General features: G+C 60.7%; 418 protein-coding genes, 1 other RNA gene, 18 pseudogenes and 1 riboswitch (2 of these 438 cut by a window edge). Of the genes and pseudogenes, 212 read left to right on the top strand and 225 right to left on the bottom strand.

Annotated features, from left to right (window positions below; all coding sequences use genetic code 11):
* From H045_RS18595 to H045_RS18605, 3 genes are all read left to right on the top strand, one after another.
* Positions 1-576, top strand: the 3' portion of a protein-coding gene (locus tag H045_RS18595) for an anti-sigma factor (RefSeq protein ID WP_015373131.1). The gene continues 102 nt to the left of window position 1, outside the view; only the last 576 of its 678 coding nucleotides appear in the window; its start codon lies beyond the left edge, outside the window; the stop codon is at positions 574-576.
* An 85-nt stretch (positions 577-661) separates the two neighbouring features.
* On the top strand, positions 662-1,120 hold the full coding sequence (locus H045_RS18600; protein ID WP_003238069.1) for an anti-sigma factor domain-containing protein: 459 nt from the start codon (positions 662-664) through the stop codon (positions 1,118-1,120).
* Positions 1,121-1,643: 523 nt separating this feature from the next.
* Positions 1,644-1,997: a hypothetical protein gene (locus tag H045_RS18605; protein WP_015373132.1), complete on the top strand. Its 354-nt coding sequence runs from the start codon at positions 1,644-1,646 to the stop codon at positions 1,995-1,997.
* Positions 1,998-2,042: 45 nt separating this feature from the next.
* On the opposite strand, the gene fdhA is transcribed toward H045_RS18605, so the two are convergent.
* The 8 genes from fdhA to H045_RS18645 all read right to left on the bottom strand — a co-directional run bounded on the left by fdhA (position 2,043) and on the right by H045_RS18645 (position 11,809).
* Complete coding sequence (fdhA, locus tag H045_RS18610; protein WP_003234428.1) at positions 2,043-3,242, bottom strand: formaldehyde dehydrogenase, glutathione-independent; 1,200 nt, start codon at positions 3,240-3,242, stop codon at positions 2,043-2,045.
* Positions 3,243-3,425: 183 nt separating this feature from the next.
* A complete protein-coding gene (gene purU / locus H045_RS18615) occupies positions 3,426-4,283 on the bottom strand; it encodes a formyltetrahydrofolate deformylase (RefSeq protein ID WP_003234431.1) in 858 nt (285 codons plus the stop codon).
* Positions 4,284-4,293: 10 nt separating this feature from the next.
* Entirely contained in the window at positions 4,294-4,926 is a 633-nt protein-coding gene (locus tag H045_RS18620; RefSeq protein WP_003234433.1) for a sarcosine oxidase subunit gamma, read from the bottom strand.
* Between the two features lie 141 nt (positions 4,927-5,067).
* A complete protein-coding gene (locus tag H045_RS18625) occupies positions 5,068-8,085 on the bottom strand; it encodes a sarcosine oxidase subunit alpha (RefSeq protein WP_015373133.1) in 3,018 nt (1,005 codons plus the stop codon).
* The gene (locus H045_RS18630) at positions 8,082-8,384 is read right to left on the bottom strand and encodes a sarcosine oxidase subunit delta (RefSeq protein WP_003234437.1); all 303 of its coding nucleotides are present in this window, start codon (positions 8,382-8,384) and stop codon (positions 8,082-8,084) included. The genes H045_RS18625 and H045_RS18630 overlap by 4 nt, the downstream gene beginning before the upstream one ends.
* Positions 8,385-8,399: 15 nt before the next feature.
* Positions 8,400-9,650, bottom strand: coding sequence for a sarcosine oxidase subunit beta (locus tag H045_RS18635; RefSeq protein WP_003234439.1), 1,251 nt, complete (start codon positions 9,648-9,650; stop codon positions 8,400-8,402).
* Positions 9,651-9,672: 22 nt separating this feature from the next.
* On the bottom strand, positions 9,673-10,926 hold the full coding sequence (gene glyA, locus H045_RS18640; RefSeq protein WP_003234441.1) for a serine hydroxymethyltransferase: 1,254 nt from the start codon (positions 10,924-10,926) through the stop codon (positions 9,673-9,675).
* A 154-nt stretch (positions 10,927-11,080) separates the two neighbouring features.
* Complete coding sequence (locus H045_RS18645; protein WP_015373134.1) at positions 11,081-11,809, bottom strand: TraX family protein; 729 nt, start codon at positions 11,807-11,809, stop codon at positions 11,081-11,083.
* 90 nt (positions 11,810-11,899) lie between these two features.
* Between H045_RS18645 and H045_RS18650 the strand changes: the two genes are divergently transcribed.
* Positions 11,900-12,940, top strand: a complete 1,041-nt coding sequence (locus H045_RS18650) for a threonine aldolase family protein (RefSeq protein ID WP_003234444.1) — start codon at positions 11,900-11,902, stop codon at positions 12,938-12,940.
* 120 nt (positions 12,941-13,060) lie between these two features.
* On the opposite strand, the gene gbcB is transcribed toward H045_RS18650, so the two are convergent.
* Positions 13,061-14,161, bottom strand: coding sequence for a glycine-betaine demethylase subunit GbcB (gbcB, locus tag H045_RS18655; protein ID WP_003234447.1), 1,101 nt, complete (start codon positions 14,159-14,161; stop codon positions 13,061-13,063).
* 282 nt (positions 14,162-14,443) lie between these two features.
* Here gbcB and gbcA point away from each other — a divergent pair, with 282 nt between their 5' ends.
* Positions 14,444-15,739 (top strand): glycine-betaine demethylase subunit GbcA, encoded by a 1,296-nt coding sequence (gbcA, locus tag H045_RS18660; protein WP_015373135.1) that lies wholly within the window; start codon positions 14,444-14,446, stop codon positions 15,737-15,739.
* Positions 15,740-16,289: 550 nt separating this feature from the next.
* On the opposite strand, the gene etfB is transcribed toward gbcA, so the two are convergent.
* The 6 genes from etfB to H045_RS18690 form a co-directional block, all read right to left on the bottom strand.
* Entirely contained in the window at positions 16,290-17,060 is a 771-nt protein-coding gene (gene etfB, locus H045_RS18665; protein WP_003234450.1) for an electron transfer flavoprotein subunit beta, read from the bottom strand.
* 10 nt (positions 17,061-17,070) lie between these two features.
* Complete coding sequence (etfA, locus tag H045_RS18670) at positions 17,071-18,291, bottom strand: electron transfer flavoprotein subunit alpha (protein ID WP_015373136.1); 1,221 nt, start codon at positions 18,289-18,291, stop codon at positions 17,071-17,073.
* The gene (gene dgcB, locus H045_RS18675) at positions 18,291-20,234 is read right to left on the bottom strand and encodes a dimethylglycine demethylation protein DgcB (protein WP_015373137.1); all 1,944 of its coding nucleotides are present in this window, start codon (positions 20,232-20,234) and stop codon (positions 18,291-18,293) included. Before dgcB ends, etfA begins: the two co-directional genes overlap by 1 nt.
* Before the next feature lie 167 nt (positions 20,235-20,401).
* Positions 20,402-22,462, bottom strand: coding sequence for a dimethylglycine demethylation protein DgcA (gene dgcA, locus H045_RS18680; protein WP_003234456.1), 2,061 nt, complete (start codon positions 22,460-22,462; stop codon positions 20,402-20,404).
* A 15-nt stretch (positions 22,463-22,477) separates the two neighbouring features.
* The gene (locus H045_RS18685; RefSeq protein ID WP_003234458.1) at positions 22,478-23,008 is read right to left on the bottom strand and encodes a DUF5943 domain-containing protein; all 531 of its coding nucleotides are present in this window, start codon (positions 23,006-23,008) and stop codon (positions 22,478-22,480) included.
* A gap of 52 nt (positions 23,009-23,060) precedes the next feature.
* Positions 23,061-24,038 carry a dipeptidase gene (locus H045_RS18690; RefSeq protein ID WP_015373138.1) on the bottom strand — a complete coding sequence of 326 codons (978 nt, stop codon included), beginning with the start codon at positions 24,036-24,038 and terminating at the stop codon, positions 23,061-23,063.
* Between the two features lie 219 nt (positions 24,039-24,257).
* Between H045_RS18690 and H045_RS18695 the strand changes: the two genes are divergently transcribed.
* A complete protein-coding gene (locus H045_RS18695) occupies positions 24,258-24,659 on the top strand; it encodes a lysozyme inhibitor LprI family protein (protein ID WP_003234461.1) in 402 nt (133 codons plus the stop codon).
* Between the two features lie 40 nt (positions 24,660-24,699).
* Positions 24,700-25,116, top strand: coding sequence for a DUF3010 family protein (locus H045_RS18700; RefSeq protein ID WP_003234462.1), 417 nt, complete (start codon positions 24,700-24,702; stop codon positions 25,114-25,116).
* An 84-nt stretch (positions 25,117-25,200) separates the two neighbouring features.
* On the opposite strand, the gene H045_RS18705 is transcribed toward H045_RS18700, so the two are convergent.
* Positions 25,201-26,145 carry a GlxA family transcriptional regulator gene (locus H045_RS18705; protein ID WP_015373139.1) on the bottom strand — a complete coding sequence of 315 codons (945 nt, stop codon included), beginning with the start codon at positions 26,143-26,145 and terminating at the stop codon, positions 25,201-25,203.
* Between the two features lie 192 nt (positions 26,146-26,337).
* On the opposite strand from H045_RS18705, the gene H045_RS18710 reads away from it, so the two are divergent.
* The 5 genes from H045_RS18710 (at position 26,338) to H045_RS18730 (ending at position 30,374) form a co-directional block, all read left to right on the top strand.
* Positions 26,338-27,276 carry a choline ABC transporter substrate-binding protein gene (locus H045_RS18710; RefSeq protein ID WP_003234464.1) on the top strand — a complete coding sequence of 313 codons (939 nt, stop codon included), beginning with the start codon at positions 26,338-26,340 and terminating at the stop codon, positions 27,274-27,276.
* A 72-nt stretch (positions 27,277-27,348) separates the two neighbouring features.
* Complete coding sequence (gene cdhC / locus H045_RS18715; protein WP_003234465.1) at positions 27,349-28,236, top strand: 3-dehydrocarnitine:acetyl-CoA trimethylamine transferase CdhC; 888 nt, start codon at positions 27,349-27,351, stop codon at positions 28,234-28,236.
* A 138-nt stretch (positions 28,237-28,374) separates the two neighbouring features.
* Complete coding sequence (locus H045_RS18720) at positions 28,375-29,340, top strand: L-carnitine dehydrogenase (protein ID WP_015373140.1); 966 nt, start codon at positions 28,375-28,377, stop codon at positions 29,338-29,340.
* Positions 29,341-29,395: 55 nt separating this feature from the next.
* Positions 29,396-29,887 (top strand): thioesterase family protein, encoded by a 492-nt coding sequence (locus tag H045_RS18725; protein WP_015373141.1) that lies wholly within the window; start codon positions 29,396-29,398, stop codon positions 29,885-29,887.
* Positions 29,888-30,110: 223 nt separating this feature from the next.
* Positions 30,111-30,374, top strand: coding sequence for a hypothetical protein (locus H045_RS18730; protein WP_015373142.1), 264 nt, complete (start codon positions 30,111-30,113; stop codon positions 30,372-30,374).
* A gap of 95 nt (positions 30,375-30,469) precedes the next feature.
* Here H045_RS18730 and gbdR read toward each other — a convergent pair whose 3' ends face one another.
* Both gbdR and H045_RS18740 read right to left on the bottom strand, forming a co-directional pair.
* Positions 30,470-31,570, bottom strand: coding sequence for a choline metabolism transcriptional regulator GbdR (gene gbdR / locus H045_RS18735; protein WP_003234469.1), 1,101 nt, complete (start codon positions 31,568-31,570; stop codon positions 30,470-30,472).
* Positions 31,571-32,062: 492 nt separating this feature from the next.
* Complete coding sequence (locus H045_RS18740; protein WP_015373143.1) at positions 32,063-33,439, bottom strand: L-serine ammonia-lyase; 1,377 nt, start codon at positions 33,437-33,439, stop codon at positions 32,063-32,065.
* 413 nt (positions 33,440-33,852) lie between these two features.
* Here H045_RS18740 and H045_RS18745 point away from each other — a divergent pair, with 413 nt between their 5' ends.
* From H045_RS18745 to yccS, 13 genes are all read left to right on the top strand, one after another.
* Positions 33,853-34,800 carry a choline ABC transporter substrate-binding protein gene (locus tag H045_RS18745; RefSeq protein ID WP_003234471.1) on the top strand — a complete coding sequence of 316 codons (948 nt, stop codon included), beginning with the start codon at positions 33,853-33,855 and terminating at the stop codon, positions 34,798-34,800.
* A 69-nt stretch (positions 34,801-34,869) separates the two neighbouring features.
* Positions 34,870-35,715: a choline ABC transporter permease subunit gene (gene choW, locus H045_RS18750; RefSeq protein ID WP_015373144.1), complete on the top strand. Its 846-nt coding sequence runs from the start codon at positions 34,870-34,872 to the stop codon at positions 35,713-35,715.
* Positions 35,712-36,890, top strand: coding sequence for a choline ABC transporter ATP-binding protein (gene choV, locus H045_RS18755; protein WP_003234473.1), 1,179 nt, complete (start codon positions 35,712-35,714; stop codon positions 36,888-36,890). Before choW ends, choV begins: the two co-directional genes overlap by 4 nt.
* A gap of 235 nt (positions 36,891-37,125) precedes the next feature.
* Complete coding sequence (gene betI, locus H045_RS18760; RefSeq protein WP_015373145.1) at positions 37,126-37,719, top strand: transcriptional regulator BetI; 594 nt, start codon at positions 37,126-37,128, stop codon at positions 37,717-37,719.
* A 62-nt stretch (positions 37,720-37,781) separates the two neighbouring features.
* Complete coding sequence (betB, locus tag H045_RS18765; protein ID WP_015373146.1) at positions 37,782-39,254, top strand: betaine-aldehyde dehydrogenase; 1,473 nt, start codon at positions 37,782-37,784, stop codon at positions 39,252-39,254.
* Between the two features lie 137 nt (positions 39,255-39,391).
* Positions 39,392-41,086 carry a choline dehydrogenase gene (gene betA / locus H045_RS18770; protein WP_015373147.1) on the top strand — a complete coding sequence of 565 codons (1,695 nt, stop codon included), beginning with the start codon at positions 39,392-39,394 and terminating at the stop codon, positions 41,084-41,086.
* A 296-nt stretch (positions 41,087-41,382) separates the two neighbouring features.
* Positions 41,383-42,825: a TldD/PmbA family protein gene (locus H045_RS18775; protein WP_015373148.1), complete on the top strand. Its 1,443-nt coding sequence runs from the start codon at positions 41,383-41,385 to the stop codon at positions 42,823-42,825.
* Positions 42,825-44,141 carry a TldD/PmbA family protein gene (locus tag H045_RS18780; protein ID WP_015373149.1) on the top strand — a complete coding sequence of 439 codons (1,317 nt, stop codon included), beginning with the start codon at positions 42,825-42,827 and terminating at the stop codon, positions 44,139-44,141. The genes H045_RS18775 and H045_RS18780 overlap by 1 nt, the downstream gene beginning before the upstream one ends.
* Positions 44,142-44,302: 161 nt before the next feature.
* On the top strand, positions 44,303-45,193 hold the full coding sequence (locus tag H045_RS18785; RefSeq protein WP_015373150.1) for an alpha/beta fold hydrolase: 891 nt from the start codon (positions 44,303-44,305) through the stop codon (positions 45,191-45,193).
* 35 nt (positions 45,194-45,228) lie between these two features.
* Entirely contained in the window at positions 45,229-46,656 is a 1,428-nt protein-coding gene (gene mdtD, locus H045_RS18790; protein ID WP_015373151.1) for a multidrug transporter subunit MdtD, read from the top strand.
* A gap of 134 nt (positions 46,657-46,790) precedes the next feature.
* Positions 46,791-48,128, top strand: coding sequence for an ATP-dependent RNA helicase DbpA (dbpA, locus tag H045_RS18795; protein ID WP_236277608.1), 1,338 nt, complete (start codon positions 46,791-46,793; stop codon positions 48,126-48,128).
* A gap of 148 nt (positions 48,129-48,276) precedes the next feature.
* Positions 48,277-49,455 carry a BaiN/RdsA family NAD(P)/FAD-dependent oxidoreductase gene (locus H045_RS18800; RefSeq protein WP_015373153.1) on the top strand — a complete coding sequence of 393 codons (1,179 nt, stop codon included), beginning with the start codon at positions 48,277-48,279 and terminating at the stop codon, positions 49,453-49,455.
* A 103-nt stretch (positions 49,456-49,558) separates the two neighbouring features.
* Positions 49,559-51,742 carry a YccS family putative transporter gene (yccS, locus tag H045_RS18805; RefSeq protein WP_015373154.1) on the top strand — a complete coding sequence of 728 codons (2,184 nt, stop codon included), beginning with the start codon at positions 49,559-49,561 and terminating at the stop codon, positions 51,740-51,742.
* Positions 51,743-51,835: 93 nt separating this feature from the next.
* On the opposite strand, the gene H045_RS18810 is transcribed toward yccS, so the two are convergent.
* Positions 51,836-52,573 carry a substrate-binding periplasmic protein gene (locus H045_RS18810; protein ID WP_003234496.1) on the bottom strand — a complete coding sequence of 246 codons (738 nt, stop codon included), beginning with the start codon at positions 52,571-52,573 and terminating at the stop codon, positions 51,836-51,838.
* A 200-nt stretch (positions 52,574-52,773) separates the two neighbouring features.
* Between H045_RS18810 and H045_RS18815 the strand changes: the two genes are divergently transcribed.
* Positions 52,774-53,226, top strand: coding sequence for a GNAT family N-acetyltransferase (locus H045_RS18815; protein ID WP_003234498.1), 453 nt, complete (start codon positions 52,774-52,776; stop codon positions 53,224-53,226).
* 32 nt (positions 53,227-53,258) lie between these two features.
* On the opposite strand, the gene H045_RS18820 is transcribed toward H045_RS18815, so the two are convergent.
* From H045_RS18820 to H045_RS18830, 3 genes are read right to left on the bottom strand one after another with little or no spacing between them, the layout of a single operon-like run.
* A complete protein-coding gene (locus H045_RS18820) occupies positions 53,259-53,555 on the bottom strand; it encodes a winged helix-turn-helix domain-containing protein (protein WP_003234500.1) in 297 nt (98 codons plus the stop codon).
* Positions 53,556-53,572: 17 nt separating this feature from the next.
* Complete coding sequence (locus tag H045_RS18825) at positions 53,573-54,073, bottom strand: M48 metallopeptidase family protein (RefSeq protein ID WP_003234503.1); 501 nt, start codon at positions 54,071-54,073, stop codon at positions 53,573-53,575.
* A gap of 43 nt (positions 54,074-54,116) precedes the next feature.
* The gene (locus H045_RS18830) at positions 54,117-56,222 is read right to left on the bottom strand and encodes a putative bifunctional diguanylate cyclase/phosphodiesterase (RefSeq protein ID WP_015373155.1); all 2,106 of its coding nucleotides are present in this window, start codon (positions 56,220-56,222) and stop codon (positions 54,117-54,119) included.
* Between the two features lie 308 nt (positions 56,223-56,530).
* Here H045_RS18830 and H045_RS18835 point away from each other — a divergent pair, with 308 nt between their 5' ends.
* Positions 56,531-57,196, top strand: coding sequence for a polysaccharide lyase family 7 protein (locus H045_RS18835; protein WP_003234508.1), 666 nt, complete (start codon positions 56,531-56,533; stop codon positions 57,194-57,196).
* Positions 57,197-57,286: 90 nt separating this feature from the next.
* Here the strand turns inward: H045_RS18835 and H045_RS24695 are convergent, their stop codons facing one another.
* From H045_RS24695 to H045_RS24700, 4 genes are all read right to left on the bottom strand, one after another.
* Positions 57,287-57,739 (bottom strand): hypothetical protein, encoded by a 453-nt coding sequence (locus tag H045_RS24695; RefSeq protein WP_003234510.1) that lies wholly within the window; start codon positions 57,737-57,739, stop codon positions 57,287-57,289.
* 104 nt (positions 57,740-57,843) lie between these two features.
* Positions 57,844-58,302 (bottom strand): hypothetical protein, encoded by a 459-nt coding sequence (locus H045_RS18840; RefSeq protein ID WP_015373156.1) that lies wholly within the window; start codon positions 58,300-58,302, stop codon positions 57,844-57,846.
* 176 nt (positions 58,303-58,478) lie between these two features.
* On the bottom strand, positions 58,479-58,880 hold the full coding sequence (locus tag H045_RS18845) for a hypothetical protein (protein ID WP_015373157.1): 402 nt from the start codon (positions 58,878-58,880) through the stop codon (positions 58,479-58,481).
* A 270-nt stretch (positions 58,881-59,150) separates the two neighbouring features.
* Positions 59,151-59,600 carry a hypothetical protein gene (locus tag H045_RS24700; protein WP_081602902.1) on the bottom strand — a complete coding sequence of 150 codons (450 nt, stop codon included), beginning with the start codon at positions 59,598-59,600 and terminating at the stop codon, positions 59,151-59,153.
* 364 nt (positions 59,601-59,964) lie between these two features.
* On the opposite strand from H045_RS24700, the gene H045_RS18850 reads away from it, so the two are divergent.
* The gene (locus H045_RS18850) at positions 59,965-60,396 is read left to right on the top strand and encodes a hypothetical protein (RefSeq protein WP_015373158.1); all 432 of its coding nucleotides are present in this window, start codon (positions 59,965-59,967) and stop codon (positions 60,394-60,396) included.
* Positions 60,397-60,533: 137 nt separating this feature from the next.
* On the opposite strand, the gene fba is transcribed toward H045_RS18850, so the two are convergent.
* The 6 genes from fba to tkt all read right to left on the bottom strand — a co-directional run bounded on the left by fba (position 60,534) and on the right by tkt (position 66,829).
* Positions 60,534-61,598, bottom strand: a complete 1,065-nt coding sequence (fba, locus tag H045_RS18855) for a class II fructose-bisphosphate aldolase (protein ID WP_015373159.1) — start codon at positions 61,596-61,598, stop codon at positions 60,534-60,536.
* A 215-nt stretch (positions 61,599-61,813) separates the two neighbouring features.
* Complete coding sequence (locus H045_RS18860) at positions 61,814-62,146, bottom strand: MliC family protein (protein WP_015373160.1); 333 nt, start codon at positions 62,144-62,146, stop codon at positions 61,814-61,816.
* Between the two features lie 47 nt (positions 62,147-62,193).
* Positions 62,194-62,421 (bottom strand): hypothetical protein, encoded by a 228-nt coding sequence (locus tag H045_RS18865; RefSeq protein WP_003234516.1) that lies wholly within the window; start codon positions 62,419-62,421, stop codon positions 62,194-62,196.
* 32 nt (positions 62,422-62,453) lie between these two features.
* Positions 62,454-63,617 (bottom strand): phosphoglycerate kinase, encoded by a 1,164-nt coding sequence (locus tag H045_RS18870; protein WP_015373161.1) that lies wholly within the window; start codon positions 63,615-63,617, stop codon positions 62,454-62,456.
* Between the two features lie 17 nt (positions 63,618-63,634).
* Positions 63,635-64,693: an erythrose-4-phosphate dehydrogenase gene (gene epd, locus H045_RS18875; protein ID WP_003234521.1), complete on the bottom strand. Its 1,059-nt coding sequence runs from the start codon at positions 64,691-64,693 to the stop codon at positions 63,635-63,637.
* A 138-nt stretch (positions 64,694-64,831) separates the two neighbouring features.
* Positions 64,832-66,829 (bottom strand): transketolase, encoded by a 1,998-nt coding sequence (gene tkt, locus H045_RS18880; protein WP_003234522.1) that lies wholly within the window; start codon positions 66,827-66,829, stop codon positions 64,832-64,834.
* 271 nt (positions 66,830-67,100) lie between these two features.
* Between tkt and H045_RS18885 the strand changes: the two genes are divergently transcribed.
* From H045_RS18885 to mltA, 5 genes are all read left to right on the top strand, one after another.
* Positions 67,101-68,096, top strand: coding sequence for an ArsR/SmtB family transcription factor (locus H045_RS18885; RefSeq protein WP_015373162.1), 996 nt, complete (start codon positions 67,101-67,103; stop codon positions 68,094-68,096).
* A gap of 19 nt (positions 68,097-68,115) precedes the next feature.
* A complete protein-coding gene (gene metK, locus H045_RS18890) occupies positions 68,116-69,306 on the top strand; it encodes a methionine adenosyltransferase (RefSeq protein ID WP_003234527.1) in 1,191 nt (396 codons plus the stop codon).
* 107 nt (positions 69,307-69,413) lie between these two features.
* On the top strand, positions 69,414-71,075 hold the full coding sequence (gene ligB / locus H045_RS18895) for an NAD-dependent DNA ligase LigB (RefSeq protein ID WP_081602903.1): 1,662 nt from the start codon (positions 69,414-69,416) through the stop codon (positions 71,073-71,075).
* A 40-nt stretch (positions 71,076-71,115) separates the two neighbouring features.
* A complete protein-coding gene (locus tag H045_RS18900) occupies positions 71,116-71,511 on the top strand; it encodes a DUF1090 domain-containing protein (protein ID WP_003234530.1) in 396 nt (131 codons plus the stop codon).
* A 42-nt stretch (positions 71,512-71,553) separates the two neighbouring features.
* Positions 71,554-72,750, top strand: a complete 1,197-nt coding sequence (gene mltA / locus H045_RS18905) for a murein transglycosylase A (protein ID WP_015373164.1) — start codon at positions 71,554-71,556, stop codon at positions 72,748-72,750.
* 271 nt (positions 72,751-73,021) lie between these two features.
* Here the strand turns inward: mltA and H045_RS18910 are convergent, their stop codons facing one another.
* Positions 73,022-73,408 (bottom strand): MAPEG family protein, encoded by a 387-nt coding sequence (locus tag H045_RS18910; RefSeq protein WP_003234534.1) that lies wholly within the window; start codon positions 73,406-73,408, stop codon positions 73,022-73,024.
* Between the two features lie 194 nt (positions 73,409-73,602).
* On the opposite strand from H045_RS18910, the pseudogene H045_RS18915 reads away from it, so the two are divergent.
* The 6 genes and pseudogenes from H045_RS18915 to H045_RS18935 all read left to right on the top strand — a co-directional run.
* Positions 73,603-74,472 (top strand): annotated as a pseudogene (locus tag H045_RS18915) (cation:proton antiporter); the annotation flags it as partial.
* A 323-nt stretch (positions 74,473-74,795) separates the two neighbouring features.
* Positions 74,796-75,845, top strand: a complete 1,050-nt coding sequence (locus H045_RS18920; protein ID WP_015373166.1) for a HamA C-terminal domain-containing protein — start codon at positions 74,796-74,798, stop codon at positions 75,843-75,845.
* Positions 75,838-78,468, top strand: a complete 2,631-nt coding sequence (locus H045_RS18925) for a DEAD/DEAH box helicase (RefSeq protein WP_015373167.1) — start codon at positions 75,838-75,840, stop codon at positions 78,466-78,468. Before H045_RS18920 ends, H045_RS18925 begins: the two co-directional genes overlap by 8 nt.
* 326 nt (positions 78,469-78,794) lie before the next feature.
* Positions 78,795-78,923: pseudogene (locus H045_RS24705) on the top strand (DUF808 family protein); the annotation flags it as partial.
* 572 nt (positions 78,924-79,495) lie between these two features.
* On the top strand, positions 79,496-79,801 hold the full coding sequence (locus H045_RS18930; RefSeq protein WP_015373169.1) for a hypothetical protein: 306 nt from the start codon (positions 79,496-79,498) through the stop codon (positions 79,799-79,801).
* Positions 79,801-80,307, top strand: coding sequence for a hypothetical protein (locus H045_RS18935; protein ID WP_015373170.1), 507 nt, complete (start codon positions 79,801-79,803; stop codon positions 80,305-80,307). The genes H045_RS18930 and H045_RS18935 overlap by 1 nt, the downstream gene beginning before the upstream one ends.
* 393 nt (positions 80,308-80,700) lie before the next feature.
* Here H045_RS18935 and H045_RS25555 read toward each other — a convergent pair.
* From H045_RS25555 to H045_RS18950, 3 genes and pseudogenes are all read right to left on the bottom strand, one after another.
* A pseudogene (locus tag H045_RS25555) lies at positions 80,701-81,031 on the bottom strand (DNA polymerase V subunit UmuC); the annotation flags it as partial.
* Complete coding sequence (locus H045_RS18945; protein WP_157225365.1) at positions 81,025-81,663, bottom strand: hypothetical protein; 639 nt, start codon at positions 81,661-81,663, stop codon at positions 81,025-81,027. The gene H045_RS18945 and the pseudogene H045_RS25555, both read right to left, overlap by 7 nt.
* A 164-nt stretch (positions 81,664-81,827) precedes the next feature.
* Positions 81,828-82,652, bottom strand: coding sequence for an ion channel (locus tag H045_RS18950; RefSeq protein WP_015373173.1), 825 nt, complete (start codon positions 82,650-82,652; stop codon positions 81,828-81,830).
* Positions 82,653-83,245: 593 nt separating this feature from the next.
* On the opposite strand from H045_RS18950, the gene H045_RS18955 reads away from it, so the two are divergent.
* From H045_RS18955 to H045_RS18980, 6 genes are all read left to right on the top strand, one after another.
* Positions 83,246-83,536: a hypothetical protein gene (locus H045_RS18955; protein WP_015373174.1), complete on the top strand. Its 291-nt coding sequence runs from the start codon at positions 83,246-83,248 to the stop codon at positions 83,534-83,536.
* A gap of 90 nt (positions 83,537-83,626) precedes the next feature.
* Positions 83,627-84,010, top strand: coding sequence for a hypothetical protein (locus H045_RS18960; RefSeq protein ID WP_015373175.1), 384 nt, complete (start codon positions 83,627-83,629; stop codon positions 84,008-84,010).
* A 265-nt stretch (positions 84,011-84,275) separates the two neighbouring features.
* Positions 84,276-85,691 (top strand): AAA family ATPase, encoded by a 1,416-nt coding sequence (locus H045_RS18965; protein WP_015373176.1) that lies wholly within the window; start codon positions 84,276-84,278, stop codon positions 85,689-85,691.
* The gene (locus H045_RS18970; protein WP_015373177.1) at positions 85,688-86,329 is read left to right on the top strand and encodes a DarT ssDNA thymidine ADP-ribosyltransferase family protein; all 642 of its coding nucleotides are present in this window, start codon (positions 85,688-85,690) and stop codon (positions 86,327-86,329) included. The genes H045_RS18965 and H045_RS18970 overlap by 4 nt, the downstream gene beginning before the upstream one ends.
* Positions 86,326-88,092, top strand: a complete 1,767-nt coding sequence (locus H045_RS18975) for an ADP-ribosylglycohydrolase family protein (RefSeq protein WP_244159679.1) — start codon at positions 86,326-86,328, stop codon at positions 88,090-88,092. Before H045_RS18970 ends, H045_RS18975 begins: the two co-directional genes overlap by 4 nt.
* Positions 88,093-88,522: 430 nt before the next feature.
* On the top strand, positions 88,523-89,812 hold the full coding sequence (locus H045_RS18980; protein WP_041931534.1) for a DUF4200 domain-containing protein: 1,290 nt from the start codon (positions 88,523-88,525) through the stop codon (positions 89,810-89,812).
* On the opposite strand, the gene H045_RS24710 is transcribed toward H045_RS18980, so the two are convergent.
* The 5 genes and pseudogenes from H045_RS24710 to H045_RS18995 form a co-directional block, all read right to left on the bottom strand.
* Positions 89,739-90,278, bottom strand: coding sequence for a hypothetical protein (locus H045_RS24710; RefSeq protein WP_244159680.1), 540 nt, complete (start codon positions 90,276-90,278; stop codon positions 89,739-89,741). The two genes, H045_RS18980 and H045_RS24710, sit on opposite strands and share 74 nt — an antisense overlap.
* The gene (locus H045_RS18985; protein ID WP_015373180.1) at positions 90,275-90,484 is read right to left on the bottom strand and encodes a hypothetical protein; all 210 of its coding nucleotides are present in this window, start codon (positions 90,482-90,484) and stop codon (positions 90,275-90,277) included. Before H045_RS18985 ends, H045_RS24710 begins: the two co-directional genes overlap by 4 nt.
* A 211-nt stretch (positions 90,485-90,695) precedes the next feature.
* The gene (locus H045_RS25900; protein ID WP_425262182.1) at positions 90,696-91,211 is read right to left on the bottom strand and encodes a DUF7693 family protein; all 516 of its coding nucleotides are present in this window, start codon (positions 91,209-91,211) and stop codon (positions 90,696-90,698) included.
* A gap of 24 nt (positions 91,212-91,235) precedes the next feature.
* Positions 91,236-91,847 (bottom strand): annotated as a pseudogene (locus tag H045_RS25565) (histidine phosphatase family protein); the annotation flags it as partial.
* 187 nt (positions 91,848-92,034) lie between these two features.
* Entirely contained in the window at positions 92,035-92,550 is a 516-nt protein-coding gene (locus H045_RS18995; protein WP_081602904.1) for a helix-turn-helix domain-containing protein, read from the bottom strand.
* A gap of 44 nt (positions 92,551-92,594) precedes the next feature.
* On the opposite strand from H045_RS18995, the gene H045_RS19000 reads away from it, so the two are divergent.
* The 3 genes from H045_RS19000 to H045_RS19010 all read left to right on the top strand — a co-directional run bounded on the left by H045_RS19000 (position 92,595) and on the right by H045_RS19010 (position 94,803).
* Positions 92,595-93,308 (top strand): hypothetical protein, encoded by a 714-nt coding sequence (locus H045_RS19000; RefSeq protein ID WP_015373183.1) that lies wholly within the window; start codon positions 92,595-92,597, stop codon positions 93,306-93,308.
* 231 nt (positions 93,309-93,539) lie between these two features.
* Positions 93,540-93,950 carry a hypothetical protein gene (locus H045_RS19005; RefSeq protein ID WP_041931535.1) on the top strand — a complete coding sequence of 137 codons (411 nt, stop codon included), beginning with the start codon at positions 93,540-93,542 and terminating at the stop codon, positions 93,948-93,950.
* Between the two features lie 211 nt (positions 93,951-94,161).
* On the top strand, positions 94,162-94,803 hold the full coding sequence (locus tag H045_RS19010) for a hypothetical protein (RefSeq protein WP_244159681.1): 642 nt from the start codon (positions 94,162-94,164) through the stop codon (positions 94,801-94,803).
* A 351-nt stretch (positions 94,804-95,154) separates the two neighbouring features.
* Here H045_RS19010 and H045_RS19015 read toward each other — a convergent pair whose 3' ends face one another.
* The 5 genes from H045_RS19015 to H045_RS25130 all read right to left on the bottom strand — a co-directional run bounded on the left by H045_RS19015 (position 95,155) and on the right by H045_RS25130 (position 102,236).
* Positions 95,155-95,706, bottom strand: coding sequence for a hypothetical protein (locus H045_RS19015; RefSeq protein ID WP_015373186.1), 552 nt, complete (start codon positions 95,704-95,706; stop codon positions 95,155-95,157).
* Positions 95,707-95,859: 153 nt separating this feature from the next.
* The gene (locus tag H045_RS24715; RefSeq protein WP_157225366.1) at positions 95,860-97,275 is read right to left on the bottom strand and encodes a tyrosine-type recombinase/integrase; all 1,416 of its coding nucleotides are present in this window, start codon (positions 97,273-97,275) and stop codon (positions 95,860-95,862) included.
* 29 nt (positions 97,276-97,304) lie between these two features.
* A complete protein-coding gene (locus H045_RS25120; protein ID WP_157225367.1) occupies positions 97,305-97,901 on the bottom strand; it encodes a hypothetical protein in 597 nt (198 codons plus the stop codon).
* Positions 97,889-99,970, bottom strand: a complete 2,082-nt coding sequence (locus tag H045_RS25125; protein WP_015373188.1) for a hypothetical protein — start codon at positions 99,968-99,970, stop codon at positions 97,889-97,891. Before H045_RS25125 ends, H045_RS25120 begins: the two co-directional genes overlap by 13 nt.
* On the bottom strand, positions 99,960-102,236 hold the full coding sequence (locus H045_RS25130) for a hypothetical protein (protein ID WP_157225368.1): 2,277 nt from the start codon (positions 102,234-102,236) through the stop codon (positions 99,960-99,962). Before H045_RS25130 ends, H045_RS25125 begins: the two co-directional genes overlap by 11 nt.
* Before the next feature lie 554 nt (positions 102,237-102,790).
* Here H045_RS25130 and H045_RS19035 point away from each other — a divergent pair.
* A pseudogene (locus tag H045_RS19035) lies at positions 102,791-103,189 on the top strand (cation:proton antiporter domain-containing protein); the annotation flags it as partial.
* Here the strand turns inward: H045_RS19035 and H045_RS19040 are convergent.
* Positions 103,183-104,073, bottom strand: coding sequence for a formate/nitrite transporter family protein (locus tag H045_RS19040; protein WP_003234537.1), 891 nt, complete (start codon positions 104,071-104,073; stop codon positions 103,183-103,185). The pseudogene H045_RS19035 and the gene H045_RS19040 overlap by 7 nt on opposite strands.
* A 75-nt stretch (positions 104,074-104,148) precedes the next feature.
* Positions 104,149-104,553: an acyl-CoA thioesterase gene (locus tag H045_RS19045; RefSeq protein ID WP_003234538.1), complete on the bottom strand. Its 405-nt coding sequence runs from the start codon at positions 104,551-104,553 to the stop codon at positions 104,149-104,151.
* Positions 104,554-104,740: 187 nt separating this feature from the next.
* Positions 104,741-104,846, top strand: a riboswitch (S-adenosyl-L-homocysteine riboswitch).
* Positions 104,847-104,867: 21 nt separating this feature from the next.
* On the opposite strand from H045_RS19045, the gene ahcY reads away from it, so the two are divergent.
* The 5 genes from ahcY (at position 104,868) to rhlE2 (ending at position 111,435) form a co-directional block, all read left to right on the top strand.
* Complete coding sequence (gene ahcY / locus H045_RS19050) at positions 104,868-106,277, top strand: adenosylhomocysteinase (RefSeq protein WP_015373191.1); 1,410 nt, start codon at positions 104,868-104,870, stop codon at positions 106,275-106,277.
* A 178-nt stretch (positions 106,278-106,455) separates the two neighbouring features.
* A complete protein-coding gene (gene metF, locus H045_RS19055; protein ID WP_015373192.1) occupies positions 106,456-107,301 on the top strand; it encodes a methylenetetrahydrofolate reductase [NAD(P)H] in 846 nt (281 codons plus the stop codon).
* 78 nt (positions 107,302-107,379) lie between these two features.
* Complete coding sequence (locus H045_RS19060) at positions 107,380-108,459, top strand: hypothetical protein (RefSeq protein WP_015373193.1); 1,080 nt, start codon at positions 107,380-107,382, stop codon at positions 108,457-108,459.
* A 63-nt stretch (positions 108,460-108,522) separates the two neighbouring features.
* The gene (locus H045_RS19065) at positions 108,523-109,314 is read left to right on the top strand and encodes a substrate-binding periplasmic protein (RefSeq protein ID WP_003234544.1); all 792 of its coding nucleotides are present in this window, start codon (positions 108,523-108,525) and stop codon (positions 109,312-109,314) included.
* Positions 109,315-109,536: 222 nt separating this feature from the next.
* Positions 109,537-111,435, top strand: a complete 1,899-nt coding sequence (gene rhlE2 / locus H045_RS19070) for an RNA helicase RhlE2 (RefSeq protein ID WP_015373194.1) — start codon at positions 109,537-109,539, stop codon at positions 111,433-111,435.
* Between the two features lie 126 nt (positions 111,436-111,561).
* On the opposite strand, the gene H045_RS19075 is transcribed toward rhlE2, so the two are convergent.
* Both H045_RS19075 and H045_RS19080 read right to left on the bottom strand, forming a co-directional pair.
* On the bottom strand, positions 111,562-112,140 hold the full coding sequence (locus tag H045_RS19075; RefSeq protein ID WP_015373195.1) for a YceI family protein: 579 nt from the start codon (positions 112,138-112,140) through the stop codon (positions 111,562-111,564).
* Between the two features lie 32 nt (positions 112,141-112,172).
* Positions 112,173-112,724 (bottom strand): cytochrome b, encoded by a 552-nt coding sequence (locus tag H045_RS19080; RefSeq protein WP_003234548.1) that lies wholly within the window; start codon positions 112,722-112,724, stop codon positions 112,173-112,175.
* A 272-nt stretch (positions 112,725-112,996) separates the two neighbouring features.
* Between H045_RS19080 and H045_RS19085 the strand changes: the two genes are divergently transcribed.
* Positions 112,997-114,403: an adenosylmethionine--8-amino-7-oxononanoate transaminase gene (locus H045_RS19085; RefSeq protein ID WP_015373196.1), complete on the top strand. Its 1,407-nt coding sequence runs from the start codon at positions 112,997-112,999 to the stop codon at positions 114,401-114,403.
* A 63-nt stretch (positions 114,404-114,466) separates the two neighbouring features.
* Complete coding sequence (locus H045_RS19090; protein ID WP_003234553.1) at positions 114,467-115,186, top strand: 16S rRNA (uracil(1498)-N(3))-methyltransferase; 720 nt, start codon at positions 114,467-114,469, stop codon at positions 115,184-115,186.
* 130 nt (positions 115,187-115,316) lie between these two features.
* On the opposite strand, the gene H045_RS19095 is transcribed toward H045_RS19090, so the two are convergent.
* The 3 genes and pseudogenes from H045_RS19095 to H045_RS19105 all read right to left on the bottom strand — a co-directional run bounded on the left by H045_RS19095 (position 115,317) and on the right by H045_RS19105 (position 117,638).
* On the bottom strand, positions 115,317-116,219 hold the full coding sequence (locus H045_RS19095; protein WP_015373197.1) for a transporter substrate-binding domain-containing protein: 903 nt from the start codon (positions 116,217-116,219) through the stop codon (positions 115,317-115,319).
* 24 nt (positions 116,220-116,243) lie between these two features.
* A pseudogene (locus tag H045_RS24940) lies at positions 116,244-116,378 on the bottom strand (Rid family hydrolase); the annotation flags it as partial.
* 18 nt (positions 116,379-116,396) lie between these two features.
* Positions 116,397-117,638, bottom strand: a complete 1,242-nt coding sequence (locus tag H045_RS19105; protein WP_003234559.1) for a D-amino acid dehydrogenase — start codon at positions 117,636-117,638, stop codon at positions 116,397-116,399.
* A 107-nt stretch (positions 117,639-117,745) separates the two neighbouring features.
* Between H045_RS19105 and H045_RS19110 the strand changes: the two genes are divergently transcribed.
* Positions 117,746-118,648, top strand: a complete 903-nt coding sequence (locus H045_RS19110) for a LysR family transcriptional regulator (RefSeq protein ID WP_015373199.1) — start codon at positions 117,746-117,748, stop codon at positions 118,646-118,648.
* A 30-nt stretch (positions 118,649-118,678) separates the two neighbouring features.
* Here H045_RS19110 and trhA read toward each other — a convergent pair whose 3' ends face one another.
* Entirely contained in the window at positions 118,679-119,296 is a 618-nt protein-coding gene (gene trhA / locus H045_RS19115) for a PAQR family membrane homeostasis protein TrhA (RefSeq protein WP_015373200.1), read from the bottom strand.
* Positions 119,297-119,443: 147 nt separating this feature from the next.
* Between trhA and H045_RS19120 the strand changes: the two genes are divergently transcribed.
* Positions 119,444-120,364, top strand: a complete 921-nt coding sequence (locus H045_RS19120; protein WP_015373201.1) for a LysR family transcriptional regulator — start codon at positions 119,444-119,446, stop codon at positions 120,362-120,364.
* Positions 120,365-120,396: 32 nt separating this feature from the next.
* On the opposite strand, the gene madM is transcribed toward H045_RS19120, so the two are convergent.
* The 17 genes and pseudogenes from madM to pilG form a co-directional block, all read right to left on the bottom strand.
* The gene (gene madM, locus H045_RS19125) at positions 120,397-121,161 is read right to left on the bottom strand and encodes a malonate transporter subunit MadM (protein WP_003234564.1); all 765 of its coding nucleotides are present in this window, start codon (positions 121,159-121,161) and stop codon (positions 120,397-120,399) included.
* Between the two features lies 1 nt (position 121,162).
* Positions 121,163-121,567: a malonate transporter subunit MadL gene (gene madL, locus H045_RS19130; RefSeq protein WP_003234565.1), complete on the bottom strand. Its 405-nt coding sequence runs from the start codon at positions 121,565-121,567 to the stop codon at positions 121,163-121,165.
* Between the two features lie 67 nt (positions 121,568-121,634).
* Complete coding sequence (gene mdcH, locus H045_RS19135; RefSeq protein ID WP_003234567.1) at positions 121,635-122,534, bottom strand: malonate decarboxylase subunit epsilon; 900 nt, start codon at positions 122,532-122,534, stop codon at positions 121,635-121,637.
* Positions 122,531-123,127 (bottom strand): malonate decarboxylase holo-ACP synthase, encoded by a 597-nt coding sequence (locus H045_RS19140; RefSeq protein WP_015373202.1) that lies wholly within the window; start codon positions 123,125-123,127, stop codon positions 122,531-122,533. Before H045_RS19140 ends, mdcH begins: the two co-directional genes overlap by 4 nt.
* A complete protein-coding gene (gene mdcE / locus H045_RS19145) occupies positions 123,121-123,891 on the bottom strand; it encodes a biotin-independent malonate decarboxylase subunit gamma (RefSeq protein ID WP_003234571.1) in 771 nt (256 codons plus the stop codon). The genes H045_RS19140 and mdcE overlap by 7 nt, the downstream gene beginning before the upstream one ends.
* Positions 123,888-124,730, bottom strand: a complete 843-nt coding sequence (locus H045_RS19150; RefSeq protein WP_015373203.1) for a biotin-independent malonate decarboxylase subunit beta — start codon at positions 124,728-124,730, stop codon at positions 123,888-123,890. The genes mdcE and H045_RS19150 overlap by 4 nt, the downstream gene beginning before the upstream one ends.
* Entirely contained in the window at positions 124,723-125,022 is a 300-nt protein-coding gene (locus H045_RS19155) for a malonate decarboxylase subunit delta (RefSeq protein ID WP_003234575.1), read from the bottom strand. The genes H045_RS19150 and H045_RS19155 overlap by 8 nt, the downstream gene beginning before the upstream one ends.
* Positions 125,022-125,855 carry a triphosphoribosyl-dephospho-CoA synthase gene (locus H045_RS19160; RefSeq protein WP_003234576.1) on the bottom strand — a complete coding sequence of 278 codons (834 nt, stop codon included), beginning with the start codon at positions 125,853-125,855 and terminating at the stop codon, positions 125,022-125,024. Before H045_RS19160 ends, H045_RS19155 begins: the two co-directional genes overlap by 1 nt.
* Positions 125,856-127,526 carry a malonate decarboxylase subunit alpha gene (gene mdcA / locus H045_RS19165; RefSeq protein WP_003234577.1) on the bottom strand — a complete coding sequence of 557 codons (1,671 nt, stop codon included), beginning with the start codon at positions 127,524-127,526 and terminating at the stop codon, positions 125,856-125,858.
* A 162-nt stretch (positions 127,527-127,688) separates the two neighbouring features.
* A pseudogene (locus tag H045_RS19170) lies at positions 127,689-127,886 on the bottom strand (hypothetical protein); the annotation flags it as partial.
* 183 nt (positions 127,887-128,069) lie between these two features.
* Positions 128,070-128,306, bottom strand: a complete 237-nt coding sequence (locus tag H045_RS19175; protein WP_015373205.1) for a DUF6124 family protein — start codon at positions 128,304-128,306, stop codon at positions 128,070-128,072.
* A gap of 542 nt (positions 128,307-128,848) precedes the next feature.
* Positions 128,849-129,361, bottom strand: coding sequence for a chemotaxis protein CheW (locus tag H045_RS19180; RefSeq protein WP_015373206.1), 513 nt, complete (start codon positions 129,359-129,361; stop codon positions 128,849-128,851).
* A complete protein-coding gene (locus H045_RS19185) occupies positions 129,354-135,173 on the bottom strand; it encodes an Hpt domain-containing protein (protein WP_015373207.1) in 5,820 nt (1,939 codons plus the stop codon). The genes H045_RS19180 and H045_RS19185 overlap by 8 nt, the downstream gene beginning before the upstream one ends.
* 90 nt (positions 135,174-135,263) lie before the next feature.
* The gene (locus tag H045_RS19190; protein ID WP_015373208.1) at positions 135,264-137,315 is read right to left on the bottom strand and encodes a methyl-accepting chemotaxis protein; all 2,052 of its coding nucleotides are present in this window, start codon (positions 137,313-137,315) and stop codon (positions 135,264-135,266) included.
* On the bottom strand, positions 137,312-137,836 hold the full coding sequence (locus tag H045_RS19195) for a chemotaxis protein CheW (protein WP_015373209.1): 525 nt from the start codon (positions 137,834-137,836) through the stop codon (positions 137,312-137,314). Before H045_RS19195 ends, H045_RS19190 begins: the two co-directional genes overlap by 4 nt.
* Positions 137,837-137,848: 12 nt before the next feature.
* Positions 137,849-138,214 (bottom strand): twitching motility response regulator PilH, encoded by a 366-nt coding sequence (pilH, locus tag H045_RS19200; RefSeq protein ID WP_003234583.1) that lies wholly within the window; start codon positions 138,212-138,214, stop codon positions 137,849-137,851.
* A gap of 46 nt (positions 138,215-138,260) precedes the next feature.
* Entirely contained in the window at positions 138,261-138,668 is a 408-nt protein-coding gene (gene pilG, locus H045_RS19205; protein ID WP_003234584.1) for a twitching motility response regulator PilG, read from the bottom strand.
* 240 nt (positions 138,669-138,908) lie between these two features.
* Here pilG and gshB point away from each other — a divergent pair, with 240 nt between their 5' ends.
* The 7 genes from gshB (at position 138,909) to H045_RS19240 (ending at position 144,796) form a co-directional block, all read left to right on the top strand.
* The gene (gshB, locus tag H045_RS19210; RefSeq protein ID WP_003234586.1) at positions 138,909-139,862 is read left to right on the top strand and encodes a glutathione synthase; all 954 of its coding nucleotides are present in this window, start codon (positions 138,909-138,911) and stop codon (positions 139,860-139,862) included.
* A gap of 76 nt (positions 139,863-139,938) precedes the next feature.
* Positions 139,939-140,844, top strand: coding sequence for an energy transducer TonB (locus H045_RS19215; RefSeq protein ID WP_003234587.1), 906 nt, complete (start codon positions 139,939-139,941; stop codon positions 140,842-140,844).
* Between the two features lie 67 nt (positions 140,845-140,911).
* Positions 140,912-141,481: a YqgE/AlgH family protein gene (locus tag H045_RS19220; protein WP_015373210.1), complete on the top strand. Its 570-nt coding sequence runs from the start codon at positions 140,912-140,914 to the stop codon at positions 141,479-141,481.
* A complete protein-coding gene (ruvX, locus tag H045_RS19225) occupies positions 141,481-141,918 on the top strand; it encodes a Holliday junction resolvase RuvX (RefSeq protein ID WP_003234589.1) in 438 nt (145 codons plus the stop codon). Before H045_RS19220 ends, ruvX begins: the two co-directional genes overlap by 1 nt.
* A gap of 74 nt (positions 141,919-141,992) precedes the next feature.
* The gene (gene pyrR / locus H045_RS19230; RefSeq protein WP_003234590.1) at positions 141,993-142,499 is read left to right on the top strand and encodes a bifunctional pyr operon transcriptional regulator/uracil phosphoribosyltransferase PyrR; all 507 of its coding nucleotides are present in this window, start codon (positions 141,993-141,995) and stop codon (positions 142,497-142,499) included.
* A 24-nt stretch (positions 142,500-142,523) separates the two neighbouring features.
* The gene (locus H045_RS19235) at positions 142,524-143,528 is read left to right on the top strand and encodes an aspartate carbamoyltransferase catalytic subunit (RefSeq protein ID WP_003234591.1); all 1,005 of its coding nucleotides are present in this window, start codon (positions 142,524-142,526) and stop codon (positions 143,526-143,528) included.
* The gene (locus H045_RS19240; protein WP_015373211.1) at positions 143,525-144,796 is read left to right on the top strand and encodes a dihydroorotase; all 1,272 of its coding nucleotides are present in this window, start codon (positions 143,525-143,527) and stop codon (positions 144,794-144,796) included. Before H045_RS19235 ends, H045_RS19240 begins: the two co-directional genes overlap by 4 nt.
* A 142-nt stretch (positions 144,797-144,938) precedes the next feature.
* On the opposite strand, the gene H045_RS19245 is transcribed toward H045_RS19240, so the two are convergent.
* Positions 144,939-145,349, bottom strand: a complete 411-nt coding sequence (locus H045_RS19245; protein WP_163001024.1) for an NINE protein — start codon at positions 145,347-145,349, stop codon at positions 144,939-144,941.
* Between the two features lie 268 nt (positions 145,350-145,617).
* Between H045_RS19245 and H045_RS19250 the strand changes: the two genes are divergently transcribed.
* Positions 145,618-146,256: a C40 family peptidase gene (locus tag H045_RS19250; RefSeq protein WP_032870762.1), complete on the top strand. Its 639-nt coding sequence runs from the start codon at positions 145,618-145,620 to the stop codon at positions 146,254-146,256.
* A 75-nt stretch (positions 146,257-146,331) separates the two neighbouring features.
* Here the strand turns inward: H045_RS19250 and H045_RS19255 are convergent, their stop codons facing one another.
* Positions 146,332-147,366: a type IV pilus twitching motility protein PilT gene (locus H045_RS19255; RefSeq protein WP_003234595.1), complete on the bottom strand. Its 1,035-nt coding sequence runs from the start codon at positions 147,364-147,366 to the stop codon at positions 146,332-146,334.
* A gap of 57 nt (positions 147,367-147,423) precedes the next feature.
* On the opposite strand from H045_RS19255, the gene H045_RS19260 reads away from it, so the two are divergent.
* The 9 genes from H045_RS19260 to H045_RS19300 all read left to right on the top strand — a co-directional run bounded on the left by H045_RS19260 (position 147,424) and on the right by H045_RS19300 (position 154,128).
* The gene (locus H045_RS19260; protein WP_015373212.1) at positions 147,424-148,119 is read left to right on the top strand and encodes a YggS family pyridoxal phosphate-dependent enzyme; all 696 of its coding nucleotides are present in this window, start codon (positions 147,424-147,426) and stop codon (positions 148,117-148,119) included.
* Positions 148,120-148,143: 24 nt separating this feature from the next.
* Positions 148,144-148,962, top strand: a complete 819-nt coding sequence (gene proC, locus H045_RS19265; protein ID WP_015373213.1) for a pyrroline-5-carboxylate reductase — start codon at positions 148,144-148,146, stop codon at positions 148,960-148,962.
* Between the two features lie 25 nt (positions 148,963-148,987).
* The gene (locus H045_RS19270; protein ID WP_003234598.1) at positions 148,988-149,575 is read left to right on the top strand and encodes a YggT family protein; all 588 of its coding nucleotides are present in this window, start codon (positions 148,988-148,990) and stop codon (positions 149,573-149,575) included.
* Positions 149,576-149,769: 194 nt separating this feature from the next.
* Positions 149,770-150,909 carry a homoserine O-succinyltransferase MetX gene (metX, locus tag H045_RS19275; protein WP_015373214.1) on the top strand — a complete coding sequence of 380 codons (1,140 nt, stop codon included), beginning with the start codon at positions 149,770-149,772 and terminating at the stop codon, positions 150,907-150,909.
* A 7-nt stretch (positions 150,910-150,916) separates the two neighbouring features.
* On the top strand, positions 150,917-151,537 hold the full coding sequence (gene metW / locus H045_RS19280; RefSeq protein ID WP_003234603.1) for a methionine biosynthesis protein MetW: 621 nt from the start codon (positions 150,917-150,919) through the stop codon (positions 151,535-151,537).
* Between the two features lie 21 nt (positions 151,538-151,558).
* Positions 151,559-151,993, top strand: a complete 435-nt coding sequence (locus H045_RS19285; RefSeq protein WP_003234607.1) for a DUF4426 domain-containing protein — start codon at positions 151,559-151,561, stop codon at positions 151,991-151,993.
* Positions 151,990-152,586 (top strand): RdgB/HAM1 family non-canonical purine NTP pyrophosphatase, encoded by a 597-nt coding sequence (gene rdgB, locus H045_RS19290; protein WP_015373215.1) that lies wholly within the window; start codon positions 151,990-151,992, stop codon positions 152,584-152,586. The genes H045_RS19285 and rdgB overlap by 4 nt, the downstream gene beginning before the upstream one ends.
* Positions 152,583-153,785 (top strand): radical SAM family heme chaperone HemW, encoded by a 1,203-nt coding sequence (hemW, locus tag H045_RS19295; RefSeq protein WP_015373216.1) that lies wholly within the window; start codon positions 152,583-152,585, stop codon positions 153,783-153,785. Before rdgB ends, hemW begins: the two co-directional genes overlap by 4 nt.
* 19 nt (positions 153,786-153,804) lie before the next feature.
* Positions 153,805-154,128 (top strand): DUF3392 domain-containing protein, encoded by a 324-nt coding sequence (locus H045_RS19300; protein WP_003234612.1) that lies wholly within the window; start codon positions 153,805-153,807, stop codon positions 154,126-154,128.
* Between the two features lie 127 nt (positions 154,129-154,255).
* Here the strand turns inward: H045_RS19300 and trmB are convergent, their stop codons facing one another.
* From trmB to H045_RS19320, 4 genes are all read right to left on the bottom strand, one after another.
* Positions 154,256-154,981 (bottom strand): tRNA (guanosine(46)-N7)-methyltransferase TrmB, encoded by a 726-nt coding sequence (gene trmB / locus H045_RS19305; RefSeq protein WP_003234613.1) that lies wholly within the window; start codon positions 154,979-154,981, stop codon positions 154,256-154,258.
* Between the two features lie 9 nt (positions 154,982-154,990).
* Positions 154,991-155,785 (bottom strand): thiazole synthase, encoded by a 795-nt coding sequence (locus H045_RS19310; RefSeq protein WP_003234615.1) that lies wholly within the window; start codon positions 155,783-155,785, stop codon positions 154,991-154,993.
* A 48-nt stretch (positions 155,786-155,833) separates the two neighbouring features.
* Positions 155,834-156,034: a sulfur carrier protein ThiS gene (gene thiS, locus H045_RS19315; protein ID WP_003234616.1), complete on the bottom strand. Its 201-nt coding sequence runs from the start codon at positions 156,032-156,034 to the stop codon at positions 155,834-155,836.
* A 71-nt stretch (positions 156,035-156,105) separates the two neighbouring features.
* Positions 156,106-156,486, bottom strand: coding sequence for a DUF423 domain-containing protein (locus H045_RS19320; RefSeq protein WP_003234618.1), 381 nt, complete (start codon positions 156,484-156,486; stop codon positions 156,106-156,108).
* 74 nt (positions 156,487-156,560) lie between these two features.
* On the opposite strand from H045_RS19320, the gene mtgA reads away from it, so the two are divergent.
* Complete coding sequence (gene mtgA / locus H045_RS19325) at positions 156,561-157,283, top strand: monofunctional biosynthetic peptidoglycan transglycosylase (protein ID WP_015373217.1); 723 nt, start codon at positions 156,561-156,563, stop codon at positions 157,281-157,283.
* Between the two features lie 111 nt (positions 157,284-157,394).
* On the opposite strand, the gene rpoH is transcribed toward mtgA, so the two are convergent.
* The 4 genes from rpoH to ftsY form a co-directional block, all read right to left on the bottom strand.
* On the bottom strand, positions 157,395-158,249 hold the full coding sequence (gene rpoH / locus H045_RS19330) for an RNA polymerase sigma factor RpoH (RefSeq protein WP_015373218.1): 855 nt from the start codon (positions 158,247-158,249) through the stop codon (positions 157,395-157,397).
* A gap of 130 nt (positions 158,250-158,379) precedes the next feature.
* Positions 158,380-159,402, bottom strand: a complete 1,023-nt coding sequence (ftsX, locus tag H045_RS19335) for a permease-like cell division protein FtsX (protein WP_003234623.1) — start codon at positions 159,400-159,402, stop codon at positions 158,380-158,382.
* Complete coding sequence (gene ftsE, locus H045_RS19340; RefSeq protein ID WP_003234627.1) at positions 159,399-160,070, bottom strand: cell division ATP-binding protein FtsE; 672 nt, start codon at positions 160,068-160,070, stop codon at positions 159,399-159,401. Before ftsE ends, ftsX begins: the two co-directional genes overlap by 4 nt.
* Positions 160,067-161,437 (bottom strand): signal recognition particle-docking protein FtsY, encoded by a 1,371-nt coding sequence (ftsY, locus tag H045_RS19345; RefSeq protein WP_015373219.1) that lies wholly within the window; start codon positions 161,435-161,437, stop codon positions 160,067-160,069. The genes ftsE and ftsY overlap by 4 nt, the downstream gene beginning before the upstream one ends.
* Before the next feature lie 232 nt (positions 161,438-161,669).
* Between ftsY and H045_RS19350 the strand changes: the two genes are divergently transcribed.
* The 4 genes from H045_RS19350 to H045_RS19365 all read left to right on the top strand — a co-directional run bounded on the left by H045_RS19350 (position 161,670) and on the right by H045_RS19365 (position 166,193).
* Complete coding sequence (locus H045_RS19350) at positions 161,670-163,025, top strand: M16 family metallopeptidase (protein WP_015373220.1); 1,356 nt, start codon at positions 161,670-161,672, stop codon at positions 163,023-163,025.
* Positions 163,018-164,502 carry a M16 family metallopeptidase gene (locus H045_RS19355; protein WP_015373221.1) on the top strand — a complete coding sequence of 495 codons (1,485 nt, stop codon included), beginning with the start codon at positions 163,018-163,020 and terminating at the stop codon, positions 164,500-164,502. Before H045_RS19350 ends, H045_RS19355 begins: the two co-directional genes overlap by 8 nt.
* Entirely contained in the window at positions 164,502-165,119 is a 618-nt protein-coding gene (rsmD, locus tag H045_RS19360) for a 16S rRNA (guanine(966)-N(2))-methyltransferase RsmD (RefSeq protein ID WP_003234636.1), read from the top strand. The genes H045_RS19355 and rsmD overlap by 1 nt, the downstream gene beginning before the upstream one ends.
* 78 nt (positions 165,120-165,197) lie before the next feature.
* A complete protein-coding gene (locus H045_RS19365; protein WP_015373222.1) occupies positions 165,198-166,193 on the top strand; it encodes a hydrolase in 996 nt (331 codons plus the stop codon).
* Between the two features lie 58 nt (positions 166,194-166,251).
* Here H045_RS19365 and H045_RS19370 read toward each other — a convergent pair whose 3' ends face one another.
* Both H045_RS19370 and H045_RS19375 read right to left on the bottom strand, forming a co-directional pair.
* Entirely contained in the window at positions 166,252-167,106 is an 855-nt protein-coding gene (locus tag H045_RS19370) for a sulfurtransferase (RefSeq protein WP_015373223.1), read from the bottom strand.
* 33 nt (positions 167,107-167,139) lie between these two features.
* Positions 167,140-167,811 carry a TetR/AcrR family transcriptional regulator gene (locus H045_RS19375; RefSeq protein ID WP_003234642.1) on the bottom strand — a complete coding sequence of 224 codons (672 nt, stop codon included), beginning with the start codon at positions 167,809-167,811 and terminating at the stop codon, positions 167,140-167,142.
* A gap of 145 nt (positions 167,812-167,956) precedes the next feature.
* Between H045_RS19375 and H045_RS19380 the strand changes: the two genes are divergently transcribed.
* The 5 genes from H045_RS19380 (at position 167,957) to H045_RS19400 (ending at position 172,562) form a co-directional block, all read left to right on the top strand.
* A complete protein-coding gene (locus H045_RS19380; protein WP_015373224.1) occupies positions 167,957-169,384 on the top strand; it encodes a coniferyl aldehyde dehydrogenase in 1,428 nt (475 codons plus the stop codon).
* Positions 169,385-169,412: 28 nt separating this feature from the next.
* Positions 169,413-169,958, top strand: a complete 546-nt coding sequence (locus H045_RS19385) for a hypothetical protein (protein ID WP_003234646.1) — start codon at positions 169,413-169,415, stop codon at positions 169,956-169,958.
* Positions 169,959-170,004: 46 nt separating this feature from the next.
* On the top strand, positions 170,005-171,600 hold the full coding sequence (locus H045_RS19390) for a GMC family oxidoreductase (protein WP_015373225.1): 1,596 nt from the start codon (positions 170,005-170,007) through the stop codon (positions 171,598-171,600).
* 103 nt (positions 171,601-171,703) lie between these two features.
* Complete coding sequence (coaD, locus tag H045_RS19395) at positions 171,704-172,183, top strand: pantetheine-phosphate adenylyltransferase (RefSeq protein ID WP_003234650.1); 480 nt, start codon at positions 171,704-171,706, stop codon at positions 172,181-172,183.
* A 127-nt stretch (positions 172,184-172,310) separates the two neighbouring features.
* Positions 172,311-172,562 carry a YfhL family 4Fe-4S dicluster ferredoxin gene (locus tag H045_RS19400; protein WP_003213796.1) on the top strand — a complete coding sequence of 84 codons (252 nt, stop codon included), beginning with the start codon at positions 172,311-172,313 and terminating at the stop codon, positions 172,560-172,562.
* 99 nt (positions 172,563-172,661) lie between these two features.
* Here the strand turns inward: H045_RS19400 and mutM are convergent, their stop codons facing one another.
* Together mutM and H045_RS19410 are read right to left on the bottom strand one after the other, a co-directional pair.
* On the bottom strand, positions 172,662-173,474 hold the full coding sequence (gene mutM / locus H045_RS19405) for a bifunctional DNA-formamidopyrimidine glycosylase/DNA-(apurinic or apyrimidinic site) lyase (RefSeq protein WP_003234653.1): 813 nt from the start codon (positions 173,472-173,474) through the stop codon (positions 172,662-172,664).
* 21 nt (positions 173,475-173,495) lie between these two features.
* Entirely contained in the window at positions 173,496-174,362 is an 867-nt protein-coding gene (locus tag H045_RS19410) for an HDOD domain-containing protein (protein WP_015373226.1), read from the bottom strand.
* A gap of 228 nt (positions 174,363-174,590) precedes the next feature.
* Here H045_RS19410 and H045_RS19415 point away from each other — a divergent pair, with 228 nt between their 5' ends.
* Both H045_RS19415 and ilvD read left to right on the top strand, forming a co-directional pair.
* Positions 174,591-175,787, top strand: a complete 1,197-nt coding sequence (locus H045_RS19415; RefSeq protein WP_015373227.1) for a class I SAM-dependent rRNA methyltransferase — start codon at positions 174,591-174,593, stop codon at positions 175,785-175,787.
* A 259-nt stretch (positions 175,788-176,046) separates the two neighbouring features.
* Positions 176,047-177,888, top strand: a complete 1,842-nt coding sequence (ilvD, locus tag H045_RS19420) for a dihydroxy-acid dehydratase (RefSeq protein WP_015373228.1) — start codon at positions 176,047-176,049, stop codon at positions 177,886-177,888.
* A gap of 119 nt (positions 177,889-178,007) precedes the next feature.
* Here ilvD and H045_RS19425 read toward each other — a convergent pair whose 3' ends face one another.
* Positions 178,008-179,066 carry an HAD family hydrolase gene (locus tag H045_RS19425; RefSeq protein WP_003234672.1) on the bottom strand — a complete coding sequence of 353 codons (1,059 nt, stop codon included), beginning with the start codon at positions 179,064-179,066 and terminating at the stop codon, positions 178,008-178,010.
* 242 nt (positions 179,067-179,308) lie between these two features.
* Between H045_RS19425 and H045_RS19430 the strand changes: the two genes are divergently transcribed.
* The gene (locus H045_RS19430) at positions 179,309-180,700 is read left to right on the top strand and encodes an L-cystine transporter (protein ID WP_003234674.1); all 1,392 of its coding nucleotides are present in this window, start codon (positions 179,309-179,311) and stop codon (positions 180,698-180,700) included.
* An 84-nt stretch (positions 180,701-180,784) separates the two neighbouring features.
* On the opposite strand, the gene H045_RS19435 is transcribed toward H045_RS19430, so the two are convergent.
* On the bottom strand, positions 180,785-181,297 hold the full coding sequence (locus H045_RS19435; RefSeq protein ID WP_003234677.1) for a dihydrofolate reductase: 513 nt from the start codon (positions 181,295-181,297) through the stop codon (positions 180,785-180,787).
* A 69-nt stretch (positions 181,298-181,366) separates the two neighbouring features.
* On the opposite strand from H045_RS19435, the gene H045_RS19440 reads away from it, so the two are divergent.
* Positions 181,367-182,746: a DUF2868 domain-containing protein gene (locus tag H045_RS19440; protein WP_015373229.1), complete on the top strand. Its 1,380-nt coding sequence runs from the start codon at positions 181,367-181,369 to the stop codon at positions 182,744-182,746.
* Complete coding sequence (locus H045_RS19445) at positions 182,739-184,106, top strand: DUF3482 domain-containing protein (protein WP_015373230.1); 1,368 nt, start codon at positions 182,739-182,741, stop codon at positions 184,104-184,106. Before H045_RS19440 ends, H045_RS19445 begins: the two co-directional genes overlap by 8 nt.
* On the opposite strand, the gene H045_RS19450 is transcribed toward H045_RS19445, so the two are convergent.
* The 7 genes from H045_RS19450 to H045_RS19480 form a co-directional block, all read right to left on the bottom strand.
* A complete protein-coding gene (locus tag H045_RS19450) occupies positions 184,061-184,657 on the bottom strand; it encodes a phosphonate degradation HD-domain oxygenase (RefSeq protein ID WP_015373231.1) in 597 nt (198 codons plus the stop codon). The two genes, H045_RS19445 and H045_RS19450, sit on opposite strands and share 46 nt — an antisense overlap.
* Entirely contained in the window at positions 184,657-185,790 is a 1,134-nt protein-coding gene (locus tag H045_RS19455; protein WP_003234686.1) for a TIGR03364 family FAD-dependent oxidoreductase, read from the bottom strand. Before H045_RS19455 ends, H045_RS19450 begins: the two co-directional genes overlap by 1 nt.
* Before the next feature lie 146 nt (positions 185,791-185,936).
* The gene (locus H045_RS19460) at positions 185,937-186,959 is read right to left on the bottom strand and encodes a putative 2-aminoethylphosphonate ABC transporter substrate-binding protein (RefSeq protein ID WP_003234689.1); all 1,023 of its coding nucleotides are present in this window, start codon (positions 186,957-186,959) and stop codon (positions 185,937-185,939) included.
* Between the two features lie 19 nt (positions 186,960-186,978).
* Positions 186,979-188,685, bottom strand: coding sequence for a putative 2-aminoethylphosphonate ABC transporter permease subunit (locus H045_RS19465; protein ID WP_015373232.1), 1,707 nt, complete (start codon positions 188,683-188,685; stop codon positions 186,979-186,981).
* 1 nt (position 188,686) lies between these two features.
* Positions 188,687-189,751, bottom strand: coding sequence for a putative 2-aminoethylphosphonate ABC transporter ATP-binding protein (locus H045_RS19470; RefSeq protein WP_015373233.1), 1,065 nt, complete (start codon positions 189,749-189,751; stop codon positions 188,687-188,689).
* Positions 189,752-189,978: 227 nt separating this feature from the next.
* Positions 189,979-190,842: a LysR family transcriptional regulator gene (locus H045_RS19475; protein ID WP_003234693.1), complete on the bottom strand. Its 864-nt coding sequence runs from the start codon at positions 190,840-190,842 to the stop codon at positions 189,979-189,981.
* Between the two features lie 16 nt (positions 190,843-190,858).
* Positions 190,859-193,084, bottom strand: coding sequence for a heavy metal translocating P-type ATPase (locus H045_RS19480; protein WP_015373234.1), 2,226 nt, complete (start codon positions 193,082-193,084; stop codon positions 190,859-190,861).
* A gap of 85 nt (positions 193,085-193,169) precedes the next feature.
* On the opposite strand from H045_RS19480, the gene cadR reads away from it, so the two are divergent.
* Positions 193,170-193,610, top strand: a complete 441-nt coding sequence (gene cadR / locus H045_RS19485) for a Cd(II)/Pb(II)-responsive transcriptional regulator (protein ID WP_015373235.1) — start codon at positions 193,170-193,172, stop codon at positions 193,608-193,610.
* Positions 193,611-193,684: 74 nt separating this feature from the next.
* On the opposite strand, the gene H045_RS19490 is transcribed toward cadR, so the two are convergent.
* A complete protein-coding gene (locus H045_RS19490) occupies positions 193,685-194,518 on the bottom strand; it encodes a thymidylate synthase (RefSeq protein WP_015373236.1) in 834 nt (277 codons plus the stop codon).
* A 47-nt stretch (positions 194,519-194,565) separates the two neighbouring features.
* Positions 194,566-195,378, bottom strand: a complete 813-nt coding sequence (gene lgt / locus H045_RS19495; protein WP_003234701.1) for a prolipoprotein diacylglyceryl transferase — start codon at positions 195,376-195,378, stop codon at positions 194,566-194,568.
* A gap of 217 nt (positions 195,379-195,595) precedes the next feature.
* Between lgt and H045_RS19500 the strand changes: the two genes are divergently transcribed.
* Positions 195,596-196,342 carry an NRDE family protein gene (locus H045_RS19500; RefSeq protein ID WP_015373237.1) on the top strand — a complete coding sequence of 249 codons (747 nt, stop codon included), beginning with the start codon at positions 195,596-195,598 and terminating at the stop codon, positions 196,340-196,342.
* A 138-nt stretch (positions 196,343-196,480) separates the two neighbouring features.
* Here the strand turns inward: H045_RS19500 and ptsP are convergent, their stop codons facing one another.
* Entirely contained in the window at positions 196,481-198,760 is a 2,280-nt protein-coding gene (gene ptsP / locus H045_RS19505) for a phosphoenolpyruvate--protein phosphotransferase (RefSeq protein WP_003234704.1), read from the bottom strand.
* 22 nt (positions 198,761-198,782) lie between these two features.
* Entirely contained in the window at positions 198,783-199,262 is a 480-nt protein-coding gene (locus H045_RS19510) for an RNA pyrophosphohydrolase (RefSeq protein WP_003234706.1), read from the bottom strand.
* Positions 199,263-199,405: 143 nt separating this feature from the next.
* Between H045_RS19510 and H045_RS19515 the strand changes: the two genes are divergently transcribed.
* Positions 199,406-200,062, top strand: coding sequence for a histidinol-phosphatase (locus H045_RS19515; RefSeq protein WP_003234707.1), 657 nt, complete (start codon positions 199,406-199,408; stop codon positions 200,060-200,062).
* A gap of 151 nt (positions 200,063-200,213) precedes the next feature.
* On the opposite strand, the gene H045_RS19520 is transcribed toward H045_RS19515, so the two are convergent.
* Both H045_RS19520 and ilvA read right to left on the bottom strand, forming a co-directional pair.
* Complete coding sequence (locus H045_RS19520; protein ID WP_003234709.1) at positions 200,214-200,627, bottom strand: DUF2269 family protein; 414 nt, start codon at positions 200,625-200,627, stop codon at positions 200,214-200,216.
* Between the two features lie 40 nt (positions 200,628-200,667).
* Complete coding sequence (gene ilvA / locus H045_RS19525) at positions 200,668-202,182, bottom strand: threonine ammonia-lyase, biosynthetic (protein ID WP_015373238.1); 1,515 nt, start codon at positions 202,180-202,182, stop codon at positions 200,668-200,670.
* 137 nt (positions 202,183-202,319) lie between these two features.
* On the opposite strand from ilvA, the gene rpiA reads away from it, so the two are divergent.
* Positions 202,320-202,991 (top strand): ribose-5-phosphate isomerase RpiA, encoded by a 672-nt coding sequence (gene rpiA / locus H045_RS19530; protein WP_003234713.1) that lies wholly within the window; start codon positions 202,320-202,322, stop codon positions 202,989-202,991.
* Between the two features lie 30 nt (positions 202,992-203,021).
* Here the strand turns inward: rpiA and H045_RS19535 are convergent, their stop codons facing one another.
* From H045_RS19535 to H045_RS19550, 4 genes are all read right to left on the bottom strand, one after another.
* Positions 203,022-203,936 (bottom strand): SdiA-regulated domain-containing protein, encoded by a 915-nt coding sequence (locus tag H045_RS19535; protein WP_015373239.1) that lies wholly within the window; start codon positions 203,934-203,936, stop codon positions 203,022-203,024.
* Positions 203,937-204,058: 122 nt separating this feature from the next.
* Positions 204,059-204,985: an SdiA-regulated domain-containing protein gene (locus tag H045_RS19540; RefSeq protein WP_003234716.1), complete on the bottom strand. Its 927-nt coding sequence runs from the start codon at positions 204,983-204,985 to the stop codon at positions 204,059-204,061.
* A gap of 352 nt (positions 204,986-205,337) precedes the next feature.
* Positions 205,338-206,003: a fumarylacetoacetate hydrolase family protein gene (locus tag H045_RS19545; protein ID WP_003234718.1), complete on the bottom strand. Its 666-nt coding sequence runs from the start codon at positions 206,001-206,003 to the stop codon at positions 205,338-205,340.
* A gap of 22 nt (positions 206,004-206,025) precedes the next feature.
* Positions 206,026-207,420, bottom strand: a complete 1,395-nt coding sequence (locus tag H045_RS19550) for an FAD-binding oxidoreductase (RefSeq protein WP_015373241.1) — start codon at positions 207,418-207,420, stop codon at positions 206,026-206,028.
* A gap of 205 nt (positions 207,421-207,625) precedes the next feature.
* Between H045_RS19550 and serA the strand changes: the two genes are divergently transcribed.
* Positions 207,626-208,855 (top strand): phosphoglycerate dehydrogenase, encoded by a 1,230-nt coding sequence (gene serA / locus H045_RS19555; RefSeq protein WP_003234722.1) that lies wholly within the window; start codon positions 207,626-207,628, stop codon positions 208,853-208,855.
* Positions 208,856-208,922: 67 nt separating this feature from the next.
* On the opposite strand, the gene H045_RS19560 is transcribed toward serA, so the two are convergent.
* Positions 208,923-209,363, bottom strand: a complete 441-nt coding sequence (locus tag H045_RS19560) for a DUF4399 domain-containing protein (protein WP_015373242.1) — start codon at positions 209,361-209,363, stop codon at positions 208,923-208,925.
* 130 nt (positions 209,364-209,493) lie between these two features.
* On the opposite strand from H045_RS19560, the gene H045_RS19565 reads away from it, so the two are divergent.
* Entirely contained in the window at positions 209,494-209,967 is a 474-nt protein-coding gene (locus tag H045_RS19565) for a transporter substrate-binding domain-containing protein (protein WP_003234727.1), read from the top strand.
* Between the two features lie 234 nt (positions 209,968-210,201).
* On the opposite strand, the gene H045_RS19570 is transcribed toward H045_RS19565, so the two are convergent.
* Positions 210,202-210,834, bottom strand: coding sequence for a 2OG-Fe(II) oxygenase (locus H045_RS19570; RefSeq protein WP_003234729.1), 633 nt, complete (start codon positions 210,832-210,834; stop codon positions 210,202-210,204).
* A gap of 131 nt (positions 210,835-210,965) precedes the next feature.
* Between H045_RS19570 and H045_RS19575 the strand changes: the two genes are divergently transcribed.
* On the top strand, positions 210,966-211,718 hold the full coding sequence (locus tag H045_RS19575; RefSeq protein WP_003234731.1) for a DUF2059 domain-containing protein: 753 nt from the start codon (positions 210,966-210,968) through the stop codon (positions 211,716-211,718).
* A gap of 44 nt (positions 211,719-211,762) precedes the next feature.
* Here H045_RS19575 and bipL read toward each other — a convergent pair whose 3' ends face one another.
* The gene (bipL, locus tag H045_RS19580; protein ID WP_015373243.1) at positions 211,763-212,698 is read right to left on the bottom strand and encodes a phospholipase BipL; all 936 of its coding nucleotides are present in this window, start codon (positions 212,696-212,698) and stop codon (positions 211,763-211,765) included.
* Between the two features lie 99 nt (positions 212,699-212,797).
* On the opposite strand from bipL, the gene H045_RS19585 reads away from it, so the two are divergent.
* The 3 genes from H045_RS19585 to H045_RS19595 all read left to right on the top strand — a co-directional run bounded on the left by H045_RS19585 (position 212,798) and on the right by H045_RS19595 (position 214,251).
* Positions 212,798-213,382 carry a DUF6436 domain-containing protein gene (locus H045_RS19585; protein ID WP_015373244.1) on the top strand — a complete coding sequence of 195 codons (585 nt, stop codon included), beginning with the start codon at positions 212,798-212,800 and terminating at the stop codon, positions 213,380-213,382.
* A 99-nt stretch (positions 213,383-213,481) separates the two neighbouring features.
* Positions 213,482-213,838, top strand: coding sequence for an EamA family transporter (locus tag H045_RS19590; RefSeq protein WP_003234735.1), 357 nt, complete (start codon positions 213,482-213,484; stop codon positions 213,836-213,838).
* Positions 213,838-214,251, top strand: coding sequence for a DMT family transporter (locus H045_RS19595; protein ID WP_003234737.1), 414 nt, complete (start codon positions 213,838-213,840; stop codon positions 214,249-214,251). The genes H045_RS19590 and H045_RS19595 overlap by 1 nt, the downstream gene beginning before the upstream one ends.
* On the opposite strand, the gene H045_RS19600 is transcribed toward H045_RS19595, so the two are convergent.
* On the bottom strand, positions 214,217-215,095 hold the full coding sequence (locus H045_RS19600) for a hypothetical protein (RefSeq protein ID WP_015373245.1): 879 nt from the start codon (positions 215,093-215,095) through the stop codon (positions 214,217-214,219). The two genes, H045_RS19595 and H045_RS19600, sit on opposite strands and share 35 nt — an antisense overlap.
* Complete coding sequence (locus tag H045_RS19605) at positions 215,092-216,198, bottom strand: GNAT family N-acetyltransferase (RefSeq protein WP_015373246.1); 1,107 nt, start codon at positions 216,196-216,198, stop codon at positions 215,092-215,094. Before H045_RS19605 ends, H045_RS19600 begins: the two co-directional genes overlap by 4 nt.
* Positions 216,199-216,346: 148 nt before the next feature.
* On the opposite strand from H045_RS19605, the gene H045_RS19610 reads away from it, so the two are divergent.
* Entirely contained in the window at positions 216,347-218,701 is a 2,355-nt protein-coding gene (locus H045_RS19610) for a penicillin acylase family protein (RefSeq protein ID WP_015373247.1), read from the top strand.
* 33 nt (positions 218,702-218,734) lie between these two features.
* On the opposite strand, the pseudogene H045_RS24725 reads toward H045_RS19610, so the two are convergent.
* Positions 218,735-218,860: pseudogene (locus tag H045_RS24725) on the bottom strand (AraC family transcriptional regulator); the annotation flags it as partial.
* Between H045_RS24725 and H045_RS19615 the strand changes: the two are divergent.
* Positions 218,853-219,062: pseudogene (locus tag H045_RS19615) on the top strand (metal-dependent phosphohydrolase); the annotation flags it as partial. The pseudogenes H045_RS24725 and H045_RS19615 sit on opposite strands and share 8 nt — an antisense overlap.
* A 326-nt stretch (positions 219,063-219,388) precedes the next feature.
* On the opposite strand, the gene H045_RS19620 reads toward H045_RS19615, so the two are convergent.
* From H045_RS19620 to H045_RS19650, 7 genes are all read right to left on the bottom strand, one after another.
* Positions 219,389-220,273, bottom strand: a complete 885-nt coding sequence (locus H045_RS19620) for an ABC transporter permease subunit (protein ID WP_003234746.1) — start codon at positions 220,271-220,273, stop codon at positions 219,389-219,391.
* Positions 220,270-221,190, bottom strand: a complete 921-nt coding sequence (locus H045_RS19625) for an ABC transporter permease subunit (protein WP_003234748.1) — start codon at positions 221,188-221,190, stop codon at positions 220,270-220,272. Before H045_RS19625 ends, H045_RS19620 begins: the two co-directional genes overlap by 4 nt.
* Positions 221,187-222,329: an ABC transporter ATP-binding protein gene (locus tag H045_RS19630; RefSeq protein WP_003234749.1), complete on the bottom strand. Its 1,143-nt coding sequence runs from the start codon at positions 222,327-222,329 to the stop codon at positions 221,187-221,189. Before H045_RS19630 ends, H045_RS19625 begins: the two co-directional genes overlap by 4 nt.
* A 65-nt stretch (positions 222,330-222,394) precedes the next feature.
* Positions 222,395-223,489, bottom strand: a complete 1,095-nt coding sequence (locus tag H045_RS19635) for a polyamine ABC transporter substrate-binding protein (RefSeq protein ID WP_003234751.1) — start codon at positions 223,487-223,489, stop codon at positions 222,395-222,397.
* Positions 223,490-223,640: 151 nt separating this feature from the next.
* Positions 223,641-224,735, bottom strand: a complete 1,095-nt coding sequence (locus tag H045_RS19640; RefSeq protein ID WP_003234753.1) for a polyamine ABC transporter substrate-binding protein — start codon at positions 224,733-224,735, stop codon at positions 223,641-223,643.
* 87 nt (positions 224,736-224,822) lie between these two features.
* Positions 224,823-226,187 carry an aspartate aminotransferase family protein gene (locus H045_RS19645; RefSeq protein ID WP_003234754.1) on the bottom strand — a complete coding sequence of 455 codons (1,365 nt, stop codon included), beginning with the start codon at positions 226,185-226,187 and terminating at the stop codon, positions 224,823-224,825.
* 54 nt (positions 226,188-226,241) lie between these two features.
* Positions 226,242-227,600, bottom strand: a complete 1,359-nt coding sequence (locus H045_RS19650; protein ID WP_003234756.1) for a glutamine synthetase family protein — start codon at positions 227,598-227,600, stop codon at positions 226,242-226,244.
* A 535-nt stretch (positions 227,601-228,135) separates the two neighbouring features.
* Between H045_RS19650 and H045_RS19655 the strand changes: the two genes are divergently transcribed.
* Positions 228,136-229,512, top strand: a complete 1,377-nt coding sequence (locus tag H045_RS19655; protein WP_003234758.1) for a glutamine synthetase family protein — start codon at positions 228,136-228,138, stop codon at positions 229,510-229,512.
* Positions 229,513-229,733: 221 nt separating this feature from the next.
* Positions 229,734-230,402: a TetR/AcrR family transcriptional regulator gene (locus tag H045_RS19660; protein WP_015373249.1), complete on the top strand. Its 669-nt coding sequence runs from the start codon at positions 229,734-229,736 to the stop codon at positions 230,400-230,402.
* 58 nt (positions 230,403-230,460) lie between these two features.
* Here the strand turns inward: H045_RS19660 and H045_RS19665 are convergent, their stop codons facing one another.
* From H045_RS19665 to argE, 10 genes are all read right to left on the bottom strand, one after another.
* Positions 230,461-230,676, bottom strand: a complete 216-nt coding sequence (locus tag H045_RS19665) for a TOBE domain-containing protein (protein ID WP_003176783.1) — start codon at positions 230,674-230,676, stop codon at positions 230,461-230,463.
* Between the two features lie 19 nt (positions 230,677-230,695).
* Positions 230,696-231,502, bottom strand: coding sequence for an aliphatic sulfonates ABC transporter ATP-binding protein (gene ssuB, locus H045_RS19670; protein ID WP_015373250.1), 807 nt, complete (start codon positions 231,500-231,502; stop codon positions 230,696-230,698).
* The gene (gene ssuC / locus H045_RS19675) at positions 231,499-232,287 is read right to left on the bottom strand and encodes an aliphatic sulfonate ABC transporter permease SsuC (protein WP_003234764.1); all 789 of its coding nucleotides are present in this window, start codon (positions 232,285-232,287) and stop codon (positions 231,499-231,501) included. Before ssuC ends, ssuB begins: the two co-directional genes overlap by 4 nt.
* Positions 232,288-232,296: 9 nt before the next feature.
* Positions 232,297-233,445 carry an FMNH2-dependent alkanesulfonate monooxygenase gene (ssuD, locus tag H045_RS19680; protein ID WP_003234766.1) on the bottom strand — a complete coding sequence of 383 codons (1,149 nt, stop codon included), beginning with the start codon at positions 233,443-233,445 and terminating at the stop codon, positions 232,297-232,299.
* Between the two features lie 25 nt (positions 233,446-233,470).
* On the bottom strand, positions 233,471-234,439 hold the full coding sequence (locus H045_RS19685; protein ID WP_015373251.1) for a sulfonate ABC transporter substrate-binding protein: 969 nt from the start codon (positions 234,437-234,439) through the stop codon (positions 233,471-233,473).
* A gap of 95 nt (positions 234,440-234,534) precedes the next feature.
* A complete protein-coding gene (gene ssuE / locus H045_RS19690; RefSeq protein WP_003234770.1) occupies positions 234,535-235,128 on the bottom strand; it encodes an NADPH-dependent FMN reductase in 594 nt (197 codons plus the stop codon).
* A gap of 293 nt (positions 235,129-235,421) precedes the next feature.
* Positions 235,422-236,060 carry a peroxiredoxin gene (locus H045_RS19695; protein ID WP_003234773.1) on the bottom strand — a complete coding sequence of 213 codons (639 nt, stop codon included), beginning with the start codon at positions 236,058-236,060 and terminating at the stop codon, positions 235,422-235,424.
* Between the two features lie 269 nt (positions 236,061-236,329).
* The gene (locus tag H045_RS19700) at positions 236,330-237,718 is read right to left on the bottom strand and encodes an OprD family porin (RefSeq protein WP_003234775.1); all 1,389 of its coding nucleotides are present in this window, start codon (positions 237,716-237,718) and stop codon (positions 236,330-236,332) included.
* 611 nt (positions 237,719-238,329) lie between these two features.
* Positions 238,330-239,628 carry an amino-acid N-acetyltransferase gene (gene argA / locus H045_RS19705; RefSeq protein ID WP_015373252.1) on the bottom strand — a complete coding sequence of 433 codons (1,299 nt, stop codon included), beginning with the start codon at positions 239,626-239,628 and terminating at the stop codon, positions 238,330-238,332.
* Positions 239,629-239,763: 135 nt separating this feature from the next.
* Positions 239,764-240,912 carry an acetylornithine deacetylase gene (gene argE / locus H045_RS19710; RefSeq protein WP_003234778.1) on the bottom strand — a complete coding sequence of 383 codons (1,149 nt, stop codon included), beginning with the start codon at positions 240,910-240,912 and terminating at the stop codon, positions 239,764-239,766.
* A gap of 158 nt (positions 240,913-241,070) precedes the next feature.
* On the opposite strand from argE, the gene H045_RS19715 reads away from it, so the two are divergent.
* Positions 241,071-242,438: a CYTH domain-containing protein gene (locus H045_RS19715; protein ID WP_003234780.1), complete on the top strand. Its 1,368-nt coding sequence runs from the start codon at positions 241,071-241,073 to the stop codon at positions 242,436-242,438.
* A gap of 45 nt (positions 242,439-242,483) precedes the next feature.
* Here the strand turns inward: H045_RS19715 and H045_RS19720 are convergent, their stop codons facing one another.
* Positions 242,484-242,954, bottom strand: coding sequence for an Lrp/AsnC family transcriptional regulator (locus tag H045_RS19720; RefSeq protein ID WP_003234782.1), 471 nt, complete (start codon positions 242,952-242,954; stop codon positions 242,484-242,486).
* Between the two features lie 127 nt (positions 242,955-243,081).
* Here H045_RS19720 and H045_RS19725 point away from each other — a divergent pair, with 127 nt between their 5' ends.
* The 6 genes from H045_RS19725 (at position 243,082) to H045_RS19750 (ending at position 248,320) form a co-directional block, all read left to right on the top strand.
* On the top strand, positions 243,082-243,420 hold the full coding sequence (locus H045_RS19725; protein ID WP_015373253.1) for a hypothetical protein: 339 nt from the start codon (positions 243,082-243,084) through the stop codon (positions 243,418-243,420).
* An 82-nt stretch (positions 243,421-243,502) separates the two neighbouring features.
* Entirely contained in the window at positions 243,503-245,179 is a 1,677-nt protein-coding gene (locus tag H045_RS19730) for a GspE/PulE family protein (protein WP_015373254.1), read from the top strand.
* A gap of 77 nt (positions 245,180-245,256) precedes the next feature.
* Complete coding sequence (locus H045_RS19735) at positions 245,257-246,177, top strand: SPFH domain-containing protein (protein ID WP_003176797.1); 921 nt, start codon at positions 245,257-245,259, stop codon at positions 246,175-246,177.
* 10 nt (positions 246,178-246,187) lie between these two features.
* A complete protein-coding gene (locus H045_RS19740; RefSeq protein ID WP_003234788.1) occupies positions 246,188-246,634 on the top strand; it encodes an NfeD family protein in 447 nt (148 codons plus the stop codon).
* 66 nt (positions 246,635-246,700) lie between these two features.
* A complete protein-coding gene (locus H045_RS19745; protein WP_003234790.1) occupies positions 246,701-247,015 on the top strand; it encodes a DUF2388 domain-containing protein in 315 nt (104 codons plus the stop codon).
* Positions 247,016-247,177: 162 nt separating this feature from the next.
* Positions 247,178-248,320, top strand: a complete 1,143-nt coding sequence (locus H045_RS19750; protein WP_015373255.1) for a DegT/DnrJ/EryC1/StrS family aminotransferase — start codon at positions 247,178-247,180, stop codon at positions 248,318-248,320.
* Between the two features lie 140 nt (positions 248,321-248,460).
* Here H045_RS19750 and gcvH read toward each other — a convergent pair whose 3' ends face one another.
* The 8 genes from gcvH to H045_RS19790 all read right to left on the bottom strand — a co-directional run bounded on the left by gcvH (position 248,461) and on the right by H045_RS19790 (position 257,329).
* Positions 248,461-248,844, bottom strand: coding sequence for a glycine cleavage system protein GcvH (gene gcvH, locus H045_RS19755; RefSeq protein ID WP_003234794.1), 384 nt, complete (start codon positions 248,842-248,844; stop codon positions 248,461-248,463).
* A gap of 53 nt (positions 248,845-248,897) precedes the next feature.
* Positions 248,898-249,980, bottom strand: coding sequence for a glycine cleavage system aminomethyltransferase GcvT (gene gcvT, locus H045_RS19760; RefSeq protein ID WP_003234796.1), 1,083 nt, complete (start codon positions 249,978-249,980; stop codon positions 248,898-248,900).
* 156 nt (positions 249,981-250,136) lie between these two features.
* Entirely contained in the window at positions 250,137-251,753 is a 1,617-nt protein-coding gene (locus tag H045_RS19765) for an ABC transporter permease (protein WP_015373256.1), read from the bottom strand.
* Positions 251,754-251,828: 75 nt separating this feature from the next.
* Positions 251,829-252,833, bottom strand: coding sequence for an extracellular solute-binding protein (locus H045_RS19770; RefSeq protein WP_003234800.1), 1,005 nt, complete (start codon positions 252,831-252,833; stop codon positions 251,829-251,831).
* Between the two features lie 95 nt (positions 252,834-252,928).
* On the bottom strand, positions 252,929-254,146 hold the full coding sequence (locus H045_RS19775; protein WP_167325131.1) for a 2-octaprenyl-3-methyl-6-methoxy-1,4-benzoquinol hydroxylase: 1,218 nt from the start codon (positions 254,144-254,146) through the stop codon (positions 252,929-252,931).
* Positions 254,147-254,245: 99 nt separating this feature from the next.
* Positions 254,246-255,433 (bottom strand): 2-octaprenyl-6-methoxyphenyl hydroxylase, encoded by a 1,188-nt coding sequence (gene ubiH, locus H045_RS19780; protein WP_015373258.1) that lies wholly within the window; start codon positions 255,431-255,433, stop codon positions 254,246-254,248.
* Positions 255,430-256,752, bottom strand: coding sequence for a Xaa-Pro aminopeptidase (pepP, locus tag H045_RS19785; protein ID WP_015373259.1), 1,323 nt, complete (start codon positions 256,750-256,752; stop codon positions 255,430-255,432). Before pepP ends, ubiH begins: the two co-directional genes overlap by 4 nt.
* A gap of 19 nt (positions 256,753-256,771) precedes the next feature.
* Positions 256,772-257,329, bottom strand: a complete 558-nt coding sequence (locus H045_RS19790; RefSeq protein ID WP_003234806.1) for a YecA/YgfB family protein — start codon at positions 257,327-257,329, stop codon at positions 256,772-256,774.
* Positions 257,330-257,467: 138 nt separating this feature from the next.
* Between H045_RS19790 and H045_RS19795 the strand changes: the two genes are divergently transcribed.
* From H045_RS19795 to H045_RS19805, 4 genes are all read left to right on the top strand, one after another.
* The gene (locus tag H045_RS19795; RefSeq protein ID WP_003177365.1) at positions 257,468-257,677 is read left to right on the top strand and encodes a TIGR02449 family protein; all 210 of its coding nucleotides are present in this window, start codon (positions 257,468-257,470) and stop codon (positions 257,675-257,677) included.
* Positions 257,674-257,991: a cell division protein ZapA gene (locus H045_RS19800; RefSeq protein WP_003234809.1), complete on the top strand. Its 318-nt coding sequence runs from the start codon at positions 257,674-257,676 to the stop codon at positions 257,989-257,991. The genes H045_RS19795 and H045_RS19800 overlap by 4 nt, the downstream gene beginning before the upstream one ends.
* Positions 257,992-258,021: 30 nt before the next feature.
* Positions 258,022-258,200, top strand: a non-coding RNA gene (ssrS, locus tag H045_RS24730) — 6S RNA.
* A gap of 58 nt (positions 258,201-258,258) precedes the next feature.
* The gene (locus H045_RS19805) at positions 258,259-258,888 is read left to right on the top strand and encodes a 5-formyltetrahydrofolate cyclo-ligase (protein ID WP_015373260.1); all 630 of its coding nucleotides are present in this window, start codon (positions 258,259-258,261) and stop codon (positions 258,886-258,888) included.
* 7 nt (positions 258,889-258,895) lie between these two features.
* Here H045_RS19805 and H045_RS25315 read toward each other — a convergent pair whose 3' ends face one another.
* Complete coding sequence (locus tag H045_RS25315) at positions 258,896-259,042, bottom strand: hypothetical protein (protein WP_003234812.1); 147 nt, start codon at positions 259,040-259,042, stop codon at positions 258,896-258,898.
* Between the two features lie 194 nt (positions 259,043-259,236).
* Here H045_RS25315 and H045_RS19810 point away from each other — a divergent pair, with 194 nt between their 5' ends.
* Entirely contained in the window at positions 259,237-259,686 is a 450-nt protein-coding gene (locus H045_RS19810) for an EVE domain-containing protein (RefSeq protein WP_015373261.1), read from the top strand.
* Between the two features lie 102 nt (positions 259,687-259,788).
* Complete coding sequence (locus tag H045_RS19815; RefSeq protein WP_015373262.1) at positions 259,789-261,780, top strand: acyltransferase family protein; 1,992 nt, start codon at positions 259,789-259,791, stop codon at positions 261,778-261,780.
* On the opposite strand, the gene H045_RS19820 is transcribed toward H045_RS19815, so the two are convergent.
* Positions 261,770-262,177 carry a flagellar basal body-associated protein FliL gene (locus H045_RS19820; RefSeq protein WP_003234817.1) on the bottom strand — a complete coding sequence of 136 codons (408 nt, stop codon included), beginning with the start codon at positions 262,175-262,177 and terminating at the stop codon, positions 261,770-261,772. The two genes, H045_RS19815 and H045_RS19820, sit on opposite strands and share 11 nt — an antisense overlap.
* A gap of 151 nt (positions 262,178-262,328) precedes the next feature.
* On the opposite strand from H045_RS19820, the gene H045_RS19825 reads away from it, so the two are divergent.
* On the top strand, positions 262,329-263,306 hold the full coding sequence (locus H045_RS19825; RefSeq protein WP_003234819.1) for an NADPH:quinone oxidoreductase family protein: 978 nt from the start codon (positions 262,329-262,331) through the stop codon (positions 263,304-263,306).
* A gap of 210 nt (positions 263,307-263,516) precedes the next feature.
* Positions 263,517-264,854, top strand: a complete 1,338-nt coding sequence (gene glpT, locus H045_RS19830; protein ID WP_003234821.1) for a glycerol-3-phosphate transporter — start codon at positions 263,517-263,519, stop codon at positions 264,852-264,854.
* On the opposite strand, the gene H045_RS19835 is transcribed toward glpT, so the two are convergent.
* Positions 264,851-265,504 (bottom strand): gamma-glutamylcyclotransferase, encoded by a 654-nt coding sequence (locus H045_RS19835; RefSeq protein WP_003234823.1) that lies wholly within the window; start codon positions 265,502-265,504, stop codon positions 264,851-264,853. The two genes, glpT and H045_RS19835, sit on opposite strands and share 4 nt — an antisense overlap.
* Positions 265,505-265,725: 221 nt before the next feature.
* Here H045_RS19835 and H045_RS19840 point away from each other — a divergent pair, with 221 nt between their 5' ends.
* Positions 265,726-266,208, top strand: a complete 483-nt coding sequence (locus H045_RS19840) for a hypothetical protein (protein ID WP_015373263.1) — start codon at positions 265,726-265,728, stop codon at positions 266,206-266,208.
* A 20-nt stretch (positions 266,209-266,228) separates the two neighbouring features.
* On the opposite strand, the gene H045_RS19845 is transcribed toward H045_RS19840, so the two are convergent.
* The 6 genes from H045_RS19845 to H045_RS19870 all read right to left on the bottom strand — a co-directional run bounded on the left by H045_RS19845 (position 266,229) and on the right by H045_RS19870 (position 273,497).
* Complete coding sequence (locus H045_RS19845; RefSeq protein WP_003234827.1) at positions 266,229-267,200, bottom strand: CDP-6-deoxy-delta-3,4-glucoseen reductase; 972 nt, start codon at positions 267,198-267,200, stop codon at positions 266,229-266,231.
* On the bottom strand, positions 267,200-268,666 hold the full coding sequence (gene ubiD, locus H045_RS19850; protein ID WP_015373264.1) for a 4-hydroxy-3-polyprenylbenzoate decarboxylase: 1,467 nt from the start codon (positions 268,664-268,666) through the stop codon (positions 267,200-267,202). The genes H045_RS19845 and ubiD overlap by 1 nt, the downstream gene beginning before the upstream one ends.
* A 59-nt stretch (positions 268,667-268,725) precedes the next feature.
* Positions 268,726-270,708, bottom strand: a complete 1,983-nt coding sequence (locus H045_RS19855; protein ID WP_032870784.1) for an acyltransferase family protein — start codon at positions 270,706-270,708, stop codon at positions 268,726-268,728.
* Between the two features lie 148 nt (positions 270,709-270,856).
* A complete protein-coding gene (rho, locus tag H045_RS19860) occupies positions 270,857-272,116 on the bottom strand; it encodes a transcription termination factor Rho (protein ID WP_003176825.1) in 1,260 nt (419 codons plus the stop codon).
* A gap of 236 nt (positions 272,117-272,352) precedes the next feature.
* Positions 272,353-272,682, bottom strand: a complete 330-nt coding sequence (gene trxA / locus H045_RS19865; RefSeq protein WP_003234832.1) for a thioredoxin TrxA — start codon at positions 272,680-272,682, stop codon at positions 272,353-272,355.
* 119 nt (positions 272,683-272,801) lie between these two features.
* Entirely contained in the window at positions 272,802-273,497 is a 696-nt protein-coding gene (locus H045_RS19870) for a FadR/GntR family transcriptional regulator (protein WP_003234834.1), read from the bottom strand.
* A 265-nt stretch (positions 273,498-273,762) separates the two neighbouring features.
* Between H045_RS19870 and H045_RS19875 the strand changes: the two genes are divergently transcribed.
* From H045_RS19875 to ppx, 5 genes are all read left to right on the top strand, one after another.
* The gene (locus H045_RS19875; RefSeq protein ID WP_003234837.1) at positions 273,763-274,548 is read left to right on the top strand and encodes a transporter substrate-binding domain-containing protein; all 786 of its coding nucleotides are present in this window, start codon (positions 273,763-273,765) and stop codon (positions 274,546-274,548) included.
* A 17-nt stretch (positions 274,549-274,565) separates the two neighbouring features.
* Complete coding sequence (locus tag H045_RS19880) at positions 274,566-275,234, top strand: amino acid ABC transporter permease (RefSeq protein WP_003234839.1); 669 nt, start codon at positions 274,566-274,568, stop codon at positions 275,232-275,234.
* Positions 275,231-275,881: an amino acid ABC transporter permease gene (locus H045_RS19885; protein WP_015373265.1), complete on the top strand. Its 651-nt coding sequence runs from the start codon at positions 275,231-275,233 to the stop codon at positions 275,879-275,881. The genes H045_RS19880 and H045_RS19885 overlap by 4 nt, the downstream gene beginning before the upstream one ends.
* Positions 275,868-276,605 carry an amino acid ABC transporter ATP-binding protein gene (locus H045_RS19890; protein ID WP_003234845.1) on the top strand — a complete coding sequence of 246 codons (738 nt, stop codon included), beginning with the start codon at positions 275,868-275,870 and terminating at the stop codon, positions 276,603-276,605. The genes H045_RS19885 and H045_RS19890 overlap by 14 nt, the downstream gene beginning before the upstream one ends.
* A gap of 121 nt (positions 276,606-276,726) precedes the next feature.
* On the top strand, positions 276,727-278,229 hold the full coding sequence (ppx, locus tag H045_RS19895) for an exopolyphosphatase (protein ID WP_003234846.1): 1,503 nt from the start codon (positions 276,727-276,729) through the stop codon (positions 278,227-278,229).
* Between the two features lie 66 nt (positions 278,230-278,295).
* On the opposite strand, the gene ppk1 is transcribed toward ppx, so the two are convergent.
* Both ppk1 and hemB read right to left on the bottom strand, forming a co-directional pair.
* A complete protein-coding gene (ppk1, locus tag H045_RS19900; RefSeq protein WP_003234848.1) occupies positions 278,296-280,518 on the bottom strand; it encodes a polyphosphate kinase 1 in 2,223 nt (740 codons plus the stop codon).
* Between the two features lie 18 nt (positions 280,519-280,536).
* On the bottom strand, positions 280,537-281,550 hold the full coding sequence (gene hemB, locus H045_RS19905) for a porphobilinogen synthase (protein WP_015373266.1): 1,014 nt from the start codon (positions 281,548-281,550) through the stop codon (positions 280,537-280,539).
* Between the two features lie 208 nt (positions 281,551-281,758).
* Between hemB and H045_RS19910 the strand changes: the two genes are divergently transcribed.
* Together H045_RS19910 and elbB are read left to right on the top strand one after the other, a co-directional pair.
* Positions 281,759-282,400 carry a DedA family protein gene (locus H045_RS19910; protein ID WP_015373267.1) on the top strand — a complete coding sequence of 214 codons (642 nt, stop codon included), beginning with the start codon at positions 281,759-281,761 and terminating at the stop codon, positions 282,398-282,400.
* 111 nt (positions 282,401-282,511) lie between these two features.
* Complete coding sequence (elbB, locus tag H045_RS19915) at positions 282,512-283,177, top strand: isoprenoid biosynthesis glyoxalase ElbB (protein WP_015373268.1); 666 nt, start codon at positions 282,512-282,514, stop codon at positions 283,175-283,177.
* A gap of 3 nt (positions 283,178-283,180) precedes the next feature.
* On the opposite strand, the gene H045_RS19920 is transcribed toward elbB, so the two are convergent.
* The 5 genes from H045_RS19920 to H045_RS19940 form a co-directional block, all read right to left on the bottom strand.
* Entirely contained in the window at positions 283,181-283,636 is a 456-nt protein-coding gene (locus H045_RS19920; protein ID WP_003234855.1) for a YaiI/YqxD family protein, read from the bottom strand.
* A gap of 324 nt (positions 283,637-283,960) precedes the next feature.
* The gene (locus tag H045_RS19925; RefSeq protein WP_015373269.1) at positions 283,961-285,829 is read right to left on the bottom strand and encodes a cytochrome c/FTR1 family iron permease; all 1,869 of its coding nucleotides are present in this window, start codon (positions 285,827-285,829) and stop codon (positions 283,961-283,963) included.
* Between the two features lie 141 nt (positions 285,830-285,970).
* Positions 285,971-286,603 carry a LysE family transporter gene (locus H045_RS19930; RefSeq protein ID WP_003234859.1) on the bottom strand — a complete coding sequence of 211 codons (633 nt, stop codon included), beginning with the start codon at positions 286,601-286,603 and terminating at the stop codon, positions 285,971-285,973.
* Positions 286,604-286,676: 73 nt separating this feature from the next.
* Complete coding sequence (locus H045_RS19935) at positions 286,677-287,240, bottom strand: mechanosensitive ion channel family protein (protein WP_003234860.1); 564 nt, start codon at positions 287,238-287,240, stop codon at positions 286,677-286,679.
* Entirely contained in the window at positions 287,240-289,150 is a 1,911-nt protein-coding gene (locus H045_RS19940; RefSeq protein ID WP_003234862.1) for an ATP-binding cassette domain-containing protein, read from the bottom strand. The genes H045_RS19935 and H045_RS19940 overlap by 1 nt, the downstream gene beginning before the upstream one ends.
* A gap of 50 nt (positions 289,151-289,200) precedes the next feature.
* Between H045_RS19940 and H045_RS19945 the strand changes: the two genes are divergently transcribed.
* Positions 289,201-289,665, top strand: coding sequence for a TIGR02444 family protein (locus H045_RS19945; RefSeq protein ID WP_041931538.1), 465 nt, complete (start codon positions 289,201-289,203; stop codon positions 289,663-289,665).
* On the opposite strand, the gene H045_RS19950 is transcribed toward H045_RS19945, so the two are convergent.
* Entirely contained in the window at positions 289,662-290,741 is a 1,080-nt protein-coding gene (locus tag H045_RS19950; protein ID WP_015373271.1) for an AlgP family protein, read from the bottom strand. The two genes, H045_RS19945 and H045_RS19950, sit on opposite strands and share 4 nt — an antisense overlap.
* A gap of 192 nt (positions 290,742-290,933) precedes the next feature.
* Here H045_RS19950 and H045_RS19955 point away from each other — a divergent pair, with 192 nt between their 5' ends.
* Complete coding sequence (locus tag H045_RS19955) at positions 290,934-291,611, top strand: FKBP-type peptidyl-prolyl cis-trans isomerase (protein ID WP_015373272.1); 678 nt, start codon at positions 290,934-290,936, stop codon at positions 291,609-291,611.
* Positions 291,612-291,662: 51 nt separating this feature from the next.
* On the opposite strand, the gene H045_RS19960 is transcribed toward H045_RS19955, so the two are convergent.
* The 8 genes and pseudogenes from H045_RS19960 to H045_RS25905 all read right to left on the bottom strand — a co-directional run.
* Positions 291,663-292,121 (bottom strand): Rsd/AlgQ family anti-sigma factor, encoded by a 459-nt coding sequence (locus H045_RS19960; protein ID WP_003231536.1) that lies wholly within the window; start codon positions 292,119-292,121, stop codon positions 291,663-291,665.
* Positions 292,122-292,330: 209 nt separating this feature from the next.
* Positions 292,331-292,849, bottom strand: a complete 519-nt coding sequence (locus tag H045_RS19965; protein ID WP_003231537.1) for a disulfide bond formation protein B — start codon at positions 292,847-292,849, stop codon at positions 292,331-292,333.
* Between the two features lie 236 nt (positions 292,850-293,085).
* A complete protein-coding gene (locus tag H045_RS19970) occupies positions 293,086-294,327 on the bottom strand; it encodes a heme biosynthesis protein HemY (RefSeq protein WP_015373273.1) in 1,242 nt (413 codons plus the stop codon).
* A 5-nt stretch (positions 294,328-294,332) separates the two neighbouring features.
* A complete protein-coding gene (locus tag H045_RS25570) occupies positions 294,333-295,448 on the bottom strand; it encodes a uroporphyrinogen-III C-methyltransferase (RefSeq protein ID WP_015373274.1) in 1,116 nt (371 codons plus the stop codon).
* Between the two features lie 18 nt (positions 295,449-295,466).
* The gene (locus H045_RS25575) at positions 295,467-296,225 is read right to left on the bottom strand and encodes a uroporphyrinogen-III synthase (protein WP_015373275.1); all 759 of its coding nucleotides are present in this window, start codon (positions 296,223-296,225) and stop codon (positions 295,467-295,469) included.
* Positions 296,222-297,163 carry a hydroxymethylbilane synthase gene (hemC, locus tag H045_RS19985; protein ID WP_003231543.1) on the bottom strand — a complete coding sequence of 314 codons (942 nt, stop codon included), beginning with the start codon at positions 297,161-297,163 and terminating at the stop codon, positions 296,222-296,224. The genes H045_RS25575 and hemC overlap by 4 nt, the downstream gene beginning before the upstream one ends.
* A gap of 129 nt (positions 297,164-297,292) precedes the next feature.
* Complete coding sequence (locus H045_RS19990; protein WP_015373276.1) at positions 297,293-298,039, bottom strand: LytR/AlgR family response regulator transcription factor; 747 nt, start codon at positions 298,037-298,039, stop codon at positions 297,293-297,295.
* A pseudogene (locus H045_RS25905) lies at positions 298,036-298,170 on the bottom strand (sensor histidine kinase); the annotation flags it as partial. The pseudogene H045_RS25905 and the gene H045_RS19990, both read right to left, overlap by 4 nt.
* A 369-nt stretch (positions 298,171-298,539) precedes the next feature.
* On the opposite strand from H045_RS25905, the gene argH reads away from it, so the two are divergent.
* Complete coding sequence (argH, locus tag H045_RS19995; protein ID WP_003231547.1) at positions 298,540-299,934, top strand: argininosuccinate lyase; 1,395 nt, start codon at positions 298,540-298,542, stop codon at positions 299,932-299,934.
* A 327-nt stretch (positions 299,935-300,261) separates the two neighbouring features.
* On the opposite strand, the gene H045_RS20000 is transcribed toward argH, so the two are convergent.
* Complete coding sequence (locus H045_RS20000; protein WP_015373277.1) at positions 300,262-300,921, bottom strand: glutathione S-transferase family protein; 660 nt, start codon at positions 300,919-300,921, stop codon at positions 300,262-300,264.
* Between the two features lie 124 nt (positions 300,922-301,045).
* Here H045_RS20000 and H045_RS20005 point away from each other — a divergent pair, with 124 nt between their 5' ends.
* The 3 genes from H045_RS20005 to H045_RS20015 all read left to right on the top strand — a co-directional run bounded on the left by H045_RS20005 (position 301,046) and on the right by H045_RS20015 (position 304,685).
* Complete coding sequence (locus tag H045_RS20005; RefSeq protein WP_003231551.1) at positions 301,046-301,330, top strand: hypothetical protein; 285 nt, start codon at positions 301,046-301,048, stop codon at positions 301,328-301,330.
* Positions 301,331-301,424: 94 nt separating this feature from the next.
* Complete coding sequence (locus H045_RS20010) at positions 301,425-301,676, top strand: TIGR02647 family protein (RefSeq protein WP_003231553.1); 252 nt, start codon at positions 301,425-301,427, stop codon at positions 301,674-301,676.
* Positions 301,677-301,844: 168 nt separating this feature from the next.
* Complete coding sequence (locus H045_RS20015) at positions 301,845-304,685, top strand: class I adenylate cyclase (RefSeq protein ID WP_003231555.1); 2,841 nt, start codon at positions 301,845-301,847, stop codon at positions 304,683-304,685.
* On the opposite strand, the gene rnk is transcribed toward H045_RS20015, so the two are convergent.
* The 3 genes from rnk to cyaY all read right to left on the bottom strand — a co-directional run bounded on the left by rnk (position 304,682) and on the right by cyaY (position 305,780).
* A complete protein-coding gene (gene rnk, locus H045_RS20020) occupies positions 304,682-305,095 on the bottom strand; it encodes a nucleoside diphosphate kinase regulator (protein ID WP_015373278.1) in 414 nt (137 codons plus the stop codon). The two genes, H045_RS20015 and rnk, sit on opposite strands and share 4 nt — an antisense overlap.
* 131 nt (positions 305,096-305,226) lie before the next feature.
* Positions 305,227-305,445, bottom strand: a complete 219-nt coding sequence (locus tag H045_RS24740; protein WP_003231559.1) for a DUF1289 domain-containing protein — start codon at positions 305,443-305,445, stop codon at positions 305,227-305,229.
* Between the two features lie 2 nt (positions 305,446-305,447).
* On the bottom strand, positions 305,448-305,780 hold the full coding sequence (cyaY, locus tag H045_RS20025) for an iron donor protein CyaY (RefSeq protein ID WP_003231561.1): 333 nt from the start codon (positions 305,778-305,780) through the stop codon (positions 305,448-305,450).
* Positions 305,781-306,018: 238 nt separating this feature from the next.
* On the opposite strand from cyaY, the gene lptM reads away from it, so the two are divergent.
* From lptM to H045_RS20055, 6 genes are read left to right on the top strand one after another with little or no spacing between them, the layout of a single operon-like run.
* Positions 306,019-306,186, top strand: coding sequence for an LPS translocon maturation chaperone LptM (gene lptM, locus H045_RS24750; protein ID WP_003195417.1), 168 nt, complete (start codon positions 306,019-306,021; stop codon positions 306,184-306,186).
* Between the two features lie 9 nt (positions 306,187-306,195).
* The gene (lysA, locus tag H045_RS20035; protein ID WP_003231563.1) at positions 306,196-307,443 is read left to right on the top strand and encodes a diaminopimelate decarboxylase; all 1,248 of its coding nucleotides are present in this window, start codon (positions 306,196-306,198) and stop codon (positions 307,441-307,443) included.
* A gap of 3 nt (positions 307,444-307,446) precedes the next feature.
* A complete protein-coding gene (dapF, locus tag H045_RS20040; RefSeq protein WP_003231565.1) occupies positions 307,447-308,277 on the top strand; it encodes a diaminopimelate epimerase in 831 nt (276 codons plus the stop codon).
* A 13-nt stretch (positions 308,278-308,290) separates the two neighbouring features.
* Complete coding sequence (locus H045_RS20045; RefSeq protein ID WP_003231567.1) at positions 308,291-309,007, top strand: DUF484 family protein; 717 nt, start codon at positions 308,291-308,293, stop codon at positions 309,005-309,007.
* 2 nt (positions 309,008-309,009) lie between these two features.
* On the top strand, positions 309,010-309,909 hold the full coding sequence (gene xerC, locus H045_RS20050; protein ID WP_015373279.1) for a tyrosine recombinase XerC: 900 nt from the start codon (positions 309,010-309,012) through the stop codon (positions 309,907-309,909).
* The gene (locus tag H045_RS20055; RefSeq protein WP_003231574.1) at positions 309,906-310,601 is read left to right on the top strand and encodes an HAD family hydrolase; all 696 of its coding nucleotides are present in this window, start codon (positions 309,906-309,908) and stop codon (positions 310,599-310,601) included. The genes xerC and H045_RS20055 overlap by 4 nt, the downstream gene beginning before the upstream one ends.
* A gap of 203 nt (positions 310,602-310,804) precedes the next feature.
* Here H045_RS20055 and sutA read toward each other — a convergent pair whose 3' ends face one another.
* From sutA to glnK, 4 genes are all read right to left on the bottom strand, one after another.
* Positions 310,805-311,137 carry a transcriptional regulator SutA gene (sutA, locus tag H045_RS20060; RefSeq protein ID WP_003231576.1) on the bottom strand — a complete coding sequence of 111 codons (333 nt, stop codon included), beginning with the start codon at positions 311,135-311,137 and terminating at the stop codon, positions 310,805-310,807.
* A gap of 102 nt (positions 311,138-311,239) precedes the next feature.
* Positions 311,240-311,665, bottom strand: coding sequence for a secondary thiamine-phosphate synthase enzyme YjbQ (locus H045_RS20065; RefSeq protein ID WP_015373280.1), 426 nt, complete (start codon positions 311,663-311,665; stop codon positions 311,240-311,242).
* 211 nt (positions 311,666-311,876) lie between these two features.
* On the bottom strand, positions 311,877-313,214 hold the full coding sequence (locus H045_RS20070) for an ammonium transporter (protein ID WP_015373281.1): 1,338 nt from the start codon (positions 313,212-313,214) through the stop codon (positions 311,877-311,879).
* 34 nt (positions 313,215-313,248) lie between these two features.
* Positions 313,249-313,587 carry a P-II family nitrogen regulator gene (glnK, locus tag H045_RS20075; protein ID WP_002555808.1) on the bottom strand — a complete coding sequence of 113 codons (339 nt, stop codon included), beginning with the start codon at positions 313,585-313,587 and terminating at the stop codon, positions 313,249-313,251.
* A gap of 423 nt (positions 313,588-314,010) precedes the next feature.
* Here glnK and H045_RS20080 point away from each other — a divergent pair, with 423 nt between their 5' ends.
* The 4 genes and pseudogenes from H045_RS20080 (at position 314,011) to H045_RS20090 (ending at position 317,688) form a co-directional block, all read left to right on the top strand.
* The gene (locus tag H045_RS20080) at positions 314,011-314,271 is read left to right on the top strand and encodes an accessory factor UbiK family protein (RefSeq protein WP_003231581.1); all 261 of its coding nucleotides are present in this window, start codon (positions 314,011-314,013) and stop codon (positions 314,269-314,271) included.
* A gap of 164 nt (positions 314,272-314,435) precedes the next feature.
* Positions 314,436-314,639, top strand: a pseudogene (locus H045_RS24755) (magnesium chelatase domain-containing protein); the annotation flags it as partial.
* Positions 314,640-314,808: 169 nt separating this feature from the next.
* Entirely contained in the window at positions 314,809-316,131 is a 1,323-nt protein-coding gene (locus tag H045_RS25135) for a HEPN domain-containing protein (protein WP_157225369.1), read from the top strand.
* A gap of 642 nt (positions 316,132-316,773) precedes the next feature.
* The gene (locus H045_RS20090) at positions 316,774-317,688 is read left to right on the top strand and encodes a hypothetical protein (protein ID WP_015373283.1); all 915 of its coding nucleotides are present in this window, start codon (positions 316,774-316,776) and stop codon (positions 317,686-317,688) included.
* A gap of 81 nt (positions 317,689-317,769) precedes the next feature.
* Here H045_RS20090 and H045_RS20095 read toward each other — a convergent pair whose 3' ends face one another.
* Both H045_RS20095 and H045_RS20100 read right to left on the bottom strand, forming a co-directional pair.
* Positions 317,770-319,446, bottom strand: coding sequence for a hypothetical protein (locus tag H045_RS20095; RefSeq protein ID WP_015373284.1), 1,677 nt, complete (start codon positions 319,444-319,446; stop codon positions 317,770-317,772).
* A gap of 185 nt (positions 319,447-319,631) precedes the next feature.
* Positions 319,632-321,323: a recombinase family protein gene (locus H045_RS20100; protein WP_015373285.1), complete on the bottom strand. Its 1,692-nt coding sequence runs from the start codon at positions 321,321-321,323 to the stop codon at positions 319,632-319,634.
* Positions 321,324-321,362: 39 nt separating this feature from the next.
* Here H045_RS20100 and H045_RS20105 point away from each other — a divergent pair.
* Positions 321,363-322,667: pseudogene (locus tag H045_RS20105) on the top strand (YifB family Mg chelatase-like AAA ATPase); the annotation flags it as partial.
* 134 nt (positions 322,668-322,801) lie between these two features.
* Here the strand turns inward: H045_RS20105 and H045_RS20110 are convergent.
* On the bottom strand, positions 322,802-324,778 hold the full coding sequence (locus tag H045_RS20110) for a methyl-accepting chemotaxis protein (RefSeq protein ID WP_015373287.1): 1,977 nt from the start codon (positions 324,776-324,778) through the stop codon (positions 322,802-322,804).
* 229 nt (positions 324,779-325,007) lie between these two features.
* On the opposite strand from H045_RS20110, the gene H045_RS20115 reads away from it, so the two are divergent.
* The gene (locus tag H045_RS20115; protein ID WP_003231587.1) at positions 325,008-326,384 is read left to right on the top strand and encodes a NorM family multidrug efflux MATE transporter; all 1,377 of its coding nucleotides are present in this window, start codon (positions 325,008-325,010) and stop codon (positions 326,382-326,384) included.
* Positions 326,385-326,397: 13 nt separating this feature from the next.
* Here the strand turns inward: H045_RS20115 and H045_RS20120 are convergent, their stop codons facing one another.
* Positions 326,398-328,062, bottom strand: coding sequence for a putative bifunctional diguanylate cyclase/phosphodiesterase (locus H045_RS20120; RefSeq protein WP_015373288.1), 1,665 nt, complete (start codon positions 328,060-328,062; stop codon positions 326,398-326,400).
* Between the two features lie 255 nt (positions 328,063-328,317).
* On the opposite strand from H045_RS20120, the gene rep reads away from it, so the two are divergent.
* Both rep and H045_RS20130 read left to right on the top strand, forming a co-directional pair.
* Positions 328,318-330,327 carry a DNA helicase Rep gene (gene rep, locus H045_RS20125; RefSeq protein WP_003231592.1) on the top strand — a complete coding sequence of 670 codons (2,010 nt, stop codon included), beginning with the start codon at positions 328,318-328,320 and terminating at the stop codon, positions 330,325-330,327.
* Positions 330,328-330,385: 58 nt separating this feature from the next.
* Positions 330,386-330,955: a xanthine phosphoribosyltransferase gene (locus H045_RS20130; protein WP_003176890.1), complete on the top strand. Its 570-nt coding sequence runs from the start codon at positions 330,386-330,388 to the stop codon at positions 330,953-330,955.
* A 230-nt stretch (positions 330,956-331,185) separates the two neighbouring features.
* On the opposite strand, the gene H045_RS20135 is transcribed toward H045_RS20130, so the two are convergent.
* The 6 genes from H045_RS20135 to dadA form a co-directional block, all read right to left on the bottom strand.
* Positions 331,186-333,108, bottom strand: a complete 1,923-nt coding sequence (locus H045_RS20135) for an acetyl-CoA hydrolase/transferase C-terminal domain-containing protein (protein ID WP_041931539.1) — start codon at positions 333,106-333,108, stop codon at positions 331,186-331,188.
* Positions 333,109-333,241: 133 nt separating this feature from the next.
* A complete protein-coding gene (locus tag H045_RS20140) occupies positions 333,242-333,640 on the bottom strand; it encodes a c-type cytochrome (RefSeq protein WP_041931666.1) in 399 nt (132 codons plus the stop codon).
* 84 nt (positions 333,641-333,724) lie between these two features.
* Positions 333,725-334,273: a cupin domain-containing protein gene (locus H045_RS20145; protein ID WP_003231599.1), complete on the bottom strand. Its 549-nt coding sequence runs from the start codon at positions 334,271-334,273 to the stop codon at positions 333,725-333,727.
* Between the two features lie 116 nt (positions 334,274-334,389).
* Complete coding sequence (gene alr / locus H045_RS20150; protein ID WP_015373291.1) at positions 334,390-335,463, bottom strand: alanine racemase; 1,074 nt, start codon at positions 335,461-335,463, stop codon at positions 334,390-334,392.
* Between the two features lie 68 nt (positions 335,464-335,531).
* Positions 335,532-335,885 carry a RidA family protein gene (locus tag H045_RS20155; RefSeq protein ID WP_015373292.1) on the bottom strand — a complete coding sequence of 118 codons (354 nt, stop codon included), beginning with the start codon at positions 335,883-335,885 and terminating at the stop codon, positions 335,532-335,534.
* On the bottom strand, positions 335,857-337,158 hold the full coding sequence (gene dadA / locus H045_RS20160) for a D-amino acid dehydrogenase (RefSeq protein ID WP_003231605.1): 1,302 nt from the start codon (positions 337,156-337,158) through the stop codon (positions 335,857-335,859). The genes H045_RS20155 and dadA overlap by 29 nt, the downstream gene beginning before the upstream one ends.
* Positions 337,159-337,313: 155 nt before the next feature.
* On the opposite strand from dadA, the gene H045_RS20165 reads away from it, so the two are divergent.
* Positions 337,314-337,802: an Lrp/AsnC ligand binding domain-containing protein gene (locus tag H045_RS20165; RefSeq protein WP_003176896.1), complete on the top strand. Its 489-nt coding sequence runs from the start codon at positions 337,314-337,316 to the stop codon at positions 337,800-337,802.
* 30 nt (positions 337,803-337,832) lie between these two features.
* On the opposite strand, the gene H045_RS20170 is transcribed toward H045_RS20165, so the two are convergent.
* Complete coding sequence (locus H045_RS20170; protein WP_003231607.1) at positions 337,833-338,186, bottom strand: YkgJ family cysteine cluster protein; 354 nt, start codon at positions 338,184-338,186, stop codon at positions 337,833-337,835.
* A gap of 114 nt (positions 338,187-338,300) precedes the next feature.
* On the opposite strand from H045_RS20170, the gene H045_RS20175 reads away from it, so the two are divergent.
* A complete protein-coding gene (locus H045_RS20175) occupies positions 338,301-339,593 on the top strand; it encodes an NAD(P)/FAD-dependent oxidoreductase (protein WP_015373293.1) in 1,293 nt (430 codons plus the stop codon).
* On the opposite strand, the gene H045_RS20180 is transcribed toward H045_RS20175, so the two are convergent.
* Complete coding sequence (locus tag H045_RS20180) at positions 339,594-339,818, bottom strand: DUF1127 domain-containing protein (protein WP_003231611.1); 225 nt, start codon at positions 339,816-339,818, stop codon at positions 339,594-339,596.
* 165 nt (positions 339,819-339,983) lie between these two features.
* On the opposite strand from H045_RS20180, the gene H045_RS20185 reads away from it, so the two are divergent.
* Together H045_RS20185 and H045_RS20190 are read left to right on the top strand one after the other, a co-directional pair.
* Complete coding sequence (locus H045_RS20185; RefSeq protein WP_015373294.1) at positions 339,984-341,408, top strand: aminotransferase-like domain-containing protein; 1,425 nt, start codon at positions 339,984-339,986, stop codon at positions 341,406-341,408.
* Positions 341,409-341,467: 59 nt separating this feature from the next.
* The gene (locus H045_RS20190; protein ID WP_015373295.1) at positions 341,468-343,039 is read left to right on the top strand and encodes a phospholipase D family protein; all 1,572 of its coding nucleotides are present in this window, start codon (positions 341,468-341,470) and stop codon (positions 343,037-343,039) included.
* An 86-nt stretch (positions 343,040-343,125) separates the two neighbouring features.
* Here the strand turns inward: H045_RS20190 and H045_RS20195 are convergent, their stop codons facing one another.
* Positions 343,126-344,619 carry an aldehyde dehydrogenase gene (locus tag H045_RS20195; protein ID WP_003231617.1) on the bottom strand — a complete coding sequence of 498 codons (1,494 nt, stop codon included), beginning with the start codon at positions 344,617-344,619 and terminating at the stop codon, positions 343,126-343,128.
* A gap of 229 nt (positions 344,620-344,848) precedes the next feature.
* Here H045_RS20195 and H045_RS20200 point away from each other — a divergent pair, with 229 nt between their 5' ends.
* On the top strand, positions 344,849-345,211 hold the full coding sequence (locus H045_RS20200; RefSeq protein ID WP_015373296.1) for a cupin domain-containing protein: 363 nt from the start codon (positions 344,849-344,851) through the stop codon (positions 345,209-345,211).
* 72 nt (positions 345,212-345,283) lie between these two features.
* On the opposite strand, the gene rpmG is transcribed toward H045_RS20200, so the two are convergent.
* Positions 345,284-345,439 (bottom strand): 50S ribosomal protein L33, encoded by a 156-nt coding sequence (rpmG, locus tag H045_RS20205; protein WP_003176906.1) that lies wholly within the window; start codon positions 345,437-345,439, stop codon positions 345,284-345,286.
* Between the two features lie 11 nt (positions 345,440-345,450).
* Positions 345,451-345,684: a 50S ribosomal protein L28 gene (rpmB, locus tag H045_RS20210; RefSeq protein WP_003176907.1), complete on the bottom strand. Its 234-nt coding sequence runs from the start codon at positions 345,682-345,684 to the stop codon at positions 345,451-345,453.
* Positions 345,685-346,142: 458 nt separating this feature from the next.
* On the opposite strand from rpmB, the gene H045_RS20215 reads away from it, so the two are divergent.
* Positions 346,143-347,735 (top strand): ABC transporter substrate-binding protein, encoded by a 1,593-nt coding sequence (locus H045_RS20215; protein ID WP_003231621.1) that lies wholly within the window; start codon positions 346,143-346,145, stop codon positions 347,733-347,735.
* A gap of 18 nt (positions 347,736-347,753) precedes the next feature.
* On the opposite strand, the gene radC is transcribed toward H045_RS20215, so the two are convergent.
* Positions 347,754-348,428, bottom strand: a complete 675-nt coding sequence (gene radC / locus H045_RS20220; RefSeq protein WP_003231623.1) for a RadC family protein — start codon at positions 348,426-348,428, stop codon at positions 347,754-347,756.
* A 153-nt stretch (positions 348,429-348,581) separates the two neighbouring features.
* Between radC and coaBC the strand changes: the two genes are divergently transcribed.
* The 4 genes and pseudogenes from coaBC (at position 348,582) to argB (ending at position 352,839) form a co-directional block, all read left to right on the top strand.
* Positions 348,582-349,790, top strand: coding sequence for a bifunctional phosphopantothenoylcysteine decarboxylase/phosphopantothenate--cysteine ligase CoaBC (gene coaBC / locus H045_RS20225; protein ID WP_003231625.1), 1,209 nt, complete (start codon positions 348,582-348,584; stop codon positions 349,788-349,790).
* 5 nt (positions 349,791-349,795) lie between these two features.
* Positions 349,796-350,251, top strand: a complete 456-nt coding sequence (gene dut / locus H045_RS20230; RefSeq protein WP_003231628.1) for a dUTP diphosphatase — start codon at positions 349,796-349,798, stop codon at positions 350,249-350,251.
* A gap of 246 nt (positions 350,252-350,497) precedes the next feature.
* Positions 350,498-351,913: pseudogene (locus H045_RS20240) on the top strand (phosphomannomutase/phosphoglucomutase); the annotation flags it as partial.
* Between the two features lie 20 nt (positions 351,914-351,933).
* Positions 351,934-352,839 carry an acetylglutamate kinase gene (argB, locus tag H045_RS20245; protein WP_003231632.1) on the top strand — a complete coding sequence of 302 codons (906 nt, stop codon included), beginning with the start codon at positions 351,934-351,936 and terminating at the stop codon, positions 352,837-352,839.
* Positions 352,840-352,913: 74 nt separating this feature from the next.
* Here the strand turns inward: argB and pyrE are convergent, their stop codons facing one another.
* On the bottom strand, positions 352,914-353,558 hold the full coding sequence (gene pyrE / locus H045_RS20250; protein WP_015373297.1) for an orotate phosphoribosyltransferase: 645 nt from the start codon (positions 353,556-353,558) through the stop codon (positions 352,914-352,916).
* Between the two features lie 82 nt (positions 353,559-353,640).
* Here pyrE and H045_RS20255 point away from each other — a divergent pair, with 82 nt between their 5' ends.
* Entirely contained in the window at positions 353,641-354,420 is a 780-nt protein-coding gene (locus tag H045_RS20255) for an exodeoxyribonuclease III (RefSeq protein WP_003195493.1), read from the top strand.
* 57 nt (positions 354,421-354,477) lie between these two features.
* On the opposite strand, the gene H045_RS20260 is transcribed toward H045_RS20255, so the two are convergent.
* Both H045_RS20260 and rph read right to left on the bottom strand, forming a co-directional pair.
* Complete coding sequence (locus tag H045_RS20260; protein WP_003231635.1) at positions 354,478-354,846, bottom strand: DUF4870 domain-containing protein; 369 nt, start codon at positions 354,844-354,846, stop codon at positions 354,478-354,480.
* 23 nt (positions 354,847-354,869) lie between these two features.
* A complete protein-coding gene (rph, locus tag H045_RS20265; RefSeq protein WP_003176917.1) occupies positions 354,870-355,592 on the bottom strand; it encodes a ribonuclease PH in 723 nt (240 codons plus the stop codon).
* 222 nt (positions 355,593-355,814) lie between these two features.
* On the opposite strand from rph, the gene H045_RS20270 reads away from it, so the two are divergent.
* The 6 genes from H045_RS20270 (at position 355,815) to H045_RS20295 (ending at position 361,107) form a co-directional block, all read left to right on the top strand.
* Complete coding sequence (locus tag H045_RS20270; RefSeq protein ID WP_015373298.1) at positions 355,815-356,678, top strand: YicC/YloC family endoribonuclease; 864 nt, start codon at positions 355,815-355,817, stop codon at positions 356,676-356,678.
* A 10-nt stretch (positions 356,679-356,688) separates the two neighbouring features.
* Positions 356,689-357,309, top strand: coding sequence for a guanylate kinase (gene gmk / locus H045_RS20275; RefSeq protein WP_003231640.1), 621 nt, complete (start codon positions 356,689-356,691; stop codon positions 357,307-357,309).
* A 167-nt stretch (positions 357,310-357,476) separates the two neighbouring features.
* A complete protein-coding gene (gene rpoZ, locus H045_RS20280) occupies positions 357,477-357,740 on the top strand; it encodes a DNA-directed RNA polymerase subunit omega (RefSeq protein WP_003176920.1) in 264 nt (87 codons plus the stop codon).
* A gap of 60 nt (positions 357,741-357,800) precedes the next feature.
* Positions 357,801-359,906 (top strand): bifunctional GTP diphosphokinase/guanosine-3',5'-bis pyrophosphate 3'-pyrophosphohydrolase, encoded by a 2,106-nt coding sequence (spoT, locus tag H045_RS20285; protein WP_003231642.1) that lies wholly within the window; start codon positions 357,801-357,803, stop codon positions 359,904-359,906.
* A gap of 24 nt (positions 359,907-359,930) precedes the next feature.
* Complete coding sequence (locus H045_RS20290) at positions 359,931-360,311, top strand: RidA family protein (RefSeq protein WP_015373299.1); 381 nt, start codon at positions 359,931-359,933, stop codon at positions 360,309-360,311.
* 55 nt (positions 360,312-360,366) lie between these two features.
* Positions 360,367-361,107 carry a hypothetical protein gene (locus H045_RS20295; RefSeq protein WP_015373300.1) on the top strand — a complete coding sequence of 247 codons (741 nt, stop codon included), beginning with the start codon at positions 360,367-360,369 and terminating at the stop codon, positions 361,105-361,107.
* Positions 361,108-361,387: 280 nt separating this feature from the next.
* On the opposite strand, the gene H045_RS20300 is transcribed toward H045_RS20295, so the two are convergent.
* Positions 361,388-362,239 carry an SDR family oxidoreductase gene (locus H045_RS20300; RefSeq protein WP_003231646.1) on the bottom strand — a complete coding sequence of 284 codons (852 nt, stop codon included), beginning with the start codon at positions 362,237-362,239 and terminating at the stop codon, positions 361,388-361,390.
* Positions 362,240-362,430: 191 nt separating this feature from the next.
* Here H045_RS20300 and exbB point away from each other — a divergent pair, with 191 nt between their 5' ends.
* The 6 genes from exbB (at position 362,431) to H045_RS20330 (ending at position 369,212) form a co-directional block, all read left to right on the top strand.
* Positions 362,431-363,402 carry a tonB-system energizer ExbB gene (gene exbB / locus H045_RS20305; RefSeq protein WP_003231647.1) on the top strand — a complete coding sequence of 324 codons (972 nt, stop codon included), beginning with the start codon at positions 362,431-362,433 and terminating at the stop codon, positions 363,400-363,402.
* Between the two features lie 6 nt (positions 363,403-363,408).
* Positions 363,409-363,834 carry a TonB system transport protein ExbD gene (gene exbD, locus H045_RS20310; RefSeq protein WP_003231649.1) on the top strand — a complete coding sequence of 142 codons (426 nt, stop codon included), beginning with the start codon at positions 363,409-363,411 and terminating at the stop codon, positions 363,832-363,834.
* Positions 363,831-364,577, top strand: coding sequence for an energy transducer TonB family protein (locus tag H045_RS20315; RefSeq protein ID WP_003231651.1), 747 nt, complete (start codon positions 363,831-363,833; stop codon positions 364,575-364,577). Before exbD ends, H045_RS20315 begins: the two co-directional genes overlap by 4 nt.
* Before the next feature lie 152 nt (positions 364,578-364,729).
* On the top strand, positions 364,730-365,650 hold the full coding sequence (locus H045_RS20320; protein ID WP_003231654.1) for a hydrogen peroxide-inducible genes activator: 921 nt from the start codon (positions 364,730-364,732) through the stop codon (positions 365,648-365,650).
* A gap of 8 nt (positions 365,651-365,658) precedes the next feature.
* On the top strand, positions 365,659-367,734 hold the full coding sequence (recG, locus tag H045_RS20325) for an ATP-dependent DNA helicase RecG (RefSeq protein ID WP_015373301.1): 2,076 nt from the start codon (positions 365,659-365,661) through the stop codon (positions 367,732-367,734).
* A gap of 77 nt (positions 367,735-367,811) precedes the next feature.
* Positions 367,812-369,212 carry an aminoacyl-tRNA deacylase and HDOD domain-containing protein gene (locus tag H045_RS20330; RefSeq protein ID WP_003231657.1) on the top strand — a complete coding sequence of 467 codons (1,401 nt, stop codon included), beginning with the start codon at positions 367,812-367,814 and terminating at the stop codon, positions 369,210-369,212.
* 130 nt (positions 369,213-369,342) lie between these two features.
* Here the strand turns inward: H045_RS20330 and H045_RS20335 are convergent, their stop codons facing one another.
* The 13 genes from H045_RS20335 to tagH form a co-directional block, all read right to left on the bottom strand.
* On the bottom strand, positions 369,343-369,717 hold the full coding sequence (locus tag H045_RS20335; protein WP_003231659.1) for a hypothetical protein: 375 nt from the start codon (positions 369,715-369,717) through the stop codon (positions 369,343-369,345).
* Positions 369,718-369,841: 124 nt separating this feature from the next.
* The gene (gene tagQ, locus H045_RS20340; RefSeq protein WP_003231661.1) at positions 369,842-370,771 is read right to left on the bottom strand and encodes a type VI secretion system-associated lipoprotein TagQ; all 930 of its coding nucleotides are present in this window, start codon (positions 370,769-370,771) and stop codon (positions 369,842-369,844) included.
* Between the two features lie 83 nt (positions 370,772-370,854).
* On the bottom strand, positions 370,855-372,567 hold the full coding sequence (locus H045_RS20345) for a formylglycine-generating enzyme family protein (RefSeq protein WP_003231663.1): 1,713 nt from the start codon (positions 372,565-372,567) through the stop codon (positions 370,855-370,857).
* Complete coding sequence (locus H045_RS20350) at positions 372,560-373,744, bottom strand: ABC transporter permease family protein (RefSeq protein ID WP_015373302.1); 1,185 nt, start codon at positions 373,742-373,744, stop codon at positions 372,560-372,562. The genes H045_RS20345 and H045_RS20350 overlap by 8 nt, the downstream gene beginning before the upstream one ends.
* Positions 373,744-374,448 carry an ABC transporter ATP-binding protein gene (locus H045_RS20355; RefSeq protein ID WP_003231667.1) on the bottom strand — a complete coding sequence of 235 codons (705 nt, stop codon included), beginning with the start codon at positions 374,446-374,448 and terminating at the stop codon, positions 373,744-373,746. Before H045_RS20355 ends, H045_RS20350 begins: the two co-directional genes overlap by 1 nt.
* On the bottom strand, positions 374,448-377,420 hold the full coding sequence (locus tag H045_RS20360; protein WP_015373303.1) for a serine/threonine-protein kinase: 2,973 nt from the start codon (positions 377,418-377,420) through the stop codon (positions 374,448-374,450). Before H045_RS20360 ends, H045_RS20355 begins: the two co-directional genes overlap by 1 nt.
* Positions 377,417-378,136, bottom strand: a complete 720-nt coding sequence (locus H045_RS20365; protein WP_003231672.1) for a PP2C family protein-serine/threonine phosphatase — start codon at positions 378,134-378,136, stop codon at positions 377,417-377,419. The genes H045_RS20360 and H045_RS20365 overlap by 4 nt, the downstream gene beginning before the upstream one ends.
* Positions 378,137-378,790: a type VI secretion system-associated protein TagF gene (gene tagF / locus H045_RS20370; protein WP_003231674.1), complete on the bottom strand. Its 654-nt coding sequence runs from the start codon at positions 378,788-378,790 to the stop codon at positions 378,137-378,139. It lies immediately after the preceding gene.
* The gene (gene tssM / locus H045_RS20375) at positions 378,787-382,287 is read right to left on the bottom strand and encodes a type VI secretion system membrane subunit TssM (protein WP_015373304.1); all 3,501 of its coding nucleotides are present in this window, start codon (positions 382,285-382,287) and stop codon (positions 378,787-378,789) included. Before tssM ends, tagF begins: the two co-directional genes overlap by 4 nt.
* Positions 382,284-383,573 carry a DotU family type VI secretion system protein gene (locus H045_RS20380; RefSeq protein ID WP_003231678.1) on the bottom strand — a complete coding sequence of 430 codons (1,290 nt, stop codon included), beginning with the start codon at positions 383,571-383,573 and terminating at the stop codon, positions 382,284-382,286. Before H045_RS20380 ends, tssM begins: the two co-directional genes overlap by 4 nt.
* Before the next feature lie 6 nt (positions 383,574-383,579).
* Positions 383,580-384,914 (bottom strand): type VI secretion system baseplate subunit TssK, encoded by a 1,335-nt coding sequence (gene tssK / locus H045_RS20385; RefSeq protein WP_015373305.1) that lies wholly within the window; start codon positions 384,912-384,914, stop codon positions 383,580-383,582.
* An 18-nt stretch (positions 384,915-384,932) separates the two neighbouring features.
* Positions 384,933-385,442 (bottom strand): type VI secretion system lipoprotein TssJ, encoded by a 510-nt coding sequence (gene tssJ / locus H045_RS20390; RefSeq protein WP_015373306.1) that lies wholly within the window; start codon positions 385,440-385,442, stop codon positions 384,933-384,935.
* 54 nt (positions 385,443-385,496) lie between these two features.
* Complete coding sequence (tagH, locus tag H045_RS20395) at positions 385,497-386,801, bottom strand: type VI secretion system-associated FHA domain protein TagH (RefSeq protein WP_041931540.1); 1,305 nt, start codon at positions 386,799-386,801, stop codon at positions 385,497-385,499.
* A gap of 394 nt (positions 386,802-387,195) precedes the next feature.
* Between tagH and tssA the strand changes: the two genes are divergently transcribed.
* The 25 genes and pseudogenes from tssA (at position 387,196) to H045_RS20515 (ending at position 415,906) form a co-directional block, all read left to right on the top strand.
* On the top strand, positions 387,196-388,215 hold the full coding sequence (gene tssA / locus H045_RS20400) for a type VI secretion system protein TssA (protein WP_015373308.1): 1,020 nt from the start codon (positions 387,196-387,198) through the stop codon (positions 388,213-388,215).
* 54 nt (positions 388,216-388,269) lie between these two features.
* The gene (tssB, locus tag H045_RS20405; protein WP_015373309.1) at positions 388,270-388,776 is read left to right on the top strand and encodes a type VI secretion system contractile sheath small subunit; all 507 of its coding nucleotides are present in this window, start codon (positions 388,270-388,272) and stop codon (positions 388,774-388,776) included.
* Positions 388,777-388,778: 2 nt separating this feature from the next.
* Positions 388,779-390,275, top strand: coding sequence for a type VI secretion system contractile sheath large subunit (tssC, locus tag H045_RS20410; RefSeq protein WP_003231690.1), 1,497 nt, complete (start codon positions 388,779-388,781; stop codon positions 390,273-390,275).
* A 172-nt stretch (positions 390,276-390,447) separates the two neighbouring features.
* Positions 390,448-390,936, top strand: a complete 489-nt coding sequence (locus H045_RS20415; RefSeq protein WP_003231692.1) for an Hcp family type VI secretion system effector — start codon at positions 390,448-390,450, stop codon at positions 390,934-390,936.
* A gap of 80 nt (positions 390,937-391,016) precedes the next feature.
* Entirely contained in the window at positions 391,017-391,454 is a 438-nt protein-coding gene (locus H045_RS20420; protein ID WP_003231694.1) for a type VI secretion system amidase effector protein Tae4, read from the top strand.
* Positions 391,451-391,897 carry a hypothetical protein gene (locus H045_RS20425; protein WP_003231696.1) on the top strand — a complete coding sequence of 149 codons (447 nt, stop codon included), beginning with the start codon at positions 391,451-391,453 and terminating at the stop codon, positions 391,895-391,897. Before H045_RS20420 ends, H045_RS20425 begins: the two co-directional genes overlap by 4 nt.
* Positions 391,891-392,406 carry a type VI secretion system baseplate subunit TssE gene (tssE, locus tag H045_RS20430; RefSeq protein WP_015373310.1) on the top strand — a complete coding sequence of 172 codons (516 nt, stop codon included), beginning with the start codon at positions 391,891-391,893 and terminating at the stop codon, positions 392,404-392,406. Before H045_RS20425 ends, tssE begins: the two co-directional genes overlap by 7 nt.
* Complete coding sequence (tssF, locus tag H045_RS20435) at positions 392,403-394,262, top strand: type VI secretion system baseplate subunit TssF (RefSeq protein ID WP_015373311.1); 1,860 nt, start codon at positions 392,403-392,405, stop codon at positions 394,260-394,262. The genes tssE and tssF overlap by 4 nt, the downstream gene beginning before the upstream one ends.
* Positions 394,226-395,269, top strand: a complete 1,044-nt coding sequence (tssG, locus tag H045_RS20440) for a type VI secretion system baseplate subunit TssG (protein WP_032869995.1) — start codon at positions 394,226-394,228, stop codon at positions 395,267-395,269. The genes tssF and tssG overlap by 37 nt, the downstream gene beginning before the upstream one ends.
* Positions 395,262-397,916, top strand: coding sequence for a type VI secretion system ATPase TssH (tssH, locus tag H045_RS20445; protein ID WP_015373312.1), 2,655 nt, complete (start codon positions 395,262-395,264; stop codon positions 397,914-397,916). The genes tssG and tssH overlap by 8 nt, the downstream gene beginning before the upstream one ends.
* Positions 397,917-398,071: 155 nt before the next feature.
* Positions 398,072-400,012 (top strand): type VI secretion system Vgr family protein, encoded by a 1,941-nt coding sequence (locus H045_RS20450; protein ID WP_015373313.1) that lies wholly within the window; start codon positions 398,072-398,074, stop codon positions 400,010-400,012.
* A gap of 14 nt (positions 400,013-400,026) precedes the next feature.
* Positions 400,027-400,461 (top strand): DcrB-related protein, encoded by a 435-nt coding sequence (locus tag H045_RS20455; protein ID WP_015373314.1) that lies wholly within the window; start codon positions 400,027-400,029, stop codon positions 400,459-400,461.
* A 12-nt stretch (positions 400,462-400,473) separates the two neighbouring features.
* Entirely contained in the window at positions 400,474-404,904 is a 4,431-nt protein-coding gene (locus H045_RS20460; RefSeq protein WP_041931541.1) for an RHS repeat-associated core domain-containing protein, read from the top strand.
* A gap of 2 nt (positions 404,905-404,906) precedes the next feature.
* Positions 404,907-405,185, top strand: coding sequence for a hypothetical protein (locus H045_RS20465; protein WP_015373316.1), 279 nt, complete (start codon positions 404,907-404,909; stop codon positions 405,183-405,185).
* 67 nt (positions 405,186-405,252) lie between these two features.
* Complete coding sequence (locus H045_RS20470) at positions 405,253-409,653, top strand: RHS repeat-associated core domain-containing protein (RefSeq protein WP_244159682.1); 4,401 nt, start codon at positions 405,253-405,255, stop codon at positions 409,651-409,653.
* A 12-nt stretch (positions 409,654-409,665) separates the two neighbouring features.
* A complete protein-coding gene (locus H045_RS20475; RefSeq protein WP_015373318.1) occupies positions 409,666-410,139 on the top strand; it encodes an SMI1/KNR4 family protein in 474 nt (157 codons plus the stop codon).
* Positions 410,140-410,389: 250 nt separating this feature from the next.
* Positions 410,390-410,677, top strand: a complete 288-nt coding sequence (locus tag H045_RS25580) for a competence protein ComJ (RefSeq protein ID WP_244159683.1) — start codon at positions 410,390-410,392, stop codon at positions 410,675-410,677.
* A gap of 93 nt (positions 410,678-410,770) precedes the next feature.
* Positions 410,771-411,854: pseudogene (locus tag H045_RS20485) on the top strand (RHS repeat-associated core domain-containing protein); the annotation flags it as partial.
* Complete coding sequence (locus H045_RS20490; protein WP_015373322.1) at positions 411,854-412,444, top strand: hypothetical protein; 591 nt, start codon at positions 411,854-411,856, stop codon at positions 412,442-412,444. The pseudogene H045_RS20485 and the gene H045_RS20490, both read left to right, overlap by 1 nt.
* A gap of 104 nt (positions 412,445-412,548) precedes the next feature.
* Positions 412,549-413,352: pseudogene (locus H045_RS20495) on the top strand (RHS repeat domain-containing protein); the annotation flags it as partial.
* Positions 413,353-413,406: 54 nt separating this feature from the next.
* The gene (locus tag H045_RS25910) at positions 413,407-413,655 is read left to right on the top strand and encodes a hypothetical protein (protein ID WP_420875640.1); all 249 of its coding nucleotides are present in this window, start codon (positions 413,407-413,409) and stop codon (positions 413,653-413,655) included.
* A 10-nt stretch (positions 413,656-413,665) separates the two neighbouring features.
* Positions 413,666-414,073, top strand: a complete 408-nt coding sequence (locus H045_RS20500; protein ID WP_015373324.1) for a hypothetical protein — start codon at positions 413,666-413,668, stop codon at positions 414,071-414,073.
* A gap of 62 nt (positions 414,074-414,135) precedes the next feature.
* Positions 414,136-414,915, top strand: a pseudogene (locus tag H045_RS20510) (RHS repeat-associated core domain-containing protein); the annotation flags it as partial.
* 225 nt (positions 414,916-415,140) lie between these two features.
* Positions 415,141-415,275 (top strand): NucA/NucB deoxyribonuclease domain-containing protein, encoded by a 135-nt coding sequence (locus tag H045_RS25915; protein ID WP_269458763.1) that lies wholly within the window; start codon positions 415,141-415,143, stop codon positions 415,273-415,275.
* 16 nt (positions 415,276-415,291) lie between these two features.
* Positions 415,292-415,906: a DUF6707 family protein gene (locus H045_RS20515; protein WP_003231708.1), complete on the top strand. Its 615-nt coding sequence runs from the start codon at positions 415,292-415,294 to the stop codon at positions 415,904-415,906.
* A 97-nt stretch (positions 415,907-416,003) separates the two neighbouring features.
* Here the strand turns inward: H045_RS20515 and H045_RS20520 are convergent, their stop codons facing one another.
* The 3 genes from H045_RS20520 to H045_RS20530 all read right to left on the bottom strand — a co-directional run bounded on the left by H045_RS20520 (position 416,004) and on the right by H045_RS20530 (position 417,823).
* On the bottom strand, positions 416,004-416,279 hold the full coding sequence (locus tag H045_RS20520; protein WP_003213368.1) for an HU family DNA-binding protein: 276 nt from the start codon (positions 416,277-416,279) through the stop codon (positions 416,004-416,006).
* A gap of 191 nt (positions 416,280-416,470) precedes the next feature.
* Entirely contained in the window at positions 416,471-417,619 is a 1,149-nt protein-coding gene (locus H045_RS20525) for an NAD(P)/FAD-dependent oxidoreductase (RefSeq protein ID WP_015373327.1), read from the bottom strand.
* 36 nt (positions 417,620-417,655) lie between these two features.
* On the bottom strand, positions 417,656-417,823 hold the full coding sequence (locus H045_RS20530; protein ID WP_003213373.1) for a rubredoxin: 168 nt from the start codon (positions 417,821-417,823) through the stop codon (positions 417,656-417,658).
* A gap of 194 nt (positions 417,824-418,017) precedes the next feature.
* Between H045_RS20530 and H045_RS20535 the strand changes: the two genes are divergently transcribed.
* Positions 418,018-418,581 (top strand): chorismate--pyruvate lyase family protein, encoded by a 564-nt coding sequence (locus tag H045_RS20535; RefSeq protein ID WP_015373328.1) that lies wholly within the window; start codon positions 418,018-418,020, stop codon positions 418,579-418,581.
* Positions 418,581-419,471 (top strand): 4-hydroxybenzoate octaprenyltransferase, encoded by an 891-nt coding sequence (gene ubiA / locus H045_RS20540; protein ID WP_003231712.1) that lies wholly within the window; start codon positions 418,581-418,583, stop codon positions 419,469-419,471. The genes H045_RS20535 and ubiA overlap by 1 nt, the downstream gene beginning before the upstream one ends.
* 98 nt (positions 419,472-419,569) lie before the next feature.
* On the opposite strand, the gene H045_RS20545 is transcribed toward ubiA, so the two are convergent.
* Positions 419,570-419,947, bottom strand: coding sequence for a COG4315 family predicted lipoprotein (locus H045_RS20545; protein WP_003231713.1), 378 nt, complete (start codon positions 419,945-419,947; stop codon positions 419,570-419,572).
* A 156-nt stretch (positions 419,948-420,103) separates the two neighbouring features.
* Here H045_RS20545 and phoB point away from each other — a divergent pair, with 156 nt between their 5' ends.
* The 3 genes from phoB (at position 420,104) to H045_RS20560 (ending at position 423,746) form a co-directional block, all read left to right on the top strand.
* Positions 420,104-420,793, top strand: a complete 690-nt coding sequence (gene phoB, locus H045_RS20550; protein ID WP_003231714.1) for a phosphate regulon transcriptional regulator PhoB — start codon at positions 420,104-420,106, stop codon at positions 420,791-420,793.
* 97 nt (positions 420,794-420,890) lie between these two features.
* A complete protein-coding gene (phoR, locus tag H045_RS20555; protein WP_003231715.1) occupies positions 420,891-422,213 on the top strand; it encodes a phosphate regulon sensor histidine kinase PhoR in 1,323 nt (440 codons plus the stop codon).
* A 192-nt stretch (positions 422,214-422,405) separates the two neighbouring features.
* Positions 422,406-423,746 carry a hemolysin family protein gene (locus H045_RS20560; RefSeq protein ID WP_003231716.1) on the top strand — a complete coding sequence of 447 codons (1,341 nt, stop codon included), beginning with the start codon at positions 422,406-422,408 and terminating at the stop codon, positions 423,744-423,746.
* Between the two features lie 132 nt (positions 423,747-423,878).
* Here the strand turns inward: H045_RS20560 and H045_RS24765 are convergent.
* From H045_RS24765 to H045_RS20595, 8 genes and pseudogenes are all read right to left on the bottom strand, one after another.
* Positions 423,879-424,025 (bottom strand): annotated as a pseudogene (locus H045_RS24765) (XRE family transcriptional regulator); the annotation flags it as partial.
* Positions 424,026-424,040: 15 nt separating this feature from the next.
* Entirely contained in the window at positions 424,041-424,937 is an 897-nt protein-coding gene (locus H045_RS20565) for a response regulator (protein WP_003231717.1), read from the bottom strand.
* Between the two features lie 170 nt (positions 424,938-425,107).
* Entirely contained in the window at positions 425,108-425,869 is a 762-nt protein-coding gene (gene phoU, locus H045_RS20570) for a phosphate signaling complex protein PhoU (protein WP_003231718.1), read from the bottom strand.
* A gap of 70 nt (positions 425,870-425,939) precedes the next feature.
* Complete coding sequence (gene pstB / locus H045_RS20575; protein WP_003231719.1) at positions 425,940-426,773, bottom strand: phosphate ABC transporter ATP-binding protein PstB; 834 nt, start codon at positions 426,771-426,773, stop codon at positions 425,940-425,942.
* 176 nt (positions 426,774-426,949) lie between these two features.
* Positions 426,950-428,620: a phosphate ABC transporter permease PstA gene (gene pstA, locus H045_RS20580; protein ID WP_015373329.1), complete on the bottom strand. Its 1,671-nt coding sequence runs from the start codon at positions 428,618-428,620 to the stop codon at positions 426,950-426,952.
* 15 nt (positions 428,621-428,635) lie between these two features.
* Positions 428,636-430,669, bottom strand: coding sequence for an ABC transporter permease subunit (locus tag H045_RS20585; protein ID WP_208597740.1), 2,034 nt, complete (start codon positions 430,667-430,669; stop codon positions 428,636-428,638).
* A gap of 402 nt (positions 430,670-431,071) precedes the next feature.
* A complete protein-coding gene (locus H045_RS20590; RefSeq protein WP_003231722.1) occupies positions 431,072-432,058 on the bottom strand; it encodes a phosphate ABC transporter substrate-binding protein PstS in 987 nt (328 codons plus the stop codon).
* Positions 432,059-432,226: 168 nt separating this feature from the next.
* The gene (locus tag H045_RS20595) at positions 432,227-433,516 is read right to left on the bottom strand and encodes an MFS transporter (protein ID WP_003231723.1); all 1,290 of its coding nucleotides are present in this window, start codon (positions 433,514-433,516) and stop codon (positions 432,227-432,229) included.
* A 405-nt stretch (positions 433,517-433,921) separates the two neighbouring features.
* Between H045_RS20595 and H045_RS20600 the strand changes: the two genes are divergently transcribed.
* The gene (locus H045_RS20600) at positions 433,922-434,326 is read left to right on the top strand and encodes an acyl-CoA thioesterase (protein WP_003176975.1); all 405 of its coding nucleotides are present in this window, start codon (positions 433,922-433,924) and stop codon (positions 434,324-434,326) included.
* Between the two features lie 58 nt (positions 434,327-434,384).
* Positions 434,385-435,284: a D-hexose-6-phosphate mutarotase gene (locus H045_RS20605; RefSeq protein ID WP_003231724.1), complete on the top strand. Its 900-nt coding sequence runs from the start codon at positions 434,385-434,387 to the stop codon at positions 435,282-435,284.
* A gap of 115 nt (positions 435,285-435,399) precedes the next feature.
* On the opposite strand, the gene H045_RS20610 is transcribed toward H045_RS20605, so the two are convergent.
* From H045_RS20610 to H045_RS20640, 7 genes are all read right to left on the bottom strand, one after another.
* The gene (locus tag H045_RS20610) at positions 435,400-435,936 is read right to left on the bottom strand and encodes a DUF3299 domain-containing protein (RefSeq protein WP_003231725.1); all 537 of its coding nucleotides are present in this window, start codon (positions 435,934-435,936) and stop codon (positions 435,400-435,402) included.
* Positions 435,937-436,013: 77 nt separating this feature from the next.
* Positions 436,014-436,259 (bottom strand): GlsB/YeaQ/YmgE family stress response membrane protein, encoded by a 246-nt coding sequence (locus H045_RS20615; protein WP_003231726.1) that lies wholly within the window; start codon positions 436,257-436,259, stop codon positions 436,014-436,016.
* A 105-nt stretch (positions 436,260-436,364) separates the two neighbouring features.
* The gene (locus tag H045_RS20620) at positions 436,365-437,450 is read right to left on the bottom strand and encodes a 5-(carboxyamino)imidazole ribonucleotide synthase (RefSeq protein ID WP_003231728.1); all 1,086 of its coding nucleotides are present in this window, start codon (positions 437,448-437,450) and stop codon (positions 436,365-436,367) included.
* A gap of 11 nt (positions 437,451-437,461) precedes the next feature.
* Positions 437,462-437,953, bottom strand: a complete 492-nt coding sequence (purE, locus tag H045_RS20625) for a 5-(carboxyamino)imidazole ribonucleotide mutase (protein ID WP_003231730.1) — start codon at positions 437,951-437,953, stop codon at positions 437,462-437,464.
* A gap of 203 nt (positions 437,954-438,156) precedes the next feature.
* Positions 438,157-438,501: a HipA domain-containing protein gene (locus H045_RS20630; RefSeq protein ID WP_015373331.1), complete on the bottom strand. Its 345-nt coding sequence runs from the start codon at positions 438,499-438,501 to the stop codon at positions 438,157-438,159.
* Positions 438,501-438,797 carry a helix-turn-helix domain-containing protein gene (locus H045_RS20635; RefSeq protein ID WP_003231733.1) on the bottom strand — a complete coding sequence of 99 codons (297 nt, stop codon included), beginning with the start codon at positions 438,795-438,797 and terminating at the stop codon, positions 438,501-438,503. Before H045_RS20635 ends, H045_RS20630 begins: the two co-directional genes overlap by 1 nt.
* An 84-nt stretch (positions 438,798-438,881) precedes the next feature.
* Positions 438,882-439,793 (bottom strand): LysR substrate-binding domain-containing protein, encoded by a 912-nt coding sequence (locus H045_RS20640; protein WP_003231734.1) that lies wholly within the window; start codon positions 439,791-439,793, stop codon positions 438,882-438,884.
* A 181-nt stretch (positions 439,794-439,974) separates the two neighbouring features.
* On the opposite strand from H045_RS20640, the gene aspA reads away from it, so the two are divergent.
* The 4 genes from aspA (at position 439,975) to H045_RS20660 (ending at position 448,983) form a co-directional block, all read left to right on the top strand.
* Positions 439,975-441,399, top strand: a complete 1,425-nt coding sequence (gene aspA, locus H045_RS20645; protein WP_003231735.1) for an aspartate ammonia-lyase — start codon at positions 439,975-439,977, stop codon at positions 441,397-441,399.
* Positions 441,400-441,788: 389 nt separating this feature from the next.
* On the top strand, positions 441,789-443,234 hold the full coding sequence (locus H045_RS20650; RefSeq protein ID WP_003231736.1) for an alanine/glycine:cation symporter family protein: 1,446 nt from the start codon (positions 441,789-441,791) through the stop codon (positions 443,232-443,234).
* Between the two features lie 77 nt (positions 443,235-443,311).
* Positions 443,312-444,289 (top strand): asparaginase, encoded by a 978-nt coding sequence (locus H045_RS20655; protein ID WP_015373332.1) that lies wholly within the window; start codon positions 443,312-443,314, stop codon positions 444,287-444,289.
* Positions 444,290-444,399: 110 nt separating this feature from the next.
* On the top strand, positions 444,400-448,983 hold the full coding sequence (locus H045_RS20660) for a dermonecrotic toxin domain-containing protein (protein WP_015373333.1): 4,584 nt from the start codon (positions 444,400-444,402) through the stop codon (positions 448,981-448,983).
* On the opposite strand, the gene pdxR is transcribed toward H045_RS20660, so the two are convergent.
* Complete coding sequence (gene pdxR, locus H045_RS20665) at positions 448,980-450,518, bottom strand: MocR-like pyridoxine biosynthesis transcription factor PdxR (protein ID WP_015373334.1); 1,539 nt, start codon at positions 450,516-450,518, stop codon at positions 448,980-448,982. The genes H045_RS20660 and pdxR overlap by 4 nt on opposite strands.
* Before the next feature lie 90 nt (positions 450,519-450,608).
* On the opposite strand from pdxR, the gene H045_RS20670 reads away from it, so the two are divergent.
* From H045_RS20670 to H045_RS20680, 3 genes are read left to right on the top strand one after another with little or no spacing between them, the layout of a single operon-like run.
* Positions 450,609-451,241 (top strand): FMN-binding negative transcriptional regulator, encoded by a 633-nt coding sequence (locus H045_RS20670; protein ID WP_015373335.1) that lies wholly within the window; start codon positions 450,609-450,611, stop codon positions 451,239-451,241.
* A gap of 2 nt (positions 451,242-451,243) precedes the next feature.
* Positions 451,244-451,690 (top strand): GNAT family N-acetyltransferase, encoded by a 447-nt coding sequence (locus H045_RS20675; RefSeq protein WP_015373336.1) that lies wholly within the window; start codon positions 451,244-451,246, stop codon positions 451,688-451,690.
* Positions 451,691-451,700: 10 nt separating this feature from the next.
* Positions 451,701-452,372, top strand: coding sequence for a GNAT family N-acetyltransferase (locus H045_RS20680; protein WP_003231747.1), 672 nt, complete (start codon positions 451,701-451,703; stop codon positions 452,370-452,372).
* Positions 452,373-452,652: 280 nt separating this feature from the next.
* Here the strand turns inward: H045_RS20680 and H045_RS20685 are convergent, their stop codons facing one another.
* Complete coding sequence (locus H045_RS20685) at positions 452,653-453,555, bottom strand: homocysteine S-methyltransferase family protein (protein ID WP_015373337.1); 903 nt, start codon at positions 453,553-453,555, stop codon at positions 452,653-452,655.
* 114 nt (positions 453,556-453,669) lie between these two features.
* On the opposite strand from H045_RS20685, the gene H045_RS20690 reads away from it, so the two are divergent.
* Together H045_RS20690 and H045_RS20695 are read left to right on the top strand one after the other, a co-directional pair.
* Positions 453,670-454,491, top strand: a complete 822-nt coding sequence (locus H045_RS20690) for an ABC transporter substrate-binding protein (protein WP_003231752.1) — start codon at positions 453,670-453,672, stop codon at positions 454,489-454,491.
* Complete coding sequence (locus tag H045_RS20695) at positions 454,488-455,258, top strand: amino acid ABC transporter permease (RefSeq protein ID WP_015373338.1); 771 nt, start codon at positions 454,488-454,490, stop codon at positions 455,256-455,258. Before H045_RS20690 ends, H045_RS20695 begins: the two co-directional genes overlap by 4 nt.
* 6 nt (positions 455,259-455,264) lie before the next feature.
* On the opposite strand, the pseudogene H045_RS20700 reads toward H045_RS20695, so the two are convergent.
* Positions 455,265-455,416, bottom strand: a pseudogene (locus tag H045_RS20700) (transcriptional regulator); the annotation flags it as partial.
* 323 nt (positions 455,417-455,739) lie between these two features.
* On the opposite strand from H045_RS20700, the gene H045_RS20705 reads away from it, so the two are divergent.
* A complete protein-coding gene (locus H045_RS20705; RefSeq protein WP_041931542.1) occupies positions 455,740-457,017 on the top strand; it encodes an autotransporter outer membrane beta-barrel domain-containing protein in 1,278 nt (425 codons plus the stop codon).
* Between the two features lie 81 nt (positions 457,018-457,098).
* Here the strand turns inward: H045_RS20705 and oadA are convergent, their stop codons facing one another.
* Positions 457,099-457,862 carry the end of a sodium-extruding oxaloacetate decarboxylase subunit alpha gene (oadA, locus tag H045_RS20710; RefSeq protein ID WP_015373341.1) on the bottom strand. 1,045 nt of this gene lie beyond the right edge of the window, so only the last 764 of its 1,809 coding nucleotides appear in the window; its start codon lies off the right edge, out of view; its stop codon occupies positions 457,099-457,101.

A 457,862-nucleotide genomic window follows, 5' to 3' on the forward strand; every position in this document is an offset into this window, starting at 1 on the left:
AACGATGCCGCGCTGCGCGCAGAGCTTGGGCATTGGCAGGAGGCGCTTGCCAGCCTCACCGGCAGCCTGCCCGAACGCGCAGTGCCCGATCACGTGTGGGTAAGCATCCAGGCGCGGATCGAGCCGCAGCGGGTGCACGTACCGGCAAAAAAACCGTGGTGGATGAAGGTGCGCCTGCTGGCTGCCGCATGCGCCTTGATCGCGGCAGTGTTGACCGGCGTGCTCTACCAGCGCGACACGGGCCTTGCATACCGCACCACGCTGGTCGCCGCCGACCAGCAGCCGGCGTTGCGGATCGACACGTTTGCCGATCACCTGCAGGTTGAACCACTGGCCCTGGCCGCAGTGACGCCTGCGCAGGCATTGGAATTATGGGTTATTCCAGCGGGTGGCAAACCGATCTCCCTGGGGTTGGTGCCGACTGCAGGCAAGGGCAGAATTCAGCTGAGCGAGGCGCAGCAAACGCTGCTCCAGGCCCCGGCCACCCTCGCTGTCACCCTCGAACCCGAAGGCGGTTCACCGAGTGGCCAACCTACCGGACCAGTGCTATATAAAGGCCAATTGGCATCACTCTGACGAAGATCGCCGACGATGGGTTCAGGAACCCATCGTCATTGGTAAGGTCCATGCACTGACTACAAAATTTGTCAGGAAGAGACTTATGACTGCGATCCAACCCCCAGTGATTGAGCACAAGCCTCCATTCTGGAGCCGCCCGCGCCTGTTTATCGGCGCCTGTGTCGTCGTGGTGGCCGGTGTCGGCGGCGCGCTCTACACCAAAGACAGTGTCAAATCCGCCGCCACCCTGGTGACCACCGCCCAGCAGCCGGCCGCGCAGATCATGGCGCACAAGGATTACCTGGAAGTGCAGCCGATTGCCGCCACGGCACCGGCGCCCGACCAAAGCCTGGAACTGTGGGCCCTCCCCGAAGGCGGCACGCCCGTTTCCCTGGGGCTGTTGCCCGAGGACGGCAAAGGCATCATCGGCCTGAACCCGCGCCAGCAGGAAACCATCAGCAAACCAGTGGAGTTGATGGTGAGTTCGGAAACCAAGGGCGGTTCGCTGAGCAAGCAACCGACAGGCCCGACGGTGTACCAGGGTGCACTGGCTACCCGCTGACTCAAATCTATAGAACACAGCAGAACCCATGGAGGGGGCTTGCCCCCGATGGCGGTGGATCAGCTACAAGTATGCTGACTGACACTGTGCTATCGGGGGTAAGCCCCCTCCCACATTTGAACCTCATCGGCTGGGTGACTTGCTCGTGGCGCAGGATTGCGTTTGTAGCTCGGCGTTCGTCCACATGGCAACACGGGTTTGACTACCCGATTGAAACAACGTCGTCCTCCAGGACTTTGCCCTGCTCTGCGCCATTCCACTGCGCGATGGCTGTGATCTGCTGGATGTGATCAGCCGACGCCTACAGGCCTAAACACCAGAAACAAAAGGGCGACGCTATGTCGCCCTTTTCTATACCGGCACACGCAATCCTGGTGATTCCAACCACAACGAGATTTGCAATAAACAGACTAGCTTCAGTAACTAACCATTATAAAAAACTGTTAATTCTCACAGTATCCAGCGTCAACGTGCCTGCTTAGCATTCAGACTCCTCCTCGCAAATCACTATTAAGGATTAGATATGAGTTATAAATTCGCCGTAGGAATGCTGGCTGCTTGTGTATTGGCCGGAGGCGCTCATGCATCTGATATCAAGGACTGCCCGGCGCCTAGCACCATTAAATCTCAAGCATTTCAGGAAACCATAAACCACAATAGCGTCGACGGTTTCAAATACACCGCCAAGAGCGGTGGCAAGGAGTGGACGGGCCAAACAGGTGGCACTAAAGATGATTACCTGGCAGCTAAATATGAACTTAAAGCAGAGACGTTCAATGTAGTGAATGGAAAACTGCGCTGTGACTACGGCGGCAAAACGCTGGTAGAAAATGGTGAAACTGCTATTCCTAATCTACGACTCACAGCACCGCAATAATTAATAAGGGCGACTTTGCGGTCGCCCTTATCACTTCCCTTTTATTTACGCCGCACTGAACAGCTTGTGCGGATCGATCACAAACTTCTTCGGCACACCTGAATCGAACTCGCCGTACCCACGCGGCGCGTCATCCAGGCTGATGACCTGCACGCCGACAATGTCGGCGATGTTGATGCGGTCCCACATGATCGCCTGCATCAGTTGGCGGTTGTACTTCATCACCGGCGTCTGCCCGGTGTGGAAGCTGTGGGATTTGGCCCAGCCCAGGCCAAAGCGAATGCTCAGGCTGCCCATTTTCGCGGCGGCGTCCACCGCGCCAGGGTCTTCGGTCACGTAAAGGCCCGGAATACCGATCTTGCCCGCCACGCGCACCACGCCCATCAACGAGTTGAGCACGGTGGCCGGCGCTTCGGCCTTGACGCCGTCATGCCCGTGGCCGCGCGCTTCGAAGCCCACGCAGTCAACCGCGCTGTCCACTTCGGGCTCGCCCAGCAGTGCGGCGATCTGTTCGTGCAGCGGGGTGTCGGTGGACAGGTCGGCAATTTCGAAACCCTGAGCCTTGGCGTGCGCCAGGCGCACGGGGTTGACGTCGCCGATGATCACCACCGCCGCGCCCAGCAGGCGCGCGGAGGCCGCAGCAGCCAGACCGACCGGGCCGGCACCGGCGATGTACACGGTGCTGCCTGGGCCAACGCCGGCAGTGACGGCGCCGTGGTAGCCGGTCGGCAGGATGTCGGACAGGCAGGTCAGGTCGCGGATTTTCTCCATGGCCTTGTCGCGGTCCGGCAGTTTGAGCAGGTTGAAGTCGGCGTACGGCACCAGCACGTATTCAGCCTGGCCGCCGGTCCAGTCGCCCATGTCGACATAGCCGTAGGCGCCACCGGCACGGGCCGGGTTGACGGTCAGGCACACGCCGGTGTGTTGTTCCTTGCACGAGCGGCAGCGGCCGCACGCCACGTTGAACGGCACGGAAACCAGGTCGCCGATTTTCAGGTTCTCGACGTCGCTGCCCTTCTCGATCACTTCACCGGTAATTTCGTGACCGAGCACCAGGCCGGTCTGAGCGGTAGTGCGGCCACGCACCATGTGTTGGTCGGAGCCGCAGATATTGGTGGAAACCACGCGCAGGATGACGCCGTGTTCAATCTTCCTGCCACGGGGGTCCTGCATTTTGGGATAGTCGATTTTCTGTACTTCGACCTTGCCGTTGCCGAGATACACGACACCACGATTACCAGACATGCTTTCACCTCGCTGTTGTTTTTATGGAACTGCGTTGCCCTTGGGGCAGCGCGTTAAGTGCTCGGATTACAGATGCTGTTTCTTGTGTTGCTTGTAAGGGCCTCATCGCAGGCAAGCCAGCTCCCACAGTGGATCGGGTTCACACACCCGGAATGTGGGAGCTGGCTTGCCTGCGATAGCGATCTAGAGAACGACGGTGCGATTGGCATTCAAGAACACCCGTCGCTCAATGTGATACCCCACCGCGCGCGCCAACGTCAGCCCTTCGATGTCCCGCCCCTTGGCAATCAAGTCCTCGGGATAGTGGCTGTGGTCCACCACCTCCACGCCCTGGGCGATGATCGGGCCTTCATCCAGATCATTGTTGATGTAATGCGCCGTGGCACCGACCAGCTTCACCCCCTTGTTGTACGCCTGGTGATAAGGCTTGGCACCCTTGAACCCCGGCAGCAATGAGTGATGAATATTGATCGCCTTGCCGTCCAGCTTGCGGCACAGCTCCGGCGACAGCACTTGCATGTAGCGCGCAAGGATCACCAGTTCCGCGCCCGTCTCCTCAATCACCTGCCACACCTGACGCTCCTGGGACGGTTTGTCGTTGGGGTCGAGGGGGAAATGGTAGTAGGGAATCTGGTGCCAGTCGGCCAACGGCTGCAAATCAGGGTGATTGGACACCACCGCGACCACGTCCATCGACAGCTGACCGATGCGCTGGCGGTACAGCAGGTCGTTGAGGCAGTGATCGGCCTTGGACACCATGATCACCACTTTTGGCCGATAGTTCGGCGCCGTCAGCTCGAAGATCATGCCAAAGGCTTCACCACGCGTGGCCAGGCCATCGCGGAAACCCTGCTCGTCAAAGCCGTCTGGCTGGCGAAATTCCACCCGAATAAAAAATCGTCCCGAGAGGCGATCATCGAACGAATGGTGCTCGGTGACGTAGCAGCCCTGTTCGAACAGGTAGCGGGTGACCGCGTCCACCGTGCCGAGCACGCTGGGGCAGTCGGCAGTCAAAATCCATGTATCGGGTGCGCGGCTCATGGTTTATTCCTCAGGCGTGAACACTCAGGCCGAACTCGGCCGAGGCATCCTGCAGCCACAACCACCAGTAATCCGAGAAGCTGCGACGAATCAGCAGCTCCCAGGTGTCTTCTGCCGTGTGGCGGATCACCAGTTGCGACTTGGCGAACACCGTGCCCACCGCCTTGCCCACGGGGAAGTTGTTGGGGTGCACGTCGTAGCTGGTGGACTTCATCAGCACGTCGCGCACGTTCGGGCCGCTCAGTTCGAGAATCTGCTGGCCGCCGCTGACGTTGACGATCTGGATATGCAACTCGCCCAGGGCGGCGCGCAGGTTCTGTTCGGCGGCGAATTCTTCACCGCTTGGCACGATGAGCAACCACTCATCCGGGCCGAGCCATTGCAGGCTGGTTTCGCCCTTGATGATCACTTGCAGGGCGCCGGGCAACTCGATGCCCAGAGCCTTGTGCACGCCGGCGGCGAATGCGGCATCGTGGCCGTCACCACGAATGGTCAGGTGGCCGAGGAGTTTCTTTTCGCGCACGGTCACGCCGGCATTGTTACGGCCCTTGCCCACCAGGCTGGCGAGGTCGGCATGGTGCAGCGACGACTCGGCCTTGGCACCGGTGGTGGGGCGTTGTTGGTAAACGTTGGCTGCTGTCATAAAGCACCTGTTTGAATTCTGTAAGTCTTGCAGTGACTGTTCGGGCCTCATCGCGGGCAAGCCCGGCTCCCACATTTTTGAATTGCGAACACATTCAAAATGTGGGAGCTGGCTTGCCTGCGATGCAGGCACCGCGGCCTATCAGATGTTCTGCCGATCCCCTTTCGGATCAAAGAACACCGAAGACACAATCTCCGCCTCGATCACGCTGCCATCCGCCTGCGGCGAGAACACCCGCTCGCCGATGCGCTTCAAGCCGCCCTTGACCACACCCATGGCAAACGAATAACCCAGGGAGTTGTGTGCATAACTTGAGGTGACGTGGCCGACCATTTTCATCGGGATCGTCTGCTTGGCATCCAGCACAAGCTGCGCGCCTTCAGGCAGCCACACGTTCGGATCAATCGGCTTGAGCCCCACCAGTTGCTTGCGCTCTTCACGCACGCAGTCCTCACGGTTCATGCCGCGCCAGCCGATCCACGAGAACGGTTTGGTGCGCCCTACGCACCAGCCCATGTTCAGGTCGTCCGGCGTCATCGAGCCGTCGGTGTCCTGGCCGACGATGATGAAACCCTTCTCGGCGCGCAGTACGTGCATGGTCTCGGTGCCGTACGGGGTCAGGTTGTACTTTTTCCCGGCCTCGACGATTTTTTCCAGCACGCCCATGGCGTAGTTGGCCTGTACGTTGACTTCATACGACAGCTCACCGGTAAACGAGATACGGAACACCCGTGCCGGCACGCCGCCCACCAGGCCTTCCTTCCAGGTCATGAACGGGAAGCCGTCCTTGTCCAGGTCGATGTCGGTCACCTCACTCAACAGCTTGCGGCTATTGGGGCCGGACAAGGTCATGGTCGCCCAGTGGTCGGTAACCGAGGTGAAGTACACCTTGAGGTCCGGCCATTCGGTCTGCTGGTAAATTTCCAGCCACTGAAGAACGCGGGCCGCGCCGCCGGTGGTGGTGGTCATCAGGAAGTGGTTATCGGCCAGACAGGCAGTCACGCCGTCGTCGAAAACCATGCCGTCTTCCTTGCACATCAGGCCGTAGCGCGCCTTGCCCACGTCGAGCTTGGTCCACGCATTGGTGTAGATGCGGTTGAGAAACTCGCGGGCATCCGGGCCTTGAATGTCGATCTTGCCCAGGGTAGACGCGTCCAACAGGCCGACGCTGTCGCGCACGGCCAGGCATTCACGCTTTACCGCCGCGTGCAGGTCTTCACCGTTGCGCGGGAAGTACCACGGGCGTTTCCACTGGCCGACGTCTTCAAACTCGGCGCCGTTCTTCACGTGCCAGGCTTGCAGCGCGGTGTAGCGCACCGGCTCGAAGATGTGCCCACAGTGGCGCCCGGCGATGGCGCCGAAGGTGACCGGCGTGTAGTTGGGGCGGAACATGGTGGTGCCCATCTGCGGGATGGTCACGTTCAGCGAGCGCGCGGCAATCGCCAGGCCGTTGACGTTACCCAGCTTGCCCTGGTCGGTGCCGAAGCCCAGCGCGGTGTAGCGTTTGACGTGCTCGACCGACTCGAAGCCCTCGCGGGTCGCCAGTTCGATGGCGGCAGCGGTGACGTCGTTCTGCAGGTCGACAAATTGCTTGGGCGCCCGTGCAGTGGCTTTGTCGTGGGGCACCTGGAACAGCGCCAGAGTCGGCTCTTCCAGACGGCTCAAGGCTTTGGGCAAGGTGCCTTCCACCGGCGCAAACCCGGCTTCGCTGGCCGCGCGCACGCCGCCTTCAAAACCGTCGGCCAACGAATCGCCAAGACCATAGACGCCATTGATACCGCCCACGCACACGCGTTTCTGCGGTGCTTCGCCCGGCACGAAACCGAGGATGTCTTCGCGCCAGGTCGGCTTGCCGCCCAGGTGCGAGGCCAGGTGCACCACCGGGCTGTAGCCACCGGAGCTTGCGACCAGATCACAGTCCAGCCATTCGCCGGGGCTGCTGACTTTGTGCGCTTTCACATCAATCGCGGCCACGCGGGCAGCGGTGACGTGCTTGCTGCCACGGGCCTCGATCACGGCGCTGCCGGTGAGGATACGAATGCCCTTGGCGCGGGCTTCTTCCACCAGCGCGCCGCGTGGGTTGTGGCGCGCATCGGCCACGGCGACTACTGTGAGGCCGGCGTCGAACCAGTCCAGTGCCACGCGGTAGGCGTGGTCGTTGTTGGTCGACAGCACCAGTTTCTTGCCCGGTGCCACGCCGTAGCGGCGCACGTAGGTCGACACCGCACCCGCGAGCATATTGCCCGGCACATCGTTGTTGCCGTACACCAGCGGACGCTCACACGCACCGGTGGCCAGCACCACGCGCTTGGCACGTACACGGTGAATACGCTGACGCACCACGCCGATCGGCGCGCGGTCACCGAGGTGGTCGGTGAGGCGTTCGTGAATGGTCAGGAAGTTATGGTCGTGGTAGCCGTTGACCGTGGCGCGTGGCAGCAGCACCACGTCCGGCAGGGCTTTGAGCTCGGCGATGACGCTGGCGACCCATTCTGCAGCCGGCTTGCCGTCGAGGCTTTCGCGCGAATCGAGCAATGAGCCGCCGAACTCTTCCTGCTCGTCGGCGATGATCACGCGGGCACCGCTGCGCGCAGCCGCCAGTGCAGCGGCCAGGCCGGCAGGGCCTGCGCCCACGACCAGCACGTCGCAGTGACGGTTGACGTTGTCGTAGGTGTCCGGGTCGTTCTCGGTCGGCGAGCGGCCAAGGCCAGCCGCCTTGCGGATGTACTTCTCGTAGGTCATCCAGAACGATTGCGGGTACATGAAGGTTTTGTAGTAGAAACCCGGCGGCATCAGCTTGCCGCCGACCTTGCCGAGAATGCCCATCATGTCGTTGTTCACGCTCGGCCAGCCGTTGGTGCTGGTGGCGACGAGACCCTGGTACAGCGCCTGTTGCGTGGCGCGCACGTTAGGGATTTGCGTGGCTTCGGTGGCGCCGATCTGCAGCACCGCGTTCGGCTCTTCGGCGCCGGCGGCAAAGATGCCGCGAGGGCGCGAATACTTGAAGCTTCGGCCGATGATGTCGACGCCATTGGCCAGCAGGGCTGCGGCCAGGGTGTCGCCTTCAAAGCCCTTGTAGCTCTGGCCGTTGAAGGTAAACGTCAGGACCTTGTTGCGGTCGATGCGGCCACCGTTGGACAGGCGATTGATCTGGCTCATACCTTCTCTCCAGAGGCCTTGGCGGTGAATTGTGGCTGCTCACCGATCTTGTAGGTTTCAAGGATTTCGTAGGTCACGGTGTCGCGGGTGGCGTTGAAGTACTGACGGCAACCGGCGGCGTGGATCCACAACTCGTGGTGCAGGCCACGGGGGTTGTCACGGAAGAACATGTAGTCGCCCCACTCGGCATCGGTGCAGGCGTTCGGGTCCAGCGGGCGCGGGATGTGCGCCTGGCCGGACGCGTGGAATTCCTCTTCGGAGCGCAGTTCGCCACAGTGAGGACAGAAGATATGCAACATAGGGGATTTCTCCTGTTAGTGGGCGACGGCCGCAGCGCCGTGTTCGTCGATCAGCGCACCGTTGTGGAAACGGTCGATGGAAAAAGGTGCGGCCAGCGGGTGCATTTCACCCTTGGCCAGGCTGGCGGCAAACACGTTGCCTGAGCCTGGGGTGGCCTTGAAGCCGCCCGTACCCCAACCGCAGTTGAAGAACATGTTCGGTACCGGGGTCTTGGAGATGATCGGGCAGGCGTCCGGCGTGGTGTCGACGATGCCGCCCCACTGACGGTTCATGCGCACCCGCGACAGCACCGGGAACATCTCGACGATGGCCTGGATGGTGTGTTCGATCACCGGGTACGAACCGCGCTGGCCGTAGCCGTTGTAGCCGTCGATACCGGCGCCGATCACCAGGTCGCCCTTGTCGGACTGGCTGATGTAACCGTGCACGGCGTTGGACATGATCACGCTGTCGATAATCGGCTTGATCGGCTCGGACACCAGTGCTTGCAGCGGGTGGGATTCGACTGGCAGACGGAAGCCCGCCAGCTTGGCCATGTGCCCGGAATTACCTGCGGTCACTACACCGACGCGCTTGGCGCCGATAAAGCCCTTGTTGGTTTCCACGCCGATGCACACACCGTTTTCCTTGCGAAAGCCGATCACTTCGGTCTGCTGGATCAAGTCCACGCCGAGTGCGTCAGCCGCACGGGCAAAGCCCCACGCCACGGCATCGTGACGGGCCACGCCGCCGCGCCGTTGCACGGTGGCGCCCAGCACCGGGTAGCGGGTGTTTTTTGAGCAGTCGAGGTACGGAATCTCGTCGGCCACTTGTTTGGCGTTGAGCAGCTCGCCGTCCACGCCGTTGAGGCGGTTGGCGCTGACGCGGCGCTCGGAATCGCGGATGTCCTGCAGGGTGTGGCACAGGTTGTAGACGCCACGCTGGGAGAACATCACGTTGTAATTCAGGTCCTGGGACAGGCCTTCCCACAGTTTCATCGCGTGTTCGTACAGGTGCGCCGACTCGTCCCACAGGTAGTTGGAACGCACGATGGTGGTGTTGCGCGCGGTGTTACCGCCGCCCAGCCAGCCTTTTTCGACCACGGCCACGTTGGTGATGCCGTGTTCCTTGGCCAGGTAGTAGGCGGTCGCCAGACCATGCCCGCCACCGCCGACGATGATCACGTCGTAGACCTTTTTCGGGGTCGGCGTGCGCCACATCTTCTGCCAGTTTTCGTGATGGCTGAGGGAGTGCTTGAAGAGGCCGAAGCCCGAGTAGCGTTGCATAGTCATTACTCCAAAACCGCGCTCAGCGATAAACCGGGAAATCAGCGCACAGGGCAGACACGTGCTTGGCCACGTTGGCCTCGACGTCGGCATCGCCGAGGTTGTCGAGGATGTCGCAGATCCAGCCGGCCAACTCGACACACTGCGCAACCTTGAAACCACGCGTGGTCACCGCCGGGGTGCCGATGCGCAAGCCCGAGGTCACGAACGGCGACTGCGGGTCATTCGGCACGGCGTTCTTGTTGACGGTGATGTGGGCGCGACCGAGGGCGGCATCGGCGTCTTTGCCGGTGAGGCCCTGACGGATCAGGCTGACCAGGAACAGGTGGTTGTCGGTGCCTCCGGACACTACATCGTAGCCGCGTTTGATAAACACGCCGGCCATGGCCTGGGCGTTGTCGATCACTTGTTGCTGGTAGACCTTGAAGCCAGGCTCGGCCGCTTCCTTGAAGCACACCGCCTTGCCGGCGATCACGTGCATCAGCGGGCCGCCCTGGGCGCCAGGGAATACGGCGGCGTTGAGTTTCTTCTCGATGGCTTCGTTGGCCTTGGCCAGGATCAAGCCGCCACGTGGACCGCGCAGGGTCTTGTGAGTGGTGGTGGTGACCACGTCGGCGTAGGGCAGCGGGTTTGGATACAGGCCGGCGGCGACTAGGCCGGCGACGTGGGCCATGTCGACGAACAGCAGCGCGCCGACTTTGTCAGCAATGGCGCGGAAGCGCGGGAAATCCAGGGTCTTGGAGTAGGCGGAGAAACCGGCCACGATCATTTTCGGCTGACACTCGACGGCCAGGCGCTCGACTTCGTCGTAGTCGATCAGGCCGGTGTCGGTGTTGATGCCGTACTGCACCGCGTTGTACAGCTTGCCCGAAGACGACACTTTGGCGCCGTGGGTCAAGTGACCGCCGTGAGCCAGGCTCATGCCCAGGATGGTGTCGCCGGCATTGATCAGCGCCAGGTACACGGCGCTGTTGGCGGACGAACCGGAGTGTGGCTGCACGTTGGCGTAATCGGCGCCGAACAGCTGCTTGGCGCGCTCGATGGCCAGGGCTTCGACCTTGTCCACATGCTCGCAGCCGCCGTAGTAGCGCTTGCCCGGGTAGCCTTCGGCGTATTTGTTGGTGAGGCCGCTGCCTTGAGCTTGCATCACACGTTTGCTGGTGTAGTTCTCCGACGCGATCAGCTCGATATGATCTTCCTGACGCTGCTCCTCGGCATTCATCGCCGCCAACAGTGCGTCGTCATATCCCTGGATCTGGTCTTGTTTGCTGAACATCGCGTCTCTCCCAGCCTTTCGTATTGTTGAGGCCCGTGCAGGGCCCTTTGATGCGATGGTAGGGCTGGGGCGTGCAGGTCAAATGCCTGCGCACGCCACGCAAAGGTGCGTTTACGACATGGCCGGAACAACACCGGACAAATGTAGGCGAGGGTTAGGCGATAGTCTGGCGGACGAGTAGCAGCAGGAAGAAATGCAGGGGATAGAGGGTGTACGCCCAGCGGCGCATGGCGGGTGGCGAGGTGCTTGTGGCATGTCGTAATAAGACCAATCCCGCCAATGGCGCAATCAGGCATGCAACCAACCCCATTAACGCCACCGGCGTGCCGCTATTGATCAGAATTTGCCATTGATTGGCGGCGACACAGACCAACCCTGGCAACACGCTGAAATACCATGGCCGACTGAAGACCAGCAGCAGCGCCAACGGCAGTAATACACCGAAGAAGCCGAACATCAATTGCATGGAAAACACCGCCGCGACAATGAGCGCGATCATCGCCAATCCTCGATCAACCAGCGCCTTCTGCTGCCATCCCCGGGCAACCAGCAAGCCCAGCGCAAGGGTGGGCAGCACGTTCAGAGTATCGGCATCGTCGATGAACAGACGGTACGGCACTTCGCTGATCACGCTGAACAGCAGCAGCCAGCCCAGATAGCGCCAGGAGCCGGTCACCACGGCATTACGCGTACGGTGCAGGTTCGCCGCAATCGCCAGGCAAAACCACGGGAACGCCAGGCGTCCCGGCACATACAGCCCATCCAGACTCAAACCGACGTAGCGCAGGTGGTCGAGTACCATGCTCAGCAGCGCCAGCCACTTGAGCAGATCCAGGCTGCCATCACGGACGCGTCCGACAGGCGTAGTGTGAGTACCGTGCATAATTCCCCAGCGACTTTGCATTTACAGCGCGTGCGCACCCCGGCCGATGTTGGGTAAAGTGCGCACCAACATCGACCACAGGAACGGGCCATGACCGACAAGAGCCAACAATTTGCCAGTGACAACTATTCCGGCATCTGCCCGGAAGCCTGGGCCGCCATGGAACAAGCCAACCAGGGCCATCAGCGCGCCTACGGTGATGATGAATGGACCCATCGCGCCGCCGACGGTTTCCGCAACCTGTTCGAAACCGACTGCGAAGTGTTCTTTGCCTTCAACGGCACCGCCGCCAACTCGCTGGCGCTGTCGTCCTTGTGCCAGAGCTACCATAGCGTGATTTGTTCGGAAACCGCCCACGTCGAAACCGACGAATGCGGCGCGCCGGAGTTTTTCTCCAACGGCTCCAAGCTGCTCACCGCGCGTACCGAAAACGGCAAGCTGACCCCGGACGCGATCCGCGAGATCGCCCTCAAGCGCCAGGACATTCACTACCCCAAGCCGCGCGTGGTCACGCTCACACAAGCCACTGAAGTGGGCAGCGTGTACACCCCCGACGAAATCCGTGCCATCAGCGCCACTTGCAAGGAACTGGGCCTGAACCTGCACATGGACGGCGCACGCTTCGCCAACGCCTGCGCCTTCCTCGGCTGCTCACCGGCCGACCTGACCTGGAAAGCCGGGGTGGACGTGCTGTGCTTTGGCGGCACCAAGAACGGCATGGCGGTGGGTGAGGCGATCCTGTTCTTCAACCACGCACTGGCCGAAGACTTCGACTACCGCTGCAAACAGGCGGGCCAGCTGGCGTCGAAAATGCGCTTTCTCTCCGCGCCCTGGGTGGGCTTGCTGGAAAACGACGCGTGGCTCAAGCACGCCCGTCACGCCAACCACTGCGCGCAGCTGCTGAGCAGCCTGGTGGCGGATATTCCCGGCGTGGAGTTGATGTTCCCGGTGCAGGCCAACGGCGTGTTCCTGCAACTCTCGGAACCGGCGATTGCGGCGCTGACGGCCAAGGGCTGGCGGTTCTACACCTTCATCGGCAAAGGTGGCGCACGGTTTATGTGTGCGTGGGATACCGAGGAAGAGCGTGTGCGTGAATTGGCTGCAGACATACGCGAAGTCATGAACGCCTGAGAACCAATGTGGGAGGGGGCTTGCCCCCGATAGCAGTCTTTCAGTCAATGCATCAGTGAGTGTTCCACTGCCATCGGGGGCAAGCCCCCTCCCACATTTGAACACTGTGTATCTGGGCGATCAGAACTCGATCCGCACATCCCCTTTAGGCACGCTGCAGCACGACAGGATGTAACCCTCGGCTTCGTCTTCTTCGGTGATGCCGCCGTTGTGCTCCATCTCTACCTCCCCGCCCAGCTTCATCACTTTGCACGTGCCGCAGATGCCCATGCCGCAGGCCTTCGGAATCAGCAGGCCCAGCTTGGCTGCTGCTGCATGCACGGTTTCGCCGGGAGCGACGCGGATGCTCTTGCCCGAAGCGATGAATTCCACCTGATGCAGGTCTGCCAGATCGACTTCCGGCGCGTCGGCGGCTTGTTCGGCTTGCTCGACCGCGTCGGCGCGGGCTTCCGGCGGCGTGGCGCCGAACGATTCTTCGTGATACCGCGTCATGTCGAACCCGGCCGCTTCCAGCAGGCGCTTCACCGCGCTCATGTACGGCGTTGGGCCGCAACAGAACACTTCACGCTCGAGGAAGTCCGGCACCATCAGCTCGAGCATCTTGTGGTTCAGGTAGCCGCGATAACCCGCCCACGGTTCGCCCAGCCCATGCTTCTCGCAGATCAGGTGCAGGCTGAAGTTGTCGATCCGCGACGCCATGTGCTCCAGCTCGCGGTGGTAGATGATGTCTTTGGGCGAGCGCGCGCTGTGGACGAAAGTCATGTCCACATTGGCATTGGTGTCGTAGAACCAGCGCGCCATGGACATCACCGGCGTGATGCCGACACCACCGCTCAGGTACAGCACTTTGGGGCTGGGAAAGTCGATGGCGTTGAACAGCCCGACCGGTCCGTGCACCGCCAGCTCCTGCCCTTCATGCAGAGTGTCGTGCAGCCAGTTGGACACCCGGCCGCCCGGCACGCGCTTGATGGTCACCGAAAAACTGTAGGGCACCGACGGCGAACTGGAGATGGTGTAGGAGCGCATGATCGGCTGGCCTTCGATTTCCAGCTCCAGGGTGACGAACTGCCCCGGCTTGAAAAAGAACAGAATCGGCTGGTCGGCCATGAAGCAGAAGGTGCGCACGTCCCAGGTTTCCTGGATGACTTTGACGCAACGGACGATGTGCCGACCATTGGCCCAGGTCTGGGTCGTTACCGGATTCAGGAAATTGTTGGACATGCTTATTCTCCGTAGCCGTAGGTCGGCCTGATGGTGGCGATTCTGCGTAACGCCGGAACCACCCACTTACCTATCTGCGACATTCACATACTTACGGCGACCAGCCCCCAACGACAGGGGGTTGCGCGTCGGGATCAGATTGGGCCATGTCGCCCATGGATAAGGTTCGCCGCAACGCCGGCCCCACACTCACGCCCAACAAGACACTTTCTTTACGCCTTGCCTTGCAACAACCGTAGCCACTTTCACCGGCCACACAGAATGGCCTTGAGGACACACACGATGGACGTCACCGCAACCTTAAGCTTGGGCGATCCGCTGGAACCCGCACGCAAGGCCACCGCGCAAATGCTGCACGAGCGTGAGCGCACCTTTTCCCTGCCGCAGCCGTTTTACTCTGATGAGCGGTTGTTTGATATCGACATGCAGGAGATCTTCCAGAAAGAGTGGTTGATCGCCGGCATGACCTGCGAAATCCCCGCCAAGGGCAACTACTTGACCCTGCAGATCGGCAAGAACCCGATCATCGTGATCCGTGGCGCCGAAGGCGTGGTGCATGCGTTCCACAACGTGTGCCGTCACCGTGGCTCGCGCCTGTGCACCAGCGACAAGGGCAAGGTCGCCAAGTTGGTGTGCCACTACCACCAGTGGACTTATGAGCTCGATGGCCGTCTGCTGTTCGCCGGCACCGAGATGGGCGCCGATTTCGACATGAAGCAGTACGGTTTGAAGCCGGTGAACGTGAAGACCGCCGGCGGCTACATCTTCATCAGCCTGGCTGAAAACCCGCCGGCCATCGATGACTTCCTGTCGACGCTGAACCACTACATGGAACCCTACGACATGGAAAACACCAAGGTGGCGATCCAGACCACCTTGTTCGAAAAAGCCAATTGGAAGCTGGTACTGGAAAACAACCGCGAGTGCTATCACTGCAACGCGTCGCACCCGGAACTGCTGAAAACCCTGCTGGAATGGGACGACGTCACCGACCCACGGGCCGACCAGGCGTTCAAGGACCACGTCGCCGCCTCGGCCGCCGCCTGGGACGCCGAGAAAATCCCCTATGCCCACGCCAGCTTTGGCCTGCGCAACCGCATCGTGCGCATGCCGCTGCTCAAGGGCACCGTGTCGATGACCCTCGACGGCAAACAGGGCTGCGCCAAGCTGATGGGCCGCATCAAGAACCCGGACCTGGGCTCGATGCGCATCCTGCACTTGCCACACTCCTGGAACCACTGCATGGGCGACCACATCATCGTGTTCACCGTGTGGCCGATCAGCGCCCAGGAAACCATGGTCACCACCAAGTGGATCGTGCACAAGGATGCCGTGGAAGGTGTGGACTACGACGTCGACCGCATGCGCCAGGTGTGGGATGCCACCAACGACCAGGACCGTCGCCTGGCCGAAGAGAACCAGCGCGGCATCAACTCCACCGCCTACCAGCCAGGCCCGTACTCCCAGACCTATGAGTTTGGTGTGGTGAACTTCGTGGATTGGTACAGCGAGCGGCTGCTGAACAACCTCGGCGCGGCGCCAGCACCTTATCTCAAGGGTGTGGCGGCACACGAGTAACGCTTTAACTGTCTGGGTTCTGCGCTGTACAAAAAACAGCCAGAACCCTGACAACCCCCACCTGCCCTGCCCTCCAGCCATTGCCCAACAACTTATCCACAGAGCCACCCACAGCAATTGTGGGCAACTGGTGTTTTTCTCTGAAATAAACTCAAGAAAATCCGTGACTTATTCAAAGTCAGAGGTTTTATCCGCTATTGGTTGTTTTTTGATCTAAAGCCTGCAAGCCACGGTTTATATGGGGTGCAGAGGAACGCAAACACCTTATCCACAGAAGCGCCAACAGACTTTGGGGGCAACTTTGGGGTGTCTGTGGAAAAGCGAGTGCGAGTGAGTAAAACCGAGGGTTTCAGCGGGATTTGGAGAGGAAAAGCCAGCATTGATCACTTTTTAAACATAACGCTACACACCTTTATCTACGTGGCTTGCAGCGGACAGCAAACATCTTATCCACACGCAGGCTAACAGGCATTGTGGGTAAACCGGACACACCAAAAAAACTGTGGGAGGGGGCAAGTCGAATCGTTGCACCGCCCCTCCCACATTGTGTTTAGCGTACGACGCCTTCTTCTATGAGCAGCTTGAGGATGGCTTCGGCACCGGCCTCCGGGCTGAGGCCCTTGAGCACTTGCCCACCGCCCCCACTGGCCTTGGCCGTCGCCGCCTTCATACGGTCCGCGCCGCTCTTGGCCTTGATCACCTTAAGGCGCTTGGGCCGTGGCTTGGCCGGTTGCAGCACCGCGCCTGTGAATAACTCGTCTTCTTCGATTTCAACCTCATGGGCCGCCAGCTCGCCGCGCTGCGCCGGGCCGTAAGCGCTTTGCCGTGGCTTGGGCGCGGCGTTATCCACAGTCGCCAGAAACGGCAAACGCACTTTCAAGCGGCGCCGCTGGCCACGGGGCAAGGCTTGCAGCACATGGGCCACACCGCCGTCGATGGACTCAACCTGCGCGAGGCCCACAATCAGCGGCCAGCCCAATTGCTCGGCCAGCAGGAACGGCAGCATCCCCGAGCCTTCGCCGGTCTCCGCCTGGCTGCCGGTAAGCACAACCTGGGCGCCGGCATCGCGTAAATAATCACTGAGCACCGGCAGCGCATCGGCGCCGGCGGGCTGCTCCAGCACGTGCAACTGCGGCAAACCCATGCCCAGGTAGCTGCGCAAGGTCGGTTCCTGAATATTGCCGGCGTGCAGCACCTGCAACTTATCCCCAGCCAGTTGCAGGCCCAGTTCGACGGCGCGGGCGTCCTGCTCGGCGCGGCGCGCGCGCCCTGAGGTGGGGTGGGCGCCGATGGACACCAGGCTGATTACATTGCTCGTCATGGCCATATCCTTAAGCTGCATCGCGCTTGGCGCCATTGCGGTAGGTGTCGACCGCAACGATCAAGGCTTGCAGAATCGCGGCGCTTTCGCCGATCACTGACAGGTCGGCCCGCTTGATCATGTCGCAACCCGGATCGAGGTTGATCGCCACCACCTTGTCGCAGGCACCGATGCCCTGCAGATGCTGGATCGCCCCGGAAATACCCACGGCCACATACACCCGCGCCGTGACCCAGGTGCCGCTGGCGCCGACCTGGCGATCCCGCGCCATGAAGCCATCGTCCACCGCCACTCGGGATGCGCCTTCGGTGGCGCCGAGTGCGGCGGCGGTCTGGTGAAACAGCGCCCAGTCCTTGACCCCATTGCCGCCGGAGAAAATGAATTCGGCTTCGGCCATGGGAATCGCCGCCGGATCCACCGCCACCGCGCCCAAATCTTCGATACGTGGCAGGCTGCGCGCCAGGGTTGTGGATAACTCCACGGGTAACACTTCATGCCGTGTGTCGCTGACCGGTTCAGCGCATTCCACAGCGGCGAGAATCAGGCGCGGCACCGGTCGCGCCACATCCTGCTGGCCCGCGCCGGCACGGCCGATGCACTGTTCGTCCTTGACCTGCCACACGCGCGTGGCCGGACGCTCCTTGAGGCTGGCGGCAAAGCGTCGGCCCAGCTCACCACCGCCGCTACGGCTGTCGGGCAGCAACCAGTGACGTGGGTTGAACTGGTTATCCACAGCACGCAAGCCCTGCACCCGTTGCTCCGGTGAATAACCGTCGAATTCGGAACCGTCCAGCACCAGCAGGCGGTCGACGCCAGCCGTGGCGAAGGCGCTTTCCTTGTGCTCGCCAAACACCACGGCCAGCACCGCGCCGTCGTGGCCGGCCATTTGCCGCGCCAGGCCGAGCAAGTCGCGGTCGTGACTGCTCAGGCGGCCGCCGACCATGTCTGGCACCACGTTGATGTAAAACGCAGGCTCGGCAATCCGGTGCAACGGCAACTGCACGTCCACTGCCGCCGTACGCTTGGCCGCGCCGCCCTGCTGGGCGCCGCTGCGGTCGATGCGCTTGATGCCGTTGGGGCCAATAAAGCCCACGCCATGCACGTTCTTGCGCATGACGCCGTTCGGGCCCATCCAACTCTGCTGCGCAGGCTGCATGGCCGCGTGCAAGGGATGCAGGCGGTTGCGGGCGATCCATTCGGCCCGTGGGTCGCGGCGGATAATGTCGCTCATCAATGCACCTCCGCAGGTTCACGTTTTAAAGGGGCTTTGGTCGGTGCCGCGTCTTCCAGCAACGCGTCAGCCACCAATTCGGCGATGTCCTTGATCAGCGGCCGCGGTTCGACCACGCCTTCAAGCATCGCCGTGCATTGCGGGCAGCCCACGGCGACCAGTTCGGCGCCGGTCTCGCGAATGTCGTCCATGCGCATGTCCGGGATCCGTTGCTTGCCGGGAATGTCAGTGATCGGCGCACCGCCACCGCCGCCGCAACAGCGTGAGCGAAAGCCCGAGCGTTGCATCTCCTTGACCTCGATGCCCAGCGCACGCAGCACCTGACGCGGCGCCTCGTACTCGCCGTTATAGCGGCCCAGGTAGCAAGGGTCGTGGTAAGTCACGCTGTTGCCCTTGTGCTGGCCCAGGTTAAGCGCGCCCGCATCGGTCAGCTCGGCCATGAAGGTGCTGTGATGCTGCACCTGATAGTTGCCATTGAAGGCGCCGTATTCGTTTTTGAGTACGTGGAAACTGTGCGGGTCGCAGGTGACGATGCGCTTGAAGCAGTACTTTTCCAGCGTCTGGATATTGCGTGTCGCCAGCAACTGGAAGGTCGCTTCGTCGCCCAGGCGCCTGGCCACGTCGCCGCTGTCGCGTTCTTCCAGGCCGAGCACGGCGAAGTCCACCTTGGCGGCCTTCAGCACTTTGACGAAGGCACGCAGGGTGCGCTGGTTGCGCATATCGAAGGCGCCGTCGCCGACCCAGAACAGCACATCGCAGCTGGCCTTTTCGCTGAGCAGCGGCAGGTTCAGGTCCGCCGCCCAGTTAAGGCGACCGCCCGGGGCGAAACCGCCAGGGTTGTCGGTGGCGATCAGGTTTTCGAGTACTTCAGCGCCCTTGTTCGGCGTGGCGCCCTTTTCCAGGGTGAGGTGGCGGCGCATGTCGACGATGGCATCCACGTGCTCGATCATCATCGGGCACTCTTCCACGCAAGCGCGGCAGGTGGTGCACGACCACAGGGTCTCGGCATCCACCAGGCCGTTGACGATGGGTTGATGCGGGTTGCCGCTGTGTTCGCCCACCGGTTTGCCTGGATAGGGACTGCCGGCGAATTTTGCATCGGTGCCACCCGCCAGGCCGACCACCATGTCCTGGATCAGCTTTTTCGGGTTCAGCGGTTGGCCGGCAGCAAAGGCCGGGCACGCCGCTTCGCACTTGCCGCACTGCACGCAGGCGTCGAAACCGAGCAGTTGGTTCCAGGTGAAATCCTTGGGCTTTTCCACGCCCAGGGGCACGCTTTTGTCCGTCAGGTCCAGCGGCTTCAAGCCGGTGGAGCGCCCGCCGCCAAAGCGTTCGGCGCGGCGGTGCCAGGCCAGGTGCAGGGCACCGGCGAAGGCGTGTTTCATCGGGCCGCCCCAGGTCATGCCGAAGAACATCTCGGACACGCCCCACGCCACGCCCACACTCAGCAGCGCGGCCAGCAGCCAGCCGCCGAAGTCGGCTGGCAGAATCCCGGCCACCGGCAAGGTGACGAGGAAAAAACTCACCGAGAACGCCAGCAGGCTTTTTGGCAGGCGCATCCACGGGCCTTTCGACAGGCGTGCAGGCGGGTTGCGGCGACGCAGGTACATAAAGATGGCGCCGACAAACATCAAGGTCGAGGCCAGCAGCAAGGCGTAGCCGAGAATGCGATTTTGCAGGCCAAACCCGTGCACCACGATCGCCAGCAGCGCCGACAGCACAAAGCCCAGCGCCGTGGCGACGTGGGTGTTGGCGATGTATTTGTCGCGGGCGACCACGTGGTGCAGGTCGACCATGTAGCGCTTGGGCATGGCCAGCAGGCCGCCGAGCAGGTCGACCTTGGATGCGCGGCCACGGCGCCACATGTTTGCCCGGCGCAGGGCGCCGAGGACGGCAAGGCCCAAGGCGGCGAAAAGCAGGATGGGAAGAAGGGTGTTCAACATGGTGAAGCTCCCAAAGACCACACGGGACTTGCATGGGAACCGGTTTAATGTGGGAGCTGGCTTGCCTGCGATGGCATCGCCTCGGTATCACTCAACACCGAGTCGCCTGCATCGCGGGCAAGCCCGGCTCCCACATTGACCGGTTTCCACATTGGTTCAGTGTTGGATCAGAAATCCTTGCACAAGCGCAGGGCGTCATAGATGGCGGCATGGGTATTTCGCTGCGCCACACAGTCACCGATGCGGAACAGCAAGTACCCCTCGCCCGCTTCGCTCAAGCAAGGCTGCGGCTTGATCGCAAACAAGGCTTCGACATCGATCTGGCCCTTGTTGCGCGACCCTTCCTTGAGCCCGTAGTAAATGGCTTCGTCCGGACGCACGCCGTTCTCGACCACCACCTGGTCCACCACCCGCTCCTCTTTGGCGCCGGTGTATTCGTTCTCCAGCACTGCCACCAGCTTGTCGCCCTCGCGGTAGACCTTTTCCAGCATCATGTCGCCGGTCATGATCACTTCTTTGGGGTACATGCTGCGGTAGTAGGTGGGGAATGACGTGCCGCCAATCGCTACGCCCGGCTTGATGTCGTCGGTGACGATCTCCACCTGGCAGCCTTTGTCGGCCAAAAAGTCCGCCACCGACATGCCGGTGAATTCACAGATGGTGTCGTAGACCAGCACGTTCTTGCCCGGCGCAACCTTGCCGTCGAGCACGTCCCAGCTGCTCACCACCAGGCCTTCGGCGGCGCCCCAGTGTTCGTTCTGCTCGATAAACGGATGCCCGCCCACCGCCAGCACTACCACGTCAGGGCGCAGGTCGAGAATGGTGTCGGCGTCGGCGGCCACGCCCAGGCGCAGGTCGACTTTCAAGCGCGCCAGCTCCAGCTGGAACCAGCGGGTGATACCGGCAATCTGGTCACGCTGCGGCGCTTTGGACGCGGTGGTGATCTGCCCGCCGATGAATTCCTTCTTCTCGAACAGAGTCACGTCGTGGCCACGTTCGGCCGCCACGCGCGCGGCTTCCATCCCGGCAGGGCCGGCACCCACTACCACGACTTTGCGCTTGGGCCCGGTGGATTTTTCGATGATGTGCGGCACGCCCATGTATTCACGGGAGGTGGCGGCGTTCTGGATGCACAGCACGTCCAGCCCCTGGTACTGGCGGTCGATGCAATAGTTGGCGCCCACGCACTGCTTGATCTGGTCGATCTGGCCCATCTTGATCTTGGCGATCAGGTGCGGGTCGGCGATGTGTGCACGGGTCATGCCGACCATGTCCACGTAGCCGCCTTCGAGGATGCGCGTGGCCTGGTTCGGGTCCTTGATGTTCTGTGCGTGCAGCACCGGAACCTTGACCACTTCCTTGATGCCGGCCGCCAGGTGCAGGAATGGCTCCGGCGGGTAGCTCATGTTGGGGATCACGTTGGCCAGGGTGTTGTGGGTATCACACCCCGAGCCCACCACGCCGATGAAATCGAGCATGCCAGTGTCGTCGTAATACTTGGCGATCTGCTTCATGTCTTCGTGGGACAGGCCGTCCGGGTGGAACTCGTCGCCGCACAGGCGCATGCCCACGCAGAAGTCGTCGCCCACTTCGGCGCGCACGGCCTTGAGCACTTCCAGGCCGAACTTCATGCGGCCTTCAAAAGTGCCGCCCCATTCATCGGTGCGCTTGTTGACGCGCGGGCTCCAGAACTGGTCGATCATGTGCTGGTGCACGGCAGACAGTTCCACCCCGTCCAGGCCACCGGCCTTGGCACGGCGCGCGGCCTGGGCGTAATTACCGATCACGCGCCAGATTTCTTCGGGCTCGATAGTCTTGCAGGTGGCGCGGTGCACTGGCTCACGCACGCCGGATGGCGACATCAGGGTCGGCCAGTTGAAACCGTCCCAGCGCGAGCGACGGCCCATGTGGGTAATCTGGATCATGATCTTGGCGCCATGCTTGTGCATGGCGTCGGCCAGGTTCTGGAAGTGCGGGATGATGCGGTCGGTGGACAGGTTCACCGAGCTCCACCATTCCTGCGGGCTGTCGATGGCCACCACCGAGGAGCCGCCGCAGATTGCCAGGCCGATACCGCCCTTGGCTTTCTCTTCGTAATACTTCACATAGCGGTCAGTGGTCATGCCGCCGTCGGTGGCATACACCTCGGCGTGGGCGGTACTGAGCACGCGGTTGCGGATGGTCAGTTTGCCGATCTGAATCGGCGCGAACATTGCTTCGAAAGCCATGGCACGGTCCTCGGCTTACAACGGCTTGACGGTGAACAAGCCATCTTCGTGACCCTCTTCGGAGCCTCCGTAGACTTGTTCGGCCACAGTGCGAATCTTGCTGCCACGGGCTTGAAGGATCTGGTCCATGGCGCCGGCAAACCAGCCGGTGAACATGTAGTCCACTTTGCGCCCGACCTTGCCATACACGTAGACGAAGGCCGAGTGTTCCAGCTTGACGCTGGCGGTGCCTTTGTCCAGATCGATATCCTGGATCTTGAACAGGCCCCAGCCGCGTTGCGACAGGCGCTTCATGTAGTGTTCGAACACGGCGACGCCTTCCAGGCCGTGGCATTCGGCTTCCTTTTCACACCAGTGCCAGGCGGATTTGTAGCCGGCCTTGTAGAGGATCTCGGCGTAGGCGTCGGCGCCCAGCACTTCTTCGATACCCATGTGGTTGTTGACGAAGAAATGACGCGGCACGTACAGCATCGGCAGGGCGTCGGAGGTCCAGACACCGGTTTCGCTGTCGACTTCGATAGGCAATTGCGGGGCGATCTTGGCCATGGAAACTTAACTCCAGAAAAATTCGTAGTGGTGTAGCCGGTGGGTGTCTGGCTTATTCGCCCCAGACGTCCTTCAAGACGTTGACCCAGTTCTCGCCCATGATCTTGCGCACCACGCGTTCGCTGTGGCCGCGTTTGAGCAGGGTCTCGGTGAGGTTGGGGAATTCGCCCACGGTGCGGATGCCCAGCGGGTTGATGATCTTGCCGAAGCTGGTCAGGCGGCGGGCGTAGCCCTTGTCATGGGTCAGCATTTCGAAGAAATCCTGGCCGTGGCCTTGGGTGAAGTCGGTGCCGATACCGATGGCGTCTTCGCCGACGATGTTCATGGTGTATTCGATGGCTTCGGCGTAGTCGTCGATGGTCGAATCGATGCCCTTGGCTAGGAACGGCGCGAACATGGTCACACCGACAAAACCGCCATGGTCGGCAATGAACTTGAGTTCTTCATCGGACTTGTTGCGCGGGTGCTCTTTAAGGCCGGACGGCAGGCAGTGGGAGTAGCACACCGGTTTTTTCGATTCGAGGATGACTTCTTCGCTGGTCTTGGAGCCGACGTGGGACAGGTCGCACATGATGCCGACGCGGTTCATCTCGCCGACGATCTCACGACCAAAACCGGACAGGCCGCCGTCGCGCTCGTAGCAGCCGGTGCCCACCAGGTTCTGGGTGTTGTAGCACATCTGCACCACACCCACGCCGAGCTGCTTGAAGATCTCGACGTAGCCCAACTGGTCTTCAAAGGCGTGGGCATTCTGGAAGCCGAAGATGATGCCGGTCTTGCCCTGCTCCTTGGCTTTACGGATATCGGCGGTGGTTTTTACCGGGATCACCAGGTCGCTGTTCTCGCGGATCAGGGTCTGGCTGGCCACGATGTTGTTGATCGTGGCCTGGAAGCCTTCCCACACCGACACCGTGCAGTTGGCGGCGGTGAGGCCACCCTTGCGCATGTCTTCGAACAGGTCGCGGTTCCACTTGGCAATAATCAGACCGTCGATAACGATGCTGTCGGCGTGCAACTCGGCTGGGCTCATCAGGCGTCCCCTTATTGGCGATTCATGCGCCGAATCGTCTGCCGGCGCTTTGGGGCCAGCATATGCCCCGGGGCTGAACGGACCGGGTGCAAAAACGACAGGGGAATTGCCGAAAGCGTCAATCCGCGACAAAGGCTGTACAGACACGCCTGACTGGCGGCTGTTCTTTGTCTTACGCTTGAGCCAGAATCCGGCCATCACCTGATATGAGACGGCGCAATGAAATCGATTTTCCTGGCTTTGGCACTCATCGCAACCGGCGTCCACGCCGCCGAAGACACCGACAGCACGCCGTGCGACGGCATCGAAAACGACCAGCAGACCCTGGCCTGCGCCACCTACAACAAGACCACCGCTGAGCAATTGCTCAAGGACAACTATCAGGGCCTGCTCGATCGCATGGGTTCGACCTACGGCAGCGACAAGACCAAACTGGCCGACATTACCGCCCGTCTGAAGGACGCCCAGCAGAAATGGGAAAAACTGCGCGACGCCGACTGCGCCGTGGACACCTTCCCGGCGGTCACCGGCAGCAAGGCGTATGCGATTGCGCAGAATGATTGCCTGGCGCGGATGAGTGATGAACGGTCAGAGTTTTTGGAGTCGATTGGGCAGGAATAAGCGACAATCTGCGCCAACTTGATCTCATCCAGGGCTATTCATGACTATTTGCGGCATCGAAATCAAAGGCAGCGAAGCCATCATCGCGGTCGCCTCACTGGATAACCAGGCGCTGACCCATGTGGCCCTCTCCACCAAGAAAATCGCGCTGGAAGATGACGATGAAGCCGCCAACGTCAAAGCCTTCGCCGCCCAGGTGCAGGCGTTTGTGCAGGCTAACGCCATCAGCCGCATCGCGATCAAGAAGCGCAGCAAGAAAGGCGAGTTTGCCGGTGGCCCGACCACGTTCAAGATTGAAGGGGTGTTTCAGCTACTAGAGGGTGTTGAGGTGACGCTGCTGTCGCCGCAGACCATAAATGCGCAGAACAAAAAACACACCTTTGAGCTGCCGGCGACGCTGAACAAGTATCAGCATGAGGCCTACAAAGCCGCGTGCTCTGCCCTGGTGAAAAAATAAGCAACAACACATTTGGCCGCTTTTATACCCAATTATGGAAACGACTATAAATTATGGTCGCGACTATAATTGACTAAAAAACGATCAAACCACCTCTCGTCGCCGATCCTCTCTTGGGCACTTGGCAAACCGCGCTCTGTAGCTACGGGTGAAATACGACGGCGACTCAAACCCGCACGCAATGCTCACTTCCAAAACACTCATGCCGCTCTGGCGCAATAGCTGCCGGGCTTTTTCCAGGCGCAGGCCGAGGTAGAAGTTGCTCGGGGTGTCGTTCAGGTGCAGGCGAAACAGCCGTTCCAGCTGGCGGCGCGTCACCTTGATGGCTTCGGCCAAGGCCAATGTGCTTAGCGGCGGTTCGGTGTGTTGCTCCATCTCGCCGATGACCTGCACCAATTTCTTGTTGTTGATGCCGTAGCGCGTGGCGATCTGCATGCGCTGGTGGTCTTTGCGCGGGCGGATGCGGCCGAGCACGAACTGTTCGGAGACCTGGATCGCAAGGTCGGGGCCGTGGGCCTGGGCGATCAGGTCGAGCATCAGGTCGATGGAGGCGGTGCCGCCGGCGCAGGTGATGCGGCGGCGGTCGATTTCGAACAGCTCCTGGGTCACGCTCAGGTGCGGGTACGACTCTTTGAAGGCATCGATGGCTTCCCAGTGCAGCGTCACGCGGTGGCCGTCGAGCAGGCCGGCTTCGGCCAGCACGCAGGCGCCGGTGTCGATGGCGCCCAGGGTTACGCCGTCATGGTCGAGGCGGCGCAGCCAGTGTTCCAGGGCGGGCGTGGCGAACTGCAGCGGTTCGAAGCCGGCCACCACCAACAGCGTCGCGCCTTTGTTCAGCGGTTCCAGCGCGGCGTCGGCGTTGACCGACATGCCGTTGCTCGCCAGCACCGCACCGCCGTCGGCGCTCAGTATGTGCCAGCGGTACAGCTCGCCGCGAAAGCGGTTGGCCACCCGCAGCGGTTCCAGCGCGGAGATGAAGCCGATGGCGGAGAAGCCGGGCATCAGCAAGAAGTAGAAATCCTGGGACATGGTGGCGCGCTCGTCGGCAGGCTAAATGGCACTGTGATACTCCCGTTGCCGGGCGGTTTCAAGGGGGCAGGTCGCTGCAGTGCAAGCACCGGTCGCCGCTGTGCGTTTTGTGCGCGCCGAAGATCCGTAACGTGGCGTCACGGTGCACAAAGACGCCGGCCCCCACAATAACGAGCTGCCGAGGCCCCCACCATGAAACGACAGATCAGCCGCTATGCGCTCGCCCTGAGCGCCCTCTTGAGTACACACGTGTTCGCGGCCGACGCAGCGTCCTGCCAGAACGTGCGCATGGGCGTGGTGAACTGGACCGATGTGATCGCCACCAGCGCCATGACCCAGGTGCTGCTCGATGGCCTCGGCTACACGACCAAGCAGACCAGCGCCTCCCAGCAGATCATCTTCGCCGGCATCCGCGACCGGCGCCTGGATCTGTTCCTGGGCTACTGGAACCCGCTGATGACCCAGACCATCACGCCGTTCGTCGACGCCCAGCAGGTCAAGGTTCTCGACAAACCCTCGCTGGAAGACGCTCGCGCCACCCTCGCCGTGCCGACGTACCTGGCCGACAAGGGCCTGAAAACCTTCGCCGACATTGCCAAATTCGAAAAAGAACTGGGCGGCAAGCTCTATGGCATCGAGCCAGGCTCGGGCGCCAACACGCAGATCAAGGCGATGATCGCCAAGAACCAGTTCGGCCTGGGCAAGTTCCAACTGGTGGAATCCAGCGAAGCCGGCATGCTCGCTGCCGTCGACCGCGCGGTGCGTCGCAAGGAAGCCGTGGTGTTCTTCGGCTGGGCGCCGCACCCGATGAACGTCAACATTGCCATGACTTACCTCAGCGGCAGCGACGACGCCCTGGGGCCGAACGAGGGCATGGCAAGCGTGTGGACCGTCACCTCGCCGACCTATGCCCAACAGTGCCCCAACGTGCACAAGCTGCTGACCAACCTGACCTTCACCGCCGCCGACGAGAGCCGGATGATGCAGCCGCTGCTGGATCACAAGGATCCTCTCGCGTCCGCCCGGCAGTGGCTCAAGGACCACCCGCAGGACCAGGCACGCTGGCTCGAAGGCGTGACCACCTTCGACGGCAAACCGGCTGCGGCCAATCTGCAACTGACCGGTCAATAACCCGCTTTCAATCACCGTTTCGCGGTCGCTTTCGACCGCGAACGGACCACCACGCCTGTAAGGAACCGCACCATGAACCACGACGTCATCATCACCTGCGCACTCACCGGTGCTGGCGACACGACCCGCCGCAGCCCCCACGTGCCGGTCACCCCCAAACAGATCGCCGCCGCAGCGGTGGAGGCCGCCAAGGCCGGCGCCACGGTGGTGCACTGTCACGTGCGCGACCCGCACAGCGGCAAGTTCAGCCGCGACGTGGCGCTGTACCGCGAAGTCATGGAGCGCATCCGCGAAGCCGACATCGACATCATCGTCAACCTCACCGCCGGCATGGGCGGCGACCTGGAGATCGGCGGCGGCGAGAATCCGATGGCGTTCGGCCCCAACACCGACCTGGTCGGCCCGTTGACCCGCCTGGCCCACGTCGAACAACTGCTGCCGGAGATCTGCACCCTGGACTGCGGCACCCTCAATTTCGGCGACGGCGACACCATTTACGTGTCCACCCCGGCGCAATTGCGCGCGGGTGCAAAACGCATCCAGGAGCTGGGCGTCAAGGCAGAGCTTGAGATCTTCGACACCGGCCACCTGTGGTTCGCCAAGCAACTGATCAAGGAAGGCCTGCTCGACAACCCACTGTTTCAACTGTGCCTGGGCATCCCGTGGGGCGCGCCGGCCGACACCACCACCATGAAAGCCATGGTCGACAATCTGCCAGCCGACGCGGTGTGGGCCGGCTTCGGCATCGGCCGCATGCAGATGCCGATGGCAGCACAGGCGGTGTTGCTGGGCGGCAATGTGCGGGTCGGATTGGAAGACAATCTGTGGCTGGACAAGGGCGTGCTGGCCACCAACGGCCAGCTTGTGGAACGCGCGAGTGAAATCCTCAGCCGGCTGGGCGCCCGTGTCATGACCCCGGCAGAAGGGCGAATCAAGATGGGCCTGACCAAGCGCGGCTAACTCAGACACCACAAAACCCTGTGGGAGCCGGGCTTGCCCGCGATAGCGGTACATCTGCACCGAATACTTCACCTGGAACACCGCTATCGCAGGCAAGCCAGCTCCCACATTGATCACCGAACGCCTTAGGAATTTGACATGAGCTTTATCACTGAAATCAAAACCTTCGCCGCCCTCGGCAGCGGTGTTATCGGCAGCGGTTGGGTGTCCCGTGCCCTGGCCCACGGCCTCGATGTGGTGGCCTGGGACCCGGCGCCCGGCGCAGAAGCCGCCCTGCGCAAACGCGTCGCCAATGCCTGGGGCGCCCTGGAGAAACAGGGCCTGGCACCGGGTGCGTCACAGGATCGCCTTCGCTTTGTCGCCACTATCGAAGACTGCGTAAAAGACGCCGACTTCATCCAGGAAAGCGCCCCGGAACGCCTGGCGTTGAAACTGGAACTACACGGCAAGATCAGCGCAGCCGCCAGGCCCGATGCATTGATCGGTTCCAGCACATCGGGCCTGTTGCCGAGTGAGTTCTACGAGGGCTCGACCCACCCGCAGCGTTGCGTGGTCGGGCACCCGTTCAACCCGGTGTATCTGCTGCCGCTGGTGGAAGTGGTCGGCGGCAAAAACACCGCGCCCGAAGCCATCCAGGCCGCGATTCAGGTGTACGAAAGCCTCGGCATGCGCCCGCTGCATGTGCGCAAGGAAGTCCCCGGGTTTATCGCCGACCGCCTGCTCGAAGCGCTGTGGCGTGAGGCGCTGCACCTGGTGAATGACGGCGTGGCCACCACTGGTGAGATCGACGATGCGATTCGCTTTGGCGCAGGGTTGCGCTGGTCGTTCATGGGCACGTTTCTTACTTACACCCTGGCGGGTGGCGATGCCGGTATGCGGCACTTCATGGCGCAGTTCGGCCCGGCGCTGCAATTGCCGTGGACCTACCTGCCCGCGCCGGAATTGACCGAAAAGCTGATCGACGATGTGGTCGACGGCACCCGCGATCAATTGGGTAAACACAGCATTTCGGCGCTGGAGCGCTATCGTGATGATTGCTTGCTGGCGGTGCTTGAGGCGGTGAAAACCACCAAGGCAAAACACGGCATGACCTTCGCCGAATAACCCAATGTGGGAGCGGGTTTGCTCGCTCCCACATTTTTGACCGAGTACAAAACCCATGCCGCTACTGAAAACCTACACCACCAAGATCCAACCCGCCTGGGTGGACTACAACGGCCATTTGCGCGACGCGTTCTACCTGCTGATTTTCAGCTACGCCACCGACGCGTTGATGGACACGCTGGGTCTGGACAGCGACAACCGTGATGCCAGCGGTCAATCGTTATTCACCCTGGAGCTGCACCTGAACTACTTGCACGAAGTCAAACTCGGCGCCGAGGTGCAGGTGCACACCCAACTGATCGCTTTTGATGCCAAGCGCCTGCACCTCTATCACAGCCTGCACCTGATCGAAGAGGAAAAAGCACTGGCCGGCAACGAACAGATGCTGCTGCATGTCGACCTGGCTGGCCCGCATGCGACGCCGTTCAGCGAAGCCACACTGGCAAGACTCATGGAGCTCAGCGCCGGGCAGAAAGACCTTCCCACGCCTGCCCTGCTGGGCCGGGTGATCGGTTTGCCAACAAAAAAAGCCCCGAACCAGCCGTGACGGGATCGGGGCAGAGGTGCCTTGTGTGAGCCTGCATCCCGAGGGTGACCAAACCGTCAAGCTGCTTGCCTGGGTGCAGTGTGCCGGTTCATGGGCCTGGCACCTGGCCCCAAAGCGACACGCTCATAGCCATCCGAGGCATTCGGGCATTCTGCCCTTGCCGACCGGTCGAGGGCCTACCAGAATCCGAGTCAATCCAGCTCCGTTAACCAGGGTAAACGTCATGATGCACGCTGATTTGATTGACCAGGATGACCTGCTGAGCCAGCTGCGCTCGCTGGGTTTCGAGGTGTCCAGCGGCGCCAGCGCCGAGCAGGCCTGCGAGTGTGCGGTGCGCGGCTTGAGTGAAGCCCGGGCGAAGGCACTCAAGGGGATGGTTGAGCAGATGTATGGCGGCAGTGCGACTATCCTGCCGGCGGTGAGGCAGGCGATTGACAAGCAGTTGTTGCCGGCCTTGATGCGGTTCAAACAGAACGCCAGCGCCTGACAGAGCGCTATCGGGAGCAAGCCCCCTCCCACAGTTTGATTTTTGAACACAGTCAAATGTGGGAGCTGGCTTGCCTGCGATGCAGGCGACGCGGTCTACAGCCTGACACTGGCAAACGTCGACTCATTGCGCGCCTGGCTCAACGCCGACATCGGCCCCGACAACGGTGACAACAACGCCTGCGGAATCGGCAGCATCGCGACCTGCTGGGTGGTATTGGAACCGACGCGCTCATCGCGTGGCGGAATGCCGAAGTATTCGCGGTAGCACTTGGAAAAATGCGGCGTGGACACAAACCCGCACACCGACGCCACTTCGATGATCGACATCGGCGTTTGCTTGAGCAACTGCCGTGCACGGATCAGACGCAGCTTGAGGTAGTAGCGCGACGGCGAGCAGTGCAGGTATTTCTGGAACAGCCGCTCCAGCTGGCGCCGCGACACGGCGACATACACCGCCAGCTCGTCCAGGTCGATCGGCTCTTCGAGGTTGGCTTCCATCAGCGCGACGATTTCCTGCAGCTTCGGCTGGTTGGTGCCGAGCATGTGCTTGAGCGGCACGCGCTGGTGATCCTGTTCGTTGCGGATGCGTTCGTAGACAAACATCTCGGAGATAGCGGCCGACAATTCACGGCCGTGGTCGCGGCTGATCAGGTGCAGCATCATGTCCAGCGGCGCGGTGCCGCCGGAGCTGGTGAAGCGGTTGCGGTCGAGGGTGAACAGGCGCGTGCTCATGGCCACGCGCGGGAAGGCTTCCTGCATCGACGCCAGGCATTCCCAGTGCACGCTGCAATCGAACCCGTCGAGCAAGCCGGCGCAGGCCAGTGCCCAACTGCCGGTGCACACCGCGCCCAGGCGGCGCGACTGACGCGCCTGGCTTTGCAGCCACGACACGTGCTCGCGGGTCACGGTGCGCTGAATGCCCACGCCTCCGCACACAATCACGGTGTCCAGGGCCGGGGCTTTGTGCATGGAAGCATCGGGCGTGATTTGCAGACCGTCGCTGGCCCACACCTGGCTGCCGTCGGCACTCAGGGTGGTCCAGCGATACAGTTCACGGCCGGACAGCTGATTGGCCATGCGCAGCGGTTCCACCGCCGACGCCAGGGAAATCAGCGTGAAATTGTCCAGCAGCAAAAAGCCGATGGATTGAGGCGTACGGTTCTGGGGTTGGGCCCCTGAGTTGGACGACGACATCGCGGTATCTCCTCACACAAAGCAGTGGATGGCCTCAGGCGAGGCTCTTGTTATTGCGCTCTTTATCCATAAAGAAGAGAGGCTTTGAATTGGTAGAGCAAATGCCGTGCCTGAATTTGAATGCCTATTCAATAAATCCTGAAAACGACCTGTTGACGCGTCTATATAAGCCCACGCGGGGAGTACGGGATAGAGCCGAAAAAGGCGCTCGTTCAAATGGGGTGAGCAGATCGGTAGCACTTGTGGGAAGGCGCTTTGCGGGCGTAGGAGAAGTCTGTAACCCCATGCGCGGATGACGGGTGCTGGAGGGGGAAATCGTTCGCTGGCTACTTATCTGTTTGCGACGCGCTAAAAGGTGGCGCTTTTGGGTTCGGGTGTTCACTTTATGAGCAGCTTTGTTTGAACCACCGCTATCGCAGGCAAGCCAGCTCTCACAGAAATACGCATTTCAAATGTGGGAGCTGGCTTGCCTGCGATGAGGGCATCATTGACTCAACACTCAACCGCACTGACCGCCAGGCCACCGCGCGACGTTTCCTTGTACTTGTCATGCATGTCCGCACCGGTATCGCGCATGGTGCGGATTACCCGGTCCAGGGAGATAAAGTGCTGACCGTCACCCCGCAGGGCCATCTGCGCCGCGTTGATCGCTTTCACCGCGGCAATCGCATTGCGTTCGATGCACGGCACTTGCACCAGGCCACCGACCGGGTCGCAGGTCAGGCCGAGGTTGTGTTCCAGGCCGATTTCGGCGGCGTTGCACAGTTGCTCCGGGGTCGCGCCAAGAATCTCCGCCAGCCCCGCCGCCGCCATGGCGCACGCAGAACCCACCTCGCCCTGGCAACCGACTTCGGCGCCGGAAATCGACGCGTTTTTCTTGCACAGAATCCCCACCGCCGCGGCACCGAGCATGTAGTCGACCACGTTGGCTTCGGTGACGTCTTCGCTGAATTTCATGAAGTAATGCAACACCGCCGGAATGATCCCCGCCGCGCCGTTGGTGGGGGCAGTGACCATGCGTCCGCCGGCGGCGTTCTCTTCGTTGACCGCCAGGGCGAACAGGTTGACCCATTCCATGGCGCTCAGGGTCGAGCCGATCACATTCGGCTTGCCCAGCTCCTGCAGGCTGCGGTGCAACCTGGCTGCACGGCGCCGCACGTTCAGCCCGCCAGGCAGGATGCCTTCGTGCTTGAGACCTTGCTCCACGCAGTCCTGCATGGCGCGCCACAGCTTCATCAGGCCACTGCGGATTTCCTCTTCGGAGCGCCACACCTTTTCGTTGGCCAGCATCAGTTCGGCGACGCGCAGGTTGTGGGTCTTGCACAACTGCAATAACTCGGCCGCGCTGGAAAAATCATAGGGCAGCTCGGTGCGGTCCATGTCGGCCACGCCGCTTTGCGCCTGGGCCTCATCCACCACAAAACCGCCACCCACCGAGTAGTAGGTGTCGCGGTGCAGTTCGCCGCGCTGGTCAAACACCACCAGGGTCATGGCGTTGGGGTGGAACGGCAGGTTTTCGTCGAGCAGGCGCATGTCTCGCGCCCACACGAAAGGCACCGGCAAACGCCCGTCGAGCAGCAGTGTGTCGGTTTCGCGCAGGGTGGCGATGCGGATGCCAATCTGCGACGGATCGATGGCGTCCGGCCACTCGCCCATCAGGCCCATGACGGTGGCGGTGTCGCTGCCGTGACCGATGCCGGTGGCCGACAATGACCCGTACAGCTGAACTTCAACGCGGCAAACCTGTTCCAACAGGTCACGTTCACGCAATGTCTGAACGAACAACGCCGCGGCGCGCATGGGGCCGACGGTGTGAGAACTCGAAGGCCCGATGCCGATCTTGAACAGGTCGAAAACACTGATAGCCATTAACGTGAAACTCCTCGGTGGACACAAATCGGACACCAGGGAGCTGCTACGCTCAGAGCGCCCAGATGGCGGCATCATCCGGCTTTTATCCGCCGTCACGGCGTCTCACACCGACGCAACCATGCTCACCAGCGTCGCCTGCGTGCAATCGTCTGTTTTGGCCGTTTTTTGCGGTGTGCAAGGCTGAAAACTGCGGTTTTGCCTTGGGAAAAATCTGTAAGCGACGTCACCAATACTGGATACGACCCTCCCTGTACTGGATACGACGCCCCCTGTAGGCGTCAGATTTTCACTGGTACATGATCAGTCCCGACTCGTTTGCAAGGCACCGTGCCAAAGCGGCATCGCACGCTCCAACCGCAACACTTATAAAGCGCGGCGATTGCCGCCAGAAAAAACAGGAGTCTAGCCCTATGAAAGCTTCACCCTCGTTGTTGTTGGCCGCCATGCTGAGTCTGCCCGTCATGACTCACGCTGCAGAACCGGAACAGTGCAAGACCGTCAACTTCTCCGATGTCGGCTGGACCGACATTACCGTCACCACCGCGACCACCAGCGAAATTCTCAAGGGCCTGGGCTACAAGCCGCGCACCACGATGATTTCGGTACCTGTGACCTACAAGTCGCTGGCCGACGGCAAGAACATGGACATCTTCCTGGGCAACTGGATGCCGACCATGGAAAACGACATCAAGCAGTACCGTGATGCCGGCACCGTGGAAACCGTACGCGCCAACCTGGAGAACGCCAAATACACCCTGGCCGTGCCGGAAGCGCTGTACAACAAGGGCCTGAAAGACTTCGCCGATATCGTCAAATTCAAGGACGAGCTGGACGGCAAGATCTACGGCATCGAGCCAGGCAATGACGGCAACCGCACCATTCAGACCTTGATCGACAAAGACGCCTTCGGCCTCAAGACCGCTGGTTTCAAAGTCGTTGAATCCAGCGAAGCGGGAATGCTTTCGCAGGTGGAACGCGCAGCCCGGCGCGACAAGGCCATCGTGTTCCTCGGCTGGGAACCGCACCCGATGAACACCCGCTTCAAGATGAAGTACCTGACCGGGGGTGATGATTCATTCGGCCCCAACTACGGCCAGGCCACCATCTACACCAACACCCGCAAGGGCTACACCCAGGAATGCAGCAACGTGGGCCAATTGCTGAAAAACCTGGTGTTCAGCCTCGACATGGAAAGCACCCTGATGGGCAAGGTTCTGGACGACAAACAGAAGCCCGACGCCGCCGCCAAAGCCTGGCTCAAAGCCAACCCGCAAGTCCTCGATACCTGGCTCGCCGGTGTCACCACCGTTGATGGCAAACCCGGGCTCGACGCCGTTAAAGCTTACCTCGCCAAGTAACCTCCGCTGACCCCGGGCCGGTGCGCTGGCCCGGGATGTTTTCCCCTTCGCATGTGGACATTCACTACCATGCTGACTGAACAGAAAATCCCACTAGGCCAGTACATCGCTGCCTTCGTCGAATGGTTGACCGAACACGGTGCCAACTACTTCGACGCAATCGCATCGACACTGGAAACGATGATCCACGGCGTGACGTTCGCGCTGACCTGGTTCAATCCACTGGCATTGATCGGTCTGATTGCGCTGCTGGCTCACTTTATTCAACGCAAATGGGGACTGACTGTTTTTGTCATCGTCTCCTTCCTGCTGATCCTCAACCTGGGGTACTGGCAGGAAACCATGGAAACCCTCGCGCAGGTGCTGTTCGCCACCCTGGTCTGCGTGGTCATCGGCGTGCCGCTGGGCATTGTTGCCGCGCACAAGCCGATGTTCTACACCATGATGCGGCCGGTACTCGATCTGATGCAGACCGTACCGACCTTCGTCTACCTCATCCCTACCCTGACCCTCTTCGGGCTGGGTGTGGTGCCTGGTTTGATCTCCACGGTGGTGTTCGCGATTGCCGCGCCCATCCGGCTGACCTACCTGGGCATCCGCGATGTACCGCAAGAGTTGATGGACGCTGGCAAGGCCTTCGGCTGCTCGCGCCGTCAGTTGCTCTCGCGCATTGAACTGCCGCACGCCATGCCGAGCATTGCCGCCGGCATTACCCAATGCATCATGCTGTCGTTGTCGATGGTGGTGATCGCCGCCCTGGTGGGCGCCGACGGCCTCGGCAAGCCGGTGGTCAACGCACTGAACACCGCCGATATCGCCCTGGGCTTTGAAGCTGGCCTGGCGATCGTGTTGCTGGCCATCATGCTCGACCGCATCTGCAAACAACCCGAAGCCAAAGCAGGGGGTGATGCATGAGCATTATCCGATTCGACAAGGTCGACGTGATCTTCTCCAAAGACCCACGCGAAGCGCTCAAGCTGCTGGACCAGGGCATGAGCCGCAACGAAATCCTGAAAAAGACCGGGCAGATCGTCGGCGTGGAAAACGCCAGCCTGGACATCCAGAAAGGCGAAATCTGTGTGCTGATGGGCCTGTCCGGTTCCGGCAAGTCGAGCCTGCTGCGCTGCATCAACGGCCTCAACACCGTGAGCCGTGGCCAGTTGTTCGTCGAGCATGAAGGCCGCCAGATCGATATCGCCTCGTGCACACCCGCCGAGCTGAAGATGATGCGCACCCAACGCATTGCCATGGTGTTCCAGAAGTTCGCCCTGATGCCCTGGCTGACGGTGCGCGAAAACATCAGCTTCGGCCTGGAAATGCAGGGTCGCCCGGAGAAAGAACGACGCAAGCTGGTGGATGAAAAACTCGAACTGGTGGGCCTGACCCAATGGCGCAACAAGAAGCCGGACGAGCTGTCGGGCGGCATGCAGCAACGCGTGGGCCTGGCCCGTGCGCTGGCGATGGACGCCGACATCCTGCTGATGGACGAACCCTTCTCCGCCCTCGACCCGCTGATCCGCCAAGGCTTGCAGGATGAACTGCTGGAACTGCAGCGCAAGCTGAACAAGACCATCGTGTTCGTCAGCCACGACCTGGATGAGGCACTCAAACTGGGCAGCCGCATCGCGATCATGAAAGACGGCAAGATCATCCAGTACAGCGTGCCCGAGGAGATCGTGCTGAACCCGGCCGATGACTATGTGCGCACTTTCGTCGCACACACCAACCCGCTGAACGTGCTGTGCGGTCGCAGCCTGATGCGCACGCTCGACAACTGCACCCGCGTCAACGGCTCGGTATGCCTGGACCCGGGCGGCGACTCGTGGCTGGACCTGGCCGAAGGCAATACCATCCAGGGCGCACGCCAGAACGGTGTGGTGATGAATCTGCAGAACTGGGCACCGGGCCAGGCGGTGGAAAGTCTGGAGCGGGTGCCGACGCTGGTGGATTCCAATATTGGCATGCGCGATGCGCTGCAGATTCGCTACCAGACCGGCAACAAGCTGGTGTTGCATGACAACAACAAGGTGGTGGGCATCCTGGGTGACAGTGAGCTGTACCACGCCCTCTTAGGCAAAAACCTCGGCTGACAGGTACTGCAAAAAAATACAGGTGGGAGGGGGCTTGCTCACGATAGCGGTGCATCAGCCACAGAGGGTGTGGCTGACAGCCTGCAATCGGGACCACGCCCCCTCCCACATTTTTTTTGCACCGATTCCAGCCTGTGATTTTTTATTGATTGAACGTTCAATAAAAACAAAATAGACTGGCCCTCAAGCCGATGGACGCATTTGGCCCATCAGCGGCCTGAGAAAGAGGTGAAACATGCCCAAGGTCGGTATGCAACCCATACGCCGCCAGCAATTGATCGAGGCTACGTTGACGGCCATCGACCAGGTTGGAATGGCAGATGCCAGCATTGCGCTGATCGCGCGTCTGGCCGGTGTGTCAAACGGCATCATCAGTCACTACTTTCAGGACAAGAACGGCCTGATCGCGGCAACCATGCGTTACCTGATGAACGTGCTGACCGAGCGCGTCCAGGAGCGTCGACGGGCGTTGGAAGACGACAGCCCCCGAGCCCACCTGCAGGTGATCATCGGCGGCAACTTTGACGCCAGCCAGGTCAGTGGCCCGGCAATGAAAACCTGGCTGGCCTTCTGGGCCGCCAGCATGCACCACCCGTCATTGCACAGGTTGCAGCGGATCAACGATCACCGCCTGTATTCCAACCTGTGCTGCCAGTTCCGCCGGGTGCTGCCGCTGCCCGAAGCACGCAGCGCAGCCCGCGGCCTGGCGGCCCTGATCGACGGTTTGTGGTTGCGCGGCGCCCTCTCGGGAGACGCTTTCGACACGGCGCAGGCGCAGCGGATCGCTGACGAATACATGGACTTCCAATTGGCCAAGCAGGCGAGCTAGCGCGCCAATACGCGCTCAACTCACCAAACGCGCCAACCAATTAATGCACATGCGAGGATTTTATGGCCCGTTTCGAAACGCAAAAACTCTACATTGACGGCGGCTACAGCGACGCTGGCAGCGATGCCACCTTTGAAGCCATCAACCCGGCTAACGGTGAAGTGCTTGCCCACGTGCAACGCGCCACTGAAGAAGATGTCGAGCGTGCCGTGGTCAGCGCCGAAAAAGGCCAGAAGATCTGGGCTGCGATGACCGCCATGGAGCGTTCGCGCATCCTGCGTCGCGCCGTCGACATCCTTCGCGAGCGCAACGATGAGCTGGCCGCCCTGGAAACCCTGGACACCGGTAAAGCTTTCTCCGAAACCCAATTCGTCGACGTCGTCACCGGCGCTGACGTGCTGGAGTACTACGCAGGCCTGGTGCCCGCCATCGAAGGCGAACAGATCCCGCTGCGCGACACTTCGTTCGTCTACACCCGCCGCGAACCGCTGGGCGTGGTAGCCGGTATCGGCGCGTGGAACTACCCGATCCAGATCGCCCTGTGGAAATCCGCACCGGCCCTGGCCGCCGGTAACGCGATGATCTTCAAGCCCAGCGAAGTCACTTCGCTGACCACTCTGAAACTGGCCGAGATCTATACCGAGGCCGGCGTACCGGCAGGCGTGTTCAACGTGCTCACCGGCAGCGGTCGCGAAGTCGGCACCTGGCTGACCGAACACCCGCGCATCGAGAAAGTCTCGTTCACCGGCGGCACCGACACCGGCAAGAAAGTCATGGCCAGCGCTTCGAGCTCGTCCCTAAAGGAAGTGACCATGGAACTGGGCGGCAAGTCGCCGCTGATCGTGTTCGAAGACGCCGACCTGGACCGCGCCGCCGACATCGCGATGATGGCCAACTTCTACAGCTCCGGTCAGGTCTGCACCAACGGCACGCGCGTGTTCGTGCCCAAGCAGCTGCAAGGGGCGTTCGAAGCCAAGATTCTTGAACGTGTGGCGCGCATTCGCGTTGGCGACCCGCAGGACGAAAACACCAACTTCGGCCCGCTGGTCAGCTTCGCTCACATGGAAAGCGTGCTGGGCTACATCGCCAAGGGCAAAGAGCAAGGCGCACGCCTGCTGTGCGGCGGCGACCGCATGACCGAAGGCGACCTGGCCAAAGGCGCCTATGTGGCGCCGACCGTGTTCAGCGATTGCACCGACGACATGGTGATCGTGCGTGAAGAAATCTTCGGCCCGGTGATGAGCCTGCTCACCTACGAGACTGAAGAAGAAGTGATCCGCCGCGCCAACGACACCGACTTCGGTCTGGCGGCTGGCCTTGTGACCAAGGACCTGAACCGCGCCCACCGCGTGATTCATCAGCTCGAAGCGGGCATCTGCTGGATCAACGCCTGGGGCGAGTCCGACGCGAAGATGCCGGTGGGCGGCTACAAGCAATCGGGTGTGGGCCGTGAGAACGGGATCAGCTCGCTGAACAACTTCACCCGCATCAAATCGGTCCAGGTTGAACTGGGCGATTACGCCTCGGTGTTCTAACACCCTGATTTTTGTATTGCCTGTGAGGCCGCCATCGCGGGCAAGCCCGCTCCCACACTTGGAATGCATTTTCCTGTGGGAGCTGGCTTGCCTGCGATGGGGCCAGACCTGACCAACTCCAAAAGAGGGTGCATCCAATGTCCCAAGAATACGACTACATCATTGTGGGTGCCGGCTCCGCCGGTAACACCCTGGCGACCCGTCTGACCGAAGACGAAGGCGTCACCGTTCTGCTGCTGGAAGCCGGCGGCCCCGACTACCGTCTCGATTTCCGCACCCAGATGCCCGCAGCGCTGGCGTTCCCGCTGCAAGGCCGTCGCTACAACTGGGCCTACGAGACCGATCCCGAGCCACACATGGACGGACGCCGGATGGAATGCGGTCGTGGCAAGGGCCTGGGCGGTTCCTCGCTGATCAACGGCATGTGCTACATCCGTGGCAACGCGATGGACTATGACAACTGGGCCAAATTGCCAGGCCTGGAAGACTGGACGTACCTCGATTGCCTGCCGTACTTCCGCAAGGCCGAAACCCGCGACATCGGTCCGAACGACTGGCACGGCGGCGACGGCCCGGTCAGCGTGACCACGCCCAAGGCCGGCAATAACCCGCTGTTCAGCGCCATGGTGGAAGCCGGCGTGCAGGCCGGTTACCCGCGTACCGAAGACCTGAACGGCTACCAGCAGGAAGGTTTCGGCCCGATGGACCGCACCGTCACGCCCAACGGTCGTCGCGCCAGCACCGCGCGCGGCTACCTGGACACCGCCAAGAAGCGTTCGACCCTGACCATCGTCACCCACGCCCTCACCGACAAGGTGCTGTTCGAAGGCAAACGTGCAGTGGGTGTGCGTTACCTGATCGGCGCCGCCGAAGAGCGCGTTGAAGCCCGTGCACGCAAGGAAGTGCTGGTGTGCAGCGGCGCCATCGCCTCGCCGCAACTGCTGCAACGTTCCGGCGTGGGCCCGGCCAAACTGCTGGAGAGCCTCGACATCCCGGTGGTCCACGACCTGCCCGGCGTCGGCGAAAACCTGCAGGACCACCTTGAGCTGTACCTGCAATACGCGTGCACCCAACCGGTGTCGCTGTACCCATCGCTGCTCTGGTACAACCAGCCGGCCATCGGCGCCGAGTGGCTGTTCAACGGCACCGGCATCGGCGCCAGCAACCAGTTCGAAGCCGGCGGTTTCATCCGTTCGCGCCCCGAGTTCGAATGGCCGAACATCCAGTATCACTTCCTGCCGGTGGCGATCAATTACAACGGCAGCAAGGGTGTGCAGGAACACGGTTTCCAGGCGCACATGGGCTCCATGCGTTCGCCAAGCCGTGGCCGTGTGCAGGTGAAGTCGAAAAATCCACGGGACTACCCGAGCATCCTCTTCAACTACATGGCCTCGGAGCAGGACTGGGAAGAATTCCGCGACGGCATCCGCCTGACCCGCGAAATCATGCAGCAGCCGGCGCTGGACCCTTACCGCGGCCGCGAAATCAGCCCCGGTATCGAGGTGCAAACCGATGAACAGCTCGACCAGTTCATCCGCGAGCACGCAGAGACCGCCTACCATCCGTCCTGCTCGTGCAAGATGGGCAACGACGAGATGGCCGTGGTCGATGGCGAAGGCCGCGTGCATGGCATGCAGGGCTTGCGTGTAGTGGATGCGTCAATCATGCCGATCATCACCACCGGCAACCTCAACGCGCCAACGATCATGATCGCCGAGAAAATCGCCGACAGGATCCGCAACCGCCAGCCGTTGCCGCGCAGCACGGCCGACTACTACGTGGCGGGCGATGCGCCGGTGCGCGGCAAGCCAATGCGTGAAATTGCGCAGTAACTGATACACCTTGTGGCGAGCAGGCTTGTCCTGCGTTGGGCTGCGCAGCAGCCCCAAAACCAGGCGCTGAGCCGTATCAGGTACACCGCGTTTTGCTGGAATGGGGGCGCTTCGCGCCCCTACGCGGGGCAAGCCCGCTCGCCACAATAAGCCCACACATTTTCCTTAACTGAACGGCATCAGGGCTTGCCACAACGGTGCACCTGCCACAAAGAACTGCCTTTCCTTGATCAGCTCCCCGGCCCAGGCCTACTCTGTTCGCCTGCCCGCGCTGAGCCGCCCACAAGGAAGGCCCCATGTTCGACCACCACGCCACACTCAAACAGCACTTCAACGCCCTGCGCACCACCGCCGAATTCTTTTCGCTGCGCTACGTGCGCGAATCCGGCCAGCACCTCTCGGTCCGCAAAAACGTCGCCGAACCGCCGCACCTCAGCCATGACGAAGGCGCCATGCTCACCGTGCGTCTCAACGGCGTGCAGGCCTACGCGGCGACCAACGACATTTCCCCTGCCGGCCTGCAAGCCGCCCTTGAGCGCGCCGAACAGCAAGCCCGCCAGATCAAACCCCATGCCCTGCTCGACCTGCACCAGCAGCCGGTGTCCAGCGACGTGGCCGATTACCTGTCGCCCAATCTCGAACACGCCTTCCCGTCCCTCAGCGACTGCTACCAACTGCTGGGCGATGAATCCGCCGCTGTGCCCAGGGACGAGCGCCTGGTGAGCTGGGACGTGAGCCTGGGTCTCACCCACGTCGAGCAGATTTACCTCAACAGTGCCGGCGCCGAACTGCGCCAGGCCCAGCGCTTCGTGTTTCCCGGCGTCAACGTCACCGCCTTTGATGGCCACGACAGCCAGACCCGCACCCTGGGCGGCAGCAACTTCGGCCAGCAGGGCGGCTTTGATGTGATCAGTCGCTTCGGCCTGATCGGCGCCGCGCCGCGTGTCGCCGATCAAGCGCTGCAACTGCTGCTCGCGCCGAACACGCCCCAGGGCCCGCGCGACCTGCTGTTGATGCCCGACCAGATGATCCTGCAGATCCACGAGTCCATCGGCCACCCGCTGGAGCTCGACCGCATCCTGGGGGATGAGCGCAATTACGCCGGCACCAGTTTCGTCAAGGCCACAGACTTCGGCCATCTGCAATACGGCTCGCCGCTGCTCAACGTGACCTTCGACCCGGACATCCCCGAGCAGTTGGCCAGCTATCAGCATGACGATGACGGCACCCGCGCCAGCAAACAGTTCCTGATCCGCGAAGGGCTGCTGCTCAAGCCGCTGGGCGGCGCCTTGTCGCAGTTTCGCTCGGGGCTGCCCGGCGTGGCCAACAGCCGCGCCAGCGGTTGGAACCGTCCGCCCATCGACCGCATGGCCAACCTGAATATCGAGGCCGGCGACCAGAGCCTGGCGCAGATGATTGGCGCCATCGAGCACGGCATCCTGATGTCGACCAACCGTTCCTGGTCCATTGACGATGCGCGCAACAAATTCCAGTTCGGCTGCGAATGGGGCCAGTTGATTGAAAACGGCGAGCTCAAGGGCGTGGTGAAAAACCCCAACTACCGGGCCATTTCCGCGCAGTTCTGGCGCAACCTCAGCGCCGTGGGCGACGCCAGCACCTTCCAGGTACTGGGCACGCCCAACTGCGGCAAGGGCGAGCCCAACCAGGTGATCCGCGTCGGCCATGCGTCGCCGGCCTGTGTGTTCAGCAACATCGATGTTTTCGGGGGAGATGCCTGATGAACGATTTCAAGGCGCTGGTGCAGTGGCTTCAGCAGGCCGTCACCAACAACGAACAATTTCACCTGGGCTACGCAGCCGAGTCGTCCGAATTCGTGCGTTTCAACCACGCCAAGGTCCGCCAGGCCGGGCATGTGCAGCAGGCCAGCCTGAACCTCAAGCTGATCAGCGATGGCCGGCATGCCGACCTCGGCATCACCCTGGCCGGCTCGCCGGCACTGGATCGCCAGCGCCTCGCCGATGGCCTGCAGCAGTTGCGCGACACCTTGCCGTTACTGCCACAGGACCCTTACCTGCTGCTCAACGAGAACCCTTGGCAAAGCCACAATGAACAATCCAGGCCGCTGCCGGACCTGGCCCGCGTGCTGGAGGAAATCAGCCAGGCAGCCGCCGACGTTGACCTGGTCGGGTTCTACGCCGCAGGCCCGATCAGCCGTGGTTTTGCCAGTTCGAACGGCGCGTTCGGCTGGCACCAGGCCAATAGCTTCAACTTCGACTTCAGCGTGTTCCATGCCAACGGCGAGGCGGTAAAGGCCAGCTACGCCGGGCATACGTGGGACAGCGCCGAATTCGCCGCGCGCCTGCAGCAGGCGCGTGCGCAGTTGGCGTTTCTCGGTCGCCCGCTGCACCCGTTGCCGCCCGGGCAATACCGCGCTTACCTGGCACCGGCGGCACTGGAAGAGATCATCAGCATCATCACCTGGGGCGGTTTTTCGGCCCAGGCCATCGCCAGCAAAGGCAGCTCGCTGCAAAAGCTCTATGCCGGTGAACAGCCGCTGAGCCCATTGGTGACCGTCACCGAGCAGATCAGCGGCTCGCTGAGCCAGGCGTTTTCCACCGAGGGCTATCCGCGCAGCGATGTCACGCTGATCAAGTCTGGTGCTGCCTGCGATCAACTGGTGAATTCGCGCAGCGCGGCCGAATACGGCCTGCACGCCAACGGCGCCAGCAGTGATGAATCCCCCAGCGCCCTGCAGATAGCGGCGGGCACGCTGGCCCAGGCCGATATCCTCAAGCAACTGGGCACCGGGCTGTACATCAGCAACCTGTGGTACCTGAACTACTCCGACCTGCCGGCCGCCCGCCTCACCGGCATGACGCGCTTTGCCACGTTTTGGGTGGAAGACGGCGAAATCAAGGCACCGGTCAGCACCATGCGCTTTGATGACAGCGTCTACAGCCTGCTTGGCTCGCAGTTGGAAGCGCTGACGGCAGAGCGGGAATTGCTGTTGTCGCCGAGCACCTACGGCCAGCGCAATACCGCCTCCAATCTGCTTCCGGGCGCGCTGGTCAAACGGCTCACCCTCACCCTCTAATCCCTGTGGGAGGGGGGGCAAGTCCCCTCCTACGTTGCTTTGTGTTGCTTTCTGACATCTCCTTCCGAACTTGCATGACTCCCTGTGCAGCCTGTTGTCGCCTTCTGAAAAGCTCGCTATAACGGTTAGTGGCATACCGCCACCTCACAGGAAGTGCGACGATGAATCATGGAAGTTTCGTCATAGAGAAGCTGTTCAAGCATTACAACATTCACGTAGAGCAACTGGGCAGCGACCCGCAGAAGAAAACCGTGCTGATGGTCAATGGCGCGCTGTCCACCACGCGCTCCTTTGCGCGCACCAGCAAGTGCCTGGCCGAGCATTTCAATGTGCTGCTGTTCGACCTGCCGTTCTCCGGTTACTCGCGCGAACACAACACCGACCTGGACCTGGTGACCAAGGACGACGAGGTGCACATCCTGTGTGCGCTGGTGGAGCGTTTCGAGGTCAACCACTTGGTGTCGGCATCCTGGGGCGGCATTTCCACATTACTGACCCTGGCCCATAACCCGCCGTCCATCGAAAGCTCGGTGGTGATGGCCCTGTCGCCCAACCTCAACCCCGTGATGCTCGACTACGTGGAACGCGTGCGCGTGCTGATCGAAGCCGATGACAAATCCGCCGTTGGCCATCTGCTCAATGAGACGGTCGGCCAGTACTTGTCGCCGCGCCTGAAGCGCAACAACCACCGCCATCTGTCGAACATGGCCACCACCGAATACCGCCAGGCACGCTTTCATATTCACCAGGTGCTGGCGCTGAGTGACGGCAACTACCTGCCGGCGCTGCGCCAGATCGACACCCCGGTGCACTTTCTCAATGGTGCGCTGGACGCCTACACGCCGGCCGCCGATGCGCGGTTGTTCAAGCAATACGTGGGGCGCAGCAGCTTTGCCGTGGCCGAACACACCGGCCACCTGCTCGACCTGGAATCGCGCGAGGCAGCGGCGGCAGTGCACCGGGCGCTGCTGGATTTCCTGGTGGGCAAGCACGCGACGCTGTCGGAATTAGACGAACCGCCAATGGGAAAACGCGCGGAGGATGGCGCATAATCGCCGATACATAGCCAGCTAACCAAAGGATTGCCATGCCGACCCGCGCTCCTCTCGATGCCAAGACCGCTCGCTGGCTGCCCTGGGTGGTGGCGATTGCCTTCTTCATGCAGTCGCTGGACGGGACGATTCTCAACACGGCCTTGCCGGCCATGGCGCAGGACCTCGCGGAAAACCCACTGCGCATGCAAGGGGTGGTGATCGCCTATATGCTCACCGTCGCCTTGCTGATCCCGGCGTCGGGCTGGATCGCCGACCGCTTCGGCACCAAGAAAATCTTCTTCGGCGCCATCATGCTGTTCAGCATCGGCTCGCTGCTGTGTGCGCTGTCCAGCAGCCTGAGCATGCTGGTGGGCGCGCGGGTCGTGCAGGGCCTGGGCGGCGCGCTGATGCTGCCGGTCGGCCGGCTGGTGGTGCTGCGCGCCTACCCGCGCTCCGAGCTGGTGCGGATCATGGGCTTCATCACGATTCCCGGCCTGCTCGGTCCGCTGCTCGGCCCGACCATGGGCGGCTGGATGGTGCAATACATGACCTGGCACTGGATCTTTCTGATCAACCTGCCGGTGGGCATCATTGGCTGCTTCGCCGTGTGGAAATTCATTCCTGACCTGCGCGGCAGCGAGCGCACGCGCTTTGACAGCATGGGCTTTGTGCTGTTTGGCGCGGCGATGGTGCTGATCACCATTGCGATGGAAGGCCTGGGCGAACTGCACCTGCCGCACCTGCGTGTGATGCTGCTGCTGTTCGGCGGGCTGGCCTGCCTGGCGGCATACTGGCTGCGCGCCGGGCATATCGAGAACCCGCTGTTTTCGCCGGTGCTGTTCAAGACTCGCACCTTTGCCGTGGGCATTCTCGGCAACCTGTTCTCACGCCTGGGCAGCGGCGCCCTGCCCTTTCTGGTGCCGCTGCTGCTGCAGGTGGCGCTGGGTTATTCGCCGTCCCAGGCCGGCATGAGCATGCTGCCCCTGGCAGCGGCGGCGATGTTCGCCAAGTCCATCGCGCGGCCGCTGATCGAGCGCCTGGGTTATCGCGTGGTGCTCACCGGCAACACCCTGGCGCTGGGCCTGATGCTGGCGAGCATGGGCCTGGTCAGCGAGCAGACGCCCTACCCGCTGCTGCTGGCCATGCTCGCGGTGTTGGGTGCGATCAACTCGTTTCAATTTACCGCGATGAACACCGTCACCCTGATCGACCTCGATGACGCGCAGGCCAGCAGCGGCAACAGTTTGCTGTCGGTGGTCGCGCAATTGTCCCTGAGCCTGGGTGTGGCCTGTGCTGGTGCGTTGCTCGGCGGGTTCACCGCCGAAGCCGGCAACGACGGCGTGAACACTGTGCTTGGCGCGTTCCAGTTGACCTTCCTCACCGTGGGCGTCATGGCGATGCTGGCGGCGGCGATCTTCCTGCAACTGTCGCCAAGCGACGGCAAGCGGGCGATCAACCGAGAACACGACCTCGAGCACTGACGGGCGTCTCGCTCGTCTAGAACTTGCGGGGAAAATCCCACAGGGCTGCTACACTGCGCGACATTTTGTTTTGCAGAGCCAGTCCCGTGACTACCATCGCCACCGCTTTTAATACTTTGCCCCTGTCCGCCGCCATGCTGGCTAACCTCGACTCGCTGGGTTACGTCGAGATGACGCAGATCCAGGCGCAAAGCTTGCCGGTGATCCTCAAGGGGCTGGACCTGATTGCCCAGGCCAAGACCGGCAGCGGCAAGACCGCCGCCTTCGGCATCGGCCTGCTGAACCCGATCAACCCGCGCTACTTCGGTTGCCAGGCGCTGGTGATGTGCCCCACCCGTGAGTTGGCCGACCAGGTCGCCAAGGAAATCCGCCGCCTGGCCCGCGCCGAAGACAACATCAAGGTACTGACCTTGTGCGGCGGCGTGTCCCTCGGCCCGCAGATCGCCTCCCTCGAACATGGCGCCCACGTCATCGTCGGCACGCCGGGGCGCATCCAGCAACACCTGCGCAAGGGTTCGCTGGTGCTGGACGGCCTGAACACGCTGATCCTCGACGAAGCCGACCGCATGCTCGACATGGGCTTCTACGACGCCATCGAAGACATCATCAGCAAGACCCCGCCACGCCGCCAGACCCTGCTGTTCTCGGCCACCTACCCGGTGAGCATCAAGCAACTGGCGTCCAAGTTCATGCGCGCGCCGCAACAGGTGAAGGCCGAAGCGTTCCACTCCGATGACCAGATCGAGCAGCGTTTCTACGAGATCTCGCCGGAAGACCGCATGGACGCCGTGACCAAGGTGCTGGCGCATTTCCGCCCGGCATCGTGTGTGGCGTTCTGCTTTACCAAGCAGCAAGTGCAGGAAACCGTGGATCACCTGACCGCCAAGGGTATTTCCGCGGTTGGCCTGCACGGCGACCTGGAACAGCGCGACCGTGATCAGGTGCTGGCGATGTTCGCCAACCGCAGCACCTCGGTGCTGGTCGCCACCGACGTCGCCGCGCGCGGCCTGGACATCGACGCGCTGGACATGGTGATCAACGTCGAACTAGCCCGCGACTCGGAAATCCATATCCACCGCGTGGGCCGTACCGGCCGCGCCGGTGAGACCGGCATCGCGATCAGCCTGGTGGCGCCGTCCGAAGCACACCGCGCCCAGGCCATCGAGCAACTGCAGAAGTCGCCGCTGAACTGGGACCAACTGGACAACCTCAAGCCACAAGGCGGTGGTCCGTTGCTGCCGCAGATGAGCACCCTGTGCATCGCCGCCGGCCGCAAGGACAAGGTTCGCCCGGGCGACATTCTTGGCGCGTTGACCGGTGACGCGGGTATCCCGGGTGCCCAGGTCGGCAAGATCGCAATCTTTGATTTCCAGGCCTTCGTGGCTGTGGAGCGCGGCATCGCCAAACAGGCGCTGCAGCGCTTGAACGACGGCAAGATCAAGGGCCGCTCGTTGCGCGTGCGTATCCTGTAAGAACACCGAGTTCCTGTTGAAGGGGCCGAATCAATGTGGGAGCTGGCTTGCCTGCGATAGCGGTGGTGAATTCACTACAGCCATCGCAGGCAAGCCAGCTCCCACATTTGATTGCATTTCAGATCAATATTTTTGTGAGGACATGGCTGTGCGCTCGACCGAAGTTGTGATCATTGGCGCCGGCGCCGCAGGCTTGATGTGCGCACTGACCGCCGCCGGGCGCGGTCGCCAGGTGATGTTGCTGGACCACGCCAACAAGGCCGGCAAAAAGATCCTGATGTCCGGCGGTGGCCGCTGCAACTTCACCAACATGTACACCGAGCCTGCCAACTTCCTCTCGCACAACGCGCACTTCTGCAAGTCCGCGCTGGCGCGCTACACCCAGTGGGATTTCATCGCGCTGGTGGCCAAACACGGCGTGCCGTACCACGAGAAAAAACTCGGCCAGTTGTTCTGCGACAACAAGTCCAGCGACATCCTCGGCATGCTGCTCGACGAATGCATCCAGACCGGTGTGAGCCTGCACCTGGACACCTCGATCAAGACCATCGCCAGGGTCGACAACGGCTATCGGTTGCAGACCACCCTGGGGGAGCTGCACTGCGAATCGTTGGTGATCGCCACCGGCGGCCTGTCGATCCCGACCCTGGGCGCCACCGGCTTTGGCTATCAGGTAGCCAGGCAGTTCGGCCACGAACTGCTGCCAACCCGCGCCGGGCTGGTGCCGTTCACCATCACCGACCAGCTCAAGGAACTGTGCGGCGAGCTGTCCGGTACGTCAGTGGATTGCCTGGTCAGCTGCAACGGCCAGAGTTTTCGCGAGAACATCCTGTTTACCCATCGGGGCCTGAGCGGGCCGGCGATCTTGCAGATTTCCTCGTACTGGGAATCCGGCGACACGGTGGAGATCAACCTGCTGCCCGATCACGACGCGCACACCTGGCTGCAACAGCAACAGACCGAGCGCCCCAACAGCGAGCTAAAAACCCTGCTGGGCGAAATATTCACGAAAAAGATGGCCAACCTGCTGGCCGATACCTGGTTTGTGTCCAAACCGATGAAGCAGTACACCCATGCCGAAATCGCCGACATCGCCAACAAGCTGGGCAACTGGCAATGGGTGCCGGCGGGCACCGAAGGCTATCGCACCGCCGAGGTGACGCTGGGCGGGGTGGATACGCGGGAAGTGTCGTCCAAGACCATGGAGTCCCTGAAAAGCCCGGGCCTGTATTTTATTGGCGAAGTGCTGGACGTGACCGGGCATCTGGGCGGGTTCAACTTCCAGTGGGCCTGGGCGTCCGGCTACGCTGCCGCGCAATACGCCTGACGCCGCTTAAACCTTGAAATGCAAAAAACCTGTGGGAGCTGGCTTGCCCTGGCGTCCTTGATAGCTCAATTTAGCGACATCGCTCTGGAAGACGCCCGACTTCATGTCATCGACCTCGTTCAAGCACTCCCTGCGGCGCCTGTGGGCGCTGGATAAATTCAGCTACAGCATTCGGGTGTTCATCGCCCTCACTGGCAGCATGGCGCTGTGCTGGTATCAGAATGAAATGGCACTGCTGATTCCGCTGTTCCTGGGGATCATCGCCAGCGCCCTGGCCGAGACCGACGACAGTTGGCAGGGCCGCCTCAACGCCCTGGCGGTGACGCTGGTGTGTTTCAGCATCGCCGCGCTGTCGGTGGAGCTGCTCTTCCCCTACCCCTGGTTTTTCGCCATCTCCCTCGCCCTGGCGACGTTTTGCCTGACCATGCTCGGTGCACTGGGCGAACGCTATGGCGCGATTGCTTCGGCCACGCTGATTCTGTCGGTGTACACCATGATCGGCGTCGACCAGCGCGGTGGTGCGGTCAGCGACTTCTGGCACGAGCCGCTGCTGCTGGTGGCCGGTGCGGCCTGGTATGGCGTGCTGTCAGTGCTGTGGCAGGCGCTGTTTTCCAATCAGCCGGTGCAACAAAGCCTGGCGCGGTTGTTTCGGGAATTGGGGCGTTATCTCAAGCTCAAGTCGTCGTTGTTCGAACCGATCCGCCAGTTGGACGTGGAAGCACGCCGCCTGGAACTGGCCCAGCAGAACGGCCGGGTGGTCGCCGCGTTGAACGCCGCGAAGGAAATCATCCTGCACCGCGTGGGCAATGGTCGACCGGGCTCGAAAGTCAGCCGTTATCTCAAGCTGTACTTTCTCGCCCAGGACATCCACGAACGCGCCAGCTCGTCCCACTACCCGTATAACGCGCTGGCCGAGGCGTTCTTCCATAGCGACGTACTGTTCCGCTGCCAGCGCCTGTTGCGCCAGCAGGGCAAGGCTTGCCAGGCGCTCGGCGAGTCGATCCAACTGCGCCAGCCGTTTATCTATGACGACAGTTTCGCCGAGGCACTCGGCGACCTGAACGCCTCGCTGGAACACCTGCGCCTGCAAAACAATCCGGCCTGGCGCGGACTGTTGCGTTCGCTGCGGGCGCTGGCGGCCAACCTGTCGACCCTCGACCGCCTGCTCGGCGACGCCAGCAACCCCGACGCCCTGGCCGACGCCACCGACAGCAACCTGCTGGACCGAGCGCCGCGCAATCTCAAGGAAATGTGGACACGCCTGCGCACCCAGCTCACGCCGACATCGCTGCTGTTCCGGCATGCGTTGCGTCTGTCCCTGGCGCTGACCATCGGCTACGCCACCCTGCACGCCATTCACGCGTCCCAGGGTTACTGGATCATCCTAACCACGCTGTTTGTCTGCCAGCCCAACTACGGCGCGACGCGGCGCAAGCTCGGCCAGCGGATCATCGGCACGGCCATCGGCCTCACGGTGGCCTGGGCGCTGTTCGACCTGTTCCCCAGCCCCCTGGTGCAATCGATGTTCGCCATCGCCGCTGGCCTGGTGTTCTTTATCAACCGCACCACCCGCTACACCCTGGCCACGGCCGCCATCACGCTGATGGTGCTGTTCTGCTTCAACCAGGTGGGCGATGGCTACGGGCTGTTCCTGCCAAGGCTGTTCGACACCTTGCTCGGCAGCCTGATCGCGGGCCTGGCGGTGTTCCTGTTCCTGCCGGACTGGCAGGGTCGGCGCCTGAACAAAGTGCTGGCCAACACCCTGACCTGCAATAGCATCTACCTGCGCCAGATCATGCAGCAATACGCCGCCGGCAAAAGCGACGACCTGGCCTACCGCCTGGCGCGACGCAACGCACACAACGCCGACGCGGCGCTGTCCACCACCCTGGCCAACATGCTGATGGAGCCGGGGCACTTTCGTAAGGAAGCCGATGTGGGGTTCCGCTTTCTGGTGCTGTCGCACACCTTGCTCAGCTATTTGTCGGGGCTGGGCGCGCACCGCGACACCCAACTGCCGGCGCAAATGCGCGAGGCGTTGATCGATAGCGCGGGCAGCAGCCTGGCGGCGAGCATCGATGAGATCGCCAGCGGCCTGGCCGACAAACAACCGATTGCGATTCAGAGCGATGCCGAAGAAGCCCTGGCGGCGCAGCTTGAGCAGATGCCGGACGAGATCGATGAAGGGCAGCGACTGGTGCAGACGCAGTTAGCGTTGATTTGTAGGCAGTTGGGGCCGTTGCGCACGCTGGCGGCGCATTTGATCAAGGATACCCGCGCGGTTTGAATCGCTATCGGGAGCAAGCCCCTCCCGCAGTTTGATGTGTGAATACCTTTCACATGTGGGAGGGGGCTTGCTCCCGATTGGCGCTCAAGAACATTACATCCCGTGCTGTTTCATCAACCGCGCATAACTGCCATCAGCCTTCATTCTGGCAATCTCGCGATCAAATCCCGCCACAATCTGCGCATGCTCGGGATTCTTCAGGCTCACCAGAATATGCAGGCTGTTTTCACTCAGTGGCTTGGGCAGAAACTCCACCGCATTGCGCACCCGCGCCGACTCACGCGCCAAGTAAAAGCGCGCCACGTATTCATCCTCCACCGTCAGCCGCACCCGCTCGGCCGCCAACATGCGCACGGCCATGGCGAAGTTGTGCACCGGGATCTTCTGTAACTGCGTGTCGGCATCGAACGTCGCCGAATACGCATAGCCGCGCACCACCGCGATGGGCGCCTCGTGCAATTGCGCCAGGTTCTCGAACTCGATGGGGTCTTCACGGCGCTTGATGAATCGCACGCGATTGAGCAGGTATTCGGCGGAAAACTGCCCCAACTGCGTGCGCGCCTCGTCATACCAGGCATTGATCAGCACGTCATAACGCCCATCGCCTACGCCCTTGAGCGCGCGGGCCCAGGGCACCTGCTCGAAGTCACTGGCGTAGCCTGCGCGGGCCAGGGCAGTGATGACGATATCGGTGGCCAGACCGCCATTGACCAGCGTGGCGTCGGTAAACGGCGGCCATGCATCCGCAGCCAGGCGCAAGCGCTGCGCACACGCGGGCTGGGCCAGCAACAACACTCCAAATAAAGCAACGGCACGAGAGAATCGCGGCATGCTCAAAATCCTTGGCAGGCAGGCGGTGGCCTTGGCTCAGGGCAGTCCTGAGGTTGTAACAGTAGCTCAGATTACACAAACCAGGCGGTGGTGCATGCAGACAAAGATGGCAAATTGAGGTCACTCACAAAAAAAGACCCTTTAGACACAGACCCGCGCCGCGCTTACTATCGGTCGCAGGCATTTATCGGGATTTCACCATGACAGTGGATTGGCTCTGCAAGCATCACACCGACCTGGGCAAGGAGCAGCTGTACGCCATCCTGCGCCTGCGTTGCGAAGTGTTCGTCGTTGAGCAGCAGTGCGTTTACCAGGACATCGACGGACAGGACCTGGACGGGGACACCCACCATCTGATGGCCTGGAAAGACGATGAACTGGTGGCTTATCTGCGCCTGCTTGATCCGCAGCTACAGGGCGGCGATGTGGTCATCGGTCGGGTGATCGTGGCGCCCTCGGCGCGCGGTACGGGACTGGGGCACCAGATGATGAAGGAGACGCTCAGGCAGATTGAGCATATCTGGCCGGATACACCGATTTACCTGTCGGCCCAGGCGCATTTGCAGGGGTATTACGGCCGGTATGGGTTTGTGGCAGAGGGAGAGCAGTATCTGGAGGATGGAATTCCACATCGGGGTATGCGCCGTGCTTGAGGGCGCTATCGGGAGCCCAACCACCGCCGGCTTCAGGGATACCCCAACACCCGCTTGATCGACGCCAGATTTGCTTCAATCCACTTACGGTCTATCGCCCCCCAACTGCGCACGCGATAGCACCCCGCGTGGTTACGGGCGCCGTCTTGCTGCTCGAACTCACACACAATATCCAGATCCGCCAACGCCGTGATCGTGTCCTGAGCCGTGCGCCGGGGCATGCCCGTCACCTCGGTCAACGCCGGCACGCTGCTGGCCTGCCCGCTGTCGATCAGGTAGGCCACGTACAAGCGGCGGTAGAAACTGCTCTTGGTCTTGCTTACGTCCATGGTCGGTTGCCTTGTGGTTAGGGCTTGCCCTGCAAGTCGCGCCAGGTGAGGTACACCCGCAGGTCGAATTCCACCTGATGGTAGCCCGGCATCATGTATTCGCAGAGTTTGTAGAACGCCTTGTTGTGGTCCGATTCCTTGAAGTGCGCCAGCTCGTGCACCACGATCATGCGTAGAAATTCAGGCGCCGCCTCTTTGAACAACGCAGCGATGCGGATCTCTTTCTTGGACTTGAGGTTGCCGCCCTGCACCCGCGAAATGGTGGTGTGCAGGCCGAGGGCGCGGTGCGTGAGATCCAGACGGTTGTCGAACAGCACCTTGTCGATGGCTGGCGCATTGCGCAGGTGTTCCTGCTTGAGCGCCAGGGCGTACGCATACAGCGCCTTGTCGCTCTGCACGGCGTGGCGTTCGGGATAGCGTTGCTCGAGGTAGGCGCTCAACTGATCCCTGGCGATCAATTGGCGGACTTGTTCCTGGAGGGCCGCAGGGTAGGCCTGGAGGTATTTCAGGGTGGTCATTGAGGTCTGCAACAGGCTTGGAATGGGCGCCAGTGTAGCGAATTCAACGTTGGCAGGCGCGTGCCCAGTCGACGATCTCGTCGGCCATCAAGGGCTTGGATGCCCATGCGCCCTGAATGAACCGGCAGCCATTGGCCTTGAGCCAATCGGCCTGCGCCTGGGTGTCAACGCCCTCGGCCACCACCAGCACGTCGAAATGCGCGCACAACTCGATGATGCTGCGGGCCATCGCCGCATCTCGTGCCGACTCCGGCAGCCGGGCGACCAATTGCGGGTCCAGCTTCAGGGTGTCGAACGCCAGGTCGCGCAGGTGGGCGAGTGAACAGTTGCCTAAACCGAAATCGTCCAGGGCAATCCGTACACCGATGCGGCGCAACAGCTTGAGCTGCTTGATGGACTCTTCAAGGTTGCTCATCAGACTGTCTTCGCTGATTTCCACCTCCAACTGACGGCCATGCAACCCATGTCGGTCAAGGACCTGCTGCAACTGGGTCGCCAGGTTGGGCATATTGAACTGACTGCCGCTCAGGCTCACGCTCAGCACCAGTTCATCGTCGAAGCAGGTATGCCAGGCCTGGCGTTGCGCGGCGACATGCTGGTAAATCCAGGCGCTCAACTGGCTGATCAGCCGCGCCTCTTCCAGCAGCGGCAGGAACAGCCCCGGCGGCACGTCGCCGACGCTCGGGTGCTGCCAGCGCAACAGCGCTTCAACGCCGCGCAGACGACCGTCGTCCAGCGACACCTGAGGCTGGTATACCAGCGTAAATTCCTTGTTGTGGATCGCCGTGCGCACGCTGTCTTCCAACATCAGGCGCGAGCGTGCGCGGCCGTTCATTTCCTGGTCGTAATAGCGATACTGCTGACGCCCCGCGCGCTTGGCTTCGTACATGGCAATGTCAGCCGCGCGCAGCAGGCCGTTCAGGTCAGAGCCACAATCGGGGAACGTGGCAATGCCGATGCTGACCCCAAGCATCACATCCAAACCGTCAACCTGGTGACACACAGATACCCGCTCGATCAGTTGCTCTGAAATCTTGGCCGCCTGCTCCGGGAATTCCAGTTCCAGCAACGCGGTGAATTCATCACCCCCCATGCGCCCGATAAGGTTGCACGAGCCCAGGCACACCTTGATCTGCTCGGACACCCAGCGCAGCACCCGATCACCGGCGTCGTGACCCAACGAATCGTTGACCCGCTTGAACCCGTCAAGGTCCAGGTACAGCAGCACCAGCGACGTCTCACCGCGTTCGCTGCGCAGCAGAATGCTGTCCACCGCCTGTTGAAAGCCGCGGCGGTTCAACAGCCCGGTCAACGGGTCGGTCACGGCCTGGAACTCCAGCTGCTGATGCAGGTGACGCACTTCGGACATGTCCAGCACCGTCACCACCATGGCCTTCTGCTCGACGGGCAGGCGCGCGCAGGACAGCGCCACCGGCACCTGCTGGCCTCGGCTGGTGCGCAGGATGGCGTCGTGCAGGCGCCAGGTTTCGCCGCTGCGATAACCTGCGTACATCTGCGAATCGAGCCAGGCCGGCACATGGGGTTTCTGCAGGAAGCGCAGAAACTCCTGGCCCTGCAGCTCATCCGTCTTGGCATTGAGCAGGCGCGAGATCGCCGGGTTGGCGTACTGGATCACGCCGTCTTCGCCCACCACCAGGATGCCTTCGGCGGCATTGTCGAGCACCGAGGCGTTGAATGCGCGGGCCAGCTCCAGATCATGACTCAGGCGCTGCAGGGCCCGGCGGTTGCGCTGGTGGTCGAGCAACGCCTGGACCTTGGGTTTAAGAATAAGCGGGTCGAAGGGCTTGAACAGGTAGTCGATGCCGCCGCTGGCATAGCCCTCCAGCACGGAGGCCGGTGACTGCGCGTTGGCACTCAGGAAGATGATCGGCGTCATGCAGGTGCGCTGGCTGCCGCGCATCAGCCGGGCGACTTCAAAACCGTCCATGCCAGGCATCTTCACGTCCAGCAGCACCAGGTCGACGTCATGCGCCAACAACAGTCCCAGCGCTTGCACCCCGGAATCAGCGGTTATCACCTGCCAGTCGTCATGCTGCAACAGCGCGCGCATGCTGACGAGGTTTTCCGGGTAATCATCGACCACCAGAAGAACCGAACTGCCATCGCGGTGGTGTGGAGCGCATTCCATGCTACGTCTCTTCCTTAGGAACTGACCCGGTCACTTCCGACAGAAAACCCGGACAAATACTGAGGCCTCACTCTAGCCTTGGAACCTGCAAATCAGAAGTGACGCAGGTGCCATCATTGCGCCAAAGCCAGGGAAGCCGACTAACGGTCGAGCGCTACACCCCACGGCGTACGGGAACATGGCTTTTTGGTATTCCTTTGACGCCAGAAATTTGCCACAAAATAATTAACAACCTGGTGAGTACCGCCTATAAATAACCTCTGGAGCCCTCGGGCTAAAGCCTTCTCCTTCTTTAAAAGGCCAACACCATGATCGACCTTTCCACCTGGAACCTGAGCATTCCGGTAGGCTCGCCCCCCTCGACCATCGACACGCCCAAGCTGATGAACGGTTTCAAGGATCAATACTTCCAGGCCGAAGGCAGCAACGTGCAGTTCTGGACACCGGTGACCGGCACCCGCACCGACAATGCCATCTACCCCCGCAGCGAACTGCGCGAAACCTACGCTGACGGCCGCCTGCGCAACTGGAACTACCCTGACGCCGATAACTTCCTGCGCGCTACCCTGGAAGTGAATCAGGTGCCCTCCAGCGGCAAGGTCGTGATCGGTCAGATCCACGCTTACGACAGCCAGAAACCGCTGATCAAGCTGGAATATCAGTTCAAGGAAAAAACCCAGAGCGGCAACATCGTCGCCAAAGTGCGCATGCGTCCGGATGACGGCGAAAGCCGGGTGATCACCGTCGCCACCAATGTGCCGATGGACAAGAGCTTTACCTACGTCATCAACCTCAATAAAGCCGGGCTGCTGAGCGTGGAGGCTGCGGATGGGCAATGGAACGATCGCATCGGTGCGGCGTGGGGCGCGAAGCCTTTGTATTTCAAGGCGGGGGTGTATGTGCAGGACAACAGCGGGGACAGCAAGGAAGGCGCGCGGGTGACATTTGCGAAGTTGGATATTGATCACCAGTGAACTGATTTGCCCCTGGCGACGCCAAGCCTATTCGCGCGTGAGCGCCGGACATGTCCGGTGCTCACGTAGCGCCGCTCCAGAAAATCAACACTATGGCGCCACCAACGTTATCTGTTTTGGTTGAAAAAGATAAATCGTATTAGCGGAAATTGAAGTAAAGGTAGAATTAATCTCAATATCTCCCGGCCCGAGGGTGCGCATTGAGGGCATACCCACGACCACCCTCAGGCTACTCGGGGTGGTGCCAGCTCTTACCGTGTATAAATAATTAAAAACCGCCAAAGGATTGCCTGTTGTTATATTTTGAACATCGACCTCCCATGTATCGCCTGCCTGTGGCTTAACCGGCAGTACACTGACGGGCACCTTCAAACCAAAGCCGCCATAATATTGAAACGTCGCATAGGGTTTATTATAAAGGGTGTAAGCCACGTTTGATTTATCGGTGGGATCAAACCCTACTTGATCTTCAAGTTTATCCTCAAAAAAGTCCGAATAATAAGCGTCGGGCTCTACCGAGAGCACTCTGTATTTGAATGGCATGGCGCACCTCACATTTCAGTTGGTCAAGTCATGTCTCTTGAAAAAGTCAGCCGTGCGTACCGAACTTGTCCGACGCTCACATTGCCCTACCCATCCCAATACCACTACGGCATCACTAACGTTAGTTGTTTGGCCGGAAACACATAAACAGTGTTCGTGGCGTTGGATGTAAAAAAAGACTCAATCTCAATAATTCCCGGTCCGAGGGTATACATTCCGGGCCTGATACTTACCCCCGTGGCAAAATACTGCGGCGCGGTGCCAGGATGCACCGTCGACATATGATTAAATATGGCCGAAGGATTACCCGTCGTTATATTTTGCATATCCACATTCCATGTATCACCCGCCTGCGGATTAACGGGCAACATACCGACGGACACTATTAAACTAAAGCCACCATGGTATTGAAACCTCGCATAGGGTTTACCGTATAACGTATATGCAACGTTTAGAGGATCTTTATGATCAAACCCGACATGATCTTCAAGCGCATCCTGAAAAAAGTCCGAATAGTAATAGTCAGGCTCGATCGAAAGCAATTTGTATCTGAATGGCATCATGCACCTCACATTACGACGGGGCCAAGATCTCGCCTAGTGCAAATTGATCATATTAGCCCTGCGAGGCAACGCAACTGTCAACCTTGACAGTTGACAACGTCCACTCATTGTCTTCCAGCGAAAAAGGCGCATGATGCCTGTGAGTTTCTTCACAGGCATCATGCGCCTACATCATGTTATTCACTGCACATCAGCATAAAGCCCATGGAAGAATCACCCGCGGGTTTGTTATCACCTACCTTGAGGGTCAGAACGTTAACGTAATTGATAGCGGGCGCACTGCCCAGTTTGGCGTGACCGTAGAAAATGTGATCATTGGAACTGACGTCAATAACCGATACCGTGCAGAAACCCGGTTTTTCTTTAAACGTACCAGGGATAAATCTGACTTTGTAATCTGAAAAATAGTCAGGTTGGGCAGTCAACTTCACCTCCTTTATCCACTGCGGTGATTGCGTGGTAATCGTGCCATCTTTATCGATAGACGCAGTGAATATCTGATTTTTTGCGAATACGGGCACAGCCGTACCCATCGCCAGCAAGGCCATGATTGCGCCAGCAGCTTTGATAAATCTCATCATCAATGTTCCTTTATTGAATGGGGCGTAACGCGTTGCCGCCGCTACCTTAAACCACCCACGCCGGATAAGATCACCGTTTCAAAGACCGTCAGAAAAAATAGAAATGACTGCAGGCATTGAGGATTTAAACTTACAAAGGCAATGGAACACCCAAGCCACTTCCCAGCATCACGAGGTTATTTACGTTTGCCAGTCCAGCAGGAGGACACACAACCGGACCTTGTCCAGCCTTAGCCCTTACGACTCGCTATTCATGAATAGCAAAAACTAAGACAGTATTAAATTTATACTTCCCGGCTGAAAAACATAGACTGCACTAGCAGAATACGATTTAAAACTACAATTGATTTCAATCATACCTGCACCCAGCGTTCTAATCGCCGGCATATTTAAAAAAACACGCACATCCTGTTTACTGCCAGCATCAATTTTGCCCTTAGCATTAAAGACCGCTGCGGGATCATTCGTCGTGACATTCATAACATCAAAAACCCATTCATCGCCCGCACCGGGCTTAACTGGCAATACACTGAAGGGCATCACTAGCCCCATACCGCCCAAATACTTAACGGCCACACCAGTATTATTACTTTGAACGCTTGCAGCATTCAGCGTGTTTTCAGGATCAAAAACCATTCCATCTTCGAGTTTGTCCGTATAAAAATCCGAACCATACACATCAAGGGATGTCGACAGCAATTTATATTTGAATGGCATCGTACACCTCACACGGTTAATTAAAAAACGCCGTCTGTTGAACGATGATCATAGAAGCCTTACCCTTGAAAGCAACTGCCAACCTTGACAGTTGACAAGCCTCATAACGCGTACCACTCACAGGCACCGTATGTATTCTGGAAACGTGTGATCAGTCGCTTCAAGGCAAATCGGCTTAGCACAAACAACGATAGCGCCCCGCCTTTCCATTTCTTATAAATCTAGAAACCTGTCATTGTTCACAGGTCATTGGCTGCAACGATAACCATACACTCTTGAAAGCGGTTAATAACCTAACACTTATTACTCGTTTCTGACGGCAGACAGTCCTGTTACCTCAACCGACTGAGAAGAGAAAGGATCAATGTTCATTACCCCCATCACGGCGCACGCAGCGTTTCCTGCATCAGCGGTTATCGATCTATTTCCTCAGTATAAAACACCGTACACCGGCCCTGTTCTAGTGGCCCTCCGACCTAAAATATTAACGACTGCCAGGCTAGATGTATTTGATATCGAGGCTTACCTTCCAAGGTGCATTAGAGCAAATTACACCCTGGAACTCAGACTTGAAAACCTTGCCACTAACACGATCAGTATCCTGACCATCGTCCCGTTGACTGACCGCATTGTTTATGAAGACATGGAACATCAGGGAGGTAAGCATCTAATAAAAAATTTTGATATGCGCAATACGACGTTCTCTCCCGGAGATTACGAATTCAGCTTCGAATTACGAAACGCCTCAAATGCGACGATGGCTGTATCTCTGCCGCAAGCCTATAAAATAACTTGACCCCTTGGCAGCCAACGTCAGCGCCCATTCAGCCACGTCATTAAGACATTGGGCGGCTGCTTATCGAAAAGCATATCCGGGAAACAAAAAAACCCGCCTTCCGGCGGGTTTCTTTTAAATGAACTCAACGCTCAGGATCAATTCACCTTAGCGTTCAACTCACCCTTCAAATACCGCTGATACATCGCTTCCAACGAAATCGGCTTGATTTTCGAAGCATTGCCCGCCGTACCAAACGCTTCATAACGCGCAATGCACACATCACGCATCGCAGTCACGGTGGCGCCGAAGAACTTGCGCGGGTCGAATTCGCTCTGGTTGGTGGCCATCAGGCGACGCATCGCACCGGTGGAGGCCAGGCGCAGGTCGGTGTCGATGTTGACCTTGCGCACGCCATGCTTGATGCCTTCAACAATTTCTTCAACCGGCACGCCGTAGGTTTCTTTGATGTCGCCGCCGTACTGGTTGATGATCGCCAGCCACTCCTGGGGCACGGAGGAAGAACCGTGCATCACCAGGTGGGTGTTGGGGATGCGCTTGTGGATTTCCTTGATGCGGTCGATGGCCAGTACGTCGCCGGTCGGCGGCTTGGTGAACTTGTAGGCGCCGTGGCTGGTGCCGATGGCGATGGCCAGGGCGTCGACCTGGGTCTTTTTCACGAAGTCAGCGGCTTCTTCCGGGTCGGTCAGCATCTGACTGTGATCCAGCACGCCTTCGGCGCCAATGCCGTCTTCTTCGCCGGCCATGCCGGTTTCAAGCGACCCCAGGCAACCGAGCTCGCCTTCCACCGACACGCCGCAGGCGTGCGCCATGGCCACGGTTTGCTGGGTAACGCGTACGTTGTACTCGTAATCGGTCGGCGTCTTGCCGTCTTCGCCGAGGGAGCCGTCCATCATGACCGAGCTGAAGCCCAGCTGGATGGAACGCTGGCACACATCCGGGCTGGTGCCGTGGTCCTGGTGCATGCACACCGGGATGTGCGGGAATTCTTCGATAGCGGCGAGGATCAGGTGACGCAGGAACGGCGCACCGGCGTATTTGCGGGCACCGGCCGACGCCTGGACGATCACGGGGGAGTCGGTCTTGTCAGCGGCTTCCATGATGGCGCGCATCTGCTCAAGGTTGTTGACGTTAAAGGCTGGGACGCCATAGCCGAACTCGGCTGCGTGGTCCAGCATTTGACGCATGCTGATAAGTGCCATTGTGTTGTCTCTCCCGGTAGAGGGTCGTTAATCGTGCAAGCCTGCCGTAGCGGCGGCTGCTATTCAAGTTATTGCAGATCAAGGGGTTAAGCTTGATCTGCTGAATCGTTATTGCAATGTCCGGTTCACACATAAATCACTTTGGAACCGGATCAATGTGGGAGCTGGCTTACCTGCTCCCACACTTGGATCTCATTTATCTTGAGATCGTGTTCTTACTGCGCCTTACAGCCGCGCCCAATCAAATCATCAGTGGCGACCCAGTAAACCAGGCCTTCCTCACCCTTGGTGTGAAACGCCAATTGGCCGTCGCTATACAGCACACCCGAAGCTGCAACCTCTTGCTTGAGGCGATAAACCTGGTCAGAACCGCCGAGGCGCACATCCACTTCGGAGCGGGCCGCATTGGCAAAGCGCCAGTTCACCTCGGCCTTGCTGTCGCACGTCCAGGTCGTCCACTTGTCAGCCGGCTCTGCCTTGCTGAACATGTTCATGCTGCTGCAACCGCCCAACAGGGCCACTGCCGCCAGGGCGAAAACACCTTTCATTGCCAATCCTCGCAGGGCGGCCAACGGCCGCCAGTTGATCAGACCCATCAAGGGCAACCCTGTTCCTGACCGTTGGGCGCGGCGTCATATTTCTCCAGCCGTTCGTTGCCGATGCGCTTGTTGATCACCGGCATGGTCTCGGCTTGCCAGTCGGCCTGGTAGCAGCTCTTGTTCTGCGGCGCATCTGCCTTTTCGGGCGCAGGCGGCGCGCTGGGCGTGCTGCCGCAGCCGGCCAGCAGGCCCGCTGCGATCACCAGTGCCAACGACTTGATCATGGGAATGCTCCTTTTCCGGATCATGACGGGTCTCAGCCCTTGGCCCGGGTTTCCAGCACTTCCACGGCCGGCAGGACTTTGCCCTCGACGAACTCAAGGAACGCGCCGCCACCGGTGGAAATGTAGGAGATCTGATCAGCAACGCCATATTTATCGATGGCCGCCAAAGTGTCGCCACCGCCGGCGATGGAGAATGCCGAGCTGTCGGCGATGGCCTTGGCCAGCACTTTGGTGCCGTTGCCGAACTGGTCGAATTCGAACACGCCGACCGGGCCGTTCCACAGAATGGTGCGGGACGCCTTCAGCAGTTCAGCAAAGTTGGCTGCGGTTTGCGGGCCGATATCCAGAATCATGTCGTCATCGGCCACGTCGGCGATGAGTTTGACGGTGGCCTCGGCGCTTTCGGCGAACTCCTTGGCAACGACCACGTCGACCGGCAATGGCACGCTGACCTTGGCGGCAATGGCGCGGGCGGTGTCCAGCAGGTCCGGCTCGTACAGGGACTTGCCCACCGGGTGGCCGGCTGCGGCGAGGAACGTGTTGGCGATGCCACCGCCGACGATCAACTGGTTGCAGATCTGGCTGAGGCTGTTGAGTACGTCCAGCTTGGTGGACACTTTCGAGCCAGCCACGATGGCCGCCATCGGCTGTGCCGGCGCGCCCAGCGCCTTGCCCAGTGCATCCAGTTCAGCCGCCAGCAATGGGCCGGCAGCGGCAACCTTGGCGAACTTGGCCACGCCGTGGGTCGACCCTTCGGCGCGGTGGGCGGTGCCAAAAGCGTCCATCACGAACACGTCGCACAGGTCCGCGTATTGCCGGGCCAGTTCGTCGCTGTTCTTTTTCTCGCCCTTGTTGAAGCGCACGTTCTCGAACAGCACGATGTCGCCGACTTTCACCTCGACGCCATCCAGATAATTGGCCACCAGCGGCACGTCACGACCCAGGGCCTTGCTCAGGTATTGCGCCACCGGCTTGAGGCTGTTTTCAGCCGAGAACTCACCTTCGGTCGGGCGACCCAGGTGGGAGCAGACCATCACGGCCGCACCTTTTTCCAGAGCCAGCTTGATGGTCGGCAGCGAGGCCAGGATTCGCGCATCGCTGGTGACTACACCGTCCTTGACGGGGACGTTGAGGTCTTCGCGAATCAGTACGCGCTTACCTTGCAGATCGAGGTCGGTCATCTTCAACACGGTCATGGGTCGCAGTTCCTGAATTACTGTTGAGGTTGTTGGGGTGAGGCCACTTGCAGGTAGTGCTGGGCGACGTCGAGCATGCGGTTGGCAAAGCCCCATTCGTTGTCGAACCAGGCCAGGATGTTCACCAGCCGTGGGCCGGAGACGCGGGTCTGGCTGGCGTCGACAATCGCCGAATGCGGGTCGTGGTTGAAATCACAACTGGCGTGGGGCAACTCGGTGTAGGCCAGCAGGCCTTTGAGCGGGCCGCGGGTGGCGGCGTCGCGCAATATCCGGTTGACCTCCAGCGCATCGGTATCGCTGATGCTCTGCAGGGTGATGTCCAGGCAAGACACGTTCACCGTCGGCACCCGTACGGCTTTGGCCTGGATTCGTCCGGCAAGTTCCGGCAGCAATCGCTCGATGCCACGGGCCAGGCCGGTGGACACCGGGATCACCGACTGGAACGCCGAGCGCGTGCGGCGCAGGTCTTCATGATGATAGGCGTCAATCACCGGCTGGTCGTTCATCGCCGAGTGAATGGTGGTGATCGACACGTAATCGATGCCGATGGACTGGTCCAGCAGGCGCAACAGCGGCACGCTGCAGTTGGTGGTGCAGGACGCGTTGGACACCAGCAGCTCGGCGCCGGTCAGGCAGTCCTGGTTGATGCCGTAGACGATGGTGGCGTCGACATCCGCCTCGCTGGCCATCGGCTGGGAAAACAGCACACGCGGCGCACCGGCGTCGAGAAAACGCTGGCCGTCGGCGCGAGTGTTATAGACACCGGAACATTCCAGCACCAGGTCGACGCCCAGTGCCTTCCAGTCGATGCCTTCGGGGGCGGCACTGCGCAACACTTGCACGCAGTTGCCATTGATATGCAGACAATCGTCTTCAACCCGCACTTCGCCTGGGAAGCGGCCGTGGGTGGAGTCAAAGCGTGTCAGGTACTCGATGCTGGCCATGTCGGCCAGATCGTTGATCGCGACAATCTCAAACCCGGCTGCCGCCCCTCGCTCGAACAGCGCACGCAAGACGCAACGACCAATGCGGCCGTAGCCGTTGAGTGCAACTTTGTAGGGACGCGGTGGGGGCATGGGGTTCTCGATCAAGGTTAGTTCGGTGTTGAATGCACCATCGCCATCGCGGGCAAGCCCGCTCCCACAGTAGACCGCAATCCACCTGTGGGAGCGGGCTTGCCCGCGATAGCGCCAGTACAGACAACGCAGACTGACTTAGTCTTCCAGCAGCTCTTCAGCCTGACCCAGGATGTTTTCCAGGGTGAAGCCGAACTCTTCGAACAACGCAGGCGCCGGCGCCGACTCACCGTAGGTGGTCATGCCGATCACGCGGCCTTCCAGGCCCACGTACTTGTACCAGTAGTCGGCGTGTGCCGCTTCAACGGCGATACGCGCGCTGACCTGCAACGGCAAAACCGATTGCTTGTAGCCGGCGTCCTGAGCTTCGAACACGCTGGTGCACGGCATGGACACAACGCGTACGTTGCGGCCTTGCGCGGTCAGCTTGTCATAGGCCTGCACGGTCAGGCCCACTTCGGAACCGGTGGAGATCAGAATCAGTTCGGGCTCGCCGATGCAGTCCTTGAGCACATAACCGCCACGGCTGATGTCGGCGATCTGCGCGTCGGTACGCACCTGATGCTGCAGGTTCTGACGCGAGAAGATCAGCGCCGAAGGGCCGTCCTTGCGCTCAATGGCATGCTTCCAGGCCACGGCGGATTCCACCGCGTCGGCTGGGCGCCAGCAATCCAGGTTCGGCGTGGTGCGCAGGCTGGTCAGTTGCTCGACCGGCTGGTGCGTCGGGCCGTCTTCGCCCAGGCCGATGGAGTCGTGGGTGTACACATGGATCACGCGTTTTTTCATCAGCGCGGCCATGCGCACGGCGTTGCGCGCGTATTCCATGAACATCAGGAAGGTGGCGCCGTAAGGCACCAGGCCGCCGTGCAGGGACACACCGTTCATGATGGCGCTCATGCCGAACTCGCGCACACCGTAGTACATGTAGTTGCCGCTGGCGTCTTCGGCCGACACGCCTTTGCAGCCTTTCCACAGGGTCAGGTTGGAACCGGCCAGGTCGGCCGAACCGCCGAGGATCTCGGGCAGCAGCGGGCCAAAGGCGTTCAAGGTGTTCTGGCTGGCTTTACGGCTGGCGATGGTTTCGCCCTTGGCCGCGACTTCGGCGATGTAGGCCGAGGCTTTTTCCGAGAAATCGGCAGGCAGGTCACCGGCCAGGCGACGCACCAGCTCGTTGGCCAACTCCGGGAATTCGGCGGAGTAGGCTGCAAAACGCTGGTCCCACTCGGCTTCAGCAGCCAGGCCTTTTTCCTTCGCGTCCCATTCGGCGGCAATGTCGGCCGGAATTTCGAACGGGCCGTAGTTCCACTTCAGCGCTTCGCGGGTCAGGGCGATTTCCGCGTCACCCAGAGGGGCGCCGTGGCAGTCTTCCTTGCCCTGCTTGTTCGGCGAGCCGAAGCCGATGGTGGTCTTGCAGCAGATCAGGGTCGGCTGCACGCTCTTGCGCGCGGTGTCGATGGCGGTTTTGATTTCTTCCGGATCGTGGCCGTCGACGTTGCGGATCACCTGCCAGTTGTAGGCTTCGAAACGTTTAGGCGTGTCATCGGTGAACCAGCCTTCGACTTCGCCGTCGATGGAGATGCCGTTGTCATCGTAGAAGGCAATCAGCTTGCCCAGGCCCAAGGTGCCGGCCAGGGAAGCGACTTCGTGGGAAATGCCTTCCATCATGCAGCCATCACCCAGGAACACATAGGTGTGGTGATCGACGATGTCATGGCCAGGACGGTTGAACTGCGCGCCCAGGACTTTTTCCGCCAGCGCAAAACCCACGGCGTTGGCCAAGCCCTGGCCCAGGGGACCGGTGGTGGTCTCCACGCCGGGGGTGTAGCCGAACTCCGGGTGACCCGGGGTGCGACTGTGCAGCTGGCGGAAGCTCTTGAGGTCGTCGATGGTGACGTCGTAGCCGGTCAGGTGCAGCAGCGAATAGATCAGCATCGAGCCGTGGCCGTTGGACAGCACGAAGCGGTCGCGGTCGGCGAAGGAGGGATTGCTCGGGTTGTGTTTCAGGTAATCACGCCAAAGTACCTCGGCGATATCCGCCATGCCCATCGGGGCACCGGGATGGCCGCTGTTGGCTTTTTGCACGGCATCCATGCTGAGGGCACGAATGGCGTTGGCACGCTCACGACGGCTGGGCATCGCTGTTCTCCTGCGGATATTGAATCGAGAATGAATAAAAGAAACGAAAAAAGGACCGGCATTTTCCCTCAGCCACCGCCTGCGGGCAATGACAGATACTCACTTGAGGCCCTTTTTCCTGTGGCGGGTGTACCAATGCCGTGTAGAACAGTGCCACCCACTCGTCCAGAAGACAGAACGGCGTCTTATAACCGCCACTTATCGTTCAATATCAAAACTTTTTGATATTGGTCTTGCAGGGACTCCACCCCGTCACTAGACTGCTGGCCTTATGAACATGACCGTGCCTTCCCTGCGTCCCGACGATAGCGATGAGCTGGCCGCCCTGTGCAAGGCCGCCGGTGATCCGTTGCGCCTGAACGTATTGCGCGCGCTGGCCAACGATTCGTTTGGCGTATTGGAGCTGTCGCGGATCTTCGCCATCGGTCAGTCCGGCATGAGCCACCACCTGAAGGTGCTGGCCCAGGCCGACCTGGTGGCCACACGCCGCGAAGGCAATGCGATTTTTTACCGACGCGCCCTGCCCCACACCGAGTTGCTCGGCGGCAAGCTGCACGGCGCCCTGCTCGAAGAAGTCGACAACCTGCACCTGCCCGGCGACGTGCAAACCCGCATCAGCGAAGTGCATGGGCAACGCGCAGCCGCCAGCCAGGATTTTTTCTCACGGGTGGCCGAGAAGTTTCGTGCCCAGCAGGACTTGATTGCCGGCCTGCCTCAGTACCGCGAAAGCGTATTGGCGCTGCTCGACAAGTTGAGCTTCAGTAACAAGGCCACCGCACTGGAAGTCGGCCCCGGCGACGGCGGTTTCCTGCCGGACCTGGCGCGGCGCTTCGTGCAGGTTACAGCGCTGGACAACAGCCCGGCGATGCTGGAGCTGGCCCGCCAGCTGTGTGAACGCGAGGCGCTGGGCAATGTCACCCTGCAACTGGCTGATGCGTTGAGCGACACGCCCCTGCAGGCCGACTGCGTGGTGCTGAACATGGTCCTGCACCATTTCGCCGCCCCGGCAGACGCCCTCAAACAAATGGCCGGGTTGCTGCACCCCGGCGGTAGCCTGCTGGTTACAGATTTATGCAGCCACAACCAGAATTGGGCCAGGGAGGCCTGCGGTGATCTCTGGTTGGGTTTTGAACAGGACGATCTGGCCCGTTGGGCCACCGCTGCGGGACTCGTTCCCGGGGAAAGCCTCTATGTAGGTTTACGTAATGGTTTCCAGATCCAGGTCCGCCATTTTCAGCGACCGGCTGGCGACACTCACCATCGGTAAATATCAGGAAATCATCGAGATGAGCGAATACTCCCTTTTCACCTCCGAGTCCGTGTCTGAAGGGCATCCGGACAAAATCGCCGACCAGATTTCCGACGCGGTGCTGGACGCCATCATTGCTGAAGACAAATTCGCCCGCGTGGCGTGCGAGACGCTGGTGAAAACCGGTGTAGCGATCATCGCAGGCGAAGTGACCACCACCGCCTGGGTCGACCTGGAGCAGATCGTTCGTGACGTGATCACCGACATTGGCTACAACAGCTCCGACGTTGGCTTCGACGGCGCCACCTGCGGCGTGATGAACATCATCGGCAAGCAGTCCCCGGACATCAACCAGGGCGTGGACCGCGCCAAGCCGGAAGACCAGGGCGCCGGTGACCAGGGCCTGATGTTCGGCTACGCCAGCAACGAAACCGACGTGCTGATGCCGGCGCCGATCACCTTCTCGCACCAGTTGGTGCAGCGTCAGGCCGAAGCGCGCAAATCCGGCGTGCTGCCGTGGCTGCGCCCGGATGCCAAGTCTCAGGTCACCTGCCGCTACGAAGGCGGCAAAGTCGTCGGCATCGATGCCGTGGTGCTGTCGACCCAGCACAACCCGGACGTTTCCTATGCCGACCTGCGTGAAGGCGTGATGGAGCTGATCGTCAAGCACGTGCTGCCGGCCGAGTTGCTGACCAAGGACACCCAGTTCCACATTAACCCGACCGGCCAATTCATCATCGGCGGCCCGGTGGGTGACTGCGGTCTCACCGGGCGCAAGATCATCGTCGACAGCTACGGCGGCATGGCCCGTCACGGCGGCGGTGCGTTTTCGGGCAAAGACCCGTCCAAGGTTGACCGTTCGGCCGCCTACGCCGGTCGTTACGTGGCCAAGAACATCGTGGCCGCCGGCCTGGCCGAGCGCTGCGAGATCCAGGTTTCCTACGCTATCGGCGTGGCCCAGCCTACGTCGATCTCGCTGAATACCTTCGGCACCGGCAAGATCAGCGACGACAAGATCGTCAAGCTGGTACGTGAGATCTTTGACCTGCGCCCTTACGCAATCACCACCATGCTCGACCTGCTGCACCCGATGTACCAGGAGACCGCAGCCTACGGCCACTTCGGCCGTACCCCTGCGCAGAAGACCATCGGTGACGACACGTTCACCACCTTCACTTGGGAAAAAACCGACCGCGCCAACGACCTGCGCACCGCCGCCGGCCTGTAACTTCGGCAAGCGGAAATACCCGGTAAAAAGCCCCGCCCTGTCGGGGCTTTTTTGTGGCTGGGGGAATCATTTAGGCTGAGGACCCTTTTCGAGCAAGGATGCTCATCATGCGTCTGGCGATTGTTCTCTTACTCTGTACCCTGGCCTGTCGAGCATGGGCCCAGGACTGCCCCCCACAAGCGCAAACGCAGGTTGGTACCCTGGCTGAACAGATACGATTGTGGGACGACAGCTACCATCGACTGGGTCAGTCGCCCGTCAGCGATGAACTCTACGATCAGGCCCGTCAGCGCTTGGCCAGTTGGCGCGAGTGTTTCCCCCAGACCACCACGGTCGCTGATCAGCCATTGGCCAGCGCACGGGGAACGTTGCGCCATCCGGTCGCCCATACCGGTCTGGAAAAGCTGGCCAACGAAGCGGCCGTCGCCGCCTGGCTGGGCAGCCGGCATGACGTATGGGTGCAGCCCAAGGTCGACGGCGTTGCAGTCACGCTGCTGTACCGCAAAGGCCGTTTAACGCAGGTGATCAGTCGCGGCGATGGCCTGCTTGGCCAGGACTGGTCGGTGTCTGCGCGCAGAATCCCCGGTATTGTCCAGCAACTGCCGGAGCCCCTCGACCTGCTGCTGCAGGGCGAACTCTACTGGCGCCTCGACGACCACGTGCAATCGGCGCAAGGCGGCCTCAACAACCGCGGCAAAGTGGCCGGCCTGATGAACCGGCGGCAGTTGAGCGACGCCGAGGCCGCCGGCATCGGCCTGTTCGTCTGGGCCTGGCCGGAAGGCCCGCCCTCCTTCGTCGAGCGCCTGGCCAACCTTGAACGCTTGGGTTTCACCGACACCCTGCGCTACAGCCGTCCCATTCAGAGCATCACCGACGCCGCACACTGGCGCGCCTATTGGTACAACCAGCCCCTGCCGTTCGCCAGCGACGGCGTAGTGCTGCATCAGGCGCAGCGCGCACCCGCCGAGCGCTGGAAAGCCAGCCCGCCTTACTGGGCGGCCGCCTGGAAATACCCGGCGGCCAAAGCCCTGGCGCTGGTGCGTGACGTGCAGTTCAAGATCGGCCGCACCGGACGCATCACGCCCATACTGGAACTCGAACCGGTGCGGTTGGAAGACCGGCAGATCAGCCGGGTGAGTGCCGGCTCGCTGAAGCGCTGGCAGGCCCTGGACATACGCCCTGGCGACCAGGTGTCGATCACCCTGGCCGGCCAGATCATCCCGCACCTGGACCAGGTCATCCTGCGCAGCACCCACAGGGAGGACCTGGCCATACCCGACCCGCGTCACTATCACGCCTTGAGTTGCTGGCAACTGGACCCGGGGTGCGATGAGCAGTTACTCGCACGCCTGACCTGGCTAAGCGGTAACCAGGGACTCGCACTGCCCCATATGGGTCGCGAAACCTGGAGCCTGTTGATCGAGGCAGGTCTGATCGCCAGCCTGCTCGATTGGTTGACCCTGGATGCGACAGAGCTTGCTAACATTGACGGCTTCGGTGATCGCAGCCGCGCGCGGGTCATTGACAGCCTGCACAGCGCCCGGCAACGGCCGTTCGCGCAATGGCTCAAAGCCTTGGGCGTACCGCCTGCGGCCCGCAACAATCTGGAAGGCGACTGGCAGACGCTGGTCGCCAGAGACCACCAGGCCTGGCTCGCCATCGATGGCATCGGCCCGGGACGCGCGGCGCAACTGAGCGCTTTTTTTCGCGACCCGCACGTGCTGAGCCTGGCTGAAACTTTACGGGTGGCCGGTATAGACGGCTTTTGAACCTTGCCAGCCCCCTTCGATTGCGACTCTGGAGTAATACATGAAATTTCTAGCACCTTTCGCCCTGTTTACCGTCGCCAGTTTCATGACCATGCCGCTGCTGGCCGCGCAAGAAGCCGACCCACTCACCGGCTGCGCCGCCAAGCGCCAGGCCATCAGCACCCAGATCGAGCAGGCCAAGACCCAAGGCAACGGCGCACAGCAGGCTGGCCTGGAAAAAGCCTTGAGTGAAGTCACCGCCAACTGCACCGACGCGTCCCTGAAGAAGGAACGCGAAAACAAGGTGCTCGACGCCAAGCACGAAGTCAGCCGCCGTCAGGCCGATCTCGACAAGGCGATGAAAAAGGGCGATGCCGACAAGATCAACAAGCGCAAGGACAAGCTCGCCGAGTCACGCAAGGCATTGCAGGACGCCGTGGAAGAGCTCGACCAATAACAGCCGTCAGTGATCGCGAAATCGTTTTCAGGAAGTGCATGCATGAATGTCACCGTTAAACCCTGGGGCCGCCGCCTGGCGTGGGCCCTCCCGATGATCGCGCTGCTGGCCGGCTGCGACATGGGCAAAGACACCGGCAACGTCGCCGTTGAACCAGAGCCTGCCAAGCCGCACGCCATTGCCACGTATGTCGGCGCGCCGTGGGAGGCCTTGCCGGCCGTGTCCGACAGCGATCTGCTGGCCGGGTTCGAATCCTGGCGCAGCGCTTGCCAGCGGCTCAAGGCCGACCCGGTCTGGGGCACTACCTGCGCCGCAGCGGCCAGCGTGCCCACCGATGCCGTGGCAGTGCGCGGTTTTCTCAAGGAGCGCTTGGATGTGTTCGGCCTGCGCTCGGCGCAGGACAGCGCAAACGGCTTGATCACCGGCTATTACGAGCCGGTCTACCCCGGCAGCCTGACCGAAACCGCCAGCGCCCATGTGCCGGTGTACGGTGTGCCGGACGACCTGATCATCGTCAATCTGGAGAGCATCTACCCCGAACTCAAGGGCAAGCGCCTGCGCGGGCGCCTTGAAGGCCACGTAATCAAGCCCTATGACGATGCGGCCACCGTTAACAGCCAAGGCTCCACGGCCAAGCCGATTGCCTGGCTGACCAACCCCATGGACCTGCAATTTCTGCAGATCCAGGGTTCCGGGCGCATTCAACTGGCCGATGGGCGCCAACTGCGCGTCGGCTATGGCGACCAGAACGGCTATCCCTACCGCCCCATTGGACGCTGGCTGGTGGAGCAAGGCGAGCTGAAAAAAGAAGACGTGACCATGGGCGCCATCAGCGCCTGGGCCAAGGCGAACCCGCAACGCATCCCCGAATTGCTGGCAAGCAACCCCAGCTACGTCTTCTTCAGCGCCCGTCCCGACAGCAACGAAGGCCCACGCGGCTCGCTCAATGTGCCCCTGACCGCCGGCTACAGCGTGGCGGTGGACCGCAAGGTCATCCCGCTGGGCAGCCTGCTGTGGCTGTCGACCACCAAACCGGACGGCTCACCCATCGCCCGACCGGTGGCCGCGCAGGACACCGGCGGCGCAATCACCGGCGAAGTGCGTGCAGATCTGTTCTGGGGGACCGGCGAGGCGGCGGGTGAGTTGGCAGGGAACATGAAGCAGCAAGGTCAGATCTGGATGCTCTGGCCCAAGGGCGTAGCGTTGCCGCACGTACCAGATGCGCCGACCGGGACCTGACAACGCTATCGCCCAGCAAACTGAGGCTTTGTGGAGAGCAGGTCTGTTGTGGCGAGCGTGCTTGCCCCGCGTTGGGGTGCGAAGCGCCCCCCCAATCCAGCAACACGCGGTGTACCTGATACGGCTCAGCGCCTGGTTGTGGGGCTGCTGCGCAGCCCAACGCAGGACAAGCCTGCTCGCCACAGGGAATCTGCGTTTAACTGAACGGCATTAGGGCAAGCCCGCTCGCCACAGATCAGCCCCGCCAAGACAGGCAGGCTTGCATCAGGCTTCAGATCGAAACGAAGAAGAAGCTCGCGATCAGCGCCATACCCACAAGCCACACCACCGAACGCAGCATCGCCCAGTCCGCCAGGTAGCAAATGATGTACAACAGGCGACTGGTGATAAACAGCACCGCCAGCACATTGATGGTCACCAGTTCGGCCGTGCCGGCCAGGTGCGCGATGATCACCGCTGCAGCAAACGCCGGGGTCACCTCAAAACTGTTGAGTTGCGCACTGTGGGCGCGCTTGGCAAACCCATCGAGGGTGTCCAGGTAGGCGCGGGGGTCGTGGTTCTGCCGTGGGCCGAACTTGCCGCCGCTGAATTTGGCTACTCCCGTGCACAAATAAGGCAAAAAAATCGCAATCAATACACACCAGAACGCTACCGTCATCACTGAATTCCTTTTGTCGTTTTATGCAGCGATTAGACTTCTAGCACTAAAAATGCCCAATCGCACCTAATCGCTTAGGTGCCATGGCACGCAGAAAGGTTCTATCGCGCTTTCGCCCTGGCGACCTGCAACCTCATGTTGATATTGCGGTCCATGCCCCATCAATCACTTTGCCTCTCTTCCAAGGACCCCGGATGCTTGAACTTGTCGCCGCCTTCATTTGCCTCACCACCCTGCTCACCTATGTGAACTATCGGTTTATCGGGCTGCCGCCCACCATCGGCGTGATGGTCACTGCGCTGCTGTTTTCCCTGATTCTGCAAGGCCTGAGCTTTCTCGGCTTTCCTGGCCTGGAAGAACGCATCCAGCAGCTCATCGGCCAGATCGACTTCGGCGACCTGCTGATGAACTGGATGCTCTCGTTCCTGCTGTTCGCCGGCGCCCTGCACGTCAACCTCAACGACCTGCGCAGCTACCGCTGGCCCATCGGCCTGCTGGCGACCTTCGGCGTACTGATCGCCACCGTGGTGATCGGCAGCCTGGCTTACTACATCTTTGCCCTGTTCGGCTGGCACGTCAGCTTCCTGTACTGCCTGCTGTTCGGCGCGTTGATTTCGCCCACCGACCCGATTGCGGTGCTGGGCGTTCTGCGTACCGCCAACGCCTCGAAGCCGCTGAAGACCACCATCGTCGGCGAGTCGCTGTTCAACGACGGCACCGCGGTGGTGGTGTTTACCGTGCTGTTGGGCATCGCACAGCTGGGAGAAACCCCCACGGTGGGCGCCACTGCAATGCTGTTCGCCCATGAGGCGATTGGCGGCGTGGTGTTCGGCGGACTGATCGGCTACCTCGTGTACCTGATGATCAAGAGCATCGAGCAGCATCAGATCGAAGTGATGCTGACCCTGGCGCTGGTGATCGGCGGCTCGGCGATGGCGTCCGAATTGCACGTCAGCGCGCCGATTGCGATGGTGGTGGCCGGCCTGATCATCGGCAACCTGGGGCGCAAGCTGGCGATGAACGACATGACCCGGCGCTACCTGGACGGCTTCTGGGTTTTCCTAACTACACCAAAAATGCACCTGACGTTGTCAGATTCACATCCCCACAGCCCTCGCCTTTCCGCTCGCTTTTGATTCCAAAGCCAACAAGGCTTTGGGGCTCCTGCTTCTGATGTGGAAGCTTAAGATGTGTATTTGATTGGGAGTGCTCTTGCCATGGCCCTCCTGGCACACCTCGATCTATGACGTACGCCGGAAGCCCTACCAATTGCTCGGTGATGGCAATCTGCTTATATTCCCGTCATTATCGCCATATCGCAGAAGTCCCGTGCTCACGTAGATTTAGTGCTGCCGGTCGTGTTGGGCTTTACCCAGGGAATGGAACCGTGTCCTCATCATTAGCAACTGTGCCCTCACTGATTGAGGTCATAGACAAGCTGTTGAATCAGTCTCCGCTAGACGACTTTGTCAAATGCGCTTTGGACTTTTCCGTCCAGTTGCCAGGCTCACCACCCAAGCTCGCTTTGCTGCATGTACGTTTCCAAGAGGACACTCCTAACACTACTTCCTTGGCGGACTTCCTAAGCAGCCAAGCGGTTAATTACGCGCTTAGCCGGCGGCGTCGTGATGCTTACATGACGCAGCTGAACTCTGGAAAAAATGGTGATCTGTCGCTCACTTCTCAGATTCATAAAGCTGTGAGGAGTGCGTTCATCGATTTCCGCAAGGAGTTTCCGTCTCGAGCAAGTGAGGTCGGTGAGGTTCTTGCTTATTGCGTGGCGATACATCACCTGGGTGCTGCCCAGCTAGTAGCCAAGATGTCCCTGAAAACTTCCACTAATATGCCAGTCCACGGTCTCGATGGAATTCATGCCTCTGTGAAAGACGGCGTGCTAAACGTCTTTTTCCTTGAGTCGAAGCTGGCCGGCTCAGCCGCAAGCGGCACTGCTGATTACGCAGAGTCTATCGCAGGATTCGGAAGCAATAAAAAACAATACATGCAGGAATATGGATTGGTTCGAGACCTAGGCAACCTGGACGCGCTTGATCCAGCAGAAAAAGAACTGCTGATGGATTACCTTGATGTTTTTAATAAGCCTAACTCACCAAAGAGAGAGCGATCCGTTGGTGTGATTTGTTATTCGGAAACTAAGCATTTTGGTAACAAAGTTTCAGTTGATGATACCGTGCTCGATAAGCACGAGACTCACTTCGGTGAATTGTATGTCAAAGACTATGGTCGTCATCATGAAAATGTGAGCAACCAACTTGCAAGGCACGGAGTTGACCCCAATAAGTGTATGCTATATCTGGTGGCGGTACCTGATGTTGATGAGTTGAGGGAGCAGTTTTACGAGTCATTGGGGATTGTGCCAGCACTATCTGATACGGCATTAACACCTCCATTGACCGATGGGGATGATCAAAATGAGTAGCTTTGCATCTGAGTTGTCGGCGCGCATCATCGAAAACGCCGAATTCAGGAAGACTCTAGGAACTCTCCAGTCTGCAGGTGCAGCGAATACTTTGCCAAAGGGCATCGAGCGATCTGAGGCTGATCCTGATGTCGAAGCTCTGGGGAAGTTACTTTACTGCGCATCTGTTTTCGCTCAGTCGAATATCGAGGCTCATGTAGGGATGGCTCAAGCCATCGCATTCAATGCAATGCTAGTTAATCAGGAACAAAGTATTTTGGATCGGTGTTCAGCAGTGTTGACAGAGCTCGGGAATTTTCCCGGTCTCCGATATGCCGAACTGAACTTCAAATCAAAGCTGAATAGTTTGGTTGGCTTGATTCAAAGGCGCGTGGTCGAGCATCTCAACACTATCCGTGTGCATGCAGAACAAATAGCTCTCACGGATTATCAAAAAGAAGTATGGGACTCTCTGGAGGGTGGGTCATCACTTGCGATATCTGCTCCTACCTCAGCAGGGAAATCTTTCTTGGTGATTGAGCACCTATGCCGTCGTGCAGTTTCCTCCAGTAGTTTTACATTTGTATACATAGCTCCTACTCGAGCCCTGCTTTCCGAAGTCCATATGAGGATAAAGGCTCGGCTCGCAAGTGATATAGGAATTCGTGTTACGGATATCCCGACATTTGAACAGGTACCTCGACAGGTCTTTGTCCTGACGCAGGAGCGTTTCCAGGTACTTCTTTCTACAACCGCCGCTAAGATTGATCTAGTAGTCGTAGATGAGGCTCAAAATCTTTCTGACGGTACGCGGGGAATGATCCTCCAGGATTGCATTGAACAGTGCGTGGTGCGCGATGAGCGTACCCATGTAGTTATGCTTGCACCTGGTGCGGAAGGGTTCAAAAAAGCTCTCGAAAGCCTGGGTTTGCCTGAAATTTCGGAAATCACCACCACCGTCTCACCTGTTCTTCAGAATAGGATTGTAGTGACTAAGGGCGTTGGGCCGCGTCAATTGGATTTCAAGCTACTTTCCTCTCTCAACACGACTCCGATAGGTTCTATGACCTGTAGCACTGGTATGTCGTCGCCAGATAGCCGTTTGGCAGCCGTAGCGCTTGAGCTAGGTAGTAGTGGCGGTTCTTTGGTGTATGCCAAGACGCCCACAGAAGCAGCAAAACTCGCAGGATCTATAGCGATAGGGGTTACAGATCCAGGTGCCCTTGGTAAGACTAAAGACTTAGTAGCATTCATCAAAGAACACATTCATCCGGAGTATCACCTGATACACATGGTGGAGAAGGGGGTGGCATTCCATTACGGACAAATGCCGTCGTTGCTCCGAGAGGCTATCGAAAACGCATTTCGTAATGGCTCGATCAAATTCTTAGTCTGCACCACTACTCTGTTCCAAGGCATCAATCTACCAGCTAGAAATGTCTTCATCGATACTCCCGCCCGTGGTAGGGGTGATAAACAGCTTCTCGATCCTGCTCTGCTTTGGAATTTTGCTGGCCGAGCAGGCCGTATGACTAAGGATATAGTTGGAAATGTGTTTCTCGTTGACTACGATTCGTGGAGCCAACAGCCCATGGATAAGTTTACGAAGTTCACCATTAAATCCGCTTTGGGTGAGGCTATCACCCACCACGCTAGTGAAGTTCTCAAGGTGCTGGCAGGGGAGGCACCCGCTGGTAAACCTCGTGATGAAGCAAGTAGAAATGCTTTTGCGTCTGCTGGCATGCTCATCACCAAGGCACGACAAGGTAACGTTCAGAGCTTCCTTGAACGCGTTGCGCCTGAATTGAACGTTAAAGATTCACAGTTGCTTTGTGTTGCCTCTCAACAAGCATCAGATAGCTTGGATCTCCCGCTTAACGTTCTTAATGCAAACTGGACTTTAGACCTTTTTTCTCTGGATAGACTGAAGATTTTCTTACGTGCGAGCCTAGACGATGGAACTCTGGAACCGTTGATTCCGCGAAACCCTTCAGATCTCGCCCGGAAATCCATCGGGCATTACCGCGACATATTTAACATTATGTTTAAATACATAAAAGGTTATGGAGGTAACTTCGGCGGGTATGTAGCAAGAATTGCAGTTCGATGGATGGAGGGTAAGCCTTATCCAGTGATCTTAAAGTATGAGATAAATTCTAAGCAGAGTCAGATTCAGAAAAAGCGAGATATTGAAGGTATGTATGCCCGCACAATTGAGGGTTACAAGGTAAAAAGAGTCACTGAGCTTAATCCCAGCAAGGTGATTAAGGATACTTTCGATATCATCGAAGACGTCATCCGTTTTCAATTGGTGCAGATGGGTAAAGCCTATATCGACATTCTCACTTACGTGATGGTTGAGAATGGTATGAGCCATAGAGTGCCAGAGATTTTTGATTTCTCGTTAGCGCTGGAGTTGGGTGTCAGCACCGTGACAGGGCGAGCGTTTCTTGAGCTTGGTCTATCCCGCATCGCGGCTGCTGAGCTTCAGCGCTTAGTCCCTGATAGCGACCTCGACGTCGTTTCGGCTCGGAAGCTGATAATCGACTTCGATCACACGCCGTTTTCGTTGAGCCAAGTAATTATTGATGAGATAGCTAAGGTTCGCGCTACGATATCTGACACCTTGGTCGTCACAGAGTAATCGCCCTAGCTGGGCCTTCATCCGTGTAATGGGTGAGAACTCATCTATTAGGGCGCCCCCTGGTTACGGACGCTCGGGTTTTATCGTTAGCCTGCTTCGTCCCCGAAAGGTTAGCAGCACTTCGCGGTGCCTCTTGATCCAAACCATCCTTTGCCTCAAGTTCTATGTGGAACGGTGATCCGAGCATATGGTCTAGTTCGTGTGCCATCTGGGCCACTTGCGCTCATCTACACACTCACCTCAATTGCAGCCGTCATTCAGGCTCGATCTACCCTCATGGGGTCGGTGTTCAGTTGGTAGCTCATGTTTTATTCAAGGGTTTTCATATGGCAGGCAGTAGCCTCTTCGCACTTCTGGACGACATCGCCACGCTGCTAGACGACATCTCGCTTATGGGCAAAGTCGCGGCAAAGAAATCGGCTAGCGTACTGAGCGACGACCTTGCTGTGAATGCTACTCCCCTGTGACCTGACTGATAAGTCTGGCAAGCAAAATGGCGGTAACACAGGTCGGGAACGCTGGCGCTCTCGAAAGGAAAAATGGGCAAAGCTCATTGCGCCGGGTAAACATGTCGACTTCATCGCATGGACAGCTTCAGAGACCACGGATCGACTCACCCAGATAATGTGATCTGGATAGAAGAAGGCAAGATATACATGGAGCACAGGATTGATTACTGGGCCCGAGTAGGATCTGAACGGTTCTGATTTACGGACTGAGAATCTTCACCACATGCCGTCCAATCTACCAAGGGCAGGCCCTCGATTGGCCTGTCGTGAGAGACGCATTCGTTCAGGCCCACCACACTTTCAAGGCTCAGCTGTCGAGAGCCTGAGCTTTAGCCTCACGCACCCAACCCTGCTTAGGGTAATTGCCCTTCAACGCGTGCGCTGATGCTGGCATTCCAGCATGACTAGCTGTATAAAGCATGCCCTGTTGGAGAACAGAGCCCCCTGTTACCGCCGAAGGTCACTTAGGCGATTCTCTTCAGAACGGCGCATTTAGGGTATCTCAAGGAGAGCTGTCGATGGCCTCACAAAGTGAAAAAGCTAGAGTATATTTTGACTGGTTACTTGAGGCGAAAAATTCAGCTCCTGTGCTCGAAAGGATCGAGCGCGACCTAAATCAATTGATTTATACTTCAAGTCGGCAGAAAATCTCAAGAGCAACTAAGCTCAATATTCTTGACGAGCTCGACCAGCTTGTTAGACAAGAGCCTAGTTTTGAAGATAGTAATGAATATGTAATTTCAGAGCACATTCGTGGCACTGCTGCTTCGAACAATAGCGATGTTCTTGATGTCATCAGCGCAATGAAAAAGCGAGCAAGCTGATGGATATTAAGTTTAGTGATATAATTGCTGCCATTAGCATGGTTGTTTCTGTAGGCGCTATGTATTTCGCGAAGGCGTCCAGTAAAAAAGCAAACCTAATCGCTCAAGAAAATCTGAACTTGCAGAGTGCGATGGTTGAGACAGGTATCAGCCAGTCAATTGAGGGCGCCAAGACAAAGATCAATGAAGTATCTTTGGTTATGGTTCCTCTTGTGGCAAGGGAAGATACTGATAATTTCTCAGCTGAGGATGCCGCTAGCCTTGTGCTATTCAGAAAAATAATGGCCTCTGCTGTACAGTCCCTTATAAATCACTACGATTTCGCCTGTTCAAAATATATTGATGGTAAAGTAGATAAGATTCGATTTAAAAAATCTTATAGGACTGAGATCAGACAGCTTGTGGAGAAAGAGGATCTGAAAGAGCATTTCAATCCTGTAACTTCCACATATAAGCCTATTCTAATGGTGTATAAAGAGTGGGAGGATCTAGAAAGTCAGTCATAGCTTGGTTGAATTCGTTCTTTGGTTTTTTAAAATCTGGAGCACCACGTTTATTGACCGATGAAAATTCTTTCGCAATAACGTCAAATTATTTTTTATAGCTTCGTACTTGCTGTTGCTTTAAGTGTCTTTTTAATGAATCCAGATAGCCAGCTTTCGTGTTCTTTATTTTTAGGAATCATTCATTCCTCTGTCCCTTTTGACCAGTCTGCTCTTGTAATGGATGGGGTCGCGCCGCCAAATTTTCTTTATTTTTTTTGCCAGCCGAGCGCCATTTTTTTCAAAGTCTTGGAATAGTCTTACTCAAAAAGAATATCAAGCTATCTTTTTGAAGGGCTAGCGCCTCAATATGACCGCCATATTCACCGTTTCACTGATCTGGTGCGTATCGGATGTATAGGTAGAGACGGCTTCCTTGATGGGAGCGAGGTCGGTCAGACGCTGGCCGAACATCCTGCTGCAGCAAAGCTCTTTCTTCGGCGGGGGCTCGAGATCCATGCAAGTAGTGCCTGCCAACTTGCGGGCCGTCTTCTCCACTACAACGCTGAATTTCTTCCTCAGTGTCCATGCATAGGTATGGGCCAGATCCCAGGCTGTTCGGCTACTCCTCGCTTCCAGGTGGGCAGTCATACGACGGCCTATACCCCAGACATCGGACGCATCGCTTGAACACCCAGTCGTGTTTCGTTTGGTCGCGAAGGTCGACGACGCCATCCACCATTACTTGGAATGGTCATCAACAATACAGGCCATGTCTTTTTTTAGGGAGCTCTTGAAGTAACTGTGGTTGCGCATTTTCTTCAAGAACTCTGAACATTGGTGTTCGTTATTCAAAATTGCTCGCTCAATTAGTCGCTCATCCCAGTAATCAAACTTCCAAGCTTTATGCCAGTCCGTCAACCCGCCGCATGAAAAACTAACTACATGATTTGTAATTGCATGGCAAACCCGCTCTACATCTTTGAGGGGCGGCAATTTACCGACTGAAGAACCTGATCCTCGATAGCTGTACTTGCCCTCTCTTACTAAAAGCATTGCTTTGATATCTACTTGTGGCAATCCAAATACTTGCAGAGCCTCTAGCAGGCCGAAAGCATAATGCCCCCTGATCGCATTGGCACTGTATACGCAGTTTCTCAACGCTACATAAAGTGAGTCAAGCAGCCACAAAAAACCCTTTTGGCCCGGAGGATACCAAGCAATCTCTCGCACAAAGCTAATCGCTCCTTGTTGAGTCTGCTTAACCAAATCAGGTTTCGGACGGAATCCTCGTATTTCATCCAGCAGGGAAATGTCGCCCTCTAACCACACCCCATCCATGTCTAAATGTACGAGGAACAGAGATCCTTTCAGCTTCATCCTATCAAGTGTTCCGACCGAATAGTACATTACCTGGCCATAGGCAACATTTATGGAATTTGAATCTGGAAAGTCATCGCGCCAAATGCATACTACATCGCGATCACTATTCGAGTTTGTATCCCCCCTAGCGGAGGAGCCGCACTCCAAGACCAAATATGCCACTATCTAATAATCCTTTTTACTACAATTGCTGTTACGATTGCGCACCAAATTACCGAAGTTATTATGAAGAACATCGTCAGCGCAATCGGCGCCAAATGCATCTCAGGCTTTAAATCACCATATCCCACTGTAGTGAATGACACGACTGCAAAATAAAGCGCAGCTAGAAGCCCGTTGTGCTCCACTAGGTGCCCATCTATTAACCACGCAAATAGCCCGATGCCTATAACAGTAAATATCAAGGCATTGAATATCCCATAGCCGCTACCTAGCAAAATGTTGTAGCCTTGAGAGAAAAAAAAGCTTCCATATTTTTTTTCTTTACCGAACAGGTACTCAAATCTTTTGTAAAGAAGGAATCTCTTGTCCGCCTCCATTGCAAAGATGTCTTGATGCATATCTTTTGAGTTTCTGTATAGGGCCTGAAACAAACCCACATTAACATTGGCGTAATGGCGGCGCCAAAGCCAAGCGAATTTAAAACATTTCGGATCTATATAGGTGTCCTCGAATGAGGGCTTATAGAAAAGAGAGTTCACAAAATTGCACTTGTGGAATTCGCAGGCTTTGAATTTCGCCCCGCTAAACGAGCAGTCAATAAATGTACAGCCGTAAAAATTAACCAGCTCAATGTTTTGATGGTTAAATATGCATTTTTTGAAGGTGACATTTTTTATCCGCGAAATCCGCGCCGCTGGTCGATTTTTTTCAAAATCAAATCTTTTCAGCTCCACTGAGCGCATGGAGCCCGCTATCTTCCCGTGATCAAGATCATAAATACTGATGTTTTCAACCGGTTCGGTTATTCTTGGAAATTCACTCATTATTCATCTCTGCAACATCAGTCCCAGGCCAATGGCCCATGTACCTAACCCCCGGTTACGAAAGGTGTGAAACGTCGCGTAGACCGGTTCACTGTGAGGCAGTGTGGCTGCGTTTATAACATACACGCCTTAGCCCTTCTATCAGTGTTTCTTTCGAGATCAGCGTGAGCGGCCCCGACCTATCTTCGATTGCTCATCACTGCTTTCAATGAAGAAGTAGATCAACTCCGCACTTTCTGTTCGTTCGCCATATCGCGTTCTTTAAGTAAGCAGCCAACATATAATTTGCCCTGATAACGTAGCCGTAATTCGCTCACCACCACCTGAAAATGAAAGGCAGATGACCTCAAGCCATTGATCCTGCGCCTCACCTAGGTCACTGCGGTTGGCATCCGGACAACCACTGATGCATACAAGCAGATGTGGGAAGCTCAGGAGTTTAGTTAGCTCGTATCTCATTCGGGAAATTCTGCGGATCGAAGCCTGTGTTAGCAAAGATCAACTGAAGTCCGGCCCCAAGGAAAGCTCATGAAGACCAGTATCACGTCACCGTCCAGGCTCACTACAAGGGCCGAACCACCGAGATCGTTTTGATGATCGACAGCGAGCCTCGATTGCAGCAAGTGCTGATTGCACAAGACGAAGAGACGATCATCACCGACGTTCAGGTGGTCACGCCGGCGCATATGAATGGCACCCAAGGATGGCGCATGGAAGCACTGACCAAGGTGACGCTTGGCGAAGACCAACACGAGTGTGTTGTGTGTCTGCTAGAGGTCGAGACCGGCTCCAAATACCACAGCTCTCACCAATCTGGCTTCAGTAGTGAAGTGCTGAGCAACCTTCGTCCGATCTATAACGCGAACATGATTCGCACGCGCTGAGACTTATCAGGATTCCCGCACAGTATCAGCGCTGATGATTCCGTGCGGATTTCCTGGTAACTCCATACTGGCTGCGAAAGGAGCGCAATTATGCTGAACACTTTGGATGTGAGTTTTCATGGAAAACGTCACACTGACTTTGACCTCGTGCGAATCATCAAGGCCCAAAAGCAAGGCTTCGACAAACCGATAACAGCCTATCTCTGCGGAGTATCCATAAAGGCTCGTGCTGGATTAGGCGTCGTGTTTGGTCACAACCGTAAAGACCAATATGGACGGTTCGGAGACGGTCACCTGATCCGGACTTCTGACGTCATTAAGGCGGAGCGCGAGGGCCGTTTCTGGGTACTGACCACAGTGAACTCACGCTACGTGGTCGCTACCTTCCAACGTGGAAATGGCCGCGCAAGTATTCGCAAGTTTCTTCGAGTCTCCACCGGTCAGCACCATTTGTCCCCGCACTTACTGCAGTAATCGTCAAACTAGAGCAGTCCTGTCCCACCGGAGTGAATAAGTAGCGTGCGCTGCCGCAACGTCCCACATTTTTTACGCCTTCGTCTGGTTGCCACGGGCATTTTAATTAGGGGGCGAAGCGGGCTTTAAGCAAATGCGCCTCATTTATCTTTAGGTGAAATTGGCAAGTGCCTCTGTCTTGAGGCTAGCGAATTGTTGATGAGTGCCAGTGTATCGCCATTATTTGGTGATAGGATCCTACCTTTCCCAAGGAAGGTTTAAGTGGATGAAGGCTCTCATAGACGTTATCCCAACCGCAGAGCAGCTAGCACTGTTCTCTCGGGTGACCTCAGGCGTTGACGTAATTCGTGGTGCAGCAGGAAGTGGCAAGACGACCACTGCTCTATTAAAACTTCGCACAAGTGTCGCGTTTTATTTGAATCGCGCTCGGCGTCAGGCTGCGCCGCGTCAAGTGAAGGTCTTGGTGCTTACCTTCAATCGCACTCTTCGCGGCTACATCAACGAGTTGACTGAACGGCAACTAGGCTCGGAACCCCTGATCTCGCTGGAGATTGCGACCTTTAATAAATGGGCAAAGGGTTTGACGGATGCGAAGGACATCTTGAACCTTGAAGAAGCCTCTGCGCATATACGTTGGCGCGCCGTTGCGGCAGGACTGGATGCCGAGTTCGCGACCGAAGAAGCTCAGTACGTGCTAGGGCGTTTTGATGTTGGATCACTCGACGATTATTTATCAGCTCGCCGAGATGGCCGTGGGATCACTCCGCGCATGGAGCGTCCTGCTCGACAGGTGCTTCTGGACAGCGTCATCCGCCCGTATCTCGACTTTAAGAGAGATACCGGCAGGGTGGATTGGAATGATTTGGCTTGCAGACTGGCGACTGCCCAGGTGGAGCAGTACGACGTAATTGTCGTCGACGAGACACAGGACTTTTCAGCCAATGAAGTGCGGGCAGTGCTTAATCAGCGTTCGGCAGACGCCTCCGTTACCTTCGTGCTGGATAGTGCTCAGCGGATTTACTCCCGAAACTTCACATGGGTCGAGGTCGGAGTGAATCTGCGCCCGGAAAAGAGCCATACGTTGCAGACCAACTACCGAAATACCCGGCAGATCGCTCGCTTTGCGAGCGCAATGCTTACAGGCCTTCCTATCGACGATAATGGAACGATGCCTAACTACAGCACAGCTAGGGGCGAGGGGCCTAAGCCGATTGTGCTGAGGGGTTCATATCCGAACCAGGTGATTGGTGCGATAGAATTTTTGCGAAACATCGATCTGGCGCAGCAGTCTGTGGCATTTCTTCACTATAAGGGCTGGTTTAAAGGTTTGATCCCCGCGCTTAATCGGGCGGGCCTTCCCTTTGTTACTCTTACTGGCGCTCCCAACTGGCCGAAGGGTACGGAGAACATTGCCCTGTGCACTCTTCACTCCAGTAAGGGGCTTGAATTCGATCACGTCATTATGATCGGGTTGGATGGGTCTTTGCTCAAGGTTGATATCCCTGAGGAAGAGGGTCAAATCGACGTTGCTCAGCATGAGCCATCGGCTCGTTTGCGACGTCTGATTGCAATGGGAGTGGGGCGTGCTCGCGAGAGCGTCCTGGTCGGTTTTGTACCCTCAGATGCTCCGGATATTATGCAGTTCGTTGATGATGATCTTTACGATGGCAGGGACGCATGAGTATCGAAAGCTTTAATAGAGAACGTGGAATTGAATCGGTTGTACATTTCACTACCAATAGGGGATCCCTTGGGATATTCGCCTCTAAGGCATTGAAGTCTCGCAAGCGCCTTAATGCAGATGAGCAACTGAAACATATTTTCCAACCCAATGCGCAAAATCGAGATAAGGATATTGCCTGGTTAGACTACGCGAATCTCTCGATCAGCCGTATAAACACTACGTTTTTCAACACATGCTCAAGCAATTGGCACAGAGAAAAGAATTTTTTCTGGTGCATTTTCGATTTTTCTCCTGAAGCCATGCTGCATGACAACGTCTGGTTCACGACGACCAACAATATCTACTCTGGAGTAAAGCGTGCGCGCGGCCTACCCGGTTTAGAGGCGGCTTTTCAGCCTATTACTCACCAGTATCAGGGGAATTATGCTCGCAGGTCTGCCGAGCATCCAGTGAACCACCCTACCTGTTGCCAAGCCGAAATTCTTTATCCCGCTGAGCTTTCGACGGAATATTTGCAACGCATCTATGTGCGTTGCGACAATGATTCGGACGAGCTTGCCGGTCAGATGGCTGCAACGGATCATCCCCATGTCGAGGTCGTGGTCAGACCAGAGCTGTTTGAAGGAATCAGGTGAGCACAGTAATGTCAGAAAATAGGCTCAAACGCACAATCTCTTCCGCATTATGGGCGGCCTATGGCGATGCTCTCGGCTTTCCAACAGAGCTCGCTTCTGAGCAACTCGTCAAGGAGCGCCTGGGGCACCGACGTGCGACGCGGACAGAGCAATGGACTCGCATGGTCGGTGGAAGGTTTGGCGCGCAGGTGATGCTACCTGCAGGGGCGTACTCCGACGATACTCAATTGCGGCTCTCGACTTGCCGAGCGATCTCAGGACAGGGCTACTTCGACGTCGAAGCGTTTGCAAAAATAGAGCTGCCCATCTGGCAGATATATGCACTGGGCGCTGGTCGCGGAAGCAAATCGGCGGCAACCTCGCTTTGTAATCGCAGTACGAATTGGTTCAGTAATTTCTTTAATGGATATGAAAACGGGGGAGGCAACGGCGCAGCTATGCGCGTGCAACCCCATGTCTGGGCTGCTGTAAATCTGCGCAATAAACCGTCCTACTTGGTTGATGTCATTAGAAACTCTATCTGTACACACGGCCATATGCGGGGTATCGCGGGTGCTGTGGTACACGCGGTTTCACTAGCCCACGTCTTAGAACATGGTCGAGTACCCACCGAGGCCGAATGGTCGTTATTTACGAACGATATCAGAAGTATTCCGTCACTTATCAAGACTGATCCTGAGCTCGCTACCTTCTGGGTGCCAACATGGGAAAAGGCGAGCAATCAGTCGCTTGAATTGGCGGTGGAGCAGGTGGCAGCGGAGTGGGAGGGGTCTGTCAGGAACGCAGTTGAATGGCTGTCCCGCAAATCCGAAACGCCAGCAAGCTTGTATGATGGAATAGTGAGTAGCGACAAAGGATTGAGTAAGGAAGAGCGTGGGTCTGGGCTTAAGTGCGCTCTTTTCGCAAACGTCGCTGCGCTTTTGGGACAACGTGTGGGCTCTCAAGAGATCATCGAGACCGTGGTGAATCTTTTGAACAGCGATACAGACACTATAGCCACGATGGCGGGAGCGCTAATAGGAGCTGCTCAACCGGAGTCACGCTATTTGGGACAGATCCAAGACGAGGCCTATGTCCGAAGCGAGGCGCAGCGTCTCTACTCGATTAGCCAGGGACACCTCGTAAAAAGCTTCTCCTACCCGGACATGCTCTATTGGCAAGCTCCGAGAGCGGTAATTGATTCATTAACTGCGACGGACTACGGCTTTCAGCTTCAGGGCTTGGGAGACGTTACGCCTATCGGTGATCCACATCTTGGTAAGCAGAAGGCTGCTGTGTGGCAATGGTTTTCGTGTGGGTGGGGTCAAACGTTACTAATCCGCACCCGCCCCTCATTGATGGGCAGCGTTGGAAGGGTTGTTCAGGCATTACCCCATACGAGTAATACGGCTGATATGTTCGAGGATCTTGAGCTATCAAATGCCTATATTGCGGAACAAGCTCTGCCAGAAGATACACCGCTATCCCCTGTTTCACAGGAAGTTTCCTATCCAGTTGAACAAACAGGCATTATCTCCTCGGTGAAAATTGAGTCCCCTACTTTGAATGACGGCCAACTTGACGGTTTGGATCATCCAGAGAAGGTGTTCCCGGATCTGGATGCGTTAACTTCTGAGGCAATTAAGAGTTTTGATCCCACTATCATCGGTCAGCACTTACTCGATTTGGCAGAGCAGCCGAACGGAATATATCTCTGCGTTGCTTACTCTTCCATTGTTGCTAAAGCAAGAGTAGCTCGTCTAAGGCATAAGCGGAAAGAATAGGCTTGGGCTAGGTGTCCAAACTGTGTTTGGACACCTGCATCAAACGCATTAGGTTATAGATTCCGTTCGTTGTTGCGTCATTGGAACGCGAAGGGGGAAACCAGCCTACCTAGCTGAAAACTAAGAGCGATTGTGCTCACGTAGTTTTAAGCGGTCGCCATAGACCTAAATGCGGGACGAAACCATTCCCAAGCCGGTCGAAATCTAAGGTTGGTCAGCAGAGCCGGGAATGTGGCCCCCTCACCACTCCTACCCAATCCTAGACACAACGCCGATGGTGTCTGCTCAAAATCAGGTGACCACCATTGCCCATGGCAGGGGAGTAGATGTATTTGCCGCCCCTTGCGGTGTACGAGCCATCGCCCTGAATCGTCATAATGCATGGGCTATGATTATCCAAACACCCACCAAATGACCAAAGCTCTCGCCCATGGAAGACACATCCGAGGTTCGCACTTCAGCCGATGAATTGTCCGAAGATGTCGTGACAAGAGAGTCCCTTTATGAACAGGTTTGGTCGGCTCCTATGACCAAAATCGGCGAACGATATGGGGTGTCTTCAAGCTATTTGGCTCGAGTTTTCACCAGCTTAAATATTCCTCGTCCACCGGTGGGGTATTGGGCTCAAGTAGCAGCGGGCAAAGCTAAAGCGCGTCCATTGTTGCCCGAATCCCGGCCTGGCGATTTGACTGCGTGGAGTCGAAATGGAGCGCCTCTCCAAGTTTCGCGATCTTTGCCAAAAGAACGTCAAAAAACGAACCGAAAAATATCTCCAATCCCTGCTGCACTGCCTCGCAGGCACCCACTTTTACTAGATATTGAAGAGCACTTTAAGAAGGTTCGGGAAAGCGATAACGGTTATTTACGGCCCACAAAACGCTCCATGGCGGATTTAATTGTGAGCCGTACCGGGATAGCCCTTGCGGTAGGTTTTGCCAACCAGTTTTACTTGGCTCTGATGAAAGAAGGTCTTGCAGTAGCGCTCAGCGATCCTGCTACACATATGAATCGTGAGTCAGTTGATCATAGGGAAAAGGCCTCAACGAGGTACATACATCCTTCGCTGTGGCAGCCGCAACGTCCTACCGTGGTTTACATCGGAACCATAGTTTTTGGTTTGACCATCTACGAAATCAGTGAGTACGTCGAGGTCAAGTACGTAGACAAGGAGTATGTTCGACTAAGTTCACTTCCAACCAATCAACGTCGCTCTCCTTATCGCAATGATTGGGTAATGAGTACCGACATGCCTACCGGTCGCCTCTGCCTCCAGGTTTATTCCCCTTACTACCGAGCAGATTGGATTCATCGCTGGATCGAGGACAGGCCTGGTGATTTGGTCAGCAAAATCCCAAGCATCGTCAAATTCTTGATTGCTGAAGCCCCAGGACTTGCCAAAAAAGTCGAGGTTGAGCGAGAAAGGGCTGAGCTCGAACGGCAGAAGCACCAATTGCAGATGGCTGAGTGGCAAAGAAAAGAAGAGGAAAAACGTCGACTCAAGGCGATCCAGGATAGCCGTGAGCAGCTAGAAGCTGTGATTCAGACTTGGGCAAAGGTAAACAGCATTCAGGCATTCTTTGACGATATAGAGAGATCCGCGCATAGGCTCGGAGATGATGAACGGAATGTGATTATCGAGCGGCTGGCTAAAGCGAAAGAGCTGATCGGGGATTTGGACGCGTTGAAACACTTCGATGGATGGGAACCTCCAGCGTTTTGAGGAGCCAGGCGTCTACCTTTTCTTGCCTACTCAGAACACAAAGCTTCGGCCTTCCGATATCTAGGAGGTCGAGCAACCGTTGCCTGTCCATTTCCGTAGGGAACCATTCAGCGACCTCGACATTGCAGTGCCTGGACTCACTCAAGGCCCATTTCACAACCATGTCCGCTGCTGCTCGGTAGTGATCCGCCATGAAGAGTCGTCGCCCCTCTGCAAACCAACCAAGCTTGGCTAGTTGTTCAGTGACATCAATGACGCCCGCGTGATCAAAAAAAACGGTGGTGTCTGGATAGTGAATACCTGCCAGAGACACCTTCGCCGCCCCTGCTTCTCGGTCGAAGTAGGACAGAAAATGCCACCCACCTGTAGTGCTTCCAGCGCGCGGAAAGTTGATCGCAGCCTTGCCAGTGATGTAGTGGGTGCGGGAAACGCGTTTGAGATCAAAATCGAAAAGCGGCTGGGTCATGGGAGTTTTTTGAGCCGGGCCAGCCCCTGTTTGATATGACCAGCGTTCTCACCAATTGTGTAAAGCGCGCCACGGACGTTGTCGCCGACTTGCGCATGTCCCTGGGCTTCCACCTGAAGGGTTAGCTCCATGAGAGCAGCCTCAAGGGCTAGCTGGTTTTGGTACATCCTTTCCAGTACGTCTGATAGCGAATATTCACCCTGCACTTGAGCACCTCCATGGTCTGGGCTCAGCAGAATAGCAGGAGCGAACGCATTGCGTTATCCACTCAAGATGATCAAAGCAAGCGGAGCGCGCAGGCGACAGCCAAAGGCGTGAGGATGGAAGCCCGGAGGGCCAAGACGCTGGCGTGTACGCCAAGGCTTGGTTCACGACAGCCGTCCCCTTTAGGGGCACGCACCCTATGGTAATTCGGACTTACAACTCCTTCAGCATCCGCTCAAGTGTTCGGTGTTCCCATGTGCTTAACAGTGCTACTGGATCAGTGCCAAAGCGATCTCCAGAGTCAAACGACCAGCGCCGCCCATCAGTGCTAAAGCACTCTTCGCAATAATCGAGCGTGTCACAGTCATTGTAGATCGATAGATGCCAACCCTCGACGCTGACCACAAAATGCCCCGCGTGAACCTCGTCCCAGGACGCCTGGCCTACCTTTGTCATCGTCAGTCGCCCGAAGGTGACCTCTCGCAATAACTGGCATACCTCTCTAGCCGAGAGTTCACCCGCAGTGTTTTCGCTAATGCTACCTACTTGGGATGAACGAGCTGCCGCTCTGGCCTCTTTCAGCCTTTCCTCCGCATACATAGCCGTATCGGCATCTGGCGTTGGATAGCCTGCCGCTGAGAGAGCCTCAGCGCGCTCTTCAATGAGCAGGCGCTCAGGATCACGAACGACTTGATAGGCTCTGCCTGGCACTCGCCAAGTTGTATCCATTCTCGGCTCCTCAGGAGCTGACCGGCGTACTCTCCAACCGGCTTCGTCGAAATCGTTCGAAAGCAGGCACTCACCGCAGTTGCGCACGTGGTTCGCGATCTCATACTGACGCCAGTCAGCCATAGCTCCGCCATCAATGCTGAGCGGCTTGCGCTCAATCAGCCAGGCTACAGCGTTGATGAACTGGCCATGGGAAAAAGCAATGATGTGGTTGGCATGAAGCTCTTCAAGACACTCCAGGAATGACCGAGCTCTATACGTGAAATCTAAAAATGACTCAGCGCCTTCACCATCGATGAATGTGGGGTCGGCCTTGGCCCAATATGCGTCCACCCAACCTTGTCTATGGGCGACGGTCGTGTTGATACACCGTGCGGGCTCAAGATAGGTGAATTCGTGGATGGGCCAAGTTTCAAATCGAGTGCTAGGGAAGGCAGCTGCGGTAACCATCGCGGTTGACTGCGCGCGGGAGAACGGCGATGCGACGATTAGAGCCGGAGGCTGGATGATTGACCGCGCCACCAATTGCGCTTGCTCAAATCCATTCGGGGTGAGGGGAATGGTCGCGTGATCTAAGGTGGCTTGGCCTGCGTTCGCAGCGCTCTCTCCATGTCGTATTAGCCTGACATGCTTCATCGAATACCTCACAGGCTGGTACGCAGGGCGTTCCATCCATTGCTGATATTGGCGGCTTATGACGTAGAGCCAATGGATTGTTGCCCCAAAGATATCAGAACGCTTTGGTCAGTGGTCTGCATGGGCAAGTCAGCAATGGTGAGTGTGAAGAGCCTCTGAGAATCCCGACAGCACTATGGTGAGGAAACTATTCCTTGTGCCAGTAACGCTGCACAGTGGAGGCAGGTAAACCGAGCTTGATCACTGTCTCACGCTGAGTCATGCCCGCAACCTTGCACTCTCGTACAGCAGCCAATTTTTTCTGAGATACCTGAGCTCCCGACGGTCTGCGTACCAGCTCGCCATTTTCTATTTGGCTTGCGAAATCGGCCAAAAATCGTGGCGAAGAGAACTCGCGTACTTCCGTTTTTACTTTGGCAAGCAATTCATCAGGGGATATTTTTTCGCGAAGACTTGTTGCGAGCACCAGCAACGAGACGGTTCGGAGGTCAAGGATCTTTGCTACGGACTCGAGAGTTTCAAGCGATACGCTGACTTTACCGTTTTCAAGGTTGTTCACGTGCGTGGGGTCGATGACAGCCGAAAAATCCTCTGCTTTCAGGTCACGTGCACGTCTGAGAACGCGTAGGACAGCGGCAAGTGAGTCCCTAGCAAGCATTGGAATCTCCAAATGCGAGGATAAGGCCACATTGCTAAAACCCATTCCATCTAATATATTCAGCTTTGGGCATGGCTGGTTGATATCACATGCTTAACGCCGACCAGCAGGGAAACGCCAGCGGCTCCTCGCAGGAGGGTATTCCGCGCGCACTTCTCTGCTACCGGGACATGTTTACATTTGGGGAAGCTGTAGATTTCAACTGCCCCAGAACTCTATTACGTGAATACAAGGTAATTGTTGTAATGAAGTTTGATTGCGTAAAGGTTTCCGGAAAGCTCGACTATGTCCGATCTGTTATACCCACCAACGGCGGCTATAAAGCCAAGATCAGTATTGACGGATCGGTAATCCCTAATTTGATATTGACCAATAGAATCTACGAAGAATTACAGGTTGGTCAAAATGTGATGCTTTATGGGATGTTCAAGAACAGTAGTAAAAAAGAAAAAAATATTGGTGTGATTTACGGTGTTCAAAAAGAAGGTGCCGAGAAAATGTTCGCTACTTCATTTAGGCTCATGGTGCCAATGATTTTGGCGGGCGCCGCCGCTCTCGCATTCTGCATGGTATTTCTCATCGGCTGGTTTCCTTCTTTGTTCGCATTGATCTTCTTATTCGGACAAGATCAAAGCTATATGTATAACACTACAGTGGTCACGATAGTTGAAGCAGGGTTGGTTGCACTGTTTTTTCTGTGGCGTGCCTGGGTAGTTTTCAGTGCCACCTCGAGGCCGGAATCGTGGGAAATTATTGCTCCTTCCACGCTGTCGAGTCGCTTCAGCAAGTTTCATAAGGAGTAATGTTCGCGGCTGGCGGGAATAGCGAAATGTTTGCCTTACAATTTCGCTGAAAACCGAATACAGAGAACGCCGGCGCGTTGCGCGTTAGGCAAGCGGAGCGCGCAGGCGTGCAGGATGAGCGCCCGGAGGGTCGAGACGCGGCGCCGCCGTGGCTCGGTTCACGCCAGCCTTCCGCCGAAGGCGGCACGCAATCACCACCACGCATTTCAAACCAACATTGCTGGAATAGAGATGAATCAGGATGAACTCCGTAAGCTTGAGAGCACGAGGCGAAGGGTTCTCTGGGAGCTTGCCAGCCTTTCCCCAGGTGATCCAAAGGCATCCAGGCTACTTATCATCTTGGATGACCTCGATCACCAAGAGCGTCACAGCGCGTCCTCGACCGACAAGCCGCTTGAACTCAATGTGGTTCGTGATGCTGTCCCGATAAAACGCCATCACTCTGGTATCGACATAGTCGTGGAGCTAGATATCCCCCAGCCTTGGAGAGAGCGCTTCTTGCAAGCCTCCATCGGATCTACGCGACTACCTGAAGGGCTATATGGTCGTGACTGGCGAAAATTTCTGGATGAATGGGAAGGTGAAATGGAGCATTTTCTGAAGCATAAAGCAGCACGAGCGGCAAGCCAGAGAGACGAGTAAAATTAAGTCAGAAAAGCTCTGGCGCTGCAGACCCCATTATTGCCGCTGTGAAAAGGGTAAGGGTTGAACCAAACCTTGGCTTGGGGTTTTTGTACCACTTGGACTACCGACATGTTGCTGTTGCCTGCTACCGAATAGGGAATGTATGCAGAATCTAAAAACACTTTTGAACACTCTCGAGCCCATGAGACCGTACCGCCCTCGCAAAGCGTTGACCAAGCTCGAACTCCTCTTAGATCGAATTTCCAAGTATGGAATCATTGCCGCCTCCGCCCCCTTTCTCGTACTCATTCTGCTCGCAGTCTGGCACAAGCTCATTTTCCAGCTCTCGACCGGATGGGTCACAGTAGCCGTCTGGAGCGCATTGCTTTCTCAGCTGATCGCGACGCTGTCTTTGCTGTGCCCGCCCATTCTCATGGCATGCAGTGTTTGGATGTGGAAGGAACGGTCACGCCTCCTGAGAGACGGCGAAATCGATCATGACCATAGTTTTGCGGCGCAGCTTAATCAGTACCCAATAGAAGACCTTAAAAGCGCTAAACACTTCCTAGAGCTTAAGATCAAAAGGCTGGAGCGGCGCCTAGGCTACTTCATCGAAGCTGACGGCAAAAAATTTGCTGCGTTCTCTCTGTTAATCCTGAATTTCGCGCTAGGCAATATGCTTACAAACGGTAACTGGTCGTCACTCTTTTCGACAAACCTAGATAGTCCCGCGTCCACAAAAATCGTGACGTTGTTTATGGCCTTCCTCTTTGCGATTTCCATTAGCGCGATGTGCGCACGCTTTATCACCAACCGTGATGCTTACCGCATTGAGCTTATTGAGCTTTCGCTGGCGTCCCGAGATCGCTAGTCATCTAAGGCGGAAGCCACCAAAAAACGGTAGTTAGAGCCAACAAACTATGCGTCGGCAGACTAAGAAAGAATGCACGAGCAAGGTTTATGGAGGGGTTATCACTAACGCAAATCACAAAAGCAATTGAAGCACCGGAGTTCGTCGCGTTTTGCCCGGTGCGCTCGTCCCCAACTCTTCAGGATGCAGGCCAGGCTTGAGAGAATCTATCCGGAGTAATTCATTAGGCAAGCGGAGCGCGCAGGCGTGCGGGGATGGAAGCCCAAAGGGCCGAGACGCAGGCTTTGCCAAGGCTCGGTTCACGACAGCCTCTACCCGCAGGGGCACGCCCTGACTAATAACACAGGGGCATCAGAGCTCTGCATCCCAAGCATCCATGGCGTCACCCACGGTCGCAAACCACCGGAGCTCGGCGTTCTTAATGGCATTGGCAACCTGCATGCCTGTATTGGCCTCCATCCACGACGGGAGGCACTGCCAGCTGCCCGAAAAAAGCAAGGCTGTCGCAACTGCGAATCTTCCCGTACTCGTTGACTGGAAACAGACGTAGCGCACGGCAGCGCCACTTGGCGGCCTACGCCAAGCCACCACCTCAATGCAGTCCTGTAGCTCCACAGCAGCCTCTACGGCGTCATTCGTTTCCTGAGCCACCTTGAAGTCTGCCGATACATTTAACGTTTTGCTAGGTGCGCCAGGTTTATGATCGAGATGCTTGAGTTGCTCACGTGAGGCAATGATGTGCTCGCGGAGCTCTTCGGGGTCGATAGACATGCCACCCCGGTCAGTCACCGAAAGGGTCTTCAAGCTGTTTGCTGCCCGGATGAATTCGCGTTCACGCGCTTTCTCACGCTCGGGGCGGCGGTCGGGGAACAGCCAAGCTAAAAATCGCTGGAAGTTGATCATTGGTACTCCGGGGTGGCGCCTCGGATTAAGCTGCGGCGCGTGAACTTAGCTTGGGCGGAGCAGCTGCAGGTTCGAAGACCAAGACCGGTCGATGGAGGGTTTAGTTTACTAAAGCTGCCGCGTTACCAGATGGATATGCTCATAAAATAGCGTCTAGAAGTCCTTTTTCCAAACATTCAAATCTTCATGGCGTGCACCTGCAAAACTTTTTAGATCTTCCTGTAATCTTTTCTTCAGTACCGCTACCTGCGCCTTATAATCCGACACACTCAGCGAAGCACCAAGTTCATTGTGGAGACGCTCACGTTCAGCCTCATAAACTTTCATTATTTTGAGTGCACGCAAGGAGGAAGCTTCGGGATCATACACACCCAACTTTTCGAAAGCGATATGGACGTAATGCAAAAAACTGGAAATACTTTTCTGCCCCGTCCACATCGTCATCTTATATTGAAGATTCTTGTCAGACATCAACATAAAAGCAAATTGATCCTGGCTCTTTATTTTGTACCTTGAAATGAACTCAACAAACAAACTGGTGCAAAACGCATGGCGAAACATATGCGCACACGTCTGTTCAGATATACCCGCCGCGCAGCGAAGATTATAGATTTCTGTAGATATCGAGTCCTCACTTAAAGGCATACCACTACGAGACGATATGAAGATATAACCGTGATCATTAGACTTCTTAATCGTCCGATCAACCACCTTGGAGCGGTGCACCAGATAATCCGTTAGCTGACCGACCAACTGGTGGGTAACTGGCACTAACCTAACCTCATCTATATCAGTTTTGAGTGTTTTTAACCGCAACATCGGTTCTTTCATAGAACTTGCTTCGAGTACGTCTTCCACAGTTAAGAGGTTGGCTTCCATACGTCTTGGCCCGAGCTCGCTAAAAACGGAAAGCAGAGCATGTTTCCTTAATTTTAGAAAGCGACTTGACCCGATCATGTCTACAGCTGACCTCAGCCGGGATACATTTTCCTCAGAAACAGGATCCCGACGACGCTCTTCTCCTGCATGGCCGGGTGCCGCGAGCGAATGATGAGTCCAGTATGAGGTTAGATATTCTTTACCATCACGGCCAATTCTGCGAACGACCTTTTCTTTAATATTTATAATTCCTCCATCCCGGATGAAATCTGTGTTCTCGTAGAGCCGCCCCACAAACATCAAAAAGTCTATGCATTCTCGACCTATCGCACCAACCGATAAGGGTAACCGTTTAGATCCGTCACTAAGATCTGGCTGCCTTAACGAATTTACAAAGTTAGTGAAGTCATGATCAGTCAAATCGATAAAATCTTTACCAAGAAAATAAACGTATCTGACGATAATAGTAATTTTGCTCGCATATGTGCCAATAGTCCCTGCCCTCCGCCCCAACCGGGACAACGGCCTATTGAATCTAGAACGTCGGTTCAACAGCGACAACATATAGAAGTTTGCTACCAAACATGGCGCACCATTTGGCCACTGGATAAATGGTAGATTACTGGCATCTCGGTTAGTAGGCGTATCCTTCAATGAAAAATGGCTGAATACCTCCAGACGACGAAGCACCGTCCACAATTTCCCATCAAGCCTAGGGATCATGACTTAGGTAGACGGATAGGAGTAACAACGGAACTAGACAACAGAACGTCAAATGGAGATTCGTTGATGGATAAAATTGCCAAAATATCCTTTATGGCATCCGCAGCTCTTTTTTTACGTAACTCCCGATCCTCGCAGTCTCTAATTGTCTTTATAGCATCCATACAACGATTGAGGCCTTGTAGGATTCGAAAATTTGAGCGGCGATGGCTGTTCACAAGTTCTTCCAACGAATCCACTGCAGCAAGCAACCCTACCTTGGTGCGTTTAGACGGTTGAGCTTCATGTTTATCTTGTCGAGTAATGGCTTTGAGCGCTTCAACCCTACGCTTATCTAATGTTTTGTAGCCGCCTTGATCAATCAAAACGTCAGCTTGTCTTTTTACAGTATTGAGGCTCAATGGTAAAATTCGTTTCTCTTCACCATCGAGCAAGTAACAATAAGATAAAGATGCCAAAGCTCCCTGGCTGACAAGAGCTGATGCGAGCGCTGCATCTAGTCGATAAACTTCCGGACTTTTGCAAATTAAGCGGAGCAAGCTATTTAGCGCTAAAATCGACTCGCGTATCCTTTCTCGCTTTAGAGCAACCACGGCTTATCTCCAGTCACATGCACTAACAATTTGCACACTTCACCCGTTGCAGTACGGAGAAATTGCGGTACAACGGTGATCTGTTTTTCTTCCATCAACCAAACTATACGATTTTCTAGATCTTCAGAATCGATAACCGACAAGTATGTAGTACCAAAATATTCACTAAGCATAGACCGCAGGTCTTCATAATCACTGTCGTCCTTAGCGCGGATCTCTCTGGCTATATGTTGAGCCTCGGCTCCTCGCAGGCTCGCTCCATCAGTCACATCGGTAAGGTAATTCCACAAGTGCGCCAGATTAGTATGCCCCATCATCCACCGTAGAGTATCGAGCCCACCTACACCATAGGCGTGAAAAAACAGTAACGCAAACATGCGCCTTAGCTGATGCTGCCGTATATAATAGCGTTGACCAACCTGATTCCTGTCGCTTTCAAAATAATCACAGAACATGTCAAATGCGACATTCATGTTGTTTGTGTTACCTTCCAAAAGTCCGCTTCTACCACGCAGTGGAGGCACCGAAAACGCTGTCATTAGCTCGGGAATGTAGCCGCACTCTTTAAGACGACGCTGCATCGTGAGCAAGTTATCAAGCATTGCTACTGCTATTGGATCTATCGGGCGAGCAATTGTATCCCGCCTACCATCAAGTCCAACGGTGCTTTTGGCTCTATCAAATATGAGCCAGCTTCGGGTGACATCCAAACACTGGTCGATGGGCATTTTCGATAACTCATCCTGCCGTCGAGCAGCCAACAACCCGACGCTGAATTGCGCCGCACCCACGTAGACAATCAGAAGCTCGATTAGACCGTGGTTAGATCTAAGACTTACATAATGATCTTCGGGAGTTGACTTGTAGAGTGGCGTATTACCTTTATGATATGCGTACGTACTCAAACCTAAAGTTCTTACGCCGAACACCCTTAACTTCTCTCCAACAAGATCCTGAACAACTTTGTCTGACAACTTATTAAAAAGAATATTATTTTTTGCGGCATGCTCGGCCAACCGGCAAAACGCTTGAATGATTTCGTCGCCCCAGCCAAGATGAAACTCGATGGAATTTCTAAGTAATTTAAATGCCAAGTCCGCAGGCAACGTCCTATATCGACCAAGTTTGTTCGCTTTAGGAAGAAATGAATCGAACTCTTGAACATCTATGCTGGAGGGGCCAGGAAAACCTACCAACGGCAGACCACTAAGCGAGTTCAGAAAGGACTTATACATCGCCAATGCAGTAGGCCCTATGGAGGCTCCGTTTCCGGTAACTACCGGAACACCGTCGAACTCTCGAGTATATTTAACACATTCGCTCATGCAGTTAAAAAATGGCAAGGTTGGCTTCGGAGTAGAACATCCGCTAAGGGTATTTACATATAATAACTTACTCAGCTTAGCCGAATTTAAACTAAACCCAGATCGTTTATAGCCTTGATAATAACCTAATGAATAGAACGCCGCTCGTATCTCGGATAATTGTTGTTGAGAAGGTAGGACAACACCAGCTCTCACGTCCAAGTCCAATTTATCCGCCAAAAACGGGTTGGCTTCCAGTACCGCAGCTATTTTGGCCGGACTGATTTCACCTACTATCTTGAGGCCAAACTCCAGCACACTCTTTTGCCACTGATATATAGATTCTGCCCGGCTTGGATGAGAGGCCAGCTGCTCCAATAGCCCTTTAAGATTCGAAGCAGTAAGTCCAGCAAGTCCGACCCTCGATAATTGAAGGTGAGGCGCGTGAATCAGCATTAGGTCAATAGCGCTCAACGCTGCACGACACTTCCTTTTCAAAGTATCATATGAAGGCGAAGCATCGTACCACCCATATCCACCCTTCATAAAAAGCATAAATGCAGCTTTGAAACTTGTGCAAAGCTGAATGTTCCCGCTATCAGTCAGAAATGAGCCATCATCAATTTTGACCCGCCAGTCGACACTTAATGATCCAAAAAGCAACCAACAGTCACTACTGAAATCACTCCCGAGCCATGGAGCTTCTTGCCATTCAAAGTCAAAGTCAACAGGGATAAAATCTTCTTCCGCTTCTTTAATTTTCATAAATAACTGATTCCATAGCCCCGCTATCGACGTTCGCTTCTGCATATAGAACGTAAGATTTCAAGAGTTCGTCATAGCCAGACATGATTTCCTTAATCGTTAACTCACCCAGGCGAGACCAGTAATGTGCCTTTGGCGATACTTCTTGTGGACGTTCGGCGGTGCGTATGCAAACACTCAGGGACACCAGGGCGGTTAGTGCCTGAGGACTAACTGCAATATAAATTTTTCCAATGTCCCCTTTTTTAGAAAACACTCCCTCTGGATCTTTGAGATACCCTGTAATATCCCCATATGCGTTATTTCGGATAAACTCTTCGAGCTCTTCCATATTTTGGAATGACGTAGCTTGGAATAACATAGCGCTGTCTTTCAAGGCGTGGACTACTAACCAGCGCTGAAATACGCGAACATGACGACTTTTAAAATAATCTAGAACTTCGTCAGGAAGATAGCTAGAGGCTAAGTCAGGGTCATACGATTCGTGACCTAAGCTATCTGCTAGTTTTGCGGGGCTAGGATTTTTTATAAATTCAACTACGGCGCTTGTTGCTCGGACACTGTTCAATGTCACTTCGAAAAGAAAGCTATCTAGATCCTGATCTCTGAGATCGGTTTGCTGGTGAAACTGAAAGTGAATATTCGCCCTGTAGTAAGGGTGTTTCTCAAAGCTGGATTTAGTCCATAACGGTATACAGGCTATTTTGGGATAAGCAGCTGCAAGCCCACTTGACAAGAACAACTTTCTGTAATTTTTATCACCCTGCAAGCGCAAGAACTCACGTAAGGGAGAAGTAAGTTCCAGAACTTGATCGATCACGTGCGACGACTCTTGATCTAGCATAACTCTCTGCTCAGCAAGCACTTGACCTCGTCGGCGCTTGTACCCTACCAGGTACCGAACCTCTCCATCAGTTACAACTCCCTTTAAATCTCCACGCTCATCATACAAATCCAACTCAGATATAAATCTGGATGTAATTACTGGGTGCTTTGCGACCAATAAGACTTGATGCGCGAACAGTACCCCCGCGCTGGGTATGCATAACTTTTTGCCTAGACTAGAAACTGAATATTTGTATAAGTCGCGCTGATTAGCCACCGTTACAAATCGTTGAATGGGCGCGTTATACCCAAGGTTTTTATAAGTAGCGCAAATATTTTTTAGACTTAGATGCTTGCCAATTTTACGCTCGGAGCAATCAATCGTTTGGCCATCCATAGCTAACTGATTACGTACATTAATCGCAACTTCCATTTCCGCAATGCGCGCACGCGCCCAGCCAGTCACCACACTAAAGTCCGACTCTACTTGTGAAAGCAGGCGCTCGATTGCATCATTATCCTTAAGATGCAAAGGGACTGGTGTTATCAACTTATGACGCACTAATGACCCATCTTTCGTTTGCTTAATATTTGCCTCGCGACCACTTGTTTTGGTTGCTTTTACGCGAGGCAATCGCCCTCCTGGGGGTATGGCCCAGATTCGTCCATGTATGAAGGTCTCCTCCATAAACAGCACGCCTTTATTCCATTCCCTGCGTCGGGCCGGCTTATTTAACTTCCGAGCAGTAGCTTGATCGAAATAATATTTACGATAGCTTTTAAATAAAACATATAACTGAATCGGATCACGAAAAGAATCAACAGGGAAAAGCTCCGCATTTGACGAGACAAAAACAGCAAATTCATTTATAAAATTTTTTCCATTTTTTGCGTACTTGAGCATATGAATGCTGCACTGCTCATGAAATTGTCGCACGAACTTGTGGCCATGCGAATTCCATAAGTTAGATAGCCGAAGGCCACTTACCTCTCCTGAGCGATGAACAACCGGCCAAGCACTCCAGTATTCCACAGCAAGCAGATCCAGACAGGCCGAGTGACTTGACCAAACAGACCTGCAATAAGGATTGACAGTGTTAGGCCCAACAGGGGCTTCCCAATCTGTACTCATACCCGCATTGCGACAGGCAGCTATTATTTTTCTGAGGTGTGCGAATCTTGTCCCAGCGGCAATGCCAACGATACCATCCGACTCCATGCTCCCACAGAACCCAGCAATGAGTTCTGCGGCACAACTGGTATCCATTGCAGAGGAGCTCAGCCTTTGCCCTGTAATATCGCAGTAGCACTCGAGAAGTTTCAATGATGTCAAGAAATTTTGATCATTAGGATACGTCGCACATAGAGCGGTTATTGTTTCTTGGCTCAAATTCCTAAATTCGTAAGCTTGCAACCACCTGCTATTTACTATTACAGACATTACGCACCCCTGTTGCTTTTCATCTATGAAAACAGGGTGCGACCGTTATGACAAGTGAGCGTTATTTTAAACTCTACCCATCTTCCGAAATACTCCCCTTGAACATTACCTATTGGTACTTAGCGGCGCTTGAGCTGTTAGTAACTTTGAGAACGAAGGTATGTATTTACGTTATGAGTGAAAATTTACGAAAGCCTACGAAATCCTTCAATCCACTTAGAACAACCTAGTTAGACATAGGGCAGAAATTGATTCTCCGCTGATACCAACGCGACTAATTATTACCTTCTGGTATTTATTGCATTACTTACCAGATGGTAAATTTTCGAATAGAAACACTTTGTGTATTTCTCACTAGGCACTCACAGCGGTGTTGACTTCAACACGCTGTATTGGCGGCGCCTCGCCGTATGTACCCATGCGGTAGATTTGGCTGTGTTCTCGGATGGAAAATGCCAGTTGTCATTTTTAGCATTGAGTCGAAAGCAATAAAAAACTATATAAAACAAAAGCTTATGTTTTTTTGACAACAGATGCTGATTAGGAGAAACCAGGAATTGCTCGACGACATGCTCAACGCGCTGCTGTTTGCGCTGATTGGTATGGAATTGCTGCTGTTGCCGTTCAACTGGCTGCACGTGTTCGCGGCCAGTTTGCTGGCGGTGGCCATCCTGCTCTCGCGTCTGCTCACCGTGGCGCCGGCGATTCTGCTGCTGCGACGCTGGCGCACTGTGCCACGCGGCACCATTCGCATCCTCACCTGGGGCGGACTGCGCGGCGGCGTTTCAGTGGCCTTGGCCCTGGCCTTGCCGCTGGGCCCGGAACGCGACCTGTTGTTGAGCATCACCTATATCGTGGTGCTGTCGTCGATCCTGCTGCAGGGGCTGAGCATCGGCAAACTGGTCAAGCGCGTGACCCGGGGTGAACCCGAGGCCACGCCCGACGCTCACTGATCCTTCTTCTTCACCTGCTGCGGATGCCTGGGGTCCGCAGCCTGTTTGCCGGGCAGGCTGCCTTCGCTGCGGATCTGCGCATGGCTGATCAAGGCAAAGATAAAGCTGCCGCCGATGATATTGCCGGCCAGGGTCGGGCCGGCGAACACCAGCCAGAAGTCATGCCACGACAGCTCACCGGCAAACACCAGGTAGGACACCTCCGCCGAGCCGACGACGATGTGGGTGAAGTCGCCCAGCGCCATCAGGTAGGTGATGAGGATGATGATCCACATCTTGGCGCTTTCCATCGACGGAATCATCCACACCATGGTGGCGATCATCCAGCCCGAGATGATGCCCTTGGCAAACATCTGACCCGCGTCGTTTTCCATGATTTTGCGGCCGATCTCGAGGAAGGCCATGTCGGTCTTGGCGTCAAAGATTGGCAGGTGCAGCATCACATACGCCACCAGCAAGGTGCCGCACAGGTTGCCCACCAGCACCACCGACCACAGGCGCAACAGCCGGCCGACATTGGCCAGCGTCGGCTTGCTCATCACCGGCAGCACGGCGGTCAGGGTGTTTTCGGTAAACAGTTGCTGGCGCGCGAGGATCACCGCCAGGAAGCCTGCGCAATAACCGAAGCTGGCGATGACCTTGAAAGCTTCACCGTCCGGCAGGCGTGAGTTGAGCAACCCCATGGCCATCAGCGACAGGCCCATGGTCAAGCCGGCGGCCAGTGCTGACCACCACAGTGCGGCGACATTGCGCTCCAGTTCCTGATCGCCCTGGGTGCGGATGATTTCGTGCAGCACCGCCGCGCGAGGCGGCTGGTTCTCGTCTACGTCCTGCTGCTCTTCCTGCGACAGGTTGGGAGTCTTGCCGTCTGCTTGCGTGGCCATGGTGATACCTGAACGGGGGGCGATGTTCAGGTACGACCTATGGCCATTCAATAGCGTTCACTGGCCCCGGCAGTATTATTCGCTGAGGCCGTCTCCCTGGAACTGGTCCTTCACGTACTTGATCTCGGTACGCCCGTGCGGCGCGGGCAAACCGTCCTCGCCGAGGTTCACGAAGACCATTTTCTCGACGGTCAGGATGCTCTTGCGGGTGATCTTGTTGCGCACTTCACAGGTGAGCGTGATGGAGGTTCGGCCGAACTCGGTGGCCGTAATGCCCAGCTCGATGATGTCGCCTTGGCGCGAGGCGCTGACGAAGTTGATTTCGGAGATATATTTGGTGACGACGCGCTGGTTGCCCAGCTGGACAATCGCATAGATCGCCGCTTCTTCGTCGATCCAGCGCAGCAGGCTGCCGCCGAACAGGGTGCCGTTGGGGTTGAGGTCTTCGGGTTTAACCCATTTGCGGGTGTGGAAGTTCATGGGGGACGGGCTCCGAGGGGTTTGAACGATAGAGTTCACCCCCCAGCTTCAAGTTTCAAGCGACACGCTGCAAGTAAAAGCCGATTCGTTTTTACTTGCAGCGTGTCGCTTGTTACTTGCCACTGGCCGGATAAAGAAAGCTATAATCGCCCCCGATTCAGAACGGCCATCACCGTTCTCCCGCCACCTGTCCGAGGGGCGCTGCAGCAGGTTCACCCTGTCAGGCTCGGATGGGGCGTTGCCCGGCCTGGTTTCACGGCTGGATACCAAACGCACAACGGCGCCCATTCGCACACTACGAATGGAGGCTCTCTATGAGCGCTGTCATCACGCCTGCAGAATTCAATGACTACAAAGTCGCCGACATGTCCCTCGCCGCCTGGGGCCGTCGCGAAACCTTTATCGCCGAATCCGAAATGCCTGCCCTGATGGGTCTGCGTCGCAAGTACGCCGCTGAGCAGCCGCTCAAGGGCGCGAAGATTCTCGGCTGCATCCACATGACCATCCAGACTGCCGTGCTGATCGAAACCCTGGTTGCCCTCGGTGCCGAAGTGCGTTGGTCGTCGTGCAACATTTTCTCGACTCAGGACCAGGCCGCTGCTGCCATCGCCGCTGCCGGTATCGCGGTATTCGCCTGGAAAGGCGAGACCGAAGAAGAGTACGAGTGGTGCCTGGAGCAAACCATCCTCAAGGATGGCGCGCCATGGGATGCCAACATGATCCTCGACGACGGCGGCGACCTGACCGAGCTGCTGCACAAGAAGTACCCGGCCATCCTCGACCGCGTCCACGGCGTGACCGAAGAAACCACCACCGGCGTGCACCGCCTGTTGGACATGCTGGCCAAGGGCGAACTGAAAATCCCGGCCATCAACGTCAACGACTCGGTGACCAAGAGCAAGAACGACAACAAGTACGGTTGCCGTCACAGCCTCAACGATGCCATCAAGCGCGGCACCGACCACCTGCTGTCGGGCAAGCAAGCGCTGGTGATCGGTTATGGTGACGTGGGCAAGGGTTCGTCCCAGTCCCTGCGCCAGGAAGGCATGATCGTCAAGGTTTCCGAAGTTGACCCGATCTGCGCCATGCAGGCCTGCATGGACGGTTTCGAAGTGGTTTCGCCGTTCATCGATGGCGTCAATGACGGCACCGAGGCAAGCATCGACAAGGCCCTGCTGGGCAAGATCGACCTGATCGTCACCACCACCGGTAACGTGAATGTCTGTGATGCGAACATGCTCAAGGCCCTGAAAAAGCGCGCCGTGGTGTGCAACATCGGCCACTTCGACAACGAGATCGACACCGCTTTCATGCGCAAAAACTGGGCATGGGAAGAAGTGAAGCCGCAGGTGCACAAGGTTCACCGCACCGGCGCCGGCCAGTTCGATCCACAGAACGACGATTACCTGATCCTGCTGGCCGAAGGCCGCCTGGTTAACCTGGGCAACGCCACCGGTCACCCAAGCCGCATCATGGACGGCTCGTTCGCCAACCAGGTACTGGCGCAGATCTTCCTGTTCGAACAGAAGTACGCCGACCTGTCGCCCGCCCAGAAAGCCGAGCGCCTGACCGTGGAAGTACTGCCCAAGAAACTCGACGAAGAAGTGGCCCTGGAAATGGTCCGCGGCTTCGGCGGCGTGGTGACCCAACTGACCAAGACCCAGGCCGACTACATCGGCGTGACGGTCGAAGGCCCGTTCAAGCCGCACGCTTACCGCTACTGATCGGCCTTGCTGGCGCCGGCTCTTCTGTGGGAGCCGGGCTTGCCCTCGATGCAGACGCCTCGGTGTTCCAGTAACACCGAGCTGATGCTATCGCAGGCAAGCCAGCTCCCACAGAAAGCCAGGCACCCGCATCGATTGCGTATGCCTTCCAGGCTTTCGAGTTTCCAAGGGTATTACCATGTCCCAAGACCGTCGCTACAGCTTCGAGTTCTTCCCGACCAAAACCGATGCTGGGCATGAAAAACTGATGGCAACTGCCAAGCAGTTAGCCAGCTTCAACCCCGACTTCTTCTCCTGCACCTACGGCGCCGGCGGTTCGACCCGTGATCGCACGATCAACACCGTGTTGCAGCTGGAAAATGAAATCAAGGTTCCCGCCGCGCCGCACTTGTCGTGCGTGGGCGACAGCAAGGCCGATCTGCGCGGCCTGCTGACCCAATACAAAGCCGCCGGCATCAAGCGCATCGTCGCCTTGCGTGGCGACCTGCCATCCGGCATGGGCATGGCCAGCGGCGAGCTGCGCTACGCCAATGAACTGGTGAGCTTCATCCGCGAGGAAAGCGGCGATCACTTCCACATCGAAGTAGCGGCTTACCCGGAGATGCATCCGCAGGCGCGCAATTTCGAACACGATCTGCAGAATTTCGTGCGCAAGGCCAACGCCGGCGCCGACAGCGCGATCACCCAATACTTTTTCAACGCCGACAGTTACTTCTATTTTGTCGAGCGCGTTCAGGCCATGGGCGTGAACATCCCGATCGTGCCGGGCATCATGCCGATCACCAACTACAGCAAGCTGGCGCGCTTTTCCGACGCCTGCGGGGCCGAGATCCCACGCTGGGTGCGCAAGCAACTGGAAGCCTATGGAGACGACGTCAAGAGCATCCAGGCGTTCGGCGAGCAGGTCATCACCGAGATGTGTGAACAATTGTTGCAAGGTGGCGCGCCAGGGTTGCACTTCTATACCCTGAACCAGACCGAGCCCAGCCTGGCCATCTGGAACAACCTCAAGCTGCCACGCTGAAGTTTGCCCGACCGTGCCAAGGCCCTCGTCTTTACGAGGGCCTTTGACGTTTTACCTGCCCACGGAACCCAGCCGTCCATGAATACAGCGTCCCCGACTTCCCGCCCGCAACTGGTGTACCTGGTCTTCGGCTGCGAGACCTACCACCAGGAAGCCGTCTTCAGCATCGCCAGCGCGCTGGCTTTTCTGCAGGCCACTCCGGACGCCGTGGATATTCAGGTATTCAGCGATAACCCCGAGCCGTATCGCCTGCTGCCGGTGCGTGTGCGCCCGCTGGACGAAGCCACGCGCAAACGCTGGAGCGAGCCCCACGGCTACCACTTTCGCACCAAACACGTGGTGTTGCGCCAGGTGCTCGAAGAGTCGCCGATGGCGATGCTGATCGACACTGATACCTTCTTCCACCATTCGCCCCTGGCCCTGTTCGAACGCGTGCAGCCCGGCACCCTGCTGTGCAACGCCTTCTACACCCGATACGGCGACAACCACGAAAGCATTCTCTACAGCGCGCTGCACCAGCGCCTGCTGGACATGGGCGTGGCGGACGATGACATGATGACCCTCAACTCCGGGGTCATGGGCCTGACCCGGCAGGATGCGGCGGTGCTGGATCGCTCGATTGAACTGATGGACGAGCTGTTCCCCCACGCCCAGGGCGCCTACACCCTGGAAGAGTTCTGCCTGTCGATTGCCGCCTACCGCACCGTCAACGTGCGCGAATGCCCGGACCTGATCCACCATTACTGGAGCCGCAAGCAGCTGTTCCGGGCCAAGGTCAAGGCGTGGATCGCCAAGCACGCCGCAGCGCCCACCAGCGCGCAGGCGTTGGCCGACACGCGCCAGGTGTCCGCGCACCTGCCACGCCCGCCACGCGTGCAACGCCTGATGTATAAATTGATCACGCTGATGCTGCCCAAGCATCAGCAACAGTTCATCCGCGAAATTCTCTACGGCTGCTACGAACACGAAAACGAATTCGATCAGGCATGTGGCCCGGTTTGGTGGGACAAGGCACGACAGAATCAGGAAGAGCGCCAGAAACGCCCCCTCGATGCCCACGAGCTTGAACACTGGTTCGCCAACCCCGTGGTGCGCCTGATTCTGGGCCAGCGGCGCATGGCAATCTACCAGCACCTGATGACCACGCCGGGTCAATAGCCCTCGCCGCAAAAGCCCGTGCCAGCGCTTCTCTTTAGTGCTGGAGCGTCGTAATCTCAGGGCATGCCTGCCCTTTTCAAGCTGTTGAGCGCTGCCCTTTTCACTTGCCTGAGCCTGGCCGCTCACGGCGAGACATTGCGCATTGTCACCGAGCCCTGGGCGCCCTATGTGTACGACGACAAGGGCACCATGCGCGGGCTCGACTATGAAACCACGGTCATTGTGTTCGAGCGCCTGGGCGTAGAGGTGCAATGGCAGTTCCTGCCCTGGAAGCGCTGCCTGGCGATGCTCGAGCAGGGCCACGCCGATGGTGTGCTGGATATCTTCCGAAACCATGAGCGCGACGCCCAGCTGCTGTACCCCAGCGAACCGCTGTCGACCGTGGAATTCGTGTTGTTCTATGCCAACGACCGCCCGCACCCGGCCAGTTCCCTGGACGATCTTGCCGGGCTGACGGTGGGTACGTCGCCGGGTTACCTGTATGCCGACGGCTTCAATGACGCCCCGCAGTTCAAGCGCGAGCCCGCCGCGAGCCATGAAGCCAACTTCGGCAAGCTGCTGCTCGGACGCATCGACCTGGCCATTACCGACCGCCGTGTAGGGCAACACCTGATCAAGCGCCTTGCGCTGCAGGACAAGGTCAGCCAGGCATCCCTGGTGATCAACCGCCAGCCGCAGTTTCTCGCCGTGCGCCGTGGCGCAGGCATGGACCTGCTGGTACAGCGCTTTGCCGCCGAGCTCAAACGCTTCAAGCAGGAGCCTGCCTACGCCGCCCTGAGCGCCAAATATGCCGGGAGCCAGGCCATTTCTGCAGCACAAGGCACCGTTGAGCAGCAGGAAAGCGGCGTAAAGTGATTGCTCTGTTATACTCCGGCCTTCCCGCCAGGCTTACGCCCGGCCGCTGAGGTCTTGAAAAAGGCACCCAACCCCGCTACAGCGCAGCTTTGCAGCCCGCGCGAGCCGGTGGAGTGCCCGCCAGACGCAGCAGGACCGGACGGGATTACGCTCCCCTAAGCGCCATTCACGCCCGGCAAGATTATCCCTTTGGGCCAAGCCCTAACTAAAACAGGATTACTCATGTCCTTTGCTTCCCTCGGTCTCTCCGAGGCTTTAGTCCGCGCCATCGAGGCAGCGGGCTATACCGAGCCTACTCCGGTGCAACAGCGGGCTATTCCCGCCGTGTTGCAAGGTCGCGACCTGATGGTTGCGGCGCAGACAGGTACTGGTAAAACCGGCGGTTTCGCCCTCCCGATTCTGGAGCGGTTGTTCCCCAACGGTCACCCGGACAAATCCCAGCGTCACGGCCCGCGCCAACCGCGCGTACTGGTCCTGACCCCCACCCGCGAACTCGCAGCCCAAGTGCACGACAGCTTCAAGCTGTATGCCCGCGACCTGAAGTTCGTCAGCGCCTGCATCTTCGGCGGCGTCGGCATGAACCCGCAGGTTCAGGCCATGTCCCGTGGCGTTGACGTGCTGGTCGCCTGCCCGGGTCGCTTGCTCGACCTGTGCGGCCAAGGCAGCGTCGATCTGTCCCACGTGGAAATCCTCGTGCTGGACGAAGCCGACCGCATGCTCGACATGGGCTTTGTCCATGATGTGAAAAAGGTCCTCGCCCGACTGCCGGCCAAACGTCAGAACCTGCTGTTCTCGGCGACGTTCTCCAATGACATCACCGCCCTGGCTGGCAAGCTGCTGCACAACCCGGAACGTATTGAAGTCACGCCGCCCAACACCACGGTCGAGCGTATCGAACAACGCGTCTTCCGCTTGGCCGCCAGCCACAAGCGCTCGCTGCTGGCGCACCTGATCACCCACGGTGCGTGGGAACAGGTGCTGGTATTCACCCGCACCAAGCACGGCGCCAACCGCCTGGCCGAGTACCTGGACAAGCACGGCCTCACCGCCGTCGCCATCCACGGCAACAAGAGCCAGAACGCGCGCACCAAAGCCCTGGCCGACTTCAAGGCCGGCACTGTGCGCATCCTGGTGGCCACCGATATCGCCGCGCGCGGCCTGGATATCGACCAGTTACCGCACGTGGTCAACTTCGAGCTGCCAAACGTCGACGAAGACTATGTGCACCGTATCGGCCGTACCGGCCGGGCCGGTCGTTCGGGCGAAGCCATCTCGCTGGTTGCACCGGACGAAGAAAAACTGCTGAAAAGCATCGAGCGCATGACCAAGCAGAAAATCGCTGACGGCGACCTGATGGGCTTCGACTCCAGCGCCGTAGAGGCCGAAAAGCCAGAAGTGCGCGAGCGTCCAGACGTGCGTAACCCGCGCAACCCACGCGGTCCGAAGGGCGATGGCCCCAACGGTGGCGGTGGCGGCGGTGGCCGTCGCGACAAGGGCAAGGACAAGGGCGGCAAGGACAAAGCGCCGGCCAATGCCCGTGGCGAACGCCCGGCCCGCGAGCAGAAGCCCCGTGAAGGCACTCCGGCGCGCGAACAGCGTCAGCCGAGCCAGCCGCCACGCGCCGCGTCGGACCGTGCCCCGGACGAGTTCCTGGACGACGATGTGGACAACTTCGGTAATCGCGTCGACTACGTGCCTCAGGCCAAACCGGCTCAGGGCCGTGGTCGGCGGCCGGGTGCTCCGGCACAAGGCGCTGGCGCATCTGCGCCACGTGGCGGTCAGCCCCAAGGCGCTCGCCAGAACGGCCCACGCAACAGCAGCGGTGGCACCACCGGCACCCCGCCGGCCAAACGCAGCGGCCCGCGCAACGGCCCGCGCAACGGCGCACCGCGTGACGGCCAGGCCCGCCGCGAAGACTCGCGCAGCAACAATCGCCGCCCGGCCCGTGACGAGCCACAACGCTCCTCCGAGCCGGCCGTGCAGAACCCGCGCAGTGGCACGGCGCCAAAGATTATCCACAAGGAGTCGAAAGCCGACCGCTTCCCGACACCCGAGCAGTTGGATCAACTGCCAGGCCGTCCTCGTGGTGAGAAACCAGCGCTGCTGACCCGCAACCGCTGAGTTTCAAAACGCCATAAAAAATGCCCCGGCTCCTTGGAGACGGGGCATTTTTTTGCCTGTGACACAGATCAAAAATGTGGGAGGGGGCTTGCCCCCTCCCACACTGAACGCATTCAGGCGAGAAAATTACTTCTGCTTCACGCCTTCCAGCGAGATGTCCAGGTCGACGGTCTGCGACGTCGGGCCTGGGCCCTTGATGCCGAAGTCGGTCAGGTTAAGCGTGGTCTTGGCATTGAAGCCAGCACGTTCGCCGCCCCATGGATCCTTGCCTTCACCGTTGAAGGTGGCCTTGAATACCACGGGCTTGGTCACGCCGTGGAAGGTCAGGTCGCCGGTCACGTCAGCGGTTTTCTCGCCGGTGGATTTGACGGCGGTCGACACGAACTTGGCATCGGCAAACTTGGCAACGTCCAGGAAGTCTTTGCTGGCGATGTGCTTGTCACGCTCGGCGTGGTTGGACCACAGGCTCGCGGTCTTCACGTCGACTGCGATTTTGCTGGCTTCAGGCTTGGCGGCATCCCAGCTGAACGAGCCATCCCAATCCTTGAAGGTACCGTGAATGTAGCTGTAGCCCAGGTGGCTGATTTTCCAGTCGATGAAGGCGTGCTGGCCTTCCTTGTCGATCTTGTAGTCAGCGGCCATTACCTGACCTGCGGACAGCAGCGCGGTACCGACTGCCAGAGCAGCGAGGGTCTTTTTCAACATGCTTTCTATTCCTTGTGAGTCGAGGTTGAACATCAGGCTTTGCGCCCCAGCATTCGCAGCAGGGTCACATCACGATCGATAAAGTGGTGTTTCAACGCAGCCACGCCATGCAAACCGGCGAAGACCACCAACACCCAGGCCAGGTACAGGTGCACCCAGCCGGCGGTGTCTGCCTGGTCCGGTAGACCGGAAACCAGCGCGGGAATTTCAAACAAGCCAAACACCGGGATCCCGACACCGTCTGCGGTGGAAATCAGGTAACCGGCAATCATCACCGCAAACAGGCCCACGTACAGAAAGACATGGCCGAAGGCGGCACCGATACGGGTCATGCGGCTGTAGCTGGCCAGCGCCGGTGGCGGCGGGCTGAGCAGGCGCCACACCACCCGGACCAGCATGATGGCGAACAGCGTGATACCAATGCTCTTGTGCAGGTCCGGCGCCTCTTTGCGCCACGCGCTGTAATAGTCCAGGCCGACCATCCACAGGCCCAGCGCAAACAGACTGAACACCACCAGGGCCACGCCCCAATGCAGAACCATGCTGACCCAACCGTAACGGGCCGAAGAATTGCGTAACTGCATGTACTTAATCCCGTAAGTGCTGCGCCCAAGACTAGCGATTTACCTATCGAATTAAAGCCGAAAATTTCGCTTTGAAATATCGAAAAATACGATCTGGAGGGTATGAACAGTAAATTAACATCGGATTAAGGACTATTCGGAATAAACGTGACACACCGTCCCGCGTTTACTGCCAATTCATCCGTAATGGGTTGTGACACAGCCGCCCATTGCATAGGCTTGCGCGATTGTTTCACCTGCGCCAGCGCAGGACCGCTTCGAGGAGATCACCGATGGGCCTGAATAACCAGTGGATGCAGCGCGACCTCGCGGTGCTGTGGCATCCCTGCACCCAGATGAAAGACCACCAGCAACTGCCGTTGATCCCGATCAAACGCGGTGAAGGCGTGTGGCTGGAAGACTTCGAAGGCAAGCGCTACCTCGACGCTGTCAGTTCATGGTGGGTCAACGTGTTTGGCCACGCCAATCCGCGTATCAACCAGCGCATCAAGGACCAGGTCGACCAGCTCGAACACGTGATCCTCGCCGGTTTCAGCCACCAGCCGGTGATCGAGCTGTCCGAGCGCCTGGTGGCAATGACGCCCGAAGGCCTGACCCGCTGCTTTTACGCCGACAACGGTTCGTCGTGCATCGAAGTCGCCTTGAAGATGAGCTTTCACTACTGGCTCAACCGCGGCCTGCCGAATAAAAAACGCTTCGTCACCCTCACCAACAGTTACCACGGCGAAACCATCGCAGCGATGTCGGTAGGCGACGTGCCGCTCTTTACCGAAACCTACAAGGCGCTGCTGCTCGACACCCTTAAAGTGCCAAGCCCCGACTGCTACCTGCGCCCCGAGGGCGTGAGCTGGGAAGAACACTCGCGCACGATGTTCCTGGCGATGGAACAGACCCTCGCCGACCACCACGACACCGTCGCCGCCGTCATCGTCGAGCCGCTGATCCAGGGCGCCGGCGGCATGCGCATGTACCATCCAGTGTACCTCAAGTTGCTGCGCGAAGCGTGTGATCGCTACGGCGTGCACCTGATCCACGATGAAATCGCTGTGGGCTTTGGCCGCACCGGCAGCATGTTCGCCTGTGAACAAGCCGGCATCCGCCCGGACGTCCTGTGCTTGTCCAAAGCCCTCACCGGCGGCTACCTGCCGTTGGCGGCCGTGGTCACCACCGACGACGTCTACGACGCCTTCTACGACGACTACCCCACCCTGCGCGCGTTCCTGCATTCGCACAGCTATACCGGCAACCCGCTGGCCTGCGCCGCGGCCCTGGCGACCCTGGATATTTTCGAAGAAGACAACGTCATCGAAAACAACAAGGCCCTGGCCCAGCGCATGGCCACGGCCACCGCGCATCTGGTGGACCATCCCCACGTCTCGGAAGTGCGCCAGACCGGCATGGTGCTGGCCATCGAGATGGTGCAGGACAAAGCCACCAAGACCGCCTACCCGTGGCAGGAACGCCGTGGTCTCAAGGTCTTCGAGCACGCCCTGGAGCGCGGCGCGCTGTTGCGGCCACTGGGCAGCGTGGTGTATTTCCTGCCGCCGTATGTGATTACGCCGGAGCAGATCGACTTCCTCGCAGAAGTAGCCAGCGAAGGCATCGACATCGCGACCAACAGCAACATCAGCGTGGCGGTGCCGACGGACTTCCACCCAGGCTTCCGTGATCCGGGTTGATCGACCCATTCCTTGCAGAGGCGAGCTTGCTCGCTGCTGCATAACCCTCTTCAGAGAACAGACATGAGACTGTCCCGTTTTTTTACCGACGCGCCGCTGAGCCTTGGCGAGCATGAGCTGCCCGAAGCCCAGGCGCACTACATCAGCCGGGTGCTGCGCATGGTCGAAGGCGACGCCGTGCAATTATTCGACGGTTCCGGCGAGGAGTTCCTGGGCAGCCTGCTGGATGTGGGTAAAAAACGCGTCACCGTGCAACTCACCGAAAGCTTCGCTGGCCAAGCTGAATCGCCCCTGCACATCCACCTCGGCCAGGGCCTCTCGCGTGGCGAACGCATGGACTGGGCGATCCAGAAAGCCACCGAGCTGGGCGTCAACGCCATCACGCCGATTTTCAGCGAGCGCTGTGAAGTGCGCCTTAAAGACGAACGCGCCGACAAACGCCTGCAGCACTGGCGCCAGGTGGCGATCAGCGCGTGCGAGCAATGTGGGCGTTCGACGGTGCCGGTGATTCATCCGCCACTGTTGCTGGCGGACTGGCTGAAGCAGACCGAGGCGGATTTGAAGCTGGTGCTGCACCCGGTGGCCGAGCCGATGGTCAGCCATGCGAAGCCGGCGAACCTGGCGTTCCTGATCGGGCCGGAGGGTGGGCTGACCGACAAAGAAGTCGAAATCGCGCAAACCGCCGGCTACCACGCCGCCCGCCTCGGCCCGCGCGTGCTGCGCACCGAGACCGCGCCCGTAGTCGCGCTGGCCGTCGCCCAACAACTCTGGGGCGACTTCTAACCTTGCCTTGCAAACTCAATCAAACATGTGGGAGCGGGCTTGCTCGCGAATGCGGTGGATCAGTCGCCCAATACACTGGCTGACACTCCATCTTCGCGAGCAAGCCCGCTCCCACATTTGGATTGGGTTATTACTCCACCGGGTCACTCACCGGTTTGGCAATAATCGCCTTCAGCTCGCTGGTCATCGGGAACTCCAGGTTCAAGCCCTTCGGCGGGATCGGCTGTTCGAACCAGCGCTGGTAAATCCCGTTGATCTCGCCACTGCGGTACAGGTCGCCGAGCGCCTCGTTGACCATCGCGAGAAACTGCGGGTCGTCCTTGCGCACCATGCAGCTGTAGATCTCCCGCGATTGCTCTTCGCCCACCACCACCCAGTGATGCGGGTCCCTGGCCTTGGCACGCTCGCCGTAGAGCAACGCGTCGTCCATGTAGAACGCCACGGCGCGGCCAGTCTCGAGCATCTTGAACGCTTCACCGTGGTCCTTGGCGCTGATCACAAACATATTGGCCTCATGCTCGGCGTTATAGCTCTTGAGGAATCGTTCGTTGGTGGTTCCGGCGGTGGTGACCACGTTCTTGCCATTGAGGTCGGCAAAGCCCTTGATGCCGCTGTCCTTCGCCGTCAGCAATTGCCCCTTCACGTAAATAAACCCATAGGAAAACGCCACCTGCTTCTGCCGGTCGGCCGTCACCCCGGTAGAGCCGCATTCCAGGTCGACGGTGCCGTTCTGCACCAGCGGAATACGGGTCTGTGAGGTCACCAGGTTGTACTTGACGTTGAGGTTGGCCACCCCGGTTTTCTGCTGGATACGCTCGACGATCTTGCTGGCCAGGTCCACCGAATAGCCCATGGGTTTGCCACTGTTATCACCCACGTAGGAAAACGGCACCGACGCATCGCGATAGCCCAGGGTGATGGACTTGGCATTGGCGATCTTGCTTAGCGTGCCGTCCAAAGGGGCTTGAGTCGCATAAGCCTGCGCGCCAAACAAAAGCCCCAGGGTGCAGCCGGTCAACAGGATATTTTTCATTGTTATGCTCCGTTGGTCTTCGAGTTATTTACGTACGGCAATCACGCTGATTTCCACCAGCACATTCGGCCGCGCCAGCTCCGCTTGCAGGGCGGTGCGCGCAGGCGCCATCCCCGGCGACAGCCACGCGGACCACACCTCGTTCATCGGTGCAAAACCGATGGTCATGGGGCATCCTCAAGCGGCGCGGGGCGTCAGGCCCTGCATGTCAATGGAAGGAACCTGTTGGTTGATCAGTTCAGCCAACAGCTGGGCGCTGCCGCTGGCCAAGGTAAAACCGAGGGCGCCGTGACCTAGGTTCAGCCACAGGTTGCGATAAACACTGGCACCAATCAGCGGCACGCCAGTCGGCGTGGCCGGGCGCATGCCGGCCCATTCCACCGCGTGGGCGTAGTCGCCGGCCAACGGAAAAGTCTCCAGGGCCTGGCGTTTCATCAGGGCCAGCCGTTTGGGCTCAAGGCTGGCATCAAAACCGACGATATCCACCATGGCAGCTACGCGCAGTTGCTCACCGATGCGCGCGTAGACGATCTTGCGGTCATAGTCGGTGATGCTCACATTCGGCGCCTGGTGCTGCGCGCCAATCGGCACGTTCAGGCTGTAGCCCTTGAGCGGATACAGCGGCAGTGATAACCCCGGCAAGCCCAATTGCGCGCTGCGATGCCCTGCCGCCAGCACCACGTGCTCGGTCGGCATTACCTCATCACCCAATTGGAGGGTGTGCACCACTCCGTCGGTGTGACGAATCCCGGTGACCCTGCGCCCCAACAAAAACGTGCAACGCCCCGATGCTTCAAGCCGCGCCGCCAATTGCTGGCAAAAGGCATGACAATCCGCCACTTCCTCGTTGGGCGTGTAGATCCCGCCGACAAAATCATCACCCGTCAGCGTCGGTTCCAGGCGCGCGCAATCGGTAGCAGACAACACCTGCTGTTGCAGAACATTGGCCGCTTTTCTGCGGGCATGTTCAAAGGTATTGGCGTTGCGAAACGTCACCAGCTTGCCATTGCGTCGCCAGTCGAAGTCGCCCAGGCAATCTTCCTCGCGCCATTGCTGCAAGGTGTCCTGACTCAGGGAGGCCAGGCGCAGCAGGTGCGTGGCATTGCGCTTGTTCACCGATCCACGGCAGGCGCCGATGAAGGCGGCCATCCAGCGCCATTGCCGGGGGTCGAGGCGCGGGCGCAGCTTCAATGGCGAGTCACCGCGCAGCAACCAGCCGATCGCTTGCAGCGGCACCCCGGCGTCGGCCAGCGGGGCAACATAGCGATAGGACAACTGCCCGCCATTGGCGTAACTGGTTTCGCTGGCCAGGCTGTCGCGCGCCTCGATCAGCGTCACTTCATGGCCGGCACGCACCAACGCATAAGCGCTCGCCAGACCGATAACCCCGCCCCCGATGATGCAAACCTGCCTGGCCATCCCAGCCCCCAGCCGTTGATTAAGAGACGCTCAGCGTAGGGCCAGGTGACAGGCCGCCGACAATGAATAAAGATGGTGCACCTATAAACAAAGGTTATGGACTCGCCATGCGCTTGCGTCATATCGAAATCTTCCAGGCTATCCGCCAGACCGGCTCGGTCAGCGCTGCGGCGCAGTTGCTGCACGTCTCGCAACCGGCCGTCACCAAGGTATTGCAGCATGCCGAACTGCAACTGGGCTTCCCGCTGTTTCTGCGGGTACGCGGCAAATTGCAGCCCACGCCGGAAGCCCTGGCGCTGGAGCGCGAAGTCGAGAAAGTGACCGAGAGCCTGCAGAGCGTGAGGCGCCTGGCCAGGAGTTTGCGCCGCGCGCCGGGACACAGCGTGCGTATTGGTGCGATCCCGGCACTGGCATTGTCGTTGTTGCCGCCAGCGGTTTTGGAATGGCGGCGCGACTACCCGGACATCGCCTGCGAGCTGTCCAGCGACCACAGCCGCGAGCTGGTGCAGAAACTGTTGATGCGCGAAATTGACCTGGCGCTGACGCTGAATTTTTCCGGCCATCCGGGGCTTACCACCCAAGTACTGGCCAACGGCGTGCTGGTGGCGCTGGCGTCCAAGGGTTACTGGCCCGACGCGCAGCTGAGCCAGCCATTGCCCCTGGCCGACCTGGCGGGAGCTCCGCTGATCGGCCTTTCCAGTGCCGACCCGTTGGCCACCAAACTCGACAGTTACCTGGAAAATGTCAACCCGCCACCGCACGTGACGATATCGGTGCAGACTTACTCCCTGGCCCGCGCCATGGTCGAGTCCGGCGCCGGCCTGACCGTGATCGGCCCCTTTACCGCGCTTGGCGCATCCACCGCCACCACCTGCATCCGCACACTCACCCCGCCGCTGCCGATCACCCTCTACGCCCTGACCCGGGCCGACGAGCCGCCGCCGCATATGCTGGCGAAGTTGCTGAACATCGCCAGCCAATGGGCACAAAAACAGTTGGCTACGCTATAACGGCAGAAGCGAGCGCCTGCTGTCTATGGATCAGAGCACGTAATGCATGATCGCCACAAAATGCAGCAGGCTGCCGCCGATCACGAACAAGTGCCAGATCCCGTGGGAATGCCGCAGCCGATCCTCCAGCGCAAAAAAGATAATGCCCACGGTGTACAGCACTCCGCCCGACGCCAGCCACGCAAACCCCGCCGTGCCCAGCGCGGCGAGCAGCGGCTTGACCGCCACCAGCACGATCCAGCCCATCACGGCATAGATAACAATCGACAGGATCCGTGCTTCGGAGCGCGGCTTGATCTCCTGCAGGATGCCGATCACCGCCAGCCCCCACACAATCCCGAACAGCGTCCAGCCCCACGGCCCGCGCAGCGTCACCAGGCAAAACGGCGTATAGCTGCCAGCGATCAATAAATAGATCGAAAAGTGATCAACCTTCTGCATGATCTCTTTTCGCCGGCCCTGCACGCTGTGGTACACCGTCGAGGCGCTGTACAGCACCATCAACGTAAAGCCATAAATCGCCACGCTGACGATCTTCCAGGGGCTGCCGTCCAGGCTCGCCACCACCAACATCCACACAGCGCCAATACACGCCGCGACCGCACCAAGCAAATGGCTCCAGGCGTTGAATCGTTCTCCGTGGTACATCTGTCGTAAACCTCCCGTCAGCCAAAGGAACAGGCTGGCAAGCGTCCAGCCTTGCGCATCAGAGTGCAAGTGCCGTGTGTTGTTCCTGACTGGGAGCGCCGCGCGTTTGCAGGCACAATCGAGCGCATTCGAACCCGAGCCACGGCCATGCTGATCGACGAAGAGTTCACCCTCAAGAAGCTGGAAATCTTTCTGGCGTTCATGCGCACCGGCAACCTGGCGCGCGCCGCCGCCGAGTTGCACACCAGCAACGTCAGCGTGCACCGCGCCATTCACTCCCTGGAAAACGCCCTGCGCTGCCCGTTGTTCAAGCACGAGGGGCGCAACCTTACGCCGCTGGAAAGTGCCTATGTGCTGGAAGAACGTGCACAAAAACTGGTGGCCGACGTGGTCGACAGTGTGCGCCTCACTCGCGAAGCCGCCGGTTTCTCCGCCGAGCGTTTCAAGCTCGGCTCGCTCTACTCGCTGACCGTAAAGACCGTGCCGCAACTGATCATGGGCCTGAAGATCCGCCGCAGCGAACTCAACATCGACCTGATCCTGGGCTCCAATTTCGACCTGCTCTACAAGCTCAAGAACATGGAAGTGGACGCGATCCTCATCTCCCTGGACGAACACGCCAACGACCCCGACTGCGAGCAGATTGCGCTGTTTTCCGACGATATTTTCCTCGCCACGCCCGCCGACTCACCCTTCGACCGCGAGCAGGAGATCGACCTGGCCGATGTGCGCGACGCCACTTTCATCACCCTCACCCAGGGCTTCGCCACCCATCAGGATGGCAATCGCGTATTCAAGCAGGCGGGGTTCGAGCCGAAGGTGGCGATGCAGGTCAACGACATCTTCACCTTGCTGAGCATGGTCAGTTCCGGCGTGGGTTATGCCCTGCTGCCCGGGCGGATTGCGGCGGTGTACGAGAACCGCGTGAAGCTGATACCGCTGCAAGCCAGGTACCGCTTGCAGCAGCAGATTGGGGTGGTGTTCTTGAAGGCCAAGGAGCGAGATCCGAACTTGCTGGCGTTGCTGGCGGAGTGTCGGATGTATGCCAATCGGCAGCTGCGAGCCTGATAGCGCCAGACCCGCCACCACCCACCTCCAATTCAGCCCACCAGCCCCCGCACAATGAAGTACAACAACGAAGGCCCCAGCAAACACCCAAGCCCGGTATGGAACGTCGCCGTCAACGCCCCATACGGCACCAACCGCCGATCCGTCGCCGCCAGCCCCGCCGTCACCCCGCTGACCGTGCCGGCCAATCCCCCAAACACCATCGCCGAACGCGGGTTGTCCAACCCCATCCAGCGCGCCGCCACCGGCGTGCCCACCATCACCAGAATCGCCTTGATCAACCCGGTGGCAATCGACAGCGCCATCACATCCGAGGTCGCGCCAATCGCCGCACCGGTTACCGGGCCAACAATGTACGTCACGGCGCCCGCGCCGATGGTGGTCATGCTGACCGCATCGCGATAGCCAAACACCCAGGCCATGCTCGCACCGACGATAAACGGCAGGACTGTGCCCAGCAGCAGCGCGATCACACCGATCAGCCCGGCCTTGCGCGCTTCGGTGGCCTGCACCTCAAACGCGGTGGCGACGATGGCGAAGTCACGCAGCATTGCGCCGCCCATCAGGCCGATGCCGGAGAACAGCGCCAGGTCCGCCAGGCCCTTTTGCCCGCCGGTCAACGTGCCGCCCACCCAGGCCAGCACCAGGCCAATCACGATGGCAATCGCCGAACCGTGAATGCGTCCGAACGTGAGGCGTTTGGACAGCACCACCGACATCCACATGACAACGCCGACGAAGGCAAACGCGGTGATCAGACCGTTATGTTCCAGGCCTTTCTCGATGAGGTCCCACATGTCAGCGACCTCCCGCAGCGAGGATCAACGGCTCTTCGGGCGGCAACGGCTCGCCCTTGTGTGTGCGGCTGATCAGGGCAATGGTGCACCCGCACACCACCACTGAACCGATCGCCGCAAGCACCGCCACCGGGCCGCCGTGCAACGCGGTGACCACGTTCTGTTGCGCCGCCATCGCCACCACCACCGGGATGTACAGGGCGCCCCAGAAGCCCACGCCCATTTCGCAATCCTTGGTCATGCCGCCGCGCTTTTGCATCCACAAACGCGCGCAGATCAGCAGGATCATCGCGATCCCCACCCCGCCCACATTGGATTTGACACCCAGCAACACGCCCAGCATGTCGCCCATGATCACGCCCGCCAGCGTGCAGATCGCCAGCAATGCCACACCGTAGATAATCATTGTCGTTGTCCTCAAAGTGTCGTTCGAACGTTTTTGTTGTTGTGCTTCGAAAGCCTTGGGTGGTGCTTTATCGGTGGCGGCGTTCCTCCTCTTGCAGCAGGGCCTGAAGGGTGTCCAGGCGCGCACCTTCGCAGGCGATCACCGTGCCCTGGTCAAACACGCGACGTGACAGGCCGGTGAGCACGGCGCCGGGGGGCAGTTCGATCTGCAGGCGCACACCGCGCTCGTAGGCGCTTTGCACAGTGCCGCGCCAGTCGACGATGCGGCACATGTTGAAGGCCAGGTCATCGCGCAACTGCTCGGGGTTGTGGATAGGCCGTGCGCGGGTGCTGCTCAGGTAGGTGATACGCGGTTTGGTGAGGGGCACGAACGCCTGCGCCAGCGCCTGGGCTGGTTGTTCAAGCAGCGCGCAGTGGGACGGCACGCTGACGGCCAGGCGCCTGGCAACGCCATTGCCCTTGATGCGGTCGGCGACGCGCTGCATGGCCTCGTCGCTGCCGGCGATGACGGTCTGGTTATCGGCATTGATATTGGCCAGGTACACCGGCGTTTCGGCGCTGTGGATCTCGGCCAGCAGGGTTTCGACGGTGGATAACTCGGGGCCGATCAGCGCGGTCATGCCGTAGCCCTGTGGATAAGCGCTTTGCATCAGTTCGCCGCGCAGGGCGACCAGCCTGAGCGCATCGGCAAAGTCCAGGGCCCCGGCGATCACCGCTGCCGGGTAGGCGCCGATGGACAGGCCCGCGACGTAATCCGGTGTGTGCTGCAACAACCGAGCGTGGGCGACGCCTGCGATCAACAGGCACAGCTGAACGGCGCGGGTCGAGGCGAGGGCCTGCGCCGAATCGAGTTGGCGCACCTCTTCACCGAGGGCAGCGCTGGCCTCGTCCAATACCTCGGCGGGCAGTTGCGCAAGCATGCCCGGCCGTTGCGCGCCCTGCCCCGGAAACACCAGCAGACTGCTCATGCCACGGCCTGCCAGGGATCGGTAACCAGCTGCGCACCGCCGCAGGTTTTGAGCAGCACGCGGCGCGACTCGCCGGCCCATTCGCGCAGGGCCAGGGCGCCGGACGGGGTTTGCAGTTGCAGATCGACGACGCACACCGCTGTGTCGAGGGCGGCCAGTAGGTCCCGCGCGTCGTCGCGCTCAAGCCGCTCGGGGCTGCGCAGAATCAAATCCAGATCGCTGTGGGCATGCAGTGCTTCAATGCCAGTCGCCAATTCAAAGCCGGCGCTGCCGGTGACGCCCCAAGCGTAGTGACCCAACAGCGGGCGCAGGTGATCGAGCGCGCGCAGCGCCGGGAGGTCACGGGGCGAAACCACGGCGCCGAGCGCTTCCGGCGCCACCCGCCGTGTCACCTGCGCAATGGGCATCAGCGTGGCAAAGCGCTGCTCGCGCAAACGCCCGCGCACACCGACCGCCACCTGGCCCGGCGCGACAAGGGCGCGGCGCACCACCACCGGATGGCCGGCGCTGATGGCCTCCACCGCCCAGGCTGGGGCGTCGGCGGGCAATTGCGCCGGGGTCATGCCCCAGAGCAGGTCGTGGGCGTTCACCATTGCTCCCGCAGCAACTGGCGCACATGGCTGGAGGCGGCGCGATTGCTGGCGCCCAGGCGGCCGCTCAAGTCACGACCGTCTACATCCCGGATGGCCTTGAGCAGGCAGTCACCGACCCGCGCCACATCGTCCGCCGTGGGCTGTTCGATCTGGCTGACCGACAGGGTCTCCCACAGCAGGCCAAGGCTGGCAAAGCTTTCGATGTCGTAGGCCATGGGCGGCACGCTGGCGGCCAGGGCTTCGAGCTCTTCGACACTGCGCAACGTCACCCGCGCGGCCGAGGCCTTGCCCATGGCATGCACCATCACGCCCGGATCGCGCAGGGCAATCAACCGGTTGGCCTGGTAGCCGTGGGCGAGAAACGCGCCGGACATGGCCTTGCCCACCAGCAGCGCGATCACCGGGTGCCCGGCCAGGCGTGCGCGGGCATAACTGTCGGCGGCGGCGGCCAGGGCCTGGTGGATGCCGAGGGCTTCTTCGCGCCGGCCGTAGGCCTGGCTCGGCACATCGACGATGGCGATGATCGGGCGCTGGTCGCCACGGGCGATGGCATCGTCCACGGCCTTGGCCAGGCCCCAGCCCTCCAGCAGGCCGACCTCGCCAGTGCGTGCACGGGGGAAACGGTTATCCGGGTCGGTGACCACGGCAATAAAGCGCACCGGCTGCCCACCCAACATGCCATCAGCGACTTTCAGCGAGGCCGGTAACCCTGCGACCGCTGCTGCGCCGGCGCTCAGTGCGTTAAACCACTGCAACCCTCTCATGAGCGTTCTCCCTGATACAGCGCGCGAACCGTCGCCGCATCGATGTGCGGCGAGGCATCCAGCTCGTTCAAACGCGCCAGGTAATGCTCGGCCTGTCGGCTGCGTTGCTGTGCGGGCACGCCTTGCTGCAACAGCGCGGTGACGGTCTGCTGGAGCTGCGCCACGTCGTCGGCCACGTAACGGTCGGCCAGGCCGCTGTTGAAGCGCTGCTCGCCACCGGTCAGGCTCCAGATAAAGGGGCGGTCGCGGGAGTCGTATTCTTCCAGGCCCGCTTCCTGCTCGATCACTTGCGGGCCATTCAGGCCCAGGCGTGCTTCGCGGGTGACCACCAGATAGCTGCACAACCCGGCCGCGATGGACATGCCACCGAAGCAACCCACACTGCCCGCCACCACGCCGATCACCGGCTGGTACTGGCGCAGGTCGACAATCGCCGCGTGAATATCGGCAATCGCGGCCAGGCCCAGGTTGGCTTCCTGCAGGCGCACGCCGCCGGTTTCCAGCAACAATACGGCGCGGGTCTCGATACCCTTGCGGTTGTCTTCAGCCGCCAGTTCCAGCGCCCCGGCGATTTTTGCGCCGCCCACTTCACCGAGGCTGCCGCCCTGGAAATTGCCTTCAATGGCGGCGATTACCACCGGCAGACCGGCGATGCTGCCCTTGGCGATCACCACGCCGTCATCGGCCTGGGGCACCACGCCCTGACGGCTGAGCCACGGGGACATGACGCGTTGAAACGGGTCGATCAATTCGCGAAACGTGCCGCTGTCCAGCAAGGCCCTGGCGCGCTGCCGGGCACCGAGCTCGACAAAGCTGTGTCTGCTCAGCAAGTCAGTCATGGCCGACCTCCTCGAAGCCTTGCTCCAGGCGCAGGCGCACCACGCCCGGGGTGGCGCCGAAATCATGGATCTCGATGTTCAACGCCGGAGGCGTAGGTTCCTGGAAGATGCGTTCGAACAAGTGCTGCCAACGCAGCTGCGCGCCGTTCACCGAGGTCTGCACCTGGATGCTCAGCGTGCCGGGCGTGCCCGGCTCCAGCAGCACTTCCAGGTCGCCCGAGCCGACGCAGCCCACCAGCGCACGGCCTTTGGGCGGCTGCCCGGCAGGGAATTCAAAGGACAGGGTTTCCATCACAACGCTCCGTCGAGGCGGTCGATAAACAGGCAGGCGGCCAACAGGTCGGCGGCGCCACCGGGGGAGGCATTCAGCGCCAGCAGTTGCTGGTCGAGTGCGTGCAACTGGCGGCGCCCGGCGAGGGTGGCGCTGCCGCCAGCGTCGAGCACAGCCCGGGCGCCCTGCTGCATTGCCCGCTGACCTTCAAGGCCGGCGCGGTAGAGCACGCAGGTGTCGGCCAGGTCGGTCATGATCGCGAGCAGGGCGTCCAGGCGCGCGTTCTGTTCGCCGGCATGCTGCTGACGGCTTTTGTGCAGTTGCGGCAGGCCGCGTTGCATCACCGAAGGAAACCCAAGCTGGGCTTCTTCACGGGCCCCGCGCGCGCCGTAACGCTGCGCAACCTGGGCACCGTGGCTTGCGGTCTGCGGCGCATGGCGGTCGTTGAGCAGGGCCAGTCTGGCGGCGTTCAGCGTAATGGCGCGTGGTGCCAGCGCAGCGGCGGCGGTGAGCAGGCCGAGCGCCCAGATCGCCCCGCGATGGGTGTTCACGCCGCCCGTGGTGACGAGCATCGCCTGCTCGCCTTCGCGGCCGATACGGCCGAGAGCTTCGCGCAGGGGCACGCCGACCTCGCCGCATTCCAGCGCCGCTTCAGCCATCGCCTTGAACATCGGCCACAGCGACAACGCCGACGCATGCATCAGGCCCAGGTGCAGATCGCGGTGGGCGCCGTTGCCACGACGGTCCACCAGTGCGGGCTTGGGCGACAGGTCGGCTTCATCGATCAGCGCATCGACGGCCAGATCGGCAAGACGATCGGCCAGGCTCAGTTCATGCAGTTTGAGAGCGCGCATTTACCAGCTCCTGAATTTGGCGGGCGGGTTGTACAGGCCACCGGACCAGTCCACCAGGTCGGCCACGCTCTTGGCGGCCAGCAGCTCGCGGGTGGCGTCGGTGCGGCGAATGCCGAGGTCTTCGGGCAAGGCGATCAAGCCTTCGCGGCGCATGCGCGCGGTGTCCTTGGGGTTGTGACGCAGGCCGATGGCGGTGACCCCGGCAACCGCGGCGATCATCGCCTGGCGCTCTTCGAGGGAGCGCGCCTTGTACAAGTAGGCGATGCCTTCTTCGGTGAGCAAATGGGTGACGTCATCGCCGTAGATCATGATCGGCGCCAGGGGCATGCCGCTTTTACGCGCCACGTCCACCGCATCGAGGGTGTCGACGAAGGTGGGCTTGCCGCCTTCCTGGAAGGTCTCGACCATTTGCACCACGAGTTTCTTGCCGCGTTCAAGCAACGCTTCGGGTGCGTCGCCGTGGCGCATGTCCAGCCAAGCCGGGGTGCCGTGGCGACGACCGCGCGGGTCGTGGCCCATGTTCGGCGCGCCACCGAAACCGGCAAGGCGGCCACGGGTGACGGTGCTGGAATGGCCGTCGCCGTCCACTTGCAGGGTGGCGCCGATGAACAGGTCCACCGCGTATTGGCCGGCCAGCTGGCTGAACATCCGGTTGGAGCGCATTGAGCCGTCGCGGCCGGTGAAGAACACGTCCGGGCGGGCGGCGATGTAGTTTTCCATGCCCAGTTCGGTGCCGAAGCAATGCACGCTTTGCACCCAGCCGCTTTCGATGGCGGGGATCAGCGTAGGGTGCGGGTTGAGGGTCCAGTTGCGGCAGATCTTGCCCTTCAGGCCCAGGGATTCGCCGTAGGTGGGCAGGATCAACTCAATCGCGGCGGTGTTGAAACCGATGCCGTGGTTGAGCGACTGCACGTTGTGTTTTTCGTAGATGCCACGGATCGCCATCATCGCCATCAGCACATGCACCGGTTTGATATGGCGCGGATCGCGGGTGAACAGCGGTTCGATGTAGAACGGTTTGTCGGCCACTACCACGAAATCCACCCAACTGGCGGGGATGTCGACGCGGGGCAAGTCACTGACGTCGTCCACCAACTGATTGACCTGCACGATGACGATGCCATCGCTGAAGGCGGCAGGTTCGATTAGCGCCGGGGTGTCTTCGGTGCTGGCGCCGGTGTAGATGTTGCCAGCGCGGTCGGCCATGAACCCGGCCGACAGCACCACATTGGGGATCAGGTCCACCACCAGGCGCGCGTAGAGTTCGATGTAGGTATGGATCGCGCCGATTTCCAGCAGGCCGTCTTCGAGCAACTGGCTGATGCGCAGGGATTGGGTGCCGGCGAAGGAGAAGTCCAGCTTGCGCGCGATGCCTTTTTCGAACAGGTCCAGGTGCTCGGAGCGACCGACGCTGGGCATGATCATGTGCAAATCGTGAAGTTTGGCGGGGTCGGCCTTGGCCAGGGAGCGGGAGAGGAAATCGGCTTGCTTCTGGTTATTTCCCTCCAGCACCACGCGGTCGCCGGGCAGGATCAGCGCTTCGAGGGCTTCGACGATCCTGTCGCCGGGCAACACGGCCCCGTCTGCGAAGTGCGAGACCAGCCCGAGCCGCCGCCGCTTCTCGTCGCGCCGCCGCGTCCAGCGCGCGTTCGGGGTGCTTGTTGTTGTCATGGTTGCTCCACGGGTTTGCTGTCGTGGGCTTACCTTAGGAGTGAATGGGCGGGGCCATCAATCAAGCTGGGTGGTGGATCGTTACGGTTGGAGTAATGGAGTGTCAGCAAATGCTGACTTGGAGTGAGTGAAGATCAAAATGTGATGTTCAGTGGATAGCGGTCGCAAGGCTGTGAGAGCCATGGCATGAGCGGCGCTGTAAGCCAGGTCAAAACGACTGGCGAACGATAGCGGCGCGGTCGCGGCGTCTTTCAACCGGTCACGGGCCGAGCGCATCAGCCCATCACACTCCTTGCGATCCGGCGGCTCGACTTTCAAACCACTACGTTGCAGATTCTCCAGGTTTGCCTTGCTGTCCATCCGTGGATTCCAGGGGTGTTCCCCCAATCAGCGGTTTGCGCGGATCGATTGAGGCCTGAAGCCGAGCGCGATTCACTGTGGGAGAGGGCTTGCTCCCGATGGCAGGCGGTCAGTTGATGAACAGGCAACTGACCCATCGCTATCGGGAGTAAGCCCCCTCCCACATTTGCTCGGTGGCGTGGTTTAGATAGGCGAAGGGCTCACTTGCTCCAGTGCTCTGTCGACCAACAATTGGCCGAGCTCGGCCAGCTGTTGAATGCCGAGCATGATCGCGCGCTGGGAAGCGTCAAGGTCGAAGGCCAGCGTGCAGGTGAGTGCGTTGAGGGAGGACAGGGTTTCGCTGGCATTGACCAGCAGGGTTGCGGTGGTTTGCTGGGGGGTTACGGTGAAGAGGGGTGAACTCGGGGTGGGTTTGACCATGATTTACAGCTCCGATATGTGATGGAGGCTGCCCCCTTTCCGCTTGCACACGAATAAGGGTGGCAGCTGTGCGCAGGTGTGCAAGACCGGGCATATCGGACCCCGGCAGACCTCGAAAGATCTCCCGCGCGCAGCTGCCATAACAAGTACAGCAGGCATAAAAAACGCCCGCTGAATGGCTATGGGCGTTTATGCGCCGACATGTAACCGGACTTGCACGTCCGTGTCACCGTTTTTTGCGATGACGGAGCGAAGACTAGGCGCGCTGGCCGTGCTCAACAAGTTCATGCACAGCCCAAAATCCTGCAGGAAAATTCCGAGAGCCGTATTCGAGCGCGATTGAGTGTCGCAGGCTCCTTTCGCGCAGCAAACTGGAGCGTCTGTGGCGAGCGGGCGTGCCCCGCGTTGGGGTGCGAAGCGCCCCCACTCCAGCAAAACGGGGTGTACCTGATACGGCTCAGCGCCTGGTTTTGGGGCTGCTGCGCAGCCCAACGCAGGACAAGCCTGCTCGCCACAGGGAGTCTGCGCTTAACTGAACGGCATCAGGGCAAGCCAGCTCCCACATTTGGATCTTCACAGGAATATGCACAGGTGGGTAATCGGGCCAGGCCGGACTCGACCAGCAGCGCTTCAAGCCCCATCAAATCCGGCACCCTTGCCACATGCTCGCCCACCTGCACTGCCGCCAGTTCCAGCGGGCACAGGGGCACGTCCACGTAGCTCAATTCGCTGTCGAGTTTGTACGAGCGGGGAATCCCCTGAATCACCAGCGCGATGAACTTCAGCGTTGGCCGCCCGCCGAGGGCGTTCAGCACCACGATGCGCGAACGCTCGCCGGTCAGGCTGGCCTCGCCGCACACCGCTTCAAAGCTGATCAAGGGTATTTGCCGATCACGCCAGGTTACCTGCCGCAAATACCACGGCGGTGCGTCACTGGCCGGTTCGCCGCGCTGGAAGTCGATCAGCTCGGCCACGGCGACGTTGGGCAGTATCAGGTGCCGGTCGGCCAAGGGCAGCAGCAGGCCGGTGAGTTGGCTGGCGCGGTGGTCAAGCATGGGACGTGCTCCAATAGGCGATGCTTTCCAGAAGCACCGACTCCTGGTACGGCTTGCCGAGGTAGTCGTTGACGCCGATGGCCATGGCGCGGTCGCGGTGTTTCTGGCCGGTGCGCGAGGTGATCATGATAATCGGCAGGCGCATCAGCCGTGGGTCATTGCGCACCTGGATCGCCACTTCGAAGCCGTCCATGCGCGGCATTTCGATGTCGAGCAGCATCAGGTCCGGGGTGTGTTCCTCAAGCACGGCCAGGGCGTCGATGCCGTCCTTGGCGGTGAGCACGTTCATGCCGTTGCGCTCCAGCAGGCGGCTGGTGACTTTGCGCACGGTGACCGAATCGTCCACCACCAGCACCAGCAGCGGACGTTTTTTCAGCGGGTCGTTGAGCACCAGCGGTGCCTCCAGCGCCTGCGCCGGCAACGCCGGTTGCCGCGCGCGGATATGCGCCAACAGATCGATGATCAGCACCACGCGACCATCGCCCAGGATCGTTGCGCCAGACAGCCCCTGCACCCCGGCAAACTGCGGCCCCAGGCCCTTGACCACAATCTCGCGCGTGCCGGCCATGGCATCCACATGCACCGCCACGCGCCGCTCATTGCAGTGCACCAGCAACACCGGTACCGGCTGGTACTCGCCCAGCAGCTTCGGACGGCCGACGGTGTGCAGCAGGTCGCCCAGGTAGAACAGCTCATAGCGCTGACCGGCGTATTCGTAACACGGCGGGTCCTGCTGATAATGCCCGGCCAGTTCATGGGGGGGCACGCGCACCAGACCTTCAATGGTGTTGAGCGGGATTGCGTATTGATCGTCCGCGCACTGCACCATCAACGCCCGGTTGACCGACACGGTGAACGGCAGGCGAATACGAAAATGCACGCCGGCTCCCGAGGTCGAATCGATCACCATCGAGCCGCCCAGCTGGCGCACTTCTTCATGCACCACGTCCATGCCCACGCCACGCCCGGAAATCTGTGTGATTTTCTCGGCGGTGGAAAATCCCGGCTGCAGGATGAACTGCAACACGTCGCGGTCGCTCATTTCCTGATCGGGTTTGAGCAGCCCGCGCTTGATCGCCTTGCGCCGCACCGCGTCGAGGGGTACGCCGGCCCCGTCGTCGCGCATGTCGAATACAATGTCGCCGCCTTCGTGGGTCAGGTCCAGGCTGATGCGTCCCGTCTCGGGCTTGCCCGCCAACAGGCGCGCCTCGCGCGATTCCAGGCCATGGTCGACGGCGTTGCGCAGCATATGCTCGAGCGGCGCGACCATGCGTTCCAATACGTTGCGGTCCATCTCGCCTTCGGCATTGCCGACCACGAACTCCACATCCTTGCCCAACTCTTGCGCCACCTGACGCACGATGCGCTTGAGGCGCGGCAGCATGCGTTCGAACGGCACCATGCGCGTGCGCATCAGGCCTTCCTGCAAGGCGGTGTTGATGCGCGCCTGTTGCTGCAACAGGTCATGGGCGTCCTGGTTGCGGCGCTCAAGGGTTTCCTTGAGGTCGAGCAGGTCGCTGGCCGACTCGGACAGCGCGCGGGACAACTGCTGCAACTGGGAGTGGCGGTCCATTTCCAGCGGATCGAATTCTTCATAGCCCAGGCGTTCAGCCTCGGCCTGCTGGCGGCTGAGCAGGCGGCCCTGGGTTTCGCTGTCGAGCCGGCGCAGTTGGTCGCGCATGCGTTCGATGGTGGTTTCCACCTCGCTCAACGCGGCACGCGCGTCGTTGACCTGCTGTTCGATACGGCCCCGGAAAATCGAGGTTTCGCCGGCCAGGTTGACCAGATCGTCGAGCAGGTCGGCGGAGATCTTCACCATGTCGGCGTTGGGGTCGACGGCCGTTTCGCTCTTGCCCGCCGGCAACGCCACCGGCCCCAGCGGTTGCGCGCTGGGCTGCACCAGGCTTCTGATGCGCGTGATCAGCTTGTCCACCGAACCCACCGGCAGGCCATCGGCGACCGCGTCGATCATCTGCGCCAGGCGGTCGTGGCAGCCTTGCAGCAAGGCAAACAGTTCGGCAGACGGCGCAAGCAACCCGGCGGACAGCCCTTCGTAGAGAAATTCCAGCTCATGGGCCAGGTCGCCAATCGGCGCGATCTCGACCATGCGCGCGCCGCCCTTGAGGGTATGCAGATCGCGCAGCAGGGTTTCGACTTCCTGGCGGCCGCCCGGCTCGGCCTGCCAGCGCAGCAGCGCGGCGCCGGAGCTGTCGAGGATATCGGCGGCTTCTTCGAGGAAGATGTCCAGCAACTCGGGGTCGGCACTGGCCGCCTGCGCAGCGGCAACCGGTGCGGCCGGCGTACTGGCCTGGCGCAACGCGCGCAAGGTGTCGATCAGTTCGCGGCTGTCGCTCAACGGCTGGTGGTCGTGCAGCGCTTCCAGCTGCAAGGCCAACTGCTCGTGACTGGCCATCAGCAGGCGCGACAGTTCGGCCGAGTAGCTGTAGCGGCGGTCCACCAGGCCTTCGTACACACACTCAAGCTCCTGGGCCAGATCGCCCACCGGCTCGATTTCGGCCATGCGCGCGCCGCCCTTGAGGGTATGCAGATCGCGTTGCAGGGAGGACAGCGGCGCGGCGTTTTCCGGGTCCAGCAGCCAGCGTTTGAGGGACTGGCCGGCGCTGTCGAGAATGTCCACCGCCTCTTCGAGGAAGATCTCGACGATCTCATCGTCCATCGCCGTTGCCTGCTCCAACCGCGCCGTGGCGGCGCCCAGTTCGGCGATGTTCGGGACGCTATGGCCGTCGCGGGTGATCAGCCCGGTGGCGGACGGGTCGAGCGCATCGTCAAGCAACTCGCGCAGAGCCTGCAAGCGAGCCGGCGCCGGACTGATTTCCTGGCCGGCGGCCAATTGGTCGAGCATGTTGATCAGTGCTTCGTGGGCCTGCTCGGCCTCGTGGAAAAACTGCGCGCTGACCGCCAGGCTGCTTTCTTCCACCGCGCCGTAGAGGTCGAGCAAGGCTTCGCACAATGCGTCGATAGGGTGCAGGTCGGCGAGGTGTGCGCCCTCCCCCAGCGTGGTCAATTCGTCCAGCAGCGCGCTCAGTTCCTGACGCTCGCCGGGGTGTTGCTGCCAGCGGCGCAGCAGGCTTTCGGCATCCAGCAGAATGTCCATGCCCTGGGCCAGGAAGTTGCTGATCAACTGCGGGTCGCGCTTGATGCGCAGGCCCGTGCCCGGAGCGTCGAGCAAGGCTTGAAGCTGCTGGTCGAGCAGAACCTGGGTGCGGTTGATCAGGTCCGTCGCGCCTTCGATCGGCGCCAGCGGGTCGTTGTGCAACTGGCGCAGGCCTTGCTGGAACAGGCCTTCGGCTTCCAGCAACAATTCCACTTCGTCCAGGTCCAGCGGCAAGCGGTGGGCCTTGTATTCGCGGGTCAGGTGATCGAACGGGCGCGCCAGTTCGGCAATGGGCAACACACCGGCCATGTAGGCGCTGCCCTTGAGGGTGTGCAGCGCGCGTTGCAGGGCGTCGCTCACATGCAGCGGAACATGTTCGGCCGCCTGGTGCAGAAAGAGGTTGAGGCTCTCGAGGTGGCTCTGGGCTTCGTTGCGGAAAATCTCCAACAGCATCGGGTCGTGGGGTTCGACGGCGTGGGTTGGCGTGCCGCTGGCCAAGGCGTGGGCGCGCGCGGCCAGGGCGTCGACTTCATCGCGCTGGTGCTGGTCGTCGCTGGCAAAATCGGCGATCAGCTCCGGCAGCAGGGCCACACTTTCATCCAGCACCTGTTGCACGTCGGCGCCAAGAACCACGCTGCGCTCCAGCACGCGGTTGAGCAGGTTTTCCACGGCCCAGGCCAGCTCGGCCAGTACCAGCGCGCGCACCATGCGGCCGCTGCCCTTGAGGGTGTGGAAGGCGCGGCGCATTTCAGCCTGGGCGGTTTTGTCGGCACTGTTGGGCAGGTCACGGTGCAGCACCTCGAGGACTTCTTCGGTTTCTTCGAGGAAGACTTCGCGCAGTTCATCGTCGATGGGGGCTTCGTCGGCGGGCGGCGGCAACAGGCTGCCGGGGCGTTGTCGGGCCGGCGGGTTCAGGCGTGAGGTGGGGCTGGCCAGGGCGTCGAACTGCGACTGGCTCGGCGCTTCATCGCCCGCCAATGCACCCTCCGGCGCCACCAGCGCCTGGCGCCAGGGTTTGGCCGCAGGCAGGTAGCCCAGCGCGGTCAGGCCCTGGGTGGCCATTTCCAGCACCCGCTCGCCGTCGGCGTCGGGGTCCTGGAGCATGCGTTCGAGGTAATACTCCAGGCTGCTGATCACCTCGGCAAAATGCTCCAGCTGCACGGCGGACGGCGCGGCCTCGTTGACCATCAACTGTTTATTCACGTAATCGGCGCAGCCGCGCATCAGGCTTGCCGCGCGGGGCAAGGGGATCATGGCCAGCGCGCCACGCACCTGACTCAGCAGCTCCGGCAGCGACTCCAGGTGCTGGCGGTCCCAATCGGCTTCGAGGCAATCGATCACCAACTCCCGGGCTTGCTTGAGGCACTGGCAGGATTCGCGGATCACCAGCTGGTGAATCTGCGTCAGGTCGGTGGTGGGCAGGCGGCTCTCTTCGCGGCCCTGCGCCTCCACGGTGCCGACCATGCCCGCCAGCGTGGCTTCGACGTAGAGCAACGCGCCTGCCACGTCCATCAGCACCGGGTCATTGGGCTCGCGCTGACCCTGGGCCAGGCTCTGCACCACAGCCAACTGGTCGATGATCACTTTGCGCGGCTGGCCGAAGCCCAGCACCGCCAGGGTGTCGGCGATCTGGCGCAGCGGCGCCAGCAGCGCGTCAAGGTCGCCGATGTGCTGGCGGTCGCTGCGCACGAACAGGTCCAGCCGCTCCTTGACCCGCACCAGCTCCTCACACAACGCACCGAGCACCGAGCCCATGGCATTGCGGTCCGGCCCCGCCAGGCGCGCGCGTTCGGCATCCACCAGCGCGCTGTCGGGCAAGGCGTCATCCAGGCCGTAGCGCTCCCGCAAACTCTGCATGCGCGGCGTAGGACGGGTGACCTTGGCGACGTAGAACAACAGGCTTTTGAGCAAGCCATCCGGGGCCGGTTGGTTGATCCCGCCGATGCCCTGGGCGAGCAGGCGTTTGAGTTGTTTGCCACTGGCCTTGAGCAGGCTGCGCAACGCCGGGCTGTTGGCGATCACGCCGGTGAGCATGCCCTCGACCAACGCCGAGGTGACTTGCCACAACGGCAGCAGCGGCGCGCCCTGGCACAGCGCTTCGAGGCGCGCGAACACCCGCGCCATGTCCTCCAGGTTGCTTGGGTCGTGGTCCTCGCGCAGCAACCCGGCCAGCGCCTGTTGCAGCCAGTGCTGCCACTGGCGTAATTGCTCGTGAAGCTCGGGCTGATCGCGCTGGGCCAGGGCGTCGTCGGGCAGCGGTGCAATCGACAGCAATTGCGGGCTGAACAGGCTGGTTTCCGACAACAGGCTTTCGCCACGGGCACTGCGCAGGTCGTTGAGCAGCGGCAGCACCACCAGCGGCAAATCGCGCCGGGCGCTGTGTACGCGGTCCAGATACAGCGGCAGTTGGCCGAGGGCTTGTTGCAGCAGGCGGATGCTTTCGTCGCGCTGGCTGACGCGTTCGGCCTGCAGCGCCAGGGCCAGTTCCTCGATCTCTTCGGCGAGCAGCGCCGCGCCGTAGAACTCGACCATTTGCAGCGCGCCATGCACTTGATGGATGCACGCAAGGCACTCGCCCAGGGCGTCGGCGTCGCGGGTTTCGACAAACGCGTCCAGCGCCGAACGGGCCTGTTTCAGGGTTTCGGCAATGTCGCTCTTGACCCATTCGAGGGCCACGTAGTCGTGCCGATCAACCATAACTGCTCCGCTTAGAATTCGTGGGTTGCTGGTGGTGCCAAGAACAATGGATATCCCACATTTGAACTGTGGTGTTCTTGAGATAGCATTTCAATCGTCGACCGTTTTGGGCGGCGGAAGGGTGAAACCCGACACCGAACGCCGCAACTGGCTGGCCATTTTTGCCAGGTTGCCGATGCTCTCGGCGGTCGCCGTCGAGCCCGATGAGGTCTGGGTGGTGATCTGCTGAATCACGTTCATGGTCAGGGAGATCTGCCCCGCCGACGACGTCTGTTGCTGCGCCGCGTTGGAAATACTCTGGATCAACGCCGCCAGGGTCTTGGACACGCCTTCGATCTCCTCCAGCGCCACGCCGGCGTCCTGGGCCAACCGCGCGCCGCGCACCACCTCGGTGGTGGTCTGCTCCATGGAAATCACGGCTTCGTTGGTGTCGGCCTGGATCGCCCGCACCAGGGTTTCAATTTGCCGGGTGGCGGCCGATGAGCGCTCGGCCAAGCGTTGCACTTCGTCGGCCACCACGGCGAACCCGCGCCCGGCGTCACCGGCCATGCTCGCCTGGATCGCGGCGTTCAGGGCGAGGATGTTGGTCTGGTCGGCAATGTCGTCGATCAGGCTGACGATATCGCCGATTTCCTGGGACGACTCGCCCAGACGCTTGATGCGCTTGGCGGTGTCCTGAATCTGTTCGCGAATGTTGTCCATGCCGTGGATGGTGTTGTGCACCACCTCGTTGCCTTTGTTGGCGATCTCCACCGAGCGCTCCGCCACCGCCGAGGATTCGGCGGCGTTGGCCGAGACGTGGTCGATGGATTGGGCCATCTGGTTGATCGCGGTGGAGGCTTCGGCGATCTGCTGGGCCTGATGCTCCGAGGCCTGGGCCAGGTGCATGGCGGTGGCCTGGGTTTCTTGCACGGCACCGGCAACCTGGCCCGCCGTGAGGTTGATGGTGGCGACCAGATCGCGCAGCTGGTCCACGGAATAGTTGATCGAGTCGGCGATGGTGCCGGTAAAGTCCTCGGTCACCGAGGCCGTCACGGTGAGGTCGCCGTCGGCCAGGTCTTCGATTTCATCGAGCAGGCGCATGATCGCGTTCTGATTGCGCTCGTTCTTCTCGGCGGTTTCACGCAGTTGGCGGTTGGTTTCGCGCACCATCACCAGGCCGATCAGGATGATCGAGGTCAGCGCCAGCAAGCCCAGCACGTAGCCGCCGATGGTGTCGAAGCTGCGTCCGCTGGCGAGGTTTTCGAAACCGGTGGCCAGGTGCGAGGCTTCATCGAGCAGGGTCTGCGACAGGTTGAAGATGTTGCTCGCCGAGGCGCGCACCTGGAACAGCTGCGGCGAGGTTTCGAGGATTTCATCCACGGAGCCCGACACGAACTCGAACAGCTCGGCGATTTCCGTCAGCCGCGCGCGGGCGTCGCGGTCTTCGACCTGGGTGATGCGCAGCCCGGGGTTGCCGTTGAGCATGCCATTGAGCACCACGCCAAAGCGGTTGGCGTCGCGGCCAAAGGCATCGGCGGCCTGCACGGCGGTTTCGTCGCCGGCAAGCACCGTGTTGACCGCGCCCAGAATACGCTCGGCCAGCAACGACTGGCGCTGGGCCAGGGCCACCTGACTGGCCGGGGCACCGCGCTGCAGCAGGATGTCGACGACCTTTTCCGACTCCATCTGCAACTGCGGCACGGTTTCGGCCAGGGTCGCGGCCACCTGGTGCAGGGACAGCACCGTTTGTTCGCTGGCGAGGATAGCGTCGGTGTTCTTCAGCAGCGCTTCCCAGTCGGTCTGCACCGCGCGCATTTCGTTGCGCACGGCACTGGGTGCAGCGGGCAGGCCGGTGTCCCGGTCGCCTTTTTTCAGGTAGCCCCAACGTTGCGCGAAGTCGTTGCGTGCCTCAGCGAGCAGCTTGAAGGCCGCCGACTTGCCGGCAGCGGCTTCGGTGGCGTTCTTGGCGATGCGCTGGGACAGCACGCGCAGCTCGCCGGCGTGGCCGATGTACTGCTTGTCGTAGGTGGACTGGGTATTGAGGTAGGCGAAGTTGGCGAACAGCAGCATGATAAACACGATCAACGCGATGAACAGCACGATGATCTGTGAACGGCTGCGCGACGCGGCCTGGGGCCTGGGCGTGGTCGGGGTGGTCATGCGGCAACATCCATAAAGCCCGAGGCATCGGCCAGGGCGAAGGGGCTGAACACCTGCCACTGCGGCTCGCCGTCGAAGCGGCCCTGGATATACGGCGTGTCGGAGCGGGCATCGCTCACCAGCGCGTCTTGTGCGAAATGCTGCATCCCCACCACCTCGTCCACCAGCAGCCCGACAAACAGCTCGTTGAATTCCACCACCAGTACCCGCCGCTGCTTGCGCGCCCTGGACAGCGGCAAGCCGAGGAACCCGCCCAGGTCCATCACCGGCAACAGTCGCCCGCGCAGGTTGGCCACGCCCTTGACCCAGGGTTTCACGCCGGGCATCAGGGTGCAGCGCGGTTCATGCAGCACCTCGGCGACTTCGCCTATGGGCGCCACATACCAGTGCTGCCCCAGACGAAAGCCGATGCCGCTCCAGCGCTGCAGGCGGGTTTCCTGGGACGGCAGGTCGGCGGCCAGCAGGCGACAGCGACGGTCGATGTCCAGCAGCAGCTCGAAGGCGGTGTGCGACTCGGTCATGATGGCGTGCCGTCAGCCGGCCAGCACCTTGTTGAGGGTGGCGATCAGGGTGTCTTCGTCCACCGGCTTGGTCAGGTAATCCTTGGCGCCCTGGCGCGCGCCCCAGATCTTGTCGGTTTCCTGGTCTTTGGTGGTGATGATGATGATCGGGATGCCGTTGGTTTCCGGCTCCTTGGACAGTTGGCGCGTGGCCTGGAAGCCGTTGAGACCGGGCATCACGATGTCCATCAGCACGGCGTCGGGTTTTTCCTGACGGGCCAGGGCCACGCCGTCCGCGCCGTTCTCGGCTTTCAGTACCTGGTGGCCGTGCTTTTCGAGCATGCCGGTGAGTTTGTACATTTCAGTCGGCGAATCGTCGACGATCAGAACACGTGCCATGGTTTTCCCCACTACATTGGTTGGCGCCGGCCCACGGGGGACGGCGTCAGTGTGCTTGTTCTACTGCGGCAAACCCCGGCACGCAGGCCTTGATCGCGCCCAGCAGTTCTTCCTTGCTGAACGGCTTGGTCAAAAACTGATCGACCCCCACGATGCGACCCTTGGCCTTGTCGAACAGACCGTCCTTGGACGACAGCATGATCACCGGGATCGCCTTGAACGCCGGGTTGTTCTTCACCAGCGCGCAAGTCTGGTAGCCATCCAGGCGCGGCATCATGATGTCGACAAAGATAATGTGCGGGTGATGATCGACAATCCGCGCCAGGGCATCGAAACCGTCGATGGCCGTGATCACGTCGCAGCCCACGTTCTTCAACAGGGTCTCGGCGGTGCGGCGGATCGTTTTCGAATCGTCGATCACCATCACTCTCAAGGCGTTGGAATGCTGTTCCATAGTTGCTCTACCATCGCCACGGCGAATCGGTTTTTCGTGCGTGCTGCCTGATGTCGCACAGCATGAGCGCCGCAAGCCTTGGAATTCAAGGGCTGGTGCGCTGTGGCAGTCTTTTTAGCACAGTCTCGGGGGTGCAATCTATCGAGGCACCCGCCCGGTGGTTTTTCCTTGACCCACAACAGCCACAGCGCCACTCTGACGCCACTTTTTATGCGCCCTATCTGCAGAGGAAAATCCCCCATGAGCGTTCGCGTCGGCATTGTCATGGATCCTATCGCCAGCATCTCCTATAAAAAGGACAGCTCGCTGGCCATGCTGCTGGCCGCCCAGGCACGCGGCTGGACTCTGTTCTATATGGAGCAGCGCGACCTTTACCAGGGCGACGGCGAGGCCCGTGCCCGCATGCGCCCGCTGCAGGTGTTCGCCAACCCCGAGAAGTGGTTCGAGCTGCAGGACGAAATCGACAGCCCGCTGAGCGATCTGGACGTGATCCTGATGCGCAAGGACCCGCCGTTCGACATGGAATTCGTCTACTCCACCTACCTGTTGGAGCAGGCCGAGCGCGCCGGCGTGTTGATCGTCAACAAGCCGCAGAGCCTGCGCGACTGCAACGAAAAGCTGTTCGCCACGCTGTTCCCACAGTGCACGCCGCCCACCGTGGTCAGCCGTCGTGCCGATGTGCTGCGTGAATTTGCCGCCAAACATGGGGATGTGATCCTCAAGCCGCTGGACGGCATGGGCGGCACCTCGATTTTCCGTCACCGGGCCGGCGACCCCAACCTGTCGGTGATTCTGGAGACCCTGACGGTGCTGGGCACCCAGCAGATCATGGGCCAGGCCTACCTGCCGTCGATCAAGGACGGCGACAAGCGCATCCTGATGATCGACGGCGAACCGGTGGATTACTGCCTGGCGCGGATTCCGGCAGCGGGCGAGACGCGCGGCAATCTGGCGGCGGGTGGGCGCGGTGAAGCGCGTCCGCTGTCGGACAAGGATCGCTGGATTGCGCAACAGGTCGGCCCGACCCTGCGCGAGAAGGGCCTGCTGTTCGTCGGCCTGGACGTGATCGGTGAGAACCTCACGGAAATCAACGTCACCAGCCCGACCTGTATTCGCGAGATTGATAATGCATTTGGCACGAACATCGGCGAAATGCTGATGGCCGCGATTGAGCGCAAGCTGCAATCCAAGTGACATAGACCGCCGGACACACGCCAACATTGCGTTATCATGCCCCACCTGTGAAACGCGCGATGTTGGTTTTTTTGTCATGACGCTCCCGCCCGAACTGCCCCCCGAACTCTCCCACAACAGCGTGCGCCCGGCTGATCGGCTCGGATTTACCCTGTTTCTGGCAGCGTTGATTCACCTGGCACTGATTCTCGGCGTGGGCTTTACCATGGTCGAGCCCAGGCAGATCACGCGGACGCTGGAAATCACCCTCGCCACGTTCAAAAGCGAAAAAGCACCCGAGAAGGCCGATTTTCTCGCCCAGGAAAACCAGCAGGGCAGCGGCACACTCGACAAGAAAGCCGTGCCCAAGACCACTGAAGTGGCGCCCTTCCAGGACAACAAGGTCAATAAGGTCTCCCCGCCTCCGACGCCAAAGCCTGAGGTCAAACAGGCCACGCCCAAGCCTGCCGTCACCACCGTCGCGCCCAAACCGCAGAAAGCGCCGGTGCAACGTGAAAAAACCAGAACCGACCCGCAGCCCGAACCGGCAAAGCCGGCACCGACGTTCGACAGCTCGACCCTGTCCGACGAGATCTCCAGCCTGGAAGCCGAACTGGCCCACGAACAGCAGCTGTACGCCAAGCGCCCGCGCATCTACCGCCTCAACGCGGCCTCGACGATGCGCGACAAGGGTGCCTGGTATAAGGATGAGTGGCGCAAGAAGGTCGAGCGCATCGGCAACCTCAACTATCCGGAAGAAGCGCGGCGCCAGCAGATTTACGGAAATTTACGTCTATTGGTGTCAATCAACCGTGATGGCACCCTGTACGAAGTTCAGGTGCTGGAGTCCTCCGGACAGCCGCTGCTGGACCAGGCCGCCCAGCGCATCGTGCGCCTGGCCGCGCCCTTTGCGCCGTTTTCCGGCGACCTGAACGACGTGGACCGCCTGGAAATCATCCGCACCTGGAAATTCGCCAAGGGTGATCGGCTGTACAGCAACTGATGACAATTGCCGTGTGCAATTCATCCCCGGCTTGTCAGGTCGCCCCTCCGCCGCCACACTACCGGACATGAAAAATGTCAGCCCGACCTACCTCAAGCACCACTTCCTGATCGCCATGCCCCACATGGCCGACCCGAACTTTGCGCAGACCTTGACCTACATCGTCGAGCACACCGCCAATGGTGCCATGGGGTTGGTGGTGAACCGCCCGCAGGAGCTGAACCTGTCCGATATCCTTGAGCAATTGCGCCCGGAGATCGACCCGCCCTCCAGTTGCCAGAGCGTGCCGATCTACATCGGCGGGCCGGTGCAGACCGATCGTGGTTTCGTCCTGCACCCGACCGGGCCGACGTTTCAGGCCACGGTGGACCTGGACGGTGTGTCGCTGTCCACCTCCCAGGATGTGTTGTTCGCCATCGCCGACGGCGTGGGCCCGGAGCAAAGCGTGATCGCCCTGGGCTACGCCGGCTGGGAAGCCGGGCAACTGGAGGCGGAGCTTGCGAGCAACGCGTGGCTCACCTGCCCGTTCGACGCCGACATCCTGTTCAATACCGCCAGCGAACTGCGTCTGGAAGCGGCCGCCGCCAAGGTGCGGGTCAACCTTAACCTGCTGACCAGCCAGGCGGGGCACGCCTGATGGCTTTGCGCTTGATCCTCGGGTTTGACTACGGCACCAAACAGATCGGCGTGGCCGTCGGCCAGGTGATCACCGGCCAGGCCCGCGAGCTGTGTACCTTGAAGGCCCAGAACGGCGTGCCGGACTGGAATCAGGTCGAAGCGCTGATCAATGAATGGAAGCCCGACGCCGTGGTGGTCGGTCTGCCCTTGAACATGGACGGCACCCCCAGCGAGATGTGCCTGCGCGCCGAGAAATTCGCGCGCCGTCTCAATGGCCGCTACAACCTGCCCTTCTATACCCACGATGAACGCCTGACCACCTTTGAAGCCAAGGGTGAACGCCGCGACCGTGGCGGGCAGAAGGGCAGCTACCGCGACAACCCGGTGGACGCCATCGCCGCCGCGTTGTTGTTGCAGGGCTGGCTGGATGAAAACACGGCTTTATTTGCATCCTGACTGACGCGGCATGCCGCGTCTTTTTACGTTTGAGCCCGGACCTTGCCTGTGCGAGGCCTACCAAGGAGCCCCCCATGAGCCTGCCCAATCCCGCCGAACTGATCACCCAGATGGCGACACGCCTCACGGCCCACCTGAAACACCGTGGCATCAGCGAACCGCGCTTCATCGGCATCCGCACCGGCGGCGTGTGGGTAGCCCAGGCATTGCTGACCGAGCTGGGCAGCGAGTCGCCACTGGGCACCCTGGACGTGTCCTTCTACCGCGACGACTTCAGCCAGAACGGCCTGCACCCGCAAGTGCAACCCTCGGCGCTGCCATTTGAAGTGGAGGGCCAGCACCTGGTGCTGATCGACGACGTACTGATGAGCGGTCGCACCATTCGCGCGGCCCTGAACGAGCTGTTCGACTACGGGCGCCCGGCCAGCGTGACGCTCGTGTGCCTGCTGGACCTGGACGCCGGCGAATTGCCGATCAGCCCGGACGTGGTCGGCGCCACGCTGTCTTTGGCAGCCCACCAGCGGGTAAAATTGTCCGGGCCCACGCCGCTCGAACTCGAACTGCAAGACCTCGCCCTTTAAACCGCCTTGTAAAGAGTCCCCGCGATGACGCCTCTAGATGCCAAGCGCCCGCTGCAGCTCAATGCTCAGGGTCAATTGCAACATTTCTTGTCCCTCGACGGTTTGCCCCGCGAACTGCTCACCGAGATCCTCGACACCGCCGACTCGTTCCTCGAAGTCGGCGGACGCGCGGTAAAAAAGGTCCCGCTGCTGCGCGGCAAGACCATCTGCAATGTGTTCTTCGAGAACTCCACGCGCACCCGCACCACCTTCGAACTGGCGGCCCAGCGCCTGTCGGCCGATGTGATCACGCTGAACGTGTCCACGTCGTCGGCCAGCAAGGGCGAAACCCTGCTCGACACCCTGCGCAACCTTGAGGCCATGGCCGCCGATATGTTCGTGGTGCGCCACGGCGACTCCGGCGCCGCGCACTTCATCGCCGAGCACGTGTGCCCGCAGGTGGCGATCATCAACGGCGGCGACGGCCGTCACGCCCACCCGACCCAGGGCATGCTCGACATGCTCACCATCCGGCGGCACAAGGGCAGCTTTGAAAACCTCTCGGTGGCCATCGTCGGCGACATCCTGCACTCGCGGGTGGCGCGCTCCAACATGCTGGCCCTCAAAGCTTTGGGCTGCCCGGATATCCGCGTGATCGCGCCCAAGACGCTGCTGCCGATCGGCATCGAGCAATACGGCGTCAAGGTCTACACCGACATGACCGAAGGCCTCAAGGATGTGGACGTGGTGATCATGCTGCGCCTGCAACGCGAACGCATGTCCGGTGGGTTGCTACCCAGCGAGGGTGAGTTCTACCGCCTCTTCGGCCTGACCACCGCACGCCTGGCCGGCGCGAAACCGGATGCCATCGTGATGCACCCCGGCCCGATCAACCGGGGGGTGGAGATTGAGTCGGCGGTGGCCGACGGCAACCAGTCGGTGATTCTCAACCAGGTAACCTACGGCATCGCCGTGCGCATGGCGGTAATGTCCATGGCCATGAGCGGGCAAACCGCGCAACGTCAATTCGAGCAGGAGAACGCCCAGTGAAGCTCAGCATCCTTGGCGCGCGTGTTATCGACCCGGCCAGTGGCCTGGATCAAGTCACCGATCTGCACCTGGAGGCCGGCAAGATCATCGCCATCGGCGCCGCCCCCGGCGGCTTCAGCCCCAGCCAAACCATCGACGCCAACGGCCTGGTGGCCGCGCCGGGCCTGGTGGACCTGAACGTCGCCCTGCGCGAGCCGGGCTACAGCCGCAAAGGCAGCATCGCCAGCGAAACCCGCGCCGCCGCTGCCGGGGGGGTCACCAGCCTGTGCTGCCCGCCGCACACCAGGCCGGTGCTGGACACCTCGGCGGTGACCGAACTGATCCTCGACCGCGCCCGCGAGGCCGGCAACTGCAAAGTGTTCCCCATCGGCGCCCTGAGCAAAGGCCTGGACGGCGAACAACTGGCCGAGCTGATTGCCCTGCGCGACGCCGGTTGCGTGGCGTTCGGCAACGGCCTGGAGAGCTTTCGCAGCACCCGTACCCTGTGCCGTGCTCTGGAATACGCGGCCACCTTCGACCTGACGGTGATCTTTCATTCCCAGGACCGCGACCTGGCCGAAGGCGGCCTGGCCCATGAGGGCGCCGTGGCCAGCTTCCTCGGCCTGCCGGGCATCCCGGAAACCGCCGAGACCGTGGCCCTGGCGCGCGACCTGCTGCTGGTGGAACAAAGCGGCGTGCGCGCGCATTTCAGCCAGTTGACCAGCGCACGCGGCGTTGCCCTGATCGCCCAGGCCCAGGCCCGTGGCTTGCCGGTAACGGCGGATGTTGCGCTGTATCAGCTGATCCTCACGGATGAAGCGCTGATCGACTTCTCCAGCCTGTACCACGTGCAGCCGCCGCTGCGCACATTGGCCGACCGCGAGGGTTTGCGGGCGGCGATCAAATCCGGCGTGGTGTCAGCGATTTCCAGCCATCACCAACCCCACGAACGCGATGCCAAGCTGGCGCCGTTTGGCGCAACCGAGCCGGGTATCAGCAGCGTTGAGCTGTTGCTGCCCCTGGCGATGACTCTGGTGGAAGACGGCTTGCTGGACTTGCCAACGCTGCTGGCGCGCCTGAGCAGCGGCCCGGCGCAGGCCTTGCGCTTGCCGGCGGGCAAGTTGGCGGTGGGTGCAGCGGCGGATCTGGTGGTGTTTGATCCGACAAGCTCCACGGTTGCCGGGGAGCAGTGGTTGTCCAAGGGCGAGAACTGCCCGTTTATCGGCCATAGCCTGCCGGCGACGGTGCGTTATACCTTGGTGGACGGTCGCATCAGCTACCAGGCCTGACACCGCTTTAACGTGGGCACAGTACATGTGGGAGGGGGCTTGCTCCCGATTGGGGTGGGTCAGCCACAGATGAGCTGACGGGTCCACCGCTATCGGGAGCAAGCCCCCTCCCACACTTGCATCTCTATCTGGCCAGAGAGGTTCAGCGTCCGCTGTTGCGCTCGGCATTGCGGATCGATATCTGCGTATTCAAGGTCCAGAAGTCATACAGCACGCCCACCAGAAACAATCCGCCGGTCAGCAGGTAGATCAGGCCGGTGATCCATTTGCCCTGGTACATGCGGTGCACACCAAACACGCCCAAAAACGCCAGCAGAATCCACGCAATGTTGTATTCGATAGGTCCGGCGGTAAAACGCAGGTCAGCTTCACGGTCCATGGCCGGGATCAGGAAGAAGTCGATCAGCCAGCCGATACCCAGCAAGCCCAGGGTGAAAAACCAGATCGTTCCGGTCACGGGTTTGCCGTAATAAAAGCGATGCGCGCCGGTAAAACCGAAAATCCACAGCAGGTAACCGATCACCTTGCTGTGGGTGTCTTGCTGTTGGCCAATCTGTTGATAGGTATTCATCGCGTACCTCATTTGCCTCGATAGATAAATTTTTTCACTTTCTTTGTGACTTTTTTACAAGCGCCCGACGTACGGCAAATGGTATCTTCCCTGCCCTGAAAGCCTTATGCCACCTGACTTGTGTCCGAAAATGGCAGTCAATCGTCGCCTTTTTCCTGATTTTGCCGTCAAGGTTGAGTCGACAAACGGCCTGAGATCGACACAAAAAGCTGTTATAAAGTTGCGCGCTAACCCATATGAGCCACGCCGAATGCGACCTTTCTTCAAGACATGGCTAACCATCTGCCTATTAATGCCACTGGCCGCCCACGCCACCAATCGTGAGCAACGTCTTCCCAACGTTAACGGTTTCACCCCTAAAGTTCATAGCGCTGCGGTCAACGCCAAATCAGCCAAGCTGACCGTCAAGCGTCCTACTCAACTGAGCAAGGCCCACGGCAAAGCCACTCCAGCGCTGATGGCCGTCAACACCAAGCAGAGCAGCACCGTGCTCAGCCGCGCCGTGAATGTGCTCGGTACTCCTTATCGTTGGGGCGGCAGCAGCCCAAGTAAAGGGTTCGACTGCAGCGGTTTGGTGAAATATGCCTTCAATGACGTCAAGGCGGTCGATCTGCCGCGTACGTCCAACGCCATGGCCGCCGGCCACGGGCAGAAGGTTGAACGCAAGGACCTGAAGCCGGGCGACCTGCTGTTCTTCAAGTTGAAGAGCCGCCAGGTGAACCACGTTGCCATTTACCTGGGCAACGATCGCTTCATCCACGCACCGCGCCGTGGCAAATCAGTCAGCATCGACACGCTGAAAAAGCCGTTCTGGAACAAGAACTACGTGATCGCCAAGCGTGTGCTGCCCAAAGAGCAGAACAACAACCTGCGGATCGTGCAGCGCTGATTTTCCCGGTTCAAATGCAGTAAATGTGGGAGGGGGCTTGCCCCCTTCCACATGGGTTTCCATTGTTTTTGAGACCTATATGTCCCCAGGCACCGTCGCCTTCTCGCGCGCCTCTTCCCGGCTGACCAGCCCCTCGCCCACCAGCGCCCTCAAGCTCATATCCAGCGTCTTCATCCCCACCGCTCCGCCGGTCTGAATCGCCGAGACCATCTGCGCCACTTTGTTCTCGCGGATCAGATTACGAATGGCCGGCGTGCCCAGCATGATTTCATGGGCAGCAACGCGTCCGCCGCCGAGCCTCTTGACCAGCACTTGTGACACCACCGCCTGCAGTGATTCCGCCAACATCGAGCGCACCATGGCCTTTTCCCCCGCCGGGAACACATCCACCAGACGGTCCACGCTTTTGGCCGCTGACGTGGTGTGCAGGGTGCCGAAGACCAGGTGCCCGGTTTCCGCCGCCGTCAATGCCAGGCGAATGGTCTCCAGGTCGCGCAACTCGCCGATCAGAATCACGTCCGGGTCTTCGCGCAGGGCCGAGCGCAGGGCCGTCGAGAAGCTGTGGGTATCACGGTGCACCTGACGCTGATTGATCAGCGCCATGTTCGGCCGGTGGATAAATTCGATGGGGTCTTCCAGCGTGAGGATGTGCTGGCGGCGATGCCGATTCAGGTCATCGATCATCGCCGCCAACGTAGTGGACTTGCCCGAGCCGGTGGGACCGGTCACCAGCACCAGGCCGCGCGGCAAGCGCGCGATGCGCTGGAAGACTTCGCCCAGCCCCAGGCTCTCCAGGCTCTGAACCTCGCAAGGAATAGTGCGAAACACCGCCCCCACGCCACGCGCCTGGCGGAACACGTTCACGCGGAACCGCGCCACGCCCGGCAGTTCGAATGCAAAATCCGTTTCAAGAGATGTTTCGAAATCCTTTTGCTGGTGCTGATTGAGCAAAGGGCTCAACAAGTCCGCCACTTGCGGCGGTGAAAGCACCGGCCAATCCAGTGGCCATACCTCGCCATCAACTCGCAACATCGGCACCAGACCAGCCGACAGATGCAGGTCGGAGGCGCCACGGCGCACGCTGGCCGTCAGCAATTGAGTGATATCCATAGGGCTTTCCATTTCCAGTAGAATGCCGCGGACTCCATATCCACGGGTGCATCTTGAATGTCGACGATAGCAGACAACATCGGCCAGGTTAGCCAGCGCATCCGCGCCGCGGCCGACGCCGTGCAACGTGACCCGAGCAGCATCCACCTGCTGGCCGTGAGCAAGACCAAACCTGCCGAGGCTGTGCGCGAGGCCTATGCCGCCGGCGTTCGCGACTTCGGCGAGAACTACCTGCAGGAAGCGTTGAGCAAACAGGCGCAATTGTCCGACCTGCCCTTGAGTTGGCACTTCATCGGCCCCATTCAATCGAACAAGACTCGTGCTATCGCCGAGAACTTCGCCTGGGTGCATTCCGTGGACCGCCTGAAAATCGCACAACGCCTGTCCGAGCAACGCCCGGCCGACCTGCCGCCGCTGAATATTTGCATCCAGGTCAACGTCAGTGGCGAAGCCAGCAAGTCCGGCTGCACACCCGCCGACCTGCCGGCCCTGGCGAACGCCATCAGCGCCCTGCCGCACCTGAAGCTGCGCGGCCTGATGGCAATCCCTGAGCCGACTGAAGACCGCGCGGCGCAGGACGCGGCGTTCGCCAGTGCGCGCGAGCTGCAAGCCAGCCTGAATCTGGCGCTGGACACACTTTCCATGGGCATGAGCCACGACCTCGCGTCGGCCATCGCCCAAGGCGCCACCTGGGTGCGGGTCGGTACCGCGCTGTTTGGCGCCCGCGACTACAGCCAGCCGTCACATGGCTGACGTTCATTTAGCTAAGGACCTGTCATGAAAGACACGCGTATTGCCTTTATCGGCGCCGGTAACATGGCGGCCAGCCTGATCGGCGGCCTGCGGGCCAAGGGCCTGGACGCCGCGCAGATCCGCGCCAGCGACCCGGGCGAAGAGACCCGCGCCCGCGTCAGCGCCGAGCACGGTATCGAAACCTTCGCCGACAATGCCGAGGCCATCCACGGCGTCGAGGTGATCGTGCTGGCGGTCAAGCCACAGGCCATGAAGGCTGTGTGCGAAAGCCTGCGACCAAGCCTGCAGCCGCATCAGCTTGTGGTTTCGATTGCCGCCGGTATCACCTGCGCCAGCATGAACAATTGGCTCGGCGCCCAACCGATCGTGCGCTGCATGCCCAATACCCCGTCGCTGCTGCGCCAGGGCGTGAGCGGCCTGTACGCCACCGCCGAAGTCAGCGCCACACAGCGTGACCAGGCCCAGGCGTTGCTGTCTGCGGTGGGCATCGCCGTGTGGCTTGAGCAGGAGCAGCAACTGGATGCGGTCACCGCCGTGTCCGGCAGCGGCCCGGCGTACTTTTTCCTGCTGATCGAAGCCATGACCGCCGCCGGCGTCAAACTGGGCCTGCCCCATGACGTGGCGGAACAGCTGGCTGAGCAAACAGCGCTGGGCGCGGCAAAAATGGCCGTCGCCAGCGAGGTGGACGCCGCCGAACTGCGCCGTCGCGTGACCTCGCCGGGCGGCACCACGCAAGCGGCCATCGAATCGTTCCAGGCCGGGGGCTTTGAAGCCCTGGTGGAAAAGGCACTGGGTGCTGCGGCACACCGTTCGGCCGAGATGGCCGAGCAACTGGGCAAATAGTCGTCCCTTACCAAGGTAATCAAACATGCTCGGAATCAATGACGCTGCCATTTTCATCATCCAGACCCTGGGCAGCCTGTACCTGCTGATCGTGCTGATGCGCTTCATCCTGCAACTGGTGCGGGCGAACTTCTACAACCCGCTGTGCCAGTTCGTGGTCAAGGCCACGCAACCGCTGCTCAAGCCGCTGCGCCGTGTGATCCCGAGCCTGTTTGGCCTGGACATGTCGTCGCTGGTACTCGCGCTGCTGCTGCAAATGCTGCTGTTCGTGGTGATCCTGATGCTCAGCGGCTACCAGCCCTTTACGGTGCTGCTGTTGCCGTGGGCGCTGATCGGGGTGTTCTCGCTGTTCCTGAAGATCATTTTCTGGTCGATGATCATCAGCGTGATCCTCTCGTGGGTTGCGCCGGGCAGCCGCAGCCCGGGCGCCGAGTTGGTGTACCAGATCACCGAGCCGGTGCTGGCGCCGTTCCGTCGTCTGATCCCGAACCTGGGCGGTTTGGATATTTCACCGATCTTTGCGTTCATCGCGATCCAGTTGCTGCAAAGCTGGGTGATTCCGCGTTTGGCGTTCTATGCGTTCATGCCCAAAGAGCTGTTCGGCCTGATCTGACAGATGGGAGCTGGCTTGCCTGCGATGCAGGCACCTCGGTGTGTCAGTCACGCCAAGGTGATGCGGTCGCAGGCAAGCCAGCTCCCACACAAACCAGCACTGAAATTTGTATCTGCGTACTGGCGCAGGCCTTTGCTTGCCGCTGGCCCCCCCGCTCTTTAGACTTACGCCTCATTTAAACGAGAGCAGGGTCGATGTCAGCTGCCTTCCCCCCCGATTCTGTTGGACTGGTCGTGCCCCAGGTGGCGCACTTCAGCGAACCGCTGGCCCTGGCCTGCGGCCGGTCGCTGCCGGCCTATGACCTGATCTATGAAACCTACGGCCAGTTGAATGCCACGGCGAGCAACGCCGTGCTGATCTGCCACGCCCTGTCCGGCCATCACCACGCCGCCGGCTTCCACAGCGCCGACGAGCGCAAGCCCGGCTGGTGGGACAGTTGCATCGGCCCCGGCAAACCCATCGACACCCATAAATTCTTCGTGGTGAGCCTCAACAACCTCGGCGGCTGCAATGGCTCCACCGGCCCGAGCAGCCTCAACCCCGAAACCGGCAAGCCGTTCGGCGCCGACTTCCCGGTGCTCACCGTGGAAGATTGGGTGCACAGCCAGGCGCGCCTGGCCGACCTGCTCGGCATCACGCAGTGGGCGGCGGTCATCGGCGGCAGCCTGGGTGGCATGCAGGCCCTGCAATGGACCATCACCTACCCGGATCGCGTGCGCCACTGCCTGGCCATCGCCTCGGCGCCAAAACTGTCGGCGCAGAACATCGCCTTCAACGAAGTGGCCCGCCAGGCGATCCTCACCGACCCCGAGTTCCACGGTGGTTCGTTCCAGGAAGCCGGCGTGATTCCCAAGCGCGGCCTGATGCTCGCACGCATGGTCGGGCACATCACCTACCTGTCCGATGACTCCATGGGCGAGAAATTTGGCCGTGGCCTCAAGAGCGAAAAGCTCAACTACGACTTCCACAGCGTGGAATTCCAGGTGGAAAGCTACCTGCGTTATCAGGGCGAGGAGTTCTCCGGACGCTTTGACGCCAACACCTACCTGCTGATGACCAAGGCCCTGGACTACTTCGACCCGGCGGCCAACCATGACGATGACCTGGCGAAAACCTTCGAACACGTCACCGCCAGCTTTTGCGTGATGTCGTTCACCACCGACTGGCGCTTCTCGCCAGCGCGTTCGCGCGAGCTGGTAGACGCCTTGATGGCCGCCAAAAAGGATGTCTGCTACCTGGAGATCGACGCACCCCAAGGCCATGACGCCTTCCTGATCCCGATCCCGCGCTACTTGCAGGCTTTCAGCAACTACATGAACCGCATCATTTTGTGAGAACGCCATGAGAGCCGACCTGGACATCATCCAAGACTGGATCCCCGCCGGCAGCCGCGTGCTCGACCTGGGCTGCGGCGATGGCGAATTGCTGAGCTGGCTGCGCGACCACAAGCAAGTCACCGGCTACGGTCTGGAAAACGACCCGGACAACATCGCCCAGTGCGTGGCCAAGGGCATCAACGTGATCGAGCAGGACCTGGACAAGGGCCTGGGCAACTTTGCCAGCAACAGCTTCGACATCGTGGTGATGACCCAGGCCCTGCAAGCAGTGCACTACCCGGACCGCATCCTCGACGAAATGCTGCGCGTGGGTCGCCAGTGCATCATCACCTTCCCCAACTTCGGCCACTGGCGCTGCCGCTGGTACCTGGCGACCAAGGGCCGCATGCCGGTCTCGGATTTCCTGCCCTACACCTGGTACAACACGCCGAACATCCACTTCTGCACCTTCGAAGACTTCGAAGCGCTGTGCGGCGAGCGTGAAGCCAAGGTGATCAACCGCCTTGCCGTCGATCAACAACACCGCCACGGCTGGGCGAGCAAGCTATGGCCCAACCTGCTGGGCGAAATCGGTATCTACCGGGTCAGCAGTCCTGGCCTGACCGACCACAAGATTGCCGTCTAATCATTTTCAAGAGGGACGCTCATGAGTCGCCTGGCTGTTTTTCTATTGACCGCATGCCTGGGCGCCAGCGCCATGGCCGCCGACGTTATCGACCCCAACCGCACCAAGGAATTCGGCGATATCACCGTGCGTTACAACACCTTCACCTCCAGCTTCCTGCAACCTGAAACCGCCCAGAAAGTTGGCGTGGTGCGCAGCAAGGAGAAGGGCTTGATCAATGTGACTGTGATCAAGGGTGTAACCCCGGTCGCAGCGCAGGTGACCGGCACTATCAAGGACCTGGGTGGCAAAAGTGAAATCCTGACATTCAAACAAGTCGAAGAGAAAGGCGGGATCAGCTACCTGGCGCCTTACTCCGTGACGCAGCGGGAATACAAGACGTTTACCATCAATGTTGAAACCGGCGGCAAGGCCCATGGTTTCCAATTCAACCAAGAACTGTTTCCGGCCGAATGATGAACCTCTCCCAACTCGTACTGGCCAGCCATAACGCCGGCAAACTCAAAGAACTCCAGGCCATGCTCGGCGAATCCGTGCAACTGCGCTCGATTGGCGAGTTCAGCCAGGTCGAGCCGGAAGAGACCGGCCTGTCGTTCGTCGAGAACGCCATTCTCAAGGCACGCAACGCTGCACGCATTTCGGGACTGCCAGCGCTGGCCGATGATTCGGGGCTGGCGGTGGATTTCCTGGGTGGCGCGCCGGGCATCTATTCGGCGCGCTATGCCGACGGCAAAGGCGACGCGGCCAACAACGCCAAGCTGCTGGACGCGCTCAAGGACGTGCCGGACGCGCTGCGTGGCGCGCAGTTCGTCTGCGTGCTGGCGCTGGTGCGCCATGCCGATGACCCGTTGCCGATTCTGTGTGAAGGCCTGTGGCACGGGCGCATCCTGCATGCCGCCAGCGGCGAGCACGGTTTTGGTTATGACCCGCTGTTCTGGGTGCCGGAGCGCAATGTCTCCAGCGCCGAACTGAGCCCGGCCGACAAGAACCAGATCAGTCATCGCGCCCGTGCCATGGTGTTGCTGCGCCAGCGTCTGGGCTTGAAATGACTCTGAACACCTCTGCGCAGCCGCTGATCCACGGCGGTACGCAAACGCCCCGGGCGGCCTTGCCGGTGCTGCCACCCCTGGCGCTGTACATCCACATTCCGTGGTGCGTGCGCAAATGCCCGTATTGCGACTTCAACTCCCACACTGCGAGCAAAGTGCTACCGGAAGAGGAGTATGTGGACGCCCTGCTGGCCGACCTCGACCAGGACCTGCACGCCGTTTACGGTCGCGACCTGAGCTCGATCTTCTTCGGTGGCGGCACGCCCAGCCTGTTTAGCGCAGCGGCGCTGGGCCGCCTGCTCGAAGGCGTGCAGGCGCGCATCCCGTTTGCGGCCGATATCGAGATCACCCTGGAAGCCAACCCCGGCACGTTCGAGCAAGAGAAGTTCGTGGCGTACCGCAAGCTGGGGATCAATCGCCTGTCCATTGGCATCCAGAGTTTCCAGCAGCAAAAGCTCGAGGCTCTGGGCCGTATCCATAATGGCGACGAGGCGGTACGCGCGGCGGGTATGGCGCGCCAGGCCGGCTTCGACAACTTCAACCTGGACCTGATGCATGGTTTGCCGGATCAATCCCTGGACGATGCGTTGAGCGACCTGCGCCAGGCCATCGCGCTCAAGCCGACGCACCTGTCCTGGTACCAGCTGACCCTGGAACCCAACACCGTGTTCTGGAACCAGCCGCCCGCGCTGCCGGAAGACGACACCCTGTGGGATATCCAGGAAGCCGGCCAGGCACTGCTCGCCGAACATGGTTACGCACAGTATGAAGTGTCGGCCTACGCCCAACCCGGCCGACCGGCGCGGCACAACCTCAATTACTGGAGTTTTGGCGACTTTATCGGCATTGGCGCAGGCGCCCACGGCAAGCTCAGCCACCCTGATGGACGCATCGTGCGCACCTGGAAAACCCGCGCGCCGAAGGACTACCTCAACCCGGCCAAAAGCTTCCAGGCCGGGGCAAAAGAACTGACCAACGACGAGCTGCCGTTCGAGTTCCTGATGAACGCCCTGCGCCTCACCGAAGGGGTCGACGCCAGGCTCTATGCCGAACGCACCGGCCTCGACCCGGCCAGCCTCGATGCAGCGCGGCGCGACGCAGAACAAAGTGGCTTAATGCAGGTCGAACCGTCACGCCTGGCGGCGACCGACCGTGGGCAACTCTTTCTCAATGACCTGCTGCAGAAATTTCTGAGCTAACGCTTCTTAAGGAAATCGAATGGATCTGGTACTCGACCTGCTCGCCACCGCATCCCGCTGGAGCCGCAGCAACCTGTCGGAAATATCCCTGGCCCTTGTGGGCTGCCTGCTGGTGCTGTTCGGCGCCGACATCAAAGGCTGGGTGGAAGCCCGTCTGGGCAGCATCGCCGGCGCCTTGCGCGTGCCCTTGATGGCGTTGCTTTGCCTGATCGGCAGCGGCGCCGCGCTGATCTACGCCACACCGTGGATTGTGCGCGGGCTAGGCCAGTTCAATAACTACAGCCTGGCGCCGGTGCTGGTGGTGGTGCTGGTTTTGATTGGGGTTGTAGCGGATCGTCGCTGACCTCAAGTACACCGCCAAACAACTGTGGGAGCTGGCTTGCCTGCGATGCAGGCACCTTGGTGTATCAGTGATACCCAGGTGATGCTATCGCAGGCAAGCCAGCTCCCACATTGGACTGCCTTTCAAATCAGGCCAGCTTTTCGAACTTCAAATCCCACACCCCATGCCCCAACCGCTCACCGCGCCGTTCGAACTTGGTGATCGGACGTTCGGCCGGGCGTGGCACGCATTTGCCGTCTTCCGCGATGTTGCGATAGCCAGGCGCGACGTTCATCACTTCCAGCATGTATTCGGCATAGGGCTCCCAGTCGGTGGCCATGTGCAGGATGCCGCCGACTTTCAGCTTGCTGCGCACCAGCTCCGCGAAGGAGGCCTGGACGATGCGACGCTTGTGGTGGCGGGCTTTGTGCCATGGGTCAGGGAAGAACAGCATCAGGCGGTCGAGGCTGTTGTCGGCGATGCAGCGGTTGAGCACTTCAATCGCGTCGCAGTCATAGACTCGCAGGTTGGTCAGGCCTTGGGTGAGCACGCCGTTGAGCAGCGCGCCGACACCTGGGCGGTGCACTTCAACACCGATGAAATCCTGCTCCGGCGCGGCGGCGGCCATTTCCAGCAGGGAGTGGCCCATGCCGAAGCCGATTTCCAGGGAACGCGGGGCCGAGCGACCGAATACCTGGTCGTAGTCCACCGGCGCATCGGCCAGGGGCAGCACGAACAGCGGCGTGCCCTGCTCCAGGCCCTTTTGCTGGCCTTCGGTCATGCGGCCGGCGCGCATCACGAAGCTCTTGATGCGGCGGTGCCTGGAGTCGTCGGCAGCGTCCACGGTGTTCGGCGTTTCGTTTGATTCAGTCATCAATGGCTCTTACTTGATCAGACCATCCAGCGGCGAAGAAGCGCTGGCATAGAGTTTTTTCGGCATGCGCCCGGCGAGGTAAGCCAGACGGCCCGCGACGATGGCGTGTTGCATGGCTTCGGCCATCATGATCGGTTGTTGGGCATGGGCGATGGCCGAGTTCATCAGCACCGCGTCGCAGCCCAGCTCCATGGCGATGGTCGCGTCGGAGGCGGTGCCTACGCCGGCATCCACCAGCACCGGGATCTTGGCTTCTTCAAGGATGATCTGCAGGTTGTACGGATTGCAGATACCCAGGCCGGAGCCGATCAGACCGGCCAGCGGCATCACGGCGATGCAGCCGATTTCCGCCAATTGACGGGCGATGATCGGGTCATCACTGGTGTAGACCATCACGTCGAAGCCTTCCTTGACCAGGGTTTCAGCGGCCTTGAGGGTTTCGATCACGTTGGGGAACAGGGTTTTCTGGTCGGCCAGCACTTCCAGCTTCACCAGGTTGTGGCCATCGAGCAGCTCACGGGCCAGGCGGCAGGTGCGCACGGCTTCGATGGCGTCATAGCAACCGGCGGTGTTCGGCAGGAAGGTGTAGCGATCCGGCGACAGCACTTCGAGCAGGTTCGGCTCGCCCTCGATCTGGCCAAGGTTGGTGCGGCGCACGGCGAAGGTCACGATCTCGGCACCCGAGGCTTCGATGGCCAGGCGGGTTTCTTCCATGTCGCGGTACTTGCCGGTGCCGACCAGCAGGCGGGACTGGTAGGTACGACCGGCCAGGACGAAAGGCTTGTCGCTACGAACGATGCTCATGGGAAATCCTCGTAATGGGGTGAGGTTCTGCAGACTGCGAGGTGGCGACTAGCCGCCGCCGATGGCATGGACCACTTCGACCTGGTCACCGTCGGCGAGCGCAGTGGCGGCGTGCTGACTGCGCGGGACGATATCCTGATTGAGTTCCACTGCGACACGGCGCCCGGTCAGTTCCAGGCGGGTCAACAGGGCCTCGACGGAGGCACCGTCGGGCAATTCAAAGGGTTCGCCGTTCAACTGAATGCGCATGCCAGGGGCCGCCATCGTTTTTAGGGGCCAGCATTCTAGCGTGATTGGGACCTGAAGGTCAGCTCCAAGCGTCAAGCGGTCAGCTGCAGGCGCCACGCCGCCAAACCGAGGAAGAACCAGCCAAGCAGAAACGCCAGCCCGCCGAACGGGGTGATGATGCCCAGCTTGCTGATGCCGGTCAGGGTCAACGCGTAGAGGCTGCCGGAGAACAGCAGGATGCCGACCACAAACGCGATGCCTGCCCAGGTCACCATGCGGCCGGGGATATGGGCGGCCAGCAGCGCCACGCCGAACAGCGCCAGGGCGTGCACCAACTGGTAAGTCACGCCGGTTTGGAAAATCGTCAGGTACTCGGCGCTCAGGCGGCTTTTCAGGCCATGGGCGGCAAAGGCCCCGAGGGCGACACCGGTGAAGCCAAAAAAGGCAGCCAACATCAGAAAGCTACGCAGCATGTGGAACTCCAATCAGACGCATCGGGCAGGGTCTGTATAATGGCCCGCTCAACGGGTTCGGCCAAGCCATCTCTATGCTGCGTATCCTCTTCAGTCGTTTTCTCAAAGTCGTGAAATGGTTTGCCGTCGGCAGCGTTTTGCTGGTGCTGCTGTTGCGCGTCGTGCCGCCGCCGTTCACGGCGCTGATGGTGGAGCGCAAGATCGAGTCGTGGTTCGACGGCGAACCCATTCACCTGCAACGCAGCTGGGTGGCGTGGGATGACATCTCCGACGACCTCAAGCTGGCGGTGATGGCCGGTGAAGACCAGCGCTTCCCGCAGCACTGGGGGTTCGATTTCGGCGCGATCCAGGCAGCCATCGTGCACAACGAGCGCGGCGGGTCGATTCGGGGCGCCAGCACATTGAGCCAGCAGGTGTCGAAGAACCTGTTTCTGTGGTCTGGCCGCAGTTATCTGCGCAAGGGGCTGGAGGCCTGGTTTACCGGCCTGATTGAGGTGCTATGGCCCAAGCAGCGGATTCTTGAGGTGTACCTCAACAGCGTGGAATGGGATGACGGCGTGTTTGGCGCAGAGGCGGCGGCGCGGCATCATTTTGGGGTGAGTGCCAAAGGGCTTTCGCGGCAGCAGGCCAGCTATCTGGCGGCGGTGCTACCCAATCCAAGGGTGTGGAGCGCGAGTCATCCGACGGCGTATGTAGCGCGGCGGGCAGCCTGGATTCGCCAGCAGATGAATCAACTCGGTGGTGATGGCTACCTGCTTGAGCTGAACAACTCCCGCAAGGCCCCCTGGTCCGACTGACACAACACACAAACAAATGTGGGAGGGGGCTTGCTCCCGATAGCAGTGAATCAGCCAGCTTATCTGTAGCTGACCCACTGAAATCGGGAGCAAGCCCCCTCCCACATGGTTTTAAGCGGCGATCGACAGCTTCAGCTTGTTCATCGCGCTTTTCTCAAGCTGACGAATCCGCTCGGCCGACACGTTGTACTTCTGCGCCAGGTCGTGCAGCGTGGCTTTTTCTTCCGCCAGCCAGCGCTGGTAGAGGATGTCACGGCTGCGGTCGTCCAGCACTTCCAGCGCTTCGTGCAGGTTGTGATTGGCGTTGTCGCTCCAGTCGGCATCTTCCAGTTGACGCGCCGGGTCGTACCGGTGGTCTTCCAGGTAGTTGGCCGGCGACTGGAAAGCACTGTCGTCGTCCGCTTCGGCGGCCGGATCGAAGGCCATGTCATGGCCGGTCAGGCGGCTTTCCATCTCGCGCACTTCACGGGGCTCAACGCCGAGGCTTTCGGCCACGCGGTGGACTTCCTCGTTGTTCAGCCACGCCAGACGTTTTTTCTGGCTGCGCAGGTTGAAGAACAGCTTGCGCTGGGCCTTGGTGGTCGCGACTTTCACGATGCGCCAGTTGCGCAGGATGAACTCGTGGATTTCCGCCTTGATCCAGTGAACGGCGAACGACACCAGGCGCACACCCATCTCGGGATTGAAGCGCTTGACCGCTTTCATCAGGCCGACATTGCCTTCCTGGATCAGGTCAGCCTGGGCCAGCCCGTAGCCGCTATAGCTGCGGGCGATATGTACGACAAAACGCAGGTGGGCGAGCACCATCTGCCGAGCCGCCCCCAAATCCTGCTCATAGTAGAGACTCTCGGCCAGTTCACGCTCCTGCTCGGGCGTCAGCAATGGAATGCTGTTGACCGTGTGCACATAGGCTTCCAGGTTTCCACCTGGAGCCAGGGCATACGCAGGTTGCAAAGAAGTGGTCATACGAAAAAACCTCCGACTCACATAACTCGTGCAGTTCAGCACTGCGAAAATTGACCGGGGAACCGTAGGACAAGTTCCCTATACCGCTGATACGGTCAATACAAACGAAACCACATTAATCTGGCATTAACTACTTGGGCGCCAGCTCACGTAAATGCCGCGCCACGGCAATCCAGGCACCGATATAACCCAACAATACCGCGCCAAGCAAGAGCGAGAGACCATCGGCCACAGGCACCCCGGCCAGGGCAAAATCACTGCCGTACAAGCCGGCAAGGCCCGTCACCGCGTCGTTCAGCCAGTCCAGGCCGAAAGCCAGCACACCCCAGGACAAAAACCCGGCACCCAGGCCATAAAGCGCGCCCATGTACAGAAAAGGACGACGCACATAGCTGTCCGTGCCGCCGACAAGTTTAATCACTTCTATCTCGGTGCGACGGTTTTCAATATGAAGACGAATGGTATTGCCTATCACCAAAAGTAATGCAGACACCAACAGCACCGTCAAACCGAACACAAAACGGTCGCCCAGCTTGAGGATCGCGGCCAGGCGCTCCACCCAGACTAGATCAAGTTGCGCCTGTTGCACCTTGGGCATCTGCGCCAGTTTCTGGCGCAGGGCCTCCAGGGTCGGCTTGTCGACTTCATCGGGCGTCACCAGCACCACGCCCGGCAGCGGATTCTGCGGCAGCTCCTTGAGCGCCTCGCCCAGGCCGGATTGCTGCTGGAATTCTTCAAGGGCCTGGTCGCGGCTGACGTACTCGGCATCCGCCACGCCCGGCATGTTCTTGATTTCATCGCGCAATGCTTCGCCCTGCTGGGTGCTGGCATCCAGGTTCAGGTACAGCGAAATCTGCGCCGCGCGCTGCCAGGACCCGCCCAGACGCTCCACGTTATTGAGCAGCAGCGACAAGCCCATCGGCAGGCTGAGGGCCACGGCCATCACCAGGCAGGTAAAAAAACTGCCGACCGGCTGCTTGCCCAGGCGACGCAGACTGTCGAGCAGGCTGGCGCGATGGCTTTCGATCCAGGCGTGCAGCAGCGTGCTGAAGTCCGGGCCGTCATCGTCGTCGCGTTTTTTCTTCTTCGGTTGCGGGTCGGCCGGTTTCGGCGCCACCCGTTCGGATACTTTTGGACTGCGTGTAGCACTCATACGCCTGCCTCCCCGTCACCGATGAGGCGACCGCGTTGCAGAGTCAGCATGCGGTGGCGCATGCGCGCGATCAGCGCCAGGTCGTGACTGGCAATCAGCACGCTGGTACCCAGGCGATTGATGTCTTCGAATACGCCCATGATTTCCGCCGCCAGACGCGGGTCGAGGTTACCGGTGGGTTCGTCCGCCAGCAGCAGGGCCGGACGGTGCACGATGGCGCGGGCGATGCCGACGCGCTGTTGCTGGCCGGTGGAGAGGTCGCCGGGGTAGAGGTCGGTCTTGTCCGAGAGCGCCACGCGCTCAAGGGCCGAATCAACGCGTTTGACGATCTCGGCCTTGGACAGCCCGAGAATCTGTAACGGCAAGGCAACGTTGTTGAACACCGTGCGATCGAACAGCAATTGGTGATTCTGGAACACCACGCCGATCTGGCGGCGCAGAAACGGGATTTGCGCATTGCTGATGGTGGCCAGGTCCTGGCCGGCCAGCAGCAGTTTGCCGGTGGTCGGGCGCTCCATGGCCAGCAGCAGACGCAATAACGTACTTTTGCCGGCCCCGGAGTGACCGGTGACGAAAAGAAACTCGCCGCGCCGCACCCGAAAGCTCAGCTCATGCAAGCCCACATGCCCGTTGGCATAGCGTTTACCGACCTGTTCGAATCGAATCATGAACGCTCCCGCTCGGCAAACAACGCCTGTACAAAGGGTTCGGCTTCAAAGGTGCGCAGGTCGTCGATGCCTTCACCGACGCCGATATAACGAATCGGCAACCCGAACTGCTTGGCCAGGGCAAAGATCACACCGCCCTTGGCCGTGCCGTCGAGCTTGGTCAAGGCCAGACCGGTCAGTTGCACCGTCTGGTTGAATTGTTTGGCCTGGCTGATGGCGTTCTGACCAGTACCTGCGTCGAGCACCAGCAGCACTTCATGGGGGGCGTCGGCGTCGAGCTTGCCGATCACGCGGCGCACCTTCTTCAGCTCTTCCATCAGATTGTCTTTCGTGTGCAGGCGACCGGCAGTGTCGGCGATCAACACATCGATATTGCGCGCCTTGGCGGCCTGCACCGCGTCGAAGATCACCGAGGCGGAATCGGCGCCGGTGTGCTGGGCGATCACCGGAATCTTGTTGCGCTCGCCCCACACCTGCAATTGCTCCACCGCAGCGGCGCGGAAAGTGTCGCCGGCGGCCAGCATGACTTTCTTGCCTTCCAGCTGCAGCTTCTTGGCCAGCTTGCCGATGGTGGTGGTCTTGCCGGCGCCGTTGACGCCCACCACCAGGATCACGAACGGTTTGTTCGGAGTGATCACCAACGGTGCCTCCACGGGTTTGAGCATCGCCGCCAGTTCGGCCTGCAAGGATTTGTACAGCGCGTCGGCGTCGGTGAGTTGCTTGCGCGCGACCTTCTGGGTCAGGCTCTGGATGATCACTGCTGTGGCTTCGACGCCCACGTCGGCGGTGAGCAGACGGGTTTCGATGTCTTCCAGCAGTTCGTCATCGATGGTCTTGCGACCCAGGAACAGGCTGGCCATGCCTTCGCCGATGCTGGCGCTGGTCTTGCTCAGGCCTTGCTTGAGGCGGGCGAAGAAGCCGGTCTTGCCGGTTTCGACGGCAACGGGTGCCGGCTCGATGACGGCAGGCACGGCGGCTGCGACGATGGGCGCCGGTTCAACTACCGGTTCAGCCACCACGGGAATCGGCGGCGCGACGTGCTCAGCGTGCACGTCTTCAACCAGCGCCACGGGCTCTTCGGCCACGGGCAGCTCGGGCCACGGCTCGGGCTCGGGTTCAGATTCCGGCTCGGGTTCCGGCGCCACCTCGGCCACCGGCTGCAACACCGGCTCAACGATCGGCAACACCACCGGCGCCGGGACGTGGTCAACCGGCTCGGCTTCTACTATAGGCTCGGGGATCGGTTCAGCTTGAACCTGCGGCTCTGGTTCGACGGCATCCTGCGGTTTCTTACGCAGCCAGCCGAACAGGCCTTTCTTCTCGCCAGCCGCAGCTGGGGTCTTCTTGTCGTCGTTGGAACCAAACATGGAGACGGCTATCTCAAGGTAGCGATGCGCCAGGGGGCACGTCGGTAAATAAAATTCGATGCGTAACAGACTGTTTTTCAGCCAGCTCGTTCATGCGCAACATTTTGTAAGGCCTAAACAGGGCCTTAACAGGACCGCCACAGTGGCCGTCCGCAAATCCGAACAGTATCCTAGCACCTCCTCGCCCGCCGACGCTAAGACCAAGCGGGCAGCCCAACAGGTTTAAAAACGAATGAATGCTCTAGCCCGCCGCGCCGCAGGCCTGCTGTTCGGTACAGTTTGTCTGCCTCTTTCAGCTTTGGCTGCCGATCCCCAACCCACCCATGAATTCACCCTCGACAACGGCCTCAAAGTGGTCGTGCGCGAAGACCATCGCGCGCCAGTGGTGGTTTCCCAGGTCTGGTACAAGGTTGGCTCGAGCTACGAAACCCCGGGCCAGACCGGTTTGTCCCACGCCCTTGAGCACATGATGTTCAAGGGCAGCGCCAAGGTGGGGCCGGGCGAAGCCTCGCTGATCCTGCGTGATCTGGGCGCTGAAGAAAATGCGTTCACCAGCGATGACTACACCGCCTATTACCAGGTGCTGGCCCGCGGCCGCCTGGGCGTCGCCTTCGAGCTGGAAGCCGATCGCATGGCCAGCCTGCGCCTGCCGGCCGACGAGTTCAGCCGCGAGATCGAGGTTATCAAGGAAGAACGCCGCCTGCGCACCGACGACAACCCGATGTCCAAGGCCTTTGAGCGCTTCAAGGCCATGGCTTTTCCGGCCAGCGGCTACCACACGCCGACTATCGGCTGGATGGCCGACCTGGAGCGCATGAAGGTCGAGGAACTGCGCCACTGGTATCAGGCCTGGTACGTGCCGAACAACGCTACGCTGGTGGTGGTCGGCGACGTGACCCCGGACGAGGTGAAGACCCTGGCCCAGCGCTACTTCGGCCCGATCCCCAAGCGTGACGTGCCCCCGGCCAAAATCCCCATGGAGCTGGCCGAACCCGGCGAGCGCCTGCTGACAATGCGCGTACAGACCCAACTGCCCAGCGTGCTCCTCGGCTTCAACGTGCCCGGTCTTGCCACCGCTGAAGACAAGCGCTCGGTACAGGCCCTGCGCCTGATTTCGGCCCTGCTCGACGGCGGCTACAGCGCGCGTATCTCGGCCCAACTGGAGCGCGGTGAAGAACTGGTGTCTGCGGCCTCCACCCGCTACGACGCCTACAGCCGTGGCGACACCCTGTTCATCCTCTCGGCCACGCCCAACCAGCAGAAGAAAAAGACCATCGCCCAAGCCGAAGCCGGCCTGTGGCGGCTGCTGGAAGAACTGAAAGCCAAGCCACCGACCGCCGAAGAGCTGGAGCGTATTCGCGCCCAGGTCATCGCCGGGCTGGTGTACCAACGAGACTCCATCACCAGCCAGGCCACGTCCATTGGCTCCCTGGAAACCGTGGGCCTGTCCTGGCAGCTCATGGACACCGAGCTCGCCGACCTGCAAAGCGTGACCCCGGAAGATATCCAGAAGGCTGCGCGCACCTATTTCACCCGCGAGCGTCTGAGCGTCGCCCATATTCTGCCCGAGGAGACCGCTCATGAGTGATCGCAAAAGCCTGATCCTGCCCGGCCTGATCGCCGTCACGCTGGTGGCAGCGAGCGCGGTGTACGTTTTGCGCCCAAGTGAATCAGTGGCCAGCCCGGCGCTGGAAAAAGCCCAGTCCGCCAGCAAGCTGCAATCGCTGGCCGAGCTGGACGGCAAGGCGCCGACCAACCGCACGCTCGATGTGCAAAGCTGGACCACCGCCGAAGGCGCCAAGGTGCTGTTCGTCGAGGCCCATGAACTGCCGATGTTCGACATGCGCATCCTGTTCGCCGCCGGCAGCAGCCAGGACGGCGACGTGCCAGGCTTGGCGCTGATGACCAACGCCATGCTCAACGAAGGGGTGCCGGGCAAGGACGTCAGCCAGATCGCCAGCGGCTTTGAAGGCCTGGGCGCCGACTTTGGCAATGGTGCTTACCGCGACATGGCGCTGGTATCCCTGCGCAGCCTGAGCGCCAGCGACAAGCGCGATGCGGCACTGGCGCTGTTCGACGACGTGATCGGCAAGCCGACCTTCCCCGCCGACTCACTGGCGCGGATCAAGAACCAGATCCTCGCCGGTTTCGAATACCAGAAGCAGAATCCCGGCAAGCTGGCGAGCCTTGAGCTGTTCAAGCGCCTGTATGGCGACCACCCTTACGCACATCCGAGCGAAGGCAACGCCGACAGCGTGCCGAAGATCAGCCTGGCGCAGTTGCAGGCGTTCCATGCCAAGGCCTACACAGCAGGCAACGCGGTGATTGCGGTGGTGGGCGACCTGACCCGCGCCGAAGCCGAAGCCATGACCGCCAAGGTGTCTGCCTCACTGCCCAGGGGGCCGGCGCTGGCGAAGATCGCCCAGCCGACCGAACCCAAGGCCGGCCTGAGCCATATCGAGTCTCCGTCCAAGCAGACGCACCTGCTGTTCGCGCAATTGGGCATCGACCGGGCCGACCCGGACTACGCGGCCTTGTCCATGGGCAACCAGATCCTCGGTGGCGGTGGCTTTGGCACTCGCCTGATGAGCGAAGTGCGCGAAAAACGCGGCCTCACGTACGGCGTGTACTCGGGCTTCTCGCCGATGCAGGTGCGCGGTCCGTTCATGATCAACCTGCAGACCCGCGCCGAAATGAGCGGCGGCACCCTGCGCCTGGTCGAGCAGGTGCTGGCCGATTACCTCAAAACCGGCCCGACGCAAAAGGAGCTGGATGACGCCAAGCGCGAACTGGCCGGCAGCTTCCCGCTGTCCACCGCGAGCAACGCCGATATCGTCGGACAGCTGGGCGCCATGGGTTTCTACAACCTGCCGCTGAGCTATCTGGAAGATTTCATGAAACAATCCCAGGCTCTGACCGTAGACCAGGTCAAGGCGGCCATGAACAAACACGTGAGCGCCGACAAGATGGTCATCGTGACCGCCGGCCCGACGATTGCGCAAAAGCCACTACCGCCCCCCACTGATAAACCCGCCGAGCAGCCGCTCGGGGTTCCGGAGCATTAATGGCCAGTTCATCTCGCCCGAAAAAACCTGTCCACAACGTGCATAACGGTGTGGGCCAACTGCGCATCATTGGCGGTGAATGGGGCAGCCGCAAGCTGAGCTTCCCCGACGTCGTGGGCCTGCGCCCGACGCCCGACCGCGTGCGTGAAACCCTGTTCAACTGGCTCGCGCCTTACATCGCGGGCGCCAAGGTGCTGGACCCGTTTGCCGGCAGCGGCGCGCTGTTCCTGGAGGCGCTGTCCCGTGGCGCGTCCCAGGCCCAGGCGCTGGACGCGAGCAACGTGGCGGTTTCCAGCCTCAAGGAACACCTGGGCACCCTGCGCTGCACCAACGGCCAGGTGCAGACCGCCGATGCGCTGCGTTACCTGGAAACCCAGGCAGCCAGCGAATATGACGTGGTGTTCCTCGACCCGCCGTTCAACCAGAACCTGCTGCCGACGGTGTGCACGCTGCTCGAAGATCGCCAATGGCTGGCGCCGGATGCGTGGATCTACACCGAGAGCGAAACCGCGCCGTCCACCCTCGGCCTGCCGGGCAGCTGGCGCTTGCACCGGGAACAAAAGTCCGGCCGGGTGTATTACGCGCTGTGGCATCGCCTGGTCGAAAGCGCGGTCTGAGCCGGCGGTTACTTTTTGTGGCTGGCGGGCAAGCCCGCTCGCCACAGTGAGCCGGTTCGCCACAAAAAAGAGAGTGCAATGACCCCCTCCCCCAACCTGTTCAAACCCGCTTTCGGCCTCGGCAACCCACACCTGCAAACCTTGTGGGGGCCGTTATGGCGCCCCACCACTCACCTCGAACGCCAACGCGAGCGCCTGTGGCTGGACGATGGTGACTTCCTCGACCTCGACTGGCATGGCCCCCACGACGCCAAGGCGCCGCTGGTGCTGGTGTTGCACGGGCTCACCGGTTCGTCCAACTCGCCCTACGTCGCTGGCCTGCAAAAGGTCCTCGCCGCCCAGGGCTGGGCCAGTGCCGCATTGAACTGGCGCGGCTGTTCCGGCGAGCCAAACCTGTTGGCGCGCAGCTATCACTCGGGGGCCAGCGAGGATCTGGCGGCAGCGATTGCCCATCTGCACGCCAAGCGACCGCTGGCGCCGTTGTATGCGGTGGGCTATTCGCTGGGCGGCAATGTGCTGCTCAAGCACTTGGGGGAAACCGGCGCGGCATCTGGGCTGCAAGGCGCTGCGGCGGTGTCGGTGCCGTTTCGCTTGGACCAGTGCGCCGACCGCATCGGCCTGGGTTTTTCGCGGGTCTATCAGAAGCACTTCATGCGCGAAATGCTGGCGTATATCCGCGTCAAGCAAAGCCGCTTTACGCAGGATGGCCGCACGGACGACCTGAAAACCCTGGAAGCCCTGGGTTCCCTGGAAAAGATGCGCACGTTTTGGGACTTCGATGGGCGGGTGACTGCGCCGCTGCATGGTTTCGTGAGTGCCGAGGATTACTACCGCAAGGCGTCGAGTCGCTATTACCTGGGCGGTATCCGAACGCCGACCCTGATTATTCAGGCGGCGGACGATCCGTTCGTGTTTGCCCATAGCCTGCCCGAGGACAGCGAACTGTCCGATTGCACCGAGTTCGAGTTGCTGGCCAAGGGCGGGCATGTGGGGTTCGTGGACGGCTCGTTGAGGCGCCCGACCTATTACCTTGAACGCCGAATCCCCCAATGGCTGCTGACACAACAGCGCTAAACGTGTGGGAAGGAGCTTGCCCCCTCTCACCATTGATCGGGTTTACAGGCCAAGGGGCTCATTCGCCCGTGGCGATGCCCCGCGCGGGATCCGTGATCCACTCACTCCACGACCCCGCATACAACTTGCCCAACGGGTAACCCGCCAACCCCAGGGCAAACAGGTTATGGCAGGCGGTGACGCCGGAGCCGCAATACGCCACCAGTTCCTGGGGCGAACGGCCCTGCAACTGCGCGGCAAACCGCTGCTTGAGCTGCTCGACCGGCAGAAACCGCCCATCGCTGCCCAGGTTCTCATTGAACGCTGCGCATTGCGCGCCGGGGATATGCCCGGCGATCGGGTCGATGGGTTCAACGTCGCCACGAAAACGCGCCGGAGCGCGCGCATCGATCAGGGTCAGGCCCGGTTGGTCCAGACGGTTTTGCAGATGCTCGGCATCCACCACCAGGCCGTTATCGGGCGCGCCCGCAAAGTCGCCCGGCTCGATCATCGGTGCGTCCAGGCTCAAGGAGAAACCGGCGGCATGCCAGGCCTTCAAGCCACCGTCCAGGATATACACGCCGTCCCGCTTGCCCAACCACACCAGCAACCACCAGGCGCGGGCGGCAAAGGCACCAGGGCCATCGTCATACAGCACCACCTCGGTGTCAGCACTGATGCCCCACGCGCGCAGTTGTTCGACGAAGGTCTGCGCTGTCGGCAGCGGATGACGCCCGGTCACGCCCTTGGTCACCGGGCCGCTGAGATGGCGCTCAAGGTCGGCATATTGCGCGCCTTCGATATGCCCTTCGGCATAGCTGCAACGCCCATAATCCGGGTCTTCCAGGGCAAAACGGCAATCGAGGATCACCAACGCGCCGCGCGTTTGGCGCTCGGCCAGGTGCTGAGGGCTGATCAGTTGGGCAAGCGGCATGACAGACTCCTGTAAACAGATTCGGGAAAGGTCCTACTTCACTTCATCCAGCGCCTGATTCAGCGGCACGTAAAACTCCTTGAACAGCCCATCCACCGCTTCCTTGGCCTGGGGCGTGACGAATCCCGCCTCCAGCACCAGCACCTGATACACACCGCGCTTGATCGCTTCAGCACTCAAATGGGTGGAGTTTTCGTTGGTGGTGCACAAAAAGCGCACCCAGGAAGTGAGGATAATCCAGGCGTTGAGGGTCAGGGCTTCGGTCTGGATCGGGTCCATATTGAGGATGCCGGCATCGACGAACCCCTGGTAGATGGCCCCGCCCTGGGTCAGGCAGCGCTGGGAAAACCGCCGGTAGCCGGTGGCCATTTCGGGGTCGCTTTCCAGCAGGTGCTCGAGGTCGCGGTGCAGGAAACGGTAGCGCCACATGCCGGCCAATACGGCCTGCAGGTAGAAACGTTTATCTTCCACACACATCGCGCGACCCTGGGGCGGGCGCAAAAAACTGTCCACCAGCGCTTCGTACTCGCGAAACAGTACGGCGATGATCGCCTGCTTGTTGGGGAAGTGGTAGTACAGGTTGCCCGGTGAAATTTCCATATGGGCGGCGATGTGGTTGGTGCTGACACTGCGCTCGCCCTGCTGATTAAAAAGCTCCAGGCTGGTGTGCACAATGCGTTCGCTGGTCTTTACTCGTGGTGCCATGGGGGATCAGCTTCCATACACGGAATGGGCCATCTTACGGCCTAACCGTGGCGGGATAAATCTGCATGTGGCTGCAATGATATTTGACAATTTAGAGTAATGACTCTAAAAGTCCAGGCAGACCAATAACAATCGGGGCTGCACCATGTCTGCCACTGTTGCCTACCTGCAGGACTCCCAAGCGCTGGATCAGCTTCAGCCGCTGTTCGACGCCCAGCGCCGCGCCTACGCCGCCAACCCGATGCCGCCCGCCGCGCAGCGCCAGCAATGGCTCAAAGCCCTGCGCGAGTTGCTCAGCGACGAACGCCAGGCGTTGATCCGCGCGATCAGCGAGGATTTCAGCCACCGCAGCGCAGACGAAACCCTGTTCGCCGAACTGATGCCCAGCCTGCATGGCATCCACTACGCTAGCAAACACCTCAAGGGCTGGATGAAACCGTCGCGCCGCGCCGTAGGCATTGCCTTCCAGCCCGCGTCAGCCAAAGTCATCTACCAACCGCTGGGCGTGGTCGGCGTAATCGTGCCCTGGAACTACCCGCTGTACCTGGCCATCGGCCCGCTGGTCGGTGCGCTGGCGGCCGGTAATCGGGTGATGTTGAAGCTCAGCGAGTCCACTCCCGCCACCGGCGAACTGCTCAAAAGGCTGCTGGCGAAGATCTTCCCCGAAGACCTGGTGTGCGTGGTGCTCGGCGAAGCCGACGTGGGCATTGCGTTTTCCAGGCTGCGTTTCGATCACCTGCTGTTCACCGGCGCCACCAGCATTGGCAGGCATGTGATGCGCGCGGCCGCCGAGCACCTCACGCCGGTCACGCTGGAGCTGGGCGGCAAGTCGCCGGCGATTGTCTCTGCCGATGTGCCGCTCAAGGACGCCGCCGAACGCATCGCTTTCGGCAAAGCTCTGAATGCCGGCCAAACCTGCGTAGCGCCGGACTACGTGCTGGTGCCGGAACACCGCGTGGATGCGTTCGTCGAGGCCTATGGCAAGGCGGTTCGCGGATTCTATCCGACGCTGGTCGATAACCCGGACTACACCGCAATCATCAACGAACGACAATTGGCGCGGCTCAATGCCTACGTAAAGGACGCCACCGACAAGGGCGCCACGCTGGTCCCCCTGTATGAACAGGGCCAGGCACGGCGCATGGCCCACAGCCTGCTGCTGAATGTCAGCGACGACATGACCGTGATGCAGGATGAAATCTTCGGCCCGGTGCTTCCCGTCGTGCCCTATGGCGACATCGACCAGGCATTTGCCTACATCAACCAACGCCCTCGCCCGCTGGCGCTGTATTACTTCGGCTACAACAAGCGCGAACAGGACCGGGTGCTGCACGAAACCCATTCCGGCGGCGTCTGCCTGAACGACACCCTGCTGCACGTGGCCCAGGACGATCTGCCGTTTGGCGGCGTCGGCCCATCGGGCATGGGCCACTACCACGGCCACGAGGGCTTTCTCACCTTCAGCAAGGCCAAGGGCGTGCTGGTGAAACAGCGCCTGAACGCAGCGAAGCTGATCTACCCGCCCTACGGAAAATCGATCCAGAAGCTGATTCAGAAGCTGTTTGTTCGCTGATTCCGCCACCCACGGGACAACAATAACAATGAACCCCAGCCTGACTGATTCACCCGCGCTGTCACGGCGCGGCATCCTGAAGATTGGCCTGTGCGCCAGTGCTTTCCTGGCCACCGCCGGGTTGGGCGCCAGCCTCAGTGGCTGCTCCGCCAGCACCCCGGCCAGCGGCTTTGTCATGCTGCGCAGCAGCGACCTGCCGTTTTTGCGGGCGGTGATGCCGGTGTTGCTCGACGGTGTCGCCAGCGCCCAGGAGGTCGCCGCCGGCATTGAAGACGCGCTCAAAAAGCTCGATTACAGCCTGCAATACCTGTCGCCGGAGATGGTCAAGCTCACCCGGCAGTTGTTCGACGTACTCGCCATGGGCATTACCCGCGGCCCGCTGACTGGCATCTGGGGCAGCTGGGAAAACGCCAGCAGCGAGCAGATCCGCCACTTCCTGCAGCGCTGGGAGAACAGCAGCCTCAACCTGCTGCGCATGGGTCAGGGCTCGTTGCTCAAGCTGGTGATCATGGCGTGGTATTTCCGGCCGGCGTCCTGGGCCCATTGCGGCTACCCCGGCCCGCCCCACATCTGATTCGCGCAACAAAAACAACGCACAACAAAAACAAGAGTGCCCACCTATGCCCGTACCCGATCTGTTCCGCGACGGCCTGGCCCGTGGCTGGAAAACCCACAACGGCGGCGCCCTCGACCGCGACCTGACCCTGGAAGCCGATGTGGCGATCATCGGCAGCGGCGCCGGCGGCGGCACCACTGCCGAGATTCTCAGCGCTGCCGGTTACCGAGTGCTGCTGATCGAGGAAGGACCGCTCAAGACCAGCAGCGACTTCAAGCTGCTGGAGGACGAGGCCTACGCCAGCCTGTATCAGGAAGGCATCGGACGCATGAGCAAGGACGGCGCCATCACCATCCTGCAGGGCCGGGCCGTGGGTGGCACCACGCTGATCAACTGGACCTCCAGCTTTCGCACGCCGGACGCCACCCTCGCCCACTGGGCCAGCGAATACGCGGTGACGGGCCACAGCAGCAGCGAGATGGCGCCCTGGTTCGAAAAAATGGAGCAGCGCCTGGGCATCGCGCCCTGGGCACTGCCGCCGAACGCCAACAACGATGTGATCCGCAAGGGCTGTGAAAAGCTCGGCTACAGCTGGCACGTGATCCCGCGCAACGTGCGCGGCTGTTTCAACCTGGGTTATTGCGGCATGGGCTGCCCGGTGAATGCCAAGCAGTCGATGCTGGTGACCACCATTCCCTCCACCCTGGAGCAAGGCGGCGAGCTGCTCTACCTGGCGCGCGCCGAGCAGTTCAACTACAGCGGCGACGCCATCAGCAGCCTGGAATGCGTGGCCATGGACGCACGTTGCGTGGCGCCCACCGGGCGCAGGATCACGGTGAAAGCCAGGCATTACGTGCTGGCCGGCGGCGGCATCAACAGTCCGGCGCTGCTGATGCGCTCCAACGCGCCGGACCCGCATTCGCGGCTCGGCAAGCGCACCTTTCTGCATCTGGTCAATTTCTCTGCGGGGCTGTTCGAGGAGGTGATCAACCCGTTCTACGGCGCGCCGCAGTCGATCTATTCCGACCATTTCCAATGGCAGGACGGCGTTACCGGCAAAATGTCCTACAAACTGGAAGCACCGCCCCTGCACCCCGGATTGGCCAGCACGCTGTTTGGCGGCTACGGCAGCGCCAACGCGCTGGACATGAGCCAACTGCCCAACACCCACGCCATGCTCGCGCTGTTGCGCGACGGGTTTCACCCCGACAGCACGGGAGGCACCGTCGGTTTACGCGGTGACGGCACGCCGGTGCTCGACTATCAGGTCTCGCCCTACGCCTGGGACGGCCTGCGCCGCGCGTTTCACAGCATGGCCGAGATTCAGTTCGCAGCGGGCGCAAGGTCCGTGAAGCCGTTGCACCATGATGCGCGTTACGTGAACACTCTGGCCGAGGCTCGCCGCATGATTGACGAGCTGAGCCTGGAACTGCACCGAACAACCCTGGGCAGCGCCCATGTGATGGGCGGTTGTGCCATGGGCGAAGACCCGAAAAATGCGGTGGCCGACAGCCTCGGCCGTCATCACCAGCTGCGCAATCTGTCGATCCACGATGGCTCGCTATTCCCCACCAGCATTGGCGCCAACCCGCAATTATCGGTGTACGGCCTGAGCGCCAAACTGGCGACAGCGTTGGCCGAACGTCTGAAAACGGCATGAAAAAACCGCCGATCAGCGGTATGTATCTACATAAGGCGACTTTCCCGACCGGGATGGCTGCGATACCATCCGGTTCCCCAACGGACTCCGCCAGGACGACGCGATGAACCGAGTGTTGTATCCAGGAACCTTCGACCCGATTACCAAAGGCCATGGCGATCTGGTCGAGCGCGCCTCTCGCCTGTTCGACCATGTGATCATCGCGGTCGCCGCCAGCCCCAAGAAAAACCCGCTGTTTCCTCTGGAGCAGCGCGTTGAACTGGCACGTGAAGTCACCCGACACCTGCCCAACGTCGAAGTGGTGGGCTTTTCGACGTTGCTGGCGCATTTCGCCAAGGAGCAGAACGCCAATGTGTTTCTGCGTGGCCTGCGCGCCGTGTCCGATTTCGAATACGAATTCCAACTGGCCAACATGAACCGCCAGCTGGCACCGGACGTCGAGAGCCTGTTCCTGACCCCTTCGGAGCGTTACTCGTTCATTTCCTCGACCTTGGTGCGAGAAATCGCCGCGCTGGGCGGAGATATCACCAAATTCGTTCATCCTGCCGTGGCGGATGCGCTGACGCTGCGCTTCAAGAAGTAGGGGTCGACAGGTCGCGTTGGTCTGTTGCCGCAGGTCATGTGCGCTCGCACTGCGGGCGCCAATGCGGCACAATTGCGCGCATTAGTCGTTTTCAGTTGCCTTGGCTGCGGCCCTGGCAGGAGTTTTCATGTCCCTGATCATCACCGACGATTGCATCAATTGCGACGTCTGCGAACCCGAGTGCCCGAACGCTGCGATTTCCCAGGGCGAAGAGATTTACGTGATCGACCCCAACCTGTGCACCCAGTGCGTCGGCCACTACGACGAGCCGCAGTGCCAGCAAGTGTGCCCGGTGGATTGCATTCCGCTGGATGAGGCACACCCTGAAACCGAAGAACAGCTGATGGAGAAGTACCGGTTGATTACCGGCAAGGCCTGAACAGTTGTGTGGCCCTGCCGAGCCTCGTCGGGGAGTTGAACGCGATCCACTGTGGAAGGGGGCTTGCTCCCGATGGCACTCTCAGCCAACACCCGGCAATCAGCGCTGGCACTTGGGGCAAAACACACTCGCCCGCTGCCCCAACAGCACATTGCGCAACTCGGTCCCGCACACCTTGCATGCTTCGCCGCCCCGGCCGTAGGCGAACAGCTCCTGCTGGAAATACCCCGGCTGCCCGTCACCGCCAATAAAGTCGCGCAACGTGGTACCGCCGCGCTCGATGGCCGCCGCCAGCACTCGCTTGATCTCGATCGCCAATTTCACATAGCGCGCCCGCGAAATGCCGCCCGCCGCGCGACGCGGATCGATCCCCGCCGCAAACAGTGCTTCGGTCGCGTAAATATTGCCCACGCCCACCACCACCGCGTTGTCCATGATGAACGGCTTGATTGCCATCGACCGCCCGCGAGACATCTGGAACAGCCGCTCGCCGTCAAACAGGTCGGTCAGCGGCTCCGGCCCCAGGCTCAGCAGCAAGGTGTGGTTGTGCGGGTCCTGGCTCCAGAGCATGGCGCCGAAACGTCGCGGGTCGGTGTAGCGTAGCGCCAGGCCCGATTCCAGCTCGATATCCACATGTTCATGCTTGGCTGCCGGCAGCCCGGTTTCGACCATGCGCAGGTTGCCCGACATGCCCAGATGGCTGATCAGCGTGCCCACTTCGGCATTGATCAACAGGTACTTGGCGCGCCGCTCCACCCCCACGATGCGCTGCCCGGACAGGCGCACATCCAGGTCCTCCGGGATCGGCCAGCGCAGGCGTCGCTCACGCACCACCACACGGCTGACGCGCTGGCCTTCCAGGTGCGGCGCAATCCCGCGACGGGTGGTTTCGACTTCGGGTAACTCGGGCATGCGTACCTCTTGGCTGACGGGTCAGTTCGCGCCCAGCTCGCGGATCGACAACTTCATGCTTTCAAAGTCGTAGTCCGACAGGCCGACGTAATCGAGCACCAGGTGACCGATGGCATTCCACTCATGGTCTTCTGCCTGACCGCCCAGTACGCGGTGAGAGGAACAGATGTGCTCGGCCATCTTCAGGATCGCCAGCAGGTTTTTAAGCGGCGGGGTGCGCGACGACTCATCGCTGAAAATCGCCAGGGCATTGTGGTGGTTGGCGATGGCGTCGGTCACATGCTCCGGCAACCGCCAGGATTTGGCCGTGTAGTAGCCAACCACTGCATGGTTGGTGTTGAACGCGTTGTTCTCTGTGTCGACCACCCGGCAGTCGGGGCCGGCATTGGCGTAGGCCTGCTCGAGCACCGTCATGTAGTCGGGGAAGCGCTTGAGCATCAGCGGCACGCCGCAATCGTGGAACAGGCCCAGGGCATAGGCTTCATCGACAGTCTGCGAGCCGGTGCGCTTGGCAATGGTGAGACAGGTCATGGCCACGTCCTGAGCGGTGTCCCAGAAGCGATTGAGGGTGACGATGGTGTCATCGCTCATCTCGCCCTTGATCGACTGCGCATTGATCAGGTTGATGATCGAGCGGCTGCCCAGCAGGTTCACCGCGCGCTGGATCGAGGCGATCTTGTTGCTCAGGCCGTAATACGGCGAGTTGACGATTTTCAGCAGCGCGCCGGACAGGCCCGGGTCCTGGGAGATCAACCGAGCGATCACGCCCAGGTCCGGATCAGGCATGTACTGCTCCATCTGCAGATCCACCATGATCTGCGGTTGGGGCGGTACGCTGATGCCTTGCAGGGCCTGCTGGATCTGCTCGGAGGAAAGCTCTTGGGACATAAGTACACACTCTTGGCTGAGTGGCGATTCTAACCTCTAAGCAAACCTGACCGACACCTCAAAACCGGATCAAATGTGGGAGCTGGCTTGCCTGCGATGGCATCAACGCCGTTTGTCAGATACACCGCAGTGCCTGCATCGCGAGCAAGCCCGGTCCCACATGTCCGGCAGCGGGGCGAGTTCCTGCACAACACGGTATACTCCCGCTCTTTTTTCCGGAGCGACGTCATGTCCCTGCCAAGCCTGCGTCTCAAAGCCAACGCCGATCGTCGTTTGCGCAACGGCCACCTGTGGGTCTACAGCAACGAAATCGACGTGGCTGCCACCCCACTTCACGGCTTCCAGGCGGGCGACCAGGCCATCCTCGAAGCGGCCGGCGGCAAGACCCTGGGCATCGTGGCCATGAGCCCGAACAACCTGATCTGCGCCCGCCTGCTGTCGCGCGACATCAAGTTGCCGCTGGACAAGTCGCTGCTGGTGCACCGTCTCAACGTCGCCCTGTCCCTGCGTGATCGCCTGTTCGACAAGCCGTTCTACCGCCTGGTCTACGGCGATTCCGACCTGCTGCCGGGCCTGGTGGTCGACCGTTTCGGCGACATTCTGGTGGTGCAGATCGCGTCGGCAACCATGGAAGCCCATAAGGACGACGTGATCGCCGCCCTCACCCAGGTGCTCAAGCCCAGCGGCATCCTGTTCAAGAACGACTCCGCCGCGCGCGATGCCGAAGGCCTCAACCGTTACGTCGAAACCGTGTTCGGCCTGGTGCCGGAGTGGGTCGCACTGGAAGAGAACGGCGTGAAATTCGAAGCCCCGGTGATCCAGGGCCAGAAGACCGGCTGGTTCTACGACCACCGCATGAACCGCGCCCGCCTGGCCCCGTATGCCAAAGGCAAACGCGTGCTCGACCTGTACAGCTACATCGGCGGCTGGGGCGTGCAGGCTGCGGCCTTTGGCGCCAGTGAAGTGTTCTGCGTCGATGCCTCGGCCTTCGCCCTCGACGGCGTAGAGCGCAACGCCGCGCTGAACGGCGTGGCCGAAAAAATGACCTGCATCGAAGGCGACGTCTTCGAAGCGTTGAAAGAACTCAAAGCCAGCGAAGAACGCTTCGACGTGATCGTCGCCGACCCACCGGCCTTCATCAAACGCAAAAAAGACATGAAAAACGGCGAAGGCGCCTACCGCCGCCTGAACGAACAAGCCATGCGCCTGCTCAGCAAGGACGGCATCCTCGTCAGCGCTTCGTGCTCCATGCACCTGCCGGAAGACGACCTGCAAAACATCCTCCTCACCAGCGCCCGCCACCTGGACCGCAACATCCAGATGCTCGAACGCGGCGGCCAGGGCCCGGACCACCCGGTGCACCCGGCGATTGTCGAGACGCGGTACATCAAGAGCATTACGTGCCGGTTGCTGCCTAATAGCTGATTGAAACCGAATCATCTGTAGGCGCAAGCTTGCTCGCGCCTACAGGCAGACGGCCATTCCCTCCAGCCGCCAGCGGTGTAGAATCGGCCCTATTCATCGCCAGTCATCCCCCGGCGGGTTTATGAGCTCGAGGCCCAGGCATGCGGCGATCCCGCGATGCGAGAGGCAACTTTTGCGCACACAGCCATTTTCTGAGTGCGTCAGACGTCCATAGAAGCTCACTCCCCTCAAGAACCTGATTAGCCGCCCGGAGTGCTCCATGCCAGATTACCGCTCGAAAACATCCACCCATGGCCGCAACATGGCCGGCGCGCGCGCGCTGTGGCGTGCCACGGGGATGAAGGATGACGACTTCAAGAAGCCGATCATCGCGATTGCCAACTCGTTCACCCAGTTCGTGCCCGGCCACGTACACCTCAAGGACCTGGGCCAACTGGTCGCCCGCGAGATCGAACGCGCAGGTGGGGTGGCCAAGGAATTCAACACCATCGCCGTGGACGACGGCATCGCCATGGGCCATGACGGCATGCTGTATTCGCTGCCGAGCCGCGAGATCATCGCCGACTCCGTGGAATACATGGTCAACGCCCACTGCGCCGACGCCATCGTGTGCATCTCCAACTGCGACAAAATCACCCCTGGCATGCTGATGGCCGCCCTGCGCCTCAACATCCCGGTGATCTTCGTGTCCGGCGGGCCGATGGAAGCCGGCAAGACCAAACTGGCCTCCCACGGCCTCGACCTGGTTGACGCCATGGTGATCGCCGCCGATTCCAGCGCTTCTGACGAGAAGGTTGCGGAATACGAGCGCAGCGCTTGCCCGACCTGCGGTTCGTGTTCCGGCATGTTCACCGCCAACTCGATGAACTGCCTGGTCGAAGCCCTGGGCCTGGCCTTGCCGGGCAACGGTTCCACCCTGGCCACCCACAGTGACCGCGAGCAGTTGTTCCTGCAGGCCGGCCGCACCATCGTCGAGCTGTGCAAGCGTTATTACACCGACAACGATGACTCGGTACTGCCGCGCAATATCGCCAACTTCAAGGCGTTCGAAAACGCCATGACCCTGGACATCGCCATGGGCGGTTCCACCAACACCATCCTGCATTTGCTCGCCGCCGCCCAGGAAGCCGAGATCGATTTCGACCTGCGCGACATCGACCGCCTGTCCCGCCATGTGCCGCAGCTGTGCAAGGTCGCACCGAACATCCAGAAGTACCACATGGAAGACGTGCACCGCGCCGGCGGGATCTTCTCGATCCTCGGCTCCCTGGCCCGTGGCGGCCTGCTGCACACCGACCTGCCGACCGTGCACAGCACATCCATGGCCGAAGGCATCGCCAAATGGGACATCACCCAGACCGACGACGAAGCGGTGCATCACTTCTTCAAGGCCGGCCCGGCGGGCATCCCGACCCAGACTGCGTTCAGCCAGTCGACCCGTTGGGACACCCTGGACGACGACCGTGAAAACGGCTGCATCCGCAGTGTCGAGCACGCCTACTCGCAAGAAGGCGGCCTGGCCGTGCTGTACGGCAACATCGCCCTCGACGGTTGCGTGGTCAAAACCGCCGGCGTGGACGAGTCGATCCATGTGTTCGAAGGTCGCGCCAAGATCTACGAAAGCCAGGACAGCTCGGTACGCGGCATCCTCGCTGACGAAGTGAAGGAAGGCGACATCGTGATCATCCGCTACGAAGGCCCCAAAGGCGGCCCGGGTATGCAGGAGATGCTGTACCCGACGTCGTACCTCAAGTCCAAAGGCCTGGGCAAAGCCTGCGCATTGCTCACCGACGGCCGCTTCTCCGGCGGCACCTCGGGCCTGTCCATCGGCCATGCTTCACCGGAAGCCGCTGCCGGCGGCGCGATTGGCCTGGTGCAGGATGGCGACAAGGTGCTGATCGACATTCCGAACCGCTCGATCAACCTGTTGATCAGCGACGAAGAACTGGCGGCACGCCGGGTCGAGCAGGACAAAAAAGGTTGGAAGCCAGTCGAGAAGCGTCCACGTAAAGTGACGACCGCCTTGAAGGCTTATGCCCTGCTGGCCACCAGCGCCGACAAGGGTGCTGTGCGTAACAAGGCGATGCTTGACGGTCTGTAAGCCGCGCTCGTAAAAATGCCCCGCCAAGTGCGGGGCATTTTTTTGCCTGGAGCAATTTTTCAGAACATTGCAGACCAAAAAGTGGGAGCTGGCTTGCCTGCGATAAGGGCAACTCGGTCTTACTGAATCTCCTCCGGCTTGACGATCACCCAGTTCTTGTCCGCCGTCACCGGCAACCCTTCCTTGGCCTGCGCCGCTGCGTGCTTGGCCATCATCCCGTTGAGTTGGGTCATGTATTTGTCCTTGCGGTTGATCCACAGGTGGATGCCGCCCTTGGCCACGTCCACGTCGTGGAACAGCATGTAGCCATCACTGGTCGGCGTGTCGCCGCCGACGATCACCGGTTTTTTCCATTCATCGATATACGTGAGAATCGCTGCGTGCTTGCCGGCCATCCAGGTCGCCGGGGTCCACAGGTAGGGGGTGAGTTCCAGGCCGAGGTTGGCCTTCTCGTCATACTTGCCGGCGGCGATCTGTTTGCGTGCAGTGGTCAGCTCGCCGGTCTTGCGGTCCTTGAGCAAGGTGCTCACGCCGATGACGTTTTCGGGTTTGACGTTATAGCCGTACTTCGGATCGGCCGCGACCATGCGCACCAGCTCCTCGGACGCGGCCGTCATGACGTACACCTCGATGCCGTTCTCCATCAGCTTGTTGAACAGCTCGGCCTGGCCGGTGAAGACCTTCGGCGGCTGTACCTCGGATTGCTTCACCGCGTCGCCTTCGAAGTAGCTGACCGGTACCGGCTTGCCCGACGCCATCAGCTCATCCACCTGCACCTTCAGCTCCTTGAGGGTGAAGCCAGAGAACACCTGGGCCACCCACGGGTAGCAGACCATGTCGTCCACTTCGCACAGGCGATAGTAGTAACTGAACAGGCTTTCCTTGTGATCGGCGGTGTCTTTGAACGGCATCAGCTTGAGCGAGGGGTCGAGACTGTCACGCGTGATCAGCCCCTTGTTCTCCATGTACGGCAGCAGGGATTCTTCGAGGTCATAGCGGTAACTGGTGTTGTCCATGTCGAAGACCGCGTAGTTACCCTTGTTGGCGTTGGCCGCGATCATTTCATTGAGTTGCTTGGCGGCCGGCGCAGGCCAGTGTTTCAACTCGGTGGCGGCGAACGCCTGAGCGGCGAGGCCGAGGCAAAGGGCGGCGGCAAGAAGTTTCGGCGCGAGCTTCATAGGCGTTGGTTCCCAGAGTGAAAGACACCGACCCTAACAAATCCCTGTGACAGTTCCCATGTCGTGCACGACCGTGCGCATCGTGATTGCGCCAGGCGCATACGCCTGAACGTCACTCGCTTATTCCAAAAACGACAGTAACCATTCCATATCGGTATTAAATCAATATATTTCAAGGTGTTAGCCTTCCCGGTTCGCAATCGCAGGCTCTCGCGATTGGCTGCCTTCTCATTGGAGCTTCAATGAATCTGCCCCTGATCCTCAATTTGCTGGTGTTCGTGGCCCTGCTGCTGGGCCTGGCACAAACCCGTCGCACCCACTGGAGCCTCGCGAAAAAGGTGCTGTTTGCCTTGGCGCTTGGCGTGGCGTTCGGTGTGGTGTTGCACGCTATCTATGGCGCCGGCCACCCCGTGCTCAAGGCCTCGATCGGCTGGTTCGACCTGGTCGGCAACGGCTACGTACAACTGCTGCAGATGATCGTGATCCCGCTGGTGTTCGCCTCGATCCTCAGTGCCGTGGCGCGCCTGCATAACGCGTCGTCCCTGGGCAAGATCAGCTTCCTGACCATCGGCACGCTGCTGTTCACCACCGCGATTGCCGCCTTGATCGGCATCGGCCTGACCAACCTGTTCGGCCTCACCGCCGAAGGGCTGGTGGCCGGCACCCAGGAAATGGCGCGCCTGCAAGTGATCCAGAACGATTACGCGGGCAAGGTCGCCGACCTGAATATCCCGCAATTGCTGCTGTCGTTCGTGCCGGCCAATCCGTTCGCCGACCTGGCGCGGGCCAAGCCGACGTCGATCATCAGCGTGGTGATCTTCGCCGCGTTCCTCGGGGTTGCCGCGCTGCAATTGCTCAAGGACGACGTGGAAAAAGGCCGCAAGGTCGTCAACGCCATCGACACCCTGCAAGCCTGGGTGATGCGCCTGGTGCGCCTGGTGATGAAACTGACGCCCTACGGTGTATTGGCGCTGATGACCAAGGTGGTCGCCAGCTCCAACCTGCAGGACATCATCAAGCTCGGCAGCTTCGTGGTGGTGTCGTACCTGGCCCTGGGCCTGATGTTTGTGGTGCACGGCCTGCTGCTGTCGCTGGCCGGGGTCAACCCGCTGCGGTTTTTCCGCAAGGTGTGGCCAGTGCTGACCTTCGCCTTCACCAGCCGCTCCAGCGCGGCGGCGATTCCGCTGAGCATTGAAGCGCAGACCCGTCGCCTGGGCATCCCGCAATCCATCGCCGGCTTTGCCGCCTCGTTCGGTGCGACCATCGGCCAGAACGGCTGCGCCGGGCTCTATCCCGCAATGTTGGCGGTGATGGTTGCGCCGACCGTGGGCATCAACCCACTGGACCCGCTGTGGATCGCAACGCTGGTGGCGATTGTGACCTTGAGTTCGGCTGGTGTGGCTGGCGTGGGCGGCGGCGCGACCTTTGCCGCGCTGATCGTACTGCCAGCGATGGGCTTGCCGGTGTCACTGGTGGCGCTGCTGATTTCCGTGGAACCGCTGATCGACATGGGCCGCACGGCGCTGAACGTGAATGGCTCGATGACCGCGGGTGCGATTACCAGCCAGGTCATGGGGCAAACGGATAAGGCGTTGCTGGAAGCCGATGAGCATGCGGAGTTAGCGCAGGCCTGATAGACCGCTTTCGCAGGCAAGCCAGCTCCCACATTTGAATGTATTCACAATTCAAAATGTGGAGCTGGCTTGCCTGCGATGCTTTTAGGCTTTTTCCCACACTTCGAAGTTGTACGCCGGCTTATCCCCCTCAGCCGCATTCTCGACATTTGACACCAGCGTCCACTGGCTGCGATCAAACTCGGGAAACCAGGCGTCCCCCTCCGGGCTCAGCGCCACTCGCGTCAGATAAAGCCGATCCGCCTGCTCCAGTCCCTGCGCATACAATTGCGCGCCGCCGATCAGCATCAGCTCATCCACGCCCTGCTCAAGCGCCCATTCTTCAGCGCGCTGTACCGCTGCTTCCAGTGACGGAAAAACTTGCGCACCTTCAAGCGCCAAGTCGGTCTGACGGCTGACCACAAGATTCAAGCGCCCCGGCAACGGTCGGCCCAGGGAATCCCAGGTCTTGCGCCCCATGATGATCGGCTTGCCCAGTGTGGTGGCCTTGAAATATTTGAAATCCCCCGGCAAGTGCCAGGGCATGCTGTTGTCGACGCCGATCACGCGGTTTTCACCGAGGGCTGCGATCAGGCTTAAAGGGAGAGTTTTTTTCATGGCGACGAGAATACCAGAGCCGCCAGACTGCGGTTATGCTCCAGGCTCACTTGTTCAACAGGACCACGCGTGACAGCACTGACCCCCCTGCAAAAACTCTGGCTGACGGAAGCCGTGCGCCTGCGCGAAGAACACGCCGGCCCCCTGGAAGACCTCGAAGCCAACCGCCTGGCCCGCACGGCCGGTGGCGACCTGCCAACACGCATTGTGCACCGCGCCCTGCGCCTGGCCGAACGCGACGGGCTGAGCGCCGCCCTCACCCGCTGGCTGCAAGGTGCGCGCCTGGCGCTGGTGTTGCTGGCGATAGTCGCCGTGGTCAGCGGCGCCGGCCTGGGGTTTGCCGCACTGGGTAACGGCCTTGTGCCGGTGAATGTGTTCTGGGCCCTGGGCAGCCTGCTCGGCTTGAACCTGATCCTGTTGATGAGCTGGGCGCTGGGCCTTTTGTTTGCCGGCGAACACAGCGCCAGCCTGGGGCGCCTGTGGCTGTGGCTCAGCGAAAAACTCGCCCGCGACGCCAGGGCCGCCCAACTGGCGCCGGCCCTGTTGCTGCTGTTGCAACGCCGCAAACTCAATCGCTGGGCGGTCGGCGTGCTGGTCAACAGCCTGTGGCTGCTGGCCCTGCTCAGCGCCCTGGTGATTGTGCTGACCCTGCTCGCCACCCGCCGCTACGGCTTTGTGTGGGAAACCACCATTCTCGGTGCCGACAGCTTCGTCGCCGTGACCCAGGCACTCGGCGCCCTGCCCGCCGCGCTCGGTTTCAACGTGCCGAACGTCGAAATGATCCGTGCCAGCGGTGACGCCGCACTGACGATCGAAAGCGCCCGTCAGGCCTGGGCCGCCTGGCTGGTGGGCGTATTGCTGGTCTACGGCGTGCTGCCAAGGCTGGTGCTCGCCGTGCTGTGCCTGTGGCGCTGGAAACGCGGGCGCGCGGCCCTGAGCCTGGACCTCAACCTGCCCGGCTACAGCCCACTGCGTGAGCGCCTGATGCCGAGCAGCGAACGACTGGGCATCAACGATGCTGCACCGCCACAGCTGCATCACGTCACCGGCGGCATCAGCGACCTGGCGAGCGACGGCGCCCTGCTGGTGGCCATCGAACTGGACGATCAGCGCAGTTGGCCGCCGAAACTGCCTGCCAACGTGAAGCACGCTGGCGTCCTCGACAGTCGCGAATCGCGCAACACCCTGTTGGAGCAACTCACCCGCTTCCCGCCCAAGCGCCTGGTCATCGCCTGCGACCCCCGCCGCTCACCGGATCGCGGCAGCCTGGCGCTGATCGCCGAACTGGCGCGCAGTGCCACCGCCACCCGCGTGTGGCTGCTGCAAGCGCCGCTCGGCCAGGCGCTGGATGCCGAGCGCCTGGGCGATTGGCACAGCGCGCTGCAACAGCTGGAACTGCCCTTCGCCGACAGCGCGCCACTGAACTGGCTGGAGACCGGTCATGACTAAACCGCTGACACTCGCCGTGGTCGGCCACACCAACGTGGGCAAGACCTCGCTGCTGCGCACCCTCACCCGTGACGTGGGGTTCGGCGAAGTCTCCCACCGCCCCAGCACCACGCGGCATGTGGAGGGCGCGCGCCTGTCGGTGGACGGCCAAGCCTTGCTGGAGCTGTACGACACGCCCGGCCTGGAAGATGCCATCGCGCTGCTCGACTACCTGGAACGCCTGGACCGCCCCGGCGAACGACTCGACGGCCCGGCGCGCCTGGCCCGCTTCCTCGACGGCAGCGAGGCCCGCCAGCGTTTCGAACAGGAGGCCAAGGTGCTGCGCCAATTGCTGGCCTCGGACGCCGGCCTGTATGTGATCGACGCCCGCGAGCCGGTGCTGGCCAAGTACCGCGACGAGTTGCAGGTGCTGGCCAGCTGCGGCAAACCGTTGCTGCCAGTGCTCAATTTTGTCAGCAGCAGCGAGCACCGCGAACCGGACTGGCGAGAAGCCCTGGCGCGCCTCGGCTTGCATGCACTGGTGCGTTTCGACAGCGTGGCGCCGCCGGAAGACGGCGAGCGGCGTCTGTATGAAAGCCTGGCGCTGCTGCTGGAAAACGCACGGCCACAGTTGGAACGCTTGATCCTCGATCAGGAAGCCCAACGTCAGGCTCGCCAGCAAAGCGCGGCGCGCTTGATCGCCGAGTTGCTGATCGACTGCGCGGCGTGCCGGCGCAGCGTGGTCACTGAAGATGAGCAACGGGCCATCGGCGATTTGCGCAAGGCCGTGCGCCAGCGCGAACAAAAATGCGTGGAGGCGTTGCTCAAGCTGTTTGGCTTTCGCCCCCAGGAGGCCGCCGCCAGTGACCTGCCGCTGCTCGACGGGCGTTGGGGCGATGACCTGTTCAACCCGGAAACCCTCAAGCAGCTCGGCGTGCGCGTGGGTGGCGGGATTGCCGCCGGCGCGGCGGCCGGGGCCGGGGTGGACCTGCTGGTCGGCGGCCTGACCCTGGGCGCCGCCGCCTTGGCGGGCGCCATCGCCGGCGGCGCGCTGCAAACCGCGCGCAGCTACGGCAGCCGCCTGCTGGGCAAGATCAAGGGCCAGCGCGAACTGACCGTCGACGACAGCGTGCTGCGCCTGCTCGCCCTGCGCCAGCGCCAGTTGCTCAAGGCCCTGAACCTGCGCGGCCATGCGGCGCTGCACAGCATCAAGGTGGACACGCCCCAGGACAAGACCTGGCGCGAAGGCAAGCTGCCAGACGCGCTGCACAAGGCCCGTGCCCATCCGCAATGGTCGTCGCTCAACCCCGGCGCCAAAGTCAGCCAGGCCGAGCGTCAGGAGCAGGTCGAAGCGCTGGCCAGGCGGCTGGACGAAACCTGAGTCGCCAACACTTGCCGGGCCTTGACCTTGAGCAGGCCGAGATCGAGCACCGGTACGTGCATCACTTTGGCCTGCTCGTCCCAATGACGCAGGCGCAGGCTGATGTGGCACAGCGGGTCCTGTTCAAAAGCCTGGGCCTCTTCGGCGCTCATCACGCCGCCCTGATACGCCAGGGTGCGCCGGCTGGCTTCGCTTAGCCGCGCGTAATAATCCGGCTGGCTGAAGGTGAGGTAACGCTTGGCCTGCACGTGGTATTCCACCAGCCGGGCCAGGCGTTCGCCGAAGCCGGCACGGCGCAGGTAGTCCGCCCCCAGCCGCTCATGGCTGACCACGCCATAGCCGCCCATGTTCTCGCGACCCTGCCCGCACAGATGGCCGATATCGTGGAAGAACGCCGCCAGCACCACTTCATCGTCAAAACCCTCGGCCATCGCCCGTTGCGCGGCCTGGGACATGTGCTCGAGCTGCGACACCGGCTCGCCGATGTAATCCGCCGTGCCGTGTTGCTCGTAGAGGCCGAATACGTCGGCTATCGCCTGCTCCGGGTTCATCACGCCGCACCCCACAACGTGGCGATATTGCGCTCGCCAAGCGCCGGCCCCACGCTCATGCCCACGCCGGTGTGCATCAACGCCGCGCTCACGCCCGGCGCCGCACGCAGAAATGAAAACGGCCCCGGCCCCCGCGAGCCATAGACGCCCTGCCAGCGCTCCACCACCCGGACCTTGCAGCCCAGGGTCTGCTCGGCCAGTTCGATCAGCCAGTCGTCGACCTGTTCGGCGTTGAACGGCGAGGCATCGCTGCCGTAGTCATGGGAGTCGCCGATGATCAGCTCGCCGTGGGGCGTGGGACTGATCAGCAGGTGAATGCCGTGTTCGTGCAGGTGCGGCGCGTCGCGCAGGATCTGCGCCTGCACCGGCGCGGCCTCGGGCAAGTCGGCAAACGCACCGTAATGCACGCAACTGAGGCCCGTGAGCAAGGCGTGTTGCAGGTTGAGGTTGTGCGCAGGCCGGGCGCGCAGCATTTGCAGGCGACAGATATGCGGGTTGAGCTGGGCCAGCGGTTCGGCCAGCAGGGTCTGGTAGTCGTGGCCGGAGCAGACAATGATCTGCTCACCGCGAAAACTCCCCGCCGTGCTGTGCAACTGGCCGGGTTCGACGTCGCGCACCAGCGTGGAAAAATAGAACTCCACGTTCAGTGTTTGGCTGAGGTAGTGGATCAGCGCCGGGATCGCTTCGCGCGAATACAACTGCTGATCGTCCTTGCCATGCAGCGCGGCGCGGTGGTGGCGGAACTGGCCGTCGTACAGGCCGCGCATCGCGGCGCCCTGCAACAGCTCGACGTTGTAGCCGTGCTCACGGGCACGCCCGGCACAGAAGGCTTCGAGCAGATGCTCTTCGGCCTCGGTGCGGGCGAACAGGTAAGCGCCATTGCGCTTGAGTTGCAGGCCGGCGACCTCAGCCCAGTGGCCCCAGATGGCGCGGCTGTCGCGCGCCAGGTCGAGCATCTTACCCGGCGGCTGGCCGGTGACCAGGGCCTGGCCGAAGTTGCGCACTGAAGCGCCCGAGGGCGTGGCGCTGCGCTCGAACACCTTGACCTTGAGGCCGCGTCTGGCGGCGGCGTAGGCGTGGGACAGGCCGAGGATGCCGGCGCCGACGATTAACAGATCACTGTGTTGTGTCATGGAGTGATGTCCTGAATTGAAGGCCGCCATCGCAGGCAAGCCAGCTCCCACAGGGGAATGCATTCCAACGGTGGAAGATCACTGTGCAGTGTCATGGAACGATGTGCTGAATGTGAGAGCGCTATCGGGAGCAGCCTTAAAAAACTTTACTGGCCCGCCACCTTCTCCGACTTGCCGTCATAGCGCTTGCGCCATTCGGTCAGGATGCTGTCGCGGTTCTTCGAGGCCCATGCAAAGTCATTCTTGATCAAGCGCTGCTCGTAGTCCGCTGGCAATTCGGTCTGCGGTTTGGCGATACCCGGCTGGGCGAGCACGGCAAAGTTGTCCTTGTAGAGGTCCATCGCTGCCGGGCTGGCGGAGAAGTCGGCGAGTTTTTTGGCCGCGTCGGCGTGGGCGGTGCCCTTCATCACAGCGGTGGCTTCAATGTCCCAGCCCAGGCCTTCCTTGGGCAGGATGATGTCCAGCGGCGCGCCCTGGCGTTTCAACTGCACGGCTGGGTATTCAAACGAGATACCAATCGGGAATTCCCCGGAGGCGGCCAGCTTGCACGGCTTGGAGCCGGAGTGAACGTACTGACCGATGTTCTGGTGCAGGTCGTCCATGTACTGCCAGCCCTGCTTCTCGCCGAAGGTCTGCAGCCATGCACTCACGTCGAGGAAACCGGTGCCGGAGGACGCCGGGTTGGGCATCACGATCTTGCCCTTGTACTCGGGTTTGGTCAGGTCCTGCCAGCTCACCGGTTTGGTCAGGCCCTGCTTCTCGGCCTCGACGGTGTTGAAGCAAATGGTCGCGGCCCACACATCCATGCCGACCCAGGCCGGCGGGTTGGCGGCGTCGCGGTAGTGTTTGCCGATCTTGTCCAGATCCTTCGGCGCGTAGTTTTCAAGCATGCCCTGCTGATCGAGGATCGCCAGGCTCGATGCCGCCAGGCCCCACACCACGTCAGCCTGCGGGCGAGCTTTTTCGGCCAGCAGCTTGGCGGTGATGATGCCGGTGGAGTCGCGCACCCATTTGATCTCGACGTCAGGGTTGGCCTTCTCGAAGGCTTGCTTGTAGCTCTTCAATTGCTCGGCTTCAAGGGCCGTGTACACGGTGAGTTCGGTCTTGGCGAAGGCATTCAGGCTGAATGCGGTGAGGACGGCAGCGACCAGCGTCAGGGGCTTGAACATGGAACACCTCCTTCAAGGGTTATTGGCCGGGCGCGCTTTGGCGCCAGGCTTGGGAGCGGCGCAATGCGCCACGTGAGGCCCACGCCAGCAACAGCGAGACGCTGCCTGATGTGAACAGAATCAAGGTCGACATGGCCGCCGCGCCGCCTACATTGCCGGCGTCGTCCATGTTCAAGACGGCGACGGCGGCGAGGATGGTGTCGGGGCTGTAGAGGAAGATGGCGGCGGACACGGTGGTCATCGCCGACACAAACAGGTAGCGCACGATGTCCAGCAGCGCTGGCAGGCAGATCGGCACGGTCACGCGCAAATAATGGCGGTACAGCGGCGCCTTGAGGGACAGCGCAGCGGCTTCGAACTCGGCGTCCAACTGACGCAGCGCAGTGGTGGCGGTCATCTGGGCAGTGGTCAAATAATGAGCAATGGTGCACACCACCAGCAGGGTCATGGTCCCGTAGAACACGTGCAGCGGATTACCGTTGAGGTTGAAAAAGAACACGTAGCCCAGGCCCAGCACCAGGCCCGGCACCGCCATCGGCACGAAGCTGAGCAGGCGCAGGGCCAGGTTCAGGCCCTTCTGACCGTTGGTTTTTTCCATCAGATAAGCGCCAGTGAAGATCAGCATGCTGCCGATCAATGCGCTGCACAGCGCCAGGGTCAGGCTGTTGCGATAGGCCAGCCAGCCACCGCCGGCGGTGTCTTCGAACTGGTAGTGACTGAGCGACAACGACAGGTTGTACGGCCAGAATTTCACCAGCGAGGAGTACACCGCCATGCCGAAGACCAGCAACAGCGCGGCGCAGATCAGCACCACAATGGCCAGGTAGCAGGCGTCCCGTGCCCGCGATGGCGCCGGCCGGAAGACCTGGGCGCGGCCGCTCATGGCGTCGCCGTGGCGACGGCGCAACCAGGCATCCACGCCAAAGCTGAACAGCGCCGGCAGCAGCAATACCATGCCGATCAACGCGCCGCGCCCGAACTGTTGCTGGCCGACCACGGCTTTGTAGGCTTCCAGCGCCAGCACCTGGTAATCACCGCCCACCACCACAGGCACGCCGAAGTCGGTGATGGTGAGGGTAAACACCAGGCAGAACGCGGCGAACACGGCCTGGCGCGTGGCCGGCCAGGTGATGCTGCGAAACGCCCGGGCGGGACTGGCGCCCATGCTTGATGCGGCATCGAACAGCCGCGCATCCGCCAACGAAAGCGCCGACAGCAGAATCATCAAAGCGTGTGGGAACGTGTAGATCACCTCCCCCAGCACGATCCCCCAGAAACCGTAAATATTGTCTGCGAGCACGCCGCGCAGCAGGCCCTGGTTGCCGAACAGGTAGACCAGCGCAATGCCCGGCAGCATCGACGGTGCCATCAGCGGCAGCAGCGACAGGCCACGCCAGATCGGTTTGGCGGGAATCAACGTGCGTTGCAGCGCGTAGGCAAACAGGTAGGCCAGCGGTACGACAATCGCCGCGACGCTGAGGGAGACTTTCAGACTATTGCCCAGCAGCCAGTGGAAGGTGTCGCTGGTGAGCAGTTCGCGCGCCGCCACCAGCCCGCCGCCCTGCCCGGCCTCGCTGCTGAAGCCGCGCCAGAAAATCGCCAGCAACGGCAGCAGGACCGCGACGCCCAGCAGCAGCAACCACACCAGCTTGCCGCCGAGCACGAACAGGCGATCGCCGGTTTCAGTACGGGACACCTGGCGCGGCAACGTCATGACCGCCGCCATCTCAGGCGAACACCTGCAGGCTGCGCGGCGGCAAGGCCACCCAGATGTGCTGGGCGCCCAGGCGCGGCATGGCTTCCGGGGCCAGTTCGGCCAGCAGCGGGTGGCCGGGCAGGTGTTCCAGCTCGAAGCTCATACGGCAGCGGTTGCCGAGAAACGTGATCTCGCGCACCTTGGCCGGGAACAGGTTTTCTTCATGCATGGGCGGGTTGACGCTGATGGCTTCCGGTCGGCAGAACAACCGCCCGGAGGTGGCCACACCCGCGTCCTCGGCCAGGCGCATGTTCAGCCCGCCGACCTGGGCGTGGCTGGCGCTGTTGCGGCTGAACGGCAGCCAGTTGCCCTGACCGACAAACTCCGCCACAAACGGCGTGGCCGGGCGGTCGTAGATCGCCTGGGGTGTGGCGTATTGCTCGACCTTGCCGTTGTTCATCACGGCAATGCGGTCGGCCATCAACATGGCTTCGTCCTGGTTATGGGTGACCATCAGGGTGGTGACGCCCAGGCGTCGTTGCAGTTGGCGCAGCTCGGTGCACAGATGCTCACGCACACGGGCGTCGAGGGCCGACATCGGTTCGTCCAGCAACAGCAACGACGGCGCCGGGGCCAGGGCGCGCGCCAGGGCCACGCGCTGCTGCTGGCCGCCGGAGAGTTGGCCGGGGTATTTCTTTTCGCTGCCGATCAGGTCCACGAGTTCGAGCATCTGACCGACGCGCTGACGCACTTCATCGCGGCCGCTGCCGGTAAGGCCGTAGCCGATGTTCGCTTCGACGGTAAGGTTGGGAAACAGCGCGTAGGACTGGAACAGAATGCCGTAGTCCCGCGCCTGGGGCGGCAGCAGCGACACATCGCGCTCGCCCAGATAAAGCTCACCGCTGTCCTGACGCTCAAGGCCAGCGATGCAGCGCAGCAAGGTGGTCTTGCCGCAACCGGAGGGGCCCAGCAGGCACACCAGCTCGCCGGCGGCGACGTCCAGGGACACGTTGTCCAGCGCGGTGAAGGCACCGAAGCGTTTCTGGATACCGCGCACCCGCATCGGCGCGCCGGGGTTGTTCAGGGCTGTGGTCATGGGGCACCTCATCAAACGGATGAAGGCCATGCTAGGGGGGCAATGCGTCGCGGGTGTGGCAGGAAGGCAAAACCCGGTGATAGTGGTATTGGTGGGTTTGGGTAGGCCTAAAGAAACGAGTTGTCTGGGCCGCCGTCATCGCAGGCAAGCCAGCTCCCCTGTTGAAATGCATTCCCCTGTGGGAGCTGGCTTGCCTGCGAAAACAATTCAAAGGCCACCACCAGACCTCAGAGCGGCGACATCTCCTGCGCCAGCCCGAGAAACGCCGCGGGCAAGCGCGCGCCTTTTCTCTCCTTGAGGCAGTACAGGTACTCCGGAATCTGCGGCGCATTCTCGATGGTCAGCACACGCAACTGCGGGTCATGGGGTACTTCCTGTCGCGCAATGATGCTGATACCGATATTGCGCAGCACCGCCTCGCGGATCGATTCGCGGCTGCCGATTTCCAGCAGCGGGCCGTAACTCACGCCGGCGTCCTGCAACATCGCTTCGGTCAGCCGGCGCGTGGTGGAGCCCGCTTCGCGCATCAGCAAGGTGTGCCCGGCCAGCGCCGTGAGCGGCACATGATCGAGCGCGGCCAGCGGATGATTGCGATGCACCGCCAGCACCAGCGGGTCGCTGCCCAATACGCGGCGAATCAGCCGAGGGTCTTCCAGCAGTTGCGAGGACGCGGCGACGTCGACACGGTAGTCATCCAGCGCTTCCAGCACGTGCTGCGAGTTGCCGATTTCCACCGACACGTCCACCAGCGGCAGGCGCTCGCGGAAGGCTTTGACCAGATCGAGGATGTAGTACGGCGCCGTGGCGGCAATTCTCAGCGCGCCCTGCACCTGGCCGTTGTTGCGCAGGAAAAACTCGATGTCCGCTTCCTGCTGCAACAGCGCCTTGACCATTGGCAGCAAGCGCGCGCCGTCGTCGCTGACCGTCAGGCGGCGCCCGCCACGGTAGAACAGCTCAACGCCGTACTGGCTTTCCAGATGACGAATCTGGGTGGTGACCGTGGGCTGGCTCAGGCCGAGCTTTTTCGCCGCCTGGGTGATGCTGCCCAGGCGGGCGACCATGAAAAACGCTTTCAGCTCGGCACTCAGCACACCCGTCCCTCGTCGTTTATTTGCGCAACAGGCGCAGGCCATTGAACACCACCAGCAGGCTCACGCCCATGTCGGCGAACACCGCCATCCACATGGTGGCCATACCAAGAAAGGTGACGGCCAGGAAGATCGCCTTGATCACCAGCGCCAGCGCAATGTTCTGCTTGAGGATACTCGAGGTTTGTCGCGACAAACGAATGAAGGCCGGGATCTTGCGCAAGTCATCATCCATCAGCGCGACGTCGGCGGTTTCGATGGCGGTGTCGGTGCCCGCAGCCGCCATGGCAAAGCCGATTTCGGCGCGGGCCAGGGCCGGTGCGTCGTTGATGCCGTCGCCGACCATGCCGACGCGATGGCCCTGCTGGTAGAGGGTTTCGATGGCTTGCAGCTTGTCGGTGGGCAACAGGTCGCCCTGGGCCTGGTCGATCCCCACCTGGGCGGCAATCGCCTGCGCTGTGTGGGTGTTGTCGCCGGTGAGCATCAGGGTCTTGATGCCCAGCTCGTGCAATTGCCGGATGGCTTCGCGGCTGCTGTCTTTCACCGTGTCGGCCACGGCGAACAACGCCAGCGGGCCGGACGCGTCGAGCAGCAGCACCACGGACTTGCCTTGTTTCTCCAGAGCGAACAGTTTTTCTTCCAATGCGGGCGAGCACAGGCCCAGGTCTTCCACCAGGCGGTGGTTGCCCAGGTGGTAGGTCTGGCCGTTGATATCGCCGCGCACCCCGCGACCGGCCAGGGCTGCAAAGTTATCCACAGCGTGTACCGGTAGCTTTTTATCCACAGCCGCGTTGGCGATTGCCTGCGACACCGGGTGGTCGGAACGCCCGGCCAGGCTGGCGGCAAGCGCGGGGGCGCTGTCTTCGACGGTGGGGAACAGCGCCAGGTAATCGGTTTGCACCGGCTTGCCGTGGGTGAGGGTGCCGGTCTTGTCCAGCGCCAGGTAGTCGAGCTTGTAGCCGCCCTCCAGGTACACGCCGCCCTTGATCAGAATGCCTTTGCGCGCTGCCGCCGCCAGGCCGCTGACGATGGTCACCGGGGTGGAGATCACCAGCGCGCAGGGGCAGGCCACCACCAGCAGCACCAGGGCGCGGTAGATCCAGTCGAACCAGGCGCCGGCCATGAACAGCGGCGGGATGATTGCCACACCCAGGGCAAACAGGAACACCACGGGGGTGTAGATCTTCGAAAAGCTGTCGACAAAGCGCTGGGTCGGCGCGCGGGCGCCCTGGGCCTGCTCCACGGCGTGGATGATCCGCGCCAGCGTGGAATTATTGGCTGCAGCCGTCACCTTGTACTCCAGGGAACCGGCCTGATTGATGGTGCCGGCGAAGACTTTGTCGCCCACGGTCTTTTCAATGGGCAGGCTCTCACCGGTGATCGGCGCCTGGTCGATGGTGGACTGGCCGGCGGTGACTTCACCGTCCAGGCCGATGCGCTCGCCGGGTTTAACCCGCACGATGGTGCCGAGATCGATACCTTTGACGTCCTTTTCGACCCAGCTGCCGTCCGCCTGCTGCACCGTCGCCTGCTCTGGCGTCATCTGCATCAAGCCGCTGATGGCATTGCGCGCGCGGTCCAGGGATTTGGCTTCGATCAGCTCGGCCACGGTGAACAGGAACATCACCATCGCCGCCTCCGGCCACTGGCCGATCAACACGGCGCCGGTTACCGCGATGCTCATCAGCGCGTTGATGTTGAGGTTGAGGTTCTTCAGGGCAATCCAGCCCTTTTTGTAGGTGGTAAGGCCGCCGCTGAGGATCGAGACCAGGGCCACCAGCGCAATCAGCCAGGTCGGCGCCACGCCGGAAAAATGCAGCACCTCGGCGCCCAGCGCACCGACGCCGGACAACGCCAGCGGCCACCAGTGTTTCTTTACTGGCGGCTCGGCAACCGGCGCGCCCTCTTCAATCGGCTCGGCCTGCATCCCCAGGGATTTGATCGCTTCGACGATTGGCGCGGTGCTCGGCAGGTCGTGGGTGACGCCAAGGATGCGGTTGATCAGGTTGAATTCCAGCTGTTGCACGCCGGCCAGCTTGCCCAGTTTGTTCTGGATCAGCGTCTGCTCGGTGGGGCAGTCCATCGCTTCGATACGAAAGGTGCTCAGGCGCGAGCCTGCGGTGGGTGCCTCGCTCAGTTGCACCCGCGCCGGGGCCGGCGTGCCGGAACAGCAGGCGCCGCCGTGGTTGTGCACGGGCGTGAGTTTTTGGGATTTGTGATCGTGGGTGTGCAGGGAGTCGCTCATTCTGTCGCGTCCATAAAGGTGCCTGTTGCCAAGTAAAGACCCTGTAGCCACTATAGGGTCAAGCACCCATTTGGAGATTGCTGCCATGAAGATCGGCGAACTGGCCAAACACACCGACTGCGCGGTGGAAACTATCCGCTACTACGAGAAAGAAGGCCTGCTGCCGCCCCCGGCGCGCACCGAAGCCAACTACCGCGTGTACACCCAGGCGCACACCGAGCGGCTGGTCTTCATCCGCAACTGCCGCAGCCTGGACATGACCCTCGAAGAAATCCGCAGCCTGCTCGGCCTGCGCGACAGCCCGAAGGACCAGTGCGAGAACGTGAATGCGTTGATCGATGAGCATATCCACCATGTAAAAGCGCGGATCGACGGGCTGCTGGCGTTGCAGGAACAGTTGCTCGACCTGCGCCAGCGCTGTGGCGGCGGGCCGGAATGCGGGATTCTGCAAAGGCTGGAGGTGAGCGGGAGTGTGCAGAGCAGCGAAGCCGAGCCTTCACATGTGGGCCGCAGCCACGGGCACTGATCCAGAACTGCACATCCAATAAAAATGTGGGAGCTGGCAAGCTAGCTCCCACACTCCTTACCAATACACCGCGTTTAAATAGCGACGTCAGCCTTGATGCTCGGATCGGCGTCGTAGCCCACGATCTCGAAATCCTCAAACCTGTAATCGTAGATCGATGCAGGTTTGCGCTTGATCACCAGCTCCGGCAGCTTCTTCGGCGTGCGTGCCAGCTGGGTGCGGATCTGCTCCATGTGGTTGCTGTAGGCGTGAGTGTCGCCGGTGGTGACGATGATCTCGTGGGGGATCAGGTCGCACTGCTGAGCCAGCATGTGAGTGAGCAACGCCAGCGCGGCGGTGTTGTACGGCAGGCCGAGGAACACGTCGGAGCTGCGGATATACAACTGCATCGACAGGTGGCCGTCATGCACGAACGCCTGATACAGCAGGTGGCACGGCGGCAGGGCCTGCTTGCCGTTGCGCGCGTTTTCCTGGGGGCTTTGGGTTTCGTCGGGCAGGTACTCGACGTTCCAGCCGTGGAACAGGATGCGGCGGCTGTTGGGGTTGGTCTTGAGCGTGTGCACCATGTAGTCGATCTGGTTGATGGTGCCGCCGTCCTTGGTCGGCCAGGCGGTCCACTGCTTGCCGTACACCGGGCCGAGGTCACCCTCTTCGGTGGCCCATTCGTCCCAGATCTTTACGCCGTTCTCGTTCAGCCACTGGATGTTGGTGTTGCCGCTCAACATCCAGATCAGTTCGTTGGCGATGCTTTTGAAATGCAGCTTCTTGGTGGTCAGCAGCGGGAAGCCGTCGGCCAGGTTATGTCGATACTGACGGGCGAACACGGCTTTGGTGCCGGTACCGGTACGGTCGCCCTTGGTCAGGCCATTGGTCACGACGTCGTTCAGCAGTTCGAGATATTGCTTCATGTGCTTACCTGTATCGTTGAAGCCGAGGCGCGCCTCGGCATTCGTGTTTAAAGCGCGGCGTTCTTGATGCCTTGCGGGCGATTGTAGGCCCACCACAGCATGCCCAGGCCGGCAATGATCATCGGCAGGCTCAGCACTTGCCCCATGGTCAACCAGCCCCACGCCAGGTACCCCAACTGGGCGTCCGGCACCCGCACGAACTCGACGATGAAGCGGAAGATCCCGTAGAACAACGCGAACATCCCCGAAACGGCCATGGTCGGGCGTGGCTTGCGCGAGAAGATATAAAGGATAAGGAACAGTGCCACACCTTCCAACGCGAACTGGTACAGCTGCGACGGATGGCGCGGCAGTTGCGCCGGGTCGCTGAAAGGCGGGAACACCATGGCCCACGGCACGTCGGTCGGCTTGCCCCACAATTCGGCGTTGATGAAGTTACCGATGCGCCCGGCGCCCAGGCCGATCGGCACCATCGGCGCGACGAAGTCCATCAGTTGGAAAAACGACTTGCCGTTGCGCCGCCCAAACCACCAGGCGGCGATCATCACGCCGATAAAGCCGCCATGGAACGCCATGCCGCCCTTCCACACCTCAAAGATCAGCGTCGGGTTGGCGACGTACGCCGGCAGATCGTAGAACAGCACATAGCCCAGTCGCCCGCCGACGATCACGCCCATCGACAACCAGAAGATCAGGTCGGAGAGCTTTTCCTTGGTCCAGGTCGGGTCGAAACGGTTCAGGCGACGGGACGCCAGGAACCAGGCACCGCCGATGCCGACCAGGTACATCAACCCGTACCAGTGGATTTTCAGCGGACCAATGGCCAGGGCCACCGGGTCGATCTGCGGGTAAGGCAGCATTGCGACTCCTCGTTAAACAGTTAGTCATGACGCACCGGACCATGCCGATGCGCGATTAAGCCTGCGTTACAGCGGCCAGATCAAATCAGGAAGTTCACATACACGCCCAACAGCCCGGCATGTTAACGGATGGAAGGTGCGCGGCCCAACTGCGTTGTCATGGAACGGCTGCGGTTGTGTGGGTAGAGTGGCAAAAAACACAAAAGAGAATCGCCCGATGTGCCTGATTGTCTTTGCCTGGCGGCCCGGCCATGCCCAGCCGCTGATCGTCGCGGCCAACCGTGATGAGTTTTACGCCCGCCCCACGCTACCGCTGGCCCAATGGCCGGACGCGTCCCACGTTTACGCCGGCCGTGACCAGGAAGCCGGCGGCACCTGGCTGGGTGTGAGTGCCGACGGGCGCTTTGCCGCCCTGACCAACATCCGCGAGCCGCACCAGCCACCGGCACGTACGTCGCGCGGAGAACTGGTGGCGCGGTTTCTCAGCGGTTCGCTGCCCATTGACCAGTATTTGGCCGAGGTTAACGGCCGTTCGATTGAATACGCCGGGTTCAACCTGCTGCTGGGTACGCGAGACGAGATGTGGCACTACAACGCCCATGAGAGCCAGCCGACCCGCTTGAAGCCTGGGATTTACGGCTTGTCCAATGCCACGCTGAACACCCCCTGGCCGAAGTTGCTCAAGGCCCGGGCAGCGCTGGGCGAGGTGCTGGAAGATCCCCAGCCGCAAGCCTTGCTGGCGATCATGAGCGACCCGCAGACCGCACCGTTTGCGCAGTTGCCGGATACCGGCGTGGGGTTGGCCACCGAGAGTCTGTTATCCAGCGTGTTTATCGCCAGCGCCAGTTATGGAACGCGAGTGAGTACGGCGCTGATTGTGAATGCCGACGGTACGCGGCGCATAGTTGAGCGCAGTTTCGGCCCGCAGGGTGGGCGGTTGGGTGAGGTGGAGCTGAATATTTGAGGGTGTCTGGACTGGCGCCATCGCAGGCAAGCCAGCTCCCACAGTCGGAGTGCATCCACCTGCAAAAGCTGACTTTTCCCCCCTTTGGAATGCATTCACCTGTGGGAGCTGGCTTGCCTGCGATAAAGGCGCCTCGGTTCAGAGCGTCTTGGCAGAACCCGGGTTGATCATCCGCGTCAGCCCCAGGTTTTTCAGCGCCAGTTGCAACGAGCTGTGGATAACTTGCGGATTATCGATGGTCATCAGCTCGGCCAGCAGCTCCCTGGCCATGCCCAACTCAACCTGACGCAGCATCCACTTCACCTTCGGCAAGTTGGTGGCGTTCATCGACAGGCTGTCAAAGCCCATCGCCATCAACAGCACCGCCGCCGCCGGGTCGCCGGCCATTTCGCCGCAGATGCTCACCGGCTTGCCTTCGGCATGGGCGTCGCGCACCACATGTTGCAGGGCTTGCAGCACCGCCGGATGCAGGTAGTCGTAGAGGTCGGCCACGCGCGGATTGTTGCGGTCCACGGCCAGCAGGTATTGGGTGAGGTCGTTGGAGCCGACCGACAGGAAGTCCACCTGCCGCGCCAGCTCCTTGGCCTGGTACACCGCCGCCGGGATTTCGATCATCACGCCGATCGGCGGCATCGGCACGTCCGAACCTTCGTCGCGCACTTCGCCCCAGGCGCGGTGGATCAGGTGCAGCGCCTCTTCCAGCTCATGGGTGCCGGAAATCATCGGCAGCAGGATGCGCAGGTTGTTCAGGCCTTCGCTGGCCTTGAGCATGGCGCGGGTCTGCACCAGAAAGATTTCCGGGTGGTCGAGGGTCACGCGGATACCGCGCCAACCGAGGAAGGGGTTGTCTTCCTTGATCGGGAAATACGACAGGGATTTATCGCCGCCGATATCGAGGCTGCGCATGGTCACCGGCAACGGGTGGAACGCTTGCAATTGCTCGCGGTAGATCGCCAGCTGTTCCTTCTCGCTCGGGAATCGCTGGTTGATCATGAACGGCACTTCGGTGCGGTACAGCCCAACGCCTTCGGCACCGCGCTGTTGCGCGCGGGCAACGTCGGCCAGCAGGCCGGTGTTCACGAGCAGCGGCACGCGGTGGCCGTCGAGGGTCACGCACGGCAGTTCGCGCAGCGAATCGAGGCCCAGGGCCAGCTGTTTCTCTTCCTCCACCACTTCGGCGTACTGCTTGCGCAGCAGCTCGCTGGGGTTGGTGAAGACTTCACCACGATGGCCATCGACGATCATGTCGATGCCGTCGACTTTGGAGTACGGCAGTTCCACCAGGCCCATCACCGTCGGGATACCCATGGCCCGGGCCAGGATCGCGACGTGGGAGTTGCCCGACCCCAATACCGAAACCAGGCCGACCAACTTGCCCTCCGGCACTTCGCCAAGCATGGTGGCGGTCAGTTCTTCACTGATCAGGATGGTGTTGTCGGGGTAGACCAGGTTGGTGGTGCGGTCTTCCTGCAGATAGGCCAGCAGACGGCGACCAAGGTCGCGCACATCCGAGGCGCGTTCGCGCAGGTAGGCGTCGTCCATCAATTCGAAACGGTTGACGTGATCGGTGACCACCTGGCGCAGTGCGCCCTGGGCCCACTGGCCGGTCTTGATCACTGTCTTGACTTCGTTACCCAGGGACGCGTCATCGAGCATCATCTGGTACACGTCGAACAGCGCACGCTCTTCGGGGCGCAACTGGGTAGCCAGCTTGGTCGACAGGTTGCGCATGTCGGCGCGCACGCCTTCCAGAGCGGTCTTGAACAGTTTGATTTCGGCGTCAATGTCCTTGACGGTCTTGTCCGGCACCACATCGAGGTCGGCCGGAGGCAACATGACCACAGCCGTACCGACCGCCGCGCCCGGCGAACCCGGCACGCCAATGAACTTGGCTTCCTGGATGCCCTTGCCCTCGCGGCCCAGGCCACGAATCGAGCCCGTCGCCTCGGCGTGGGCGATAACCCCGGCGAGCTGCGCGCTCATGGTCACAAGGAAGGCTTCTTCACCTTCGTCGAACTGACGACGTTCTTTTTGCTGGATGACCAACACGCCGACGACGCGGCGGTGGTGAATGATCGGTGCGCCGAGGAAGGACGCGTAGCGCTCCTCGCCGGTTTCGGCAAAGTAGCGGTAACGGGGGTGATCGGCTGCGTGTTCAAGGTTGAGAGGTTCTTCACGCGTCCCCACCAGGCCCACCAGACCCTCATTGGGCGCCATGCTGACCTTGCCGATTGAGCGCTTGTTCAAGCCCTCGGTGGCCATCAGCACAAAACGGTTGGTCTCGGGGTCCAGCAGGTAAACCGAGCAGACCTGGCTGCCCATGGCTTCCTTGACGCGCAACACAATAATCCCCAACGCCGCCTTGAGATCCTTGGCGGAGTTAACTTCCTGGACGATCTTGCGCAGCGTATTGAGCATGGCTCGGGGTCGAACTCCGTCGTCAGTCGCGCGATAAAAGGCGCGGGGCAAGCTCTTTGAGCGCGCGACGATACACTTCGCGCTTGAATGTCACCACCTGGCCTAACGGGTACCAATAGCTGACCCAGCGCCAGCCATCGAACTCCGGTTTACCGGTCAAATCCATCCGCACCCGCTGCTCGTTGGAGATCAGGCGCAAAAGAAACCATTTCTGCTTCTGGCCGATGCACAGCGGCTGGCTGTGGGTACGCACCAGGCGTTGCGGCAAACGATAGCGCAACCAGCCACGGGTGCAGGCCAGAATTTGCACATCTTCGCGTTCTAGGCCCACTTCTTCATTCAACTCACGGTACAAGGCGTCTTCAGGGGATTCGTCGGGGTTGATTCCGCCTTGAGGAAACTGCCAGGCATCTTGGTTGATTCGGCGAGCCCATAGCACCTGTCCGGCATCATTCGTAAGAATGATCCCGACATTAGGACGGAAACCATCGGGGTCGATCACGGCAACAACCTCGCAAACGCATGTCGCCGCATTGTTCCACAAAGGTTGATCAAGCGGCAACGAGGCTTCTTAGCTTATGTGCACTCTTGTGAAAAGTCCGTATTCTGGACGCCTTTTTACAGACTTTTCAGCGAGTAACTGCAATGCGCCTGGCTTTATTCGACTTGGACAACACCCTTCTCGGCGGTGACAGCGACCACGCCTGGGGCGATTACCTGTGCGAGCGCGGGATTCTCGACGCGGTGGCCTACAAGGCGCGTAACGATGAGTTCTATCAGGACTACCTGGCCGGCCGGCTAGACAATGCCGCCTACCTCAACTTCAGCCTGGACATCCTCGGCCGCACCGAGCGGGCCCAGCTGGACGAGTGGCACCGCGACTTCATGCGCGACTGCATCACCCCGCTGATGCTGCCGCTGGCGGCACAACTGCTGGCCAGGCACCGCGCCGCAGGTGACAAGCTGGTGATCATCACCGCGACCAACCGCTTCGTCACCGCGCCGATTGCCGAACTGCTGGGGGTCGAGACGCTGATCGCCACCGAATGCGAAGAGCTTGAAGGGCGTTACACAGGGCGCAGCACCGACGTGCCGTGCTTTCGCGAAGGCAAGGTGACGCGCTTGAACCGTTGGCTGGAAGAGACCGGCTACAGCCTGGAAGACAGTTACTTCTACAGTGATTCGATGAATGATTTGCCGTTGCTGGAGCAGGTGACACACCCGGTAGCGGTGGACCCGGACCCGAGTCTGCGGGCTGAAGCCGAGAAGCGCGGTTGGCCGGTGATTACCCTGCGCGGCTGATATGGCTCCTGTGGCGAGCAGGCTTGTCCTGCGTTGGGCTGCGCAGCAGCCCCAAAACCAGGCACTGAGCCGTATCAGGTACACCGCGTTTTGCTGGATTGGGGGCGCTTCGCACCCCAACGCGGGGCAAGCCCGCTCGCCACAAAAAAGCTTAAACCGGCTTGGCACCCATCAACCCGGCAATCGCCACAAACCCCACCAGGCTGACCACCGCCAGCACCAACGTAAAGTTCAAGCTGCCACCCTCGCCCCTGCGCAGGCGATTGAGCCGCGCCACCAGCCAGAACCAGGCCAGCGCCGCCACGGTATACACAATACTCGAGCCCAGAATCCAGGTTTGCCCCAGCGGCCAGCCCGTCAGGTGCGCCAGCCACCAGCCGGTGAACGGCATGCTCACAAGGCACACACCCATCAACAACCACACAAACACCCACGGACGCTGCAGGGTCACCGCCGGACCCGCGCTGCGTTTACGCCAGGCCAACAGCGCCAGGCCTATACCGCTGAGCAACAGCAACGCCGTGGCGGCAATGTGGATAACTTTCAGGGTGATCAGGGTTTCCATCGCTCATATTCCTTAAAAGGTCGCGCCTGCAGAGTAGTCGCTAACCGAGGAAGAGTGTGTAGGCCGGGTTCTCGCTTTCATCCCAGTACGGGTAGCCAATCGCCTCAAGAGCCGCCGGCACCAGGTGGCGTTCGTCCGCCGGCACTTGCAGGCCGGCGACCACACGGCCGTCTGCCGCGCCGTGGTTGCGGTAGTGAAACATCGAGATGTTCCAGCGCCCGCCCAGCTTGTTAAGAAAGTTGAACAAGGCTCCCGGCCGCTCCGGGAACTCGAACCGAAATACCAGTTCATTGCTGACATGCGCCGCATGCCCGCCGACCATATGGCGAATGTGCAATTTGGCCAGTTCGTTTTCGGTCAGGTCCAGCACCGGAAAACCCTGCTGGGTGAGACTGGTAATCAGCGCGCTGCGCGGGTCGTTTTCCGGGTGGGTCTGCACGCCGACAAAGATGTGCGCCTCGCTGCCGGAGTGGTAGCGGTAGTTGAATTCGGTGATCTGCCGCTTGCCCACGGCTTCGCAGAACGCCTTGAAGCTTCCCGGACGTTCGGGGATGGTCACGGCGATAATGGCTTCGCGGCCCTCGCCCAGTTCGGCGCGCTCGGCCACATGGCGCAGGCGGTCGAAGTTGACGTTGGCACCGGAGTCGATGGCGACGAATGTTTGCCCGCTGACGCCACGGGTCTCCACGTACTTCTTGATACCGGCCACGCCCAGCGCGCCGGAAGGCTCTGTAATGGAGCGAGTGTCGTCGTAGATGTCTTTGATCGCCGCGCAGATTTCATCGGTGCTGACGGTGATCACTTCATCCACATAATCCTTGCAGATCTCGAAGGTGTACTGGCCGATCTGCGCCACCGCCACGCCATCGGCAAACAGGCCCACGGTGGGCAGCACCACGCGTTCGCCGGCGGCCATGGCCTCTTGCAGGCAGTTGGAATCGTCCGGTTCGACGCCGATGACCTTGATCTCCGGGCGCAGGTATTTCACGTACGCCGCAATGCCGGCAATCAGCCCGCCGCCGCCCACCGGTACGAAAATCGCGTCCAACGGCCCTGGGTGCTGGCGCAGGATTTCCATCGCCACGGTGCCCTGCCCGGCAATGGTGTGCGGATCATCGTAGGGGTGGATGTAGACGTAGCCTTGTTCGTCGACCAGTTTGAGCGAGTAGGCCAGGGCCTCCGGGAAGGAGTCGCCGTGCAGCACCACGATGCCGCCACGGGAGCGCACGCCTTCGACCTTGATCTCGGGGGTGGTCTTGGGCATCACGATAGTGGCTTTGACCCCCAGCACCTTGGCCGCCAGGGCCAGGCCCTGGGCGTGGTTGCCCGCCGACGCGGTGACCACGCCACGCGCGCGCTCCTCGCTGCTGAGCTGGGTGAGCTTGTTGTAGGCCCCGCGAATCTTGAACGAGAACACCGGCTGCAAGTCTTCGCGCTTGAGCCAGACCTTGTTGCCCAGCCGTTCGCAAAGCTGGGGGGCGATCTGCAACGGGGTTTCTACGGCAACGTCGTAAACGCGCGAGGTGAGGATCTTTTTGACGTAGTCTTCAAGCATCGGCGGCAATCACTGGGCGAGTGGGACAGGACCGGTGAGTCTAACCCGGCCTTTGACCGTACGACCACACGAATCCCGAGGTTTTGTTGGGTTATACTCGCCGCCCTCGATAATTCCCCGCCCGCTCCGGAGCCCGCATGACCCAGGATCAACTCAAACAGGCAGTGGCCCAGGCCGCCGTCGATTTAATCCTTCCCAAACTCGACGACAAGAGCATCGTCGGTGTCGGCACCGGCTCCACCGCCAACTGCTTTATCGATGCGCTGGCCCTGCATAAAGGTGCGTTCGACGGCGCCGTGGCCAGCTCCGAAGCCACCGCCGCGCGCCTCAAGGGCCATGGCATTCCAGTGTACGAGCTCAACACCGTGAGCGACCTGGAGTTCTATGTGGACGGCGCCGATGAAAGCGACGAGCACCTGAACCTGATCAAGGGCGGCGGCGCAGCCCTGACCCGCGAGAAGATCGTCGCGGCCGTGGCCAAAACCTTTATCTGCATCGCCGATGCCAGCAAGCTGGTGCCGGTACTCGGCGCCTTCCCGCTGCCGGTGGAAGTGATCCCCATGGCCCGCAGCCACGTGGCCCGCGAGCTGGTGAAGCTGGGCGGCGACCCGGTGTACCGCGAAGGCGTGTTGACCGACAACGGCAACATCATCATTGACGTGTTCAATATGCAGATCACTGATCCGGTGGCGCTGGAAACGCAGATCAATGCAATTGTCGGCGTGGTCACCAACGGGCTGTTCGCTGCTCGCCCGGCGGATGTGTTGCTGCTGGGCACCCCTGAAGGCGTGAAAACTCTCAAAGCCTGACATTGCCTTGCTGTTACTTTATGTGGGGGCTCAGGGATTGGGTTTCTTGAACACATAAAACAGGTTCGGCTCGCTCACCAGGTACAGGCTGCCCTGGTCGTCCATGGCGATCCCTTCGGCCTGGGGCACGCGTTTCTTCAGGCCGTGGCGTCCATTGAGCAACGACAAGGTGCTCAATGGACGACCGTCGATATCCAGTTCCAATACCAGAAACGACTCATCCGACAGTGCCAGCAGATGGCCGCTGCGCTCGTCGTATTGCAGGCTCGACAGGTCACGCACGAACAGCCCGGCATCGCGCTTGGGGTTGTTGATCACATGCACCGAGTAGGTTTTTTCCGCTTTGAAATGGGGAAACCCATGGACCTCGTAGATCAGCATCGGGTCGCGCTCTTTGGCGACGAACAGGCGCTTGCCCACCGAATCGTAAGCCAGGCCTTCAAAGCCCTTGTTGCTGCCCATGTGCACGCCCAGGGTCATCTGCTCGGCGTCGGCCGCGTCGAGAAATTGTGTCTCATCGTCCACGTGCACCTTGATCAGCCGTTGCTGACGCTCATCGCTGATCACGTAGATGTTGTCACTGATGAACTCTACCGCCTCGGCATCGCCAAATCCCACCAGCGCAATGCGCCGCAGGATTTTGCCGTCCAGGGACAGCTCGATCAGTTCGGCGTTTTTGTTGGTCACGGTAAACAGGCTTTTGCGCACCGGGTCGTAGGTGAGCGCAGAGACATCATCGTCCAGGCCCTCGATTTTCTGCGCTTCGAGGGTGACCTGGTAATCGGCCAGGCCGATGGAGCGCTGGTCGGCCGGCTGGCGCCACACTTGCCAGTTGAACCAGGCCCGTTCGAACAGGCGAAACTGCTGGGCGACGATCACGCCGGTCACGAGGGCGACCAACAACAGGATGAGAAAAGCAGGTTTGGGACGGGCAAGTCGACGCATCGGGACGGGCTCGGAGAAAAAAACTGGCGAATAGATATCAAGGTCGCCTGAATTTAAACTTAAACGCGCCCGGCTGTCTGGCGAATGCCGTTTACAGGGATCAAACCGACGCAATCCGCCGGTTATTTATGCTTTTCGAAACGGTAGAACAGGTTGGGCTCACTGACCATGTAGAGGTTGCCCTCGTCATCCATGGTCACCCCTTCCGCGCGGGGGATGGTGTTTTTCAGGCCATTGAAACCACCGAGCACGGTCATGAAGCTGACTTGCTTGCCGTGCTCGTCCAGTTCCAGCAGCAGGTGCGAGTCGGCCGACAGCACCAGCAGATGCCCGGTGCGCGGGTCGACGGCCAGGGCCGAGAGGTTGCGTACATCCAGCTCGTTGCTGGTCAGCTTCTGTTTGTCGCCGACCAGGGTCTGGCTGCCGTCGCTTTTCCAGGTGAACAGCGCAGGCGGACGCTCTTCGCCGAGTACCAGTTGCTGGTTGCGCGGATCCCAGGCAACGGCTTCAAAGGCTTTGTTCTGGTCCCTGGACGGGCCCAGATCGTAACTGGGGAAATCGGCTTTGTTGAGCGCGGTGGTGCTGGCATCGACCTTGACGATGGTGAGGCTGTGCTGACGCTCATCAACCACGGCCATCAGGCCGTTTTCCATCACCGTCAGGGCTTCCGGGTTGTTCCAGCCATTGAGCGGCATCTTGCGCAGCACATCGCCTTGCAGGCTCAGCTCGACGAGAAACGGGTTCTTGCCCATCACCGAAAACAGCGTTTTGCTTTGGGGGTTGTAAGAAACGTCCGAGGCCTCATCCCCTTCCATGCCGGGCAGCAACTTGGCGTCGATCACTGCGTGATAGTCCGGGAGCCAGATGCTTTGCTGGCGTTCTGCCGGGGACTCGAAGCGTTCCAGCACCCACAGCACACCCCGGTCGTCCCAATGCATGGCCCAGGCCACGCCATACAGAACCGCAGCGGCCAGGAATACCCAGGAATACCAGCGCATGAAACGGCGGGGGCGAAGCGTAGGTTTGGAGGTAGGCAGGGGCACGGCCATGGGTCGCTTTTCCGGAAAGTCAGCGGTAGGGAATAGCACAGGATGCGAAGAGCTGCGCGTTGGAAGCGCGGATTATCCAGACGGGGTGTGAAAAAAATGCAAAGACGGTAGTGCACGCTGTGGCGAGCAGGCTTGTCCTGCGTTGGGCTGCGCAGCAGCCCCAAAACCAGGCGCTGAGCCGTATCAGGTACACCGCGTTTCGCTGGATTGGGGGCGCTTCGCACCCCAACGCGGGGCAAGCCCGCTCGCCACAACAAGCCCGCTTGCCACAACGGGCCCGCTTGCCACAGAGGCTCCAGTTTGCTGCGCGACAACGCTTGCGGAGCCTCCCACAGTTTTTAACCGCGTCCTTTTAGCGAACGACGCTTTCGAAGCGGGTGCCGCCCGCCAGTTCCAGCACCAGTTCATCGCCCACATTCAGCGGGCCCACGCCGGCGGGGGTGCCGGTGAGGATGACGTCGCCGGCCTGCAGCGAGAAACAGCCGGCCATGTGCTGGATCATCGGGATGATCGGGTTGAGCATCAGCGCGCTGTTGCCGTCCTGGCGCACTTCGCCGTTGATGGTCAGGCGGATGCCGATGTCGGTGACGTCCGGGTACGTGCTGCTCACCACGAAGGGGGCAATCACCGCCGCACCGTCGAACGACTTGGCGATTTCCCAGGGTAGGCCCTGGGATTTGAGTTCGGCCTGCTTGTCGCGAAGCGTCAGATCGAGGGCCGGGGCGAAGCCGGAGATGGCGTCCAGCACTTCTTCACGGCTGGGATTGTTCGACAGGGGCTTGCCGATCAGTACCGCGATTTCCGCCTCGTAGTGCACCGAGCCACGCTCGGTGGGAATGGCGAAACCGCCCTCCAGCCCGACCACACAGCTGCCCGGTTTGATGAACAGCAGCGGCTCGGTGGGCACCGGATTGTTCAGTTCCTTGGCATGTTCGGCGTAGTTACGCCCGATGCACACCACCTTGCCCAATGGAAAGTGGATATTGGTGCCGTCGATATACTTGTGCTGGTAGCTCATGGAACGACTCCTTCAGGTGCGTTTAAACAGCGAAGATCTTGCCGGGGTTCATGATCCCGTTTGGGTCGAATACCGCTTTCACGGCCTTCATGTAGTCGATTTCAACCGGTGAGCGGCTGTAGGCCAGGTAGTCGCGCTTGGTCATGCCCACGCCGTGTTCGGCGGAGATCGAGCCGTTATACTTCTGCACGGTTTCAAATACCCACTTGTTCACGGTGGCGCACTTGGCGAAGAACTCATCCTTGCTCAGGGTTTGCGGCTTGAGGATGTTCAGGTGCAGGTTGCCGTCGCCAATGTGGCCGAACCAGACGATTTCGAAGTCGGGGTAGTGCTCGCCAACGATCGCATCGATTTCCTTGAGGAAGGCAGGCAGCTTGGAGACCGTCACCGAGATGTCGTTCTTGTAGGGCGTCCAGTGGGAAATGGTCTCGGAAATGTACTCGCGCAGCTTCCACAGGTTGTGCAACTGGGTGTCGCTCTGGCTCATCACGCCGTCCAGCACCCAGCCCTGCTCCACGCAATGCTCGAAGGTTTCCAGCGCATGGTTGGCGACGTCTTCGGTGGTGGCTTCGAATTCCAGCAACGCGTAGAACGGGCAATCGGTCTCGAACGGCGCGGGCACATCGCCCCGGCCCATGACCTTGGCCAGGGCCTTGTCGGAAAAGAACTCGAAAGCGGTCAGGTCCAGCTTGCCCTGGAACGCGTGCAGCACCGGCATGATCGAGTCGAAGTCGGTGGTGCCCAGCACCATGGCCGTGAGGTTTTTGGGCGCTCGGTCCAGGCGCATGGTGGCCTCGACCACAAATCCCAGGGTACCTTCGGCGCCGATAAACAGCTGGCGCATGTCATAGCCGGTGGCGTTCTTGATCAGGTCGCGGTTCAGTTCCAGCACGTCACCCTTGCCGGTGACGACTTTCATGCCCGCCACCCAATTGCGGGTCATGCCGTAGCGAATCACCTTGATCCCGCCGGCATTGGTGCCGATGTTGCCGCCAATCTGGCTGGAACCGGACGAGGCGAAGTCCACCGGGTAGTACAAGCCGTTTTCTTCGGCGACGTTCTGCAACTGCTGGGTGACCACGCCCGGCTGGCACACGGCCGTGCGGTCGGTGAGGTTCACGTCGAGAATCTGGTTCATGTAGTCGAACGACACCACCACCTCGCCATTGGCCGCCACTGCCGCCGCCGACAGCCCGGTACGCCCGCCGGACGGCACCAGCGCGACCTTGCGCTCATTGGCCCAACGAACGATGGCCTGCACCTGTTCGATGGTCTTGGGGAAGACGATGGCGGTGGGTGCCGGGGCGAAATGCTTGGTCCAGTCCTTGCCGTAGGTTTCCAGGGAGTCGGCATCGGTCAGCACCTTGCCAGGCTCAACCAGGGTCTTCAGCTCATCAATCAGGGCAGCCTGGGTCATCGACAGAACTCTCGAACAATTCATGGTCATCCTGAGAACGCTTCACGTCGCAGGAATAGGTGTTTAGCGGGGTGCGTATGCTAGCATACCGCCCCCGCAGGACAGACCCAAAGGGCGTTTCTGCGGCGACGGCTTTCCTGCCGTCCGGGTCAGCTTGCGCTGCTCGATTCCCTGCCATTTTTCTCCGGGATACAGGTTTACGCAGATGAGCAAGACTTCTCTCGATAAGAGCAAGATCAAGTTCCTTCTTCTGGAAGGCGTCCACCCATCGGCCGTCGACGTGCTGAAGGCCGCCGGGTACACCAGCATTGAGTACATCACCAGTTCTCTGCCGGAAGCCCAACTGAAGGAAAAGATCGCCGACGCGCACTTTATCGGCATTCGCTCCCGCACTCAGCTGACCGAAGAGATCTTCGATCACGCCAAGAAACTCGTGGCGGTCGGCTGTTTCTGCATCGGCACCAACCAGGTTGACCTGAACGCTGCGCGCGAGCGTGGTATTGCGGTGTTCAACGCCCCGTACTCCAACACCCGTTCCGTTGCGGAACTGGTGCTGGCCGAGGCCATCCTGCTGTTGCGCGGTATCCCCGAGAAGAACGCTTCCTGCCACCGTGGCGGCTGGATCAAGAGCGCGGCCAACTCCTTCGAAATCCGTGGCAAGAAGCTGGGCATCATCGGCTACGGCTCGATCGGCACGCAGTTGTCGGTGCTGGCTGAAGGCCTGGGCATGCAGGTGTTCTTCTACGACACCCTCACCAAGCTGCCACTGGGCAACGCCACTCAGGTGTCGAGCCTGACCGAGCTGCTGGGCATGTCCGATATCGTCACCCTGCACGTACCGGAAACGTCCGAGACCCAGTGGATGATGGGCGAGAAGGAAATCCGCGCGATCAAGAAAGGCGGGATCCTGATCAACGCCGCGCGCGGCACCGTGGTCAAGCTGGACGCCCTGGCCGACGCGATCAAGGACAAGCACCTGATCGGCGCCGCCATCGACGTGTTCCCGGTAGAACCGCGCTCCAACGACGACGTCTTCGAAAGCCCGCTGCGTGGCCTGGACAACGTGATCCTGACCCCGCACATCGGCGGTTCCACCGCTGAAGCGCAGGCCAACATCGGTCTGGAAGTGGCCGAAAAGCTGGTCAAGTACAGCGACAACGGTACGTCGGTGTCGTCGGTGAATTTCCCGGAAGTGGCCTTGCCGGCTCACCCTGGCAAGCACCGTCTGCTGCACATCCACCAGAACATTCCGGGTGTGATGATGGAGATCAACAAGGTGTTTGCGGAAAACGGCATCAACATCTCCGGTCAGTTCCTGCAGACCAACGAGAAGGTTGGCTACGTGGTGATCGACGTCGATGCCGAGTACTCGGACCTGGCGCAGGAGAAACTGCAGCACATCTCCGGCACTATCCGCAGCCGCGTATTGTTCTGACGTTTTACGCTGCACAAAAAATGGGAGACCCGCAGGGGTCTCCCATTTTTTTTTAGCCGAGCAACGCTTACTTGACGTTAACGGTAATGACCTTGGACACCACGGTCGGGTTGAACTGCATGTGCAGCTTGTCGCCCGCCACCAGTTGCAAGGTGTGCTTGCCCGGGGTGAGGGTCAGTTCGGTTTCGGTCTGAGCCTTGCCGTAATGGATCACGGTATCGGTGGCCGGGATCGGCAGCTTGGCGTCGGGCAATTCCTTCTGATCGATCAACAGGTGATGGTGACCGGTGCCGGCGGCCTGCTCGGTGGCTGGGGCCAGCTTCAAGCCTTCCATGCCGAATTTGACGGTGAAGGTTTTGTCGACGGTGGCGCCGTCCTTGGGCGAGACGATAAACACCTTGGCGCCTTCAGGTGGAGCGCTGCGCGGGATGCCGTCAGCGGCGCCAGCCAACATCGATGCACCCAGCAGCAGGCTGGCCAGGGCGGTACGAGACATAAGGCCTTTCATTCGCTTCTCCAGTTTTGTATGAAATCTGTAGGTTCGGGACAACTTCGCGACATATTGCTGTCCAAGGCACTCGACACCCTGACAAAGCGATGCTGATCGGCGCCTCGCACATTCGAATCTAGGAGTGACCATGCGCTTCTCGCCTGGCCTGTTACTGTTGCTGCCCCTCTTGAGCCCCTTGGCTCACGCCGAGTTGATCGACGATATCAACGATCGCGGCGAACTGCGCATCGTCCTGCAAGCCAATACGCCGCCTTACAACTTCAAGGACGGTGACAAGCTCACCGGTTTTGAAGTGGAGCTGGGCGAACAACTGGCCAAGGAGATGGACCTGCGCCCCTCATTTATCACCACCGATGACGCCGACATGCTGCCCGGCGTGGAAACCGGCAAGTACGACGTAGCCATCAACCATATCGCTATGACTGCCGAGCTTGAGGATCGTTTCGATTTCAGCGAGGCGTACAGCGAGAAACCCGCGCTGGCGATTCCGTTTCAGAAGGGCAACCCGGCGTTCAAGTTGAGCCTGAACAACGCATTGCATCGAGTGCAGGCCGATGGCCGATTGAAGGCGCTGTCGCAGAAGTGGCTAAAGCCTGAGTAACACGCGGTGAATGTGGAAGGTGCTGCAGCCTCTGTGGCGAGCGGGCTTGTTGTGGCGAGCGGGCTTGCCCCGCGTTGGGGTGCGAAGCGCCCCCAATTCAGCAAAACGCGGTGTATCTGATACGGCTCAGCGCCTGGTTTTGGGGCTGCTGCGCAGCCCAACGCAGGACAAGCCTGCTCGCCACAGGGAGTCTGCGCTTAACTGAACGGCATTGGGGCCCGGCCGAATCAATGCTTAGAACGGCTCATTGCCCCGCCGGCGAAACCAGCCTGTGAGCGACAACCGTTCGCGGGTGGCGGGCAACACTTCATGGGGCACCTCGCCCGAGAGGAACACCACCAGGCTGCCGCCCGTGGGCACCACATCGTGTTCGATGCCGTCCTTGAGGTACATGCGCAACTGACCGCCGTGCTCGGGCAGCCAGGCGTCGTTCAGGTAGATCACGGCTGACACCATGCGCCGATCATCGTCGCGAAAGCGGTCCACGTGCTTGAGGTAGAACGCGCCGGGCGGGTACATCGCAAAATGACTTTCGAAATCTTCCAGGCCCAGGAACAGGCCACGGTTCATGGCCAGGCGCAGGCTGTCCATCACGGCCATGTAAGTGTCGCAGACGGCAGCGTCGCCCTCCTCCAGCCACTGGATATGGTCACCGCGAATCCCCTCGCGAATCTCCTGCGCCGGACCGCGCCCCACGGCCGCTGGCGCCAGCTCACCTTCGGCCGCACGTTTACGGCACTCAGCCGCCAACTCCAGCGTCAGAACCTGGGGCAGAAAGGCGTGCTGCTGCGACCAGCCTTTTTCGGCCAGGTCGTCGACAATGCGTTGCAGCAAGGGGTGATCGTGGGGTATTTGCATGGCGCGCATAGTATCCATACGCCTGGGAATCCGACAGCGCCGTCGAGCGACTGAACTCACTTTAGTCAGGTGACTGATAGGACTTCTCGACAAATCCTACGCCCGACACGGACAATAGTGGCCGACTGACAGGAGTCCTTATGCGTCGTTTGTTTTTTTCCTTGCTGATGTTCTGCGTGTTGCCCGCCTGGGCAGACGGCCATGACCAGTTGTACAAGGTCGCCGGCTGGGCCGAACAACGTGCGCATTTCAATGACGCCCTTAGTGCCGCCCAGCAGCGCTACCGCAACAGCCTGCCGCCGGCGGTGTACCAGGCGCTGGTGGACAACAGCAACAAACGCTTCGCCGCCCAGGCCATGGACCAGCGGGCCGAGGCCCAGTTGCGCAAGCACTTGGCCGACCCGCAACCGGCGCTGGGGTTTTTCCAGTCGCCGCTGGGCCGCAAGATCGTCGCCGCCGAGTTGCTGGCCACGCGCCGCGACCAACTGGCGAAAAACGCCCAGGGCTTGCCGAAAATCCAGGCCGACGCTACCCGCAGCCTGATCATCGGCCACCTGGCCCAGGCGTTGCCCGCCCGTGAAGCCGGCGCGGAAGTCAGTCTGGCGATTGCCGGGGTGGCGGCCGACAGCCTGAGCCAGATGATCCCCGGCCTGCTCGGCGGTGGTCAGGCCCAGGGCATGTTGAACGGGCAGCGCGAACGGTTGATGCAGCAGATCGATAAGGACCTGAACAACACCCTGCTGTACGTCTATCGGGATCTGTCCGACCCGGAGCTGGAAGAATTCGCGACCTTTGCAGAGTCGCCACAGGGCAAGGCGTATTACCAGGCGGCGCTGGCGGCCATCCGGGCAGGATTGGCAGTGGGCCAAAGCACTTCAAGCCTGGCACCGTAAACAAGGTGGGAGGGAACAAGCCCCTTCCCGGCTTGCGACCTGGATTACTTCAAGCGGTCCGTCAAATAACGGAAGTACTCTGCGCGAATCGGCGCAATCTCATTGGCCAGATGATGCCTGCCCCTGGGCAACATCAGCACCTCGGGTTGTTCGAACTTGCTGCGCAGCACCTGCAGGTTGTGCTGCCAGTCCACCGTCATGTCTTCCTCGCCCTGCACAATCACCACGCGCCTTGCGCTGCGTGGCGCCGCTTCGATGCGCTTGATCCATTGCACCAGCGCCCCCACCCAGGCGGTGGGCAATTGCCGGGGTTGCAGCGGGTCGGCTTCAAGAAACGGTTTGAATTCGGGGTCGTGGGTGTTCTCGCTGAACCGCCGCGCGATGCCTTTGACGAACGGCCGCAGCAGGTAATAGCTGAGCTGCGACCAACCCCAGGCGCGCGGACGCACCAACGGCGACAGCAGCAGGACCTTGCCTTGGGCCGGGCTGTCGGTGCCGTGGCTGAGCAAGTGGTCCACCACCACCGCGCCGCCGGTGCTTTGCCCGAACAAATGCCAGGGCTGCGGCAAATGCAACGCCCGGGCCTGCTCGAACAACCCGTGCACCACGTGCTGATACACCGCGAAATCATCGATGCTGGCGCGCATGCCGCTGGACAAACCGTGCCCGGGCAGGTCGCAGGCGATCACCACAAAACCCTGTTCCAGCGCCCAGTCCACCACATGCCGATACAGCCCCATGTGGTCATAGAAGCCATGAAACAGAAACATCGTCGCCACCGGCACCGGCGGCCACCATACCTGCGCCACCACCTCGAACCCGTCCACGTCGAAGCGCCCCAGACGGCTCGCCACCTTGCGCGCAGGCAAGTCGAGCCCGTAGAACCGCTGGTACACCCGCGCCTCGGCTGACAGCGGTTGCGCATCCACCAGCGGGCGCAAACTGGCGCGCAGGTGATCGGGGTCAAAGGTGACAGGCATAAAAGGTTCCAGACTCACGGTGAAGATGAAGATCGAGCCGCGATATTCATCTGTCGGGGCAGGCATGGCAAGCTACGCGACCCTTGAGGATCAATCCGAATGCGACAGACCCACCGTTCCGCCCTGTTCGCCGGCCTGTTGCTGGTCCTCTGCGCTGGCGTGCTGTGGGCGGCGTATGCCTGGTTTCAGGGCCGCTACCTGCGCGCCTTCAGCGCACACACGACGGTGTTCTCCGGCGATTCGCTGCGCCTGCCCGCCGAACTGACCGGGCCCGGCCCGATTCGTCTGGTGCACTTCTGGGACCCGGCCTGCCCGTGCACGGTCGGCAACCAGCAGCACCTGGGCGAACTGATCGAGCACTACGCGCCCAGGGGCGTCGAGTTCTACGCCGTGCAAAAGCCCGGCAGTCAGGGCCGGTTGCCCGCCAACCTGCTGGCGCTCAAACCTCTCGACGCGCTGCCCGGCGCCGACCAGCTGCCGGCCAGCCCGGCCGTGGGTATCTGGGACCGCAGCGGCAAGCTCGCCTACTTCGGGCCCTACAGCGAAGGGCTCACGTGCAACGCCAGTAACAGTTTTATCGAACCGATCCTGCAGGCGCTGGAGGGCGGACGTGAGGTCAACGCCACCCACACCCTCGCGGTGGGCTGCTATTGCCAATGGAGTTCGGCCGGCGCTGCACCCTGAGCAGGCAACCTGAACGTAGGCTGTTGCGCCAGCGAACTTCGAAAACCGTGTCGACCGGCTGCGGTATGTTGGCCGCTCCACGACCACCGCACAGACCCCATGAGCCAACTGACCTTCATCCTCTGGATCCTCAACGTCATCGTTGACACCTCCGGCCAACTGGCCTTCAAGGCCGCCGCCACCAACAGCGCAGAGTTTTCCGGCATGGCCCACTGGCGCCACATGCTCGCGCGCCACTGGTTCTGGATCGGCATCGGCCTCTACGTGATCGAGTTCGTGCTGTGGCTGGCCTTCCTGTCGCTGGTGCCGTTGTCGGTGGCAGTGATGCTGGGCTCGTTCAATATCGTGGTGATCATGATTGCCGGCCGCCTGTGGTTCAAAGAAAGCCTGACCAAATGGCGCTTGATCGGCATCCTGCTGATCGCCCTGGGCACTGTCGTTGTGGGGTTCGACTGATGAAGCGTTTTTATATCCTGGGTTTTCTCTCGCTGATCTTTTTCGACACCCTGGCCCAGGTCAGTTTCAAGTATGCCTCGATCCACGCCGAACCCCTGGCCATGGACGTGGCCTGGCTCGCCAGGGTGTTTGGTCACCCCTGGATCTACGGCGCGTTTGTCGGCTACATCGGTGCGTTCTTCACCTGGATGACCTTGATGAAGCACGCGCCCATCGGCCCTGCGTTCGCGGCGTCCTACCTGGAGCTGATCAGCGTGACGCTGGTGTCGGTCTGGCTGTTCGACGACACGCTGACAATTGCCAAGGTCATCGGCGGTCTGCTGATCGTGGCGGGCATTCTGTGCCTGGCGCGCCAGGAAAGCCCCGAGGAAAAAGGCGTTACCTGGCAGCCCAACCTTGATGAATCTGCCTGACCAGCCGCGCGTTCAGCGCGTTCTGTTGCTGCTGCCAGATCCGCACCTGATCCGGCGGTAGCGCCACCTGGCCGTCCGACGCACTCAGCCAACGCTTGAACGCGCCCTGATAATGGTATTCGGACACGTCGCCAGTGATGTCGGCCCCGATAATCCGGCCCTGACAGGCCTCGATCAATGCGGCCAGGTGATGCTCCAGAAACTCACCCTGATCCCAGTTGGTGTTCACCACGTCCGGGCTCAGCACATCCTTGTCGATCGACAGGTACACCGGCAGCGCGCGATCGAACTGTGCCAGAAACGCGCTCATCAGCTCATCGGCATCGCCAAAGGCGCGATTGCCGCGGCCACAGCCAACCCAGTTCATCCAGCGCGTGTCGACGTTGACGTTCCAGTAGGTCAGCTTGCCCTTGAGCAGCGGCGACCAGTGATTTTCCCAGGCGTGGCCCCGGCCGATGTCCTGCGAGCCGATACCCAGCACATGCACATGCTCGACCTGCGGCAGACGGCTGGCCCAGTACACCCATGAACCACAGTGGATGCCGAACGGGTAGCGCATGTTGTCGGGGTGGTTGTCGCAGATGATCAGCTGAAATGTCGGCTGCGCGGGCAGGCGCTTGAGCAGCAGATGACTGAGGTGGTGATAGTCGCCGCTGCCGGTAAATACACAGCCATGCTGGCCGGGCATGCGCGCATCCAGGGCTTTTTCCAGCGCGTTGAACTGCTTCCAGCGACAGCCGAAGCGGATGGTTTCCTGCCAGGCCTGCAACGGCAGGTGCACCGCGTCGGGAATGTCACTCACAGCCCCGTCGAAATCGAGGATCAGCGGTACCAGGGCCGTCATGAGGTGTGCTCCCGATGCCATTGGGTGTCGCTTTCAAAGTGATGACGCCAGTGGTTGCCCAGCTTGCGCAGCAACGGGTTGCGCACCCACACCAGATGGCGGGTGAAGGTGAAGCTGGCGCCGAGGCTGGCCTTGACCTCAGGGTCGGTCCAGCCCGCCACGTAAAAATCCAGGCCCTGGGCGATGGCGTATTCCAGGTTCACGAACCAACTGACCACGTACAGGTTGAAGTCCAGCGCCAGCGGGTAGTTGAGGCCGATGTACTTGTCGAGCAACTTGCCGTCCTGCACGTAGCACAGGTTGTAGCCGACCAGTTCGTCGCAGTGCCAGTAACAGAACACGCGCCCATGGCTGTGGGCGTCGCGCAGCAGCTCGGTGAAGAACGCCGGGGTGAGCAGGTCAAAATGGATGTCGCTCTGGTCATAAACCGCGCGATACAGCGCATAGAGGCGCGCCAGCCAGGCGTCGTCGTTGAAGCGCGCGTCGCCGGTGTGCAGCACCTCGATCTGCAGCGCCTCGCGGCTGCGCAGTTTGCGCCGGATATTGCGGCGACGACTGTGGGACAGGCGCGCGAGGTAGTCGTCGACGCTGCTGAAGTCGATCGGCACATACGCCAGCGCCTGGCCTTCCACGCTGATGAAGCCGCGGCGCGTGCAGTCATCGATCAAGGCTTGCGCGTAGTGATTGTCTGCCTCGCTCAGCAGCGGCGATTGGCACGGCACGTCCTTGACGATGGTGAGCGCACGCTGCGGCGCGCATTCATATTGCAGCCATTGGGCAAGGTCCTGGGGCGGCACACCCTGGGGAAACGGCGCATATTCGCTGACGGTGGTGCCCACGAAGCAGCTGTCGATCCGCAGCCAGGCCTGCCAGAGTCCGTAGCCTGGCCAGCCGCGCACGCGTTCCACGAATGCGTCGTCGGCGGTGGTCAGCAGGTCGAAGGGCGTAAAAAAGTGCGGCAGGCCCTGGCGGGAAACCTGCGCGTCAAACCCAACAGGCGGGTGTCGCAAAAAACCGGCAATCAGCGAAGGCGACTCCAGGCAGCCGGTGTAAGCCAACTCGGGACGCAGCGGGGCAGGCAAAGGTTGCAGGGCGCAGGTCATGGTAAAAAGCTCGAAAGTATCCCGCGCCATAGTGCCCCAGCGACGTGCGGCCCACTTGAACCTCGGCTGTCGAGGTGGCGTTCGGCATTTCATCGCCAAACCCATTAGACTTCGATGACCTTTGAAGGCGACTGACCAAGGACCGTCCATGAAACGCAGCCTGATCGTGCTTGCCCTGCTGATTGTCGCCGTCATCGCCGGCGTTGGCGGGTATGTCTACAGCAAACAGCCGACCCGCCAGGGCACGGTGACACTGGCCAACCTGCAAGGCTCGGTCACCGTGCGCTACGACGAGCGCGGCGTGCCGCACATTCGCGCTGGCAACGAGGCAGACCTGTATCGCGCCCTCGGCTATGTGCAGGCCCAGGACCGGCTGTTCCAGATGGAGATGATGCGGCGTCTGGCCCGTGGCGAACTGGCCGAGGTGCTGGGGCCCAAACTGTTGGAGACCGACAAGCTGTTTCGCAGCCTGCGCATTCGCGAGCGCGCCGCTGACTATGTGGCGCACATGGATCACGAGTCCGCGACCTGGAAAGCCCTGCAAGCCTACCTCGACGGAATCAACCAGTATCAGGCCGGCCACCCCAGCCCCCTGGAGTTCGACGTGTTGGGCATTGCCAAGCGACCGTTCACCGCCGAGGACAGCGTCAGCGTCGCCGGGTACATGGCCTACAGCTTTGCCGCCGCGTTTCGCACCGAGCCGTTGCTGACCTATATCCACGACCAGTTGGGCAGCGACTACCTGAAGGTCTTCGACCTCGACTGGCAACCCAGGGGAGCGCTGAACCTGGCGACCCGCGACTGGCAACACCTTGGCGCCCTCGCCCGGTTGAGCGACCAAGCCCTGGCCGACAACGGCTTGCCACAGTTCGAAGGCAGCAACGCCTGGGCCATCAGTGGCAGCCGCACGCAGAGCGGCAAGCCGTTGCTGGCGGGCGATCCACATATTCGCTTTTCGGTGCCGTCGGTGTGGTACGAGGCTCAGCTGTCGGCGCCGGGTTTTGAGCTGTACGGCTACCACAACGCACTGTCGCCGACGGCGTTTCTGGGGCACAACCTGGACTTCGGCTGGAGCCTGACCATGTTCCAGAACGATGACCTCGACCTGATCGCCGAGAAGACCAACCCGGACAACCCCAACCAGGTCTGGTACCACGGCCAATGGGTGGACATGACCAGCAGCGAGCAGCAGATTGCGGTCAAGGGCCAGGAGCCGGTCACCCTCACCCTGCGCCGCTCGCCCCACGGCCCGGTCATCAATAACGTGCTCGGCGATAACACCGGCACGACGCCGATTGCCATGTGGTGGGCATTTCTCGACACCGACAACCGCAGCCTTGAAGGTTTCTACGAACTCAATCGCGCCGACACCCTGGACAAGGCGCGCGCCGCGTCTTCCAAAGTGTCGGCGCCGGGCCTGAATATCGTGTGGGCCAACGCCAAGGGCGACATTGGCTGGTGGGCGGCGGCGCAATTGCCGATTCGCCCGCCTGGCGTGAAAGCCGGGTTGATCCTCGACGGCAGCACACACGAAGGCGACAAACTGGGCTTCTATCCGTTCAGCGCCAACCCGCAGGAAGAAAACCCGGCGCGGGGTTACGTGGTGTCCGCCAATGCCCAGCCGGTATCGCCGACCGGCATGGAAATCCCCGGCTATTACAACCTGCCCGACCGGGGTCAGCAGTTGAATATGCAGTTGAGCGACAACAGCGTGAAGTGGAACGTCACCAACAGCCAGGCCCTGCAAATGGGCACCACCACAGCGTTCGGCCCGCGCCTGCTGGCGCCGTTGTTGCCGGTGCTGCGCGAGGTGGTCAAGGACCCGGCCCAGTTGCGGTTGGTGGAGCAACTGGCGGTGTGGAAAGGTGATTACCCGCTCGACTCCACCAGTGCCACGCTGTTCAACCAATTGCTGTTCAACCTCGCCGAGGCGGCGTTCCAGCCGAAACTCGGCGACGCACTGTTCAAGACCCTGCTCAGCACTCGCGTGATCGACGCCGCGCTGCCGCGCCTGGCCGCGTCAGCGGACTCGCCCTGGTGGGACGGCAAGCGCGCCGACACCGTCAAACGCGCCTGGGACAACAGCCTGAGCCATTTGAAGGCCACCTTCGGTGAGGACCCGACGCAGTGGCAATGGGGCAAGGCGCACACCCTGACCCACGGCCACCCGCTGGGCTCGCAGAAACCGCTGGACCAGATCGTCAACGTCGGCCCCTTCCCGGCGCCCGGCACCCACGAAGTGCCGAACAACCAGTCAGCCCCTATCGGCCCGGCGCCCTGGCCCGTCACCTACGGCCCCTCTACCCGACGCCTGATCGACTTCGCCGACGCCGCCCACGCCCTCACCATCAACCCGGTCGGGCAAAGTGGAGTGCCGTTCGACGCGCATTACAGCGACCAGGCACAGACCTACATCGAAGGCGGTTACGAACAGGCGCATTTCAGCGACGAGGAAGTCACCGCCAACACGCGCGGCACGCTCAAGCTGCTGCCAGCGCGGTAGGCATTGGTCGAGCGGCACTCTCAAACCGGTGCCTCAAACCGGTGCGGCGAAGTTGAGCCTGAACCGCTGCGGCGTCACCCCCAGCCGGCGGCTGAACACCCTGCGCATGTGCTGTGCATCGCGAAAGCCGCATTGATAAGCCACCGTCTTGAGCGGCGCGCAGCGCGAGGCTGTGGTGCATGCGCATCCACGCGGTGAGGGGTTCAAGGAGTGCATCATCTGCGCATTTGCCGACGGCTTGCGCCATCGTCCGCAGACCGCGTTTGGCAACGTAAAGACCGATGTTCTGCTGGACCAGGTGCCGGGGTTCAAGCCGACGAATTTTGTGCAGGTGATTCGCACGTCGCCGTGGGCAGCGTAATCAACTTGAAATGTAATTAAATGTGGGAATGGGCTTGCCAGTTAAGCGCACATCCCATGTGGGAGCGGGCTTGCCCGCGAAGGCGGTGGGTCAGTCAATATCAATGTTTGCTGGACTACCGCCTTCGCAGGCAAGCCAGCTCCCACATTTGATCGCGTTCACACCCCATACCGGCCCGCTCTCAGGCCGCCGGGTTAGCCGCGCTGGGCCAGGAATGGCCCAGCGCTGCGGCCCACGGTCGCCTTCGCGGGCAAATCGAATCGTCGAACCGCCGCTCCCACAATTGACTGACACCCTGCAATCGGGAGCAAGCCCCCTCCCACATTTTAAATCGGAGCCGGCGCCCGACGCTTGTCCGGCTGTTGCCAGCTATCCGCCGCTGCTTCTTCGATGGCTTGCTGGATCGCCTTCTTGCGATGCTCTTCGGCGCGCCGGCTGAAGAACCACACCAGGAACGTCACCAGCGACACCGCCAGCAGAATCAAACTCGCCACGGCGTTGATCTCGGGTTTGACCCCCAGACGCACCGCCGAGAACACTTCCATCGGCAAGGTGGTCGAACCCGGCCCCGACACGAAGCTGGCCAGTACCAGGTCGTCCAGCGACAGTGCAAACGACATCATGCCGCCCGCCGCCAGCGACGGTGCGATCATCGGGATGGTGATCAGGAAGAACACCTTCCACGGCCGCGCGCCCAGGTCCATCGCCGCCTCTTCAATCGACAGGTCCAGCTCACGCAGCCGCGCCGACACCACCACTGCCACGTACGCCGCACAGAACGTGGTGTGGGCGATCCAGATGGTGACGATGCCACGCTCCTGGGGCCAACCGATCAGTTGCGCCATGGCCACGAACAGCAGCAACAGCGACAGACCGGTGATCACTTCGGGCATCACCAGCGGCGCGGTCACCAGGCCGCCGAACAGCGTGCGGCCCTTGAACTGGCTGATGCGCGTCAGCACGAAGGCCGCCAGGGTGCCCAGCGCCACGGCCGCCACCGCCGTGTAGCAGGCGATCTCCAGCGAGCGCGCCACCGAGCCCATCAGTTGGCTGTTGTCCAGCAGGCCCACGTACCACTTGACCGACCAACCGCCCCACACCGTTACCAGTTTGGATTCGTTGAACGAGTAGATCACCAGGATCAACATCGGCAGGTAGATGAACAACAAGCCTGCGACCAGCATGAAGCTGGAGAAACGAAAGCGCTTCATATCTTGCCCTCCAGCTCTTTGGCCTGGCTGCGGTTGAACAGGATGATCGGCACGATCAGGATCGCCAGCATCACCACCGCCAGGGCGGACGCCACCGGCCAGTCACGGTTATTGAAGAATTCCTGCCACAGCACTTTACCGATCATCAGGGTTTCCGGGCCGCCCAGCAGTTCAGGAATCACGAACTCGCCCACCACCGGGATAAACACCAGCATGCACCCGGCAATGATGCCGTTCTTGGACAGTGGCACGGTGATTTTCCAAAAGCTGTTGAAGGTGCTCGAACCGAGGTCCGATGCGGCTTCCAGCAGGCTCTGATCGTGCTTCACCAGGTTGGCGTACAGCGGCAGGATCATGAACGGCAGGTACGAATAGACCACGCCGATGTACACCGCAATGTTGGTGTTGAGGATCTGCAGCGGCTCGCTGATCAGCCCCATGGACATCAGGAAGCCATTGAGCAGCCCGTTGTTGCTAAGGATGCCCATCCACGCATACACGCGGATCAGGATCGCGGTCCAGGTCGGCATCATGATCAGCAGCACCAGCACGGTCTGCATCTCTTTGCGCGCGGTGGCGATGGCGTAGGCCATCGGGTAGCCGATCAACAGGCACAGCAGCGTGCTGAAAAACGCCATTTTCAGCGAGCCGAGGTAGGCGGCGATGTACAGTTCGTCGCCCGCCAACAAGCTGTAGTTGGCCAGGTTCAGCACCACTTGCAGCTTCTGCTCGACGTAGGTGTAGATCTCGGTGTACGGCGGGATCGCCACATCGGCTTCGGCAAAGCTGATTTTCAGTACGATGAAAAACGGCAGTGCAAAAAACAGGAACAGCCACAGGAACGGAATCCCGATGACGACCTGCTTGCCATTGGGAACGAGGCGGTTCAAGCGCCGCTTGAGTTTTTTGGTGTTCATGAGCGCAGTACCACGCCGCTGTCGTCTTCCCACCACACGTATACCTGATCACCCCAGGTGGGGCGCTGGCCACGGCGCTCGGCGTTGGCGACGAAGGACTGCACCAGCTTGCCGCTCGGCAGCTCCACGTAGAACACCGAGTGGCCACCCAGGTAGGCAATGTCGTGCACCTTGCCGCTGGACCAGTTGTGTTCGCCCGTTGGCATCTCGGAGGTGACCAGCAGTTTTTCCGGGCGGATGGCGTAGGTCACCGACTTGTCTTCCACCGAGGTGGCGATGCCGTAGCCCACGTAGATATCGCGGTCCAGGTCCGGGCACTTGAGCACCGCGTGGCCTTCGGCGTCGTCCACCACCTGGGTTTCGAAGATGTTGACGTTGCCGATGAATTCGCACACCAGACGGCTGGTCGGCGTTTCGTAGATATCGATCGGGCTGCCGATCTGCGCGATCCAGCCCAGGTGCATGATCGCGATGCGCTCGGCCATGGTCATGGCCTCTTCCTGGTCGTGGGTGACCATCACGCAGGTCACGCCGACGCGCTCGATGATCTCCACCAGCTCGAGCTGCATCTGCGAGCGCAGTTTCTTGTCCAGCGCGCCCATTGGTTCATCGAGCAGCAGCAGCTTCGGGCGCTTGGCCAGAGAACGGGCCAGGGCCACACGCTGACGCTGGCCGCCGGACAATTGGTGCGGCTTGCGTTTGGCATACTGGCTCATCTGCACCAGCTTGAGCATCTCGGCCACACGGGCATCGACTTCGGCCTTGGGGATCTTGTCCTGTTGCAGGCCGAAGGCGATGTTCTGCGCCACGGTCATGTGCGGAAACAAGGCGTAGGACTGGAACATCATGTTGATCGGCCGCTCGTAGGGCGGCATGTCGGTGATGTCTACACCGTCGAGGTAGATGCGGCCTTCGGTCGGACGCTCGAAACCCGCGAGCATGCGCAGCAGGGTGGACTTGCCCGACCCCGAACCGCCGAGCAAAGCGAAGATCTCGCCTTTCTTGATTTCCAGGGACACATCGTCCACGGCAATCGTCTCGTCGAACTTCTTCGTGACCCGGTCGATTTTGACCAACACCTTTTTCGGTGTCTGGTCGCCCTCGAGGGCTTTCTTGTAGGCGCCGGAGGCAACAGCCATTTACGAAACTCCCAAAAAAAGAGTGCAGCTCGCCCAATGCGGGCGAACCCTGGATAAGTTGAGCGCTACTTGCCCGTCTTGACCTTGGTCCAGCTACGGGTCATCAAGCGTTGCACCTTCGGGGGTAGCTCGAAGTTGACGAATGTCCGGTCGAGAACCGCCTGCGGTGGGTAAACCGCTGCGTCGGTGCGTATCGATTGCTCCATCAGCGTGTCCGACCCCGGGTTGGGGTTGGCGTAACCGACGTAATCACTGACCTGGGCGATCACCTCAGGTTGCAGCAAATAGTTGATGAAGGCGTGGGCCTCTTTGACGTTGGTGGCATCCTTGGGAATCGCCAACACGTCGAACCACAGGTTGCCGCCTTCCTTGGGAATCGCGTAGGCGATGTTCACGCCCTTGCCTGCCTCGGCCGCGCGGGCCTTGGCCTGGAACACGTCGCCGGAGAAACCGGCCGCCACGCAGATATTGCCGTTGGCCAGGTCCGAGATGTATTTGGAGGAGTGGAAATAGGTCACGTAGGGCCGCACTTTGAGCAGCTTTTCCTCGGCCTTCTTGTAATCGGCAGGGTTGGTGCTGTTGGGGTCAAGGCCCATGTAGTTGAGCACCGCCGGCAGCATTTCATCCGCCGAGTCCATGAACGACACGCCGCAGCTGGCGAGTTTCTTCATGTTTTCCGGCTCGAACAGCACCGCCCAGGAATCGATGTGGTCGACGCCCAGCACCTCTTTCACTTTATCGACGTTGTAGCCGATGCCGTTGGTGCCCCACAGGTACGGCACGGCGTACGCGTTGCCCGGGTCATTCTTTTCCAGGCGTTTGAGCAGGGCCGGGTCGAGGTTGGCGTAGTGTGTCAGCAGTGACTTGTCGAGCTTCTGGAACGCCCCGGCTTTGATCTGCTTGCCCAGAAAATGGTTGGACGGCACCACCACGTCATAGCCGGTGCGGCCGGCCAACAGCTTGCCTTCCAGGGTTTCGTTGGAATCAAACACGTCGTACACGGGCTTGATGCCGGTGGCCTTTTCGAAGTTGGCCAGGGTGTCGGGACCGATGTAGTCCGACCAGTTATAAATATGCACGGTGGGTGCAGCCTGCACGCTGACAGCCAGCGTGATACCTGCACCCACCAGCAAGGCTTTGCGAAATAAAGAAATTGGCAAGTGGAGGTCCTCTTCAATAGTTGGCCCTGAAGTTGTTGCCCGGCAACAAAACCGGCGCGCAACTTACCTTCGATAAACCGATCCGGCAAAACTTTCTTTCATTTAATTAATGTGTGGGAGGGCGTTTGCGCCCTCCCACAGGCAGCAGGGCTTACTTGCCCGATTTGATCTTGGTCCAGCTGCGGGTCATCTCGCGCTGGGTAGCAGCCGGCAGGTCGGCAATCGCATACAGCTTGGCTTGCACGTCGGCTGGCGGGTAGATGCCCGGGTCGCTGGTGATGTCTTTATCGACCAGTGCGGTAGCCTTCTCGTTACCGTTCGGGAAACGCACGCTGTTGGTGATCGACGCCATCACTTCCGGCTTGAGCAGGTAGTTCATGAACTTATAGGCGGCATCGACGTTTTCGGCATCCTTGGGAATGGCGACCATGTCGAAGAAGCTGCCGGCGCCTTCCTTGGGAATGTCGTAGGCCACTTTGACCTTGCCACCGGCTTCGGCCGCGCGGGACTTGGCCTGCTGGATGTCACCCGAGTAACCCACGGCTACGCAGATGTTGCCGTTGGCCAGGTCCGAGATGTACTTGGACGAGTGAAAGTAGCCGATCGAAGGACGGATCTTCAGGAACAGCGCTTCGGCTTGCTTGAGGTCGTCTTTCTTCTGGCTGTCGGTTGGCAGGCCCAGGTAATGCAGGGCAATCGGCAGCATTTCGGTTGGCGAGTCGAGGAAGCTCACGCCGCAGCTTTTGAGCTTGGCGATGTTTTCCGGCTTCATCAGCACGTCCCACGAGTCGATCTTGTCCACGCCCAGCGCAGCCTTGACCTTCTCCGGGTTGTAGCCGATGCCGATCGAGCCCCACATGTAGGGGAATGCGTGCTTGTTGCCCGGATCGCTGACCGACACGGCCTTGAGCAGGGATTTGTTCAGGTTGCTGTAGTTGGGCAACTTGGACGTGTCCAGTTCCTGGTACACACCGGCCTTGATCTGCTTGGCGAGGAAGTTGTTCGACGGCACGACAATGTCGTAGCCGGACTTGCCTGCCAGCAACTTGGCTTCCAGGGTTTCGTTGCTGTCGAACACGTCGTACACCACTTTGATGCCCGACTCTTTTTCAAAGTTGGCGATGGTGTCCGGCGCAATATAGTCGGACCAGTTGTACACGTGCAGCACTTTGCTGTCTGCCTGGGCCGCGCCCGCCATTGCGCCCATCAAGGATAAGGCGAGAAGGGTCTTGCCAGCGTTTTTCAAACCTGATGCCTTCATTATTTTGATGCTCCAAATTTTTTTCTTTAATCGCCACAGCCTGCGTAAGTTGCTGCCTGCGGAGACTAGCACTTAGCCCTGCAATTGGGCCAAGGTCAGGTCCAGGCACTTGCGCGCTTTGGTGACCAACTCGTCGATTTCGGCCTGGCTGATCACCAACGGCGGCGAAATGATCATGGTGTCGCCCACGGCGCGCATGATCAGGCCATTGTCGAAGCAGAAGGTGCGACAGATCATGCCCGCGCCGCGGCCTTCATAACGCTTGCGAGTGGCCTTGTCCTGCACCAGCTCGATGGCACCGAGCATGCCCACACCACGCACTTCGCCCACCAGAGGGTGATCAGCCAGTTCCCGCAGGCGTTTCTGCAAATACGGTGCCGTTTCAGCCTGCACACGCTGGATGATTTTCTCATCGCGCAGGATACGGATGTTTTCCAGCGCCACCGCCGCCGCCACCGGATGCCCGGAGTAGGTGAAGCCGTGGTTGAAATCACCGCCTTCATTGAGCACCGCCACCACGTCGTCGTGCACGATCAGGCCGCCCATGGGGATGTAGCCCGAGGTCAGGCCCTTGGCGATGGTCATCATGTGCGGCTTGAGCCCGTAGAAGTCGCTGCCGAACCACTCACCGGTACGGCCGAAGCCACAGATCACTTCGTCGGCGACAAACAGAATGTCGTACTTCGCCAGAATTTCCTTGATGCGCGGCCAGTAGGTCGCAGGCGGCACGATCACGCCACCTGCCCCCTGGATCGGCTCGGCAATAAAGGCGCCGACGTTGTCCACGCCCAGCTCCAGAATCCTGGCTTCCAGTTGGTCGGCGGCCCACACGCCGAATGCCTCCGGGCTCATGTCGCCACCTTCGCCAAACCAGTACGGCTGCGCGATGTGGGTAATGCCCGGGATCGGCAGGTCGCCCTGCTCGTGCATATAGGTCATGCCGCCAAGGCTGGCGCCAGCCACGGTGGAACCGTGATAGCCATTCTTGCGGCTGATGATGGTTTTCTTGTTCGGCTGGCCCTTGATCGCCCAATAGTGGCGGACCATGCGCAACATGGTGTCGTTGCCTTCGGAACCGGAGCCGGCGAAGAACACATGATTCATGCCGGCGGGCGCGACGTCGGCGATGGCCTTGGCCAACTCCAGGGCCGGCGGGTGGGCGGTCTGGAAGAACAGGTTGTAGTAGGGCAGTGCTTTCATCTGTTTGGCGGCAGCGTCGGCCAATTCATCGCGACCGTAGCCAATGGCTACGCACCACAGGCCGGCCATGCCGTCGAGGATCTTGTTGCCTTCGCTGTCCCACAGGTAAACGCCGTGGGCCTTGGTGATGATCCTCGGGCCTTTCTCTTTCAATTGCTTGAAGTCGCTGAACGGCGCCAAGTGGTGATCGTTGCTCAAGGCTTGCCATTCACGGGTTTGCGGGTTGTTGCTGGACATACAGGTCTCCTGGTTCGGTGTAGGGCGCGCCGTGTGCACGGCGCGCCCGGCGCATCAGACGGCGAAGAGCAGGAATTCCCGCTCCCACGAACTGATCACGCGCTTGAAGTTTTCATGCTCGGCCCGCTTGACGGCGACGTAGCCGGTGATGAATTTCTGCCCGAGGTATTTCTCGATGGTCTTGCTGTTTTCCATGCGTTCCAGGGCGTCTTCGATGGTCAACGGCAGCCGCAGGTTGCGGCGCTCGTAACCTCGGCCCACCACCGGCGCGCTGGGGTTGTGCTGCTCGACCATGCCGATGTAGCCACACAGCAGGCTGGCGGCAATCGCCAGATACGGGTTGGCGTCGGCGCCCGGCAGGCGGTTTTCGACGCGGCGGTTCTGCGGGCCGGCATCCGGTACGCGCAGGCCGACGGTGCGGTTTTCTTCACCCCACTCCACGTTCACCGGCGCCGAGGTGTCGGGCAGGAAGCGGCGGAACGAGTTCACGTTGGGCGCAAACAACGGCAGCAATTCGGGGATGAATTTCTGCAGGCCGCCAATGTGGTTGAGGAACAGCTGGCTCATGGTCCCGTCTTCGTTGGAAAAGACGTTCTTGCCGGTGGCGATGTCGATGATGCTCTGGTGCAAGTGCATCGCGCTGCCCGGCTCGCCGGTCATGGGCTTGGCCATGAAGGTGGCGGCCACATTGTGCTTGAGCGCGGCTTCGCGCATGGTGCGCTTGAACACGAGGATCTGGTCGGCCAGGGACAGCGCGTCGCCGTGACGGAAGTTGATTTCCATCTGTGCGGTGCCGTCCTCGTGGATCAGGGTGTCGAGGTCCAGCTCCTGCAGTTCGCACCAGTCGTAGACGTCTTCGAACAGCGGGTCGAATTCGTTGGCCGCTTCGATGGAGAAGGACTGGCGGCCGGTCTCCGGGCGCCCGGAACGGCCAATCGGCGGTTGCAACGGGAAGTCCGGGTCTTCGCAGCGCTTGGTCAGGTAGAACTCCATCTCCGGCGCCACGATGGGCTGCCAACCTTTGTCGGCGTAGAGCTTGAGGACTTTCTTGAGCACGTTGCGCGGCGACAGCTCGATGGGGTTGCCTTGCTTGTCGTAGGTGTCGTGAATCACCTGGGCGGTGGGCTCGATGGCCCAGGGCACCAGGTACACCGCATTCTGGTCGGGGCGGCAGATCATGTCGATGTCGGCCGGGTCGAGCAATTCGTAATAGATGTCGTCTTCGACATAGTCGCCGGTCACGGTCTGCAACAGCACGCTCTCGGGCAGGCGCATGCCTTTTTCGGCGATGAACTTGTTGGTCGGCGAGATCTTGCCCCGGGTGATACCGGTGAGGTCGCCAATCATGCATTCGACTTCTGTGATCTTGTGGTCTTTCAACCAATCGGTGAGCTGGTCGAGGTTGTTACTCATAAATGCCTCTGGGCTGGGTTTCCTGGCGTCCATTAAAGGCCAGGCGTTGGTTGACGCAGCATCCGCGTCGTTTTTTTCGTTCAGGTTGGGAGCTTACCTGCCATTTGCTGCAGCGGTGCAAACGAGGAGGCAAAAAAGAGGCCGGTCCGGGCGTCAAGAATATTGGCCGGTTCGCGGTGTTTCGCGAGGAATAAATGGACAGATGACAAGACTTGTCTGATGCGCGTCGAGACGCCGAGTGGCGGCAGGAGAGACATGAAGCACCCCGGTATTATTGCTGTTATGGGTTTGAATCGAGCTTAGCCTTGTTCATTTTTTTACACAACACCCCCGTAAAAAATACAACACGGCCCGCTTTAGCCTGCGACTGCATAGCCTTTCAAACCCAAAAAAACGCCGCAAAAAGCCCCAAAAAAGGCCACTCGGCGCTTTTTCAGGGCAAAAAAGGCCTCGCTTGACTTCGGCATGCCGTTCGGGTTGACTGAAACCAGAAAAGATCAATGATTGATATTTTTAACAACAAAGGTGTTGCATCATGTCGGTACCCCCGCGTGCCGTTCAGCTTAACGAAGCGAACGCGTTCCTTAAGGATCATCCTGAGGTTCTGTACGTAGACCTTCTAATTGCGGATATGAATGGTGTGGTGCGCGGCAAGCGCATCGAACGCACCAGCCTCCACAAGGTTTACGAGAAGGGCATTAACCTGCCTGCCTCTTTATTTGCCCTGGATATCAACGGCTCGACGGTGGAAAGCACCGGCCTGGGTCTAGACATCGGTGATGCTGACCGAATCTGTTATCCGATCCCCGACACCCTGTGTAATGAACCCTGGCAAAAGCGCCCCACCGCGCAACTGCTGATGACCATGCACGAACTTGAAGGTGAACCGTTCTTCGCCGATCCTCGCGAAGTCTTGCGCCAGGTGGTAAGCAAGTTCGACGATCTTGGCCTGACCATCTGCGCCGCCTTCGAACTTGAGTTCTACCTGATCGACCAGGAGAACGTGAACGGCCGACCGCAACCGCCCCGCTCGCCGATCTCCGGCAAACGCCCGCACTCGACACAGGTCTACCTGATCGACGACCTCGACGAATACGTCGACTGCCTCCAGGACATTCTGGAAGGTGCCAAAGAGCAAGGCATCCCGGCTGACGCCATCGTCAAGGAAAGTGCCCCGGCACAGTTCGAAGTGAACCTGCACCACGTTGCCGACCCGATCAAGGCCTGCGACTACGCGGTTCTGCTCAAGCGTCTGATCAAAAACATCGCCTACGACCATGAGATGGACACCACCTTCATGGCCAAGCCTTACCCGGGCCAGGCAGGCAATGGGTTGCACGTACACATTTCGATCCTGGACAAAGACGGCAAGAACATCTTTGCCAGCGAGGATCCCGAGCAGAACGCCGCATTGCGTCACGCGATCGGCGGTGTGCTCGAGACCCTGCCCGCCCAGATGGCGTTCCTGTGCCCGAACGTCAACTCCTACCGTCGGTTCGGCGCACAGTTCTACGTGCCGAACTCGCCGTGCTGGGGCCTGGACAACCGCACCGTGGCGATTCGCGTACCCACCGGCTCGTCCGATGCGGTGCGTATCGAGCACCGCGTGGCCGGCGCCGATGCCAACCCTTACCTGCTGATGGCTTCGGTCCTGGCGGGCGTGCACCACGGCCTGACCAACAAGATCGAGCCGAATGCGCCGGTGGAGGGCAACAGCTACGAGCAGAACGAACAAAGCCTGCCGAACAACCTGCGCGATGCCTTGCGCGAGCTGGACGACAGTGAAGTGATGGCGCGGTACATCGATCCCAAATACATCGATATTTTCGTCGCCTGCAAGGAAAGTGAGCTGGAAGAGTTTGAACACTCCATCTCCGACCTTGAATACAACTGGTACCTGCATACCGTGTAAGCGTTGGTTGTATTGAGAGAACGCCGCAGGCTTTTGGCTTGCGGCGTTTTTTTATGGGTTTCTTCCGGGCGACCGAGGTGTATCCATCGCAGGCAAGCCAGCTCCCACATTTTGATTTGTGAATACATTCAAAGGTGGGAGCTGGCTTGCCTGCGATGAGGCCCTGGCAGACAACACATCTTCCTGCTCATACAATGCCTGCTGCCTTGTAGGAGACTTCCATGCCCGCCCACCCCGCCGCCACTCGCAAACCCCGCGCTCGCAGCCAGGCACGGATCGACGTGATCCTCGACGCCGCCCGCACTTTGCTGGCAGCCGAAGGCGTGGCCGGGTTGTCGATCTACAGCGTGGCCAAGCGCGCGCAGATTCCGGCGTCGTCGGTGTACCACTTTTTCGCCAGTGTGCCTGCGTTACTGCAAGCGCTGACGGCAGATGTGCACGCGGCTTTCCGTGCGGCCATCGAGGCGCCCATCAAGCATGACTCACTCAAGCAATGGCGCGACCTGTCCTCTGTGGTCGAGCAGCGAATGCTCAGCATCTACGAGCACGATGCTGTCGCGCGCCAGTTGATCCTCACCCAGCACGGGCTCACTGAAGTGACCCAGGCCGACCGTCAGCATGATCTGGAGTTGGGTGATCTGATGCTGGCCGTGTTCAACCGCCACTTTGAAGTGCCAACGCTACCCACCGATGTGGATGTATTTGCCCTGGCGCTGGAGTTGAGCGACCGCGTATATGCGCGCTCGGTGCATCAGCATGGGCGAATCACGCCGCGCATGGCGGAGGAAGGGATACGGGTGTTTGATGCGTATGTGGGGCTCTACTTGCCGCAGTATTTGCCCAAACGGGCCTCATCGCGGGCAAGCCCGCTCCCACATGTTGATGTGTGAACACCGTCGAGTGTGGGAGCGGGCTTGCCTGCGATAGCGATCTCACAAGCGACGCCACTCACAACTTGGCAATCGACACCTCAGTGGATTTCACAAAGGCGATTACTTCACTGCCGATCACCAGTTCCAGCTCTTTGACCGAGCGCGTGGTGATCACCGACGTGACGATGCCCGAGGCGGTCTGCACGTCGATTTCCGAGAGCACGTCGCCGACCACGATTTCCTTGATGGTGCCCTTGAACTGGTTGCGCACGTTGATGGCTTTGATAGTCATGGTGTTTTTCCTGTGTGGGTTATTGAGCCCAACGCAATTGCGTCGGCAGCGGTGAAACAGGTTCGGGCTCCGGCGGCACGCCGGGCAGGGACAGCACGCGGTTGAGCACTTCGGCTTCCAGTGCAGCCAGGCGATGTGAGCCACGGGCACGTGGGCGCGGCAGGTCGACGGTGAGGTCCAGGCCGATTTCGCCGTCCTCGATCAGGATCACCCGATCGGCAATCGCCACCGCTTCACTGACGTCGTGGGTCACCAGCAACACGGTGAAGCCGTGCTTTTGCCAGAGGTTTTCGATCAGTTGCTGCATTTCGATGCGGGTCAGGGCATCCAGCGCGCCCAGCGGTTCATCGAGCAACAGCAGGCGCGGCTGATGAATCAGCGCGCGGGCCAGCGCCACCCGTTGCTTCTGCCCGCCGGACAAGGCCGCCGGCCATTCATCGGCACGCTCGGCCAGGCCCACCGCCTCCAGCGCGTCCAACGCCCTGGGGCGCCAGTTTCCCTTGAGACCCAGGCCCACGTTGTCGATGATCTTTTTCCACGGCAGAAGGCGCGCTTCCTGGAACATCAGCCGGGTGTCTTCAATCGCCTCTTCGAGCGGCGCAGACCCGGCCAGCAGCTGGCCGCCACTGGCCTTATCCAGGCCCGCCAGCAGGCGCAGCAACGTACTTTTACCGCAGCCGCTGCGACCAACCACGGCGACGAACTGACCGGCGGGAATATGCAGATCGATCTCTTTGAGGACTTCCCGCGCACCAAAGGACTTGCGTAGTTTGCGCACTGCCAGCGGGATGCCCTTGAGCAGACGTGGAGGTTGTTGAGCCGTCATGCCGCACCTCCCTTGTGCACTTGATACGCCGGGTGCCAGCGCAGCCATACCCGTTCAAGGCCACGCGCGGCCAGGTCGGCCAATTTGCCGAGGATCGCGTACAACACGATGGCCAGCACCACCACGTCGGTTTGCAAAAATTCCCGCGCGTTCATCGCCAGGTAGCCGATGCCGGAGCTGGCCGAGATGGTTTCCGCCACGATCAGCGTTAACCACATGAAGCCCAGGGCAAAGCGCACGCCCACCAGGATCGACGGCAACGCGCCGGGCAGAATCACCTGCCAGAACAGGCTGAAGCCGGACAAGCCATAGCTGCGCGACATCTCTACCAGCGCCGGGTCGACGTTGCGGATGCCGTGATAAGTGTTGAGGTAGATCGGAAACAGCGTGCCGAGGGCGACCAAAAAAATCTTCGCCGTTTCATCAATGCCGAACCACAGGATCACCAGCGGAATCAGCGCCAGGTGCGGCACGTTGCGGATCATCTGCACCGAGCTGTCCAGCAGCCGCTCGCCCCAGCTCGACAAGCCGGTGATAAAGCCCAGGGCCAGGCCGATGCCGCCACCGATCACGAAGCCCAGGCCGGCGCGCCAGCCGCTGATGGCCAGGTGCGTCCAGATTTCGCCGCTGCGCACCAGGTTCACCCCGGCCTCAATCACTGCGCTGGGCGCCGGCAAAATGCGCGTCGACAACCAGCCCGCCGACACCGACAACTGCCACACCGCCAGCAACAGAATCGGCAGTACCCAGGGCGCCACGCGATGGCTCAATTTTTCGACATTCATGGCGCGCCCTCAGCTCTGTGACGCGGCTTTGGGAAGAATGTCGTTGGCAACCATTTCGCCGAACGGACTGACATAGCCGGTGCTTTTCGGCGGCTCGGCGCGTTCGATGTCCAGGTGCGGGAACAGCAGCTCAGCCACGCGATACGACTCTTCCAGGTGCGGATACCCGGAGAAGATGAAGGTGTCGATGCCCAGGTCCGCGTATTCCTTGACCCGCGCCGCAACCGTCGGGCCATCGCCCACCAGCGCGGTGCCCGCGCCGCCACGCACCAGGCCGACGCCGGCCCACAGGTTGGGGCTGACTTCGAGGTTGTCGCGGCTGCCCCCGTGCAAGGCGGCCATGCGCTGCTGACCCACCGAGTCGAAACGCGCCAGGGAAGCCTGGGCGCGAGCGATGGTTGCCTCGTCCAGGTGGGAGATCAATTTGTCGGCGGCTTTCCATGCCTCTTCGTTGGTTTCACGCACGATCACATGCAGGCGAATACCGAAGCGCACGGTGCGCCCATGTTTGGCGGCCTTGGCGCGCACTTGCTCGATCTTTTCCGCCACTGCGGCCGGCGGCTCGCCCCAGGTCAGCACCATTTCCACCTGCTCGGCGGCCAGGTCCTGGGCGGCTTCGGAAGATCCGCCGAAGTACAGCGGCGGGCGCGGTTGCTGGATCGGCGGGTAGAGCAGCTTGGCGCCTTTGACGCTGATGTGCTCGCCGTCGTAATCCACGGTTTCGCCTTCCAGCACGCGACGCCAGATACGGGTGAATTCCACCGAGGCCTGGTAGCGCTCTTCATGGCTCAAGAACAAGCCGTCGCCGGCCAGTTCTTCGGGGTCACCACCGGTCACCAGATTGAACAGTGCGCGGCCGCCGGACAGGCGATCCAGGGTTGCGGCCTGGCGCGCGGCCACCGTCGGCGAAATGATGCCGGGGCGCAGGGCGACGAGGAATTTCAAGCGCTGGGTCACCGGGATCAGCGAGGCGGCCACCAGCCACGAATCCTCGCATGAGCGCCCGGTGGGAATCAGCACGCCGCCAAACCCAAGGCGGTCGGCGGCCTGGGCGACTTGCTGCAGGTAGCCGTGGTCGACGGCGCGGGCACCTTCGGCAGTGCCAAGGTAATGGCCGTCGCCGTGGGTAGGCAGGAACCAGAAAATAGTGAGGCTCATGGAGTTGTCTCCTGAAAAAGTCAAATTACGGCGCGGTGGCCACGGTGGCCGGCGGCGTCCAGATCACGTCCTTGATGCTCAAGGGCTTGGGAATCAATTTGAGCTGGTAGAAGGTGTCGGCTATTTTCTGCTGGGCGGCGGCCACTTCCGGGGTCAGGAAGAGCGCACCGTAGCCCTGGCGTTTCACTGAGGTCAGGGTGATGTCGGCCGGCAGGCCTAGCAGCGGCGCCACCTGAGCGGTGACTTCCTGCGGGTTGGCCTTGGACCATTCGCCCACCGCGCGCACTTCTTCCACCAGCGCCTTGATCACGTCGGGGTGCTGTTGCGCGTAGGGTTTGGTGGCGAGGTAGAACTGGTGATTGTCGGCGATGCCGGTGCCGTCACGCAGGGTGCGCGCCTGCAGTTGTTTCTCGGCGGCGGCCTGGTACGGGTCCCAGATGACCCAGGCGTCGACACTGCCCCGCTCGAACGCGGCGCTGGCATCGGCGGGCGGCAGGAATACGGTCTGCACGTCGGTGTATTTCAGCCCGGCATCTTCCAAAGCACGCACCAGCAGGTAGTGCACGTTGGAGCCTTTGTTGAGCACGATTTTCTTGCCCTTGAGCTCGGCCACCGATGTGATCGTCGAATCCTTGGGCACCAGGATCGCTTCGCTGGTGGGCGCTGGCGGCTCGTAGGCGACGTAGAGCAGATCAGCACCGGCCGCTTGGGCGAACACGGGCGGGGTTTCGCCGGTGACGCCAAAGTCGATGGCGCCGACATTCAAGCCTTCAAGCAGCTGCGGGCCGCCGGGAAACTCGGTCCATTGCACCTGCACGCCTTGGGCGGCCAGGCGTTTTTCCAGGCTGCCCTTGGCCTTGAGCAACACCAGGGTGCCGTATTTCTGATAGCCGATCCGCAGGGTTTCGGCGGCCTGGGCGTTAACAAAGGCGCCGAAGGACACAGCCGCAGCAAACAGTGCGACCAGACCACGACGCAAGATGACAGTGCGCATGGCGCTCTCTCCAAATAGTGCGATGAGGGGTTGGCTGCACCTGCTTGGCCGTTGGCGGCTGAGTAAGGTGAGTGTTACCGGATGTAGGGTGAGGCTTAAATGCTCCAGCGAGCACTCAACAAACGTTCATTCAATACGTCGGGATCCAGCGGTTTGGGGCGGCGGGCCATGGCGCTGTAGAGCTGCTCGACGGCTTCGCGCAGACGCGCTTCAAGCACCGGCACCAGCTGCGCCTGGGCACTGCCCTCGCCGTAAGCGATCTGGCTGTCCTCAGCGAAAATGCCGTGCAGCAATTCCTGAGCCTTGAGCGCCGACAGCACTGGCTTCAACGCGTAGTCCACCGCCAGCATGTGGGCGATGCTGCCGCCGGTGGCCATCGGCAGTACTACCTTGTGCGCCAGGGCGCGTTCGGGCAGCAGGTCGAGCACGGTTTTCAGTGCACCGGAGAACGAAGCCTTGTACACCGGCGTGGCAATCACCAGGCCGTCGGCATTGGCCACCTGTTGCAACAGGTCGACCACCTTGGGGCTGTCGAAGCGCGCATGCAGCAAGTCTTCGGCCGGGAAGTCCCGTACCTGATAACTCACCACTTCGACGCCTTTGTCTTGCAACCACTGACGGGTTTTTTCCAGCAGCACCCCGGAGCGGGAACGCTGACTGGGACTGCCTCCGAGTGTTACGACCAACATGCGGGAATTCCTTGAGCAAGTGCCGACGAATCGCCGTAGGGCGATGGCGCCAAGATGGAACAGACCTTAGCAGCAGATTTATATATCTATAAATCTTATTTTTTCATTTGTTTATTCCATAAATACATATGCAATTTATAGAACACCAGACGAAAAAAAAGGCCGTCGAAGCGGCCTGAAAAACCCCTGCTTTGATTCAGTGGTGTACTTGCAGACGCCATCGCGGGCAAGCCCGGCTCCCACAGGGGAACGCAATCAAACTGTGGGAGCCGGGCTTGCCCGCGATGGCGGTATCAGCGGTTAGGTTGCGGGGTGAGGCGCAGGTACGGTTTCACTGCGCGATAGCCCTTGGGAAAGCGCTTCTGGATCTCTTCTTCGTCTTTGAGCGACGGCACGATCACCACCTCATCACCGTCCTGCCAATTGGCCGGCGTGGCGACTTTGTGGTTGTCGGTCAGTTGCAACGAGTCGATGACCCGCAGGATTTCATGAAAGTTGCGGCCAGTACTGGCGGGGTAAGTGATGGTCAGGCGGATCTTTTTGTTCGGATCGATCACGAACAAGGACCGCACGGTGAGCGTATCGCTGGCGTTGGGGTGGATCAGGTCATAGAGGTCCGAGACCTTGCGGTCGGCGTCGGCCAGGATCGGGAAATTGACCACGGTGTGCTGGGTTTCGTTGATGTCTTCGATCCACTTGTGGTGGGAGTCCACCGGGTCCACGGACAGGGCAATGGCCTTGACGCCGCGCTTGGCGAACTCGTCCTTGAGCTTGGCGGTAAAGCCCAGCTCAGTGGTGCACACCGGCGTGAAGTCGGCTGGGTGGGAGAACAACACACCCCAGCTATCGCCCAGCCACTCATGGAAACGAATGTTACCGACGCTGGAATCCTGTTCGAAATCGGGGGCGATATCGCCCAGTCTGAGGCTCATGGCATGGCTCCTGGTGAGTGCTTATGGAGCCCACTGTGCATGCTTCGGCATTTATTTAAAAAGAATAAATAACGATTTATCCAGACGATAAAGGAATATTAAAAATCTGTTCACTGGACGCTGGGGCAGGCGGGGATCAACATCGATTTCAAGGTTCGAGAAGGCCTTGAGACGCTGCAAAGAGGGATTCAGGAAGGGCTTGCGGGGGTTGAGCCCGACTTGAAGCAACACACCTTGCCCGGCATTGCGCCGGGCAAGGCTTTACGCTGTTACTTGAATGCGTAGCTGTAGCTGACGATTACACGGTTTTCGTCCTGATCGCGCGCTGCGGCAACATCGTTGCGCCACATGGCGTTTTTCCAGGCGACGCCGAGGTTCTTCAGCGGGCCTTCCGGGATCACGTAGGCAACAGTGATGTCACGTTCCCACTCGGACTGACCGGTGAACTCGGCACGACTGCCGTTGACGGTATCGATGTCGGTACCTTTGAGGTAGACGATACCGGCGGTCAGGCCAGGTACGCCAACCTTGGCGAAGTCATACGCGTAGCGAGCCTGCCAGGTACGTTCGCCGGCACGGGCGAACTTGGCGATCTGCATGTCGGTGGTCAGGTAAGCCGACGAGCCGTCGCCCTGGTTCAGCCAAGGGAAGTCGCTGTTACCGTTGCTGACCTGATAACCACCACCAAAGGTGTGACCGGCAATGGTGTACAGGAACAGGCCGCTGTACAGGTTGTTGTCAACCTTGCCACGACCGGAGTTCACGCCGCTGTAGTTGCCCGACGAGAAGTAGGCCGACTCGCTGCCGTTCTTGCCGTCATCGGAGCTGTGGAAGTAACGCAGGTCAGACTTCAGGACGCCCGGGCCGATTGCCCAGTTGTGGGTCAGACCCAGGAAGTGCTGCTTGTAGAAATCTTCCAGGTTGCCGTAGTAGTACTGGGCAGTCAGGTCTTTGGTGATCTTGTAGTCACCACCGGCGTAGTAGAACTTGTTGCTGTCACGCCAGTTCACGCCACGGGTGTTGGCACCAGCGATCGACAGGTTGTCGACGTTGCTGGAGTTACGGCCCTTGGCCTTTTCGATCTGACCGGCAACCAGCGTCAGGTCCTTGATGTCGTTGGTGGTGATCTGGCCACCCTGGAAGGTCTGCGGCAGCAGACGACCGTCGTTGGTCACGATAACCGGCAGCTTGGGTTGCAGCGTACCCAGCTTCAGTTCGGTCTGGGAGATCTTGGCTTTGGCAGTCAGGCCCAGGCTCGAGTAGTTATCAACGGCTTCGCCATTGGACTTGCTCGGGAACACAGTGCCGCCGTACGAACCAGGGCTGGTAGCGGTCGCCGGGCTCGCGCCGTTGGTGCCGCCGCCCGAATCCAGGCGAATGCCCAGCAGGCCGATGGCATCAAGACCGAAGCCTACGGTGCCTTGGGTGTAACCGGAGATGAAGCGCAGATCGAAGCCCTGGCCCCATTCTTCCTGCTTGTTCTGTACACCAGCGGCCTTGTTGGCAGGAGTGCCGGCAGCGGCGTCACGGTTGTCGGTGTTGATGTAAAAATTACGCACACCCAGCGTTACTTTACTGTCATCGATGAAACCGGCAGCGCCTGCTTGCTGGGCGATTGCGCCCAAAGCTACAGCCACAGCCAAGGTGGACTTCTTCATGTACCGCTCCTCTCGTTTCTAATTTTTGTGTTTCTTTGGTCGCGGGTCTGACGCCCTCGATCCACAGATGCGCGATTAGCACCGGTTAGTGACTGACAAGTCAATCGTAACCTTGTGTGTCTACTACCTTCGTCTAATCACAGTTGATTTGGTCCGTGCAGGGTAATGAGTTTCTCATACACCCAAAAAGAATTATTTCATCCCTTTTCATACGATTCGAGAATAAGGCTTTGCAGGACAGCGAACCGGTCAGAGTAGACGAGTTGCCGCACAACCTAATTCCTGAAGGGTATGATTCAAAGCTTTTTTAGATCGCTTAGTGACAGTGCTGACGTCAATCACGACCAGAAAGGCGGCGCCATCATGGCTAAGCGCTATCCTGGCGTCAATTTGTTACAGTTTTTGTGTCACTAATAATTTCTTTGGTTGTCAAAGCGGCCGATTCGAACGCCGACAATGGTTGTATCGGCGCGGTTCCACGGTTCTGAAGCAGTGAAACAAAATGTGGGAGGGAGCTTGCTCCCGATGGCAGTCGATCAGTCAACACATCAGCGACTGAGCTACGCCTATCGGGAGCAAGCCCCCTCCCACAAGTTGATTTGTACTGCCTTTTACAGCGCCTTTTCGAAAATCTTGGAGTTGCGCTGGTAGTTGTACAGCGACGCCCGCGCCGAAGGCAGGCGATCTACGCTGCTGGGCTCAAAGCCGCGCTCGCGGAACCAGTGCGCAGTACGCGTGGTAAGCACGAACAAGGTCTTCAGGCCCTGGGCCCTGGCACGGCCCTCGATACGCTCGAGCAACACATCACCGCGTGCGCCATGACGGTATTCCGGGTTTACGGCCAGGCAGGCCAGCTCACCCGCGTCGGAATCGGCGATCTGGTACAGCGCCGCGCAGGCGATGATCATGCCTTCGCGTTCCACCACGCTGAACTGCTCGATCTCGCGCTCCAGCACTTCCCGCGAACGGCGTACCAGGATGCCCTGCTCTTCCAGCGGGCTGATCAGGTCGAGCAAACCGCCGACGTCCTCAATCGCCGCCTCGCGTACCAGCTCGAATTGTTCCTGGGCCACCAGCGTGCCGCCGCCGTCGCGGGTAAACAATTCGGTGAGCAAGGCGCCGTCTTCCGCGTAGCTCACGATATGGCTGCGCCCCACGCCACCACGACAGGCTTGGGCTGCGGCGTCGAGCAGCTCGGCCTGATAGTTGTTACCCAGGCGTTGCAGGTGCGCCGGCACTTGTTGCGGGCGCAACTCACGTACCAGACGGCCATTTTCGTCGATCAGCCCGAGGTCGGCGCCAAACAGCAGCAGTTTGTCGGCGGCCAGGTCAATGGCGGCGCGGGTGGCCACGTCTTCGCAGGCCAGGTTGAAGATCTCGCCGGTGGGCGAGTACCCCAGCGGCGACAGCAGCACGATGGAGCGCTCATCAAGCAGACGATTGATGCCCTTGCGGTCGACCCGGCGCACTTCGCCGGTATGGTGATAGTCCACGCCCTCAAGAACACCGATGGGGCGCGCGGTGACCAGATTGCCACTGGCTACACGCAGGCGCGAGCCCTGCATGGGCGATGAGGCCATATCCATGGACAGGCGTGCTTCGATGGCGATGCGCAGGTGCCCCACCGCGTCGATCACACATTCCAGGGTGGCGGCGTCGGTGATGCGCATCCCCTCGTGGTAAGCCGACGTGAGGCCACGCGCCGCGAGGCGGGTTTCAATTTGCGGGCGCGAGCCGTGCACCAGCACCAGTCGCACGCCCAGGCTGTGCAGCAGCACCAGGTCGTGGACGATATTGCCGAAGTTGGGGTGGTCCACACCGTCGCCAGGCAACATGACCACAAAAGTGCAGTCGCGGTGGGCGTTGATGTAAGGGGAAGCGTGACGAAGCCAATTGACGTATTCGGGCATAACACCTGGGCCTGTAATAAAAAGCAGCCGAAAAAGGAAGGATCGTGAAAGCGCACGGCGGGCTGATGGTTATCGTCGGAACAGGCTTGGCGACACGCTCACTCTCCTTCTATGGACGTACAGGCAGGGGTTAATTTATGCAGGTTTCAGGCAGTAATGTTCGATCAGTTCGCGCAATAACCGCACTGTAGGCGTCAAGCGTGACATTTCGAGGTACTCGCCGGGCTGGTGTGCACAGGCGATATCGCCAGGGCCGAGCACCAGGGTTTCACAACCAAGGCGCTGAAGATAAGGCGCTTCGGTGCCAAACGCCACTGCTTCGGCACGATGGCCGGTCAAACGCTCCGCAACCCGTACCAGTTCGGCGTCCTCGGCCTGCTCGAAAGGTGGCACCTCGGGAAACAGCGGCGCGTAGTCGATCTTGACGTGATGGCGCTCGGCCAGAGGTTGAAGCTTCTGCCGAATAGCGGCACGCAGCACCTCAGGGTCCATGCCCGGCAAGGGGCGCAGGTCGAACTCAAGGGAGCACTGGCCGCAGATGCGGTTGGGGTTGTCGCCGCCGTGAATGCAGCCCAGGTTAAGGGTGGGCTGCGGCACGCTGAACTGCGGGTTGCGGTATTCGCGCTGCCAGGCCAGACGCAGGCCGCGCAGTTCGCCGATGGCATCGTGCATGGCTTCGAGGGCGCTGTGGCCCAGACTTGGGTCTGACGAATGGCCGCTGCGGCCAAGGATGTCGATGCGTTCCATCATCACACCCTTGTGCAGGCGTATCGGCCTGAGGCCGGTCGGCTCGCCGATCACCGCCGCGCGGCCCAGCGGACGGCCTGCTTCGGCCAGCGCCCGCGCGCCGGACATGGAACTCTCTTCATCGCAGGTGGCGAGAATCAACAATGGCTGTTTGAACGGCTGGTCGAGCAGCGGCAACACCGCTTCGATGGCAAGGGCGAAAAAACCTTTCATGTCGCAACTGCCCAATCCTACCCAACGGCCGTCGACTTCCGTCAGCTTGAGCGGATCGGTCTGCCACAAGGCGGCGTCATACGGCACCGTGTCGCTGTGCCCGGCCAGCACCAGCCCGCCGGGCCCGCTGCCGAATGTGGCCAGCAGGTTGAACTTGCCGGGGCTGACCTGCTGGATGTCGATGGCAAAGCCCAGATCGCCCAGCCAAGCAGCGAGCAGATCGATCACCGGGCGGTTGGTCTGGTCCAGGGACGCTTGCGTGCAACTGACCGATGGCGCGGCAATCAGCGCGGCGAATTGCTCTTTGAGGGTAGGTAATGGCATGCGCGGCCTCTCGACTTCCCGGATGAACCCCACTATAGAGCCATCTGCACGGCACAATAAACCGTTGCGGCGCGTTGCCGGGCTCAGTCCTGTACACTGCACGGCCTTGGCAGCCACTCTTTTCCCCGGCTGCGCTCCCGATCCTGGATTTTCCGGCCATGCAGAAAGAAACCGAAATCAAGCTCCGCGTCAGCCGCGAAACCCTCGCTGCGCTGCGCGAGCACCCGCTACTGAAAAAACGCAACAAAAATGGCTGGGAACGCCGTGAGTTGATGAACCAGTATTTCGACACCCCCGAGCGCGACCTGGCCCAGGCCAAGGTTGCCCTGCGCCTGCGCAAGGATGGTGACGAGATTATCCAGACCCTCAAGACCCGCGGCCAAAGCATCGCCGGCCTGTCGGAACGCAACGAGTACAACTGGAACCTGGCCAAAGCCAAGCTCGACGTGAAGAAACTCGACGGCGAATGCTGGCCCGAGCAACTGACCGAGCTGGACAAAAAGACCCTCAAGCCGATCTTCACCACCGATTTTGTGCGCGAGCGCGCCGAAATCGCCTGGGGCCGTGGCAAGGCCAAGGTGGTGATCGAAGCCGCGCTGGACCTCGGCCATGTGGTGGTCGGCAAGCAGAAAGAAGAAATCTGCGAACTGGAACTGGAACTGCGCGAAGGCGAACCGGCAGCCTTGCTGGAACTCGCCGCCGAGCTGGCCGCCACCCTGGCACTGATGCCGTGCGATATCAGCAAAGCCGAGCGCGGCTACCGCCTGTACGACGCCGGCAGCTACTCCCTGAGCTTGCCGGCACCGCAGATCCACGCCGAAATGCCGCTGGACGACGCCTTCGCCGCGATCATGTGGCACTTGCTCGGCAGCAGCCAGCGTCTGGCCGAGCAATACCGGTTCAACGGCCATTGGCGCCTGTTGCAGGACTGGGTCGATCACCTCGGCGAATTGCGCGCCCTGATCGGCAGCCTCGGTCAGGCGGCGCCGCGCCAGTCCACCAGCGAACTGCGCAGCGCACTCGACGCCCTGCTCGAGGACTGGCGCCCGCTGGTCCAGGCCGGTGACGACGACGAAGACATTCGCAAAGCCGCACCGGAGCAGTTCGCCGAAGAGCTCGAAGACGTGCGCTGGGGCCTGTTCTCCTTGAACACCTCGCGCTGGCTGCTGGCCCGCACCTGGACCGCCGAGCGCACCGTGCGCGGCAACCGTCAGGGCGCAGCGCAACTCACCAACTGGCTGCCGCGCCTGCTGGCCGACGATGCCGTCGCCCTGCAACTGCCGCGCTACCAGCAGCAACCCGAAGACCTGGCCGAGCAACTGCCGCGCATCGAGCGCATCCAGGCCTGGCTGCACCATGCGCGTCAGGTAGTGGACATCGCCGAGCTGGACCGCTTGTACGGCGAGCTGAACAAGCTGGTGCAACTGGCTAACCAGCCGATCACCGATGAGTCGCTGGATGCGCGGATGCATCAGGCGATTGCGGTGTATCAGAACCGCGCGTGGAAGACGTTGCTGCGTCTGTAATTCACGGTTAACCGATGGGAGCGGGCTCGCTCGCTCCCAAAGGTTTCAACGCAACACGGGCAGGCTGGTAGTGGACTTGATCTCGGACAACGCCACAATCGAATTCACCTCCTGAATCCCCGGCACCATCGACAACTTGTCGAAGAAAAACCGTTCGTAAGCCTCGATATCCGACGCGACGATGCGCAGCAGAAAATCCACCGCCCCCATCAGCACATAGCACTCCAGCACTTCAGGAAACCCACGAATCGCTTCGGTGAACTCCGTGAAGTTAGAGCGCCCGTGGGCGTTGAGTTTGACCTCGGCGAAGATCTGCGTGTCGAGGCCGATCTTCTTGCGATCCAGCAAAGTGACCTGGCCGCGAATCACGCCTTCGTCCTTGAGGCGTTGAATGCGCCGCCAGCACGGGGACTGCGACAACCCGACCTGCTCGGCGATCTGCGCGCTGGAGAGTGAGGCGTCCTCCTGCAGAAGGGCAAGGATACGGCGATCGTAGACGTCCAGCTCACTGCGCATATAAATACCTTAAATAGTCGCATGCTCGAATTGAATAAGTCTTAAATACTCCAATCGAGCCTATTCTAGATAAGAAATCTCCCGTAGCGCATGTAAAAATTTCTTCAGTCGAATCTGGAGATCCCGCATGCATATTGTCGAAACCGTCTGCCCTGTGACCCGCGTCGATGCGTGGGCCGTCAGCAGCGCCCACTGTCAGGCGCACTATCAGATCGTCGCCGAGGCGGAACCGGATGTGCTATGCCGGATGCTCAACTATTTCGCGCTGCAGTTGCTCACCCCAAGCCAGGTGCGGATGGACCGCCAAGCGGACCTGCTGACTCTGGATATCGTGATCGACGGACTGAGTTGGCACCGCGCCCAGGTCATCGGTGAAAAGATTCGAAACCTGATCAGCGTCTGTACGCTGCAAGTGCATCAGGTTGATGCCGCAAGGCCCCAGGACCTGCTGGCCGCCGCCCGGTAAAAGGCTGAAATACACGCAATGAGGAAGAAACGGCGCCGCTGACTAGCCTGGATATACGTTCGCTTTTGCCAGGTAAACCTGTATGTCCGTAGATCACCGCTTGCACTTGAATTCGCTACTGCCGCCTCTGGTGAAGGCCGGTCTGGTCGCAGCCGACGTCGCGCAGCGCCTGTCGACATTGCCCGCTGGCCACCGGCATCCGCTGGAGCTCATCGCGGCCCAGGGGCCCGACCTTGAAGCGCTCACGCAATGGCTCGCCCAAGAGGCCGGACAACCTTATCTGCGCATCGACCCGCTGAAGATCGACGTGGCGACGGTGGTACCGCTGATGTCCCATGCATTCGCCCAGCGTCACGCGATCCTCGCGGTGGCTGTGGATGCGCAGACCGTCACCGTCGCCAGCGCCCAGCCCTATGTCACCGAGTGGGAAGCAGGCCTGGCGCAGGTGCTCAAACGTTCGATAAAGCGTGTGGTGGCCAACCCCCAGGCAATTGAGCATTGCATGGGCGAGTTTTACCGCCTGGCGAAGTCGGTTCGCGGTGCCGATCAGAACATCGCGTCGCCTGCCAATATCGAACTGCTCAACCTCGGCGGCGGCGATCAGGAGCCGGATGCCAACGACGCGCATATCGTCACGATCGTCGACTGGCTGCTGCAATACGCCTTTGGCCAACGTGCCAGCGATATTCATATCGAACCTTGTCGGGACCAGGGCCGCGTACGCTTTCGCATCGATGGCCTGCTGCATGATGTCTATCAATTCCCGCCTCAGGTCACGATGGCCGTGGTCAGCCGTCTGAAAAGCCTGGGCCGGATGAACGTGGCGGAAAAACGCAAACCTCAGGACGGCCGCCTCAAGACCAGAAGCCCCGCCGGCGCCGAAGTGGAATTGCGCCTGTCGACCTTGCCAACGGCTTTTGGCGAGAAACTGGTCATGCGGATTTTCGACCCCCAGGTGCTGCTCAAGGACTTCGACCAACTCGGCCTGTCGCCCGAAGACCAGCAGCGCTGGCACGCCATGACCCGCCAGGCCCATGGCATCATCCTGGTCACCGGCCCAACCGGTTCCGGCAAGACCAGCACCCTCTACACCACGCTCAAGCGACTGGCGACCCGAGAGGTCAACCTGTGCACCGTGGAGGACCCGGTCGAGATGGTCGAACCGGCGTTCAACCAGATGCAGGTACAACACAACATCGACCTGACCTTTGCCAGCGGCATCCGCGCCCTGCTGCGCCAGGACCCGGACATCATCATGATCGGCGAGATACGCGACCAGGAAACCGCCGAAATGGCGATCCAGGCCGCGCTTACCGGGCACCTTGTGCTGTCGACCCTGCACACTAACGATGCGCCCAGCGCCATCAGCCGCTTGCAGGAGCTGGGAATTGCTCACTATTTGATCAAGGCCACCTTGCTGGGGGTGATGGCCCAGCGTCTGGTACGCCTGCTGTGTCCCAGCTGCAAGCGTGTTACGGGCGCTACCTGCGAGGCTGCGGGGTGCGCAGAGTGTCGCGACAGCGGTTACCGCGGCCGGGCCGGCGTCTTCGAAATCATGGTGATGGATGAGACGCTCAAGGCGCTGATCACGCCCGGCACCGATGTGCAGGTCTTACGCCAGGCGGCGCTGCGGCAAAACATGCACAGCCTGCGGATGGCCGGATTGCTGAAAGTACAGGCCGGGCTGACCACGCTGGCCGAAGTGTTGCGGGTCACCCCTGCAGATTCAGAAACAAATGCTTTGATTGTCGGACAATGAAACCGTCTTTATCGGTGGCAACACCGTTACAATCGGCCGAACGTCGTTTCACTGACACCACCAGATAGGGAATCGCAATGCAGATCGGAACCGTACTGCTTCTTTTCGTGGGTTTGGCCATCGCCATTCTCTTCATGGGATTCAAGGTGGTGCCCCAAGGCTACCAGTGGACGGTCGAACGTTTTGGCCGCTACACCAACACCCTCAAGCCTGGCCTCAATATCATCATTCCGGTCATGGACCGCATCGGTCGCAAGATCAACGTGATGGAAAGCGTGCTGGATATCCCGCCCCAGGAAGTGATCACCGCCGACAACGCCACCGTGCAGATCGATGCCGTGTGTTTCTTCCAGGTGGTGAACACCGCCCAGGCAGCCTACGAGGTCAACAACCTCGAACACGCGATACGCAACCTGCTGCAAACCAATATCCGTACCGTGCTCGGTTCCATGGAACTGGATGCCATGCTCAGCCAGCGTGACGGCATCAACGAAAAGCTGCTGCGCACTGTCGACGAAGCCACGGCGCCGTGGGGCATCAAGATCACGCGGATCGAAATCAAGGACATCAGCCCGCCGGCAGACCTGATGGCCGCCATGTCCGGGCAGATGAAGGCCGAGCGGATCAAGCGTGCGCAGATTCTCGAAGCCGAAGGCCTGCGCGCCTCGGCGATCCTGACCGCCGAGGGCAAGAAGCAGGCGCAGATCCTCGAGGCCGAGGGTAGCCGACAGGCCGCATTCCTGGAGTCTGAAGCCCGTGAGCGTCAGGCCGAAGCGGAAGCTCGAGCCACGCAGGTGGTGTCAGAGGCAATCGCGTCGGGCAACGTGCAGGCGGTCAACTACTTTGTCGCGCAAAAGTACATCGACGCCCTGGGCAAGCTGGCTTCGGCCAACAACAGCAAGGTCATTCTCATGCCGTTGGAAGCCAGCCAGGTGATCGGTGCTGTCGGTGGTATTGGCGAGATCGTCAAGGCGACCTTCGACAACAAGAAAGGCTGAGGCCATTACCATGTGGGAATTCCTTCAGCATCTATCGTTTTGGGACTGGCTGGCACTGGGTACCGTGTTGTTGATTCTCGAGGTATTCGGGGCCGGCGGGTATCTGCTGTGGATGGGCATCGCGGCCGCGGTGGTGGGCGTGATCAAGTTCGTGGTGCCGTCACTGGGGCTGGAGTGGCAACTGCTGCTGTTCGCCCTGTTGTCGATTCTAACGGCGGTGTATTGGTGGAAGCGCCAGCGCAGCAGCGCCAAGGCCAGCGATCAACCGGGTCTGAACGAGCGAGGCTCGGAGCTGATCGGCCGCACCTTTGTTGTGCATCAAGCCATCGTGGATGGCCGAGGCAAGGTGAAAGTCGGCGACGGCGTATGGATGGTGACCGGCCCGGATACGCCTGCAGGCGCTCAAGTACGGGTGATCGGCCAGGATGGCGTGGTACTGAAAGTTGAAACTGTTTAGTCATGATTGAACTCGATCGGTCTGATTACAATCAAACCCAACAGACAACCACCGGAGTCACCTACCATGCGTCTTAAATATGCTGTCGCAACCCTCGCTGTGCTATCCCTCCCCGTCGGTTCAGCCATGGCCGACAGCTTCTGGCGCAATGTCATCTCGTCGGGCGCCACGACCGGCTCGACGTACCTGACCTTCAAGGACCACAAGATGGTGGTCGCCGCTCAAGACGACGCCGGCAGCTTCGTTGCCAGCGACGGCGGTATTCGCGGCCCTTACCTGGAAGCCGCCATGCAGAAAGTCCGCGCCGACAACCCTGGCCTGCAGGCCACGGACATGCAACTGGCCAACGCCATTCTCGCGAAGAATGCCGTCACCGAGTGATACCTGCTCCAAAAAATGCCGCTTTTTCAAGCGGCATTTTTTTGCCTGCCAGATGACAATTCGTTCACCAGCGACAGGCTATATTCAGTCGAACCGTGCAACCATGCCGGGCACTCACAGCCTTTTATTCGTCGCCACTCTGAAACGGATGCCTTCCTCGTCATGAGCCAACAGCCCTTCCTGCCGTTTTCCAAACCCACCATCGATGAAGCCACCATCTCGGCGGTTGGCGATGTGCTGCGCTCCGGCTGGATCACCAGCGGGCCGAAAGTGCAGGCATTCGAAGCACAGCTGTCGGAATACTTTGGCGGGCGCCCGGTGCGCACGTTCAACTCGGGCACCTGCACCATGGAGATTGCCTTGCGCATCGCCGGTATCGGGCCGGGTGATGAGGTGATTACCACACCCATCTCGTGGGTCGCCACGGCGAACGTGATCCTTGAGGTGGGCGCCACGCCGGTGTTTGCCGATATCGACCCGGTCACGCGCAATATCGATCTGACGCAAGTCGAAGCGGCCATTACCCCGCGAACAAAGGCCATCATCCCGGTGTACCTGGCCGGTTTACCGTTGGATATGCCGATGCTTTACGCGCTGGCCAACAAGTACAACCTGCGCATCATCGAGGATGCCGCCCAGGCTCTGGGCTCCAGTTGGGATGGCGAGCGAATTGGCGCCACCGGCGATTTCGTTTCCTTCAGTTTCCAGGCGAACAAGAACATCACCTCGTCCGAGGGCGGTTGCCTGGTATTGAACAACGCCGAGGAAGCCCGCCTGGCAGAAAAGTACCGTTTGCAGGGGGTTACCCGCACCGGCTTTGACGGCCTGGACGTGGATGTGTTGGGCGGCAAGTTCAACATGACCGATATCGCAGCTGCCATTGGCCTGGGCCAGTTCGCCCATATCGAAAAAATTACCGCCCACCGCCAGCATCTGGCGCGCCACTACTTCCAGTGTTTCGGCAGCGATTTTGAACAGACCTACGGCGCGCAATTACCGCCGGCGGACTTCGAAAACAGCAACTGGCACCTGTTTCAACTGGTATTGCCGGAACGCCAGGACGGCCTGCCCGCCCGCGCTACGTTCATGGAGCAGATGCAGGCCCATGGCGTCGGCATCGGTTACCACTACCCGCCGATCCACCTGCTGAGCCTTTATCGGGCGCAGGGTTTCAAGGAAGGCATGTTCCCGGTGGCGGAAAAGGTGGGACGTTTGATTGTGTCGTTGCCGATGTTTACGGCGATGACCGAGGCGGATGTGGAGCGATCGGTAGCGGCGGTAAAAGCGGTACTGAAAGCCGGCTGAAAAATCCGGCTCATCTCAACCAAGTGTGGGAGCTGGCTTGCCCGCGATGACATCACTGCGGTGTAACTCATACACCGAGGTGTCTGCATCGCAGGCAAGCCAGCTCCCACATTGGTGTGTGCTGTTTCAACGCTTTGCGTTTACTCGCCGATAGCGGCCTTGTAGCCTGCGGCGTCCAGCAGTTTATCCAGATCAGCCGGGTTGCTTGGCTTGAGCTTGAAGATCCACGCACCGTAAGGATCGGAGTTCAGCAACTCTGGGCTGCCACTGAGTTCTTCGTTCACAGCGATCACTTCGCCAGCAACTGGCGCGTAGATATCCGAGGCGGCCTTCACCGACTCAACCACCCCCGCCTGCCCTTCGGCTTCGAACGTGGCGCCCACTTCGGCCAACTCAACGAACACCACGTCCCCCAGCGCTTCCTGAGCGTGATCGGAAATCCCGACGGTCACCGTGCCGTCGGCTTCCAGACGGGCCCATTCGTGACTTTCGGCAAAACGCAGTTCGGCAGGGATATTGCTCATATTCTGTGCCCTCTAGAAGTAATGTCAGCGGCCAAATGGCCTGCCGGAAATAGTTAGATCAGTGTCTTGCCATGGCGCACGAAGGTCGGCTTGACCACTCGAACCGGGTACCACTTGCCGCGGATCTCCACCTCGGCCCGGTCAGCCGTCGCCGTCGGTACCCGCGCCAAAGCAATGGATTTGCTCAGCGTAGGGGAGAAACTACCACTGGTGATCTCTCCTTCGCCAACATTGGCGATACGAACCACCTGATGAGCGCGTAAAACGCCGCGCTCCTCCAGTACCAAACCCACCAGTTTGAACTGCACGCCCGCCGCCAGTTCGGCCTCCAGCGCCGCGCGCCCGATGAAGTCGCGTTCGGCCGGTTCCCAGGCGATGCTCCAGGCCATGTTGGCCGCCAGGGGCGAGACGTCCTGATGAATATCCTGACCATACAGGTTCATGCCCGCTTCCAGGCGCAGGGTGTCGCGGGCGCCGAGGCCGATGGGAGAAATACCCGCACCGACCAGATCGTTGAAAAAGCCCGGTGCCTGCTCGGCCGGCAGGACAATTTCCAGGCCGTCCTCGCCGGTGTAGCCGGTGCGGGCGATAAACCAGTCGCCGTCGGCCTGGCCTTCAAAGGGCTTGAGCTGGTGGATCAGGGTGCCGCGGGATTGGGTCACCAGCTCGGCTATTTTCTGCCGGGCATGGGGGCCTTGAATGGCGAGCATCGCCAGTTCCGCCCGCTCATGCAGTTGCACCTGATAGTCGCCAAGCTGCAGCCGCATCCAGGCCAGGTCCTGGTCACGGGTGGCGGCGTTGAACACCAGCCGGTAACCGGTTTGGGTGCGATAGACGATCATGTCGTCCACCACGCCGCCCTGCTCATTGAGCATGGCGCTGTAAAGCGCACGGCCGCAGCCATGCAAACGATCCACGTCATTGGCCAGCAGGTGCTGAAGCCACTCCCTGGCCTGAAGGCCTGTGACATCGATCACGGTCATGTGGGATACATCGAACACCCCGCAGTCGCGTCGCACCTGATGGTGCTCCTCAACTTGCGAGCCGTAGTGCAGAGGCATATCCCAACCGCCAAAATCGACCATTTTCGCGCCCAGGGCGAGATGCAGGTCATACAGAGGCGTACGCTGTCCCATGGGTTTCTCCTTCCGGGCTTGGCGAAGATGCGCAGGCTTGCCATATGCGCTGGACACCTTTATCTACAAGGTCTGCAGCCACGCACAGCGACCCGATCCGAAAGACGGCGCGCACCGAATGCCGCGCATTGTAGCCGCAAGCCGTAGGACTGACACCTAGCCGATTGGCCGGGCCGAGCGACGAATCAAGCCAATGACCGGCAACAGGCCGACACACACCAGCGTCAAGGCCGGCAGCGACGCTCGTGCCCATTCGCCTTCGCTGGTCATTTCAAAGATCCGCACCGCCAGCGTGTCCCAGCCAAACGGGCGCATCAGCAGGGTAGCGGGCATTTCCTTGAGCACATCGACGAACACCAGCAGCGCTGCGCTCAGGGTGCCCGGCAGCAATAGCGGCAGATACACTTTGCAAAACAGTCGTGGCCCACTGACCCCCAGACTGCGCCCCGCTTCAGGCAACGACGGGCGGATACGCGCCAGGCTGTTTTCCAACGGCCCGTAGGCCACCGCAAGGAAGCGCACCAGATATGCCAGCACCAGGGCCGACAGGCTGCCCAGCAACAACGGCTTGCCTGCACCGCCCAGCCAACCGGACAGCGGCACCACCAGTACACGGTCCAGATAGCTGAACGCCAACATGATCGACACCGCCAGCACCGACCCCGGCAACGCATAACCGACGTTGGCCAGGCTGATGCCGGAGCGAATCGCCCGGGTCGGCGCCAGGCGGTTGGCGAACGCCAGCAGCATCGCCACGCTGACGGTGATAAGCGCCGCGATACCGCCCAGGTAAAGGGTGTGCACGATCAGCCCGGTGTAACGGTCATCCAGATCGAAGCGGCCACGCTGCCAGAACCACACGACCAACTGCAGCATCGGAATCACAAAGGCACAAGCGAACACCAGACCACACCAGGCCGTCGCGGCCGCCGCCTTGAGGCCACGCAAGTGATACAGCGCCTTGCCCCGTGGCCGTTCATTGCCGGGCCGGCTGGCGCCTCGGGCACGCCGCTCGCCGTAGAGCACCAGCATCACCACCAGCAGCAACAGGCTGGCCAGCTGGGCCGCGCTGGACAGGCTGAAAAACCCGTACCAGGTCTTGTAGATCGCGGTGGTGAACGTATCGAAGTTGAACACCGAGACCGCGCCGAAATCCGCCAGGGTCTCCATCAATGCCAGCGCCACGCCCGCGCCGATCGCCGGCCTTGCCATTGGCAACGCGACGCGCCAGAACGCTTGCCACGGCGATTGCCCGAGTACCCGCGCGGCCTCCATCAGGCCTTTGCCCTGAGCCAGGAATGCGCTGCGCGCAAGCAGATACACGTACGGGTAGAACACCAGAACCAGCACGATGATCACGCCGCCGGTGGAGCGCACGCGCGGCAGGCGCAAGCCGCTGCCGAACCCTTCGCGCAGCAGGCTCTGCACCGGGCCTGCAAAATCCAGCAGGCCGACAAAGACGAAGGCCAGTACATACGCCGGAATCGCGAAAGGCAGCATCAATGCCCAATCGAGCCAGCGCCGTCCGGGGAACTCGCAGAGGCTGGTCAGCCAGGCCAGGCTGACGCCCAACAGGATAACGCCAACGCCGACGCCGAGGACCAAGGTCAGGGTGTTGCCCAGCAAGCGGGGCATCTGGGTTTCCCACAGGTGGGACCAGATTTGTGCATCGATGCTCTGCCAGGACAGCAGCAGCACGCTCAGCGGCAGCAGCACCAGGGCGGCGACGGTGAACACCGGCAGGTAACAGCGGAGTTGGGCGGGGTGGGCCAAGGAAAAACTCTCTGGTGAATGATAACTTTGAATTCACCACAACCACATTAGATTCGCGGTGCCCTGAAGATGTACTTAGTTCCAGCCAGCGCGGTCCATCAGGCGAATCGCTTCGGCCTGGCGCTTGCCCGCCACTTCCACCGGCAAGGTATCGGCCACGAACTTGCCCCAAGTCGCCACTTCGGCAGAAGGTGGCACCGCCGGGTTGGCCGGGAACTCCTGGTTCACGTCGGCAAAGATCTTCTGCGCTTCAGGCGTGGTCATCCACTCCACTAGCGCCTTGGCGGCTTCGGGGTGCGGCGCATAGTGGGTCAGGCCGATGCCCGACAGGTTTACATGCACGCCACGGTCGCCCTGGTTCGGCCAGAACAGCTTTACCGCCAGCTCAGGCTTCTGCTTGTGCAAGCGACCGTAGTAGTAGGTGTTGACGATGCCAACGTCGCATTGCCCGGCGTTGATCGCCTCCAGCACCGCAATATCGTCAGAAAACACGTCGGTGGACAGGTTGTTGACCCAGCCCTTGACGATTTCCTCGGTCCTGGCCGCGCCGTGGGTTTCAATCAGGGTGGCGGTCAGCGATTGGTTGTAGACCTTCTTCGCCGTGCGCAGGCACAGGCGGCCTTCCCATTGTTTGTCGGCAAGGGCTTCGTAGGTGGTCAGATCGCCCGGCTTCACCCGGTCGGTGGAATAGGCGATGGTCCGCGCACGCAGGCTCAAGCCGGTCCAGGCGTGAGCTGAGGAGCGGTATTGCAAAGGGATGTTCTTGTCGATGACCGCCGAGGTGAACGGTTGCAGGATGCCCATGTGCTCGGCCTGCCAGAGGTTGCCGGCGTCGACGGTGAGCAGCAGGTCGGCGGTGGCATTTTCGCCCTCGGCCTTGATGCGCTGCATCAGCGGGGCTTCCTTGTCGGTGATGAACTTCACCTGCACGCCGGTCTTTTGGGTATAGGCATCGAACACCGGCTTGATCAGTTCGTCGATGCGCGAGGAGTAGACCACAACTTCGTCGGCGGCCTGGGCGCTGCTGCAGCCGATCAGGGTGAGTGCCAGGGCAGTCAGGAGGCGCTTGGGTGCCGACATGGGGGCGGTCGCTCATTTGCAAAAAGAGGGCAAATGATAAGGACTCACATTTGGTAACGCTTGGCGGAGGCGTTACCAGATGTTGCACGACAACGTCAGGGTTTCGCCAACTCCGGCAGATCGCCGGTCAGCCCCAACGCCTGGCGCACGAACACAGCCTTGGCTTCGGGCATCTGATTGACCATCTTCAATCCGGCATTACGCAACCAGCGCAACGGCAGTTGATCAGCCTGGAACAGGCGCTCAAAACCCTCCATCGCCGCCATCAACGCCAGGTTGTGTGGCATTCGCCGACGTTCGTAGCGGCTCAGCACTTTCACCTCGGCCAGGCGCTCACCGCGTTCGCTCGCCCCCAGCAGCACTTCGGCCAGCACTGCGGCATCGAGCAAACCCAGGTTCACGCCCTGCCCCGCCAACGGATGAATCGCGTGGGCCGCGTCGCCGATCAGTGCCAGGCCTTCGGCCACATAGCGCTTGGCGTGACGCTGGCGTAAAGGCACACACACACGCGGGTCGGCGCTGACCACCGTTCCCAGCCGTCCTTCGAACGCGCGCTCCAGCTCACGGCAGAAGTGTTCATCGTCCAGCGCCATCAAGCGTTCGGACTCAACCGGCGTGGTCGACCACACAATCGAGCACCAATCCTGCTGCCCGTCCCGATCCAGCGGCAGAAATGCCAGCGGGCCGGTATCGGTGAAGCGCTGCCACGCCGTGCGCTGGTGCGGCTGGCTGCTACGCACGCTGGTGACGATGGCGTTGTGCAGGTAATCCCATTCGCGGGTGGGGGCGCCGGTCAAGCGGCGCACGGCGGAGTTGGCGCCATCGGCGGCCACCACCAATGGCGTACGCAGCTTGCGGCCATCGGCCAGTGTCAGCAGCCACTCGTCGCCGGAGCGACGCATCTGCTCCAGGCGTGCATTGGCCAGCAGGCCCAGGTCGCAGTCGTGCAGGCGATCGAGCAAGGCGTCCTGCATCACGCGGTTTTCAACGATATGCCCAAGTACATCGGCGTGGACACTGGCCGCCGAAAAGTGAATCTGCCCGGTGCCACTGCCGTCCCACACCTGCATCTCGCCATACGGGCTGGCGCGGCGCGCCACAATGCCATCCCACACGCCAAGCCGTTCGAGGATGCGTTGGCTGGCACCCGACAAGGCACTCACCCGAGGCTCGAAAACCGCGTCTGGGTCAAACGGTTTGACGCTCAGCGGGCTGCCATCGAGCAGCAGCACCTGCAGGCCACTGCCCTGCAACGCCAGCGCCAGGGCGCTTCCGACCATTCCGGCCCCGACAATCAGCACATCTGCGCGCATGTCCATGATTTAAACCTGCCTCGCTGGCGGCGTGCGCCGCACGTAAAGGGTTTTGCCGACGCACCTGATCAAGCAAGGCATCGTCGATAAAGAATTCACTCACACATCCGAGCGCGTGCCCAGGCCCATGGCCTGACGGGCGAACCAGCGCTTGGCCGGCGGCAACAGGTCCAGGCCGAGCAGGCCCAGATTACGGCCCAATGCCACCAACGGCTGACCGCTGCCAAACAGGCGCGTCACCTGGTCGGAGAAGCCCACGGTCAGTTGCTGATCGCCGCGTTGACGCTCGCGATAACCCTGCAGGGTCGCGAGATCGCCCGGCACTTGCGGACCGGCCAGCAAGGCTTCGGCCAGGGCATCCGCATCACGAAGGGACAGGTTGAAGCCCTGCCCGGCAATCGGGTGCAGGCTATGGGCCGCGTTGCCAAGGATCGCCAGGTGCGAGCGTACTTGCTCTTCGGCCTCCACCAGGGTCAGCGGGTACAGATGACGCGCACCGACTTGCTTGAACGTGCCCAGGCGGTAGCCGAACACGCTCTGCAGCTCGCCGAGGAAACTGCGCTCATCGAGGTCGACCAGGCGCTGGGCGTCCATGCCGATGCGGGTCCAGACCAGCGCGCAGCGATTGTCCGGCAGCGGCAGCAAGGCCATCGGGCCGTCATCGGTAAAGCGCTCGAAGGCCTCGCCGTTGTGGGCCTCGCTCGGGGTGACGTTGGCGATCAGCGCACTCTGGTTATACGCTCGGGTTTTGACGCTGATGCCGAGCTGTTCACGCAGGCTGGAGCGGCCACCGTCGGCCAGCACGGCGAGGTCGCACGTCAGCACCGTTTCATCGTTGAGGGTCAGGCGGTAGCCGTCGGGCAACGGCTCCATGCGCGTGACTTCCGCCGGACAGCGCCAGCTCACCACGTCTTTGTCCAGGCTCTGCCACAGGCACTGGCCGAGCCAGGCGTTTTCCACCACATACCCCAGAGCCGGCACGCCCTCTTCCAGAGCGAACAGGCGCGTGGTGGAGAAACGGCCACGGTCCGACACATGGATCTGTTTGATCGGCTCGGCGCGGCGGGCAATGTCCTGCCAGACGCCCAGCCGCTGATAGATCTGCCGCGCGCCGAATGACAGCGCCGAGGACCTCGCGTCGTAGCTTGGCTGGTAGCTGTCGCCCGGTGCGAAGGGTTCAACCAGCATGATCTTCCAGCCCCGCGCCTTGGCGCCGGCCTGCAATGCCAGCGCCAGGCTCGCGCCCACCAGACCGCCGCCGACAATGGCCAGGTTGACCCGGCTCATCGGGCAGCCGCCATCAGCGATTCGATTTCGGCCACGGTCTTGGGCACGCCGCCGGTCAGGATTTCACAGCCCTTCTTGGTCACTACCACGTCGTCCTCGATGCGCACGCCAATGCCACGCCATTTCTTTGCCACGTTCTGGTTGTCCGGAGAAATATAGATACCCGGCTCCACGGTCAACACCATGCCTACTTCCAGCACCCGCCATTCACCTCCGACCCGGTACTCGCCCACATCGTGCACGTCCATGCCCAGCCAGTGTCCGGCGCGGTGCATGTAAAACGCGCGGTAGGCTTCGCTGGCGATCAGCTCGTTGACATCCCCCCGCAGCAGCCCGAGGCTTACCAGCCCGGCGGTGATAACGCGCACGGTCGCTTCATGGGCCTGGTTCCAATGTTTGTTCGGCGCGATTTCGGCAAAGGCGGCTTCCTGGGACGCCAGCACGATCTCATAGATCGCCTTTTGCTCGGCCGAAAACCTGCCGTTGACCGGCCAGGTGCGCGTGATGTCGCTGGCGTAGCAGTCGATCTCGCAACCCGCGTCGATCAGCACCAGGTCGCCGTCCTTGAGCAGCGCGTCGTTCTGCTGGTAATGCAGGATGCAGCTGTTGCGCCCGGCGGCGACGATGGAGCCGTAGGCCGGCATTTTCGCGCCACCCTGGCGGAACACGTAATCCAGCTCGGCTTCGAGGCTGAACTCATGCAGACCGGCGCGGCTGGCCTGCATCGCCCGCACATGGGCAGCGCAGGAAATGCGTGCGGCCTCGCGCATCACCTTAAGCTCTGCCGCCGACTTGTAAAGACGCATGTCGTGTAACAGATGATCCAGGGCCACGAACTCTTTGGGCGGCTGGGCGCCCAGGTGGGCTTTGGAGCGGATCACGTTGATCCACTCCATCACATGGCGGTCGAACTCGGCATTGCTGCCCATGGCCGAATACACCCGGTCGCGGCCTTCGATCAGGCCGGGCAGGATGTCGTCGATATCGGTGATGGGGAAAGCGTCGTCGGCGCCAAAGTCGCGGATCGCACCTTCGGTGCCGGCGCGCAGGCCGTCCCACAGCTCGCGCTCGGCGTTGCGCTCGCGGCAGAACAGCACGTACTCACCGTGTTGACGGCCGGGCATCAGCACGATCACCGCCTGCGGTTCGGGGAAGCCGCTCAGGTACTGGAAATCGCTGTCCTGACGGTACACGTGCTCGACATCGCGATTACGAATGGCCACGGCGGCGGCCGGCAGAATCGCGATGCTGTTGGGTTCCATCTGCGCCATGAGCGCCTTGCGGCGCCGGGTGTATTCCGCTTTGGGGATATGGATCATGGGCAGAGGAGCTTCCTTTTTAGTGCAACGACGGCTTGGGTGCGGCAGGCTCAGCGGACTTTCTGGTCTCGGTGAACAGCAGCAGCGGCGCCACGCGCAGGTATTCCATGACTTCCATGTAGTCGCCTTCGCCGTCTTCGGATTCTTCCAGAGCGTCTTGCACCTGGGAGATGGCGGCGAGGTCCTGCAGCACTTCCTTGGCGTCGGTGCTCAGCTCCAGGCCGCCGGCGTTCACGCCGAAACCGTGGAGAAAGCCCTGGCACCATTGGCCCAGCGCAGCGGCGCGGTCGGCCAGCGGTGCGTCGTCGGAGGGCAGCAGCAGGACGACAGTGACGTCATCGCCGGTCAGCTCGCCTTTGACCATCTCTTGCAGGCCGATCAACGCGTTGCGCACGTTGTCGGTGGGTTCGGTTTCCAGCAGCTCGGCCACATCGGCCAGCCAGTTGTCGGCATCGAAGCCGACACCGGTGCAACTGCGCCCCAACAGCACGCCATGCAGTTCGGCAGGCGAGCAAGGGTGGCCGCTGGTGCTCAGCAGTTTGGAAAAGGCATCGTACGGGGAGTTCTGAATAGGCATGGTGAGCTAGGCGCCAGACGGCGCAATGTCTAGAATGGAGCGCTGTATCCTAGCACCGGCAGACGTACCAAGACTATCGAGGGCGTCAGATCGTTTACCCTGCAGTTGCCATTCATCAGACAAATCCAGTGGAACCCAATGGAAGACACCGACCTGCAAGCGCTGATGGCCAGACTCGAACTGCTAATTGATCGGGTCGAGCAACTTAAGAGTCAAAACGGACTCCTACTAGCTCAGGAAAAGACCTGGCGCGAGGAACGCGCTCACCTCATTGAAAAAAACGAAATCGCCCGGCGTAAGGTCGAATCGATGATTTCGCGCCTGAAGGCCCTGGAGCAAGACTCATGAGTTCAAGCAATAGCGTTACCGTGCAGATCCTCGACAAAGAATATTCGATCATCTGCCCCCAGGAGGAGCGCAACAATCTGGTGAGCGCTGCCCGCTACCTGGACGGCAAGATGCGTGAAATCCGCAGCAGCGGCAAAGTGATCGGCGCCGACCGCATCGCCGTGATGGCCGCGCTGAACATCACCCACGACCTGCTGCACAAGCAGGAACGCCCCGACGTACAGGCCAGCGGCTCGACCCGCGAGCAGGTGCGTGACCTGCTCGACCGCGTCGATCTGGCGCTGTCCAGCGATTCGGACGCAGCCAAGGGCTGATTGCCGAGTCTGTTTAAGGTATACTCGCCCCACTCCCTGGCGTGCTTGCCAGTCGGCGATGTCCCGGAGCCGATTCGCACTACCCTGGAAGTTGCACGTTGGGCTGGTGTGCATGTCCGCTAGACGGAAAGCCTTAAAGCCTACTGCTTCTTCCACCTTGAACTTTCGGGTTCAAGGGCTTAGTCGACAGCGGTTCTGTCGGGGAGCCTGAATTCCCAAACTCAATGCCAGTCCTCGGACTGGCATTGTTTTATGAGCCGAAAACCCATGAACGAACCTGCGCCGCTTTCCCGTCCGCAACTTCGACGCATGTTGCGCAAGGCCCGTCGCGCCCTTACGCCGAGCGAGCAGCGCCAGGCCGCCCAGGGCCTGTATCGACAACTGGCACAGCACCCGCTGTTTCGCCGGGCCAAACATATTTCCCTGTATCTGCCGACGGACGGTGAAATCGATCCGCGCCTGCTGCTGCGTGCGGCCCAGCGCCGGGGCAAGGCCACCTACCTGCCGGTGCTGAGCGCCTGGCCGCGAACCAAGATGGTGTTCCAGCGCGTGCGTCCCGGGGAAACATTGCGGCCCAACCGCTTTCGCATTCTGGAGCCTCGGGTGAATGCCCGCCGCCAGCGCAAGGTATGGGCGCTGGACCTCGTGTTGCTGCCGCTGGTGGGGTTCGATGATGTGGGCGGACGCCTGGGCATGGGCGGCGGATTCTATGACCGTAGCCTGGCCTACCTCGCCCGCCGCAAGCACTGGCGCAAGCCGACGCTGCTGGGGCTGGCCCATGAATGTCAGAAGGTTGATCGCCTGGCGCAGGCCAGCTGGGATGTGCCATTAGCGGGCACCGTCACTGACAGGCAGTGGTATATCGCAGGAGCGCCACTGGAATCAGCGGCGCCTTGAAGCAGGATTAACGCTTGTACTGTTGCTGCACGGGAGAGAGTTGAGCCGGCGCATCAGCCTTGTTCGTCCACAAGCTTTGCGCATACCCGGTGGTCACGACACCCAGACCAAATAAAATCACCAAAATCCATAGTAAATCCGGTTTACGTTGCATCGATTGCCCCCCTTCAGGCATCTCGTACACGATGACAACAACGTTCCAAAGTAGTCCGTTGCAGCTGCGTCAAGCTTAAAAGCCGGCATTCTGCGGTAACGTGAACCAACACGCAAACCTTGGCGCCAACCGACTGTCGGTTTGTCACGGAATTGCCCGACAGCTCACCCCACGCCTTCTTCAGGAACCCGACAATGGCCTACTGGCTGATGAAATCCGAGCCCGACGAACTCTCCATCGATGGCCTGCAAAAACTCGGCGAAGCCCGCTGGGACGGGGTGCGCAACTATCAGGCGCGCAACTTTCTGCGCGCCATGGCCGTGGGCGATGAATTCTTTTTTTACCACTCCAGTTGCCCCGAACCCGGCATCGCCGGCATCGGCAAAATCGTCAAGGCCGCCTACCCGGATCCGACCGCGCTGGAGCCAGAAAGCCACTACTTCGATGCCAAAGCCAGCGCCGACAAAAATCCGTGGAGCGCGATCAATGTGGCGCATCTGCAGACGTTTCCCAACGTACTGGGCCTGGGTTACCTGAAGCAGCAAGCCGCGCTCGCCGAGTTGCCGCTGGTGCAAAAAGGCAGCCGTTTGTCGGTGATGCCGGTCACGGCCGAGCAATGGGCGGCCGTGTTGGCGCTACGCTGAGCGCCCGAAATACCTGGATGCATACCTGTCCGAACGGCTAGTCGCGGCGGGCAACAGGGTTTGGCAAAATCGTCGACCCCGTTGTCCAGGAAGGAAGATTCCGTGACGCGTTCTACCCGTGCCTACTTGCCCGCTATCGACGGCATGCGCGCCATCGCCGTGCTCAGCGTGATCATTTTCCACCTGGATTTTCTCGGCCTGCTGCCCGGCGGGTTCACCGGCGTCGATCTGTTCTTCGTCATCTCCGGCTACGTGATCAGCCAATCCCTGTGGGAGCGCCGTGACCTGCCCCTGGGCGCGTACCTGAAAGACTTCTACCGCCGCCGCCTGCTGCGCATCATGCCGGCGTTGCTGGCGGTACTCTCTGTGAGTTTCATGCTGTCGGCGATGTTCATGCCACAGTTCTGGCTCAGCGAACTGATCGACAGCACAGGCCTCGCGGCCTTCTTTGGCTTGAGCAACTTCGTGCTGGCCTGGAATACCGACACCTATTTCTCCCCCTCTGCCGAGCTCAACCCTTACCTGCACACCTGGTCGCTGGGGGTCGAAGAACAGTTCTACGTGATCTTTCCGGCATTGTTCTTTCTCTGGTTGCGCTACCGCAAAAGCGCTGCGATCACCTGGGCCGTGCTGCCGTTGATGGCCGTTGCTTCGCTGATCGTCGGCGCCTATCAGGTCGATGCCGCGCCGCTGTCGGCGTTCTACCTGCTGCCCGGGCGGTTCTGGGAACTGGCTTCGGGGGCGCTGCTGTTCCAGCTCATCGGCACGGCGCCGCGCTTCAACCGATGGGCGCCTGCCATGCTGGCCGCAGGGCTGGGCTTGGTCATCGTCGGCTTGCTGTTCGCCAACCCTGGCCGATTCCCGTTCCCCTGGGCGGTGGTCAGCGTTATGGGCGCGCTCTCGATGCTCGCAGGGATCGTGCTGCAAGCCGACCAACCACCCAGTGCACTGCAACGCCTGCTGCAAAACCGGGTGGTGACCTACCTCGGTCGACTGTCTTATTCGCTGTACCTGTGGCATTGGCCGGTCGCGGTGTTCCTGCGCTGGACCACCGGGCTCGAGCTGCTTGCGGTACAACTGCTTTACCCGGTATTGGTACTCGCGCTGGCGGCAGCGTCCTACCACTGGATCGAGATGCCGATTCGCACCGGCCACTCTGTGGTGCAACGCCAGGCATGGCGTGCGATTGCCAGTGTCGCGGGTGTCACCGGGCTGCTTTGGCTGGGCGCGCAGTGGGTGTCGACGAATGCATCGACCCTGTCACTCAGCCAGACCCGCGACAGTTACACCTGGTATGCCTACAAACATTATCCACAGGAAGACTTTGAAACCCTCGATGACCCGCGCCTGCGGGAACGGCAGCTGTTCGTGATGGGAGACTCGCATACGGCGGCCTACCGCACCCTGTTGAAGCTGGTCTCACTCAAGCTCGGGGTGACGGTGGTGGAGTATGAACAGGGGGGTTGCGCTGTCGCCAGCCTGATCGGGCCGGACCCTGCGCGCTGCGCCGCATCGCGCGAAGCCCAGCTCAAGCAGATCGAGGCCCGCGCCAAGCCGGGTGATGTGGTGTTCCTGGCCTCCCTGCGCATGCCCGAACTCACCGACCGCCCGTGGCGCAAAGGTGAATCGGCAGTGATCGAGGAGGCACTGAAAGAGCTGACTGACGAGAACATGGAAGCGGCGCGAACCGATGCCGAGCGATTGTTGAAACGCCTGCAGGCGGCACAACTCAACATCCTGATCGACGCCCCCAAACCTGTGTTCAAGGCTGCGCCCAATCGTTGCTCTGACTGGTTCAACCGCATGAATCCGGTGTGTGCGCCGGGCCTGACGATGGCGCGCGATCAGCTTGAGCGGCTGCGCGCGCCGCAGATGCAATTGTTGCAACAACTGGAGGCGCGTTATCCGGCCTTGCATACCTGGGATCCGTTGCCGCTGTTATGCGCCGGCCCCACCTGCTCGGCCTACGAAGACAACGCCAAACCGCTGTTCTTTGACTCCAACCACCTCAGTGGCCATGGCAACCGGGTACTGGAGCCCGCTTTTACCGCAGCCTTGCTGAAGATATGGGAGGTGTCGCCGGTTACTGAATGATCAGGTTGTTGAACAACAGGTCTTCCACCATCGGCTTGCCGGTCTCATCGCTCATGACCTGCTGGGTTTGCTTCAGGGCTTCCTGACGCAGTTTTTCCTTGCCTTCGACGGTGCTCATGGCCTCGCTGGTCTGTTGGGTAAACAGCGCCACCAGTTGGTTACGGATCAACGGGTCATTGGCCTTGACCGCCGCCGCCGCTTCGGTACCGGTGACGCGCAGGGCGATATCGGCCTTGAACACTTTGAGTTTCGCCGTGCCATCCAGGCCGTAGTTGCCCACGAACGGCGGTGTCAGGCTGATATAACTGACCTTCGGCGCCTCACCTTCCTTGGCTTCTTCGGCCTGAGCCGCCATCGGCAAGATCAGGGCCAGCATCAACAGGGTCCACGCTTTCACAATTCATTTCCTCACATTCGGTTGCCAAGCAGCATAACGCCAGCAAGGCAGAGCACAAGCTTATGGCGACTCATCAGGCCCGGGCATGCTCGTTGACCCGCGGGCGTTCCCTCCTACACTTATCGGCCAAGACGCCAAAAGGAATAGTCCGATGAAAGCTGTGCTGTGCAAAGCCTTCGGCCCCGCCGAAACCCTGGTGCTGGAAGAGATCGAAAGCCCGGCGTTCAAAAAGAACGAAGTGCTGCTGGACGTGCACGCGGCCGGGGTGAATTTCCCGGACACGCTTATTATCGAGGGCAAGTACCAGTTCAAGCCGCCCTTCCCGTTTTCACCAGGTGGCGAAGCGGCGGGGGTGGTCAGCGCAGTCGGCGAAAAAGTCAGCCATCTTAAAGTGGGCGATCGCGTGATGGCACTGACCGGCTGGGGCAGCTTTGCCGAACAGGTCGCGGTGCCTGGCTACAACGTGCTGCCGATCCCGCCGAGCATGGACTTCAACATCGCCGCCGCCTTCAGCATGACCTACGGCACTTCGATGCACGCACTCAAGCAACGGGCCAACCTGCAACCTGGCGAGACCCTGCTGGTACTCGGCGCTTCCGGGGGTGTGGGCCTGGCCGCCGTGGAAATCGGCAAGGCCATGGGCGCGCGGGTGATCGCCGCCGCCAGCAGCGCCGACAAACTCGCCGTGGCCAAGGCGGCCGGCGCCGATGAACTGATCAACTACAGCGACGCCAGCCTCAAGGACGAGGTCAAGCGCCTGACCGACGGCAACGGCGCCGATGTGATCTACGACCCGGTGGGCGGCGACCTGTTTGACCAGGCCATCCGCGCCATTGCCTGGAACGGCCGGTTGCTGGTGGTGGGGTTTGCCAGCGGACGCATACCCGAACTGCCGGTGAATCTGGCATTGCTCAAGGGTGCGGCCGTGGTCGGCGTGTTTTGGGGCTCGTTCGCCCAGCGTCAACCGCAGGACAATGCGGCAAACTTTCAGCAGTTATTCACCTGGTATGGCGAAGGCAGGTTGAAACCGCTGGTGTCGAAAATGTACCCGCTGGACCAGGCGGCCCAGGCGATCAACGACCTGGGGCAGCGCAAGGCCGTCGGCAAAGTCGTCGTCCAGACTCGCTGACTGAGGTGAAAGGCAATCACTGAGGGAGGGGCCCCGCTCCCTCCCATAGTTGGATCGACGGTGTGCCCTAACGCGTAATCACGACTCACACTTATCCCTGTGCGACATGTTCGGATTTCTTGTGTTTGCCAATAAGAGGCGATGCTATTTTCGGTAACGAAACTGTAACATTCGCATCCGCAGTCAAAACAAGAAATCTGGAGCCCTTGAATGTTTGCTTTCTTTCGTCCTGCCGCGCACCAGGCGCCCCTGCCTGAAGAAAAAATCGACAGTACCTACCGACGGCTGCGCTGGCAGATCTTCGCCGGCATTTTCATCGGTTACGCCGGGTACTACCTGCTGCGCAAAAACTTCTCCCTGGCCATGCCCTACCTGATCGACGAGGGTTATACCCGTGGTCAGTTGGGCCTGGCGATGTCGGCGATCGCGATTGCCTACGGCCTGTCCAAGTTCCTCATGGGCCTGGTATCCGACCGCTCCAACCCGCGCTACTTTCTGCCCTTCGGCCTGTTGGTATCGGCGGGTGTAATGTTCATCTTCGGTTTCGCACCCTGGGCCACATCCAGCGTGACCATGATGTTCATCCTGCTGTTCATCAACGGCTGGGCCCAGGGCATGGGCTGGCCGCCAAGCGGGCGGACCATGGTGCATTGGTGGTCGCAGAAGGAACGCGGCGGCGTGGTGTCGGTGTGGAACGTGGCGCACAATGTCGGCGGCGGCCTGATCGGTCCGCTGTTCCTGCTGGGCATGGCCTGGTTCAACGACTGGCATGCAGCCTTCTACGTGCCGGCGACCGTGGCATTGCTGGTGGCGGCGTTTGCCTTCATCACCATGCGTGACACCCCGCAATCGGTGGGCCTGCCGCCCATTGAGCAATACAAGAACGATTACCCGGAAGGCTACGATGCGAGCCACGAAGAAGAATTCAGCGCCAAGGAAATCTTCGTCAAGTATGTGCTGCGCAACAAAATGCTGTGGTACATCGCATTCGCCAACGTCTTCGTCTACCTGCTGCGCTACGGCGTGCTGGATTGGGCGCCGACGTACCTCAAGGAAGCCAAGCACTTTACCGTCGACAAGTCGTCGTGGGCCTACTTCTTCTACGAATGGGCGGGTATTCCGGGCACGCTGCTGTGCGGCTGGATGTCGGACAAGATCTTCCGTGGCAACCGTGGCCTGACCGGCATTGTGTTCATGGCCCTGGTGACCGTGGCGACCCTGGTGTACTGGCTCAACCCGCCGGGCAACCCGACTGTCGACATGATCGCCCTGGTGTCGATCGGCTTCCTGATCTACGGCCCGGTGATGCTGATCGGCCTGCAGGCGCTGGAACTGGCTCCGAAAAAAGCCGCCGGTACTGCTGCGGGCTTCACGGGTCTGTTCGGTTATCTGGGTGGTTCGGTCGCAGCAAGTGCGGCCATGGGCTACACCGTTGACCATTTCGGCTGGGACGGTGGTTTTGTGTTGCTGATAGGCGCGTGCCTGCTGGCGATTGCATTCCTGATCCCGACCCTGTGGCATACCAACAGTGTCAGCTCGGCGCGTTAATCCGCCGCGCAATCCTTGATACAACGCTTGAGCCGCGCCTCCAGGTTTTTATCTGGCATGGCGTGGCTGCGCAGGGCGTTGACGGTCTGCTCGACATAATCGCGAGTGGTACCGTAACGCCCGCAAGCGCTTTGCAACACATGGTTGAGCACGATATCGGGCAGGTTGCCGGCGTAGCTGGGCAAATGCCGCTCCAATACAAATCCCAGCGCCTGAACCTGACTGCCATCCTCCAGACGGCAGCTGAGCCAGTGCGGCTTGTAGGAGGGATAAGGCATCTCGCGCTGCCACAAGGCATAAAGCGATGCCTCCAGTTGATCTTCCGGCAAGCGATAGGCAAACCCGCTGCACGAACCACCGCGATCGAGCCCGAATACCAGACCCGGCAACTCCGGCGTACCCCGGTGCTCGTGGGACCACAGGTACAGCCCGCGATGATAGCCATGCACCCGTGCCCGCACGCGCTCGGTCGACGAACATTCGGGGCGCCAGATCAATGAACCGTAAGCAAACAGCCACACAGGCCCACCCTTGTGCCGCGCCATGGTGGCCTGCATCGAGCTCATCAGTTGTTCATGAGTGAGTTGCGGCCCCAGATCGAGTCGCGGAGGGTAAGCCAATTGCAGAAGATCGGTTTCTATGGCGGTCATGGCGAAAAGCGGTGCGCCTCCTGTGTATTACCAGTTGTGAGGGACTTTACCGCAATAAAACGCAACGCTGTAAGCGCACCGCCCACCTTTGGTCAGGATTGGGCCCGGCACTTCCAGTACTTTCAGCCCCGGTTCAGCCTTGTAACGCGCCCTGGCGCCAGAATGGCCCACACGTTACGGCCCGTCGTCCGCTCCTTACACCGACTACCGAGGTCGCCCCCATGAAAAAGATCCGACTGCCCGGCCTGCTGTTCCTGGCCCAGGCCACCACCGCTTTCGCCGCAGAAGTGCCGCCGGTCGAAGATGACAAAGGCTTCTGGTATGCGCAAACCAGCGTGTACACCCGGCACTTTTCGCCCGACCCTGACCACAACAACAAACAGAACCTGATCGGCCTGGAACGCAATGAGGCTTCAGGTTTTGTGTATGGCGGGGCGACGTTTCGCAACTCGTTCGGCCAGCGTTCGTACTACGCCTATGCGGGTCAGCGCTATGACATGACGGATTATCCGGTGTACTTGAAGATCACGGGCGGTGCGATTCAGGGCTATCGCGGCAAATACCGCGACAAGATCCCGCTGAATCGGCTTGGCGTGGCGCCGGTGGTCATCCCGTCGGTGGGCACGTATTACGGGCCCGTGGCGGCGGAGGTGGTGTTGCTGGGGCTCAATGCGGTGATGGTGACCACGGGCGTGCGATTCTAGGCAAAGCAGCTCCCATAACTTCAGGGCCGTGGCGCGTAGGCAAACACGTCGGCGCGCATCTGATGGGCGTCCATGCCAGCTTCGACCAGCGCATCGAGGGTGCCGTAGATCATGGCGGGTGAACCGCTGGCGTACACATGCACCGCCGTAAGATCGGTGATGTCTTCGCACACGGCTTCATGCAGCAGTCCGCAGCGCCCTTCCCAGCCGCACAGGTCACTGACCACCTTGTGCAGGAACAGGTTGGGCAATTGCAGCCACTGGTCCCAGTGTTCGATTTCGTAGAAATCTTCCGGGCGACGCACACCCCAGTACAGGTGCACCGGGTGTTTGAAACCCGACGCACGGCAATGCTCGATCAGGCTGTGCATCTGCGCCATGCCAGTACCGGCGGCGATCAGTACCAGCGGCCCATCCGGCAGCTCGGCCAGGTGCGTGTCACCAAACGGCAACTCGATGCGGGCCATCCGGTCACGCTGCAATTGCGCGAGCAAGTCACGCGCGCTGTCCTCGCGCACCAGCACATGCAGTTCCAGCTCACGCCCTGCGTGGGGCGCCGACGCCAGTGAAAACGCCGACTTTTTCTCGCCATTGTCCCGCTCGATCATCAGGTACTGCCCAGCGTGGTAACGCACCGCCTTGCCGGCCGGTGCCAGCAGGCGCACGCGCCATACATCGCCACCGACCTCGACGCATTCACTCAATTGGCACGCCAACTTGCGCAACGGCAACTCTCCCGGCGCCAGCACGCCATCCCACAACACGATGCAATCTTCCAGCGGCTCGGCGATGCAGGTGTAGAACTCGCCATGGTCGAGCACCTCGCCATTTTGCTGCACCCGCCCCTCTACCAGCAGCGCCACGCACACGTGGCACACGCCATTACGACACGCCTGGGGGCACTCGTAGCCCAGGCGGCGTGCGCCTTCGAGGATTCGCTCGCCAGGGTCAAGCTCCAATACAGCGCCGGAAGGTTGCAGGGTTACACGCATCAATCTATTCCCAATTCTTTCCAGATCGCATCGACACGTGCCGTGACGGCTTCATCCTTGACTATCACCCTGCCCCACTCGCGAGTGGTTTCGCCCGGCCATTTATGCGTGGCATCCAGGCCCATTTTCGAGCCCAGGCCCGACACCGGCGAGGCGAAATCGAGGTAGTCGATCGGCGTGTTATCGATCATCACCGTGTCGCGCTTGGGGTCCATGCGCGTGGTGATGGCCCAGATCACGTCATTCCAGTCGCGGGCATTGATGTCGTCGTCGGTGACGATAACGAACTTGGTGTACATGAACTGTCGCAAAAACGACCACACACCCAGCATTACCCGCTTGGCATGCCCCGGGTACGACTTCTTCATGGTCACGATGGCCATGCGATACGAGCAGCCTTCCGGCGGCAGGTAAAAGTCGGTGATTTCCGGGAACTGCTTTTGCAGGATCGGCACGAACACTTCGTTGAGCGCCACGCCCAGAATGGCGGGCTCATCCGGCGGCCGCCCGGTGTAGGTGCTGTGATAGATCGGCTTGATCCGGTGAGTGATGCGTTCCACGGTAAACACCGGGAAGCTGTCGACTTCGTTGTAGTAGCCGGTGTGGTCGCCGTAAGGGCCTTCATCGGCCATTTCGCCCGGATGAATCACGCCTTCGAGGATGATTTCGGCGGTGGCCGGCACTTGCAGGTCATTGCCACGGCATTTCACCAGTTCAGTACGGTTACCGCGCAACAGGCCGGCGAAGGCGTATTCGGAGAGGCTGTCCGGCACCGGGGTCACGGCTCCGAGGATCGTGGCAGGGTCAGCGCCCAGCGCCACGGAGACCGGGAACGGCTTGCCGGGATGCTTTTCGCACCACTCGCGGAAATCCAGGGCGCCGCCACGGTGGCTCAGCCAGCGCATGATCACCTTGTTGCGGCCGATCACTTGCTGACGGTAAATGCCGAGGTTCTGGCGATCCTTGTTCGGACCTTTGGTGACGGTAAGTCCCCAGGTGATCAGCGGGCCGACGTCGCCAGGCCAGCAGGTCTGCACCGGAAGCATGGCCAGGTCGACATCATCGCCTTCGATGACCACTTCCTGGCACACCGCGTCCTTGACCACCTTGGGCGCCATGGCAATGATCTTGCGAAAGATCGGCAGCTTCGACCAGGCATCCTTCAAACCCTTGGGCGGCTCGGGCTCTTTGAGGAAGGCAAGCAGCTTGCCGATCTCGCGCAGCTCGCTGACCGACTCGGCGCCCATGCCAAAGGCCACGCGTTCGGGGGTGCCGAACAGGTTGCCGAGCACCGGAATATCAAAGCCGGTCGGGTTTTCGAACAGCAGCGCCGGCCCCTTGCTGCGCAAGGTGCGGTCGCAAATCTCAGTCATTTCCAGCACCGGGGAAATCGGCATCTGGATGCGTTTCAACTCTCCGCGCTGCTCAAGTTGCTGCACGAAATCCCGAAGATCCTTGAATTTCATTAAACCCGCCACCCGTAAAATAGGCTTACATCCTACCTGCTCTGAGGACGGCTGGCAGCTTAATTGGCCGTCAGCCCCCGCGATTGGAGCGAACTGAACAACGGCTCCAGAAACGCTTCGATGTGCCGCGCGCCCACGTCGGACAAGTGATTATCGTCGGTGTACAACGCACGCCCATTGAGTTCGACCCGGCACAGACCATCGGCGCCACATAACTGTGGCGCCGGGTCCAGCACCCTCACACCGCTGTCGGCGGCGGCCAATTCGTCGAACAACTGGGAGATAAATGCTTCACGCGCCAGGTGCTTGGCCACCGGCAGTCCTTCGCGGTCCACCGGCCGGTGCATCATGGCCAGGCGGCTAAGGCGGTACGGCACGATGATTTCCTGCAGCGGCACTTCCTTGACCAGCCACACACGATGCCCGGCCGCGCGCAGGCCCTTGATGCGCTCGCGCATGCCGTCGGCGAAGCGTTGTTCGGCCACCGCGCGCACATATTGACCGGTGCTCGGGTCCTTGAGCGCATGCTCCTTGTCACCCGACATTTGCCCATACAGATACAGGCTCCAACGCGCCGCCAGCACCACATCGCTGATCGGCTGTTCGCTCATGGCCTTCTCGACGCGGCGGTTGAAATGCGCGCAGCGGGCAATGTTTTCCAGGCCGTCCAGTGGCACACACCCGGCAAAACTGGCCTCCATCAGACTGATGTCGTGCTTCTCTGCGCCGATTTCGAGCGCCGGGATCAACGCAGTGGCATGGCTATCGCCCCATACCAGCGCAGACACCGCAGGATTTTTCGGACCGAAGTGACAGAACAGGCGCTCATCAGGCGTGTCTTTGTCTGCCATGCAGGCCATCAGCTCGGGGCTCCACTTCTTGGCCTTTGCATAGCGCAGCGCCTGCTCGGACAAGCGCGACGGCACACCGTCAGCCTTGCGCAGCGCCACGCCCGTAAGGCCGATGGACAGGATACCAACCGCTGCCGCAACGAGAATCGCCTTGCGCGTCGCCAGCAGACGCTTCTCCCTGAAAGGGGTCTCCACAAAGCGCCAGGACAGATAACCCAACACCAGGCTCAGCAGCATCAGCCCGCCCAGCTCCGTGGCACTCAGGCCATCGACCGCCGCGTAGTTGGCGTACACGAATACTGGCCAGTGCCAGAGGTACCAGGAGTACGAGATAAGCCCCAGGCCCACCATCAGCCTTGAACTCAGCAAACGACCCACCCAGGTGTATTGCTGCCCATTGGCCCAGATCAGTCCGACCACGCCGAGCACCGGCAGCAGCGCAGTGGCGCCGGGGAACGCAGTGTGTGAATCGAAGCCGAAGACGGCAATCAGGATCAACCCCATCGCCGCCAGGCTGACGCACTGGGCCAGGGCCGGTGAGGCGCGCCACTCACGCGCGGGCATCACCGCCAGCATGGCGCCGGCGAGCAATTCCCAGGCGCGCAGATGCAACAGGAAGAAGGCTTTTTGCGGTTCATGCTCCACCGCCCAGACGCTCATGCCGAACGACACCAGCAATACGCCGAACAGGGCCAGGCGCCAGTGCTTCAAGCGGCTTGAAAGCAGGGTTAGCAGCAAGGGAAAGAGGATATAGAACTGTTCTTCGACCGCCAGCGACCAGGTGTGCAGCAGCGGCTTGATGTCGGACGCCGCCTCGAAATAGCCATGCTGGCGCGCAAACAGCAGGTTGGAGGTGAAGATCACCTGATAGTGCGCCGCCCGCCCCAGTTCCTCATAGTCTTTGGGCGCCAGCAGGAACCAGCCCGCCACCAGCGTCGCCACGATCATCACGAACAGCGCCGGCAGAATGCGCCGGGCACGCCGCGCCCAGAACTCCACAAAACTGAAGCGTCCGGCCTGGCGTTCGCGCCAGATGATCGAGGTGATCAGGAAGCCCGAAATCACAAAGAATACATCTACGCCAACAAAGCCGCCGGTGACGCCCGGCACGCCAAAGTGAAACAACACAACAGCCAGAACCGCGATAGCACGCAGGCCATCAATGTCTCTTCGGTAAGCAAGAACAGTCATAAATCAATGTCAGCCAGATACGAATGGGGATGAGCGTAGACGCACTCGTGTTTTTTTGTGTCTCAACTGACACGTATGCCGCGAACCGCTCATTTGTGACACAAAAAAATGGCGCCCCAAAGGGCGCCATTCTCACGGACCTGAAGTGTTATTTACGCTTCATCGACAAGAAAAACTCGTCGTTGGTCTTGGTGGTTTTCAGCTTGTCGATCAGGAACTCGATGGCAGCGACTTCATCCATCGGGTGCAGCAGCTTGCGCAGGATCCACATGCGCTGCAGTTCGTCGTCGGCAGTCAGCAACTCTTCACGGCGAGTGCCGGAACGGTTGATGTTGATAGCCGGGAACACACGCTTTTCAGCGATGCGACGGTCCAGGGGCAGTTCCATGTTGCCGGTACCCTTGAACTCTTCGTAGATCACTTCATCCATCTTCGAGCCGGTTTCAACCAGCGCGGTGGCGATGATTGTCAGCGAGCCGCCTTCTTCGATGTTGCGCGCGGCGCCGAAGAAACGCTTCGGTTTCTCCAGGGCGTGGGCGTCGACACCACCGGTCAATACCTTGCCGGAGCTCGGGATCACGGTGTTGTAGGCACGCGCCAGACGGGTGATGGAGTCGAGCAGGATCACTACGTCCTTCTTGTGCTCGACCAGACGCTTGGCCTTTTCGATCACCATCTCGGCAACCTGCACGTGGCGGGTCGGCGGCTCGTCGAATGTCGAGGCAACCACTTCGCCGCGCACGGTGCGCTGCATTTCGGTTACTTCTTCCGGACGCTCATCGATCAGCAATACGATCAGGTGAACTTCCGGGTTGTTGCGCGCGATGTTCGCGGCAATGTTCTGCAGCATGATCGTTTTACCGGCCTTCGGCGGCGCGACGATCAGACCGCGCTGGCCCTTGCCGATCGGTGCACACAGGTCGATCACGCGACCGGTCAAGTCTTCGGTGGAACCGTTACCGGCTTCCATCTTCATGCGCACGGTCGGGAACAGCGGGGTCAAGTTCTCGAAGAGAATCTTGTTTTTCGCGTTCTCGGGACGATCGAAGTTGATCGTGTCGACCTTGAGCAGGGCGAAATAACGCTCACCTTCCTTCGGAGGGCGAATCTTGCCGACGATGGTGTCGCCGGTGCGCAAGTTGAAGCGACGGATCTGGCTCGGCGAGACATAGATATCGTCCGGGCCGGCGAGATAGGAAGCGTCTGCAGAGCGGAGGAAGCCGAAGCCGTCCTGGAGAATCTCCAGCACGCCATCACCGGAGATTTCCTCACCGCTTTTTGCGTGCTTTTTGAGCAGGGAGAAAATCACGTCCTGCTTGCGCGAACGGGCCATATTTTCTATGCCCATTTCTTCGGCCAGTTGGAGCAGGTCGGTAATCGGCTTTTGCTTGAGTTCAGTCAGATTCATATAGGAATGACGTAATCATTTATGGAGGGGGGAAATTAAGCTTTTGGCTTAATGAGGCCGCGCCGCAGAGAAGGCGACAGGATCGCGTACTAATCGAAAAGGAATGCGTCGGCGACGGCTTGCAGGGGGCAGTGGAGAAACCAGTGCGGGGCCGAATGTACCACCTGAATTTCGGAGCGTCCAGCCCTGTTTTACGAAAAAGCCCCGCGATTTGCGGGGCTCTTTTTGGACGACGCTTAGATGTTGGCGTCGAGAAAAGCTTGCAACTGGGACTTCGACAGCGCGCCGACCTTGGTGGCCTCAACGTTGCCGTTCTTGAACAGCATCAGCGTAGGGATACCACGCACGCCATGCTTGGCCGGGGTTTCCTGGTTCTCGTCGATGTTCAGCTTGGCAATGGTCAGTTTGCCTGCATAGGTGGTTGCAATGTCGTCCAGGACCGGGGCGATCATTTTGCAAGGGCCGCACCACTCTGCCCAATAATCAACCAGTACAGGGCCGGTAGCCTTGAGTACATCAGCTTCGAAGCTAGCGTCGCTAACGTGTTTGATAAGATCGCTGCTCATGGAAGTCTCCAGGTTGTAAGCAAAAAAACGTCGCCCATCATAGCCGCCCTTCCCCGGTTCAGGAAGTCGCCTCTGATTGAGTGTTGCTATGGCGGCGCATGAGTGTGGGTATGAGCCACTCAGGGTGACACGGGCGTCACGAAGGCAATCCCGGTGCGCAACGCTGCATTGCGAACGTGTTCCTGCATGGCTTTCTGCGCCGCCGCGCTCGCCCGCCGGGCCAGGGCGCGCAGGATCCTGCGGTGTTCCTGCCAGGTCTCCATGGCCCTTTCCGGCCGGATGAACGGTAGTTTCTGACTTTCCAGGAACACTTCGGCGCTGGTGCTGAGGATGCTCACCATCGCCTGGTTACCGCTGGCGAGCAGGATGCGCTGATGAAAGTCGAAGTCCAGCCGCGCAGCCGCCTCGAAATCGCCGGCCCTGAGAACCTTGCGCATGGCCTCGACATTGTCTTCCAGGCCGTCAAGCTCATCGAGGGTCAACGTCATCGCCGCCAACCCGGCGGCGAACCCTTCAAGGGCATAGCGCAGCTGAAAGATATCCAGCGGCGTCGCCTGTGCCGCGAACGGCCAGGCAAACCCGGGCGGCTCCTGCGCCGCTTGCACGAACACCCCTTTGCCCGGCTGCACGCTGACCACGCCCAAGGCACTCAGGGATGACAACGCCTCGCGCAAAGACGCCCGGCTCACCCCCAACTGCAGCGCCAGGTCGCGCTGGGACGGCAGTGCATCGCCCGCGCAAAAGCCTTGCTCCTTGATCAGTTTGCGGATGGCCTGCAGGGCCGCTTCCGGTACGGCTTGGGCGATGGCATGCATAAAAAACTCAAGGCTCCAGTCAACTGAGCGGCTAGTTGTAAAGCTATTCAAGGCTGTCGGCAAGCCACGCCCCAAAGGGGCTCGCACGATTTTAGCGACGCCCGAAAAAGGTGCGAAAAGCCTGCGAACTGTTCAGACCAGTAAGACCACCACGGCTCAGTAAATCCCGGTCCTTCAGACCATTCAGGGAAGGCTGGCATGGGCTGTGCAATCACGCAGAGCAGTCAAATTCAGAAATTCCTTCGCCCTTTTCCGGAGAGTTGCCATGACCAAGCGCTGCAGCGTCCTGCTCACTGCCCTGTTTGCCAGCCTGATGCTGAGCCAGGCGCCCGCCCAGGCCAACGGTCTGGACGACATCGTCGCCCGTGGCACCCTCAAGGTCGCCGTGCCTCAGGACTTCCCGCCATTCGGTTCGGTCGGCCCCGACATGAAGCCGCGCGGCCTGGACATCGACACCGCCAAGCTGCTGGCCGACCAGCTCAAGGTCAAACTGGAATTGACGCCAGTCAACAGCACCAACCGCATCCCGTTCCTTACCACCGGCAAGGTCGACCTGGTGATCTCCAGCCTGGGCAAGAACCCCGAGCGCGAGAAGGTCATCGACTTTTCCCGCGCCTACGCGCCGTTCTACCTGGCCGTCTTCGGCCCGCCTGACGCCGCCGTCAGCACCACCGACGACCTCAAGGGCAAGACCATCAGCGTCACCCGTGGCGCCATTGAAGACATCGAGCTGAGCGCCGTCGCGCCCAAGGAAGCGACCATCAAGCGCTTCGAAGACAACAACTCGACCATCGCCGCCTACCTCGCCGGCCAGGTCGACCTGATCGCCAGCGGCAACGTGGTGATGGTGGCGATCAGCGAACGCAACCCCAAACGCGTGCCGGCGCTGAAAGTGAAGCTCAAGGATTCGCCGGTGTACGTGGGCGTGAACAAGAACGAGCCGGCGCTGCTGGAGAAGGTCAACCAGATCCTGGCGGCAGCCAAGGCCGATGGCAGCCTGGAAAAGAACGCACTGCAGTGGCTCAAAGAGCCATTGCCTGCCGACCTCTGATACCACGGAGCTGAGTTATGGCGTATCAATTTGACTTCGTGCCGGTGCTGGCCAATACCGACCTGCTGTTGCGCGGCGCGCTGTTCACCCTTGAGCTGACGGCCATCGGTGCGATCCTGGGGGTGGCCCTGGGCATCGTCGGGGCGGTGGTGCGCGCGTGGAAGATCCAGCCATTCGCCTGGTGCTTCGGCGTCTATGTCGAGTTGATCCGCAACACGCCGTTTCTGGTGCAGTTGTTCTTCATCTTCTTCGGCTTGCCGTCCCTGGGACTGAAAATCACCGAGTGGCAGGCCGCCGTGCTGGCGATGGTGATCAACCTGGGGGCCTACTCCACCGAGATCATTCGCGCGGGCATCCAGGCCATCCCGCGCGGGCAGCTTGAAGCGGCGGCGGCGCTGGCGATGACGCGCTTCGAAGCGTTCCGTCACGTAGTGCTGTTGCCCGCGCTGGGCAAGGTGTGGCCGGCATTGAGCAGCCAGATCATCATCGTGATGCTCGGTTCGGCGGTGTGTTCGCAGATCGCCACCGAAGAACTCAGCTTCGCCGCCAACTTCATCCAGTCGCGCAATTTCCGTGCGTTTGAAACCTATGCCCTGACCACCCTGGTGTACCTGTGCATGGCACTGATGATTCGTCAGTTGCTCAACTGGATCGGGCGCCGCTTTGTGATGAGGAACGCCCAATGAGTGATTTTTCGTTCTGGGACATCGTGCGCAACCTGCTCACCGGCCTGCAATGGACGCTGTTGCTGTCGCTGGTGGCGTTCATCGGCGGCGGGGCGATCGGCCTGCTGGTGATGACGATGCGCATCAGCCGCAAGGCCTTTGCGCGCAATGTGGCGCGCGGCTACATCGAGCTGTTCCAGGGAACGCCGCTGTTGATGCAGCTATTCCTGGTGTTTTTCGGTGTGGCCCTGCTCGGCGTGGATATCTCGCCCTGGCTCGCCGCAGCCATCGCCTTGACCCTGTTCACCAGTGCCTACCTGGCCGAAATCTGGCGCGGCTGCGTCGATTCCATCGCCCATGGGCAGTGGGAGGCGTCGGCCAGCCTGGCGCTCAACCCGCTTGAACAACTGCGTTACGTGATCCTGCCCCAGGCGCTGCGCATTGCCGTGGCGCCCACCGTGGGTTTCTCGGTGCAGGTGGTCAAAGGCACCGCCGTGACCTCGATCATCGGCTTCACCGAACTGACCAAGACCGGCGGCATGCTCGCCAACGCCACTTTCGAACCCTTCATGGTCTACGGCCTGGTGGCCCTTGGTTACTTCCTGCTCTGCTACCCCTTGTCCCTCAGTGCGCGCTACCTGGAAAGGAGACTGCATGCCTCTGCTTAGAATTTCCGCCCTGCATAAGTATTACGGCGATCACCACGTCCTCAAGGGCATTGACCTGACCGTTGAAGAAGGCCAGGTGGTGGCGATCATCGGCCGCAGTGGCTCGGGCAAATCCACCCTGCTGCGCACCCTCAACGGCCTGGAATCGATCAACGACGGCGTGATCGAAGTCGATGGCGAATACATCGACGCGGCACGCGCCGACCTGCGCAGCCTGCGGCAGAAAGTCGGCATGGTGTTCCAGCAGTTCAACCTGTTTCCGCACCTGACCGTTGGCGAAAACGTGATGCTCGCCCCTCAAGTGGTGCAGAAAGTGCCCAAGGCCAAAGCCGCGCAGCTCGCCAGGCAGATGCTCGAACGCGTCGGCCTCGGCGAGAAATTCGACGCCTTCCCTGATCGCCTGTCCGGCGGCCAGCAGCAGCGCGTCGCCATCGCCCGAGCCCTGGCCATGTCGCCCAAGGTGCTGCTGTGCGATGAAATCACCTCGGCGCTGGACCCGGAACTGGTCAACGAAGTGCTCAGCGTGGTGCGCCAATTGGCCAGGGACGGCATGACGCTGATCATGGTCACTCACGAAATGCGCTTCGCCCGGGAAGTCGGCGACAAGCTGGTGTTCATGCACCAGGGCAAGGTGCATGAAGTGGGCGACCCGAAGATCCTGTTCGCCAACCCGCAGACGCCCGAGCTTGCCAACTTCATAGGTTCAGTGGAGCAACCGGCCTGACCGGGGGCTGGCACACACGTTGCCGCGCGACCCGCGCGCGGCACTTACTCAAGCACAACGCGTTGGCGCCAGCGGTCGATCGTGGCACGATGGCAAGGTTATCGACCGAGATCCCCAAACCATGCCGCAATCCCAAGCCAAGAATCTGTCCCTGATCGCCGCCATAGACCTGGGCTCCAACAGCTTTCACATGGTCGTGGCCAAGGCCCAGAACGGTGAGATCCGCATCCTTGAGCGGCTCGGCGAAAAAGTGCAACTGGCGGCCGGCATCGACGACGCGCGCCAGCTCAACGAAGAATCCATGCAGCGCGGGCTCGATTGCCTCAAGCGCTTTGCCCAACTGATCAATGGCATGCCTCTGGGCGCGGTGCGCATCGTCGGCACCAATGCCCTGCGTGAAGCGCGCAACCGCGGCGAATTCATCCGCCGCGCCGAAGAGATCCTCGGGCACCCGGTGGAAGTCATCTCCGGCCGTGAAGAAGCGCGCCTGATCTACCTCGGCGTGTCCCACACCCTCGCAGACACCCCCGGCAAGCGCCTGGTGGCGGACATCGGCGGCGGCAGCACCGAATTCATCATCGGCCAGCGCTTCGAGCCGCTGCTGCGTGAAAGCCTGCAAATGGGCTGCGTCAGCTTCACCCAGCGTTACTTCAAGGACGGCAAGATCACCCCGGCGCGCTATGCACAGGCCTACACCGCCGCGCGGCTGGAGATCATGAGCATCGAACATGCCCTGCACCGCCTCACCTGGGATGAAGCCATTGGCTCCTCCGGCACTATCCGCGCCATCGGCCTGGCCCTGAAAGCCGGCGGCCATGGCACCGGCGAAGTGAATGCCGAAGGCTTGGCGTGGCTCAAGCGCAAGCTGTTCAAGCTGGGCGATATCGAGAAAATCGACTTCGACGGCATCAAGCCCGACCGCCGCGCCATTTTCCCGGCCGGCCTTGCGATTCTCGAAGCGATCTTCGACGCCCTTGAGCTGCAACGCATGGACCACTGCGACGGCGCGCTGCGTGAAGGCGTGCTCTACGACCTGCTGGGCCGCCATCACCACGAAGACGTGCGCGAGCGCACCCTCACCTCGTTGATGGAGCGTTATCACGTCGACCAGGAACAGGCCGCCCGTGTGGAGCGCAAGGCGCTGCATGCGTTCGACCAGGTGGCCGCCGACTGGGACCTGGAAGACGGCGTCTGGCGTGAACTGTTGGGCTGGGCCGCCAAGGTGCATGAGGTGGGCCTGGACATCGCCCACTACCATTACCACAAGCACGGCGCCTACCTGATCGAGCACTCGGACCTTGCTGGCTTTTCACGGGAAGACCAGCAAATGCTCGCGCTGCTGGTGCGTGGTCATCGCCGTAACATTCCCAAGGACAAGTTCGCCGAGTTCGGTGACGACGGCATCAAGCTGATCCGCCTGTGTGCGCTGCTGCGTTTTGCGATCCTGTTCCACCACATCCGTGGCACCCAGGAAATGCCCCAGGTCAGCCTGCGCGCCAATGGCGACAGCCTGGACGTGGTATTCCCCAAAGGCTGGCTGGACGAGAACCAACTGACCCAGGCGGACTTCGCCCAGGAAGCCGAGTGGCTGACGCGGGTGGGGTTCAGCCTGAACCTGCGCTAAGGCACACCACAAAAAAAATGTGGGAGGGGGCTTGCCCCCTCCCACATTTTTTACACTGCGCCGGGTTTAGTTCACCGTCAGAATCGGGCTACCCAGCTTCTCCAGCAACGTCGCCTGCGCACTGCGCGGGTTCTGGTTGCCGGTTGGCGTGTTGCGCACGTAGCGGCCGTCCGACTGCAGGCTCCAGCTGTGGGTGTTATCGGTGAGATAACTCTCCAACTCCTTCTTGACCCGCATGATCAGCTTCTTGCCCTCTACCGGGAAACAGGTCTCCACGCGCTTGTCGAGGTTGCGCTCCATCCAGTCGGCGCTGGAGAGGAACATCTGTTCTTCGCCGCCGTTGAGGAAGTAGAACACGCGCGTGTGCTCCAGGAAGCGGCCAATGATCGAGCGCACATGGATGTTGTGCGACACCCCGACGATGCCCGGACGCAGGCAGCACATGCCGCGCACCACCAGGTCGATGCGCACGCCGGACTGGCTGGCCTTGTACAGCGCGCGGATGATCTTCGGATCGGTCAGCGAGTTGAACTTGGCAATGATGTGTGCCGGCTTGCCGTCGAGGGCGAACTGGGTCTCCCGGGCAATCATGTCGAGCATGCCCTTCTTGAGCGTGAACGGCGCGTGCAGCAGCTTCTTCATGCGCAGGGTCTTGCCCATGCCGATCAACTGGCTGAACAACTTGCCGACGTCTTCGCACAAGGCGTCGTCGGAGGTCAGCAGGCTGTAGTCGGTATAGAGCTTGGCGTTGCCGGCGTGGTAGTTGCCGGTGCCCAAGTGGGCGTAACGCACGATTTCACCGGCTTCGCGGCGCAGGATCAGCATCATCTTGGCGTGGGTCTTGAAACCGACCACGCCATAGATCACCACCGCGCCGGCCGCTTGCAGGCGGCTGGCAAGCTGCAGGTTGGACTCTTCGTCAAAGCGCGCACGCAGTTCGATCACCGCCGTGACTTCCTTGCCATTGCGCGCGGCATCGACCAGGGCGTCGACGATTTCCGAGTTGGCGCCGGAACGGTACAGGGTCTGGCGCACGGCGAGCACATGCGGGTCCTTGGCCGCCTGGCGCAACAGGTCGACCACCGGCGTGAACGACTCGAACGGGTGCAGCAGCAGGATGTCCTGCTTGCTTACCACGCTGAAAATGTTTTCGCTGTTTTGCAGCAGTTTGGGGATCTGCGGCGTGAACGGCGTATATTGCAGCTCCGGGTGACTGTCCAGGCCAGTGATGCTGAACAGCCGCGTGAGGTTGACCGGGCCATTGACCTGATACAGCTCGGACTCGGCCAGATTGAACTGCTTGAGCAGGTAATCCGACAGGTGTTTGGGGCAGGTGTCGGCCACTTCCAGGCGAACCGCGTCACCGTAGCGGCGCGAAAACAGCTCGCCACGCAGGGCGCGGGCCAGGTCTTCGACGTCTTCGGAGTCCAGTGCCAGGTCGGCGTTACGGGTCAGGCGGAACTGGTAGCAGCCCTTGACCTTCATGCCCTGGAACAGGTCATCGGCGTGCGCATGGATCATCGACGACAGGAATACATAGTTGTCGCCAGCGCCCCCCACCTCTTCCGGTACCTTGATGATGCGTGGCAACAGGCGCGGCGCGGGGATGATAGCCAGGCCCGAGTCGCGGCCGAACGCATCGATGCCTTCGAGCTCGACGATGAAGTTGAGGCTCTTGTTCACCAGCAACGGGAACGGGTGCGTGGGGTCGAGGCCGATGGGGGTGATGATCGGCGAAATCTCGTCGCGGAAATAGCGACGCACCCAGGTCTTGATCTTGGTGGTCCAGTGACGACGACGGATGAAGCGAACCTGATGCTTCTCCAGCTCCGGCAACAGGATGTCGTTGAGGATCGCGTATTGGCGGTCCACATGACCGTGCACCAGCTCGCTGATGCGCGCCAGCGCCTGGTGTGGCTGCAGGCCGTCGGCGCCGGCCTGTTCGCGGGCGAAGGTGATCTGCTTCTTGAGGCCGGCCACGCGGATCTCGAAGAACTCGTCCAGGTTGCTGGAGAAAATCAGCAGGAACTTGAGCCGCTCCAGCAACGGGTAGGACTCATCCAGCGCCTGTTCCAGCACGCGGATGTTGAATTGCAGCTGCGACAGCTCGCGGTGGATGTACAGGCTGCTGTCATCCAGGTTGGTCACCGCGGCCACCGGGGCCGGCGCAGGCGCATCGGCGACCACGGCAGGCGGGGCCGGCTCGAACTCCGGCGGGGTCTCGGCGACTTGTTCAACCACCGGATGAGCGTCTTTTACGGCAACTTCGGTAAGTCCTTCGGTATTCATCGCGTGTTCCTGTGAGGGCTATTGTTGCTCTCGAAGCAATTGGGCTGCGCGGGCGGCAAAATAGGTCAGGATGCCATCGGCCCCGGCACGTTTAAAGGCAGTCAGGGATTCCAGGATGACCCCTTCACTCAACCATCCATTCTGTATTGCCGCCATGTGCATGGCGTATTCGCCGCTGACCTGATAGACAAAGGTCGGCACCTTGAATTCCTGTTTGACCCGGTAAAGGATGTCCAGATACGGCATGCCGGGCTTGACCATCACCATGTCGGCGCCTTCGGCCAGGTCGGCCGCCACTTCGTGCAGGGCCTCATGGCTGTTGGCCGGGTCCATCTGGTAGGAGGCCTTGTCGGCCTTGCCCAGATTCAGCGCCGAGCCCACCGCATCGCGGAACGGGCCGTAATAGGCGCTGGCGTATTTGGCCGAGTAGGCCATGATCCGCACATTGACGTGGCCGGCCAGCTCCAGGGCTTCGCGGATCGCCTGGATGCGACCGTCCATCATGTCCGACGGTGCCACCACCTGGGCGCCTGCGGCAGCGTGGGACAAGGCCTGCTTGACCAGCGCATCGACGGTGATGTCATTCTCTACATAACCGTCCTGGTCAAGAATGCCGTCCTGGCCATGGGTGGTGAACGGGTCAAGTGCCACGTCGGTGATGACACCCAACTGTGGGAAACGCTCGCGCAAGGCGCGGGTGGCGCGCTGCGCAATGCCCTGCGGGTTCCAGGCTTCGGCGGCATCCAGGGATTTGAGTTCAGGCGGCGTCACGGGAAACAGCGCCAGCGCCGGGATCCCCAGTTCAACCCACTGCACCGCTTCTTCAAGCAGCAAGTCAATGCTCAAGCGCTCCACACCCGGCATCGACGCCACGGCCTCCCGGCGGTTTTCACCGTCGAGCACAAATACCGGCAGGATCAGGTCATTCGTCGTCAGCACATGTTCGCGCACCAGGCGGCGAGAAAAATCATCACGACGATTGCGACGCAGACGAGTGGCGGGGAACAGGCGGTTGGCAGGGGTAAAGCTCACGACAGACTCCTGAGCCCGCGTTTCGCGGGCGAGCGTTGCAGTTATAAGCGGCCATTATGACGAAGGAATGACAGTTGTGCTTATCGACGCGACCTGTAGGCACATTCGTCATTCACGTAGGAATTGTTCACTTCGTGACACATCTCGATACTTTCATGAATCTTCGTGAAGGCGTAGGCTGCGCGTTCATTTCGCCAGCACCCAGACCATGCTTCAACAATTTCTGCATGACTTCGGCTACTTTGCCCTCTTCCTCGGCACGTTCTTCGAAGGTGAGACCATTCTGGTACTCGCAGGCTTCCTGGCGTTCCGTGAATACATGGACATCAAACTGGTGGTGGTCGTGGCCTTTTGCGGCAGCTACGCCGGTGACCAGCTTTGGTATTACATGGGCCGCAAGCACGGCCGTAAATTGCTGGCGCGCAAGCCGCGCTGGCAATTGATGGGCGACAAGGCGCTGGAGCACATCCGCAGGCACCCGGATATCTGGGTGCTGAGCTTCCGCTTCGTCTACGGGTTGCGCACGGTGATGCCCGTGGCAATCGGCCTGTCTGGCTACCCGCCGCTGCGCTATCTGATCCTCAACGGCATTGGCGCGGCGATCTGGGCTGCCGCGCTGGGTGCTGCGGCTTACCACTTTGGCGCGGTGCTCGAAGGCATGCTGGGCAGTGTGAAGAAATACGAGCTGTGGGTGCTCGGCGCTCTGCTCCTGCTGGGCGTTGTGCTGTGGCTGCGACGCCGCTTCAAGAACGCGCGCATCGCCCGCGAAGAATGCGCCCAGGCCAAAGCCCGAGAGGCGGCCGAAACCGCGTCGATCGAAGCGCCTGTCGAGCAAACCGAGTCCAAATAATGAACACCCCGCCGCCGTTGCGATCCATCTAGAGAGCGTTCCGTGCGGGGGGTGCCGGTTACCCGTCAATCGTCAATCGTCACCCAACGCCACTAACCAGGAGAAATGCCCATGAGCAAAAAAATTGCAGTGATCCTTTCCGGCTGTGGCGTGTACGACGGCGCAGAGGTCCAGGAAAGCGTGATCACCCTGCTGCGCCTGGATCAGCGCGGCGCTCAGGTCCAATGCTTCGCTCCGGATATTGCGCAGTTGCACGTGATCAATCACCTCACGGGCGAAGAGATGCCCGAGTCGCGCAATGTGCTGGTGGAGTCGGCGCGCATCGCCCGTGGCGAGGTCAAGGATATCGGTAAGGCCAACGCCGCCGACTTCGATGCGCTGATCGTGCCGGGCGGCTTTGGCGCAGCGAAGAACCTGTCGAATTTCGCCGTGGAAGGCGCCGCTTGCAGCGTCAACCCGCAGGTACTGGCACTGGCCGAAGCCTTTGCCGAAGCCGGCAAGCCGGTGGGCCTGATCTGTATCTCGCCAGCCCTCGCCGCGAAAATCTACGGCCCGGGCGTGACCTGCACCATCGGCACGTGCGCCGACACCGCCGCCGCCCTCGAGAAGATGGGCGCCACGCACCAGGAGTGCGCGGTGGAAGATATTGTCGAGGACAACGCGCGCAAGCTGGTGAGCACACCGGCCTACATGCTCGGCAAGAACATCAGTGAAGTGGCCTCGGGCATCAACAAGCTGGTGGATCGCGTGCTGGAACTGACCCACGAGAACGACTGACGGTCAGGACTGGCGCATCAATCGGGTCAGGATACGGTCCAGTGAATTGGCGAACGCCTGCTTGTCCTTATCGCTATGGGGCGCTGGCCCGCCGCCCACCTGACCCTGTTCGCGCAGGTCGGTGAACAGGTTGCGCACCGCCAGCCGTTCGCTCATGTTGGCCGGGCTGAATTCCTTGCCACGCGGGTCAAGGGCCGTGACGCCCTTTTTCACCAGACGATCGGCCAGCGGCACGTCGCTGCAAATCACCAACTCGCCCGGCGCGGCGTGTTCCACCAGGTAGTCGTCCGCCGCATCCGGCCCGCTGGGCACCACGACCAGCTTCACGCAAGCAAAGCCTGGCTTGATCTGACTCTGCCCGGCCACCAAAACCACTTCGAACTGGCGCTTGAGGGCAAACTTCACCACTTGATCCTTGGCCGCCCGAGGGCAGGCGTCGGCATCGATCCATACGCGCATACACCATCTCCAACACAAAATAACGTGCAGGCAGCCACACTCCCGTGGCGAGCGGGCTTGCCCGCGTTGGGGTGCGAAGCGCGCCCAATCCAGCAAAACGTGGTGTACCTGATACGGCTCAGGGCCTGGTTTTGGGGATGCTGCGCAGCCCAACGCGGGGCAAGCCCGCTCGCCACAAAAAGCCTGCTCGCCACAGGGAATCTGCGCTTAACTGAACGGCATTAGGGCAAGCCCACTAGCCACAACAAGTCTACTTGCCACAGAGCTTCCAGTTTGCTGCGCGACAGCGCCAAGCCGAAGACCTGGCGCAGCCTCCCCCATTTTTTACCGGCTGCGGCGGTACAACACCACAATCGCCAGGATAGCCACCGCCTGCGCGCTCAACGAATACGCGTCGGCGTGAATCCCCAACCAGTCGAACTCAAAGAACGCCACCGGCCGTGTGCCGAATACACCGGCTTCCTGCAGCGCCTTGACGCCATGCCCGGCGAACACCACCGACAGCGCGCACAGCAATGCGGCGTTGATGCCGAAAAACAGCGCCAGCGGCAATTTGGCCGAACCGCGCAGGATCACCCAGGCCAGGCCCACCAACAACACCAGTGCCGTGGCACCACCGGCCAGCACCGCGTTGTGCCCGGCCGGGCCCGCCTGCAGCCACAGGGTTTCGTAGAACAGGATCACCTCGAACAGTTCGCGGTATACCGAGAAGAACGCCAGCAGCGCAAAGCCGAACCGTCCGCCGCCGCCCACCAGGCTGCTCTTGATGTAGTCCTGCCAGGCCGCTGCGTGACGGCGGTTGTGCATCCACACGCCGAGCCACAGCACCATCACGCTGGCGAACAGCGCCGTGCAACCTTCCAGCAGTTCGCGCTGGGCACCGCTGACGTCGATCACGTACGCCGCCAATGCCCAGGTGGCGAGGCCGGCCACCAGCGCCAGGCCCCAGCCCACGTTGACACTGCGCACCGCCGATTGCTGACCGGTATTGCGCAGGAATGCGAGGATCGCCGCCAGCACCAGAATCGCTTCCAGGCCTTCGCGCAGCAGAATCAACAGGCCGGAGATATAGCTCAACGACCAGCTCAAGCCGTCACTGCCAAGCAGGCCGGCGGATTCGCCGAGCTTGCCCTTGGCCACGTCCAGGCGCTGCTGCACTTGCTCAACCGGCAGGCCGTCCTGCAACGACTGCCGATAGGCCATCAGGGCTTTCTCGGTGTCCTTGCGCACGTTGGCGTCGACGTTGTCCAGCGAGCTTTCCACCAACTCGAAGCCTTCCAGATAAGCCGCGACGGACAAGTCGTAGGCCTGTTCGTGGTCACCGTTACGAAACGCGGCGATGCTCTTGTCCAGCGTGGTGGCGGTGTACTCAAGCAATTGCGCGGGGCCACGGGCGACCTGTGGCGGCTGCGCACGCTGGGCGCGGAAGGTCGCGGCGGCTGCCAGGCCGCTGGTGGTCAGCACCTCATTGGGCGTCTGGCGGGCCAGGTCGGCGAGGTTGAAGGGCTGCCCGCTCTTGGCGCCGGCCGGGTCGGCGGTGAAGCCCGCGAGGTAGGTGGCCAGGTCCCAACGCTGACGGTCGTCCAACTGATCGGCGAACGACGGCATATCGGTGCCTTCGATACCCAGGCCGAGGGTGTTGTAGATCGCGTAGAGGCTCAGACGGTCGAAACGCGCCGCGTCGCGCAGGTCGCCGGGCGCAGGCTCCATGCCCAGCGCGGCCGGGCCGTCCCCGGCGCCGGTCGCGCCGTGGCACACCGAACAATGCTGAGCGTAGAGCGGTGCGCCGCGCGCCGGGTCCGGCGTAATGGCCGGTGCCTGGCTGACTTCATAGGCCACCGCCAGCCTGGCGCCCAATTGACGGGCCTGGCGCGCGACGGTGGCGCCGTCTGCACGGGCGCTGACAGCGGCCAGCAACTGGTCGACGCCCGTGACCAATTCGGCGCGTTCGGGCTTTTGCGGCAACTGCGCGACCAGACCCTGCAAGGCGCTGATAGACGCCACCTGCGCCTGGTAGGACGTTGAATCCACCCCCTCACCCGACGCTACGGTCGATGGGTAGTCGGCGCTAACGTAGTCCAGCAGATGCAAGGCTTGCGAGGCACCTTCGGCGGTGGCAGCCAGCAGATTCAGGCTGCACGACATCAACCCCGGCAACAGCAGCCAGGCGAGAAAACGGAAGGGGGCGGTCATGAATGAATCTCAGGGAGAAATACGAAGTAACACTATTGTTCAGCTTTAACCGATTGGACTCAAGCTTATTTGGCACCCGCCGCAAACCCATGTGAGAGGGGTTTTGCCCCCTCCCACGGGTTGATCTGTGTTTAGTGCACGTTATGCCGTGGCGCGATGCAGGCTGGCGAGGAAGCCCGCCGCGCCCACGAACAGCCCGGCGAACGTGCGGTTCACACGTTTCTGCTGGGTGGGCGTGCGCAAAAGGCGCAGCACTTTCGCGGCCAGCCCGGTGTAACCGGCCATTACGATCATGTCGACGCTGATCATGGTCGCGCCAATGATCAGATACTGGATGGCCAGAGGCGCATGAGGGTTCACGAACTGCGGCAGCACCGCCAGCATGAACACCAGCGCCTTGGGATTGCTCGCATTGACCAGGAACCCGCGAAACATCATCGCCATCGGCTTGCCGATCTGGCGCGGAGTGGCGTCATCGGTGAGGTCGATGGGCAAGGCGCGCCATTGTTTGATGGCGAGGTAGACGAGATACGCCACGCCAAACCATTTGATCGCATAGAACGCGGTGGACGACGTCGCCAGAATGGCACCCAGGCCCCCAGCCACCACGGCAATCTGCATCGCCAGGCCCAGTTGCAGGCCAATGGCGTTCCAGTAGCCGCGCGCAAAACCGTATTGCAGACCGCTGGACATCGAGGCGATGGCGCCCGCGCCGGGGGAGAGGGAGATGATCCAACTGGCGAGAAAAAACGCCAGCCATGTGTCGAGTGCCATTGCACACCTCAAGGGAGAGTTTGCTGTTGGGCCTTAAGCTAACTCCGCCGAATGAAGGCTGGCTATCAGTTTTTTACAGCGGCGAGATATTGCCGGGCCAGCGCCGCACCGAGCGCTGGAAGAACAGGCTGTTGGGCACTTGCACGATGGCGCTGTTGGTGCCCGCCTCTTCCACTTCGACCAGCGTGGTGTAAAGCAGGTTGATCGCCACCACGCGGCCTTTCACGCCGGGCTTGTCGACGGTGTCCACCAGCTCGACGATGTCACCCAGGCGAAACGGTCCGACGGTAAAGATCAAAATCGCGCACAGCAGGTTGGACAGCACCGACCACATGGCGAAGAACGCCACAGCCGCCACGGCCACGAACCCTGACAACGCCGTCCACAGCACGGTGGCGGACACGCCCAGCCGGCCCAGCACGAAGATCAGCGCGCTGCCCATGATCAGCCAGCGCAGCCCCCCGCGCAGGGGCATCAGCAATTGGGGCGGGAACGGGTAGCGCTCACCCAAGCGAGTCAGGCCTTTGGCGACGAAACGCTGGGCAAAATAGCCAGCCAGCAGGATGAGCAGAATTTGCACACCGATCCAGATCGGCGCCACCCATTGCGCCGGCAGCGGCAGTTGCAGCGCTTCCATCAGGACAGCGCCTCCAGCTCCGCTTGCAGGGATTCCAGCAGTTCGAGGGCTTCCATCCAGGCTTCCTCCAACTGGCCTTCACGCACCTTGAGTCTGGCCTGCTCGGCCAACAGGTCGCGCAACTCATCCTTGCGTGCGGCCTCGTACACGGCACTGTCACCCAGGCTGGCTTCGATGCTGGCCAGACGCTCGTGCACCTTGCCCAATTCGGCTTCCAGCTTGTCGGCTTCGCGCTTGTGCGGCGCCAACTGCTGGCGCAAGGCGGCGGCGGCCTGGCGCTGGGCTTTCTTGTCGGTCTTGTCCGGGTTGACCGGCGTGTTGCTGGCCGGCGCGTTGCGCAGACGGTAATCGGTCAGCCAGCGTGCGTAGTCATCCAGGTCGCCGTCGAACTCCTCGACCTTGCCGTCAGCCACCAGCAGGAAGTTATCGGTGGTGCTCTTGAGCAAGTGGCGGTCGTGAGACACCACCAGAACCGCACCGCTGAATTCCTGCAGCGCCATGGTCAGCGCCAGGCGCATTTCCAGGTCCAGGTGGTTGGTCGGTTCGTCGAGCAGCAGCAGGTTCGGCCGGTCCCAGGCGATCAGGGCCAGGGCCAGGCGGGCCTTTTCGCCACCGGAAAAGTTCAGCACCGGCTCATCGATGCGCGCGCCACGGAAGTCGAAACCGCCGAGGAAATCGCGCAGGACCTGTTCGCGTTCGGTCGGCGCCAGGCGCTGCAGGTGCAGCAACGGGCTGGCCTTGGCATCGAGCGAGTCGAGCTGGTGCTGGGCGAAGTAGCCCACCACGGTGTTTTCGCCGCGGGTGAGGCGGCCAGACAGCGGCGAGAGCTCACCTGACAGGTTCTTGATCAGCGTCGACTTGCCCGCGCCGTTGGGGCCAAGCAAACCGATGCGGGCACCCGGCGTGAGCTGCAGCCGGACCTTCTCCAGAATGGTCTTGTCGCCATAACCCAGGCGTGCATCCGAGAGGTCCAGCAGCGGGCTGGAGATTTTCACCGACTCGCGGAACACGAAGTCGAACGGCGAATCGACGTGGGCCGCCGACAGTTCCTCCATGCGCTCCAGGGCCTTGATCCGGCTCTGGGCCTGGCGCGCCTTGGTGGCCTGGGCCTTGAACCTTGCGATGTAGCTTTCCATGTGCGCACGCTGCGCCTGTTGCTTCTCGAACGCCTGTTGCTGCTGGGCCAGGCGTTCGGCGCGTGCGCGTTCGAACGCGGTGTAGCCGCCACGGTAGAGGGTGATTTTTTTCTGTTCGACGTGGGCGATATTGTCGACCACGGCGTCAAGGAAATCCCGGTCGTGGGAAATCAGCAGCAAGGTGCCCTGGTAGTTCTTGAGGAAGTCTTCCAGCCACAGGATCGCATCGAGGTCCAGGTGGTTGGTCGGCTCATCGAGCAGCAACAGGTCGGAGGGGCACATCAGCGCCTGGGCCAGGTTCAGGCGCATGCGCCAGCCGCCGGAGAAGTCGGCGACCGGGCGGTCCATCTGTTCGTTGGCAAAACCCAGGCCGGCGAGCATTTTGCGCGCGCGGGCGTCGGCGGTGTAGCCATCGGCACTGTCGAGCTCCGAATGCAGGCGGGCCTGGGCGGCACCGTCCTGGGCTTTCTCGGCCTCGGCGAGGTCGTGTTGCACCTGGCGCAGACGCAGGTCGCCATCGAGCACGTAGTCGATCGCAATGCGGTCCAGGGTGTCGATCTCCTGGCGCATATGGGCGATGCGCCAGTCGGCCGGCAGCAGGCAGTCCCCGGAATCCGGGGTCAGCTCACCGAGCAACAGCGCGAACAACGTGGATTTGCCGGCGCCATTGGCACCGATCAGGCCGGCTTTGTGACCGGCGTGCAGGGTTAGCTCGGCGTCTTCAAGAAGACGTTGCGGGCCACGCTGTAATGTTAGGCTTTGAAGTCGGATCATAATGGCGGCGGAGTCTACCAGCTTCGTTGGCCGCTGGCTTGGGTGTGAATATGTGCGCTGACCTGTGGAGCTTTGCCCTCTCGACCTACGCTCGCCCCGGCGTCGAGGCCGCGTGCCTGCACTTGCAGGAGCGCGGCGCGGATGTGTGCCTGTTGCTGTGTGGCGCGTGGCTGGAAGCTCGCGGTGTGGCGCCGGTGGCAGAACGTCTGGAGGCATTGCAGCAGCTTGCTCGTCCGTGGCGCCAACAGGTTGTCGAGCCGTTGCGACAGTTACGTGTGCAATGGCGCGACCTGGCGCAGCTGGACGATCAACTGGAGACCTTACGCACGGGGGTCAAGACGCTGGAATTGGAAGCGGAACGAGCACTGCTGACGCGCCTGGAACAACTGGCGCAGGGCTGGCCGAAGGATGGGGCGAGGGGTCAATACGGATGGCTGGAAGGCCTGGCGACCGAAGTCGCCAACCTTGACCACAACGCGCTACAGATACTGCGCGTGGTGGTTGCCAGCACTTAGGACGCGCTGGTTGGCGTGGCGCTTGGCGCTACCGGTGCAGAGGTGCTGCTGGCCGGTGCGGTTGGAGCGGTGGAAGCTGTCGACGTAGCAGCCGATGCTGCGGGCTTGGCAGGTGCTGGTTTGGCAGCGGCAGGCTTGGCGGCTGGTTTGGCAGCAGTCGTTTTAGCAACTGGCTTGGCAGCTGGTTTCGCAGCAGCGGTTTTAGCGGCTGGCTTGGCGGCCGGTTTTGCAGCAGCAGTTTTGGCAACTGGCTTGGCGGCTGGTTTTGCAGCAGCGGTTTTAGCGGCTGGCTTGGCAACCGGTTTTGCAGCAGCGGTTTTGGCGGCTGGCTTGGCGACCGGTTTTGCAGCAGGGGTTTTAGCGGCTGGCTTGGCGGCTGGTTTTGCAGCAGCGGTTTTAGCGGCTGGCTTGGCGGCTGGTTTTGCAGCGGTTTTAGCGGCTGGCTTGGCGGCCGGTTTTGCAGCAGCGGTTTTAGCGGCTGGCTTGGCGGCCGGTTTTGCAGCAGCAGTTTTGGCAACTGGCTTGGCAGCAGCGGTTTTGGCGGCTGGCTTGGCGGCTGGTTTTGCAACAGCGGTTTTGGCAACTGGCTTGGCAGCGGTTTTAGCCGGTGCCTTCGCTGCAACAGCCTTGCTCGCAGGCTTTTTAGCCGTGCTTGCTGCAACCGCTTTGGCTGGCGTACGCGCACCCAGGGCCTTGGCTACGGCTTCTTTCACACGACCAACGCCCTGGGCCAGTTTCAGGCTTTCCTGAGCGTCTTTTTTCAGTTGGGAAATGTAGGTGCGGGTCTCAGCCTGGCGATCTTTGAGAGCGTCCAGCAAGTCCTCGAGTTCTTTGACTGCGTCTTTGGCCTTGGCTTGCGCCTTGGACTTGCCGGCAGTGGCGGCGTCTTGCAGTTTGGTGCGGGATTTGTGCAGCTTTTCTTGCGCTTTGCCGCGTTGTTTTTCCAGTTTGGCGAGCAGTTTTTCTGCATCGGCCAAGGCCTGGGCACAAGCGCTTTCCAGATGTTCGAGCAGGCTGCCCGACAGTTGTTGGAGCAAATGCAACGGGGTATTAACAGGCTTCTGTTTGGCCGACATGGTTTACCTCCTGACTGACGTGGGTGCGGCTCATACTAGCCCTCTGCTCTTACCGCCGCTAGCGCATGTTGACAGTATCGATTGACTTGCGTTGCGCCCTGCGAAAATTCTTATCGACCTGACCGGAATCCACGACACTTTTTACCCTTCCACGCTGGCATAATCCGTCGCACTTTCGGCGGGAGCATACCCATGTCGCGTTACCTTTTTCTTGTGCTTGGCTTGATGGTTGGCGGGGCTGACGCGAGCGAGCAATCGCCGCCCGGCGCTGCAAGCCAAGACAAGCATGACCTCGCGTACAGCCTGGGCGCCAGTCTTGGTGAACGGCTGCGCCAGGAGGTCCCCGACCTGCAGATACAGGCATTGATCGACGGCCTCAAACAAGCCTATCAAGGCAAGCCGTTGGCGCTGGACAGCGCGCGTATCGAAAAACTGCTTGCCCAGCACGAGGCACAAACTGAAGCCGATGCGCAGGCGCCTCAAAGTGAAAAGGCGCTGGCCGCAGAGCAACACTTTCTCGCCAGGGAAAAAGCCGCGCCCGGTGTGCGCGAATTGGCGGACGGAATCCTGCTCACGGAGCTGACGCCGGGCACCGGCAACAAACCGGCAGCCAGCGACCAGGTACAGGTCAAATACGTGGGTCGTTTGCCCGATGGCACGGTGTTCGATCAGAGCACGCAGCCGCAGTGGTTTCGCCTGGACAGCGTGATCAGCGGCTGGCGCAGTGCGTTGCAGCAGATGCCGGTGGGCGCAAAATGGCGCCTGGTGATTCCCTCGGCGCAGGCCTATGGCGCTGACGGTGCGGGTGAGTTGATCGCGCCCTACACGCCGCTGGTGTTTGAGATCCAATTGTTGGGCACGCGTCATTGAGCCCAAAAAAAAACGGTGCGACATGCGCACCGTTTTTGTTACCGCCAAGGTTCAGGCCTGGGTAACAGCCTCGTCCTTGTGAGCGTTGTGCAGCACTTCGATCAGGCAATCTTCCAGTTCGAAACGCTCATGCAACAGTGCGCCCAGCTCTTTGAATTTTTCAGCAACACATTTGCCCGCATCACACAGGTCATTGAAGGCAACAAGCTTCTCAGTGATCGCGTCGAGGCGAGGATACAGCGTGTCTGCCAGCTCCAACCCACGCTCATCACCGAAGGCTTCCGCTTCCTTGGTCAATTGATCGTAGACGCCGAAATGGCCGGCTGACACGTAGTCCATCAGCACACCGCAGAAGTCCTGCAGCAATTCGCCGTTCTCGGCCAGCGCGTCGGGCTTGGCACCAAGCGCATCAAAGGAGCGAATCAGTTCGTGACGCGCCTTCAACCAGCTGTCTATCAGCTTGTGCACCCCACCCCAGCGCTCCTGGGCATTCCGGCAACTTTCCAACATGATGATCTCTCTTCCCTAGGGGATGCGTTCGCCTTGTGCCGCGCAACACTCAACGGTGAAGCGCCGGCGATACAAAGCTGCAACTTACAATCGGTTTCGATAACGCGTGCGGGCCAGATTATGCCCGCATGACTATGGCTTCAAGGTACGCAGGACAGAAAGTTCATACAAGCGTTTAATCCCGTCCTACGAATCGCCCTGCCCCGTCGCTACCTCGCGACAACTGCTCGGCGACTGAACAACAGCGGTGAAAACTGCAGGATGCCCAGGATCAGCATCGCTACGAAAAACAACAGGCTCCACTCTGGAAGGCTCAGGTCAAACAGTGTCCAGTTGATCTCGACGCAATCGACGGTGCCTCTGAACGTCAGTTGCAACGCCTGCCATGGCGACAGGTTTTCAATCATGTATTGCAGGTTCGGCCAGCAGTCGCCGGTCTGCTCCGGTGCGGCATTCTGCAGCAGCACCTGGCGCGCGGCGGTAACGGCACCGAGTACTGCGCAGCTCATGCTCGCCAGGCCGTAGAGGTAGCTGGCAGAACGCTTTGGATTATGGAGCGCGGCGACCAGATTGATCAGCATGAAGGTCGCCAGCAAAATGCGTTGCACCTGGCACAGGAAACAAGGCCGCAGCAACGCGCCGTACTCAAGATAAAAAGACGCACCCAACGTCAGCGCACCGGCCACGAAGGCCAGAAGAAACAAGGAGCGTGAAGGGGCCAAAGACATTGTTATCCGTACCGCAAGAGATAGGTCGTTACGGTAGAGGAAAGTCCTGCCGCCTTTCAATACGCGCCGGGGCAGACAATTCCGCGAGAACGCAGGGATATGCCGTCAGACCCTGGATGACTTCAAGAAGCTGTCAGTAGGAATTTACTACACAGCGACCTGAACCCAGGTTTTACGCGGCAATCGATGGGTTGGCCCTCAGAATCGCCTGAACCAACCCACATCATCTTTCCTACTTAAAACGTTGCAGGGACTGGCAAGGGTGACGCCAGAAGGCGGCTGTCCAGCAAGCCCAGCCCTTCCTGGAACAATTGATTGCTGCGCTCGGTATCACCCAGTTGAGCCAACAGGCGTGCCAATTCAGCGCAGGCTTCAGGATTGCGCTGCACCTGCAGACTGCTTTCCAGATAGTCACGCGCCTTGCCCCACAGACTGTTCTGCAGGCACAGGCGACCCAATGTCAGCAACAGGCTGGCATCAGCGGGATGGTCCTTGAGCCAGCCTTCGGCAAACTTCAATTGCCGTGCCGGATCGCTGCCGCGCAGCAAACCGTAGAGTCGGATCAGATGACTGTCATAGCCGCGCTTGATGGCACCGCGCAAGGCTTCCTCGGCTTGCGCATCAGCACCCAGCTGGCGCAGTTGCTCAGCGTAGGCCAATACCAGTTGCGGCTCCTGACGCTGGGCGGAAGTCAGCTGTTGCCAAGCCCGCTCAAGCGACTGCAACCCCGCTTCGCCCTGCTCTTCGCGCTGAACGGCCAGCCCCAGGTTTTCACCCCAGGCGCGGCGCTCCAGCTCGGCCAACTCGGCAGCAGGCAGCACCTTGTCCTTGCGTAACTCGGGCAGCAACCGGATCACCGATGACCAATCGCCGCGCTGCTGATGCAGACGCTGCAACTGACGCAGCACCTGCGCGTTGTGAGGATGACGCTCATGCATGGCCTGCAGGGTGGTCAGCGCGCCTTCGGTATCGCCGCGATCCATCTGCAACTGTGCATGGCTCAAAGCGACCGCCAGTTCGGCTTGGGGCTGACGCTCCAGCGCGCGCTCCAGCAGGCTGTCGCACTCTTCATAACGCCCTTGCTCGTTGGCGGCACGGGCGGCGCCGAGGTAGTACAGCAATGGCTGGCGCTCTGCCTCGGCTGCGCGGTGCAGGTGGCGCTCGGCGCTGGCCCAACGGCCTTCGGCGAGGTCCATCTGACCTTGTTCGATTGCAATCTGCACGCGACGGCTGCGATTACGCCGCGACCACGGGTTGACCACACCGCTGGAGGTCATCACCAGACTCAGCAATAGCCGCAGCAGGTAGATCACCAGACCGATCACAAAGATCGCGACCAACGTGGCCCACAGGCTCGACTCGTAATGCAGCAGGTGCGGATAGGTAATCAGCACGTAGCCGGTGTGTTTCGAAATGCCCACGGCCAGAGCGAGGGCAATGGCAATCGCCAGCACCAGGATCACATAGAAACGCTTCATCGGCTCTACTCCTGGGTCGCCGGCTTGCTCGCCGACGCCTTGGCCTCATCGGCAGACAAATGACGACGCTCGAGGTAGGCCTGCACGGCAGCCAGACTCGCCGCCAGGTCCGGTGTCACCACCGAGACAGCCTTGGGCTCAAGCTCGGCGATACGCGCCAGCATGGCCTTGCTCTGCGGATTGTCCTGATTGAAGTTGTCCTGCAACACGCTGCGCGCCTCACCCAGCGAGCGGCTGTACACCGCCGATTCGCCATTGAGTGCTGCCCATTGCGCCTGCTCCAGGGCCAGGCTCAGGGCCAGCCGCACTTGGTTCAGGCCTTGACCTGCCAGCAATGGGCGAATCGTGTCGTCAGGGTTGAAGTTGATGCGGAAGTAACGGGAAATCTGTTCCCACCACTGGCTTAGGCGATTTTGCGTATCGTCGGTAGGGCGCCCTTGGGAGGCGGGCTCGGTGAGTGAGTACTCCGGCGCGATGGCCGACAGTTGCACCACCTGGTCACGCAGTGCTGCCAATTGCAGGTACAACCCGGTGCGGTCCGGTTGCTCGGTGCTGCGCAGTGCCGCCAGGCTCTTGGCCAATTGTTCACGGGCGGCGTAGGCACCCGGATCGCTCTGTTCGCGCAGGATTTCGTCGGCACCCTGGACCAGCGACTGGGCACTGTTGATGTCCTGCAGGGCGGAAAGGCGCAGGCTCGCCAGACGGATCAGGTGCTCGGCTTCAGCCAGGCGCCAATCCTTGCGGCTGGCGCCCAGCACGGTTTCCAGGCGCTGGTTCAGACGCTGCTGATCACCCTGCAATTGGGCAACCAGACGTCGACGCTCTTCCAGCTCATCCACAGCCGGTAATTGCGCCAGGCGCGAGGCCAGTTGCTGCTGGCTTTGCTTGAGGCTCTGGGACTGGTCATCAAGGGTCTGCACCTGGCCCAGCTGTTGCTGGATGCTGGCTTGCAGTGCACGCACCTGCCACACCCCCCAGCCGCCAACGGCAACGCCTGCGGCACCGAGCAGCAAGGCGACGATTGCCAGGCCATTACCACGGCGTGGCGCGGTAACCGGTGTCTCCACCGGCGCATCGAGCGCGGGCTGAGTCTCATCTTTAGGCAAGGCTGTTTCGCTCACGTATCCGTCCTTTGCGTATCAGAGAGTGGGAACGGGATAGCTCCGTAACGCCACTAACAACGCCGCGGCACTCGCGCCGCGACAATCCACAACTTTTTCTGCGCCAGCAGCCTGCGCCATCTCACAGACTCGCGGGCTGGGCACGAACAACGGCAACTGCGCCACCAGCGGCCAATCAGCGCCCGCCAGGGCCTGCAGGTGTGTAAAACCCTGCCCACTGCTGACCACCAGCCCGTTCAAGCGTTCCAACCGGATGCGTTGCATCAGCACGCCCGAATCATAGGTCGGAAGAAAACGCCGATACAATTCCAGATAGTCGACACTAGCACTTCTGGCGCGCAAACACTGCGCGAGTAACTCCCTTCCGCCTTCGCCGCGCAGGATCAACACCCTTGCACCGAGGCGCGCGACAGCGGCCTGCAAGGCGGGCAATGCGAGCAAGGCTTCACTGTCATCGCCGGTTTGCGGACAGTGCACCGTGAGCCCCTGATCGGCCAGCACCTGCGCCGTCGCGGCCCCCACGCTGAACCACGGCACTTGCCGCCAATGAGGCTGAAGCTGTTGCAGGGCAATGCGTGCGGCCGGCTTGCTCACCACGATGATCGCGCAATAGCGGCCCAGGTCGCGAAACACCGCCTGCTGCTCGGATGTGACGGGCAACGGTTCGATGTCCAGCAAGGGCAGGCTGCTGCTGAAAATACCGGCGTCGGCCAGCGACGCCGCCAGGGCCGTCGATTCCTCGGCCGGCCGCGTCAGCAGCACACGCCAGCCGCTCACTGCGGCCCGGCCTCGCCGTAGACTTTTTGCAGAATGGCGCCAGCGCCTTTTTCGAGCAGCTCTTCGGCCACCTGGATGCCTAGCGCCGTTGCCTCATGTTGCGGTCCGCGCGTCTCGGCGGTGAGCAGCAAGCCACCGTCCGGGTCGCCAACCAGCCCGCGCAACCACAGGTTTTCGCCCTCAAGCACCGCGTAGCAGGCGATGGGCACCTGGCAACCGCCATTGAGATGTTTGTTCAGGGCGCGCTCGGCGGTGACCCGCACCTCGGTGTCCTGGTGATCCAGCGGCTTGAGCAGCGCATGGATTTCGCTGTCGGCGGTACGGCACTCGATGCCCACCGCGCCCTGTCCGCCGGCAGGCAGGCTGTCTTCGACGCTGATCGCCGAGGTGATGCGGTCTTCGAAGCCCAGGCGGATCAAGCCGGCCGCCGCCAGGATGATCGCGTCATATTCACCGGCGTCCAGCTTGGCCAGGCGCGTGTTGACGTTGCCCCGCAGAAAGCGGATTTGCAGGTCCGGGCGACGCGTGAGCAACTGGGCCTGACGGCGCAGGCTCGATGTGCCGACGATGCTGCCAAGGGGCAGCTCATCCAGGGATGCATAGGTATTGGAGACGAACGCATCACGCGGGTCTTCACGCTCGCAGATACAAAAAAGGCCCAGGCCTTCAGGGAAGTCCATGGGCACATCTTTCATCGAATGCACGGCAATGTCGGCGTGGTTTTCCAGCAGTGCGGTTTCCAGTTCCTTGACGAACAGCCCCTTGCCGCCAATTTTGGACAGAGGCGAATCGAGCAGCTTGTCGCCGCGACTGACCATGGGCACCAGGCTCACCTTGAGGCCCGGATGGGCCAGTTCAAGGCGGGCCTTGACGTATTCGGCCTGCCACAAGGCCAGGGCACTTTTACGGGTGGCGATGCGGATTTCGCGAAGAGACATTGAACAATCCGTACTGGGTAGATACGGCAGATAATAACAGCTCAGGCCAATATGCTTTGACTTGAATCAGCACGCGCGGGGCCTCCCTGACCGCGTCGCACCTGAATCAGCAATGCAGGCAACGCCTGGCTAAAGCTGCTGCATCATCTTGCGCACACCAGCGACATGGCGCCGACTCACGATCAACGCATCGCCATTAAGCCCTTTGAGGAACAGTTGAAAGTGCCCCAGCGGCGTGCGCTGCAAACGCTCGATACGCTCACGGGCAACCAGCGCGTTGCGATGGATGCGCACGAAGCGATCGCCGAACTCATCCTCAAGCGCCTTGAGCGGCTCGTCGAGCAACACTTCGCCGGCCTCGTGACGCAAGGTCACGTACTTGTGATCCGCAATAAAATAGACCACCTGGTCCAGGGGAATAAGTTCGATGCCTTTGCGGGTGCGTGCGCTGATGTGACTGCGCGGTCCGTTACCGCTTTGAGCGGCAGGCTGAGTCAGGGCAGACAGTTGGAGGCGGTTCGGGCGCTCGGCTTTTTTCAGGGCCTTGAGCAGGCCTTCGCCGACCACGGGCTTGGTCAGAAAGCTCACACCGCTGTCTTCCAGGGTCTGCGCAGAAAACTCTTCCTCGGCCGCGCACAGCACCACCGCCGGGGGTGATTCGCGCTCGCTCAGGCGGGCCGCGACTTGCAGGCCATCAAGGCCAGGCATGCGGATATCGAGCAGCACCACATCGGGCTTGAGGCTGTCGATCAGCGTCAACGCCTCTTCGCCGGTGGTGGCGCTCGGCTCCAGGACGGTATAACCCTCGAGCTCTTTGACCAGACGGCTCAGACGCTCGCGGGCTTGGGGTTCGTCATCAACGATCAGGACATTCATATTGCGCTGGATTCCTGCGTGAGTCTCGCACAAGGATAGCGTAGACAGGTGCGGTGACTTGCGTCACAGCGATCCACGCTAAGACTGGTGCGAACGGCAAAAAGTGCCCCGGCAGCGGCACCCATGTTTACCCGGACCTGTTCACTGGCGCCCAGGACCTGCTGCCTCCGGGCATCGTCGTGGGGTTTGCTGATACACAATCCGAATACCCTCTTTTTCAATAGACAGTCAGGCTCTGACCGCATCACCCGACTTTGGTGCATTCGTACACTGTCAGTCCAACTGTAGACGCTCGCCAAGACGATATTGCTCAATCGTCAAATATCGTATCAATAAGCCCGCGCTTGCAGTCTCGTCCCGGACGCGGTCGTCGGCAAGGCGCTTAGCCACCTCTGACGCAAATAAAAATGCCGATCACCCGCAGCACCGCCTCCACGGGCAACCCTGTTATTATCGGCGCCACACTCCAAGCCTCTTTCAAGCAGACCACGAGCGAATCCATGAGCACCGACAAGACCAACCAGTCCTGGGGCGGCCGCTTCAGTGAACCCGTCGACGCCTTCGTCGCCCGCTTCACCGCCTCCGTAAATTTCGACCAGCGTCTGTACCGCCACGACATCATGGGCTCCATCGCCCATGCCACGATGCTGGCCAAGGTCGGCGTACTGACTGACGCCGAGCGCGACAGCATCATCGACGGCCTGACCACCATTGGCGGCGAGATCGAAGCCGGCACATTCGACTGGCGCGTCGACCTGGAAGACGTGCACATGAACATCGAAGCGCGCCTCACGGATCGCATCGGCGTGACCGGCAAGAAGCTGCACACCGGCCGCAGCCGTAACGACCAGGTAGCCACCGATATCCGCCTGTGGCTGCGCGACGAAATCGACCTGATCCTGGCTGAAATCACCCGTCTGCAAAAGGGTCTGCTGGAACAGGCCGAACGTGAATCGGACACCATCATGCCCGGTTTCACCCACCTGCAAACCGCGCAGCCAGTGACCTTCGGCCACCACCTGCTGGCCTGGTTCGAAATGCTCAGCCGCGACTACGAGCGCCTGGTGGATTGCCGCAAGCGCGCCAACCGCATGCCGCTGGGCAGCGCTGCGCTGGCCGGCACCACGTACCCCATCGACCGCGAGTACACCGCGCAGCTGCTGGGTTTTGATGCGGTGGGTGGCAACTCTCTGGACGGCGTGTCGGACCGTGACTTCGCCATCGAATTCTGCGCCGCCGCCAGCATCGCGATGATGCACCTGTCGCGGTTCTCCGAAGAGCTGGTGCTGTGGACCAGTGCGCAATTCCAGTTCATCGACCTGCCGGACCGCTTCTGCACCGGCAGCTCGATCATGCCGCAAAAGAAAAATCCCGACGTGCCCGAGCTGGTGCGCGGCAAAAGCGGCCGCGTATTCGGCGCGCTGATGGGCCTGTTGACCCTGATGAAAGGCCAGCCTCTGGCCTACAACAAGGACAATCAGGAAGACAAGGAGCCGTTGTTCGACGCCGCCGACACCCTGCGCGATTCGCTGCGCGCGTTCGCCGACATGATCCCGGCCATCAAGCCCAAACACGCAATCATGCGTGAAGCGGCCTTGCGCGGTTTCTCCACCGCGACAGACCTGGCGGACTATCTTGTGCGCCGTGGCCTGCCGTTCCGTGACTGCCACGAAATCGTCGGGCATGCGGTGAAGTACGGCGTGGACAGCGGCAAGGACCTGGCGGAAATGAGCCTGGAAGAACTGCGCCAGTTCAGCGACCAGATCGAGCAAGACGTGTTCGCCGTGCTGACCCTGGAAGGTTCGGTGAATGCCCGCAACCACATCGGCGGCACCGCGCCGGCACAGGTGAAAGCTGCGGTCACGCGCGGCCAGGCATTGCTCGCCAGCCGCTGAGAACAGTGCAGGCAAGCAGCTCCCACCCTGGAATGCAGTCCAGGTGTGGGAGGGGCTTGCTCCCGATGGCGTCGGCCCAGCAAACATTGATGTTGACTGACGCACCGCTCCCACAGTTAAGGAAAATGTGTGGGCTTATTGTGGCAAGCGGGCTTGCCCCGCGTTAGGGTGCGAAGCGCCCCCAATCCAGCAAAACGCGGTGTACCTGATACGGCTTAGCGCCTGGTTTTGGGGCTGCTGCGCAGCCCAACGCAGGACAAGCCTGCTCGCCACAGGGAATTTGCGCTTAACTGAACGGCATCAGGGATTGCCCGCTCTCACACTGGATTACTTCCTCGCCGCTATCATCGCCAGAAACGCCGGCATCGCCGCCTGCCGGTCTGCCTCGACCTTTCGCGCATTCGGCATATCGTTCAGCCGCTCAAGCAGCGCCTTCGCATTCGGTAACTCGGCCAGCAAATCCAGGCCAAACAGCTTCTCGCCCACGCCATATGCCAGGTTCAAGCTGTACATGAAATACAGGTCGGCAATCGTGAAGCTCTCCCCCGCGACATACGGCGCAAACTTGCCGTGACGCCCCAGAGAACCAACGCCCAACAGTAACTCGGCGCGGGATTTTTCCTTGATCGCCTCCGGCACCGTCATGCCAAAAAATGCCTCGGCGAAACATGCGCGGGCGGGCAACTCGATGTACAGCTCGATTTCCCGACACAGCGCCAGCACCTGGGCCCGCGCGAAGGGGTCGCCCGGCAGCAACGCCGGCCCTTCCTGGGTTTGCTCGATGTATTCGAGAATCACGCTGGTTTCGTTGATAAAACCCTGTTTCACCTCCAGCACCGGCACCTTGCCGCGCGGGCTGACCGTCAGGGTCTCCTCCGTTTGCCCAGCGTAAAAAGGCACTTCTTCAAAGGGCAATCCCTTTTCCAACAGCGCCAGCTTGACCATGTTGTAGTAGTTGCTGACCGAAAATCCGTAAAGCTTGAGCATCGCAAAGCCTCCAGGCCGTGTGCGGGGTTGGCTGCAAGGGTTATAGATCCTCGCGCCCCGCCTGACCAGCAGCATCACCCACCTGAATGGAGGTAGACTGCGCCCTTTCCTTGAGGAGCCTGCCATGAGCGAGCCAACCGACATCGACAACGACGAAGAAGAATTTACCGAAAACACGCTGATCGAAGCGATCGAAAACCAGATCGAAAGCGACAACCCGCCGGCTGCCAAAGCCGTGTTCAACAAGCTGACGCTGGTGGGTTACGAGCGCGAAGACATCCTTAATTTGATGGCCCACGTGCTGGCATTCGAGATCGACGCAATGCTGGACGAAGACCGCGCCTTCGATACCGACTGGTACGAAACAGCATTGCGGGCGCTGCCTGAGCTGCCGCCGGAAAAGGAATAACCCCGGCACGCAGCAACACGCTGGACAGTTCGGCAAAGTGCGTTCACCTTATGGCCTGCTAGCCTCTAATAAATTTAGAACGTCTGGAGTCCTTATGTCGTATACCCCTGAGTTGGTTGCCGAACTGGAAATCCTTGCACTCTTCAACCTGGACAGCTCCCAGGAAGGCCTGAAAGTCCATCAGACCGCCGCCCCCACTGCCGTTGCCGCCGCCAGGCGCCTGTTTGACAAAGAACTGATTACCCAGCCCGATGGTGGCTATCTGACCAGCCTTGGTCGCGATGCCGCCGAACACGCCCAGGGGCTGCTGACCATCCTGAGCACCGCCCAAAAAGAAGCCGCCTGACACCTGATACCGCCCATGGAGTCCGCTGCCTGCGGATTCCGCGGGCGTTGCCGTGGGTGAGCGAAAATTCTGACACTAAACATCACTCCCCTCTAAAACTCCTGCGCTTCTGACTGTAGACTCCTACACGGCCGCCCGCGTCGGGCTCTGCGAGCCACCGAGTTCGACATGACCCGCACCCATGAAATCCGCCCTGACCTGGACGAGGGCATCGACCGCAAGGTGCTGGCCCAACTGCGTGGGCGCTTCATGGCGCTCAACGAAGGTCGCATGGCGCGTGCCGTCGAAGGTCTGACGCCGCGCCAGCACAGCGTATTGACGCTGCTGCCGCTGTTTTTCCATGTCAACCATCCGCTGTTGCCCGGCTACGTGTCGGGCAGCACGCCGGCCGGGCTGTCGAATTTCGAACCCGATGCTCAGGCCTTGGCCGAAGCTCAGCGCCTGACCCGTTCGTTCTCCTACAAACCGCGCCCTGGCAACCAGCCCAGGCCGATCCATGGCTTATTCCTGATGGGCAGCCTGGGCACCCTGGCCCAGGCGGATCAGAGCGACATGGATGTGTGGGTGTGTCATGCCGCAGACCTTGGCGACACCGAACTGGCCGAGTTGCGCAAGAAATGCCAACTGCTGGAGGCCTGGGCGTTGACCTTGGGCGCCGAGGCTCATTTTTTCCTGATCGAGCCGACGCGGTTTGTGCTGGGTGAGCGCGATACGCAACTGAGTTCCGACGATTGCGGCACCACTCAGCACTATCTGCTGCTGGACGAGTTCTACCGCACCGCCATCTGGCTGGCCGGGCGCACACCGATCTGGTGGCTGGTGCCGGTGTACGAAGAATCGCGCTATGCGGAGTTCACCCACACCCTGATTTCCAAGCGTTTTATCCGCGCCGATGAAACCCTCGACCTCGGCCACCTGGCGCGCATTCCCCCGGGCGAATTCATTGGCGCCGGCCTCTGGCAGCTGTTCAAGGGCATCGAGTCACCCTACAAGTCGCTGCTCAAGCTGCTGTTGACCGAGGTCTACGCCAGCGAACACCCGAACGTGGATTGCCTGAGCCTGCGCTTCAAACGCGCCGTGTTCGCCGACCGTATGGACCTGAATGAGCTGGACCCGTACATCGTGGTATACCGCCGTATCGAGGAATACCTCAACGCGCGCAACGAACCCGAACGCCTGGAGCTGGTACGACGCGCGCTGTACCTGAAGGTCAACCGCAAACTCAGCGCCGGCCAGCGCGCCGCCAGCTGGCAACGCTTGCTGCTCGAGCGCCTGGCCGATGAGTGGGGCTGGGACACGCGCCAACTGGCCCTGCTGGACAGCCGCAGCCAGTGGAAAGTGCGCCAGGTCGCGGCCGAGCGCCGCGCCCTGGTCAACGAGCTCAATTACAGCTACCGGTTCCTGACCCAGTTCGCACGCACCGAACACACCGTTAGCCTTATCAACAGGCGCGACCTCAATGTACTGGGCCGGCGCCTGTACGCGGCGTTCGAGCGCAAGGCCGGCAAGATCGAATTCATCAACCCCGGTATCGCCCCGGACCTGGCCGAAGACACGCTGACGCTGGTGCAGTCGCCAAACCGCAAGGAGCCCGGACATCATGTCTGGGGCCTGTACAACGGCAGTCTCACTGCCTTGGAATGGGAGCACTTCGCACCGATCAAGCGCAGCCGTGACCTGCTCGAAATGCTCACCTGGTGCCACCGCAACGGCGTGATCGACAGCAGCACGCGCCTGGCCCTGCACCCGGGCACCAGCGACATGACCGAGTTCGAGCTGTTCAACCTGCTGGGCAGCCTGCAGCAGACCCTCCCCCTGCCCTTGCCCAGCGTCGATGAAACCCGCCTGCTGCGCTCGGCGGTGCCCGACGAGGTGCTGCTGCTGATCAACGTCGGCGTCGACCCGCTCAAGCATCACCGCGACCTGAATATCCTGATGACCACCGAGCGCACCGACTCCCTGAGTTACGCCGGTGTACGCGACAACCTGGTGCTGACGCTGGACCAGATCACCCTCAACAGCTGGAACGAGGTGATGGTCAGCCGTTACGACGGCCCCCACGCGTTGCTCGATTGCCTGCGCGACTACCTCAACCAGTTGCCCGCAGATCACCTGCCGCGCCTGCGCGTGCGTTGTTTCTGCCACAACCGGGCACCGTTCATTGCCCAGCGCGTGGAGGATATTTTCGACACCGCGCAGCACTTGATGCTGGGACAGTCCAACCACCGTTATTTGTTGCAGGTGCAGCAGCACTATCACGTGATGGAATTGACGCCCGGCCAGGCCAACCACGTGTCGCTGCCCACGCAGCAGGCACTGATCGCCTACCTCAGCGAAGAACTGGCCAGCTACAGCCCTTGGCATCTGGATGCCATGGCCCTGGACGATCACGACCTGGCGTTGCTGCTGCCGATGGGCCTGGCCGATTGCGTGCAGGTGTTCTACCGGGTCAACGAAGGCTTCGCCGAGCTGTATGTGCTGGATGAGTTCAACGCGCTCTGGCAACAGCGCTTGCCGTTCCATGACGAGCAGAGCCTGCTGGCGCCATTGCAGCGCTTTCTGCAATCGATCCTCTATCGGCGCGAAGCACTATCGCCGCTGGATCCCCAGCAACCGCAGGGCGCAGTCCACGTCCTGTATTACCAACTGCTGCCTTCGGGCAGCAACCGTGCGCGCGGCGTCGAGCCGCGTCCGGCACCTTCGACGCCGGCCAACAAGTCTTTTTATGAGGTGCAGGCAATCATCGCCAGGGCGGCGCCAGGCCAAGTGGGCATTACGCTCTACTGCAATCAGCGGGAGTTTTGCGAGCTGGAATTCGGCGATCAGCTGTTCATCGTGGTCGCCCGGGAAATCGTCGGGCAACGTCGGGAAACCGAGCGCTACCGCTGCTACATCACCGACCTCGACCTGTCCGGCCTGCTCGGTGATGTGCAAAGTCCGAGCAACCTCTACCTGCGCTACAAGACCGAACTGGAACTGTCACTGAACGAGGCGCTCAGCCAGATTTAAAGCGGAAATGCGCCACCGTCTTTTGGCTTGCCTTCAACGTTGAGCAACTCCAGCTTGAGGGTCTTGCCGCCGGGCGCCGGCCAGTCGATGTGCTGGCCAACCTGCAGACCGAGCAGCGCGCTGCCGACCGGCGCGAGGATCGAAACCTTACCCTCGTCGGCATTCGCGTGCTTTGGGTACACCAGGGTCAGGTGGTAATCCTTGCCGCTGCCTTGCTCACGGCAATGCACGCTGGAGTTCATGGTCACGACCCCCGCAGGCACTTCATCGTGGCCAACCACCTCTTCGGCACGGTCGAGTTCGGCTTGCAACGCTTCGACACCGGGAAACTCGTCGCCCAGGCGATCGATCAGTTGCTCCAGACGCTGCACGTCAAGACGGGTGAGGATGATGGACGGTGCGGTGGTCATGATTCAGGCAGACTCCTTTTTTCTGCACAAAAAAGCAAAACCCCGCCAGGAAAGGCGGGGTTCTCACGAGCCTCGATGGGTTGAGGCGTAGGCCGGACACTAACACAGCGTCACAAATAAACAAGACGACCTCAGGCGAGTGCTCGGCGCTGTTCGGCCTCGGCGCAGATCACCCGGCGCCGCGCATCGTCGGCCGAGCGCCATTCGCGGATGTCTTCCACGTGACGAAAGCACCCAAGGCAGACTTTCTCCTCATCCAGGCGACACAAACTGATACAAGGTGACGGCACCGCCGGGCTGACATTACTGAACAACGGCTTGGGCGGGCGCGTGGGTGCAGGCTGGCTCACAGTCAAATCTCGTCGAAATCCAGCTCGGCGCCGGATTGTTCCAGAACCAGACGCGCCAGCATCTCGCTGAGCAGCTCATCGCTGGTATCGCATTGCCAATTGTTGTCTTCTTCGTTGTAGTCGAAGTGGAAACCACCGGAACGTGCCGCCAGCCACAACTGACGCAATGGCTCCTGACGGCTGAAGATCAACTGAGTGCCGTTCTCGAACTTGACCGTCAGCACGCCGGCGGAGTTTTCCAGGTCGACGTCCAGGCCGCTGTCGTCGAAAATATCCTCCAGCGCCTGCTGTGTCGAATCCACCAGATCGTGAAAACGGGCTTCGGTCAAACTCATTGTGGCAACCTCAAAAGTGTCGGGTTCTGCTCAAGCGCCGCACGATACGGAGGCGCCTGCGTGAATGCAACGGATACCGATTTCATTACCGGTGACGGTACGAATTATCACCAGCGAGCGTAGCTCTATTCCCGAACAAGTCGGCAAACCCCCGCCGGACGGGTATTTCGGCGCATAGGCAAGCTGGCGGGTGGTCGGTATACTCGGGCGCAATTAATGCATATTCAAGGATTTCGCCATGAAGCGCCTGATCTCTTCCCTCGCTGCGCTCGTCGCGGTCGCTTGCCTCGTTAGTGCCTGTGGACAAAAAGGCCCGCTGTACCTGCCCGATGACAGCAAGGATCCCAACGAACAGGCGCAATCGTCGCAGAAACCTTCAAAAGCGCACAAGCACGACACTTACTAAGGGAACACCATGGACGCTTTTAACTACCGGGACGGTGAACTGTTCGCGGAAGGCGTGGCGTTGTCGGCAATCGCCGAGCGCTTTGGCACCCCGACCTATGTGTACTCGCGCGCGCACATCGAGGCGCAGTACCGCTCCTTCACCGACCCGTTGAACGGCGTGCCGCACCTGGTGTGCTACGCGGTCAAGGCCAACTCCAACCTGGGTGTACTCAATGTCCTGGCGCGTCTGGGCGCCGGTTTCGACATCGTGTCCCGTGGTGAGCTGGAGCGCGTGCTCGCCGCCGGCGGCCAGGCTGACAAGATCGTGTTCTCCGGTGTCGGCAAGAGCCGCGACGACATGCGCCGCGCCCTGGAAGTAGGCGTGCACTGCTTCAACGTCGAATCCACTGACGAGCTGGAGCGCCTGCAGGTAGTGGCCGCCGAGCTGGGCGTTCGCGCGCCGATCTCGCTGCGTGTCAACCCGGACGTCGACGCCGGCACCCACCCGTACATTTCCACCGGTCTCAAAGAGAACAAGTTCGGCATCGCCATTGCCGACGCCGAAGACGTGTACATCCGTGCCGCCCAACTGCCGAACCTGGACGTGCTGGGTGTCGACTGCCATATCGGCTCGCAACTGACCAGCCTGCCACCGTTTCTCGATGCCCTCGACCGCCTGCTGGCGCTGGTCGACCGCCTCGGCGACTGCGGCATCTACCTGCGCCACATCGACCTCGGTGGCGGCGTGGGCGTGCGTTATCGCGACGAAGAACCGCCGCAGATCGCCGACTACATCCAGGCTGTGCGCGAGCGCATCGAAGGCCGCGACCTGGCGCTGTTGTTCGAGCCGGGCCGCTACATCGTCGCCAATGCCGGCGTGCTGCTGACCCAGGTCGAATACCTCAAGCACACCGAACACAAGGATTTCGCCATCGTCGACGCGGCGATGAACGACCTGATCCGCCCGGCGCTGTACCAGGCCTGGATGAACGTCACCGCCGTGACCCCTCGCGACAGCGAAGCGCGCGCCTACGATATCGTCGGGCCAATCTGCGAGACCGGCGACTTCCTGGCCAAGGATCGTCAGCTGGCGCTTGCCGAAGGCGATTTGCTGGCCATTCATTCGGCCGGTGCCTATGGGTTTGTCATGAGTTCCAACTACAACACCCGCGGGCGTACCGCCGAGGTGCTGGTGGACGGTGATCAAGCATTTGAAGTGCGTCGCCGCGAGACGGTAGCCGAGTTGTATGCTGGCGAAAGCCTGCTGCCGGAGTAAGCCATGCTGCTGCGTTTTACCAAGATGCACGGGCTGGGTAATGATTTCATGGTCCTCGACCTGGTCAGCCAGCACGCGCACATCCTGCCCAAGCACGCCAAACAATGGGGTGACCGGCACACCGGCATCGGTTTCGACCAATTGCTGATCGTCGAGGCGCCAAGCAATCCGGAGGTGGATTTCCGCTACCGGATCTTCAACGCCGACGGCACCGAAGTGGAACAGTGCGGCAACGGCGCCCGCTGTTTCGCGCGCTTTGTGCTGGACAAGCGCCTGACCGCCAAGCGCCAGATCCGCGTCGAGACCAAAGGCGGCGTGATCGAGCTGGATATCCGCAATGACGGCCAGATCAGCGTCAACATGGGCGCGCCGCGCCTGGTGCCGGCGGACATTCCGTTTCAGGCCGACGTGCAGGCCGCAAGCTACCCGCTGGACGTCGACGGCCACAGTGTTGAGATCGCCGCCGTGTCCATGGGCAACCCCCATGCGGTGCTGCGGGTCAACGACATCAACAATGCGCCGGTGCATGAGCTGGGGCCGAAGATCGAACATCATCCGCGCTTTCCGGCGCGGGTGAACGTGGGCTTCATGCAGGTGATCGACCGCTCCCGCGCGCAACTGCGTGTATGGGAACGCGGCGTCGGCGAAACACAGGCCTGCGGCACCGGCGCCTGCGCCGCCGCCGTGGCCGCGATCAGCCAGGGCTGGATGGATTCGCCGCTGCTGATCGACCTGCCCGGTGGACGCCTGTCCATCGAATGGGCAGGCCCGGGCCACCCGGTGCTGATGACCGGGCCGGCCTCGCGTGTATACGAAGGACAGGTCCGTCTATGAGTGAGCCAAGCCAATGACCGATAAACCTCGAGTACCCGCACACGCTACCCCGAGCGAAAGTCTGGAGGCCGCTGCAGTCGCGGCGTACCTTGAGGCTAATCCGGACTTCTTCGTCGAACACGAAGAATTGCTGCCGGCCCTGCGCATTCCTCACCAGCGCGGCGATACCGTGTCGCTGGTGGAGCGGCAGATGAAGATTCTGCGCGAGCGCAACATCGAAATGCGCCATCGGCTCTCGCACCTGATGGACGTGGCCCGTGATAACGATCGCCTGTTCGACAAGACCCGCCGCCTGATCCTGACCCTGATGGACGCCACCAGCCTGGAAGAAACGGTCATGGCCGTCGAGGACAGCCTGCGCGAGGATTTCCAGGTGCCTTTTGTCAGCCTGATACTGTTCAGCGAAAACCCGATGCCGGTAGGGCGTTGGGTCAGCGGCAGCGACGCACAAACCGCCATCGGCGGCCTGCTGTCCGAAGGCAAGAGCATCAGCGGCACCTTGCGTGAACACGAGCTGGACTTTCTATTCGGTGCCGAACAGCGCAAGCAGATCGGCTCCACCGCCGTGGTCGCGCTCAGTCACCAGGGCCTGCACGGCGTATTGGCCATCGCCAGCCGTGACCCGCAGCACTACAAGAGTTCGGTGGGCACGCTGTTTCTGACCTACATCGCCGAAGTGCTGGGCCGCGTGCTGCCACGCTACACCACCGCCCTGCGCGCTGTGCGCTAGTCATGCACGGGCAACTGGACGCTTATTGCGCACACCTGCGCAACGAGCGCCAGGTGTCGCCTCATACCCTTGAGGCCTACCGGCGGGACTTGAACAAGGTCCTGGCCTATTGTGAGAAACAGCACGTCAGTAGCTGGAAAGCCCTGGATATCCAGGCCCTGCGCAGCCTGATCGCACGGTTGCACCAGCAAGGCCAGTCCTCGCGTAGCCTGTCTCGCCTGCTGTCGGCAGTGCGGGGGCTCTATCATTACCTGAACCGCGAAGGCTTGTGCGACCACGATCCGGCCAATGGCCTGTCGCCGCCAAAGGGCGAGCGGCGCCTGCCCAAGACACTCGACACGGACCGCGCCCTGCAGTTGCTCGATGGCGCGGTGGAGGATGACTTCCTCGCCCATCGCGATCAGGCGATTCTGGAGCTGTTCTACTCCTCGGGCCTGCGTCTCTCTGAGCTGACCGGCCTGAACCTTGATCAACTGGACCTCGCGGACGGCCTGGTGCAGGTGCTGGGCAAGGGCAGCAAGACCCGCGTCCTGCCGGTCGGCAGAAAGGCCCGCGAAGCCCTGCAACTGTGGCTGCCGCTGAGGGCGCTGACCAATCCGGTGGACGACGCGGTATTCATCAGCCAGCAAGGCCGGCGCCTAGGGCCCCGGGCCATTCAAGTGCGGGTCAAGGCGGCGGGCGAGCGTGAACTGGGGCAGAACCTGCACCCGCACATGCTGCGACACTCCTTTGCCAGCCATCTGCTCGAATCCTCCCAGGACCTGCGCGCGGTCCAGGAACTGCTCGGCCACGCCGACATCAAGACCACGCAGATCTACACCCACCTGGACTTCCAACACCTGGCAACGGTATACGACAGCGCCCATCCACGGGCCAAACGCATCAAGGGCGGCGACTCATGAGTATCAAGCTGATCACCTTCGACCTGGACGACACGCTCTGGGACAACGTACCCGTCATCATCAGCGCCGAAGCGTCGATGCGCGAATGGCTAGCGCTCAATGCCTCCAGGGTCGGCGACCTGCCCCTGGAGCATTTCGCCAGCCTGCGCCAGCAGGTATTGCAGCGCCATCCGGAGCTTAAACACCGCATCAGCGTGCTGCGCCACCGTGTGCTGATGCTGGCATTTGAGGAAGCGGGCTACCCTCAGCCTGAAGCCACGCAAATGGCCGATGTCTGCTACGAGGCGTTCATTCACGCGCGGCATCAGCTCACCGTATTTCCCGACGCCGAGCCGATGCTCAAGGCGCTGCGCCAGCACTTCCTGCTCGGGGTGATCACCAACGGCAACGCAGACGTGCAGCGTGTAGGTCTGGCGGATTATTTTCATTTTGCGCTACGCGCCGAAGACATCGGCATTGCCAAGCCGGATGCGCGTTTGTTTGAGGAAGCGTTACAGCGTGGTGGCGTGGATGCCAGTGAGGCAGTGCATGTTGGCGATCATCCTGGTGATGACATTGCCGGCGCGCAGAAGGCCGGGTTGCGTGCAGTGTGGTTCAACCCGACAGGCAAGGCGTGGGAAGCGGACAAGCGTCCTGATGCCGAGATTGGTAGTTTGACGGAGCTGCCGGCGGTGCTCGCGGGCTGGAAGTGACGCGATTGTTGCAACACTGAGTGTCAATTGTGGGAGGGGCTTGCTCCCGATAGCAGTGGGTCAGCCAACAGAGGTATGGACTGACAGCCTGCTATCGGAAGCAAGCCCCCTTCACATTCTTTAGTGGTGATTTATAAATTTGTGTCCGCCATGAAAAAGCCCGCAGCGACGGCGGGCTTTTTCCTACAGGCAGCTAGCTGACCTTAGATAGGTCGGCTGCCGTATTTGTTATCCGGCTTCTTCGGCGGATCCGCCACGACATTGGGCTCGACCTCGACCACTTTGCCGCCTTTGGCGAGGAATTCTTCCATCGCACGGGCCAAGGCATCGCGCTCTTTGTTCTTGGCCTCAACGCTTGGCAGCTCGTCTACCGACACCGCAGCCTTGGCTTTGCCTTTGGCTTTGGGAGCCGCGTCATCGGCACCGCCGTCCTCGGCATCGTCAGCAACGTCTTCCGCCGCTACTTCAAGACCTTCTTCGGTGTCGTCTTCATCACCTACTTCGAGGTCGTCTTGTTCCAGATCATCGTCGCTCATGTTCTACCTCATGACTTGCGAAAAGCAGATTAGTTATAGCCCAGCTTCACCCCCTGTCGAGGTCGCCGGAAAAAAATCAACATCCACCGGGTTTCCAGTGGCTTATGCCTCTTCACCGTGCAGGGTGGCGAGGACTTTACGAGCACCACCATGATCACGGTGCTCGCCCAGATAAACACCTTGCCAGGTCCCCATCGCCAAGCGGCCGGCGCTTACCGGCAGACTCAGTTGGCAGCCCAGCAGGCTAGCCTTGAAGTGCGCAGGCAGATCATCCGGTCCTTCGTCGTTGTGTTCGAACCCGGACCGACCTTGCGGCACCAGCGAGTTGAAAAACCGTTCGAAGTCACGACGTACCGCCGGGTCGGCATTCTCATTGACGGTCAACGAGGCCGAGGTGTGCTGCAGCCACAGATGCAACAGGCCCACACGGCAAGTCTTCAATTCAGGCAAGCCGGCAAGCAACTCTTGCGTTACCAGATGAAAGCCCCGGGGCTTGGCCCGCAGGGTAATCAGGGTCTGTTGCCACATACAGTTCTCCGCCCATCGGCGCGCATTCTAGCGCGCTCTGGGAAAAAACAAAGTGCCGAATACGCCTACATGCCTGTAAGACTTTCGCACCCTTGAAAGCACCGAGTGCGCCCCATTACAAACTCGGGGTCAAAACCGGTACAGCGTGTTATGACTGACAAACGCCAGACAAAAAAATGCCCGGCAAGCCGGGCAGTTTTTTTTCGCATGCTTACAAGTTGTAACCACGCTCGTTGTGTTGCGCCAGGTCGAGGCCCACGGCCTCTTCCTCTTCGGTAACCCGCAGGCCCATGACCATGTCGAGAACCTTGAGGATTACGAAGGTCACGATGGCCGTGTAGATCACGGTGAAACCGACGCCTTTGCACTGGATCCAGACCTGCGCCGCGATGTCGGTCACGGTGCCGAAGCCGCCCAATGCAGGGGCTGCGAATACACCCGTGAGGATCGCGCCGACGATACCGCCGATACCGTGTACGCCAAAGGCGTCCAGGGAGTCATCGTAGCCCAGCTTGCGCTTGAGCGTGGTGGCGCAGAAGAAGCAGATCACACCGGCCGCCAGGCCGATGATCAGCGCGCCCATCGGGCCCACGGTACCGGCAGCTGGCGTAACGGCAACCAGACCGGCCACAACACCCGAGGCAATACCCAGTGCGCTTGGCTTGCCGTGCGCGATCCACTCGGAAAACATCCAGCCCAGCGCCGCAGCCGCGGTGGCGATCTGGGTTACCAGCATCGCCATGCCGGCGGTACCGTTGGCCGCAGCGGCGGAACCTGCGTTGAAGCCGAACCAGCCGATCCACAGCATCGCCGCGCCCACCAGGGTGTAACCCAGGTTGTGCGGAGCCATCGGGGTAGTCGGGAAGCCTTTACGCTTGCCGAGCACGATGCACGCTACCAGGCCAGCCACACCGGCGTTGATGTGCACCACGGTGCCGCCGGCAAAGTCCAGCACGCCCCAGTCCCACAGCAGGCCACCATTACCGCTCCAGACCATGTGCGCGATCGGCGCATAGACCAGGGTGAACCAGATGGCCATGAAGATCAGCATCGCGGAGAATTTCATGCGCTCGGCGAATGCACCGACGATCAGCGCCGGGGTGATGATCGCGAACGTCATCTGGAAGGTGATGAACACCGCTTCCGGGAACAGCGCCGCAGGACCGGTGATGCTGGCCGGGGTCACGCCCGCCAGGAACGCCTTGCCCATGCCGCCGAAGAAGGAGTTGAAGTTGACCACGCCCTGTTCCATACCGGTGGTATCGAACGCGATGCTGTAGCCGTAGACGACCCACAGGATGCTGATCAGGCCGGTGATGGCAAAGCACTGCATCATCACCGACAGAATATTTTTGGAGCGGACCATGCCGCCGTAGAACAGCGCCAGGCCGGGGATGGTCATGAACAGCACCAGAGCGGTGGCGGTCAGCATCCAGGCGGTGTCGCCGGAGTTGAGGACTGGAGCCGCCACTTCGTCTGCCGCCATGGCCAGGCTTGGCATTACGATGGACAACAGGGCTCCGAGCCCTGCGAATTTACGCAGAGTCATATTGTTTTCTCCTGGGGCGTTGGGGTTTGGCGGCTTAGATTGCGTCGGTATCGGTTTCGCCGGTACGGATGCGAATAGCCTGTTCCAGATTGACCACGAAGATCTTGCCGTCACCGATCTTGCCGGTGTTGGCGGCCTTGGTTATCGCCTCGATAACCCGATCAAGATCCTTGTCGTCAATGGCGACATCAATCTTCACCTTCGGCAGGAAATCCACCACGTATTCCGCGCCGCGATACAGCTCGGTATGACCCTTCTGCCGACCGAAGCCTTTGACCTCGGTAACGGTAATGCCCTGCACGCCGATCTCGGACAATGACTCGCGTACATCGTCCAACTTGAACGGCTTGATGATGGCAGTGACTAGCTTCATGAAAACTCTCTCCCGAATTGGTGGACTTGCCCCAGGAAAACAAACCCGACTCAAGTCTAAGCGCAGTGCCTGGCTTTGTAACGCATCGTTACCTCGGCATTCACCGTTGCAACGCAAGCGAACCACTGGTGACGAAACCTGTACCCCTGATCCATCGGCGCACTGCATTCGTCACAGCGACTGCATCAGTGCATGGGTCATGATCGACTAAGCAGAAACCTTGCCAGCTCCGTAAAAATCACTGAAATCAGCCTTTTGCCCTCATATGCCGCAACACGCAGGAGATTGGCGGCGGCAATGCGCACAAAAACAGTGCGCAGGCGCCAGGCACGATGCGCGAAAAGCGTGCGTCCTCGCGGTTGAAAAAGACTATAGACGCTGCGTGATACACTGCCGGCCAACAGTTATTCCGGAATATTTCCCATGCTCGCGCCCAAAGACTTCCTCGACGCCCTGAGCGGCCATGCCTCTCGCCTGTTCAGCGGCGACACCCCGCTGCCCCGCAATGAAATCGAAAGCCAGTTCAAGGCATTGCTGCAAAGTGGCTTCAGCAAACTCGACCTGGTAAGCCGCGAAGAGTTTGACAGCCAGATGGTGGTGCTGGCCCGCACCCGTGCGCGGCTGGAGAGCCTGGAGGCGAAGGTCGCGGAGTTGGAAGCGCGGCTGCCCCCCACTGCCGAGTAACTGACGCAACAGGGTCAGAATGTGGGAGCGGGGTTGCTCGCGCCCACATTTACTCTGTGTCGCTCCTTGGATACGTTCTGTAAAACCTCCTCGCTTCGCTCTTTCCAGCCTCGTCTACCCTTGAAAAAGCCGCACAAAGCGGTCCTCCATTTCAAGGAACGAGCATGTCCCTCGCCATTGTCCACAGCCGCGCCCAGGTTGGCGTCGAAGCCCCCGCCGTCACCGTCGAGGTGCATATGGCCAATGGTTTGCCGTCCCTGACGCTGGTGGGTTTGCCCGAAACCGCCGTCAAGGAAAGCAAGGACCGTGTACGCAGTGCCATCCTCAATTCGGCCCTGCAATACCCGTCGCGCCGGATCACGCTAAGCTGCACACTTTTGGGAAAAATGGGATGTGCTAGAGCTGCTTCATGCTCCACTGGAGCAGACCAGCAGCACGGATTTAGGGAACCGGAAGCGTGGCTTTCATCCGCTAGCCCCGACAATCCAACGAATGACTATGGCAAGCTAAAGGACCAAATTGGAGTGGAGATTCCCGATGGATCGAGTACAGGCTCACGTAGCAAGACTGATGCGCTCAATTCTCTTGAGGCCCAGCGCTGAGGACAAAATGCCGGCAGCGCAGTTTTTTGCAGGGAGAGGAAAGCCGTTTACTTTCTCAGGTGGAATTGGACTCACTTGGTGGTACAGCCCAGATACCTTCAATGCCATTGATACGGTAACAGCTCTTATCATCGAAACCGAACAGGAGTTCAAAGACTGTGATACCGAGTCCGTTGATAACATTGTCACTTCAACATTACAAAAAGTTTGTTTAGATTCACCGCTTTTCAATGGTGACGATGTAGCTTTTGGAAGAAAGCCAAACCTTTTTGAATGTAGGGGTGCTGTATCAGTTACCGATTTTACCAAAACAATTCTGGAAGAAATCAAACAAAATCTTAGAAGCGTAATAGGAAAAAGGTGCACGATTTACCCCTTGCCCAGATTTAAAGGACCATCTCTTTCCCTTCCTGAAGAGGGCTTGCATCTAATTTCATGTAGCGATGATGTGGCTTGGAATAATTTCTCCGCAGGAGGATATATTTTTGATAGCTGGACACCAAGCTCACCGTTCACAGCCAATAGCAATTTTTCATTCAATGGCGGCTATGGGTTCAATTATGTTTTGATCGGCGAAGATTACGGAACACAAAAAGGAGCTAAATTCGCAAGCAGTTTAAAATTCAGAATGTTTATTACTGTACTTTTCGCTCACGCTTCAGAGCTTTCAAAATACGGCTACAACAAATCAATGGCCCAACCCTATACCAACTGCATACAATTCCCTCATAAAACTACGCCTGACAACTTATTAACCCTTAGTGACTGCGGCGCACTCTCTCCATTTTACGCATCAGACATTATAATCACTGACAACTTAACCAAAAAAGTAACAGAGTGGTACGAGTCACTTAATAAATGCCCTACCGATTATAAACAGCGTATAAAAAAATCCGTAAACTTCTTCAATCGAGCCATGAACTCTGAAGATATTGAATCATATATCAATTATTTCATTGCACTTGACGCCCTATTTGGACAGCGCGGTTCTGTGGAGGCGTCTATCATAGCTGGGGTGGGCAATCTCGGACTAGATGAAAAACTCAAAGAAAAAGCATCATGGCTTTTTGATTTAAGAAATGAGCTCGTTCACGGTGGAAGTCGATATATTTCCGAATGGCCGAAGCACCAAAGGTACACAAAGCATTTTGGAAGTAAGCCCTTGAATGATCTAAAAGAGCTTGCTCAAAATGCAATACTAAAAGCACCTTCGATATTACCAATTTCAACCGTGGGCGAAACGCCCGAACAACCTTAATCTCTCTAACTGCAATCTCTCTAACTGCGAGTTCAGATTAGTTGCTATTTATCGTTTACCTAGCTTTTGGTCAAGGCGCTTAAAGGCGCGGGGACTTGTACCCGTGTCTTTATGAGCCGAACAAGGTCTTTAAATATAGCAAATCGTTCTGGGCGGCATAAATGCCGTTTGTATGGTTCAGTTTTTAAAACAGAAATAGGGTTTTTAGGCTGTTATTTTTGTCGTTCATGCAATTTAACGTCAGAACAGATTTAATCGTCGTAAAGGACCTTTAGAACGTCAAACCTGACGCTCTGCCCTACCCTTCTGCCTTTCAAGCGCGAAGCGCACCAGAATGGTGTGTGCTTTTGCCATTTGCCTTAGCATCTCTAAGTCATTGGAAGTAAAGTGAAATTTCAATTTCACCTTTCTTAAGATTTTATTTATTTATAATACTTATTTATATATATAGGAAAGTCGTGGTTTAGTCCTATTAAGGTCGTGTCTTAGTCCTATCGATGGTCGTGGTTTAGTCCTAAAAACTCCGCACCTTTGAGGAAGCTTCTTTATCAAATCAATGACACTTTCAGATATTTAAAGTCGGAAAACTTGACAGGGCATTTTAAAATGCAACAATGAGTATACACAACAAAAAAACATGCCATGCAAGAGTACTCAAAAGAAAAGGATTATGGATTAACTCATATCTACACCGCTGGCGGTGTAATTCCAATCGTAAAGACCTTTATGAACTTAGCTCTTTTCAGCAAAACTAGAGGCGAAACAAGAACAAAAACGAGAAAAATACAGCTAGGCGACATGAAAGACTTTCATATAGAAATGGTTAGGCTTTCATATTTTGACTACAAGGTTTTCCTAGCAATTCTCAAACTTATAGACAACAACCAAGATATAAACACAGACCAGTTTGGAGACTACATTCAAACTTTCTCTGTGGACGAAGTATATAATCTTATAGGGCTAAAGCCCGGACTCCATAGAAAAACCGAAAAGAGAAGAACGCTTGTATCTACACTAAATACTATATCTGAAATGACGTTCGTAAAAACAAAAGACGGGGCCGTAGTAAAAACAAGACCTTTTTACGAGCTAACAATACACAACCAAGACCATGAAGAAAATTACAACTTTGAATTCAAAAACTTCACACTCAAAGTTGGATTTGAATTTGTATACTCCGTGAGACAAGAAAGTAAAGAATTAAATTTCATTGGCATGATTGCAATGGCAAAGCTCAATTTGCTTGGCCCTGTTTCCGCAAACGCTTATATACAAATGCTAGCTAACAGCGGCTATACAAAAATGTATTTCAACGCAATGATTGAACGCTTTGGCTTAGAATCATATACTGAAAGAAAGCACCAAAATGAGCAGATTTACATAGCGTTTAAAAAGCTTGAGGAAGCGGCGTTAATAAAAAAAGGCTGGCAAGTACACAAGAAAGGAAACCGCCCTGAGTACATAGAATATGAGTTAATAAAAGAAAGAAAATCAACCACAGAAAAAAAGTCAGAAGAAGCGGAAAAATCAAAAGCATTCGCAATCATTTTCGGATAAGCCTTGAATTCAAAATAACCGCCTACAAGGCGGTCTTTTCATATACTTGGCATTTATAAAATGCCGTCTGCATAACGAATATCAATTTTTTGGCTTTGGCTCTTTAACTGCTGGCTTTCTTTTTGAGACAAACTTCTTCAAGCTATTGTAAGCGTCAGAAACACTAAGTTTAAGACTATCAGTTCGGTTGAGTATTTCCCCGCCAGAAACATCAACACCCTCACGAGCTAAACGCTCACGTATGTTATACATGTAATAAACTCGCTCGCTTGGCGATAGAGATTTAAGCATATTAAAGTTAGACTCTTTAAATTCTGCAAAAACACGCTTCATATCTTGTTGTTCCCGAGCTGTATGAGCCAACAGTGCAATAGCTTTTTCTACCGAATGTACACGTTCTCCTAGAACTTTTTCGTTTGATTTAATATTATCTAGCAAAGAGTTGTTCTGTTCTTCTAGCAGGCGCTTCTGATCTTTTAAGATATCCACGGCTGCTTTAGCATCACCGACCCCCTTATTAAGCACTGCTTTTCTTAATACCAGTTCGTTGGCTTGTTCTACAAGCTGATGGTTCTTTTTCACAAGTCTCAATCTGAGCTTGTCAATAGAGACTATCTTGTTTTTAATCGAATGCTGTTGAGCTGCTAACTCAATTTTTTCCTGCTTTAGTTTTTTCAGCTCACTCTCAGACATACTCAAAAGATTGAAGCTTCTCATAATTTTTGCTTTATTAGCGTCTTTTGCTATTGTCTCAAGCTTTTCTTTGTGATCTTTTGTTTTCTCATGTATTGATGCTTCTATGCTATATCCAAACTCTCTCAATCGCTTATTTACATACTCATAAACAAGTCGCTGGTAAGTTTCGCCAATCTTTTGCGACGCTTTAAATGAATCATTTTCAATTGCTGGTTCGCCCTTGCTCTTTAAATACCTATTAACTAAGTCTAGCTGAGATTGCACTAGGTCATATTGACCCGTCTTTGAGTTTTTTGCAGATATAAAAATGTGTGGGTGAACACCATTATTTATTTGGTCTTGACTTAATACTTCATCGCCGTGAAACACACAGGCTTTTACCGCATACTCTGGGAGGTACTTCTTGTGAAAGTCGTGAATGATACGCAAATAGTCAACCGGTTTGACTTCATTGATATTGTTTCTAGTTGGAAACTTGAAAAAGCACTCTTGAATTACTGTCTTGCTTTTGTGTAGTGAATTATTGCCTGCCGCAACAACTTTATTATGCAGGTCTATATAGGTGCTCATTGCCTTTTTTTTGTCGCTTAAGCGCTTAACGCCTATCGAATCGACTTGATCGATAATAGATGGAGAGATGCCACTGTTCTGGGCTTCCAGAACGTCCGTTATAAGCTTTTTAAGGGCTTCCGGCTCGTCAGCTTTGGATAGAAGCTTCTTGAGTTTGTAGGCGTATTTTGAGCGGTCATCTTTGAGTTTTGATAGGTCTTCGTGGATTCCTATGTCATTCTCAACTGATGACATTATGTCGTTGACAAGGCTCTGCCTATCTTCAAGTGTTAGACTGTCAAGTCGAACCATTTTATTATTGTGGATAATGAAGTTACGATGAGATAACTCTTGATTGAACTCTAGTTCTTTCTTCATCACAGTGCGTAAACTGTGATGAAGTGAACTCTTCAGTTGGCTTAGTCCAGCGGTTTTTTTTACTCTGCCCTGCTGGGCTGAGTAATTCATTCGTTTCCATAGCATTGTGGTGCTTTTCAGATTTAGATCATTCATTTGTTCCTCTTTGTTTTTTCGTTTGCTTTAGTCCCCCTGACAAGGGCCAGTGAACACCCCTCAAGCGCAGCGTCTTTTGCAGAGCAAAAGTGTGGGGAGTTCATCAACTGGTTGATAAAAATTCACATTTTTAATAGACCCAATTTAATCCTATCATGTGTTTTAATATTTTCAAGACTTCATGGTTAATCTGACCAATGCCTAAGAGCATCGAATATTTTTTTGAGTTTTGCATCACCTGAGCCTGATTCAAGTTTCTGTTTGAGATCTTTTGCATATCTCGCAAAGTAACTAAAGGCTTTCATATCAGTTTTTGCTCTTGCAATAGCGTCTATCGATTGCACATTTCCGTTTTTAAACAGCAAGAACCCCATAGACTCAGTTGGATAAACTATTATTGCCGCTAGAATTCTTTTTAACTGTATCTTGGCCTTGTCTCTATCAGAAGCGTTTGTAAGATCAAACTCCAAAGGCTCAGCTACAGAACCTGCAAAAAAACTAATCTGAGTTATGATGCTATCAAGCTCTTGCTGCTTCGCAGAGATTTTTCTTGAGATTGAGGACGATGTTTTAAGGAAAAAATCGGCATCATAGTCTTCGGATGCTTCAAATGCTGCCGTGAGGCTTTCCAAACGATCTCTGTTTAGCGCAAGCTCACCCTCTATATTTAAGCGCTCACTACTAAGTGCAGAAATTTTTGCTTGTGTATGAGCACTCCCTTTTTCGGCATCATAAGCATAGGACCAAGGAAAAACACTCTCGAACTTGTCGTATTTTAATTTTCCTTTGTCACACAGCTTGTGCAGATATCCGATGCATTTTAGATGGCGATAGTATTTCCGGCCGCTCTTGAGCACTTTATCATCTTCATCGAAGTACATTCGCTCACCACAATACCCACAATAAACCAAGCCTGAAAATAAGTTCTTTGATGTACTACGCCCGTAATCTTTAATCGTGTTTATTTCTCTGAGTTTTTCTCTAGCCGACATGAATAGCTCCCGGCTGATTACAGTAGGATAGTAACTATCAAATCGGCCTAACTCTGTTACTTCGTTACGATTGCCTGACAATGATTTTATCTTGGTCGTTTGCTTGACTATAAGAACGCCATAGGTCGATTCAGCTTTCAGTAAGTTTGAGAGCGCTCCGGTCGTCCAAAGCTTAGATCCGTCAGATTTATTTCTAAGTCTGCCAACCCCTCTAGAGTTGAGATCATCGGCTATTTTCTTCAAGCTCTCGTCGTTCGACTTTCGTGTAAAAATCTCTCTCACCACATTAGCCTTGGTTTCATCAATTTCAAATACACCGCTAACTTTAGTCTTTTTCAGCCACCCCGGAATTTGTCCCGCGTACTGTATTTTTTCTCCTCGCTCTAGCTTCGCCAAACGACCATTAAAAACACTTTTTATACGACTTGCTTTTTTTGCGCTCTCTTGGTGTGCCTGCTCCATAAGGAACAAACTGTAGACAATTTCCATGAAATTGTTTAGGGAGTCCTTTGTGTAGACTCTAGAATCCATCATCGTGATGATATTGACGTTTGCGCGAAGAATTTTTTTAAACAGCTCATTCGCTTGATCGATTGACTGACGACTTAGCCGATCTAATTGCTCGATACAAAGATATGAAGTTCCATCCAACGGAATCAAGCCACTCTCGATTGCCAAGAGGAAGCGGCCTAAGCCTGCGTCAGCTTCCATATGCTCTGCATGGTAGGCCGACAGGCCAAGATCTTGGAGGTCAAGTGTTTCGTTCAATTGATACCCATTAGACACCGCGTAGTGCCTAATTTTTTCAATCTGTCGGCGTTGGCTGTCTCCTTTCATCTGCTCGGGGGAGCTGAATCTGACGTAGGGAAAAATCGTTTTACTCATGATTGTGCTCTCCTGAATATTCCCTAAAGGGTAGCACTCATCACCCTCAACCTTGCACCCGCCGACCTGCCCAAGGACGGCGGGCGTTTTGATTTGGCAATTGCCTTGGGCATTCTGGCAGCCAGTGTGCAGGTGCCGGCGTTGATGCTCGATGACGTGGAGTGCCTCGGGGAATTGGCGTTGTCCGGCGAGGTGCGCGCCGTCAAGGGCGTGTTGCCGGCGGCGTTGGCCGCGCGCAAGGCCGGGCGCACCGTGATAGTGCCGCGGGCGAACGCCGAGGAGGCGTGCCTGGCGTCGGGACTGAAGGTCATAGCGGTGGATCACCTGCTGCAGGTGGTCGCACACCTGAATGGACAGGTGCCCATTGAGCCCTACAAGTCAGACGGTTTGCAGTACCTGAACAAGCCGTATCCGGACCTGAGCGAGGTGCAGGGCCAGCTCTCGGCCAAGCGCGCCTTGCTGATCGCAGCGGCGGGCGCGCATAACCTGCTGCTCAGCGGCCCGCCCGGCACTGGCAAGACCTTGCTCGCCAGTCGCCTGCCGGGCCTGCTACCGCCGCTGAGTGAGCAGGAAGCGCTGGAAGTCGCGGCGATTCAATCGGTCGTCAGCCTCGCGCCCTTGAGCCACTGGCCCCATCGGCCGTTTCGCCAGCCGCATCACTCCGCATCCGGCCCGGCACTGGTGGGCGGCGGGTCAAAACCGCAACCGGGGGAAATCACCCTGGCACACCATGGCGTGCTGTTTCTGGATGAATTGCCCGAGTTTGATCGCAAGGTGCTTGAGGTACTGCGCGAACCCCTGGAGTCAGGCCATATCGTGATTTCCCGCGCCCGCGACCGAGTGAGTTTCCCGGCGCGCTTTCAATTGGTGGCAGCAATGAACCCGTGTCCCTGCGGGTATATGGGCGAGCCCAGTGGTCGTTGTCGCTGTACGCCGGAACAGATTCAGCGCTATCGCAACAAACTCTCCGGGCCTCTGCTGGACCGGATCGATCTGCACCTGACCGTGGCACGAGAGACCACAGCGCTCAATCCCATTCAAAACGATGGTGAAACAACGACCAGCGCCTCGGCGCGCGTTGCCCAGGCGCGCGAGCGCCAACAGCAACGCCAGAGATGTGCCAATGCCTTTCTTGACCTGCCGGGTTTGCGCGAGCATTGCACACTGGCAAAGGTCGACGAGAGCTGGCTGGAGACCGCATGCGAGCGCTTGACACTGTCGCTGCGTGCGGCGCATCGGCTGCTAAAGGTGGCGCGCACGTTGGCAGACCTGGAACAACAAGACGCGATCGCGCGTCACCACCTGCAAGAGGCGCTGCAATACCGCCCGGCGGCACTTAATTGAGCTTTGGCGCAGGTCTGAATGTGAGAGGGGACCTGCTCCCGATTGCCGTGTATCAGCCCCCCGATTTATTGGCTGATCCAATGCCATCGGGAGCAAGCCCCCTCCCGCAGTTGATGAATTGCGTCTGTGAAACCTTAGCGGAACCGGTCCACCTCATGACGCAAGCCCGCCGCCAGGGTTTCAAGTTCCTTGGCGGTGATCGCCAGATTCGACACCACTTCACGCTGCTCGCTGTTGGCCAGCGCAATGCTCTGCAGGTTGCTGCTGAGCAAGGTCGCGGTGCTGCTCTGCTCCTGGGTGGCCGTGGTGATGGCGGCAAACTGCTGACCGGCCGAGCGGCTTTGCTCGTCGATACGCGCCAGGGCCGAGGCCACGTCGGCGTTGCGCGACAGGCCATCCTGCATCAGGGCTTTGCCCTGCTCCATCGTGCTGATGGCATTGCCGGTTTCCTGCTGGATACTTTGTATCATCACGGAAATTTCATCGGTAGCCTGGCGGGTGCGCGAGGCCAGGTTACGCACCTCGTCGGCGACCACGGCGAAGCCACGGCCTTGCTCACCGGCGCGGGCGGCTTCGATGGCGGCGTTGAGCGCCAGCAGGTTGGTCTGCTCGGCGATGGCGGTAATCACACCGACAATGCCGCCGATTTCCTGGGAGCGCTGGCCGAGGGTATTGATCACCGTGGCGGTGCCGTTCAGGGCGGTGGCGATATGTTCCAGAGACGACGACGCCTCTTGCATCGAGGTACGGCCGATGCGGGTTTGCTGGGCATTTTCCTGCGCCAGGCGCTCGGTGTTGCCCATGTTGTCGGCGATGTTCAGGGAGGTGGCGCTGAACTCTTCCACGGCGCCGGCCATGCTGGTGATCTCACCGGACTGCTGCTCCATGCCTTCGTAAGCACCGCCCGACAACCCGGACAACGCCTGGGCTCGGCTGTTGACCTCTTCGGCCGCCTTGCGGATCTGCGACACCATGGTCGACAGTGCTTCCCCCATCTGGTTGAAGCTGCGGGCCAGTTGGCCGATCTCGTCATGACTGGAGACGTTGAGGCGTGCACTCAAATCGCCCGCGCCCAAGGCTTCGGCCTGGCGCACCAGGTCGCTCAGCGGCGCCAGCTTGCTGCGCAACAGCCACACGATTGCGCCCACCGCCAGCAGCATCGCCAGCACGCTGCCGATCGCCAACCGCATGCCGACTTCCCAGGTCACGGCACGAATTTCGGCTTTCGGCATGCTGGCTACCACGGCCCAGGGGCCGCCTTCGAAGGGCACCGACACGCTGTAGAAATCTTCGTTCTTGTCGCTCCAGAAGCGGCCTGCGCCAGGCTTTTTCGCCAGGTCCAGCATCACTGGCACCGCTTGATCCAGCGCCTGCACGCCAGCGGGCGGCACCAGCCAGTGTTTCTGTTCATCCAGCAGCGCCAGGGACCCGGTCTGGCCGATGCGGAAGCGCTTGAGGTTTTCGAACTGCGCGGCCTGCGCGTCGGTGTAGTCAAAGCCGATGAACAGCACCGCGATGACCTTGCCGCTGCTGTCGCGCACCGGGCTGTACTGGGTCATGTAGGAGCGGTCGAACAACACGGCGCGGCCGATATAGACCTGGCCATTGAGCACGCGCTGGTAGGCAGGGCCCTGGCGGTCCAGCACGGTGCCGATGGCGCGGCTGCCGTCCTGCTTGGTCAGGGAGGTGCTGACGCGAATGAAGTCGTCGCCGCTGCGCACGAATACCGTGGCGACGCCACCGGACATCTGCTTGAACTCGTCCACTTCCGTGAAATTGTTGTTGAGCACATCGCTGCCCAGCAACAGGCTCGGGGTCTGCACCCCGGCCACCGCGATCATCTGATCGGCGCGCACGCTCAACCCTGAGCTGAAGCGTTTTTCAAACAAGCCGGTAAGACGCTGCGTGCTCTCGCGCAGGGTGCTGTGGAAGGTATTGAGTTGGTCGGCGAGCAGTCGCGCCTCGCTGGCCAGGTGCTCCTCACGGGTGGCAAGGTTGGCGGAATCCAGGGAACGCAAAGCGAAAACGGTACTGCCGCCAATGGCGACAGCCAGAATCACGGCCAATGCGAGGCCTAACTGTGAGGCAATCCGGGCGCGAGGTTGAGACATGACAGCTCCTGACCGAGGCCAGGATCATCCTGATCTCATAGCGATGCTCGGCAAATTATCTAGTGGGAAACGTCGGGGTGAAGGTCCGACACAGCTACTTCGGCAGGGTTTGCCAATACTTGAGAGAATCAAGGGGGTATTACGCAAACGATTGCATTTATCTCTTTTTACAATTGCGCGCAAAGCACCGAGAATCACTCCCCTGCCACCCTTCCGACTTTCGAGTGTGATGATCATGCAGCCTGCGGCACGTACCGAACTCTGGGCCATCCTGCGGCTGTCAGGACCGTTGATCGCCTCACAGTTGGCGCACATGCTGATGGTGCTGACCGACACCTTGATGATGGCCCGCCTGAGCCCGGAGGCCCTGGCCGGTGGCGGCCTGGGCGCGGCGACTTATTCGTTCGTGGCGATTTTCTGCATCGGCGTAATTGCGGCGGTGGGCACGCTGGTCGCCATTCGTCATGGCGCAGGAGATATCGAAGGCGCAACCCGCCTGACTCAGGCCGGGCTGTGGCTCGCCTGGTTGATGGCGTTGGCGGCGGCCTTGCTGCTGTGGAACCTCAAGCCGGTGCTGCTGATGTTCGGCCAGACCGAAACCAATGTGAATTCGGCCGGGCAGTTCCTGACCCTGTTGCCGTTCGCCCTGCCTGGCTACCTGAGCTTCATGGCCTTGCGCGGCTTCACCAGCGCCATCGGCAAGGCAACGCCCGTGATGGTGATCAGCCTGGGCGGCACGGTGGTCAACTACCTGCTCAACCATGCGCTGATCGAAGGCATGTTCGGCCTGCCCAAGCTCGGCCTGATGGGCATCGGCCTGGTGACGGCCATCGTCGCCAATGGCATGGCACTGGCCCTGATGGCGTACATCCGCAGCAATCGCGTCTATGCCGCTTACCCACTGAGCACCGGCCTGCTCCACCTTAATACTCAGTACCTGCGCGAGCTTTGGCGCCTGGGCCTGCCGATTGGCGGCACCTATGCGGTGGAGGTCGGGCTGTTCGCCTTCGCGGCGCTGTGCATGGGCACCATGGGCAGCACGCAATTGGCGGCGCATCAAATTGCCCTGCAGATCGTCTCGGTGGCGTTCATGGTGCCGGCGGGCATGTCTTACGCGGTGACCATGCGCATCGGCCAGCACTACGGCGCCGGGCAATTGCTGAAGGTGCGTACCGCCGGGCGCGTTGGAATGGGCTTTGGCGGCGCGGTGATGCTGGGGTTTGCCGGGGTATTGTGGCTGTATTCCGACCCGCTGATCGGGCTGTTTCTTGACCACAACGACCCGGCGTTTCATGACGTGATCGTGCTCGCCGTCAGCCTGCTGGCCGTCGCGGCCTGGTTCGAATTGTTCGACGGTGTGCAAACCATCGCCATGGGCTGCATCCGTGGGCTCAAGGACGCCAAGACCACCTTTCTGGTGGGGCTCGGTTGCTACTGGCTGATCGGCGCGCCGGCGGCGTGGTTGATGGCCTTCACGCTGGGTTGGGGGCCGACGGGTGTGTGGTGGGGGTTGGCGCTGGGGTTGGCATGCGCGGCGGTCAGCCTGACTTGGGCGTTTGAAGCGAAGATCAGGCGCATGATTCGGCAGGAGGCATTGCTGGGCTGATTAGATGTGCACGTCAGCCCAACTGCGCCTGCCGGCCCTTGCCGTGAGTCAGGTACTCCACCAGTTCAGGCAACGGCAACGGTTTGCTGATCAGGTAACCCTGGGCCTGGTCGCAGCCAAACAAGCGCAGCAATGCCAGTTGCTCCGGCGTTTCCACGCCTTCGGCGACCACTTCCAGGTTGAGGTTGTGGGCGAGGTTGATCATGGCGTGGACCAGCTTGCGATTCTCTTCGCGCTCCTCCATGCCGCCGACAAAGCTCTTGTCGACCTTCAGCAAGGCAATCGGCAGGCTGTTGAGGTGCACGAACGACGAAAAGCCGGTGCCAAAGTCGTCCAGGGAAAAGCGCACGCCGAGGCGGCCCAGGGCGTCCATGGTCTGCTTGACCAGGTCACTGCGGCGCATCACGGCGGTTTCGGTCAGCTCGAATTCCAGCCATTGCGCTTCCACGCCGCGCTCGGTGATCAGCCGACTGAGGGTGGACAGCAACTGGCTGTCCTGGAACTGACGGAACGACAGGTTGACCGCCATGTGCAGCGGCGGCAGACCGCGTTCGCGCAGGTCCTGCATATCGCGCAGGGCGCGGGAGATCACCCAGTAACCCAGTGGCACGATCAGGCCGCTCTGTTCGGCCAGGGGCACGAACTCGCTGGGCGCCAGCAGCCCCCGCTCGCCGTGGCGCCAGCGCACCAGGGCTTCGAGGCCGACGATACGGCCGTCGCCCAGGTCCAGGCGCGGCTGGTAATGCAGTTCCAGCTCATCACGGCGCAGCGCGCGGCGCAGTTCGCTTTCAAGATCGGCAAGGCTGCGCGCATTGCGGTTGATGCGCTCGTTGAAGATATGAAAGGTGCAGCCCTGGGTGCTTTTGGCTTGCTGCATGGCGATGTGCGCGTGCCACATCAGCGGGTCGGCGCCAGCGCGAGCGCGGGCATGGGCCACGCCCAGGCTGCAGCCGATCAGCAGGCTTTCACCGTCCACCCAGTAAGGCTCGGCCATGACCTGGGTGATGCGCTCGGCCATCCATTCGGCGCGCTGGGGTGCGCGGCGGGTGTCGATCAATAGGGCGAATTCGTCGCTACCCAGGCGCGCCAACTGGTCACCGGCTTCGAGCTGGCTCTTGAGCCGCGCGACCACTTGCAGGATCAGCCGGTCGCCGGCCTGGTGGCCGAGGGCATCGTTGGCGTGGCGGAAGTTGTCGAGGTCCAGGTGACCGAGTGCCAGGCCGCGCCCTTCATTGTCGGCCAGACGCGCCGCCAGCAGGGTCTGGAAGCCTTGGCGGTTGGCGATCCCCGTGAGCGGGTCCTGCTCGGCCAGACGCTGCAGCGTGTGTTCGAGCACGCCACGTTCACGCACATGACGCAGGCAGCGGCGCAACGTGCCAGCGTCCAGTGCGTCACGCACCAGCCAGTCACTGACCCCCAGCGGTGCAACCAGCGGCTCCTCTTCCAGCAGCAATATGCAAGGCAGGCTGCAGCGGCCAGGGCCGGGCTGCAAGCCGGGGGTGGTCAACAACACGGCGCTGTGGTCGTCATTGAACAGACGGCTCACCGAGTCCCAGTTGGGCGCGCTGATCAACACAGCTGCGTCGCCCATTGGCGCCAGGCACTCGCGCAACAAGGCTGCCCACTCAGGCGCATCGGACAGCAGCAGCAAACGCAAGGGTTCGACAGGCGTAGCCAAGCTAGCTCCCTAGACTCTGCAAAATTTCGTTGGCGGCGGCATTATGACGTGCGGCCTGATAATCACCAATGATAGGCGTTATCAAATACGCGAGTTGTCAGAAAAAGTCCTGAAAACGCGTCACATCCTGCGGCAAAGTAACAAAACCGGCAAATTTAGATCGAGTGGTACGTCACACCGTCGATCCAGGGCAGCAGAATCTTGCCAGCCTGTTAAAATGCCCGCCCTTTTGAACAACGACCTCCCGAATTCTGTATGTCCCGACTCAATCCCCGGCAGCAAGAAGCCGTGAACTACGTCGGCGGCCCTCTATTGGTGCTCGCCGGCGCAGGCTCCGGCAAGACCAGCGTGATCACCCGCAAGATCGCGCACCTGATCCAGAACTGCGGCATCCGTGCCCAGTACATCGTCGCCATGACCTTTACCAACAAGGCGGCGCGGGAAATGAAAGAGCGCGTCGGCACCCTGCTCAAGGGTGGCGAAGGCCGTGGCCTCACCGTGTGTACATTCCACAACCTGGGACTGAACATCATCCGCAAGGAGCATGTGCGGCTGGGCTACAAACCGGGCTTTTCGATCTTCGACGAGACCGACGTCAAGTCCTTGATGACCGACATCATGCAGAAGGAATACGCGGGCGACGACGGTGTCGACGAGATCAAGAACATGATCGGGTCGTGGAAAAACGACCTGATCCTGCCTGCCGAGGCGCTGGAAGCGGCGCGCAATCCCAAGGAGCAGACCGCCGCCATTGTCTACACCCACTACCAGCGCACGCTCAAGGCGTTCAACGCGGTGGACTTCGACGACCTGATCCTGCTGCCGGTAAAGCTGTTCCAGGAACACAAGGACATTCTGGAAAAGTGGCAGAACAAGGTGCGCTACCTGCTGGTGGACGAGTACCAAGACACCAACGCCAGCCAGTACCTGCTGGTGAAACTGCTGATCGGCACGCGCAACCAGTTCACCGTGGTTGGCGACGATGACCAGTCGATCTACGCCTGGCGCGGCGCCCGCCCGGAAAACCTGATGCTGCTCAAGGACGACTACCCGTCGTTGAAAGTGGTCATGCTGGAGCAGAACTACCGCTCCACCAGCCGCATTCTGCGGTGCGCCAACGTGCTGATCTCCAACAACCCCCACGAATTCGAAAAACAGCTGTGGAGCGAGATGGGCCATGGCGACGAGATCCGCGTGATCCGTTGCCGCAACGAAGACGCCGAAGCCGAGCGCGTGGCGGTCGAGCTGCTCACGCTGCACCTGCGGACCGACCGGCCCTACAGCGATTTCGCCATCCTTTATCGCGGCAACTACCAGGCCAAACTGATCGAGCTGAAGCTGCAGCACCATCAGATTCCCTATCGCCTGTCGGGCGGCAACAGCTTCTTCGGGCGCCAGGAAGTCAAGGACTTGATGGCCTACTTCCGGCTGATCGTGAACCCCGATGACGACAATGCCTTCCTGCGGGTGATCAACGTCCCACGCCGTGAAATCGGTTCGACTACGCTGGAAAAGCTCGGCAACTACGCCACCGAACGCAAGATCTCGATGTACGCCGCCACCGATGAAATCGGCCTGGGCGAACACCTGGACACGCGTTTCACCGATCGCCTGTCACGCTTCAAGCGTTTCATGGACAAGGTGCGCGAGCAGTGCGCAGGCGAAGACCCGATCAGCGCCCTGCGCAGCATGGTCATGGATATCGACTACGAGAACTGGCTGCGCACCAACAGCTCCAGCGACAAGGCCGCCGACTACCGCATGGGCAACGTCTGGTTCCTGATCGAGGCGCTGAAGAACACCCTGGAAAAAGACGAAGACGGCGAAATGACCGTTGAAGACGCCATCGGCAAGCTGGTGCTGCGCGACATGCTCGAGCGCCAGCAGGAAGAAGAAGACGGCGCCGAGGGTGTGCAGATGATGACCTTGCATGCCTCCAAGGGCCTGGAATTTCCTTATGTGTTCATCATGGGCATGGAAGAGGAAATTCTCCCACACCGTTCCAGCATCGAAGCCGACACCATTGAGGAAGAACGCCGGCTGGCCTACGTGGGCATTACCCGCGCGCGTCAGACCCTGGCCTTCACCTTTGCCGCCAAGCGCAAGCAATACGGCGAAATCATCGATTGCGCCCCCAGCCGGTTCCTGGACGAACTGCCGCCGGACGATCTGGCCTGGGAAGGCAACGACGACACCCCGACCGAGGTCAAGGCCGTTCGCGGCAACACGGCCCTGGCCGACATACGCGCGATGTTAAAGCGCTAGAATCGACTACTTTTTAATCTACTTTCGGCGCAGACCGCGCCATTAGAGGAAGCTTTCCGTGGAAGCACTGCACAAGAAAATTCGCGAAGAAGGCATCGTGCTTTCCGATCAGGTTCTCAAGGTTGACGCCTTTTTGAACCACCAGATTGATCCGGCGCTGATGAAATTGATCGGCGACGAGTTCGCCGCACTGTTCAAGGATTCGGGCATCACCAAGATCGTCACCATCGAAGCCTCGGGCATCGCGCCGGCCATCATGACCGGCCTGAACCTCGGCGTACCGGTGATTTTCGCCCGCAAGCAGCAGTCACTGACCCTGACCGAAAACCTGCTGTCGGCGACCGTGTATTCCTTCACCAAAAAGACCGAAAGCACCGTGGCCATTTCGCCGCGCCACCTGACCAGCAGCGACCGCGTGCTGGTGATCGATGACTTTTTGGCCAACGGCAAGGCCTCCCAGGCGCTGATCTCGATCATCAAGCAGGCCGGCGCGACCGTTGCCGGGCTGGGCATCGTCATCGAGAAGTCGTTTCAGGGCGGCCGTGCGGAACTGGATGCGCAGGGTTATCGGGTTGAATCGCTGGCACGGGTGAAATCCCTGGCCGGTGGTGTCGTTACCTTCATCTGAGCCAACACGCTGTCACACAGCAAACTGGAGCTGGAGCCTATAGGCCGGTCTGTTGTGGCGAGCAGGCTTGTCCTGCGTTGGGCTGCGCAGCAGCCCCAAAACCAGACGCTGAGCCATATTAAGGTACACCGCGTTTTGCTGGATTGGGGGTGCTTCGCACCCCAACGCGGGGCAAGCCCGCTCGCCACAAGGAAGTGGATTGCCTGAGATAACTCATTTGCGTGGGTCTTTCAGTGTGCGGTGGCTTGGAGGCCCGCGAGCAGCAGGCGCTGATACAAGTCCTCTTTCAGGCCTTCCGGCTTGTCCAGGCGCATCCGCTCCAGATGCCTGGGAAACGCTTCCGGGTCCGGTGCATCCAGCGCCGCACGGCCCAGTTCAAGAATTTCCGTCAGCTTGAATTTGCTCTTGAGCCAATTCAACGCGCGCAACAGATCCCGCTCTTCGTCAGTAAAGTCCGTGCCCAGCGGGTATTCCGGGAACAACCGACCATGCCGCGCCTGAATCGCTTTCAAGCGCTCCGGCGTGTTGTCACGAAAACGCGGATCCAGCTGGAAATCCCTGGGCAACTTACCGGCCTTTTGCGCCTGCTCGATCAGGTCACCCTGGAACCGTGAGTCGGTAACATTGAGCAGCGCCTCGATGACCTGGGCATCGGTCTGACCCCGCAGGTCGGCAATACCGTATTCGGTGATGACGATATCGCGCAGGTGCCGAGGAATGGTGCAGTGGCCATATTCCCAGACGATATTGGAGCTGACCTCCCCCGCCGATTCGCGCCAGCTGCGCAGGATAAGGATCGAGCGTGCACCTTCCAGGGCATGCCCCTGGGCCACAAAGTTGTACTGCCCGCCGACACCGCTGAGTACGCGGCCGTCTTCGAGCTGGTCAGCCACGCCGGCGCCGAGCAAAGTCACCATGATCGCGCTGTTGATAAACCGCGCATCCAGGCGCTGCAAGCGTTTGAGTTCTTCCTGGCCATACAGCTCGTTGATGTAGCTGATACGCGTCATGTTGAATTCAAGGCGCTTGGCAGGCGTCATTTCCTGCAGGCGCTGGTAAAAGCTGCGAGGGCCCAGGAAGAAACCGCCATGAACCGACACGCCATCGGGTTGCGCCGCATCGTCAAGCAGGCCGGCGTTGGCCTGTTCCTGGGTCGCGACGTCCGGGTAAACCTTGCGCCGTATGATCCCCGCATCCGCCAACACCAGCAGGCCGTTGACGAACATTTCGCTGCAGCCGTAAAGGCCACGGACGAATGGATCGACGCCGCCTTCACGGCTGATCAAGCGCGCCCACTGGTATACATTCAGGTCGGTAAGCAGCAGGCGATAGGCCTCGTTATCAGCCTGGCGCGCGAGCAAGGCGGCGGTCAGCGCGTCGCCCATCGAGCCGATACCGATCTGCAAGGTGCCGCCATCGCGCACCAGGGTGCTGGCATGCACACCGATAAAGTGGTCCTGGAAACCCACCGGCATATTCGGTGTGGAGAACAGCGTGGTGTTGTCTTTCTCGTCGAGCAGGTAATCGAAAGCGTCCATGCCCAGCTCGGCATCGCCGGGCATGTAGGGCAAATCGCTGTGCACCTGGCCGACGACGAGAATGGTTTCCCCGGCTTCGCGGCGCTTGGCGATCATGGGCAACAGGTCGAGGGAGATGTCCGGGTTGCAGCTCAGGCTCAAACGGTCGGGATGTTCAGGGCTGCTGGCGACCAGTTGCGCCACCAGGTTCAGTCCGGCGGCGTTGATATCGCGCGCGGCGTGGCTGTAGTTGCTGCTGACGTAATCCTGTTGCGCGGCCGCGCTGTGCAGCAGGCTGCCGGGCTGCATGAAAAACTGCTGCACGCGGATGTTCTTCGGCAGGCTGTCTTTGTTCAGGTCCGCGAGGAAGTCCAGCTCGGGGTAATCGCCAAAGACGCGCTCGATGAAGGGTTCGAGGAAGCGCTTCTGCAAGCCGTCGCCCATCGTCGGGCGGCCCAGGCTGAGTGCGGTGTAGATAGTCAAGGCGCGGTCCGGCAGCGTGACGATGCGCCGGTACAGCGCATTGACGAACTGATTGGGTTTGCCCAGCCCCAGGGGGATGCCCAAATGGATATGCGCCGGCAACCGCGCCAGTACGTCGTCAACTGCTTGCTCGATTGAACACAACTGCACCATCCGACCCTCCTGACATTCCATGATGTGGGGTTGGACCGAGCTTGCCGCGTCTTTGCTGCAATGAACAGTGTCGAAACACAAATGGCGTTCACAAAAAAAGCCGCGGATCAGCGGCTTTTTGGTGAAGATCGGGTTATTTCAAACCAGACATTTTCTCGATGGCGCCCTTGAGTTCGTCATCCGAGCAATCCCCGCAAGTGCCCTTGGGCGGCATCGCATTGACGCCGGTGATGGCTTTTGCAAGCAAGCCGTCGAGGCCGCCCTGCTCCTGGGCGCGTTTACCCCAGTCGGCCGCATCGCCGATTTTCGGCGCGTTCAGCAGACCGACGCTGTGACACGCGGTGCAATGATTGGCGATCACATCATCCGGCGCCCTCGCGCTGGCGCCGCTCTCGGTTACGGCGCCAGTGCAGGCCTGACCCTGAACGCACACCTTGCCGACCGGTTCCAGACGCCTGGCGAGGTCGTCGGCGGTTGCCGCCTGGGCGCTGAAAGCCCCCAGGGCCAATAAGGTGGCTGATGCAGCCAACATTTTGCTGATACGTTTGATGCGTTCACCCGCATGGTGGCGATTCACGCCCAGGGCCACAGGATCGCAGGCAGCGCGCATCTTTGTTTAAAAATTCGCGGGTGTGGCTGCGCTGATCAATCGCGCAGGCACATCGAACGGGTTGCGAAAACGATGAGGTCTGCTGCTCTCGAAGTAATAGCTATCGCCCGCTTCGAGCAAAAACGTTTCAAGACCGACTACCAGCTCCAGACGCCCTTCCACCAGGATCCCGGTTTCTTCGCCTTCGTGGGTGAGCATTTCTTCGCCCGTGTCGGCACCCGGCGGGTAGACCTCATTAAGAAACGCGATCGCCCGGCTGGGATGCGCGCGGCCGACCAGTTTCATAGTCACGGCGCCGTCGGAAATGTCGATCAACTCGTGGGCTTTGTAGACGATCTGCGTGGGCACTTCCTGGAGAATTTCCTCGGAAAAGAACTCGACCATGGACATGGGGATGCCGCCCAGTACCTTGCGCAAGGAGCTGATCGAGGGACTGACGCTGTTTTTTTCGATCATCGAAATGGTGCTGTTGGTGACACCCGCGCGCTTGGCAAGCTCACGCTGGGAAAGACCTTTGAGTTTACGGATCGATTGCAGTCGTTCGCCGACGTCCAATGCTGGTGCCTCCCGGGATTCAGGCTTTGTTGTAGTTGAGCGTTATCATGGCGACAGCGTTCAGTATTTACAACACTTGGGCCTGAATCCCGGACGGTCGCCTCGCTCGCCTGCGATCAAGCGCCGCAATAGAGCCTTGGCACGCGACGCAGATTGCAGAAAATCTGATAGGGGATGGTCTCGGCGGCAGCGGCTACGTCACTGGCAAGAATGTGTTTGCCCCACAGCTCCACGGTGGAGCCCAGGCCGGCCTGCGGTATGTCCGTGAGGTCGACGCACAGCATGTCCATGGACACACGCCCCAACAACTGACTGCGCTGACCCGCCACCAGCACCGGCGTGCCGGTAGGCGCATGGCGCGGGTAACCGTCGGCATACCCCATGGCAACCACGCCGACGCGCATCGGCCTGGGTGTGATGAACCTGGCGCCGTAACCCACCGGCTCGCCGGTCGGTAGCTCACGCACGCAAATCACCTTCGACTCCAGGGTCATGACGGGTTGCAGACGCGCTGCGATGGCTTGGTCCTCGCCAAACGGGGTAGCGCCGTACAGCATGATGCCGGGGCGCACCCAGTCGCTGGACACCTGTGGCCAGCCCATCACCGAGGGCGAATTGCGCAGGCTGACCTCAGCCGACAAGCCCTGGCGCGCCGCTTCGAACACCGCCACCTGTTCATCACTGCGCACGCAGTCGAGTTCATCGGCACGGGCGAAATGACTCATCAATACAATGCTCGCCACCTTGCCGCTGGCCAGCAGGCGTTGATAGGCCGCCTGATAATCCTCGGGATGCAGACCCACGCGGTGCATGCCCGAGTCGAGCTTGAGCCAGACGGTCAGCGGCTTGCTCAAGGGGGCTTGTTCGATGGCCTCCAGTTGCCACAGCGAATGCACCACGCACCAGAAATCATGCTCGATGATCAGCGGCAATTCGTCGGCTTCGAAAAAACCTTCCAGCAACAACACCGGCGCACGAATGCCGGCCGCCCGCAGCTCCAGGGCCTCCTCGATGCACGCCACGGCAAACCCGTCAGCCTCGGCTTCCAGCGCCTGGGCCACGCGCACGGCGCCGTGGCCGTAGGCGTCGGCCTTGACCACCGCGAGGGCCTTGGCCCCCGCGACTTCACGGGCCAATTGGTAGTTGTGGCGCAAGGCCTGGAGATCGATGAGGGCACGGGCAGGACGCATGGCGGCGGGCTTCTAGGCGGCAAGTTGAAAAAAACCGGCACCGATTTGCGTCGGCGCCGGATCGGTATTTATGGCAACGCAGCCACGACGGACAGCTCTACCAGAATATGCGGTTCGCACAGCTTGGCCTCGACCGTGGCGCGAGCCGGGGCGACACCTTTGGGTAGCCACTGGTCCCACACGGCGTTCATGCCGGCAAAATCGGCGTCGATGTCTTTGAGGTAAATCGTCACCGACAGCAAACGGGTCTTGTCGGTGCCGGCGAGGTCCAGCAAGCGTTCGATATTGACCAGGGTTTCGCGGGTCTGCTGTTCGATCCCGGCGCTCATGTCGTCACCAACCTGCCCCGCCAGATACACGGTGCCATTGTGAACGACGTTCTGACTCATGCGCTCATTGGTGAGCTGGCGCTGGATGGACATGTTTTGCGGACTCCTGGTGACTACCGTAACGGGAAATATCGAGGCCTTCGGCGCTGATCTGCGGGGTTTTACGCGCGATCAGGTCGGCCAGCAAGCGACCGGAGCCACAGGCCATGGTCCAGCCGAGGGTGCCATGGCCAGTATTGAGGAACAGGTTCCTGAACGGGGTGGCACCCACAATCGGCGTGCCGTCCGGCGTGGTCGGGCGCAGGCCGGTCCAGAAATTCGCCTGGGCCAGATCGCCGCCCCGAGGATAAAGGTCGTTGACGATCATCTCCAGGGTTTCGCGTCGACGCGGGTTCAGCGACAGGTCAAAGCCGGCTATTTCAGCCATGCCACCGACGCGGATGCGGTTGTCGAAACGGGTGATGGCGACCTTGTAGGTCTCGTCGAGAATGGTCGACGTTGGCGCCATTGCCGGATTGGTGATCGGTACCGTCAATGAGTAACCCTTGAGCGGGTAAACCGGCGCCTTGATCCCCAGCGGTTTGAGCAGCTTGGGTGAGTAGCTGCCCAGGGCCAATACGTAGCGGTCCGCAGTTTCCAGCTTGCCGTCGACCCATACGCCATTGACGCGGTCGCCAGCCCAGTCGAGGCGCTGAATATCCTGTTCGAAGCGAAACTCCACCCCCAACTGCCTGCACATGTCGGCCAAGCGCGTGGTGAACAGTTGGCAATCGCCGGTCTGATCGTTCGGCAGGCGCAGTGCGCCGGCAAGAATGTCGGTGACATTGGCCAGGGCCGGCTCAACGCGGGCAATGCCGGCGCGGTCGAGCAACTCGAACGGCACGCCCGACTCCTGCAGCACGGCGATGTCCTTGGCGGCGCCGTCGAGCTGCGCCTGGGTGCGGAACAACTGCGTCGTCCCCAAACTGCGGCCTTCGTAGGCAATGCCGGTTTCTGCGCGCAATTCGTCGAGGCAATCGCGGCTGTACTCGGACAGGCGCACCATGCGCTCCTTGTTCACCGCATAACGGCTGGCCGTACAGTTGCGCAGCATCTGCGCCATCCACAGGTATTGATCGATATCGGCAGTGGCCTTGATCGCCAGCGGCGCGTGACGTTGCAACAACCACTTGATCGCCTTGAGCGGCACACCCGGCGCGGCCCAGGGCGAGGCATAGCCAGGCGACACCTGGCCGGCGTTGGCGAAGCTGGTTTCCATGGCGGCGGCAGGCTGACGGTCGACCACGACCACCTCATAGCCGGCCCGTGCCAAATAGTAGGCACTGGTCACACCAATGACGCCGCTACCCAAAACCAGAACGCGCATTTTTTATCCTCATCGCGGGCTCAGCCGCTGACGTGTGTTATTGGAGCAATGATGGGGGCAGTGTAAAAAAGAATGTCCAGTGCATTTCACTATATAAGTGCCTATATTTGGCGACAATTCTCGGCAAAAACCCTTTTCACAGAGGCGTATCCCCTATGCGTACCAACACCCAGACCAAGCGGGAGCTGGACAAGATCGACCGCAATATCCTGCGCATCCTGCAAACCGATGGACGTATTTCGTTCACCGAGCTGGGGGAAAAGGTCGGGCTGTCGACCACGCCCTGTACCGAGCGGGTGCGGCGCCTGGAGCGCGAGGGGATCATCATGGGCTATAACGCGCGGCTCAATCCGCAGCATTTGAAGGGAAGTTTGCTGGTATTTGTCGAGATCAGCCTTGATTACAAGTCTGGCGACACGTTTGAGGAATTCCGCCGCGCCGTGCTGAAGCTGCCCCATGTGCTGGAGTGCCATCTGGTGTCAGGTGACTTCGACTACCTGGTGAAGGCGCGGATTTCCGAGATGGCGTCGTACCGTAAATTGCTCGGCGACATCCTGCTCAAGCTGCCCCATGTACGCGAATCCAAGAGCTATATCGTGATGGAAGAGGTGAAGGAGAGCCTGAACCTACCGATTCCGGACTAGTGGTCACATTGACTCCGTACATTCAACTGGCTAGACCAGCACCTGCCGAGTGCTGCCCATGTAGTCGTGAATCTGCTTCTCCACCCGCGGATGGATCAACTCCACCGGTCGCCGCCCGTTGGGGCAAGGCAGGGTTGGGGTGGTGCCAAACAGCCTGCAAATCAGCGGCCGCTCGTCATATACGGTGCAGCCATTGGGGCCCAGGTGCACACAATTCAGCTCATCCATCGCCGCGTCCTGCTCGGCGGCAGTCTTGCGCGGCAGGCGTGACATTTCCTCGGGCGAGGTGGTCACCGGCCCACAGCAGTCATGGCAGCCGGGGACACACTCGAACGAAGGAATCTGCTTGCGCAGGGCGCTGATTTTCTGGCTGTTGCAACTCATCAAGACCCATACCAAACGGCGGACAGGCGTGGATTCTGCCGCAAAACGCCGCCCACAGACAGCTCCGCCCGACCGTTGTATCCTGCGTCAAATTTTTCACACAGGGAGGCTCCCATGACCACCAGCGCCCGGCACACCACGTCCTACTACGCCGCCAGCAGCGTGCCGCAGCCCGATTACCCGGCGCTGGCAGGCGAGATGAGCGCAGACGTGTGTGTGATCGGCGGGGGGTATTCGGGGCTCAACACGGCGCTGGAGCTGGCCGAACGCGGTTTCAAGGTGGTGTTACTGGAGGCGCGCAAAATCGGCTGGGGCGCCAGCGGGCGCAATGGCGGCCAGCTGATTCGCGGCGTTGGTCACGGCCTGGACCAGTTCGCCAATGTGATCGGCAGCGACGGCGTGCGCCAGATGAAACGCATGGGCCTGGAAGCGGTGGAAATCGTGCGTGAACGCGTCGAGCGCTTCCAGATCCCCTGCGATCTGACTTGGGGCTATTGCGACCTGGCCAACAAGGCCCGCGACCTGCAAGGCCTGGCCGAAGACGCCGAAGAACTGCGCAGCCTCGGCTATCGCCACGAAGTGCGCCTGTTGCAAGCCAGCGAAATGCGCAGTGTGATCGGCTCCGAGCGGTATGTGGGCGGCATGATCGACATGGGTTCCGGGCACCTGCACCCGTTGAACCTGGCGCTGGGCGAAGCGGCCGCCGCGCAGCAACTGGGGGTGCAGTTGTTCGAACAGTCCGAGGTGACGCGCATCGACTACGGCCCCGAGGTCACGGTGCACACCGCTCAGGGTCAGGTACGTGCCAAGACCCTGGTACTGGCCTGCAATGCTTATCTGAACGGGCTCAACCCACACTTGAGCGGCAAGGTGCTGCCCGCCGGCAGCTATATCATCGCCACCGAACCTCTGGATGAGGCGCAGGCCGCCAGACTGTTGCCGCAGAACATGGCCGTGTGCGACCAGCGGGTGACGGTGGATTACTTCCGCCTGTCGGCCGACCGCCGCCTGCTGTTCGGCGGTGCCTGCCATTATTCCGGGCGCGATCCCCAGGATATCGGCGCCTACATGCGGCCCAAGATGCTGAGCGTATTTCCGCAACTGGCCAACGTGAAGATCGACTACCAATGGGGCGGCATGATCGGCATCGGCGCCAACCGCCTGCCGCAGATCGGCCGGCTGGCGGACCAACCCAACGTGTATTACGCCCAGGCCTACGCGGGCCACGGCCTGAACGCCACGCACCTGGCCGGCAGGCTGCTGGCCGAAGCCATCAGCGGCCAGCAGCACGGACGCTTCGACTTGTTCGCCCAGGTGCCGCACATGACTTTCCCCGGCGGCAAGCACTTGCGCTCACCGCTGCTGGCCCTGGGCATGCTCTGGCATCGTCTCAAAGAACTGATGTGATCATCCGCGCCAGAAGGGCTTGAGGCCTTCCTCGCGCGCCTGTTCCTCAGTCAAGCCGATGTCGCGCAACTGCTCGCAAGTCAGCGCCAGCAGCGCCTTGCGGGTATGGCGACGCAGCCAGAACAAATCCCAGCGTTCCCGGGCCGGCGCCAACCGCACGCGCCGCTGCCCAGCTTCCAGTTCCTGACCCCGTAACGCCAGCCGCACATCGCAGATCCCGTTCATGTTGCCGCCCCTTGTTGGCTCGTTGCCTTGAGTGACAAGCATGGGGGCTTTGGCACAACCAATACAGATCCAATCAAGCGTTATTAAATCCATACAGATACTGCCCATTCATGGCTGAATCCTGTATTTTCCGCCTATCTGTATTGGTCCCCGGGAGTGGCCGCCATGACCCTTTACGTCAATCTTGCCGAAGTGCTTGGCGCCCGGATCGAACAGGGCTTCTACCGCCCTGGTGACCGCCTGCCCTCGGTGCGGGCCTTGAGCGTGGAGCACGGCGTCAGCCTGAGCACCGTGCAACAGGCCTATCGCATGCTGGAAGACAGCGGCCTGGCAACGCCCAGGCCCAAGTCGGGCTACTTCGTACCCGTCGGCCGTGAACTGCCGGCGCTGCCCGAAGTGGGCCGTCCGGCGCAGCGACCGGTTGAGATCTCGCAGTGGGATCAGGTGCTGGAACTGATCCGCACCGTGCCACGCAAGGATGTCATACAGCTGGGCCGCGGCATGCCGGATGTATTGTCGCCCACCCTCAAGCCGCTGTTGCGCAGCCTCGCCCGCGTGAGTCGACGCCAGGACCTGCCGGGCCTGTATTACGACACTATCCTCGGCTGTATGGAACTGCGTGAGCAGATCGCACGGCTGTCATTGGATTCCGGTTGCCAACTGACCGCCGAAGACATTGTGATCACCACCGGCTGCCACGAAGCGCTGTCAGCCAGCATTCACGCGATTTGCGAACCCGGCGATATCGTGGCGGTGGACTCGCCCAGCTTTCACGGCGCCATGCAGACCCTCAAGGGGCTGGGCATGAAAGCCCTGGAAATCCCCACCGATCCGCTCACCGGCATCAGCCTGGAAGCGCTTGAGCTGGCCCTGGAACAGTGGCCGATCAAAGTCATTCAACTGACCCCCAACTGCAACAACCCGCTGGGCTACATCATGCCCGAGGCACGCAAGCGCGCACTGCTGACGCTGGCCCAGCGTTTTGACGTCGCGATCATCGAAGACGACGTGTATGGCGAACTGGCCTACAGCTACCCGCGCCCGCGCACCCTCAAATCCTTCGACGAAGACGGCCGTGTATTGCTGTGCAGTTCGTTCTCGAAAACCCTGGCGCCGGGCCTGCGCATTGGCTGGGTGGCGCCGGGCCGTTACCTGGAGCGGGTGCTGCACATGAAATACATCAGCACGGGTTCTACCGCCACGCAGCCGCAGATTGCGATTGCCGAATTTCTCAAGGGCGGGTATTTCGAACCGCACTTGCGGCGCATGCGCACGCAATATCAGCGTCAGCGCGACCTGATGCTCGACTGGGTGAGCCGCTATTTTCCCGCTGGCACCCGCGCCAGCCGACCGCAGGGCAGCTTCATGCTGTGGGTAGAACTGCCGGAGGGTTTCGACACCTTGAAGCTCAACCGCGTTTTGATGGAACAAGGCGTGCAGGTGGCAGTGGGCAGCATCTTTTCTGCGTCGGGCAAGTACCGCAATTGCCTGCGCATGAACTACGCTGCCAGGCCGACGCCGCAGATTGAAGAAGCGGTGCGCAAGGTCGGCGCTGCCGCGAGCGATATGCTGGCCGACGCGTCACACTGACCTTTTGCGTAAACTCGCCGTCAGATATCGACCACCGCCCTGATCTGGAACCCACGCCCTTGACGATTCGACGGCTTTTACCGTTTTGCCTGTTGGGCGCCCTGGCGCTGGGCGGTTGCGCCACCAAGACCGCACCGCGCATCCCCAGCGACGCGCTGCCCGCCGCGCAATCGTCATTCGGCCGCTCGATCCAGGCCCAGGCGGCGCCACACCAGGGTCAGTCGGGCTTTCGGCTGCTGCCCAACAGCAGCGAAGCCTTCATGGCCCGCGCCGAATTGATCCGCAATGCCCAGAGCAGCCTCGACCTGCAGTACTACATCGTTCACGACGGCATCAGCACGCGCATGCTGGTGGATGAACTGCTCAAGGCCGCCGACCGTGGCGTGCGCATCCGCATCCTGCTGGATGACACCACCAGCGACGGCCTCGACCAGATCATCGCCACCCTCGCCGCCCACCCCAAAATCGATATTCGCCTGTTCAACCCGCTGCACCTGGGGCGCAGCACTGGCGTAACCCGGGCCATGGGCCGCCTGTTCAATTTGTCACTGCAACACCGGCGCATGCACAACAAGCTTTGGCTGGCGGACAACAGCGTGGCCATCGTGGGCGGTCGCAACCTGGGGGACGAGTATTTCGACGCCGAGCCGAACCTGAATTTCACCGATATCGACATGCTCAGCGTCGGACCGGTGGCCGAGCAACTGGGCCACAGTTTCGATCAGTACTGGAACAGCGCCCTGAGCAAGCCCATCGATGAGTTTGTTTCCAACGTGCCCACCAAAGGCGACCTGGCGGTTGCGCGCAAGCGGCTGGAGGCCTCGCTGGCCGAGTCGCGCCAGCAGAATCATGCGTTGTACAACCGCTTGCGCACCTATCAGACCCAACCACGCATGGACATCTGGCGGCGCGAACTGATCTGGGCCTGGAACCAGGCGCTGTGGGACGCGCCGAGCAAGGTCCTGGCCAAGGCCGACCCCGACCCGCGCCTGCTGCTGACCACCCAACTGGCGCCGGAGTTGGACGGCGTCAAGCAAGAGCTGATGATGATTTCGGCGTACTTCGTGCCCGGCCAGCCCGGGCTCGTGTATCTGACCGGACGCGCCGACGCCGGTGTGTCGGTGAGCCTGTTGACTAACTCTCTGGAAGCCACCGACGTACCCGCCGTGCACGGCGGCTACGCGCCCTATCGCAAGGCGCTGCTGGAGCATGGCGTGAAACTCTATGAACTGCGCCGCCAACCCGGCGACCCCAGTGCCGGCAGCGGGCCGCACCTGTTCCGGCGCGGCAGCTTCCGGGGCTCGGACTCCAGCCTGCACAGCAAGGCAATGATCTTCGACCGGGAGAAGTCGTTTATCGGTTCATTCAACTTCGACCCGCGCTCAGTGTTGTGGAACACCGAAGTGGGCGTGCTGGTCGACAGCCCGGAACTGGCCGAACACGTGCGCAACCTGGCGCTGCAAGGCATGGCACCGGCGTTGAGTTATGAGGCAAAACTGCAGGATGGCAATGTGGTGTGGGTGACCGAGGATAATGGCCAGTTGCACACCCTGACCCGCGAGCCGGGCAACTGGTGGCGGCGCTTCAATGCGTGGTTCGCCACGTCGGTCGGCCTCGAACGCATGCTCTGAAAACCATGGCCCATCAGCTGTGGAAGGGAGCAAGCCCCCTCCCACAGAGTTCATACATGTCACACAGTTTTGGACAGCGGTGTGACTTAGAGCTTGATCCAGGTGGACTTCAGTTCGGTGTATTTGTCGAACGCATGCAGCGACTTGTCGCGGCCATTACCCGACTGCTTGAAACCACCAAACGGCGCGGTCATGTCGCCGCCGTCGTACTGGTTGACCCACACACTGCCTGCACGCAGCGCCTTGGCGGTCAGGTGCGCCTTGGAGATATCGGCGGTCCACACCGCAGCGGCCAGGCCGTAGACCGTGTCGTTGGCGATGCTGACCGCCTCCTGCGCGCTGTCGAAGGTAATCACCGACAACACCGGGCCGAAGATCTCTTCCTGGGCGATCTTCATGGCATTGGTCACGCCGTCGAAGATCGTCGGCTCGACATAGGTGCCACCGGTTTCCTCGAGGATGCGCTTGCCGCCGGCGACCAGCTTGGCGCCGTCCGCATGGCCGGCTTCGATGTAAGACAGCACGGTGTTCATCTGCTGGGTGTCCACCAGCGCGCCGACAGTGGTGGCCGGGTCCAGCGGGTTGCCTGGCTTCCAGCCTTTGAGGGCTTCGATCACCAGAGGCAGGAAGCTGTCCTTGATCGAGCGCTCGACCAGCAGACGCGAACCGGCGGTGCAGACTTCGCCCTGGTTGAAGGCGATGGCGCTGGCGGCGGATTTGGCGGCGGCCTGTAGGTCCGGCGCATCGGCGAACACAATGTTCGGGCTCTTGCCGCCGGCTTCCAGCCACACGCGCTTCATGTTCGACTCGCCGGAGCGGATCAACAGTTGCTTGGCGATCTTGGTTGAACCGGTGAACACCAGGGTGTCGACGTCCATGTGCAGCGCCAGTGCATTACCCACGGTGTGGCCGTAGCCCGGCAGCACGTTGAACACGCCTTTGGGAATACCGGCTTCAACGGCCAGGGCGGCGATGCGGATGGCGGTCAACGGGGACTTTTCGGACGGCTTGAGGATTACCGAGTTACCGGTGGACAGCGCAGGGCCCAGCTTCCAGCAGGCCATCATCAGTGGGAAGTTCCACGGCACGATGGCACCCACCACGCCGACCGGCTCGCGGGTGACCAGACCCAGCTGATCGTGCGGGGTAGCGGCGACTTCGTCGTAGATTTTGTCGATCGCCTCGCCGCTCCAGCTCAGTGCATTGGCGGCACCGGGCACATCAATGTTGAGGGAGTCGCTGATCGGCTTGCCCATGTCCAGGGTCTCAAGCAGCGCCAGCTCTTCGGCATTGGCCTTGAGCAGCGCGGCGAAACGGATCATCGTGGCTTTGCGCTTGGCCGGCGCCAGACGCGACCAGACACCGGAATTGAAGGTGGCGCGAGCGTTTTCCACGGCGCGCTGGGCGTCGGCGACGTCACAGCTGGCGATAGTAGCCAGCAGGCGGCCGTCAACCGGGCTGATGCACTCGAAGGTGTCACCGGAAGCGGCGGCGGTGTATTCGCCATTGATATAGGCGCGACCTTCGATCTTCAGGTCCTTGGCGCGTTGTTCCCAGTCGGCACGGGTCAGGGTGGTCATGCAAGTGTCCTCCTCTTATCAGTACAAGGGCCGGGGGCTATCCCCCGGCAGCCTTAAAGAATGCGTGCCCGGCCAGCCTGCTGTTCGGCTCAAGGCAGCTGCCACCCTAAACCAGCGGCTGGTGATGTTTCAATATATTTGACATAACGCCGGAAAACGCCCTTGCGATGTTCATTTTAATAAACATAGACTTTGGGCTCTCCTACCGCAGGCCAGACGGGACACGCACATGAGCATCCAGGATATCGTCGACTTCAGCCAAGCCAGCACCGCCCCCGAACGCTATCGCCCTGCCGCCGAAAAAATCCTCAAGGGCGATCCTGAGCAGACCCTCTACAACCACTACAACAGTCCATGCGGTCAGATGAGTGCCGGGGTGTGGGAAGGGGAAGTCGGACAGTGGAAGGTCAATTACACCGAACACGAGTACTGCGAGATTGTGCAGGGTGTGTCGGTGTTGCGGGATGGCGAGGGCAACGCCAAGACCCTGCGTGCTGGCGACCGCTTCGTGATACCAGCCGGCTTCAGCGGCACCTGGGAAGTGCTGGAGGCTTGCCGCAAGATCTATGTGGTGTTCGAACAGAAAACCTGATCAGGCAAATCCCAGGCAAAAAAAAGCCCGAATCCTGAGAGACGGGCTTTTTTTCACAAGGAGGAAAATCAATTACTTGATTTTGCCTTCTTTGTAGATCACGTGCTTGCGAACGCGCGGGTCGAACATTTTCTTTTCGAGCTTGTCCGGAGTAGTACGCTTGTTCTTGTCGGTAGTGTAGAAGTGACCAGTACCGGCGCTAGAGATCATTCGAATCAATTCACGCATGATAGAGCTCCTTAGATCTTGCCGGCGGCGCGGATTTCGGCCAGCACGACAGTGATGCCACGCTTGTCGATGATACGCATGCCTTTGGCAGATACACGCAGGCGAACAAAACGTTTCTCTTCTTCAACCCAGAAGCGGTGATGCTGCAGGTTCGGCAGGAAACGACGACGGGTTTTGTTATTTGCGTGGGAAATGTTATTCCCAGTCACCGGACCCTTACCGGTAACTTGACAGACTCTCGACATGCCTCAGCCCTCTAAAACCACATGCCCAACCCGGCATGGGTTGGCCGCTTAATCTCTCAGTCATTTGGCGCCAGGCGCCGCGTTTCTTTAAGGGTCTTACCGGCTACACCTACAGTGAAGGAACCGGGCCCCTAGAAAAGAGCGCTGCTTTATACCAGAAAGACCCTGACGCAACAACAGCCCGTATGTTTTTACCGGCGTAAATCTGCGCAGTTGCCGCCTGAACCGTTGCCAGGAGGGGCCGCTGCCATAGCCGACCGCTCGTCGCACAGAATGATTTTCAGCGCCCGTGCGCGCCGCAAAGCGCAGCGCGTTACCGTCTGAGGCGCCATCAAAACAGCATTTACGGCAAAAGCACAGGCAAAAATGGGCTAGTCATTTATTCATCAGACCACTACGGTAGGACTTTTCCAGACTGCACTCGCAGATGGGCCTTCGATCTGCAAAGGAAACCGACCATGCGCCTCGCTGCCCTACCGCTCTTGCTAGCCCCTTTCTTCATCGCCCCGCTGGCGTCTGCGGCCTCCAATCTGAGCGTGTGCACCGAGGCCAGCCCCGAAGGGTTCGATGTGGTGCAATACAACTCGCTGACTACCACCAATGCCTCGGCCGATGTGCTGATGAACCGTCTGGTGGACTACGACGCGAACAGCGGCAAGCTGGTGCCGAGCCTGGCGGACAGCTGGGATGTTTCGCCGGATGGCCTGACCTACACCTTCAAGCTGCACCCCGACGTGAAATTCCATCGCACCGCGTATTTCACTCCGAGCCGCACCCTCACAGCTGAAGACGTGCGCTTCAGCTTCGAACGCATGCTCGACCCTGCCAACCCCTGGCACAAGATCGCCCAGAGCGGCTTCCCCCACGCGCAATCGCTGCAATTACCCACGCTGGTCAAGAAGATCGATGCCCTCGACCCGCTGACGGTGCGCTTTACTCTGGATCACGCCGACTCGACCTTCCTCGCGACGCTGAGCATGGGCTTTGCCTCGATCTACCCGGCCGAATACGCCGACAAACTGCTCAAGGCCGGCACTCCTGAGAAGCTCAACAGCCAGCCCGTCGGCACCGGCCCGTTCATTTTTACGCGGTTCCAGAAGGACGCCGTGGTGCGCTACAAGGCCAACCCGGAGTATTTCGCCGGTAAACCGGCGGTGGACAACCTGATCTTTGCCATTACCCCGGACGCCAATGTGCGCCTGCAGAAACTGCACCGTGATGAATGCCAGATCGCCCTGTCGCCCAAGCCTCTGGACGTGAGCGAAGCCGAGAAAGACCCGGCGCTCAAGGTGGAAAAAACCGCAGCGTTCATGACCGCTTTCGTTGCCATCAACAGCCAGCATCCGCCGCTGGACAAACCGGAAGTGCGCCAGGCCATCAACCTGGCCTTTGACAAGGACAGTTACCTTAAAGCGGTGTTTGAAGGCACCGCCGAGGCAGCCAACGGTCCGTTCCCACCCAACACCTGGAGCTACGCCAAGGACTTGCCGGGTTATCCACAGGACCTCGCCAAGGCCAAAGCCCTGCTGGCGCGCGCCGGACTCAAGGACGGCTTCAAAACCACCCTATGGACGCGTCCCACTGGCAGCCTGCTGAACCCCAACCCGAGTCTGGGCGCACAGCTGTTGCAGGCAGACCTGGCCAAGGTCGGCATTAAGGCCGAGATCCGCGTGATCGAGTGGGGCGAGCTGATCCGCCGCGCCAAGGCAGGTGAGCATGACCTGCTGTTCATGGGCTGGGCGGGTGACAACGGCGACCCGGATAACTTCCTGACCCCGCAGTTTTCCTGCGCGGCAGTCAAATCCGGCACAAACTTCGCCCGCTATTGCGACCCTGCGCTGGACAAACTCATCAGCGCCGGCAAGACCACCAGCGAACAAGGGGTGCGCAGCAAGCTGTACCAGCAGGCCCAGGCGCAGATCCAGCAACAGGCGCTGTGGTTGCCGTTGGCACATCCAACGGCATTTGCCCTGACGCGCAAGAATGTCGAGGGGTACCAGGTGAGTCCGTTTGGCCGGCAGGATTTCTCCAGGGTCAATGTCAAACCCTGATCGTTGCGGCGGGTGGCGTTACATCCAGCCGTACTCCGCCATCGATAATGGATCACCGTCACCCACGATGATGTGATCCAGCACCCGCACATCCACCATTTCCAGGGCGCTTTGCAAGGTCCTGGTCAATTTTCGATCAGCCGCACTGGGTTCGGCACTGCCCGAAGGATGGTTGTGACACAGGATTAACGCCGCCGCGTTGTAGGCCAGCGCACGCTTGACCACCTGCCTGGGATAAACCTGCGCCTTGTCGATGGTGCCTTGGGACAATGCCTCGAAACCCAGCACGCGATGCCTGGAATCAAGAAACAGGCAGCCAAAAATCTCGTGAGGTTCATGGCGCAGCAGCGCCTTGAGGTAATCGCGCACGGCTTCGGGGCTTTCCAGCACCGAATAATGACGCAAACCCTCGGCCATATGGCGCCGGGCGATTTCCATCACCGCCTGCAGCTGGGCGTATTTTGCCGGGCCCAGGCCCAGTTGCTGATTGAACAGTGTCTGGCTGGCCTCCAGCAGCGGACGCAGGCCGCCAAAGCGCGTCAACAGATGGCGCGCCAGGTCCACCGCGCTCAGGCCGCACACCCCGGTACGCAGAAAGATTGCCAGCAATTCGGCGTCTGACAGACTCGCCGCCCCCCATTCCAGAAGCCTCTCCCGCGGCCGCTCAGCGGCTGGCCAATCGCGAATACTCATGTCACGCCCCTCTCCATATGCACCCCTGCGCGCCGCTGTTGCCAGGCGGACGCTGTGTTATCGTAGGCCCTCTTTTTTGCCTGCGATTTCACCTGGGGAGCAGGCATCGCAGGCGTCACTGAACTGGCTTCACTGAACTGGAAAGGCAAACCAATGCAGCGTCTGTATCGGAAACGCATCGTTCTCGGCGTCGGCGGCGGCATTGCCGCCTACAAGAGCGCAGAGCTGGTTCGCAGGCTCCTGGACCAGGGCGCCGAAGTGCGCGTGGTCATGACCCGCGGCGGCAGCGAGTTCATCACGCCGCTGACCATGCAGGCCCTGTCGGGCCACCCGGTTCACCTGGACCTGCTGGACCCGGCCGCCGAAGCTGCCATGGGCCATATCGAACTGGCCAAATGGGCAGACCTGGTGCTCATCGCTCCGGCCACCGCCGACCTGATCGCGCGCCTGGCCCAAGGCATCGCCGATGACCTGCTGACCACCCTGGTACTGGCCACCGACGCCACCGTCGCCATTGCTCCGGCGATGAACCAGGCCATGTGGCGCGACCCGGCCACCCAGGCCAACACCCAGCTCCTGCAAAGCCGTGGCCTCAAGGTGTTCGGCCCGGCATCCGGCAGCCAAGCCTGCGGCGACGTCGGCATGGGCCGCATGCTCGAAGCCAACGACCTGGCGCTGTGCGCCGCCGAGTGCTTCCAGCATCTGGCGCTGACCGGCAGGCACGTGCTGATTACCGCAGGCCCGACCCAGGAAAACATCGACCCTGTGCGCTACATCACCAACCATAGCTCAGGAAAAATGGGCTTTGCCCTGGCGGAAGCGGCGGTCGAGGCAGGCGCGCGCGTCACCCTGATCACCGGCCCGGTGCATCTGCCGACCCCCGATCGCGTCACGCGAATCGACGTAGTCAGCGCCCGGGACATGCTGGCAGCCTGTGAAGCCGCGATTCCGTGCGACCTGTTTATCGCCTCGGCAGCGGTTGCGGATTACCGCCCGGAAGTCATCGCCCCGCAAAAGCTCAAGAAAGACCCTACAAACGGTGACGGCCTGCTCCTGCAAATGGTGCGCAACCCGGACATCCTGGCCACCATCGCCACCCGCCCGGACCGCCCGTTCAGCGTCGGCTTCGCGGCCGAGACCGAACACCTGCTCGACTACGCAGCACGCAAACTGAAAGATAAAAACCTCGACCTGATCGTTGCCAATGATGTCGCCAACCCCAGCATCGGCTTCAACAGCGAGGAAAACGCCTGCAGCGTGATTGACCGCGAGCTGCACGCCACCCTTTTCGCCCAGACCAGCAAGGGCAAGATTGCCCGCCAACTGATCTCTTTTATCGCCCTACGGCTGAACCAGGTTTAATCTCCATGCACGCTTTGCAAGCCAAGATCCTCGACCCCCGCATCGGCACCGACTTCCCGCTGCCCGCCTACGCCACCCCCGGTTCCGCCGGTCTGGACCTGCGCGCCATGCTCAAGCAGGACACCGTTCTCGAACCAGGCCAGACGATCCTGATTCCTACCGGCCTGTCGATCTACGTCGGCGACCCGGGCCTGGCCGCGCTGATCCTGCCGCGCTCGGGCCTTGGCCACAAACACGGCATCGTGCTGGGCAACCTGGTGGGCCTGATCGATTCCGACTACCAGGGCGAGCTGATGGTGTCGTGCTGGAACCGTGGTCAGACAGCGTTCAACATTGCCGTAGGCGAACGCATCGCCCAACTGGTGCTGGTGCCCGTGGTGCAGGCGCAATTCGAACTGGTTCAGGAATTTGATGAAACACAACGCGGCGCAGGTGGTTTTGGGCATTCTGGCAGCCACTGACTAAGCTGAATCTGGCCGGATGCGTTTATCCGGCCAGACGCCACCGCATGGCTTTTCAGGATGAAGAATGCGCGGATTTAATCAGCGAGATTTTCTCAGCAAAATCAAGGCATTACGCTTTAGTAGGGCAGACGCTGACGCGCCGATGGCCTTTTTGCACTACGAACTCCCCGCCGAAAACGCCGTCATACCCTTCAGTTTGAGCCTGCCGGTCAGTCAGTTAAAGGCCAGCCTTGCCCCTTTCTTATGGAGATTCCCCCCGCGATGAGTACCGCACCCCGCGTCGCCCCGACCTTCCCCGACAGCATTTTCCGCGCCTACGACATTCGTGGCGTTGTGCCCAAGACCCTGACCGCTGAAACCGCCTATTGGATTGGCCGCGCCATCGGCTCCCAGAGCCTGGCCCAGGGCGAGCCGAACGTGTCGGTGGGCCGCGATGGCCGCTTGTCCGGCCCGGAACTGGTGGAGCAACTGATCCAGGGCCTGGCCGACAGCGGCTGCCATGTCAGTGACGTCGGCCTGGTGCCAACGCCGGCGCTGTACTACGCGGCCAACGTACTGGCTGGCAAGTCCGGCGTGATGCTGACCGGCAGCCACAACCCTTCAGACTACAACGGCTTCAAGATCGTCATTGCCGGCGACACCCTGGCCAACGAACAGATCCAGGCCCTGCACACGCGCCTGAAGACCAATGACCTGACCAGCGGCCAGGGCAGCATCACCCGGGTCGACATCCTGCAACGCTACTCCGATGAAATCACCCGTGACGTCAAACTTGCGCGCCGCCTGAAAGTGGTAGTGGACTGCGGCAATGGCGCGGCCGGCGTGATCGCTCCGCAGCTGCTCGAAGCCCTGAACTGCGAAGTGATCCCGCTGTTCTGCGACGTCGACGGCCACTTCCCCAACCATCACCCGGACCCGGGCAAACCTGAAAACCTGGTGGACCTGATCGCCAAGGTCAAGGAAGTCGGTGCCGATGTGGGCCTGGCCTTTGACGGTGACGGCGACCGTGTCGGTGTGGTGACTGAAACCGGCGAGATCGTGTTCCCGGACCGCCTGCTGATGCTGTTCGCCCGCGACGTGGTAGCGCGCAACCCTGGCGCGGAGATCATCTTCGACGTCAAATGCACCCGTCGCCTGACGCCGCTGATCAAGGAATACGGCGGTCGTCCGCTAATGTGGAAGACCGGCCATTCGTTGATCAAAAAGAAAATGAAAGAAACCGGCGCCCTGCTCGCTGGCGAAATGAGTGGCCATGTGTTCTTCAAGGAGCGCTGGTTCGGGTTCGACGACGGCATCTACAGCGCTGCGCGCCTGCTTGAGATCCTCAGCAAGGAAAAATCCACCTGCGAAGAGCTGTTCCAAACCTTCCCGAATGATATTTCCACGCCGGAGATCAATATCCATGTGACCGAGGAGAGCAAATTCAGCATCATTGACACATTGCACGATGCACAATGGGGCGAAGGCGCCAACCTGACCACCATTGATGGTGTTCGCGTCGATTACGCCAAAGGCTGGGGCCTGGTTCGCGCGTCCAACACCACGCCGGTGCTGGTCCTGCGTTTCGAGGCGGATACCGAGGCTGAGTTGCAGCGCATCAAAGACGTGTTCCACGCCCAGTTGAAACGTGTTGCCCCCGATCTCCAATTACCGTTCTGATTTTTTGCCCGGAGCCCTGCATGACCCTCGAACGCGAAGCTGCTGCCAATACCGCCAAGGTCCTTTCCGAAGCGTTGCCCTACATTCGACGCTACGTCGGCAAGACGCTGGTGATCAAATACGGCGGCAATGCCATGGAAAGCGAGGAGCTGAAAACCGGCTTTGCCCGCGACATCGTGATGATGAAAGCCGTGGGCATCAATCCGGTGGTGGTGCACGGCGGCGGCCCGCAGATCGGCGACCTGCTCAAGCGCTTGTCGATCGAGAGTCACTTCATTGATGGCATGCGCGTCACTGACGCGCAGACCATGGACGTGGTGGAGATGGTCCTGGGTGGCCAGGTCAACAAGGACATTGTCAACCTGATCAACCGCCACGGCGGCAGCGCCATCGGCCTGACCGGTAAAGACGCGGAGCTGATCCGGGCGAAAAAAATGACCGTGACCCGTCAGACACCGGAGATGACCCAACCGGAAATCATCGACATCGGCCAAGTGGGCGAAGTGATCGGCATCAACACCGACCTGCTCAACCTGCTGGTCAAGGGCGACTTTATTCCGGTGATCGCGCCAATCGGCGTGGGCGCCAACGGTGAGTCCTACAACATCAACGCCGACCTGGTGGCGGGCAAGGTGGCTGAAGCGCTGAAGGCTGAAAAGCTGATGCTGCTGACCAACATTGCCGGCTTGATGGACAAGGAAGGCAAGGTGCTGACCGGCCTGACCACGCAGCAGGTGGATGAGCTGATCGCCGACGGCACCATCTACGGTGGCATGCTGCCGAAGATTCGTTGTGCGCTGGAAGCGGTGCAAGGCGGGGTCGGCAGTTCGTTGATCCTGGATGGCCGCGTGCCGAATGCGATCCTGCTGGAGATCTTCACCGATACCGGCGTGGGCACGCTGATCAGTAATCGCAAGCGTCCCTGAACACCGCCGTAATCAAAATGTGGGAGGGGGTTTGCCCCCTCCCACATTGTCTTTCTGGCACAGCGCTATCGGTGTCAGACGCCGAACTGTTCGCGGTACGCACGCACCGCCGGCAAATGCTGCTTGAGCTGCGGATCATCTTCCAGGAACTGCAACACCTGGTTCAACGACACGATGCTCACCACCGGAATACCGAAATCGCGCTCCACCTCCTGGATGGCCGACAACTCGCCGTTGCCGCGTTCCTGGCGATTCAGCGCAATTAGCACACCGGCGGCCCTGGCGCCGTCCTGCGAGGCGATGATCTGCATCACTTCGCGGATCGCGGTGCCGGCGGTGATCACGTCGTCGATGATCAGCACATCGCCGGTCAGCGGTGCACCCACCAGGCTGCCACCTTCGCCATGGGCCTTGGCCTCCTTGCGGTTGAAACACCAGGGCAGATCCTGCCCGTGATGTTCGGCAAGGGCCACGGCGGTCGCGGCGGCCAGGGGGATGCCCTTGTAGGCCGGGCCGAACAGCACGTCAAAGGAAATCCCGCTTTCAACGATGGCCGCCGCGTAGAAACGACCCAACTGAGCCAGCGCCGAACCGGAGTTGAACAAGCCTGCATTGAAGAAATACGGGCTGGTGCGCCCGGACTTCAGAGTGAATTCACCGAAGCGCAAAACGCCGCGATCGATGGCAAAACGAATGAAATCGCGTTGATACGCCTGCATGAAAAAAGCCTCAGATACCACGGATTTAGCTAATTAGGTAGACGGCGTGTATCATACACGCACGCGATTTTTGGGGCCATTTATGCGGATCATCAGTGTGAACGTCAATGGTATTCAGGCTGCAGTCGAGCGTGGTTTGCTCAGTTGGCTGCAAGCACAGAATGCCGACGTCATCTGCCTGCAGGACACCCGCGCCTCCGCCTTTGAACTGGACGACCCAGCCTTCCAACTGGATGGCTACTTCCTTTATGCCTGCGATGCCGAAGTGCCCACCCAAGGTGGCGTGGCTTTGTACTCGCGGTTGCAACCCAAGGCGGTCATCAGCGGCCTGGGCTTTGAGACAGCCGACCGCTACGGGCGCTACCTGCAAGCCGATTTCGACAAGGTCAGCATCGCGACCTTGCTGCTCCCTTCGGGGCAGAACGGCGATGAAGACTTGAACCAGAAGTTCAAGCTAATGGACGATTTCGCCCGTTACCTGGATAAACAGCGGCGCAAACGTCGCGAGTACATTTACTGTGGCTCGCTGTATGTGGCGCAACAGAAGCTGGATATCAAGAACTGGCGCGACAGCCAGCAATCCCCGGGTTTCCTGGCGCCGGAACGGGCCTGGATGGACGAGATTGTCGGCAACATGGGCTATGTGGATGCCCTGCGCGAAGTCAGCCGTGAAGGCGATCAGTACAGCTGGTGGCCAGACAACGAGCAGGCCGAGATGCTCAACCTGGGCTGGCGTTTCGACTACCAGTTGCTGACCCCAGGACTGCGCCGGTTTGTTCGCAGCGCACGCCTGCCGCGCCAGCCGCGCTTCTCGCAGCACGCACCGCTGATCGTGGACTACGACTGGACCCTGACCATCTGAGGTCTTTTCCAGGCACAAAAAAACCGACATCGCTGTCGGTTTTTTTGTGGGCGCTCATTATTTGACCAGTCGCCAGGTCAAGGGATAGCGATAGGCGATACCCTTGTTGGCCTTGATCGAACCGATGATCGTCAGCACCACACTGGCGATGGCCAGGGCCGTCATCAGGAAAAAACCGATGACCGCAAACGCCAGCACAATGCAGACGATCCAGGCGATGGCCACGGTGATCTGGAAGTTCAAGGCTTCCTTGCCCTGGTCATCAATGAACGGGTCCACTTCCTTCTTCATCTGCCACAGGATCAGCGGCCCCACGACGCTGCCGAAGGGGAACACGAACCCCAGAAACGCCGCGAGATGGCACAACATTGCTCCCTGACGCACTTCGTACGAAGGCGTGGGCACTGGTAGTTGCTGGTCATTCATGGCGCTTCTCCTTGAGGCGGATTTCAGTCAGCCAGGGCGGCGTTCTGCAGTGCGAAAATCTCGGTCATGCCTTTCTGGGCCAGGGCCAACATGGCATTCAGCTCGGCCGGCTGGAATGGCGCGCCTTCGGCGGTGCCCTGCACTTCGATGAAGCCACCGGTGCTGGTCATCACCACGTTGAGGTCGGTCTCGGCGGCCGAGTCTTCCAGGTAATCCAGGTCCAGCACAGGCTCGCCCTGGTACATGCCCACCGACACGGCGGCGATCATCTGCTTGAGCGGGTCGCCGCCCTTGAGGCCGCCGCGCTTCTTGATGACTTTGAGTGCGTCAACCAAGGCCACCATGGCGCCGGTGATGGACGCGGTGCGCGTGCCGCCGTCGGCCTGGATCACGTCGCAGTCGACGTACAGGGTCACGTCGCCCAGCTTGGACATGTCCAGGGCCGCGCGCAGGGAGCGGCCGATCAGGCGCTGGATTTCCAGGGTACGACCGCCCTGCTTGCCACGGCTGGCTTCGCGCTGGTTACGCTCGCCGGTAGCACGCGGGAGCATGCCGTACTCGGCGGTCAGCCAACCCTGGCCCTGGCCCTTGAGGAAACGCGGCACGCCGTTTTCGACGCTGACGGTGCAGATCACCTTGGTATCGCCAAACTCGACCAGTACGGATCCCTCGGCGTGTTTGGTGTAGTTGCGGGTGATGCGGATCGAGCGGAGCTGATCGGCAGCGCGACCACTTGGACGTTTCATAGGGGATTCCTGTACTGAGGACGAAAAACTGCCGAGCATTATAGAGCGGCGAACCGATTCGGGGCACTTCTTAAAATCCGGTTACGAATGCTCGGGTTTGGGCGCGCTCCTCCCGTTGCGCTACAATCCCGCGCCTTCAGACTGCGGGAGCGAGCTTGCTCGCCCCTACAGAAAGCTTTAACCATCAGCCCGTGTCTGCGGGCTGCAACGCGAGGTACCTCCATGGTGCACAGCATGACCGCCTTCGCCCGCGTCGAACAAGCCGGCGCCCAAGGCACCCTGAGCTGGGAGCTGCGCTCGGTCAACAGCCGCTACCTGGAGCCGCACCTGCGTCTACCGGAATCGTTCCGCGACCTCGAAGGCGCCGTGCGTGAAGCCCTGCGCCAGGGCATCTCCCGGGGCAAGCTGGAATGCACCCTGCGCTTTACCGAAGAAACCACCGGCAAGCCGCTGCAAGTGGATCGCGAGCGCGCCGCGCAATTGGTCGCCGCCGCCGAAACCATCGCAGGTCTGATCAAGCAGCCGGCCGCCCTGAACCCGTTGGAAGTGCTGGCCTGGCCCGGCGTGCTGGTGGCCGACGCCAGCGACCCGCAGGCCCTTAATGCCCAGGCCCTCGCCCTGTTCACCCAGGGCTTGAAGGAGCTCAAGGCCGGCCGCGAGCGCGAAGGTGCCGAGCTGGCGCGCTTGATCAGCGAGCGTCTGACCGCCATCGAGGCCGACGTGGTCATCCTGCGCGAGCTGGTGCCGCAGATGCTCGCCACCCAGCGCCAGAAGGTGCTCGACCGCTTCACCGACATGAAGGCCGACCTCGACCCCGTGCGCCTGGAGCAGGAAATGGTGCTGCTGGCGCAGAAAAGCGACGTCGCCGAAGAGCTCGACCGTCTGAGCACCCACATCCTCGAAGTGCGCCGCGTGCTCAAGTCCGGCGGCGCCGCCGGTCGGCGCCTGGACTTCCTGATGCAGGAACTCAACCGCGAAGCCAATACACTCGGCTCCAAGGCGTTTGACCCGCGCAGCACCACGGCTGCGGTCAACCTCAAAGTGTTGATCGAGCAGATGCGCGAACAAGTACAGAATATTGAGTAAGGCAACCTTCATGACCCACAGCACCGGCACCCTTTACATCATTTCCGCCCCTTCGGGCGCGGGCAAGAGCAGCCTGGTCAAGGCCTTGACCGACGCTGACGAGCAGATCCGCATTTCGGTCTCCCACACCACTCGCGCCATGCGCCCGGGCGAAGTGAACGGCGTGCACTATCACTTCGTCGAGCGTACCGAGTTCGTCAAGATGATCGAGCACGGCGACTTTCTGGAGCGCGCCGAAGTATTCGGCAACCTCTACGGCACCTCACAAAGTCACCTGCAGCAGACCCTGGACGAAGGCCATGACCTTATCCTGGAAATCGACTGGCAGGGCGCCGAGCAGGTACGCCAGCTGATGCCCAAGGCGCGTTCGATCTTCATTCTGCCGCCCTCGCTCCAGGCCTTGCACCAGCGTCTGACCAATCGCGGTCAGGACAGCGACGAGATCATCGAAGGCCGCATGCGCGAAGCCGTCAGCGAAATGAGCCACTACGTCGACTACGACTATCTGATCATCAATGACGACTTTGCCCACGCGCTGGACGACTTGAAGGCGATTTTCCGCGCCAATCAGCTCCAGCAAAAGCGCCAGCAGCAGCGTTTCGGCAAGTTACTGGCCGAACTGCTCGGCTGATTGACCCTTCCCAAAACCGCCGCAAGGGCCTTACATTGGCACTTGCAGCGGTTTTGCAAGGGCGTCGCTAAAATCAGCGCTTCCCTAAACGCTGGTGTTTTTTTAAACTGCTCAGTCCGCTCGCCCAGCCGGGCAGCGCGCATCTTGCATTCGCTCCGAGGAATACCATGGCCCGCGTAACCGTTGAAGACTGCCTAGAACACGTGGATAACCGCTTTGAGCTGGTCATGCTCTCTACCAAGCGTGCCCGTCAACTTGCCACTGGCGGCAAAGAGCCTTTGGTCCAGTGGGAAAACGACAAGCCTACCGTTGTGGCCCTGCGTGAAATCGCCGAAGGCCTGATGAGCTACGAGTTCATCGCCAACGCTGAAATCGTTGAAGACGAACCGCTGTTTGCAGCGTTCGAGGACGAGTCCAACGAGGCCGTCTAAGCCTATGCCTGGTCGACGTAGCACGGCGCGGGGTCACAGCCTTCGGCAGGAGTTCACACTTTGCCGAGCATAGACGCCCTCGCCGATCGCTTATCGGCCTACCTCGGTCCCGACCAGGTCAACCTGGTCCGCCGAGCGTATTTCTACGCCGAACAAGCCCACGACGGCCAACGCCGCCGCAGCGGCGAGGCGTATGTCACCCATCCTCTTGCGGTGGCCAATATTCTTGCCGACATGCACATGGACCATCAGAGCCTGATGGCCGCGATGCTGCATGACGTGATCGAAGACACCGGCATTGCCAAGGAAGCGCTCAATGCGCAATTTGGCGAAACCGTGGCCGAGCTGGTCGACGGGGTCAGCAAACTGACCCAGATGAACTTCGAGACCAAGGCCGAAGCCCAGGCGGAAAACTTCCAGAAAATGGCCATGGCCATGGCCCGCGACATTCGGGTCATCCTGGTCAAGCTGGCCGACCGGCTGCACAACATGCGCACGCTGGAAGTGCTGTCCGGTGAAAAACGCCGGCGCATCGCCAAGGAAACCCTGGAAATCTACGCGCCCATCGCCAACCGGCTGGGCATGCATGCCATTCGTATCGAATTCGAAGACCTCGGCTTCAAGGCCATGCACCCGATGCGTTCGGCGCGCATCTACCAGGCGGTCAAACGCGCCCGTGGCAACCGCAAGGAAATCGTCAACAAGATCGAAGAGTCGTTGAGCCATTGCCTGGCCATCGACGAAATCGAGGGCGAGGTCAGCGGGCGACAAAAGCACATCTACGGTATCTACAAGAAGATGCGCGGCAAGCGCCGGGCCTTCAACGAGATCATGGACGTGTACGCGTTCCGCATCATCGTTGACAAGGTCGACACCTGCTATCGTGTGCTTGGCGCTGTACATAATTTGTACAAACCCCTGCCGGGGCGCTTCAAGGACTACATCGCCATTCCCAAGGCCAACGGCTATCAATCGCTGCATACCACCCTGTTCGGTATGCACGGCGTGCCGATCGAGATCCAGATCCGCACCCGCGAAATGGAAGAAATGGCCAATAACGGCATCGCCGCGCACTGGTTGTACAAATCCAGCGGCGACGAGCAGCCCAAAGGCACCCATGCCCGCGCTCGTCAATGGGTCAAGGGCGTGCTGGAAATGCAGCAACGGGCCGGCAACTCTCTGGAATTCATCGAAAGCGTGAAGATCGACCTGTTCCCGGACGAGGTCTACGTGTTCACGCCCAAAGGCCGCATCATGGAGCTGCCCAAAGGCTCCACGGCGGTCGACTTTGCCTACGCCGTACACACCGACGTCGGCAACAGCTGCATTGCCTGTCGGATCAATCGCCGTCTCGCCCCGTTGTCCGAGCCGCTGCAAAGCGGCTCCACGGTGGAGATCGTCAGCGCACCGGGCGCCCGCCCGAACCCGGCCTGGCTCAACTTCGTGGTCACCGGCAAGGCACGCACGCACATCCGCCATGCGCTGAAGCTGCAGCGCCGTTCCGAATCGATCAGCCTGGGCGAACGCCTGCTGAACAAGGTGCTCAACGGCTTCGACAGCGCCCTGGACAAGATCGCGCACGAACGCGTGCAAGCAATGCTCCACGAGTATCGCCAGGAAACCATCGAAGACCTGCTGGAAGACATCGGCCTGGGCAATCGCATGGCCTATGTGGTGGCGCGGCGCCTGCTCGGCGAAGGCGAACAACTGCCCAGCCCCGAAGGCCCGCTGGCGATTCGTGGCACCGAGGGCCTGGTGCTCAGCTATGCCAAGTGCTGCACGCCGATCCCGGGCGACCCGATTGTCGGGCACCTGTCGGCAGGCAAGGGCATGGTGGTGCACCTGGACAACTGCCGCAACATCACCGAAATCCGCCACAACCCGGAAAAGTGCATCCAGCTCTCGTGGGCCAAGGATGTTACCGGCGAATTCAACGTCGAGCTGCGCGTGGAGCTGGAACACCAGCGTGGCCTGATCGCGCTGCTGGCCAGCAGCGTCAACGCGGCCGACGGCAATATCGAGAAAATCAGCATGGACGAGCGCGATGGCCGCATCAGCGTAGTCCAGTTGGTGGTCAGCGTGCACGACCGCGTGCACCTGGCCCGCGTAATCAAAAAGCTGCGCGCTTTGATCGGGGTTATCCGCATCACCCGTATGCGTGCCTAAGCCACCTCTAACAAGGAGTCACACATGACCAAGACCGTCATCACCAGCGACAAAGCCCCCGCCGCCATCGGCACCTACTCCCAGGCAATCAAGGCGGGCAATACCGTCTATATGTCCGGCCAGATTCCGCTGGACCCGAAGACCATGGAACTGGTCGAAGGCTTCGAAGCACAGACCTTACAAGTGTTCGAAAACCTCAAGTCGGTGGCCGAAGCAGCAGGCGGTTCGTTCAAGGACATTGTCAAACTGAACATCTTCCTCACCGACCTGAGCCACTTCGCCAAGGTCAACGAGATCATGGGCAAATATTTCGAACAGCCGTACCCAGCCCGCGCGGCCATCGGCGTCGCCGCCCTGCCAAAGGGCGCACAGGTCGAAATGGACGCGATCCTGGTCATCGAATAAACACCCGGCGCAGCCCGCACAGGCTGCGCCGATCTCGTTTCAGAAGGATTTCATGATGCGCAAAGCGCTTGTAGCCTCTTCGTTGCTCGCCTTGTTGCTCGGCGGCTGCGCCAGCAATCCAGCCGACCGGGATGTAAGCGGCACCTGGATCAATCAGGTCGCCATCGACGCAGCAGCCAAGGGCGGTCCTTTGCGTGAAGCGTTGCAGCGCTTTGGCCCAAACCTCGAATGGGAGGTCAACACCAAGGCCGCGCAGGCGCGTTATTACAACGGCTTTGAAGTAGCTGAGGGCAAATTGGCCGGCGACAAGTCCGGCGCCTGGAGCGTGGACTTCTACGGCAGCTCCGCCACCGAACTCAAGCGCAAAGGCCGGCAACTGCTGCAAGTAGCCAACGACAACGAGCCCGAACAGCTCTTTGCCCGCGCCAAGGACCCTGCGCCAGAAGGCGCGCCATTGGGCGCCAACTTCGAACGCGCCCTGTATGGGGCTTATATGGGCGGCGACTGGAAAATCACCGACGGCTTCGGCGACGGCGCCACGGTGCAGTTCCAGGCGGACGGCAAAGTTGTCGGCTTGCCCGGCGTGGACCGCTACTCGCTGTGCCTGGCAGGCGACTGCGCCTCCATGAGCGGCGGCTACGACAGCATCTGGCTGCAACTGAACGGTCAGGGCAACCCGTGGATTTTTGCGCGCAAGGGCAAGCAGTTGGAGATTTTTCAGGCGGTGAATACGGCGCAAGCGGACGAGGTGCCGTCGTTTACCCCTGGCCCTCGCCAATGGTTGCTCGAAAAGTAACCACCGTTAAAGCTGGGATCAAAATGTGGGAGGGGGCAAGCGCTAATGCCGTTCAGTTAAGGAAAATGTGTGGGCTTATTGTGGCGAGCGGGCTTGCCCCGCGTTGGGGTGCGAAGCGCCCCCAATCCAGCAACACGCGGTGTACCTGATACGGCTCAGCGCCTGTTTGTGGGGCTGCTGCGCAGCCCAACGCAGGACAAGCCTGCTCGCCACAGGGAGTCTGCGCTTAACTGAACGGCATTAGGGCAAGCCCCCCCTCCCACCTTTTTTTACGGTATTTTCAGCCTTTGAGGATCGCCGCATAACCTTCACGGAACGTTGGGTAAGTCGGCTTCCACCCCAGCGCCTTGATCCGCGCATTGCGGCATCGCTTACTGCCCGCGCGCCGCACGCTGGCATCCTCAGACCATTCGGTCACACCCAGGTAATCACGCAACCAGCCCACCACGTCGGCCAACGGCGCAGGCTCGTCGTCCACGCCGATATAGACCTTGTCCAGCGAACCGCCCTGCTCCACATGACGCAACAAAAACGCCAACAAGCCGGCCGCGTCATCCGCGTGGATGCGGTTGCCATATAAAGGTGGATCGGTCGCCACGCGATAACCTTTGCGCACCTGAGTCAGCAGCCACTCACGACCCGGGCCATAAATGCCGGTCAAGCGCACGACGCTTGCCGGGATGCCACTGTTGAGCGCCACTTGCTCGGCTTCCAGCATCACTTGACCGGAATAGCCCTGCGCCTGGGTGTCGGACGTTTCGTCGACCCACTCGCCATTCTGCTGCCCATAAACGCTGCTGCTGGAGACAAACAACAGATGCCTGGGCTGCTGACCATAGTCATCCAGCCACTCCAGTACATGCTGCAACCCTTGCACGTAAGCCGCGCGATAGCCGGCCTCGTCGTGATCGGTCGCAGCGGCGCAGTACACCAGATAGTCTACCCCGCCGATCGGCCAGGTGTCGGGGCACTCTTTTTTGAACAGGTCGCCGGCGATACCAATGACGCCCTCGGGCAGACGCGAAATGTCGCGCCGCAGGCCGTGAACCTCCCATCCCGAGGCCAGCAATTGGCTAGCCAGCCGACTACCCACATCGCCGCAACCGGCAATTACAACAGAAGGCGTAGACATCACAAAACTCCATTCTCAAAGGCGCAGGTTAGCTGCGCTCGGGGTTCAGCGGCCAGTAAAAATAGAAATAAAGTAACACTGGCACTTTAGTTAACAAGAATTACTTGCAATAATGACCGCCCATTTGTCCTCGGCCCGCGACGGGTCTGGAAGGACGATCACTCCATTTTTTCTTCTCAGGTCCGGCCAGCATGACACGTATTACAACCCCCGCTTCGCCAACCAAGCCGCACAGCCCGTCCCGCGCCTGGCGCGCGATTGCTGCGTTGCTGTTCAGCGTAATGCTGGCACCGACCGCCGCATTCGCTGATGCCAGCGCTCCCGCAACGCCCGCCGCTGCCGAGCAAAATGTCACGACCCCGGCTGCACCCGCTGCCACGCCAGCAGCGACCGACCCTGCTGCGCCGGCCCCCGCCGACGACACCGGCGTCGTACTTGAAGAAAACAACACCCTGGGCATGGCCCACGACCTGTCCCCATGGGGCATGTACCAGAACGCCGACGTGGTGGTGAAAGCCGTGATGATCGGCCTGGCCATCGCCTCGATCATCACCTGGACTATCTGGATCGCCAAAGGCTTCGAGCTGCTGGGCGCCAAGCGTCGTTTGCGCGCTGAAATCGTCCACCTGAAAAAAGCCACCACCCTCAAGGAAGCCAGCGAAACGGCGACCAAAAAAGGCACCCTGGCCAACACTCTGGTGCACGACGCGCTCGAAGAAATGCGTCTGTCAGCCAACGCCCGCGAAAAGGAAGGCATCAAGGAACGCGTAGCCTTCCGCCTGGAGCGACTGGTTGCCGCCTGCGGCCGCAACATGAGCAGCGGCACCGGCGTGCTGGCGACCATCGGCTCCACCGCGCCCTTCGTCGGTCTGTTCGGCACTGTATGGGGCATCATGAACAGCTTCATCGGTATCGCTAAAACCCAGACCACCAACCTCGCCGTCGTTGCCCCTGGCATCGCCGAAGCGCTTCTGGCCACGGCCTTGGGCCTGGTGGCGGCCATTCCTGCGGTGGTGATCTACAACGTCTTCGCCCGCTCGATCGCCGGCTACAAGGCCCAGGTGTCGGACGCGTCGGCAGAAGTGCTGCTGCTGGTCAGCCGCGACCTCGATCACCTGCCTCCCGAGCGCAGCTCGCAACCGCACATGGTGAAAGTGGGGTAATCGGCCATGGGCCTGCATTTGAATCAAGGCGACGACGAGCTCGTCGAGAACCACGAAATCAACGTCACACCGTTTATCGACGTGATGCTGGTGCTGCTGATCATCTTCATGGTCGCGGCGCCTTTGGCCACCGTGGACATCAAGGTTGACCTGCCCGCGTCCAGCGCCAAGCCGGCACCGCGTCCGGAGAAGCCGATTTTCCTCAGCGTCAAGGCCGACCAGCGTCTGTTCCTGGGCGAAGAAGAGGTCAAACCCGAGTCCCTGGGACCTGTGCTCGACGCCAAGACCCAGGGCAAGAAAGACACGACGATCTTCTTCCAGGCCGACAAAGGCGTGGACTACGGCGACTTGATGAGTGTGATGGATGCCCTGCGGGCGGCCGGCTACCTCAAGGTAGGCCTGGTCGGACTTGAGACGGCAGCCAAGAAATGATCACGACGCGCCACAAACTGACGCGTTATGGCACCAGCCTCGCCGTCGTGCTGGGCGTACACGCCATCGCGATTGCCATCGCGCTCCACTGGTCGGCACCGCGTACGGTGGTGCTGCCGCCGGCGGCCATGGTCATCGACCTGGCACCCGCGCCTGCTCCGCCGCCGCCACCGGCTCCGCCAAAGGTGGTAACCCCACCACCGGCACCGGTGGAAGAACCGCCGTTGCCGAAACTGGCCGAAGCGCCCAAGCCGACTATCCAGGTGCCCAAGCCGGTCAAGCCCAAGCCCAAACCGCAGCCGCCCAAACCGGTTGAGAAAAAACCCGAGCCGCCCAAGGAGAAACCCTCCGAGCAGCCGCCCAGCGATACGCCGAAAAACAATGCCCCGGTTGAAAAATCGGCGCAGCCGGCACCCGGCCCATCACCGCAGCAGTTGGCGGCCAAGGCGTCCTGGGAAGGCACGTTGCTGGCGCATTTGCAGAAGTACAAGAAGTACCCGCCAGGCGCCCAGGCCCGTGGCAAGGAAGGCCTGAACCGCTTGCGCTTCGTGGTGGATGGCGAAGGCAACGTGCTGTCCTATGAGCTGGTGGGCCGCTCCGGCAACGCCGACCTGGACCGCGCGACCCTGGACATGATCCGTCGTGCCCAGCCGTTGCCCAAGCCGCCAGCCGACATGTTGAAAGGCGGCAGCGTCGAGATCGTCGCGCCGTTTGTCTACAACATCGAGAAGCGCCGCCGTTAAGCAACGCGGTTGTGGGAGGGGGCTTGCTCCCTCCCGCCGTGTTTTTCAGCACATCTTTGACAGCCCCCGCTCAATCCCCAGCAAACTTCTGATAACGTGCGTCTATCGATTGCAGCCGGTATGCTTGGCCCGCAACTTCATGGACGCCCGCTATGACTCTTACAGAATTACGCTACATCGTGACCCTCGCCCAGGAGCAACACTTCGGCCATGCGGCCGAGCGTTGCCACGTCAGCCAGCCGACGCTGTCGGTGGGCGTGAAAAAGCTTGAAGACGAACTCGGTGTGCTGATTTTCGAGCGCAGCAAAAGCGCCGTGCGCCTCACGCCGGTAGGCGAAGGCATCGTCGCCCAGGCCCAGAAGGTGCTGGAACAGGCGCAAAGCATTCGCGAATTGGCCCAGGCCGGCAAAAACCAGCTGACCGCACCGCTCAAGGTCGGCGCCATCTACACCGTCGGCCCCTACCTGTTTCCCCATCTGATTCCACAACTGCACCGCGTCGCGCCGCAGATGCCGCTGTACATCGAAGAGAACTTCACCCACGTGCTGCGCGACAAACTGCGCAACGGTGAGCTGGACGCGATTATCATCGCCCTGCCGTTCAACGAAGCCGATGTACTGACCCTGCCGCTCTACGACGAGCCGTTCTACGTGTTGATGCCGGCCTCCCACCCCTGGACGCAGAAGCCCACCATCGACGCCGGCCTGCTCAACGACAAGAGCCTGCTGCTGCTCGGCGAAGGCCACTGCTTCCGCGATCAGGTGCTCGAAGCCTGCCCGACCCTGACCAAGGGCAACGACGGCGCCAAGCACACCACGGTCGAATCCAGCTCCCTGGAAACCATTCGCCATATGGTCGCGTCCGGCCTGGGTATTTCGATCCTGCCGCTGTCGGCGGTGGACAGCCATCACTACGCCCCCGGCGTGATCGAAGTGCGCCCACTCACGCCGCCGGTGCCGTTCCGCACTGTGGCGATCGCCTGGCGCGCCAGCTTCCCACGGCCAAAAGCCATTGAGATCCTCGCCGACTCGATCCGCCTGTGCTCGGTGGCCAAGCCGCCCGCTGCGAGCTAAGCAGACGTATGACTGAGCTGTCGCAGGTGTCGGTGACGGCACTCAAGGGTGTCGGTGAGGCCATGGCCGAGAAATTGGCCAAGGTCGGCCTGGAAAACCTCCAGGACGTGCTGTTCCACTTGCCCCTGCGTTACCAGGACCGCACCCGCGTGGTGCCCATCGGCCAACTGCGCCCGGGGCAGGATGCGGTGGTCGAAGGCACCGTCAGCGGCGCCGACGTGGTGATGGGCAAGCGCCGCAGCCTGGTGGTGCGCCTGCAGGACGGCACTGGCGGCCTGAGCCTGCGCTTCTATCATTTCAGCAACGCACAAAAGGAAGGCCTCAAGCGCGGGACCCGCGTGCGCTGCTACGGCGAAGCGCGCCCTGGCGCCTCCGGGCTGGAAATCTATCACCCGGAATACCGCGCCATCACCGGCGACGAACCACCGCCGGTGGACACCACCCTCACGCCCATCTACCCGCTCACCGAAGGCCTCACCCAACAGCGCCTGCGCCAGTTGTGCATGCAGACGCTGACGATGCTCGGCCCCCAGAGCCTGCCCGACTGGCTGCCCCTGGAGCTGGCCCGCGACTATCAACTGGCGCCCTTGGCCGATGCGATTCGCTACCTGCATCACCCACCGGCCGATGCCGATGTCGACGAGCTCGCCCTCGGCCATCACTGGGCCCAGCATCGCCTGGCCTTTGAAGAACTGCTGACTCACCAACTGTCCCAGCAACGCCTGCGCGAAAGCATGCGCTCCCTGCGCGCGCCGGCGATGCCCAAGGCCACGCGCCTGCCTGCGCAGTACCTGGCCAACCTGGGCTTTGCGCCGACCGGTGCGCAGCAGCGCGTGGGCAATGAAATCGCCTACGACCTCAGCCAGCACGAACCCATGCTGCGCCTGATCCAGGGTGACGTGGGCGCAGGCAAAACCGTGGTCGCCGCCCTCGCCGCCCTGCAGGCGCTGGAAGCCGGTTACCAGGTGGCGCTGATGGCGCCCACCGAGATCCTCGCCGAACAGCACTTCATCACCTTCAAGCGCTGGCTCGAGCCCCTGGGCCTGGAAGTCGCCTGGCTGGCCGGCAAGCTCAAGGGCAAGGTGCGCGCAGCTGCGCTGGAGCAGATTGCCAACGGCGCGCCGATGGTGGTGGGCACCCACGCGCTGTTCCAGGACGAAGTGCAGTTCAAGAACCTGGCGCTGGTCATCATCGACGAACAGCACCGCTTCGGCGTGCAGCAACGCCTGGCATTGCGCCAGAAAGGCGTGGGCGGACGCATGAACCCGCACCAGTTGATCATGACTGCCACGCCGATCCCGCGCACCCTGGCCATGAGCGCCTACGCCGACCTCGACACCTCGATCCTCGACGAACTGCCGCCCGGCCGTACGCCGGTCAACACCGTGCTGGTCACCGACACGCGGCGCATCGAGGTGATCGAACGCGTGCGCGGCGCCTGCGCCGAAGGGCGCCAGGCCTATTGGGTGTGCACGCTGATTGAAGAGTCCGAAGAACTGACCTGCCAGGCCGCCGAGACCACCTTCGAGGACCTCACCAGCGCCCTCGGTGAGCTCAAGGTCGGGTTGATCCACGGCCGTATGAAACCGGCGGAAAAAGCTGCGGTAATGGCCGAGTTCAAGGCCGGTAACCTGCAACTGCTGGTCGCCACCACCGTGATCGAGGTAGGTGTGGACGTGCCCAACGCCAGCCTGATGATCATCGAAAACCCCGAGCGCCTGGGACTGGCGCAACTGCACCAGCTGCGCGGCCGCGTGGGCCGGGGCAGCGCCGCCAGCCATTGCGTGCTGCTGTACCACCCGCCGCTGTCGCAGATCGGTCGCCAGCGTCTGGGCATCATGCGCGAAACCAACGACGGTTTTGTGATTGCCGAAAAAGACCTCGAACTGCGCGGCCCCGGCGAAATGCTCGGCACCCGCCAGACCGGCCTGCTGCAGTTCAAGGTCGCCGACCTGATGCGCGACGCCGACCTGCTGCCCGCCGTGCGCGATGCGGCGCAAGCGCTGCTGGAGCGCTGGCCCGAGCACGTCAGCCCGCTGCTGGACCGCTGGCTGCGCCACGGGCAGCAATACGGCCAAGTGTGACGGCTGGCGCACTTATCCAACCCTCACGCGTAACAAGCTGGTTATACTTCGGTGACTGTACGAATTTGGATCAGGCCATGTCAGAAGTCGCCCTCGCCACAGCCCCACTGACCGCCCCGTCGGTTGTTCAGGCGCTGCTCGCAAAACTTGCCATTCCCTACACGGAAGTCGCCGAACACGCTGGCCTGAACCCCGCGCGAAAGGTCCAGGCAGTCTTGTTGGAAGACGCGGTGGGCGCCCTCATGGTGCTGTTCCCCCAGAACCAGTTGCTCGACCTCAACCGCCTCGCCGAACTCACCGGCCGGCGCCTGACGGCCGTGGAGCCGGACCGCGTCAAGCGCATGCTCAGCAAGCACGAGCTGAATCTGCTGCCAGGCCTGCCGCCACTGACCAGTTCGCCCTGCCTGTATGAAGGCAGCCTGCTGAACGAGCCCAGCTTGCTGGTGCATTCGGGCGAAGCCGGTTTGCTGTTGGACATTCCCACCGACGCCTTCAAGGCCCTGCTCACCAAGGCCAGCGCCGCGCAGTTCGGTGAGCCCTTGCGCAATATCCGTCCCAACCTGGACCGCCCCAACGACGACCGCGAGGAAATCACCCAGGCAATGCAGGCGTTTACTGCCCGCCGGATCCAGCAACGCCTGGAAGCGACCATCGAAATCCCGCCGCTGGCCGACACGGCGCAGAAGATCATCAAACTGCGCGTCGACCCCAATGCCACCATCGATGACATCACCGGCGTAGTCGAAACCGACCCGGCCCTGGCCGCCCAGGTCGTCAGCTGGGCCGCATCGCCCTACTACGCCTCGCCGGGCAAGATTCGCTCGGTGGAAGACGCCATCGTGCGCGTGCTGGGCTTCGACCTGGTGATCAACCTCGCGCTGGGCCTGGCCCTCGGCAAGACCTTGAGCCTGCCCAAGGACAACCCGCACCAAGCCACACCGTACTGGCACCAGTCAATCTACACCGCCGCCGTCATCGAAGGTCTGACCCGCGCCATGCCGCGCGCCCAGCGTCCGGAAGCGGGCCTCACGTACCTGGCCGGCCTGCTGCACAATTTCGGTTACCTACTGCTGGCCCACGTGTTCCCGCCGCACTTCTCACTGATCTGCCGACACCTGGAAGTCAACCCGCACCTGTGCCACAGCTATGTGGAGCAACACTTGCTGGGCATCAGCCGCGAACAGATCGGCGCCTGGCTGATGCGCTTCTGGGACATGCCGGACGAACTGTCCACCGCGCTGCGCTTCCAGCACGATCCAACCTATGACGGGCAGTACGCCGAATACCCGAACCTGGTGTGCCTGGCCGTGCGCCTGCTGCGCAGCCGGGGCGTGGGTTCCGGGCCGGATGAGGCGATTCCGGATGCGCTGCTGGCGCGGCTGGGGCTGAGCCGCGAAAAAGCGGAAGAGGTGGTGGGCAAGGTGCTGGATGCCGAGGTGCTGTTGCGCGAGCTGGCTTCTCAGTTCAGCCAGGGATAACGCTGACGACTGTCAGAAAGCTATCGCAGGCAAGCCAGCTCCCACAAGGGATCGTATTCCAAGGCTGGAGCCCGGTTGACTGTGGGAGCTGGCTTGCCTGCGATGAATTCAACTCGGTCTGCCTGAAACCCTACTTCTTTTTCTTCGGCCTCAAATACTTGGTCAACCCCTGGAACCAGATCACCAGCGCCGGGTTGCCCTTGATCTGGATCGACTTGTCCTGAATCCCCGTCATGAATGCCAGTTGCTTGTTCTTCGCCTGCATCGTGGCAAAGCCGTAGGCGGCATCCTTGAACGCAATCGCAAACGCCGGCGCCGGGTGCACACCCGAGCGGCTGGTAATGCGCTGGTTCTTGACGATGAAGTGACGGGCAACCTTGCCGTCGAGGGTCTGCAACTGGAACGCCAGGTCTTTATCGCCCAGCTGTTGCTGAAAGGCAGGATTGGTGCGGCTGGCTTTGCCCATCATCAGGCCCAGCACCCACAGCAGGAGACGAAATTTCATGCACACGGCCTCGGTGTAATTATTGAGTGGCCGCAGCAGTTTAACGAATTGCCAAAAGAACGCCACCGATCTGGCGCATTAGCGGAAGATCGGCTGGCGTTTGACGCTTATAGCAGCATTTTACTTAAACAGCAGGGCAAGGCACCGGCGCCCAGTCGGCCAGGTTCGGATCGCGGCAGGTGCCTTCGATCTGAGTTTTACCGGCGTTGGCCACTTGCTTGCTTTCAGCCTGCTTGGCCTGCACGGTCTGGATGCTCTTCTCGGTCGTTACCGCTTCCTTCGGCACCACCGGCAGCGGAGGACGCTTGGTCACGGCTTTGCCGCCGGTTTTTTTCTTGCCCGAGGCCACCGCAGCAGTCGTTGTATCGGCGGTCGCTACTGTCACCACGTCGTTACGCTGCACACCCACTTGCTGCAGGTCTTTTTCGTAAGCCTGGGTGTAGTTGTTCAGGTCTTCGCTGGCCTTGCCGTTGACTGCAACGATCAGGTCATTGGATTCCTTCAAGCCCGATACGATTTCCGCCAGGCGCTTGCGGCCTTCGGTGTCGTTGACGGTCTTGGCCTTGCGGTCGGCCACCAGCTTGGTGAATGCACTCTGGTAGCACTGCTGCGAAGCCTTGGCGTAGGCGGTGCTACGGTCGATGTCGGCGGCGCTTTTGTTGAAGTCGGTCGAGTACGACGCGATGCGCTGGTTGTCATCGCTGATCTGCTTCTGGCGTTCGGTGTAGTAACCCGCGGCGCCCCCGGCCAGAGCGCCGCCCGCTGCGCCGATGGCGGCGTTACGGCCACGCTTTTCCTTGTCGCCGGTCAGGGCGCCCAACAGTGCACCGCCGGCGGCGCCGATGGCTGCACCCGTGACCACAGACCGGGTCATGTTCGAGTCGGTGGCACGCAAGTGCTGTACCGGCTCGTAGCAGTTGGGGTAGTACTCGACCTTGGTGGTGGACGCGACTTTGCCAGCCGGCGAGGTGGCGCAACCGGTGAGGACCGTGCTGAAACCGGCCGCGATCAGCAGCAGGTGACGCTTGGAGACCGCCTTACGGGAAAAAAGCATAAGTTGTGTTCTCTTTTAAGTTTGACATGCCCAGCACGGCCCAACGCCGCCTGAGTCCCTTCCAAGCTCGCTGCAACCAACGGTCAAGACCGCTGACCGCTCGCTGCGAGCAATTCCTTCAAGATCGCCGCCGGGTCGGCCCGCTGTTGCTTGCGGTAGTTGCCGACATGGCGAACGAACAGTGTTGCGCGCGTCACCAGGCTTTTGCCGAGCACTGGCTTGCGATCCAACTCTTCCTTGATCCGTTGAAACTGCGCCTGGATCACCGCATCGGTGTAACGCGTACCGGTCGCCAGGTTATCGATGTAGATCGCCACCGCGCCGTCGAGCGCGCTGCGGCCATTGCTGATGGCCATGGCCAACAGCTCGGCGCTGGCGGTGTCCTTGTTGTCCAGTGCCTGCTGACGGCTCTTCTGCAGGTTGGCCAGGCGAATGTTGTAGTTGCTGATGGTCTCGGCCACCAGCGCCGCCGACTGAATCAGGTTGCCCGCCGCTTCCTCGCGTTGCTGGGCGATCAACGAGACATTGCGCTTGAGCTCTTCGTTGACCAGCCCCAATTCGGCTTGCAGCTTGGGATCGACACTGGTGGCGATGATGCTGTCCAGGCGCTTGGTCGGGTCCTGGGCGTCGTCGATGGCGTCGGTCAGCGAGGCCAGGCGACCTTCTTTTTGCCACTGCGCAAACAGCTCCTTGTAGCGTGAACGCGGCGCCGACAGCGCGCCAATCGCTACGCGAAACCCCGTGGTCTCGTTGCTTTGCTCGGTGCCATCGGCGGCGAACAGCGGGTATTCGCGGCGCATCCCGGTAAACAGCGTGCCCTCGCCTTCCAGGTAATTGCCGCCCTTGACCACAAAGCCACCGTAAGTGCCCTGGCGACGGCCGGCGTGCACCAGCTGGAAGGATTCCTGGACCATTTCCGCCGCGTTGCCAATCACATCGAACATACCGATGGGGTTGGGCAACTTGGTGCCGATGGGCATCAACCGCGCAGCCTGGCCGGTGCCGCCGGCAACCTGGTTGAACACCGCCCAGTCGGCCAGCGGGCCATCACTTTCGCTGCCTTCCAGGCGACGCGGGAACAGCCGCCCTTCCAGGTCCTGGCGGCTCACCGCCTGACCACCGCGCGCGGCGAACTCCCACTCCACTTCGGTCGGCAGGCGCACAAAACCCAGGCCGCCGTCTTCAGCCGAGCTGCCGCGACCGCTTACCGGCAGCAGGTCTCGGTGGTATTTCATCAGCCAGGCGCTGTACACCGCCGAGAAGCGCTCGGCCTCAAAGCGTGACAGCTTGACCTTGGGCAAACGCCCGGCCATGCCGCTGGGCGCATCGCACGCGGGCGCCGGCTCGCCGCTGGCCAGGGACTGCGCCTGGGCCATGACCTGGGCGTATTGGCGCGCGGTCACTTCGTATTTGCCGATGAAATAGAGCATCGGCTTGAGCGGGGTCTTGGCGTCGGTCTTGGGCATCAACGGCGCGATAACCTTGTTCCAGTCCTGCGGCAAATCCTTGAGGGTGAACTGGCCGTTGATGAAGTCGCGGCGGTAGCCGGAAATAAACGATTGCTGGTAACCCGCCTCGCCTTCGGCAAAGGGATAGCCCAGGCTGATCTCGCGGTCGTCGAGGGTGCCCTGGGCCAGCACGTAGGCGTAGCGGAACACCATGTTGCCGTCGCAGGGCAGCGGCAGGCTAACGTCGTCCGGCAACGGTTTTGGATTGTCGAGCTTGTCGCTTGCCTCATCGGCCCAGGCCAGCGAGGCCAGGCTCAGCGCCACGCAGGCGCCCAGTAACTTATACATCTCTGATTCCTTCAGAAGCCTGGATACGTGCCACTCGCCAACCACCACAAACCGCCGCCACGGCGCTCACGCCCAGTACGGCCAGCAGTGCCACGCCGTAATGCCGCGCCAGCAGGTGGCTGGCATGTTCGCCCGGCACCTGCACGAACAACCGATTCAAGCCTGTCTCGGCCAGGCCATACAGCCCGGCACTGAGCACGGCGGCAATGCCTGCGCTGTACAGCGCCTGCACTGTCACAAACAACAACAGCGCGCCGGTGGAAAAGCCCAACAGGCGCAACACCGACAGTTCGCGCTGCTTGCGCGCCACCGCCGCCAGCGCACCGGCAAGCATCGCTGCAAACGCACCCGCAAGGGCCAACCCGGCGATGATCCAGAATACGATCGACAGGTTGCGGCTGAACGACTGCACCTGGGCGATGGTATTTGCCTGGGTCGATACCAACAGGTTCTGCCCGGCGAAATACACCCGCAGCGGCTCCACATCGGCGAGGCTGCGCGCGTACAGGCGAAACGCCGGATACACCCGCTGCTCACTCACGCCCACCGCCTCGCCATCCCAACCCAGCGCCGGCACCGCACGACCATCGCGATAATCTTCCGCCGCTTCCAGCAGGCCCAAATCGGCGAACAAGGCGTCACGGGCGAAGGCTTCCAGCGGCAGCACCGCCAGCACTTGCACCCGTGTGCGCTGTTCTTCTACACGCCCCGCTATCTGACGGGCGAAGCGGGTTTCCAACAGGTCCCCCGGCCGCGCCGCGAGCTTCTCGGCGGCGGTATGGCTCAACACGATCTGGCCCAGGCCTTTCGGCAGGGGTAAACCATCCAACAATGGATCACCCGCTGCCGTCGGCAGCATTTCCAGCACCTGTGCGCCCACCTGCGCCGTCGCCGCAATCTGCCGCGTACGTGGAATGGCAAACGACACATCGGGGCGCTGGCCGAGCTGCTCGATCAATGCGCTGCTGAATCGACCACCGCCCAGGGGAATAATTTCACGGGTGGCGGGGTCGGTCTCCAGGCGTTCGGTCAAACTGCTGACCAGTCCAAATTTCAGGCCGAACAACACCAGCAACGGGGCGATCACCGCCACCAGCGCCAGCACCGAACAGGCCGACAGCCAGGCGTCCTTGCGGTAGTCCTGCCAGGCGAGCGAGGCCACCAGAGCGATACGCATCAGCAGGCCTCCCCGAGCGTTGCGGTAACGCCGCCATCGGCATCGCGCCGGCAACTGATGCGACACACCGGCAAGCCGCTGGCGCGGGCCAGGGGTTCGTCGTGGGTGGCGATCACGCAGGCGGCGCGCTGTTCACGGGCCCGGTCCAGCAGCGCCTGCATCACCCGCTCGGCGTTCAGCGGGTCCAGCGAAGCGGTGGGCTCGTCCGCCAGCACCAATTGCGGCGCATGGGCCAGCGCGCGCGCGCAGCTCACCCGTTGGCGCTGGCCCACCGACAGCGCAGCGGGCGGCTTGCCCAACTGGTCGACGATGCCCAGTTGCTCGGCCAAACGCGCCACGCTGCCATCGTCCTTGAGCCCCAGCAGTTGCCGGGGCAAAGCGATATTGCCGCGCACATCGAGAAACCCCAGCAGGCCGCCGGTCTGCAGCACATAGCCCAGGTGCCGGCTGCGCAGCGCGGCCAGGGCCGTTTGCCGATCGGCGCGCCACAGCCCGCCGATGTCCTGTTGATGAAACTCAAACTGGCCCGCCTGATCCGGCGCCAGCACCAGCGCCAGCAGATCCAGCAAGGTGCTTTTGCCACAGCCGCTGGGGCCGACGATCGCCACCTGCTCACCCGCACGCAACGCCAGCGCCGGAATCACCAGGCTGTAGCGCTGGCTGCCGACGCCCCGGCTCTTGTGCACCGCGCAAAGGTTGAGCATCACGGCAGCGTCGACAAAGGCACGCGGTACAACGCATCGCCCGGCTCGGCATCGCCGAATCGAACCCAGTTGGCCACATCATTGTGGAAGGTTTCGTAGAGGCGGATTTTCGAATCCAGCTCGTCGATAAAGTCTTCCTGCTCGGCCACGCTCAACGACAACCACAAGTCCTGGGTCATGTTCAGCGACTTGCTGCGGTACGGCAGACCCTCCAGGTATTCGCCAAGAATGCCACCGTCGGCCAGGTTGCCGCCCTTGCGCAGGGCTTGCGGGTCGCGGCTCATGTAGGCCGAGGCGCTGGCGATTTCCTGGAAGAAGTCTTTAGGCGAGGTCTGGGTTTTGCGCGCCGCATCGACGATCAGTTTCAGCGACTGTTGCAGGTCGTTGAGCTGCAACTTGGTCAGCATCACGCACACCTGAAACGCCGGCAGCGCCGGGTTGGTGAGGTCACGGTCGGCGGTCCATGCACTCACCAGTTGCGGTGCCTGGCTCGCGGTCTTGCGGCCCAGGAAATCCATGTGCATCGCATAACCGACGGCCGCCGACTTGTCCGCCAGGCTCGGTGCGGCGCCCAGCAATGGCACCGGCTGCGGCGTGTTGCTGCGCACCTGGTGCACCAGGTTGGCGAACACCGTGCCGATCTCATCCACGCGCTCGCCGAGCTTGTGCACGTCGCCACCCGGCACCGGCGTATACAGGTCGCCGATCTTCGGGTTGGCGTCAGCCGTGAGGATGCGGTACTGGCTCTCGGCGCCGGCATGGGTTTTCTTGCCGGCATCGGTGCGCAGGTGCAAGGCGTAGATCTTGATCTGCTTGCCCAGCGCGGCCTGGCGCACTTCGGCTTCGTTCATCTGCGTGGCGGCGAACGGATCGTTCTTGCGCAGTGCGCCCGCATCGGTCACCAGCAGGATGATACGCCCGCCATAGCCGGACCAATCCATGCCTTCCACCGCCTGCATCACCCCGGCAAACGCGTCTTCGTTGAACGAATGGCTCGATACCGTGGACGCCTTGACCTGGCGTGCCATGTCGAGAAACCGCTGCGGGTCACGCCCCTGGTCGAGGCTGATCAGGGTCTTGGCCACGTATTCCAGGCCGGGGGTTTTCTTGATGCTGTTGCGAAAGCCCACCAGGCCGAAGCTGACGCTGTCCAGCTCGCCGCGCTCGGCGATGCGGGTTTGCAGCTCGTGCACCACGTCGCGAATCTGGTCGATGTAGGGCTGCATCGACACGGTCGTATCCACCACCATCACCACAGCCGTGCGGAAGGCATCGGCGTTGACCGCAGGCGCGGCGGGCCTCGCTACGGCGCTGCTGCCGGGGTCAATGGACGCTACGTTGAGCAACTGCACCGGCTGGCCGTTTTCGTCGAAGCTCTCTTTGGAATCGAAGATCGGCAACAGGTAGAACTGGTTCTGCGGCACGGCGCTGGCGGCAGGCTCAAGAGCCAGCACCTGTTGATTGTCATCGCTGTTTTTCTGCGCGTTGGCCAGGGCATTTTTCGCGGCGGACGGGTCCGCCAGCAGCTTCTCCACCTCGCCGGGCTGGCGCAGGAACATCACCGGTGCACGGCCCGAACGTTCGGTGAACTTGAGCACCAGGCTCTGTTTCCAGTCGCTGACCTGGGAGGCCGGTAACCAACCGTCGCTGCGCCCATCGGTGGCGGCGCCAACGCGCACCCAGGGCTGACCGCCGACCGCCTTGCGTTGGTACACGTAGAGCACGGAGAACGCCGGCAGCGCCTTGCCGGATGCACCGCCTGCTTCGCTTGCCAGTTTTGCTCCGGGCTTACTGAGTACGCGCTGGAACAGGGTCTTTTTGCCAGCCATCAACAGCGGGCGCTGGCCGCCATCCACCTCGGCCACCGCCGCAGGTGGCGTGACGGCCTTGGGCACTGCGGCCGCCGGCGGCCTGGCCGGCTCATCGCTGCCGCTCAACCACCAGAAACTCGCGCCGCCAATGGCCAGCGCCACGGCAACCGCCACGGCGGCCAGGGCCAATACCGGCCCACGGCGCTGTTCGGACACCGCGCGATGCTGGGTCGGCGTCACCACCGGCTGGCGTACCACTTGCGGCTGCGGCCTGGCGGTCGGGATCTCGATGGATTCGGGTGTGATACCCGCCAGGTCGAAACTCATCGGCATCGGCAGCGGCCGCACCAGGGTGGCCTCCGGGGAGTCCATCGGCAGTTGATCGAGCGCAACCAGCAACGCCGCCGCATCAGCGAATCGCTCGGCCGGGTCCTTGGCCAGCAGCTTGCGCAGTACACCCTGATAACGCCCGTGGTGCACCGGTAATTCCGGCAACGGTTCGGTGAGGTGCGCCAGCGCCGTGGAGAGTGCGTCGGTACCGGTGTAGGGCAGCTTGCCGACGAGGATTTCGTAGAGCACCACGCCCAGCGCGTAAAGGTCGGCGCGGCCATCGATCTCCTGGCCCCGCGCCTGTTCCGGGCTCATGTAGCTCGGCGTGCCCACGGCAAACCCGGCCTGGGTGAACTGGGTGCGGTCGTCGAGGGACTTGGCGATGCCGAAGTCCGACAACACCGCCGTGCCGTCGGCGCGAAACAGGATGTTCGCCGGTTTGACATCACGGTGCACCAGGCCCTGGGCATGGGCATACCCCAACGCCGAGGCGATCTGACGGATCAGCGTCACCCCCTGCTGCGGCGTCATGCCGGCGGCGATGCGCTCCTTGAGCGTGCCGTTGGGCAGGTATTCCATGGCCATGTAATACAGCTCACCGACATTGCCGATGTCATGGATGGTCACGGTGTGCGGGTGCGACAGCCGCGCCAGGGTCCTGCCCTCGCGCAGAAAGCGCTCGCAGAAACTCGGATCAGCCGCCAGCGCCGCCGCCATCACTTTCAGGGCGACCTTGCGCTCCAGCGAGCGCTGGGTTGCCAGGTACACGCTGGCCATGGCGCCTTCGCCAATCTCGCCGTCGATGTCGTAACCGGGGATCAGGATGTTCATGCCGACACCTTCACGACAATGGCGGTGATGTTGTCCGGCGCGCCCCGGTTGAGCCCCAGGTGCACCAGGCTGCGCACGATTTCATCGGGTGCGTTGTGACCGAGCACGTCGCGGATTTCATGGTCTTCGACGGTCTTGGTCAGGCCGTCGCTGCACAACAGGTAGCTGTCGCCGGGGGCGATCAAAAGCTCGACCGCCGCCAGGTTCAACTGGGCCTCCACGCCCACGGCGCGGGTGACGATATTGGCGCGCGGATGTGTGCGGGCATCGGCTTCGCTGAGCAGGCCGCTGTCCTGCAGGTCCTGCACGTAGCTGTGGTCACGGGAGATACTGTCGAGCACGCCGTCGCGCAGGCGATACAGGCGACTGTCGCCAGCCCACAGGCACACGCCGCGCAGGCCACGGGCGGCGAGCACCACCACGGTGCTGCCCATCAGGCTGACGCCACGGTTGGCGGTTTCTTCACGCACGGCCGTGTTGATACGGACCAGGTCGTTGCGCAGCGCAGCCGTGTATTCGTCGAGGGAACGGCCCATCGCCACACTGCGCAGGCTGTCGACGATCAGGCTGCTGACATAGTCGCCGGCCGCATGCCCGCCCATGCCGTCGGCCACCACCCACAGGCGGTTTTCCGGCAGGTCCAGGCACGCGTCTTCATTGACCTGGCGCACCATGCCCACATGGCTTTTGCTCGCGGATTTGTACGTCGCCCCCATCTACACCACACCTTCTTGTCCGAGCAAAAATTGCGCAAAATCGCCGGTGGCAGGCAGGCCCTGGCACCGTAATAACCCGGGAGCGATCCGCTGCGAACCACGGCCCCACCAGAGGCTGGCACCCTCGCAGGCCTGTTCGGCCAGCGCGGCCAGTCGCCCGTGAGGCAAGGTGGCGGCCATCCGTTGCAGGCCGGCGAAACGGCTGTCGACCGCACGCGGTTCGGTCGCCGGTACGCCAAGCCGGTCGAGCCCTGCGTTGAAACCTTCGAACGTGGCACCCGCATCCAGGGTGCTCAGCAACAGCTCTTCGGCCTGTTCGAACCAGGCATCCGGCCCGCCCACCAGCGAGGCCGGGTTGGTGTCGTGATCGAGCAAGGCCACCACCGCCAGCGGGAAATAGCGCCCCACCCGATCAATGCTGGGCATCACCACACCCGCCGCTGCATCCGGCCCGCATACGCCCGGCGACAGCACAAAGCGCCACAACGGGCTGACCAGATACACATTGAGCCAGTCGCCGCCCAGGCTGTTCTGGCTGGCGAGCAGGCCCGCCGCCAGCCAGCTGTCCCACGGGCCGACAAAACTCTGAGGCAAGGTACGGCTGACAAAATCGCCACGGCTGGCCAACTTGCCGTAGAAACCCAGGGTCGTCATAGCCGCTCCGGCAGGCTGAAGCCACTGAGTACGCGGCTTTTGAACGGGTTGAACGCACTGTTGGCGCGCAGTTCGTAGGCGATGCTCGCACCGTCAACCCGCAGGCGCAGGTTGAAACGGTCCGGCGAATTGCCTGCGGTAAGGTCTGATTGCTCCAGCAGGCGGAACCAGGCCCACGGGCCGTCCAGGGTCACACCGGAACGGCCACTGGCTGACGGCGGCATGATGGAAATACGCACCACGCCAATGCTGCCGGGATTGGGCCATTGCATGGCCACCGGACGACTCGGGCCGTGGTCGTAGCTCAATTGCTGGCCGTCGAGGTCGAGCAGAAATTGGGTGATGGTCGGGTCCATCGACACCGGCTTGAGCTCAAAGCGCACGATCGGCTGGGTGCCCCCGGCGCGGAAAAACGCATCACGAATCGCCGCCGCACGCTGGAAGGTTTGCAGCACGCCCGGCGCAATGCCGAGCTTCTGCGCCGCGCCCGGCTGCCAGCGCCAGGTCTGGCTCGATGTATCCACGTAAGGCTGCAGGTACTTGCGAAAGTAGTTGTCCATCACCCCGCCCACGCCGAAGAACTGGCCGAAGTCATCCAGGGTCGCGTCACGCGCGCTGCCCGGCGACATCGGGTAGCGCCCGGCCAATGACTGGCGGTACACATTGACCACCTCGCTGACCCAGGCCGCGTTCAGCTGGTTACGCACCCCGCCCATCATGCTGTTGGTGGTAGCGTTGACCACCGACTTGACCATGCCCTGCACCAGCGGCGGCTGACGCTCGGCATTCAGGCTGACCCGCGTGGCCGCAGCGGCCGCCTGGTTCTTCGCCTCGCCCAGCAGCGCATCGCCACTGGCGCCAACCATCGCACTGACCTGCACATACAGCGCGTTCATGTCCGCGAGCAGGCCGTCGATGGCAGCCGGTTCACCTTCGTTTTTGCTGACGATGCTGTTGAGCTGGGCAAAATGCGCGGTCACTGGATCATCCGCCGCCGCCGGGGCATTGGCGGCCGGCTGTTCCTGGCCGAGCAGGCTGCCCAGGCGCTCCTTGAGCTTGTCGACGCCGCCTTCTACCGGTACGCCCTTGGCCACCAGCTGACGCTCTTCGGCTTGCAGGTCGGTTTCCCTGGCCACCGCCACCAGCAGTTTTTTCAGTGGCGACGTCGGCCCGGAGATCACCCGCAGCACATCCGCCGCCTGGGCCACGCTGGTGATCGGTACGAAGTCGATATCCGCAAGCAACGCATCCCACTGGCGCTGGTAATCCTGGAAGTACAGACGGCGCACGTCGGCGGCCAGGCTCACCACGTTCTGTTGATCGGCCGGTTCATTGCCCAGCACCCATTGCTCTTCAGCCAGGGTGCCGGTCTGGTTCAGGCTGCTCAGCAGGAACGCCTGACGGTAGCCCTTGGCGGTGAAAAAGCCGCTCAATGGCTCGCCCAGTGGCTTGCCGCTCTTGCGGCTGAACACCAGCGCAGCATCGCGTCCGGCTGCCTCGCTAAGGCGAAAGTCGGGTATGCCGTCGGGCAGTTTCTGGCGCTTGACCCGGTCATACACGCGCTGGGCCACCGGCAGTTGCTGCAACTGGCGGCGCAGGTCGTCGATCAAACGCGGGTCCAGTCGCGCATTCGGCGGATGGCGGTCGAACAGCGCCTGTAAATGTCCGATCAGCGCCTGGCGCTGATCGGCCGGCAGGTCTCGCGGCAGGTTGCGGTCCCAGTCCAGCGCGATCCAGGCCTTGATGAAATCCGCGTCGTAATGCTCGCTGTCGGCCAGCATCAGGTAGGCCTTGAGGCCTTCGTAGAGGAAATCCGAATTGCCGCCGCCGTGCAGTTGCTCTTCGATGCGCGTCACCAGACGGGGCGCAAACACGGCGATCAGCAGCTTGCGGTAGACGCTGGCGGATTCGGCTTCGAGCATGTCGCCCTGATACAGCCCCAGCCCCTCGGACCAACCGGGCGAGTCGCCTGCCAGGTTCTTCACCGCATTGAGCAGCGGCAACACGGCGAGCACGTCGCGCTGTGCCGGGCTGAGGTTCTGCACGGTCTGGCCCAGGGGCGTGACCTTCTGGTCAACTTGGGCGATGTAGGCCTGATTGGCGCGATAGCTCACCCACCACAGGCCGCTGACGACCACCACCAGCGCCACGGTGGCCGCCAGCACACCGCGTGCAATCCATTTGCGCCGCCGCTCGACCTTCGGGTTCACGCCGACCAGTCCGCGCTCGGCAAACGCCACGGCGGTGAACAGTTTTTCGATGAAGTAACTGCGCCCGGTGCCGCTCTGGCGTGCCAGGTGCTGGCGGTCCAGGTTCATGCTCTGGGCCATCGCACCGATCAGGCGATCGATCGGGCTGCCTTCCTGGGTGCCGCTGGTGAAGTACACACCGCGCAGCAACACGCGCTCTTCGAACGCATTGGGCTTGAACACGCCTTCGAGGAAGCCTTGCAGGCAATCCTTCAGCGCGCCGAACTGCTGCGGGAAGCCGTAGATGAGATCGCGCCGTGCCGGGTCGCGTTCCTGTTGCAGGCGCTCCACCAGGCGTTCGTTGAGACGCTGTTCCAGACCGGCAAATTCATTCTGCAGATGGGCCAGCGGGCTGTCGCTGTTCTTTCCATCGTCCAGGGCAAAGGTCATGCCCCACACCTGGGCGCGGTCTTCCTTGCTCAGGTTGTCGAAGAACTCCATGAAGCCCGGCACCAGGTCGAGCTTGGTCAGCATCAGGTAGATCGGAAAGCGCACGCCCAATTGGCTGTACAACTCCTGGATACGCAGGCGGATCGCGGCGGCATGGGCGGCGCGCTCGGCGTCAGTGCCCAGCAGCAAATCCGACAGACTGATGGCGATGAACGCACCGTCGATGGGGCGACGCGAGCGCTGCTTTTTCAGCAGGTCGAGAAAGCCCAGCCAGGCGGCCTTGTCCACCGTCGAGTTGCTGTCTTGGGTGGTGTAGCGGCCGGCGGTGTCGAGCAATACTGCCTGATCGGTAAACCACCAGTCGCAATTGCGCGTACCGCCAACCCCGCGCACCGCGCCAGCGCCAAGTTGGGCGGCCAGCGGAAAGTGCAGGCCGGAATTGACCAGCGCGGTGGTCTTGCCCGAACCCGGCGGGCCGATGATCACGTACCACGGCAGCTCGTAGAGGTTGCGCCGCTCATCACCGCCAAGTTTGGCTTTTTTCAGCAACGTCAACGCTTCGTCCATGCGCTGGCGCAGGGTCGACAATTCCTCGGCAGTGGCCAGGCTGTTGGGATCGGCCGGGGTGTCGGCCGCGAGGCTGCGCAGCACTTCGGCGGCCTGCCGGCGGGCCTGGACGATGCGCCACACGCGGTAGGCGACCCATACCGCGAACACCAGGATGATCAGCGCCCAACGGCGTCCTTCCGGCACCAGCACGTCGAGCAACGGCCCGACAAACCAGATGATCAGGCTCAGGGCGATCAGGCCCAGCAGCGGGATCACCCAGCGAATCATGAAACTGAAAAACGCCTTCACTCGACGCCCTCCGCCAATACAGTGATTTCAACCCGGCGATTGCGGGCACGGCCTTCTGCGGTCGCGTTGGTCGCCAGCGGTTCGGTGTCGCTGCGGCCTTCGGCGCTGAAGCGCTCGGCCTGGCCGGTCTTGGCGGCGAGAATCTCCAGCACCGACTTGGCCCGCGCTTCGGACAACGCCCAGTTGGACGGGAAGCGCAGCGTGGCAATCGGGCGGTTGTCGCTGTGGCCGGTAACCCGCACCTGGCCCTTGACCTTGCGGATGGCGTCGGCAATGCGCAGCATCAACGGCTGGTAGTTGTCGACGATGCTCGCGCTGGCCGAGGCGAACAGCTCGTCACCCTTGATCGTCACCACGGAACGGTCGACCTTGTCTTCCACCGCGACGCGGCCGGCCTTGATGTCTTCGGCCAAAAAGCCCGCCAGGCGGGGTCGTTCGATGACTTTGGGCTGCGCCACCGGCCGGTCGATGGCCTGCACCGGGATCTCGCCCAGGGCGTGAATGTTCTTGAACACCGGCTCCGCATCCGCAGCCAGCTTCAGGCGCAAACCGAACAGCAAGGCCAGCAACAGCGCGAGACCGATGGCCACGGCGATCCACGGCGGCATGAACTGCGCCAGGCGATCGCGCGCCACGGTCACGCCGCGCCAATGCGGCGACAGCTCGCGCTCATGCTCGCCACGGGCACTGCGAATCGCTGCGGCGGTGCGCTCACGCAGGGCTTCGAGCTGGCTGCGACCGTCGTTCATCACGCGGTAGCGACCCTCGAAACCCAGGCACAGACACAAGTACAAAAGCTCCAGCAGGTACAGGCGTTCCCGTGGGCTTTGCAGGCAGTGGTCGAGCAGCTGAAAGACCTTTTCGCCGCCCCAGGCTTCGTTGTGCACGGTGATCAGCAGGCTCTGTTTGCCCCAGTCGCTGGTGCTGCCCCACGGCGTGCTGAGCACGGCCTCGTCGAGGGCGGTGCAGAGCGCGTAACGCGCCAGCAGCACTTCGTTGCGCGGAATGCCAGCGGCTTCTGCGCGCTCTTCGAACTGACGCAGGTAGGCCAGCAACTGCGCGCGCAGGCTGGCCGGCGCCGGGTGGGCGATGGTGTTGCGCAGGCGCGTCAGCAGGGCCAACAGCGGGCCGGCAGCGCTTTCCAGCGGGTTGAGGCCTTGGCTTTTGCCGGTGAGAATCGGCGCCGCCGGCATCGCTAACGGGGCAGGCTCGGCACGCGCAGGTTCCGGCGCGCGGCCACCCGGTCGCGGCATGAACTGGGTGCGGTCATCGTCATTGGGATGCATCGCGGTTTATCCTCGAATCGCCCAGAAGGCCAGGTTCAAGCCCGGGAACTGCCCGGCGATATGGAAAGCGAACCCACCGGAATTACCCAGTTGCTGCCAGTGTTCGCTGCCTCGGTCCAACTCGTAGTAGGTGGAGCCTGCGTGGTACGGCAATTGGCGCGGCGCGACCGGCAGGGGCAACAGGCCGATGCCCGGCAATTGCAGGTTGACCAAATCGCGGATGTGCTCCACCGAACCGACCTTGCTCTGCTGGCCGAAGCGCGCGCGCAGGGTTTCGCCGGGCACATCGGCGCGCACCACGAGGATGAAACTGGCGCTCTCGAGCAGGGTCTTGTCCGCCAGCATGGCGACGTGCACACCATAGGCTTTCTCCACAATCGGGATCGGCGTGGCCTTGCTGTCGATCAGCATCGACAGCGCTTCACGCAGCGCCGCCATCACCGGAGCGAAGCTCAGGGCCAGGTCGTCGTGCTGGTAGTGTGGGTATTCCTGGGGGCGTCGACCCGACGTGGCAAAGGTAGAGAACTCACCGGCCAGGCTCACCAGTTCGCTGAAGAAACGCTCCGGGTGCAGCGGGCTCAGTTGGGTGATGTGCTGGATCAGCGGCTGCGCACGGTTGACCAGTTGCAGCAGCATGAAATCGGCAATCTCCGAGGCACCGCCAGCGCCCGAAGCCACCACGCGACCGGCCAGGGCTTCGCCGCGCTGGTGCAGCAGGCCGAGCAATTCACTGCGAAACGCGCTCAGCGGTTTGCTGGCGGCCACGTCCAGCACCGGCGGGATGTAAGTGTCGTCGAGTACCAAGGCGCGGTCGGCGCGTTTTTCCTTGATGCGCACCAGGCCCACGGCGGCGTAGTCGCTGATGCCATCCTCGGCGGTGAGCAGGCGCAACGCACGCGCGCCTACGGCCACGGGGGTGCGGTTTTCGAACGGTGCGTTATCGTCGCGCACTTCGCGCACCTGGCTCACGTAACGCGCCGCTTCCAGCGCTTCGCCTGCCTCCACCGTGTCCCGCGCACCCGCACGCTTGAGCGGCAAGGCCAGGTACACCAGGCCGTCGCGCAGGTTGTCGTCAATGTTCAGCGGGCTCGGCGCCAGGTCGTCCTGGGGAATATTGAATGGCGTGCCATCGGGCAACAGGCCCCGCGCCGAGACAATCGCCAGCTTGCCCAGGGCCAGCAGGCCCTGGTCGATCAGCAGCTCGGAAAAGCCCCAGGCGCCGGCAGACAGCGGGCGACTGCGGGCATCAATCAGGTTCTCGAGGTAACGGTCATGCTGCTGGAAGTGCTGCGTTCCGATGAACATGCCTTCCGACCAGACCACGCGATTGTTCCAGGACATGGGAGCTCCGATGATTTCTTATTGGGCAGGGCTGGAGGGGGGAGCCACGACATCGGCGCGCACGGCGCGAACATCGAGGCTGATCTGGTGTTCGGTGTTCTGACGCGGCGGCACGTTGACCACCGCGCGCCATTGCGCGCGGTCCAGCTCGCGATAGCCCACCAGCAGGCCGACCTGGCGCGTGGCAGGGTCGAGGTCGCGCCGGATGCTCAGTTGCTGGCCGGGCTGGACCATCACTTCGTCCTGGTCCAGCAGGTCGAGACCGAGGGTGGACTGCGCGCGGTCGGCCAGGGCGAAGTAGTCGGAGCGGGCGAAGGTGGCGGCGTTTTTCAGTTCGAAAATGCGCACCCGCACCGGCGCGGCCTGGCCGTTGGCACCGGGGTTGAGCCCGGCAATGGCGTGAAAATGCAATGTGATGGCAGCGCTGTTCGCGTCGGCTTCAGCCGCGCTTTCGGGCTTGGCCGCATGCTGTGCACACGCCGTCAGCAGCAGCGCGGTGGCGGCTGCGAGTAAAAACCTGAAAATCATCCTGTGTCCTCAATGACGTACTTGGCTATCCGTTGAATCCTGGGTCGCGTCGGGTCAGCGACGCTGTCGTGCACTGTGCTCTTCGTAGGCTCGGCTAAACTCGCGGCCGAACAGGTCCTGGAAATCTTCCTGGGCCTCGCGGGAAATGTTGCTGTAAAGCTCGGTGAACTGTTGCCAGTACTGGGCCTGACGCGAGCCGTGGAAAAGACTCGACAGCCCGCCAGGCTTGCCCATGCGTGCTTCCAGCTGCGCCGGCTCAAAGCGCGCCAGCAGGTGCTTGATCGCCGCTTCCACGCCGGCCATCACCGCCAGCTGGTGCGCGCGCAGGTCATCGAAACTCTCGCGCACGGCCACATCCGGTGCCATGAACGCTTGGTTGCCATGACGCAGCAACAGCAGTAACGCTTCGTCGGCATTCGGGGCGAATTTCAACGGATTGTTTTCGGCGGGCTGGATCATGGTCTGTTGCATGCGGAACTCGCCTTTGAGGCTGGCGCGGGCACGCAACACATCGATCAGGCCTTCGACCATCAGCCGGTAGCTGCGGCCGATGCTTTCCATCTGGGCGCAGGCATCGGCGTTGTCCAGGCGCAGCTGATCGAGGCCGGCGCCGCGCAGGAAGGCTTGCAAAAGGTCCGGTTGCGGCTGGGCGCTGACCACGGGGAGCGCGGGCTCGACCACAGGTGGCGCAGCGATGACGGGTGCGGGCGGCGGTGGCGCATCGCCGAGCAGGTCCCAGTCTTCGGGAATCACCGCAGCTGACGCTCCTGGCGTTTCGACAATCGGCGCGGCGACGGGCGCGGGTGGGCGGAAATCGTGCTGTTCGGACGGCACATGATCTGCCACGGTCGGCGGCGGCACGGCGGCGGGGCCAAGAAAGTCGAACAGGTCCGGCAGGGTGTCCATCGACGAGGCACCCTGGAACTGCGGTGCAATCGCCGGCGTGGCCTGGGGCGTGTTCGCAACGGCGCCCATCAACGCTTCGAAGCTGTTCGGCGAGTCACCGGCAAAGGCTTGGCTATCAATGGTTTGCACAGTGAAATCGATGCGCGCCTGAATTTCGTAATCACCGATGCGGATCAACTCGCCGTCCTGTAACGGCTCGCTGTTACCCCGGCGCATGCGAATACCGGCGTTAACCAATTCCACGCCATTGGTGCTGTTATCCGTTAAATAATAACGGCCATCCTTGTATTGAATAACGCAATGTTGTGAAGAGACCAGACGCTCTGGATCGGGCAATACCCAGTCGTTTTCCGAACTGCGGCCGATCGCCATCGAGCCCTGATCAATGGACTTTTCGGGGCACTGCCCAGGGGTGATCTTGTGATAACTAGTAATAGTCAAACACAGCGACATCTTGCCTCCTTGCTGATACTTCGCGCGCAGTCGATTTCCGGGACAGCGTTTCCCGAGATTCCCCCCTTCGGGTCGTGCAACCGACCTTTGGAACCTGCTTTTGTCAGCATGATCGCTGATCTTAACCGGGCTCTGTGACAAAAATCCTGCGCGGGTCCTTCACTCGACCCGCCAGTCGCGCAGGTTGTTAAGCACCGCACATCTGTCACAGAGAGCGAATAGCTTACCTTGACAAGGCGTAACTACTACACCAAAAATGCACAACTTCTTGCATAGACGTGATGTCACATTAGTGGCATGCGATTTATATGACAAAGAAACCATGCAAAGTTCCTCGCGCAACTAATGCATGAATTGCTCGCCCTCCCGCGGGCTGATAGGGAGATCAATTTCAGTGGATGTGCCGTTGCTGCTCACCGCCGTTTCCGCGAACTCGCCATGTGGCGAAGACATGGAATATGACGCGCAATTTCTCCAACTGGAACGTGATGCCAAGGGCCAGCCCGAGCGCAGCATGGGCGACTCCATTCTGCCCGCCGAACCGCCGGATTGGCGCAGCATCCAGCAGCAAAGCCTCGACTTGCTGCAGCGCAGCAAAGACCTGCGCATCACCCACTTTCTGCTGCAAAGCACCCTCGCCCTCCAGGGTGTCGCGGGGCTGGCCGACGTTCTCATGCTGATCGATGCGCTGCTGCGCCAATACTGGGCCGAGCTGCACCCGCGCCTGGATGCCGACGACGACAACGACCCAACCGTGCGCATCAACGCCCTTTCCGGCCTGGCCAGCGACACCACCATCCGCCTGCTGCGCGAAAGCATTCTCACGCGCTCGCGCACCTTCGGCCCGGTGAGCCTGCGCGCCGCGCTCAATGCCAGCGGGCTGTTGAGCTTTCCTGATGAAGCACTCGGCGCGCAGCAACTCAACGCCGCGTTCCTCGACAGCGATCCCGACCAGTTGCAAGCCACCCGCGACGCCCTCAGCGCGGCACGTGCAGCCTGCGAAGCCATCGAACAACAGGTCAACGACCAGGTCGGTTCCGCCCAGGGCGTGGAACTCAGCGCCTTGAAGCAGCCGCTTAAACAGGCGTTGCACCTGCTCAATCAAGCGGTGCCCGGCACCGACAGCAGCCGCGAACCCGAGGCCGTCAGTGACGACAATGCCCCCTGGGTCGACTTCGCCGCAGCCCCCGCCGCACCGCGTCCGGCTGGCGATATCGCCAGCCGCGATGACGTGCTGCGCAGCCTCGACAAGATCCTTGCTTATTACACCCGGCACGAACCTTCAAGCCCGTTGCCGGTGCTGTTGAACCGCGCGAAGAATCTGGTGCACGCCGATTTCGCGGCCATCGTGCGCAATCTGATTCCCGACGGCATGTCCCAATTTGAAAACCTGCGCGGCCCGGACGGCGAGTAAGCCGCCGGACTGTGCAGTAACAACACCGTCGCTCAAGCGACCAGGAGCAGCAACGTGGCGAAGCAAAGTTCTCAGAAGTTCATCGCGCGCAACCGCGCGCCTCGGGTGCAGATCGAGTACGACGTCGAGCTTTACGGCGCCGAGAAAAAGGTCCAGCTGCCCTTCGTGATGGGCGTGATGGCCGACCTCGCCGGCAAGCCTGCCGAGCCTCTGGCGGCGGTCGCCGACCGCAAGTTCCTCGAAGTGGACGCCGACAACTTCGACTCGCGTCTCAAGGCCATGCAGCCGCGCGTGGCGTTCCATATCCCCAACGAATTGACCGGCGAAGGCAACCTGAGCCTGGACATCACCTTCGAAAGCATGGACGACTTCAGCCCCGCCGCCGTGGCGCGCAAGGTCGACTCGCTGAACCAACTGCTCGAAGCCCGCACCCAACTGGCCAACCTGCTGACCTACATGGACGGCAAGACCGGCGCTGAAGAAATCATCATGAAGGCGATCAAGGACCCGGCACTGCTCCAGGCACTTGCCAGCGCGCCGAAGCCTGCAGGGGATCAGTAATCATGACCGACACTACCGTTCGCGAAGGCGCGCTGAATCTGGGCGCCACCGAAGAAACCAGCGAGTTCGCATCCCTGCTGATGCAGGAATTCAAGCCCAAGACCGAGCGTGCCCGCGAAGCCGTGGAAACCGCCGTGCGCACCCTGGCCGAACAGGCCCTGGCGCAAACCGATCTGGTGTCCAATGACGCGATCAAGTCGATCGAATCGATCATCGCCGCCATCGACGCCAAGCTCACCGCCCAGGTCAACCAGATCATCCACCACCAGGACTTCCAGCAACTGGAAAGCGCCTGGCGTGGCCTGCACTACCTGGTCAACAACACCGAGAGCGATGAGCAGCTGAAAATTCGCGTGCTCAACATCTCCAAGCCCGAACTGCACAAGACCCTGAAGAAATTCAAGGGCACCGCGTGGGACCAGAGCCCGATCTTCAAGAAGATGTATGAAGAAGAATACGGTCAGTTCGGCGGCGAACCTTACGGCTGTCTGGTGGGCGACTACTACTTCGATCAGTCGCCACCGGACGTGGAACTGCTGGGCGAGCTGTCGAAAGTCTGCGCTGCCATGCACTCGCCGTTCATCGCTGCGGCCTCGCCGACCGTGATGGGCATGGGCTCGTGGCAGGAGCTGTCGAACCCGCGTGATCTGACCAAGATCTTCACCACTCCGGAATACGCCGGCTGGCGCTCGCTGCGTGAATCGGAAGACTCGCGCTACATCGGCCTGACCATGCCGCGCTTCCTCGCGCGCCTGCCGTACGGCGCCAAGACCGACCCGGTGGAGGCGTTCGCCTTCGAAGAAAACACCGACGGCGCGGACAGCTCCAAGTACACTTGGGCCAACGCCGCGTACGCGATGGCGGTGAACATCAACCGTTCGTTCAAACACTACGGCTGGTGCTCGCGCATCCGTGGTATCGAGTCCGGCGGCGAAGTGGAAAACCTGCCGGCGCACACGTTCCCGACCGATGACGGCGGCGTGGACATGAAGTGCCCGACCGAAATCGCCATCAGCGACCGCCGTGAAGCGGAGCTGGCGAAAAACGGTTTCATGCCGCTGCTGCACAAGAAAAACACCGACTTCGCCGCGTTCATCGGCGCCCAGTCATTGCAGAAGCCAGCCGAATACGACGACCCGGACGCCACCGCCAACGCCAACCTGGCTGCGCGCCTGCCGTACCTGTTCGCCACCTGCCGTTTCGCGCACTACTTGAAGTGCATCGTTCGCGACAAGATCGGTTCCTTCAAAGAGAAGGACGAGATGCAGCGCTGGTTGCAGGACTGGATCCTCAACTACGTCGACGGCGACCCGGCGCACTCCACCGAAACCACCAAGGCCCAGCACCCATTGGCTGCCGCCGAAGTGATCGTGGAAGAAGTGGAAGGCAACCCGGGGTACTACAACTCCAAGTTCTACCTGCGCCCGCACTACCAGCTTGAAGGGCTGACGGTGTCGTTGCGTCTGGTCTCGAAGCTGCCTTCGGCGAAAAGCGCGTAAGTAACGGTTGAACCGGCTCTTCTGTGGGAGCAGGGCTTGCCCGCGATGCAGACAACTTGGTTTGTCAGTCAGACCGCGGTGATGCAATCGCAGGCGAGCCAGCTCCCACAGAGAAGCACTGCCCCGTTGGGGCATAACAAATTCAGTGGCCCGTGCCACACAGGGAGAAATCATGGCTGTTGATATTTTCATCAAGATCGGCGACATCAAGGGCGAGTCCATGGACAAGGCCCACAAGGACGAAATCGACGTGCTGAACTGGAGCTGGGGCATGGCCCAGTCCGGCAACATGCACGTGGGCGGTGGTGGCGGCGCGGGCAAGGTGAATATCCAGGACCTGTCGCTGACCAAGTACGTCGACAAGGCCTCGCCCAACCTGATGATGCACTGCGCCAGCGGCAAGCACATCGACAAGGTCAAGCTGACCGTGCGCAAGGCCGGTGGTGAAAGCCAGGTCGAGTACATGGTGATCAACCTGGAAGAAGTGCTGGTCACGTCCCTGAGCACCGGCGGTTCGGGCAGCGATGATCGCCTGACCGAGAACGTCACGCTTAACTTCGCCCAGGTGCTGGTCGACTACCAGCCGCAGAAAGCCGACGGCACCAAAGACGGCGGCCCGATCAAGTTCGGCTGGAACATCCGGTCCAACACCAAGCGTTGATACAACACACCCCCGTCGTTACGCGCCGGGGGTTTTGGTGCTTGCTCGCATTCGACCTTTTCCTCTTCGGTATCTGAGTCATGGCCAAACCGTCGTTTATCAATTTGTGGAACAGCTACCCCACCGTCAAAAACCCTTGCGACCAACCGTGGGGCAATCAGTGCGCTATCCGTATGAGCGTCGCGCTCAATGGCGAGCTGAATATCAAGGTCAATAAATCGACCTATACCGACCCAAAATGCAAACACGACCATGCTCGCGGTGCTGAATCCCTGGCCAATTGGCTCTGGCGTCATCACTTGGGCCGTCCGACCATTCTCAGTGGCAGTGCGGCCGACCGGCTGACGCTGAATCAAAAAACCGGAATTGTTTTCTTCAAGGATTGCTTTGCACGTGCCGGCGAACCCGAGAGCGAGCGTACCGGTGACCATATCGACCTGTGGAACCGAGGCCGAACCAAAGGCTTTTTCGATGGCGACTTTCTCTCCAAACAGGTCTGGTTCTGGGAGTTGCAATGATCGCTAAAACGTTAAAATCAATGCTGTTCGCCAACCTGTTGATCAGCTTGAGCGCGTGCGCCGAGCCCGCTCCGAACCCGCTCGACGCACCTGCTCGCACGCAGGGGGTATTCGCCGGTCAGGCCATCCAGCTCGTGGACGCCAAGGGTCAATGTGCGGTGCTCAAGCCCGACCAGACTCATCTGGCACTGGGAATGGAATGGCCCTGCTACTTCAACCTGAATCCAAAAGGTGAATTACGGGTAGAGACGTTCAGGGGTGTGCCGATTTTTCTGGTCGAGCGTAGCGTGCCAGAGCCTGCACCGAGCCGAGACTGCTTGACCCAATCCCAGGCCGTACGCTTGATCAACGGTCGCCTGGAAGCTTCAACGGTTAACCCAAGCGCCATGTGCGGCTATGGTCAGGAAGACCAGAAAATGTTCACGGCCCTCTTCCGGTGGTAACCGAAATCGCCCCGCGCGACCGTCTGCAACCGTCCCTGCTGGACCGGCTGACCGACGACGACCCGACCAACCCCAAGGAGAGCGCTGACAAACGCGTGCTGTCCCTGACCCAATTGAAAGCCTCGGTGCTGCGCGACCTGGCGTGGCTGCTCAACACCACCTCGCTGCTCGATGCCGATGCCACCCTGCACACGCCGGCCGGCACGTCCGTGATCAATTACGGCCTGCCGGCACTCGCGGGCAACAGCGTTTCCAGCGTGGATATCAAAGCGCTCGAAGCCTTGATCTACCAGGCCATCGCCACTTTTGAACCGCGCATTTTGCGCCACACCCTGCGGGTCAAGGCCCGCGTCGGCCAGGGCGAGATGAATCACAACGCCCTGAGTTTCGAGATCGAAGGCGACCTGTGGGCGCAGCCGGTGCCGTTGCGCCTGCTGCTGCAAACCGATCTGGACCTGGAGTCCGGCCATGTGCGCGTGGTCAACGCCGATCAGCGGAGACGCCCATGAACCCGCGCCTGCTGGAGCTGTACAACCAGGAACTGCACCACGTTCGCGAAAGCGCCGCCGAGTTCGCCAGGGAATACCCGAAGATCGCCAGTCGGCTGACATTGTCCGGCATGGACTGCGCCGACCCGTACGTCGAACGCCTGCTCGAAGGCTTTGCCTACCTCACGGCCCGCGTGCAGCTCAAGCTCGATGCCGAGTACCCGACCTTCACCCATAACCTGTTGGAAATTGCCTACCCGCACTACCTGGCGCCGACCCCGTCGATGACCGTGGTGCAATTGCAGACCGACCCGGATGAGGGCTCCCTGGCCAGTGGTTTCCCATTGCCGCGCGACACCGTACTGCGCGCGGCCCTGGGCCGCGAAACCCAGACCTGCTGCGAGTACCGCACCGCGCACCCGGTGACGCTGTGGCCGCTGCAGGTCCGCAACGCCGAATATTTCGGCAACCCCGCCGCCGTACTCGGCCGCCTGGCCGCCAGCGAGCCGAAAGCCAAGGCCGGCCTGCGCCTGACCCTGCGCACCGGCGCCGAACTGCCGTTCAACAGCCTTGACCTGGACAACCTGCCGCTGTACCTCAGCGGTGCCGACGAGCAACCCTTTCGCCTCTACGAACAATTGCTCGGCAATGCCTGCGCCGTGTTTGCGCGCAAGCCGGGTGGCGACTGGGTCGAGCGTCTGCCCAAAGACGCGCTGCGCTCGCGCGGCTTTGACGATGCCGACGCGGCAATGCCGGTGGTGGCGCGTGCGTTCCAGGGTTATCGCCTGCTGCAGGAATACTTCGCCCTGCCCCACCGCTTTCTGTTCGTCGAATTCGCCGAGCTGAGCCGCGCAGTCAAACGCTGCGACGGCCAAGAGCTGGAACTGATCGTGCTGTTCGACCGCCACGAGCCGAGCCTGGAAGGCAGCGTCGGCGCGGCACAGTTCCTGCCGTTCTGCACGCCGGCGATCAACCTGTTCCCCAAGCGCGTGGACCGCATTCACTTGTCCGACCGGGTCAACGAACACCATGTGATCGCCGACCGCACGCGGCCGATGGACTTCGAGATTCACTCTTTGAGCGGTATCACCGGCCACGGCACCGGGCCGGAGCAGCCGTTCCTGCCGTTTTACGCGGTGCGCGATCCATCACGCTACGGCCGTGACCAGGCTTACTACACCGTGCGCCGCGAGCCCCGCGTGTTGTCCAGCGACCAGCGCCGCAACGGCCCGCGCTCCACCTATGTGGGCAGCGAAACTTTCGTCAGCCTGGTGGACAGCCGCCAGGCGCCCTATGGCCATGACTTGCGCCAATTGGGCGTGACGGCGCTGTGCACCAACCGCGACCTGCCGCTGTTCATGAGCGTGGGCAACGGCAAGACCGATTTCACCCTGGCCGACAGCGCGCCGGTGTTGGCTGTGCGTTGTGTGGCAGGGCCGAGCCGTCCGCGCGCCAGCCACGCCCACGATGCGAAGGCGTGGCGCTTGATCAGCCAGCTGTCGCTCAACTATTTGTCACTGAGCGAGCAAGGCCAGGGTGCCGGCGCCCTGCGTGAACTGCTGCGCCTGTATGGCGACAGCAACGATGCCGCCCTGCCCTTGCAGATCGAGGGCCTGCGCGAGGTCAGCAGCAAAGCGGTGACCCGGCGCCTGCCGATGCCCGGCCCGATTGTGTTCGGGCGCGGCTTGGAGATCACCCTCGAATTTGATGAAAACGCGTTTCGCGGCACCGGTGTGTTTCTGCTCGGTGCGGTGTTCGAACGCTTCCTGGCACGCTACGTGTCGATCAACAGTTTTACCGAAACGGTGATCCGTACCACCGAACGCGGCGAGATCATGCGATGGAAAGCCACGCCCGGACGGCGTCCGACCCTGTGAGTACCTTGGACGCGATGCACCAGGAGCCCTGGGAATATGACTTTTTCCAGGCGCTGCGGCGTATCGAATGCGAATCGCCGGACCTGCCGCGACTGGGCCACTCCCTGCGCCTGGCGGACGACCCGCTGCGCCTGGGGCAACAGGCCGACTGCACGTTCGCTCCGGCTACGCTGGCGTCGGTCGACCCCGGTGGCGACGGCAAACCGGCGCGGCTCGAACAGTTTTTCTTCGGCCTCGGCGGCCCCAACGGCCCGCTGCCGCTGCATATCACCGAGTACGTGCGCGAACGCCAGCGCAACAACGCCGACAGCACCAGCAAGCAGTTTTTGGATGTGTTCCATCACCGTCTGCTGAGTCTGTTTTACCGGGCATGGGCCGAGGCGCGGCCGACGGTCAGCCACGACCGCCCGGACGATGACTACTGGTCCGCGCGCCTGGCGGCGTTAAGCGGCCGGGGCATGCCGAGTCTGTTGAACCAGGGGCTGATCCCCGACACGGCGAAGCTGCATTACAGCGGTCATCTGTCGGCGCAAACCCGCTACCCGGACGGTTTGAAGGCGATTCTCGGCGAGTACTTCGGCCTGCCGGTGGAGATCGAGGAATACGTCGGCCAATGGCTGGAACTGCCCGAGCGCAGCCGCGTGGGCGTGAGCGCCAACCAGCTGGGCGTGGACTTCTGCCTGGGCAGCCATGTGTGGGACCGCCAGCATAAATTCCGCATCCGCCTGGGCCCGCTCACGCTGGAGGATTACATGGGCATGCTGCCAGGCGGTCAGCCGTTCAACGAGCTGGTGGCGTGGGTGGCCGAGTACCTGGGCCATGAACTGGACTGGGACCTGAACCTGATTCTGCAACAACCCGAAGTCCCAACACTGCAGCTTAACGGCCAGTTCCGCCTGGGCTTCAACACCTGGCTCGGCCAACCCGAGCGGGACGCCAACGACCTAATCCTGGCCCGGCATTACGCCGATCACGCCACCACCTCAAGGAATCCAGAGCATGGGTGAAATCAGTCGCGCCGCACTGTTCGGCAAACTCAACAGCGTGGCCTACAAGGCCATCGAAGCCGCCACCGTGTTCTGCAAGCTGCGGGGCAACCCGTATGTGGAACTGGCTCACTGGTTCCACCAGTTGCTGCAACTGCAGGACTCGGACCTGCACCGCATCATCCGCCAGTTCAACGTGGAACCGGCGCGTCTGGCCCGTGACCTCACCGAAGCCCTGGACCGCCTGCCGCGCGGCTCGACGTCGATCACCGACCTGTCCTCCCACGTGGAAGAAGCCGTGGAGCGCGGCTGGGTGTACGGCAGCCTGATGTTTGGCGAAAGCCAGGTGCGCACCGGGTATCTGGTGCTGGGCATCTTGAAGACGCCGAGCCTGCGTCACGCCCTGCTGGGCTTGTCCGCCGAGTTCGACAAGATCAAGCCCGAAGCCCTGAGCGAGCGCTTTGACGAATACGTTGGCGACTCGCCGGAAAACGCCTTGAGCGCCAGCGACGGTTTCAATGCCGGCGTGCCCGGCGAAGCCAGCGGCGCCATGGCGCCCAGCGCGATGGGCAAGCAGGAAGCCCTCAAACGCTTCACCGTGGACCTCACCGAACAGGCGCGCAGCGGCAAGCTTGACCCGATCGTGGGACGTGACGAAGAGATCCGCCAACTGGTGGACATCCTGATGCGCCGACGCCAGAACAACCCGATCCTCACCGGTGAAGCCGGCGTGGGCAAGACCGCCGTGGTCGAAGGGTTCGCCCTGCGTATCGTCGCCGGTGACGTACCGCCGGCGCTCAAGGATGTGGAGCTGCGCAGCCTCGACGTGGGCCTGCTGCAAGCCGGCGCCAGCATGAAAGGCGAGTTCGAACAGCGCCTGCGCCAGGTCATCGAAGACGTGCAAGCCTCACCCAAGCCGATCATTCTGTTCATCGACGAAGCCCACACCCTGGTGGGTGCCGGTGGCGCCGCCGGCACGGGCGATGCAGCCAATCTGCTCAAGCCTGCGCTGGCCCGTGGCACCCTGCGTACCGTGGCCGCCACCACCTGGGCCGAGTACAAAAAGCACATCGAGAAAGACCCGGCTCTGACCCGCCGCTTCCAGGTGGTCCAGGTGGCCGAGCCGTCAGAAGACAAGGCGCTGCTGATGATGCGCGGCGTGGCATCGACCATGGAGAAGCACCATCAGGTGCAGGTGCTCGACGAAGCCCTGGAAGCTTCGGTGAAGTTGTCGCACCGCTACATCCCCGCTCGCCAGCTACCTGACAAATCCGTGAGCCTGCTGGACACTGCCTGCGCCCGCGTCGCCATCAGCCTGCACGCCGTGCCCGCCGAAGTGGACGACAGCCGCCGCCGTATCGAAGCGCTGGAAACCGAGCTGCAGATCATCGCCCGCGAACACGCCATCGGCATCGACATTCGCGCGCGCCAAACCAACTCCGAGGCGCTGTTGAGCGCTGAACGCGAGCGCCTGACCACCCTGGAAAGCCGCTGGGCCGAAGAGAAGACCCTGGTGGATGAGTTGCTCGCCACCCGCGCAACCCTGCGCGAAAAAGCCGGCGTGGTGGACAGCGGCAGCGATGAGTTGCGCACGCAACTGGTCGACCTGCAACAACGCCTCAGCGCCCTGCAGGGCGAAACCCCACTGATCCTGCCGACCGTGGATTACCAGGCCGTGGCCTCGGTGGTCGCCGACTGGACCGGCATCCCGGTGGGCCGTATGGCACGCAACGAGTTGGAGACGGTGCTCAACCTCGATCAGCACCTGAAGAAACGCATCATCGGCCAGGACCACGCCTTGCAGATGATCGCCAAGCGCATCCAGACGTCCCGCGCCGGCCTCGACAACCCGAGCAAGCCGATTGGCGTGTTCATGCTCGCCGGCACGTCCGGCGTGGGCAAGACCGAAACCGCCCTTGCCCTGGCTGAAGCCATGTACGGCGGTGAGCAGAACGTGATCACCATCAACATGAGCGAGTTCCAGGAAGCCCACACGGTATCGACGCTCAAGGGCGCGCCACCGGGCTATATCGGCTACGGCGAAGGCGGCGTGCTGACCGAAGCGGTGCGGCGCAAGCCCTACAGCGTGGTGCTGCTGGACGAAGTGGAAAAAGCTCACCCGGATGTGCATGAAATCTTCTTCCAGGTGTTCGATAAAGGCGTGATGGAAGACGGCGAAGGCCGGGTGATCGACTTCAAGAACACCCTGATCCTGCTGACCACCAACGCCGGTACCGAGCTGATTTCCCAGGTGTGCAAGGACCCGGCGAACATCCCCGAGCCCGAGGAAATCGCCAAGGCCCTGCGCCAGCCGCTGCTGGAGATTTTCCCGCCGGCGCTACTGGGCCGCCTGGTGACGATTCCGTACTACCCGCTGAGTGACACGATGCTCAAGGCGATCACCCGCCTGCAATTGGGCCGCATCAAGAAGCGTGTGGAGAGCACCCACAAAGTCGCCTTCGACTACGACGATGCGGTGGTCGACCTGATCGTCTCGCGCTGCACCGAAACTGAAAGCGGCGGGCGCATGATCGACACCATCCTCACCAACAGCCTGTTGCCGGACATGAGCCGTGAATTCCTCACGCGCATGCTTGAAGGCAAGGCGCTGGCGGGGGTGCGGATCAGCAGCCGGGATAACGAGCTGCACTACCAGTTCAACGATTGACCTGAAGAAACACGATCAAACTGTGGGAGCTGGCTTGCCTGCGATAGCGGTCTGACATCCAACATCAATGTCGACAGATCCACCGTAATCGCAGGCAAGCCAGCTCCCACATGGATACGGTTTCTTCAGGGATGACGATACAGACAGGACAACCGATGCTATTCAACCAAGCCTCACGCCTGGCCAGGATCACCAGCCCCCTCGGGCCGGATGTGCTGCTGCTCAATGAAATGGGCGGCGGTGAAGAGCTGGGCAGGCTGTTCAACTATGAGCTGCAACTGACGTCACTGGACGCCAACATCGATCTCAACCAATTGCTGGGCAAGCCGATGAGCGTGGGCGTGCAACTGGCGGACGGCGGCGAGCGGCACTTCAACGGCATCGTTGCGCGCTGCAGCCAGAACATCGACCGGGGCCAGTTCGCCAGTTACCAGGTGACGCTGCGCCCCTGGCTGTGGTTGCTGAGCCGCACCTCGGACTGCCGGATTTTCCAGAACCTGAGCATCCCGCAGATCATCAAGCAGGTGTTTCGCGACCTGGGCTTTTCCGACTTCGAAGACGCCCTGAGCCGGCCGTACCGCGAGTGGGAATACTGCGTGCAGTACCGCGAGACCAGCTTTGATTTCGTCAGCCGCTTGATGGAGCAGGAAGGGATCTACTACTTCTTCCGCCATGAGCAGGACCGCCATGTACTGGTGCTGGCCGACGCCTATGGCGCCCACGCCACGGTGCCCGGCTACGCATCGATTCCGTACTACCCCAAAGACGAGCAGCAGCGCGAACGCGACCATATGCACAACTGGCACTTGGCGCACGAAGTACAGCCCGGCTCGCTGGAGCTTAACGACTACGACTTCCAGCGCCCCAGCGCCAGCATCGACGTGCGCTCGGCCATGCCGCGCCCCCACGCCGCCGGCGACTACCCGCTGTACGACTACCCCGGCACTTACGTGCAAAGCGCCGATGGCGAACACTACGCGCGCACCCGCATCGAGGCACTGCAAACCCTGCACGAGCAGATCGAGTTCGCCGGCAATGCCCGTGGCCTGGGTTCGGGTCATCTGTTCAGCCTTACCGGCTTCAGCCGCCAGGACCAGAACCGCGAATACCTGATTGTCGGCTGCCGCTACTACATCACCCAGGAAAGCCTGGAAAGCGGCGGTGGCACGGCCTCGGCGCAATTTGAAAGCAGCCTGACCTGCATCGACGCCCAGCAGAGCTTCCGCCCGCTGGCCAACACCCATCGACCCATCGTCAAAGGCCCTCAGACCGCACTGGTGGTCGGCCCCAAGGGCGAGGAAATCTGGACCGACCAATACGGCCGCGTGAAGGTGCACTTTTACTGGGACCGTCACGACCAGTCCAACGAGAACAGCTCGTGCTGGATTCGTGTCTCACAGTCCTGGGCCGGCAAGAACTGGGGCTCGATGCAGATTCCACGCATCGGCCAGGAAGTGATCGTGAGCTTTCTGGAAGGTGACCCGGACCGGCCGATCATCACCGGGCGCGTCTACAACGCCGAGCAGACGGTGCCTTACGACCTGCCAGAGAACGCCACCCAGAGCGGCATGAAAAGCCGTTCGAGCAAGGGCGGCACGCCGGCCAACTTCAATGAAATCCGCATGGAGGACAAGAAGGGGCTGGAGCAGTTGTATATCCACGCCGAGCGCAATCAGGACATTGTGGTGGAAGTGGATGAGAGCCACTCGGTGGGGCATGACCGCAACAAGAGCATCGGCCACAACGAGACGGTGACCATCGGCAACAACCGACTGCGCATCGTCAAACAGGAAGACATTCTTTCGGTCGGGCAAAAGAAGACCGACAGTATCAGCCAGAGCTACGTGATTGAAGTGGGTGAAAACCTGCGCCTGGTCTGCGGCGAAAGCATCCTGGAATTGAACGCCAGCGGGCAGATCAACCTCACCGGCGTGCAAATCAGCTTCTATGCCAGCGGCGATGCCGAGTTCAACACCGGCGGCGTGCTGCACCTGAACAACGGCGGCGGCGCTGGCGCCACGCCTGACGGCCAGGGCGTGAAAGCCAGCATCGACGCCAATATCAAAGCCGCCTTCCCCGCGCCCAAAAGCTCCTGACGAGACTGTTTGCCATGACGTACCGCATCAACGAATTTCAGTTTCAACTGCCGGCCGCCGAGTTGCAGGACGCGACGATCAACATCCTCAAGTTCCTCGAGCTGGGCACCTCCCTGATCGTCAGCCGCAGTTTGCTGGCCGATGGCGAAACCCTGCACAGCAACTTCAACGACCAGCTCCAGCGCCTGGAAAAGCAGGTGCAGGATTTGCGTTATCAGCCGGGCGTCGACGTGCGCCTGGGTGCGGCGCAGGAAGTCGAAGGCATCGAACTGCGCAGCCAGTTCAACAAGGGCAATGACAAGGTGTTCCAGTATCAACTGGCACTAGTGATTCCGGGCACGCGCAAGATGCTTGCCTTGAGTTATGTGAAGGCGGACACGCTTGGGGATGCCGAGGCGGCGCATTGGGCGTTGATCAAAAACTCGTTGTCGTTTGACGTGCCACAGTGACGAAACCTCTGGATGTCTGACGCTCTGCTATGGGCCGCACGGTCGGGGGATGGCTTGTCCCATACCTCAGTGATGGCCGATATCCTTGGCGGTGTGCTCGAAGTCGCCGCTAACGTGGCGATCACTGCATTGGCCACGGCCGCCGTAGTAGCGGCCACCGGGATCACCGTCGCGACAGGTGGGCTTGGCGCGTGCGTATTGGGCGCCGTCGTCGGCGTTATTGTCGGCATCGCCATGAGCAAGACCGGTGCTGACAAAGGGCTGAGCGTCCTGTGTGAGGGTATCGGCAACGCGCTGTTCCCTCCCGCAGTCATGGCAACGATCATCAGCGGGTCGACAGATACCCTGATCAACTCAATACCTGCGGCGCGAGCCGCCGGGGCGGTCCCCTCCCACGTTGCCCCGGCGGGCACCGAAAACCAAGCGCCTGCCCCCGCGTCTGACGATGCAGAAGAACCAGGCTACCTGGATATGGCCAAAGGTTTTTTCTCCCAGATGTGGCGCCCCACTGTCGCCACCCCCGCACCAGGTGCCGTTCCCAAACCTCTGGATCTGGTGACCTGCACCAAACATCCACCGATGCCACCACAGTTTCTTGCAGAAGGATCGGAAAAGGTCACGGTCAACGGCCAGCCGGCTGTGCGCAGCGGCGATCGCAGCACGTGTGATGCGACGGTTGTGTCAGCGGGACTTATTTCGCCAAACGTGACCATCGGCGGTGGTTCAGTGGTGGTACGCGAGATTCGTAGCGGCAAGACGCCGGGAGTGGGCCTGGCTGTGACCGCACTAATGATGCTCAAGGGTGGCAAGGGCAAATTTCTAAGTAATCTGCCCTGCATGCTGCTGGGGGGCGTCAACTCATTCGTCGTCAGTCAAGCCATGGGCGCCTTGGCCAATGCGGCCATGGGCTCATCCAACCCCGTGCATGCCAGCACTGGGGCCAAGGTGCTGGGCGGCCCGGAAGAGCTGGACTTTGCCCTGCCCGGCATCATGCCGATCGATTGGCAGCGTTTCTACAACAGCCGGGACGAACGCCGCGATGGTCTGTTCGGGGCTGGCTGGAGCGTTTCCTACGAGGTCAGCGTCCAGCTTCGCCCCCACCCTGAGGGTGGTGAGCAACTGCTATACACCGACGAGCAGGGGCGACGCATAAACATGGGGTTCATTCCCTTGGGCGGCGCGGTGTTCAGTGCTGGCGAGGGGCTGAGCGTGCGACGCCACCTGAGTGGCCAACTGCTGATCGAAAGTGCTGATGCCTTGTATCGACTGTTTGAACCAGCGCCGCAGAATACTTCGCTGCTACGCCTGAGCCAGTTGGGCGATCGCAATGACAACCGTATTTACCTGGACTATGACGACAACGGACGGCTGCGACAGCTGCGGGACACCTTCGATCTGGTTAAGGTCGAACTGAATTACGACGCCACCTGGCCAAGCCGTGTCAGTCATATCGAGCGACTGTACCCTGATCAGCAGCGTGAAGTGTTGATGCATTACGCCTACGACAGCTGCGGCGACCTGGCAGCCGTGCGACAGTCCGACGGGCAGGTGAAACGCCGGTTTGCCTATGACGCCGGCCGGCGCATGACCGAGCATCAATTACCTGGCGGGCTGCGCTGTTTCTACCAGTGGGCGTGTGTGGATGAACGCGAATGGCGCGTGGTTCGGCACTGGACGGATAGCGGCGACACCTACCGATTCGACTATGAGCTGGACAACGGTATCACCCGGATCATTGACGGGTTGCAGCGCGTCAGCACCCGCCACTGGGATGCACGGCACCAGATCCTCGAGTCCATCGATGCTCTGGGACGTACCTGGGCGTTCCAATGGAATGCTGAAAGCCAACTGCTGGGCGCGACCGACCCAAGCGGTGGGCAATACCAATTCAGCTACGATGAAGCCGGTAATCTGAGCGAGACCACAGATCCGCTGGGGCGCAGTGAATCAACCCTTTGGCTGGAACATTGGGCGCTGCCGTTGGTGGAGACCGACGCCGCCGGCAACGCCTGGCAGTTCCGGTATGACTCACGTGGCAATTGCATCGGCGAAACCGATCCGCTGGGCCACGTGACGACTTATCGTCACGACGCTCACGGACAAGTCCTGGAAATTACCGACGCCCGCGGTGCAAGCAAGACCTTGCGCTGGACGCCCCTGGGTCAACTCAGCGAGCACACCGACTGTTCGGGTCTGACCACCCGCTTGAATTACTGCAAGCGTGGGCTACTGCTTAACAGTACCGACGCCCTGGGCGAGCGCACAAACTTCGCTTATGACGATCAGGGACGGCTGACCAGCAAACAGTTGCCGGATGGCCGCAGTGAGCACTATCAGCGTGATGCCAGTGGGCAATTGGTCAGCTACAGCGACCCTGCGGGTCACACCACGCACTTCAAACACTGCCCAAGCGGACGGTTGCGCCAGCGTACGGACTCTCACGGCCGCTGTGTGGAGCTGAGTCATGATGCCTACGGTCGCCTGCTGAACCTGACCAACGAGAACGGCGAGCGCTATCGCTTCGACTGGGACGCCGGTGATCGACTGACCCTGGAGCAGCGCCTGAACGGCACGCTCAAGCGCTATGCCTACGATCCGCTGGATAATGTCACTCGCGTGGAGACAGTTGCTTCATCTGGCGCCGAAGACTCCATCACTCACGACCTGGAGCGAGACGCTGCCGGGCGACTGATCGCAAAAATCACCGCAGATGGGCGTACCGAATATAGCTATGACGAACAGGATCAGGTCACAGCCATCTCCTTCACCGGACATTACGGCGAGCAACAACGCCTGGCGTTCGGGTATGACGCACTCGGCCAGCTGATTCTTGAACAAAGTACCGGCGGTCGCCTGGAACACCACTACGACGAACTGGGTAACCTGATACAGACGCAGCTTCCCGATGGACGCTGGCTCAACCGATTGCGCTACGGAAGTGGCCACCTGCATCAGATAAATCTGGATGGTCAGGTGATCAGTGATTTCGAGCGCGACCGGCTGCACCGCGAAGTGCTGCGTACCCAGGGACGTATCAGCACCCGCAGCGAATACGATCGTTGCGGGCGGATTCGTGTTCGCCAGCGTCGGCAACAGGGGCAGTCAGTACTGCTGCCAGCGCTACAAACCCGATACGGTTATGACGCCAGCGATCAATTGGTGGAACGCGTCGACAGCCAGCCTGGCGCAACCTACCGCCAGCTCCTGCATTACGACGCTACCGGACGCATTCTCGCCAGCCAGGACAATCTTCAGGGGCAAAGGGAAGCCTTCGCCTATGATCCAGCCGCCAATTTATTGGACGGCGCAGGGCGCGTGGCCCACAACCAGTTACTGAGCTATCGCGACAAGCACTACCGTTACGACGGTTTTGGCAGGGTAGTTGAAAAACGCAGCGCTCGGCGCGGCACCCAGCACTTGAGCTATGACGCTGAGCAACGCCTGGCCCAGGTGCACAATGACGACGGTTCTGTGGTCAAGATGACTTACGACCCGCTCGGTCGACGCATCGCCAAGACCACCTTCGACCGCCAGGGCAAGCAGCAGAGCCAGACCCGTTTCACGTGGGATGCGATGCAACTGCTGCAGGAGCACCACGGCCCGCAGACCAGCCTCTATCTCTATGTCGATGAGGGTTATGAGCCCCTGGCCAGGATTGATGGTGTGGGTGACCAGCAAAAGGTGCGCTACTACCACAACGACCTCAACGGCCTGCCCGAGCAACTCTCGGAAAGCGACGGCCATAGGGTGTGGAAGGCGCGTTACGAAGTCTGGGGCAATACCGTCGAGGAAGTGCGCGAACCCTATTTCGTCGAAGAGCAGAACCTACGGTTCCAGGGCCAGTACCTGGACCGGGAGACTGGGCTGCACTACAACACTCTGCGCTTTTATGACCCAGACATCGGGCGCTTCACTACGCCCTATCCAATCGGTCTGGCGGGCGGGCTTAATTTCTACCAATACGCGCCCAACCCGGTGAGCTGGATCGACCCCTTGGGACTGATGAAATGCTCAAGCCCACCCAAAGGCCGCAAGGTCAATCGCACGGTGTATCGATTCGAGGAGCCTGGACGCATCGGTACGACTTGGCAGGCGCATAAGTGGAATGTGGAGTCCCGACACCGGTACACGGCCAAGGGACTGGGTGGCGTATATGGCGCCAACTCGCGCAAGACCGCATTGGGCGAAGTCACCCATTGGGGTGTGGACCTGTCCTCACGGGTACTGGTCAGCAAAAGGGTGCAGTTAAACAACGTGCTGGACCTGACGCGCGCCGACGTGCGCAAACAATTAGGTGTATCACTCAAAAGCATTACGGGTGACAAATACACCGAAACTCACCAGATCGGCAGTTGGGCGAAAGCCAATGGCTATGATGGGATTCTTGCCCCATCCGCGCGAAACCCGACAGGCAGCAACTTAATATCATTTGCAGGGTTCTGATCATGCCACTTGAAGATGAATACCCCGGCGATGCCGATTGGCAAAGCACGGTAGAGCTGTACAAGGAAGACTATCTCGACGAAGACGCGCGCACCCTTGCGCAAGCACTGGGTGGCGACCTGGACTTGGCCGTTGTGCTGCGTGGCAGGCGTGGGCTCAAGGAAGGGCTGTGGTGGATCGAGCGCAAAGTTCCTGTCCTCGACAACGTACGGCCTGTCGACTGCCTTGAGGATCCGCAGCTGATCAAGCGCCTGCGAACAGCTTTGATGAGCATGCCTTAACCACACAGGGGCATCTGACTGACGATGGAAAGTCTCGATAGAATCGAAACGTCCCTGGGCACCGCGCATGTCTGACGCACTCTGGGCAGCCCGAATGGGCGATGCGCTCTCCCACACTTCGATGATGGCCGACATCCTCGGCGGGGTGCTGGAGGTGGCGGCCAATATCGCGATCACCGCCGTAGCGACCGCCGCCGTGGTTGCGGCCACTGGCATTACCGTGGCCACCGGCGGCCTCGGCTGTTTTTTGCTGGGCGCGGTGGTGGGCACGATTGTCGGGCTGGCCATGAGCAAGACCGGAGCCGACAAAGGCTTAACGAATTTATGCGACAGCTTCAGCAACGCCCTGTTTCCACCCACGGTGCAGGCCAACATTCTCACCGGCTCCACCGACACCCTGACCAACAACATTCCGGCCGCGCGAGCAGCAGGGGCAATTAGCTCCCATGTCGCGCCGGCCGGTACCGAACTGGAAGAGCCCGAACCGGAGCCAGAAGCCAGCTACCTGGACATGGCCGAGGGTTTCTTCTCACAGATGTGGCGTCCGACTGTCGCTACACCGGCGCCCGGCGCTGTGCCCAAGCCGCTGGACTTGGTGGTGTGCATGAAGCACCCGCCAATGCCGCCGCAGTTTCTGGCCGAGGGTTCGGACAAAGTCACGATCAATGGTCAGCCGGCGGTACGCAGCGGTGACCGCAGTACGTGCGATGCCACCGTGGTGTCCTCCGGGCTGATCTCGTCCAACGTGACCATTGGTGGCGGCTCGGTGGTGGTGCGCGAGATTCGCAGCGGCAAGACGCCGGGCGTGGGGCTGGCGGTGACGGCGCTGTTGATGCTCAAGGGCGGCAAGGGCAAGTTTTTCAGCAAGTTGCCGTGCATGTTGATCAGCGGTGCGACGTCGATGGCCGTCAGCAGCGCGATGGGTGCGATGGCGAATGCGGCGATGGGCTCGTCGAACCCAGTCCACGCCGCCACTGGCGCGAAAGTGCTGGGCGATGTCGAGGAACTGGACTTCGTGCTGCCCGGCATCCTGCCGATTGCCTGGCAACGGGTCTACAACAGCCGCGATGAACGCGCGGGCAGCTTGTTGGGTGCTGGCTGGAGCGTGGCTTATGAAGTGTGCGTCGAAGTTCTCCCCCATCCTGAGGGTGGTGAAACGCTGATCTACACCGACGAGCAGGGCCGAGCAATCGACATGGGCTCGATTCCTTTGGGCGGCGCGGTATTCAGCGCCGGTGAAGGGCTCGCGGTGCGCCGCCATCTCAATGGGCAGTTGCTGATCGAAAGCGACGATGGCCTGTACCGGTTGTTCGAGCCGTCTGCCAACCCGGCGCGGCTGCGTCTGAGCCAACTCGGCGACCGCAATGACAACCGTATTCATATCGACTACGACGAAGCCGGGCATCTGCTACGACTGCGCGATACGTTAGATCTGGTGCAGGTTGAACTGGTTCGGGAACAGGGCCAGTTGGCGCGCATCGAGCGTTTGTATCCCGATCAGCGTCGTGAAGTGCTGGCCAGCTACGGCTATGACATGGCCGGGAGCCTGGCTGAAGTACGCGACGCGACCGGCCAGGTACAGCGGCGTTTTGCCTACGACAACGGCCAGCGGATGGTTGAGCATCAACTGCCCACCGGGTTGCGCTGTTTTTATGAGTGGGCCTGTATTGAAAACCTGGAATGGCGTGTGGTCCGGCATTGGACCGATGAGGGCGACGCTTACCAGTTCGACTATGACTTGCAGGCTGGTCTCACGCGTATCACCGACGGTTTGCAGCGGGTCAGCACCCGTTTGTGGAACACGCAGCACCAGATCATTCAGTACAGCGACAACCTCGGCCAGACTTGGCTGTTTGAGTGGAACGACGAACGCCAATTGCTCAGCGCCACCGATCCGCAAGGCGGGCGCTATGAATACAGCTATGACGAGGCCGGTAACCTGATCGGCGAGAGCGACCCGTTGGGGCGCAGCGATTCGACGTTGTGGCTGGAGCATTGGGCCTTGCCACTGGTGGAAACCGACGCGGCCGACAACAGCTGGCAGTATCGCTACGACCCGCGTGGCAACTGCGTCGCCGAAACCGATCCGCTGGGCCACGTCACCCGCTACCGCTATGACGACCACGGCCAGCCGGTGGAAATCATCGACGCCACCGGCAAGAGCAAAAAGCTGCGCTGGAACCCGTTCGGGCAGTTGGTGGAACACGTTGATTGCTCGGGCTATCCAACCCGCTTTGGCTACGACACGCGCGGCAACTTGCAGGTGATCACCGACGCCCTCGGCGAGCGCACCTTGTTCAGCTATGACGCCCAGGGTCGCCTGCTCAGCAGCCAACTGCCGGACGGACGCACCGAGCAATACCAGCGCGACGTCAGCGGGCAATTGCTGGGTTACACCGACCCGGCCGGGCACACCACGCTCTATCAGCACAACCGTCGCGGCCAGGTCCGCCAGCGTACCGACGCCCACGGCCGACAGGTGCAGTTCGGTTATGACAGCTATGGGCGGCTGCAAGCGCTGATCAACGAGAACGGTGAGCGCTACCGGTTCTCCTGGGATGCCGGGGATCGGCTGACAGAACAGCAGGATCTCGACGGCAGCGCCAAACGTTACAGATACGACCCACTGAATAATGTGATCGCGGTGACCGCTATTCCCGCCCCGCAGGGCAGTGGCCTGGCGGTAGTCCCGCTAACCCCGCCTGCTCCAATCGTGCATGAGCTGGAGCGCGACTCGGTTGGCCGACTGATCGCCAAGACCACCGACGATGGCCGTACCGAGTACGCCTACGATGCGGTCGATCAACTCACAGCGGTCACCTTCACGGATCTGCAAGGCAACGCCCAGGCCCTGGATTTTGCCTACGACGCCCTCGGCCAGCTGCTGGCCGAACAGAGCTCAGCCGGCAACCTGCAACACCACTACGATGAGCTGGGCAACCTGATACAGAGCCAACTACCCGACGGTCGCTGGCTCAATCGCCTGTACTACGGCAGCGGCCATCTGCACCAGATCAACCTTGACGGCCAGGTGATCAGCGACTTCGAACGCGACCGCCTGCACCGCGAGGTACTGCGCACCCAGGGCCAGCTCAGCACCCGCAGCGAATACGACCGCAGTGGACGCCTGCGCTCACGCCAACGCCGCCACGCCAACCAGCCGTCCCTGTTACCCGCTGCGGCGCAAAAACAGTTCGAATATGACCCTGCCGACAACCTGATCGGCAAACTCGACCAGCAATCCGCCGCACAACATCGCCAACTGCTGCATTACGACGCCACCGGCCGCATCATCGCCAGCCAGGACAGCCTGCACGGCCAGCGCGAAACCTTCGCCTACGACGCCGCCGCCAACCTGCTCGACGGCCCCCAGGCAGGTGCCGGACTGGTGGTGCATAACAAACTGCTGACCTATCAGGACAAGCGTTATCGCTACGATGCGTTTGGCCGGATGATTGAAAAACGCAGCGCCAGGTGGGGGGTGCAGCGGTTTGCGTATGACGCTGAAAGCCGGCTGATAGAAGTGCGCAACGAAGATGGCCGCGTGGTCAGGATGACCTATGACCCGCTGGGGCGCAGGATTGAAAAAACCGAGCACGGCAGTGATGGGTACCCGTTGGGGGAGACGCGGTTTACGTGGGATGGGCTGCGCCTGTTGCAGGAGCACAAGCACAGCCAAACGAGTCTTTATGTTTATGAAGATGACGGCGGATATGAGCCTCTGGCTCGTGTCGATGGCGTTGGGTCGCTGCACAAAATTCGCTATTACCACAACGACCTGAACGGATTGCCGGAACAGCTGACCGAAGCGGAGGGCCATGAGGTCTGGTGCGCAACGTATCGGGTGTGGGGCAACACGCTGGAGGAAGTGCGCGAACCTTATTACATTGAGGAGCAGAACCTGCGGTTTCAGGGGCAGTACCTGGATCGGGAGACGGGGCTGCATTTCAACACGTTCAGGTTTTATGATCCGGATGTGGGAAGGTTTACTACGCCGGATCCGATTGGGTTGGAAGGTGGGCTCAACCTTTACCAATACGCGCCAAATCCAATTGGCTGGTCGGATCCATGGGGCTGGGCGTACGCCGGCGTAGATTTTACAGGGAGCAAAGACTTGTATCCGATCAAAGGCTCACAGAAAAATATCGTGACAATCAAAATGCAAGGCTCCAGGTCGCGCGACTTTACTCAGGCCTATAAAGAAGCAGGTATCCCTAGAAGCGCCAAGAATCTCTATACCTGGCACCACGTTGATGACTTCGATCCGAAGTCCGGTAATACAACAATGCAACTGGTCAGAAAACCTGCCCATGAGGCGACCTATCCTCATGGTGGTTCAGTTGCCCAGTATGAAAAACATTTCAAAGTTAAATATGACAGCAGCGAGTCAGTCCTCGCAGCCTCTAAAAAAGGTTGGCTCGCCAACAGAATTCCCAACAGTAAAGTCAAACCTGGGCGATGCTCATGATTGGAGATGACGATGTTTGAAAACCAATTCTCGGACTGCGAAACGGCCATTACTTCAGAAGATCTGGACCAGCTGGAGTCCGTAATAGGCAAGAAATTACCCGCCGTCTTTAGAGACCACTACCTCAAGTACAACGGCGGCATGCCGGAACGAGCGTATTGGACTAGCGAAGATTTCTTCGACCCTATCGAAGTGGCGTCTTTCAGGCCGATTGTCTATGGGGAGCCCTCGCTGCTGCCCACCTACCAAAACCTGCAGAAAAAACAGCTTATCCCTTCAAACCTTCTTCCTTTCGCGGACGATCTAGGTGGAAATTTTTTTTGCTTGAACCTGGCTTCGGGAGCAATTAGCTATTTCACGACAGATACATTCGATAGCGAATTAAGCTTTGAGGACAACCACGCTGCCTCCGAAAAGCCTGTGTGCTCAAACTTTCTCAGGTTCGTTCAAGGGCTGATTAGTGAGGAAGATATCGACGAGATGTGAGCATAGAACCTCGTGTCCTCATGATCGATATTTTCCAAGACACCAGAGCAGGCCTATCAATGAAAAAAACCTTCCAATCCGTGGATCTACTGATATCCCACAGCCAAATCCAATTTCGTTCGCGTCCCTTCGACGAGGCGTCAAGTCAATGGGGCAAGGTCAACCTGGAGCAGGGCGCAGTTCTGCATAGCGACTACATACGTTGTTTTTGTATCCTCTGCCCGAAGACGCTTTCGGGTCGAATTTGAATATGACAAACAGTTTCACCTTTGGTGAAACCGCCCAGCGCCGTATTGTCACTCCGTTTCATGTCACAGACCCCGCACAGGTGGAGGTAGCCTCAGCATCTGAAAAATTCAAAGTCGAGCTGGATCTGGATAAGCGCGACTATGCGTTTTACTTCGAGGTCTGCGAAGGCGACGAGATTTTTTACAAGATCACCTTGGTCCCAACTGATATCAGAGTCGCAGCCAAGTACCTGCTGGACGATCCATGGAGTGGCGAGAAAGACAAGGTACTTGTCCAAGGCATTCATTAAGACACTCATCAGCCTCCACAAAAAAAGGGCATCCAACCCAGTCGGCGTGCCCATTTTCTCTACCGCCCCCCTCCTTCAGACACGGTACTGCTTACTTTCGCATGCTATGCAACGGCAAACCTGCAGGACGGGCCGTCATCCGGTGCGGGACTGGTAGTGCATAACTAGCTGTAGACCTATCAGGACAAGCGTTATCGCTACGATGCGTTTGGCCGGATGATTGAAAAACGCAGCGCCAGGTGGGGGTGCAGCGGTTTGCGTATGACGCTGAAAGCCGGCTGATAGAAGTGCGCAACGAAGATGGCCGCGTGGTCAGGATGACCTATGACCCGCTGGGGCGCAGGATTGAAAAAACCGAGCACGGCAGTGATGGGTACCCGTTGGGGGAGACGCAATTTACGTGGGATGGCCTGCGGTTGTTGCAGGAGCATAAACACAGCCAGACAAGTCTTTATGTTTATGAAGATGACGGCGGATATGAGCCTCTGGCTCGTGTCGATGGCGTTGGGTCGCTGCAAAAAATTCGCTATTACCACAACGACCTGAACGGATTGCCGGAACAGCTGACCGAAGCGGAGGGCCATGAGGTCTGGTGCGCAACGTATCGGGTGTGGGGCAACACGCTGGAGGAAGTGCGCGAACCTTATTACATTGAGGAGCAGAACCTGCGGTTTCAGGGGCAGTACCTGGACCGGGAGACGGGGCTGCATTTCAATACGTTCAGGTTTTATGATCCGGATGTGGGAAGGTTTACGACGCCGGATCCGATTGGGCTAGCCGGGGGGGGTTGAACCTCTATCAGTACAGCCCAAATCCCATCGGCTGGATCGATCCCTGGGGTTGGAGTTGCGTTCAGTTCAAACGCTGGAAACGCGGCCAAGCCATAGACAAACCGTTGCCGAATGGCAAAGCTCCCGCATGGGATGTGGTAAGAAATCGTTACTGGAAAAACCGCTATGAAGCTTCAAAAGCCTCCGGTGAATTCAGTCCGGCTAACTTGAGCCGTATGAAACGTGGTACGGCACCTCTGGACGCCAACGGAAACTCAATGGAATTGCATCACCACAACCCTCAAAGAAACGGTGGTAGGGATGTGAATAATCCTCGAAATCTGCGTGAGGTCACTCGTGAGCAGCACGCAGCACTTGATGAGTTCAGACATTTAGGAAGCAAGTAATGACCGCTATAGACATCATTAAAGAATTCGTTGAAGGCGCTATTTCACCTAAAGAATTCGAGGAAAAAGTCTATGCAGATGCAACTATCGAAGCCTTACTGAGAGGAGAGAAAAACCTGCCAGCTTATGTCAGTAAACCTGATCTCTATACCTATGCAATCAGTCTGGATTTTCGAAATCTTGAGTGTATCTACAACATCCAATCACTTCTATCTGGTGTTCTGAGCAAGAACGGCATTACTCACACAGTGGAAAAAAAGTACGAAAATTTATTTAACTTGACACTAAAAATTCAACCAAAGTGGCTGATGCTACCGTCCGAATATCTATCAAACCTAATCGAAGAGAAAAAAAATCTGAGTCAAAAAGATTTGCAGTCTTGGTTGAAGGAAAAAATAAAAACTGATTTCCGGTGTCTCAAAACACAGCCGAAATGGCTTCAAGGCCCAGAATGGCCAATAGAAAACGGAAAGCCAATGGTTTTCGTGGGTCAGCTCGACATCAGCGAATTGAGCCATGACAGCGCACAGGCTTACCTATTTTTTGATGACGATAAAAAAACCTTCCATACCATCACCCAAGTTTGTTGATTAGCAGTTAAGCGAGGTGGACATTTAAATTTACAGTTAAATAAATCCATCCCCTTAATTCCTTCACCGACTTGCAAGGCAACGGCCAAGCCCTGGGTTTCGCCTACGACGCCACCGGCCGCATCATCGCCAGCCAGGACAGCCTGCACGGCCAGCGCGAAACCTTCGCCTACGACGCCGCCGCCAACCTGCTCGACGGCCCCCAGGCAGGTGCCGGACTGGTGGTGCATAACAAACTGCTGACCTATCAGGACAAGCGTTATCGCTACGATGCGTTTGGCCGGATGATTGAAAAACGCAGCGCCAGGTGGGGGGTGCAGCGGTTTGCGTATGACGCTGAAAGCCGGCTGATAGAAGTGCGCAACGAAGATGGGCGCGTGGTCAGGATGACCTATGACCCGCTGGGGCGCAGGATTGAAAAAACCGAGCACGGCAGTGATGGGTACCCGTTGGGGGAGACGCAATTTACGTGGGATGGCCTGCGGTTGTTGCAGGAGCATAAACACAGCCAGACAAGTCTTTATGTTTATGAAGATGACGGCGGATATGAGCCTCTGGCTCGTGTCGATGGCGTTGGGTCGCTGCACAAAATTCGCTATTACCACAACGACCTGAACGGATTGCCGGAACAGCTGACCGAAGCGGAGGGCCATGAGGTCTGGTGCGCAACGTATCGGGTGTGGGGCAACACGCTGGAGGAAGTGCGCGAACCTTATTACATTGAGGAGCAGAACCTGCGGTTTCAGGGGCAGTACCTGGACCGGGAGACGGGGCTGCATTTCAATACGTTCAGGTTTTATGATCCGGATGTGGGAAGGTTTACGACGCCGGATCCGATTGGGTTGGCGGGGGGGATCAACCTCTACAATTACGCACCAAATCCTATTTCATGGATTGATCCATGGGGGCTGGCGCCGGAACTGTATTATTTGTTGGCGACCCAAGACGGTTTCTATGACGAAATGGAGTGGGGCAAGCGTAACCCTGTTGGGAAAGTCTTCCTCAAAGAAGGCGAAGTCTGGAAAGTAGGCGAAACGATACATCCCAAAAAGCGCTATACCTTAAAATGGCTCAAATCAAAAAATCTTGAATACAAAAAAGTTATGGCGGCACCTACCAAGACCAACATGCAGCTTTGGGAAAAAATGAAAATAGGAAAATACCTTAAACGTCGAGGTAAGTTACCCCCAGGTAACAAGTGCAGACACTAGGAGAAAAAACATGTTGATCGGTATCACATCTGACGCTCCAGGCTGGAGCAAGGTCAGTGAAATCAGCAAAGAACTAAGGAGTCTTGGATCTTTGGCAGAAAAAAAATATCCTTCTCTTGACTGGGAGTTGGTGATTTGCCTGCGATGCTTACCGAAGGAATTGGAGCGGAAGACATTTTGTCGTTACTACGCCAAAGACAAAATGTTCGGCCTGGATATCACCATGGACGAAGAAGATTTCATCCCACTAAAAAAAGACAAGGCCGCTCAACGTAAATTAATCGGTGCCGCTTTTATCGCCTTTTTTATTGAGAGTATTAAAAAGTACAAAAATAAGCTGCCGAATCTTCAGCCGGTGTCAGCGCAATTGATTGAGGACGTGCAGCAGTGGTGCATCGAAAACGAATGGACCGCTTAGCACTGGGGACTGGTAAAGGGAACTGATTTATTTTCCGACCCACCTATCTTTGCGGCCCAAATGATAGCCTGCACGGCCAGCGCGAAACCTTCGCCTACGACGCCGCCGCCAACCTGCTCGACGGCCCCCAGGCAGGTGCCGGACTGGTGGTGCATAACAAACTGCTGACCTATCAGGACAAGCGTTATCGTTACGACGCTTTCGGCCGTCTCGCTGAAAAGCGCAGTGCAAAATGGGGCACTCAGCTTTTTACCTACGACGCTGACCACAGACTGATCGAAGTACGCCATCAAAAGGCTGAGCGAACGACTGTTATAAAAATGACGTATGACCCTTTGGGTCGTCGTATCGCTAAAAGCGAACATGACAGCCACGGCTTCCCGGTGGGACAAACGCACTTCGTTTGGGACGGGTTGCGCTTATTGCTGGAACGCAAAAATAACCAGAGCAGCCTGTACCTCTACGAAGGTAACGGCTACGAACCCCTGGCACGTGTCGATGGCACTGGCGAGCATCAGCGTGTGCGTTACTACCACAATGATTTAAACGGTTTGCCTGAACAGTTGACGGAAGCGGACGGGCATTCGCTGTGGCAATCGCGTTACCAGGTATGGGGCAACAGCGTCAGGGAAGTTCGCGAACCCTATTACATCGAGGAGCAGAACCTGCGTTTCCAGGGACAATACCTGGATCGGGAGACGGGCCTGCACTACAACACCTTCCGCTTTTATGATCCGGACGTAGGGCGGTTTACGACGCCCGACCCTATTGGGCTGGCAGGTGGGATTAACCTCTATGAATACGCGCCGAACCCTATCGTCTGGACTGACCCCCTTGGATACAAGGGTTGCAACGTCAAGGCAGGAGATGGCAAGACACACGATATCGTTCTTGAACTGACCAGGAAGCAGTACAAGCAGACGTTCGGTCACATCGCTGATGTCATCAAGGCGCGAGGAAAAAATATATTCACTATTGATCGCCTGGGCGCGGCAGATAACCGCAAAGCCTCTCTGGCCGGTCACCCGTCCGTCAAGGCACTGGACCGGGATGAATTCCCGATGGCGATGTTCAAAGAAGGTGGCAAAGGGGCTAGCGTCAGGTACATCGACCCTAGCGACAACCGAGGCGCAGGCTCCTCGATCGCGCATGCCCTGAGCGGCTATGACGACGGGACCCGAGTAAAAATAGTCGTGAAGTAACCGATTGGAGATTTCCATGCAGATCACAGAAGCACTTGACTCACTCTCTGCTGCCAGCGGCCCATTGGCAGACCGCGTGTCGAAAGTGGCAGCCAAATACAATAAAACTCAGAAGTCACGTATCGAATCGCTGACCCGTCTGGCTTACCTGTTGTACGTCATCAATGAAAACGACCTGGCCGAGCAGCTCACTGCACCGCTGAGCAAAATCCCTTTTGAAAATAACTATGACTATTGGGTCTGGATCGAGGCGTCACTGGTACTCAACGGCACCCTGGCGAGGGCGCGCGGTGATGAGCCCGTGTACGCTGATGCGCTTGCTCGTGTATTGGCGGCGCTGAACACCGGAAACGAGCTGCAAGTCACGGTGAAGCGCAACACCCATGAACGCTTTGTAAGAGGCGAGACCTTGAGCCTGGACAAAATCCAGGACGCGGAGAACGAGGGCGACTTTGTGACAGAGGGCAATCAACGTGTCACTTACCTGATGAGCCTGTTAAAAATTCAGTTCTTTGATAAACCCGAACATTACCCGCACGAAAAGATAAAGGCCGATATCGAAGAAAATGTCGCCAGAATCAATGAAATCATTGGCAAGATCGGATTAGAAAAGCTCACGCCATTCAAATGAAGTCTTGTTTAATCCAATAAAAAATGGGCACCCGATCCAGTCGGCGTGCCCATTTTTTTCCGTACCACCCCGCCTCCCTTCGAGGCAGTACTGCCCGTTACGGGTTAACACTGTCCTTCAACGACTTGCCCGGCTTGAACGCCACGGTATTGCTCGCCTTGATCTTAACCGGCTCGCCGGTCTGCGGGTTTTTGCCGGTGCGGGCGCCGCGGTGGCGTTGCAGGAAGGTGCCGAAGCCAACGAGGGTGACGCTGTCCTTGCGGTGCAGGGCGCCGGTGATTTCTTCGAGGACGGCGTTGAGCACGCGGTTGGCCTGTTCTTTGGTGAGATCCGCTTTTTCAGCGATGGCGGCTGCGAGTTCTGGTTTACGCATAGATGAAGCCTCTTTGACGGTTTTTTGTTGTTATGTCCGTGCCGCTCTCTGGCGGAACGGCGCCCAAAGCGCCGCAGGCTCTACTCTGCGGCAGACGGAAGTGAGGATGGCATGCCCACAGACGCCGCGCCAGCCTCACGGCGACCTTTCTCTGGGCAAAAACATGCTTATTCCGACAGAACGACAGGCATTTACGCCAGCAAAGGCGGGAGTTCCTTGTTGAGCGCCAGTTTTTCCATCACAGCGCTGCCAGTCAGCGCGTAGCCCAGCAGGCGGCCGCTGGTGTCGCGGCACAAGGCCTTGATGTTGGCGCCCTCGCCTTCGACGCTCCACACGCCTTCGGTGCCCCGTGGCGGTGGTGAGACCACCAGCGGGCAGACCGGGGTTTTTACCGTAACCGGCATCGGCCCATAACTGACCGCCGTGGCATTGCCGACCAGCGTCTGAGCCAGGGCGCGGGCGCAGGTCATGAGGGGCATCACGTACAGCAGGTTCAGACCCTCGACCTCGGCGCAGTCACCCAGGGCGTAGATATTGGCGTGTGAAGTCTTGAGATGGCGGTCCACCATGATTCCACGGTTGATCTGCAGGCCGGCGGCGGCGGCGAGGTCGACGCGCGGGCGCAGGCCGATGGCCGAGACCACCAAGTCGCACGGGATCACCTTGCCGTCCGACAAGTGGGCCTCAAGGCCCTCCGCCGTGCGCTGCAGGCGGTTGAGCACCGGGCCCAGATGAAAACGCGCGCCCAGGCCTTCCAGACCGGCCTGTACCGCAGCGGCCGCCGCCGGGTGCAGCAGGGTCGGCATGACGTGTTCGCACGGCGCCACCAGGTCGATCTCATAGCCACCGAGTATCAGGTCGTTGGCGAACTCGCAACCGATCAGGCCGGCGCCGAGCACCAGTACGCGGCGTTTGCCCGCAGCGGCGGCGCGAAAGCGGGCGTAGTCTTCAAGGTCGTTGATCGGGAAAATCAGCTCAGCCGCATCGCCTTCGACCGGCACGCGTACGGTTTCGGCGCCCCAGGCCAGAATCAGGTCGCGGTAGGCCACCGCTTCCTCGCCGATCCACAGGCGCTTGTGGCCGGGGTCTATACCGCTGATGCGAGTGTGGGTGCGTACTTCGGCCTTGAGTTGCTCGGCCATGGCGCCCGGTTCAGCCATGCTCAGGCCATCGGCTTCCTTGTTTTTGCCAAAGCCGGTGGAGAGCATGGGCTTGGAGTAGGAGCGCCCGTCATCGGCGGTGATCAGCAGCAAAGGCGTGTCGCTGTCGAGCTTGCGAAACTCCCGGGCCACGTTGTAACCGGCCAGTCCTGTGCCGATGATCACGACAGGTGCGTTCATTCCTTTCTCCTTGTAATACGGTTCTGAAACTTCGAATCAGCCGATTTCGATCATCTCGAAATCCATCTTGCCCACGCCGCAGTCCGGGCACAGCCAGTCTTCCGGGACGTCTTGCCACAGGGTGCCCGGCGCGATTCCGTCATCCGGCCAACCGTCCTTTTCGTCGTAGATCAGGCCGCAGACTACACATTGCCACTTCTTCATCAATTGCTTCCTCAGGGTCCAGGCATCTTGGCCGGCGGTCGATATCCCGCATTGCCACGCGGCTCAGGGCGTTTTGTACTGACAGGGGCCGCCGGATGCAAGCATGTTCGGCGCAAACGGCCGGTTCAGCCCGGCAAAAGGTCGGGACGCCATGGTAAGCTCGGCGCCTCTTTTGCTGCCCATACTGACTCGCCGTGCCGCACTCAACCGCGCTTCCCGATGCTTGCCAATGGCTGTCCCAGAACCTTCTGCGCCCCACACCCGCGCCCCTGATCCTTGATTGGCTGTTCGACGAAGGCTCGCTCACGCGGCGGCTGACAGGGTTGTCCAACGACGCGTTCAGCGTGACGCCGCTGGTCGAAGGCTGGCAAGCGCTGCGCGACGACGAATGCGCTGCGCTGGGCCTGCCGCCGGCCACACTGGGCTGGGTGCGTGAGGTGTACCTGCGCGGGCACGGCCAGCCGTGGGTATTCGCCCGCAGCGTGGCGTCGCGCAGTGCGTTGCAGGGTGACGGCTTGCACATGGACGCGCTGGGCAGCCGCTCGCTGGGTGAGTTGTTGTTCTGTGACCAAGCGTTTACCCGCCAGGCCATCGAGGTCTGCCATTACCCACGTCAGTGGCTGCCCACGGCGGACCGGGCCGAAGGGCTTTGGGCACGCCGCTCGCGCTTTGATCGCGAGGCATTGAGCGTGCTGGTGGCGGAAACCTTCCTGCCGGGCTTCTGGCAGGCGCTGCATGACCATCCGGAGAGTTGCTGATGTATCAACGTGTGCTCAAGTCCCTCAATCGCCTGAACCCCAGGGCCTGGGATTTCATTCAGTTGACGCGCATGGACAAGCCCATCGGCATCTACCTGCTGCTGTGGCCGACGCTGTGGGCGCTGTGGATCGCCGGCAAGGGCTCGCCGTCGCTGCTCAATATCGTGATTTTCGTGCTCGGCGTGGTGCTCACCCGGGCGGGCGGCTGCGTGATCAACGACTGGGCCGATCGCAAGGTCGACGGCCATGTGAAGCGCACCGAGCAACGCCCGCTGGTCAGCGGCAAAATCAGCTCGAAAGAGGCGCTGGTGTTTTTTGCGCTGCTGATGGGCATCAGTTTCCTGCTGGTGCTGCTGACCAATGCCAGCACCATCCTGCTTTCCCTCGGCGGCTTGGCGCTGGCGGCAAGCTACCCGTTCATGAAGCGCTACACCTATTACCCGCAGGTGGTGCTGGGCGCGGCATTTTCCTGGGGCATGCCGATGGCGTTTACCGCCGAAACCGGCCACCTGCCGGCCACCGCCTGGCTGTTGTATATCGCCAACCTGCTGTGGACGGTGGGGTACGACACCTATTACGCGATGACCGATCGCGACGACGATGTGAGGATCGGGGTGAAATCCACGGCGATTCTGTTTGGCGATGCCGATCGGGTGATCATTCTCACCCTGCAAGGCCTGTCGCTGGCGTGCCTGCTGCTGGCCGGCGCGCGGTTCGAACTGGGCGGCTGGTTCCAGTTGGGGCTGCTGGCGGCGGCGGGCTGTTTTGTGTGGGAGTTCTGGTACACGCGGGACAGGGACCGCATGAAATGCTTCAAGGCGTTTTTGCACAACCACTGGGCGGGATTGGCGATTTTTGTGGGGATTGTGGTGGATTACGCGGTTCGGTAATTCAGGATCGAGGCCATCGCGGGCAAGCCCGCTCTCACAGGATGTGTTGCAAATGTGGGAGCGGGCTTGCCCGCGATGGCTTCAGCAGCGCCACAGGATCATGGCTTGATGATGTGCCAGACGCCACCCTTGCCATCACCGGTCTTTTCCCCGGCCTTGGTGTCGCCCTTGAACGTGTACACCGGCTTGCCCTTGTAGGCCCATTGGCTGGTCTGATCGTCACGGGTGACGACCGTCCAGTCGCCGGCCTTGGTATCGGTGGACTCTGCCTTCAGCGGCGGCCAGTTGATTGCGCATTGGTCCTTGCACGCTGACTTGCCATCGGCATCCTTATCGAAGGTGTAGAGGGTCAGGCCTTTATGGTCCACCAGCAGACCGTCTTTGGTCATTGCAGGCTCTGCTGCGGATGCCAGGCCAGGCAGCGCCAGCGCAGCCGATACCAGCAGGGCTTTCCAGGAAACAGTGCTGTACGTCATCGGAACCTTCTTCATCGTGGTTGTCAGGATTCGGACCCATAGGGTAGTCCAGAGTGCCGTGAATTGCCCAGGCGGCGAAATTACTGTCACACGACTGCAATAATTCCGTTATCTAATGCGGCGCAAGACAGTTAAATGACAAGAGGATTTTCGAGCATGGTTGGCAGGAGCATTCTGATCGTCGACGACGAAGCGCCCATCCGCGAGATGATCGCCGTTGCGTTGGAAATGGCCGGCTACGACTGCCTGGAGGCGGAGAACTCCCAGCAGGCCCATGCCATTATCGTCGACCGCAAGCCGGATCTGATCCTGCTGGACTGGATGCTGCCCGGCACTTCCGGCATAGAACTGGCCCGCCGCCTCAAGCGTGACGAGCTGACCGGGGACATCCCGATCATCATGCTCACCGCCAAGGGCGAAGAGGACAACAAGATCCAGGGCCTGGAAGTGGGCGCGGATGACTACATCACCAAGCCGTTTTCCCCACGCGAACTGGTCGCGCGCCTGAAGGCCGTACTGCGCCGCGCCGGGCCGACCGATGGCGAGGCACCGATTGAAGTCGGCGGCCTTATCCTGGACCCGATCAGCCACCGTGTGACCATCGATGGCACACCGGCGGAGATGGGCCCCACCGAATACCGCCTGCTGCAGTTCTTCATGACGCACCAGGAGCGCGCCTACACCCGTGGCCAGTTGCTGGACCAGGTGTGGGGCGGCAATGTGTACGTGGAGGAGCGCACCGTGGACGTGCATATCCGTCGCCTGCGCAAAGCCTTGGGCGATGCCTACGAGAATCTGGTACAAACCGTGCGCGGTACCGGCTATCGGTTTTCCACCAAAGGATGAAAACCTGGCTGCAAGTGATCAGCTACAAGCGGCAAGAAAAAAGTCGCCTTGCTCTGATTTGAAGCTTGCAGCTTGAAGCTGCTCCCAAGGACGCTCAATGAATCAAAACTGGCATGGCACCCTGATCCGCCACATGCTTTTGCTGATCACCGGCTGCCTGTTGGTGGGCCTGGTCAGTGGATATTACGGCTGGAGCCTGGCCGTCGGTATTGCCTTGTACCTGGGCTGGACCCTCAAGCAATTGCTGCGTCTGCACGAATGGCTGCGCCAGCACAAACCCGACGAAGCGCCACCCGACGGCTACGGCCTGTGGGGCGAGGTGTTCGACAGCATTTACCACCTGCAACGCCGCGACCAGCGGGTGCGCGGACGCCTGCAGGCGGTGATCGACCGGGTGCAGGAGTCCACCGCCGCGCTCAAGGATGCGGTGATCATGCTCGACAGCGACGGCAACCTTGAATGGTGGAACCGCGCCGCCGAGACCCTGCTGGGCCTCAAGACGCCCCAGGACAGCGGCCAGCCGGTCACCAACCTGGTGCGCCACCCGCGCTTCAAGGAATACTTCGAGCAGGACAACTACGAAGAAGCCCTGGAAATCCCCTCGCCCACCAACGACCGGGTGCGCATCCAGCTGTACCTGACGCGCTACGGCAACAATGAGCACCTGATGCTGGTGCGCGATGTCACCCGCATCCACCAGATGGAACAGATGCGCAAAGACTTCGTCGCCAACGTTTCCCACGAGTTGCGCACGCCGTTGACGGTGATCTGCGGCTACCTGGAGACGTTGCTGGACAACGTCGACGAGATCAACCCGCGCTGGACCCGCGCGCTGCAACAGATGCAGCAGCAGGGTTCGCGCATGCAGACCCTGCTCAACGACTTGCTGCTGCTGGCCAAGCTGGAGGCCACCGACTACCCCTCGGACAATCATCCGGTGGCGGTGAAAAGCCTGTTGCACACCATCAAGAACGACGCCCAGGCCCTCTCCGGCGAACGCGGGCAGCAGATCAGCCTGGAAGCCGATCCATCGGTCCTGCTCAAGGGCAGCGAAGGCGAATTGCGCAGTGCGTTTTCCAACCTGGTGTTCAACGCGGTCAAGTACACCCAGGACAAAGGCAACATCCGCATCCGCTGGTGGGCCGACGACCACGGCGCGCACCTGAGCGTGCAGGACTCCGGCATCGGCATCGATGCCAAGCACCTGCCGCGCCTGACCGAGCGCTTCTACCGCGTCGACTCCAGCCGCAATTCCAGCACCGGCGGCACGGGCCTGGGCCTGGCCATCGTCAAGCATGTGCTGCTGCGCCATCGCGCACGCCTGGAAATCAGCAGCGTGCTGGGGCATGGCAGCACGTTCACCTGCCATTTTCCGCCGACGCAGGTGGCCCGCTCGCCCAGAGTCGACGAAGACCTGTAACCGGGAACACTGTAGGAGCAAGCCCCCTTCCACATTGGCATTGGGTTGTCTGGAAAGTGGTATTCCAGAGCCCGCCCGCCGGCGGGTACTAGGCAAGCGCCCCGCCAGCCGCTACATTGGCCGCCTTGCGCCTGCCTTTCGGGGCCTGCCTGCCATCCCTTATTGAACACACGGAACCCGCAAAACCCCATCATGGACCCTTCCCCTGGTATCACCTTCGCCACACTGTTCGCCGATTTCGGCATGATTCTTTTTGCACTGGTCCTGGTACTGCTCAACGGTTTCTTCGTTGCGGCCGAATTTGCCATGGTCAAGCTGCGCTCCACCCGGGTGGAGGCCATCGCCCACACCAACGGCTGGCGCGGACAGATCCTGCGCACCGTACACAGCCAGCTCGACGCCTACCTGTCGGCCTGTCAGTTGGGTATCACCCTCGCCTCCCTCGGCCTGGGCTGGGTCGGTGAGCCTGCGTTCGCGCATATTCTGGAACCCCTGCTGAGCGCTGCGGGCGTCGAATCGCCGGAAGTGATCAAGGGCGTGTCGTTCTTTGCCGCCTTCTTTGTGATTTCCTACCTGCACATCGTGGTCGGCGAGCTGGCGCCCAAATCCTGGGCGATTCGCAAGCCAGAGTTGCTGTCGCTGTGGACGGCCGTGCCGCTCTACCTGTTCTACTGGGCGATGTACCCGGCGATCTACCTGCTCAACGCCAGCGCCAACGCGATCCTGCGTATTGCCGGCCAGGGCGAGCCTGGCCCGCACCATGAGCACCATTACAGCCGTGAAGAACTCAAGCTGATCCTGCACTCCAGCCGTGGCCAGGACCCAAGCGACCAGGGCATGCGCGTACTGGCCTCGGCCGTGGAGATGGGCGAACTGGAAGTGGTCGACTGGGCCAACTCCCGGGAAGACCTGGTGACCCTGGACTTCAACGCCCCGCTCAAGGAAATCCTCGCGCTGTTTCGCCGCCACAAATTCAGTCGCTACCCGGTGTATGACGCCGAGCGCAACGAATTCGTCGGCCTGCTGCACATCAAGGACCTGCTGCTGGAGCTGGCGGCGCTGGACCACATCCCGGAGTCGTTCAACCTGGCCGAGCTGACCCGCCCGCTGGAGCGCGTGTCACGGCACATGCCGTTGTCGCAGCTGCTGGAGCAGTTCCGCAAGGGCGGCGCGCACTTTGCCCTGGTGGAAGAGGCCGACGGCAATATCATCGGCTACCTCACCATGGAAGACGTGCTGGAAGTATTGGTAGGCGATATCCAGGACGAACACCGCAAGGCCGAGCGCGGCATCCTGGCCTACCAGCCGGGCAAACTGCTGGTGCGCGGCGACACCCCGCTGTTCAAGGTCGAACGCCTGCTGGGCGTGGACCTTGACCACATCGAGGCCGAAACCCTGGCCGGCCTGATCTACGACACTTTGAAACGGGTGCCGGAAGAAGAGGAAGTGCTGGAGGTGGAAGGCCTGCGGATCATCATCAAGAAGATGAAAGGCCCGAAAATCGTGCTGGCCAAGGTTGTGATGCTGGATTGACCCTCAATTGCCCTGCGCAAAGTTGGGCAATACCCCCACGGGCTGGCTGAATTCATACGGGATCGACACCAGCCCCGCCTCGGTACGCTGGCGTAGCGGCTTTTGGCATCGGTGTGGCTGAAGCTGCCCGCTCTACGCTGGAAGGCCGTTGAAACAAATATCAACGTTCATCTGGGCAGCAGCCGACAAATTAACCAAGGCATCCAGCGAGAGCTTGTCGATCTTGCCGGTGAGAACGTCGTTAAGACGGGGCTGGCTGATGCCGAGTCGTTGTGCCGCCGCTTAATCAGCCGATCACGCACCCGGCACAAAGTGCTTCTGCGCCGTGCCGCGTGCGATCAGGCGGGAGATGTAGTCGAGCTTCTGCGCGTCCTGGTCGATGAAGCGGAAGGTCAGTTGCAGCCAGTCGCTGTCGGGCTTGGGCTCAAAGGCAACGATGGCGTGCAGGTAACCGTTGAGGCGCGCGACTTCGGCATTCTCGCCCTGCTCAAGGTCGAGCACGGCGCTTTCCAGCACCTGGGGCAGCACCTCGCCGCGACGCACCACCAGCAGCGCCTCCTTGATGCTCAGCGCCTTGATAACGCATTGCTGGGTGCCGCTGGACAGCCGCAACTGGCCCTGGCCACGACCGCTGGCAGGTGAAGCGGCCGGGGCGGACGGCGATGGGGTGTTGAGCAGGCCTTTACTCGGCGCCGCCACGGGGGCCGGCTTGATGGCTTCGGGCTTGCCGCCGGTGAGAGCACTCAGGGAATCGTTGCCGAAAGCCGAGCTCATCTTGGTCGGTGCGCTGGCAATCAGCGCGTCAAGGCGACCCACCTTGTGCAGCGCCTGGCGTACCTTGCTCAGCAACTGCTCGTTGGTGAACGGCTTGCTGACGTAGCCGGAAACACCGGCCTGAATCGCCTGCACCACGTTTTCCTTGTCGCCACGGCTGGTCACCATCACGAAAGGCATGGCCTTCAGGTGTTCCTGTTCGCGGCACCAGGTCAGCAACTCCAGGCCGGACATCTCCGGCATTTCCCAGTCGCACAACACCAGGTCGTAGGTTTCGCGCATCAGGATGGATTGCGCCTTTTTGCCGTTTACCGCGTCTTCAAGCTTGATCCCCGGGAAGTAATTGCGCAGGCACTTCTTCACCAGGTCGCGAATAAACGAGGCGTCATCCACCACCAATACACTGACTTTACTCATCGACCCTTCATCCTATAAAAACCTTGGCTGGCAGCACGCCTGACTGGTGGCATTTTGCCAAAACTCTGCAATCACGTTCGGACTTTATTTCGCCTTTGGCGCAATAACATTCTGCTGGGCCCAAACGAAAACGCCCGGCCAATGGCCGGGCGTTAATTTCACGGGCAACCTTACTTATCGTCAGGTTCGCCCGGAACATTAGGCATTTGATCGGCAGTGCCCTCAACTTCAGCCTTCATGCGCTTTAGGCCCATGTGCCGCACGTCGGTACCGCGCACCAGGTAAATCACCAGTTCCGAGATATTGCGCGCGTGGTCACCTATGCGCTCCAGCGAACGCAGCACCCAGATTATGTTCAGGACCCGCGAGATAGAGCGCGGGTCTTCCATCATGTAGGTGGCCAGCTCGCGCAGGGCCGTTTTGTATTCACGGTCGATGATCTTGTCGTACTGCGCCACCGACAACGCCAGATCGGCGTCGAAGCGGGCAAACGCATCCAGCGCATCGCGCACCATGTTGCGCACCTGATCGCCGATATGGCGCACTTCCACATAGCCGCGTGGCGCTTCACCTTCTTCGCACAACTGGATGGCCCGGCGCGCGATCTTGGTGGCTTCGTCGCCGATGCGCTCCAGGTCGATCACCGACTTGGAAATGCTGATGATCAAACGCAGGTCCGAGGCCGCCGGTTGGCGACGGGCAAGAATGCGCAGGCATTCCTCGTCGATATTGCGTTCCATCTGGTTGATCTGGTCGTCGACCTCGCGCACTTGCTGGGCCAGGCCCGAGTCGGCCTCGATCAACGCGGTGACCGCATCGTTGACTTGCTTCTCCACCAGCCCACCCATCGCCAGGAGGTGGCTGCGCACTTCCTCGAGCTCGGCGTTGAACTGCGCGGAGATGTGATGGGTGAGGCCTTCTTTGCTAATCATGTTGGCGTCCTTGGAGCGTCCGGTAAGGTGCGGAGAACCGCAGCGTCAGTGCAATCGGAACCACAGCTTCCTAGCCATAGCGACCGGTGATGTAGTCCTCGGTCTGCTTCTTCGCCGGATTGGTGAACAGGGTGTCGGTGTCGCCGAATTCCACCAGCTTGCCCATGTACATGAACGCGGTGTAGTCGGAAACCCGTGCCGCCTGCTGCATGTTGTGGGTCACGATGACGATGGTGAATTTGGATTTGAGTTCGTAGATCAGCTCTTCGACTTTCAGCGTGGAGATCGGGTCGAGGGCCGAGCAGGGTTCGTCGAGCAGCAGCACTTCCGGCTCCACGGCGATGGTACGTGCGATCACCAGACGCTGCTGCTGACCGCCGGACAAGCCCAGCGCCGACTCGTGCAGGCGGTCCTTGACCTCGTCCCACAGTGCCGCGCCCTTGAGCGCCCACTCCACTGCTTCGTCGAGAACGCGCTTCTTGTTGATGCCCTGGATGCGCAGGCCGTACACCACGTTTTCGTAAATGGTCTTGGGAAACGGGTTGGGCTTCTGGAACACCATGCCGACGCGACGACGCAGCTCGGCCACGTCCTCGCCCTTGCGGTAGATGTTGGTGCCGTAGAGGTTGATCGCGCCCTCCACGCGGCAACCGTCCACCAGGTCGTTCATGCGGTTGAAGGTGCGCAGCAGCGTGGACTTGCCGCAGCCGGACGGGCCGATGAAGGCGGTCACGCGCTGCTTGGGGATGTTCATGCTGACGTCGAACAGCGCCTGCTTTTCACCGTAGTACAGGCTCAGGCCAGGCACTTCGATGGCCACGGTTTCCTGGGCCAGGCTCAGGCTCTGCTTGTCGCGACCCAGGGCAGACATGTTGATGCCGTGAGATTGGGTTTCGTGTTGCATGGGATGCTCCCTGTGCTACCAATTCATTCGTTGAACCGCCGGGGCGGCTTACTCAAATTCTGTGCCTGACGCCGAGCCCTGTGGGAGCTGGCTTGCCTGCGATGCGGGCGGCGCGGTATTGCAGTAAAACCGCGTTGATGCCATCGCAGGCAAGCCAGCTCCCACAGTGGATCGCATCAGCTGTCCAGCGCTTTGTATTTTTCGCGCAGGTGGTTACGTATCCACACCGCCGACAGGTTGAGCGTGGCGATCACCAGCACCAGCAGCAACGCGGTGGCGTACACCAGCGGGCGTGCCGCCTCGACGTTGGGGCTCTGGAAGCCAACGTCGTAGATATGAAAGCCCAGGTGCATGATCTTCTGGTCCAGGTGCAGGTACGGGTAGTTGCCGTCCACCGGCAGCGACGGCGCCAGTTTCACCACACCCACCAGCATCAGCGGCGCCACTTCGCCGGCGGCGCGGGCCACGGCGAGGATCATGCCGGTCATCATGGCCGGGCTGGCCATCGGCAGCACGATCTTCCACAGCGTTTCCGCCTTGGTCGCGCCCAGCGCCAGGGAGCCTTCACGCACGGTACGCGGAATGCGCGCCAAGCCCTCTTCGGTGGCCACGATCACCACCGGCACCGCCAGCAGCGCCAGGGTCAGCGAGGCCCACAGCAGGCCCGGCGTACCGAAGGTCGGTGCCGGCAGCGCTTCGGCGAAGAACAGGCGGTCCACCGAACCACCCAGCACATACACGAAGAAGCCCAGGCCAAACACGCCATAGACGATAGCCGGTACGCCCGCCAGGTTGTTCACGGCGATACGGATAACCCGTGTCAGGGTGTTCTGCTTGGCGTACTCACGCAGGTAAACCGCCGCCAGCACGCCGAACGGCGTCACGATCATCGCCATGATCAAAGTCATCATCACGGTGCCGAAAATCGCCGGGAAAATCCCGCCCTCGGTGTTGGCTTCCCGTGGGTCATCGCTCAGGAATTCCCAGACCTTGCTGAAGTAGAAGCCGATCTTGGTCAGCGTGCCCATGGCATTCGGCTGGTAGGCGTGCACCACCTTGCCGATGCCGATTTCAATCTCCTTGCCGTTGCCGTCGCGCGCCGTCAGCGCATCACGGTTGAACTGGGCGTGCAGGTCGGCCAGACGCGCTTCGATATCCTGATAACGCGCGTTCAGTTCGGCGCGGTCGGCATCCATGTCGGCCTGGGCGGCGGCGTCGAGCTTGCCTTCCAGCTCCAGCTTGCGACCGTGCAGGCGGAGGCGTTCGAGACCGGCGTTGATCGCGCCGATGTCGGACTTCTCCAGAGTCTTGAGCTGGGCGGCCAGCGCGTTCACACGGTCGACGCGGGCTTGCAGCTCCGGCCACGCAGCCTCGCCCTCGGCGATCACCTTGCCGTCCTGCTTGACGTTGACCAGGGTGCCGTAAAAATTGCCCCACTCACGACGCTCGATGGTCATGAGGTTTTTCGGAGTGGTCTGGTCCTTCAACCATTCGCCGACGATCCAGGTGAAGTCATTACCGTTAAGGTCGCGGTTGCCGACCTTGATCAGTTCGCGGGTCATGAATTCCGGGCCCGCATCGGGCACCGGCAGGCCCGCGCTTTTCAGGCGTTCGCGCGGTACTTCTTCCTTCTGCACCACTTCGCCGATGACGATATGGTTTTCCTGGCCCGGCACGTTGTAGCTGGCCTGGATCAGGTCGGCCGGCCAGAAGTGGCCCAGGCCGCGCACCGCAATCACAGCCAGCAAACCCAGGGTCATGATGACCGCGATGGACACCGCGCCACCGCTGATCCAGACGCCGGGGGCGCCGCTCTTGAACCATCCGTTCAGGGAGTTCTGTTTCACAGACTTCTACCTTTCTTAAAGCGACGAGTATTTCTTGCGCAGACGCTGACGGATCAGCTCGGCGAGGGTGTTCATGATGAAGGTGAACAGCAGCAGCACCAGCGCCGAGAGGAACAGCACGCGATAGTGACTGCCACCCACTTCCGACTCGGGCATTTCTACCGCGACGTTGGCCGCCAGTGTGCGCAGGCCTTCGAACAGGTTCATCTCCATCACCGGGGTGTTGCCGGTGGCCATCAGCACGATCATGGTCTCGCCCACGGCGCGGCCCATGCCGATCATCAGCGCCGAGAAGATGCCCGGGCTGGCAGTCAGGATCACGACGCGGGTCATGGTCTGCCACGGCGTGGCGCCCAGTGCCAGGGAGCCCAGCGTCAGGCCGCGCGGTACGCTGAACACGGCATCTTCGGCGATGGAGTAGATGTTCGGGATCACCGCAAAGCCCATCGCCAGGCCCACCACCAGCGCGTTGCGCTGGTCGTAGGTAATGCCCAGGTCGTGCGAGATCCACATGCGCATGTCGCCGCCAAAGAACCAGGTTTCCAGGTAGGGGCTCATGTACAGCGACAGCCAGCCCACAAACAGGATCACCGGGATCAGGATCGCGCTTTCCCAGCCATCGGGAACCCGCAGGCGGATCGACTCAGGCAGGCGGCTGAACACGAAACCGGCCACCAGAATGCCAATCGGCAGCAGCATCAGCAGGCTGAAAATCCCCGGCAAATGCCCCTCCACATACGGCGCCAGGAACAGGCCGGCGAAGAAGCCGAGGATCACCGTCGGCATCGCTTCCATCAGTTCGATCACCGGCTTGACCTTGCGGCGCAGGCTCGGCGCCATGAAGTAGGCGGTGTAGATTGCCGCGGCCACCGCCAGCGGGGCGGCCAGCAGCATGGCGTAGAACGCCGCCTTCAAGGTGCCGAAGGTCAACGGCGCGAGGCTCATCTTGGGTTCGAAATCGGTGTTGGCGGCGGTCGATTGCCAGACGTACTTGGGTTCGTCGTAGTTTTCGTACCAGACCTTGCTCCACAGCGCGCTCCACGAAACTTCGGGGTGCGGGTTGTCGAGCAACAGTGGCTGCAGCTTGCCGCCGGCTTCGACGATCACGCGGTTGGCCCGAGGCGACAGGCCGTAGACGCCCTGGCCCTCGACCACCGGGTCGACCAGCAGGGTGCGCTGCGCGGTGCTGTGGAACACGCCGAACTGGCCGGACGCATCCAGCGCGGTGAAGCCCTTGCGACGCTCTTCGGCGCTGATTTCCACAATGGGCGAGGTGCCCATCTGGAACGTGCGGATCTGCTTCAAGCGCTGCTCGCCATCCGGGTCGCGGGCCATGAACCACTGGGCCAGGCCGCCCTTGGAGTTACCGACGATCAGCGAGATACCGCCCACCAGCTGGGTGCTGGCGGTGATTTCAGCGTTGCCGTCTTCGAGCAATTTATAGCGACCGTTGAGGTTCTTGTCGCGCAGGCTGAACACATCGGCCTGCGCGCGACCGTTGACCACATACAGCCATTGCTGGCGCGGGTCGATGAAGATCGCCTTCACCGGCTCGGTCATCTGCGGCAGCTCGATGCGCTTCTGCTCGCTGGTGACTTCGCCAGTCATCATGTTTTCTTCGCGACTCAGGGACAGCACGTTCAGGAACGAGCCGGCGGAACCGGCCAGCACCAGCGTGGAGTCGGTGGCGTTGAGGGCCACGTGCTCCAGCGGGCGACCGGCGTCATCCAGCACGATCGGCGTTTCGCCATAGGGGTATTCGATGGCCGGCGTGATGGTTTTCTTGCCGTCCGGGTACGACACCTTATAGGTGTGGCGAAACACCAGGGACTGGCCGTTGGACAGGCCGAGCACTACCAGCGGACTGCCGGGCTGGTCTTCACCGATGGATGCCACGCTGGCACCGGTCGGCAACGGCAGGTCGACGCGCTTGAGTTCCGCGCCGGTGGTGATGTCAAAGAACAGCGCCTGGCCCTTGTCGGAAACCCGCATGGCCACCTGGTTCTGCTCTTCAAGCGAGATCATCAGTGGCTTGCCCGCGTCCTGGATCCAGGCCGGGGTGAGTGCGTCTTCCCTGGTCAGCGAGGCGCCCTGGAACAGCGGTGCCACCACGTAGGCAAGAAAGAAGAAAATCAAGGTAATGGCGCCAAGGACAGCGAGGCCACCGACCAGCACGTACCAGCGGGTCAGGCGGTCCTTGAGCGCGCGAATGCGGCGCTTGCGTTGCAGCTCAGGCGTATTGAAATCAATGCGCTTGGGGGGGGAAGTCGTTGTCATGGTGGAATTGGCCAGATCATTCATGCGCACACCCTAGCGGTCCTGTATGACAGAAAGATGACAATGCGGTGACGCAGAAAATCCGCCGCGCAGCGGGGCTGGCAGCGGATAAAAGGATTTTGGGTGCAGTGCGCTCCCACAGGGAAGCATCCATCTACACCCGGTATTACGGGCTTAGTTGCCTTCTTTCAGACCCAGGTCAGCCAGCGCCTTGGCGGCAACCTTGGCTGGCAGTGGGATGTAGCCGTCTTTCACGACAACTTCCTGGCCCTGCTTGGAAAGCACAAGCTTCACGAACTCGGCTTCCAGCGGGGCCAGAGGCTTGTTCGGGGCTTTGTTGACGTAAACGTAGAGGAAGCGCGACAGCGGGTACTTGCCGTTCAGGGCGTTTTCTTCGGTGTCTTCGATGAAGTCCGTGCTGCCTTTTTTGGCCAGGGCCACGGTTTTCACGCTGGCGGTCTTGTAGCCGATGCCCGAATAACCGATGCCGTTGAGCGAGGAGCTGATCGACTGCACAACCGAAGCCGAGCCCGGCTGTTCGTTCACGTTAGGCTTGTAGTCGCCTTTGCACAGGGCTTCTTCCTTGAAGTAGCCGTAGGTGCCGGAAACCGAGTTACGACCGAACAGTTGCACCGGCTTGTTGGCCAGGTCGCCGGTCACACCCAGGTCGCCCCAGGTTTTCACGTCGGCTTTGGCACCGCACAGGCGAGTCGAGGAGAAAACTGCATCGACCTGCTCCATGGTCAGGTGCTGGATCGGGTTGTCCTTGTGCACGAACACCGCCAATGCATCCACGGCCACCGGGATAGCGGTGGGCTTGTAGCCGTACTTCTGCTCGAAGGCCGCCAGTTCGGTGTCCTTCATCTTGCGGCTCATCGGGCCCAGGTTGGAAGTGCCTTCAGTCAGCGCAGGAGGCGCGGTGGCGGAGCCGGCAGCTTGAATCTGGATGTTGACGTTCGGGTATTCCTTCTTGTAGCCCTCAGCCCACAGGGTCATCAAGTTAGCCAGGGTATCGGAACCAACGCTGGACAGGTTGCCCGACACACCAGTGGTCTTAACATAAGCCGCAATTGCCGGGTCAACACCAGCGGCCACCGCGTTGGCGGTCGCAACGCCAGCGGCGACAAAAGTCATTGCCGCCATCAAACGCTTCAGTTTCATGCCTTGCTCCTAGCAGATAGGGATAGTTGGATCGGGGCCAAGTATCGAGAGGCCGTGTGAACACTCTATGTCGAGAATATGACAGTTGGATGAAAGGCCACTATCGCAAGCAAGGGGGACTTGGGCGTCCCCGAAGAGGCTTCCCACGCAGAACGTGGGAGCCATCAATCAGCGTCCACGCTTCCAGAGATACCCGCCTACCAGCATCCCCATCACGCACAGCACGGCAACATAGTAGGAAGGGCCCATCGGGCTTTCCTTCATCAGCAGCGACACCGCCAGCGGCGTCAGCCCGCCGAAGATGGCGTAGGCCACATTGTAGGAAAACGACAAGCCGCTGAAACGCACCACGGGCGGAAAGGCTTTGACCATGACGTAAGGCACCACGCCGATGACACCGACAAACAGGCCGGTCAGGGTGTACAGCGGGAAGAGCCAGTTAGGGTGCTCGATGAGGCTGTGGTACAGCGTCCAGGACGTCGCCAGCAGCAGCAGGCAACCGCTGACCAGCACGCGCCCGGCGCCGAAGCGGTCGGCCAGTGCGCCGGCGGCGATGCACCCCAGGCTCAGGGTAACAATGGCCAGGCTGTTGGCTTGCAGCGCCGTCGTGGGGCTGAAGTGGTAGACAGTTTGCAGCACGGTTGGGGTCATCAGGATAACCACCACGACGCCGGCCGACAGCAACCAGGTCAGCAGCATCGACAGCACGATGGCGCCCCGGTGGTCGCGCAATACCGCACGCAACGGCAGCTCGGCGGCCAGGGCCTTGCGTTGCTGCATCTCGGCGAAGATCGGCGTTTCATGCAGCCAGCGACGCAGGTACACCGACAGCAGGCCGAACACCCCGCCCAGCAGGAACGGGATGCGCCAGGCGTAATCCGAGACTTGCTCGGGGCTATAAATAGTGTTGATCGCCGTGGCCACCAGCGAACCCAACAGGATACCGGCGGTGAGACCGCTGGTCAGGGTGCCGCAGGCGTAGCCGATGTGGCGCGGCGGGACGTGTTCGGAGACGAACACCCAGGCGCCGGGCACTTCACCACCAATTGCCGCGCCCTGAATGACGCGCATCAGCAGCAGTAACAGCGGCGCCCACAGGCCGATCTGCGCATAGGTCGGCAGCAGGCCCATGATCAGGGTGGGTACGGCCATCATGAAGATGCTCAGGGTGAACATCTTCTTGCGGCCCAGCAGGTCACCGAAATGCGCCATGATGATGCCGCCCAGTGGGCGTGCCAGGTAACCGGCGGCGAAGATGCCGAACGTCTGCATCATGCGCAGCCATTCCGGCATGTCGACGGGGAAGAACAGTTTTCCGACCACCGTGGCGAAAAACACAAAGATGATGAAGTCGTAGAACTCCAGCGCCCCGCCCAAGGCAGACAGCGACAGGGTTTTGTAGTCGTTGCGGGTCAGCGGGCGCGAAGGTGGCGCACTGCTTGCGGGCACGGAGGACATGGCAAGGCTTCTCTTATAGTAATCAGCGTAATAGGACGGCGCGCCGTGACGGGCGGCGGCTTGGCAAGATAGCAAATCGCTTGTAAAAGCACAGCGCCAGGAGAACAGTTGCCCGCAAAAGCCCCCGTACAGCGCCTGATTAGCGACCAAATGAGCCCCGGGAGGTCGTAGTGACGCCAACCTGTGGATATACTCGGCCCTTGCAAGTGCAAGAACCCCAGTGTTGACGGGCTGCTGTGCCAAAACGCCGTTGGGTGCCATCCAGCCGATTTGGCAGAGTTTCCCTTGAGTACGCCTTACGAGAAACGCATCGAGCGGTGTATGTTGGTGCTGAAACGTTTTTCCGCAAGACGGCTATCCATTTGAAATACCCATGAAGCGTCACGGGTCAGAGGCACCCTCGGCATGATCGAACTCGAACAAGAAGATCCAATCCCGCAAGGCGATCTCGCCCTGCAAATCACCGCGCTCCCCCGTGAAACCAACGGCTTTGGCGATATCTTCGGCGGCTGGCTGGTCGCGCAGATGGACCTGGCAGGCACGGCAATGGCCAGCAAGGTCGCCGGTGGTCGCGTGGCCACCGTGGCGATTGATCGCATGGCCTTTCTGGTGCCGGTGGCCGTGGGCGCGCAGCTGTCCTTCTATACCCAGGCCCTGGAAATCGGCCGCAGCTCGATCCAGATGATGGTCGAAGTGTGGAGCGACGACCCGCTGTCCAGCGAATGGCGCAAGGTGACCGAGGCGGTGTTCGTGTTTGTCGCCATCGATGGCAGTGGGCGCACTCGCTCGGTGCCGTCACGCGCGCGTTAAACCTCGCGCGGTTTTGACGGTCCATTGCCCCATTGCCTGCCATTGAGAGAGCTGTCACATGCCGACGCCCCACGTTGAAACCGTAAAGATCGACGAACTGGACTGCTGGCGTATTCGCCACAACGGCGCCGAACTGATGGTGGCCCAACAGGGCGCGCATGTCTTCAGCTATCAGCGCCAGGGCGAGCAGCCGCTGATCTGGCCGAACCCCGAGGCGGTGTTCAAGCAGGGCAAAGGCATTCGTACCGGCGTCCCGGTGTGCTGGCCCTGGTTTGGTGTATTCGACCGTAACCCGCAGAGCGTGAAGGCGATGCGCCAAAGCGAACAGCCGGCCGGTGCCCATGGTTTTGTCCGAACTGCGATCTGGGAATTGGCTGCGACCGAACTCGAGGGTGAAGCACTGCGTGTGGACCTGGCCCTGCCAGCGCCTGCCGGCGGCTTTCCTGGCTGGCCCCATCAGGTCGACCTGAAGCTGAGCCTGCTGCTGGACGACCAACTGCACATCCGCCTGACCAGCCACAACCGTGACGACCACACCGTGACACTCAGTCAGGCGCTGCACACCTATTTCGCGGTCAGCGATGTGCGCAACGTGCAGGTTGAGGGTCTGGATGGCCTGACGTATATCGATACCGCCGATGGCTGGACCGAGAAACAGCAGTCCGGCCTACTACCGTTCGCCGCCGAGACCGACCGTATCTATCTCGACACTCCGACGCAGCTCAACATCGTCGACAAAGACTGGCAGCGCCGCATCCAGCTCACCAGCCAGGGCTCCCACTCCACCGTCATCTGGAACCCCTGGACCGAACGCGCCAAGGCGTTTGATGACATGGCCGACGATGGTTGGACGGGCATGTTGTGCATCGAGACGACGAATGTGCTGGATGATGTGGTGGCATTGGCCCCGGGCGAAAGCCACACCCTGGCCGTGAGCATCACAGCCCTGCCCCTGTAAACCCGATTCAAATGTGGGAGCTGGCTTGCCTGCGATAGCATCACCTCGGCATTACTGACACACCGAGGCGTCTGCATCGCAGGCAAGCCAGCTCCCACACCGGCAGGTTCGTTTCTTACAGGTCGGATTCCTTGACTACGCGGACCTTGCCCGCGTCCAGCGCATACGCCGCATCCGCCAAATCGTTATTCACCTTCTCCACCTTCAACGTTCCCGTGACCCACAGCGGCGTGTAGATATCATCCAGCTTCAGCCCCTTGGGATAGCGCACCAGCACCAACTGGTTGGGCGGGGGTGGCGGCACGTGGATACAGGCGCCCGGGTATGGCACCAGGAAGAACAGCGTGCTGCGACCCTTTGCATCGGTTTCCAACGGCACCGGGTAGCCGCCAATGCGGATGTTCTTGCCGTTCATGGCGGGCACAGTCTTGGTGGAATACATCACCGCCGGCAACCCCTTGCTTTGCTTGAGGCCGCCCTTGTCGGTGAAGGTGCCTTGGGCTTCGGGGGAGTTGTGGTCGATCTCGGGCATGGCTTCGAGGGCTTTCTGGTCCGACAGGGGCATCAGGTCGAGCCAGTCGGTTTCCGGCAGTTCACCGGCGTGCGCCAGGCCTGAGCCCAGCAGGAGGAGTGTCAACAGTAGACGGCGCATGGAGAGGCTCGGCAAATTCAAGTGCCGAGTATTCTAGCCCTCTGCGCCTGCGCAGCGCAGAGGACTTTGTCGGCTGATTACTTCCTTTTGATCAGGCCGTAGATCACCAGCAGCACGATGGCACCGACCAGCGCGCCTAGGAAGCCTGCGCCTTGACCGGCCTGGTAGATACCCAGCGCCTGACCACCGTAGGTCGCGGCCAGGGAGCCGGCGATACCTAGCAGGATGGTCATGATCCAGCCCATGCTGTCGTCGCCGGGCTTGAGAAAGCGAGCCAGCAGGCCGACGATCAAGCCGATAAAAATGGTTCCGATGATACCCATGGCATTTCCCTCTGATTGGTGTGAGTCATGCCAAAGCCCGGTCAGGCTTTGCCATCCTGCAATCAGAGGGACGGCGGTGACCAATGGTTCCCGCCATTGCCAGGCTTATTGTTCGGCGATCAGCGCTTCGACCTTGAGGATCTGCGCCTGCAGCGTCTCGCGGTCCTTGCAGCGCAGGTTGGCGTGACCGACCTTGCGCCCGGCCTTGAAGGCCTTGCCGTAGTGATGCAGGTGGCAATCATCGATGGCGATCACCCGCTCCACGGGCGGCACCGAGCCGATGAAATTGAGCATGGCGCTCTCGCCGATTTTGGCTGTGGAGCCCAAAGGCAAGCCCGCTACCGCCCGCAGGTGGTTTTCGAACTGGCTGCACTCGGCGCCTTCGGTGGTCCAGTGCCCGGAGTTGTGCACCCGTGGCGCTATTTCGTTGGCCTTGAGGCCACCGTCCACTTCAAAGAACTCGAAGGCCATCACCCCGACGTAGTCCAGTTGCTTGAGCACGCGGCTGGAATAGTCTTCGGCCAGGGCTTGCAGAGGATGGTCGGTGCTGGCCACGGACAGCTTGAGAATGCCGCTGTCGTGGGTGTTGTGCACCAGTGGGTAGAAGCGGGTTTCACCGTCGCGGGCGCGCACGGCGATCAGCGACACTTCGCCGGTGAACGGCACGAAGCCTTCCAGCAGGCAGGCGACGCTGCCCAGTTCGGCGAAGGTGCCCACCACGTCGGCCTCGCTGCGCAGCACTTTCTGGCCCTTGCCGTCGTACCCCAGGGTGCGGGTCTTGAGCACCGCCGGCAGGCCGATGCGGGCGACGGCGGCGTCCAGGTCCGCCTGGGACTGGATGTCGGCGAAGTCCGGGGTCGGAATACCCAGGTCCTTGAACATGCTTTTTTCGAACCAGCGGTCGCGCGCAATGCGCAGCGCTTCGGCGCTCGGGTACACCGGCACGAATTGCGACAGGAATGCCACGGTTTCAGCCGGGACGCTTTCGAACTCGAAGGTCACCAGATCGACTTCGTCGGCCAGTTGGCGCAGGTGATCCGGGTCACTGTAGTCAGCACGCAGATGCTCACCCAGGGCGGCCGCGCAGGCGTCCGGCGCAGGGTCCAGGAAAGCGAAGTTCATCCCCAGCGGGGTGCCCGCCAGAGCCAGCATACGACCCAGTTGGCCGCCACCGATTACACCGATTTTCATCAATAACAACCTCAGGCGATGCGTGGGTCTGGATTGTCCAGCACGCTGTCTGTCTGCTCGGCACGGAATTTTTTCAGCACCGCGTGAAACTGCGGGTGCTTGGCGCCCAGGATGCTGGCCGCCAGCAAGGCGGCGTTGATCGCGCCGGCCTTGCCGATCGCCAGGGTCGCCACCGGGATGCCGGCGGGCATCTGTACGATGGACAACAGCGAGTCCACGCCCGAGAGCATCGACGACTGCACCGGCACCCCAAGCACAGGCAGGTGGGTCTTGGCCGCACACATGCCCGGCAAATGCGCCGCACCGCCGGCACCGGCGATGATCACCTCGATGCCACGGGATTCTGCCTCATCGGCATACTGGAACAGCAGGTCCGGAGTGCGGTGGGCAGAGACCACCTTCACTTCGTACGCAATGCCGAGTTTTTCCAGCATATCGGCGGTGTGGCTAAGGGTGGACCAATCGGACTTGGAGCCCATGATCACGCCAACCAATGCACTCATCGTCGTGCCTCTTCTCTCTGGGCGCCCGCAGGCGCGTCAAAAAACAACAAGCCACGCAGGAAATCCGGCGTGGCTTGGTGTACGAAATAAGGCCGGTTGGACCGGCCGAAGGCCGCGCAGTATACCGTAATAATCGGGATAAACAGCCCCTTGGATGACCATCTGTCCAACGGCGCAAAGCGGCGGTTTTATTGACTCGGGAGTCAGCGACGAGGTCCTGGTAATGGGCGCTTGGTCGCGAAGAAATGCTCAATTTCCCCGCTGGGCATTTGCATGTCCAGCACGCGCGACTCAGCCATGGTCACCCCGGCGTCCCTGGCCATTTCGGCATAGGCAAACTCGATACGCCCGGTTTCAACTGGCTCGTGCAGAGCCCTGAACTTAACGATCCAATGGTCGTAGCCCTGGGGAAGAGGTCCAAAGGCGTGGGAGGCATTCTTCCCATCGTCAGAAAGAGCCAGAATCGCCTTTGGGCGCGCGCCGCCGGGCGAGCCGCCCGCGAGTCGCAGCGCAGCCAGTGCCTGCACGTGCTTTAACGTCTTGGTCATCACCTCATACCTCGCTTGCGCTTGGCGTTTTTCAGCTCATCGTATGAGCCTGGGTGCTCCGGCTTGAAGAGTCTGGTCACGCCACTCAACTCATCAAGTGCGGTGGCAATGAGGATCAGCGCCTCAAGGGTTACCACGCCAGTCAGTTCGAATCGCTTGATCGTCGACTCTGAAACCCCCGAATTCTCAGCAAGCGTTTTTCGCGAGAGATTTTTGGAGAGGCGGCGTTTTTTTGCATTGCTGCCTACCTCCCTGGCGATTTCCGCAGGTGAAGAGAATAGATAGATGAACGACATACGCCGATCTCCATCTTTAAAAAGGCTATATATGACCCGCTAAGCCGTAATATCAATTAAAAGGCTCATATATGAGCTTTAATATCAGACACTACTCTGCGCGGCTCCACCCTCCAACTTGCGCCACAACAACCGCACATTCGCCTTGCGCACCAACGCGCACCGGTACAACCGAATCTCCAGCGGCACATGCCACTGCGGCCCGCCACACACCACCAGTTCACCCCGCGCCAGCTCAGCGCGCACACTCAACTGCGGCACCCAGGCGATGCCCAGGCCTTCGAGGGCCATGCTCTTGAGGCTGTCGGCCATGGCGGTCTCGTACACGGTGGTGAAACGCAACGCGCGCTGGCGCAGGAGCAAATGCACCGACCGCCCGAGAAACGCGCCGGCGCTGTAGGCCAGCAAAGGCACGCTGCCTTCGCCTTCCAGATCGAACAGTGGTTTACCGTCGGCATCGGCGGCGCACACCGGGAGCATTTCGGTATTGCCCAGGTGCAGCGAGGGGAAGATTTCGGCGTCCATCTGCATCGCGGCGTCCGGGTCGTAGAACGCCAGCATCAGGTCGCAGCCGCCTTCGCGCAGGGCGTGCACAGCGTCGCCAACGTTGGTGGCGACCAGCCGTGTGGCGATGTTCAAACCTTCGTTGCGCAGTTGGGCGATCCAGCGCGGGAAGAAACCCAGCGCCAGGGAGTGGGCGGCGGCCACTTGCATGACTTCGCCCTGGCCGCCTTCCAAGTGATGCAAATGGCGTAGCACTTCGCCCAACTGTTCGACCACCGTACGCGCGGTGACCAGAAACAGCTGCCCCGCCGCTGTCAGCTCCACCGGCGTGCGCGAACGGTTGACCAGCGTCAGGCCCAGCGCGGCCTCCAGGCTGCGGATACGCCGACTGAACGCCGGCTGGGTGACGAAACGCCGCTCCGCCGCCTGGGAAAAGCTGCGCGTCGCCGCCAGGGCGCTGAAGTCTTCCAGCCATTTGCTCTCAAGGTTCATCACTGCCTCCAAGGCCACGCACCATTTTGGCACACACGCCCGTCATGATAGCTGGGTCACGCCGACATTATGCCGTTTGTGCATAGCCCAGTGTTTAACAGCATTGGCCCAAAAACGTCCACACGCCTAGCATTCGCAGCGTTCCGGCCTGTTCCGGGTCCTTATCGAGATGATTTCCGTCATGTCCTCCGCTGCATCATTCCGCACAGAAAAAGACCTGCTTGGCGTACTCGACGTACCGGCTCAAGCGTATTACGGCATCCAGACCCTGCGAGCGGTGAACAACTTCCGCCTCTCGGGCGTTCCGATTTCGCATTACCCGAAATTGGTGGTCGGTCTGGCAATGGTCAAGCAGGCGGCGGCGGATGCCAACCGCGAACTGGGCCAGCTCAGCGACGCCAAGCACGCCGCCATCAGCGAAGCCTGTGCCCGCTTGATCCGCGGCGATTTCCACGAAGAATTCGTGGTGGACATGATTCAAGGCGGCGCCGGCACTTCAACCAATATGAATGCCAACGAAGTCATCGCCAATATCGCGCTGGAGGCCATGGGTCACCAGAAGGGCGAATATCAATACCTGCATCCCAACAACGACGTGAACATGGCGCAGTCGACCAACGACGCCTACCCCACCGCGATCCGTCTGGGTCTGCTGCTGGGTCACGACGCACTGCTGGCCAGCCTCGACAGCCTGATTCAGGCGTTCGCCGCCAAGGGCGTGGAGTTCGGCCATGTGCTGAAAATGGGCCGCACCCAATTGCAAGACGCCGTGCCGATGACCCTCGGCCAGGAATTCCGCGCCTTCGCCACCACCCTGAGCGAAGACCTGGCCCGCCTGAAGACCCTGGCGCCGGAGCTGCTCACCGAAGTGAACCTGGGCGGCACCGCCATCGGCACCGGCATCAACGCCGACCCGCGCTACCAGGCCCTGGCCGTAGAACGCCTGGCCCTGATCAGCGGCCAACCACTGGTGCCGGCCGCAGACCTGATCGAAGCCACTTCCGACATGGGCGCCTTCGTGCTGTTCTCCGGCATGCTCAAGCGTACCGCGGTGAAGCTGTCGAAAATCTGCAACGATCTGCGCCTGCTGTCCAGCGGCCCACGCACCGGCATCAACGAGATCAACCTGCCGGCCCGCCAGCCAGGCAGCTCGATCATGCCAGGCAAGGTCAACCCGGTGATTCCGGAAGCGGTCAACCAAGTGGCATTCCAAGTCATCGGCAACGACCTGGCGCTGACCATGGCGGCCGAAGGCGGCCAACTGCAGTTGAACGTGATGGAGCCGCTGATCGCCTTCAAGATCTTCGACTCGATCCGCCTGCTGCAACGCGCCATGGACATGCTGCGCGAGCACTGCATCGTCGGCATCACCGCCAACGAAGCACGCTGCCGCGAACTGGTGGAACACTCCATCGGCCTGGTGACCGCGCTGAACCCTTACATCGGCTATGAAAACGCCACCCGCATTGCGCGAATCGCCCTGGAAAGCGGTCGCGGCGTGCTGGAACTGGTGCGCGAAGAAGGCTTGCTCGACGACGCCATGCTCGACGACATCCTGCGCCCCGAAAACATGATCGCTCCACGTCTGGTCCCGTTGAAGGCCTGATGTTCGTTGCACCGCTCACCAGGTTGAGGGACTAGACACCTCTCACCTTTTGAGGGCCTGAAGGCTCGTTCTTCAGGCCCTTTTTTTTGCCTTGAGGTTGCGAAATGACGCCTATAAAAAATCCAACATCGCCCTGCAAACCCGACTTGCCCGATTCAGTGTTGCTGAAGCCTTTAATCGGCCCATGCAGACGGATCACGCGCGCCTAGGTATAGTGCCGCCCCTCATCGCGTCTGCGGCCATCGGTAACGGGGCCCGGAACAACGCGAAGCGCATGAATAACAACACCCGCAAAAGGATTGGGGTCGAAGCGTCGTGCACTGCCTGGTGCCGAGCGATGCGTCGAGCCCTCCTGCGTTTGCCATTAAAAAATCAGCGAGGAACACTCCATGCTCGAAGTCATCAACGACTTCCTCTCAGGGAAAGTACTGATCGTGCTCATTGTCGGGCTCGGTGGTTATTTCACGATTCGCTCGCGATTCGTTCAGCTGCGCCACTTTTTCCACATGTTTTCGGTGTTCAAAGACAGCCTGAAGAGCAGCTCCGGCCAGCTCAGTTCGTTTCAGGCGCTGATGCTCAGCCTGGCAGGCCGCGTCGGTGCCGGTAACATCGCGGGCGTCGGCATTGCCGTGACCCTGGGTGGCCCGGGTGCCGTGTTCTGGATGTGGGTCACCGCGCTGGTGGGCATGTCGTCGAGCTTTATCGAGTGCTCCCTGGGCCAGCTGTACAAGCGTACCGACGCTGAAGGCGCCTACCGTGGCGGCCCGGCCTATTACATCCAGCACGGCCTGCACAAACGCTGGCTGGGCATGGTCATGGCGTTCCTGCTGCTGGTGACCTTCGGCTTTGCCTTCAACGGCCTGCAAGCCCACGCCGTGACCCACTCGCTGAACAACGCCTTTGGTCTGGACACCACCTACACCGGCCTGGCGCTGGCAGTATTGCTGGGCCTGGTGTTCATCGGCGGGATCAAGCGCATCGCGTCGATTGCCGACCTGCTGGTGCCCGTCAAAACCCTCATCTACATCGCCGTAACCCTTTACGTGATCGTGCTGCAATTCGACCACGTACCGGCCATGCTCGCGACCATCGTCAAGAGCGCCTTCGGTCTCGACCAGGCCTTCGGTGGCCTGGTGGGCAGCGCGATCATCATGGGCGTCAAGCGCGGCGTGTTCGCCAACGAAGCAGGCCTGGGCAGTGCGCCCAACGTGGCCGCCGTCGCGTCGGTAGAGCACCCGATTGCCCAGGGCGTGGTCCAGGCGTTCAGCGTGTTCCTCGACACCTTCGTGATCTGCACCTGCACCGCGCTGCTGATCCTGCTCTCGGGCTTCTACACCCCGGGCTTTGAAGGCGACGGCATTGCCCTGACCCAGAACTCCCTGGCCGCAGTGGTCGGTGACTGGGGCCGCATGTTCATCTCGGTGGCCCTGGCGTTGTTCGTGTTCACCTCGATCATGTACAACTACTACTTGGGCGAGAGCAACCTGCGCTTTCTGGTCGGCAACAACCGCAAGGTGTTGATGGGCTACCGCGCGCTGGTGCTGGTGCTGATCTTCTGGGGTTCGATCGAGAACCTGAGCACCGTATTCGCCTTCGCCGACATCACCATGACCCTGCTCGCGTTCGTCAACCTGTTCGCCCTGGCGTTCCTGTTCAAGATCGCCATGCGCATCCTGAACGACTACGACAGCCAGCGCGCCGCTGGCATCAAGACGCCGGTGTTCGATTCCAGCCAGTTCCCGGATCTGGACCTGGACCGCAGCGCCTGGCCGGCCAATCCGGCAAAGCCGCAGCAAGCGCCAACCGCTGAACTGAGCGCGCACGCACCGCGCTGAGTCTAGAGAGATGACACGCCGCCCGGCCTTGGGCATGCTCTGGGCCCGGCGGCGTTTTTCGTTCAGGAGATTCTTCGATGCAATCAGCCAACAACGTGATGGTGCTCTACACCGGCGGTACCATCGGCATGCAGGCCAGCGCCAACGGCCTGGCACCTGCTTCGGGTTTTGAAGCGCGCATGCGTGAGCAACTCGCCGATGCGCACGTGCCCACATGGCGCTTTCAGGAGATGGCGCCGCTGATCGACAGCGCCAACATGACCCCCGCTTACTGGCAGCGCCTGCGCACGGCGGTGATCGATGCGCTGGACGCCGGTTGCGACGCCGTGCTGATCCTGCACGGCACCGACACACTGGCCTACAGCGCCGCCGCCATGAGCTTCCAACTACTCGGCCTGCCGGTGCCGGTGGTGTTCACCGGCTCGATGCTGCCGGCCGGCGTGCCCGACAGCGATGCCTGGGAGAATGTCAGCGGCGCCTTGGCCGCTCTGGGCGCAGGCTTGGCGCCGGGGGTGCACCTGCACTTTCACGGCGCGCTGCTGGCGCCCACTGCCTGCGCGAAAATTCGCAGTTTCGGGCGCAATCCCTTTGCGGCCCTCAAGCGTCAGGGCGGCGTGGCGCGTGTCGCCTCGCTCCCCACGGCGCTGGATTATCGCCAGCCGAAAACCCTGGCCAGCGTCGGCGTGCTGCCGCTGGTGCCCGGTATTGGCGCGGCGCAGTTGGATGGCCTGATTGACAGCGGCATTCACGGGCTGATCCTCGAATGCTTCGGCAGCGGCACCGGCCCCAGCGACAACCCCGAGTTTCTCGCCAGCCTGCAGCGGGCGCAGGACAAGGGCATTGCCGTGGTCGCGATCACCCAATGCCATGAAGGCGGCGTGGAGCTGGACATCTACGAAGCCGGCAGCCGCCTGCGCGGTGTGGACGTGCTCTCCGGTGGCGGCATGACCCGCGAAGCGGCGTTCGGCAAGCTCAACGCGCTGCTCGGTGCCGGGCTGGATCACGCCCAAGTGCGGCGCCTGGTGGAAGCCAACCTGTGCGGTGAACTGGGCTGAGGCCCGCCCTTACATAATCACCGCCCTCCTGACTGAGCGGTTCCTAGTATGGCAACACCCCAGGCATGCCCTCGGGTCGTTTCCACTCTCAGGCTCGTCAGGAGTTTCCCATGGCTTCAACGCTTACCCCACGTCCCGCCTTATTGACCGACAACAACGAGCTGCTGACCCAACTGATCATCGGCCCGTCCCTGCGAGAAGTGGCTTCAGCCACCTTGAAAACGGCGCTGCACGAACTGTACCCGACACTGAATCTCAACCCGAATCTGGCCATCGTCAAAACCCCGAGATGGTCTGTGCAAGACGGCGAACTCATCCCCGAAAAAGCCTTTGGAGAAACCCTCACCGGCGCCCTCACACGCAGTGCATTCGCTCAGGCGCCGGTGACTTACCTCGATAACGAGCACTACCTGGTGAGCCTTTCGGGCAGCGACCGCGAAGCGCACCTGCCCGTGAAGATCGATGCCATCGGGCGGCTGATCAACGAGCTGGCACCCTTGCTGCGCGTGGCGTTCCAGGAGCAACAGGTGGATTTCTGGAACCAGAGTGCAGGCACCCATGGCACGCGCTGGCGCGTGCTGGCCAAGACCCTGCGTGATATCTGGAATGTGCAGGAGATGGATGACTGGGATACCGACGACTGCGCCGTGGCCCGCCTGGTGTATCACTATCCCGATTACGCTGAGCGCCTGCCCCACGACAAATACGCCACTCGCACCTACCTTGTGGACATCGACCGTCAGGACGGCTCAAGCGTCCAGCATATCAGCCTGCTGTCCACTGCCGTGCTGGTCGCGCGCCACGGGCAGAAAACCATCCTGCTCACCTACTCGATCAACGCCGGGTACAAAAAGTTTGCCAGCCTGGAGGCGTTCGGCAAAACACTGGCTTCTTATCAGGGCACCGCCGACGCGCAACTGCACTGGCGGCTGCTGGAACCAGATGGCAATTTCTTCGAGTACCAGGCCTGCAGTTTGATCGGCCTGCAACTCGAGGCCATTGGTGACATCGACTTTTTCTCCACGCGTACACCGACCCTGCTGCCCACCCATGACTTGAATACGCCCGCGCCCGGAGCGGTGATCAAGCCATCGAGGATCGATGAAATACGCAGCGCTTTACCCGACTGGTTGTTGAAGGCATCACAGACCGATCAAACCGCCTACGCGCGCTACATGATGGACCTGGGCACCCTGTCCGTTCAGAACGAAGGCAAGACCTTCACGGATGAGCTGCCGTCGATCACCGATTTTGCGCGCCAGGCGCTACTGACAGAGTTGCTCAAGGACCATCCCGAGGCCGCGCATCTGAACCTGGACAACATAGAGATCACCGTCACCAGCCAGGTGGTCTGGGGCACCATCGCGATACCCGGCGCCACTCAAACCGAAACCTTCAAGCTGATCGAACTGGCCCTGCAGAATCTTGCCGAGTTGCCACTGGGCAACAAAACCCTGAGCTACCGCAATGGCAAAGCAGCGCCGGCCTGGATGACGGTCGCCTACCTGGAGCAACTGATTGCCCAGGCCGATATCGGCCACCACTACCCTGAACAGGTCAACACGCGGCTACTCAAGGACCCGGCGCAAACTCAACGTCGTCAACGCCTGTACACCGAGCAACTGCGCCTGCAACTGCCGCTGCTGGCGCTGCAGTACAAGATTCGCCAGGAGTTCGACCTGGATGAACTGGGTTATCGGTATGTGTGCGCCGTGATGCTCGAAGACGCAACGCAGCGCAAGGTAAACGGCTACGCGGTGGTCATCCGGCCCATGGCATTGCGCCCCACACGGCGGTTGGGCGGCGCTGCGGATCGGGTTGAAAACATGTTCATCATCGGGCCGCAGGATCCGAAAAACGGCCCTTGCCTGCTGTATCGACCGTTGGCCGGCGCACCCTTGATGCAATTTCCCTCACCGACCAATCTGCTTTACGCGATCAAACAGGACACTGAGCTACGCCAGTCAGTGCTCGCCTGGCTGGCTGACGACGTGCGTAACGACTACACGCAATTCGTCTTTCCAGGCAGCGTGCCTTCCCCCTGGGTGCTGCCTGAACTGCTCAGCGCGCCCGTCAGTTCATGGGTAATGAGCGGGCCTGTCGAACTCGATACCCAATTGCTGGACAGCGATGTGTTCACAGCGCTTTACACGGCTAACGCCCGTGCGCTGGTGACCCTGGCGGATAGGCAATCGGTTTCGAATGCGCAGGCACGCTGGGAAAGCTTCAAGCACGCTGGCTGGGTGCTGCTCAACGCCGCGCTGCCGTTCATGGGGCGAACGGCAGGCGCTGCAGCGTGGGTCTGGCAGCTTCTGGATGACGTGCAGCAAGGCATCGATGCCGAAGAAAGCGGCGACACGTCCAAGGGCGTCGGCGCAGCCGTGGATTTTTTCCTGACGCTGGGCATGGCGCTGGCGCTGCACGTCAGCGAGCAGCACAGGCCAACGGTTGCGCTTGAAAAGGCGCCGGCACCCAAGGCGCCGCTGCCGGCCAAACTGTCGATCATCCAGAAACCGACCCTCGATATTGCCCACTTGACCGCCACCCATGACATGAGCGTGCACTTCAGTGGCGCGCTGACGCGCAGCCGCCTCAACCTCGCCGCGACGCTGGACAGTTTCAGCCTGAGCAAACCCGAAGGGCTGGGCGAACAGACCACCACGCCTGGCGCCCATCTGCATCTTTATCCGAAAGGCTCGAAGTGGTACGCCCCGGTCGCGCATCGCTGGTTTGAGGTGACACTGGACGAAAATGACGCGGTACTGATCATCGACCCCAAAAATCCGGATCGCTTGGGCCCGCCGTTGGTCAACAACCGCCTCGGCCAATGGTTTATCGACACCCGCCTGCGCCTGCGCGGCGGCGGGCTGCGCAGCCGGCGGCAGAAGGGCCAGCGCCTGAGGCCGCCGAAAATCCGTGAACTGCGCGAACAGCTGGATGCCTTCGATACCCAGCTGGAACAGCGGCGCAAGCAACTGGTGGACCTGCAGGAGGCCATTGAGAAGGCAGACCCGGCCGATCGTGCGCAGGCCCGCAGCACTTACCTGACGAATGTGACAACCCGCCTTGAAGAATTGGACCTGCCGATCTCCCAGCTCAAATCGCTGAATATCCTCGATACCGTGCCCACATATCAGCAGGCCATGCTCGGCTACCTGGGCGACCAGATCATCCTGGCGCGCAGCGCCACCGCTGAACAAATGACCCACCTTGAAGAAGACTTGCTGAGCGTCTCTGACTACCTTGACCTTGAAGACGTGCCAGTGCCCCGCACGGCCATTGAAGATTGTCGCCGCGTCGATGCCTCCACCCAAGCGCTGATAGATCGCCTCAATTACCTGGAGGCACACTTTAAGGACGCGCGCGCGTTGGGTGCCGAAGGCGTGCTGTTCGCCGATCAACAGGCCTCGCTTCTGCCCAAGTTGGCCGTGGATGATCTGAAGGCCTTTCGTATTACCCTGGCGCGCTTTTTGTGCTTGAACGAGGGCGCTGCGGCCGATGCCCGTTTGACCCTGAGCCAGATGGTCGACAGGGCCGATCTCGCGATACAGAGCCTGTGTGAAGCCTCGCAGCCGAATAACCCGGCCACGCTGGATGAGCAGATCCAGTTGTTCGACAGCCTGGTGGAGCAGTTTGCCGGGCTGGACCAAAGCATGGCCGACTTGCCGGCCGACTTCCCGCAGGCTGTGCACCGACCGGCTCTTGAAACCCTGCAACAGCTCACCGAGCAATTTTCCCAACGGGCGACCAAGCGGCTGACCAGCCTGTTGCGCGAACGCAAAGCGCTGGAGTCGATGACAGCCGGTCCGTCCAGGCCTGTCCCGAAACCTCGGACAAGGGTGATCAAGACCCGCTTCAAGGGGGTGGTGGTGGGTGAGGAACGCCCGTCAAACAGCGGTGAGCCGACACCCCTGGTGGAGGTCAAGCAGCCACTGACCGGCAAAGTGATAGCGCTGTTTCATGAGAAAGACGGCGTGTGGGTCGAACGCCGACGCGTGTCGCCTCAGCCCGCGCGCGGAAAGGCGCGAGATGTGGCCGCCAGCATCACCGACGCCCAGGCGCTGCTCGATGATGTCGAGCGTTTCATCGTGCGCACCAAAGGACTGGCCGGCGAAGCACGCCGCCTGCCGGTGGAAATCGAAGAGCGCTTCCACCGCAAGGCCGACGAGTTGGAGCAGGCCAGCCGCGATATCGACTCGGCTCTGACCGCCAGTAACCAGACCGAAAGCAGTTCGTCGTCGGCGGCGCTGACCAATCGCAACCTCGACAGTGCCGTCAAACGCCTCTATGCAGAGGGTCGCCGGGTCAAGCTCGACATGCTCAAGCAACGCCCCCCTACAGCCGCTCATGTCGAACTGCTGTACCGCGAAAAGGAGATCACCATCAAACCGTTGCCGGGCGCGCGCAGTAAGCTGGCCGGGCGTCACAAAGGCTATTTGAAGGAATATGAAATCCTCGACACGCAAAGCGCCAATGCGCTGTGGTATGCGCATTTTCACTACAAGGACTTGGTCAGCCCAGAAGAGACTTACACCGCAGCGCACCTTAAAACCAAGGCGCAGCGGCGTCTGGGCGGCAAGTATCAACCAACCGGCCGCGGCGACGAACGCGACAATATTGCGGTATACCGCAGTGAAATAAGCCCGCAACTGGCTCGATCGCTGTTTTTTAACCCACCTCCTGCAGGGGTTTAGCCACCCCAGGCCTGGCGCAGGCGCTCCAGGGCCTGCGCGATCTGCGCCACAGGCACAGCGGCAAAGCCGAGCACCAGACCGGCGCGCTGGTCGGGCGGCGTGCTGGAATCGGGTAGCCAGTATCGGCTCAGGCCGGTGATCTCAACCCCCACCGCCTCCGCCTGCGTCAGCAATTGCCGTTCACGGGCGAGGCTGTCTACCCGCACGCTCAGGTGCAGGCCGGCAACGACCGTGGGCAGGCCGCTCACGCCGGGCAATGGGCCCGGCCAGCCGCTCTGCAGCGCAGCGAGACGGCTCAGTGCGGCGCGACGCATGCGCCGGATGTGTCGCTGAAAATGCCCCGCCGCCATGAATTCGGCCATCACCGCCTGGGTGCTGACCTCGGAGTGGCGCATGTCGATGGCACGGCGCCGTGAGAACGGCTCTACCAGACCCGGCGGCAACACCAGGTAGCCCAGACGCAATGCGGGAAAGGCCACCTTGCCGAAGGTGCCGACATAGAGCACGCGCCCGCTGCGGTCCAACGCCGCCAATGGCGCCAGCGGTGCGCCGCTGTAGCGGTATTCGCCGTCATAGTCGTCCTCGATCACCCAACCGTCGGTCCGCTCGGCCCAGGCCAATAACTCCAAACGTCGCGCCAGGCTCATCACCACCCCCAGCGGGTATTGATGGGACGGGGTGACGTAGGCCAGGCGGCAATGCTCAAGGGCATTGAGGGCAGCACAGTCGATGCCTTCGCTGTCCACCGCCACGCCGTGCAATCGGCCACCGGCCACGGCGAACGCGTGGGCGGCGGCCTGGTACCCCGGATTCTCGATGGCCACGTGGTCGCCTGGCTCCACCAGCAGCTGTGCACAAAGGCTGATGGCCTGCTGCGCTCCGCTGGTGATCACTATTTGCTCAGCCGTGCATTGCAGACCGCGGGAGCTGCGCAAGTAGGCGGCGATCAGGCCGCGCAGGCGCATGTCACCGGCCGAGTCGCCATAGCAGAGATGCTGCAGGTCGGGTCGGCGCCAGAACGCCGCATTCAGCTTGGCCCACACCTCAAAAGGGAACAGATCGAAGGCCGGCACACCGACTCGAAACGCTCGCGGCGGGGCGCTGGGAGGCCGTGCAAGATGATGGATTTGCAAGCGGTCCAGCGCACCGCTGTGGATAACTTTGACACTGGAATCCGGGCAATTTGTGGATAACCCTGTGGGTAAGCCTGTTGATAAGGCTGTGGACAGTTTTGTGGATAGTTTTTTAGCGGGCATTGCCGCTTGGGGTAACTGCGCTACATAGGTGCCATCGCCCACCCGCGTCTCGATAAAGCCCTCGGCATACAGCTGGTCATACGCCCTGACCACGCTATTACGGGAAATACCGAGCGCGGCAGCCAGATCACGGCTGGCTGGCAATCGCGTCCCGCTGACCAGGCGCTCATCAAGCACCCGCTGGCGCAGGGCAAGGTACAGCTGACGGGTCAGGCCAAAGCGGCGATCCAGCTCGATACCTGCGGGGTTGAACGACAAGGGCGGTTCGATAACCGACATGAAATTGGACCCCTGAAATTTGCCAAAGATGGCTCTTACAACGAGCCATTAGCCTGCCTAGGATGGAGGCATTCGCCAAGGAAAATTTCCATGTACACACCCCGCGCCTTTGCCGTCGATGATCTGCCCGAACTCCAGCAATGGATCCGCCACACCCGCCTGGCCCAGTTGGTGACGTTCGGTGAGCAAGGCCTGCTGGCCAGCCACCTGCCGCTGCTGCTCAACTCGGACGAGAGCCCCAATGGCACGCTCTACGGGCATCTGGCCAAGGCCAATCCACAGTGGCGCGAACTGCAGAACGGCGCCGAGGCGCTGGTGATCTTTGCCGGTGCCGACGCCTATATCAGTCCCTCGTTCTACCCGGCCAAGACCGAGCACGGCAAAGTGGTGCCGACCTGGAATTACCAGGCGGTGCACGCTTACGGCACCGCCGAGGTGTTCAGCGACGCGGTACGCCTGCTCGGCGTGGTCACGGCCCTGACTGATCGCCACGAGGCTCGGCGCGAGCAGCCATGGCAAGTCAGCGATGCGCCGGCCGACTATATTGACGGCATGCTCAAGGCCATCGTCGGCTTCGCGCTGCCCATCGAACGCCTGATCGGCAAACGTAAACTCAGCCAGAACCGCAGCCCGGCCGACATCGCCGGGGTACGCGAAGGCCTGGCGGTCAGCGCCGATGTGCGCGATCAGGCCGTGGCCCGCCTTATTTCCCAAGGAGTTTGAGAATGAGCCAGATCGACATCCGCCTGGTCACCGCCGCCGACCACGCTGCCTGGCTGCCGCTGTGGCAGGCGTATTTGGCGTTCTACAAGACCGAGTTGCCGCAGGCCGTCAGCCACAGCACCTGGCAACGCCTGATCGACCCCGGCGAGCCCACTCATTCAGCGTTGGCCTGGCAGGATGGTCAGGCGGTGGGCATGGTCAACTTCATCTACCATCGGTCCAACTGGAGCATCGAAAATTCCTGCTACCTGCAGGACCTGCTGGTGGCCCCGTCCCAGCGCGGCACTGGCATAGGCCGCAAGCTGATCGAATTCGTGTATGCCACCGCCAGGGCCGACGGCTGTGCCAAAGTGCACTGGTTGACCCATGAAACCAACGCCACGGCGATCCAACTGTACGAGCGCATCGCCGAACGCCCAGGCCTCATCCAATTTCGCCAAGCCCTTTAAGGAGCGTCACATGTCCACTCCTCTCCCCGACTGGAAGGGCGTCCCGGCGCCTGCCGTGCAACAGCTCGACGGGCGTTTCATCCACCTGGAAAAACTCGACCCGGCGCAGCATGGCGACGACCTGTTCGATGCCCTGCAAGGGCCCGGCGCCGATCCGAGACTGTGGGATTATTTGCCCTACGGCCCATTCCCCGAGCGCGGCGCCTTCGATGCCTGGCTGAGCAATCATGCCGCGCACAGCGACCCGTATTTTTTCAGCGTGATCGACCGCACGAGTGGCCGCGCCCAAGGCCTTATCAGCCTGATGTCCATCGTGCCCGAACACGGGCGCATCGAAATCGGCCACGTCACCTTCGGCGCGCCGATGCAACGCTCGCCCAAAAGCACCGAGGCGGTGTACTTGCTCGCCAGGCACGCGTTCGACCTGGGCTATCGCCGGCTGGAATGGAAATGCAACAACGCCAACGACCGCTCGCGCTACGCGGCCGAGCGGTTGGGATTCAGTTTTGAGGGTGTGTTTCGCCAGCACTCGGTGATCAAGGGGCATAACCGGGACACGGCATGGTTTTCGATCATCGACGCGCAGTGGCCGAAGGTGGGCGCGGGGTTTGAAGCCTGGTTGTCAGAAGCCAATCAGGCAGGCGCCGGCCAACTTAAAACCCTGGCCGAGTGCCGGGCCTGAACACAACACGGGAGGGGGCTTGCTCCCTCTTGTTATTTAACCTGCAGTTTCAGGCAGCCCCACGCCTGTGGCGAGCGGGCTTGCCCCGCGTTGGGGTGCGAAGCGCACCCAATCCAGCAAAACGCGGTGTACCTGATACGGCTCAGCGCCTGGTTTTGGGGCTGCTGCGCAGCCCAACGCAGGACAAGCCTGCTCGCCACAGTGTATCTGCGCTTGACTGAACGGCATTGGGGCAAGCTCGCTCGCCACGCAGCCTCCTGGAGTTTCAGCCTGTAGTGAATCAGCGACTCAGTTGCTCGGCCAACACCGCGATATGCTCCGGCCCGATCCCGCAGCAACCGCCCAGGTGGCTCGCGCCACGCGCCTGCCAGTCGACGGCCCAGTGCAGGTAGCCCGGAGGGTCGAGGTCGTCGCGCAACGGGTCCAGACCGTCGTTGGCCGTGGCTTCCTTGGGTTGCGGCGGGAAAGCGTTGGCGTAGGCGCCGATCCGGATCGGTGCCCCCAGGCGCTCGAAGGTGTGCCGGGCGGCATCAATCGCGGCACCGATCACTTCCGGTTGGCTGCAGTTGAACAGCAGCACCTGCACGCCCAATTGCACCGCCGCCTCGGCAGCCTCTGTCACCGGCTCGCCGGAGCGCAGACGCGGGACGTCGTCGGTGTCTTCATCCTTCAAGGTAAACGACAGCCAGAACGGCTTGCCGTCCTGCGGCAAACCGGCATGAATCGCCCGCGCCTCGGCGATTGAGCTCTGAGTCTCCGCCAGCCACAGGTCGACATGGGGCGCGAGGCCTTGCACCAACGGACTCAGCAGTTCGTTCACGCGCTCGGCCTGGAACAGGTCCGGGCGGTACGAGCCGAACAACGGCGGCAACGAGCCGGCCACGCGCACGGCCTTGCCCGAGGCGTCCACCGCACGCCGCGCCAACTCACCAGCCAATGCAGCCAGCGCCTGGCCTTCCTCGGCGAACCGCGCTTCCCCGATATGAAACGGCACCACTGCGTAGCTGTTGCTGGTAATCACGTTGGCACCGCTGGCGATATACGCCGCATGCACCGCCTCTACCGCCTGCGGCGCCTCGCTCAAGGCCAATGCCGACCACTCCGGCTGGCGAAACGGTGCGCCACGGCGTTGCAGTTCGCGGCCCATGCCGCCGTCGAGAATTACTGTGCTTGCTGCGCCCATATGCTTTTTACTCATATGCTTATGAAAATAACTCACTATGAGAGTCGTTCTTATAACTATTTAATGCGTACCATCCGCTTAATAACAACCTCTTTTTTATTCAGGTGTTCAATTTTGAAAATCCAACCGCTGCTGGCCCTGGGCCTGACATTGCTGGCTGCTTCCACTCAAGCTTTTGGCGGTGCCACGCTGGACCGTATCGAGCAAAAGAAGGAACTGGTCGGCGTGCTGATGGAAAGCTACCCGCCGTTCTCATTTCTCAATGATCAGAATCAGCTCGACGGTTTCGATGTGGACGTGGCCAAGGCCGTGGCGCAGAAGCTGGGCGTGAAACTGCGCCTGGAAACCCCCTCATGGGACGTGATCGCCGCCGGCCGCTGGAGCGGTCGCTATGACATTTGCATCTGCTCCATGACGCCGAGCAAGGCACGCGCCGAGGTGTTCGACTTCCCGGTGCAGTATTACGCCTCGCCTGCCGTGATCGTGGTCAATGCCAAGGACGACCGCATCCACGAAGCCAAGGACCTGAGCGGCAAGAAAGTCGGCCTCACCAGCGCCTCCAGCTACGAAAGCTACCTGAACAAGAACCTGGTGATCGAAGGCGCCGAAGACACGCAGCTGCAATACCCGTTCGAAGACGTACAGATTGCCCCGTATGACACCGACAACGTGGCCTTCCAGGACCTGGGCCTGGGGGCTGGCGTGCGCCTGGATGCAATTCTCACCAACCTGGTCACTGCACAGCCGCGCCTGAGCCAGGACAAGCGTTTCAAGCTGGCCGGCGCGCCGTTGTATTCGGAGCCCAACTCGGTGGCCATCGAAAAAGGCGACCCGCAGTGGGACAGCAAGGTGCGTGAGGTCTTCGCCCAGCTCAAACAGGACGGCACCTTGAGCAAGCTGTCGCAAAAATGGATCGGCGCCGACATCAGCCAATGAGTTTTCGCACACGGCTTTACCTGACCTGGGCAGCGTTGTTTGTTCTGTTTGCCAGTTTTTTCCTGAGCTTTGACCTGAAGTTCTCGATCATCCTCGACAAGCTGCCCAATCTGGTCGGCCTGCACCTGGCGCCCAACGGTTTTTTGCAGGGCGCGGCGCTCACGCTGTTCCTGTGCCTGTGCTCGATGCTGGCGTCGTCGGTGCTGGGTTTTGTCACGGCCCTGGGACGTCTGTCGAAAAGCGCGGTGGCGTTTGGCATCGCCAGTTTCTACGCGTCGTTTTTTCGCGGTACGCCGCTGCTGATCCAGATTTTGCTGATCTACCTGGGCCTGCCGCAGTTGGGCCTGGTACCGGGCGCTATCGTTGCCGGAATCATTGCGCTGTCGCTGAACTATGGCGCCTACCTGAGCGAGATTTTCCGCGCTGGCATCCTCGGCGTGCCCCACGGGCAACGCGAGGCCGCCCTGGCACTGGGCATGCGCGACAGGGCGATCTTCTGGCACGTCACCCTGCCCCAGGCCATGCGCACCATCATCCCGCCAGCGACCAACCAGTTCATCTCGATGCTCAAGGACTCGTCGCTGATCTCGGTGATGGGGGTGTGGGAAGTGATGTTCCTCGCGCAGTCCTACGGCCGCTCCAGCTACCGCTACATCGAGATGCTTACCACGGCGGCGATCATCTACTGGGTGATGTCCCTGGCACTGGAGTTGATCCAGGCCCGCATGGAGCGGCACTTCGGCAAGGGTTATGTGCGGCGCGGTTGAAACGCTTCAGTGGTTGCGGCGGATCCTGACTACGCCCATCTGCATACCGAAGGGGCGAAACACCGCGTTCAGCGATTTGAGGGTCTGATTGCCCTCGCCATGCTCGATATGCACCAGGGTGCGCACCGAAATTTGCACATTTTGGCAAACTGGGATCGAGAATGTCGCCCAGCGCATCGCAGACACCGCGCCAATTGATGTCGCCCGCCACTTCCAGGGGTTTGGGCCACTTGGTCGTTCGGGTGACGCCCTCGGCATCCATCACCAGAGTAGATAGCAGCCATGTTTACGCATTAAAATGCATTTTTTTGCAAAAGCTCGTAAAAAACGCAATCTAATGCAAACGAGCATCTAGGGCTTGAGTGTTTTTAATCGCCGCCGAGTAGAGACAACTCCCGCAAAACAGCAGTCGCGGGCCTGACATTTATCACCCGTCCATCTCGTTAAATTCCCGGCCTCATTTATCAGAGGTTGGGATTACATGCTTCTAACACCCCACAGATTTGCCCTGGTCATGGCCCTTGCGATCAGCACGGCCAGCCTTTCAACCGCCTATGCGCGAGGTGGTGCCGACTACTTGAAGGACGACGATACAGAGGATGCCGAGTGGTATGAAGTGCCTAAAGTCGACACGTCGCCGGTGGACGGTTATCTGATCCAGAAGGCCACGTCGTACAACGGTTTGCAGGTCGCTGCCGTGCTGGATTCCGCGATGGCCGATTTGATGGACGCCGAACTGACATCGGAAGATGAAAAGGCACTGGACGACATTGCCCACGCCCTCACCCAGGCACCCGGAGGAATGGGTGCCGCTCTTGAACAACTGGCGGGCAGCCAGAACGCTAACCTCGCCGCCGCGACTCAAAACACCACGCATCAGCTCGGCAGCCAGTTGCTTTCGACCCTGCACGCGCTGCCCGACACCGAAGAGGGCCACTTCTGGGCCAAAGGCGTGCGCAACCAGGGCCACCTCGCCAGACAAGGGGGCAGCGCCGGCCTGAAGACCGACACCCAAGGCGTGATGCTGGGTGGCGACTGGGCACTGGACCACGCCTGGCGCGTCGGTGTAATGGGCGCAAAGACCAGCAGCCGCCTCGACGCCCAACGCTTTGACGCAGACCTCGACAGCTGGCACCTGGGTGGCTACGCGGTGCGCCAGGACGGGCCGATGGCCCTGCGCCTGGGGGGCATCTATAGCCGCCATGCCGGCACCAACAAGCGCCGCATTGAACTGCTCGACTACCAAGAGCAGTTCAAGAGCCGCTACGACGCCCAAAGCCATACCCTCTTCTCTGAACTGGGCTACCAATTGGGCAGCGCGGGTTTCAGCGCCGAGCCGTTCATCGGCCTTGGCTACCAGCGTTATCACCGCGACAGCTTCAAGGAGCGCGGCGGTCTGGCCGCGCTGAACGTCGGCTCGCAAACCCAGCAAAACCTGAACAGTACCGCTGGCCTGCGTCTGGCGACGGCGTATCGGTTCGATAATCAGGTCAGCCTCAAACCCCACCTGAGCGCTCGCTGGAAACACCTCTACGGCGCGGTCGACAGCCAGGTACGCCAGTCCTATCGCCACACACCGGGGCTGATTGACGATTTCACCATCATCGGCACCTCACTCGACCGCGACAGCCTGGAGCTGCAAGCCGGTCTGGACCTTGCGCTGTCCGCGCAACACACCGTCGGCCTGAGCTACAGCGGCCAGGCCGGCACCCAGAGCCGCAATCAGGGCCTGATGGGGCAGTGGACGATGAGTTTTTAAGCGCGGCCACCAAATCGCAGACGAAAAAAAGGGGAGCACCTGCTCCCCCGAGGATTAAACGGTAGTGTCGAAGGCTGTGTGTCAGCCTTCGATTTCAATCAGAATTTCGCCAGGATTGACGCGGTCGCCCTTGGCCACATGAACGGCGGTTACCTTGCCGGCAATCGATGCCTGCACTTCGGTTTCCATCTTCATGGCTTCGGTAATCAGCACCGCCTGGCCGGCCTTGACCACGTCGCCTTCCTTGACCAGCACATCGACGATATTGCCCGGCATTGCCGTGCTGACGTGCCCTGGCTCGGTGGCGTGCTTGCGCTTGCTGCCGCCGCTGCTGACAAAGTCGTTGAGTGGTTCGAACACCACTTCTTCGGGCATGCCATCGATAGAAAGGTAAAAGTGCCGCTTGCCCTCGGCCTTCACGCCCACACCGGTGATGTCCACGCGGTAGCTTTCGCCGTGCACGTCGATCACGAACTCGGTTGGCACGCCTTCCCCGCCTGCGCGGACCACGCCGCCGGCTTCAGGGATCGGCAGCAACACTTCCGGCGCCAGGGTGCCGGCGTCGCGTTCTTCGAGGAACTTGCGTCCGATATCCGGGAACATGGCGTAGGTCAGCACGTCCTCTTCGGACTTGGCCAACGCGCCGATTTCGCCACGCAGCTTGGTCATCTCCGGTTTGAGCAAATCGGCAGGGCGCACGTCGATCACGTCTTCGCTGCCGATGGCCTGACGACGCAGCTTCTCGTTCACGGTGCCCGGCGCTTTGCCGTAGCCGCCTTGCAGGTAGAGCTTCACTTCGTTGGTGATGGTCTTGTAGCGCTCGCCGGCCAGCACGTTGAAGAACG

The sequence above is a fragment of the Pseudomonas poae RE*1-1-14 genome, from assembly GCF_000336465.1.
Taxonomy (GTDB): domain Bacteria; phylum Pseudomonadota; class Gammaproteobacteria; order Pseudomonadales; family Pseudomonadaceae; genus Aquipseudomonas; species Aquipseudomonas poae.

What these genes read in the sequence shown, in the direction of transcription:
- H045_RS18600 (WP_003238069.1), top strand. Translation starts at nt 662, where the DNA reads ATGACTGCGATCCAACCCCCAGTGATTGAGCACAAGCCTCCATTCTGG.
- H045_RS18605 (WP_015373132.1), top strand. Translation starts at nt 1,644, where the DNA reads ATGAGTTATAAATTCGCCGTAGGAATGCTGGCTGCTTGTGTATTGGCC.
- fdhA (WP_003234428.1), bottom strand. Translation starts at nt 3,242, where the DNA reads ATGTCTGGTAATCGTGGTGTCGTGTATCTCGGCAACGGCAAGGTCGAA.
- purU (WP_003234431.1), bottom strand. Translation starts at nt 4,283, where the DNA reads ATGAGCCGCGCACCCGATACATGGATTTTGACTGCCGACTGCCCCAGC.
- H045_RS18620 (WP_003234433.1), bottom strand. Translation starts at nt 4,926, where the DNA reads ATGACAGCAGCCAACGTTTACCAACAACGCCCCACCACCGGTGCCAAG.
- H045_RS18625 (WP_015373133.1), bottom strand. Translation starts at nt 8,085, where the DNA reads ATGAGCCAGATCAATCGCCTGTCCAACGGTGGCCGCATCGACCGCAAC.
- H045_RS18630 (WP_003234437.1), bottom strand. Translation starts at nt 8,384, where the DNA reads ATGTTGCATATCTTCTGTCCTCACTGTGGCGAACTGCGCTCCGAAGAG.
- H045_RS18635 (WP_003234439.1), bottom strand. Translation starts at nt 9,650, where the DNA reads ATGCAACGCTACTCGGGCTTCGGCCTCTTCAAGCACTCCCTCAGCCAT.
- glyA (WP_003234441.1), bottom strand. Translation starts at nt 10,926, where the DNA reads ATGTTCAGCAAACAAGACCAGATCCAGGGATATGACGACGCACTGTTG.
- H045_RS18645 (WP_015373134.1), bottom strand. Translation starts at nt 11,809, where the DNA reads ATGCACGGTACTCACACTACGCCTGTCGGACGCGTCCGTGATGGCAGC.
- H045_RS18650 (WP_003234444.1), top strand. Translation starts at nt 11,900, where the DNA reads ATGACCGACAAGAGCCAACAATTTGCCAGTGACAACTATTCCGGCATC.
- gbcB (WP_003234447.1), bottom strand. Translation starts at nt 14,161, where the DNA reads ATGTCCAACAATTTCCTGAATCCGGTAACGACCCAGACCTGGGCCAAT.
- gbcA (WP_015373135.1), top strand. Translation starts at nt 14,444, where the DNA reads ATGGACGTCACCGCAACCTTAAGCTTGGGCGATCCGCTGGAACCCGCA.
- etfB (WP_003234450.1), bottom strand. Translation starts at nt 17,060, where the DNA reads ATGACGAGCAATGTAATCAGCCTGGTGTCCATCGGCGCCCACCCCACC.
- etfA (WP_015373136.1), bottom strand. Translation starts at nt 18,291, where the DNA reads ATGAGCGACATTATCCGCCGCGACCCACGGGCCGAATGGATCGCCCGC.
- dgcB (WP_015373137.1), bottom strand. Translation starts at nt 20,234, where the DNA reads ATGTTGAACACCCTTCTTCCCATCCTGCTTTTCGCCGCCTTGGGCCTT.
- dgcA (WP_003234456.1), bottom strand. Translation starts at nt 22,462, where the DNA reads ATGGCTTTCGAAGCAATGTTCGCGCCGATTCAGATCGGCAAACTGACC.
- H045_RS18685 (WP_003234458.1), bottom strand. Translation starts at nt 23,008, where the DNA reads ATGGCCAAGATCGCCCCGCAATTGCCTATCGAAGTCGACAGCGAAACC.
- H045_RS18690 (WP_015373138.1), bottom strand. Translation starts at nt 24,038, where the DNA reads ATGAGCCCAGCCGAGTTGCACGCCGACAGCATCGTTATCGACGGTCTG.
- H045_RS18695 (WP_003234461.1), top strand. Translation starts at nt 24,258, where the DNA reads ATGAAATCGATTTTCCTGGCTTTGGCACTCATCGCAACCGGCGTCCAC.
- H045_RS18700 (WP_003234462.1), top strand. Translation starts at nt 24,700, where the DNA reads ATGACTATTTGCGGCATCGAAATCAAAGGCAGCGAAGCCATCATCGCG.
- H045_RS18705 (WP_015373139.1), bottom strand. Translation starts at nt 26,145, where the DNA reads ATGTCCCAGGATTTCTACTTCTTGCTGATGCCCGGCTTCTCCGCCATC.
- H045_RS18710 (WP_003234464.1), top strand. Translation starts at nt 26,338, where the DNA reads ATGAAACGACAGATCAGCCGCTATGCGCTCGCCCTGAGCGCCCTCTTG.
- cdhC (WP_003234465.1), top strand. Translation starts at nt 27,349, where the DNA reads ATGAACCACGACGTCATCATCACCTGCGCACTCACCGGTGCTGGCGAC.
- H045_RS18720 (WP_015373140.1), top strand. Translation starts at nt 28,375, where the DNA reads ATGAGCTTTATCACTGAAATCAAAACCTTCGCCGCCCTCGGCAGCGGT.
- H045_RS18725 (WP_015373141.1), top strand. Translation starts at nt 29,396, where the DNA reads ATGCCGCTACTGAAAACCTACACCACCAAGATCCAACCCGCCTGGGTG.
- H045_RS18730 (WP_015373142.1), top strand. Translation starts at nt 30,111, where the DNA reads ATGATGCACGCTGATTTGATTGACCAGGATGACCTGCTGAGCCAGCTG.
- gbdR (WP_003234469.1), bottom strand. Translation starts at nt 31,570, where the DNA reads ATGTCGTCGTCCAACTCAGGGGCCCAACCCCAGAACCGTACGCCTCAA.
- H045_RS18740 (WP_015373143.1), bottom strand. Translation starts at nt 33,439, where the DNA reads ATGGCTATCAGTGTTTTCGACCTGTTCAAGATCGGCATCGGGCCTTCG.
- H045_RS18745 (WP_003234471.1), top strand. Translation starts at nt 33,853, where the DNA reads ATGAAAGCTTCACCCTCGTTGTTGTTGGCCGCCATGCTGAGTCTGCCC.
- choW (WP_015373144.1), top strand. Translation starts at nt 34,870, where the DNA reads ATGCTGACTGAACAGAAAATCCCACTAGGCCAGTACATCGCTGCCTTC.
- choV (WP_003234473.1), top strand. Translation starts at nt 35,712, where the DNA reads ATGAGCATTATCCGATTCGACAAGGTCGACGTGATCTTCTCCAAAGAC.
- betI (WP_015373145.1), top strand. Translation starts at nt 37,126, where the DNA reads ATGCCCAAGGTCGGTATGCAACCCATACGCCGCCAGCAATTGATCGAG.
- betB (WP_015373146.1), top strand. Translation starts at nt 37,782, where the DNA reads ATGGCCCGTTTCGAAACGCAAAAACTCTACATTGACGGCGGCTACAGC.
- betA (WP_015373147.1), top strand. Translation starts at nt 39,392, where the DNA reads ATGTCCCAAGAATACGACTACATCATTGTGGGTGCCGGCTCCGCCGGT.
- H045_RS18775 (WP_015373148.1), top strand. Translation starts at nt 41,383, where the DNA reads ATGTTCGACCACCACGCCACACTCAAACAGCACTTCAACGCCCTGCGC.
- H045_RS18780 (WP_015373149.1), top strand. Translation starts at nt 42,825, where the DNA reads ATGAACGATTTCAAGGCGCTGGTGCAGTGGCTTCAGCAGGCCGTCACC.
- H045_RS18785 (WP_015373150.1), top strand. Translation starts at nt 44,303, where the DNA reads ATGAATCATGGAAGTTTCGTCATAGAGAAGCTGTTCAAGCATTACAAC.
- mdtD (WP_015373151.1), top strand. Translation starts at nt 45,229, where the DNA reads ATGCCGACCCGCGCTCCTCTCGATGCCAAGACCGCTCGCTGGCTGCCC.
- dbpA (WP_236277608.1), top strand. Translation starts at nt 46,791, where the DNA reads ATGCTGGCTAACCTCGACTCGCTGGGTTACGTCGAGATGACGCAGATC.
- yccS (WP_015373154.1), top strand. Translation starts at nt 49,559, where the DNA reads ATGTCATCGACCTCGTTCAAGCACTCCCTGCGGCGCCTGTGGGCGCTG.
- H045_RS18810 (WP_003234496.1), bottom strand. Translation starts at nt 52,573, where the DNA reads ATGCCGCGATTCTCTCGTGCCGTTGCTTTATTTGGAGTGTTGTTGCTG.
- H045_RS18815 (WP_003234498.1), top strand. Translation starts at nt 52,774, where the DNA reads ATGACAGTGGATTGGCTCTGCAAGCATCACACCGACCTGGGCAAGGAG.
- H045_RS18820 (WP_003234500.1), bottom strand. Translation starts at nt 53,555, where the DNA reads ATGGACGTAAGCAAGACCAAGAGCAGTTTCTACCGCCGCTTGTACGTG.
- H045_RS18825 (WP_003234503.1), bottom strand. Translation starts at nt 54,073, where the DNA reads ATGACCACCCTGAAATACCTCCAGGCCTACCCTGCGGCCCTCCAGGAA.
- H045_RS18830 (WP_015373155.1), bottom strand. Translation starts at nt 56,222, where the DNA reads ATGGAATGCGCTCCACACCACCGCGATGGCAGTTCGGTTCTTCTGGTG.
- H045_RS18835 (WP_003234508.1), top strand. Translation starts at nt 56,531, where the DNA reads ATGATCGACCTTTCCACCTGGAACCTGAGCATTCCGGTAGGCTCGCCC.
- H045_RS24695 (WP_003234510.1), bottom strand. Translation starts at nt 57,739, where the DNA reads ATGCCATTCAAATACAGAGTGCTCTCGGTAGAGCCCGACGCTTATTAT.
- H045_RS18840 (WP_015373156.1), bottom strand. Translation starts at nt 58,302, where the DNA reads ATGATGCCATTCAGATACAAATTGCTTTCGATCGAGCCTGACTATTAC.
- H045_RS18845 (WP_015373157.1), bottom strand. Translation starts at nt 58,880, where the DNA reads ATGAGATTTATCAAAGCTGCTGGCGCAATCATGGCCTTGCTGGCGATG.
- H045_RS24700 (WP_081602902.1), bottom strand. Translation starts at nt 59,600, where the DNA reads ATGCCATTCAAATATAAATTGCTGTCGACATCCCTTGATGTGTATGGT.
- H045_RS18850 (WP_015373158.1), top strand. Translation starts at nt 59,965, where the DNA reads ATGTTCATTACCCCCATCACGGCGCACGCAGCGTTTCCTGCATCAGCG.
- fba (WP_015373159.1), bottom strand. Translation starts at nt 61,598, where the DNA reads ATGGCACTTATCAGCATGCGTCAAATGCTGGACCACGCAGCCGAGTTC.
- H045_RS18860 (WP_015373160.1), bottom strand. Translation starts at nt 62,146, where the DNA reads ATGAAAGGTGTTTTCGCCCTGGCGGCAGTGGCCCTGTTGGGCGGTTGC.
- H045_RS18865 (WP_003234516.1), bottom strand. Translation starts at nt 62,421, where the DNA reads ATGATCAAGTCGTTGGCACTGGTGATCGCAGCGGGCCTGCTGGCCGGC.
- H045_RS18870 (WP_015373161.1), bottom strand. Translation starts at nt 63,617, where the DNA reads ATGACCGTGTTGAAGATGACCGACCTCGATCTGCAAGGTAAGCGCGTA.
- epd (WP_003234521.1), bottom strand. Translation starts at nt 64,693, where the DNA reads ATGCCCCCACCGCGTCCCTACAAAGTTGCACTCAACGGCTACGGCCGC.
- tkt (WP_003234522.1), bottom strand. Translation starts at nt 66,829, where the DNA reads ATGCCCAGCCGTCGTGAGCGTGCCAACGCCATTCGTGCCCTCAGCATG.
- H045_RS18885 (WP_015373162.1), top strand. Translation starts at nt 67,101, where the DNA reads ATGAACATGACCGTGCCTTCCCTGCGTCCCGACGATAGCGATGAGCTG.
- metK (WP_003234527.1), top strand. Translation starts at nt 68,116, where the DNA reads ATGAGCGAATACTCCCTTTTCACCTCCGAGTCCGTGTCTGAAGGGCAT.
- ligB (WP_081602903.1), top strand. Translation starts at nt 69,414, where the DNA reads ATGCGTCTGGCGATTGTTCTCTTACTCTGTACCCTGGCCTGTCGAGCA.
- H045_RS18900 (WP_003234530.1), top strand. Translation starts at nt 71,116, where the DNA reads ATGAAATTTCTAGCACCTTTCGCCCTGTTTACCGTCGCCAGTTTCATG.
- mltA (WP_015373164.1), top strand. Translation starts at nt 71,554, where the DNA reads ATGAATGTCACCGTTAAACCCTGGGGCCGCCGCCTGGCGTGGGCCCTC.
- H045_RS18910 (WP_003234534.1), bottom strand. Translation starts at nt 73,408, where the DNA reads ATGACGGTAGCGTTCTGGTGTGTATTGATTGCGATTTTTTTGCCTTAT.
- H045_RS18925 (WP_015373167.1), top strand. Translation starts at nt 75,838, where the DNA reads ATGAGTAGCTTTGCATCTGAGTTGTCGGCGCGCATCATCGAAAACGCC.
- H045_RS18930 (WP_015373169.1), top strand. Translation starts at nt 79,496, where the DNA reads ATGGCCTCACAAAGTGAAAAAGCTAGAGTATATTTTGACTGGTTACTT.
- H045_RS18935 (WP_015373170.1), top strand. Translation starts at nt 79,801, where the DNA reads ATGGATATTAAGTTTAGTGATATAATTGCTGCCATTAGCATGGTTGTT.
- H045_RS18945 (WP_157225365.1), bottom strand. Translation starts at nt 81,663, where the DNA reads ATGAAGCTGAAAGGATCTCTGTTCCTCGTACATTTAGACATGGATGGG.
- H045_RS18950 (WP_015373173.1), bottom strand. Translation starts at nt 82,652, where the DNA reads ATGAGTGAATTTCCAAGAATAACCGAACCGGTTGAAAACATCAGTATT.
- H045_RS18955 (WP_015373174.1), top strand. Translation starts at nt 83,246, where the DNA reads ATGATCGACAGCGAGCCTCGATTGCAGCAAGTGCTGATTGCACAAGAC.
- H045_RS18960 (WP_015373175.1), top strand. Translation starts at nt 83,627, where the DNA reads ATGCTGAACACTTTGGATGTGAGTTTTCATGGAAAACGTCACACTGAC.
- H045_RS18965 (WP_015373176.1), top strand. Translation starts at nt 84,276, where the DNA reads ATGAAGGCTCTCATAGACGTTATCCCAACCGCAGAGCAGCTAGCACTG.
- H045_RS18970 (WP_015373177.1), top strand. Translation starts at nt 85,688, where the DNA reads ATGAGTATCGAAAGCTTTAATAGAGAACGTGGAATTGAATCGGTTGTA.
- H045_RS18980 (WP_041931534.1), top strand. Translation starts at nt 88,523, where the DNA reads ATGGAAGACACATCCGAGGTTCGCACTTCAGCCGATGAATTGTCCGAA.
- H045_RS24710 (WP_244159680.1), bottom strand. Translation starts at nt 90,278, where the DNA reads ATGACCCAGCCGCTTTTCGATTTTGATCTCAAACGCGTTTCCCGCACC.
- H045_RS25900 (WP_425262182.1), bottom strand. Translation starts at nt 91,211, where the DNA reads ATGGATACAACTTGGCGAGTGCCAGGCAGAGCCTATCAAGTCGTTCGT.
- H045_RS18995 (WP_081602904.1), bottom strand. Translation starts at nt 92,550, where the DNA reads ATGGGTTTTAGCAATGTGGCCTTATCCTCGCATTTGGAGATTCCAATG.
- H045_RS19000 (WP_015373183.1), top strand. Translation starts at nt 92,595, where the DNA reads ATGCTTAACGCCGACCAGCAGGGAAACGCCAGCGGCTCCTCGCAGGAG.
- H045_RS19005 (WP_041931535.1), top strand. Translation starts at nt 93,540, where the DNA reads ATGAATCAGGATGAACTCCGTAAGCTTGAGAGCACGAGGCGAAGGGTT.
- H045_RS19015 (WP_015373186.1), bottom strand. Translation starts at nt 95,706, where the DNA reads ATGATCAACTTCCAGCGATTTTTAGCTTGGCTGTTCCCCGACCGCCGC.
- H045_RS25125 (WP_015373188.1), bottom strand. Translation starts at nt 99,970, where the DNA reads ATGAAAATTAAAGAAGCGGAAGAAGATTTTATCCCTGTTGACTTTGAC.
- H045_RS25130 (WP_157225368.1), bottom strand. Translation starts at nt 102,236, where the DNA reads ATGTCTGTAATAGTAAATAGCAGGTGGTTGCAAGCTTACGAATTTAGG.
- H045_RS19040 (WP_003234537.1), bottom strand. Translation starts at nt 104,073, where the DNA reads ATGGCCACGCAAGCAGACGGCAAGACTCCCAACCTGTCGCAGGAAGAG.
- H045_RS19045 (WP_003234538.1), bottom strand. Translation starts at nt 104,553, where the DNA reads ATGAACTTCCACACCCGCAAATGGGTTAAACCCGAAGACCTCAACCCC.
- ahcY (WP_015373191.1), top strand. Translation starts at nt 104,868, where the DNA reads ATGAGCGCTGTCATCACGCCTGCAGAATTCAATGACTACAAAGTCGCC.
- metF (WP_015373192.1), top strand. Translation starts at nt 106,456, where the DNA reads ATGTCCCAAGACCGTCGCTACAGCTTCGAGTTCTTCCCGACCAAAACC.
- H045_RS19060 (WP_015373193.1), top strand. Translation starts at nt 107,380, where the DNA reads ATGAATACAGCGTCCCCGACTTCCCGCCCGCAACTGGTGTACCTGGTC.
- H045_RS19065 (WP_003234544.1), top strand. Translation starts at nt 108,523, where the DNA reads ATGCCTGCCCTTTTCAAGCTGTTGAGCGCTGCCCTTTTCACTTGCCTG.
- rhlE2 (WP_015373194.1), top strand. Translation starts at nt 109,537, where the DNA reads ATGTCCTTTGCTTCCCTCGGTCTCTCCGAGGCTTTAGTCCGCGCCATC.
- H045_RS19075 (WP_015373195.1), bottom strand. Translation starts at nt 112,140, where the DNA reads ATGTTGAAAAAGACCCTCGCTGCTCTGGCAGTCGGTACCGCGCTGCTG.
- H045_RS19080 (WP_003234548.1), bottom strand. Translation starts at nt 112,724, where the DNA reads ATGCAGTTACGCAATTCTTCGGCCCGTTACGGTTGGGTCAGCATGGTT.
- H045_RS19085 (WP_015373196.1), top strand. Translation starts at nt 112,997, where the DNA reads ATGGGCCTGAATAACCAGTGGATGCAGCGCGACCTCGCGGTGCTGTGG.
- H045_RS19090 (WP_003234553.1), top strand. Translation starts at nt 114,467, where the DNA reads ATGAGACTGTCCCGTTTTTTTACCGACGCGCCGCTGAGCCTTGGCGAG.
- H045_RS19095 (WP_015373197.1), bottom strand. Translation starts at nt 116,219, where the DNA reads ATGAAAAATATCCTGTTGACCGGCTGCACCCTGGGGCTTTTGTTTGGC.
- H045_RS19105 (WP_003234559.1), bottom strand. Translation starts at nt 117,638, where the DNA reads ATGGCCAGGCAGGTTTGCATCATCGGGGGCGGGGTTATCGGTCTGGCG.
- H045_RS19110 (WP_015373199.1), top strand. Translation starts at nt 117,746, where the DNA reads ATGCGCTTGCGTCATATCGAAATCTTCCAGGCTATCCGCCAGACCGGC.
- trhA (WP_015373200.1), bottom strand. Translation starts at nt 119,296, where the DNA reads ATGTACCACGGAGAACGATTCAACGCCTGGAGCCATTTGCTTGGTGCG.
- H045_RS19120 (WP_015373201.1), top strand. Translation starts at nt 119,444, where the DNA reads ATGCTGATCGACGAAGAGTTCACCCTCAAGAAGCTGGAAATCTTTCTG.
- madM (WP_003234564.1), bottom strand. Translation starts at nt 121,161, where the DNA reads ATGTGGGACCTCATCGAGAAAGGCCTGGAACATAACGGTCTGATCACC.
- madL (WP_003234565.1), bottom strand. Translation starts at nt 121,567, where the DNA reads ATGATTATCTACGGTGTGGCATTGCTGGCGATCTGCACGCTGGCGGGC.
- mdcH (WP_003234567.1), bottom strand. Translation starts at nt 122,534, where the DNA reads ATGAGCAGTCTGCTGGTGTTTCCGGGGCAGGGCGCGCAACGGCCGGGC.
- H045_RS19140 (WP_015373202.1), bottom strand. Translation starts at nt 123,127, where the DNA reads ATGGTGAACGCCCACGACCTGCTCTGGGGCATGACCCCGGCGCAATTG.
- mdcE (WP_003234571.1), bottom strand. Translation starts at nt 123,891, where the DNA reads ATGAGAGGGTTGCAGTGGTTTAACGCACTGAGCGCCGGCGCAGCAGCG.
- H045_RS19150 (WP_015373203.1), bottom strand. Translation starts at nt 124,730, where the DNA reads ATGACTGACTTGCTGAGCAGACACAGCTTTGTCGAGCTCGGTGCCCGG.
- H045_RS19155 (WP_003234575.1), bottom strand. Translation starts at nt 125,022, where the DNA reads ATGGAAACCCTGTCCTTTGAATTCCCTGCCGGGCAGCCGCCCAAAGGC.
- H045_RS19160 (WP_003234576.1), bottom strand. Translation starts at nt 125,855, where the DNA reads ATGCGCGCTCTCAAACTGCATGAACTGAGCCTGGCCGATCGTCTTGCC.
- mdcA (WP_003234577.1), bottom strand. Translation starts at nt 127,526, where the DNA reads ATGACAACAACAAGCACCCCGAACGCGCGCTGGACGCGGCGGCGCGAC.
- H045_RS19175 (WP_015373205.1), bottom strand. Translation starts at nt 128,306, where the DNA reads ATGGTCAAACCCACCCCGAGTTCACCCCTCTTCACCGTAACCCCCCAG.
- H045_RS19180 (WP_015373206.1), bottom strand. Translation starts at nt 129,361, where the DNA reads ATGCTTGACCACCGCGCCAGCCAACTCACCGGCCTGCTGCTGCCCTTG.
- H045_RS19185 (WP_015373207.1), bottom strand. Translation starts at nt 135,173, where the DNA reads ATGGTTGATCGGCACGACTACGTGGCCCTCGAATGGGTCAAGAGCGAC.
- H045_RS19190 (WP_015373208.1), bottom strand. Translation starts at nt 137,315, where the DNA reads ATGACCACCCCGACCACGCCCAGGCCCCAGGCCGCGTCGCGCAGCCGT.
- H045_RS19195 (WP_015373209.1), bottom strand. Translation starts at nt 137,836, where the DNA reads ATGACCGAGTCGCACACCGCCTTCGAGCTGCTGCTGGACATCGACCGT.
- pilH (WP_003234583.1), bottom strand. Translation starts at nt 138,214, where the DNA reads ATGGCACGTGTTCTGATCGTCGACGATTCGCCGACTGAAATGTACAAA.
- pilG (WP_003234584.1), bottom strand. Translation starts at nt 138,668, where the DNA reads ATGGAACAGCATTCCAACGCCTTGAGAGTGATGGTGATCGACGATTCG.
- gshB (WP_003234586.1), top strand. Translation starts at nt 138,909, where the DNA reads ATGAGCGTTCGCGTCGGCATTGTCATGGATCCTATCGCCAGCATCTCC.
- H045_RS19215 (WP_003234587.1), top strand. Translation starts at nt 139,939, where the DNA reads ATGACGCTCCCGCCCGAACTGCCCCCCGAACTCTCCCACAACAGCGTG.
- H045_RS19220 (WP_015373210.1), top strand. Translation starts at nt 140,912, where the DNA reads ATGAAAAATGTCAGCCCGACCTACCTCAAGCACCACTTCCTGATCGCC.
- ruvX (WP_003234589.1), top strand. Translation starts at nt 141,481, where the DNA reads ATGGCTTTGCGCTTGATCCTCGGGTTTGACTACGGCACCAAACAGATC.
- pyrR (WP_003234590.1), top strand. Translation starts at nt 141,993, where the DNA reads ATGAGCCTGCCCAATCCCGCCGAACTGATCACCCAGATGGCGACACGC.
- H045_RS19235 (WP_003234591.1), top strand. Translation starts at nt 142,524, where the DNA reads ATGACGCCTCTAGATGCCAAGCGCCCGCTGCAGCTCAATGCTCAGGGT.
- H045_RS19250 (WP_032870762.1), top strand. Translation starts at nt 145,618, where the DNA reads ATGCGACCTTTCTTCAAGACATGGCTAACCATCTGCCTATTAATGCCA.
- H045_RS19255 (WP_003234595.1), bottom strand. Translation starts at nt 147,366, where the DNA reads ATGGATATCACTCAATTGCTGACGGCCAGCGTGCGCCGTGGCGCCTCC.
- H045_RS19260 (WP_015373212.1), top strand. Translation starts at nt 147,424, where the DNA reads ATGTCGACGATAGCAGACAACATCGGCCAGGTTAGCCAGCGCATCCGC.
- proC (WP_015373213.1), top strand. Translation starts at nt 148,144, where the DNA reads ATGAAAGACACGCGTATTGCCTTTATCGGCGCCGGTAACATGGCGGCC.
- H045_RS19270 (WP_003234598.1), top strand. Translation starts at nt 148,988, where the DNA reads ATGCTCGGAATCAATGACGCTGCCATTTTCATCATCCAGACCCTGGGC.
- metX (WP_015373214.1), top strand. Translation starts at nt 149,770, where the DNA reads ATGTCAGCTGCCTTCCCCCCCGATTCTGTTGGACTGGTCGTGCCCCAG.
- metW (WP_003234603.1), top strand. Translation starts at nt 150,917, where the DNA reads ATGAGAGCCGACCTGGACATCATCCAAGACTGGATCCCCGCCGGCAGC.
- H045_RS19285 (WP_003234607.1), top strand. Translation starts at nt 151,559, where the DNA reads ATGAGTCGCCTGGCTGTTTTTCTATTGACCGCATGCCTGGGCGCCAGC.
- rdgB (WP_015373215.1), top strand. Translation starts at nt 151,990, where the DNA reads ATGATGAACCTCTCCCAACTCGTACTGGCCAGCCATAACGCCGGCAAA.
- hemW (WP_015373216.1), top strand. Translation starts at nt 152,583, where the DNA reads ATGACTCTGAACACCTCTGCGCAGCCGCTGATCCACGGCGGTACGCAA.
- H045_RS19300 (WP_003234612.1), top strand. Translation starts at nt 153,805, where the DNA reads ATGGATCTGGTACTCGACCTGCTCGCCACCGCATCCCGCTGGAGCCGC.
- trmB (WP_003234613.1), bottom strand. Translation starts at nt 154,981, where the DNA reads ATGACTGAATCAAACGAAACGCCGAACACCGTGGACGCTGCCGACGAC.
- H045_RS19310 (WP_003234615.1), bottom strand. Translation starts at nt 155,785, where the DNA reads ATGAGCATCGTTCGTAGCGACAAGCCTTTCGTCCTGGCCGGTCGTACC.
- thiS (WP_003234616.1), bottom strand. Translation starts at nt 156,034, where the DNA reads ATGCGCATTCAGTTGAACGGCGAACCCTTTGAATTGCCCGACGGTGCC.
- H045_RS19320 (WP_003234618.1), bottom strand. Translation starts at nt 156,486, where the DNA reads ATGCTGCGTAGCTTTCTGATGTTGGCTGCCTTTTTTGGCTTCACCGGT.
- mtgA (WP_015373217.1), top strand. Translation starts at nt 156,561, where the DNA reads ATGCTGCGTATCCTCTTCAGTCGTTTTCTCAAAGTCGTGAAATGGTTT.
- rpoH (WP_015373218.1), bottom strand. Translation starts at nt 158,249, where the DNA reads ATGACCACTTCTTTGCAACCTGCGTATGCCCTGGCTCCAGGTGGAAAC.
- ftsX (WP_003234623.1), bottom strand. Translation starts at nt 159,402, where the DNA reads ATGAGTGCTACACGCAGTCCAAAAGTATCCGAACGGGTGGCGCCGAAA.
- ftsE (WP_003234627.1), bottom strand. Translation starts at nt 160,070, where the DNA reads ATGATTCGATTCGAACAGGTCGGTAAACGCTATGCCAACGGGCATGTG.
- ftsY (WP_015373219.1), bottom strand. Translation starts at nt 161,437, where the DNA reads ATGTTTGGTTCCAACGACGACAAGAAGACCCCAGCTGCGGCTGGCGAG.
- H045_RS19350 (WP_015373220.1), top strand. Translation starts at nt 161,670, where the DNA reads ATGAATGCTCTAGCCCGCCGCGCCGCAGGCCTGCTGTTCGGTACAGTT.
- H045_RS19355 (WP_015373221.1), top strand. Translation starts at nt 163,018, where the DNA reads ATGAGTGATCGCAAAAGCCTGATCCTGCCCGGCCTGATCGCCGTCACG.
- rsmD (WP_003234636.1), top strand. Translation starts at nt 164,502, where the DNA reads ATGGCCAGTTCATCTCGCCCGAAAAAACCTGTCCACAACGTGCATAAC.
- H045_RS19365 (WP_015373222.1), top strand. Translation starts at nt 165,198, where the DNA reads ATGACCCCCTCCCCCAACCTGTTCAAACCCGCTTTCGGCCTCGGCAAC.
- H045_RS19370 (WP_015373223.1), bottom strand. Translation starts at nt 167,106, where the DNA reads ATGCCGCTTGCCCAACTGATCAGCCCTCAGCACCTGGCCGAGCGCCAA.
- H045_RS19375 (WP_003234642.1), bottom strand. Translation starts at nt 167,811, where the DNA reads ATGGCACCACGAGTAAAGACCAGCGAACGCATTGTGCACACCAGCCTG.
- H045_RS19380 (WP_015373224.1), top strand. Translation starts at nt 167,957, where the DNA reads ATGTCTGCCACTGTTGCCTACCTGCAGGACTCCCAAGCGCTGGATCAG.
- H045_RS19385 (WP_003234646.1), top strand. Translation starts at nt 169,413, where the DNA reads ATGAACCCCAGCCTGACTGATTCACCCGCGCTGTCACGGCGCGGCATC.
- H045_RS19390 (WP_015373225.1), top strand. Translation starts at nt 170,005, where the DNA reads ATGCCCGTACCCGATCTGTTCCGCGACGGCCTGGCCCGTGGCTGGAAA.
- coaD (WP_003234650.1), top strand. Translation starts at nt 171,704, where the DNA reads ATGAACCGAGTGTTGTATCCAGGAACCTTCGACCCGATTACCAAAGGC.
- H045_RS19400 (WP_003213796.1), top strand. Translation starts at nt 172,311, where the DNA reads ATGTCCCTGATCATCACCGACGATTGCATCAATTGCGACGTCTGCGAA.
- mutM (WP_003234653.1), bottom strand. Translation starts at nt 173,474, where the DNA reads ATGCCCGAGTTACCCGAAGTCGAAACCACCCGTCGCGGGATTGCGCCG.
- H045_RS19410 (WP_015373226.1), bottom strand. Translation starts at nt 174,362, where the DNA reads ATGTCCCAAGAGCTTTCCTCCGAGCAGATCCAGCAGGCCCTGCAAGGC.
- H045_RS19415 (WP_015373227.1), top strand. Translation starts at nt 174,591, where the DNA reads ATGTCCCTGCCAAGCCTGCGTCTCAAAGCCAACGCCGATCGTCGTTTG.
- ilvD (WP_015373228.1), top strand. Translation starts at nt 176,047, where the DNA reads ATGCCAGATTACCGCTCGAAAACATCCACCCATGGCCGCAACATGGCC.
- H045_RS19425 (WP_003234672.1), bottom strand. Translation starts at nt 179,066, where the DNA reads ATGAAGCTCGCGCCGAAACTTCTTGCCGCCGCCCTTTGCCTCGGCCTC.
- H045_RS19430 (WP_003234674.1), top strand. Translation starts at nt 179,309, where the DNA reads ATGAATCTGCCCCTGATCCTCAATTTGCTGGTGTTCGTGGCCCTGCTG.
- H045_RS19435 (WP_003234677.1), bottom strand. Translation starts at nt 181,297, where the DNA reads ATGAAAAAAACTCTCCCTTTAAGCCTGATCGCAGCCCTCGGTGAAAAC.
- H045_RS19445 (WP_015373230.1), top strand. Translation starts at nt 182,739, where the DNA reads ATGACTAAACCGCTGACACTCGCCGTGGTCGGCCACACCAACGTGGGC.
- H045_RS19450 (WP_015373231.1), bottom strand. Translation starts at nt 184,657, where the DNA reads ATGAACCCGGAGCAGGCGATAGCCGACGTATTCGGCCTCTACGAGCAA.
- H045_RS19455 (WP_003234686.1), bottom strand. Translation starts at nt 185,790, where the DNA reads ATGACACAACACAGTGATCTGTTAATCGTCGGCGCCGGCATCCTCGGC.
- H045_RS19460 (WP_003234689.1), bottom strand. Translation starts at nt 186,959, where the DNA reads ATGTTCAAGCCCCTGACGCTGGTCGCTGCCGTCCTCACCGCATTCAGC.
- H045_RS19465 (WP_015373232.1), bottom strand. Translation starts at nt 188,685, where the DNA reads ATGGCGGCGGTCATGACGTTGCCGCGCCAGGTGTCCCGTACTGAAACC.
- H045_RS19470 (WP_015373233.1), bottom strand. Translation starts at nt 189,751, where the DNA reads ATGACCACAGCCCTGAACAACCCCGGCGCGCCGATGCGGGTGCGCGGT.
- H045_RS19480 (WP_015373234.1), bottom strand. Translation starts at nt 193,084, where the DNA reads ATGAGCGACTCCCTGCACACCCACGATCACAAATCCCAAAAACTCACG.
- cadR (WP_015373235.1), top strand. Translation starts at nt 193,170, where the DNA reads ATGAAGATCGGCGAACTGGCCAAACACACCGACTGCGCGGTGGAAACT.
- H045_RS19490 (WP_015373236.1), bottom strand. Translation starts at nt 194,518, where the DNA reads ATGAAGCAATATCTCGAACTGCTGAACGACGTCGTGACCAATGGCCTG.
- lgt (WP_003234701.1), bottom strand. Translation starts at nt 195,378, where the DNA reads ATGCTGCCTTACCCGCAGATCGACCCGGTGGCCCTGGCCATTGGTCCG.
- H045_RS19500 (WP_015373237.1), top strand. Translation starts at nt 195,596, where the DNA reads ATGTGCCTGATTGTCTTTGCCTGGCGGCCCGGCCATGCCCAGCCGCTG.
- ptsP (WP_003234704.1), bottom strand. Translation starts at nt 198,760, where the DNA reads ATGCTCAATACGCTGCGCAAGATCGTCCAGGAAGTTAACTCCGCCAAG.
- H045_RS19515 (WP_003234707.1), top strand. Translation starts at nt 199,406, where the DNA reads ATGCGCCTGGCTTTATTCGACTTGGACAACACCCTTCTCGGCGGTGAC.
- H045_RS19520 (WP_003234709.1), bottom strand. Translation starts at nt 200,627, where the DNA reads ATGGAAACCCTGATCACCCTGAAAGTTATCCACATTGCCGCCACGGCG.
- ilvA (WP_015373238.1), bottom strand. Translation starts at nt 202,182, where the DNA reads ATGCTTGAAGACTACGTCAAAAAGATCCTCACCTCGCGCGTTTACGAC.
- rpiA (WP_003234713.1), top strand. Translation starts at nt 202,320, where the DNA reads ATGACCCAGGATCAACTCAAACAGGCAGTGGCCCAGGCCGCCGTCGAT.
- H045_RS19535 (WP_015373239.1), bottom strand. Translation starts at nt 203,936, where the DNA reads ATGCGTCGACTTGCCCGTCCCAAACCTGCTTTTCTCATCCTGTTGTTG.
- H045_RS19540 (WP_003234716.1), bottom strand. Translation starts at nt 204,985, where the DNA reads ATGGCCGTGCCCCTGCCTACCTCCAAACCTACGCTTCGCCCCCGCCGT.
- H045_RS19545 (WP_003234718.1), bottom strand. Translation starts at nt 206,003, where the DNA reads ATGAGCTACCAGCACAAGTATATCGACGGCACCAATATCCACTTTCCA.
- H045_RS19550 (WP_015373241.1), bottom strand. Translation starts at nt 207,420, where the DNA reads ATGACCCAGGCTGCCCTGATTGATGAGCTGAAGACCCTGGTTGAGCCT.
- serA (WP_003234722.1), top strand. Translation starts at nt 207,626, where the DNA reads ATGAGCAAGACTTCTCTCGATAAGAGCAAGATCAAGTTCCTTCTTCTG.
- H045_RS19560 (WP_015373242.1), bottom strand. Translation starts at nt 209,363, where the DNA reads ATGAAAGGCCTTATGTCTCGTACCGCCCTGGCCAGCCTGCTGCTGGGT.
- H045_RS19565 (WP_003234727.1), top strand. Translation starts at nt 209,494, where the DNA reads ATGCGCTTCTCGCCTGGCCTGTTACTGTTGCTGCCCCTCTTGAGCCCC.
- H045_RS19570 (WP_003234729.1), bottom strand. Translation starts at nt 210,834, where the DNA reads ATGCGCGCCATGCAAATACCCCACGATCACCCCTTGCTGCAACGCATT.
- H045_RS19575 (WP_003234731.1), top strand. Translation starts at nt 210,966, where the DNA reads ATGCGTCGTTTGTTTTTTTCCTTGCTGATGTTCTGCGTGTTGCCCGCC.
- bipL (WP_015373243.1), bottom strand. Translation starts at nt 212,698, where the DNA reads ATGCCTGTCACCTTTGACCCCGATCACCTGCGCGCCAGTTTGCGCCCG.
- H045_RS19585 (WP_015373244.1), top strand. Translation starts at nt 212,798, where the DNA reads ATGCGACAGACCCACCGTTCCGCCCTGTTCGCCGGCCTGTTGCTGGTC.
- H045_RS19590 (WP_003234735.1), top strand. Translation starts at nt 213,482, where the DNA reads ATGAGCCAACTGACCTTCATCCTCTGGATCCTCAACGTCATCGTTGAC.
- H045_RS19595 (WP_003234737.1), top strand. Translation starts at nt 213,838, where the DNA reads ATGAAGCGTTTTTATATCCTGGGTTTTCTCTCGCTGATCTTTTTCGAC.
- H045_RS19600 (WP_015373245.1), bottom strand. Translation starts at nt 215,095, where the DNA reads ATGACGGCCCTGGTACCGCTGATCCTCGATTTCGACGGGGCTGTGAGT.
- H045_RS19605 (WP_015373246.1), bottom strand. Translation starts at nt 216,198, where the DNA reads ATGACCTGCGCCCTGCAACCTTTGCCTGCCCCGCTGCGTCCCGAGTTG.
- H045_RS19610 (WP_015373247.1), top strand. Translation starts at nt 216,347, where the DNA reads ATGAAACGCAGCCTGATCGTGCTTGCCCTGCTGATTGTCGCCGTCATC.
- H045_RS19620 (WP_003234746.1), bottom strand. Translation starts at nt 220,273, where the DNA reads ATGAAGCGCTTTCGTTTCTCCAGCTTCATGCTGGTCGCAGGCTTGTTG.
- H045_RS19625 (WP_003234748.1), bottom strand. Translation starts at nt 221,190, where the DNA reads ATGAACACCAAAAAACTCAAGCGGCGCTTGAACCGCCTCGTTCCCAAT.
- H045_RS19630 (WP_003234749.1), bottom strand. Translation starts at nt 222,329, where the DNA reads ATGGCTGTTGCCTCCGGCGCCTACAAGAAAGCCCTCGAGGGCGACCAG.
- H045_RS19645 (WP_003234754.1), bottom strand. Translation starts at nt 226,187, where the DNA reads ATGTCCAGCAACAACCCGCAAACCCGTGAATGGCAAGCCTTGAGCAAC.
- H045_RS19650 (WP_003234756.1), bottom strand. Translation starts at nt 227,600, where the DNA reads ATGAGTAACAACCTCGACCAGCTCACCGATTGGTTGAAAGACCACAAG.
- H045_RS19655 (WP_003234758.1), top strand. Translation starts at nt 228,136, where the DNA reads ATGTCGGTACCCCCGCGTGCCGTTCAGCTTAACGAAGCGAACGCGTTC.
- H045_RS19660 (WP_015373249.1), top strand. Translation starts at nt 229,734, where the DNA reads ATGCCCGCCCACCCCGCCGCCACTCGCAAACCCCGCGCTCGCAGCCAG.
- H045_RS19665 (WP_003176783.1), bottom strand. Translation starts at nt 230,676, where the DNA reads ATGACTATCAAAGCCATCAACGTGCGCAACCAGTTCAAGGGCACCATC.
- ssuB (WP_015373250.1), bottom strand. Translation starts at nt 231,502, where the DNA reads ATGACGGCTCAACAACCTCCACGTCTGCTCAAGGGCATCCCGCTGGCA.
- ssuC (WP_003234764.1), bottom strand. Translation starts at nt 232,287, where the DNA reads ATGAATGTCGAAAAATTGAGCCATCGCGTGGCGCCCTGGGTACTGCCG.
- ssuD (WP_003234766.1), bottom strand. Translation starts at nt 233,445, where the DNA reads ATGAGCCTCACTATTTTCTGGTTCCTGCCTACCCACGGCGACGGCCAT.
- H045_RS19685 (WP_015373251.1), bottom strand. Translation starts at nt 234,439, where the DNA reads ATGCGCACTGTCATCTTGCGTCGTGGTCTGGTCGCACTGTTTGCTGCG.
- ssuE (WP_003234770.1), bottom strand. Translation starts at nt 235,128, where the DNA reads ATGTTGGTCGTAACACTCGGAGGCAGTCCCAGTCAGCGTTCCCGCTCC.
- H045_RS19695 (WP_003234773.1), bottom strand. Translation starts at nt 236,060, where the DNA reads ATGAGCCTCAGACTGGGCGATATCGCCCCCGATTTCGAACAGGATTCC.
- H045_RS19700 (WP_003234775.1), bottom strand. Translation starts at nt 237,718, where the DNA reads ATGAAGAAGTCCACCTTGGCTGTGGCTGTAGCTTTGGGCGCAATCGCC.
- argA (WP_015373252.1), bottom strand. Translation starts at nt 239,628, where the DNA reads ATGCCCGAATACGTCAATTGGCTTCGTCACGCTTCCCCTTACATCAAC.
- argE (WP_003234778.1), bottom strand. Translation starts at nt 240,912, where the DNA reads ATGCCATTACCTACCCTCAAAGAGCAATTCGCCGCGCTGATTGCCGCG.
- H045_RS19715 (WP_003234780.1), top strand. Translation starts at nt 241,071, where the DNA reads ATGCAGAAAGAAACCGAAATCAAGCTCCGCGTCAGCCGCGAAACCCTC.
- H045_RS19720 (WP_003234782.1), bottom strand. Translation starts at nt 242,954, where the DNA reads ATGCGCAGTGAGCTGGACGTCTACGATCGCCGTATCCTTGCCCTTCTG.
- H045_RS19725 (WP_015373253.1), top strand. Translation starts at nt 243,082, where the DNA reads ATGCATATTGTCGAAACCGTCTGCCCTGTGACCCGCGTCGATGCGTGG.
- H045_RS19730 (WP_015373254.1), top strand. Translation starts at nt 243,503, where the DNA reads ATGTCCGTAGATCACCGCTTGCACTTGAATTCGCTACTGCCGCCTCTG.
- H045_RS19735 (WP_003176797.1), top strand. Translation starts at nt 245,257, where the DNA reads ATGCAGATCGGAACCGTACTGCTTCTTTTCGTGGGTTTGGCCATCGCC.
- H045_RS19740 (WP_003234788.1), top strand. Translation starts at nt 246,188, where the DNA reads ATGTGGGAATTCCTTCAGCATCTATCGTTTTGGGACTGGCTGGCACTG.
- H045_RS19745 (WP_003234790.1), top strand. Translation starts at nt 246,701, where the DNA reads ATGCGTCTTAAATATGCTGTCGCAACCCTCGCTGTGCTATCCCTCCCC.
- H045_RS19750 (WP_015373255.1), top strand. Translation starts at nt 247,178, where the DNA reads ATGAGCCAACAGCCCTTCCTGCCGTTTTCCAAACCCACCATCGATGAA.
- gcvH (WP_003234794.1), bottom strand. Translation starts at nt 248,844, where the DNA reads ATGAGCAATATCCCTGCCGAACTGCGTTTTGCCGAAAGTCACGAATGG.
- gcvT (WP_003234796.1), bottom strand. Translation starts at nt 249,980, where the DNA reads ATGGGACAGCGTACGCCTCTGTATGACCTGCATCTCGCCCTGGGCGCG.
- H045_RS19770 (WP_003234800.1), bottom strand. Translation starts at nt 252,833, where the DNA reads ATGTCGGCACCCAAGCGCCTCCTGACTGCCCTGGCACTCACCCTGATC.
- H045_RS19775 (WP_167325131.1), bottom strand. Translation starts at nt 254,146, where the DNA reads ATGCGCGCAGATGTGCTGATTGTCGGGGCCGGAATGGTCGGAAGCGCC.
- ubiH (WP_015373258.1), bottom strand. Translation starts at nt 255,433, where the DNA reads ATGAGCCGGGTCAACCTGGCCATTGTCGGCGGCGGTCTGGTGGGCGCG.
- pepP (WP_015373259.1), bottom strand. Translation starts at nt 256,752, where the DNA reads ATGATCCATATCCCCAAAGCGGAATACACCCGGCGCCGCAAGGCGCTC.
- H045_RS19790 (WP_003234806.1), bottom strand. Translation starts at nt 257,329, where the DNA reads ATGCCTATTCAGAACTCCCCGTACGATGCCTTTTCCAAACTGCTGAGC.
- H045_RS19795 (WP_003177365.1), top strand. Translation starts at nt 257,468, where the DNA reads ATGGAAGACACCGACCTGCAAGCGCTGATGGCCAGACTCGAACTGCTA.
- H045_RS19800 (WP_003234809.1), top strand. Translation starts at nt 257,674, where the DNA reads ATGAGTTCAAGCAATAGCGTTACCGTGCAGATCCTCGACAAAGAATAT.
- H045_RS19805 (WP_015373260.1), top strand. Translation starts at nt 258,259, where the DNA reads ATGAACGAACCTGCGCCGCTTTCCCGTCCGCAACTTCGACGCATGTTG.
- H045_RS25315 (WP_003234812.1), bottom strand. Translation starts at nt 259,042, where the DNA reads ATGCAACGTAAACCGGATTTACTATGGATTTTGGTGATTTTATTTGGT.
- H045_RS19810 (WP_015373261.1), top strand. Translation starts at nt 259,237, where the DNA reads ATGGCCTACTGGCTGATGAAATCCGAGCCCGACGAACTCTCCATCGAT.
- H045_RS19825 (WP_003234819.1), top strand. Translation starts at nt 262,329, where the DNA reads ATGAAAGCTGTGCTGTGCAAAGCCTTCGGCCCCGCCGAAACCCTGGTG.
- glpT (WP_003234821.1), top strand. Translation starts at nt 263,517, where the DNA reads ATGTTTGCTTTCTTTCGTCCTGCCGCGCACCAGGCGCCCCTGCCTGAA.
- H045_RS19835 (WP_003234823.1), bottom strand. Translation starts at nt 265,504, where the DNA reads ATGACCGCCATAGAAACCGATCTTCTGCAATTGGCTTACCCTCCGCGA.
- H045_RS19840 (WP_015373263.1), top strand. Translation starts at nt 265,726, where the DNA reads ATGAAAAAGATCCGACTGCCCGGCCTGCTGTTCCTGGCCCAGGCCACC.
- H045_RS19845 (WP_003234827.1), bottom strand. Translation starts at nt 267,200, where the DNA reads ATGCGTGTAACCCTGCAACCTTCCGGCGCTGTATTGGAGCTTGACCCT.
- ubiD (WP_015373264.1), bottom strand. Translation starts at nt 268,666, where the DNA reads ATGAAATTCAAGGATCTTCGGGATTTCGTGCAGCAACTTGAGCAGCGC.
- H045_RS19855 (WP_032870784.1), bottom strand. Translation starts at nt 270,708, where the DNA reads ATGACTGTTCTTGCTTACCGAAGAGACATTGATGGCCTGCGTGCTATC.
- rho (WP_003176825.1), bottom strand. Translation starts at nt 272,116, where the DNA reads ATGAATCTGACTGAACTCAAGCAAAAGCCGATTACCGACCTGCTCCAA.
- trxA (WP_003234832.1), bottom strand. Translation starts at nt 272,682, where the DNA reads ATGAGCAGCGATCTTATCAAACACGTTAGCGACGCTAGCTTCGAAGCT.
- H045_RS19870 (WP_003234834.1), bottom strand. Translation starts at nt 273,497, where the DNA reads ATGCATGCCATCGCCCAAGCCGTACCGGAAGCGGCCCTGCAGGCCATC.
- H045_RS19875 (WP_003234837.1), top strand. Translation starts at nt 273,763, where the DNA reads ATGACCAAGCGCTGCAGCGTCCTGCTCACTGCCCTGTTTGCCAGCCTG.
- H045_RS19880 (WP_003234839.1), top strand. Translation starts at nt 274,566, where the DNA reads ATGGCGTATCAATTTGACTTCGTGCCGGTGCTGGCCAATACCGACCTG.
- H045_RS19885 (WP_015373265.1), top strand. Translation starts at nt 275,231, where the DNA reads ATGAGTGATTTTTCGTTCTGGGACATCGTGCGCAACCTGCTCACCGGC.
- H045_RS19890 (WP_003234845.1), top strand. Translation starts at nt 275,868, where the DNA reads ATGCCTCTGCTTAGAATTTCCGCCCTGCATAAGTATTACGGCGATCAC.
- ppx (WP_003234846.1), top strand. Translation starts at nt 276,727, where the DNA reads ATGCCGCAATCCCAAGCCAAGAATCTGTCCCTGATCGCCGCCATAGAC.
- ppk1 (WP_003234848.1), bottom strand. Translation starts at nt 280,518, where the DNA reads ATGAATACCGAAGGACTTACCGAAGTTGCCGTAAAAGACGCTCATCCG.
- H045_RS19910 (WP_015373267.1), top strand. Translation starts at nt 281,759, where the DNA reads ATGCTTCAACAATTTCTGCATGACTTCGGCTACTTTGCCCTCTTCCTC.
- elbB (WP_015373268.1), top strand. Translation starts at nt 282,512, where the DNA reads ATGAGCAAAAAAATTGCAGTGATCCTTTCCGGCTGTGGCGTGTACGAC.
- H045_RS19920 (WP_003234855.1), bottom strand. Translation starts at nt 283,636, where the DNA reads ATGCGCGTATGGATCGATGCCGACGCCTGCCCTCGGGCGGCCAAGGAT.
- H045_RS19925 (WP_015373269.1), bottom strand. Translation starts at nt 285,829, where the DNA reads ATGACCGCCCCCTTCCGTTTTCTCGCCTGGCTGCTGTTGCCGGGGTTG.
- H045_RS19930 (WP_003234859.1), bottom strand. Translation starts at nt 286,603, where the DNA reads ATGGCACTCGACACATGGCTGGCGTTTTTTCTCGCCAGTTGGATCATC.
- H045_RS19935 (WP_003234860.1), bottom strand. Translation starts at nt 287,240, where the DNA reads ATGGAAGCGCTGCAACTGCCGCTGCCGGCGCAATGGGTGGCGCCGATC.
- H045_RS19940 (WP_003234862.1), bottom strand. Translation starts at nt 289,150, where the DNA reads ATGATCCGACTTCAAAGCCTAACATTACAGCGTGGCCCGCAACGTCTT.
- H045_RS19945 (WP_041931538.1), top strand. Translation starts at nt 289,201, where the DNA reads ATGTGCGCTGACCTGTGGAGCTTTGCCCTCTCGACCTACGCTCGCCCC.
- H045_RS19950 (WP_015373271.1), bottom strand. Translation starts at nt 290,741, where the DNA reads ATGTCGGCCAAACAGAAGCCTGTTAATACCCCGTTGCATTTGCTCCAA.
- H045_RS19955 (WP_015373272.1), top strand. Translation starts at nt 290,934, where the DNA reads ATGTCGCGTTACCTTTTTCTTGTGCTTGGCTTGATGGTTGGCGGGGCT.
- H045_RS19960 (WP_003231536.1), bottom strand. Translation starts at nt 292,121, where the DNA reads ATGTTGGAAAGTTGCCGGAATGCCCAGGAGCGCTGGGGTGGGGTGCAC.
- H045_RS19965 (WP_003231537.1), bottom strand. Translation starts at nt 292,849, where the DNA reads ATGTCTTTGGCCCCTTCACGCTCCTTGTTTCTTCTGGCCTTCGTGGCC.
- H045_RS19970 (WP_015373273.1), bottom strand. Translation starts at nt 294,327, where the DNA reads ATGAAGCGTTTCTATGTGATCCTGGTGCTGGCGATTGCCATTGCCCTC.
- hemC (WP_003231543.1), bottom strand. Translation starts at nt 297,163, where the DNA reads ATGTCTCTTCGCGAAATCCGCATCGCCACCCGTAAAAGTGCCCTGGCC.
- H045_RS19990 (WP_015373276.1), bottom strand. Translation starts at nt 298,039, where the DNA reads ATGAATGTCCTGATCGTTGATGACGAACCCCAAGCCCGCGAGCGTCTG.
- argH (WP_003231547.1), top strand. Translation starts at nt 298,540, where the DNA reads ATGAGCACCGACAAGACCAACCAGTCCTGGGGCGGCCGCTTCAGTGAA.
- H045_RS20000 (WP_015373277.1), bottom strand. Translation starts at nt 300,921, where the DNA reads ATGCTCAAGCTTTACGGATTTTCGGTCAGCAACTACTACAACATGGTC.
- H045_RS20005 (WP_003231551.1), top strand. Translation starts at nt 301,046, where the DNA reads ATGAGCGAGCCAACCGACATCGACAACGACGAAGAAGAATTTACCGAA.
- H045_RS20010 (WP_003231553.1), top strand. Translation starts at nt 301,425, where the DNA reads ATGTCGTATACCCCTGAGTTGGTTGCCGAACTGGAAATCCTTGCACTC.
- H045_RS20015 (WP_003231555.1), top strand. Translation starts at nt 301,845, where the DNA reads ATGACCCGCACCCATGAAATCCGCCCTGACCTGGACGAGGGCATCGAC.
- rnk (WP_015373278.1), bottom strand. Translation starts at nt 305,095, where the DNA reads ATGACCACCGCACCGTCCATCATCCTCACCCGTCTTGACGTGCAGCGT.
- cyaY (WP_003231561.1), bottom strand. Translation starts at nt 305,780, where the DNA reads ATGAGTTTGACCGAAGCCCGTTTTCACGATCTGGTGGATTCGACACAG.
- lptM (WP_003195417.1), top strand. Translation starts at nt 306,019, where the DNA reads ATGAAGCGCCTGATCTCTTCCCTCGCTGCGCTCGTCGCGGTCGCTTGC.
- lysA (WP_003231563.1), top strand. Translation starts at nt 306,196, where the DNA reads ATGGACGCTTTTAACTACCGGGACGGTGAACTGTTCGCGGAAGGCGTG.
- dapF (WP_003231565.1), top strand. Translation starts at nt 307,447, where the DNA reads ATGCTGCTGCGTTTTACCAAGATGCACGGGCTGGGTAATGATTTCATG.
- H045_RS20045 (WP_003231567.1), top strand. Translation starts at nt 308,291, where the DNA reads ATGACCGATAAACCTCGAGTACCCGCACACGCTACCCCGAGCGAAAGT.
- xerC (WP_015373279.1), top strand. Translation starts at nt 309,010, where the DNA reads ATGCACGGGCAACTGGACGCTTATTGCGCACACCTGCGCAACGAGCGC.
- H045_RS20055 (WP_003231574.1), top strand. Translation starts at nt 309,906, where the DNA reads ATGAGTATCAAGCTGATCACCTTCGACCTGGACGACACGCTCTGGGAC.
- sutA (WP_003231576.1), bottom strand. Translation starts at nt 311,137, where the DNA reads ATGAGCGACGATGATCTGGAACAAGACGACCTCGAAGTAGGTGATGAA.
- H045_RS20065 (WP_015373280.1), bottom strand. Translation starts at nt 311,665, where the DNA reads ATGTGGCAACAGACCCTGATTACCCTGCGGGCCAAGCCCCGGGGCTTT.
- H045_RS20070 (WP_015373281.1), bottom strand. Translation starts at nt 313,214, where the DNA reads ATGACTCTGCGTAAATTCGCAGGGCTCGGAGCCCTGTTGTCCATCGTA.
- glnK (WP_002555808.1), bottom strand. Translation starts at nt 313,587, where the DNA reads ATGAAGCTAGTCACTGCCATCATCAAGCCGTTCAAGTTGGACGATGTA.
- H045_RS20080 (WP_003231581.1), top strand. Translation starts at nt 314,011, where the DNA reads ATGCTCGCGCCCAAAGACTTCCTCGACGCCCTGAGCGGCCATGCCTCT.
- H045_RS25135 (WP_157225369.1), top strand. Translation starts at nt 314,809, where the DNA reads ATGGATCGAGTACAGGCTCACGTAGCAAGACTGATGCGCTCAATTCTC.
- H045_RS20090 (WP_015373283.1), top strand. Translation starts at nt 316,774, where the DNA reads ATGCAAGAGTACTCAAAAGAAAAGGATTATGGATTAACTCATATCTAC.
- H045_RS20095 (WP_015373284.1), bottom strand. Translation starts at nt 319,446, where the DNA reads ATGAATGATCTAAATCTGAAAAGCACCACAATGCTATGGAAACGAATG.
- H045_RS20100 (WP_015373285.1), bottom strand. Translation starts at nt 321,323, where the DNA reads ATGAGTAAAACGATTTTTCCCTACGTCAGATTCAGCTCCCCCGAGCAG.
- H045_RS20110 (WP_015373287.1), bottom strand. Translation starts at nt 324,778, where the DNA reads ATGTCTCAACCTCGCGCCCGGATTGCCTCACAGTTAGGCCTCGCATTG.
- H045_RS20115 (WP_003231587.1), top strand. Translation starts at nt 325,008, where the DNA reads ATGATCATGCAGCCTGCGGCACGTACCGAACTCTGGGCCATCCTGCGG.
- rep (WP_003231592.1), top strand. Translation starts at nt 328,318, where the DNA reads ATGTCCCGACTCAATCCCCGGCAGCAAGAAGCCGTGAACTACGTCGGC.
- H045_RS20135 (WP_041931539.1), bottom strand. Translation starts at nt 333,108, where the DNA reads ATGGTGCAGTTGTGTTCAATCGAGCAAGCAGTTGACGACGTACTGGCG.
- H045_RS20140 (WP_041931666.1), bottom strand. Translation starts at nt 333,640, where the DNA reads ATGTTGGCTGCATCAGCCACCTTATTGGCCCTGGGGGCTTTCAGCGCC.
- alr (WP_015373291.1), bottom strand. Translation starts at nt 335,463, where the DNA reads ATGCGTCCTGCCCGTGCCCTCATCGATCTCCAGGCCTTGCGCCACAAC.
- H045_RS20155 (WP_015373292.1), bottom strand. Translation starts at nt 335,885, where the DNA reads ATGTCCATCCAGCGCCAGCTCACCAATGAGCGCATGAGTCAGAACGTC.
- dadA (WP_003231605.1), bottom strand. Translation starts at nt 337,158, where the DNA reads ATGCGCGTTCTGGTTTTGGGTAGCGGCGTCATTGGTGTGACCAGTGCC.
- H045_RS20165 (WP_003176896.1), top strand. Translation starts at nt 337,314, where the DNA reads ATGCGTACCAACACCCAGACCAAGCGGGAGCTGGACAAGATCGACCGC.
- H045_RS20170 (WP_003231607.1), bottom strand. Translation starts at nt 338,186, where the DNA reads ATGAGTTGCAACAGCCAGAAAATCAGCGCCCTGCGCAAGCAGATTCCT.
- H045_RS20175 (WP_015373293.1), top strand. Translation starts at nt 338,301, where the DNA reads ATGACCACCAGCGCCCGGCACACCACGTCCTACTACGCCGCCAGCAGC.
- H045_RS20180 (WP_003231611.1), bottom strand. Translation starts at nt 339,818, where the DNA reads ATGAACGGGATCTGCGATGTGCGGCTGGCGTTACGGGGTCAGGAACTG.
- H045_RS20185 (WP_015373294.1), top strand. Translation starts at nt 339,984, where the DNA reads ATGACCCTTTACGTCAATCTTGCCGAAGTGCTTGGCGCCCGGATCGAA.
- H045_RS20195 (WP_003231617.1), bottom strand. Translation starts at nt 344,619, where the DNA reads ATGACCACCCTGACCCGTGCCGACTGGGAACAACGCGCCAAGGACCTG.
- H045_RS20200 (WP_015373296.1), top strand. Translation starts at nt 344,849, where the DNA reads ATGAGCATCCAGGATATCGTCGACTTCAGCCAAGCCAGCACCGCCCCC.
- rpmG (WP_003176906.1), bottom strand. Translation starts at nt 345,439, where the DNA reads ATGCGTGAATTGATTCGAATGATCTCTAGCGCCGGTACTGGTCACTTC.
- rpmB (WP_003176907.1), bottom strand. Translation starts at nt 345,684, where the DNA reads ATGTCGAGAGTCTGTCAAGTTACCGGTAAGGGTCCGGTGACTGGGAAT.
- H045_RS20215 (WP_003231621.1), top strand. Translation starts at nt 346,143, where the DNA reads ATGCGCCTCGCTGCCCTACCGCTCTTGCTAGCCCCTTTCTTCATCGCC.
- radC (WP_003231623.1), bottom strand. Translation starts at nt 348,428, where the DNA reads ATGAGTATTCGCGATTGGCCAGCCGCTGAGCGGCCGCGGGAGAGGCTT.
- coaBC (WP_003231625.1), top strand. Translation starts at nt 348,582, where the DNA reads ATGCAGCGTCTGTATCGGAAACGCATCGTTCTCGGCGTCGGCGGCGGC.
- dut (WP_003231628.1), top strand. Translation starts at nt 349,796, where the DNA reads ATGCACGCTTTGCAAGCCAAGATCCTCGACCCCCGCATCGGCACCGAC.
- argB (WP_003231632.1), top strand. Translation starts at nt 351,934, where the DNA reads ATGACCCTCGAACGCGAAGCTGCTGCCAATACCGCCAAGGTCCTTTCC.
- pyrE (WP_015373297.1), bottom strand. Translation starts at nt 353,558, where the DNA reads ATGCAGGCGTATCAACGCGATTTCATTCGTTTTGCCATCGATCGCGGC.
- H045_RS20255 (WP_003195493.1), top strand. Translation starts at nt 353,641, where the DNA reads ATGCGGATCATCAGTGTGAACGTCAATGGTATTCAGGCTGCAGTCGAG.
- H045_RS20260 (WP_003231635.1), bottom strand. Translation starts at nt 354,846, where the DNA reads ATGAATGACCAGCAACTACCAGTGCCCACGCCTTCGTACGAAGTGCGT.
- rph (WP_003176917.1), bottom strand. Translation starts at nt 355,592, where the DNA reads ATGAAACGTCCAAGTGGTCGCGCTGCCGATCAGCTCCGCTCGATCCGC.
- H045_RS20270 (WP_015373298.1), top strand. Translation starts at nt 355,815, where the DNA reads ATGGTGCACAGCATGACCGCCTTCGCCCGCGTCGAACAAGCCGGCGCC.
- gmk (WP_003231640.1), top strand. Translation starts at nt 356,689, where the DNA reads ATGACCCACAGCACCGGCACCCTTTACATCATTTCCGCCCCTTCGGGC.
- rpoZ (WP_003176920.1), top strand. Translation starts at nt 357,477, where the DNA reads ATGGCCCGCGTAACCGTTGAAGACTGCCTAGAACACGTGGATAACCGC.
- H045_RS20290 (WP_015373299.1), top strand. Translation starts at nt 359,931, where the DNA reads ATGACCAAGACCGTCATCACCAGCGACAAAGCCCCCGCCGCCATCGGC.
- H045_RS20295 (WP_015373300.1), top strand. Translation starts at nt 360,367, where the DNA reads ATGCGCAAAGCGCTTGTAGCCTCTTCGTTGCTCGCCTTGTTGCTCGGC.
- H045_RS20300 (WP_003231646.1), bottom strand. Translation starts at nt 362,239, where the DNA reads ATGTCTACGCCTTCTGTTGTAATTGCCGGTTGCGGCGATGTGGGTAGT.
- exbB (WP_003231647.1), top strand. Translation starts at nt 362,431, where the DNA reads ATGACACGTATTACAACCCCCGCTTCGCCAACCAAGCCGCACAGCCCG.
- exbD (WP_003231649.1), top strand. Translation starts at nt 363,409, where the DNA reads ATGGGCCTGCATTTGAATCAAGGCGACGACGAGCTCGTCGAGAACCAC.
- H045_RS20315 (WP_003231651.1), top strand. Translation starts at nt 363,831, where the DNA reads ATGATCACGACGCGCCACAAACTGACGCGTTATGGCACCAGCCTCGCC.
- H045_RS20320 (WP_003231654.1), top strand. Translation starts at nt 364,730, where the DNA reads ATGACTCTTACAGAATTACGCTACATCGTGACCCTCGCCCAGGAGCAA.
- recG (WP_015373301.1), top strand. Translation starts at nt 365,659, where the DNA reads ATGACTGAGCTGTCGCAGGTGTCGGTGACGGCACTCAAGGGTGTCGGT.
- H045_RS20330 (WP_003231657.1), top strand. Translation starts at nt 367,812, where the DNA reads ATGTCAGAAGTCGCCCTCGCCACAGCCCCACTGACCGCCCCGTCGGTT.
- H045_RS20335 (WP_003231659.1), bottom strand. Translation starts at nt 369,717, where the DNA reads ATGAAATTTCGTCTCCTGCTGTGGGTGCTGGGCCTGATGATGGGCAAA.
- tagQ (WP_003231661.1), bottom strand. Translation starts at nt 370,771, where the DNA reads ATGCTTTTTTCCCGTAAGGCGGTCTCCAAGCGTCACCTGCTGCTGATC.
- H045_RS20345 (WP_003231663.1), bottom strand. Translation starts at nt 372,567, where the DNA reads ATGTATAAGTTACTGGGCGCCTGCGTGGCGCTGAGCCTGGCCTCGCTG.
- H045_RS20350 (WP_015373302.1), bottom strand. Translation starts at nt 373,744, where the DNA reads ATGCGTATCGCTCTGGTGGCCTCGCTCGCCTGGCAGGACTACCGCAAG.
- H045_RS20355 (WP_003231667.1), bottom strand. Translation starts at nt 374,448, where the DNA reads ATGCTCAACCTTTGCGCGGTGCACAAGAGCCGGGGCGTCGGCAGCCAG.
- H045_RS20360 (WP_015373303.1), bottom strand. Translation starts at nt 377,420, where the DNA reads ATGAACATCCTGATCCCCGGTTACGACATCGACGGCGAGATTGGCGAA.
- H045_RS20365 (WP_003231672.1), bottom strand. Translation starts at nt 378,136, where the DNA reads ATGGGGGCGACGTACAAATCCGCGAGCAAAAGCCATGTGGGCATGGTG.
- tagF (WP_003231674.1), bottom strand. Translation starts at nt 378,790, where the DNA reads ATGACGACCCTGGGTTTCTACGGCAAGTTGGCCAGCCGTGGCGATTTT.
- H045_RS20380 (WP_003231678.1), bottom strand. Translation starts at nt 383,573, where the DNA reads ATGCATCCCAATGACGATGACCGCACCCAGTTCATGCCGCGACCGGGT.
- tssK (WP_015373305.1), bottom strand. Translation starts at nt 384,914, where the DNA reads ATGTCCTGGAACAATCGCGTGGTCTGGTCGGAAGGCATGTTCATCGGA.
- tssJ (WP_015373306.1), bottom strand. Translation starts at nt 385,442, where the DNA reads ATGATTTTCAGGTTTTTACTCGCAGCCGCCACCGCGCTGCTGCTGACG.
- tagH (WP_041931540.1), bottom strand. Translation starts at nt 386,801, where the DNA reads ATGTCGCTGTGTTTGACTATTACTAGTTATCACAAGATCACCCCTGGG.
- tssC (WP_003231690.1), top strand. Translation starts at nt 388,779, where the DNA reads ATGACCGACACTACCGTTCGCGAAGGCGCGCTGAATCTGGGCGCCACC.
- H045_RS20415 (WP_003231692.1), top strand. Translation starts at nt 390,448, where the DNA reads ATGGCTGTTGATATTTTCATCAAGATCGGCGACATCAAGGGCGAGTCC.
- H045_RS20420 (WP_003231694.1), top strand. Translation starts at nt 391,017, where the DNA reads ATGGCCAAACCGTCGTTTATCAATTTGTGGAACAGCTACCCCACCGTC.
- H045_RS20425 (WP_003231696.1), top strand. Translation starts at nt 391,451, where the DNA reads ATGATCGCTAAAACGTTAAAATCAATGCTGTTCGCCAACCTGTTGATC.
- tssF (WP_015373311.1), top strand. Translation starts at nt 392,403, where the DNA reads ATGAACCCGCGCCTGCTGGAGCTGTACAACCAGGAACTGCACCACGTT.
- tssG (WP_032869995.1), top strand. Translation starts at nt 394,226, where the DNA reads ATGGAAAGCCACGCCCGGACGGCGTCCGACCCTGTGAGTACCTTGGAC.
- tssH (WP_015373312.1), top strand. Translation starts at nt 395,262, where the DNA reads ATGGGTGAAATCAGTCGCGCCGCACTGTTCGGCAAACTCAACAGCGTG.
- H045_RS20450 (WP_015373313.1), top strand. Translation starts at nt 398,072, where the DNA reads ATGCTATTCAACCAAGCCTCACGCCTGGCCAGGATCACCAGCCCCCTC.
- H045_RS20455 (WP_015373314.1), top strand. Translation starts at nt 400,027, where the DNA reads ATGACGTACCGCATCAACGAATTTCAGTTTCAACTGCCGGCCGCCGAG.
- H045_RS20460 (WP_041931541.1), top strand. Translation starts at nt 400,474, where the DNA reads ATGTCTGACGCTCTGCTATGGGCCGCACGGTCGGGGGATGGCTTGTCC.
- H045_RS20465 (WP_015373316.1), top strand. Translation starts at nt 404,907, where the DNA reads ATGCCACTTGAAGATGAATACCCCGGCGATGCCGATTGGCAAAGCACG.
- H045_RS20470 (WP_244159682.1), top strand. Translation starts at nt 405,253, where the DNA reads ATGTCTGACGCACTCTGGGCAGCCCGAATGGGCGATGCGCTCTCCCAC.
- H045_RS20475 (WP_015373318.1), top strand. Translation starts at nt 409,666, where the DNA reads ATGTTTGAAAACCAATTCTCGGACTGCGAAACGGCCATTACTTCAGAA.
- H045_RS25580 (WP_244159683.1), top strand. Translation starts at nt 410,390, where the DNA reads ATGACAAACAGTTTCACCTTTGGTGAAACCGCCCAGCGCCGTATTGTC.
- H045_RS20490 (WP_015373322.1), top strand. Translation starts at nt 411,854, where the DNA reads ATGACCGCTATAGACATCATTAAAGAATTCGTTGAAGGCGCTATTTCA.
- H045_RS25910 (WP_420875640.1), top strand. Translation starts at nt 413,407, where the DNA reads ATGGAGTGGGGCAAGCGTAACCCTGTTGGGAAAGTCTTCCTCAAAGAA.
- H045_RS20500 (WP_015373324.1), top strand. Translation starts at nt 413,666, where the DNA reads ATGTTGATCGGTATCACATCTGACGCTCCAGGCTGGAGCAAGGTCAGT.
- H045_RS25915 (WP_269458763.1), top strand. Translation starts at nt 415,141, where the DNA reads ATGTTCAAAGAAGGTGGCAAAGGGGCTAGCGTCAGGTACATCGACCCT.
- H045_RS20515 (WP_003231708.1), top strand. Translation starts at nt 415,292, where the DNA reads ATGCAGATCACAGAAGCACTTGACTCACTCTCTGCTGCCAGCGGCCCA.
- H045_RS20520 (WP_003213368.1), bottom strand. Translation starts at nt 416,279, where the DNA reads ATGCGTAAACCAGAACTCGCAGCCGCCATCGCTGAAAAAGCGGATCTC.
- H045_RS20525 (WP_015373327.1), bottom strand. Translation starts at nt 417,619, where the DNA reads ATGAACGCACCTGTCGTGATCATCGGCACAGGACTGGCCGGTTACAAC.
- H045_RS20530 (WP_003213373.1), bottom strand. Translation starts at nt 417,823, where the DNA reads ATGAAGAAGTGGCAATGTGTAGTCTGCGGCCTGATCTACGACGAAAAG.
- ubiA (WP_003231712.1), top strand. Translation starts at nt 418,581, where the DNA reads ATGTATCAACGTGTGCTCAAGTCCCTCAATCGCCTGAACCCCAGGGCC.
- H045_RS20545 (WP_003231713.1), bottom strand. Translation starts at nt 419,947, where the DNA reads ATGACGTACAGCACTGTTTCCTGGAAAGCCCTGCTGGTATCGGCTGCG.
- phoB (WP_003231714.1), top strand. Translation starts at nt 420,104, where the DNA reads ATGGTTGGCAGGAGCATTCTGATCGTCGACGACGAAGCGCCCATCCGC.
- phoR (WP_003231715.1), top strand. Translation starts at nt 420,891, where the DNA reads ATGAATCAAAACTGGCATGGCACCCTGATCCGCCACATGCTTTTGCTG.
- H045_RS20560 (WP_003231716.1), top strand. Translation starts at nt 422,406, where the DNA reads ATGGACCCTTCCCCTGGTATCACCTTCGCCACACTGTTCGCCGATTTC.
- H045_RS20565 (WP_003231717.1), bottom strand. Translation starts at nt 424,937, where the DNA reads ATGAGTAAAGTCAGTGTATTGGTGGTGGATGACGCCTCGTTTATTCGC.
- phoU (WP_003231718.1), bottom strand. Translation starts at nt 425,869, where the DNA reads ATGATTAGCAAAGAAGGCCTCACCCATCACATCTCCGCGCAGTTCAAC.
- pstB (WP_003231719.1), bottom strand. Translation starts at nt 426,773, where the DNA reads ATGCAACACGAAACCCAATCTCACGGCATCAACATGTCTGCCCTGGGT.
- H045_RS20590 (WP_003231722.1), bottom strand. Translation starts at nt 432,058, where the DNA reads ATGAAACTGAAGCGTTTGATGGCGGCAATGACTTTTGTCGCCGCTGGC.
- H045_RS20595 (WP_003231723.1), bottom strand. Translation starts at nt 433,516, where the DNA reads ATGTCCTCCGTGCCCGCAAGCAGTGCGCCACCTTCGCGCCCGCTGACC.
- H045_RS20600 (WP_003176975.1), top strand. Translation starts at nt 433,922, where the DNA reads ATGATCGAACTCGAACAAGAAGATCCAATCCCGCAAGGCGATCTCGCC.
- H045_RS20605 (WP_003231724.1), top strand. Translation starts at nt 434,385, where the DNA reads ATGCCGACGCCCCACGTTGAAACCGTAAAGATCGACGAACTGGACTGC.
- H045_RS20610 (WP_003231725.1), bottom strand. Translation starts at nt 435,936, where the DNA reads ATGCGCCGTCTACTGTTGACACTCCTCCTGCTGGGCTCAGGCCTGGCG.
- H045_RS20615 (WP_003231726.1), bottom strand. Translation starts at nt 436,259, where the DNA reads ATGGGTATCATCGGAACCATTTTTATCGGCTTGATCGTCGGCCTGCTG.
- H045_RS20620 (WP_003231728.1), bottom strand. Translation starts at nt 437,450, where the DNA reads ATGAAAATCGGTGTAATCGGTGGCGGCCAACTGGGTCGTATGCTGGCT.
- purE (WP_003231730.1), bottom strand. Translation starts at nt 437,953, where the DNA reads ATGAGTGCATTGGTTGGCGTGATCATGGGCTCCAAGTCCGATTGGTCC.
- H045_RS20630 (WP_015373331.1), bottom strand. Translation starts at nt 438,501, where the DNA reads ATGACCAAGACGTTAAAGCACGTGCAGGCACTGGCTGCGCTGCGACTC.
- H045_RS20635 (WP_003231733.1), bottom strand. Translation starts at nt 438,797, where the DNA reads ATGTCGTTCATCTATCTATTCTCTTCACCTGCGGAAATCGCCAGGGAG.
- H045_RS20640 (WP_003231734.1), bottom strand. Translation starts at nt 439,793, where the DNA reads ATGAACCTTGAGAGCAAATGGCTGGAAGACTTCAGCGCCCTGGCGGCG.
- aspA (WP_003231735.1), top strand. Translation starts at nt 439,975, where the DNA reads ATGTCCTCCGCTGCATCATTCCGCACAGAAAAAGACCTGCTTGGCGTA.
- H045_RS20650 (WP_003231736.1), top strand. Translation starts at nt 441,789, where the DNA reads ATGCTCGAAGTCATCAACGACTTCCTCTCAGGGAAAGTACTGATCGTG.
- H045_RS20655 (WP_015373332.1), top strand. Translation starts at nt 443,312, where the DNA reads ATGCAATCAGCCAACAACGTGATGGTGCTCTACACCGGCGGTACCATC.
- H045_RS20660 (WP_015373333.1), top strand. Translation starts at nt 444,400, where the DNA reads ATGGCTTCAACGCTTACCCCACGTCCCGCCTTATTGACCGACAACAAC.
- pdxR (WP_015373334.1), bottom strand. Translation starts at nt 450,518, where the DNA reads ATGTCGGTTATCGAACCGCCCTTGTCGTTCAACCCCGCAGGTATCGAG.
- H045_RS20670 (WP_015373335.1), top strand. Translation starts at nt 450,609, where the DNA reads ATGTACACACCCCGCGCCTTTGCCGTCGATGATCTGCCCGAACTCCAG.
- H045_RS20675 (WP_015373336.1), top strand. Translation starts at nt 451,244, where the DNA reads ATGAGCCAGATCGACATCCGCCTGGTCACCGCCGCCGACCACGCTGCC.
- H045_RS20680 (WP_003231747.1), top strand. Translation starts at nt 451,701, where the DNA reads ATGTCCACTCCTCTCCCCGACTGGAAGGGCGTCCCGGCGCCTGCCGTG.
- H045_RS20685 (WP_015373337.1), bottom strand. Translation starts at nt 453,555, where the DNA reads ATGGGCGCAGCAAGCACAGTAATTCTCGACGGCGGCATGGGCCGCGAA.
- H045_RS20695 (WP_015373338.1), top strand. Translation starts at nt 454,488, where the DNA reads ATGAGTTTTCGCACACGGCTTTACCTGACCTGGGCAGCGTTGTTTGTT.
- H045_RS20705 (WP_041931542.1), top strand. Translation starts at nt 455,740, where the DNA reads ATGCTTCTAACACCCCACAGATTTGCCCTGGTCATGGCCCTTGCGATC.